The organism is Azospirillum formosense, from assembly GCF_040500525.1.
Classification (GTDB): domain Bacteria; phylum Pseudomonadota; class Alphaproteobacteria; order Azospirillales; family Azospirillaceae; genus Azospirillum; species Azospirillum formosense_A.
In genome coordinates, this window is the sequence record NZ_CP159403.1 from 298,360 (window position 1) to 749,348 (window position 450,989).

416 protein-coding genes, 4 tRNA genes and 2 pseudogenes (2 of these 422 only partly in view) are annotated in these 450,989 nt (G+C 69.7%); 219 read left to right on the top strand and 203 right to left on the bottom strand.

Translation table 11 applies throughout. The features are described from left to right. From ABVN73_RS14475 to ABVN73_RS14500, 6 genes are all read left to right on the top strand, one after another. A protein-coding gene (locus tag ABVN73_RS14475; RefSeq protein WP_353860362.1) for a histidine phosphotransferase family protein crosses the window boundary here: on the top strand, nt 1–438 show its 3' portion. The gene continues 207 nt to the left of window position 1, outside the view; the window shows 438 of its 645 coding nt (coding positions 208–645); its start codon lies beyond the left edge, outside the window; the stop codon is at nt 436–438. 340 nt (nt 439–778) lie between these two features. Beyond that, the gene (locus ABVN73_RS14480) at nt 779–3,544 is read left to right on the top strand and encodes a chemotaxis protein CheW (protein ID WP_353860363.1); all 2,766 of its coding nucleotides are present in this window, start codon (nt 779–781) and stop codon (nt 3,542–3,544) included. Continuing rightward, the gene (locus tag ABVN73_RS14485) at nt 3,541–4,041 is read left to right on the top strand and encodes a chemotaxis protein CheW (protein WP_014198311.1); all 501 of its coding nucleotides are present in this window, start codon (nt 3,541–3,543) and stop codon (nt 4,039–4,041) included. The genes ABVN73_RS14480 and ABVN73_RS14485 overlap by 4 nt, the downstream gene beginning before the upstream one ends. A 48-nt stretch (nt 4,042–4,089) precedes the next feature. Beyond that, nucleotides 4,090–4,455 carry a response regulator gene (locus ABVN73_RS14490; RefSeq protein WP_114860053.1) on the top strand — a complete coding sequence of 122 codons (366 nt, stop codon included), beginning with the start codon at nt 4,090–4,092 and terminating at the stop codon, nt 4,453–4,455. Nucleotides 4,456–4,593: 138 nt separating this feature from the next. Further along, on the top strand, nt 4,594–5,694 hold the full coding sequence (locus tag ABVN73_RS14495) for a chemotaxis response regulator protein-glutamate methylesterase (protein ID WP_353860808.1): 1,101 nt from the start codon (nt 4,594–4,596) through the stop codon (nt 5,692–5,694). After that, complete coding sequence (locus ABVN73_RS14500) at nt 5,691–6,536, top strand: protein-glutamate O-methyltransferase (RefSeq protein WP_353860364.1); 846 nt, start codon at nt 5,691–5,693, stop codon at nt 6,534–6,536. The genes ABVN73_RS14495 and ABVN73_RS14500 overlap by 4 nt, the downstream gene beginning before the upstream one ends. A gap of 43 nt (nt 6,537–6,579) precedes the next feature. Here the strand turns inward: ABVN73_RS14500 and ABVN73_RS14505 are convergent, their stop codons facing one another. Next, nucleotides 6,580–7,485, bottom strand: a complete 906-nt coding sequence (locus ABVN73_RS14505; RefSeq protein ID WP_353860365.1) for a transcriptional regulator GcvA — start codon at nt 7,483–7,485, stop codon at nt 6,580–6,582. A 134-nt stretch (nt 7,486–7,619) separates the two neighbouring features. Here ABVN73_RS14505 and ABVN73_RS14510 point away from each other — a divergent pair, with 134 nt between their 5' ends. Continuing rightward, entirely contained in the window at nt 7,620–7,844 is a 225-nt protein-coding gene (locus tag ABVN73_RS14510) for a DUF1127 domain-containing protein (RefSeq protein WP_353860366.1), read from the top strand. A 74-nt stretch (nt 7,845–7,918) separates the two neighbouring features. Here the strand turns inward: ABVN73_RS14510 and ctrA are convergent, their stop codons facing one another. Further along, complete coding sequence (gene ctrA, locus ABVN73_RS14515) at nt 7,919–8,650, bottom strand: response regulator transcription factor CtrA (protein ID WP_014198317.1); 732 nt, start codon at nt 8,648–8,650, stop codon at nt 7,919–7,921. Nucleotides 8,651–8,927: 277 nt separating this feature from the next. Here ctrA and fliI point away from each other — a divergent pair, with 277 nt between their 5' ends. Next, nucleotides 8,928–10,274: a flagellar protein export ATPase FliI gene (fliI, locus tag ABVN73_RS14520; RefSeq protein ID WP_353860367.1), complete on the top strand. Its 1,347-nt coding sequence runs from the start codon at nt 8,928–8,930 to the stop codon at nt 10,272–10,274. After that, nucleotides 10,271–10,708, top strand: a complete 438-nt coding sequence (locus tag ABVN73_RS14525) for a flagellar FliJ family protein (protein WP_353860368.1) — start codon at nt 10,271–10,273, stop codon at nt 10,706–10,708. The genes fliI and ABVN73_RS14525 overlap by 4 nt, the downstream gene beginning before the upstream one ends. Before the next feature lie 108 nt (nt 10,709–10,816). Here the strand turns inward: ABVN73_RS14525 and ABVN73_RS14530 are convergent, their stop codons facing one another. The 10 genes from ABVN73_RS14530 to fliF all read right to left on the bottom strand — a co-directional run bounded on the left by ABVN73_RS14530 (nt 10,817) and on the right by fliF (nt 22,582). After that, nucleotides 10,817–11,179: a hypothetical protein gene (locus ABVN73_RS14530; RefSeq protein WP_353860369.1), complete on the bottom strand. Its 363-nt coding sequence runs from the start codon at nt 11,177–11,179 to the stop codon at nt 10,817–10,819. A 14-nt stretch (nt 11,180–11,193) separates the two neighbouring features. Beyond that, entirely contained in the window at nt 11,194–13,245 is a 2,052-nt protein-coding gene (locus ABVN73_RS14535) for a hypothetical protein (protein WP_353860370.1), read from the bottom strand. A gap of 7 nt (nt 13,246–13,252) precedes the next feature. Then, nucleotides 13,253–14,047: a MinD/ParA family protein gene (locus ABVN73_RS14540; protein ID WP_137141838.1), complete on the bottom strand. Its 795-nt coding sequence runs from the start codon at nt 14,045–14,047 to the stop codon at nt 13,253–13,255. Further along, nucleotides 14,044–15,105, bottom strand: coding sequence for a GTPase (locus ABVN73_RS14545; RefSeq protein ID WP_188260090.1), 1,062 nt, complete (start codon nt 15,103–15,105; stop codon nt 14,044–14,046). The genes ABVN73_RS14540 and ABVN73_RS14545 overlap by 4 nt, the downstream gene beginning before the upstream one ends. A gap of 43 nt (nt 15,106–15,148) precedes the next feature. Then, nucleotides 15,149–17,311, bottom strand: coding sequence for a flagellar biosynthesis protein FlhA (gene flhA, locus ABVN73_RS14550; RefSeq protein ID WP_353860371.1), 2,163 nt, complete (start codon nt 17,309–17,311; stop codon nt 15,149–15,151). Nucleotides 17,312–17,346: 35 nt separating this feature from the next. Then, complete coding sequence (locus tag ABVN73_RS14555) at nt 17,347–18,885, bottom strand: sigma-54 dependent transcriptional regulator (protein WP_353860372.1); 1,539 nt, start codon at nt 18,883–18,885, stop codon at nt 17,347–17,349. Nucleotide 18,886: 1 nt separating this feature from the next. Continuing rightward, entirely contained in the window at nt 18,887–19,753 is an 867-nt protein-coding gene (locus ABVN73_RS14560; RefSeq protein ID WP_114858039.1) for a MotA/TolQ/ExbB proton channel family protein, read from the bottom strand. After that, nucleotides 19,750–20,079, bottom strand: coding sequence for a flagellar motor switch protein FliN (gene fliN, locus ABVN73_RS14565; protein WP_014198330.1), 330 nt, complete (start codon nt 20,077–20,079; stop codon nt 19,750–19,752). The genes ABVN73_RS14560 and fliN overlap by 4 nt, the downstream gene beginning before the upstream one ends. Nucleotides 20,080–20,142: 63 nt before the next feature. Then, complete coding sequence (locus ABVN73_RS14570) at nt 20,143–20,913, bottom strand: FliH/SctL family protein (protein WP_353860373.1); 771 nt, start codon at nt 20,911–20,913, stop codon at nt 20,143–20,145. A gap of 4 nt (nt 20,914–20,917) precedes the next feature. Then, nucleotides 20,918–22,582 (bottom strand): flagellar basal-body MS-ring/collar protein FliF, encoded by a 1,665-nt coding sequence (gene fliF / locus ABVN73_RS14575; protein WP_353860374.1) that lies wholly within the window; start codon nt 22,580–22,582, stop codon nt 20,918–20,920. Between the two features lie 539 nt (nt 22,583–23,121). On the opposite strand from fliF, the gene ABVN73_RS14580 reads away from it, so the two are divergent. After that, on the top strand, nt 23,122–23,646 hold the full coding sequence (locus ABVN73_RS14580) for a helix-turn-helix transcriptional regulator (protein ID WP_353860375.1): 525 nt from the start codon (nt 23,122–23,124) through the stop codon (nt 23,644–23,646). Between the two features lie 276 nt (nt 23,647–23,922). On the opposite strand, the gene ABVN73_RS14585 is transcribed toward ABVN73_RS14580, so the two are convergent. The 3 genes from ABVN73_RS14585 to ABVN73_RS14595 all read right to left on the bottom strand — a co-directional run bounded on the left by ABVN73_RS14585 (nt 23,923) and on the right by ABVN73_RS14595 (nt 27,292). Then, nucleotides 23,923–23,998: transfer RNA gene (locus ABVN73_RS14585), tRNA-Ala, on the bottom strand. A gap of 29 nt (nt 23,999–24,027) precedes the next feature. Then, nucleotides 24,028–24,114: transfer RNA gene (locus tag ABVN73_RS14590), tRNA-Leu, on the bottom strand. 310 nt (nt 24,115–24,424) lie between these two features. Continuing rightward, entirely contained in the window at nt 24,425–27,292 is a 2,868-nt protein-coding gene (locus tag ABVN73_RS14595; protein ID WP_353860376.1) for an ATP-binding protein, read from the bottom strand. Between the two features lie 476 nt (nt 27,293–27,768). Here ABVN73_RS14595 and ABVN73_RS14600 point away from each other — a divergent pair, with 476 nt between their 5' ends. Together ABVN73_RS14600 and ABVN73_RS14605 are read left to right on the top strand one after the other, a co-directional pair. Then, the gene (locus tag ABVN73_RS14600) at nt 27,769–27,957 is read left to right on the top strand and encodes a hypothetical protein (protein WP_353860377.1); all 189 of its coding nucleotides are present in this window, start codon (nt 27,769–27,771) and stop codon (nt 27,955–27,957) included. A 117-nt stretch (nt 27,958–28,074) separates the two neighbouring features. Next, nucleotides 28,075–28,557 carry a MarR family transcriptional regulator gene (locus ABVN73_RS14605; RefSeq protein WP_353860378.1) on the top strand — a complete coding sequence of 161 codons (483 nt, stop codon included), beginning with the start codon at nt 28,075–28,077 and terminating at the stop codon, nt 28,555–28,557. A 328-nt stretch (nt 28,558–28,885) separates the two neighbouring features. Here the strand turns inward: ABVN73_RS14605 and ABVN73_RS14610 are convergent, their stop codons facing one another. Both ABVN73_RS14610 and ABVN73_RS14615 read right to left on the bottom strand, forming a co-directional pair. Then, nucleotides 28,886–29,251: a hypothetical protein gene (locus ABVN73_RS14610; protein ID WP_353860379.1), complete on the bottom strand. Its 366-nt coding sequence runs from the start codon at nt 29,249–29,251 to the stop codon at nt 28,886–28,888. A gap of 141 nt (nt 29,252–29,392) precedes the next feature. Further along, nucleotides 29,393–30,997, bottom strand: coding sequence for a L,D-transpeptidase family protein (locus ABVN73_RS14615; protein WP_353860380.1), 1,605 nt, complete (start codon nt 30,995–30,997; stop codon nt 29,393–29,395). Nucleotides 30,998–31,349: 352 nt separating this feature from the next. Between ABVN73_RS14615 and ABVN73_RS14620 the strand changes: the two genes are divergently transcribed. Beyond that, a complete protein-coding gene (locus tag ABVN73_RS14620) occupies nt 31,350–32,483 on the top strand; it encodes a D-alanyl-D-alanine carboxypeptidase family protein (protein ID WP_353860381.1) in 1,134 nt (377 codons plus the stop codon). A 7-nt stretch (nt 32,484–32,490) separates the two neighbouring features. Here the strand turns inward: ABVN73_RS14620 and ABVN73_RS14625 are convergent, their stop codons facing one another. Further along, a complete protein-coding gene (locus ABVN73_RS14625; protein ID WP_353860382.1) occupies nt 32,491–32,799 on the bottom strand; it encodes an Rdx family protein in 309 nt (102 codons plus the stop codon). Nucleotides 32,800–32,988: 189 nt separating this feature from the next. On the opposite strand from ABVN73_RS14625, the gene ABVN73_RS14630 reads away from it, so the two are divergent. From ABVN73_RS14630 to ABVN73_RS14640, 3 genes are all read left to right on the top strand, one after another. Further along, the gene (locus tag ABVN73_RS14630) at nt 32,989–33,435 is read left to right on the top strand and encodes a hypothetical protein (RefSeq protein WP_353860383.1); all 447 of its coding nucleotides are present in this window, start codon (nt 32,989–32,991) and stop codon (nt 33,433–33,435) included. A gap of 137 nt (nt 33,436–33,572) precedes the next feature. Then, nucleotides 33,573–34,610, top strand: a complete 1,038-nt coding sequence (locus ABVN73_RS14635; RefSeq protein ID WP_353860384.1) for an ABC transporter substrate-binding protein — start codon at nt 33,573–33,575, stop codon at nt 34,608–34,610. A 19-nt stretch (nt 34,611–34,629) separates the two neighbouring features. Next, nucleotides 34,630–36,357, top strand: coding sequence for an iron ABC transporter permease (locus tag ABVN73_RS14640; RefSeq protein ID WP_353860385.1), 1,728 nt, complete (start codon nt 34,630–34,632; stop codon nt 36,355–36,357). 66 nt (nt 36,358–36,423) lie between these two features. Here the strand turns inward: ABVN73_RS14640 and ABVN73_RS14645 are convergent, their stop codons facing one another. Further along, entirely contained in the window at nt 36,424–37,506 is a 1,083-nt protein-coding gene (locus ABVN73_RS14645; RefSeq protein ID WP_353860386.1) for an ABC transporter ATP-binding protein, read from the bottom strand. Between the two features lie 65 nt (nt 37,507–37,571). Here ABVN73_RS14645 and ABVN73_RS14650 point away from each other — a divergent pair, with 65 nt between their 5' ends. From ABVN73_RS14650 to ABVN73_RS14660, 3 genes are all read left to right on the top strand, one after another. Beyond that, nucleotides 37,572–38,720: an MBL fold metallo-hydrolase gene (locus ABVN73_RS14650; RefSeq protein WP_353860387.1), complete on the top strand. Its 1,149-nt coding sequence runs from the start codon at nt 37,572–37,574 to the stop codon at nt 38,718–38,720. Nucleotides 38,721–38,797: 77 nt separating this feature from the next. After that, entirely contained in the window at nt 38,798–40,045 is a 1,248-nt protein-coding gene (locus ABVN73_RS14655) for a sodium:proton antiporter (RefSeq protein ID WP_353860388.1), read from the top strand. A gap of 131 nt (nt 40,046–40,176) precedes the next feature. Next, complete coding sequence (locus ABVN73_RS14660; RefSeq protein WP_353860389.1) at nt 40,177–41,412, top strand: YeeE/YedE family protein; 1,236 nt, start codon at nt 40,177–40,179, stop codon at nt 41,410–41,412. Between the two features lie 69 nt (nt 41,413–41,481). On the opposite strand, the gene ABVN73_RS14665 is transcribed toward ABVN73_RS14660, so the two are convergent. Further along, nucleotides 41,482–43,107, bottom strand: coding sequence for a calcium-binding protein (locus tag ABVN73_RS14665; RefSeq protein ID WP_353860390.1), 1,626 nt, complete (start codon nt 43,105–43,107; stop codon nt 41,482–41,484). A gap of 219 nt (nt 43,108–43,326) precedes the next feature. Next, nucleotides 43,327–44,229, bottom strand: coding sequence for a LysR substrate-binding domain-containing protein (locus ABVN73_RS14670; protein ID WP_353860391.1), 903 nt, complete (start codon nt 44,227–44,229; stop codon nt 43,327–43,329). Between the two features lie 131 nt (nt 44,230–44,360). On the opposite strand from ABVN73_RS14670, the gene ABVN73_RS14675 reads away from it, so the two are divergent. The 5 genes from ABVN73_RS14675 to dgcN all read left to right on the top strand — a co-directional run bounded on the left by ABVN73_RS14675 (nt 44,361) and on the right by dgcN (nt 50,778). Beyond that, complete coding sequence (locus tag ABVN73_RS14675; protein WP_353860392.1) at nt 44,361–45,479, top strand: S-(hydroxymethyl)glutathione dehydrogenase/class III alcohol dehydrogenase; 1,119 nt, start codon at nt 44,361–44,363, stop codon at nt 45,477–45,479. 7 nt (nt 45,480–45,486) lie between these two features. Continuing rightward, nucleotides 45,487–46,362, top strand: a complete 876-nt coding sequence (gene fghA, locus ABVN73_RS14680) for an S-formylglutathione hydrolase (RefSeq protein ID WP_353860393.1) — start codon at nt 45,487–45,489, stop codon at nt 46,360–46,362. Nucleotides 46,363–46,497: 135 nt separating this feature from the next. After that, nucleotides 46,498–47,484 carry a TAXI family TRAP transporter solute-binding subunit gene (locus ABVN73_RS14685; RefSeq protein ID WP_353860394.1) on the top strand — a complete coding sequence of 329 codons (987 nt, stop codon included), beginning with the start codon at nt 46,498–46,500 and terminating at the stop codon, nt 47,482–47,484. Nucleotides 47,485–47,654: 170 nt separating this feature from the next. Further along, the gene (locus ABVN73_RS14690; protein WP_353860395.1) at nt 47,655–49,730 is read left to right on the top strand and encodes a TRAP transporter permease; all 2,076 of its coding nucleotides are present in this window, start codon (nt 47,655–47,657) and stop codon (nt 49,728–49,730) included. A gap of 34 nt (nt 49,731–49,764) precedes the next feature. After that, nucleotides 49,765–50,778, top strand: a complete 1,014-nt coding sequence (gene dgcN / locus ABVN73_RS14695) for an N-acetyltransferase DgcN (protein ID WP_353860396.1) — start codon at nt 49,765–49,767, stop codon at nt 50,776–50,778. Nucleotides 50,779–50,780: 2 nt separating this feature from the next. Here dgcN and ABVN73_RS14700 read toward each other — a convergent pair whose 3' ends face one another. Then, the gene (locus ABVN73_RS14700; RefSeq protein ID WP_282184573.1) at nt 50,781–50,906 is read right to left on the bottom strand and encodes a hypothetical protein; all 126 of its coding nucleotides are present in this window, start codon (nt 50,904–50,906) and stop codon (nt 50,781–50,783) included. On the opposite strand from ABVN73_RS14700, the gene ABVN73_RS14705 reads away from it, so the two are divergent. After that, the gene (locus ABVN73_RS14705; RefSeq protein ID WP_353860397.1) at nt 50,905–51,333 is read left to right on the top strand and encodes an NUDIX hydrolase; all 429 of its coding nucleotides are present in this window, start codon (nt 50,905–50,907) and stop codon (nt 51,331–51,333) included. The genes ABVN73_RS14700 and ABVN73_RS14705 overlap by 2 nt on opposite strands. Before the next feature lie 77 nt (nt 51,334–51,410). On the opposite strand, the gene ABVN73_RS14710 is transcribed toward ABVN73_RS14705, so the two are convergent. The 7 genes from ABVN73_RS14710 to ABVN73_RS14740 form a co-directional block, all read right to left on the bottom strand. Further along, nucleotides 51,411–52,880 (bottom strand): tagaturonate reductase, encoded by a 1,470-nt coding sequence (locus ABVN73_RS14710; protein ID WP_353860398.1) that lies wholly within the window; start codon nt 52,878–52,880, stop codon nt 51,411–51,413. Nucleotides 52,881–52,915: 35 nt separating this feature from the next. After that, nucleotides 52,916–54,403, bottom strand: coding sequence for an altronate dehydratase family protein (locus ABVN73_RS14715; RefSeq protein WP_353860399.1), 1,488 nt, complete (start codon nt 54,401–54,403; stop codon nt 52,916–52,918). Between the two features lie 66 nt (nt 54,404–54,469). Continuing rightward, entirely contained in the window at nt 54,470–55,744 is a 1,275-nt protein-coding gene (locus tag ABVN73_RS14720) for a TRAP transporter large permease (RefSeq protein WP_035677019.1), read from the bottom strand. Further along, a complete protein-coding gene (locus tag ABVN73_RS14725; protein WP_353860400.1) occupies nt 55,741–56,211 on the bottom strand; it encodes a TRAP transporter small permease in 471 nt (156 codons plus the stop codon). Before ABVN73_RS14725 ends, ABVN73_RS14720 begins: the two co-directional genes overlap by 4 nt. 58 nt (nt 56,212–56,269) lie before the next feature. Then, nucleotides 56,270–57,178: a C4-dicarboxylate TRAP transporter substrate-binding protein gene (locus ABVN73_RS14730; protein ID WP_247895937.1), complete on the bottom strand. Its 909-nt coding sequence runs from the start codon at nt 57,176–57,178 to the stop codon at nt 56,270–56,272. Between the two features lie 218 nt (nt 57,179–57,396). Then, nucleotides 57,397–58,401, bottom strand: coding sequence for a zinc-binding alcohol dehydrogenase family protein (locus ABVN73_RS14735; RefSeq protein WP_353860809.1), 1,005 nt, complete (start codon nt 58,399–58,401; stop codon nt 57,397–57,399). A 44-nt stretch (nt 58,402–58,445) separates the two neighbouring features. After that, a complete protein-coding gene (locus ABVN73_RS14740) occupies nt 58,446–59,138 on the bottom strand; it encodes a FadR/GntR family transcriptional regulator (RefSeq protein ID WP_353860401.1) in 693 nt (230 codons plus the stop codon). 481 nt (nt 59,139–59,619) lie between these two features. Between ABVN73_RS14740 and ABVN73_RS14745 the strand changes: the two genes are divergently transcribed. Then, nucleotides 59,620–59,706 (top strand) — tRNA-Leu (locus ABVN73_RS14745). 105 nt (nt 59,707–59,811) lie between these two features. Here ABVN73_RS14745 and ABVN73_RS14750 read toward each other — a convergent pair. Beyond that, a complete protein-coding gene (locus ABVN73_RS14750) occupies nt 59,812–61,956 on the bottom strand; it encodes a hypothetical protein (protein ID WP_353860402.1) in 2,145 nt (714 codons plus the stop codon). Between the two features lie 144 nt (nt 61,957–62,100). Beyond that, the gene (locus tag ABVN73_RS14755) at nt 62,101–62,442 is read right to left on the bottom strand and encodes a hypothetical protein (protein WP_353860403.1); all 342 of its coding nucleotides are present in this window, start codon (nt 62,440–62,442) and stop codon (nt 62,101–62,103) included. A gap of 416 nt (nt 62,443–62,858) precedes the next feature. On the opposite strand from ABVN73_RS14755, the gene ABVN73_RS14760 reads away from it, so the two are divergent. Beyond that, the gene (locus ABVN73_RS14760; protein WP_353860404.1) at nt 62,859–63,032 is read left to right on the top strand and encodes a hypothetical protein; all 174 of its coding nucleotides are present in this window, start codon (nt 62,859–62,861) and stop codon (nt 63,030–63,032) included. A gap of 464 nt (nt 63,033–63,496) precedes the next feature. Here the strand turns inward: ABVN73_RS14760 and ABVN73_RS14765 are convergent, their stop codons facing one another. Next, the gene (locus ABVN73_RS14765) at nt 63,497–63,679 is read right to left on the bottom strand and encodes a hypothetical protein (RefSeq protein ID WP_353860405.1); all 183 of its coding nucleotides are present in this window, start codon (nt 63,677–63,679) and stop codon (nt 63,497–63,499) included. Nucleotides 63,680–63,949: 270 nt separating this feature from the next. On the opposite strand from ABVN73_RS14765, the gene ABVN73_RS14770 reads away from it, so the two are divergent. Continuing rightward, nucleotides 63,950–66,598: a DUF3772 domain-containing protein gene (locus tag ABVN73_RS14770; protein WP_353860406.1), complete on the top strand. Its 2,649-nt coding sequence runs from the start codon at nt 63,950–63,952 to the stop codon at nt 66,596–66,598. A 22-nt stretch (nt 66,599–66,620) separates the two neighbouring features. On the opposite strand, the gene ABVN73_RS14775 is transcribed toward ABVN73_RS14770, so the two are convergent. Then, nucleotides 66,621–66,854 carry a hypothetical protein gene (locus ABVN73_RS14775; RefSeq protein ID WP_353860407.1) on the bottom strand — a complete coding sequence of 78 codons (234 nt, stop codon included), beginning with the start codon at nt 66,852–66,854 and terminating at the stop codon, nt 66,621–66,623. Nucleotides 66,855–67,204: 350 nt separating this feature from the next. After that, on the bottom strand, nt 67,205–68,356 hold the full coding sequence (locus ABVN73_RS14780; protein ID WP_353860408.1) for an MFS transporter: 1,152 nt from the start codon (nt 68,354–68,356) through the stop codon (nt 67,205–67,207). 178 nt (nt 68,357–68,534) lie between these two features. Here ABVN73_RS14780 and ABVN73_RS14785 point away from each other — a divergent pair, with 178 nt between their 5' ends. Both ABVN73_RS14785 and ABVN73_RS14790 read left to right on the top strand, forming a co-directional pair. Then, on the top strand, nt 68,535–69,140 hold the full coding sequence (locus tag ABVN73_RS14785; protein WP_353860409.1) for a glutathione peroxidase: 606 nt from the start codon (nt 68,535–68,537) through the stop codon (nt 69,138–69,140). 4 nt (nt 69,141–69,144) lie between these two features. Then, nucleotides 69,145–69,648, top strand: coding sequence for a DUF3429 domain-containing protein (locus tag ABVN73_RS14790; RefSeq protein WP_353860410.1), 504 nt, complete (start codon nt 69,145–69,147; stop codon nt 69,646–69,648). Here the strand turns inward: ABVN73_RS14790 and dusA are convergent. Both dusA and hexR read right to left on the bottom strand, forming a co-directional pair. Continuing rightward, on the bottom strand, nt 69,629–70,618 hold the full coding sequence (gene dusA / locus ABVN73_RS14795; RefSeq protein WP_353860411.1) for a tRNA dihydrouridine(20/20a) synthase DusA: 990 nt from the start codon (nt 70,616–70,618) through the stop codon (nt 69,629–69,631). The genes ABVN73_RS14790 and dusA overlap by 20 nt on opposite strands. Before the next feature lie 84 nt (nt 70,619–70,702). Beyond that, nucleotides 70,703–71,587 (bottom strand): transcriptional regulator HexR, encoded by an 885-nt coding sequence (gene hexR, locus ABVN73_RS14800; RefSeq protein ID WP_353860412.1) that lies wholly within the window; start codon nt 71,585–71,587, stop codon nt 70,703–70,705. A gap of 462 nt (nt 71,588–72,049) precedes the next feature. Here hexR and ABVN73_RS14805 point away from each other — a divergent pair, with 462 nt between their 5' ends. Genes ABVN73_RS14805 through ABVN73_RS14815 form a run of 3 tightly spaced genes read left to right on the top strand, consistent with a single transcriptional unit; the run spans nt 72,050 to nt 74,948 of the window. Continuing rightward, entirely contained in the window at nt 72,050–72,589 is a 540-nt protein-coding gene (locus ABVN73_RS14805) for a TRAP transporter small permease (protein ID WP_353860413.1), read from the top strand. Nucleotides 72,590–72,623: 34 nt separating this feature from the next. Beyond that, the gene (locus ABVN73_RS14810; RefSeq protein WP_353860414.1) at nt 72,624–73,904 is read left to right on the top strand and encodes a TRAP transporter large permease subunit; all 1,281 of its coding nucleotides are present in this window, start codon (nt 72,624–72,626) and stop codon (nt 73,902–73,904) included. A 30-nt stretch (nt 73,905–73,934) separates the two neighbouring features. Next, nucleotides 73,935–74,948, top strand: coding sequence for a TRAP transporter substrate-binding protein (locus ABVN73_RS14815; RefSeq protein ID WP_353860415.1), 1,014 nt, complete (start codon nt 73,935–73,937; stop codon nt 74,946–74,948). Nucleotides 74,949–75,000: 52 nt separating this feature from the next. Here ABVN73_RS14815 and ABVN73_RS14820 read toward each other — a convergent pair whose 3' ends face one another. Both ABVN73_RS14820 and ABVN73_RS14825 read right to left on the bottom strand, forming a co-directional pair. Further along, nucleotides 75,001–76,284, bottom strand: coding sequence for a hypothetical protein (locus tag ABVN73_RS14820; protein ID WP_353860416.1), 1,284 nt, complete (start codon nt 76,282–76,284; stop codon nt 75,001–75,003). A 32-nt stretch (nt 76,285–76,316) separates the two neighbouring features. Then, a complete protein-coding gene (locus tag ABVN73_RS14825) occupies nt 76,317–77,168 on the bottom strand; it encodes a fumarylacetoacetate hydrolase family protein (RefSeq protein ID WP_353860417.1) in 852 nt (283 codons plus the stop codon). A gap of 157 nt (nt 77,169–77,325) precedes the next feature. On the opposite strand from ABVN73_RS14825, the gene ABVN73_RS14830 reads away from it, so the two are divergent. From ABVN73_RS14830 to ABVN73_RS14850, 5 genes are all read left to right on the top strand, one after another. After that, nucleotides 77,326–77,784 (top strand): hypothetical protein, encoded by a 459-nt coding sequence (locus tag ABVN73_RS14830; protein ID WP_353860418.1) that lies wholly within the window; start codon nt 77,326–77,328, stop codon nt 77,782–77,784. Between the two features lie 106 nt (nt 77,785–77,890). Continuing rightward, on the top strand, nt 77,891–78,208 hold the full coding sequence (locus ABVN73_RS14835; protein ID WP_353860419.1) for a hypothetical protein: 318 nt from the start codon (nt 77,891–77,893) through the stop codon (nt 78,206–78,208). Nucleotides 78,209–78,343: 135 nt separating this feature from the next. Further along, nucleotides 78,344–79,507: an aminotransferase gene (locus ABVN73_RS14840; protein ID WP_353860420.1), complete on the top strand. Its 1,164-nt coding sequence runs from the start codon at nt 78,344–78,346 to the stop codon at nt 79,505–79,507. Between the two features lie 147 nt (nt 79,508–79,654). Continuing rightward, nucleotides 79,655–81,283: an ATP-binding protein gene (locus tag ABVN73_RS14845; protein ID WP_353860421.1), complete on the top strand. Its 1,629-nt coding sequence runs from the start codon at nt 79,655–79,657 to the stop codon at nt 81,281–81,283. Between the two features lie 176 nt (nt 81,284–81,459). Next, nucleotides 81,460–86,325: an alpha-2-macroglobulin gene (locus ABVN73_RS14850; RefSeq protein WP_353860422.1), complete on the top strand. Its 4,866-nt coding sequence runs from the start codon at nt 81,460–81,462 to the stop codon at nt 86,323–86,325. Between the two features lie 90 nt (nt 86,326–86,415). Here the strand turns inward: ABVN73_RS14850 and ABVN73_RS14855 are convergent, their stop codons facing one another. Beyond that, entirely contained in the window at nt 86,416–86,598 is a 183-nt protein-coding gene (locus ABVN73_RS14855) for a hypothetical protein (RefSeq protein ID WP_145680969.1), read from the bottom strand. Between the two features lie 311 nt (nt 86,599–86,909). Between ABVN73_RS14855 and ABVN73_RS14860 the strand changes: the two genes are divergently transcribed. The 5 genes from ABVN73_RS14860 to ABVN73_RS14880 all read left to right on the top strand — a co-directional run bounded on the left by ABVN73_RS14860 (nt 86,910) and on the right by ABVN73_RS14880 (nt 93,817). Then, the gene (locus ABVN73_RS14860) at nt 86,910–87,395 is read left to right on the top strand and encodes a MerR family DNA-binding transcriptional regulator (protein ID WP_353860423.1); all 486 of its coding nucleotides are present in this window, start codon (nt 86,910–86,912) and stop codon (nt 87,393–87,395) included. Further along, nucleotides 87,392–88,555, top strand: coding sequence for a thiolase family protein (locus tag ABVN73_RS14865; protein ID WP_353860424.1), 1,164 nt, complete (start codon nt 87,392–87,394; stop codon nt 88,553–88,555). The genes ABVN73_RS14860 and ABVN73_RS14865 overlap by 4 nt, the downstream gene beginning before the upstream one ends. Before the next feature lie 27 nt (nt 88,556–88,582). Further along, nucleotides 88,583–90,916, top strand: a complete 2,334-nt coding sequence (locus tag ABVN73_RS14870) for a 3-hydroxyacyl-CoA dehydrogenase NAD-binding domain-containing protein (RefSeq protein ID WP_353860425.1) — start codon at nt 88,583–88,585, stop codon at nt 90,914–90,916. Between the two features lie 17 nt (nt 90,917–90,933). Next, nucleotides 90,934–92,724 (top strand): acyl-CoA dehydrogenase C-terminal domain-containing protein, encoded by a 1,791-nt coding sequence (locus ABVN73_RS14875; protein ID WP_353860426.1) that lies wholly within the window; start codon nt 90,934–90,936, stop codon nt 92,722–92,724. 448 nt (nt 92,725–93,172) lie between these two features. Then, nucleotides 93,173–93,817 carry a response regulator transcription factor gene (locus ABVN73_RS14880; RefSeq protein ID WP_035678594.1) on the top strand — a complete coding sequence of 215 codons (645 nt, stop codon included), beginning with the start codon at nt 93,173–93,175 and terminating at the stop codon, nt 93,815–93,817. A 92-nt stretch (nt 93,818–93,909) separates the two neighbouring features. Here ABVN73_RS14880 and ABVN73_RS14885 read toward each other — a convergent pair whose 3' ends face one another. The 7 genes from ABVN73_RS14885 to ABVN73_RS14915 form a co-directional block, all read right to left on the bottom strand. Continuing rightward, complete coding sequence (locus tag ABVN73_RS14885; RefSeq protein WP_353860427.1) at nt 93,910–94,344, bottom strand: CBS domain-containing protein; 435 nt, start codon at nt 94,342–94,344, stop codon at nt 93,910–93,912. Between the two features lie 162 nt (nt 94,345–94,506). Further along, nucleotides 94,507–95,205, bottom strand: a complete 699-nt coding sequence (locus ABVN73_RS14890) for an OmpW family outer membrane protein (protein WP_109068882.1) — start codon at nt 95,203–95,205, stop codon at nt 94,507–94,509. 160 nt (nt 95,206–95,365) lie between these two features. Next, entirely contained in the window at nt 95,366–95,851 is a 486-nt protein-coding gene (locus tag ABVN73_RS14895; protein ID WP_353860428.1) for a hypothetical protein, read from the bottom strand. Nucleotides 95,852–95,865: 14 nt separating this feature from the next. Then, nucleotides 95,866–97,011 (bottom strand): FAD-binding oxidoreductase, encoded by a 1,146-nt coding sequence (locus ABVN73_RS14900; protein WP_353860429.1) that lies wholly within the window; start codon nt 97,009–97,011, stop codon nt 95,866–95,868. A gap of 114 nt (nt 97,012–97,125) precedes the next feature. Next, nucleotides 97,126–100,587, bottom strand: coding sequence for an AAA family ATPase (locus tag ABVN73_RS14905; protein ID WP_353860430.1), 3,462 nt, complete (start codon nt 100,585–100,587; stop codon nt 97,126–97,128). A 25-nt stretch (nt 100,588–100,612) separates the two neighbouring features. Beyond that, complete coding sequence (locus ABVN73_RS14910; protein ID WP_353860431.1) at nt 100,613–101,296, bottom strand: DsbA family protein; 684 nt, start codon at nt 101,294–101,296, stop codon at nt 100,613–100,615. Nucleotides 101,297–101,405: 109 nt separating this feature from the next. Then, on the bottom strand, nt 101,406–101,885 hold the full coding sequence (locus ABVN73_RS14915; RefSeq protein ID WP_353860432.1) for a DciA family protein: 480 nt from the start codon (nt 101,883–101,885) through the stop codon (nt 101,406–101,408). A 156-nt stretch (nt 101,886–102,041) separates the two neighbouring features. Between ABVN73_RS14915 and mutY the strand changes: the two genes are divergently transcribed. The 3 genes from mutY to ABVN73_RS14930 all read left to right on the top strand — a co-directional run bounded on the left by mutY (nt 102,042) and on the right by ABVN73_RS14930 (nt 106,589). After that, nucleotides 102,042–103,124, top strand: a complete 1,083-nt coding sequence (gene mutY / locus ABVN73_RS14920; protein ID WP_353860433.1) for an A/G-specific adenine glycosylase — start codon at nt 102,042–102,044, stop codon at nt 103,122–103,124. Nucleotides 103,125–103,162: 38 nt separating this feature from the next. After that, on the top strand, nt 103,163–103,924 hold the full coding sequence (locus tag ABVN73_RS14925) for a DUF1194 domain-containing protein (RefSeq protein ID WP_353860434.1): 762 nt from the start codon (nt 103,163–103,165) through the stop codon (nt 103,922–103,924). Between the two features lie 157 nt (nt 103,925–104,081). Continuing rightward, nucleotides 104,082–106,589 (top strand): PAS domain-containing sensor histidine kinase, encoded by a 2,508-nt coding sequence (locus ABVN73_RS14930; RefSeq protein ID WP_353860435.1) that lies wholly within the window; start codon nt 104,082–104,084, stop codon nt 106,587–106,589. Between the two features lie 4 nt (nt 106,590–106,593). Here the strand turns inward: ABVN73_RS14930 and ABVN73_RS14935 are convergent, their stop codons facing one another. The 4 genes from ABVN73_RS14935 to ABVN73_RS14950 all read right to left on the bottom strand — a co-directional run bounded on the left by ABVN73_RS14935 (nt 106,594) and on the right by ABVN73_RS14950 (nt 109,744). Then, on the bottom strand, nt 106,594–106,977 hold the full coding sequence (locus tag ABVN73_RS14935; RefSeq protein WP_353860436.1) for a dihydroneopterin aldolase: 384 nt from the start codon (nt 106,975–106,977) through the stop codon (nt 106,594–106,596). 134 nt (nt 106,978–107,111) lie between these two features. After that, a complete protein-coding gene (locus ABVN73_RS14940) occupies nt 107,112–108,197 on the bottom strand; it encodes a DNA methyltransferase (RefSeq protein WP_353860437.1) in 1,086 nt (361 codons plus the stop codon). 90 nt (nt 108,198–108,287) lie between these two features. Then, on the bottom strand, nt 108,288–108,974 hold the full coding sequence (locus ABVN73_RS14945; RefSeq protein ID WP_353860438.1) for a ribonuclease HII: 687 nt from the start codon (nt 108,972–108,974) through the stop codon (nt 108,288–108,290). Next, complete coding sequence (locus tag ABVN73_RS14950) at nt 108,971–109,744, bottom strand: cyclic nucleotide-binding domain-containing protein (RefSeq protein WP_353860439.1); 774 nt, start codon at nt 109,742–109,744, stop codon at nt 108,971–108,973. Before ABVN73_RS14950 ends, ABVN73_RS14945 begins: the two co-directional genes overlap by 4 nt. A 181-nt stretch (nt 109,745–109,925) precedes the next feature. Between ABVN73_RS14950 and ABVN73_RS14955 the strand changes: the two genes are divergently transcribed. Beyond that, on the top strand, nt 109,926–110,423 hold the full coding sequence (locus ABVN73_RS14955; RefSeq protein WP_353860440.1) for a YchJ family protein: 498 nt from the start codon (nt 109,926–109,928) through the stop codon (nt 110,421–110,423). Between the two features lie 244 nt (nt 110,424–110,667). Next, nucleotides 110,668–111,237, top strand: a complete 570-nt coding sequence (locus ABVN73_RS14960) for a cold shock domain-containing protein (RefSeq protein ID WP_353860441.1) — start codon at nt 110,668–110,670, stop codon at nt 111,235–111,237. A 207-nt stretch (nt 111,238–111,444) separates the two neighbouring features. On the opposite strand, the gene ABVN73_RS14965 is transcribed toward ABVN73_RS14960, so the two are convergent. From ABVN73_RS14965 to ABVN73_RS15010, 10 genes are all read right to left on the bottom strand, one after another. Beyond that, nucleotides 111,445–112,887, bottom strand: a complete 1,443-nt coding sequence (locus ABVN73_RS14965) for a S41 family peptidase (RefSeq protein ID WP_353860442.1) — start codon at nt 112,885–112,887, stop codon at nt 111,445–111,447. A gap of 317 nt (nt 112,888–113,204) precedes the next feature. Continuing rightward, a complete protein-coding gene (locus ABVN73_RS14970) occupies nt 113,205–113,927 on the bottom strand; it encodes a sugar transferase (protein ID WP_353860443.1) in 723 nt (240 codons plus the stop codon). Nucleotides 113,928–114,101: 174 nt separating this feature from the next. After that, on the bottom strand, nt 114,102–115,148 hold the full coding sequence (gene hypE / locus ABVN73_RS14975; protein WP_353860444.1) for a hydrogenase expression/formation protein HypE: 1,047 nt from the start codon (nt 115,146–115,148) through the stop codon (nt 114,102–114,104). Between the two features lie 16 nt (nt 115,149–115,164). Beyond that, nucleotides 115,165–115,419: a HypC/HybG/HupF family hydrogenase formation chaperone gene (locus tag ABVN73_RS14980; protein WP_353860445.1), complete on the bottom strand. Its 255-nt coding sequence runs from the start codon at nt 115,417–115,419 to the stop codon at nt 115,165–115,167. After that, nucleotides 115,392–117,659 (bottom strand): carbamoyltransferase HypF, encoded by a 2,268-nt coding sequence (gene hypF / locus ABVN73_RS14985; protein WP_353860446.1) that lies wholly within the window; start codon nt 117,657–117,659, stop codon nt 115,392–115,394. The genes ABVN73_RS14980 and hypF overlap by 28 nt, the downstream gene beginning before the upstream one ends. Further along, on the bottom strand, nt 117,656–118,615 hold the full coding sequence (gene hypB, locus ABVN73_RS14990; protein WP_353860447.1) for a hydrogenase nickel incorporation protein HypB: 960 nt from the start codon (nt 118,613–118,615) through the stop codon (nt 117,656–117,658). Before hypB ends, hypF begins: the two co-directional genes overlap by 4 nt. Next, on the bottom strand, nt 118,615–118,956 hold the full coding sequence (gene hypA / locus ABVN73_RS14995; protein ID WP_353860448.1) for a hydrogenase maturation nickel metallochaperone HypA: 342 nt from the start codon (nt 118,954–118,956) through the stop codon (nt 118,615–118,617). The genes hypB and hypA overlap by 1 nt, the downstream gene beginning before the upstream one ends. A gap of 3 nt (nt 118,957–118,959) precedes the next feature. Further along, entirely contained in the window at nt 118,960–120,129 is a 1,170-nt protein-coding gene (locus ABVN73_RS15000; protein WP_353860449.1) for a nickel-dependent hydrogenase large subunit, read from the bottom strand. Next, nucleotides 120,126–120,827 (bottom strand): [NiFe]-hydrogenase assembly chaperone HybE, encoded by a 702-nt coding sequence (gene hybE, locus ABVN73_RS15005; protein ID WP_353860450.1) that lies wholly within the window; start codon nt 120,825–120,827, stop codon nt 120,126–120,128. Before hybE ends, ABVN73_RS15000 begins: the two co-directional genes overlap by 4 nt. Beyond that, complete coding sequence (locus ABVN73_RS15010; protein WP_353860451.1) at nt 120,824–121,096, bottom strand: HypC/HybG/HupF family hydrogenase formation chaperone; 273 nt, start codon at nt 121,094–121,096, stop codon at nt 120,824–120,826. Before ABVN73_RS15010 ends, hybE begins: the two co-directional genes overlap by 4 nt. 214 nt (nt 121,097–121,310) lie before the next feature. On the opposite strand from ABVN73_RS15010, the gene ABVN73_RS15015 reads away from it, so the two are divergent. After that, entirely contained in the window at nt 121,311–121,913 is a 603-nt protein-coding gene (locus ABVN73_RS15015; RefSeq protein ID WP_353860452.1) for a HupE/UreJ family protein, read from the top strand. A gap of 194 nt (nt 121,914–122,107) precedes the next feature. After that, nucleotides 122,108–123,112 (top strand): MBL fold metallo-hydrolase, encoded by a 1,005-nt coding sequence (locus ABVN73_RS15020; protein ID WP_353860453.1) that lies wholly within the window; start codon nt 122,108–122,110, stop codon nt 123,110–123,112. 25 nt (nt 123,113–123,137) lie between these two features. Here the strand turns inward: ABVN73_RS15020 and ABVN73_RS15025 are convergent, their stop codons facing one another. From ABVN73_RS15025 to ABVN73_RS15050, 6 genes are all read right to left on the bottom strand, one after another. Beyond that, a complete protein-coding gene (locus ABVN73_RS15025; protein WP_353860454.1) occupies nt 123,138–123,617 on the bottom strand; it encodes a HyaD/HybD family hydrogenase maturation endopeptidase in 480 nt (159 codons plus the stop codon). A gap of 153 nt (nt 123,618–123,770) precedes the next feature. Continuing rightward, nucleotides 123,771–125,474: a nickel-dependent hydrogenase large subunit gene (locus ABVN73_RS15030; protein WP_353860455.1), complete on the bottom strand. Its 1,704-nt coding sequence runs from the start codon at nt 125,472–125,474 to the stop codon at nt 123,771–123,773. A gap of 18 nt (nt 125,475–125,492) precedes the next feature. Continuing rightward, on the bottom strand, nt 125,493–126,647 hold the full coding sequence (hybB, locus tag ABVN73_RS15035) for a Ni/Fe-hydrogenase cytochrome b subunit (protein ID WP_353860456.1): 1,155 nt from the start codon (nt 126,645–126,647) through the stop codon (nt 125,493–125,495). A gap of 12 nt (nt 126,648–126,659) precedes the next feature. After that, nucleotides 126,660–127,730: a hydrogenase 2 operon protein HybA gene (gene hybA, locus ABVN73_RS15040; protein WP_353860457.1), complete on the bottom strand. Its 1,071-nt coding sequence runs from the start codon at nt 127,728–127,730 to the stop codon at nt 126,660–126,662. A 9-nt stretch (nt 127,731–127,739) separates the two neighbouring features. Then, on the bottom strand, nt 127,740–128,903 hold the full coding sequence (locus tag ABVN73_RS15045; RefSeq protein ID WP_353860458.1) for a hydrogenase small subunit: 1,164 nt from the start codon (nt 128,901–128,903) through the stop codon (nt 127,740–127,742). A gap of 318 nt (nt 128,904–129,221) precedes the next feature. Beyond that, nucleotides 129,222–130,913 (bottom strand): methyl-accepting chemotaxis protein, encoded by a 1,692-nt coding sequence (locus tag ABVN73_RS15050; protein ID WP_353860459.1) that lies wholly within the window; start codon nt 130,911–130,913, stop codon nt 129,222–129,224. Between the two features lie 235 nt (nt 130,914–131,148). Here ABVN73_RS15050 and ABVN73_RS15055 point away from each other — a divergent pair, with 235 nt between their 5' ends. The 4 genes from ABVN73_RS15055 to ABVN73_RS15070 all read left to right on the top strand — a co-directional run bounded on the left by ABVN73_RS15055 (nt 131,149) and on the right by ABVN73_RS15070 (nt 134,957). Then, a complete protein-coding gene (locus ABVN73_RS15055) occupies nt 131,149–131,406 on the top strand; it encodes a hypothetical protein (protein ID WP_353860460.1) in 258 nt (85 codons plus the stop codon). A 94-nt stretch (nt 131,407–131,500) separates the two neighbouring features. After that, nucleotides 131,501–133,210, top strand: coding sequence for an adenine deaminase (gene ade, locus ABVN73_RS15060; protein WP_353860461.1), 1,710 nt, complete (start codon nt 131,501–131,503; stop codon nt 133,208–133,210). A 163-nt stretch (nt 133,211–133,373) separates the two neighbouring features. Continuing rightward, the gene (locus tag ABVN73_RS15065; protein ID WP_353860462.1) at nt 133,374–134,081 is read left to right on the top strand and encodes a hypothetical protein; all 708 of its coding nucleotides are present in this window, start codon (nt 133,374–133,376) and stop codon (nt 134,079–134,081) included. A 60-nt stretch (nt 134,082–134,141) separates the two neighbouring features. After that, nucleotides 134,142–134,957: an FkbM family methyltransferase gene (locus tag ABVN73_RS15070; protein ID WP_353860463.1), complete on the top strand. Its 816-nt coding sequence runs from the start codon at nt 134,142–134,144 to the stop codon at nt 134,955–134,957. A gap of 12 nt (nt 134,958–134,969) precedes the next feature. Here ABVN73_RS15070 and ABVN73_RS15075 read toward each other — a convergent pair whose 3' ends face one another. Next, nucleotides 134,970–135,815, bottom strand: coding sequence for a DMT family transporter (locus tag ABVN73_RS15075; protein WP_353860464.1), 846 nt, complete (start codon nt 135,813–135,815; stop codon nt 134,970–134,972). 138 nt (nt 135,816–135,953) lie between these two features. Between ABVN73_RS15075 and ABVN73_RS15080 the strand changes: the two genes are divergently transcribed. From ABVN73_RS15080 to ABVN73_RS15090, 3 genes are all read left to right on the top strand, one after another. Then, complete coding sequence (locus tag ABVN73_RS15080; RefSeq protein WP_353860465.1) at nt 135,954–136,892, top strand: EamA family transporter; 939 nt, start codon at nt 135,954–135,956, stop codon at nt 136,890–136,892. A gap of 54 nt (nt 136,893–136,946) precedes the next feature. Continuing rightward, complete coding sequence (locus ABVN73_RS15085; protein WP_353860466.1) at nt 136,947–137,228, top strand: hypothetical protein; 282 nt, start codon at nt 136,947–136,949, stop codon at nt 137,226–137,228. Between the two features lie 87 nt (nt 137,229–137,315). Continuing rightward, nucleotides 137,316–137,903 carry a histidine phosphatase family protein gene (locus ABVN73_RS15090; RefSeq protein WP_353860467.1) on the top strand — a complete coding sequence of 196 codons (588 nt, stop codon included), beginning with the start codon at nt 137,316–137,318 and terminating at the stop codon, nt 137,901–137,903. Between the two features lie 144 nt (nt 137,904–138,047). Here the strand turns inward: ABVN73_RS15090 and ABVN73_RS15095 are convergent, their stop codons facing one another. Further along, a complete protein-coding gene (locus tag ABVN73_RS15095; RefSeq protein WP_353860468.1) occupies nt 138,048–138,749 on the bottom strand; it encodes a glutathione binding-like protein in 702 nt (233 codons plus the stop codon). Nucleotides 138,750–138,916: 167 nt separating this feature from the next. On the opposite strand from ABVN73_RS15095, the gene ABVN73_RS15100 reads away from it, so the two are divergent. After that, nucleotides 138,917–139,111, top strand: coding sequence for a hypothetical protein (locus ABVN73_RS15100; RefSeq protein WP_353860469.1), 195 nt, complete (start codon nt 138,917–138,919; stop codon nt 139,109–139,111). Between the two features lie 23 nt (nt 139,112–139,134). On the opposite strand, the gene ABVN73_RS15105 is transcribed toward ABVN73_RS15100, so the two are convergent. After that, complete coding sequence (locus ABVN73_RS15105) at nt 139,135–139,353, bottom strand: hypothetical protein (protein ID WP_353860470.1); 219 nt, start codon at nt 139,351–139,353, stop codon at nt 139,135–139,137. Between the two features lie 213 nt (nt 139,354–139,566). On the opposite strand from ABVN73_RS15105, the gene ABVN73_RS15110 reads away from it, so the two are divergent. Then, complete coding sequence (locus ABVN73_RS15110; RefSeq protein WP_353860471.1) at nt 139,567–140,067, top strand: response regulator; 501 nt, start codon at nt 139,567–139,569, stop codon at nt 140,065–140,067. 84 nt (nt 140,068–140,151) lie between these two features. On the opposite strand, the gene ABVN73_RS15115 is transcribed toward ABVN73_RS15110, so the two are convergent. The 12 genes from ABVN73_RS15115 to ABVN73_RS15170 all read right to left on the bottom strand — a co-directional run bounded on the left by ABVN73_RS15115 (nt 140,152) and on the right by ABVN73_RS15170 (nt 156,655). Further along, complete coding sequence (locus ABVN73_RS15115; RefSeq protein ID WP_175426548.1) at nt 140,152–140,310, bottom strand: hypothetical protein; 159 nt, start codon at nt 140,308–140,310, stop codon at nt 140,152–140,154. Nucleotides 140,311–140,500: 190 nt separating this feature from the next. Next, entirely contained in the window at nt 140,501–140,980 is a 480-nt protein-coding gene (locus tag ABVN73_RS15120; RefSeq protein WP_353860472.1) for a cupin domain-containing protein, read from the bottom strand. 5 nt (nt 140,981–140,985) lie between these two features. Then, nucleotides 140,986–143,754: a malto-oligosyltrehalose synthase gene (gene treY, locus ABVN73_RS15125; protein WP_353860473.1), complete on the bottom strand. Its 2,769-nt coding sequence runs from the start codon at nt 143,752–143,754 to the stop codon at nt 140,986–140,988. Nucleotides 143,755–143,883: 129 nt separating this feature from the next. Further along, entirely contained in the window at nt 143,884–149,538 is a 5,655-nt protein-coding gene (treZ, locus tag ABVN73_RS15130; protein WP_353860474.1) for a malto-oligosyltrehalose trehalohydrolase, read from the bottom strand. An 80-nt stretch (nt 149,539–149,618) separates the two neighbouring features. Beyond that, nucleotides 149,619–149,933: a hypothetical protein gene (locus ABVN73_RS15135; protein ID WP_035677092.1), complete on the bottom strand. Its 315-nt coding sequence runs from the start codon at nt 149,931–149,933 to the stop codon at nt 149,619–149,621. Between the two features lie 106 nt (nt 149,934–150,039). Continuing rightward, a complete protein-coding gene (locus ABVN73_RS15140; protein ID WP_094303270.1) occupies nt 150,040–150,291 on the bottom strand; it encodes a hypothetical protein in 252 nt (83 codons plus the stop codon). 123 nt (nt 150,292–150,414) lie between these two features. Further along, nucleotides 150,415–150,570, bottom strand: a complete 156-nt coding sequence (locus tag ABVN73_RS15145; RefSeq protein WP_167555917.1) for a hypothetical protein — start codon at nt 150,568–150,570, stop codon at nt 150,415–150,417. Between the two features lie 88 nt (nt 150,571–150,658). Then, nucleotides 150,659–151,837, bottom strand: coding sequence for an FAD-binding oxidoreductase (locus tag ABVN73_RS15150; protein ID WP_353860475.1), 1,179 nt, complete (start codon nt 151,835–151,837; stop codon nt 150,659–150,661). 117 nt (nt 151,838–151,954) lie between these two features. Next, nucleotides 151,955–152,287 carry an HNH endonuclease signature motif containing protein gene (locus ABVN73_RS15155; RefSeq protein ID WP_040134423.1) on the bottom strand — a complete coding sequence of 111 codons (333 nt, stop codon included), beginning with the start codon at nt 152,285–152,287 and terminating at the stop codon, nt 151,955–151,957. 17 nt (nt 152,288–152,304) lie between these two features. Continuing rightward, nucleotides 152,305–153,666: an ATP-binding protein gene (locus ABVN73_RS15160; protein WP_353860476.1), complete on the bottom strand. Its 1,362-nt coding sequence runs from the start codon at nt 153,664–153,666 to the stop codon at nt 152,305–152,307. Between the two features lie 31 nt (nt 153,667–153,697). Next, nucleotides 153,698–154,396 carry a response regulator gene (locus ABVN73_RS15165; protein ID WP_353860477.1) on the bottom strand — a complete coding sequence of 233 codons (699 nt, stop codon included), beginning with the start codon at nt 154,394–154,396 and terminating at the stop codon, nt 153,698–153,700. Between the two features lie 87 nt (nt 154,397–154,483). Beyond that, nucleotides 154,484–156,655, bottom strand: coding sequence for an ATP-binding protein (locus ABVN73_RS15170; RefSeq protein ID WP_353860478.1), 2,172 nt, complete (start codon nt 156,653–156,655; stop codon nt 154,484–154,486). A gap of 324 nt (nt 156,656–156,979) precedes the next feature. On the opposite strand from ABVN73_RS15170, the gene ABVN73_RS15175 reads away from it, so the two are divergent. Together ABVN73_RS15175 and ABVN73_RS15180 are read left to right on the top strand one after the other, a co-directional pair. Then, a complete protein-coding gene (locus tag ABVN73_RS15175) occupies nt 156,980–157,186 on the top strand; it encodes a cold-shock protein (protein WP_014197503.1) in 207 nt (68 codons plus the stop codon). A gap of 153 nt (nt 157,187–157,339) precedes the next feature. After that, the gene (locus tag ABVN73_RS15180) at nt 157,340–157,594 is read left to right on the top strand and encodes a hypothetical protein (protein ID WP_353860479.1); all 255 of its coding nucleotides are present in this window, start codon (nt 157,340–157,342) and stop codon (nt 157,592–157,594) included. Between the two features lie 36 nt (nt 157,595–157,630). Here the strand turns inward: ABVN73_RS15180 and ABVN73_RS15185 are convergent, their stop codons facing one another. Continuing rightward, nucleotides 157,631–158,143, bottom strand: coding sequence for a MarR family transcriptional regulator (locus ABVN73_RS15185; RefSeq protein ID WP_353860480.1), 513 nt, complete (start codon nt 158,141–158,143; stop codon nt 157,631–157,633). A 140-nt stretch (nt 158,144–158,283) separates the two neighbouring features. On the opposite strand from ABVN73_RS15185, the gene ABVN73_RS15190 reads away from it, so the two are divergent. Continuing rightward, on the top strand, nt 158,284–159,156 hold the full coding sequence (locus tag ABVN73_RS15190; protein WP_353860481.1) for a branched-chain amino acid aminotransferase: 873 nt from the start codon (nt 158,284–158,286) through the stop codon (nt 159,154–159,156). Between the two features lie 135 nt (nt 159,157–159,291). On the opposite strand, the gene ABVN73_RS15195 is transcribed toward ABVN73_RS15190, so the two are convergent. From ABVN73_RS15195 to ABVN73_RS15240, 10 genes and pseudogenes are all read right to left on the bottom strand, one after another. Continuing rightward, on the bottom strand, nt 159,292–160,248 hold the full coding sequence (locus ABVN73_RS15195; protein ID WP_353860482.1) for a heme-binding protein: 957 nt from the start codon (nt 160,246–160,248) through the stop codon (nt 159,292–159,294). A gap of 53 nt (nt 160,249–160,301) precedes the next feature. Further along, entirely contained in the window at nt 160,302–161,312 is a 1,011-nt protein-coding gene (locus ABVN73_RS15200; protein ID WP_353860483.1) for a sugar phosphate isomerase/epimerase family protein, read from the bottom strand. Nucleotides 161,313–161,314: 2 nt separating this feature from the next. Further along, nucleotides 161,315–162,253, bottom strand: a complete 939-nt coding sequence (gene iolE, locus ABVN73_RS15205) for a myo-inosose-2 dehydratase (protein WP_353860484.1) — start codon at nt 162,251–162,253, stop codon at nt 161,315–161,317. An 86-nt stretch (nt 162,254–162,339) separates the two neighbouring features. Next, complete coding sequence (locus tag ABVN73_RS15210) at nt 162,340–162,906, bottom strand: hypothetical protein (RefSeq protein ID WP_353860485.1); 567 nt, start codon at nt 162,904–162,906, stop codon at nt 162,340–162,342. After that, nucleotides 162,903–164,006 carry a ferritin-like protein gene (locus ABVN73_RS15215; RefSeq protein ID WP_353860486.1) on the bottom strand — a complete coding sequence of 368 codons (1,104 nt, stop codon included), beginning with the start codon at nt 164,004–164,006 and terminating at the stop codon, nt 162,903–162,905. The genes ABVN73_RS15210 and ABVN73_RS15215 overlap by 4 nt, the downstream gene beginning before the upstream one ends. 48 nt (nt 164,007–164,054) lie before the next feature. Beyond that, nucleotides 164,055–165,908: a GMC family oxidoreductase gene (locus ABVN73_RS15220; RefSeq protein WP_353860487.1), complete on the bottom strand. Its 1,854-nt coding sequence runs from the start codon at nt 165,906–165,908 to the stop codon at nt 164,055–164,057. 84 nt (nt 165,909–165,992) lie between these two features. After that, nucleotides 165,993–167,786, bottom strand: a complete 1,794-nt coding sequence (locus ABVN73_RS15225) for a GMC family oxidoreductase (RefSeq protein WP_353860488.1) — start codon at nt 167,784–167,786, stop codon at nt 165,993–165,995. Then, entirely contained in the window at nt 167,783–168,277 is a 495-nt protein-coding gene (locus ABVN73_RS15230; RefSeq protein WP_353860489.1) for a hypothetical protein, read from the bottom strand. The genes ABVN73_RS15225 and ABVN73_RS15230 overlap by 4 nt, the downstream gene beginning before the upstream one ends. Continuing rightward, a complete protein-coding gene (locus ABVN73_RS15235) occupies nt 168,277–169,668 on the bottom strand; it encodes a glycoside hydrolase family 15 protein (RefSeq protein ID WP_353860810.1) in 1,392 nt (463 codons plus the stop codon). The genes ABVN73_RS15230 and ABVN73_RS15235 overlap by 1 nt, the downstream gene beginning before the upstream one ends. Nucleotides 169,669–169,899: 231 nt before the next feature. Continuing rightward, nucleotides 169,900–170,247: pseudogene (locus ABVN73_RS15240) on the bottom strand (lipocalin-like domain-containing protein); the annotation flags it as partial. Between the two features lie 517 nt (nt 170,248–170,764). Between ABVN73_RS15240 and uvrB the strand changes: the two are divergent. The 4 genes from uvrB to ABVN73_RS15260 all read left to right on the top strand — a co-directional run bounded on the left by uvrB (nt 170,765) and on the right by ABVN73_RS15260 (nt 176,129). Next, nucleotides 170,765–172,903, top strand: a complete 2,139-nt coding sequence (gene uvrB, locus ABVN73_RS15245) for an excinuclease ABC subunit UvrB (protein ID WP_353860490.1) — start codon at nt 170,765–170,767, stop codon at nt 172,901–172,903. 130 nt (nt 172,904–173,033) lie between these two features. After that, nucleotides 173,034–173,312 carry a neuropeptide-like protein 29 gene (locus tag ABVN73_RS15250; protein ID WP_353860491.1) on the top strand — a complete coding sequence of 93 codons (279 nt, stop codon included), beginning with the start codon at nt 173,034–173,036 and terminating at the stop codon, nt 173,310–173,312. Nucleotides 173,313–173,461: 149 nt separating this feature from the next. Then, entirely contained in the window at nt 173,462–174,577 is a 1,116-nt protein-coding gene (locus ABVN73_RS15255; RefSeq protein ID WP_353860492.1) for a DUF2336 domain-containing protein, read from the top strand. Nucleotides 174,578–174,794: 217 nt separating this feature from the next. Then, entirely contained in the window at nt 174,795–176,129 is a 1,335-nt protein-coding gene (locus tag ABVN73_RS15260; RefSeq protein ID WP_353860493.1) for an MFS transporter, read from the top strand. A gap of 41 nt (nt 176,130–176,170) precedes the next feature. Here the strand turns inward: ABVN73_RS15260 and ABVN73_RS15265 are convergent, their stop codons facing one another. The 3 genes from ABVN73_RS15265 to ABVN73_RS15275 form a co-directional block, all read right to left on the bottom strand. After that, nucleotides 176,171–177,418 carry a hybrid sensor histidine kinase/response regulator gene (locus ABVN73_RS15265; protein ID WP_353860494.1) on the bottom strand — a complete coding sequence of 416 codons (1,248 nt, stop codon included), beginning with the start codon at nt 177,416–177,418 and terminating at the stop codon, nt 176,171–176,173. A 203-nt stretch (nt 177,419–177,621) separates the two neighbouring features. Next, the gene (locus ABVN73_RS15270; RefSeq protein WP_353860495.1) at nt 177,622–178,071 is read right to left on the bottom strand and encodes a DNA polymerase III subunit chi; all 450 of its coding nucleotides are present in this window, start codon (nt 178,069–178,071) and stop codon (nt 177,622–177,624) included. 108 nt (nt 178,072–178,179) lie between these two features. Next, nucleotides 178,180–179,682 (bottom strand): leucyl aminopeptidase, encoded by a 1,503-nt coding sequence (locus ABVN73_RS15275; RefSeq protein WP_353860496.1) that lies wholly within the window; start codon nt 179,680–179,682, stop codon nt 178,180–178,182. A gap of 226 nt (nt 179,683–179,908) precedes the next feature. Between ABVN73_RS15275 and lptG the strand changes: the two genes are divergently transcribed. The 3 genes from lptG to pdxA all read left to right on the top strand — a co-directional run bounded on the left by lptG (nt 179,909) and on the right by pdxA (nt 183,619). After that, the gene (lptG, locus tag ABVN73_RS15280; RefSeq protein WP_353860497.1) at nt 179,909–181,003 is read left to right on the top strand and encodes an LPS export ABC transporter permease LptG; all 1,095 of its coding nucleotides are present in this window, start codon (nt 179,909–179,911) and stop codon (nt 181,001–181,003) included. Between the two features lie 139 nt (nt 181,004–181,142). After that, nucleotides 181,143–182,582: a peptidylprolyl isomerase gene (locus tag ABVN73_RS15285; RefSeq protein ID WP_353860498.1), complete on the top strand. Its 1,440-nt coding sequence runs from the start codon at nt 181,143–181,145 to the stop codon at nt 182,580–182,582. Continuing rightward, a complete protein-coding gene (gene pdxA / locus ABVN73_RS15290; RefSeq protein WP_353860499.1) occupies nt 182,582–183,619 on the top strand; it encodes a 4-hydroxythreonine-4-phosphate dehydrogenase PdxA in 1,038 nt (345 codons plus the stop codon). The genes ABVN73_RS15285 and pdxA overlap by 1 nt, the downstream gene beginning before the upstream one ends. A gap of 19 nt (nt 183,620–183,638) precedes the next feature. Here pdxA and ABVN73_RS15295 read toward each other — a convergent pair whose 3' ends face one another. Both ABVN73_RS15295 and ABVN73_RS15300 read right to left on the bottom strand, forming a co-directional pair. Further along, nucleotides 183,639–183,761 (bottom strand): hypothetical protein, encoded by a 123-nt coding sequence (locus ABVN73_RS15295; RefSeq protein ID WP_257722160.1) that lies wholly within the window; start codon nt 183,759–183,761, stop codon nt 183,639–183,641. A gap of 118 nt (nt 183,762–183,879) precedes the next feature. After that, a complete protein-coding gene (locus tag ABVN73_RS15300) occupies nt 183,880–186,186 on the bottom strand; it encodes an MHYT domain-containing protein (RefSeq protein WP_353860500.1) in 2,307 nt (768 codons plus the stop codon). Nucleotides 186,187–186,306: 120 nt separating this feature from the next. On the opposite strand from ABVN73_RS15300, the gene ABVN73_RS15305 reads away from it, so the two are divergent. The 5 genes from ABVN73_RS15305 (at nt 186,307) to rsmA (ending at nt 190,269) form a co-directional block, all read left to right on the top strand. After that, nucleotides 186,307–186,912 (top strand): hypothetical protein, encoded by a 606-nt coding sequence (locus ABVN73_RS15305; protein ID WP_353860501.1) that lies wholly within the window; start codon nt 186,307–186,309, stop codon nt 186,910–186,912. A gap of 76 nt (nt 186,913–186,988) precedes the next feature. Further along, nucleotides 186,989–187,798 carry a transglycosylase SLT domain-containing protein gene (locus ABVN73_RS15310; RefSeq protein WP_353860502.1) on the top strand — a complete coding sequence of 270 codons (810 nt, stop codon included), beginning with the start codon at nt 186,989–186,991 and terminating at the stop codon, nt 187,796–187,798. 28 nt (nt 187,799–187,826) lie between these two features. After that, the gene (locus ABVN73_RS15315; protein WP_353860503.1) at nt 187,827–188,678 is read left to right on the top strand and encodes an alpha/beta hydrolase; all 852 of its coding nucleotides are present in this window, start codon (nt 187,827–187,829) and stop codon (nt 188,676–188,678) included. Between the two features lie 108 nt (nt 188,679–188,786). Beyond that, nucleotides 188,787–189,338: a hypothetical protein gene (locus ABVN73_RS15320; RefSeq protein WP_353860504.1), complete on the top strand. Its 552-nt coding sequence runs from the start codon at nt 188,787–188,789 to the stop codon at nt 189,336–189,338. Between the two features lie 82 nt (nt 189,339–189,420). Beyond that, entirely contained in the window at nt 189,421–190,269 is an 849-nt protein-coding gene (rsmA, locus tag ABVN73_RS15325; RefSeq protein ID WP_353860811.1) for a 16S rRNA (adenine(1518)-N(6)/adenine(1519)-N(6))-dimethyltransferase RsmA, read from the top strand. A gap of 32 nt (nt 190,270–190,301) precedes the next feature. On the opposite strand, the gene ABVN73_RS15330 is transcribed toward rsmA, so the two are convergent. The 4 genes from ABVN73_RS15330 to ABVN73_RS15345 form a co-directional block, all read right to left on the bottom strand. Beyond that, nucleotides 190,302–190,955: an IS630 family transposase gene (locus ABVN73_RS15330; RefSeq protein WP_353857768.1), complete on the bottom strand. Its 654-nt coding sequence runs from the start codon at nt 190,953–190,955 to the stop codon at nt 190,302–190,304. After that, a complete protein-coding gene (locus ABVN73_RS15335; protein WP_353857512.1) occupies nt 190,907–191,266 on the bottom strand; it encodes an IS630 transposase-related protein in 360 nt (119 codons plus the stop codon). Before ABVN73_RS15335 ends, ABVN73_RS15330 begins: the two co-directional genes overlap by 49 nt. 179 nt (nt 191,267–191,445) lie before the next feature. Further along, nucleotides 191,446–192,081, bottom strand: coding sequence for a guanylate kinase (gene gmk, locus ABVN73_RS15340; RefSeq protein ID WP_353860505.1), 636 nt, complete (start codon nt 192,079–192,081; stop codon nt 191,446–191,448). 11 nt (nt 192,082–192,092) lie between these two features. Further along, on the bottom strand, nt 192,093–192,959 hold the full coding sequence (locus ABVN73_RS15345) for a YicC/YloC family endoribonuclease (RefSeq protein WP_353860506.1): 867 nt from the start codon (nt 192,957–192,959) through the stop codon (nt 192,093–192,095). 124 nt (nt 192,960–193,083) lie between these two features. On the opposite strand from ABVN73_RS15345, the gene ABVN73_RS15350 reads away from it, so the two are divergent. Then, nucleotides 193,084–193,845: an SDR family NAD(P)-dependent oxidoreductase gene (locus ABVN73_RS15350; protein ID WP_353860507.1), complete on the top strand. Its 762-nt coding sequence runs from the start codon at nt 193,084–193,086 to the stop codon at nt 193,843–193,845. A gap of 24 nt (nt 193,846–193,869) precedes the next feature. Here ABVN73_RS15350 and ABVN73_RS15355 read toward each other — a convergent pair whose 3' ends face one another. The 3 genes from ABVN73_RS15355 to ABVN73_RS15365 form a co-directional block, all read right to left on the bottom strand. Then, the gene (locus ABVN73_RS15355) at nt 193,870–194,382 is read right to left on the bottom strand and encodes a phospholipid methyltransferase (RefSeq protein ID WP_236778273.1); all 513 of its coding nucleotides are present in this window, start codon (nt 194,380–194,382) and stop codon (nt 193,870–193,872) included. 245 nt (nt 194,383–194,627) lie between these two features. Next, on the bottom strand, nt 194,628–195,329 hold the full coding sequence (locus ABVN73_RS15360; protein WP_353860508.1) for an exopolysaccharide biosynthesis protein: 702 nt from the start codon (nt 195,327–195,329) through the stop codon (nt 194,628–194,630). Further along, entirely contained in the window at nt 195,326–197,221 is a 1,896-nt protein-coding gene (locus tag ABVN73_RS15365) for an ABC-F family ATP-binding cassette domain-containing protein (protein WP_353860509.1), read from the bottom strand. The genes ABVN73_RS15360 and ABVN73_RS15365 overlap by 4 nt, the downstream gene beginning before the upstream one ends. Nucleotides 197,222–197,423: 202 nt before the next feature. On the opposite strand from ABVN73_RS15365, the gene ndk reads away from it, so the two are divergent. Both ndk and ABVN73_RS15375 read left to right on the top strand, forming a co-directional pair. Further along, complete coding sequence (ndk, locus tag ABVN73_RS15370) at nt 197,424–197,846, top strand: nucleoside-diphosphate kinase (protein WP_014197473.1); 423 nt, start codon at nt 197,424–197,426, stop codon at nt 197,844–197,846. A 172-nt stretch (nt 197,847–198,018) separates the two neighbouring features. Next, the gene (locus ABVN73_RS15375; protein ID WP_137140665.1) at nt 198,019–198,498 is read left to right on the top strand and encodes a hypothetical protein; all 480 of its coding nucleotides are present in this window, start codon (nt 198,019–198,021) and stop codon (nt 198,496–198,498) included. Between the two features lie 42 nt (nt 198,499–198,540). Here the strand turns inward: ABVN73_RS15375 and ABVN73_RS15380 are convergent, their stop codons facing one another. The 3 genes from ABVN73_RS15380 to purM all read right to left on the bottom strand — a co-directional run bounded on the left by ABVN73_RS15380 (nt 198,541) and on the right by purM (nt 200,529). Continuing rightward, nucleotides 198,541–198,690 (bottom strand): aa3-type cytochrome c oxidase subunit IV, encoded by a 150-nt coding sequence (locus tag ABVN73_RS15380; protein WP_353860510.1) that lies wholly within the window; start codon nt 198,688–198,690, stop codon nt 198,541–198,543. Between the two features lie 100 nt (nt 198,691–198,790). Further along, the gene (gene purN, locus ABVN73_RS15385) at nt 198,791–199,459 is read right to left on the bottom strand and encodes a phosphoribosylglycinamide formyltransferase (protein WP_353860511.1); all 669 of its coding nucleotides are present in this window, start codon (nt 199,457–199,459) and stop codon (nt 198,791–198,793) included. Then, a complete protein-coding gene (gene purM, locus ABVN73_RS15390; RefSeq protein ID WP_353860812.1) occupies nt 199,447–200,529 on the bottom strand; it encodes a phosphoribosylformylglycinamidine cyclo-ligase in 1,083 nt (360 codons plus the stop codon). Before purM ends, purN begins: the two co-directional genes overlap by 13 nt. A 108-nt stretch (nt 200,530–200,637) precedes the next feature. Here purM and ABVN73_RS15395 point away from each other — a divergent pair, with 108 nt between their 5' ends. The 5 genes from ABVN73_RS15395 (at nt 200,638) to ABVN73_RS15415 (ending at nt 205,340) form a co-directional block, all read left to right on the top strand. After that, nucleotides 200,638–202,080, top strand: coding sequence for a DUF2066 domain-containing protein (locus ABVN73_RS15395; RefSeq protein WP_353860512.1), 1,443 nt, complete (start codon nt 200,638–200,640; stop codon nt 202,078–202,080). A gap of 117 nt (nt 202,081–202,197) precedes the next feature. Continuing rightward, nucleotides 202,198–202,758, top strand: coding sequence for a CDP-alcohol phosphatidyltransferase family protein (locus tag ABVN73_RS15400; RefSeq protein WP_353860513.1), 561 nt, complete (start codon nt 202,198–202,200; stop codon nt 202,756–202,758). Beyond that, a complete protein-coding gene (locus tag ABVN73_RS15405) occupies nt 202,755–203,816 on the top strand; it encodes an AI-2E family transporter (RefSeq protein ID WP_353860514.1) in 1,062 nt (353 codons plus the stop codon). Before ABVN73_RS15400 ends, ABVN73_RS15405 begins: the two co-directional genes overlap by 4 nt. Before the next feature lie 41 nt (nt 203,817–203,857). Beyond that, on the top strand, nt 203,858–204,622 hold the full coding sequence (locus ABVN73_RS15410) for a DnaA/Hda family protein (protein WP_353860515.1): 765 nt from the start codon (nt 203,858–203,860) through the stop codon (nt 204,620–204,622). Beyond that, a complete protein-coding gene (locus tag ABVN73_RS15415; protein WP_353860516.1) occupies nt 204,561–205,340 on the top strand; it encodes an SDR family oxidoreductase in 780 nt (259 codons plus the stop codon). The genes ABVN73_RS15410 and ABVN73_RS15415 overlap by 62 nt, the downstream gene beginning before the upstream one ends. Nucleotides 205,341–205,416: 76 nt before the next feature. On the opposite strand, the gene ABVN73_RS15420 is transcribed toward ABVN73_RS15415, so the two are convergent. Both ABVN73_RS15420 and ABVN73_RS15425 read right to left on the bottom strand, forming a co-directional pair. After that, nucleotides 205,417–206,016, bottom strand: coding sequence for an NAD(P)H-dependent oxidoreductase (locus ABVN73_RS15420; protein WP_353860517.1), 600 nt, complete (start codon nt 206,014–206,016; stop codon nt 205,417–205,419). Nucleotides 206,017–206,055: 39 nt separating this feature from the next. Next, nucleotides 206,056–206,538, bottom strand: coding sequence for a DMT family transporter (locus ABVN73_RS15425; RefSeq protein WP_353860518.1), 483 nt, complete (start codon nt 206,536–206,538; stop codon nt 206,056–206,058). A 72-nt stretch (nt 206,539–206,610) separates the two neighbouring features. Here ABVN73_RS15425 and ABVN73_RS15430 point away from each other — a divergent pair, with 72 nt between their 5' ends. Continuing rightward, nucleotides 206,611–207,525, top strand: coding sequence for a LysR substrate-binding domain-containing protein (locus ABVN73_RS15430; protein WP_353860519.1), 915 nt, complete (start codon nt 206,611–206,613; stop codon nt 207,523–207,525). Nucleotides 207,526–207,604: 79 nt separating this feature from the next. Here the strand turns inward: ABVN73_RS15430 and ABVN73_RS15435 are convergent, their stop codons facing one another. Both ABVN73_RS15435 and ABVN73_RS15440 read right to left on the bottom strand, forming a co-directional pair. After that, complete coding sequence (locus ABVN73_RS15435; protein WP_353860520.1) at nt 207,605–209,215, bottom strand: CHAD domain-containing protein; 1,611 nt, start codon at nt 209,213–209,215, stop codon at nt 207,605–207,607. A 70-nt stretch (nt 209,216–209,285) separates the two neighbouring features. Continuing rightward, nucleotides 209,286–209,804, bottom strand: coding sequence for a histidine phosphatase family protein (locus ABVN73_RS15440; protein WP_353860521.1), 519 nt, complete (start codon nt 209,802–209,804; stop codon nt 209,286–209,288). 217 nt (nt 209,805–210,021) lie between these two features. On the opposite strand from ABVN73_RS15440, the gene ABVN73_RS15445 reads away from it, so the two are divergent. Both ABVN73_RS15445 and ABVN73_RS15450 read left to right on the top strand, forming a co-directional pair. Then, complete coding sequence (locus ABVN73_RS15445) at nt 210,022–212,169, top strand: RNA degradosome polyphosphate kinase (protein WP_353860522.1); 2,148 nt, start codon at nt 210,022–210,024, stop codon at nt 212,167–212,169. 19 nt (nt 212,170–212,188) lie between these two features. Then, complete coding sequence (locus ABVN73_RS15450) at nt 212,189–213,754, top strand: Ppx/GppA family phosphatase (RefSeq protein ID WP_353860523.1); 1,566 nt, start codon at nt 212,189–212,191, stop codon at nt 213,752–213,754. 30 nt (nt 213,755–213,784) lie between these two features. On the opposite strand, the gene ABVN73_RS15455 is transcribed toward ABVN73_RS15450, so the two are convergent. Both ABVN73_RS15455 and rnd read right to left on the bottom strand, forming a co-directional pair. After that, nucleotides 213,785–215,047: a hypothetical protein gene (locus ABVN73_RS15455; protein WP_353860524.1), complete on the bottom strand. Its 1,263-nt coding sequence runs from the start codon at nt 215,045–215,047 to the stop codon at nt 213,785–213,787. Between the two features lie 290 nt (nt 215,048–215,337). After that, on the bottom strand, nt 215,338–216,504 hold the full coding sequence (gene rnd / locus ABVN73_RS15460) for a ribonuclease D (RefSeq protein ID WP_353860525.1): 1,167 nt from the start codon (nt 216,502–216,504) through the stop codon (nt 215,338–215,340). A gap of 166 nt (nt 216,505–216,670) precedes the next feature. Between rnd and aspS the strand changes: the two genes are divergently transcribed. Next, nucleotides 216,671–218,500 carry an aspartate--tRNA ligase gene (gene aspS, locus ABVN73_RS15465; protein ID WP_035676653.1) on the top strand — a complete coding sequence of 610 codons (1,830 nt, stop codon included), beginning with the start codon at nt 216,671–216,673 and terminating at the stop codon, nt 218,498–218,500. Nucleotides 218,501–218,614: 114 nt separating this feature from the next. Here aspS and ABVN73_RS15470 read toward each other — a convergent pair whose 3' ends face one another. After that, the gene (locus tag ABVN73_RS15470) at nt 218,615–218,842 is read right to left on the bottom strand and encodes a hypothetical protein (RefSeq protein WP_353860526.1); all 228 of its coding nucleotides are present in this window, start codon (nt 218,840–218,842) and stop codon (nt 218,615–218,617) included. A gap of 147 nt (nt 218,843–218,989) precedes the next feature. Next, the gene (locus ABVN73_RS15475) at nt 218,990–219,868 is read right to left on the bottom strand and encodes a cell envelope integrity EipB family protein (RefSeq protein ID WP_353860527.1); all 879 of its coding nucleotides are present in this window, start codon (nt 219,866–219,868) and stop codon (nt 218,990–218,992) included. 105 nt (nt 219,869–219,973) lie between these two features. Here ABVN73_RS15475 and ABVN73_RS15480 point away from each other — a divergent pair, with 105 nt between their 5' ends. The 5 genes from ABVN73_RS15480 to ABVN73_RS15500 all read left to right on the top strand — a co-directional run bounded on the left by ABVN73_RS15480 (nt 219,974) and on the right by ABVN73_RS15500 (nt 225,874). Next, entirely contained in the window at nt 219,974–220,960 is a 987-nt protein-coding gene (locus tag ABVN73_RS15480) for a D-glycerate dehydrogenase (RefSeq protein WP_353860528.1), read from the top strand. Nucleotides 220,961–221,221: 261 nt separating this feature from the next. Beyond that, nucleotides 221,222–222,028 (top strand): GGDEF domain-containing protein, encoded by an 807-nt coding sequence (locus tag ABVN73_RS15485; RefSeq protein ID WP_353860529.1) that lies wholly within the window; start codon nt 221,222–221,224, stop codon nt 222,026–222,028. A 177-nt stretch (nt 222,029–222,205) separates the two neighbouring features. After that, on the top strand, nt 222,206–223,885 hold the full coding sequence (locus ABVN73_RS15490; protein WP_353860530.1) for an ATP-binding protein: 1,680 nt from the start codon (nt 222,206–222,208) through the stop codon (nt 223,883–223,885). A gap of 186 nt (nt 223,886–224,071) precedes the next feature. After that, nucleotides 224,072–224,449, top strand: a complete 378-nt coding sequence (locus ABVN73_RS15495) for a response regulator (protein ID WP_353860531.1) — start codon at nt 224,072–224,074, stop codon at nt 224,447–224,449. Between the two features lie 27 nt (nt 224,450–224,476). Continuing rightward, nucleotides 224,477–225,874, top strand: a complete 1,398-nt coding sequence (locus tag ABVN73_RS15500) for a PleD family two-component system response regulator (RefSeq protein WP_353860532.1) — start codon at nt 224,477–224,479, stop codon at nt 225,872–225,874. Between the two features lie 121 nt (nt 225,875–225,995). Here the strand turns inward: ABVN73_RS15500 and rpmG are convergent, their stop codons facing one another. The 3 genes from rpmG to rnr form a co-directional block, all read right to left on the bottom strand. Next, on the bottom strand, nt 225,996–226,163 hold the full coding sequence (rpmG, locus tag ABVN73_RS15505) for a 50S ribosomal protein L33 (RefSeq protein WP_012974790.1): 168 nt from the start codon (nt 226,161–226,163) through the stop codon (nt 225,996–225,998). 128 nt (nt 226,164–226,291) lie between these two features. Further along, nucleotides 226,292–227,815 (bottom strand): S41 family peptidase, encoded by a 1,524-nt coding sequence (locus ABVN73_RS15510; protein WP_353860533.1) that lies wholly within the window; start codon nt 227,813–227,815, stop codon nt 226,292–226,294. A gap of 215 nt (nt 227,816–228,030) precedes the next feature. Then, complete coding sequence (gene rnr / locus ABVN73_RS15515) at nt 228,031–230,316, bottom strand: ribonuclease R (RefSeq protein WP_353860534.1); 2,286 nt, start codon at nt 230,314–230,316, stop codon at nt 228,031–228,033. Nucleotides 230,317–230,441: 125 nt separating this feature from the next. Between rnr and ABVN73_RS15520 the strand changes: the two genes are divergently transcribed. Further along, nucleotides 230,442–231,113 (top strand): TIGR02117 family protein, encoded by a 672-nt coding sequence (locus ABVN73_RS15520; RefSeq protein ID WP_353860535.1) that lies wholly within the window; start codon nt 230,442–230,444, stop codon nt 231,111–231,113. 69 nt (nt 231,114–231,182) lie between these two features. On the opposite strand, the gene topA is transcribed toward ABVN73_RS15520, so the two are convergent. The 4 genes from topA to ABVN73_RS15540 all read right to left on the bottom strand — a co-directional run bounded on the left by topA (nt 231,183) and on the right by ABVN73_RS15540 (nt 237,603). Continuing rightward, nucleotides 231,183–234,032, bottom strand: a complete 2,850-nt coding sequence (gene topA, locus ABVN73_RS15525; RefSeq protein WP_353860536.1) for a type I DNA topoisomerase — start codon at nt 234,030–234,032, stop codon at nt 231,183–231,185. A 53-nt stretch (nt 234,033–234,085) separates the two neighbouring features. Next, nucleotides 234,086–235,207, bottom strand: coding sequence for a DNA-processing protein DprA (gene dprA, locus ABVN73_RS15530; RefSeq protein WP_353860537.1), 1,122 nt, complete (start codon nt 235,205–235,207; stop codon nt 234,086–234,088). A gap of 85 nt (nt 235,208–235,292) precedes the next feature. Beyond that, nucleotides 235,293–236,474, bottom strand: a complete 1,182-nt coding sequence (locus tag ABVN73_RS15535; RefSeq protein ID WP_353860538.1) for a helix-turn-helix domain-containing protein — start codon at nt 236,472–236,474, stop codon at nt 235,293–235,295. Between the two features lie 148 nt (nt 236,475–236,622). After that, the gene (locus ABVN73_RS15540; RefSeq protein WP_353860539.1) at nt 236,623–237,603 is read right to left on the bottom strand and encodes a response regulator transcription factor; all 981 of its coding nucleotides are present in this window, start codon (nt 237,601–237,603) and stop codon (nt 236,623–236,625) included. Between the two features lie 343 nt (nt 237,604–237,946). Here ABVN73_RS15540 and ABVN73_RS15545 point away from each other — a divergent pair, with 343 nt between their 5' ends. From ABVN73_RS15545 to ABVN73_RS15590, 10 genes are all read left to right on the top strand, one after another. Further along, a complete protein-coding gene (locus ABVN73_RS15545) occupies nt 237,947–238,798 on the top strand; it encodes a hypothetical protein (protein ID WP_353860540.1) in 852 nt (283 codons plus the stop codon). Then, nucleotides 238,795–240,774, top strand: coding sequence for an MFS transporter (locus ABVN73_RS15550; protein WP_353860541.1), 1,980 nt, complete (start codon nt 238,795–238,797; stop codon nt 240,772–240,774). The genes ABVN73_RS15545 and ABVN73_RS15550 overlap by 4 nt, the downstream gene beginning before the upstream one ends. Further along, entirely contained in the window at nt 240,771–241,823 is a 1,053-nt protein-coding gene (locus ABVN73_RS15555) for an ABC transporter substrate binding protein (protein WP_353860542.1), read from the top strand. The genes ABVN73_RS15550 and ABVN73_RS15555 overlap by 4 nt, the downstream gene beginning before the upstream one ends. Nucleotide 241,824: 1 nt before the next feature. Beyond that, nucleotides 241,825–242,610: a GNAT family N-acetyltransferase gene (locus ABVN73_RS15560; RefSeq protein ID WP_353860543.1), complete on the top strand. Its 786-nt coding sequence runs from the start codon at nt 241,825–241,827 to the stop codon at nt 242,608–242,610. After that, nucleotides 242,607–243,860: an ATP-grasp domain-containing protein gene (locus tag ABVN73_RS15565; protein WP_353860544.1), complete on the top strand. Its 1,254-nt coding sequence runs from the start codon at nt 242,607–242,609 to the stop codon at nt 243,858–243,860. The genes ABVN73_RS15560 and ABVN73_RS15565 overlap by 4 nt, the downstream gene beginning before the upstream one ends. Nucleotides 243,861–243,881: 21 nt before the next feature. Continuing rightward, complete coding sequence (locus ABVN73_RS15570; RefSeq protein WP_353860545.1) at nt 243,882–244,655, top strand: hypothetical protein; 774 nt, start codon at nt 243,882–243,884, stop codon at nt 244,653–244,655. Between the two features lie 149 nt (nt 244,656–244,804). Continuing rightward, nucleotides 244,805–245,566, top strand: a complete 762-nt coding sequence (locus ABVN73_RS15575; protein WP_353860546.1) for a hypothetical protein — start codon at nt 244,805–244,807, stop codon at nt 245,564–245,566. A 425-nt stretch (nt 245,567–245,991) separates the two neighbouring features. After that, entirely contained in the window at nt 245,992–248,871 is a 2,880-nt protein-coding gene (locus ABVN73_RS15580) for a response regulator (RefSeq protein WP_353860547.1), read from the top strand. Nucleotides 248,872–248,965: 94 nt separating this feature from the next. After that, complete coding sequence (locus tag ABVN73_RS15585; protein ID WP_353860548.1) at nt 248,966–249,712, top strand: response regulator transcription factor; 747 nt, start codon at nt 248,966–248,968, stop codon at nt 249,710–249,712. 285 nt (nt 249,713–249,997) lie between these two features. Beyond that, on the top strand, nt 249,998–251,041 hold the full coding sequence (locus ABVN73_RS15590; protein WP_353860549.1) for a response regulator: 1,044 nt from the start codon (nt 249,998–250,000) through the stop codon (nt 251,039–251,041). Here ABVN73_RS15590 and ABVN73_RS15595 read toward each other — a convergent pair. The 9 genes from ABVN73_RS15595 to ABVN73_RS15635 form a co-directional block, all read right to left on the bottom strand. Next, entirely contained in the window at nt 251,011–251,268 is a 258-nt protein-coding gene (locus ABVN73_RS15595) for a hypothetical protein (protein WP_035676379.1), read from the bottom strand. The genes ABVN73_RS15590 and ABVN73_RS15595 overlap by 31 nt on opposite strands. A gap of 109 nt (nt 251,269–251,377) precedes the next feature. Further along, nucleotides 251,378–253,345 carry a tetratricopeptide repeat protein gene (locus tag ABVN73_RS15600; protein WP_353860550.1) on the bottom strand — a complete coding sequence of 656 codons (1,968 nt, stop codon included), beginning with the start codon at nt 253,343–253,345 and terminating at the stop codon, nt 251,378–251,380. A gap of 103 nt (nt 253,346–253,448) precedes the next feature. Then, the gene (locus tag ABVN73_RS15605) at nt 253,449–253,853 is read right to left on the bottom strand and encodes an RcnB family protein (protein ID WP_353860551.1); all 405 of its coding nucleotides are present in this window, start codon (nt 253,851–253,853) and stop codon (nt 253,449–253,451) included. Nucleotides 253,854–253,985: 132 nt separating this feature from the next. Beyond that, entirely contained in the window at nt 253,986–254,828 is an 843-nt protein-coding gene (locus ABVN73_RS15610) for a GNAT family N-acetyltransferase (protein WP_353860552.1), read from the bottom strand. Nucleotides 254,829–254,842: 14 nt separating this feature from the next. Next, nucleotides 254,843–255,589 (bottom strand): aspartate/glutamate racemase family protein, encoded by a 747-nt coding sequence (locus ABVN73_RS15615; protein ID WP_353860553.1) that lies wholly within the window; start codon nt 255,587–255,589, stop codon nt 254,843–254,845. Between the two features lie 17 nt (nt 255,590–255,606). Further along, nucleotides 255,607–256,446, bottom strand: a complete 840-nt coding sequence (locus ABVN73_RS15620; RefSeq protein WP_353860554.1) for an ABC transporter permease — start codon at nt 256,444–256,446, stop codon at nt 255,607–255,609. Between the two features lie 3 nt (nt 256,447–256,449). Beyond that, complete coding sequence (locus ABVN73_RS15625; RefSeq protein ID WP_353860555.1) at nt 256,450–257,373, bottom strand: ABC transporter permease; 924 nt, start codon at nt 257,371–257,373, stop codon at nt 256,450–256,452. 167 nt (nt 257,374–257,540) lie between these two features. Continuing rightward, entirely contained in the window at nt 257,541–258,857 is a 1,317-nt protein-coding gene (locus ABVN73_RS15630) for a PotD/PotF family extracellular solute-binding protein (RefSeq protein WP_353860556.1), read from the bottom strand. A gap of 51 nt (nt 258,858–258,908) precedes the next feature. Continuing rightward, complete coding sequence (locus ABVN73_RS15635; RefSeq protein ID WP_353860557.1) at nt 258,909–259,928, bottom strand: ABC transporter ATP-binding protein; 1,020 nt, start codon at nt 259,926–259,928, stop codon at nt 258,909–258,911. A gap of 267 nt (nt 259,929–260,195) precedes the next feature. Between ABVN73_RS15635 and ABVN73_RS15640 the strand changes: the two genes are divergently transcribed. The 6 genes from ABVN73_RS15640 to ABVN73_RS15665 all read left to right on the top strand — a co-directional run bounded on the left by ABVN73_RS15640 (nt 260,196) and on the right by ABVN73_RS15665 (nt 266,055). Continuing rightward, on the top strand, nt 260,196–260,924 hold the full coding sequence (locus ABVN73_RS15640; protein WP_353860558.1) for a GntR family transcriptional regulator: 729 nt from the start codon (nt 260,196–260,198) through the stop codon (nt 260,922–260,924). 68 nt (nt 260,925–260,992) lie between these two features. Continuing rightward, complete coding sequence (hemH, locus tag ABVN73_RS15645; protein ID WP_353860559.1) at nt 260,993–262,132, top strand: ferrochelatase; 1,140 nt, start codon at nt 260,993–260,995, stop codon at nt 262,130–262,132. Between the two features lie 116 nt (nt 262,133–262,248). Continuing rightward, the gene (locus ABVN73_RS15650; protein ID WP_353860560.1) at nt 262,249–263,169 is read left to right on the top strand and encodes an ABC transporter substrate-binding protein; all 921 of its coding nucleotides are present in this window, start codon (nt 262,249–262,251) and stop codon (nt 263,167–263,169) included. Nucleotides 263,170–263,186: 17 nt separating this feature from the next. Continuing rightward, complete coding sequence (locus tag ABVN73_RS15655) at nt 263,187–264,359, top strand: ABC transporter permease (RefSeq protein WP_353860561.1); 1,173 nt, start codon at nt 263,187–263,189, stop codon at nt 264,357–264,359. Next, nucleotides 264,356–265,294, top strand: a complete 939-nt coding sequence (locus ABVN73_RS15660; protein WP_353860562.1) for an ABC transporter ATP-binding protein — start codon at nt 264,356–264,358, stop codon at nt 265,292–265,294. The genes ABVN73_RS15655 and ABVN73_RS15660 overlap by 4 nt, the downstream gene beginning before the upstream one ends. Before the next feature lie 71 nt (nt 265,295–265,365). Beyond that, nucleotides 265,366–266,055: an ABC transporter permease gene (locus ABVN73_RS15665; protein ID WP_353860813.1), complete on the top strand. Its 690-nt coding sequence runs from the start codon at nt 265,366–265,368 to the stop codon at nt 266,053–266,055. 3 nt (nt 266,056–266,058) lie between these two features. Here ABVN73_RS15665 and ABVN73_RS15670 read toward each other — a convergent pair whose 3' ends face one another. Beyond that, nucleotides 266,059–266,940: a hypothetical protein gene (locus tag ABVN73_RS15670; protein ID WP_353860563.1), complete on the bottom strand. Its 882-nt coding sequence runs from the start codon at nt 266,938–266,940 to the stop codon at nt 266,059–266,061. Between the two features lie 162 nt (nt 266,941–267,102). Beyond that, a complete protein-coding gene (gene lysM / locus ABVN73_RS15675) occupies nt 267,103–267,588 on the bottom strand; it encodes a peptidoglycan-binding protein LysM (RefSeq protein WP_353860814.1) in 486 nt (161 codons plus the stop codon). Between the two features lie 193 nt (nt 267,589–267,781). Between lysM and ABVN73_RS15680 the strand changes: the two genes are divergently transcribed. The 3 genes from ABVN73_RS15680 (at nt 267,782) to ABVN73_RS15690 (ending at nt 270,052) form a co-directional block, all read left to right on the top strand. Next, nucleotides 267,782–268,762 carry a S1C family serine protease gene (locus ABVN73_RS15680; RefSeq protein ID WP_353860564.1) on the top strand — a complete coding sequence of 327 codons (981 nt, stop codon included), beginning with the start codon at nt 267,782–267,784 and terminating at the stop codon, nt 268,760–268,762. A 61-nt stretch (nt 268,763–268,823) separates the two neighbouring features. After that, nucleotides 268,824–269,255, top strand: a complete 432-nt coding sequence (locus ABVN73_RS15685) for a PaaI family thioesterase (RefSeq protein WP_353860565.1) — start codon at nt 268,824–268,826, stop codon at nt 269,253–269,255. After that, nucleotides 269,252–270,052, top strand: coding sequence for an oxepin-CoA hydrolase, alternative type (locus ABVN73_RS15690; protein ID WP_353860566.1), 801 nt, complete (start codon nt 269,252–269,254; stop codon nt 270,050–270,052). The genes ABVN73_RS15685 and ABVN73_RS15690 overlap by 4 nt, the downstream gene beginning before the upstream one ends. 112 nt (nt 270,053–270,164) lie before the next feature. On the opposite strand, the gene gndA is transcribed toward ABVN73_RS15690, so the two are convergent. Together gndA and ABVN73_RS15700 are read right to left on the bottom strand one after the other, a co-directional pair. Continuing rightward, complete coding sequence (gndA, locus tag ABVN73_RS15695) at nt 270,165–271,607, bottom strand: NADP-dependent phosphogluconate dehydrogenase (RefSeq protein ID WP_353860567.1); 1,443 nt, start codon at nt 271,605–271,607, stop codon at nt 270,165–270,167. A gap of 95 nt (nt 271,608–271,702) precedes the next feature. Then, the gene (locus ABVN73_RS15700) at nt 271,703–272,761 is read right to left on the bottom strand and encodes a LacI family DNA-binding transcriptional regulator (protein WP_353860568.1); all 1,059 of its coding nucleotides are present in this window, start codon (nt 272,759–272,761) and stop codon (nt 271,703–271,705) included. A gap of 118 nt (nt 272,762–272,879) precedes the next feature. Here ABVN73_RS15700 and ABVN73_RS15705 point away from each other — a divergent pair, with 118 nt between their 5' ends. Together ABVN73_RS15705 and edd are read left to right on the top strand one after the other, a co-directional pair. Continuing rightward, complete coding sequence (locus ABVN73_RS15705; protein ID WP_353860569.1) at nt 272,880–273,431, top strand: gluconokinase; 552 nt, start codon at nt 272,880–272,882, stop codon at nt 273,429–273,431. Between the two features lie 31 nt (nt 273,432–273,462). Next, nucleotides 273,463–275,262, top strand: coding sequence for a phosphogluconate dehydratase (gene edd / locus ABVN73_RS15710; protein ID WP_353860570.1), 1,800 nt, complete (start codon nt 273,463–273,465; stop codon nt 275,260–275,262). A gap of 42 nt (nt 275,263–275,304) precedes the next feature. Here edd and ABVN73_RS15715 read toward each other — a convergent pair whose 3' ends face one another. From ABVN73_RS15715 to ABVN73_RS15745, 7 genes are all read right to left on the bottom strand, one after another. Next, entirely contained in the window at nt 275,305–276,069 is a 765-nt protein-coding gene (locus ABVN73_RS15715) for a fumarylacetoacetate hydrolase family protein (RefSeq protein WP_353860571.1), read from the bottom strand. A 27-nt stretch (nt 276,070–276,096) separates the two neighbouring features. Continuing rightward, a complete protein-coding gene (locus tag ABVN73_RS15720) occupies nt 276,097–277,149 on the bottom strand; it encodes a LacI family DNA-binding transcriptional regulator (protein ID WP_353860572.1) in 1,053 nt (350 codons plus the stop codon). Between the two features lie 12 nt (nt 277,150–277,161). Continuing rightward, nucleotides 277,162–278,100: a 2-hydroxyacid dehydrogenase gene (locus tag ABVN73_RS15725; protein ID WP_353860573.1), complete on the bottom strand. Its 939-nt coding sequence runs from the start codon at nt 278,098–278,100 to the stop codon at nt 277,162–277,164. 26 nt (nt 278,101–278,126) lie between these two features. After that, nucleotides 278,127–278,915: an amino acid ABC transporter ATP-binding protein gene (locus ABVN73_RS15730; RefSeq protein WP_281427544.1), complete on the bottom strand. Its 789-nt coding sequence runs from the start codon at nt 278,913–278,915 to the stop codon at nt 278,127–278,129. Between the two features lie 170 nt (nt 278,916–279,085). Beyond that, a complete protein-coding gene (locus ABVN73_RS15735; RefSeq protein WP_353860574.1) occupies nt 279,086–279,886 on the bottom strand; it encodes a transporter substrate-binding domain-containing protein in 801 nt (266 codons plus the stop codon). A 38-nt stretch (nt 279,887–279,924) separates the two neighbouring features. After that, nucleotides 279,925–280,578 (bottom strand): amino acid ABC transporter permease, encoded by a 654-nt coding sequence (locus tag ABVN73_RS15740; RefSeq protein ID WP_353860575.1) that lies wholly within the window; start codon nt 280,576–280,578, stop codon nt 279,925–279,927. A 14-nt stretch (nt 280,579–280,592) separates the two neighbouring features. Further along, nucleotides 280,593–281,267 (bottom strand): amino acid ABC transporter permease, encoded by a 675-nt coding sequence (locus tag ABVN73_RS15745; RefSeq protein WP_040134358.1) that lies wholly within the window; start codon nt 281,265–281,267, stop codon nt 280,593–280,595. A gap of 415 nt (nt 281,268–281,682) precedes the next feature. Between ABVN73_RS15745 and glp the strand changes: the two genes are divergently transcribed. Then, a complete protein-coding gene (gene glp, locus ABVN73_RS15750) occupies nt 281,683–282,951 on the top strand; it encodes a gephyrin-like molybdotransferase Glp (protein WP_353860576.1) in 1,269 nt (422 codons plus the stop codon). Nucleotides 282,952–282,996: 45 nt separating this feature from the next. Here glp and ABVN73_RS15755 read toward each other — a convergent pair whose 3' ends face one another. Genes ABVN73_RS15755 through ABVN73_RS15765 form a run of 3 tightly spaced genes read right to left on the bottom strand, consistent with a single transcriptional unit; the run spans nt 282,997 to nt 284,842 of the window. After that, the gene (locus tag ABVN73_RS15755; protein ID WP_014197334.1) at nt 282,997–283,323 is read right to left on the bottom strand and encodes a DUF1244 domain-containing protein; all 327 of its coding nucleotides are present in this window, start codon (nt 283,321–283,323) and stop codon (nt 282,997–282,999) included. Between the two features lie 11 nt (nt 283,324–283,334). Continuing rightward, on the bottom strand, nt 283,335–284,573 hold the full coding sequence (locus ABVN73_RS15760; protein ID WP_353860577.1) for a DUF2478 domain-containing protein: 1,239 nt from the start codon (nt 284,571–284,573) through the stop codon (nt 283,335–283,337). A gap of 32 nt (nt 284,574–284,605) precedes the next feature. Next, nucleotides 284,606–284,842 (bottom strand): sulfurtransferase TusA family protein, encoded by a 237-nt coding sequence (locus ABVN73_RS15765; protein ID WP_353860578.1) that lies wholly within the window; start codon nt 284,840–284,842, stop codon nt 284,606–284,608. A 190-nt stretch (nt 284,843–285,032) separates the two neighbouring features. Here ABVN73_RS15765 and ABVN73_RS15770 point away from each other — a divergent pair, with 190 nt between their 5' ends. Continuing rightward, nucleotides 285,033–286,073, top strand: coding sequence for an SDR family oxidoreductase (locus ABVN73_RS15770; protein ID WP_353860579.1), 1,041 nt, complete (start codon nt 285,033–285,035; stop codon nt 286,071–286,073). Here ABVN73_RS15770 and ABVN73_RS15775 read toward each other — a convergent pair. Beyond that, nucleotides 286,063–286,812, bottom strand: coding sequence for a sulfite exporter TauE/SafE family protein (locus ABVN73_RS15775; RefSeq protein WP_353860580.1), 750 nt, complete (start codon nt 286,810–286,812; stop codon nt 286,063–286,065). The two genes, ABVN73_RS15770 and ABVN73_RS15775, sit on opposite strands and share 11 nt — an antisense overlap. Nucleotides 286,813–286,972: 160 nt before the next feature. Here ABVN73_RS15775 and ABVN73_RS15780 point away from each other — a divergent pair, with 160 nt between their 5' ends. Beyond that, nucleotides 286,973–287,377, top strand: a complete 405-nt coding sequence (locus ABVN73_RS15780) for a four-helix bundle copper-binding protein (protein WP_353860581.1) — start codon at nt 286,973–286,975, stop codon at nt 287,375–287,377. 13 nt (nt 287,378–287,390) lie between these two features. Here ABVN73_RS15780 and ABVN73_RS15785 read toward each other — a convergent pair whose 3' ends face one another. After that, nucleotides 287,391–288,266 (bottom strand): hypothetical protein, encoded by an 876-nt coding sequence (locus ABVN73_RS15785; RefSeq protein ID WP_353860582.1) that lies wholly within the window; start codon nt 288,264–288,266, stop codon nt 287,391–287,393. Nucleotides 288,267–288,405: 139 nt separating this feature from the next. On the opposite strand from ABVN73_RS15785, the gene dcd reads away from it, so the two are divergent. Further along, nucleotides 288,406–288,990, top strand: coding sequence for a dCTP deaminase (gene dcd, locus ABVN73_RS15790; protein ID WP_014197327.1), 585 nt, complete (start codon nt 288,406–288,408; stop codon nt 288,988–288,990). An 84-nt stretch (nt 288,991–289,074) separates the two neighbouring features. On the opposite strand, the gene ABVN73_RS15795 is transcribed toward dcd, so the two are convergent. From ABVN73_RS15795 to gloB, 3 genes are all read right to left on the bottom strand, one after another. Beyond that, on the bottom strand, nt 289,075–289,503 hold the full coding sequence (locus ABVN73_RS15795; protein WP_353860583.1) for a cupin domain-containing protein: 429 nt from the start codon (nt 289,501–289,503) through the stop codon (nt 289,075–289,077). Between the two features lie 16 nt (nt 289,504–289,519). Further along, nucleotides 289,520–290,125 (bottom strand): glutathione S-transferase N-terminal domain-containing protein, encoded by a 606-nt coding sequence (locus tag ABVN73_RS15800; protein WP_353860584.1) that lies wholly within the window; start codon nt 290,123–290,125, stop codon nt 289,520–289,522. A 68-nt stretch (nt 290,126–290,193) separates the two neighbouring features. Continuing rightward, nucleotides 290,194–290,955, bottom strand: a complete 762-nt coding sequence (gloB, locus tag ABVN73_RS15805) for a hydroxyacylglutathione hydrolase (protein WP_353860585.1) — start codon at nt 290,953–290,955, stop codon at nt 290,194–290,196. Nucleotides 290,956–291,009: 54 nt separating this feature from the next. On the opposite strand from gloB, the gene ABVN73_RS15810 reads away from it, so the two are divergent. Beyond that, nucleotides 291,010–291,792: a methyltransferase domain-containing protein gene (locus tag ABVN73_RS15810; protein ID WP_014198390.1), complete on the top strand. Its 783-nt coding sequence runs from the start codon at nt 291,010–291,012 to the stop codon at nt 291,790–291,792. Between the two features lie 61 nt (nt 291,793–291,853). Then, on the top strand, nt 291,854–292,417 hold the full coding sequence (locus tag ABVN73_RS15815) for an alpha/beta hydrolase (protein WP_353860586.1): 564 nt from the start codon (nt 291,854–291,856) through the stop codon (nt 292,415–292,417). A gap of 4 nt (nt 292,418–292,421) precedes the next feature. Here ABVN73_RS15815 and ABVN73_RS15820 read toward each other — a convergent pair whose 3' ends face one another. From ABVN73_RS15820 to ABVN73_RS15830, 3 genes are all read right to left on the bottom strand, one after another. Next, nucleotides 292,422–292,991, bottom strand: coding sequence for a PRC-barrel domain-containing protein (locus tag ABVN73_RS15820; protein ID WP_353860587.1), 570 nt, complete (start codon nt 292,989–292,991; stop codon nt 292,422–292,424). 97 nt (nt 292,992–293,088) lie between these two features. Next, nucleotides 293,089–293,745: a methionine biosynthesis protein MetW gene (gene metW, locus ABVN73_RS15825; RefSeq protein WP_353860588.1), complete on the bottom strand. Its 657-nt coding sequence runs from the start codon at nt 293,743–293,745 to the stop codon at nt 293,089–293,091. After that, entirely contained in the window at nt 293,742–294,893 is a 1,152-nt protein-coding gene (locus tag ABVN73_RS15830) for a homoserine O-acetyltransferase (RefSeq protein ID WP_353860815.1), read from the bottom strand. Before ABVN73_RS15830 ends, metW begins: the two co-directional genes overlap by 4 nt. Before the next feature lie 202 nt (nt 294,894–295,095). Here ABVN73_RS15830 and ABVN73_RS15835 point away from each other — a divergent pair, with 202 nt between their 5' ends. The 5 genes from ABVN73_RS15835 (at nt 295,096) to ABVN73_RS15855 (ending at nt 300,066) form a co-directional block, all read left to right on the top strand. Further along, nucleotides 295,096–296,007 (top strand): chorismate mutase, encoded by a 912-nt coding sequence (locus tag ABVN73_RS15835; RefSeq protein ID WP_353860589.1) that lies wholly within the window; start codon nt 295,096–295,098, stop codon nt 296,005–296,007. 38 nt (nt 296,008–296,045) lie between these two features. Further along, the gene (gene hisC, locus ABVN73_RS15840; protein ID WP_353860590.1) at nt 296,046–297,140 is read left to right on the top strand and encodes a histidinol-phosphate transaminase; all 1,095 of its coding nucleotides are present in this window, start codon (nt 296,046–296,048) and stop codon (nt 297,138–297,140) included. Nucleotides 297,141–297,304: 164 nt separating this feature from the next. After that, nucleotides 297,305–298,210 (top strand): prephenate/arogenate dehydrogenase family protein, encoded by a 906-nt coding sequence (locus tag ABVN73_RS15845; RefSeq protein WP_353860591.1) that lies wholly within the window; start codon nt 297,305–297,307, stop codon nt 298,208–298,210. A 193-nt stretch (nt 298,211–298,403) separates the two neighbouring features. Further along, entirely contained in the window at nt 298,404–299,420 is a 1,017-nt protein-coding gene (locus ABVN73_RS15850; RefSeq protein WP_353860592.1) for a sulfate ABC transporter substrate-binding protein, read from the top strand. Nucleotides 299,421–299,469: 49 nt separating this feature from the next. After that, nucleotides 299,470–300,066: a cupin domain-containing protein gene (locus ABVN73_RS15855; RefSeq protein ID WP_353860593.1), complete on the top strand. Its 597-nt coding sequence runs from the start codon at nt 299,470–299,472 to the stop codon at nt 300,064–300,066. Between the two features lie 28 nt (nt 300,067–300,094). On the opposite strand, the gene ABVN73_RS15860 is transcribed toward ABVN73_RS15855, so the two are convergent. Further along, a complete protein-coding gene (locus tag ABVN73_RS15860; RefSeq protein ID WP_353860594.1) occupies nt 300,095–301,051 on the bottom strand; it encodes a hydrogen peroxide-inducible genes activator in 957 nt (318 codons plus the stop codon). A gap of 222 nt (nt 301,052–301,273) precedes the next feature. Here ABVN73_RS15860 and ahpC point away from each other — a divergent pair, with 222 nt between their 5' ends. Both ahpC and ahpF read left to right on the top strand, forming a co-directional pair. Continuing rightward, nucleotides 301,274–301,837: an alkyl hydroperoxide reductase subunit C gene (ahpC, locus tag ABVN73_RS15865; RefSeq protein ID WP_014198402.1), complete on the top strand. Its 564-nt coding sequence runs from the start codon at nt 301,274–301,276 to the stop codon at nt 301,835–301,837. Between the two features lie 250 nt (nt 301,838–302,087). Beyond that, nucleotides 302,088–303,668, top strand: a complete 1,581-nt coding sequence (ahpF, locus tag ABVN73_RS15870) for an alkyl hydroperoxide reductase subunit F (protein WP_353860595.1) — start codon at nt 302,088–302,090, stop codon at nt 303,666–303,668. A 138-nt stretch (nt 303,669–303,806) separates the two neighbouring features. Here the strand turns inward: ahpF and ABVN73_RS15875 are convergent, their stop codons facing one another. The 7 genes from ABVN73_RS15875 to ABVN73_RS15905 all read right to left on the bottom strand — a co-directional run bounded on the left by ABVN73_RS15875 (nt 303,807) and on the right by ABVN73_RS15905 (nt 311,234). After that, on the bottom strand, nt 303,807–306,083 hold the full coding sequence (locus tag ABVN73_RS15875) for a xanthine dehydrogenase family protein molybdopterin-binding subunit (protein ID WP_353860596.1): 2,277 nt from the start codon (nt 306,081–306,083) through the stop codon (nt 303,807–303,809). Next, on the bottom strand, nt 306,080–307,078 hold the full coding sequence (locus tag ABVN73_RS15880) for a xanthine dehydrogenase family protein subunit M (RefSeq protein ID WP_353860597.1): 999 nt from the start codon (nt 307,076–307,078) through the stop codon (nt 306,080–306,082). The genes ABVN73_RS15875 and ABVN73_RS15880 overlap by 4 nt, the downstream gene beginning before the upstream one ends. Next, nucleotides 307,075–307,611 (bottom strand): (2Fe-2S)-binding protein, encoded by a 537-nt coding sequence (locus ABVN73_RS15885; RefSeq protein ID WP_353860598.1) that lies wholly within the window; start codon nt 307,609–307,611, stop codon nt 307,075–307,077. Before ABVN73_RS15885 ends, ABVN73_RS15880 begins: the two co-directional genes overlap by 4 nt. 181 nt (nt 307,612–307,792) lie before the next feature. Continuing rightward, a complete protein-coding gene (locus ABVN73_RS15890) occupies nt 307,793–309,391 on the bottom strand; it encodes a hypothetical protein (protein ID WP_353860599.1) in 1,599 nt (532 codons plus the stop codon). Between the two features lie 230 nt (nt 309,392–309,621). Then, nucleotides 309,622–310,275: a metal-dependent hydrolase gene (locus ABVN73_RS15895; RefSeq protein ID WP_353860600.1), complete on the bottom strand. Its 654-nt coding sequence runs from the start codon at nt 310,273–310,275 to the stop codon at nt 309,622–309,624. A 214-nt stretch (nt 310,276–310,489) separates the two neighbouring features. After that, nucleotides 310,490–310,909 carry a hypothetical protein gene (locus ABVN73_RS15900; RefSeq protein WP_109070409.1) on the bottom strand — a complete coding sequence of 140 codons (420 nt, stop codon included), beginning with the start codon at nt 310,907–310,909 and terminating at the stop codon, nt 310,490–310,492. A 25-nt stretch (nt 310,910–310,934) separates the two neighbouring features. Beyond that, nucleotides 310,935–311,234, bottom strand: a complete 300-nt coding sequence (locus ABVN73_RS15905) for a cupin domain-containing protein (protein ID WP_014198409.1) — start codon at nt 311,232–311,234, stop codon at nt 310,935–310,937. Nucleotides 311,235–311,479: 245 nt separating this feature from the next. Between ABVN73_RS15905 and ABVN73_RS15910 the strand changes: the two genes are divergently transcribed. Both ABVN73_RS15910 and ABVN73_RS15915 read left to right on the top strand, forming a co-directional pair. Continuing rightward, entirely contained in the window at nt 311,480–313,372 is a 1,893-nt protein-coding gene (locus ABVN73_RS15910; RefSeq protein WP_353860601.1) for a DEAD/DEAH box helicase family protein, read from the top strand. Nucleotides 313,373–313,462: 90 nt separating this feature from the next. Then, complete coding sequence (locus ABVN73_RS15915) at nt 313,463–313,846, top strand: response regulator (protein ID WP_353860602.1); 384 nt, start codon at nt 313,463–313,465, stop codon at nt 313,844–313,846. Between the two features lie 11 nt (nt 313,847–313,857). Here ABVN73_RS15915 and plsY read toward each other — a convergent pair whose 3' ends face one another. The 6 genes from plsY to ABVN73_RS15945 are packed head-to-tail and all read right to left on the bottom strand — an operon-like array spanning nt 313,858 to nt 318,657. Next, entirely contained in the window at nt 313,858–314,451 is a 594-nt protein-coding gene (plsY, locus tag ABVN73_RS15920) for a glycerol-3-phosphate 1-O-acyltransferase PlsY (RefSeq protein WP_353860603.1), read from the bottom strand. A 4-nt stretch (nt 314,452–314,455) separates the two neighbouring features. After that, on the bottom strand, nt 314,456–315,760 hold the full coding sequence (gene pyrC / locus ABVN73_RS15925; RefSeq protein WP_353860604.1) for a dihydroorotase: 1,305 nt from the start codon (nt 315,758–315,760) through the stop codon (nt 314,456–314,458). Beyond that, nucleotides 315,753–316,715, bottom strand: a complete 963-nt coding sequence (locus tag ABVN73_RS15930; RefSeq protein WP_040134332.1) for an aspartate carbamoyltransferase catalytic subunit — start codon at nt 316,713–316,715, stop codon at nt 315,753–315,755. Before ABVN73_RS15930 ends, pyrC begins: the two co-directional genes overlap by 8 nt. 57 nt (nt 316,716–316,772) lie before the next feature. Next, nucleotides 316,773–317,279, bottom strand: coding sequence for a hypothetical protein (locus tag ABVN73_RS15935; protein WP_353860605.1), 507 nt, complete (start codon nt 317,277–317,279; stop codon nt 316,773–316,775). Nucleotides 317,280–317,305: 26 nt separating this feature from the next. Then, the gene (locus tag ABVN73_RS15940; protein WP_353860606.1) at nt 317,306–317,662 is read right to left on the bottom strand and encodes a DUF6152 family protein; all 357 of its coding nucleotides are present in this window, start codon (nt 317,660–317,662) and stop codon (nt 317,306–317,308) included. A 29-nt stretch (nt 317,663–317,691) separates the two neighbouring features. After that, nucleotides 317,692–318,657 carry a transcriptional regulator GcvA gene (locus ABVN73_RS15945; protein ID WP_353860607.1) on the bottom strand — a complete coding sequence of 322 codons (966 nt, stop codon included), beginning with the start codon at nt 318,655–318,657 and terminating at the stop codon, nt 317,692–317,694. A gap of 167 nt (nt 318,658–318,824) precedes the next feature. Here ABVN73_RS15945 and ABVN73_RS15950 point away from each other — a divergent pair, with 167 nt between their 5' ends. From ABVN73_RS15950 to ABVN73_RS15965, 4 genes and pseudogenes are all read left to right on the top strand, one after another. Next, entirely contained in the window at nt 318,825–319,091 is a 267-nt protein-coding gene (locus ABVN73_RS15950; RefSeq protein ID WP_353860608.1) for a DUF1127 domain-containing protein, read from the top strand. A 51-nt stretch (nt 319,092–319,142) separates the two neighbouring features. Beyond that, nucleotides 319,143–319,559, top strand: coding sequence for a GFA family protein (locus ABVN73_RS15955; protein ID WP_353860609.1), 417 nt, complete (start codon nt 319,143–319,145; stop codon nt 319,557–319,559). A gap of 77 nt (nt 319,560–319,636) precedes the next feature. After that, entirely contained in the window at nt 319,637–320,725 is a 1,089-nt protein-coding gene (locus tag ABVN73_RS15960) for an IS5 family transposase (protein ID WP_353860610.1), read from the top strand. 137 nt (nt 320,726–320,862) lie between these two features. Continuing rightward, a pseudogene (locus tag ABVN73_RS15965) lies at nt 320,863–321,297 on the top strand (SAM-dependent methyltransferase); the annotation flags it as partial. Nucleotides 321,298–321,342: 45 nt separating this feature from the next. On the opposite strand, the gene ABVN73_RS15970 reads toward ABVN73_RS15965, so the two are convergent. Together ABVN73_RS15970 and ruvX are read right to left on the bottom strand one after the other, a co-directional pair. Further along, nucleotides 321,343–322,272, bottom strand: coding sequence for an AEC family transporter (locus ABVN73_RS15970; RefSeq protein WP_353860611.1), 930 nt, complete (start codon nt 322,270–322,272; stop codon nt 321,343–321,345). A 7-nt stretch (nt 322,273–322,279) separates the two neighbouring features. Further along, nucleotides 322,280–322,840 carry a Holliday junction resolvase RuvX gene (gene ruvX, locus ABVN73_RS15975; protein ID WP_353860612.1) on the bottom strand — a complete coding sequence of 187 codons (561 nt, stop codon included), beginning with the start codon at nt 322,838–322,840 and terminating at the stop codon, nt 322,280–322,282. A gap of 138 nt (nt 322,841–322,978) precedes the next feature. Here ruvX and ABVN73_RS15980 point away from each other — a divergent pair, with 138 nt between their 5' ends. The 5 genes from ABVN73_RS15980 (at nt 322,979) to ABVN73_RS16000 (ending at nt 329,555) form a co-directional block, all read left to right on the top strand. Beyond that, nucleotides 322,979–323,515 carry a GNAT family N-acetyltransferase gene (locus ABVN73_RS15980; protein WP_353860613.1) on the top strand — a complete coding sequence of 179 codons (537 nt, stop codon included), beginning with the start codon at nt 322,979–322,981 and terminating at the stop codon, nt 323,513–323,515. A 585-nt stretch (nt 323,516–324,100) separates the two neighbouring features. Next, the gene (gene gatC, locus ABVN73_RS15985; protein WP_014198426.1) at nt 324,101–324,388 is read left to right on the top strand and encodes an Asp-tRNA(Asn)/Glu-tRNA(Gln) amidotransferase subunit GatC; all 288 of its coding nucleotides are present in this window, start codon (nt 324,101–324,103) and stop codon (nt 324,386–324,388) included. After that, nucleotides 324,388–325,869 carry an Asp-tRNA(Asn)/Glu-tRNA(Gln) amidotransferase subunit GatA gene (gene gatA / locus ABVN73_RS15990; RefSeq protein WP_059399295.1) on the top strand — a complete coding sequence of 494 codons (1,482 nt, stop codon included), beginning with the start codon at nt 324,388–324,390 and terminating at the stop codon, nt 325,867–325,869. The genes gatC and gatA overlap by 1 nt, the downstream gene beginning before the upstream one ends. 21 nt (nt 325,870–325,890) lie before the next feature. Further along, entirely contained in the window at nt 325,891–327,342 is a 1,452-nt protein-coding gene (gene gatB / locus ABVN73_RS15995) for an Asp-tRNA(Asn)/Glu-tRNA(Gln) amidotransferase subunit GatB (RefSeq protein ID WP_353860614.1), read from the top strand. Nucleotides 327,343–327,440: 98 nt separating this feature from the next. Next, on the top strand, nt 327,441–329,555 hold the full coding sequence (locus ABVN73_RS16000) for a PAS domain S-box protein (protein WP_353860615.1): 2,115 nt from the start codon (nt 327,441–327,443) through the stop codon (nt 329,553–329,555). A gap of 27 nt (nt 329,556–329,582) precedes the next feature. Here ABVN73_RS16000 and ABVN73_RS16005 read toward each other — a convergent pair whose 3' ends face one another. After that, complete coding sequence (locus tag ABVN73_RS16005) at nt 329,583–329,816, bottom strand: hypothetical protein (protein WP_353860616.1); 234 nt, start codon at nt 329,814–329,816, stop codon at nt 329,583–329,585. Nucleotides 329,817–330,013: 197 nt separating this feature from the next. Between ABVN73_RS16005 and ABVN73_RS16010 the strand changes: the two genes are divergently transcribed. From ABVN73_RS16010 to ABVN73_RS16020, 3 genes are all read left to right on the top strand, one after another. Then, a tRNA-Ser gene (locus tag ABVN73_RS16010) sits at nt 330,014–330,107 on the top strand. Nucleotides 330,108–330,560: 453 nt separating this feature from the next. Next, nucleotides 330,561–330,920, top strand: coding sequence for an IS630 transposase-related protein (locus ABVN73_RS16015; protein WP_353857512.1), 360 nt, complete (start codon nt 330,561–330,563; stop codon nt 330,918–330,920). Then, entirely contained in the window at nt 330,872–331,525 is a 654-nt protein-coding gene (locus ABVN73_RS16020) for an IS630 family transposase (protein ID WP_353857768.1), read from the top strand. The genes ABVN73_RS16015 and ABVN73_RS16020 overlap by 49 nt, the downstream gene beginning before the upstream one ends. A 43-nt stretch (nt 331,526–331,568) precedes the next feature. Here ABVN73_RS16020 and ABVN73_RS16025 read toward each other — a convergent pair whose 3' ends face one another. Beyond that, nucleotides 331,569–332,405: a DUF1796 family putative cysteine peptidase gene (locus tag ABVN73_RS16025; RefSeq protein WP_353860617.1), complete on the bottom strand. Its 837-nt coding sequence runs from the start codon at nt 332,403–332,405 to the stop codon at nt 331,569–331,571. A 95-nt stretch (nt 332,406–332,500) separates the two neighbouring features. On the opposite strand from ABVN73_RS16025, the gene ABVN73_RS16030 reads away from it, so the two are divergent. The 9 genes from ABVN73_RS16030 to ABVN73_RS16070 all read left to right on the top strand — a co-directional run bounded on the left by ABVN73_RS16030 (nt 332,501) and on the right by ABVN73_RS16070 (nt 341,020). Further along, nucleotides 332,501–333,052, top strand: coding sequence for a lysozyme (locus tag ABVN73_RS16030; RefSeq protein WP_353860618.1), 552 nt, complete (start codon nt 332,501–332,503; stop codon nt 333,050–333,052). Nucleotides 333,053–333,518: 466 nt separating this feature from the next. Further along, entirely contained in the window at nt 333,519–334,544 is a 1,026-nt protein-coding gene (locus ABVN73_RS16035) for an ABC transporter substrate-binding protein (RefSeq protein WP_353860619.1), read from the top strand. Nucleotides 334,545–334,547: 3 nt separating this feature from the next. Further along, entirely contained in the window at nt 334,548–334,745 is a 198-nt protein-coding gene (locus ABVN73_RS16040; RefSeq protein ID WP_353860620.1) for a hypothetical protein, read from the top strand. Between the two features lie 56 nt (nt 334,746–334,801). Then, the gene (locus ABVN73_RS16045; protein ID WP_353860621.1) at nt 334,802–335,704 is read left to right on the top strand and encodes a TauD/TfdA family dioxygenase; all 903 of its coding nucleotides are present in this window, start codon (nt 334,802–334,804) and stop codon (nt 335,702–335,704) included. A 169-nt stretch (nt 335,705–335,873) separates the two neighbouring features. Further along, nucleotides 335,874–336,896 carry an ABC transporter substrate-binding protein gene (locus tag ABVN73_RS16050; protein ID WP_353860622.1) on the top strand — a complete coding sequence of 341 codons (1,023 nt, stop codon included), beginning with the start codon at nt 335,874–335,876 and terminating at the stop codon, nt 336,894–336,896. 4 nt (nt 336,897–336,900) lie between these two features. Further along, nucleotides 336,901–337,749, top strand: a complete 849-nt coding sequence (locus ABVN73_RS16055; protein WP_353860623.1) for an ABC transporter ATP-binding protein — start codon at nt 336,901–336,903, stop codon at nt 337,747–337,749. Then, nucleotides 337,746–338,642, top strand: a complete 897-nt coding sequence (locus tag ABVN73_RS16060; RefSeq protein ID WP_353860624.1) for an ABC transporter permease — start codon at nt 337,746–337,748, stop codon at nt 338,640–338,642. The genes ABVN73_RS16055 and ABVN73_RS16060 overlap by 4 nt, the downstream gene beginning before the upstream one ends. 51 nt (nt 338,643–338,693) lie before the next feature. After that, nucleotides 338,694–339,935: a threonine synthase gene (locus ABVN73_RS16065; protein WP_353860625.1), complete on the top strand. Its 1,242-nt coding sequence runs from the start codon at nt 338,694–338,696 to the stop codon at nt 339,933–339,935. Nucleotides 339,936–339,937: 2 nt separating this feature from the next. Beyond that, entirely contained in the window at nt 339,938–341,020 is a 1,083-nt protein-coding gene (locus ABVN73_RS16070) for a malate/lactate/ureidoglycolate dehydrogenase (RefSeq protein ID WP_353860626.1), read from the top strand. Nucleotides 341,021–341,030: 10 nt separating this feature from the next. Here the strand turns inward: ABVN73_RS16070 and ABVN73_RS16075 are convergent, their stop codons facing one another. Next, nucleotides 341,031–342,035 carry a C-terminal binding protein gene (locus ABVN73_RS16075; RefSeq protein ID WP_353860627.1) on the bottom strand — a complete coding sequence of 335 codons (1,005 nt, stop codon included), beginning with the start codon at nt 342,033–342,035 and terminating at the stop codon, nt 341,031–341,033. A 195-nt stretch (nt 342,036–342,230) separates the two neighbouring features. Here ABVN73_RS16075 and ABVN73_RS16080 point away from each other — a divergent pair, with 195 nt between their 5' ends. Together ABVN73_RS16080 and ABVN73_RS16085 are read left to right on the top strand one after the other, a co-directional pair. Then, entirely contained in the window at nt 342,231–343,655 is a 1,425-nt protein-coding gene (locus ABVN73_RS16080) for an FAD/NAD(P)-binding protein (RefSeq protein ID WP_353860628.1), read from the top strand. A 178-nt stretch (nt 343,656–343,833) separates the two neighbouring features. Continuing rightward, nucleotides 343,834–344,808, top strand: a complete 975-nt coding sequence (locus ABVN73_RS16085) for an alpha/beta hydrolase (protein ID WP_353860629.1) — start codon at nt 343,834–343,836, stop codon at nt 344,806–344,808. Between the two features lie 4 nt (nt 344,809–344,812). Here ABVN73_RS16085 and ABVN73_RS16090 read toward each other — a convergent pair whose 3' ends face one another. Then, nucleotides 344,813–348,577 carry an autotransporter domain-containing protein gene (locus ABVN73_RS16090; protein WP_353860630.1) on the bottom strand — a complete coding sequence of 1,255 codons (3,765 nt, stop codon included), beginning with the start codon at nt 348,575–348,577 and terminating at the stop codon, nt 344,813–344,815. A 373-nt stretch (nt 348,578–348,950) separates the two neighbouring features. Between ABVN73_RS16090 and pyk the strand changes: the two genes are divergently transcribed. Continuing rightward, complete coding sequence (gene pyk, locus ABVN73_RS16095; RefSeq protein ID WP_014198596.1) at nt 348,951–350,369, top strand: pyruvate kinase; 1,419 nt, start codon at nt 348,951–348,953, stop codon at nt 350,367–350,369. Nucleotides 350,370–350,441: 72 nt separating this feature from the next. On the opposite strand, the gene ABVN73_RS16100 is transcribed toward pyk, so the two are convergent. Beyond that, nucleotides 350,442–351,443, bottom strand: a complete 1,002-nt coding sequence (locus ABVN73_RS16100; protein WP_353860631.1) for an aldo/keto reductase — start codon at nt 351,441–351,443, stop codon at nt 350,442–350,444. A 150-nt stretch (nt 351,444–351,593) separates the two neighbouring features. Here ABVN73_RS16100 and ABVN73_RS16105 point away from each other — a divergent pair, with 150 nt between their 5' ends. Beyond that, entirely contained in the window at nt 351,594–352,499 is a 906-nt protein-coding gene (locus ABVN73_RS16105) for a LysR family transcriptional regulator (protein ID WP_353860632.1), read from the top strand. Between the two features lie 3 nt (nt 352,500–352,502). On the opposite strand, the gene ABVN73_RS16110 is transcribed toward ABVN73_RS16105, so the two are convergent. Both ABVN73_RS16110 and ABVN73_RS16115 read right to left on the bottom strand, forming a co-directional pair. Continuing rightward, nucleotides 352,503–353,267, bottom strand: coding sequence for a metallophosphoesterase (locus ABVN73_RS16110; protein ID WP_353860633.1), 765 nt, complete (start codon nt 353,265–353,267; stop codon nt 352,503–352,505). A 186-nt stretch (nt 353,268–353,453) separates the two neighbouring features. Next, on the bottom strand, nt 353,454–354,131 hold the full coding sequence (locus ABVN73_RS16115; RefSeq protein WP_353860634.1) for a hypothetical protein: 678 nt from the start codon (nt 354,129–354,131) through the stop codon (nt 353,454–353,456). Between the two features lie 202 nt (nt 354,132–354,333). Between ABVN73_RS16115 and ABVN73_RS16120 the strand changes: the two genes are divergently transcribed. Together ABVN73_RS16120 and ABVN73_RS16125 are read left to right on the top strand one after the other, a co-directional pair. Further along, entirely contained in the window at nt 354,334–356,025 is a 1,692-nt protein-coding gene (locus ABVN73_RS16120; protein ID WP_353860635.1) for a CorA family divalent cation transporter, read from the top strand. 153 nt (nt 356,026–356,178) lie between these two features. Next, the gene (locus tag ABVN73_RS16125) at nt 356,179–356,337 is read left to right on the top strand and encodes a DUF3309 family protein (protein WP_014198602.1); all 159 of its coding nucleotides are present in this window, start codon (nt 356,179–356,181) and stop codon (nt 356,335–356,337) included. A gap of 66 nt (nt 356,338–356,403) precedes the next feature. On the opposite strand, the gene ABVN73_RS16130 is transcribed toward ABVN73_RS16125, so the two are convergent. Continuing rightward, nucleotides 356,404–356,640, bottom strand: a complete 237-nt coding sequence (locus ABVN73_RS16130) for a hypothetical protein (protein WP_353860636.1) — start codon at nt 356,638–356,640, stop codon at nt 356,404–356,406. Nucleotides 356,641–356,839: 199 nt separating this feature from the next. Here ABVN73_RS16130 and ABVN73_RS16135 point away from each other — a divergent pair, with 199 nt between their 5' ends. Continuing rightward, nucleotides 356,840–357,316, top strand: a complete 477-nt coding sequence (locus ABVN73_RS16135) for a CYTH domain-containing protein (RefSeq protein ID WP_353860637.1) — start codon at nt 356,840–356,842, stop codon at nt 357,314–357,316. Nucleotides 357,317–357,523: 207 nt separating this feature from the next. Continuing rightward, nucleotides 357,524–358,168, top strand: a complete 645-nt coding sequence (locus ABVN73_RS16140; RefSeq protein ID WP_353860638.1) for a BON domain-containing protein — start codon at nt 357,524–357,526, stop codon at nt 358,166–358,168. Between the two features lie 69 nt (nt 358,169–358,237). On the opposite strand, the gene ABVN73_RS16145 is transcribed toward ABVN73_RS16140, so the two are convergent. Then, a complete protein-coding gene (locus ABVN73_RS16145) occupies nt 358,238–358,660 on the bottom strand; it encodes a bacteriohemerythrin (protein ID WP_353860639.1) in 423 nt (140 codons plus the stop codon). Between the two features lie 220 nt (nt 358,661–358,880). Between ABVN73_RS16145 and ABVN73_RS16150 the strand changes: the two genes are divergently transcribed. Continuing rightward, complete coding sequence (locus ABVN73_RS16150) at nt 358,881–359,687, top strand: Fic family protein (protein WP_353860640.1); 807 nt, start codon at nt 358,881–358,883, stop codon at nt 359,685–359,687. Between the two features lie 13 nt (nt 359,688–359,700). Here ABVN73_RS16150 and ABVN73_RS16155 read toward each other — a convergent pair whose 3' ends face one another. Together ABVN73_RS16155 and ABVN73_RS16160 are read right to left on the bottom strand one after the other, a co-directional pair. After that, the gene (locus ABVN73_RS16155; RefSeq protein WP_353860641.1) at nt 359,701–361,374 is read right to left on the bottom strand and encodes a CocE/NonD family hydrolase; all 1,674 of its coding nucleotides are present in this window, start codon (nt 361,372–361,374) and stop codon (nt 359,701–359,703) included. Nucleotides 361,375–361,632: 258 nt separating this feature from the next. Then, nucleotides 361,633–362,148, bottom strand: a complete 516-nt coding sequence (locus ABVN73_RS16160) for an adenine phosphoribosyltransferase (RefSeq protein ID WP_035678983.1) — start codon at nt 362,146–362,148, stop codon at nt 361,633–361,635. Nucleotides 362,149–362,347: 199 nt separating this feature from the next. Here ABVN73_RS16160 and ABVN73_RS16165 point away from each other — a divergent pair, with 199 nt between their 5' ends. The 5 genes from ABVN73_RS16165 (at nt 362,348) to ABVN73_RS16185 (ending at nt 366,762) form a co-directional block, all read left to right on the top strand. Next, complete coding sequence (locus ABVN73_RS16165) at nt 362,348–363,484, top strand: MlaE family lipid ABC transporter permease subunit (protein WP_353860642.1); 1,137 nt, start codon at nt 362,348–362,350, stop codon at nt 363,482–363,484. A gap of 6 nt (nt 363,485–363,490) precedes the next feature. Beyond that, nucleotides 363,491–364,288, top strand: coding sequence for an ABC transporter ATP-binding protein (locus tag ABVN73_RS16170; protein WP_353860643.1), 798 nt, complete (start codon nt 363,491–363,493; stop codon nt 364,286–364,288). A 9-nt stretch (nt 364,289–364,297) separates the two neighbouring features. Then, nucleotides 364,298–365,257 carry an MlaD family protein gene (locus ABVN73_RS16175; RefSeq protein WP_353860644.1) on the top strand — a complete coding sequence of 320 codons (960 nt, stop codon included), beginning with the start codon at nt 364,298–364,300 and terminating at the stop codon, nt 365,255–365,257. Continuing rightward, nucleotides 365,254–365,919 carry an ABC-type transport auxiliary lipoprotein family protein gene (locus ABVN73_RS16180; protein WP_353860645.1) on the top strand — a complete coding sequence of 222 codons (666 nt, stop codon included), beginning with the start codon at nt 365,254–365,256 and terminating at the stop codon, nt 365,917–365,919. The genes ABVN73_RS16175 and ABVN73_RS16180 overlap by 4 nt, the downstream gene beginning before the upstream one ends. Nucleotides 365,920–366,000: 81 nt before the next feature. Next, nucleotides 366,001–366,762, top strand: a complete 762-nt coding sequence (locus tag ABVN73_RS16185) for a hypothetical protein (protein WP_353860646.1) — start codon at nt 366,001–366,003, stop codon at nt 366,760–366,762. Nucleotides 366,763–366,787: 25 nt separating this feature from the next. Here ABVN73_RS16185 and rpoH (ABVN73_RS16190) read toward each other — a convergent pair whose 3' ends face one another. After that, a complete protein-coding gene (gene rpoH / locus ABVN73_RS16190; protein WP_353860647.1) occupies nt 366,788–367,687 on the bottom strand; it encodes an RNA polymerase sigma factor RpoH in 900 nt (299 codons plus the stop codon). 299 nt (nt 367,688–367,986) lie between these two features. Between rpoH (ABVN73_RS16190) and ABVN73_RS16195 the strand changes: the two genes are divergently transcribed. The 4 genes from ABVN73_RS16195 (at nt 367,987) to pseG (ending at nt 372,232) form a co-directional block, all read left to right on the top strand. Further along, nucleotides 367,987–369,396, top strand: coding sequence for a cytochrome ubiquinol oxidase subunit I (locus tag ABVN73_RS16195; RefSeq protein ID WP_353860648.1), 1,410 nt, complete (start codon nt 367,987–367,989; stop codon nt 369,394–369,396). A gap of 5 nt (nt 369,397–369,401) precedes the next feature. Further along, a complete protein-coding gene (cydB, locus tag ABVN73_RS16200; RefSeq protein WP_353860649.1) occupies nt 369,402–370,409 on the top strand; it encodes a cytochrome d ubiquinol oxidase subunit II in 1,008 nt (335 codons plus the stop codon). 87 nt (nt 370,410–370,496) lie between these two features. Continuing rightward, nucleotides 370,497–371,171 carry a hypothetical protein gene (locus ABVN73_RS16205; protein WP_353860650.1) on the top strand — a complete coding sequence of 225 codons (675 nt, stop codon included), beginning with the start codon at nt 370,497–370,499 and terminating at the stop codon, nt 371,169–371,171. A 17-nt stretch (nt 371,172–371,188) separates the two neighbouring features. After that, complete coding sequence (pseG, locus tag ABVN73_RS16210; protein ID WP_353860651.1) at nt 371,189–372,232, top strand: UDP-2,4-diacetamido-2,4,6-trideoxy-beta-L-altropyranose hydrolase; 1,044 nt, start codon at nt 371,189–371,191, stop codon at nt 372,230–372,232. Here the strand turns inward: pseG and ABVN73_RS16215 are convergent. Both ABVN73_RS16215 and ABVN73_RS16220 read right to left on the bottom strand, forming a co-directional pair. Beyond that, complete coding sequence (locus tag ABVN73_RS16215; RefSeq protein WP_353860652.1) at nt 372,219–372,989, bottom strand: SDR family oxidoreductase; 771 nt, start codon at nt 372,987–372,989, stop codon at nt 372,219–372,221. The genes pseG and ABVN73_RS16215 overlap by 14 nt on opposite strands. Nucleotides 372,990–373,000: 11 nt before the next feature. Continuing rightward, nucleotides 373,001–374,083 carry a ketoacyl-ACP synthase III gene (locus ABVN73_RS16220; RefSeq protein ID WP_353860653.1) on the bottom strand — a complete coding sequence of 361 codons (1,083 nt, stop codon included), beginning with the start codon at nt 374,081–374,083 and terminating at the stop codon, nt 373,001–373,003. 118 nt (nt 374,084–374,201) lie between these two features. Between ABVN73_RS16220 and ABVN73_RS16225 the strand changes: the two genes are divergently transcribed. The 18 genes from ABVN73_RS16225 to ABVN73_RS16310 all read left to right on the top strand — a co-directional run bounded on the left by ABVN73_RS16225 (nt 374,202) and on the right by ABVN73_RS16310 (nt 396,032). Next, the gene (locus tag ABVN73_RS16225; protein ID WP_353860654.1) at nt 374,202–375,329 is read left to right on the top strand and encodes an SRPBCC family protein; all 1,128 of its coding nucleotides are present in this window, start codon (nt 374,202–374,204) and stop codon (nt 375,327–375,329) included. After that, nucleotides 375,326–376,084, top strand: a complete 759-nt coding sequence (locus tag ABVN73_RS16230) for an SDR family oxidoreductase (protein ID WP_353860655.1) — start codon at nt 375,326–375,328, stop codon at nt 376,082–376,084. The genes ABVN73_RS16225 and ABVN73_RS16230 overlap by 4 nt, the downstream gene beginning before the upstream one ends. 29 nt (nt 376,085–376,113) lie before the next feature. Then, complete coding sequence (locus ABVN73_RS16235; RefSeq protein WP_353860656.1) at nt 376,114–376,665, top strand: GNAT family N-acetyltransferase; 552 nt, start codon at nt 376,114–376,116, stop codon at nt 376,663–376,665. Between the two features lie 164 nt (nt 376,666–376,829). After that, nucleotides 376,830–377,537: a sugar phosphate nucleotidyltransferase gene (locus tag ABVN73_RS16240; protein WP_353860657.1), complete on the top strand. Its 708-nt coding sequence runs from the start codon at nt 376,830–376,832 to the stop codon at nt 377,535–377,537. Between the two features lie 14 nt (nt 377,538–377,551). Continuing rightward, nucleotides 377,552–378,130 (top strand): tetratricopeptide repeat protein, encoded by a 579-nt coding sequence (locus ABVN73_RS16245; RefSeq protein WP_353860658.1) that lies wholly within the window; start codon nt 377,552–377,554, stop codon nt 378,128–378,130. Next, entirely contained in the window at nt 378,028–379,500 is a 1,473-nt protein-coding gene (locus tag ABVN73_RS16250) for a hypothetical protein (protein WP_353860659.1), read from the top strand. Before ABVN73_RS16245 ends, ABVN73_RS16250 begins: the two co-directional genes overlap by 103 nt. 65 nt (nt 379,501–379,565) lie before the next feature. Continuing rightward, nucleotides 379,566–381,185: a glycosyltransferase gene (locus tag ABVN73_RS16255; RefSeq protein WP_353860660.1), complete on the top strand. Its 1,620-nt coding sequence runs from the start codon at nt 379,566–379,568 to the stop codon at nt 381,183–381,185. Nucleotides 381,186–381,214: 29 nt separating this feature from the next. Then, the gene (pseI, locus tag ABVN73_RS16260; protein WP_353860661.1) at nt 381,215–382,267 is read left to right on the top strand and encodes a pseudaminic acid synthase; all 1,053 of its coding nucleotides are present in this window, start codon (nt 381,215–381,217) and stop codon (nt 382,265–382,267) included. Further along, complete coding sequence (locus ABVN73_RS16265; RefSeq protein ID WP_353860662.1) at nt 382,264–383,022, top strand: glycosyltransferase family protein; 759 nt, start codon at nt 382,264–382,266, stop codon at nt 383,020–383,022. Before pseI ends, ABVN73_RS16265 begins: the two co-directional genes overlap by 4 nt. A 15-nt stretch (nt 383,023–383,037) precedes the next feature. Continuing rightward, nucleotides 383,038–383,271, top strand: a complete 234-nt coding sequence (locus ABVN73_RS16270) for an acyl carrier protein (RefSeq protein ID WP_353860663.1) — start codon at nt 383,038–383,040, stop codon at nt 383,269–383,271. Nucleotides 383,272–383,278: 7 nt separating this feature from the next. Further along, entirely contained in the window at nt 383,279–384,097 is an 819-nt protein-coding gene (locus ABVN73_RS16275) for an alpha/beta fold hydrolase (protein ID WP_353860664.1), read from the top strand. Then, a complete protein-coding gene (locus ABVN73_RS16280) occupies nt 384,094–384,372 on the top strand; it encodes an acyl carrier protein (protein ID WP_353860665.1) in 279 nt (92 codons plus the stop codon). Before ABVN73_RS16275 ends, ABVN73_RS16280 begins: the two co-directional genes overlap by 4 nt. Continuing rightward, nucleotides 384,369–385,589: a fatty acid--CoA ligase family protein gene (locus ABVN73_RS16285; RefSeq protein ID WP_353860666.1), complete on the top strand. Its 1,221-nt coding sequence runs from the start codon at nt 384,369–384,371 to the stop codon at nt 385,587–385,589. The genes ABVN73_RS16280 and ABVN73_RS16285 overlap by 4 nt, the downstream gene beginning before the upstream one ends. Continuing rightward, the gene (locus ABVN73_RS16290) at nt 385,586–386,317 is read left to right on the top strand and encodes an SDR family oxidoreductase (protein ID WP_353860667.1); all 732 of its coding nucleotides are present in this window, start codon (nt 385,586–385,588) and stop codon (nt 386,315–386,317) included. The genes ABVN73_RS16285 and ABVN73_RS16290 overlap by 4 nt, the downstream gene beginning before the upstream one ends. A 16-nt stretch (nt 386,318–386,333) precedes the next feature. Continuing rightward, entirely contained in the window at nt 386,334–387,446 is a 1,113-nt protein-coding gene (locus ABVN73_RS16295) for a ketoacyl-ACP synthase III (RefSeq protein ID WP_353860668.1), read from the top strand. Between the two features lie 142 nt (nt 387,447–387,588). Then, entirely contained in the window at nt 387,589–389,454 is a 1,866-nt protein-coding gene (locus tag ABVN73_RS16300) for a flagellin (RefSeq protein ID WP_353860669.1), read from the top strand. Nucleotides 389,455–389,586: 132 nt separating this feature from the next. Continuing rightward, nucleotides 389,587–390,012: a flagellar biosynthesis repressor FlbT gene (locus ABVN73_RS16305; protein WP_353860670.1), complete on the top strand. Its 426-nt coding sequence runs from the start codon at nt 389,587–389,589 to the stop codon at nt 390,010–390,012. Then, on the top strand, nt 390,009–396,032 hold the full coding sequence (locus ABVN73_RS16310) for a tetratricopeptide repeat protein (protein ID WP_353860671.1): 6,024 nt from the start codon (nt 390,009–390,011) through the stop codon (nt 396,030–396,032). Before ABVN73_RS16305 ends, ABVN73_RS16310 begins: the two co-directional genes overlap by 4 nt. A 64-nt stretch (nt 396,033–396,096) precedes the next feature. On the opposite strand, the gene ABVN73_RS16315 is transcribed toward ABVN73_RS16310, so the two are convergent. Together ABVN73_RS16315 and ABVN73_RS16320 are read right to left on the bottom strand one after the other, a co-directional pair. Further along, entirely contained in the window at nt 396,097–396,279 is a 183-nt protein-coding gene (locus ABVN73_RS16315) for a YdcH family protein (RefSeq protein ID WP_014198642.1), read from the bottom strand. Between the two features lie 225 nt (nt 396,280–396,504). After that, the gene (locus tag ABVN73_RS16320) at nt 396,505–400,065 is read right to left on the bottom strand and encodes a tetratricopeptide repeat protein (RefSeq protein WP_353860672.1); all 3,561 of its coding nucleotides are present in this window, start codon (nt 400,063–400,065) and stop codon (nt 396,505–396,507) included. 248 nt (nt 400,066–400,313) lie between these two features. On the opposite strand from ABVN73_RS16320, the gene ABVN73_RS16325 reads away from it, so the two are divergent. Beyond that, on the top strand, nt 400,314–401,507 hold the full coding sequence (locus tag ABVN73_RS16325) for a tetratricopeptide repeat protein (protein WP_353860673.1): 1,194 nt from the start codon (nt 400,314–400,316) through the stop codon (nt 401,505–401,507). Between the two features lie 18 nt (nt 401,508–401,525). Here ABVN73_RS16325 and ABVN73_RS16330 read toward each other — a convergent pair whose 3' ends face one another. The 3 genes from ABVN73_RS16330 to ABVN73_RS16340 all read right to left on the bottom strand — a co-directional run bounded on the left by ABVN73_RS16330 (nt 401,526) and on the right by ABVN73_RS16340 (nt 404,479). Further along, on the bottom strand, nt 401,526–402,908 hold the full coding sequence (locus ABVN73_RS16330) for a hypothetical protein (protein ID WP_353860674.1): 1,383 nt from the start codon (nt 402,906–402,908) through the stop codon (nt 401,526–401,528). A 23-nt stretch (nt 402,909–402,931) separates the two neighbouring features. Beyond that, nucleotides 402,932–403,516 carry a BON domain-containing protein gene (locus tag ABVN73_RS16335; RefSeq protein WP_035679005.1) on the bottom strand — a complete coding sequence of 195 codons (585 nt, stop codon included), beginning with the start codon at nt 403,514–403,516 and terminating at the stop codon, nt 402,932–402,934. Between the two features lie 165 nt (nt 403,517–403,681). Beyond that, nucleotides 403,682–404,479, bottom strand: coding sequence for an N-acetylmuramoyl-L-alanine amidase (locus ABVN73_RS16340; protein WP_353860675.1), 798 nt, complete (start codon nt 404,477–404,479; stop codon nt 403,682–403,684). A 307-nt stretch (nt 404,480–404,786) separates the two neighbouring features. On the opposite strand from ABVN73_RS16340, the gene ABVN73_RS16345 reads away from it, so the two are divergent. The 4 genes from ABVN73_RS16345 to ABVN73_RS16360 all read left to right on the top strand — a co-directional run bounded on the left by ABVN73_RS16345 (nt 404,787) and on the right by ABVN73_RS16360 (nt 407,228). Further along, the gene (locus ABVN73_RS16345; protein WP_158282581.1) at nt 404,787–404,939 is read left to right on the top strand and encodes a hypothetical protein; all 153 of its coding nucleotides are present in this window, start codon (nt 404,787–404,789) and stop codon (nt 404,937–404,939) included. A gap of 429 nt (nt 404,940–405,368) precedes the next feature. Next, the gene (locus tag ABVN73_RS16350; protein ID WP_353860676.1) at nt 405,369–406,112 is read left to right on the top strand and encodes a MotA/TolQ/ExbB proton channel family protein; all 744 of its coding nucleotides are present in this window, start codon (nt 405,369–405,371) and stop codon (nt 406,110–406,112) included. After that, complete coding sequence (locus ABVN73_RS16355) at nt 406,099–406,710, top strand: hypothetical protein (protein WP_353860677.1); 612 nt, start codon at nt 406,099–406,101, stop codon at nt 406,708–406,710. Before ABVN73_RS16350 ends, ABVN73_RS16355 begins: the two co-directional genes overlap by 14 nt. Further along, a complete protein-coding gene (locus ABVN73_RS16360; RefSeq protein WP_353860678.1) occupies nt 406,707–407,228 on the top strand; it encodes a hypothetical protein in 522 nt (173 codons plus the stop codon). Before ABVN73_RS16355 ends, ABVN73_RS16360 begins: the two co-directional genes overlap by 4 nt. Nucleotides 407,229–407,269: 41 nt before the next feature. Here the strand turns inward: ABVN73_RS16360 and ABVN73_RS16365 are convergent, their stop codons facing one another. After that, the gene (locus tag ABVN73_RS16365; RefSeq protein WP_353860679.1) at nt 407,270–407,650 is read right to left on the bottom strand and encodes a hypothetical protein; all 381 of its coding nucleotides are present in this window, start codon (nt 407,648–407,650) and stop codon (nt 407,270–407,272) included. Nucleotides 407,651–407,825: 175 nt separating this feature from the next. Here ABVN73_RS16365 and purU point away from each other — a divergent pair, with 175 nt between their 5' ends. Then, complete coding sequence (gene purU, locus ABVN73_RS16370; protein WP_109069349.1) at nt 407,826–408,692, top strand: formyltetrahydrofolate deformylase; 867 nt, start codon at nt 407,826–407,828, stop codon at nt 408,690–408,692. Between the two features lie 60 nt (nt 408,693–408,752). On the opposite strand, the gene ABVN73_RS16375 is transcribed toward purU, so the two are convergent. Next, entirely contained in the window at nt 408,753–409,547 is a 795-nt protein-coding gene (locus ABVN73_RS16375) for a response regulator (RefSeq protein WP_353860680.1), read from the bottom strand. A gap of 578 nt (nt 409,548–410,125) precedes the next feature. Between ABVN73_RS16375 and ABVN73_RS16380 the strand changes: the two genes are divergently transcribed. The 4 genes from ABVN73_RS16380 (at nt 410,126) to ABVN73_RS16395 (ending at nt 413,456) form a co-directional block, all read left to right on the top strand. Then, nucleotides 410,126–410,689, top strand: a complete 564-nt coding sequence (locus ABVN73_RS16380) for a hypothetical protein (protein ID WP_353860681.1) — start codon at nt 410,126–410,128, stop codon at nt 410,687–410,689. A gap of 174 nt (nt 410,690–410,863) precedes the next feature. Further along, nucleotides 410,864–411,397, top strand: a complete 534-nt coding sequence (locus ABVN73_RS16385; RefSeq protein ID WP_353860682.1) for a MarR family transcriptional regulator — start codon at nt 410,864–410,866, stop codon at nt 411,395–411,397. Further along, complete coding sequence (locus ABVN73_RS16390) at nt 411,394–413,031, top strand: AMP-binding protein (protein ID WP_353860683.1); 1,638 nt, start codon at nt 411,394–411,396, stop codon at nt 413,029–413,031. Before ABVN73_RS16385 ends, ABVN73_RS16390 begins: the two co-directional genes overlap by 4 nt. Then, entirely contained in the window at nt 413,028–413,456 is a 429-nt protein-coding gene (locus tag ABVN73_RS16395) for a GtrA family protein (RefSeq protein ID WP_353860684.1), read from the top strand. The genes ABVN73_RS16390 and ABVN73_RS16395 overlap by 4 nt, the downstream gene beginning before the upstream one ends. Here the strand turns inward: ABVN73_RS16395 and ABVN73_RS16400 are convergent. Then, nucleotides 413,420–414,220, bottom strand: coding sequence for a class I SAM-dependent methyltransferase (locus ABVN73_RS16400; RefSeq protein WP_353860685.1), 801 nt, complete (start codon nt 414,218–414,220; stop codon nt 413,420–413,422). The two genes, ABVN73_RS16395 and ABVN73_RS16400, sit on opposite strands and share 37 nt — an antisense overlap. 188 nt (nt 414,221–414,408) lie before the next feature. Continuing rightward, nucleotides 414,409–415,284 (bottom strand): ChbG/HpnK family deacetylase, encoded by an 876-nt coding sequence (locus ABVN73_RS16405; protein ID WP_353860686.1) that lies wholly within the window; start codon nt 415,282–415,284, stop codon nt 414,409–414,411. Between the two features lie 48 nt (nt 415,285–415,332). Between ABVN73_RS16405 and hutI the strand changes: the two genes are divergently transcribed. Genes hutI through hutU form a run of 4 tightly spaced genes read left to right on the top strand, consistent with a single transcriptional unit; the run spans nt 415,333 to nt 418,979 of the window. Further along, on the top strand, nt 415,333–416,547 hold the full coding sequence (gene hutI / locus ABVN73_RS16410) for an imidazolonepropionase (protein WP_353860816.1): 1,215 nt from the start codon (nt 415,333–415,335) through the stop codon (nt 416,545–416,547). Between the two features lie 38 nt (nt 416,548–416,585). After that, a complete protein-coding gene (locus tag ABVN73_RS16415) occupies nt 416,586–416,822 on the top strand; it encodes an Arc family DNA-binding protein (protein WP_353860687.1) in 237 nt (78 codons plus the stop codon). Further along, a complete protein-coding gene (locus ABVN73_RS16420) occupies nt 416,819–417,247 on the top strand; it encodes a type II toxin-antitoxin system VapC family toxin (RefSeq protein ID WP_353860688.1) in 429 nt (142 codons plus the stop codon). The genes ABVN73_RS16415 and ABVN73_RS16420 overlap by 4 nt, the downstream gene beginning before the upstream one ends. Nucleotides 417,248–417,290: 43 nt before the next feature. Continuing rightward, the gene (gene hutU, locus ABVN73_RS16425; RefSeq protein ID WP_353860689.1) at nt 417,291–418,979 is read left to right on the top strand and encodes a urocanate hydratase; all 1,689 of its coding nucleotides are present in this window, start codon (nt 417,291–417,293) and stop codon (nt 418,977–418,979) included. Here hutU and ABVN73_RS16430 read toward each other — a convergent pair. Beyond that, nucleotides 418,957–419,913, bottom strand: coding sequence for a DMT family transporter (locus ABVN73_RS16430; protein ID WP_353860690.1), 957 nt, complete (start codon nt 419,911–419,913; stop codon nt 418,957–418,959). The genes hutU and ABVN73_RS16430 overlap by 23 nt on opposite strands. A gap of 29 nt (nt 419,914–419,942) precedes the next feature. Next, complete coding sequence (locus tag ABVN73_RS16435) at nt 419,943–420,740, bottom strand: helix-turn-helix transcriptional regulator (RefSeq protein WP_353860691.1); 798 nt, start codon at nt 420,738–420,740, stop codon at nt 419,943–419,945. A 112-nt stretch (nt 420,741–420,852) separates the two neighbouring features. On the opposite strand from ABVN73_RS16435, the gene ABVN73_RS16440 reads away from it, so the two are divergent. From ABVN73_RS16440 to ABVN73_RS16470, 7 genes are all read left to right on the top strand, one after another. Then, a complete protein-coding gene (locus ABVN73_RS16440; RefSeq protein ID WP_353860692.1) occupies nt 420,853–421,617 on the top strand; it encodes a class I SAM-dependent methyltransferase in 765 nt (254 codons plus the stop codon). A 28-nt stretch (nt 421,618–421,645) separates the two neighbouring features. Next, nucleotides 421,646–422,116 carry a GNAT family N-acetyltransferase gene (locus ABVN73_RS16445; protein ID WP_353860693.1) on the top strand — a complete coding sequence of 157 codons (471 nt, stop codon included), beginning with the start codon at nt 421,646–421,648 and terminating at the stop codon, nt 422,114–422,116. Between the two features lie 136 nt (nt 422,117–422,252). Beyond that, nucleotides 422,253–423,854 (top strand): ABC transporter substrate-binding protein, encoded by a 1,602-nt coding sequence (locus tag ABVN73_RS16450; RefSeq protein WP_353860694.1) that lies wholly within the window; start codon nt 422,253–422,255, stop codon nt 423,852–423,854. Nucleotides 423,855–423,985: 131 nt separating this feature from the next. Next, the gene (locus ABVN73_RS16455) at nt 423,986–424,996 is read left to right on the top strand and encodes an ABC transporter permease subunit (protein WP_353860695.1); all 1,011 of its coding nucleotides are present in this window, start codon (nt 423,986–423,988) and stop codon (nt 424,994–424,996) included. A gap of 8 nt (nt 424,997–425,004) precedes the next feature. Further along, complete coding sequence (locus tag ABVN73_RS16460; RefSeq protein WP_353860696.1) at nt 425,005–425,931, top strand: ABC transporter permease subunit; 927 nt, start codon at nt 425,005–425,007, stop codon at nt 425,929–425,931. Nucleotides 425,932–425,939: 8 nt separating this feature from the next. Then, nucleotides 425,940–426,929, top strand: coding sequence for an ABC transporter ATP-binding protein (locus ABVN73_RS16465; RefSeq protein WP_353860817.1), 990 nt, complete (start codon nt 425,940–425,942; stop codon nt 426,927–426,929). Beyond that, complete coding sequence (locus tag ABVN73_RS16470; RefSeq protein ID WP_109069364.1) at nt 426,929–427,933, top strand: peptide ABC transporter ATP-binding protein; 1,005 nt, start codon at nt 426,929–426,931, stop codon at nt 427,931–427,933. The genes ABVN73_RS16465 and ABVN73_RS16470 overlap by 1 nt, the downstream gene beginning before the upstream one ends. 25 nt (nt 427,934–427,958) lie before the next feature. Here ABVN73_RS16470 and ABVN73_RS16475 read toward each other — a convergent pair whose 3' ends face one another. After that, a complete protein-coding gene (locus ABVN73_RS16475) occupies nt 427,959–428,252 on the bottom strand; it encodes a DUF3072 domain-containing protein (RefSeq protein ID WP_353860697.1) in 294 nt (97 codons plus the stop codon). 200 nt (nt 428,253–428,452) lie between these two features. On the opposite strand from ABVN73_RS16475, the gene ABVN73_RS16480 reads away from it, so the two are divergent. The 6 genes from ABVN73_RS16480 to ABVN73_RS16505 all read left to right on the top strand — a co-directional run bounded on the left by ABVN73_RS16480 (nt 428,453) and on the right by ABVN73_RS16505 (nt 432,464). Beyond that, nucleotides 428,453–428,854: a bacteriohemerythrin gene (locus ABVN73_RS16480; protein WP_353860698.1), complete on the top strand. Its 402-nt coding sequence runs from the start codon at nt 428,453–428,455 to the stop codon at nt 428,852–428,854. A 502-nt stretch (nt 428,855–429,356) separates the two neighbouring features. Continuing rightward, nucleotides 429,357–430,010, top strand: a complete 654-nt coding sequence (locus ABVN73_RS16485; protein ID WP_353860699.1) for a hypothetical protein — start codon at nt 429,357–429,359, stop codon at nt 430,008–430,010. After that, nucleotides 430,007–430,642, top strand: coding sequence for a hypothetical protein (locus tag ABVN73_RS16490; protein WP_014198682.1), 636 nt, complete (start codon nt 430,007–430,009; stop codon nt 430,640–430,642). Before ABVN73_RS16485 ends, ABVN73_RS16490 begins: the two co-directional genes overlap by 4 nt. Before the next feature lie 22 nt (nt 430,643–430,664). Then, a complete protein-coding gene (locus tag ABVN73_RS16495) occupies nt 430,665–431,201 on the top strand; it encodes a hypothetical protein (RefSeq protein ID WP_353860700.1) in 537 nt (178 codons plus the stop codon). Nucleotides 431,202–431,330: 129 nt separating this feature from the next. Next, the gene (locus ABVN73_RS16500; RefSeq protein ID WP_145672163.1) at nt 431,331–431,819 is read left to right on the top strand and encodes a YajQ family cyclic di-GMP-binding protein; all 489 of its coding nucleotides are present in this window, start codon (nt 431,331–431,333) and stop codon (nt 431,817–431,819) included. Between the two features lie 189 nt (nt 431,820–432,008). Continuing rightward, on the top strand, nt 432,009–432,464 hold the full coding sequence (locus ABVN73_RS16505; RefSeq protein WP_353860701.1) for a hypothetical protein: 456 nt from the start codon (nt 432,009–432,011) through the stop codon (nt 432,462–432,464). A gap of 42 nt (nt 432,465–432,506) precedes the next feature. Here the strand turns inward: ABVN73_RS16505 and ABVN73_RS16510 are convergent, their stop codons facing one another. Then, entirely contained in the window at nt 432,507–433,517 is a 1,011-nt protein-coding gene (locus tag ABVN73_RS16510; protein WP_353860702.1) for a M23 family metallopeptidase, read from the bottom strand. 117 nt (nt 433,518–433,634) lie between these two features. After that, nucleotides 433,635–434,009: a response regulator gene (locus tag ABVN73_RS16515; RefSeq protein WP_353860703.1), complete on the bottom strand. Its 375-nt coding sequence runs from the start codon at nt 434,007–434,009 to the stop codon at nt 433,635–433,637. Between the two features lie 251 nt (nt 434,010–434,260). On the opposite strand from ABVN73_RS16515, the gene rpoH (ABVN73_RS16520) reads away from it, so the two are divergent. Further along, nucleotides 434,261–435,136 carry an RNA polymerase sigma factor RpoH gene (gene rpoH / locus ABVN73_RS16520; RefSeq protein ID WP_353860704.1) on the top strand — a complete coding sequence of 292 codons (876 nt, stop codon included), beginning with the start codon at nt 434,261–434,263 and terminating at the stop codon, nt 435,134–435,136. Nucleotides 435,137–435,480: 344 nt separating this feature from the next. After that, a complete protein-coding gene (locus ABVN73_RS16525; protein ID WP_353860705.1) occupies nt 435,481–437,559 on the top strand; it encodes an EAL domain-containing protein in 2,079 nt (692 codons plus the stop codon). 28 nt (nt 437,560–437,587) lie between these two features. Here ABVN73_RS16525 and ABVN73_RS16530 read toward each other — a convergent pair whose 3' ends face one another. Beyond that, the gene (locus ABVN73_RS16530) at nt 437,588–439,477 is read right to left on the bottom strand and encodes a potassium/proton antiporter (RefSeq protein ID WP_353860706.1); all 1,890 of its coding nucleotides are present in this window, start codon (nt 439,475–439,477) and stop codon (nt 437,588–437,590) included. A 190-nt stretch (nt 439,478–439,667) separates the two neighbouring features. Between ABVN73_RS16530 and ABVN73_RS16535 the strand changes: the two genes are divergently transcribed. Then, complete coding sequence (locus ABVN73_RS16535) at nt 439,668–440,504, top strand: porin (RefSeq protein ID WP_353860707.1); 837 nt, start codon at nt 439,668–439,670, stop codon at nt 440,502–440,504. Nucleotides 440,505–440,643: 139 nt separating this feature from the next. Further along, nucleotides 440,644–440,823 (top strand): hypothetical protein, encoded by a 180-nt coding sequence (locus ABVN73_RS16540; protein WP_014198692.1) that lies wholly within the window; start codon nt 440,644–440,646, stop codon nt 440,821–440,823. A gap of 78 nt (nt 440,824–440,901) precedes the next feature. Here the strand turns inward: ABVN73_RS16540 and ABVN73_RS16545 are convergent, their stop codons facing one another. After that, complete coding sequence (locus tag ABVN73_RS16545; protein ID WP_353860708.1) at nt 440,902–441,432, bottom strand: GNAT family protein; 531 nt, start codon at nt 441,430–441,432, stop codon at nt 440,902–440,904. 180 nt (nt 441,433–441,612) lie between these two features. Here ABVN73_RS16545 and ABVN73_RS16550 point away from each other — a divergent pair, with 180 nt between their 5' ends. After that, nucleotides 441,613–441,927, top strand: coding sequence for a hypothetical protein (locus tag ABVN73_RS16550; protein ID WP_353860709.1), 315 nt, complete (start codon nt 441,613–441,615; stop codon nt 441,925–441,927). 6 nt (nt 441,928–441,933) lie between these two features. Here ABVN73_RS16550 and ABVN73_RS16555 read toward each other — a convergent pair whose 3' ends face one another. Further along, nucleotides 441,934–442,965: a patatin-like phospholipase family protein gene (locus ABVN73_RS16555; RefSeq protein WP_353860710.1), complete on the bottom strand. Its 1,032-nt coding sequence runs from the start codon at nt 442,963–442,965 to the stop codon at nt 441,934–441,936. 190 nt (nt 442,966–443,155) lie between these two features. On the opposite strand from ABVN73_RS16555, the gene ABVN73_RS16560 reads away from it, so the two are divergent. Continuing rightward, nucleotides 443,156–444,949: an ABC transporter ATP-binding protein gene (locus tag ABVN73_RS16560; protein WP_353860711.1), complete on the top strand. Its 1,794-nt coding sequence runs from the start codon at nt 443,156–443,158 to the stop codon at nt 444,947–444,949. A gap of 62 nt (nt 444,950–445,011) precedes the next feature. On the opposite strand, the gene ABVN73_RS16565 is transcribed toward ABVN73_RS16560, so the two are convergent. Next, nucleotides 445,012–447,612 carry a PAS domain S-box protein gene (locus tag ABVN73_RS16565; RefSeq protein ID WP_353860712.1) on the bottom strand — a complete coding sequence of 867 codons (2,601 nt, stop codon included), beginning with the start codon at nt 447,610–447,612 and terminating at the stop codon, nt 445,012–445,014. Nucleotides 447,613–448,027: 415 nt separating this feature from the next. Between ABVN73_RS16565 and ABVN73_RS16570 the strand changes: the two genes are divergently transcribed. Continuing rightward, entirely contained in the window at nt 448,028–449,806 is a 1,779-nt protein-coding gene (locus ABVN73_RS16570; protein WP_353860713.1) for a tetratricopeptide repeat protein, read from the top strand. Nucleotides 449,807–449,819: 13 nt separating this feature from the next. Here the strand turns inward: ABVN73_RS16570 and ABVN73_RS16575 are convergent, their stop codons facing one another. Further along, nucleotides 449,820–450,545 carry a sulfur transferase domain-containing protein gene (locus tag ABVN73_RS16575; protein ID WP_353860714.1) on the bottom strand — a complete coding sequence of 242 codons (726 nt, stop codon included), beginning with the start codon at nt 450,543–450,545 and terminating at the stop codon, nt 449,820–449,822. A gap of 92 nt (nt 450,546–450,637) precedes the next feature. After that, a protein-coding gene (locus ABVN73_RS16580) for a hypothetical protein (protein ID WP_353860715.1) crosses the window boundary here: on the bottom strand, nt 450,638–450,989 show its 3' portion. The gene runs 650 nt beyond the window's last position; only the last 352 of its 1,002 coding nucleotides appear in the window; the start codon falls outside the window, past its right edge — the gene reads right to left on this strand; its stop codon occupies nt 450,638–450,640.

Consider the following 450,989-nt stretch of genomic DNA (forward strand, 5'->3'; position numbering starts at 1 on the left):
TACGGCCTTGCCGGGCGGGAGCAGAAGGGCTTCGGCGACACCCGCTCCTCCGCCCAGGGGCTGCTCGAGGGCGGGCGCACCACGCTGGACTGGCCGGCCGGGGTGCCGAACGACCAGCTTGCCTTCAAGCGCGGGGCGGCGAAGGTGCTGCTCAACGTCATCATCCTGGCCGACGAGGCGCTGACCCACGGCGGCACGATCACCGTCGCCGCGGAGGGGGACGAGCAGGCGGGGCGCTTCACCGTCACCGCCGCCGGGCGCCCGGGCGCCCTGAAGGACGAGTCCGCGGCGGCTCTCGCCGGGACGGTGGCCGCCGCCGACCTGACCCCGCGCAGCATCCACGCCTACATGACCGGGCGCTTCGCCGAGGACGACGGCTACCGCGTCGCCGCCACCCCGGCCGGGCCGGACCGGCTGGTCTTCACCGTCGAATGGTGACGCGGCCCCCGTCGGGGGCGTGACCCGCGCAGCGATGACGTGATCCGAACCGCCGCCGTTCCGGCGCGCGGCGCTTCGCCATGGCCGCGCGCCGCCGGTCCGGAGCGTCCCCGGCGGCGACGGGCCGGGGTGTGGCGGCCTTGCGGGCTGTGACTTCGGGCCGGGTGGCTCGGCATGACGGCGGAGCCCAAGAGTGGTATCGAAGGAGGTAAGGTTCTCTTAATCAGTGTTTGACAGGCTCCCACCGTAGCTGGAAAGGCCCGTACCGGCGGCGTCGCGCACGCCGCCCTCCGGACGGCCGGCCGGAAACGGATACAATTGCGGGCGTGGGGATCGCGACATGGATGATCTGCTCTCCGAATTCCTGACGGAAACCAACGAGAACCTGTCGGTTCTCGACGTGGAACTGGTCCGTCTGGAGCAGAATCCCAACAATCCGGAACTTCTCTCGAACATTTTCCGTCTGGTGCACACCATCAAGGGCACTTGTGGCTTCCTCGGCCTGCCGCGCCTGGAGAAGGTCGCGCACGCCTCGGAAAACGTGCTGGGCAAGTTCCGCGACGGGGAACTGACCATCAACCCTGAGGCGGTCTCGCTGATCCTCCAGGCGTTGGACACCATCAAGAGCCTGCTGGCGGTGCTGGAGGCGACGGAGGCGGAGCCGCCGGGCGACGACCTGCCGCTGATCGAGCGGCTGAACCTGTGCGCCGAAGGCAAGCTGGGCGCCGGTGCCGCGCCGGCCAAGACCGCCCCGGCCCCGGAACCCCCGCCGGCCCCCGCGGTCGCGGCGGCGGAGGAAGCCCCGGCCTCCTCCTCGGGCAACCTCACCCTGGACGAGCTCGAGGCGATCTGGAACGCCACCCCCGGCCCGACCAGCACCGCACTGGCCCCGGTCGCCGCGGAGCCGGCGGACGAGCCGGCGCCTTCGCACGATCTGGTCGTCCCGGACCCCGATCCGGTCCCCGCCGCCAAGATGCCCGCTCCCGCCGCGGACGCCGCGTCCGGCGCCGGTGCGGGCGGCGAGGCCGCGACCAAGGAATCGGCGGTCGCCGCGCAGACCATCCGCGTCAACGTGGACCTGCTCGAGAACCTGATGACCATGGTGTCGGAGCTGGTGCTGACCCGCAACCAGCTGCTCCAGATCCTGCGGTCGCAGAAGGAGAGCGAGTTCGCCGCCCCGCTGCAGCGCCTTAACCACGTGACGTCGGAGCTGCAGGAAGGCGTCATGAAGACGCGCATGCAGCCCATCGGCAACGCCTGGGCCAAGCTGCCGCGTCTGGTGCGCGACCTGTCGCACGAACTGGGCAAGAAGATCGACCTCCAGATGCTCGGCGCCGACACCGAGCTGGACCGCCAGGTGCTGGAGCTGATCAAGGACCCGCTGACGCACATGGTGCGCAACTCCGCCGACCACGGCCTGGAGGTGCCCGCCGACCGTCTGCGCGCGGGCAAGTCGGAGACCGGCCGCATCACGCTGAACGCCTATCATGAAGGCGGTCACATCATCATCGAGATCCAGGACGACGGTAAGGGCCTGGCGATCGACCGGATCAAGCAGAAGGCGATCCAGAACGGGATGGCCTCGGAAGGCGAGCTGGCGGCGATGTCCGACCAGCAGATCATCCAGTTCATCATGAAGCCCGGCTTCTCGACCGCGGCGAAGGTCACCAACGTGTCGGGCCGCGGCGTCGGCATGGACGTGGTCAAGACCAACATCGAGAAGATCGGCGGCACGATCGAGATCAAGTCCCAGCAGGGCAAGGGCTCGACCTTCGTCATCAAGATCCCGCTGACGCTGGCCATCGTCTCCGCCCTGATCGTGGAGTGCGCCGGCGAGCGCTTCGCCATCCCGCAGATCAGCGTGGTCGAGCTGGTGCGCGCCGCCGCCGACAGCGAGCACACCATCGAGCGGCTGAAGGGCACGCCGGTCCTGCGCCTGCGCAACCGCCTGCTGCCGCTGGTCTCGCTGCAGGAGCTGCTGCGGCTGGACGACCAGGAGGGCGGCGAGAAGAAGACCGACGAGACCTTCATCGTGGTCACGCAGGTCGGCACCTACACCTTCGGCATCATGGTCGACCGCGTGTTCGACACCGAGGAAATCGTGGTGAAGCCGGTGGCGCCGATCCTGCGCCACATCGAGATGTTCTCGGGCAACACCATCCTCGGCGACGGCTCGGTCATCATGATCCTCGACCCCAACGGCATCGCGTCGGCGACCGGCGAGATGGCCATGGGCGAGACCATGTCGAAGGAGACGACCTCCGTCCAGGCAACCCGCCAGGAGGACAAGATGGCCCTCCTGCTGTTCCGCGCCGGGGCCGGCGCGCCGAAGGCGGTGCCGCTGTCGCTGGTGGCCCGCCTGGAGGATGTGGACCTCGCCAGCGTCGAATCGTCCAACGGCATGCCGGTGGTCCAGTACCGCGGCAAGCTGATGCCGCTGGTGCCGATCGATCCGGGCTTCCTGATGGGCCAGGAAGGCCGCCAGCCGGTGCTGGTCTTCGCCGACGGCGACCGGTCGATGGGCCTGATCGTCGACGAGATCGTCGACATCGTCGAGGAGCGTCTGGTGGTGCAGCTCACCGCCGACCGTCCGGGCCTGATGGGCTCTGCGATCATCGCCGGCAAGGCGACGGACGTGATCGACGCGGGCTTCTTCCTGACCCAGGCGTACAAGGATTGGTTCGGCTCGTCCTCGACCGACGGCTACGAGGAGGAGAGGACGCTCCAGCGCGTGCTGCTGGTCGACGACAGCCCCTTCTTCCGCAACCTGCTGACCCCGCTGCTGTCGGTCGCCGGCTACGACGTCACCGCCGTGGAGAACGCCAACGAGGCGCTGGCGCTCTGCGAGGCGGGCGAGGACTTCGACGTCATCGTCTCCGACATCGAGATGCCGGGGATGAGCGGCTTCGACTTCGCCGAGGCGGTCCGCCAGGGCGGCACCCGCTGGAGCGGCACGCCGATGGTCGCCCTGTCCAGCCACGCCTCCCCGCGCGACCTCGACCGCGGCCGTCAGGCCGGGTTCACCGACTATGTCGCCAAATTCGACCGTGACGCTCTGCTGTACGCGCTGCAGCAGACCCTGTCCGAGCAGAAAGGTGCCGCATGAGCAACGCCAAGCTGCCCGCCACCACCAAGAAGTCCAAGGGCGACGAGATCACCTCCGGTGGCAGCCAGGACTATGTGACCATGACGATTGCCGACCAGCTGTTCGGCATTCCGGTCCTGCAGGTCCAGGACGTTCTGGGGCACCAGCGGATCACCCGCATCCCGCTGGCCCCGCCGGAGGTCGCCGGATCGCTGAACCTGCGCGGGCGCATCGTCACCGCCATCGACGTGCGCCTGCGGCTCGGCCTGACCTCGCGCCCGAAGGACAAGCCGGGCATGTCCATCGTGGTGGACCTGCGCGGCGAACTCTACAGCCTGATGGTCGACTCGGTGGGGGAGGTGCTGAGCCTCTCCAACGATGACTTCGAGCGCAACCCGGCCACCCTCGACCCGCGCTGGCGCGAGGTGTCCACGGGCATCTATCGCCTGAACGGCCAGCTCATGGTGGTTCTGGACGTGCCGCGTCTGCTGAACTTCACCACGATGGAAGCGGCCTGAGGCGAAACCCCGGTCGGTGTGCAAAGCGAAGCCTGAGGCCCGTTCACCATGAAAGTTTGCTTGGTCGTCGACGACAGCCGCGTGGTCCGCAAGGTCGCGCGGAAGATCCTGGAAGAGCTGCACTTCGCCTGCACCGAGGCGGAGGACGGCAAGCAGGCCATGGAGGCCTGCGCGCAGAAGATGCCGGACGCCATCCTGCTGGACTGGAACATGCCGGTGATGACCGGAATCGAGTTCCTGCGCCGCCTGCGCAAGATGAGCGGGGGGGATCTTCCCAAGGTCGTGTTCTGCACCACGGAGAACGACCTCGCCCACATCCAGGAGGCGCTGTCCGCCGGGGCGAACGAGTACATCATGAAACCGTTCGACAGCGACATCATCCAGACCAAGTTCCAGCAGGTCGGGCTGCTGTGAGGGGCGGGGCCACCGCACCGCGCACCGTTCCGACCCTGAAAGGCTGATTGCGTTATGTCCGATCGTTTCGGCAGACCTCCTCCCCCCGCACCGGCGGGGCATCCGGCCGGTGCGGCCGGCGGCGACCCCGTCCGGGTGATGGTGGTCGACGATTCCGCCGTGATCCGCGGCCTTTTGACCCGCGCTCTGGAAGGCGATTCCGAAATCCGCGTGGTCGCGTCGGTCGGCGACGGCCAGATGGCGGTCAACGCCCTGCAGCGCAATTCGCTCGACGTCATCGTCCTCGACATCGAGATGCCGGTGATGGACGGCCTGACCGCCATCCCGAAGCTGCTGGCGGTGGCGCCGCAGGTGAAGATCATCATGGCCTCCACGCTGACGTTGCGCGGGGCCGACATCTCCATGCGCTGCCTGTCCGCGGGGGCGGCCGACTACATCCCCAAGCCGACCTCCACCCGCGAGATCGGCGGGGCGGACGCCTTCAAGCGCGAGCTGGTGTCGAAGGTCAAGGCGCTGGGCGCCGCCGCGCGCCGCGCCGGTTCGCGCACCCGCGGCGAGCTGCGCCCGCTGACCCCGGTGCCCGCCGCCTTCCTGAAGCGCGAGCCGCCGCCCGTCACGCTGCGCCCAGCCCCCGCCGTCGGCTCCGCCGGCCAGGTGAAGCCGGACGTGATCGCCATCGGCAGCTCCACGGGCGGCCCGCAGGCGCTGTTCGAGGTGCTCGCCCATCTGAAGACCGGCGTCACCCAGCCGATCCTGATCACCCAGCACATGCCGGCGACCTTCACCACCATCCTGGCCGAACACATCACCCGCCAGTGCGGGCTGAACGCCCAGGAGGCGAAGGACGGCGAGCCGGTCGTGCCGGGACGTTGCTACATCGCGCCGGGCGACTTCCACATGCTGGTGACCCAGCGCGCGGGCGCCAACGTGATTTCGCTGACCAAGGACCCACCCGAGAACTTCTGCCGTCCGGCGGTGGACCCGATGATGCGGTCCATCCTGCGCGCCTTCGGCGGACGCAAGGTCCTGGCCTGCATCCTGACCGGCATGGGGCAGGACGGGCTGAAGGGCTGCACCGAGGTGGTGAACGCCGGCGGCACCCTGATCGCGCAGGACGAGGCGTCCAGCGTCGTGTGGGGCATGCCGGGCGCCGTCGCGCAGGCGGGCATCTGCTCCGCGGTGCTGCCGCTCAAGGAAATCGGTCCCTACATCCGCAAGTTCGCATCGAGGGCAGCATGAGAGTCGAAGATTTCGACATGTTCTCCACGCTGCTCAAGCAGCGTTCCGGTCTGGTCCTGACCCGGGACAAGGCCTACCTGCTCGAATCCCGGCTGATGCCGGTGGCGCGCAAGTGGAACATGAAGGGGCTGGAGGAGCTGGCCTCCACCGTGCGGACGCGCAAGGACGAAGCGCTGCTGCGCGACATCACGGAGGCGATGACGACCAACGAGTCGTCCTTCTTCCGCGACCAGAAGCCCTTCGACCAGTTCAAACAGATCGTCCTGCCGAGGCTGCTGGAGGCGCGGTCCGCCAAGCGGTCGATCCGCATCTGGTCGGCGGCCTGCTCGTCCGGGCAGGAGGCCTACTCGCTGGCCATGCTGCTGAACGACGACGCGGCGAAACTCGCCGGCTGGCGGATCGAGATCGTCGGCACCGACATTTCGGCGGAGATGGTGGAGCGCTCCAAGTCGGGCATCTACACCCAGTTCGAGGTGCAGCGCGGCCTGCCGATCCAGATGCTGGTGAAGCATTTCAAGCAGCAGGGCGACAAGTGGCAGATCAGCCAGCAGCTTCGCCAGATGGTCTCGTTCCGCGAGTTCAACCTGCTGGGCGACCTGTCCGGCCTGGGGCAGTTCGACATCGTGTTCTGCCGGAACGTGCTGATCTATTTCGACCAGCCGACCAAGACCAAGGTGCTGGAGGCGATCGCCCGCCAGATGCCGCAGGATGGCGTGCTTTATCTGGGCGGTGCGGAAACCGTGCTGGGCATCACCGACCGCTTCAAGCCGGTGGATGGGCAGCGCGGCCTCTACAGCCTGGGCGGCTTCCAGGTGCCGGGCGGACTCAAGGCGGCCGTGTGACTCACGGCAGTCTGATCAGGGCAACCTGATCAAGGCAGTCTGATCAGGGCGGCGTGACGGTGAGACGGTCGGCGGCGCCTTCCTCCATGATCCAGCGGCGGAAGGCGGCGATCTTCGGCCGGTCGGCGGTGACCTCCGGGCAGACGAGGTAGTAGCCGAAGTCCCCCGGCAGGGCGAGGTCGAACAGCCGGGTCAGCCGCCCGCTCGCCAGCTCCTCCTGGACCAGGGTGCCGCGGGCCATCGCGATGCCCTGGCCGTTCTCCGCGGCTTCGATGGCGATGCCGATCTCGTCGAAGACCATTTCGGAGCTTGGCTTCAGGTCGCCGAGCCCGGCCATGGCCAGCCACGTCGCCCAATAGCTGTGGCCGGTTTCCTCGACCAGCACATGATGGCGCAGGTCGGCCGGCTGCCGCAGCGGCGTCGGCCCCTGCAGCAGGGCCGGGCTGCACACGGGGAACACCGCGTCGTCGAGGAAACGGTCGGCCCGCAACCCTTCCCACACTCCCAGGCCATGGCGAAGCCCGATGTCGATGTCGGCCTCGCGCTCGAAATCGATCTCGTGCTGGCTGACGCTGATGCGCAGATGGATTTCCGGGTGGCGGGCGCGGAAGCGTCCGATGCGGCTCATCAGCCAGCGGCTGGCGAAGGAGGGCGAGACGCTCATCGTCAGCACGCCGGAGCGCTCATGCTCCATCACCCGCTCCAGCCCGGTCGCCAGCCGCGCGAAGGCGTCGCGCACGCTGGGCAGCAGAAGCTGGCCGGCGTCGGTCAGGACCAGAGCTTGATTCAGCCGGCGGAACAGCCGGATGCCCAGGCGGTCCTCCAGCGTGCGGATCTGGTGGCTGATCGCGCTCTGGGTGACGTTCAGCTCCTCCGCCGCACGGGTGAAGCTGAGATGGCGCGCCGCCGCTTCGAAGGCGCGCAGGCCGTTGAGGGGAGGGATCTGCATGGGTCCGCATCCGCCGGATTGTTGCCCGGCCGCATGAAATTCTCTCATGCAGGTTAGAGAAAGCATCCTTTGCGGACAAGCCGCATCCGGGTGCATTCCTAGGGGAGGGAAGCCATCAAGCGGAGTGTCGGATCATGAGCAGGAGAGCGCTGGGCGCCGTTTCCACAGACCGGGGCATGGTGTCTCTCGGCGGCGCACGGCGGTTTGCCGAGCGGGCGTTCGGCGAGGTGCTGGGAATGATCGAGCGCCACCGGCAGCGCCGCTCCCTGGCGGCGCTGGACGACCATCTGCTGCGTGATGTCGGGTTGAGCCGTGCGGACGCCCGCCGTGAAACCGACAAGGCGTTCTGGCAGGGGTGAGCGCGGATGGCGGCGGGCCCGAGCCCGCCGTTTACCGGGATGAACGAACGTTGACGGTGACGGGCGGTCGGCGGTCAGCCGGCCGCCTGCGCCTGCTGGTGGGGGACGCGCGGGATCGGGGACGCGTCCTCGTGCGGGTCGCGCAGCACATAGCCGCGGCCCCACACCGTCTCGATGTAATTGTCGCCCTGGGTCGCCGCGGCCAGCTTCTTGCGCAGCTTGCAGACGAAGACGTCGATGATCTTCAGTTCCGGCTCGTCCATGCCGCCGTAGAGATGGTTCAGGAACATCTCCTTGGTCAGGGTCGTGCCCTTGCGCAGCGACAGCAGCTCCAGGATGCCGTATTCCTTGCCGGTCAGGTGGAGCGGCTGGTTGTCCACCTCCACCGTGCGGGTGTCCAGGTTCACGGTCAGGCGGCCGGTGCGGATGATGCTGTCGGAATGGCCTTTGGAGCGGCGGACGATGGCCTGGATGCGGGCGATCAGCTCGCGCTTGTCGAAGGGCTTGGTCAGGTAGTCGTCGGCACCGAAACCCAGGCCCTTGATCTTGTGGTCCAGCTCCGACAGGCCGGAAAGAATGAGGATCGGCGTGGTCACACGGGCGGCGCGCAGACGGCGCAGCACCTCGTATCCGTCGATGTCCGGCAGCATCAGATCGAGGATGATGATGTCGTAATCGTACAGCTTGCCGATTTCGAGCCCATCCTCACCGAGGTCGGTAGAGTCGACGATGTAGCCTTCCGACTGGAGCATCAGTTCGATGCTCTTGGCCGTGGAGGAGTCGTCTTCGACCAGCAGAACCCTCATGGCGATATCCCGATGTTAGATGGCGCGTTTCTGGCTTCCGATGCGGCGTTGCTTTCCCGCAGTTCCTTAACCAATTCCCTTAACAGATCGGCGCGTCCGTTTACACAAGTTAACAGACGATTCAGCTTAACGCCAGAGGCATAGCACTTCATTTAACGTTAATGTTTTTGGACGAGCATGACGCGGGCGGCATGGCGGCGGACCCCGTGCCCACCGCGAATTGCGCCGCCCGCGCCCGGCTCACCCGTCCCATTCCCGTTCGCGAACCCGCAAGACCGTGCCCGCCGACGTCGCCCGCATCCTCCAGGAAATCGAGTCCGTCTCCGGCTGCAGCCGGTTCGGGCGGGTGACCGCCGTGCTCGGCCTGCTGGTCGAGGTCGGGGGGATCGAAAAGGAATTGTCGGTCGGCGGCCGCTGCATCGTCGAATCCCGCGACGGCCGGCAGGTCCCCTGCGAGGTGGTCGGCTTCCGCCAGGGCCGCGCGCTGCTGATGCCCTTCGGCTCCATCGACGGGGTGGGGCTGGGCTGCCGCGCGCTGGTGTCGGACAGCCAGCCCATGGTCTTCCCGACGGAGGCGTGGCTCGGCCGCGTCATCAACGCGCTGGGCGAGCCGGTGGACGGCAAGGGGCCGCTGCCCAAGGGGACGCACGGCGTTCCCATCCGCAACAACCCGCCGCCCGCCCATTCCCGTGCCCGGGTGGGCGAGAAGCTGGACCTGGGCATCCGCGCCATCAACGCCTTCCTCACCTGTTGCCGCGGCCAGCGCATGGGCATCTTCGCCGGCTCCGGCGTCGGCAAGTCGTCGGTGATGTCGATGCTCGCCCGCTTCTCCGGAGCGGAGGTCGCGGTGATCGGGCTGATCGGCGAACGCGGGCGCGAGCTTCAGGAATTCATCACCGAGGATCTGGGGGAGGAGGGGCTGGCGCGCAGCGTCGTGGTCTGCGCCACCTCCGACGAGGCGCCGCTGATGCGCCGCCAGGCCGCCTACATGACGCTGGCCGTGGCGGAGGCCTTCCGCGACGCCGGCTGCAACGTGCTGTGCATGATGGACAGCGTGACCCGCTTCGCCATGGCCCAGCGCGAGATCGGCCTGTCGGCCGGCGAGCCGCCGACCACCAAGGGCTATCCCCCGACCGTCTTCGCCGAGTTGCCGCGCCTGCTGGAACGCGCCGGGCCGGGCGTGAGCGGGTCGGGCTCCATCACCGGCCTGTTCACCGTGCTGGTGGAGGGCGACGACCACAACGAGCCCATCGCCGACGCCGTGCGCGGCATCCTGGACGGCCACATCGTCCTGGAGCGCCAAATCGGCGAGCGCGGGCGCTATCCGGCCATCAACATCCTGCGCAGCGTGTCGCGCACCATGCCCGGCTGCAACTCCCCCATGGAGAACGAGCTGGTCAACCACGCGCGGCGGCTGATGTCGTCCTACGACAACATGGCGGAGATGATCCGCCTCGGCGCCTACCGCAAGGGCACCGACCCGCAGGTGGACGAGGCCATCCATTTCCAGCCGGCCTTGGAGGCGTTTTTGAAGCAGGGCAAGCGCGAGTCCACCGACCTCGACAACAGCTACGCCCAGCTTGCCGCCATCTTCGGCATTGAACAGTGGCCGCCGCAAGAATGAGCAGTCTGAAGACCATCATCCGCCTCCAGAAATGGAAGCTCGACGAGAAGCGCAGGGCGCTGGCCGAATTGCAGAACCTCGCCGACCGGCTCCAGGCGGAGATCGAGCGGCTGAAGGAGGAGATCGCGGCGGAGCGCGACACCGCCCGAGGCAACGTCGAATACGCCTTCACCTACAGCAATTACATCCAGGCGGCGATGGAACGCGGCAAGCGGCTGACCCAGTCCATGGGACAGGTGGAGGCCCAGATCGCCGTCGCCACCGACGAGATGGCCGAAGCCTTCCAGGAGCTGAAGCGCTACGAGCTGGCCGAGGAGGAAAGGCTGAAGCGCGAGAAGGAGAAGCTCAAGCGCAAGGAGGCCACCATGCTGGACGAGACCGCGCTGGTCGGTTTCCGGCGTCGCCAGCGGGAAGAGAGCGAACTGGAAACCTGAACGCTGCCGACCCCGAAGGCATGCGGGTTGAGTAAAGCCAGCGATCAGGGCCGCCGATCGGCGCGGTGTTGCGGTGCCGCCCGGACGATGGGGACGGGATCGGGAGGATCAGACGCGCCGCATCCGGGAGAACAGATGCGGGTTGTCCCAGCCAGGCTGGCGGTCCTCGACGACCACGCGCAGGGGGACGGGCCGGGCCCGCTCCACCGTGACCTCGACCCAGCGGGGAATCAGCTCGTTGTTCAGGTCGTCGAGCACGGCGATGGCCAGCGCCTCCGGTCCGGCGGCCACGGCGGTGTCGGACAGGGCGCCGAGATACGCGGCGACGCCGTCCGGCGTGGCGATCGAACGGTCGGGGACATAGCGCAGGGTCAGGAGGGTGCCGGGCGCCGGTTCCCCATGCAATTCCACCAGATAATCGTGGCGGGCGTCCGGGTTGGCGGCGGTGGTCAGAAACTCGCGGCGGTGCATGGCGTCCAGGCTCGTCAGGCGGTGTAGCTGCTGCCGCCGGCCCCGACGCGGGTCAGCTTGACCCAGCATTTGGCGCCGGACTGGAAAGACAGGCCGCCGATGTAGCCCACCGCGCGGATGCTGTCCGCGAAAATCTGGATCAGGTCCAGGCGGATTTCCGGCGCCAGCGGGGTGTGGCTGCGCAGGATCAGGTCGAACCGGTTGGGCTGCACCAGCCCGTCGAGTTGCATCGGGCCGAGACGGCTGAGATCCAGGTCGAGCAGGAAACGGCTGCCCTTGTCGCCGGCCTTGCGGCCGGTTTTCCCCTCCTCGTCGGGCTGGATGGGGTGAACGTGCAGCTTCATGGGCAGCAGCCCGTTGGCGTCCATCATCGGCAGGGTGTAGGGGCGCCAGTCGCCCGGCAGGGGATCGCCGGCCTGCTGCTGAAGGCTGCGGAACTCGCGCTCCAACTGGGACAGCAGGCTTCCCTGCCCGGATTTCTCCAGGGCGGAGGCGGCGTCCTCCCCCAGCCAGCCGCGGGCGTCGCCGCCGCGGATCGCCGACAGGAAGAAGCTCAACGCGGCGCCGAGCTTGCGGTTCGGCTGCGGCATGACCGTGCCGATCAGCGCCTGGGCGGCGGAGCGGTCGACCCCGGCCAGGGTGGCCAGGAGCTGGCGCATGGCGGGCCAGTCGCGGTCGCTCAGCGGCCCCGGCTCCGCGGCGAGCGGGGGCGGCGCGGTCTGGAGCGCCTTGGCCGGATCAGTCACGACGGCGGTGACGGCGCTGCCCGGCGGCAGGCTCGCCTGGACGTTCAGCGCCAGCATGCCCTGCGGGGTGGCGAGGATCGGCTGGCCCTGCGGCGTGCTGCCGGCCACCGTGCCCTTCAGCACCGCCCCGTCTGTGGGCTCCGGACGGGGCGCGGAAGCGCCGGGGTCTGCGCCGGGCATCGCCGGCGATGCGGCCGGGGCGGCGGCGCGGGGAGAGCCGGTGGGCGGCTGCGGCGCGGCCGGCGGCGCGGAAGCCGGGTGAGCCGGCGCGCCGTCCTTGCGCGGCGGGGTGCCGGGATTCTGATCGTCCGCCGGCGGGAAGCCGTCGTCCGGCGGGGCGGTCTGCGGCTGGTCCGGCGGCGGGGTGACGGTCAGGATCTTCAGCGCGACGGTGCCGCCCTGGGTCAGGACGGGTTCCGTGGCGGGCTTCGCGGGGGCCGGCTTCGCGGGCGACGTTGGCTCCGTGAGGTCGCCGCCGGGATGCGCCGCGTCACCGCCCAATTCCACTGTGGCGTCGAGCATCGGCTTGCCGGGAGGCGGCGCCGACGCTCCCGACGGAGCGGGGGTGGGGGGAGCTTGCGGAAGAGCGGGGGCGGCGTTGGGCTGGCCGGCCGGTGCCGGAGCTTGGCCGCCGCCGTCCGTGGCGGAGAGCGGAGCGGGGGCCGCCGGTGTGGCGGTGGGCTGGCCGGGCAGGGGCGGAGCCGAACCGGGCGGAGCCGGGGGCTTCGGCGCCGCGGCGATGACCAGCGCCGGAACGATGCTGCCCGGCAGAAGCAGGGGAAGCGGCTGGCCCGCCGGTCCCACCGTCGGCGTGGACGGCGCCGGGCTGGGCAGGATCACCACCGGAGTCGCCGAGCCCTGGGGCCGTGCCGCGCCGGTCCGGTCGGGGATGATCGGCGCCGGTCCACCCGTTGCCGGCGCGGTCGGTGCCGTGGTTGGCGCCGTGGTCGGGGTGCCCTGGGTCAGCACCAGCACCTTCGCCGCGAGGCTTTGGGCGGGGGAGGCCGCGGGGTCGGTCGCCACCGCCTGCTCCAGCAGCACCTGCGCCGGGGTGATCTGAAGCGTCACCGGTTTGTCGGGGGGCAGCGGCGCCGGAGTCTGCACCAGCAGTTCGCCGGCCTGGGTGCGCACGCGCGTCAGGCCCTCCGGCGTGGTGCCGACGACGGTGCCGGTCAGCACCACCGGGCGGGCGATGTCCTGCAGACGCTCCGGCAGGGCTTTGACCGTGCCCTCGGCGACCGCCGCCGGGGCGGGCGCGGGGGTGGCCGCCGCGGGGGCGGCGGGCGTTCCGGCGACCGGGGGTGGAAGGGCGCCCCCCATCCCGGCCTTACTGGCCGTTGAGAAGCCGCTGGGCGATGGCCAGCACGTCCCGCGCGGCGTCGGAGGCGGGGGAGCGGGTCAGCAGCGGCGACTGGTTGCGGATGGCGTCGCGGACCTTCAGGTCGCGGCGGATGATCCCGGCCAGGGCGGGCTTGTACTTCAGGAAGTTCTGGCAGGCCTTCAGGATGGTGCCGTAGGTGCGCTCCCCGTCCTTCACGCTCTGCGCCATGTTGACCACGACGCGCAGGTCGGCGGTGGGGTTGGTGGCGTGGGTCAGCTTGATGAAGGCGTAGGCGTCGGTCAGCGAGGTCGGCTCGTCCGTCGTCACCACCAGCGTCGTCCCGGCGGGGCCGGACAGGGTGCGCACCGTGCGGTCCACGCCGGCGCCCATGTCCATGATGACGCAGTCGTAGCGGCGCGCCAGCTCCATCAGGTCGTTGCGCAGGCCGGACAGGCGCTGGCTCGGCAGCTGGGCGAGCGTCCCCGAGCCGGAGCGGCCGGCGATGATGTCGAAGCCGCCCTCGGTGTAGCGCTGGGCCGCGCGGCCCAGCGTCACGTCGCCGTTGATGACCGCGCCCAGATCGTTCTTCGGCTGGAAGCCGAGCTGGATGTCGACGTTGGCGAGGCCGAGGTCGCCGTCGAACAGCAGCGAGTTCTTGCCCATCTTGGTCAGCGCGTGGGCGAGTGTGATCGAGAACCACGTCTTGCCGACGCCGCCCTTTCCACTGGCCACGGCGATGACGTTGGCACCGCGCAGCGGGTGAACGTTCTTGAGGGCGGCCGGAAACACCGGATCGGTCATGGGATGGTCCTCGACGAAGAACGAACGGCTTTGGTCTTGGCGGGGGCCGCCGGCTTGGGCCGGCTGCGCGCCGCCTTGTCCTCGGCGGGCATCATCAGGCGGGCGAAGGCCACCGGGTTCAGCGGTGTCAGCCCCTCGGCCACCTTGGAGGAAACGCTGGCGTTGCAGAAGGCCATGCGCGAACGGTGCGCGGTGCCGAGCAGGCTGCCCAGCCGACGCGCCATGTCGAGACGGGTGATCAGCATCCGCCGCACGCCCAGCGCCTTGAAGGATTGGGCGATGTCGGCGGCTTCCATGGCGTCCAGCCCGGCGGGCAGCACGAGGATCGGCTCGGCCACCCCGGCGGACAGCAGGGCCTTGAGGTCGGCCATGTCTTCCCGGTTGTAGGGGTTGCGCCCGGCGGTGTCCACCAGGACGACGTCGGCGCCGCGGCTGACCTCGAACGCGCCCGCGAGCGCGTCGGGGTCCTCCACCGTCGCCAGTTTGATTTTCATCAGACGCGTGAAGGCGGCCAACTGTTCCATGCCGCCGGCGCGAACCGTGTCGGTGGTGATCACGCCGACCGAGCGTTTGCGGAACACCGCCTGGGCGGCCAGCTTGGCGACGATCAGCGTCTTGCCGCTGCCCGGCGGGCCGACCAGGATCAGCGGCTTGTTGCCGCCGCGCCGGTCCTGCAGCGGGCTGAAGGTGAACATGGAGTCGAGCGCGGCGCCCAGCGCCAGCGCGGGGTCGTCGGTGTCCAGACCGGCGGCGGCGTCGATCAACTGCTCGGCCAGCGCGGCGGGCACGCCGTGGCGGTGCAGCACGTCGGCCACCACCTCGCCCACGTCGATCTCCGGCTCCTCCTCGACCACCACCACGGGGCGGGCGGTCCGGGTCGGCTGGGCCGTGCGCGCCTGCGCCATCAGCAGATCGTCGTCCTCCACCGCCGCGGTCACGCGAACGCCGCCGCCGTCCTCCTCGCGCGTGGCGACGATGATGGCATCGTCGCCCAGCGTCTGGCGGACCATGCGCATGGCTTCGGACATGGACTTGGCGTGGAACGACTTCAGCCGCATCGGCCCGCTCCCCGCCCGTCACACTGGTTCGTCATGGCCTGCATCAGATCTGCCCCAGGGTCTTGATCCGCGCCTTGGGGTGGATCTCGTTCTGCGACATCACCACGGTGGCCGGCCGGAACCGCTCGACGATCGAGCGGACGAAGGGACGGATCAGGGGGCTGGTCAACAGGACGGGGGTCTCGCCCATCATGGCGTGTCGCTCGAAGGTTTGGCGGACCGAAGTGATGAATTGCTGAAGCCGGCTCGGCGCCATCGTCAGTTGCCGGTCGTCGCCATCGCCCACCAGCGATTCCGCGAACGCCTGCTCCCACTCGGGGGACAGGGTGACGAGCGGGATGACTCCCATCTCGTTGATGTTCGCGTCGCAGATCTGCCGCGCCAGGCGCGTGCGCACATGCTCGGTGATCTGCGTGATGCTGCGGGTCTGGCTTGCCGCTTCGGACACGCCCTCCAGAATGGTCGCAAGATCGCGTACCGACACCCGTTCTGCAAGCAGGTTCTGCAACACCCGTTGCAATCCGCCCACAGTGATCTGCGCCGGCACCACGTCGGCGATCAGCTTCTGGTGCTCCTTGTCCAGCTCGTCCAGCAGCTTCTGCGTCTCGGTGAAGGACAGCAGCTCGGGCATGTTGTCCTTGATCAGTTCGGTCAGGTGCGTGGTGATGACCGTGGACGGGTCGACCACCGTGTAGCCCTTGAACAGCGCCTCCTCGCGGTAGCCCGGCTCGATCCAGATGGCCGGCAGGCCGAAGGTGGGCTCCACCGTCTGTTCGCCGGGCAGGCTCATCGCCTCGCCGCGCGGGTCCATGACCAGAAGCATGTTCGGGCGGATGTCGCCGCGCCCCGCCTCGATCTCCTTGACGCGGATGATGTACGAGTTGGGCGGAAGCTGCAGGTTGTCCTGGATGCGCACGGCGGGCATGACGAACCCGACCTCGCCGGCGATCTGGCGGCGCAGGCCCTTGATCTGGTCGGTCAGCCGGTGGCTGCCCGCCTGCGGCTGGTTGATCAGCGACAGCAGGCCGTAGCCCAGCTCCAGCCGGATCAGGTCGATGGCCAGCGCCGTGGCGATCGGCTCGTCGGCCACCGGGGCGGCGCCGCCGCCCGGCCCGCCCATGCCGGCGGCCTCGGCGGCGGCGGCCTCCGCCTCCTCCGCCTCCTTCTTGGCGCGCATCTTCGGCAGATACCAGGCGGCGGCGCCGACGACGGCGATCACCGGCAGGAAGGGCAGCACCGGCATGCCCGGCATCAGGGCCAGCAGGGTCATGGCGCCCGCCGACAGGCCGAGCGCGCTGACATGGTTGGTGAGCTGGCCGACCACCGCCTTGTCGGTGGAACCGCCCGTGCCGGCCTTCGACACCAGGAAGCCGGCGGAGATGGAGATGACCAGCGCCGGAATCTGCGAGACGAGGCCGTCGCCGATGGTCAGCTTGGTGAAGGTGTCCAGCGCCTGCAGGATCGGCATGTCGTAGCGCAGGACCGCCAGCGACACGCCGCCGATGATGTTGATGAACATGATCATCAGGCCGGCGACGGCGTCGCCCTTCACGAACTTCGACGCACCGTCCATGGAGCCGAAGAAGGCGCTTTCGTCCTCCAGCTCCTTGCGCTTGGCGCGGGCGGTGGTCTCGTCGATCATGCCGGCGGACAGGTCGGCGTCGATGGCCATCTGCTTGCCGGGCATGGCGTCCAGGGTGAAGCGCGCCGCCACTTCGGCGATGCGGCCCGAACCGGCGGTGATCACCTTGAAGTTCACGATCGTCAGGATCGCGTAAACGATCACGCCGATGATGAAGTCGCCGCCCATGACGAAGCCGGCGAAGGCCTCGATCACATGGCCCGCCGCGGACGTTCCCTCATGCCCCTGCGTCAGGATCAGGCGGGTCGACGCCATGTTCAGCGACAGGCGCAGCAGCGTGGTGATGAGCAGGATGGTCGGGTAGGCCGACAGCTCCAGCGGCTTCTCGATGAACAGCACCACCATCAGGATCAGGACCGAGATGGTGACGTTGAGCCCGAGCATCACGTCGAGCAGCATCGGGGGCAGCGGCAGGATCAACCCGACGACGATCAGCATGATGCCGGCCGCCATCACGATGTCGCCGCGCTTCAGCGCTCCCTTGGCGACGGCCAACATGTCGGTCAGCGCGGCCATGTTGCCGCCGCCCGCTCGCGTCCCCGGATTGTGTTCGGTCAGTGCCATGCCGCCGCTCCTCCGCCTTTCCCCCGATCAGCGGATCAATAGGCCGCCCGTTCCTCGGCCCCCGGCGGCGGCACCGGCACGCCCTCCTCGCTGTACTGCTTCAGCTTGTTGCGCAGCGTGCGGATCGAGATGCCCAGGATGTTCGCCGCGTGGGTGCGGTTGCCCAGGCAGTGCGACAGCGTGCCGATGATCAGGTCGCGCTCGACCTCCGCCACCGTGCGGCCGACGAGGCCCTGGACGGCGGGGGCGCCGGACGCCGCTCCGGCGTTGCCGTAGGACGAGGCTCCGGCGTTGCCGTAGGCCGCGGCCCCCGCGGCGTGGCCCGTCGGCGGCGCGTAGGAGGTCGGGTAGCCGGGAGCCGGCTGGCCATAGCCGCGCGGCGCCTGCGGCACCGTGCCGCCCGGACCGGCGAAGGGGTTGGCGACCGGAGAGTTGGTCGGGATGGACGCCTGCGCCGACCCTTCCGGAGCGAGCAGCTGGCTGGTCAGCATGATCGAGTCCGGCCCCACCGTCTCCGACTTGGAGAGCAGCACGGCGCGGTGCATGGTGTTTTCCAGCTCGCGCACGTTGCCGCGCCAGTGGTGGGCGCGCAGCATCAATAGCGCGTCGTCCGACAGCCGCTTCTCGCCCAGCCCGTTGGCCTGCGCGTATTTCTTCAGGAAATGGTCGGCGATCATCGGGATGTCGGCCGGCCGCTCGCGCAGGGACGGGATGGCGACGCTGAACACGTTCAGCCGGAAATAGAGATCCTCGCGGAAGTTGCCGGCGCGGACCTCGTTTTCCAGGTTGCGGTTGGACGTGGCGATCAGACGGACGTTGACCTTGACCGGCTGCGACGAGCCGATGCGGTCGATCTCCTTCTCCTGGATGGCGCGCAGCAGCTTGGCCTGGAGCCGCGGGTGCATCTCCGACAGCTCGTCGAGCAGCAGGGTGCCGCCGTTGGCCTCCTCGAAGCGGCCCAGCCGGCGGGCGACGGCGCCGGTGAAGGCGCCCTTCTCATGGCCGAACAGCTCCGATTCCAGCAGGTTCTCCGGGATGGCCGCGCAATTCACCGCGACGAAGGGCGCGTCGGAGCGCCGGCTCTTGCGGTGGATGTAGCGGGCCATCAGCTCCTTGCCGGTGCCGCTCTCGCCGGTGATCAGGACGGAGGCGTCGCTGGGCGCCACCTGGTCCGCCAGCCGCAGGGTCGCCAGCATGGCCGGGTCCTGGCAGACGATGGCGTGGCTTTCCTCCGCCACCGCCTCCAGAACGGCGGCGATCAGCTCCGCGTCGGGGGGCAGGGGGATGTATTCCTTGGCGCCGGCGCGGATCGCCTTCACCGCCGCCGCGGCGTCGGTGCCGATGCCGCAGGCCACCACGGGAATGGTGATCCGTTCCGCCTTCAGGCTTTCGATGAAGGTCGCGATGTCGAGTTTGACGTCGATCATCACGAGGTCCGCCCCCGCCGCCGCGCGCAGGGCGTTCAGGGCGCCCTCGATGCTGTCGGTGTGGGACACCTTCGCCCCGCGCTGCATGGCGATCTTGCCAGCGGCGGTGATGTACCCTTCCAACGTTCCAACGATCAGCAGACGCATCTTACGCTCCCCTCGGCGAACCCCGGTCGGAGTCCCGGTCGAAGTACTGAATCCGCTTTCCAGGCGGAAGAACGGCGTTCAGGAGCATCTCCAGACGCCGCGGATTTTCCTGACGCGCGATGGATACCGCGCCGATGGTGTAGAGAGTCTTGACGAGCGCGTCCTCTTCCGCCGTCCGCTCCACCTTGGCGGCCAGCGGGGCGAGCGCGACGTTGCCCAGCACCGCCCCGTAGAAGGTGGTCAGCAGGGCCAGCGCCATCGCCGGGCCGATGCTCGACGGGTCGTTCAGGCTGCCCAGCATCTGGACGAGGCCGACCAGCGTGCCGATCAGCCCCATGGCCGGCGCCACCTCCGACGCGCGGCGCAGCACGCCGGCGCTCTTGACCTTGCCGGCGCCCGACGCCTCGACCTCGCCGATCAGCATCCGCTCGATGTCGTCGGGCGGCAGCCCCTCGGCCACCAGCGTGACGGAGCGGTGAAGGAAGGACTCGTGCTTCAGCTCCGGCAGGACGTTGCGCAGGGTCTCCGGCGCGCGCCGCGCCGCCTCGGCCAGCAGCAGCACCTGCCGGGCCACGCCGCGCGGGTCGCTGGTCCGGTGGATCAGCACCGCCCCGGCGTCGCGCCACGCGATGGCCACGTCGGACAGCGAGAAGGAGGCGGTGGTGACCGCCAGCGTGCCGCCCAGCACGATGATGAGCGACGGCGGGTCGACGAAGGCGCGCAAACTGCCGCCCGACGCCATGGCGACGAAGATGACCACGGCGGCGGCCGCCAGACCGACCAGCGTGGCCATGTCCACCCCGCCGCGCGGCCGGGCCGAACGCCCACCCCGGCGGGACGATTCGGCGCTGTCTCGTGTGAGGCTCATCCGCGGTCCGACTTGATGATTTCGGTCATGGTGATGCCCAGCCGGTCCTCCACCACGACGACCTCGCCGCGGGCGACCAGACGGTTGTTCACGTAGATGTCGATGGCCTCGCCGACCTTGCGGTCCAGCTCCACCACCGCGCCGCGCCCGAGCTTGAGCAGCTGGCTGACCTGCATGGTCGATTTGCCGAGCACGGCGGAGATCTGGACGGGGATGTCATAGACCGCTTCCAGATCCTTGGCCGGGCCCAGGCCGGTCTCATACTCCGCAATGTCGCTGCGGCCGCCGCCGTCCAACTCGTCGAGGGAGAAGCTGTCCTTGGCCATCGAAGTCTCCAGAAGCCCTTAGAACCTTAAAAAATCCTGTGCGCCGTCCGACCCGCGGGGAATTCAGCCCGGCGGCGCCTCCAGCAGGCCGGCCATCCGCCGTTCGATCTGGGCGAGCAGGCCGGCGGTGTCGCGCTCCACCCCGCCTTCGGCCCACTCGATCCGGCAGCTTCCCGGCGCGAGGCCGGAATCGCCCACCACCATCAGCTTCGCGCCGAAACCGCGGGCCGCGATCACCTGATCCAGATGCTCGCGCACCGCGTCCACCGTGTCGTCGGCGACGCGCACCACCAGGCGCGGCTCGTCGATCAGATCGGTCAGGCAGGCGCGCACCAGCCCTTCCACCTCCATCAGCCCGCCGCGCCGCGCCAGTTCCGGCATCAGCTTGCGGACGATGGCCATCGCGATGTGCACCGGCTGGTCGGCCCGCTGGGCGCTGGTGGCGTAATGCTCGTTCAGCAGATGCTGCACGCCGTTGCCGACGGCTTCCAGCGCGTTGGCGATCCGCGCCTGCACCGTGGCCTCGATCTCGACGCGGGCCTGCTCGTAGCCGTCCTTGCGGCCGGCGTTGTTGCCGTCGACGAAGCCCTTTCCGTAGCCCGTCGACTTGCCGGCGGTCTCGCCCTCGGCGTAGCCGGCGGCGCGGGCGGCGGCCAGATCGGCTTCGCCGAACACCGGGGGCGGCGGCTCGGGCGGCAGCTCCGGCTCCGGTTCGGGCTCCGGTTCCGGCAGGGGGATGTTGTCGAAATAGTCGTCGTCGGCCTGGAGCTGCCGGCGTGGCGGCGCGTCCACGTCGAAGGACTCGTCGAACAGGAATTTGCGGACCGAACTCATCGCGTCAGCTCTCCTGATACAGCCAGTTGCGCAGGATCGACACCGCTTCCTCCGGGTGCTTCTCCACGATCTCGCCCACCTTGCGCAGCGAGGAGGCGCGAACGCGGCCTTCGACGCGGTTGATGTCGATCATCTGCTCCAGCTCCTCGTCGGCCTGCGCCGCTTCGAGGGCGAGGTCCTGGGCCAGCGCGCCGGTCGGCGCGGCCAGCGCGGCGGGCATGCCGCTCTGGTCGGCCAGCAGCCGGTCCATGTCGTCCTCCTCCTGCTGGTCGGCCTTCTCGAAGGCGCGGGTGATCAGCGGGCGGATGACCAGCAGGATGATCAGCACGGCGACGATGCCCAGCACGACCATCTCGGCGATGCGGAACAGGTCGTCCTTGGTCATGCCGAGGAACAGCTCCTCCGGCTTCTGGACGTCGTCCTCCGGCGACCAGAAGCGCATGTTGATGACTTCCAGCGTGTCGCCGCGCACGGCGTCGAGGCCGACGGCGGAGCGGACGAGCGCCTTGATGCTCTCCAGCTCCTGCTCCGACCGCGGCTGGTAGGCCGCCGGGTTGCCGTCCTTGGGCAGGCTGTAGGTGCCGTCGACCAGCACCGCGACCGACAGGCGGCGCACCTGCCCGGTTTCGCGGACATGGTTCTTGGTGGTCCGGCTGATCTCGTAGTTGATCGTCTCTTCGCTGCGGTTCTGCTTGTTCTGCGAGATCGGCCCGGCGTTGTTGCCCGACTGCGCGGTCGGCAGGTTCTGGTCCACGGTGACCGGCGACAGCGGGTCGCGGTCGTGGCTCTCGTTCGCCTCCGTCACCGTCTGGGTGGAGCGGACGACTTGGCTTTCCGGATCGAAGATTTCCGACTGGGTGGTGATGCGGTCGAAGTCGAGGTCGGCCGAGACCTCCGCCCGCACCTTGCCGTAGCCGACGGTGCGGCCCAGCAGATCCTCGATGATGCGGGCGACGCGGCTCTCGTAGGCGACCTTCTTCTCCTCCGCCGAGGCCAGCATGGCGTCCGCGCTGTCGTTGCCGGTGCCGCGGGCGAGCAGGGTGCCCTTGTCGTCGACGATGGAGATCCGGCTGGGGTCGAGGTTCGGCACCGAGGCGGCGATCAGGTGCTGGATCGCCTGGATGTTCTCGCGCGACAGCTGGGCGCCGGGGCGCAGCTTTATGAAGATGCTGGCCGTCGCCGGATTCTGCTGGCGGGCGAACAGCTCGCGCTTGGGCAGAACCAGATGGACGCGGGCGCTCTGCACCCCGTTCAGCGTCTGCACCGTGCGCGCCATCTCGCCTTCCAGGGCGCGCAGATGGTTGATGTTCTGCATGAAGCTGGTGGCGCCGAAGCCTTCGCCCTTGTCGAACAGCTCGTAGCCGATGGAGCCGCCCGACGGCAGGCCGGCGGCGGCCATCCGCATGCGGGTCGGCCCGACCTGCTCGGCGGCGACCATGATCTTCGTGCCGGTCTTGTCCACCGTGAATGGGACCTTGGCCTCCTCCAGCTTCTTGGCGATGGCCGCGGCTTCGGTGGGCTGGAGTTCGGCGTAGAGAAGCTCCATCTCCGGGGTGGAGAGGCGCGTCATCAGATAGACGAAGAATCCGATCAGGAGCAGGCCGACGCCGCCGATGGCGGCCAGGCGCGCGGGACCCAGATTGCGCAAGGTCTGCAGAAAGTTGTTCACGCGCTAGTCCCCGATCGAATGCCCCGGTGATCTCCGGGAAGTTCTTGATTTCGCAGACGCAAAATAAGGAATTTGCAAAAACCGCGCCGGTCCTTGCCTCAAGCGCGCATGCTGGGCCGTCTTGATGAAGAGAGCGTTAATTCATGGGCAGAAATTGCCCAGTGCCCGGCAAAATGTGCCTACCGATGCGCGCCGGCAACGCTCCTTTGCCGACCAGCGGGCGAGAAGTGGAGCGGCCTCTCTCCGTAAAGGCGCGGCATTTCGATTGTTTCCGAGGTAAGCAATTAAAAATTACCTCGAAAGAAAGAATGATCTGCGCGCATATACCCCTTCTCTTTCTAGGGTTTGTTTGGACGTAGGTAGTAAATATCGCAGCGGTGGTTGACTTTCCGACTTCGAAGTCATAGCTGAGTTGCAATGGTCGCTTGTCCGATACCAAAAAGATCGTGGCACAAGCACGTCGGAATCTTTCCAACGCAAAACCGAATGTTGCTTCGCGCGACATGGAGCTTTGCCACCGTTGCCGATGGGGGAATGCCGTGAAAAGACGCGGACGTGAGAAGAAGGAAGGCCTCAACGAGGTCGATGTGTTTGTTGGGCAGCGCCTGCGCGAGTTGCGCATGCTCGCCGGCTTGAGCCAGAGCGACGTTGCGTCGGCTCTGGGCCTGACCTTCCAGCAGCTTCAGAAGTACGAGCGCGGTTTCAACCGGGTTTCGGCCAGCCGGCTGTTCAAGCTGGCGCAATTCTTCCGGGTCCCGGTGTCCGTCTTCTTCGAGGGGCTGGAGGAACGCCACGCCGCGCAGGAGGCGGGAACCGTCAGCCCGCAGACGGAGGAGTCGGAGGGCACGCTGCGCTCCCGCGAGGCGCTGATGCTCGCCCGCTATTTCCAGAACATCCGCGATCCGGAGATCCGCGGGGCGATCCGGGAACTGGCCGAACGCTGCGCCGACCAGACCGACGGCGCCGGCGACCCGGCCCTCGGCGAGGATGTGGGGGTCGTCGATCCTCCCGCCGCGCGGGGTCGCCGCGGTCGTGGTGCCGGCCACAGCGTCGGGCAGGCGTGAGGCACGGGCGGGGTGGCCGGGGGGGCTTGGCTCCACGCGGCTCACCCTCCCGGTTCAAAAGGTTGCCGGTTCGAAAGGCCGCCGGTTTAAGGGGCCGCCGGTTTAAGGGCATGACCGGCCCCGCCATCGATGGCGGGGCATGGCGGACCGCAGCGTCTTGCCGCCTCGATCCCCCAGGGAGGCGTCCGGGCGCGCGGGCCGGCGCGCCGAGACCGGCCGCAGCGCCGGGGCCAAAAGGAAAAAGCCAGCAACCCGTCGGGGTTGCTGGCTTCATGATGGTGGAGCCAAGGAGGATCGAACTCCTGACCTCTACAATGCCATTGTAGCGCTCTCCCAGCTGAGCTATGGCCCCACTTATGATCAGACCAACACAAGAAGTGTTGGTGCGCTTGGAGGGACTCGAACCCCCACGGCCTTTCAGCCACTAGGACCTGAACCTAGCGCGTCTACCAATTCCGCCACAAGCGCATCGTCTGCTCTTTGTCCCGCATCCCTTGGGGCGACGCGGGAGCGCTGATATAGCCGTGCCGACGGCGGCGCTCAAGCGAAATCTTCCGAGGCGCTCATTTTTTCGGGGGAGGGCGCTTCCTTCCTTCGGCGCACCCCGGACACGCCGGACGCTACGCCTTTCACCCTTTCGCGCGGCGTAGGTCCCGTCGCTATGTTCAGTGTGCCCCAAGGGCGTGTGCCTCCCTGTTTTGCACCTCAAGGGCCCGCCGTCCGATCGGACGGCGGGCCGCTTTCTTTCCCGGGTGGCCCGAAACCGCCGCGGGACCTTCTACAGGGGAAGGCGCTCGCCCTCGGTGCCGGTCGCGGCCGCCGTCTTCGCCCGCTTCGCCATGGCGCGGTCCAGGACGCGCCGGAGCTGGCGCGGCGTCACCGGCTTGCGGATCACCTCCAGCCCGTGCGCGGCGGCGTCCATCTCGCATTCCGGGCCGGCCTCTCCGGTCAGGATCACGGCGGGCACGTCCCATCCGGCCATGGCGCGGACGCGCACCACCGCTTCCGTCCCGACGCGCTCCTCGCGCAGGCGGTAATCGACCAGCATCACGTCGGGCATGCGCCCGTCCGTCTTGATCTTCGCCACCGCCTCGTCGGTGGAGCCGGCGATCACCACCTCGTAGCCCCATTCGCGGAACATGTCGCGCAGCCCCAGCAGGACGATGGCGTCGTCGTCCACCAGCAGGGCGCGCGGGGCTTCGCCGCCGCCGGTGAAGGCGGAGGCGATCACGGGCGGCGGGGCCGGGACCGTCTCCATCGCAGCCACGGGCACGGTGATGGCGAAGACGGACCCCCGCTCCGGCTGGGATTTCACCTCCACGGGATGATCGAGGATCGCCGACAGCCGCTGCACGATGGCGAGGCCGAGGCCGAGGCCGCGCGCCCGGTCGCGCTCCGGGTTGTTGAGCTGGTGGAACTCCGCGAAGATCCGGGTCAACTGGTCGGACGGGATGCCGATCCCGGTGTCGCTGACCTCGATCCGCACCCGGTCGCCCGGCGCTCCATTGCCCTGCGTCTGGACGGCGATCTGCACCGCCCCGCGCTCGGTGTACTTGACGGCGTTCTCCAGCAGGTTGCGCACCATCCGGCCCAGCAGCACGCGATCGCTGAGCACGGTCGCCGCATGGCTCTGCACGATGCGGAAGGCCAGGTTCTTGCTCTCCAGGATCGGCGCGTAGGAGGCGGCGATCTCGTCCAGCAGGCTGTTCAGGGGGAAGGGCTCCACGCGCGGATCGACCGCCCCGGCGTCCAGCCGCGACACGTCCAGCAGGCTGTCCAGCAGGCCCTTCAGCGTGTCCAGGCCGCGCTCCAGCATTTCAAGGCTGCGCTGCCCCTGCTCGTCGCGGATGAAGCGGTGCAGGATGCCGGTGAACAGGAACATGGACTGCATCGGCTGGCGCAGGTCGTGGCTGGCCGCGGCGAGGAACTTCGACTTGGCGCGGTTGGCCTCGTCGGCCTCCTCCTTGGCGCGCTGCAGCGCCAATTCCATCGCCTTGCGCTCCCCGACGTCGCGCAGCGTGCAGATCGCCAGGGTCACCCGCCCATCGGGCCCCCGGACCGGCGTGGCGCTGACCGACAGGGTCATGGCGGTGCCGTCGGGCCGGGTGTAGGGCACGTCCTCCTGCTCCACCGTCTCGCCGTTCCGCAGGGCGCGGGACAGCGGGCCGAGTCCATCGCCGAATCCGCCATCACCGAATCCGCCATCACCATCGGGGCCGATGGGGGCGAGCGGCGGGCCGCCGAGCAGGCGGAGCGCCGTGTCGTTCACCTTGACGATCCGCCCGCTCGGCGCCTCCGCGACCAGCAGCCCCGAGGGCAGATGGTCCAGGATGGCCGTCAGCAGGCCGCGCTCCTCCTGAAGCTGCCGGGTCAGGAGCGTCCGCTCGTCCTCCAGGCGCCGGCGCTCCGTGGCGTCCCGGAAGTAAAGGGCCAAGCCCTTGCGCGACGGGAAGGCGCGCACGGCGAACCAGACGCCGCTGCGCGGCCCCCGCGTCTCGAACTCCACCGCTTCCCGCTGCTCCATCGCCTCCTGCAGGGTCCGTCCGGACTCGCCGGCCATCAGCTCCGCGAAGGCCTGCCGTCCGTTCCGTCCCACGGCGTTTCCGGACCCGGACAGCAGGGAGCGGGCCCGTTCGTTGACGAAGACGACCCGCCAGGACCGGTCGAGTTCAGCCACGGCGTCCGTCGTGCTCTCCAGGACCGAGGCTTTTTCGACCACCGTCTCCAGCATCCGTTCGCGCACCCGCAGGAACTGACGCATGCCCCAGGCGGCCCCCAGGCAGGTGAGCAGGAGCACCCCGCCGAACAGCGCCAGCGAAGAGGCCATGGCGTCCTGGACCGGGCGCATCGCCGCGTCGCGGTCGATCCCGATGCCGATCATCGATTCGCCGCTGCCGGTCTCCAGGGGGGCGGAGACCACCATCCGTTCCACCCCGTCGGTCTCGAAGACGGCCACCGACCGTGTCCCCCGCGCCGCCCGCATGGCCTGGAGCATGGCGGTGGGCAGGGGCTGCCCGATGGCCTCGGGCGCTTCCGGCAGGCGCGCCACCGCGTGACCCTGGCGGTCGGCGATCACCATCTCCATGCCCGGCGGCAGGGCACGGCGGCCCAGATTCTCCTCCAGCCAGCTGGCGTCGAGAAGCACCGTCACCACGCCGCCCGACGTGCCGTCGGGCGACGGGTAGGCCAGCCGGAAGGGCAGGATGGGGCGCTGGTTGGGGTAGCGCAGCCCATACTCGCCCATCGTCAGGGCGCCGCTGGCCAGCGCGTTCTGGAAGGTGCGGATGCCGCCGAGATCGACGCCCAGCGAGACCGGATCGGTCGCGCACCACACGCGGCCGGCGCGGTCGGCCACCTCCACCGACAGATAGGCGGGATAGCGGGTGCGCAGCCGGTCCATGGTCTGCTGGCAGGACGGCGACCCCGCCTGCGGCACGCCCGATTCGACGATCGTGGCGAGCACCTGCCGTGCTTCCGCGGCGATGCGCTGCTGCTCGGCGTCCAGCAGATCGAGAAGGCGCAGGGTGTCGTTGCGCACCTCATTCTCCCGATCCTGCCGCAGGCTGTGCTGCGTCATGAACTGAAGCGTCGCGAGCGGCACCACGGCGGCCACGATCAAGAGAAACAGACGCAGATAATGGGGCATCGCCAAGGAAATCTGGTGAAGGAGGTCGGCCGTCCTTGCGCCCGAACGGGCCGAACCGTCGCAAGTGGCAACCGGAACAGGATTGTCGGTGGTGGATGTTCTCCAAACTCCACAGGGCGTTCATGCCACATGGGGGCGCAGATGCAACGATTAACGGGTCAGATAACTCCATTTTGCGTCCATATCGGCGCACGTCCCGGTGGCCGCCGGATCACGGCGTGCCACCATCCGACGGAGGAAAGGCCGCCACGGCCGCCGACGCGGCGGTCGTGTCCGCGCCCGTCGCTTCTCCCAAAGCCACCCGTTTCCACCATCTCGCGTGCGCGGCATGCGCCGCGGTCACGGCGGGCGTAACCGTTCCGAGCAAACCAGGGTCCCGTTCGCAACGAATCATTTTCATGGCGCCGCTCGCATTCCCGTAATATTTCTCAATTGTAATTGGAGCCCCGCCACCGTCTTTCCCGCGCGAGCCGACCATGTCGTGGAGCCGCAATCCCTCCTACCAAGCCATCATCCTGCTGCGCCGGCACAGCCGGGAGTGCCGCGGGCTGGAAACGCGCGAGTATCTGGTCGCCGTGGAGCGCCGTATGGTCCAGCTCATTGATCTGGAGCGGCGCGAGACGTGCGAAGCCGTCGCATCGCCGGTCCGTCAGGCGGCGGAGTGACCTCGACTTTTGTCATATTTCAGAACGGTAATGTCGTAAGGCGCTCCTGAAACACAACCGACACAGATCGGTGCTAAAGGCCAAAGTGTCGTTCATTGACACGAGGCCACCGCGTTCATGGCTCTCCCGACCGAAATGGCCGGCACCGATACTGCCGACGGCAGGGAGGGTTGCGACGTCGCCCTTTGCACCGTGCCCACCGAATCCATCCACAGCCGCATCCGGCGCGTGCACCAGCGCGCCACCGCCATGCTGAGCGAGGCTCTGGCCGCCTTCAACCTGACGGCGCCGCAATGGGCGGCGCTGGCGGCCCTGCACCAGCACGGGCCGATGTCGCAGATCGACCTGGGGCGCAGCATCGCGATGGACCCCGCCACCATGCAGGGGGTGGTGGTGCGCTTGATCGACCGCGGCTACCTCCTGCGCAGCCCCGACAGTCTGGACCGCCGCCGCAACCTCGTCCGACTGGCCGACAGCGGGCGCCGGGTGGTGGAGGCGGCCGGGCCGGCCATTGCCCAGGCGGAGGCCGAACTGACCGGGCGACTGTCCGCGGAGGAGCGGACCCGGCTGGCCGAGTTGCTGGCCCGCCTGTGCGCGTGAGCCCCGCCGGTTCGCCAACGGGCGCGCCGCAACGGTGGGTGGGGCCGATGGACCGGGTTAGCCCGAGTTATGCACATTCGTCTGAACGGCGTCCTTGACTCTGCGAATGTTGCTTTTTTGTTTTTCCAGACGGGTCGGGAACCGTTGAAACCCGCAAAAGTCGGGCAATTCCGCCTTTTCAGCGGTGCCTGAAATTTAGGCAACTTGGTCAAGGTCGCGGATTCACGGCCATGCTCACAGGTTGCTCCCGGATTCGCTCACAGAGTTACCCACAGCTTCTGGGGATATCCCGATATTGCGGATAGAGTTGCCCGCGTCGGCCTCCGGTTCAACCGACCACCCGCCATTGGCCGTCCGGGTCGAGGCAGGCGGTTCCGACGAGCGTCGCGGGGCGTCCGCCGACGACGCCGGGCATCCGGAAATCACGGCAGGAGCGCCCGCCGGGGCCGAGATAGGTGGGGGAGGTCTGGGTGGCCAACGGCACCGCCGGCAGCGGCTGGGGAACCGGCACATAGACCACGGGGGGTGGCGGAACATAGAGGGGCGGCGGAAAGCCGAAGGCCAGCGGCAGCGAGACGCTGAAGCCGAAGAAGTTCCCCCCATGCCAGCCGCCGGCGGAGGCCGGGGCCGGGGCAAGCAGCAAGGTGGGCAGGAGCAAGGCGCACAGCCGCGCCGAAGCCGGGAAGGGGATCATTGGGCACCTCCGCCGCGGCGCGGGACGGGGCGCCGCCCTAGGCCGGTCAGATGGACACGAAAAGTAAGATGGGCACGAAAAAGGCGCCGTCGAGACGGCGCCTTTTCCACGTTCGGCATTGCGTGCTCCTGCGCGGCGGCGTCACATCGCCGTGCGGACGGCCTCCGCCCCGTTGCGCGTGTCGGCGGCGCGGGCCGGGGTGGCCGTGGAGGACGACTGGGCGGGCGCCGGAGCCGGCTGCGGCGCGGCGGCCGGGGTCGGGCGGACGGGCTTCGGCTCCACCCGGCGGGGGGCCGAGACGGTGCCGGCGGCGGCCGGGGCCTGGGTGGCCGAGGCCGGAGCGGACGGGCTGGACGGCACGTCGTCGTAGATGCCCGGATGCACGCGCACCGTGCCGTCGCTCTCGACCGTGGAGGTCCAGTAGACGAAGCGGACCGGCACGGCGTTGGGCAGGGAGACCGTCTTGGTTTTGCCGCTGTCGAGCTGGCGCTCGATCGCCGCGGAGTCGAGCTTGGCGGGGCGCAGCAGCGTCTCCGCGACCATCCGCGCGTCGGCCAGCCGCACGCAGCCGGAGCTGGCGGCGCGCAGGTCGCGCTCGAACAGGCGCGGGTCGTTGGTGCCGTGCAGGAAGATGCCGTCGCCGTTGGTCAGGTTGAAGCGGAAGCGGCCGAGGGCGTTGTCGTCGCCGGGCTTCTGGACGATGCGGATGCGCTCCGGCGTCACCTGCCACCAGTTGATGCTTTCCGGCACCACCTCGACCCCGTCCAGATAGACGACGGCGTCCTTGATGCCGGTGTTGCCCTTCTTGCGCAGCACCGGCAGCTTGTCCTCGACCAGCACGGTCGGCGGCACGGTCCAGGTCGGGTTGATCGTCACGCTGGTGACGCGGTCCTGGAGCAGCGGGGTCTGGCGCGACGGGCGGCCGACCACGGCGCGCATGGTGAAGTTCAGCTTGCCGCGCTCGATGTACGACACGGTCTGGCTGGGCAGGTTGACCAGGATCACCGTGTCCGGAACCGACGCCTGGAAGGCGCGCATCGACGCGGTGGCGCCGCGCATCAGCTTGGCGGCCTCCTTCGTGGTGCGGTCGAGCGCCTGACGCGTCACCTCGCCGACCTTGCCGTCCTGCATCAGCCCCTCGGAGAGCTGGAAGGCGCGGACGGCGGTTTCGAGGTTGTCGTCGAAGGTCTCCGTCCACTGCTCCTTGTCCAGGAAGCCCAGCTCGATCAGCCGGGTGGACAGGCGGCCGACGCGGTCGGCGGCACGCGCCCGCACCTGGATGGTCAGGGCCGGGGGCGGGGGCAGAACCTCCACCACCGTGCCGGGGGTCGCCGTCCCGCTGAGCGCGTGGCCGGGGGTCGCCGACGGATCGGCCTGCGGGATCGGTTCGGCGGGCGGGGTCACGACGACCGTCGGCGCCGTCCCGGCGGCGGGGGCGGTGCCCTCCGGCACGTCGGACGGGCGGACGGGGCCGGGTGCGACCACGTCGACCATGCCGCCGTCGCCCTTCTTCAGGACGGAACCGTAGCCCACGCGCGTCTGCTGCACCCGGGGCATGGCCTCCAGTTCGGCGGCGCGCTGGTCGATCCGCGCGATCCAGGTTCCCACGACATCCCGGCCCGTTGAGGTGCCCGAAGCGGTGGACGGCGCGGCCTGCGCGGGCAGGGCGAGCAGCCCGGCGAGGAGGCACGCGGCGACCCTCGCTCCGAGGGCGGGCCGGGCGCAGGTGCGAATGGTCGTCAGCATAATCGAAGCATCCCACGCGGCGATGAACAGACGGCTAACGAAAGGCCCTGTCCATACGTGAGGTCGCACGGACGACACGCGGGAACCAGCGCCCTTTCGGCATAAGACATCTGACGCCCGCGGCGGCGCGGCACAAGTGACATCGCGCCCGATGATGCTTCTGTGCCACAATGTGCACAGCAGAGTTGCCGCTGCGACACAGGCAATGGCATCGACGGCTACCAGCAGATTGGTAAATGGCGCCGCTCACGCCGGAACCGCAAAATCACACAAGGCGCCAGAGATTCGACACATTTTTTGTTAACCGCTTTCAGGGTACAGGAGGCGACCATCTCTCCATCCGGTCGCCATCATGCCGCGTTCGCCGTACGGTTTCGTCCTGCCGTTGCTTCTGTCCCTGGCCGTCGCCACGCCCGTCGCCGTCAACCCTGCGGACGCCCTCGCCAAGGCGGCCCAGGAGACGGTGCACAAGCAAGCGCCCAAGCCCGCCGCCAAGACGGCCGCTAAGGCTGCGCCCCAGAAGGCCGCAGCGTCCAAGACAACGGCGAAGCCCGCCGCGGTCCGGACCGCGCACAAGGCCGCCGTCCACAAGTCGGCCACCCAGAAGGCTTCTTTGCGCAAGGCCGCCGCGCACCGCACGGGCAAGGCGCGCCGGGCGGGCCGCGTCGCCGCCGGGGCCGCCGCCGGCACCGTGGCGGGCGCCGCCGTCTTCCGCCCGGTCCACGCCTATGTGCTGATGGACGCGCAGTCGGGCCGGGTGCTCGATTCGGAGAACGCCGACACGCTGACCTACCCGGCGTCGCTGACCAAGATGATGACCCTGCTCCTGACCTTCGAGGCGCTGGAGCGGGGCACGCTGCGGCTGGACCAGGAACTGCCGGTGTCGCGCCACGCCACCAACCAGAAGCCGTCGCGCCTCAACCTCGCCGTCGGCTCGACCATCCGGGTGGAGGACGCGATTCTCGCCCTGACCGTGAAGTCGGCCAACGACGTCGCCGTCGTGCTGGCGGAGGCGCTGGGCGGCAGCGAGGAGCAGTTCGCCGAGATGATGACGGCGAAGGCGCAGGCCCTGGGCATGACCAGCACCACCTTCCGCAACGCCTCCGGCCTGCCGCACAAGGAGCAGCGCACCACCGCCCGCGACATGGCCCGCCTGTCGCGCGCCATCGTGTCCCGCCCGGCGCGGGAATACGCCTATTTCTCGCGCACGCGCTTCGACTGGAACGGCACGGTGGTCCCCGGCCACAACCGGCTGCTCGGCCGCGTCGAAGGCTACGACGGCATCAAGACGGGCTTCATCAACCTCAGCGGCTTCAACCTCGCCGGCAGCGCCAGCCGCAACGGCCAGCGTCTGGTCGCCGTCGTGCTGGGCGGCACCACCGCCGCCGCCCGCGACCGCGAGGTCGCCGAGCTGCTGGAGCAGGGCTTCGGTTCCGCGCCGGCCAAGCAGACGGTGGCCGTCACCGACGTGAAAGCCGTCCGCTGACCGTTTCTCAGGAGTCCGCCGGCCGCTTGCGGTCGGCGTGACCCAGGGGCTTGTCCGGGGCGACGTGGTCGCGCACCCGCTGTTTCAGTTCGGTGATGTCGGGGAAGCGGCCCTCCGCCTTGCGCGACCAGACCACCGCCGCGCCGTGCCGCACCTCGAAGATGCCCCCCGTGCCGGGCATCAGGGTGATGCCGCCCAGCTCGTCTTCGAACGTGGTCAGAAGCTCCTGCGCCATCCAGGCGGCGCGCAGCATCCAGCGGCACTGGCGGCAATACTCGATCTGAAGGATGGCCCGGTCGGGGGCTTCGCTGGTCACGGTCCGCGCTCCTGTCGCTTTGGCTGTCGTCCGTAAGGGTGCTGTCGAACGGCTTGTCTTCCAAGCCCTTCGCGCGACTCCGTTCGAAGAAGGGGCGTTCGGGCATCCCCACAGAGCGGTATCGCCAAAGACGCTTTGCCTCGCAGCCCTCTCCGGCGCTTTGCTGGGGACGGACCAACGAGGTGGAGCATGCCGGTACACACCGCGAAGCGCTTGTGGCGCCAGGAAACGGGCTGCGGATTCTGCATGCGGTCGGAAACCGGTTCCCTGTGGTGCCGTGGCCTGTGCCGCGACATCTCCCTGGCCGAGTTGGTGCACCGCGTCCACGCGGTCCGCGACAACGCCATGCGGCTTGAGGTCTCCACCCTGCTGGTGACGAAGCCGGCGCCTCTGCACGCCGTGCCCGACGACAAGAACGCCCCCGCCGCCCGCGCCGCCCAGCTCCGCGGTGCTTCGGTGGACAGCATGGTCCGCAGCCTGCATCGCCTGCGCAAGAGCGCCAACGCCGTGGCGCGCTCCGCCGACCGGCTGGAGGCCACCCGCAACGCTCTGGGCCTCTGCAAGGAGGAAACGGCGTCCTCCGCCCCTCCTTCCCCTGGGCGTCCCCTTTCCCTGTGCCGCCCCAATCGGGTATGACGCTGAAGACCGTCCGGAACGGCCACCGTCACGCGGCTGTCATGGTTCTGGCGTAAACAAGGGCCTTCGTTCGCATACCGGGGCACTCCAGTGGGGCTTCGGACCGGCGGAGACGACCAGAGAGGGAAACGGGAGACATGAAGGCCAAGCGCACACACCTCGCCGCGGCGTTCGCCGCCATCGGAACGACCATCGCCGCCGCCGCCGGCGCGCTTCTGCTGGCCTTGCCCGCCCACGCCGCCCAGCCCGCCGCCGGCCAGCCGGCCGGCAAGCTCGTCCTTTACACCTCGCAGCTCGAAGCCGACGCGAAGCAGACGGTGGACGCCTTCAAGGCCAAGAACCCCGGCGTCGAGGTCGAGTGGGTCCGCAGCGGCACGACCGAGCTGATGAACAAGCTCCGCGCCGAGATCGCCGCGGGCAGCCCGCAGGCCGACCTGCTGCTGATCGCCGACGCGGTGACCATGGAGTCGCTGAAGGCGGAGAAGCGCCTGCTGGCCTACAAGGACGCGCCGGTGCAGGGCTACCGCCCCGGCACCCACGATCCGGACGGCACCTGGTTCGCCACCAAGCTGATCACCACCGGCATCGCGTACAACACGGCGGCGCCGATGAAGCCCTCCTCCTGGCTCGACCTGCTGAAGCCGGAGGCCAAGGGCACCACCGTGATGCCCAGCCCGCTCTATTCCGGCGCCGCCGCCATCCACATGGCCGCCGTGAAGGAGCAGCCGGACCTCGGCATGGCCTTCTACGAGAAGCTCCAGGCCAACGGCACCACCGCGGCCAAGGGCAACGGCGGCATCCTGAAATCGGTGGCCAGCGGCGAGAAGCTGTACGGCGTCATCGTCGACTACCTGCCCATCCGCGAGCAGGCCAAGGGGGCGCCCGTCGCCTTCGTCTTCCCCAAGGAGGGCGTCAGCGCGGTGACCGAGCCGGTCGCCATCCTGAACACCAGCAAGAATCCCGACGCCGCCAAGGCCTTCATCGCCTTCCTGCTGAGCAAGGAGGGCCAGGAGCTGGCCTCCCGCCAGGGCTTCCTGCCGGCGCTGCCGGGGGTGGCGCCGCCGGCCGGTTTCCCGGACACCTCCTTCATCTCGCTGATGCCCTATGACCCGGCCAAGGCGCTGAAGGACGACGAGGCCAACAAGAAGGACTTCGCCGACCTGTTCGGCGGCTGAGCCCATCCGGCGGATAAAAATGAGTCTGGCAACACTCAACGACCGGCGGCCTTTCCACGCCGCCGGTCGTTTTTCCGTTTCCGGGGCGCCGCTGCTGTTCGCGCTGGCCGGGCTGATCGTCCTGCTGCCGATCCTGCGGCTGGTGTGGGAGGTTGCCGGGCCGATGGCGGCGGGCGACCTGACGGCGATGAGCCGCGTTCTGACGTCCAAGATGACGTGGCGCGCCACCGGGAACAGCGTCGCCATCGCGGCGGGTGCCACGGTCGTCGCGGCGGCGCTGGGCGTGCCCTTCGCGCTGCTCTGCGGCCTGACCGACCTCAGGGGAAAGACGGCGCTGGCCTTCTGCCTGATCCTGCCGCTGATGATCCCGGCGCAGATCGTCGCCTTGTCGTGGATCCACCTCGCCGGGTCGGGAAGCCCGCTGCTGAAGCCGCTGGGCCTCGCCCCGGCGCCGGGCACGCCGAACCCCGTCTATTCCTCCGCCGGGATGATCCTGGTGATGGGGATCGAGCACGCGCCGCTGGTCTTCCTGGCGTTGCGCGCCGCGCTGCGCGCCGTGCCGCGCGATCTGGTCGAGGCGGCGCAGGCGGCGGGCGCGCGGCGCGGGCGGGTGCTGCGCACCATCGTCCTGCCGCTCAGCCTGCCGGGGCTGGCCGCCGGGCTGGCCCTGTCCTTCGTCGCGGCGCTGGGCAATTTCGGGGTTCCGGCGCTGCTCGGCATCCCGGCGGGGATTCCGGTGTTGCCGACGCTGATCTACCGGCGTCTGGCCGGGTTCGGCCCGTCGGTCCTGCCGGAGGTGGCGGTGCTGGCCGTGCTGATCGGCGCCATCGCCTGCGTCGGCATCGCCGCGCAGATGGCGCTCCAGGCGCGGGTGGACGCGCGGGTGATCGGCGGTTCGGCGCCCGCGGCGGTGCTTCGGCTGGGCCGGGCGCGGCGCCCGCTGGAACTCCTCTGCTGGACCGTGGTGGCGCTGATCCTGGCGGCGCCGCTGGCGGCGCTGGCCTCGACCAGCCTGATCCGCGTCTACGGCCTGCCGCTGGGGCCGGAGACGGCGACGCTGGCGCATTACGCGACGGTGCTGGGGCTCGATCAGGTGGGGCGGGCCTTCACCAACTCCTTCGTCCTGTCGGGGGCGGCGGCGCTGCTGCTGGTCCTGCTGGCGATCCCGCTGGCCCACGCGATGGCCGGGCCGGGAAGGGGCGGGCGGCTGGTCCGGGCCGTCGGCGTGCTGATCGAGTTGCCGCACGCGGTGCCCGGCGTGGTGCTGGCCATCGGCTGCATCCTGGTCTTCCTGAAGCCGCTGCCGCTGCTCAGCATCAGCCTTTACGGCACGCTGGGGATCATCCTGGCGGCCTATCTGGCGCGCTTCCTGTCGCTGGCCCTGCGCCCGGCCCAGGCCGCCTGCGCCGCGCTGGACCCGGCGATGGAGGAGGCGGCGCGCGCCTGCGGCGCCGGCCCGCTGCGCCGCCTGCGCACCATCGTGGCGCCGCTGGTCGCCCCCGCGGCGGCGGCGGGCGGGGTGCTGGTGTTCCTGACCGCCTTCAACGAGCTGACCGTGTCGATCCTGCTGTGGTCGCAGGGGCGGGAGACGCTGGGCGTCGTCGTCTACGCGCTGGAGGAGGGCGGCAGCCCGACGCTCGCCGCCGCGCTCAGCGTTGTGACCATCGCGGTGGTGGTGGCGGTGCTGCTGGCGGTCGGCTGGCTGGGGCGGCGGCTGCCGGCGGGGATCATTCCCTGGCGGGGGTGAGTCGTTCCTGAGACGGGCCCCCACCCAACCCTCCCCCGCTTCGCAGGGGAGGGCTTTTCTCCTCCCTCACACCCCCTCCGGCACCACCCAGCCGTCGCGCACCGCGAGGCGCAGCGCTTCGCCCGGCGCGACCTGCGCGTCCCCGGATACCCGCAACAGCAGGCGCACGCCCGGTGCCGCCTGCGGTTCGGCCTCCACCAGCACGAAGCCGCCCTTGTAGGCGGCCCGCACCACCGTCGCGGCGATGGGGCCGTCCGCGGCCGGCTCCAGATCCTCGGGCCGCAGGCAGACCAGCGCCGGCCCCTCCGGCTGGCCGAGGCGGCAGCGGACCAGCGCTTCCGTGCCGAACAGGCGCACCCGCGCGCGGCCGTCGGCGACCGGACCCGTCACCACGCCGTCCACCACCGCGCCCTGGCCGACGAAGCCGGCGACCATGCGCGTGGCCGGCTCCCGGTAGAGCGTGCGGGGCGCCGCCACCTGGGCCAGCCGCCCGTGGTCGAGCACGGCGATGCGCGTCGCCAGGGCCATCGCCTCCGCCTGATCGTGGGTGACGTAGACCATGGTGGCGCCGGTCTTGGCGTGGAAGTCGGCGAACTCCTCCTCCATCGCCGCGCGCAGATGCACGTCGAGGTTGGCGAGCGGCTCGTCCAGCAGAACCAGCTCCGGACTCATCACGAGGCAGCGGGCCAGGGCGACGCGCTGCCTCTGGCCGCCCGACAGCTCGGCGGGGTGGCGCGCGTCGAAGCCCGACAGCCCCACCGTGTCGAGCGCGGCGCGCACCCGCTGCTCCCGCTCCGCGCGGGGAACACGGGCGGTCTCCAACGGGTAGGCGACGTTGCCGGCCACCGTCATGTGCGGCCACAGGGCGTAGGACTGGAAGACGAGGCCGATCCGCCGCTCCTCCGGCGGGACGTGGGTGCCGGGGCCGGACAGCGTGCGCCCGCCGACCGTGATGCGCCCGCCGTCCAGCCGCTCGAAGCCGGCGACCATGCGCAGCAGCGTGCTTTTCCCGCAGCCCGACGGGCCGAGCAGGGCGAGGAACTCGCCCGCCGCCACGTCGATGGTCACGCCGTCCACCGCGGGGGCCGGCGTCCCGGCATAGTGGCGGGAGGCGTCGTCGATCAGGAGAGCAGGCGTCTGAGTGGTCATGGCACCGGAAGTCGCGCTATTCAGGAAGGCGGCGAGGGATAGGCACAGTGCGGAACGGGGGCGTGATGTCAAGTGACGCTGCGATGACGGGGGCGATGACGGGGGCGATGACGGGGGCTATGACGGGGCGTGGGCGCAAGGCCCGGCTGCGCGCGCTGTCGGGTCTGGGCGACAAGGGGCCGGCCTGCTTCCTGGCGATGATCGGCGGGGCGCGGCTGCTGCTCGACCTCGGCGAGGGGCCGGACGCCGGGCGCCTGCCGCCGTTGAGCGGGGCGGGGCGGGTGGACGCCATCCTGGTCACCCACACCCACGGCGACCATGCCGGCGCCCTGGGCCTGCGCCACCGGGTCGGCAGCCCGCCGGTCTACGCCACGCCGCTGGCCGCCCGCCTCCTGCCGCCGACCGTCGCGGCCCTGCCGTTGCCCGTCCGCGGGACCCTGGAGATCCAGGGCGTGCCGGTGACCACCGGGCGGTCCGGCCACGCGCCGGGCGGGGTGTGGATCCACCTCGGCACCGAGGATGGCGGGATTCTCTACATGGGCGACCATTCCGACGAATCGGCCCTGTTCCCCTTCGACCCGCCGCCGCCGGCGCGGCGGGTGATCCTCGACGCCTCCTACGGGCTGGACGACACCCCGCAGGCGGAGCGGCTGGCCGCGCTGGAGCCCTTTCTCCACGCGGGCGGCGCGCTGTTCCCCGTGGCGGCGGACGGGCGCGGGCCGGAAATGGCCCTGTGGGCTCTGGATCACGGCGTCGTCCCGGCCATCGACGACGCCCACCGCGCCGCCATCGCCCATCTGCTGGCGGAGGCCGACACGGCCCTGCGGCCCGGCGTGGAGGAGCGCCTGCGCCGGCTGCTCGACCGTGCCAAGGTGCCGGGCGACCCGCGCGACGTCACCTTCGCCGCCGGTCCCAACGCCACCAGCGGCACCGCCGCCGAGCTGGTGGAACGTTGGGCCGGTCTGGATGGGCCGGACATCGTCTTCACCGGCTATCTCGCCGCCGGCACGCCGTCGCGGACACTGGTCGACGCGGGCCGCGCGCGGTACCGGCGCTGGAACGTCCACCCGACGCTGCGCCAGTTGACGGCGCTGGTCGCCGCCACCGGGGCGGAACGGGTCCTGCCCGCCTTCGGCGACATCCGGCATCGGGAGGGCTGGCGGGCCGCCTTCGCCCCGGCCATTCTGGAGGGGCTGGACGCTCCGGAGGACTGAGCGCGAGAGGATCGCGGCGGACGCCCTGTTGGCATGGCTTGTCCCATCCCCGGCCGACGGACGTTCAACGGACTCCCATGGGCATTTTCGAGCTGCTGTCCCTCCTGCTGACCCTGGCGGCGCTGTTCAGCTTCGCCAGCCGCGGCCTGCTCGGCCTGCCGGCGACGGCGGGGGTGTTCCTCCTGGCCTTCGGCTTCGCCTTCGCGACGGCGGTGGTCGGGACGCTGGTGCCGGCCATCGACATCCGCGCCTGGGAGGAGCGTCTGGTCACCAGCGCCCATCTGCCCGAAGCGCTTCTGCAAGGGGTGCTGGCCTTCCTGCTGTTCGCCGGGGCGGTGGAGCAGGACGGACGCCCGCTGTGGCGGCGGCGCTGGGCGGTGGCCCTGCTGGCGACGCTGGGGGTGGTGATCTCCGCGGGCGTCATGGGGGCGGGGATGTGGCTGGTCTTCGGCGCGGTGGGCCAGCCGGTGCCGCTGATCTGGTGCCTGGTGCTGGGGGCGGCGCTGGCGCCGACCGACCCGGTGGCGGTGCTGGCCGTGCTGCGCAAGGCGCCGCTGCCGGAGGGGCTGCGCACCGCCATCGCGGGCGAGAGCCTGTTCAACGACGGCATGGGGGTGGTGCTGTTCGCCCTCCTGCTCGGGCTCGCCACCGGGACCGACACCGACCTGACGGTGGGGGGCGTCGCCTGGGACATCGTGAAGGAGGCGGGCGGCGGCGTCCTGCTCGGGCTGGCGACCGGCTCCATCGCCTTCTGTGCGAAGAGCCGCGCGGACGACCCGGCGGTGGAGCTGTCGATCTCGCTGGCCTTGGCGGCGGCGACCTACAGCCTCGCCCAGCGTCTCGGCCTGTCCGGTCCCATCGCGGTCGTGATGGCGGGGCTGCTGATCGGGAACACCGCCAAGCACCATGTGTCGTCGGAGCGGACGGGCTTCATCATGAAGGCCTTCTGGTCAATGGTGGACGCCATCCTGAACGCCATTCTCTTCATGCTGGTCGGTCTGGAGGCGGCGGTGGTGCTGTCCTGGCAGGCGCCGGTGATGGCCGCGGCGTTCCTGGCGCCATTGCTGGCGCTGGTGGCCCGGCTGGCCAGCGTGCTGCCCGTGGTCGCCTTTCATCTGCGCAGCCAGCGCAAGGCGGCGGCGACCGCCGTGCTGACCTGGGGCGGGGTGCGCGGCGGCATCGCGGTGGCCCTGGTCCTGTCGCTGCCCGACACCCCCCACCGCGACCTGCTGCTGGTCGCCTGCTACGCCGTCGTCGCCTTCACCATCATCGTGCAGAGCCTGACGCTCGGCCGGCTCACCCGGCGCCTGTTTCCCGACGTCTGACGGCAAGCCCCGCGCAGGACAGGGATGCGCAAAACAGCCTTTCCTGTGGAAACCATCCCATTATCTACTGAAGCCAACAAGGCAACCGCCTTTATCAACGAACAAATTTTGTTGTTTTTTGGAGTGTCGGGATGACGGACACGACTCTGGGCCGGGCGGCGGGTTCGGCCGCGCTGCTGCCGGGAATCGACTGGCGCGTGGTCGCCGTGGCGCTGCTCGCCTTGGCGGGCGGGGGCCTGTGGATCGGCGACGCCGTGTCGGGACGGCAGGCGGCGCTCTATCTGGTGGGCGGCGCCATGGGCCTCGTGCTCTACCACGCGCTGTTCGGCTTCACCTCCGCCTTCCGCGTCTTCATCGCGGACCGGCGCGGGGCGGGGCTGCGGGCGCAAATGGTCATGCTGGCCGTGGCCTGCGCGCTGTTCTTCCCGGTGCTGGCGGCGGGGACGCTGTTCGGCACGCCGGTGAAGGGGCTGGTGTCGCCGGTCGGCCTGTCGGTGGTGGTCGGCGCCTTCCTGTTCGGCATCGGCATGCAGCTGGGCGGCGGCTGCGCCTCGGGCACGCTGTTCACGGTGGGCGGCGGCAGCACGCGCATGGTGGTGACGCTGGCCTTCTTCATCGTCGGCTCGGTGCTGGGCGCCTATCACCTGCCCTGGTGGCAGGCGCAATGGACCGCCGCTCCGGTGTCGGTGGTCACCGCCTGGGGCTGGCCGGCGGCGCTGGCGGTCAACCTCGCCGTCTTCGCCGCGGTCTATGCCGGCACCCTCGCGCTTGAGAAGCGGCGCCACGGACGCCTGATCGAGGGCGCCCCGGCAAAGACGGAGGGTCTGCGGCGCTTCCTGCGCGGTCCCTGGCCGCTGGTCTGGGGCGCGGTGGCGCTGGCCGTGCTGAATTTCGCGACGCTGGCGCTGGCCGGGCGTCCGTGGGGCATCACCTCGGCCTTCGCGCTGTGGGGCAGCAAGGGGCTGGCCGCGCTGGGCGTGGACGTCGCCTCCTGGCCCTTCTGGCAGGCGCCGGCCCAGGCCAGGGCGTTGCAGGAGAGTGTGCTGGCCGACGTCACATCCGTGATGGATTTCGGCATCATCCTGGGGGCGCTGCTCGCCGCCGGTCTGGCCGGCAAGTTCGCCCCGGTGTGGAAATTGCCGCTGCGGTCGCTGGTTGCGGCGGTGGTCGGCGGGCTTCTGCTCGGCTACGGCTCGCGCCTCGCCTACGGCTGCAACATCGGCGCCTATTTCAGCGGGATCGCGTCGGGCAGCCTGCACGGCTGGGTGTGGATCGTCGCGGCGCTGGCCGGCAATTACCTGGGCACCGGGCTGCGCCCGCTCTTCGGCCTGGAGGTCGAGCGCACGCCGCGTCCGACCGCCTGCTGAGCCGAGTGTGAATGAGGAAGCCGGCGAGTCACCGAAGGGGCGGCTCACCGGCTTCACAGGCCGGAAACGCTACGAGCCGTACGGTACGATTACGATGTCCGAGGCCGACAGCGTATCCACGTAGAACCGGGCGATCTGGATCGCCGCGCCGGAGCCGATGCCGTCAGCGTCGTAATACAGGGTACGGAACATCGTATCGAAAATGAGGCGGTCGTCGGCATCCGCCGGCATGTCCAGCGCGAACATGTTTGCATCCAGCGCGCCAACCGGAAGACCAAAGGTCGATGCTTCCAGTTCAATGCGATCCTCTCCGCTCTGGAAATCCTCGATTGTGTCGCCGGACCAGGGGTCGATGCTCAGGCGGAAGGCGTCGGCGCCAGCGCCGCCATTCAGTCGATCGGGGTTCTGCCCCCCGATGAGGGTGTCGTCACCATCTCCACCATACAGAAAGTCGGTCTCGTCCCCACCGCTCAGTCGGTTCGCTGCGGCGTTGCCAATCAGAGTGTCACTTTGATTGCTTCCGATGACGTTCTCAATATCGTTGAACGTATCGCCATCGGCATAACCTCCGCTTCCGGTTCCGGTGGCAAGGTTCACGGTCACTCCCGACCACATCGAGTTGCTGCTGTAACTCACCGTGTCGGTGCCGGCCCCGCCATCAAGCGCATCGCTTCCAAATCCGGCCTCGAAGGTGTCATTCCCGGCGCCGCCGTTGATTTCGGTCGCGCTATAGACGTTGTGGGCGTCGAACACGTCGTCGCCACCGCCGCCATAGATGCGCTCAACCTGCCACACGGCGAGGTCGATGTGTTTTGGGTCGTCTTGTTGAATAACGACGGTGTCGAGCCCCGATCCGCCGATGACAACGGCCTCGTTTCCGCTGATGTAGAAATAGTCATCGCCCATTTCACCCAAGAGCGTGTCGGCCCCCTCTCCACCGATCAGGGTGTCGTTGCCCATGCCACCTTCCAGGAGATCGTCCCCCTCCCCACCAGCAAGCCAGTCGTTACCCATGTCGGCCTGCAACGTGTCGTTTCCAGCGCCACCGGAAAGCGAGTCGTCGCCGTAGTCGCCCTGCAGATGATCGTCTCCGTCGTCGCCGGACAAGGTGTCGTTTGCAGAGCCGCCGCGAATCGTATCGTTGCCCTCCCCTCCGTTAATGACGACATTTTCCGATCCATAGTCGGCGTTGATCGAGTCATTGCCGGCGCTGCCATAGGCGACTTCAAAATTCGCGAGGTGAAGGTTGAGTGTAATCCCTGCATTCCCCAGTACGATTACGGTGTCGTGCCCGTCGCCTCCGTCAAAGAAATAATCAAAGCTATCGACGTAGAGTGTGTCGTCTCCTTCTCCGCCATGTAAAAAATCCGCGCCGGTGCCGCCGAAAAGCGTATCGTCACCTTCTTCACCGATCAGATTGTCATCGCCATCGCCCCCGTCCAGAATGTCATTGCCTTCTCCGCCAAACAGGGTGTCGTCGCCGCTTCCCCCGTTCAGAACGTCGTTCCCTTGGTCGCCTTTGAGAAAGTCGGCACCATTGTCACCGGCCAGTGTGTCGTTCCCTTCGCCACCATGGATTCCGTCCTCACCGTCACCTCCGATCAGCACGTCGTCGCCTTCTTCTCCGCTGATCAAATCATTGTCCGGTGTTCCCTCCAAATAATCGGCTTCCAATGTTCCTGAAATGATCGCCATTTTCTGTCCCCCGATTGAGTGCCGCTGTGTTTTCGCGTCTTGCGGCCGGAACAGAAAAGTTAGCGACAATGAAAGGCGGAAACCTGTGACGGCCATCACTCCTTATCGTTGTATTTGATGTGGCAGCTTGCCGCATGACGATGGTTGAATAAAAAAATTCTCAAAAAAGATGTGGTTCGTCGTTCTTCGGAGCGCGGTCTGGGCAGGCGGCGCCCTGCCTCAGCGATACTCCGGCCGCCGGGCCAGCCCTTCCTTGAGGTGCTGGATCAGCAGCCGCACCTTGGGCGACAGATGGCGCTGCGGCGGGTAGACCGCCCAGACGGCGGTGTTGGGCGGACGATGGGCTTCCAGGAGGGAAACCAGTCGGCCCGCGGTCAGATGCTCCACCACATAATAGTCGGGCAGCTGGCACAGCCCGAAGCCGCGCAGCGCCGCGTCCAGAACCGCCGTGCCGCTGTTGCAGCGCCAGCGCCTTTGCGGCCGGAACAGCCACTCGGGCCCGCCGTCCTCCAGCGATCCCGCGTCGAAGGTCCAGCCGTCCGCCGTACCGGTCAGGCAGTCGTGCTCGGCGAGGTCGGCCAGCCGGCGCGGCGTCCCGTGCCGCTCCAGATAGGACGGGGCGGCGCACAGATGCATGACCCGCGGCGCGATCCGCGTGGCGACGAGGCTGGAATCCATCAGCCGCCCCAGCCGCACCGCAAGGTCCACCCCCTCATGCACCAGATCCAGCCGGCGGTTGGTCAGCTCGATCTCGACGCGGAGCTGGGGGTGGCGCTCCAGGAAATCGTTCACCAATGGGACCACGAACCGCTCGCCGTAGGCCACGGCGCAGGTCAGGCGCAGCAGGCCCTTGGGCTCCGCCTGGAGGTCGCTGACGGCGAGCAGCGCCTCGTCCCGCTCCTCGATCAGGCGGCGGCAGTGGGCGAGCAGGGAACGGCCCGCCTCGGTCAGCGTCACGCTGCGGGTGGTGCGGTAGAACAGGCGGGCCTGCAAGCGGTCCTCCAGCCGCGCCACCTGCCGGCTGACTTGCGAGGAGGAGATGCGCAGCCGTTCCGCCGCGCGGGAGAAGCCGCCGCACTCGGCAACCGCCACGAATTCGTCGATGCCATCCCAGCGGCTCACCCGTCAAACCCCCGATTCCGTGCCGATTATCCCCATACGGCAACAATCCTCTCCAACATTGCAGCGTTGTCAACGCGCGCGGAATGCTAACGTCGATCATCAAAGAAACGCGAACGCATGGAGACGGTGGGATGGTGAAGTCACGCGCGGCGGTGGCCTGGGAAGCGAAGCGCCCCCTGGAGATCGAAGAGGTCGAGGTCGCGGCGCCCAGGCAGGGCGAGGTTCTGGTGCGCATCGTCGCCACCGGCGTCTGCCACACCGACGCCTACACCCTGTCCGGCATGGATTCGGAAGGCGTGTTCCCGGCGATCCTGGGCCATGAGGGCGCCGGCGTCGTCGAGGAGGTCGGGCCGGGCGTCACGTCGGTCCAGGTCGGCGACCATGTGATCCCGCTCTACACGCCGGAATGCGGCAAGTGCAAATTCTGCCTGTCGGGCAAGACCAACCTCTGCCAGGCGATCCGCGCCACCCAGGGCAAGGGCCTGATGCCGGACGGCACCACCCGCTTCACGGCGAAGGGTCAGCCGGTGTTCCATTACATGGGCACCTCCACCTTCTCCGAATACACGGTGCTTCCGGAAATCGCGGTGGCGAAGATCAACAAGGCCGCTCCGCTGGAGAAGGTCTGCCTGCTCGGCTGCGGCGTGACCACCGGCATGGGCGCGGTGCGCAACACCGCGAAGGTCGAGCCGGGCTCGACGGTGGCCATCTTCGGCCTGGGCGGCATCGGCCTGTCGGCGATCATCGGCGCCGTCATGGCCAAGGCGTCGCGCATTATCGGCATCGACATCAACCCCGACAAGTTCGAGATCGCCAAGCAGCTCGGCGCCACCGACGTGGTGAACCCGCAGGACTACGACCGCCCGATCCAGGAAGTTCTGGTCGAGATGACCGACGGCGGCGTCGACTACAGCTTCGAGTGCATCGGCAACGTCAAGGTGATGCGCGCGGCGCTGGAATGCTGCCACAAGGGCTGGGGCGAGTCGGTGATCATCGGCGTCGCCGGGGCGGGGGAGGAGATCAGCACCCGCCCGTTCCAGCTGGTCACCGGGCGCGTCTGGCGCGGCTCCGCCTTCGGCGGCGTACGCGGCCGCTCGGAGCTTCCGGACTACGTGGAGCGCTACCTGAAGGGCGAGTTCGAGCTGGACACCTTCATCACCCACACCATGGGGCTGGAGGACATCAACAAGGCCTTCGACCTGATGCACGAGGGCAAGAGCATCCGGTCCGTCATCCTCTACAACCCGTGAGGACCGGATGGACTCGCAACTGACCCAGATCGCGGCGAACCGCTGCTTCGGCGGCTGGCACAAGCGCTTCCGGCACCGCTCCGCGGTGCTGGACTGCGACATGGTGTTCGCCGTCTATCTGCCGCCGCAGGCCGAATCGGGCGCCAAATCGGGCGCCAAATCGGGCAAGGTGCCGGTGTTCTATTGGCTGTCCGGCCTGACCTGCACCGACGAGAACTTCATGCAGAAGGCCGGCGCCATGCGGATGGCGGCGGAACTCGGCATCGCCATCGTGGCGCCGGACACCAGCCCGCGCGGCCCCGACGTGCCCGGCGACCCGGACGGCGCCTGGGACTTCGGGCTGGGCGCCGGCTTCTATGTCAATGCGACGCGGGAGCCCTGGGCGAAGCACTACCGCATGCACGACTATGTGGTGCGGGAGTTGCCGGAACTGGTCGAGGCGGAGCTGCCGGTGACGGACCGGCGCTCCATCGCCGGCCATTCCATGGGCGGGCATGGCGCGCTCGTCTGCGCGCTGCGCAATCCCGGCCGCTACCGCGCCGTGTCGGCCTTCGCGCCGATCGGCAACCCTGCCAGCGTGCCCTGGGGCGAGAAGGCGTTCGAGCGCTTCTTCGGCACCGACTACGCGGCGTGGCTGGAATGGGACAGCTGCGCCCTGCTGGGCCGCGCCACTGAGAAGCTGCCGATCCTGGTGGACCAGGGCGACGCCGACAGCTTCCTGGAGAAGCAGCTGAAGCCGGAGAACCTGCAGCGGGCGGCGGAGGCGGCGGGCCACCCGCTGACCCTGCGGATGCAGCCGGGCTACGACCACAGCTATTTCTTCATCGCCAGCTTCATCGACGACCATCTGCGCCACCACGCGGCGGCGCTGCTGGCGGACTGACGCGTTTCGCCCGGACATGCGGCCCTTTCGTCTCCGGAATGGGCCGCATGCCCGTGCCGGTCACCCATTCGTATCGACAAGTCTCCCACCCAAAGGCATGATTTCGTTACGACGCGAAATAATTGGGAGGTTGTCGTGAAGTTCATGTCCAAGACCCGCCGTCTGGCTTTCGCCGCCGTGGCGGGCGCGGTCGCCATCGGCGCCACCGTCGCCGTGGCCCAGACCCCGGCCTTCTTCCGCATCGGCACGGGCGGCACCGCCGGCACCTACTATCCGGTGGGCGGGCTGATCGCCAACGTCATCTCCGGCACCAACGGCGGCGTGCCCGGTCTGGTGGCCACGGCGGTGGCCTCCAACGGGTCGGTCGCCAACATCAACGCGATCAACGGCGGCTCCTCCGAGTCGGGCTTCTCGCAGTCGGACGTCGCCTATTGGGCCCACACCGGCACCGGTCTGTTCGAGGGCAAGGGCAAGGTGGAGGATCTGCGCGTCATCGCCACGCTCTACCCGGAGACCATCCATCTGGTCGCCCGCAAGGACGCCAACATCAAGTCGGTTTCCGACCTGAAGGGCAAGCGGGTGTCGCTGGACGAGCCGGGCTCGGGCACGCTGGTCGACGCGCGCATCGTGCTGGGCGCCTTCGGCCTGACCGAGAAGGACGTCAAGGCCGAGTATCTGAAGCCGGGTCCGGCGGGCGACCGCCTGCGCGACGGCGCGTTGGACGCCTATTTCTTCGTCGGCGGCTACCCGACCGGCGCCATTTCCGAACTCGCGACCTCGTCGGGCATCGCGCTGGTTCCGATCACCGGGCCGGAGATCGACAAGATGCTGGGCCAGTACCAGTTCTTCGCCAAGGACACCGTTCCGGCGAACACCTACAAGGACGTGCCGGAGACCCAGACCATCTCCGTCAACGCCCAGTGGCTGACCAGCGCCAAGCAGCCGGACGATCTCGTCTACAACATCGTCAAGACGCTCTACAACGAGAAGAGCCGCGCCGCGCTCGACGCCGGCCACGCCAAGGGCAAGCTCATCACGCTGAAGAACGCCACCTCGGGCCTCGGCATCCCCCTGCATCCGGGTGCGGAGAAGTTCTACAAGGAACAGGGCGTCCTGAAGTAAGCCGCCTCTGAACACGATGCACCGGGCGGGGCCGTTCCGGCACGGCGCGGCCCTTTCCCGTCCCCATCCGTGGGGTCATTCCCTCCTCCCCGTCAGGGGTTGGAGGGTTTTCGGGTTTGAGGGGACGTGAAGCAAGCCCCCGGCCCCGCCCGATTCATTCTGGAGCATCCATGACCGATACCCATCGCGACCCGCCGCCCGACATCCGGCTGGAGGCCGCGTCCATGGAACTCGACGAGGCCAAGGCCCGGGAGTTGGAGGAGAAGTTCGACTCCGAGATCCGCTTCCGACCGCTGTCGCCGCTGGCGGGGCATCTGGTCGGCGGCCTGCTGATCGTGCTGTCGCTTTTCCATTACTACACCGCCGGCTTCGGCCTGCTGGCGGAGATGGAGCACCGCGGCATCCATCTGTCCTTCGTGCTGGGCCTCGTCTTCCTGGTCTTCCCCTTCACCAAGCGCGGCTACGGCGAGCCGGTGATGGGCACCGTGCTGCGCCCGCTGGGCATCGGCCTTCAGGATTGGGCGCTGGCCATCGGCGCGGTGGTCGCGGTGATGCATGTCCCGCTGATCCCGCTCGACGATCTGGCCTTCCGCGTCGGCAATCCGACCACCACCGACGTGATCCTCGGCTCCGTCCTCATCATCGTGCTGTTGGAGGCGACCCGCCGCTCGGTCGGCTGGCCGCTGCCGATCATCGCGTCGATCTTCATGATCTACGCGATCTGGGGACCGCAGATGCCCGGGCTGCTGAAGCATCCCGGCGCCACGGTGTCGCAACTCGTCGATCACCTGTACCTGACGACCCAGGGCATCTATGGCATCGCGCTCGGCGTGGTGGCGACCTACGTCTTCCATTTCGTGCTGTTCGGCGTCTTCGCCACGCGCATCGGCTTGGGGCAGCTCTTCCTCGACTGCGCGGCCTGGGTGGCCGGGCGCTATGCCGGCGGTCCGGCGAAGGTCGCCATTTTCGGATCGGCGCTGTTCGGCATGATCTCCGGCTCCTCGGTCGCCAACACGGTGACCGTGGGCTCGCTGACCATCCCGGCGATGAAGCGGCTGGGCTACAAGCCGCATTTCGCCGCCGCCGTGGAATCGACGGCTTCGACCGGCGGCCAGATCACCCCGCCGATCATGGGGGCCGCCGCCTTCCTGATGATCGAGTTCCTGGGGCTGCCCTACACGACCATCATCCTGGCGGCCATCGTCCCGGCCTTCATGCATTTCTTCGGCGTTCTGGTGCAGGTGCATCTGGAGGCCAAGCGCAACGGCCTGCGCGGCCTGCGCCCGGACGAGATGCCGGACCTGAAGGAGGCCTTCCGCCGCGACTGGCCGACGGTCATCCCGCTGGTGGTGCTGATCGGCATCCTGATCGCCGGCTACACCCCCTATCTGGCGGCCTTCTGGGGAATCACCCTGTGCATCGCGGTCGGCCTGCTGAACCCGCGCAAGCGCATGACCATCCGGGAGGTTCTGGACGGGCTGCGCGACGGCGCCAAATACGCGTTGGCGGTCGGCGCCGCCGCCGCCACGGTGGGCATCATCGTCGGCGTGGTCACGCTGACCGGCGTGGGCTTCAAGATCTCCTACATCGTCACCTCCACCGCGGGCGAGATGGCGGGCACGCTCGGCGCCTTCCTGCCGTCCTGGCTGGCCGACGTGAAGGGGCTGACGCTGCTGTTCACCCTGATCATGACGGGCATCGTCTGCATCCTGATGGGCTGCGGCATCCCGACGACGGCCAACTACATCATCATGGCGACCATCGCCGCTCCGGCGCTGGGGCTGCTGGGGGTGGCGCCGATCGTGGCGCACTTCTTCGTCTTCTATTACGGCGTGCTGGCCGACATCACCCCGCCGGTGGCGCTGGCCGCCTACGCCGCGGCGGGCATGGCGGGGGCCGACCCCTTCAAGACCGGCAACACGGCCTTCCGGCTGGGCTTGGCGAAGGCGCTGGTGCCCTTCGTCTTCGTCTTCTCGCCGTCGCTGCTCCTGGTGGCGCCGGGCTTCACCTGGCCGGACTTCCTCATCGCCTTCTTCGGTTGCCTCGTCGGCATCGTCTGCCTGGGCGCCACCCTGACCGGCTGGCTGCTGACCACCATGCGGACCTGGGAACGGGTGCTGCTGGGGCTGGCCGCCATCCTGCTGGTCGCGCCGGAGCTGTATTCGTCGTTGCTGGGCCTGGCGCTGATCGTGCCCGTCCTGCTGCGCCAGATGTCCGCCCGCCGCCTGACGCCCGAAGCCGCCTGACGACAACAACTGGTCTCTTCGAGAGGACCCGACCATGAACATTCCCCATCCCTACCTGATGTTCCTCGGCGACGTGCAGGACCAGCTCGGCGCCAAGACGGCGCAGGGCATCGTGGACTGGCGGCCCGACTGGTGCCTCGGCCAGATCCGGCTGGAGGGCTGCAAGGCCGACCTCGGCATCCCCGACATGACGATCGCGGAGGCGGCGGGGCAGGGCGCCCGCACGCTGGTGGTCGGCGTGGTCAACGCCGGCGGCGTCCTGCCGGAGCATTGGACGAGCGTCATCGTCCAGGCCATCGAGTCCGGCATGGACGTGGCGAGCGGCCTGCACACCCGGCTGGAGAGCATCCCGGCCATCGCCGAGGCCGCGGCGCGCCACAACCGCCAGCTCTTCAACGTGCGTCATTCCGACGAGCGCTTCGCCACCGGCAAGGGGACGAAGCGTCCGGGGCGTCGGTTGCTGACGGTCGGCACCGACTGCTCCGTCGGCAAGAAGTACACGGCGCTGGCGCTGGAGAAGGAAATGCGCGCCCGCGGCATGGACGCGGATTTCCGCGCCACCGGCCAGACCGGCGTGTTCATCTCCGGGCGCGGGGTCGCCATCGACGCGGTGGTGGCCGATTTCATCTCCGGAGCGGTGGAGTGGATCTCCCCGGCGGCCGATCCGGCCCATTGGGACCTGATCGAGGGGCAGGGCTCGCTCTACCATCCGTCCTTCGCGGGGGTGTCGCTGGGGCTGCTGCACGGTGCCCAGCCCGACGCCTTCGTCGTCTGCCACGAGCCGACCCGCAGCACCATGCGCGGCGTGCAGCACCCGCTGCCGTCGATCCAGGAGGTCATCGACCTGACGATCCGCTGCGGGCAGCTGACCAACCCGGCCATCCGCCCGGTCGGCATCGCCATCAACACCAAGGCCTATGGCGAGGACGAGGCGCGCGCCTGTCTGGAGGCGGCGGCCAAGGCCCATGGTCTTCCGGCCAGTGACCCTATCCGGTTTGGCGTAGGCGAAATTATTGACCGTCTGACGGAAGAATTTGCCACTGAGTAACGTTAATAGGGGATGATCATGGTGCCGATGGGCGGCACGAAGCACAGCCGCCCATCGTCATAAGAATGATCGCCCGCCATCCCGTTCAGCCGAATTGGATCGCGGGTCCGGCCTCCCCACTTGGACATGATGAGCAACCGCACTCCCGCCACCCAATACGCCGCCCTTCCTTTCCGCCTTCGCAACGGCCGGCCCGAAATCCTGCTGGTCACCTCGCGGGAAACCAAGCGGTGGATCATCCCCAAGGGGTGGGCGGAGGAGGGTGTGAAGCCCTGCGCCATGGCGGCGCGGGAGGCCTATGAGGAAGCCGGCGTGCGGGGCACCGTCGATCACCGGCCCTTCGGCAACTTCCGCTACATGAAGCGGCTCAGCGTCAACAAGTCGGTCCTGTGCGCGGTGACCGTCTTCCTGTTGGAGGTCGACGAGGTGCTGGACGAATGGCCCGAGAAGGGCCAGCGCGAGCGCCGCTGGCTGACCCCGTCCCAGGCCGCCCTGGCCGTGGGGGAAAGCGGCCTTGTGGAGATGCTGCTGCGGCTGGGCATCCCGCCGGACTGAATCCGGACCGGCGCGGAACAGCGCGGTCCCCAAAAGAAAAGGCCCCTTCCGCGCCGGCGGAAGGGGCCTTTTTTCCGTCAGCCCTCCAGCCTTGCGGCGAGGCGGGCGAAGGTGAAGGGCTCGTCCGTCAGGAAACGGATGTCCTCGATCACCTGGGCGCGCAGCGAGCGGTCGTCGATGCTGCGGCCCCAGAAGGCGGTCTCGCCCAGATAGGCGGCGACCATCGCCTCCAGCCCCGCCGGGGTGCCGTCGTCCAGGGCGCCGATCGCGCGGACGCGCTCGACGATCTCGGCGGAGTCGCGCGGCGGCAGTGTGTCGGCGCCGGGGAAGCGGCCGAGGTAGAAGGCCAGCCAGGCGGCCAGCGACAGGCTCATCAGCGGCGCCGGCGCGCCGAAGCGCTCCCGGTAGGCGAGCAGCCGGTCCAGGTTGCGCGTCTGGTACTTGACGAGGCCGTTTAGGCTGATGTCGTACCAGAGGTGCCGGATGTAGGGGTTGCGGAAGCGCCGCAGCACGGCGGCCGCGAAGTCCTCCAGATCCGGCTTCGGCAGGGTGAGGAAGGGAATGACCTCCTCGTTGAGCAGCCGGTCGAGGAAGCGCGCCCCGGCGGGATCGCTCACCGCCTCGTCCACCGTCTCGACGCCCGCCAGCAGGGCCAGCGCGCACAGGCCGGTGTGGGCGCCGTTGAGGATGGCGACCTTGCGCGCCTTGTAGGGGGTGACGTCCGCCGTGACGACGGTGCCCTCGTCATGCTCGCCCAGCGGCAGGCGCAGCGCGGGCATCCCCTCCTTGCGCTCGATCACGAACAGGTGGAACAGCTCCGCCGCCGCCATGAAGCTGTCGTCGTAGCCCAGCTCGCGGCGCAGGTCGTCGGCCTCGGCGCGCGGGAAGCCGGGGACGATGCGGTCGACCAGCGTGTTGTAGAAGGCGTTCGCCGTCTCGATCCAGTCGATGAAGGCCGGCTCCAGCGCCCAGTCGCGGGCGTGCAGCAGCACGATGCGCTTCAGCTCCTCGCCGTTGTGGTCGATCAGCTCGCAGGCGAGCATTTGCAGGCCGGCTTCCGGCGCGCCGTCGAAGGCCTTCCAGCGCTCGTGCAGGAAGCGGGTCATCTTGCCGGGGAAGGAGACCGGCGGCTCGTCGGCGTAGGCCACCGACGGGACATAGGCGATGCCGGCGTCGGTGGTGTTGGAGACGACGACCGTGACGTTCGGGTCGCGCGCCAGCTCCAGCACCGACGCCCATTCGCCGTGCGCGGCGATCTCGTTGCGCACGCAGCCGATCAGGCGGGCCTGCGAAACCTTGGCACCGGACTCGTCGACGCCGCGCGACAGGACGGTGTAGACGCCCTCCTGCTCGTTCAGCGTCTGGGGGAAGCCGCCGGCGATCGGGCGGACGACGGTCACGCCCCAGTCGCCACCGGTGGCCTCGTTCAGGCGGTCGACCTTCCAGTCGAAGAAGGCGCGCAGAAAGTTGCCTTCGCCGAATTGCACGATCCGCGTCGTCGTCGGGCGCGGCCGGCCGTTGAGAAAGGATGCGTTCAGGCGCTGCATGGTCGGCGTCCTTTTCTGATAGGTGGTGACGGGGTTCAGAGCGTGACGCCGGACTTGAAGATCACGAGGTCATGGACGTCGTTCTCCTCGTTGCGCGCCTCCTTGCCGTTGGCGACGGCGAGGATGCTGTCGATGAAGGACGGCAGCAGGCTGTCCACCGTGGCGGTGGCCTCGGCGATGGGGCCGGCGTTGAAGTCGATCCAGTGCCGCTTCTTCTCGGCCATGGCGGTGTTGGTGGCGATCTTCATGGTCGGCACCACGCCGCCCAGCGGCGTGCCGCGGCCGGTGGTGAACAGCACGATGTGGCAGCCGGCGGCGGCCAGGGCGGTGACCGCCACGCCGTCGTTGCCCGGCGCCTCCAGCAGGGTCAGGCCCGGCTTGCGGATGCGCTCGGCGTAACGGATGACGTCGCGCACTGGGGAGAGGCCGGCCTTCTGGGTGCAGCCCAGCGACTTCTCCTCCAGCGTGCTGATGCCGCCGGCCTTGTTGCCGGGCGACGGGTTCTCGTAGATCGGCTGGTTGTGGTCGATGAAATACTGCTTGAAGTCGTTGATCAGCGTGACGACGCCCTCGAACACCTCGCGGCTCTCCGCCCGCTCCATCAGCAGATGCTCGGCGCCGAACATTTCCGGGACCTCGGTCAGCACGGTGGCGCCGCCGATCCCGCACAGCCAGTCGGAGAAGGCGCCCAGCAGCGGGTTCGCCGTGATGCCGGAGAAGCCGTCCGAGCCGCCGCACTTCAGGCCGATGCGCAGGCGGTCGGCGCCGACCGGCTCGCGCTTGTCCCCGCGCATCACCGCGGCCAGTTCCGTCATCGCCTCCAGCGACGCCTCAAGCTCGTCCGACACCTCCTGGGTGGTCAGGTAGCGCAGGCGGCGCGGGTCGGGATGCTCGAAGCCCTGGGTGAACAGGGCGCGGGTGTTGTTCTCGCAGCCCAGCCCCATGACCAGCACGCCGCCGGCGTTGGGGTGAATGGCGAAGTCGCGCAGGATGTTGCGGGTGTTGTCGAGGTCGCCGCCGAGCTGCGAGCAGCCGTAGGGATGCTCCAGCACCATGACGCGGGAGCCCTCGGGCAGCAGCCCCATCTTCTCGAAGCGCTTGGCCGCGTTCTTGGCGAGGCCGTTGACGCAGCCGACCAGCGGGATGATCCACAGGTCGTTGCGCACGCCGATCTCGCCGTTGGCGCGGACGAAGGCCTGGATGGTCGGCGCCTCCCGCTTGGCCGGCGCCGCGTCGGCCGCCGGGCCGGCGTAGGCGTAGTCCTGAACGCCGCCCAGCGCCGTCCCGATGTTGTGGGTGTGGATGTGCCGCCCCACCGGGATCGCCTCCTTGGCGAGGCCGATCACGCTGCCGTACTTGATGACCCGGTCGCCCGGCTGGTGCGGGGTCACGGCGAACTTGTGGCCCTGCGGCACCTCGTCGAGCAGGACGACGTCCAGGCCGTCGATCGCGGTGCCCTGGGCCAGCGGCTCGAGGGCGACGGCGACGGTGTCGCTGGAATGGATCTTCAGGTACTTCGGCATGTCAGGCCCCTTGGGGGAGAAACGAGGGAAGCGGGAGGGCGGCAGGAGGGGTTGGCGGAACAGGGCTCAGCGGGCCAGGACCAGCGAGAGCTCCGGCACGAAGGTGACGATCATCAGAGCCACGAACAGCGCCACGAAGAGCAGGGTGGACTGCTTCATGAAGTCCGAGATCTTCACCTTGGCGAGGTTGCAGACCAGCAGCATCACCGTGCCCACCGGCGGCGTCAGACAGCCGACCGCGAGATTCACGATCACCACGATGCCGAAATGGATCGGGTCGATGCCGAGCTGGTGCACCGTCGGCATCAGCAGCGGGACCATGACGATGAGGATCGCGTTGCCCTCGATCAGCATGCCCAGGAACAGCAGAAGCAGGTTGAGGATGAGCAGGAAGACGTACTTGTTGTCGGTCAGCGCCGTGATGTAGGTCGCCAGCTGCTGCGCCGCCTGCTCCAGCGACAGAATCCAGGCCAGCGCCGAGCAGGCCATGATGACCAGCATCACCGAGGAGGTGGCCTTGAAGGTGCCGACCAGGGCGTCCACCACATGGGCGACGCGCATCTCGCGGTAGATCACGAAGCCGATCACCAGGACGATCAGCACCGCCACCGCGCCGGCTTCGGTCGGCGTGAAGATGTTGGCGCGGATGCCGCCGATGATGGCGACCAGCAGGACCAGCACCGGCCAGGCGCCGACCAGCGCGCTGGTGGTCTCCGAGGTGGTGGGCCAGCTGTCGCGGGACGGCGGGTAGCCGTTGCGCTTGGACACGATGTAGGCGGCAACCATCAGCATGGCCGCCATGACGATGCCGGGCAGGATGCCGGCCATGAACATGGCGCCGATGGAGACGTCGGCGACGAGGCCGTAGATGATCAGCGCGATGCCCGGCGGGATGATCGGCGTCACCAGCGCGCCCGACGCCGTGACGGCGGCGGCGAAGGCGCGGTTGTAGCCCTTGCGCTCCATCTCCGGCACCAGCATGCGGGTCAGCATGGCGCTGTCGGCGAGGTTGGAGGCGCTGACGCCGCCCAGCAGCGTGCTCAGCATGATGTTGGTCAGCGCCATGCCGCCGGTGAACTTGCCGACCAGCAGGTCGGCCACGCGCAGCAGGCGCTTGGCCACGCCGGTGTGGTCCATCAGCGTGCCGAGCAGGATGAAGAAGGGAATCGCCAGGAGGGACAGGTTCTGCGAGGCGCCGATCAGCCGCTGCACCGCGATTTGGTCCGGAACCGGGCTAAAGAACACGAAATAGACAAGAACCGATGCGAAGATGGCAATGTAAAGCCGCATGTTCAAAGCGAACAGGCAAAGCATAATGAGAATGATGACGGGCCAGCTCATGGCGCGTTCCCCTTCGCGATCACCATGACGTCGATGAAGCAGCGACGCAGAAGATAAATGATGATGCCGGCCGCGCCGACCGGAACGGCGAGGTCGATCCAGAACCAGGAGATCTGAAGGATTTCCGTCAGCTTGTACTGCGCGCTCTGGGCCAGCAGGTAGCCGAGCCAGCCGGCATAGCCGAGAACCACGATCGACAGGGCCGAGACGGCCAGATCGACGGCCGCGCGGATGCGGGTGGGCAGCAGGTCCACGAACAGCGGGATGTCGAGATGCTGGCCGTCACGCTCGGCGACGATGGCGCCGATCATGATGATCCAGATCATCAGAAGCCCGGACATCTCCTCGCCCCAGTGCAGCGGAGCGTCGAAAAGGTAACGGGCGAACACCGCCGCGATGGTCATTACCACCAGAGCGGCCAGCGCGCCTCCCGCGACGACCGATGGCAGACGCCGGATCAACTCCATGGCATACTCCTCCAAACGATCCGGGCGGAGCGGCAGCCCCGCCCGGATGTGCTTATTTTTACTTGAGGTCCTTCTGGATCTGCTCGTACAGGCCGGCCGACCACTTCGGGAACTGGGTGTAGACGACCTTGGTGGCCTCGCGGAACGGCGCCGGGTCCGGCTGGATCACGGTGACGCCGGCCGCCTTCATCTTCTCGATGAACTCGGCGTCCTGCTCGGCGGCCAGCTTCTGGCTGTAGAGGCCGGCCTCGTAGCCGGTCTCGTGGACCATCTTCACGACGTCCGCCGGCAGCTTGCTGAAGAAGGCTTCGCCGCCGACCCACACCGAGGTGTTGGTCAGATAGCCGACGAGGCTCAGATACTTGGCCTGCTCATGCAGCTTGGCGCCGTACAGCACGGAGATCGGGTTCTCCACGCCGTCGATCAGGCCGGTGGTCAGGGCCGGATAGACCTCGCCCAGCGGCATCGGCGTCGCGGTGGCGCCCATCGCCTCGATCGTCTTGATCTGCATCACGTTGTTCGGGACGCGGATCTTCATGCCCTTGAGGTCCTCGGGCGTGTTGATCGGCTTCTTGGCGAGGATGTGGCGCACGCCGTACAGGTAGTTGGACATGACGATGTGCACGCCCTTCTTGCGCAGCGCCTCGTCCTTCTTCTTGAACCAGTCGCTCTCGTAGATCTTGAAGAGCTTCTGGGGGTCGTCGGTCAGGTACGGGCCGAACAGAACGCCGAGGTCGGCGTCGTAATCCTGCAAGAAGCCGACGTCGGACAGGGTGATGACGTTCATCCCCATCATCGCCTGTTCCATCACGTCCTTCTTGGCGCCCAGCTGGGAGCTGGGGAAGAGCTTCAGGGTGACTTCGCCCTTGCTCTTCTCCTTCAGAAGATCGGCCCAGTGATGCATCACCCGGTCGAGCGGCTCGCCCGGGTTGTTCTCGTAGGCGACCATGATCTCGGTCTTGGCCATGGCGCCGGACGCGGCACCGATCGACAGCACGCACGCGGCAAGGGCAGACGCCAGAAAGCGCTTCATTGTTATTTCCTCCATAGTGATGCCGGAGGGCCCGTCTGCGGACGTGGCCCAGGGACGGGTCCCGCCGACATGGCCGGACCCGGCGGCGGGACCGGCACGCCCCGCCGCGGCAGTTCGGATGATGGCGGCGCCCGGGGGCGCCGCCGGAAGGGTCAGCGCTCGATCATCACCTTGACGGTGGTGTCGCGCTCCTTCGCCCAATAGGGCAGGGCCTTGTCGGCCTCGTCGAAGGGGAAGACCTTGGAGATCAGGTCGTCGGGGGCGTGATCGAGCGTTTCGAGATAGCGGATGACGGCCTGGAAATCCTCGGAGGTCGCGTTGCGCGACCCCATGATGTCCAGCTCCTTCAGGTTGAAGAACTGCGTCTTGTAGGACACCGGCTCCTTGGCGTAGCCGATGTAGACGACGCGGCCGGCGAAGGACACGAGGTCGATGGCCTGGGTGAAGGTGGCGGGCAGGCCGACCGCCTCGATCACCACGTCGGCGCCGTCGCCGTTGGTCAGCTCCATGACGCGGGCGGCCACGTCCTCCTTGGCGGCGTCGATGGTGTGGGCGGCGCCGTAGCGGCGGGCCAGACCGGTCTTCGCCTCGCCGATGTCCACAGCGATCACCGTGGCGCCGCGATGGACGGAACCGGCGATGGCGCCCATGCCGATCATGCCGCAGCCCAGCACCAGAACGGTGTCGGCCGCCTCGACGCGGCCGCGCGCCGCGGCGTGGAAGCCGACCGACAGCGGTTCGACCAGCGCCAGATGGCGCGGCGCCAGCGTGTCGTTCAGGATCAGCTTGCCGTAGGGCAGGACGATGCGCTCGGCCAAGCCGCCGTTCTGCTGCACGCCCAGCGTGCGGTTGCTGCGGCAGGCGTTGACCCGGCCCTTGCGGCAGGACGGGCAGGTGCCGCAGGCGGTGTAGGGAATGACGATGGCGCGCCGGCCCACGGTGTATTCGGCCGGAACGCCTTCACCCACCGCGGCGATCTCGCCGCCGATCTCGTGGCCGGGAATGCGCGGCAGCGAGACCAGCGGATTCAGCCCCTTGAAGGTGCTGAGGTCGCTGCCGCACAGGGCGACGTGGCGGATGGCCAGGAGCACCTCGCCGGGGCCGGGGGTCGGCTCCGCCACCTCGTGGATCGCGCAGACGTCCACGCCTTCGATCATCAGTGCTTTCACAGGTGATGTCCTTTTTTAGAAAGCGGGCGTGTTCAGGGCGTGGGCGCGGCCGAGGGCTGCGCTTCCTGGTTGAACACGCTCTCGCTGAAATGGAAGTGTGCGTTGCTGGCCTCGACGGCCTTCTCGACGGAGCGCTCGCGCAGCGCTGCGATGATCTGGCGATGATAATCGACCGTGGTCGGCCCGATCACCGCGTTGCTCTTGCCGATCTCCATGTAATAGATCATCGGCTGCGACATCGCCTGATACATCTTCTGCAACATGGAGTTGCGGGAGGCGGCGACGATGGCGGCGTGGAAGCGGAAGTCCACCTCCGCGGCCTCGCGCACCGTCAACTGGTGCTCCATGTCCTCGGCCAGACGGTTGAGCCCGTCGATCTCCGCATCGGTGATGTGCCGGACCACCTCGGGCAGCACGCCGATCTCGATGATCCGGCGGAACTGCAGGACCTCGCGGCAGGTCTTGACGCTGCGGTCGAAGCATTGATCGAGAATGCGGAACATCGCTTCGATGTCCGGCCTGCTGACGCGGGGGCCGCGCTGCGTCTTCTCAACCAAGCCATAGGCTTCGAGGAAGATGATGACTTCGCGGATCGTGTTGCGGCTGACCCCGAACCGCTCGGCCAGCAGACGTTCGTTCGGAAGAAGATCGCCGGGCTGGTAGCGCTCGGGGATCTCCTTGCGAAGCTCTTCGAAGATGGCCTTGACGGTCGAGACGCCGTTCATGGTTTGCGCCGCCTGAGTTTGGTCCAACAATTGGACAGCTGATGGCGAACGATAGCACCGCGGCTCCGAGCGGAAAACGCCAAAAGGAGTCACAAAATGTCGAAAACAGCGCTGCTAACGCACGAAGGACAATTGCTGCGTCGCATCATCGTGTTCTGCGGCGTTTTCCTGCCGGTGTTTCCCTTTGGGGTCCGCCATGACTCGCTTCAATAAAACGTTAGGGTGTGGCGGTGCGTGCGATCGGCCGCCCTGGCGCGCCTGGGTGATGCATCCCGCTTGCTTATCCCCCGCGAATGCGATAACAGGGCGCGGCGCGCACGAATGGGTGCGCGGACAGGCCGGAAACGGCCGGTCGGCGGCTTGGCCGCACCCTGAGAAAGTTGTTGCAATCCGACGCGGCGCCGCGTAACGTCCCGCTTAGGAAAGCAAGGTAATTCAATGGGTTGGGCTTTTGCGTCCGGTCCATTCGAACGATGAAGTCGCGGTCGTGGCGGAATTGGTAGACGCGCAGCGTTGAGGTCGCTGTGGCAGAAATGCTGTGGAAGTTCGAGTCTTCTCGACCGCACCATCCCTATCGTCGGCGGCATCGCCGGACGACAATGAAAATCGGGGCCTTCTCAGGCCCCTTTTTCATGCCCGCGAGGCGCGGGCGTCATTTCCCCCTCATCACCGTTCACTCCTCCAACGTCCAATTTCCGGCGGTCCGGCAGGTGCGCAGCGGCGTGCCGGCATCCCGGCCGGCGGGGGTGGTCACGACGTGGGTCAGGCCGAAGCACAGGCGGCCGCGGTCCTTGGGGTCGGCGATGCGGCCCGTCACCGTGACCACGCCGGAGCGCAAGCGGTCGCCCGACATCCACTCCTGGCCCATGGACGCCCGCTCCGTGCCCGATGCGGCGAGCGCGCCGAGGAAGGCCCCGGCGACCTGCGCCTGGTCGTCCAGGCTCATGCGCAGGCGGGTGGCGTTGCTCCAGCCCGGCCCGACCAGCAATTCCGGCGTCCGGACATTGACGGCCACCCGGTCGGAGGCGATGGCCACCGCCAGATCCAACGGGTCTTCCGGCGCCACGCCCGGCGGCGTGTCGATCAGCCCGGTCAGGCTGGCGAGCCCGGTGCGCGTGCCTTCGCCCATCTTGCCGTCGATGGCCCCATCATAGCGTCCCAGCCGGGCCAGCGCCCGCTGCGCCGCCATGATCCGCTCCTCCGTCGTCAGGACGCGCGGGGCAGGCAGGGGGGCGCGGCCCTCGGTGATCGCCTCCACGTCCAGCCGGTGGTTCAGCCGGCTGAAGCCCGGCCCGCCGTTCCACAACGTCAGCAGGCCGAGATGCAGCACCGCCGCGGCGGACAGCAGGACGAGCGGCCAGGAGCCCTGGTCCGGCGCGCGGACCGGCCCGCCGAAGACCGCGCCCAGCGCGCCGCGCACCACCCCGCGCACCAGCATCCACAGGCCCAGCCCGGCGGCGACGGGAAGCCCGATGTCCCAGCCCAGCCGCAGCCACGCCGGGGCGGGCTGCTCCGGCGTGGCGCCGGTGAGCAGGGCTGGGCCGTCCACCCCCGCCACAAGCAGCAGGACCAGGGCGAGCAGTCCCGCCGCGGCGACCCAACTCCGCGCCACGGCGGTGCGGCTGGTCTCGGCGAAGCGCTCGGCCAGGACGGCGGCGATCTCGTTCACGAAGGCGGGGCTGACGCATCCCTCATGGTCGGCCACGATCGCCGCGGCGTCCGGCTCCCGGCCATCGAGCACCGCCTCGGCGACGGAGCGGGTCAGGCGGTAGGCGCCGGCCAGGGCGAAGGCGTCGGCGGGGGACAGCGCCGCGATGCGCGCCAGCACCGGAGCCAGCACGGTGTCCAGGAAGGGGGGCAGGGGCGCGGAGTCGCCGTCCGGCCCGACGGTCTCCACCTCGAACGGCACGCCGTCGCACTCCCAGGACAGCGCGACCACCGTCAGCGTGCCGCTGCGCTGGTAGAGGAGCTGCGTGCCGGAATGGCGCACCGTGGCGGGCGCGGGGTTGGCGAGCGCGGCGAAACCGGCGAAGCCAGCCTCCTCCAGCGCCATGCGGACCGCCGCCGGGGCGTCCGGCGGGGCGGTCAGGCTGTAGGAGGGATGGGCGGTCAGGCGGGGGTGGTGGATGTGGGTGAACTGCCCGACCCCGCCGCAGGACTCGCACGCCACGACTCCGTCGCCGGCGCAGACCGGGCAGCGGTGCTGGCCGCGACCGCCGCAGTCCGGGCAGTCCGGCGCCTCGGCCGTCGCGCTGTGGGTGCAGCGGATCTTGCCGCCGCGGCAGCCGTCGCCGCCGCAGGCCCGCACCCCGCCGCCGTTGCAGCCGCTGCAGACCTCGTGCAGGTAGTAGGGACCGCGCAGCGAGGGCAGGGGCGGCAACGGCTCCTCCGCCGCGGCCATCGCCTCGACCCGCTCGTCCAGCGGCCCGAGCAGCGTGGCGAAGCGGTGGGCGGTCTCCAGCGACGCGGCCTCGGCGTCCAGGTCGCGGGCCAGCGTCGCGTTCAGCTCGGCGGCGTTGCGGCAGTAGATGGCGAAGCGCACCATTTCCGCGCCCAGCCGGACCTCCACCTCGGTCGCCCAGTCGATGCTCAGGGTCAGGTGGGCGCCGACCATCACCTCGCGCTGCTGGGCCTGGCGAAGCGTCACCCCTTCCGGCGCCGGGACGTTGCCGGAGGCCGCCCGGCGCAGCCGCCGGATCAGGGCGGTTTGCGGAACCGTCGCGGCGGGGGCGGGGCGGTGACGATCGCCCGCGGGCGGATCGCCGGCGGAGGGGGCGCCCGGGGAGGGATCACCCCGGGACGGATCGCCTGGGGTCACGGCACCTTGCGGCGCATCACCGGGGCCCGGTCGGAGGGGGCCAAGCTCGTTCCGGTCGAAGTCGAGGCTGTCGGGCATGGGGCGTGCGTGTCCGCGAACAGGGGCGCCGGCACTGGAACAGGCCGCGGACGCCGGAACGGAAAATCAGGCGGCGACGTCCGGCGCGGGTCCGCCACCGGTCGGCGCCCGGTCGTCGGGCTCACGATCGTCGTGCTCTCGGTCGTCGGGCTCACGGTCTCCGAGGTCGGGCTCCTCGGCGGCGTCCGCCGAGGCCGGCGAGTCCGTGACGTTGTCCGGAACCGGCGCGTGGCGGACCCAGCGGCGGCCTTCCATGGCGAAGCCGTGATCGCGGAACCACAACCGCTCCGCCTCGTCGGCGGCGCGGAACAGCACCAGCGTCCAGGCGTCGCTGTCCTGCGTCCCGTCGCTGCCGTCGTCGGGCATGGCGTAGGGCTGGAGCGAATAGGGGAAGTCGTCGCGGGTCACTGCATGCCCCCCGTATTGGAGCCGCCGGAGCCCGATGGCCGCGCCGAGGCGGGCGGAGGTTCGGACCCGTCCCCCTCGATCGGTTCCAGGTCGCTTGCGGCGGCGTATTTGATGAGACGGCCGTCGGCCAGGCGGATGTCGTAGGTCGGCTCACCGGCAAGGGTTCGTGCGACGACGAGGGCTTCCTGGCCCGCAAACCTCACCCGTGTTCCCAACCTCAGCATCCCGCCCCCGACTGTGTCTTGATCGTCGTCGCAGGCTAAGGATTCGGCCGGGGGTGTGCTGTGTCAAAAACCGGACGCCAAAGGAGCAGGGCTGTGCTTGCGGGGTTCTCCCCTTGCGGGACTTGGTGCGCCGGGCCCTTTGCGCTGTTGATGATGCAAAAGGACAGGTGTGGTGCAACGATGGAGGTGTTCATGCCCGCACAGCAGGACAACGGCAACCGGAAGCCGTCCGTCATCGATCTGGTGACCGACCCCGAGAAGTTCGATCAATGGCAGCGCCAACGCGAGCGGGACGAGGCATCGGACGGCGACCGCGGCCGCGAACCGGACCGCGGCCGGCCCGAAGCCCCCGGCGGGCGCGACTGACGGCACCGGTTCGGTGGCCGGCATCAGGGGGCGGTGTCCGCTGACCGGTGCGTGATCGAGCGGTTACTCCGCGGCCTCCCGGGCGGGCGGCGCCTCCACGGGAATGCCCAGCGGAGCGTCGCAATGGAACTGCATGAGCCGGCGCTCGACCCGGATCAGGTACGCGCGCGCGTCCAACCCCACGGGGCCGCGGCTGTGTTCGCGGACGAGCCTGATCGCGCGACAGGCATGTCCGCATTCCGGTGTGGCAAACTGGCACAAAACGATGGTCCGCCAAAAAGAGTGTGTCCCAAAGTATTAATCCTTTTGACAGATGGCGTCGAGCATCGGTTCCGATTCGAACAGAATGTCACAACGTGTCGTTCGGCGCGGCGCCGTCCCGGCGTCTTATGGCTGGCATACAGCAGTATGCAAATCGGGATTTGGATGTCCCGCCCCGGCTGGCCAAGCAAAGGTTGCGGGGGTCAGTCCGCGCCGGGATTTCCCTCGGTCCGCGTTGCGGACTGCGCGCCTTCCAGGAGCGCCAGATACTCCAGAAGCCGTTCCAGCGTCTCGGTCGGCATCCCGACGGAAGGGACGTCGTTGCGCTTGGCGGCCTTCAGCGCGGTGCGGAGCAAGGTGCGGTCGATGTCGGTCAAACCGGCCATGATGATGACGTGCGTGTGAAGCGACGATGCGCAACCTCTATCATCAAGACGCACAACCACGCCATGCCCAATCGGAAGGCAGGCGCACGAAACAGCGGCGGCCCGGACGGGTGCCGTCGGCCCCCGCGAACGGATAGGACGCGCCGCCCTCCTCTGTCACATCCTGGTGACACGGCGTGCCATACTTTTGCCGCGACGCCGAAGAGTATAGGTATCCCTTTTCCCGGTTCGCCGGGGTGGCCGCCTTTCGCCAACACGGGATTCCGAACGGTGATCCAGATTTCCTCCGCTTTCCGCCGCCGGGTCGGCCGGCTCCTGGCAGCCCTGACGCTGTGTGGCGCGCTTGCCGCGGGCGCCGTCGTGCCGTCGGCCTTCGCCCAATCCGCCGCTCCGGCGGCGGAGGCGGCGGCGGACTTCAAGACGAAACTGCCGCAATGGCAGAACGCGTTGGAGCGGGCGGCCAACCGCATCGCCGGGGGCGATCTGGCGAACACCGAATACGAGACGCTGCGCGCCGATCTCGCGAAGATCCAGCACGAGGTCCGGGAAGCCGGGGCCGCCGCCGCCGCCGCCCGCGACACCGCGCAGCGGATGCTCGACGCGCTGGGCCCGCCCCCGGCCCAGGGCGCCCCGCCGGAGGAGGCGGGGATCGCCGCGGAGCGCAAGCGCCTGACCCAGACCATCGGCGAGGCGGAGGGGCGGACCAAGCAGACCGAGCTGATCGTCACCCGCGCCGACATCCTGCTGCGCACCGCCGCCGACCAGCGCATGACCCAGCTCACCGAGCAGATCGTCCGGCGCGGCCCGGTGCCGCTGCTGCCGGCCACCTGGGCCGCCCTGCCCGAGCAGACGGCCTATGTGCAGGAGCGCATCGCGCGGGCCTTCGGCATCGTCATGGGGGACGACGAGTGGCGCGGCCGCCTGTACGGTCTGGGCGCGCTCGCCGCCGTGCTGTTTCTGGTGGCCTGGCCGGTGCGCCGGGTGCTGCTGCGCCGCTACGGCCACCGCGACTTGGAGGAGCGGCCCAGCTACCGCCAGCGCGTGGTGGCGATGGCGGTGGAGGCGCTGGCCCGCTGCCTGGTGCCGCTGGTGCCGACCCTGGTGCTGAGCGGCGCCCTGGTCGGGCTGCTGCGCGACGCGGCGGACGCCGGGCCGCTGACGGCGCTGGTGGTCGGGGTGTCCGGCGGCCTCACCGCCTATTTCCTGGTGACCGGCGTCGCCCGCGCCACCCTGGCGCCCGACCATCCGTCCTGGCAGCTTGCCAACCTCGACCCGGACAGCGCGCGCCGTCTGGTCCGCCGCGTCCCGCTCGTCATGATCGGGCTGGCGCTGGCCGGAACCGGCATCGCCCTGTCGGAGGGGATGTTCACCCCGCCGGAGCTGCGGTCGATCACCGGCTTCGGCACCATGGCGCTGATCGCCGTGTCGCTGCTGTTCCTCTACCCGGATCATCTCTGGCTCGCCGCCCCGCAACCGGAGGCCGAGGCGACCGACGATTGCGGCTGCCCGGACCCCGCGCCCGGGGCCGGGCTGGATGTCACCCTGCCGCCTCCGGCGCCCGTTCCCACCGAGGCGGAGGCCAGGGAGGCGCCGCCCGCCCGTCCGCGGGTCGTCGGGCTGCGCCTGCGCCTGCTGATCGGGGCCGTGACCCTGGCCTCGCTGGTCGCCGCGGGCGCCGGCTATCTGGTCGGCGCAATCTACGCCTCGAAGCTGATGCTGACCACGCTCATCATCGGCGGCGTCCTGCTGGTGGCGCGCGGCGTCCTGCGCGAACTGCTCTGCGTCCTGCTGGAGCGCGGCAGCGGGCAGGTGGCCGAGGTGCGCGACATCGTGATCGCCACCGACCGCGGCCGGCGGATGCTGGGGCAGGCCGGGCGGACGGTGATCGACGGGCTGCTGCTGACCGTGGCGGCCTTCTTCCTGCTGCCGCTGACCGGCATGACCCTGTCGGAGATGAAGGGGCTGGCCGACGGCTTCCTCAGCGGCGTCACGGTGGGCGGCGTGCGCATCGCGCCGGGCGACATCATGTCGGCGCTGATGGTGCTGGGCGTCGTCGTCGCGGTGACCCGCTTCATCCAGCGCCAGCTCGACGAGCGCATCCTCGGCCGCGTCAACATGGACGACGGCGTGCGCAACTCCATCCGCATGGGTGTGGGCTATCTCGGCACCACCATGGCGGTGCTGATGTCGGTCGGCACGCTGGGGCTCGACCTGTCCAGCCTCGCCATGATCGCGTCGGCCCTGTCGGTGGGTATCGGCTTCGGCCTGCAGAACGTCGTCAGCAACTTCATCTCCGGCCTGATCATGCTGGTGGAACGGCCGGTGAAGGTGGGCGACTGGGTGGTCGTCAACGGGCTGGAGGGCACCGTGCGCCGGATCAGCGTCCGCGCGACGGAGATCCAGACCTTCCAGCGCGCCTCGGTGATCATCCCGAACTCGGAGTTCATCTCCAAGTCGGTGGTCAACTGGACGCTGAAGGACAAGACCACCCGCATCGAGATCAAGGTGCGCATCACCTACGACACCGACGCCCGGCAGGTCTACGCGATGCTGCTGAAGATCGGCTACGGCCACGCCCAGGTGCTGCGCAACCCGGAGCCGGTGGTGATGTTCCGCGACTTTCTGCCGAGCGGGCCGGAGTTCGAGCTGCGCTGCTTCGTCGCCAACACCGACCACATCATCCCGGTGCGCAACGAGCTGCGCATGCGCATCCTGGAGCAGTTCCGCGAGCATAGCATCCAGATGCCCTTCGACCAGCAGACCGTCCACATGCCGAAGGTCGAGGCGATGCTGGAGGTTCTCCTGGCCGAGCGCCGCGCCCAGGCCGGCGTGCCGGAGCTTCAGGTGGTCGCCGACGGCGGCAAGGTCGTGCCGCTGGCCGACACGCTCAGCGACCGCGGGCCGCGCACCGCCACCTGACGGGGCGGCCGGCGGCGCGTCGTCAGGGCTGCGGCTCCGCCTGTTTGCGCCGCCGCAGCGGGGTCACCTTGGGCGGGGCCGCGGCGGGGCCGGGAAGGGGTTGCCAGCCGGCGATGGCGCGCACGCAGCGCAGCGCCTCCGGGTTGTTGGAGAAGACCGGGAACAGCCGGCGCAGTTCCACCACGGCGGACCATTCGCCGCGATCGTGGAAGGCCCGGCGGATCGTTTCGGCTTCGCTCTCGCTGACGGTGAACATGGCGCCAGAGTGCCCCGCGGACCGGTGGCGCGCAAGTCGTCTCGGCGCCGGAAGCAGCCCTTTGCCGCGCGCCCCGTGGCCTGTCAAGGAAAGTTGTTCACAGGCGGCCACATCCTTCGCTTGACTCCGCTTACGGGGCGGGGCAGTCCCCGGACCAGGGCCGGAACGGCGCGCCGGGCGCGAAAAATCCTTGATCGGCGCGGTTTTCTAATGTGCCCAAAAATCGGGCATTTCCGCCGGACCCCTTGAGGGGCCGCCTGTCCCTTCGGTTACCCCTCGATTCGCCAACAGAGTTATCCACAGAATCTGGGGATATCCGAAATATTGACATATCAGGCGGACCGACTCTCTCAGGTTGGGCGGCGGATCAGCCGCACGGCCCCGACGCCCAGCAGCATGGTCAGCGCGCCGCCGAACAGGAAGAGGGCGGGCAGGCCGATCTGATGGGCGACCGCCCCGTAAACCACCGGCCCGATCCCCTGTCCCAGGAAGAAGGAGGAGGCGAAGAGGGCGAGCGCCGACCCGCGCGCCGTCGCCGACAGCTCCGTCGCCTGGGTCTGCATCGTGTTGTGGAGCATGTAGAAGCCGAATCCGGCGACCAGGAACAGCAGGGACACCACCGGCCAGGGCACCGGGGCGAGCATCGCCAGATAGGCGCCGCCGGCCACGAGGCCGCCGGCCCCCATCATCCCCCATTGGCCGAGCGTGCCGAGCAGCCGCCGCACGATGAAGCTGTAGACGACTCCGCCGATGGCGAAGGCGGCGAGCGTCACCCCGGCCTCGAACGCGCCCTCCGCCCCGTGGCGGGCCAGCATGGGGGCGACGAAGGGGAAGACGCCGAAGATCAGCAGACCTTCCGCCGCCACCGTGGCGAAGACCCAGACCGACACCGGATTGGCCAGGACGGAGGCGTAGCGCGCTCGCGCGTCGGCGATGGACAGGGGATGCCGCTCCTCCCGCTCGCCCTTCAGCAGCAGGGCGGCGGTCAGCGCGATCAGGCCGGTCACCAGCGCGGCCAGGGCGAAGACGGTGCGCCAGCCCGCCACCTCCGACAGGGCGCCGGCGACCGCCGAGCCGGACATCTGGCCGAGGATGACCGCCAGCAGGAAGCGGCTGATGGCGAACTGCCGCTCCGTGTAGACCACCCGGTCCCCGATCAGCGCCATGGAGGCGGGTATGATTCCCCCGGCAAAGGCTCCGGCCAGCATCCGCGAGGCCAGGACGGTGCAGTAGCCGGGCGCCACCGCCGACAGCGCCACGCCGATGGTCAGGACGACCAGGGACAGCCGGATCAGCCGCGTCTTGCCGATGGCGTCGCCGACCGGTCCCAGGATGAGCTGCATCGCCGCGTAGGGCAGCGTGTAGGCGGAGGAGAGCAGGGCCGCCTCGGCCACGCCGATGCCGAGGTCCGACGCGATGACGGTCAGCATCGGGTCGGTGGTGCGCAGCGAAAAGGCGCTCGCGAAACCGGCGAGGCCGAGCATCAGGATGAGAAGGCGCATGGGAGGCGTCGGCCGGTCTATGGTCTGGGGCGGGCGGGGGGACAACCCTAAAGCACATGCGGCCGTCCGTCGCACGGCAAGATGGCCATGGCACCCATGCGCGCGCATGATCCGACAGGCCTCGACCGCCGTATAGAGCAAGGCCCTACAGACCAGCGCCGCCGACCGGGAGACCGCCATGCCAACGACCCGTAATGCCGCCCGAACCGCCGCCGGGATTCTGTCCGCCGTCCTGATGCTGTCCGCGGCCATCCCCGGTGCGGCGGCGTCCGACGCGCTCGACTGGGCGGCGCTGCCACTGCCGTCCATCGACGGCGGCACGCTCGCGCCCGATGCCTTCCGGGGCAAGGCGGTGCTGGTTGTCAACACGGCGTCGCAATGCGGCTACACCGGCCAGTATGAGGGGCTGCAAAAGCTCTGGGCCGGACGGCGCGACCGCGGGCTGGTCGTCCTGGGCGTGCCGAGCAACGATTTCGGCGGGCAGGAGCCCGGCAGCAACGCCCAGGTCGCGTCCTTCTGCGAACTCAACTACGGCGTCGATTTTCCCCTGATGGAAAAGCAGTCCGTCACCGGACCGCAGGCCCACCCGCTCTACCGTTGGGCGGCGGCGGTCACCGGGCCGCAGGGCGTGCCGCGCTGGAACTTCCACAAGATCCTGATCGGCCGCGACGGGCGGCTGGTGGAATGGTTCGGCAGCCCGGTGGCTCCGGAGTCCGCCACCCTGACGGCGGCCGTGGACAAGGCGCTGGCGCAACCTGCGCCGGGGCCCGCGCCGGGGCCGTGAGCCCATGGACGCGCTGTCCTTCGATGCGCGCCGCGCCAAGGTCGTCCGGCTGCTGTCCTACGGCGGGCTGATTCCCTTCGTCGGCGGCGCCGCGCTGGCCTGGATGGCGGAGGGCGTCGCGCAGGCCGTCGTGGTTCGGGCCGTGGTCGTCTACGCGGTGTCGATCCTGTCCTTCATCGGCGCCATCCACTGGGGCCGCATTCTCGCGGGACAGGATAGGGCGGGCCAGGATAATGCGGCCCAGGATGGGGCGGGGCAAGACGGCGAGACGAGCGGGTCGGCGTGGCTGGTCTGGGGAGTGGCGCCGTCGCTGCTGGGGTGGGGCGCCACCCTGCTGCCGTCCGGGCTGACGATTCCGGCGCTGATCCTGTCCTTCTTTCTCGCCTGGGCAGTGGACCGCAGCGCCGCGTCGGACGGGCGCTATCCGCGCTGGTTCGGCACGCTGCGGACCCGTCTGACCATTGTCGTCTGCCTGACGCTCGCCGCGCTCATCCCGCTTGGGGCATGACCGCTTGGCGGCGCGGCACCAGCGCGGCGGCCTTCAGCAGCACCTCCGGCCCGGCGCCGGGAAGGTGGGCGTTCTCGCTGATGTGGCGGCGCCACGCGCGGGCGCCCGGCAGGCCCTGGAACAGCCCCAGCATGTGCCGGGTGATCGCCGACAGCGGCGCCCCCTGGCGCATCCGCTCCTCGGCGTAGGCGGCCATCGCCTCGACCACCGCGTAGCGGTCGGGGCCGGGCTCCCCGCCGAACAGGCGGCGGTCGGCGTCGGCCAGGATGTAGGGCGTCTCGTAGGCGGCGCGCCCGATCATCACGCTGTCCAGCGTGGCGAGATGCCCTTCCGCCTCGTCCAGGGTCCGGATGCCGCCGTTGATCGCGATGGTGAGCTGCGGGTTCTCCTGCTTCAGCCGGTGCACGAGGTCGTAGCGCAGCGGCGGGATGTCCCGGTTCTCCTTGGGGCTGAGGCCTTTCAGCCAGGCCTTACGGGCGTGCACGATGAAGTGGGTGCAGCCGGCGGCGGACACGGTGCGGACGAAGTTGTCCAGCGTCGGCCATTCCTCCATCGCGTCGATGGCGATGCGCGACTTCACGGTGACGGGGATGGACACCGCCTCGCGCATGGCGCCGACCAGCCGGGCGACCAGATCGGGCTCGGCCATCAGGCAGGCGCCGAAGCGGCCCGACTGCACGCGGTCGCTCGGGCAGCCGACGTTCAGGTTGACCTCGTCATAGCCCCACTCCTCGGCGATGCGGGCGCAGGCCGCCAGCTCCGCCGGGTCGGACCCGCCGAGCTGCAGCGCCACCGGATGCTCCGCCGCGTCGTAGCCGAGCAGCCGCTCGCGATCGCCGTGCAGCACGGCGCCGGTGGTCACCATCTCGGTGTAGAGCAGCGTGTTCTTCGACAGAAGGCGATGGAAGGTCCGGCAATGGCGGTCCGTCCAGTCCATCATCGGCGCGACGCTGAGGGCAATGGCGGGCATGGGCAGGGACTGTCTGTGAATCGGGAACGGCGGCGCACCAATTGGACCAAGCCGGGCCGGATGGCAAGGGGAGAGGGGGCGAGGCTATGCCCGATGGCGGCTTCGGGCGGGCTTGCCGTGGGAGGAGCGGGTGCCGGACAGCACGGCCTTGACCTTGGCCAGATGGTGCCGGGCCTCGGCGCCGAGCTTCAGGGCAACCCCGGTGGACAGCACGTCGATGATCGCCAGATGGACGAGGCGGGAGGCCATCGGCGTGTAGATCTCCGCGTCCTCGACCGGGGTGTGGCCGATGGCGACCGACGACACCGCGGCCAGCGGCGAGCCCGGCGCGGTGATCGCGACGACCGGAATCCCCAGGTCGCGGGCCATCTGCGCCAGTTCCGTCACCATGATCGTGCGCCCGGTGTTGGAGATCGCCAGCAGAACGCCGCGCGCGCCCAGATTGACCGCCAGCATGCGGACCATCATCGGATCGGCGCTGGCCTGCGCCGCCATGCCGAAGCGCATGAACTTGTGCGCCGCGTCCTCCGCCACCACCGCCGAGGCGCCGGTGCCGATGCACAGGATGCTGGAGGCGTCGGCCAGCAGTTCCACCGCGTGGGAGACGGCCGCCATGTCCAGCGCGCCGGCCGCGTCGTTCAGGGCGGCGGCGGCGGATGAAAAGATTTTTCGCGCGACGGTCGGAGTCTCGTCGTCCGGCGCCACGTCCTGGCTGACGAAGGGGGTGCCGCGGGCCTGCCCCTCGGCCAGCCGCAGCTTGAAATCCGGAAAGCCGGCGCAGCCGATGCTGCGGCAAAAGCGGACGACGGTCGCCTCGCTGACCCCGGCGGCCTGGGCCAGCACGGTGATGCTCTGCCCCAGGACCTTCTGCGGCTCGGCCAGAACCATGTCGGCGACCTGGGCCTCGGAACGCTTCAACCCCGGCAGGCGGCCGCGGATGTGATCGAGGATGTTCACCGGCTGGAGCATGGAAACGGACCGTCCATCCCTAAAAGCGTTCTTGGTCCCCGGCGTTCTTGGCTCCGGGCGTCTTCGGGCGGCGGACCGTACCACCGCCGCCGCGAACGGCATAGCTTCCCCCGGCCCGTTCGGCCGGGACTCCGCGCCGCCTTCCATGGGACCCAAGCTATGCGGGGCGGGGCGGCTTGTGAAGATAATTTTCGTCGTTAGGCCGCTTCCCCGGCGATATGAAGAAAATCTTCTTCACTCGGTTGCGGGACTCCTCTATTTTCCGTCACAGAAAAGTCAAAGGTCCCGGCAAGAGACCCCGGCAAGAGACCAAGTGGGAGGAACCCCGACCCGCCGCCCGGCCCCGCTGCCGGTGCGTCGCGCCGTGCGTGCCTTTCCGCGCCGTCTCCTGTCCGCGTCCGTTCCCTGCCGCCGCCTTTCCGATCAGGTGAGCCCCGCCGCGAGGCAGGCCGAGGAGTGTGCATGAAGCGCGTGGTGGAAGCGCTGGAGATGGTCACCGAATGGATCATGGCGCTGATGCTCGCCGTGATGGTGGCGCTGGTCTTCGGCAACGTGGTTCTGCGGTACGGCTTCAACAGCGGCATCGTCGCCGCCGAGGAGCTGGCCCGCCTGATGTTCGTCTGGCTGGTCTTCCTGGGGGCCACGCTGGCGCTGCGCCGCAACCAGCATCTCGGGCTGGACATCCTCCAGTCGCGTCTGCCGGCCCGCGCCCGCCGCGCCTGCGCCGTGATCAGCCATCTGCTGATGATCTACGCGCTCTGGCTGTTCATCGAGGGCAGCTGGTTCCAGCTCCTGATCGGGATGGAGACGCGCTCCACCGTGCTCAGCTTCCCCATGGCCTTCTACGCCGCCGCGGGTTTCTTCCCGGCGATCGCCATGGCGCTGACGATCCTCGCCAACCTCTGGAAAATCCTGTCGGGCGACGCGACGGCGCACATCCCCGGCAACGGCGACCCCCACGGCGTCACCGCCCCGCAGGGCGGCGCCATCGCCGAGCATTGATTCCGTCCGGCCTTCTGAAAGCGGAGCCCGTTCCATGGCCCTCGCGGTCTTCCTCTCCTCGCTGTTCGGCCTGATGCTGCTCGGCATGCCCATCGCCTTCGCCCTGATGCTGACGGGCGTGGCGCTGATGGTGCATCTCGACTTCTTCGACGCCCAGCTCGTCGCCCAGAACATGCTGAGCGGCGCCGACAACTACCCGCTGATGGCGGTGCCCTTCTTCATCCTGGCCGGCGAGCTGATGAACGCCGGCGGCATCTCGCAGCGGATCATCAACCTCGCGGTCAGCCTCGTCGGGCACATCCGCGGCGGCCTGGGCTACGTGACCATCGGCGCGTCGGTGATGCTGGCCAGCCTGTCCGGCTCGGCCATCGCCGACACGGCGGCGCTCGCCACGCTGCTGATCCCGATGATGCGCGACAACGGCTATCCGGTGCCGCGCTCCGCCGGCCTGATCGCGTCGGGCGGCATCATCGCCCCGATCATCCCGCCCAGCATGCCCTTCATCATCTTCGGCGTGACCACCAACACCTCGATCAGCGGGCTGTTCATGGCCGGCATCGTGCCCGGCCTGCTGATGGGCGCCGGTCTGGTCATCACCTGGATGTTCGTGGTGCGCGGCATGACCGTGAAGCTGCAGCCCAAGGCGAGCTGGGGCCAGCGCCGCACCGCGCTGGTCGAGGGCGTCTGGGCGCTGGCCCTGCCGGTCATCATCATCGGCGGCCTGCGCGGCGGCATCTTCACCCCGACCGAGGCCGCGGTGGTCGCCGCCGTCTACTCGCTGGTGGTGGCGCTGTTCGTCTACCGGCAGGTGACGCTGACGGATCTGGTGCCGCTGCTGGTCCAGGCCGCGCGCACCACCAGCACGGTGATGTTCCTGTGCGCGGCGGCGCTGGTGTCGTCCTACATGGTGACGCTGGCCGACCTGCCGCAGCAGATGAACGAGATGCTGTCGCCGCTGCTGGAGCATCCGAAGCTGCTGATGGTCGCCATCACGCTGCTGCTGCTGGCCGTCGGCACGGTGATGGACCTGACGCCGACGATCCTGGTGCTCGGCCCCGTGCTGACCCCGCTGGCCGCGGCGGCGGGCATCGACCCGACCTATTTCGGCGTGATGTTCGTCCTGACCGGCACGCTGGGCCTGATCCATCCGCCGGTCTGCACGGTGCTGAACGTGGTGTGCGGCGTCGCCCGCATCTCGCTGGAAAGCGCCACGCGCGGCATCTGGCCCTTCCTTCTGACCTACCTGCTTCTGCTGAGCCTGCTGATCGCCGTTCCGGAGATCGTCACGGCCCCGCTGGCCCTTTTCCGCCATTAATCACAAACGCTCACAGGGAAGAACCGACCCATGAAGCTTCTCCGTTCCGTCCTTCTGGCCACCGGCCTCGCCGCCGCCATCCTCGCCCCCGTCGCCGCTTCCGCCCAGGACATCAAGCCGCGCCTCATCCGCTTCGGCTACGGCCTGTCGGAGAGCAGCAACCAGGGCCGCGCCGTGAAGTTCTTCGTCGAGGAGATGTCCAAGCGCTCCGGCGGCAAGCTGAAGGTCAAGGGCTTCGCCGACGCCAGCCTGGGCAGCGACATCCAGATGCAGAACGCCCTGATCGGCGGCGCGCAGGAGATGATGGTCGGCTCGACCGCCACGCTGGTCGGCATCGTCAAGGACTTCGCCGTCTTCGACCTGCCGTTCCTGTTCAACAACGAGCAGGAGGCCGACGCCGTGTTCGACGGCCCGTTCGGCCAGAAGCTGGCGGCCAAGCTGAACGACAAGGGCCTTGTCGGCCTCGTCTACTGGGAGAACGGCTTCCGCAACCTGACCAACAGCAAGCGCCCGGTCGAGAAGGTCGAGGACCTGAAGGGCATCAAGCTGCGCGTCATGCAGAACCCGGTCTACATCGACATGTTCAACGGCTTCGGCGCCAACGCCGTGCCGCTGTCCTTCTCCGAGCTGTTCACTGCCATGGAGACGGGCACCGTGGACGGCCAGGAGAACCCGGTCACCACCATCCAGTCCTCGAAGTTCTACGAGGTCCAGAAGTACCTGACGATCTCCAAGCACGTCTACAGCCCGTGGATCGTGCTGGCCTCCAAGCGCTGGTACGACGGCCTGTCCGCCGACGAGCGCAAGATCATCGCCGAGGCCGCCGCCGCCTCGCGCGATTTCGAGCGCAAGGACAGCCGCGAGGCGTCGAAGCAGAGCATTGCCTACCTGAAGGACAAGGGCATGCAGATCAACGAGTTGAGCGACGCCGAACTGGGCCGCATGCGTGAGATGGTCAAGCCGGCCATGGACAAGTTCGCCGCCGACGGCGGCGCCGACCTGCTGAACGAGCTGCAGGGCGAGATCAACAAGGTCCGCAAGTAAGAAGCCAAGTTCCCTCTCCCGCCTTGGGGCGGGAGAGGGACTTTTTCACCGTCTACTTCACCCGCTCACCGGTGAACGGGTTCCAGCCCACGGCGGCCAGGGCCGTCCAGGCCGTCACCGCCAGATGGGGACGGCGGTAGTAGCGGAAATCGTCCGTGGTGCTGTCCGGCCCGATGGCGAGGCCGGTGGTGATGCTGTCCTCGCGCGTCGCCCAGACATGGCCGCCGCGGCTGACCTCCTTGCCGACCTCGGCCAGAAGCCGCTGCGCGTCGTCGGACCGCCCCAGCAGGCGGTAGACCAGCGCGGCCTGCGCCGTGCCCTCCACCCACATGCCGTCGCGGTCGTCGTTGAAGTCGAAACCGCCGTCGACCCCGTGGGCCTTCTCCGCATAATCCAGCGCCGTCCGCCACGCTTCCGGCGCGCCGCGCAGCAGCAGCGGCCAGAGCTGGGCGTCCAGGCCGGAGGTGGCCCGGTTGACCGTCACCCCGTCCGGCGCCGTGCCGGTGGGGAAATGCCCGCCGCCGTCCGCCCACATGCGGTCGAGAAAGCCGCGCGCCGCCTTCTCCGGCCCGGCCCAATCGCCGCCCCCTTCCCTGGGTGTGCCGCTGCGCTCCAGCCAGCCGAACAGGGCGACGAGGTCGGTGTTGTGTTCCGTCGCCTTCCAGGTCAAGGGCTGGGGCTTGTCGTCGAAGCCCTGGACGCCGCCGTTGAAGCCGCCCGGCCCGCGCGGGTCGGCGGTGTTGGCCACCACCCAGCGGGCCAGCTCCGCGGCGCCGTTGCGGAAGCGCTCCTCGCCGGTCGCCTCGCCCAGCGTCATCAGGGCCAGCCCGGCCCAGGCGACGTTGCCGGTGGCGGAGCCGACCTGATAGGCGTCCTCGAACCAGCGGTTGGCGGTGACGTCCCACCAGCCGTTGGGCGGGATCGGCTTCTGGTTCTGGGCGCCGGCGCGGTAGGTGTTGCGCAGCCGCCCCTGGCGCCGCGCCCGGTCCAGCGTGGCGGCGGAGAGCAGCGATTCGCCGATGCGCAGCGCCGGCTCCGTCTTGCCGCAGGCGACCAGGGCGATGACAGCCAGCGCGTTGTCGTAGGTGAAGGCGGCCTCGCGCAGCGGCAGCTCCGACGTCTGGCCGACGCCGAAGCTGCTGTCGTAGCTGCGCAGGAACACCGGGCCGGAGCCGGGGATCTCCGCCACCCGCGATTCCAGCGTGCCGCAGGTCTTCCCGGCCAGCGCCGCCGCGCCGTCCTCGGCCCGTGCGGCGTTGGACGCGACCCCGGAGGCCGCCAGGGTGCCGACACCGGCGGCGAGCAGCCACGCGGCCAGACGGCTTTTCCGCTTCATCGAAGACACTCCCATTCCGGTCCCGGCGCCCCTCAGCCTTCGAAGGCGCGGACGGACTGGCGCTGCTCGCCCAGCCCCTCGACGCCCAGGCGCATGGTCTGGCCGGGCTGGAGCCAGGGATGGTTCGGGCCGCGGCCCAGCGCCACGCCCTGCGGCGTGCCGGTGGCGATGACGTCGCCCGGCAGCAGGGTCATGAAGCGGCTGATGTAGGACACAATCTCGGCGACGCCGAAGATCATGTCGGCGGTCGTGCTGTCCTGCATCGGCTGACCGTCCACCTCCAGCCACAGGCGCAGCGCCTGCGGGTCGGGCACCTCGTCGCGGGTGACCATCCACGGGCCGATCGGGCAGAAGCTGTCGGCGCTCTTGCCCTTGACCCACTGGCCGGTGCTCTCGGTCTGGAAGGCGCGCTCCGACACGTCGTTGAGGACGCAATAGCCGGCGATGTGGTCGAGGGCGTCGGCCTGATCGACGTAGCGGGCGGTGCGGCCGATGACGATGCCGAGTTCGACCTCCCAGTCGAGCTTGGTGGCGCCCCGCGGCATCTGGACGGGGTCGTTGGGGCCGCAGATGGAGGTCGTCGCCTTCATGAACAGCACCGGCTCCGCCGGTTCGGGCAGGCCGGATTCGGCGGCGTGGGCCCGGTAGTTCAACCCGACGCAGACCACCTTGGGCACCCCCGCGACGCAGGGGCCGAGCCGGGTCCCGTCCGGCACCTGGGCCAGCCGGTCGGTGTCGAGCGTCCGCAGATGGGCCAGACCGTCCTCGGTCAGCGTGGCCGGGCCGATGTCCGACACTACGCCCGACAGGTCGCGGATCACGCCGTTGCGGTCCAGAAGGCCCGGACGCTCATGGCCCGGCGGGCCGAATCGCAGAAGTTTCATCAGGCTAAAACCCTTCCCGTTCCCGAAGGTTGAGCCGCGCCTCTCCTCCGGTGAGTGCTGTCCGGTCCCGGCCGAAGCCGGAAAGGGGCTGTTCCGTCGCGGTCCGGTCTGGTGTACCCTTTTTTCAGCCCATGGGGAAACCAGACGGGAGGCGGATATGCCGGTGTGGCGCCGTTACCTCGTGAAGGAACCGACCGGGCGGCTGGTCGAGCTGCCGAGCCGCCAGTACGACCGCGCCGACGACGGCACGGCACCGATCCCCGACTACGCCGGCCGCTGCGTTGAACTGGTGTCGGCCGTGCTGGTCGGCAAGCAGGGCGCCGCGCCGACGGTGACCGAGGTCGCTTTCACCAAGCTGTATTTCGACCAGTCGGGATTCGTCGACGCCGCCAAGCGGGAGCGGATGATCCGCCTGATGCTGGAAAGCTGCGCCGACCGGCGCTGCCGCAGGCCGGCCCGGCGGACCGGGGGCACCGATTGCAGCGCCCTGGCGGAGCGCGCCGACGCCGCCCGCAGCGAGCTGATGCGCGACTTCGAATGGGCGCCGGCGCCGGCCGAGGTGACCGCCGCGCTGTTCGTCCTGGGGCCGCCCGGCAGCGCCGCGCCGTTGCACTGACGCACCCCTTTTGCTCGTCGTCTCCCCCGAAAAGTCACATCCCTCCACCTCTTCCCCCCTGCCGGGACGCCCCCATATGGCTGCTGGCACAGGAGGAGGAGTCCCGATGCATCGTCGTGCCGCCATCCCCCGCTCGCTGCTCGCCCGGCCCACCCTGGCCCGTGTGCGGCAGCTCGCGCTGATCGGCACCGGGTGGAGCCTGATCGGCCTGGGCGCCCTGATGTCGCCGTTGCCGGGGCCGTTCGGCTTCCCGGTGGCCCTGGCCGGCGGGGTGATCCTGCTGCGCAACTCCGCGGACGCCCGCCGCCTGTTCGTTCGGCTGAAGCGCCGCCACCCCCGTCTGCTCAGCCCCGTCGAGCGCATCCGCGTCAAGCTGCGCCACCGCCGCAACGCCGCCAGGGCCAAGGCCACCGCCACCGCCTGACCGGCACCGCCTGACCCTCGCTGCCTGTCCCCTTCCGGCCTCTCCCTCACCGCCGGGCGGATCTGCGGACGGGGCGCTGGACAGCGCCGTCCGGCTGCGGCATTCCTGTCCGCTCTGGTGGTCAGGAGGATCAAGGTGAAGTCCGGCAACGCAATCCTGTCGAGCTACGGCACGACGATCTTCGAGGTGATGTCCCGCCTGTCGGACGAGCACAAGGCGATCAACCTCGGCCAGGGCTTCCCCGACGAGCGCGGGCCCGCCGACGTGCTGGACGTGGCGGCCAAGGCCATCCTGGAGGGCTGGAACCAGTACCCGCCGATGATGGGCACGCCGGAGCTGCGGCAGGCGGTGGCCGCGCACGGCAAGCGCTTCTACGGGCTGGACATCGACTGGAAGACCGAGGTGATGGTGACCTCCGGCGCCACCGAGGCGCTGACCGCCAGCCTGCTCGGCCTCATCAATCCGGGCGACGAGGTCGTGCTGTTCCAGCCCATGTACGACAGCTACCTGCCGATCGTCCGGCTGGCCGGCGGCGTGCCGCGCTTCGTCAGCCTGAAGGCTCCGGACTGGAGCTTCACGCGGGCCGACCTGGAGGCGGTCTTCTCGCCCAAGACCAAGCTCGTCCTTATCAACGACCCGCTGAATCCCGCCGCCAAGGTCTTCACCCGCGCGGAACTGGAGTTGCTGGCGGAGTTCGTCCAGCGCTTCGACGCCTTCGCCGTCTGCGACGAGGTGTACGAGCACATCATCTTCGACGGGCTCGCGCACATCCCGCTGATGACCCTGCCGGGCATGCGCGACCGCTGCCTGAAGATCGGCTCCGCCGGCAAGACCTTCTCGCTGACCGGCTGGAAGGTCGGCTACGTCACCGGCGCGCCGCACCTGCTCCAGCCCGTCGCCAAGGCGCACCAGTACATCACCTTCACCACCCCGCCCAACCTCCAGGCGGCGGTCGCCTTCGGGCTGGGCAAGGACGACTCCTACTTCGCCGGGCTGGCCGAGGGGCTTCAGGCCAAGCGCGACCGGCTGGCCGACGGGCTGCGCGCCGTGGGCTTCGAGGTGCTGCCGTCCGCCGGCACCTACTTCGTGGTCGCCGACGTGTCGCCCTTCGGCTTCGAGGGGAACGACGAGGATTTCTGCCGCCGCCTGACCGCCGAGGCCGGGGTGACGGCCATCCCCGTCGGCGCCTTCTTCGTCGAGGACGCGCCGCGCAGCTTCATCCGCTTCTGCTTCTCCAAGAGGGACGAGATCCTCGACGGCGCGGTTGAGCGGCTTTCCGCCTATTTCGCGCGCCGATGATGGGTGCGCGTCCCGCATCAACGCGGGATGGAGGGGCTTGCCCGGCGCTTCCATAGCGTGATACCCCTTGTGCTCTTGGGTCGATGCCGGGCCGGAACGGATCATTGTCCGGACCGGCCGCGGTGGACCGCCTGTGGAAGAGCCGGGATGCGCCTGCCGATCTCGTTCCGCTGGTGCGTGTTCGCCATCGCCGCCGTCGCGATCACGGTGGTCTGGGGCGCCTACGCGCAGGTGGTGCGCGAGCTGCTGGACGGCCAGACGCGCGAGGCGGTGGAGAAGGCCGAGACGATGGTCCGGGCCTTCGCCAAGAGCACCCACCGCGCGGTGCATGAGGTGGACATCACGCTGCGCTCCCTGGCGCTGGAATTCGGCAAGGCCGGCCTGCCCGGCGTCCGCAACTTCCTCGACCAGACGCTTTACGACCCGACGCTGATCCATCATTTCACCGTTCTCGACGCCGACGGGGCCGTTCTGCTGCGCAGCGAAGGGCCGGGCGGGCGGGCGAACGAGCGGGACGAGACGGCCTTCGCCTTCCACCAGGGCACCGGCCGCGACCTGATGCACATCGGCACGCCCTTTCCCGGAACGACCGGCGGCGGGCCGCTTCTGCGCCTCAGCCGGCGGCTGACCGACGAGGACGGCGGCTTCGCGGGCATCGTGATCGCCAACGTCGATCCCGACGTCCTGGGCGAGTTCTACCAGCAGGCCAATCTGGGGCTGCGGGGGGCGGTGACCCTGATCGGTATGGACAAGGTGATCCGCGCCCGCGGCGCCTCGCGGGGCGTCGAGGCGGTCGGCCTCGCCATCCCCCAGTCCCGCCTGTGGGAGGAGATGAGCCGGTCGCTCTCCGGGGTCTACTGGCAGAAGTCACAGACCGACGGCGTTCTGCGCGCCTTCGCCTACCGCGTGGTGGAGAACTACCCGCTGGTCGCCACGGTGGGGGTCGCGCGGGTGGACATCGAGGCGGCGGTGGCCGACCTGCGGAACACGCTGTTCCTGCTGGCGGCGATCCTGACCGTGTCCATCCTTCTGGTCACGCTGTTCCTTCTGGTGCAGCACCGCACGGCGGAGCGGCTGCGCGCCGCGCTGGCTCTGAACCGCAACTTCCTCGCCCGCGTCAGCCACGAGCTGCGCACTCCGCTGAACGCCATCCTCGGCTTCTCGGAAATCATCCGCGACCAGATGCTGGGGCCGCAGGCCGGGGGGCGCTACGCCGACTACGCCCGCGACATCCATGAGTCGGGGCGGCACCTGCTGGGGCTGATCAACGACATCATGGACCTGTCGCGGCTCCAGGCGGGGACGCTGCCCCTGCATCCGGAGGACCTCGACGTCGCGCCGGTCGTGGAATGGGCCTTCCGCATGGTGGCGCCGCAGGCCGAGGCCAAGGGCATCCGGCTGGACTTGAACGTCGAGCCGGGACACCACAGCGTCTCGGCGGACGAACGCGCCCTGAAACAGATGCTCCTGAACCTGCTGGCCAACGCCGTCACCTTCACGCCGGACGGCGGGCGCATCCTGGTGACGGTCGGTGGCGGGGCGGACGGCGGATGCCGCGTCCGGGTGACGGACAACGGGATCGGCATGACGCCGGAACAGCTCCTCCAGGCCGCGGAGCCCTTCGGGCAGGCCGAGGTGCATGTGACGCTGCCGGGGCAGGGCAGCGGGCTGGGGCTGGCCATCGTCCGGTCCCTGATGGAGGCCCATGGCGGGCGCCTGCGCATCGACAGCCGGCCCGGCGAGGGCAGCCAGTTCACGCTGGAATTTGCCGCCTGACCCACAGCCGATCCACCTTGCGGGATTTTCCGGGCGGGGCCGCAAAGCCGTGGCGAAACCAGGGGCGCTTCGGCATACTCCGCGCCGGTTTGCCGAAAGCGGTGTTTTCGCAGGCCCGGAGTTTTTCGTCGATGCCCGCGCGCCCCGCGCCGGGCGGCTGGTCCAGGGAAGATCGAATGTTGCGTGCAGTGGCGCGTGTCTGTGCCGTCCTCGTCGCGTCCTCAACCCCCGTCATCGCCGCCGACGCGCCGCCCGAGCCGGTGCCCTTCGGCGTGTCCTCCGCCGAGGTGGTGGCGGAGCGCGACGTGCCGCAGGCCTGCTTCACCTTCACCGACCGGCTGGAGAAGTCGCGCGCGGTGAACTACCGCGACTATGTGGAGGTGACGCCCGCCGGCAATGGGGGGGCCGGCGGTGGGGCGGCCTTCGACGGGACCGCCGTCGCCCGCGACCGCACGCTCTGCGTCGAGGGGCTGAAGCACGGGCAGAGCTACCGCATCACCCTGCGCGACGGCTTGCCGGGCAGCGACGGGAAGCGCCTGCCCAACCCCGACGCGCGCGACATCGAGGTGCCGAACCGCAAGCCGGCGCTGGCCTTCCGCGGGGCGGGCTACATCCTCCCGCGCATCGGCGCCGACGGGCTGCCGCTGCGCTCCATCAACCTCGACCGGGCGAAGCTGCAGGTGCTGCGGATCAACGACCGCAGCCTTGTCGAGAAAATCTATTTCGGCCGCATCGGCCAGCAGATGTCCGACCACGAGGTCGGCGAGATCCTCGACCGCTCCGGCCAGGAGGTGTGGCGCGGCGAGATGGCGATCAGCAACAGCCGCAACCAGGCGGTGGTGACGCCCTTTCCGATCGACGCCGTCCTGGGCCGGCTGGAGCCCGGCGTCTACATCGCCGTGGCCAGCACCGAGGACATCAAGCCCGGCGGCTGGGACCACAAGGCGACCCAATGGTTCGTCGTCTCCGACCTCGGCCTGAACGCCATCACCGGCGAGGACGCTCTGGTCGTCTTCGCCCGCTCCGTCAAGGGCGCGACGCCGGAGGCCGGCGTCGAGCTGCGCCTGCTCGCCCGCAACAACGAGGAGCTGGGCAAGGCGCTGACCGGCGCGGACGGTCTGGCGCGCTTCGACCTCACCGCCCTGCGCGCCGCCGGACGGGAGCCGGTGCAGGCGCTGTTCGCCTACCGCGGGGCGGGGGACTTCGGCTTCCTCGACCTTGTGACGCCGACGCTGGCCAACGCGCCCCCGGCGGGCGGGGCGCCGAACGCGGCGCCGGGCGGCGTCGCGGCCGTGGTCCCGGCGCGCCCGGCCCCCGGCCAGCCCGACGCCTTCCTCTACACCGAGCGCGGCATCTACCGCCCCGGCGAGACGGTGCATCTGGCGGCGCTGCTGCGCGACGCCGACGCCAAGCCGGTCACCGGCCGTCCCGTCACGCTGAAGATCCAGCGTCCGGACGGCTTCGAGGTGGACCGCCGTCCGCTCCCCGAATCCGGCGGCGGCAGCTTCGCCGCCCGCGTCGAGATCCCGGCCAACGCCATGACCGGCACCTGGGCCGTGACCGCCCACGGCGAGCCGGAGGCCGGAAGCCAGCCCAACACGCTGGGGCCGGTGCTGGGCCGCGCCGAGTTCCTGGTCGAGGACTTCGTGCCGCCGCGCCTTGAGGTCGCCCTCGCCGCCGAGGCGGCGGAGCTTCCGGCGGACGGCAAGACGACCCTGACCGTCGACGGGCATTTCCTCTACGGCGCCCCGGCGGCGGGCCTGCCGGGCGAACTGGCGGTGACTCTGCGCGCCGCGGCGAATCCCTACCCGAATCTGCCCGGCTACCGCTTCGGCCTCACCCAGGAGGAGGTGAAGCCGCTGCGCACCGACCTGCCGGGCTTCACCACCAACCGCAACGGGCAGGCCAAGGCCGACCTCGCGCTGCCCAAGGCGCCGGAGAGCACCAAGCCGCTGGAGGCGGTGGTCCGCGCCACCCTGCTCGACATCGGGGGCCGCTCGGTCAGCCGCGATCTGGTCCTGCCGGTGCGCCACCAGCCCTTCGCCGTCGGCATCCGCCCGCGCTTCGAGGGCGACGGCGTGCCGGAGGGCGCCACCGCCGGATTCGACGTGGTGGCGGTCGGGCCGGACGGCCAGCCGATGGACAAGGAGGACCTCTCCTACGAGCTGTTCGAGGAGGAGTACGACTACGCTTGGTTCGAGGCCAACGGGCGCTGGGACTACAAGGTCACGGTGCGCGACCAGCGGGTGACCGGCGGCACGCTCGCCGCCCAGGCGGCCAAGCCAGGCTCGGTGGAGGCCCCGGTGGGCGCCGGCCGTTACCGGCTGGAGGTGTTCGATCCCAAGACCGGCGTGGCGAGCAGCCTGCGCTTCGCCGCCGGCTGGTGGATGACCCCGACCGCCGGCGAACGTCCCGATCAGGTGGACGTGACCGTCATGCTGCCCGCCTACAAGGGCGGCGACACCGCCTGGGTCTACGTCAAGCCGCCCTATGACAGCGAGGTGCTGATCACCGTCGCCGACCGCAAGATCCGGCAGGCCTCGACCCGCCGCATCGGGCCGGAGGGGGCGTTCCTGGAGATCCCCGTCGATCCGACCTGGACCGGCGGCGTCTATGTGCTGGCGACCGCCTTCGGCGCGCCGGACGCGGCGGGCGGCCCGTCGAAGGGCGTGGCGCGCCGCGCCGTCGGCCTGTCCTGGCTGGCGGTTGACGGGGAGGAGCGGGCGCTGGACGTGCGCGTCGCCGCCCCGGCGCAGACCGAGCCCCGCCGCTCCGTCACCGCCGAGGTGGTGGTGGAGGGCGCGCCGGAGGGCCAGCCGGCCTATGTGACGGTCGCCGCGGTGGACGACGCCGTGCTCCAGCTCACCGACCAGCATTCGCCCAATCCCATCGACCATTATCTCGGCAAGCGCCGCCTCGGCGTGGAGTTGCGCGATTCCTTCGGGCGGCTGATCGATCCGGCGGTTCTCGACGCCACCCGGACCCGCCCCGGCGCCGCCCCGCGGCTGCGCCAGGTCGGCGTCACCGTTCCCCAGAAATCGGAGCGCGTCGTCTCCCTGTTCTCCGGCGTGCTGACCGTGGGGCCGGATGGCAAAGTGGCGGTGCCGCTCGACGTTCCCGACTTCCAGGGCCGGCTGCGCCTGATGGCCGTGGCCTGGAGCGGGGACAAGCTGGGCCGCTCCGAATCCTCCATGCTGGTCGCCGATCCGGTGCTGGCCGACCTCGGCCTGCCGCGCTTCCTGGCGCCGGGGGACCGGGCGGTGGTTCCGGTGACGCTCGACAACGTCGCCGGCCCGGCGGGCGCCTACAGCGTCTCCCTGATCGCCAGCGGTGCGGTGTCGCTCAGCGAGGGAACCATCGCCGTGCCCGAACTGGGCAAGGGCAAGCGGGCCACCGCCGGGCGGGTCCTGACCGCCAACGGCGTCGGCACGGGGCACATCGCGCTGGACGTGACCGGGCCGGACGGCCTGCGCATCACGCGCCAGTGGGACATCCCGGTGCGTCCGGCCTCGCCGCTGGTCACCCGCCGCACCACCGCCACGCTGGCCCCGGAGCGCAGCGTCGAACTGCCCGCCGACCTGCTGAACGGCCTGCGTCCGGAGACCGCGACGGCGGCCCTGTCGCTCGGCAACCTGCCGGACCTCGACATTCCCGGCCTGCTGACCGCGCTGGAGCGCGGCGGCCCCGGCGGGCTGGAGATGACCGCCAGCCGCGCGCTGCCCCTGCTCTCGCTGGGCGACGTGGCGGTGGCGCTGGGCGTCGCCTCCGACGAGCGGGTGAAGGCGCGGGTGCAGCGGTCGGTGGACCGCGTGCTGACCTTCCAGCGGATGGACGGCGCCTTCGCCGCCTGGTCGCCGAAGGGGGAGGCCGATTCCTGGCTGACCGCCTACGCGCTGGACTTCCTGGGCCGCGCCAGGGCCGCCGGCTACCGCGTGCCGGAGGGGCCCTACCGCAAGGGGCTGGACGGGCTGCGCGGCGCGCTCGACAACGCCTGGGTGGAGGCCGACGAGCAGCCGGCCCGCGCCTACGCGCTCTATGTGCTGGCGCGCGCCAAGATGATCGACGCCGGTGCGGTCCGCTATTTCCAGGAGACCTTCTGGGACAAGCTGCAGACCGACTTCGCCCGCGCCCAGGTCGCCACGGCCATCGCCGCGCTGGGCGACAAGGACCGCGCGGCGGAAGCCTTCGGGCGGCTGTCCGGCGCCCGCGTCGTCTCGGCCAGCCTGCGCGACTACGGCTCGTCCCTGCGCGACGAGGCCGGCGTGGTGGCCCTGATGGGCGAGAGCGGCGTGGTCGAGCGGGACCGTCTGACCCAGGCGACCGAGCGCCTGTCCAAGACCTACGCCGCCGTCCGCACGACCGGCGTGCAGGAGCAGGCGTGGCTTCTCCAGGCGGCCAAGGCGCTGATCGACCGGGCGCCGGCGATGAAGATCGCCCAGAAGGACCAGCAAGGGGCCGATCAGGTCGCCGAGGGCGTCAAGCCGCTGTTCCAGCGCATCGATCCCGCCGCCCCGCCGGCCATCCGCAACGCCGGGGGCGAGCCGCTGCGCCAGATCCTCTCGGTGTCCGGCATCGCCGAGGCGGCGCCGGGGGCGGAGGAGCAGGGGATGACCATCACCCGCGGCCTGTTCGACATGACCGGCCGCCCCGCCGATCCGGGCGCCGTCCGCCCGAACGACCGGCTGGTGGTGATTCTGGAGGGCAGCGCCTCCGATCCGGTGGACCGGCAGGTCCTGGTGTCCGATCCGCTGCCCGCCGGCTTCGAGATCGAGGCCGCCCGCTTCGCCGGGGGCGGGGCGCCGCTGGGCGACCTGTCCTGGCTGGGCGAGTTGACCGCGCCGCGCGCCGTCGATTACCGCGACGACCGTTTCGTCGCCGCGCTCGACATGACCAAGCAGGCGCCGCGCTTCCGTCTGGTCTATCTGGTGCGCGCGGTGACGCCCGGCGACTACGCCCAGCCCGGCGCCGTGGTGGAGGACCTCTACCGCCCGCACCAGTCGGCCCGCACCGCCGCGTCGCGCCTGCGCGTCCTGCCGGAGTAAGGGGGCCCAACGAAAAGCCCCATCGTCCGCCGCGCGCGGGCGATGGGGCTTTTTCCATTTCCAAGATGGCCGTTCCAGTCCTGGCCGGTCTCAGGCGCTCGTCTTGTGCTCGTCGTCGCGCTGGCGGGTGACGAGCATCAAAATGGCCACCACGACCGCGAAGAAGGCGGTCAGCGCCACGTAGAACAGCAACGCGACTCCGACCGTCAGGGTGCCGATCAGCACCATGGCGAGTATCCAGACGCCCAGCGATACGATGGCGCGCGACGACATCGGCTGTCCCAACCCTGTTTGCCGTGACTCCGGTTTGTCCTGCCCTGTGACCGGCCGTTGCGCCCGGCCATGTCTGGCCCGGTTCCGCCGGCGGCTTAGTTCGTTGAGTGCCCCGAGCCTGCCATAGCTGGGTAGGCACACCGCCCGTGGCATGCTGTCACAGCGCGCCCGCGCCGCACCCTGGATGGCCATCGGGAGGACGCCCGAAGGGGACCGGCTGCCCGCTTGACAGCAAATGGCAAGCGCCTTACCTTTACGTAAACGTCAACCCGTGACGATCAAGGGCAATGACGATCAAGGGAAGGGTGGGAATGTCGCAACCCGCAAGGCTGATGGGGCTGGGCACGAGCGCCGACGCCGGGATGGATCCCGGTGCGGACGGTGCCGGACGCTCCTTCGCCATCGGTGAGCTGGCCGACGAATTCGGGCTGACCCACCGCACCATCCGCCATTACGAGGACGAAGGGCTGCTGGCGCCCCAGCGCGACGGCACCGCCCGGGTCTACAGCCACCGCGACCGCGCGCGCCTCGCGCTGATCTGCCGGGGCAAGCGGCTGGGCTTCAGCCTCGCCGAGATCAAGGAATTCCTCACCCTCTACGACGCGGACGAGATCCAGAAAGAGCAGATGCGCTTCATGCAGCGCATCGCCCGCCGCCGCATCGCCGACCTGGAACGGCAGCTTCAGGACGTCCAGCAGACGCTGGGCGAGCTGCGCATCATCGACACCCAGATCTCCGACCATTTCCGCAAGAACGGAATCACGGAGACGCAGACCACGGAGGACACGCAACCATGACCTCGGCGCCTTTGACCACGCCCGCCAACCCGGTCGTCATCGCCGGCTACGCCCGTTCCCCCTTCGCCTTCGCCAACAAGGGCGAGCTGGCGAAGGTCCGTCCCGACGACCTGCTGGCCCATGTCGCCGCCGCGCTGGTCGAGCGCACGGGCGTCAACCCGCAGGACATCGAGGATGTGGTCGTCGGCTGCGCCTTCCCCGAGGGCGAGCAGGGCATGAACATCGCCCGCACCGTGTCCTTCCTGGCGAAGCTGCCGCTGACCGCCGGGGCCACCACGATCAACCGCTATTGCGGTTCGTCCATGCAGGCCATCCATCAGGCGGCCGGCGCCATCCAGATGGGGGCGGGCGAGGTCTTCCTGTGCGGCGGCATCGAGTCGATGAGCCGCGTCCCGATGATGGGCTACAACCCGCTGCCCCACCCGGGCCTGAAGGACCATTATCCGGAAGCCTACTGCTCGATGGGCGTCACGGCGGAGAACGTCGCCCGCCGCTACGGGATCTCCCGCGCCGACCAGGAGGCGATGGCCGCCGAGTCCCACGCCAAGGCCGCCGCGGCCCAGCAGGCCGGGCGCCTCGCCGAGGAGATCGTCGCCATCCAGACCACCGCCGGCCTCGTGGAGCGCGACGGCTGCATCCGCCCCGGCACCAGCGGCGAGACGCTGAGCGGCCTGAAGCCGGCCTTCCTGGCCGACGGCTCGGTCACCGCCGGCACCTCCTCCCCGCTGACGGACGGCGCCTCGGCGGTTCTGGTGACGACCGAGGCCTACGCCAAGGCCAACGGCCTGCCGATCCTCGCCCGCATCCGCTCGGTCGCGGTGGCCGGCTGCGCGCCGGAGGTGATGGGCCTCGGCCCGGTCCCGGCGGCGCAGAAGGCGCTGGCGCGCGCCGGCTTGTCGATCCGGGACATCGACGTGATCGAGCTGAACGAGGCCTTCGCCGCCCAGGCCATCGCCTGCATGCGCGACCTCGACATCGATCCGGCCAAGGTGAACCTGGACGGCGGAGCCATCGCGCTCGGCCACCCGCTCGGCGCCACCGGCGCCCGCATCACCGGCAAGGCCGCGGCCCTGCTGAAGCGCGAGGGCAGGCAGTTCGCGCTCGCCACCCAGTGCATCGGCGGCGGCCAGGGCATCGCCACGGTTCTGGAAGCGGTCTGACGGCGGCGGCACAGGGAGGCATCAACCATGCAGATCAAACGCGCCGCCGTGATCGGCTCCGGCGTGATGGGCAGCGGCATCGCCGCCCATTTCGCGAACGCCGGCATCCCCGTCGTCCTGCTCGACATCCCCGCCAAGGAGGGTGACGACCGCAGTGCCATCGCCAAGGGGGCCATCCAGAGGCTTCTGAAGACCGACCCCGCGCCCTTCATGCACCCGAAGAACGCCAAGCTGGTGACTCCGGGCAATCTGGAGGATGACCTCGCCCTGCTGGCCGACGTGGATTGGATCGTCGAGGCCATCGTCGAGAATCCGGCGGTCAAGGCCGACCTCTACCGCCGCATCGACCCGGTGCGCAAGGAAGGCTCCGTGGTGTCGTCCAACACCTCGACCATCCCGCTGGGCGTGCTGGTGGAAGGGCAGTCGGACGCCTTCAAGCGCGACTTCCTGATCACCCACTTCTTCAACCCGCCGCGCTACATGCGGCTGCTGGAGATCGTCGGCGGCGAGGCCACCCGGCCCGACGCGCTGGCCGCCGTCGCCGACGTCTGCGACCGCGCGCTGGGCAAGGGCGTGGTGCGTTGCAAGGACACGCCGGGCTTCATCGCCAACCGCATCGGCGTCTACTGGATCCAGACGGCCATCAACGCCGCCGTCGACCTCGGCCTGACGGTTGAGGAGGCCGACGCCATCGCCGGCCGCCCCATGGGCATCCCGAAGACCGGCGTGTTCGGTCTGGTCGACCTCGTCGGCCTCGACCTGATGCCCCACATCGCGAAGAGCCTGCTGGCGACCCTGCCGGGGAACGACCCCTACCGCGCCGCCTTCCGCGAGCATCCGGTCATCACCAAAATGATCGCGGAGGGCTACACGGGCCGCAAGGGCAAGGGCGGCTTCTACCGCCTGAACCGCGACGGCGGGTCCAAGGTCAAGGAGGCCATCGACCTGTCCAGCGGCGCCTACCGCCGCTCGGACAAGCCGAAGCTGGAGAGCGTGTCCGCCGCGGGGCGCGATCTGCGGGCTCTGGCGGACTTCCCCGACAAGACCGGGCAATACGCCCGCCGGGTGCTGGCCCACACGCTGTCCTACGCGGCGTCGCTGGTGCCGGAGATCGCCGACAGCATCGTCGCGGTCGATGAGGGGATGCGGCTCGGCTACAACTGGAAGCAGGGACCGTTCGAGCTGATCGACCGGCTGGGCACCGCCTGGTTCGCCGACCTCTGCCGCAGCGAGGGCATCCCCGTCCCGCCGCTGGTCGAGCAGGCCGCCGGGCGGCCCTTCTACCGGGTGGAGGACGGCAAGCTCCAGCACCTGACCACCGCCGGCCTCTACGACACGGTGGTGCGTCCCGACGGCGTTCTGCTGCTGTCCGACATCAAGCGGGCGTCGAAGCCGGTGTGGAAGAACGGCTCGGCCAGCCTGTGGGACATCGGCGACGGCGTTCTGTGCGTCGAGTTCACCAGCAAGATGAACGCGCTGGACGGCGACATCATGGCCGCCTACGGCAAGGCGATGAAGCTGATCGGCGATGGAAAGGGTGACTGGAAGGCTCTGGTCATCCACAACGAGTCCGACAACTTCTCGGTCGGCGCCAATCTCGGCCTCGCCCTGTTCGCCCTGAACGTCGGGCTGTGGCCGCAGATCGAGGAGCTGGTGGAGGGCGGGCAGCGCGCCTACCGCGCCCTGAAATACGCCCCCTTCCCGGTGGTGTCGGCGCCCAGCGGCATGGCGCTCGGCGGCGGCTGCGAGATCCTGCTGCATTCCGACCATGTGCAGGCCCACGCCGAGACCTACATGGGGCTGGTCGAGGTCGGCGTCGGGCTGATCCCCGGCTGGGGCGGCTGCACGGAGATGCTGGCCCGTCACGCCGCCAACCCCCGCACGCCGAAGGGGCCGATGCCGCCGATCGCCGGGGCCTTCGAGACCATCAGCCTCGCCAAGGTCGCCAGGTCGGCGGCGGAGGCCAAGGACCTGCTGTACCTGCGCGCGAGCGACGGCATCACCATGAACCGCGACCGCCTGCTGGCCGACGCCAAGGCCAAGGCGCTGGAACTGGCCGCGAACTACACCCCGCCCGAGAAGGTCACCTACACGCTGCCCGGCCCCAACGGGCGTGCCGCGCTGGAGCTGTTCCTCGAAGGCTTCGCGCTGCAGGGCAAGGCGACGCCGCACGACATGGTCGTCTGCGGCAAGCTGGCCGGCATCCTGACCGGCGGCCCGAAGGCCGACGTCACCCAGCCGGTGACCGAGGACCAGATGCTGGCGCTGGAGCGCAAGGCCTTCATGGAGCTGGTGCGCACCGAAGGCACCATCGACCGGGTGGAGCACATGCTGACCACCGGCAAGCCGCTGCGGAACTGAGGGGGGAGGACTGAGCAATGCCGATCTACAAGGCTCCGCTGGAGGATGTCCGCTTCGTCCTCGACGAGATCGTCGGGGCGGGCAAGCTGGCCGAACTGCCGGGTTACGAGGACGCCACCCCCGACCTGATCGCCCAGGTCCTGGAGGAGGGCGCCAAGCTGTGCGAGGAGGTGCTGTTCCCGCTGAACCAGTCCGGCGACGGCGAGGGCTGCAGCTTCGAGAACGGCGTCGTGCGCACGCCCAAGGGCTTCAAGGAGGCCTACGGCACCTACATCGAGGCTGGCTGGCAGGGTCTGTCCTGCGACCCGGCCTATGGCGGGCAGGGGCTGCCCAAGCTGGTCAACACCATGCTGGAGGAGTTCATCTGCTCCGCCAACCTCAGCTTCGGCATGTATCCCGGCCTGTCGCTGGGCGCTTACAACGCGCTGGCCACCTACGGCTCCGAGGAGCTGAAGCAGCGCTTCCTCGGCCGTCTGGTCGACGGCACCTGGGCGGGCACCATGTGCCTGACCGAGCCGCATTGCGGCACCGACCTCGGGCTGATCCGCACCAAGGCGGTCCCGCAGGAGGACGGCAGCCACAGGATCACCGGCACGAAGATCTTCATCTCCGCCGGCGAGCATGACCTGACCGAGAACATCCTGCACCTCGTGCTGGCGCGCCTGCCCGACGCGCCGGCCGGAACGCGCGGCATCAGCCTGTTCCTGGTGCCGAAGTTCCTGCCCAACGAGGACGGCGGCGTCGGCCCGCGCAACGGCGTTGCCTGCGGCTCCATCGAGCACAAGATGGGCATCAAGGCGTCGGCGACCTGCGTCATGAACTTCGAGGACGCCACCGGCTGGCTGGTCGGCGAGCCGCACAAGGGCATGCGGGCGATGTTCGTGATGATGAACGCGGCCCGCCTCGCCGTCGGCATCCAGGGGCTGGGGGTCGCCGAGGTCAGCTACCAGAACGCGGTGGCCTACGCCAGGGAACGGCTCCAGGGCCGCTCGCTGAAGGGCACGGCGCACCCCGACAAGCCGGCCGACCCGATCATCGTCCATCCCGACGTGCGGCGGAACCTGCTGACCGCCCGCGCCTACACCGAGGGCGCCCGCGCGCTCGGCGCGCTGGTCGGCTACAAGCTGGACGTGGCGGAGAAGCACGCCGACGACAAGACGCGCAAGGAGGCGGACGAGTTCGTCCAGCTGATGACGCCGATCGTCAAGGCGCTGTTCACCGACATCGGATTCGAGTCGGCCAACATCGCCGTGCAGGTGCATGGCGGGCACGGCTTCATCTGGGAAACCGGCGTGGAGCAGTATGTCCGCGACGCCCGGATCTGCCAGATCTACGAAGGCACCAACGGCATCCAGGCGCTGGACCTCGTGGGGCGCAAGCTGCCGCAGGACATGGGCCGGCTGCTGCGCCGCTTCTTCCACCCGGTCGGCGCCGAGATCGAGGCCGACATGGAAAATGAGGAGCTGGGCGAGTTCGTCCTTCCGCTCGCCAAGGCCTTCGCCAAGCTGCAGCAGGCGACCGCCATCATCGCGCAGAAGGGACTGAAGGACCCGGAGGAGGCCGGGGCCGCAGCGACCGACTATCTGCGGCTGTTCGGTCTGGTGGCGCTCGGCTGGATGTGGCTGAGGATGGTCAAGGCCGCGCGGGCCAGATTGGCGGCGGGGGAGGGCAACGCGACCTTCCTCGAGGCCAAGATCAGGACCGCCCGCTTCTACACGGCGAAACTGCTTCCGCAGACCAACGCCCTGTTCATCACCATCATGGCCGGGTCCGGACCCCTCATGGAGATGGAGGAGACCGCCTTCTGAGGATCAGCCTTACGGGGTCTATGTCTTTGGGCCGGGATCGGTGTAAGCTGCATCGGTTCCGGCTTTTTCGCCTTCAGAGATGCGAAAGATAGAAAGTACGAAAAGGGCGGTCCTTTATCATGAGCAAGCCAGTGGCTTGATACATTCGTGCTCACTTTCGTCATGGGCGGCCGATGAGCGAAATGGATATTGCTGTAGCGCGGCAATGCCATTGCTCAGAGCCTTCAATGAGACAAAGGTTAAATTCGGGTTGTCCGACCCCACCGAATCGTGGTACATCTGATATGACATTACCCTGCATAAGGACTTTCTATTCCTTTTGGAATTGGGTCATATGATGCTTGAAAATGACCCGCATTTTTTCCGAAACTGAGGGTCGGAACACTGGCCTTGTGTCAGGGCTGTACGTTCGGATCATTGAAAGCACTGAGTACGGGGGCACCACCAGATGAAAATCCTGATCGGAGACGACCATGTGCTTTTCCGGGAGGGATTGCGCAGGCTGCTGGAGCAGCTGAAGGAGGGTGCCAGCTTTGAGGAAGCCAGCAACTTTGATGAGCTTCTGGAAAAGGCTGGCAAGGGCGAGACCTACGACCTCGTCCTGACCGATCTGCGCATGCCCGGTTGGCCCGGCTTCTCCGGCATCCAAGACCTGCGGGGAAAGCAGCCCGACTCCAAGGTCGTCGTTGTCTCGGCGTCCGAAGCGCATCACGACGTGCGTGACGCGCTGGAGCACGGCGCCGCAGGCTACATCCCGAAATCGTCCAGCGTGAAGATCATGCTGAGCGCGCTGGACCTCATCTTCTCGGGCGGCGTCTATGTGCCGCCGACCGTGCTGCGCGAATCTGGGGAAACCGAGGTGCGTGTCGGCGCCATCCCGCCCAGCGACCCGCAGCTCGACCACCTGCTGACCCAGCGTCAGCGCGAGGTTCTGGACCGCCTGCGCGAAGGCAAGTCCAACAAGCAGATCGCCCATGAGCTGGGCCTGTCCGAAGGCACGGTGAAGATTCACATGACGGCGATCTTCAAGTCGCTGGGCGTGCGCAACCGCACCCAGGCCGCCATGGCCTTCCCGCAGTCGCACTCCGCCTGAACGTCCTGTCCTGCCTTATGAGAACGCCCGCGGTAATCGCCGCGGGCGTTTTCGTTTTTGGGCCTTTTCGTCTTTGGGGTCGCGGGTGCCGCTCAGCCCATGCCGGCGACGTAGCCGCGCAGGGACTCGACCTCCAGTTCCGCGTCGTCCAGCCGCGCCTTGACGATGTCGCCGATGCTGACCAGCCCGACGAGTTCGCCGTCCTCCAGAATCGGCAGATGGCGGATGCGGCGCTCCGTCATGACGCCCATGATCTGCGACACCGTGTCGGCCGGGCTTCCGGTGACGAGGTCGCGGGTCATCAAATCGCCGACCGGCCGCTCCAGGGCGGCGGCGCCATCCGCAGCCACGGCGCGGACGATGTCGCGTTCCGACAGGATTCCGGCGGGGCGGCCATCCTCCCGCATCACCAGGACGGCGCCGATTTTGTGGTGGGCGAGCTGGCGGGCGACCGCGTCGATCCGGTCGTCCGGATTGGCGGTGATGATTCCCGTGCCCTTCCTTTTCAAGACGGCGGCAATGTGCATGGTTGTGCTTCCTCCCGCGCGGATTCACGAAAGGGAATGCTCACCCACTGTCGCTTCTCTAGGAAGTCGCAAAAAGGAACAGGCCGGATACCCCTTTCGGAGTAGCCGGCCTGAAACACCCGGTCTCGCAGGGCCTCCCGTGGGGGGGCCCGGAAGTGCCGATTAGAAGCGGTAGCCGATGCCCAGGCCGACCAGCCACGGGTCGATCTTGACGTCCGAACGGACGGTGGTGCCCAGGTTGGTCTGCGCCGTGACGTCGGTCTTCAGGAAGATCTTCTTCACGTCGAGGTTCAGCGACCAGTTGCCGGTCAGGGCGACGTCCACACCGGCCTGCAGCGCCCAGCCGAAGCGGTTCTCATAGTCGGTGTCGACGATGCGCAGGCCGATGCCGTTCGCCTTGTTGGCGGCGTCCTCGCGGTAGAACAGGGTGTAGTTCACGCCGGCGCCGACATACGGGCTGACGCGCTCCTTCGGGAAGAAGTGGTACTGCGCCGTCAGGGTCGGCGGCAGCAGCGACACCTTGCCCACGTCCACGGAGCCGCCGAGGCCCGGCAGGATCGAGCCCTTCACGGTGTGGCGGCTGGTGCCGGCGATCAGCTCCAGGGCGATGTTGTCCGTGACGAAGTAGGAGAAGTCGAGTTCCGGGATGTAGTCGTTGTTGATCCGCGGCTCGCCGATGTTGGTGGCGCCCTGGTGGATCAGGTCGCCCGACTCCTGCGGGATCACGGCCAGGGCGCGCGCGCGCACCAGGATGTCACCGGCGGACTTGCCCTTGAAATCCTGGGCCAGCGACGGGGAGGAAACGGCGGCAAGAGCCGTGGTCGCCAGCAGGGCGGCGGCGGCGCGCTTCAGGAAAGTCATGGGATTGGCTCCAGGGCAGAATTAGCTGATGTCGTTTTTTTGGCTTAATGCCTGGAGATGTATTACCAGAGTTTTTGTGGGGTTGCTACGCCGCCTCAACCAAAACGTCATAGTGAGGCGGCTTTGCAACAGCGACGAGTTGTCGCATAGACTGAAACTCTTACCGCGCTGGGACCGGGGAGGGTTGTGGGGACTGTGAAGGGACTTGCGCCAGGCAGTTCTGTACGATCGCGTAGCATTGACCGAGTCGGCTGCCGCCGCTGGACGACCCGCCATAGACGATGCGCTCGACCACGCCGTTGTGCAGGGTGAAGGTCGCCTCGCAATCGACGCTGGTCACGTCCGAGCCGTAGCCGCCCCAGCCGCCGTAGGGATAGCCCCAATAGCCGCCGTACCCGCCCCAAGCCGGATAGGAGATCAGACGGTTGCTGCGATAGGTGAAGAACTCGCGGTCCCCTGCGGCGGCCTGCCGTTCCGGAACCCCGGCGCAGGACAGCAGCGTCTGCTTCGGCATGCCGACCAGCGCGTTCTGCGCGACCATCGCCTGGTCGGCGGCCGGGTTGGCGCAGCCGGCCAGAACACCGCCGACCAGAACGCCGCCGGCCAGAAGAACCGCACCGAAACCAATCCTCGTCGTTCCGCCCATCGCCGTGCCTCCCGTCAGGGGCGCCGCAGCCGGGCCGGCGCCAGATCCTCCACCCGCACGCCGAGCGCCGCAACCTCTGGCGGCAGGCCGCCGCCGGTCGCCAGCGCCGCGGCGGTGCGGCCCATCGCCGGCGCCGTCTGGATTCCGTAGCCGCCTTGGCCGGCCAGCCAGAAGAAGCCGTCCATGGACCCGTCGTAACCCACCACCATCACCTTGTCGGCGACGAAGCTGCGCAGGCCCGCCCATTTGTGCGTGATACGTCGAACGGAGAAGCGCACCGCCTGTTCCATGCGGTCGATGGCGACGGCGATGTCCATCTCCTCCGGTTGCACGTCGCAGGGCTCGACCGGCGTCTCGTCGGCGGGGGAGAGCAGCAGCCGGCCCGATTCCGGCTTCATGTAGAACTGCTCGTCCACATCGATGGTCATGGGCCAGCCGGCGAGCCCCGCCGCGTCGGCCGGATCGGTGAACACCGGATCGAAGGTGATGGCGGTGCGCCGTTTCGGCACCAGCCCGACGGGGCGCACGCCGGCCATGCCCGCCAGACCGTCGGCCCAGGCGCCCGCCGCGTTGACCAGGACCGGCGCGGCGAACGCGCCCGCCGGGGTGGTGGCGATCCACAGCCCGTCGCGACGCTCCAGCGCGGTCACCCCGGCGTCGGTGACCAGCCGGCCGCCGCGCGCCTTCAGCCCGCGCAGGTAGCCGCCGTGGATGGCGTGGACGTCCATGTCCATGGCCTCCGGCTCCCACACCGCGCCGTCCACGTAGTCGGGGTTCAGGAAGGGCGCGCGGGCGAGCGTCTGGGCGCGGTCGAGGCGTTCGACGGTCGGGGTCAGCCGCCGCCCCTCGGCGAAGTCGCGGTCGAGCGCAGCGGTCTGGTCGGCGCGCCCGATCAACAGGACGCCGCGCGGGGTCAGAAGCGGGTGCTCCGAAAAGCCCTCCGGCGGGTTGGTGTAGAAATCCCAGCTCGCCACCGTCAGCGCGCGGACGACCGGATGCCCGTAGGTCTGGGTGTAGAGCGCCGCCGAACGGCCGGTGGAGTGGTAGCCGGGCTGGCTCTCGCGCTCCAGCACGATGACGCTGCCGTGCGCCGCCAGCTCATAGGCCGCCGAGGCGCCGGCCATGCCGCCGCCGACGATCAGGAAATCCACCCGTTCCACGTCCATTCTCCCTTGTCGGTGCCTGTGCCGGCCCGATTGTCCGACGCGCATCTTAGGCGTTGGGAAAAGCCGAATGAAGTCGTGAAAGCGGCATGGCTGGCGCAACGGAGCCCGTCAGGCCGCCCCGCGCAACTCCTCGGCCTTCTGCAGGTCCACGCTGACCAGCTGCGACACGCCGCGCTCGACCATGGTCACGCCGAACAGCCGGTCCACGCGCGCCATGGTCAGACGGTGGTGGGTGATGATGAGGAAGCGGGTGTTGCCCTCCCGCGCGATGTCCTCAACCAGGTCACAGAAGCGGCCGACATTGGCCTCGTCGAGCGGCGCGTCCACCTCGTCCAGCACGCAGATCGGCGCGGGGTTGGAGCGGAAGACGGCGAACAGAAGCGACAGCGCGGTCAGGGCCTGCTCGCCGCCGGACAGCAGCGACAGCACCTGAAGCTTCTTGCCGGGCGGGCTGGCGTAGATCTCCAGCCCGGCCTGCAGCGGGTCCTCGGCGTTGACCAGCTCCAGATGCGCCTTGCCGCCGCCGAACAGCCGGGTGAACAGCTCCTGGAAGTTGCGGTTCACCGTGTCGAAGGACGCCACCAGACGCTCCCGCGCCTCGCGGTTCAGGCTGGCGATGCCCTGGCGCAGGCGGGCGATGGCGCTGACCAGATCCTCGCGCTCGGTCTGCAGCGTGCCGATCTGCGTCTCCAGCTCCGCCGCCTCGATCTCGGCGCGCAGGTTGACCGGCCCCATGTTCTCCCGTTCGCGGGTCAGCTTGTCGAGGCGGGATTCCACGACCGCCACGTCGGGCATCGGCTCGTCGGGAGGCAGATCGGCGGTGGCGCGGGTCTGCTCGGGGCGGCAGTTCAGCCGCTCGGCGATGCGCTCTGTCAGGGTCTGGCCGTTCTGCAGCGCGGTGGAGACGGCGGCCTCGGCGTGGGCGCGGGCCTCGCGGGCGTCGGCCAGCCCGGATTCGGCCTGCTTCAGAAGCTTCTCGGTCTCGGCCAGCCGGTTCTCGGCTTCGGCCAGGGCATCGGCGGCGCGCTTGCGGGCGCGCTCGGCCTCGCTGATCCGGCCGAGCAGGGCCTGCCGGTCGGCCTCTATCGCCGCCGGGCGGCTTTGCAGCTGGGCGAGGTCGGTCTCGGCGGCGGCGGCGCGCTCCTTCAGTTCGGCCACGCGCCCGCCCGCCCCGGCGGAGCGGGTGCCCCAGGAGGCGACGTCCTGCTGGATGGCGGCCAAGCGCTGGCGGCGGGACTGCGCCTCGCGGGTCAGGCGGTCCAGCGCGTTCTGTTTCTCGGCGAGGACGGCGCGGTGCTCGGCCAGGGTGGCGCGGCGGTCGTTGACGGCGTCGCGGCCTTCGCGCGGGTCGGGCAGGGCGTCCAGCAACTCCCGCGCCTCCTCCAGGGCGGCCTCGGCCTCCTGCCGGTCGGTGTCCAGCCGCGCGATGCCATCGACCAGCGCCGCCAGCTTCGAGGCGGCGGCGTCGGCCTCGCGGGCCAGCTTGGCGTGGCGGTCGCGGGCGGCGGTCACCCCGGCGAAGGCCTCGCGCACCGCGTCGCGGGCGCGGCGGTCGGCCTGGGCGGCCTCCTCGACGGCGCGCTTCGCCTCCTCCAGGGCGTCGCGGGCGACCTCCAGCCGCTCGTCGGCGAGGTCCAGCTCGCTGCGCAGCTCGTTCAGGCGGTTGCGCTGCTTCAGGCGGACGGCGGCGGCGGTCGGCGCGCCGGCCTGCACGGTCAGCCCGTCCCAGCGCCACGCCCCGCCGTCGCGGCTGACCAGGGTCTGGCCGGGCGCGAGACCAGCGGCCAGGGCGGCACCCGCCGCGTCGTCGGCGACCACGCCAATGTGCGACAGGGCGCGGGCGGCGGCCTGCGGTCCCTGGACGCGGTCGGCCAGCGGCTCGGCCCCGGCGGGCAGGGGGGCGGCGTCGGTGTAGGGCGGCAGGGGACGCCAGTGGACCGGGGCGGCCTCGTCCAGCGGGGCGGTCAGCGCGTCGCCCAGCGCCGCCGCCAGGGCGCCCTCGTAGCCGGGGGCGACGGTCACCGCGTCGACCAGGGGCGGAAACAGGTCGCCCGCCCCGGCGGACAACAGCTCGGCCAGCGCCTTCTCTTCCGCCTTCAGCTTGGCGCGGGCGGATTCGGCGGTTTGCAGAGCCTCGCGGGCACGGGCCTGGGCGGGTTCGGTGTCGGTCTTGGCGCGCTCGGCGCGTTCGGCGGCCTCGCGGGCGTCCTCCAGCCGCTGTTCGGCCAGCTCGACGGCCAGTTCGGACTCGGCCACGTCGGCGCGGGCGGCGCTCTCGCGCTCCAGCGCGTCGCGCTGGGCCTGCTGCTCGGCGAGGCGCCTGGCGAGCCCGGAGGCCCGCGTTTCGAAATCAGCGACCTGACGCTGGGTGGCGGCGCGGCGGGCCTCGTCGGCGGCGGTCTGCTCGGTCAGGCGGGTCAGCTCGCGGTCGAGCGCCTCCACTGCCTCCCGAGCGTCGGCCAGCGCCTCGCGCGCAGCCTCCTCCAGCATCTCCTCATCGGCCTGGGCTTCCAGCAGGCGGTCGCGCTCGGCCTCCAGCCGGGCCAGGGCGTCCCCGGCGTCGGCGGCCAGAGCCTCCTCGCGGCCGAGGTCGCCGGCGATCTGCTGCAGGCGGGAGAGCAGGGCGCGCTGCTGTTCAGCCACCCGCTTCTCCTCGGCGTCGAGCTGTTCCTTGGCGATGACCAACCGTTGCAGGCCGGCAGCCGCAGCCGCTTCCGCCTGACGCTTTTCCGGCAACCCGGCGGCGTCATCGGTGCGGCGGGTGGTCAACTGGGTGACCGCCAGCATCAGCTCCCGCACCGCGCCCTCGGCCTTGGCGAAGGCGCCGCGGGCGCGCGCCAGCTCGCCTTCATGGGCGATCCAGCGCAGGTGCCAGAGCACCGCCTCCGCCTTGCGGATCTGTTCGGAGAGGTTGCGGTAGCGGGCGGCCTGCCGGGCCTGCTTCTTCAGGCTCTGAAGCTGGGTGTCCATGGCCCCGATCACGTCGTCGAGGCGCATGAGGTTGGCTTCGGCCGCCTTCAGCCGCAGCTCCGCCTCGTGCCGGCGGGAGTGCAGGCCGGTGATGCCAGCCGCCTCCTCCAGCAGCATGCGGCGGTCCTGCGGCTTGGCGTTGATGATCTGGCCGACCTTGCCTTGGCTGACCAGCGCCGGGGAGGCGGCGCCCGAGGCGTTGTCGGCGAAGAGGAGCTGGACGTCGCGGGCGCGGACCAGCTTTCCGTTGATGCGGTAGTCGGAGCCGTTGCCGCGCTCGATCCGCCGCGTCACCTCCAGCTCGTCGTGCTCGTTGAAGCCGGCGGGGGCGGTGCGCGAGCGGTTGTCGATGAGGAGGGCGACCTCGCCCAGGTTGCGCGCCGGACGATTGGCCGTGCCGCCGAAGATGACGTCGTCCATATCGTCGCCGCGCATCCGCTTGGCGGAGGTTTCCCCCATCACCCAGCGCAGCGCCTCCACCAGGTTCGACTTGCCGCAGCCGTTGGGGCCGACGATGCCGGTCATGCCCGGCTCGATCACCAGATCGGTGGCGTCGACGAACGACTTGAAGCCGGACAGGCGGAGGCGCGTGAAGTGCACGGGATCGAAGCCTTCTGCCCGGTCCTTACTTCACCAGCTTGTCGATGGCGGCGGCGAAGGTCTCGAAGGACTGCGCGCCGCTGATGGTGGCCGCGCCCTCGTTCAGGACGAAGGTCGGGGTGGCCTCCACCTTGTACTTGTCCTGGCCGACCAGACGGCTCTGCAGAATGCCGTCGGCCAGCGCCTGGTTGGCCATGCAGGCGTTGATCACCTGCTCGCTCATGCCGGCGAGCTTGCCGTACTGGGCCAGCGCCTTGACCGGGTCGGCGGCGCGGCTCCACTGGCCCTGGCTCTTGAACAGCACGTCGAGCAGCGGGTAGTAGCGCTCCGCCGGGGCGCAGCGGGCCAGCATGGAGGCGCGCAGCGCCGCCTGATCGAACGGGAAGTCGCGGAAGATCAGCTTCGCCTTGCCGGTGTCGATGTAGGCTTCCTTGATCTTCGGCAGCGTCTCGGTGTGGAAGGCGGCGCAATGCGGGCAGGTCATCGACGAATAGTCGAGGATCGTCACCGGCGCGTTGGGGTTGCCGAGCACGCGGTCCGCCAGCAGGTCGGCGGTCGAAGCGGCGGGAGCTTGCGCCATTTGCACGGGCGCCGTCTGCACCGGCAGAGTCTGCCCGTTCGACGGCCGGGAGCCGGCAACGGCGAGCCCGATGATCAGCGTCATGCCGACCGCGATCAGAGCAACGATGCCCAAAAGGTTGCGGTTCACTTTGGCCTCATCCCTACCAGATGTTGATGGTATAATCGAAACTCCCCTTTTGCGGCAAGAGTATGGCCCAGCCCGCGCCGGTCCCCGCCGCAAGGGGGTCGCGTTATGGTCAGCGGCGGCGCGGCGCCGGGCGCGGGCGGGCCAGCAGCGACCGCCCGAAACGCTCCAGCGTGGCCCGCAACTCCTCGTCCTCCACGGTGGCGGTGGTGGTCATCACCGACAGTTCCTCGTCCATGGTCAGGTCGCGCGGGCGCACCGCCGGCTTCTGGATGGTCAGTGGGGCGGCGTGGATCAGCTTGATCTTCGCCACCGCGCGGTAGCCGAAGAAGCCGTTGATCCGCTCGATGATCTGCGGCTCCAGATGCTGAAGTTCCAGCGCGATGGCGCCCATGGCGCGGATGTGCAGGACGGCGTCCTCGCGCTTGCCGCGCGGGAAGCTCAGCTTGTCGGGGGCGGTGCGCAGGCTCAGCTGGTGGCCGACGATGGACGGCCAGTCGTTGATGAGCGAGCCGAAGGCCAGCCCGCGCTTGCCCAGCGCCTTGCCGGCCACCTCGGGGACGGTCTGGCCGATTCGCCGCGGTCCGTTCATGTCAAGGCTTCCTGGTGGGGGCTTCCTGGTGATGGTCCGCGCACCCTAGCGCAAGCGGGCGGGGCTCCGCCAGCGCCCCCGCGGGTGTCCCTTTATCGGCGGCCCTTTATCGGTGGCCCTTTATCGGCATCTGGGTTCGCCCTATGTCTTGCCGCCATGACGACGCCTCCCCACACCGCCTCCAGGCACGCCCCCAGGGACGCCGCCCCACGGCTGCTCTCCTGGTACGATCACAACCGCCGTGACCTGCCCTGGCGCGCCAAGCCGGGGGAGGTCGCCGACCCCTACCGGGTCTGGCTGTCGGAGATCATGCTGCAGCAGACCACGGTGCCCGCCGCGGCGCCCTACTTCCGCGCCTTCACCGAGCGCTGGCCGACGGTGCGCGACCTCGCGGCGGCGCCGCTGGACGAGGTGCTGGTGGCCTGGGCCGGGCTCGGCTACTACGCGCGGGCGCGCAACCTGCACAAATGCGCGCAGGTGGTGGCGGTGGAGCGGGCGGGGCGCTTCCCCGACAAGGAGGCGGCCCTGCTGGAGTTGCCGGGCATCGGCGCCTACACCGCGGCGGCGATCACCGCCATTGCCTTCGGGCACAAGGCGACGGTGGTGGACGGCAACGTGGAGCGTGTGGTTTCCCGGGTCTTCGCGGTGGAGGAACCGCTGCCCGGCGCGAAGCCCAAGCTGCGCGCGCTGGCCGCCCTCCTGACGCCGGACGAGCGGCCCGGCGACTACGCCCAGGCCATGATGGATCTCGGCGCCACGGTGTGCACGCCGCGCAAGCCCAAATGCATGCTCTGCCCCTGGTCGGACTGGTGCGCCGCCCGCGCCGCCGGCATCCAGGAGCAACTTCCCCGCAAGGCCGCCAAGGCGGACAAGCCGACCCGGCGCGGCGTCGCCTTCTGGCTGCTGAACCCGGAGGGGGCCGTGCTGCTGCGCCGCCGGGCGGAGGAGGGGCTGCTGGGCGGCATGACCGAGGTGCCCTCCACCCCCTGGGCCGGCCACGCGCCGACCGATGCGGACATCGCGGCGGCGGCGCCGCTGGATCGGCCCTGGCGCCGCCTGCCGGGCGTGGTCCGCCATACTTTCAGCCATTTTCACCTCGACCTTGAGGTCGTCGCGGCCCAGGCCGGCGACGGATGGCGGATGGCCGAAGGGCTGTGGGTTCCGGTGGACCGGCTGGGCGGGCAGGCCCTTCCCTCCGTCATGATGAAGGTGGTGCGTCACGCCCTGGCTCACGCTTAAGCGGGTCGCACGCGCAAACGGATGGTGGACGGAGCGAGATGAGGCGGCGGACGATCCTGGCCCTGCCGGCCTTCCTGGCCGGCGCGTGGCTTGCCGGACCCCTGCGGGCGGAGGCGCCCCAACGGCCGGAACCCAAGGCGAAGAAGGCCCCGGCGCCCACCGGGCGTCGCGTCGCCCTGGAACTGGTTCTGGCGGTGGACGGGTCGGCGTCCATCACCGATGGCGACCTGGAGTTCCAGCTGCAGGGCCACGCCGCGGCCTTCCGCGATCCGGACGTCCGCGACGCGCTGACCGCGGGTGGAGCCGCGGCGACCCTGGTGGTCTTCTCCGGCCCGCACAGCCTGCGCGTCCTGGTGCCCTGGGCTCCACTGACCAGCGCGGAGGAGGTCGCCGCTTTCGCGGACCGGATCGACAAGGCGCCGCGCGGCTTCCAGGGCGATTCCACGGCGCTGGGCAGCGCCATCGAGGAGTCGGCGAAGCTGTTCGCCGGAAGCGGCTTCGACGCCGCGCGCAAGGTGATCGACATCGTGTCGAACGGCTTCTCCAACAGCGGCCCGGACCCCGCGGTCGTTCGCGACCGCGTCGAGCGGCAGGGGATCACCATCAACGCCCTGGCCATCCTCGACGAGTTTCCCTGGTTGGAGGAGTATTACCAGGAGAATGTCGTCGGCGGCATGAATTGCTTCGTGAAGACGGCAATGGACCGTGGCAGTTTCGTCAAAGCGCTCCGACAGAAACTCATCCAGGAGATCGCCGATCGTTCAATGTCGGGCTCGATTATCACTGCGGCTAATTTTTAAGTCCCAGCGCCCAGCCGTCCTGAATCTTGGAAAATCGTCTGGTGGAGCGACGCCAGATCGGGCTAACTTACCTTTGCATGCAAGGGCGAGAGGTGAGGCTTCTCTCCAAGTGTTCTCGGGCGGCCCTGCATCCTGAATCGTGCTTTGGAACGGTGGGATGGACAATCGGAAGTCGGCGGGGGTGGGCGACATCGCGGTCGCGGACATCGTGGCGGCAGCCGGCGTTGCGGTCGCCAGGCAAGACCTCGCCCAGGGCGCGCTTCCGCCCGCCGACCGCTCATCGGCTTCCGTTCGTCCACCGGCGGCCGCCCGCCGCAGGTGGACGCCGGGTCTGCAGGGCGTGGCGACGACACTGGCCATCGTCGTCCTCCTGGCGCTGGGGGCGCTGACCGCAGCGGTCGGGTCGGCCTTTCTCGGCATCATCGGGATCGCCGGTGAGGCGCGGACCACCAGCCTGCCGCTCCTCGACGCCCGGCATCAGGGTGCCCTGGCCGCCGCGCAATTGAGCCGGCTGGCCGAGGTCGTTCTCAACAGCGGCGACCGCGCCCGCCGCGTCGCCGCCCTGGAAGAGGCGGAGGCGCTGACCGCCCGGTTCACCCGGATGCCGGACATCGGCGCCCAGGACGGGTTCGAGCGCGCGTTGAACGCCTTGCGGCACGACATCCACCACGCCGACCTGCTCGACGCGCTGTCCGTCAGCATCCGCGAGCAACTGTCCGGGGTAGACGACGCGCTGGCCGGCGCCACCGCGCTGCTTGCGGAGCCGGACAAGGCGGTTCAGGACTACGCTTTCCTCAGCAACCTGTTCCATCTGCGCCGGCTCTACGGGCAGGCCACGGCCAGCGAAACGGCGGAGCAGCTCGCGCTGGTGGACGGCGAGATCGTCGGGCTGCTGCGCAACCAGCAGGCCCTGCTGGGCACCCTGTCCAGCATGAGGACCGGACCGGCGGCTCAGCCCAACCGGCTCGCCCTTCTTCTGGACCGGTTCACGGCGGCGCACGCGGTGATCGACCTGCAGCGCGGGCGCCTGTCCGTGCCGGTCCGGGGTCCGCAGGACGGCGATCCCGCCTATCGACAGTTGAAAACGCTGGCCGAGGGCCTCTCCGGCGACGCCGCCGCGTCCGGCCGGAGGATGACGGACCGCATCGCCGCGGACGGCTGGCGCGGCTTATGGATCGGGTTGGCCGGGCTCGCCGCGGTCATCCTGCTGTTGGCAACCGTCACGGCGCTGCTGCGCCGCCATGTGGTGGCTCCGCTGCTGCGGCTCGGCGACGCGCTGCACGCCTTGCCGGAGAACCCGCAGGCTGCGGCCCCGCCGCCCGCCGCGCTGCGGGAGTTCAAGCGCATCGGCGCGGCGTTGGGGCGTCTTGCCGGTTTGATCGCCACGCTGCGCCGCCAGACCGCGGCCTTGCAGGCGAGCGAGGGACGGCTGAACGCCCTTCTGCAGTCCTCGCCGTTTCCCATCGTCATCGCGCGCAGCGGTGACGGGCGGATCCTGTTCGCGGACGCCTCCGCCGCGGAGCTTCTGGAGACCACCGTCTCCGCTCTGCTGGAACGCAGGGTGCCGGACTTTCTGGAAGCCGCGGCCGATTGGGAGGGATTCGCCGACGGCGCGTTCCGCCCCGGGCGGCGGCGGGACGTCGAGGCGCGGCTGAGAACCGCGGAGGGCCGTCCCTTTCACGGCGTGTTGTCGGCGATGGCGATGGATCACGGCGGCGAGAACGCGCTGTTCGTGGCTCTTCACGACATCTCCGCGCGCAAATACGCCGAAAAGGCGGTGCTCGCCGCGAAGGAGGAGGCCGAACGCACGCTGCACGACCTCCGGCAGGCCCAGAGGAGCCTCGTCCAGGCGGAGAAGCTGGCGTCGCTGGGGGCGCTGGTTGCCGGGGTGGCCCATGAGATCAGCACCCCTGTGGGAATCGGCGTGACCGCCGCCAGCCATCTGTCGGAGCAGGCGCGGCAGTTCAAGGCCGACATGGCCGGTGGAGCGTTGCGCCGCCGCGAACTGGATGAGTTCGTGGACCGGGTCGACGAGGGCGCTTCCATCATCCTCGGCAATCTGGAGCGGGCCTGCACACTGGTTCAAAGCTTCAAGCAGGTGGCCGTAGACCAGACGTCGGAGGCGCGGCGGCCCTTCGAGCTGCGCGGCTATCTGGACGGCGTGCTGGGCAGCCTCGCCCCGCAGATGAAAGGCGGCGGGCATCGGGTGACGCTGGAGTGTCCGGACGGGCTGATGATGGACAGCTATCCCGGAGCCCTGTCGCAGGTGGTGTCGAATTTGGTCGTCAACGCGCTGCTGCACGCCTTCCGGCCCGGCGTGCCGGGCACCATCGCCGTCGCCGCGCGCGCCGACGGTCCGTCCTCCGCCGGTGCCCCGGGAGTTGTGCTGGAGATCGCCGACGATGGCCGCGGCGTTCCGCCCGACCACATCGAGCGCATCTTCGAGCCCTTCTTCACCACGCGCCGCGCGGAAGGCGGCAGCGGGCTCGGCCTGCACATCGTCCACAACATCGTCACGGGAACGCTCGGCGGGCGCATCGCCGTGGCGTCGCAGCCGGGGGCCGGCTGCCGCTTCACCATCCATCTGCCGCTAACCGCGTCACCGCTGGCGCCGCCCGCCATTGCCGCCGGCCGCGTCGGGATGGAGGATGCGGTGCCCGCCTGACGGGTCAGGCGCGGGCGCGTTCGATCTCGACGCCGACGCTGGCGGCGTCCGGGAACACGTCCAGCTTCTCGACCCGCACCTTGACGCTGGCGATCCGTTCATCGGACAGGCAGCGCTCGGCGATCCGCTCGGCCAGCGTTTCGATCAGGGTGACGTGGCCCTGGCTGACCAGCCCCTTCACCACCGCCGCCATGTCCTCGCCGGTGACTCCGGGCGCGGCGACGTCCAGGTCGAGGCTCAGGCGGATGCGCTGCGGTTTGATCCGCTCGTGGGCATAGACGCCGATCAGCGCATCCATGACCAGATCGCGCACGAAGCAACGGGTGGAGAGCGCCGCCGGGGCCGAGCGGGGCGTCGGAGCGGTGACGGTGGCGAAGAGCTTGTTCATGGCGCACACGCCTATCACGCCGTCCCCGTCCTGCCAAGGCGCGCGGGCGGCGATCGATGAGGGGCTCGGATGCCGAATGCGCGGGAACGGGGCGGCGCTCATGGCCGCCCCGCGCCGGATCCGGCCGTGCAAGGTCAGGCGGAGGCTTCGGAACGGATGCGCTCGCGCAGCACGTCGATGGGCCGCAGGTCGGCGCCGTCCTCATAGTGCCAGAAGGTCCAGCCGTTGCAGGCCGGAAGCCCGGCCATGGCGGCCCCCACCTGATGGATGGAGCCGCGATGGTCGCCGCGCGGGCCGGACCCGATCAGCGTGCCGTCGGCGCGCACGCGGGCGGCCACCCGGCGGCGCTGGTCGAACAGCGTGGTGCCCGGACGCAGCAGGCCGCGCTCCACCACCCAGCCGAACGGGATGCGCGGGGCCGACCGCTTCGGCGGCGTGTCCAGGACGGCGGCGTCGGGCGCCTCCTCCACCGCCGCGATGCGGGCGGTGGCCGCCTTGGCGTAGGTCGCGTCGCGCTCCAGCCCGATCCAGTTGCGGCCCAGCCGCTTGGCCACGGCGCCCGTGGTGCCGGTACCGAAGAAGGGGTCCAGCACCGTGTCGCCGGGGCGGGAGGAGGAGAGGATGACGCGGTAGAGAAGCGATTCCGGCTTCTGCGTCGGATGGGCCTTGCGGCCCTCCTCGTCGCGCAGGCGCTCCGCGCCGTTGCAGATCGGCAGCAGCCAGTCGCTGCGCATCTGCAGGTCGTCGTTCAGCGCCTTCATGGCGTCGTAGTTGAAGCGGTAGCGGGCGTCCTTCTCGCGCGAGGCCCAGATCATGGTCTCATGCGCGTTGGCAAAGCGCGTGCCGCGGAAGTTCGGCATCGGGTTGGTCTTGCGCCACACGATGTCGTTCAGAATCCAGAAGCCCAGATTCTGCAGCGTGGCGCCGACACGGAAGATGTTGTGGTAGCTGCCGATCACCCACAACGATCCCTCGGGCTTCAGGATGCGTCGGGCCGCGGCGAGCCAGTCCCGCGTGAAGCGGTCGTAGGTCTCGAAATCCTCGAACTTGTCCCAGTCCTCTTCCACTCCGTCAACACGCGAGTGGTTCGGGCGCAAGAGTTCGCCCCCCAGCTGGAGGTTATAAGGCGGATCGGCAAAGACAAGGTCCACCGATTCAGCCGGCATTTCATTCATGAGGGCGATGCAATCGCCCACGAGAATTTTGTTCAGGGGGAGCATTGACGAAACCAAAACAGCGAATCAGTCGTTGGGACAATGATTCGCCGCCGAGTCGCCGTCAACTGATTTCTTGCGCCGGAATCGCGGCGCTCAGCCGGCCCGTTCGATTTGGGCGCGGACTGGTGCAAAAGTGACTCGGTGATGGGGAGTCACGCCATGGCGGCGCAGCGCCTCCAGATGCTCCGGCGTCGGGTAGCCGGCGTTGCGGTCCCAGCCATATTCCGGGTGAATCTCGGCCAGCCGCATCATCTCGCGATCGCGCGCCACCTTGGCGACGATGGACGCCGCGGCGATCGACTGGCTGCGCCCGTCGCCCTTGACGATGGCCTCCATCAGGCAGGACAGGGCGGGCTTGAACTTGCCGTCGATCAGCGCGACGGCGGGCGGCTCGCCGGGCAGCGCCTCGTAGGCGCGCTTCATGGCCAGCAGCGTGGCCTTGTGGATGTTGAGCGCGTCGATCTCCGCCGCGGTCGCCTCGGCCAGGGCGACGGCCAGGGCGTGGGCGCGGATTTCCGGCTCCAGCGCCTCGCGGGCGCGCAGGCTCAGCGCTTTGCTGTCGTTGATGGCGCTGGCCAGCGCGTCGGGCAGGCCGCCCGCCGGAAGCACCACGGCGGCGGTGACCACCGGTCCGGCGAGCGGGCCGCGTCCCACCTCGTCGATGCCGCAGACCAGCCGCCCCTGGCCCAGCGCGATCTCGAAGGACAGGTCCGGCTGCGGACGGAGGGGTTTCGGGCGGGCGGTTCTGGCGGCGGCTTTGGAGACGGCTTTGGCGGTCATGGAGAGTCGGATCTTGCTGGTTCGGCGTGGTGGACCGGCCGTCCGCCGGAAAGCTGCTCGATGTAGATGCGCGTCAGCGAGCGCAGGATGGGCGGCATCGTCTCGACGGCCTTGGCGAACTGGTCCTTGCGGATGATTTCGCAGACCGTGGCCTCCAGCGCAACGACAGTGGCGGCGCGCGGCCGGTTGGCGAGGAGGGCCAGCTCCCCGAAGATGCGCCCCGGCCCCAGCACGCCGAGATCGGTCCCGTCGCGCCGCACGCCGACCGAGCCGGACTGGATCAGGTAGGCCGCCGTCCCCGCGTCCCCCTGGCGGAAGAAGCTGTGGCCGCTGCGGAACATGCGGCGGTCGGCCACCGTGGCGAAGGAATCGGAGGAGCGGATGGCGGCGCTCCCCTCCTGCCGTTCGGGCTGGGACAGGCCGTAGCTGCGGCGGATCGCGGCAACGAGGCTTTCCAGCAGATAGGAAGCCAGCGGCGGGCAGCGGCCGCGCAGCGCGCGGAAGGTCTCGCGCGACAGTTCCACCGCCTCGACGGTGGTCAGCGCGCGCACCGTGGCGCTGCGCCGCCCGTCGTCGAGAAGCGCCATCTCCCCGACGATGGCGTTGGCGCCGACCGTGCCCAGGCGGCGCGGACCGTCCGCGCCATCCAGCAGAACCTCCAGCTCGCCAGACTGGATCAGCCAGGCGCGTTCCCCGGACTCGCCCTGGCGGATCAGCACGGTGTCCGCGGCGATGCGCCGCGTGGGAAGGTCGGGTCCGCTTCTCGTCATCACGGGTTCCATCGCTCCGGGCTGGCCGCCCGTGTTCCCCGCAGGTTAGCGCGAATGCCGGTCCGGTTCAGGCGATTTCGCGGTGGCGAATCCGCGCGGCCAGAGGGAGGCGGCCGTGACGCTTGGCGGGGCGCGCCGGCTGCGCTATGCATGGCGCCCTCAAATCGAGAGGCCGGAAGTCATGACCACCACCGCCACCACCGAATGCCCCTGCCGTTCCGGCAAGCCCCTGGACGCCTGCTGCGGTCCCTATCTGGACGGAACCGCGCCGGCCCCGACCGCCGAAGCGCTGATGCGGTCGCGCTACTCGGCCTTCGCCTGCGGGAAGATCGACTATCTGCAGGAGACGCTGCTGCCGGAGACCCGCGAGGATTTCGACCGCAAGGAGATCGAGACCTGGGCCGCCAACAGCCAGTGGACCGGCCTCGAGGTCCGCAGCACCGAGGCCGGCGGGGCGCAGGACGAGGACGGGGTGGTCGAGTTCGTCGCCCACTTCACCATGAACGGCAAGCCGCAGAAGCACCATGAGACCAGCCGCTTCACCAAGCGGGACGGCCGCTGGTACTATGTGGACGGCACGCTGGGCGCCCGCCCGCGCAGCGGTCCCAAGGTCGGTCGGAACGATCCCTGCACCTGCGGCAGCGGCAGGAAGTACAAGAAGTGCTGCGGGGCGGCCTGACGGCGCAGCCCTGAGGTTACGGTGTCGAGAGGCCGCTTTTTGACCGGCAATCCGCCGATTCTCGCAGCAATTGCGATATTTTTGGTCGCCCGGTGACCGCCGGGCGGCCTTCGGCCGGGTTTTGGCCGAATCTTTCTTTCCGGCGCGCGCGATCTCAATTGAAAAGCGCGGCGGAACGGATCATCTTCGGGGGGCCATGTTCCGCCGGTTGGGGCATGGCCTATCACGACAGATGAGACCACGTATGTTCGACCGTCCGCAGCGCAACAGCTTCCGCGCTCCCGAGATCACCCAGCGCAACATCCGCGCCACCGTCAAGTGGTTCAACGCGACCAAGGGCTTCGGCTTCGTCACGCCCGAAGACGGTTCGCCGGATGCCTTCCTGCATTCCACGGTTCTGCAGTTCTGCGGACACGACAGCCTGCCCGAGGGTGCCACCATCACCTGTGACCTGTCCCGCGGCCCGAAGGGCCCGCAGGTCGCCACCATCCATGACGTCGACACCTCGACCGCCAGCGAGTCCCCGCGCCCGGCGGCGCGCGCTCCGCGCGGCGACAGCTACGGCGGCGGCTACGGCGGCGGCGGCAGCTACGGCGGCGGCGCCGAGGAGACGGTCGACGGTACCGTGAAGTGGTTCAACGTGTCGAAGGGCTTCGGCTTCATCGCCCCGTCGACCGGCGGCAAGGACATCTTCGTCCACATCCGCGCTCTGGAGCGTTCGGGCCTCGACGTGCTCGCCGACGGCGAGCAGGTGCGGGTGACCGTCCGCCAGGGCGTCAAGGGTCCGGAAGCGCAGCGCGTCGAAGTGGTCTGACGTCGAACAGCCGGGGGTGAGGGGCGGGGCGGACCCATCCCACACGCCCGGTCGCGGAAGCAGCACCATTCCCCTCACCGTCACGATCCGCCCATCGGGTCCGTGGCGGTGAGCGGGGCACAAGAAAAGCCCGCCGTTCCAGTGGAGCGGCGGGCTTTTTTGCGATCTCGTCTTCGGTCCAGCGGGCGGGCCCGTAGGGGGCGGCTGTTACGGCCGCCCGATCAGCGTGCCCATCAGGCGGGTGCGGATGGCCGCGACGGCGCAATCCAGCGGGCGGTCGGCGTCCGGCTTCGACGGGGCGGCGGCCACGTCCGGGCACAAATCCTCGATCCGCCAGGCGCGCGGCGGCGGCGGCGGGGTGGCGTGCGGATCGCAGGTCGCCGGGTCGGGATGCGTCTCCTCGCTGTTGTCGTTGGCCGGCTTGATCTCCAGGTTCGGCGACACGCCGAAGCAGTCGACCAGCCCGCCGGACGGGCGGAAATAGCGCGCCGTGGTCAGGCGGATGCCGATGTCGCCGGACAGCGACGAAATGGTCTGCACCGACCCCTTGCCGTAGCTGCGCGTGCCGAACAGCAGAGCCCGGCTGTGGTCCTGAAGGGCGCCCGCGACGATCTCCGACGCCGAGGCCGACCCGCTGTTGATCAGCAGGACGATGGGAAGCCCGGCCAGCAGGTCGCCCGGCGTGCCGGTGTAGCGACGGTTCTCGTCCGGATCGCGGCCACGCACCGACACGATGTCCACCGCTTCCAGGAAGCGGTCGGCGACGTTCACCGCCTGATCGAGCAGGCCCCCGGGGTTGTTGCGCAGGTCCAAAACCGCACCGGCCAGCCGGCCGTGGGCCTGCCGGCGCATCTCCTCCACCGCCTCGTCCAGCGCGTGGGAGGTCTGCTGGTTGAAGGCGGCGATGCGGATGTAGGCGACGTCGCCCTCCAGCCGGTAGCGGACGGGCTGGATCTTCACGATGGCGCGGGTCAGCGACACCCGGAAGGGGGCGTCGGGGCCGCCGTTGCCGCCGCCGTTGCGGCGCATGGTCAGGGCGACGGAGGTGCCGACCGGGCCGCGCATCCGCGCCACCGCGTCGCGCAGGTTCATGCCCTTGACCTGGGCCTCGTCGATGCGGGCGATCAGGTCGCCGGTGCGCAATCCGGCGCGGGCGGCAGGGGAACCGTCGATGGGGGAGACGACGCGGATCAGGCCGCTGTCCTCATCCATCGTGACCTCGATGCCCAGCCCGCCGAACTCACCCTGGGTCTGCTCCCGCATGTAGCGGAAATGCTCCGAGTCGAGGAAAGCCGAGTAGGGATCGAGGGAGGTCAGCATGGCGTCCAGAGCCGCCTCGGTCAGCACCCGGTCGGTCGCTCCCGGCTCCTCCTTCTTCTTCTTCTGAAGGCCGGCGACGGCCTTCTCGACGAGCGCCTGCGGCGTGCCCGGCTTCACATGCTCGGCCAGCACGCGGCGCAGGACGTCCGAGAAGAGGAGGTAGTTGCGGTCCGCCGGGGAGGGGAGGGAGGAGGTGCCCTTGGCCTTCGCGAACTCCTGCCGGTAATGGTCCAGCGCGATGCTGGTGTCGGCGCGGGAGGCCGGCACCACCGCGCAGGCGGGTCCCATCGCCACCATCAGCAGCAACAGCGCCGCCAGCAGTTTCGCCATCCTGCGCCCCTCTTGACTGACCGGCCCGGCCGGCGGAATCAAAGCCATCAACGCGACTGCAAGCCTTATTGTACCAGGGGTTTCGCCTGCCGGACGCCCAAGGCCGGTGCATATGTGCGTTTGTACAGCGGAACACGGCCTTCCGGCCGGTCCCGCCGGTCGTCCATCCGCAACCTAGCACGTTGACCGGGCAATCTCAAATCCTGCCCCCCGATGCCGCGGGACCCGCCGCCTCGCTCAGGATAGGATATATGTCTCCACCCGTCGCGCCGCCACTCTCCGGGCGGGGGAGAGCGCCGGCGCGGGGATTCTACGCCTTAATAGGCACCTTTTCCGCTGAGCATCACGCCGACCGTGCGCAGCAGGATGCGGATGTCGCCCCAGAAGCTCCAGCCCAGCAGATAGGCGGTGTCGAGCTGGACGCGCCGGCCGTAATCCACGTCGTTGCGGCCGCTGACCTGCCACAGGCCGGTCAGGCCGGGACGGCAGCGCGTGTAGAAGGGGAAGCAGACGTGATAGCGCGCCACCTCCTCCTGCACGATGGGGCGCGGGCCGACCAGGCTCATGTCGCCGGTCAGGACGTTGAAGAGCTGAGGCAGCTCGTCCAGGCTGGTGCGGCGCAGGAATCGGCCGATCCAGGTGATGCGGGGATCGTTGCGCAGCTTGCGCGTCGCCTCCCACTCGGCGCGGGCTTCCGGGTCGGACTCGATCAGCTTCTCGAAGACCTCCGGCCCGTTGACGACCATCGAGCGGAACTTCCAGCAGGTGAAGTCCCGGCCCTCCGTCCCGATGCGGCGGTGGCCGAACACCGCGGGGCCGCCGTCCAGCGTGATGAGAAGCCCGACGATCAGCATCAGCGGCCCGAAGAACAGGATCAGCCCGACCGCCCCCACGAGATCGAAGGCGCGTTTCACCCGGTTGCGGTGCAGCGGTTCCGTGGTCGGCAGACGCGCGACCAACTCCGCGGCGGACGCCGTGCCGGCAAGCGTCGCCGGTTCCAGCGGTGCAGCACCCAACTGGATGGACTGCGGAATACCCATCGATCCCCCGTACTCACAATTCGGCTGGCGGAAACACGACCGCCTTCCGGGGGAGGCAACGCGCGAGGCGCGTCCGGGGTCCCCCGGCTGGGCCGATCCGTCGCAGTTCCATTGCGGTACGCCGGGTGGCGGGATCGGGGCCGACGGGGTGCCCCTTTCGGTGTAAGCGAAGGCTCAGCAGATGCGGGGAAGCTGCTCGCCGGACAGCCAGTCGACGATGCGCTTGCCGCCGAAGCGCGTCTCCATTTGCACGAAGCGGTGAGCATCCTCGACCACCGTGCCGATGATGGCGGCCCCGCTGCCCAGCGGATGGGCGCGCATGGCCGCCAGCAGGCGGTCGGCGTTCTCCGCCGCGCAGACGGCGATCAGCTTGCCCTCGTTGGCGACGTAGAGCGGGTCGAGCCCGAGCAGTTCGCAGGTGGCCGCCACCTCGGCCTTCAGCGGGATGGCGGCCTCGCGCAGCAGCATGCCGACTCCCGACTGGTGGGCGATCTCGTTCAGCGTCGTCGCCAGACCGCCGCGGGTCGGGTCGCGCAGCACATGGACGTCCGGCACCGCCGCGACCATGCCGGCGACCAGCCCGTGCAGCGCGGCGCTGTCCGACCGGATGTCGGTCTCGAAGCTGAGATTCTCGCGGGTGGACATGATGGCGACGCCGTGGTCGCCCATGGTGCCGCTGACCAGGATCGCGTCGCCGGGCCGCGCCCGTTCGCCGGACGGGGCGACTCCGGGGGGCACCACGCCGATGCCGGTGGTGGTGATGAAGACGCCGTCGCCCTTGCCGCGCTCCACCACCTTGGTGTCGCCGGTCACGATGGAAACCCCGGCCTCGCGCGCGGCCCGGGCCATGCTGTCGACCAGCCGCTTCAGGTCGGCCAGCGGGAATCCCTCTTCCAGGATGAAGCCGGCGGTCAAATAGAGTGGCACCGCCCCCGCCATGGCGACGTCGTTCACCGTGCCGTGCACGGCCAGCGATCCGATGTCGCCGCCGGGAAAGAACAGGGGCGAGACGACGAAGCCGTCGGTCGTCACCACCATGCGACCGCCGGGCGCGTCGAAGGCCGCCTGGTCGTTGCCCTGGTCGAGCAGCGGGTTGGCGAAGGCCGTGGCGAACAGCTCCCGCACCAGCTGGGCCATGGCCTTGCCGCCCGATCCGTGACTCATGTCCACGGCGCCGCGGGCGAGGTCGAGCTTGCGGGTGAAGAGGCGGCGGTCGGTCATGGCGGGGTCCGTAAAGTCAGGCGGCGGCGCCGGTGGGGTCTTCGGAAGCGGGCGGCAAGGTGCCGGTTGCGGCGAGCAGGGCGAGCGTGCGCTCCGCTTCCTCCGGGTCGAGCTTGGACAGGGCGTAGCCGACATGGACGATCACGTAGTCGCCCACCGCCACACTCTCGACCAGCGCCAGGGAGCAGGCGACCTTCACCCCGCCCAGGCTGACCGTGGCGCGGTCGTCCTCCAGAAGCTCGGTCACGCGGGCGGGAACGGCGAGGCACATCGGGGCGGTCCTTCCACAAGCAAACTCTGTACGGCGATCCAGGCCTGACCCAGGCTGATCCCGCCATCGTTGGCCGGCGCCCGGCGGGGCAGCAGCGCGGCGACGCCGCGCGCCGCGAAGCCGGCGCTCAGCTCCTCGGCCAGGACGGCGTTCATCAGGCAGCCGCCGGACAGGGCGACGCGGTCGAAGCCGCGCGCCGCCAGTTCCGGCATGGCCCACGCGACCAGCGCCGCGGCCAGGGTGCCATGGAACCGTTCGGCCCCCTCCTGCGCATTGATCTGCAACAAACTTTCCAGCAGGGGGGTGAGATCGAGAAGGCCGCCGTCGATCCGCCAGCCGCCCTCCAGCACCGTGGGGCGCCGGACCAGCGATTCCAGCGCCATCGGCGCCTCGCCTTCGAAGCCGGCGACGGCGCGAACCCCCAACAGACCGCAGGCGGCGTCGAACCAGCGCCCGCAGGAGCTGGTGGGAGGCGCGTTGATACCGCCCTCGATCATCCGCCGCACGCCGTCCGCCGGGCCGCAGGCGGCGAAGCGCCCGGCGATCTCCGCGCCGCGCCCCATGCGGGCCAGCGCCGCCGCCCCCATGCGCCAGGGCTGGCGCGCCGCCACGTCGCCGCCGGGCTGGGCCAGCGGCGCGAGATGGCCGAGGCGGGTGAAGCCGGTGCCCTCCACCAGAAGCATTTCCCCACCCCAGGACCCGCCGTCCTCGCCCAGCCCGAAGCCGTCCAGCGCCAATCCCAGCGCCGGGCCGTCCACCCCGTGCTCGGCCAGCACCGCGGCGATGTGGGCGTGGTGATGCTGCACCGGCAGCGTCGGCCGGCCGAGCGATTCGGCAAAGCGCGTGCCCTGGAAGTCGGGGTGGAGGTCGTGGGCGACGGCGACCGGCTCCACCGCCAGGATGCGGCGCAGATGGTCGACGCTTTCCTCCAGGAACGCCAGGGTCGCGGCGTTGTCGAGGTCGCCGATGTGCTGGCTGAGGAAGGCTTCGTTGCCGCGGGTCAGGCAGACGGTGGCCTTCTGGTGCGCGCCGACCGCCAGCACCGGCGGGCCGGAACGCGGCAGGCGGATGGGCGCCGGCGCATGGCCGCGCCCGCGCCGCAGGAAGGCCGGCGCGCCCGCCACCACCCGCATCACGCTGTCGTCGGCGCGGATCAGGATGTCGCGGTTGTGGTCGACGATCAGGTCGGCGATGCCCTCCAGCCGCCGCCGCGCCTCGTCGTTGCCGATGGCGAGCGGTTCGCCGCCGGGGTTGGCGGAGGTCATGACCAGGGCGAGGTCCTGCGGCCGTTCCAGCCACGCCGTTCCGTCGGGGCGCCCGGCGGCCTCGTGGAACAGCAGATGATGGATCGGCGTGTAGGGCAGCATGATCCCCAGCCAGGCGAGGCCGGGGGCGATGGTGTCGGGAAGGGGTGGGGCGTCGTCCCGCCGCCGCACCACCACCACCGGCCGCGCCATCCCCTCCAGCAGCGCCCGTTCCGCCGCCCCCAGCTCTGCGAACCGCGCGGCGGAGGCAAGGTTGGCGACCATCAGGGCGAAGGGCTTGCCGTTGCGCTGCTTGCGCGCGCGCAGCCGCTCCACCGCCGCCGCGTCGAACGCGTCGCAGGCGAGATGGAAGCCGCCCAGCCCCTTGATGGCGACGATCCGTCCGCCGCGCAGTGCGGCCAGCACCTCATCGATGGAATGGGACAGGCGCGGGCCGCAGGCCGGGCAGGCGGTCGGCTGGGCGTGGAAGCGGCGGTCGGTGGGATCGGCGTATTCGGTGGCGCAGTCCGGGCAGAGCGCAAAACCCGCCATGGCGGTCTGCGGCCGATCGTAGGGCAGGGCGCGCGTGATGGTGAAGCGGGGGCCGCAATGGGTGCAGTTGAGGAAAGGATAGCGGTAGCGCCGGTCCGCCGGGTCGAACAGCTCGGCCAGACAGGCCGGGCAGACGGCGGCGTCGGGAGCGATCCCGGTGCTCACCGCGCCGCCCAGCGAGGCCAGGATGGCGAATCCCGCCTCGTCGGGGCGGATGGGGCAATCTTCCGCTTCGACCGCGTCGATCCGCGCCAGCGGTGGGGCGTCCTCCGCGAGCGCCGTCAGGAGGCGTTCCAGGCCGTCGCCCTGCACCTCCGCCAGCACCCCGGCCCCGTCGTTCAGCACCCACCCGGTCAGGGCGAGGCGATGCGCCAACCCATGCAGGAAGGGCCGGAAGCCGACCCCCTGCACCCGCCCGCGGATCCGGAGGCGCAGCCGTTTCACCGAGCGGCGACCGCCTTCGCAAGCCCCTCCTCGATCCAGCCGTACCAGTCCTCAAGCCCCTGGCCGGTGGTCGCGGACACCTCGATCACGCGCAGGTTGGGCTTCAACTGGCGGGCGTAGGCGATCATGCGCGCCACGTCGAAGGTCAGATGCGGCAGCAGATCGACCTTGTTGACCAGCAGCAGGTCGGCGCCGGCGAACATCGCCGGATATTTCAGGGGCTTGTCCTCCCCTTCCGTCACCGAGAGCACGACGACCTTGTGCGCCTCGCCGAGGTCGAAGCCGGCCGGGCAGACGAGGTTGCCGACATTCTCGATGAACAGGACGCTGCCCGTCTCCACCGGCAGGCGCCCCACCGCCTGGGTGATCATCTGGGCGTCGAGATGGCAACCCTTGCCGGTGTTGACCTGGATGGCCGGCGTGCCGGTGGCGCGGATGCGGTCGGCGTCGAAGGAGGTCTGCTGGTCGCCCTCGATCACCGCCATCGGGAAGCGGCCCTTCAGGTCGGTCAGCGTGCGGGTCAGCAGGGTGGTCTTGCCCGACCCGGGGCTGGACATCAGGTTCAGCACGAACACGCCCTTCGCCGCGAACAGCTGGCGGTTCACCGCGGCGAAGCTGTCGTTCTTGGCGAGGATGTCCTGTTCGATGGCGACGAGCCGGGTCTGGGACATCCCCGGCACCTCCGTCCCCGCCGGGCCGCGGCCGAGGTCGATGGTGCCGTGGTCATGCCCATGGTCATGCGCGTGATGGTCGCCGTGCGTGTGCCGGTAGACCTTGCCGTCCGGTCCGACATGCTCGTGGCTGTGGTCATGGTGATCATGATGATGGTGATCATGATCGTGGTGGTGATGGTCATGATCGTGATGATGGTCGTGACCATGGTGGTGGTGATGGCCGTGCCCGTGGCCGGCCTCGATTTTCGTTTCGCCTTCGGCGCAACCGCAGACCGTGCACATCACTCCACCTCCAATTCCTTGACGCGCATTTCCTCGCCGCCGGTCACCAAGAGCTGGTGGCCGTCGCATTCGGGGCAGGGGGCCGACCGCTCGGGAAGCGGGACCGGCTTCTCGCAGGACAGGCAGAAGGCCTGACCCGGCGGGCGCGTGATGTCCAGCACCGCCCCCTCGGCGATGGTGCCGCGGCTGACCGCGTCGAAGCCGAAGGCGATGGCCTGCGGCTCGACGTGGGACAAGGTGCCGATGACCAGCCGCACCGTCTTAACCTTCGTGAAGCCCTGGGCCGCGGCCTGATCGCGGATCACGTCGATGATGCCCTGGCTGAGCGCCAGCTCGTGCATGGGTCAGTCCTCGTCCTGAATCGTGATGGCGGAGGCCACGCAGGGGTCGAGCGCCGCCGCCAGCAGGCCCGCGCGCTCGGCCAGCGCGCCATCGGCCGCGGCGCCGGCCAGACCCTGGGCCAGCGGCCCGTCCGCGGCGAAGTTCCATTCGGTCGGCGCGACGATGCGGCAATCGGCGATGCGGCCGTTCTCAAGCCGAAGCCAGTGGGCGAGGCGCCCGCGGGCCGTTTCGACGGCGCCGCTTCCCACGCCGTGCCCGGTGCGGCCGCCGTCCGGAGCCGGTTCGGCGTCCTTCAGGCGGTCGGCCTGGGACGCCAGACGCTCCGCCAGTTCCGCCAGTTCCACGAGCCGGGCGGCGGCGTGGGCGGCGAGGCCGGGGCCGTGCGTCGACAGCAGCGCGGCGACCAGCGGGTGCGCGCTCCGGCGGGCCAGCGGGCCGGTGTGGGCGGGGGCGCCGTTCTGCCGGGGAACCTCGGAGAAGGCCGCGTCGGCGGACAGCCGTTCGCCGAACCAGCCCGCCGGATGCGGTTCCAGCGCCGGCACGCGGCAGGCGCCGAATCCCGCCATATCCGGCGCCAGGACGCGCCGCATCAGCCGGGCCGCGGGAGTTCCGGCGGCTCCGGCCCAGCGTTCCAGCTCCGCCGCGTCGGTGGGAGGCGGGGCGGCGAAGACGGTGCGCTCGACGCCCTCGCGCAGGGCCGCGATGGCGGCGGCCAGGGCGGCGCGGTCAGGGCGCAGGGAGCCGCCGCCGGGACGCAGCCCGTCGCGGGCGGGGTAGAGCGCGGGATGGAGCGCCGCCGCCGCGGCGCGCAAGGCCGCCAGCTCCCTCGGCCGCGACGCCTCGCCCAGCCGCGCCGGCCAGTCCATCAGGACCTGCCAGGCGTGGTTCGTCGCGGCTTCCGCATCGGCCAGCAACGCGCGGGCGGCGGCGTGGGGGCGGGCGTCGAGGCCGAGCGCGCCTTCCAACGCCGCCGTCGCGGCCAGCGACTGGGCGGTGCCGCACAGGCTGAACAGCAGCGGCACGAGGCGCATCGCCTCCTCGGGGGTGCGCCCGCACAGGGCGCGGGCGGCGGCGGGGCGGCGGACCCGCACCGACACGGCGCGCACCCGCCCGCCGGCGGTCGTCAGCCGCACCGACACGCCGCCTTCCAGCCCGGCGCCCGCGACGCTCATCGGCGCGCTCTTCCGAACAGGGAGCGGCGCGACAGGGCGGGCTTTGCCGCCTCCGCATCGCTTGCGGGCGGCTCGGTCCATGGTCCCGGCGGCGGTGGCTCCCGCATCAGATGGCCGAGCGCCAGGACGGCGGCGGCGCGGGCGTCCTTCTGGTCGGCGAACACGTTCATGGCCGAGGCGAGCGGGATCGCCGCCAGCGTTCCCAGGACGCCCAGCCGCGCCGCCGTGAAGCGGTAGGCGCCGGAGGGCAGGGCGATCTCCACCTTGTCGCCGTCGCGCCGGTCCGCCCACGAAGCCGGATCGCGCGGGATCAGCACGGCGTTGAGGAACCAGGGGGCGATGACGCAGCCGATCCAGCCCGGCCCATGGGAGCGGAAGCCCAGCGCCTCCACCGACAGGGCGGCGTTGCAGATGGAAACGCCGGCCATGTCGCGCTCCGCGATCAGGCGGTAGCTGGCGGTCAGGGCGGCGACCCGCTGATCCATGGGATCGGCGCCGGGCGGCTCCATGACGGTGAAGCCATGCTGCGGTCCGCCGCAACCCGGACAACGCCAATAGTCCGGCAGGCCGCCGAAGGGCGTTCCCGGCGGCACCTCCCGTCCGGGATCGCCCGCCGCCGGGTCGTAGACCGCGCCGCAGGACCCGCAGGCCGGGCGCGCGTCGGCGGCGAAGCCCGCCTCGGGTCCGCCGGTCGTCATGCGGTCGCCTTTTCGATGAGGTCGGCGAACAGGTGGTCCACGTTCTCCCCCTTCGCCGCCAGCAGGATCGCGTCCAGCGCGCGGTTCAGCGGTTCCACCTCCTCGACCTCCAGCGGGCGGACGGCGCGGTCGAGATGGACCAGCACCCAGCCGCCTTCCGGCACCTCCTCGATCAGCATGACGTTGACGCGTCGCTCCTCGCCGCGGCCGGCGCAGCGCGCGGTGAAGCCGTCGGTCTCCAGGACCTGCATCGGAATGCCGAGACACATGCGCGCCCTCACGCGGAGAAAGCCAACCCATGCGGCATCTTGACCGGGGGTTGAATGCGCACATTGATGTGCGTCAAACATGCGGTCCGACGTAACTTCATGGCGCTCCGCCATTTCCAATCGGAACGGTTCTGCTAAAGTGGCGACCGCTTCGCGCGCGATGGGGTAGGGGTCGGTCGTGCGCCGTTCAACGATACAGCAGGGGTTTTCACGGATGAAACGTTTCGCTCTCGCGTCGGCCACCGCGGCGGCGGCCCTGGCCGCGCTGCCCAACGCGGCGCTCGCCCACACCTTCGGCGCCCACGACGCCGGGCTCGTCCATGGCTTCCTGCACCCGGTCGGCGGCTGGGACCATCTGCTGGCGATGGTCGCCGTCGGCCTGTGGGCGGCGCAGCGCGGCGGCATGGCCCTGTGGGCGCTGCCCACGGCCTTCGTCGGCGCGATGATCGGCGGCGGCCTGCTGGGCCTGGCCGGCGTCGGCCTGCCGCAGGTCGAGCTTGGCATCGTCCTGTCCGTCGTCGCCCTGGGCGCCCTGATCGCCCTGCAGTCCCGCCTGCCGCTGCTGGCCTCAGCCGGCGTGGTCGCCCTGTTCGCGGTGTTCCACGGCCATGCACACGGCGCCGAGATGCCGGAGGCGGCGCAGCCGCTGCTCTACGGCCTGGGCTTCGCCCTGTCGACCGCGCTGCTGCACGGCGCGGGCATCGGCGCCGCCCTGTCGCTGCGCCGTCTGGTCGAGGGCCGCAAGGGCGCCCTGGCGCTGCGCGGCACGGGCGCGGTGGTCGGGCTGGCCGGCGTGGCGCTGCTCGCGCTGGGCTGACCCGGGACGCCCCAGGGCGTCCGATTCGGCATCGAAGGCCCGGCGGAGCGCTCCGCCGGGCCTTTTCCTTCTCCGGAGGTTTGCGGATTCCGTCAGGGAATCCAAGTGTTTGGCCGCGCGCGCCCAGTGCCCTTCCCCAGCGCGTCCAGGACGGCCATGCTGTGCGCCGACCGTCCTGAAGGGGAACCACGCCGATGACACCGCCGACCCTCGCCTCCCTGCGCAACGCTCTGCTCGCCCTGGCCGTCGCCCTTCCCGTTGGCGCCGTCCTGGCCCCCGCGGCGCCGGCCCTCGCGGAGGTTCCGGGCCAGCAGCGGACCCAGGCGCCGGGCTTCTACCGCATGGCCATCGGCGATTTCGAGGTCACCGCGCTCTATGACGGTTTCATCGACCTCGACCGCAAGATCCTCAGCGGCGCCAGCGCCGACGACATCCAGAGCCTGCTCGCCCGGATGTTCCTGGCCGACACGCCGGGCGTCCAGACGGCGGTGAACGCTTTCCTCGTGCACACCGGCGCGAACCTCGTCCTGGTGGACACCGGGACGGCCAAGGCCTTCGGTCCGGCGCTGGGCTTCATCGCCGACAACATCCGCGCCGCCGGCTACAGCCCGGAACAGATCGACACGGTGCTGCTGACCCACCTGCACCCGGACCACGCCAACGGCCTGCTGCGCCCGGACGGCGCCATGCTGTTCCCCAACGCCACGGTCCAGGTCGCTAAGGCCGACGCCGACTTCTGGTTGAGCGAGGAAGTGGCGGCCAAGGCTCCGGCGGACAGCCAGCCCTTCTTCGCCATGGCCCGCGCGGCGGTGGCGCCCTACGCGGCGGCGGGCAAGCTGAAGCCCTACCAGCCCGGCGACAGCTTGGTGCCCGGCGTGGAGTCGGTGGCGGCCTACGGCCACACGCCCGGTCACAGCGGCTATCTCTTCACGTCGGGGGAGCGCAGCATCCTGATGTGGGGCGACGTCGTGCACAGCCACTCCGTGCAGTTCGCCCGCCCGGAGGTCGTCATCGAGTTCGACGCCGACAAGGAGCAGGCCGTCGCGTCCCGCAAAAAGCTTTTCGCCGACGCCGCGGCGCAGAAGCTGTGGGTGGCCGGCGCCCATCTGCCCTTCCCCGGCATCGGCCACGTCCGCACCGAAGGCAAGGGCTACGCCTGGGTCCCGGTGGAGTTCGGCCCGATCCGCGCCGACCGCTGACGTGATGTGAACGGCGCCGCCACGCTCAAGGTCTGGGCGTGGCGGTCACGCCGAGGCGGGCCAGCTCCTCGACGATCATCGTCACCATCCGCGGGATCACCGCCTCGATCTCCGGCGACATCATCAGGCCGGTGCCCAGCGCCAGCGGCACGCAGCCGACCACCGTCACGCTTTCCGGCGCCTCGTCCTGCAGGCGCAGCGAGGCCAGCAGGTCGCTGAGGCCGAGCTGGTGGGGCGACAGCTTGCCCTTGAAATAGGCCGGCACCGCGTCGCCGCGCAGCACGGTCAGGCTGGCCGGCGGCGCGCCGGTCTTCACCGCGTCCACCGCGATCAGGTGCTTGTGGCTGGCGATCAGGTCCAGCATGTCCATGCCGCAGGTGCCGCCGTCGACGACGCTGACGTGATCGGGCACGCTCCAGGCGGCGTCGAACGCCTCCATGGCGCGCACGCCCACCCCTTCGTCCATCAGGAGGATGTTGCCGAGGCCGAGGACGAGGATGGACATGGGACATGCGCTCCGTTCGTAGGTTTTGAAACAGCAGGATGAAACGGGACCGGCGCCGGGCGCCGTGAACTGGATCAATCACCCGGCGTGGGGGACGCGAAAAGCCCCTCCTCCGCGGGGAAGAGGGGCTTCCGGCCGCTCAGAAGGCTTGGATCAAACGACCTTCACCTGATAGTGCGACTTCGTTTCCGTGTCGGTCAGGTGCACGGCGCAGGCCAGGCACGGGTCGAAGCTGTGCAGGGTGCGGATGATCTCCAGCGGCTGGTCGGCCACCGCCACCGGGTTGTCGATCAGGGCCGCCTCGTAGGCCGAGATGTTCCCGTCCTCGTCGCGCGGGCCGGCGTTCCAGGTGGTCGGCACGACCGCCTGGTAGTTCTTGATCTTGCCGTTCTCAATCACGACCCAGTGCGAGAGCATGCCGCGCGGCGCCTCGTGGAAGCCGAAGCCGCGGATCTCGCCCTTCGGGAACACCGGCTTGTTGAAGGTCTTGGTGTCGCCCTTCGCGATGTTCTCCATCAGCAGTTTCCACTGGTTCTGCAACTCCTCGTGCAGGACCACGCAGCGCACCGCGCGGGCGGCGTGGCGGCCGATGGTGGAGTGCAGCGCGTCGACGCCCACCTTGCTGCCGAGATGGCCCGACACCGCGTCGAGCACCGCGTTGACCCAGAACTGCGTGCGCTGGTGGCCCGAGGCGTACATGCCGAGCACGTTGGCCAGCGGGCCGACCTGGGCGCGCTTGTCGTAGAAGGTCGGCGACTTGATCCAGCTGTACTTGCCGTCGTCCTGCCAGTCGGTGAAGTTCGGGATCGTCTCGCCGTCGTAGGGGTGCAGGGGACCCTTGCCGCCCTGGTACCAGGAGTGCTTCACGCTCTCCTTCACGCCCTTCTCGAAGTACGGGTCGTGGAAGTCCTTGATCGGGGTGAACTTGGTGAGGTCGCCGCCGTCGATGTAGCCGGCGGGCAGGGCGAAGGTGGTGCCCTTGGTGTCCAGCGGCATGTCCGGGATGGACAGATAGTTCACCACGCCGCGGCCATACTGCGTCCAGTCGGCGTAGAAGGCGCCGATGGCCGCCACGTCGGGGATGTAGACCTGGGTGATGAAGTCGCCCACCTCGTCGATCAGCTGCTTGATGTACATCAGCTTTTCGAGGGTCAGGGTGGACTGGCTGTCCATGTTGATCGGGTTGGTGACGCCGCCGACCGCCATGTTCTGGATGTGCGGGGTCTTGGAGCCGAGGATCGCCACCACCTTGTTCATGCGCCGCTGGTAGTCGAGCGCCTGGAGGTAGTGGGAGGCGGCCATCAGGTTGGCTTCCGGCGTCAGCTTCATCGCCGGATGGCCCCAGTAGCCCGAGCCGAAGATGCCGAGCTGGCCGGAGTTGATGAAGGCCTGCAGCTTCTTCTGGGCGGTGGCGAACTCCTGCGTGCTGTTCCGCGGCCAGCCGGAGATCGACTGGGCCAGCTTCGCGGTCGCCGCCGGGTCGGCCTTCAGCGCCGACACGATGTCCACGAAGTCGAGCGCCGACAGGTGGTAGAAATGGACGATGTGATCGTGGACGTTGTGGGCGCCCTGGATCATGTTGCGGATGTACTGAGCGTTGAGCGGCACCTCCAGCTTCAGCGCGTTCTCCACCGCGCGGACGGAGGTGATGGCGTGCACGGTGGTGCAGACGCCGCAGATGCGCTGGGCGAAGACCCAGGCGTCGCGCGGGTCCTTGCCCTGAAGGATCAGTTCGATGCCGCGCCACATCTGGCCCGACGCCCAGGCCTTGGTGACCTTGCCGCCGTCCACTTCGCAATCGACCCGCAGGTGACCCTCGATGCGGGTGACCGGATCAACAACAACTCGCTGAGCCATAATGAAACTCTCCTAAACTCAGCCGTGCTCGGGATGGACGGCGTGCATGACGGGCAGCTTCTTCACGAAGAGGAGATACAGCGCGATCTCCAGCGCGAAGACGCCGACGGTGACCATGATTTCCTTGACCGAGGGGAAGTAGTGCCAAGGACCGACCGCCGGCGTGAAGCCGATGAGATAGACGTTCAGGCGGTAGAGGATGCCCGCCGCCAGCAGGAGCGAGGCCGACAGGAACAGCGCCCGCGACCGGTTGCGGTTGGCCTTGGGGATCAGCAGCGCGAGGCCGGAGATCATCAGGACCATCTCCGCGACGAACCAACCGGACTGCGGGCCGCCGAAGATCTGGCCGATCTGGCCGCGCACGATCAGGTCGACGAAGCGCAGCGCGACGAACAGCGAGGCGACGACCAGCATCAGCCCCGCCAGCTTCGACAGCACCGGCGTCTCCATCGGGCGGCGGAAGTTCAGCGAGGCCATCACCGATTCCCACACCACGATGGCGAAGCCCATCAGGATGGCGGTCAGCAGGAAGAAGACCGGGAGCATCTGCGACTGCCACAGCGGCGACAGCTTGTGCCCGACGATGACCATCATGGTGCCCAGCGACGACTGGTGCATCGTCGGCAGCAGGACGCCCAGCGCGATGAAGACCCACAGCACCTTGTTCAGCTTGGCGCGCAGCCCCTCGATGCCGAAGCGCTCCAGGAAGGCGGGGGCGAACTCCACCACCAGCACCAGCGTGTAGGTCGCCACGCACAGGCCGACCTCCAGCATCACGGAGTTGGGCTGCGCGTACCACGGCAGCATCATGTGGTAGAAGTTCCAGTAGCGGCCGAGGTCGACCAGCACCGCCAGACCGGCGAGTCCGTAGCCGAACAGGCTGGCCAGCACCGCCGGGCGGACCAGCGGGTGGTACTCGCCGCGGTTCAGGATGTAGCAGAGCAGCGCGATGATGTAGCCGGCGCAGCCGAAGGCCGAGCCGATCACCACGTCGATGGCCACCCAGATGCCCCAGGGATAGCCGTCGTTCAGGTTCGACGCGGCGGCCAGACCCTGGGTGTAGCGCTGGAACAGGATGACTCCGGCGACGGCGACCAGCGCGGCGCAGATCAGGAAGGGAAGGGTGAGGACCCGGCCGCCGAGCGGCTGATGCTCATGAGCTTGCGACGACATGGCGTGGCCCCCTCACTCGTCGGTGTGGTTCTTGGTGTTGCGGTGCGCCAGATAGGCGAGACCGGCGAACACCGTGGCGGGGGCGATCATGCCCGCGTAGAGCGTGTGCTGGATGCCTTCCGACAGGGTCGGATAGCCGTTCTCCGGCACGTTGGTGGGCAGGTTCAGCTTGTCGAACGGCACGGCGGACACCGCGAGGCACTGGGTGCCGCCCAGCTCCTTCTCGCCGTAGATGTGCGGCAGGTAGGCCGCCTCCACGAGCTTCTCATGGCCGTCGCGCGGCCCGCCGACCTTGCCGGCGATGTCGCCGCGCGGGAAGTGCGCGTATTCGCCCACCTTCAGCGCGGTGCGGCGTTTGGCCTCCGCCTTGAGGTCCTCCGTGCGGCCGAACAGGGTCGCCCCGGTGGGGCAGACGTCGGCGCAGCCCGGAAGCTCGTTCTTGGCGAGTTGCTGCTTGCACAGCTGGCACTTCTTGATCTCGCCGAAGGCGTCGTTGTAGTCGTACTTCGGCACGCCGAACGGGCAGGACAGCACGCAGTAGCGGCAGCCGATGCAGGCGCTCGGGTCGTGGTTGACGATGCCGGTCTTCGCGTCCTTGGTCATCGCCGACACCGGGCAGACCGACACGCAGGACGGATCGGCGCAGTGCAGGCACTGCCGCTTGATGAAGGCGAAGCCGTTCTCCGCCGCGTCCTTGGTGGCGCCGGTGCCGTGGCTGTAGGCCTTGATGACGTTCAGCGTCCTGGCCGACAGCTCCACCGGGCTGTCGTAGATCGGCTTGTCGCCGCCCCCGGCGTTCCAGCCCTGCTGGGCCGGGCCGACGTCGGGCGGCATGTGGTTGACCTCCTTGCAGGCGGTCACGCAGGCCTTGCAGCCGATGCACAGCGTGCTGTCGTAGAGCAGGCCGACCGCGTCGGGCGGCAGCGGCTTGGGCGGGCGGACCAGCGCGTTGGCCGCCGGCGGGGCGGCGACCACGGTGGTGCAGGCCGCTGCGGCGGCGGCCGCGCTGCCCTTGACCGCGTTCCGCAGGAAGCCGCGCCGCGAGACCGATGTCCTGTTTTTCGACATCATGTTTTTGGACATGGCGTCACCTCACTCGGCGGCGGTTGAGGAGGATTCGGTCTTCGCGTCCTGCTTGCCGAGCCGGCTGGAGATGACGGCACCGGCGCCGACCGCCGCGCCGGCGATGCCGGCGACCACCGCCGCGGCCCCGGCGGACATGCCCTCGCCCTTGTCCACGGCGACCGCCGGGTAGCTGTTGGGCGGCGCCACCGACTTCAGCGAGGCCAGCTCATGGATGCCCTTGGTGAAGCCGACGCCCTTCTCGGTGCAGCCGAAGCAGGGATGGCCGGTGCCGACCGGCCAGGTGCCCTGGCCGACGTCGTTGAAGCCGACGGACGGACAGTTCGCGTAGGTCTCCGGACCCTTGCAGCCGAGCTTGTAGAGACAGTAGCCCTGGCGGTGGCCGTAGTCGCCGAACTCCATGGCGAAGCGCCCGGCGTCGAAATGCGGGCGGCGCTCGCAGTTCTCGTGGATCAGGCGGCCGTAGGCGAACTTCGGGCGCATCTTGTCGTCCAGCTCCGGCAGCTTGCCGAAGGCGACGAAATGCAGGACCAGCGAGAGGAAGTTGTAGGGGTTCGGCGGGCAACCGGGGACGGAGACGACCGGCTTGTCCTTGATGATCTCGTTCAGGCCGACGGCGCCCGTCGGGTTGACGCCGGTCGACGGCCAGCCGCCCCAAGAGGAGCAGGAGCCCATGGAGATGACCGCGGCGGCACCCTTGGCGCACTCCAGCACGGCGTCCTTGTAGGTTTTGCCGGCGACCATGCAGTAGACGCCCCCGTCCTTCGTCGGGATGGAGCCGTCGGTGACCATCAGGTACTTGCCCCAATTGTCCTTCATCGCCTGCTGCTTCCAGTTCTCGGCCTGGTGGCCGGAGCCGGTCATCAGCGTCTCGTTGTAGTCGAGCGAGATGGTGTCGAGGATCAGCGTCTCGAGCGACGGGTGGTGGGTGCGCAGCAGCGATTCGGTGCAGCCGGTGCAGGCCTGGCCCGACAGCCAGATCACCGTCGGGCGCGGCGCCGCCACGGCGGCGTTCGCGATCTTGACGCCGAAGGCGGGGGAGAGGCCCAGCGTGGCGGCCACGCCCGTGCAGTAGGTCAGGAATTCCCGGCGGGACAGGCCGGCCAGCGCACCCTCATACTCGTCGAGATCGCCGATGTGCTCGGCGTCGAGATCCACATGTCCGTCGGGCATGATTTCCCCCAAAGACCCTTTTGCATTGATCCGCTGGCCGCCCGGTTGCCGGACGCCGGATGCGCAGCACGCCACGGCGCGTCCTGGGGAACCCGGAGCGGGAAACCCATGGCGCGGCGTATCCCTATCGATTGTAGGGGTATTTGGACGCGAAACGCTCGCCGGCATTGCACCAGTTTCGACGCCGCAGCGGCATTGATCTACATCAAACGGGGTATGTGGAGGGTAAGCTTCGAACGCCGTGAGCGCATCAGGGGAAAGGATGCGTCGGGAAAAGCCTCCTCCCCGGCATGAAGTCCGGGGAGGAGGGGGAGAGGATCAGACCGCCTTCATCTGGCGGGTGAAGTCGTCCACGTCGCTCTGCAGGGTGCGCGCGTGGACCGACAGGCCCTTGGCGGCGCTCAGCAGGCCGCCGGCGGCCTCGCCGGTGTGGTCGGCGGACTGCGACACGCCGGAGATGGTCGAGGAGACCTCCTGCGTGCCGATCGCGGCCTCCTGCACGTTGCGGGCGATCTCCTGGGTGGCGGAGCCCTGCTGCTCCACCGCGGCGGCGACGTTGGTGCTGATGTCGCTGATCCGCTCGATGGTGCCGACGATGCCGCTGATCGCGCCGACCGCCTGCTGGGTCTCGCTCTGGATGGCGACGATCTGGGCGGAAATCTCCTCGGTGGCGCGGGCGGTCTGGTTGGCGAGGCTCTTCACCTCCTGCGCCACCACGGCGAAGCCCTTGCCCGCTTCGCCGGCGCGGGCGGCCTCGATGGTCGCGTTCAGCGCCAGCAGGTTGGTCTGGCTGGCGATCTCGGTGATGAGGTTGACCACCGCGCCGATCTTCTCCGCCGCCTGGGCGAGGCCCTGGATGGTGCTGTTGGTGCGCTGGGCCTCCCGCTCCGCCTCGCTGGCGATGCGGGCGGCCTCGCCGATGCGCTGGCTGATCGAGCCGATGGAGGTGGACAGCTCCTCGGTCGCCGCCGCCACGGTCTGGACGTTGCCGGTGGCCTGCTCCGCCGCGGCGGCGACGGTCGAGCTGCGGCGCGAGGCGTCGGCGGCGGAATGGGTCAGCGATTCGGCGCTGCTGCGGATGCTGTCGGCCTCGCCGTTCAGGGTGCGGCACAGCCCCTCGATCTTCTGGGTGAAGCCGTGGGTCAGTGCCTCCAGCCGCTCCTGGCGCTGGCGGCGCACGTCGATCTCGCGGCGCTCCTGCTCGGCCAGATCGTTGGCGCGGCGCAGCCCGTCGCGGAAGACCAGCACGGCCTCCGCCATGTCGCCGACCTCGTCGCCCTGGCCGGTGCCGGGCACCTCGGCCGCGGTGTTGCCGGCGGCGATGGTCTTCATCGCGGCGGTCATGCGGGCGATGGGGCGCGCGATCATGTCGCGGGCGACCAGAACGGCCAGCAGGATGCCGAAGAGCACGCCGCCGATGCCGATGGCGAGCATCAGGGTGGTCCAGTGGCTCCGGGCCGACACCAGCTCGTCGTGCAGACGGTCGATCATGCCGTCCTGATCGGCGCTGAGCGCCTGGATCGCGGCGTTGAGCGCTTGGCGGTTGCTGCGGTTGGCGTCGTTGTCGCCGTAGGTCCGGGCTTCCGCCGGGCTCTTCTCGCGGGCGAGACGCACCAGCTCCGTGCGGAAGCGGATGAACTCCTCGGCCTTGGCCGCCACCGGGGCCAGCGTGGCCTGCCCCTCCGCCGGGGTGAGGCGCTTCAGGGTGCCGAGCCGGTCGCCGAGCGTGTTCAGGCTCTCCAGGAGGGGCTTGCCGAACTTGTCCACCTCGGCGCGGTCGCGGGCCATGTAGACGCCGCGCGAATCCATCACGACGGCCAGGACGAGTCCGTTGAGCTGCTCGCCCAGCACCTGCCGGTCCGACGCCCGCTCGATGGCCTCGGACTTGCCGGCCAGATCCTGCATGGCGGCAAGTCCCATCAGGCCGGTCACCGCGGCGACCGCCGCCTGCAAGCCCACGAGAAGATAGACCTTCGGTCCGATCTTTAGATTCCTAAGCGCTTTCAACATGCTGGACGTCCCCATTTCGGCGGTCTTGGGCCGCCTCTGTGCATGACGATATTGAGGTATCCATTGGTTTCCGAAGCGTTAAATCGTTCTATGACACGTTGCCGCGTCACCATTGGGCCGGTGCTAGACAAGGCGCCCATTGTTTTTCGAGCGAACCAATTCCCTCGGGAATACCGAGGGTCCCGGCGTGTTCGTCTTCATAAGGATGCATCGCCTCGGACCGGGCGGGTGGATCATGAAGCCCATCGCAGCCATCATCGGGAAAGCCGCTCAAGTCGTCCTTGCCGTTTTGCCGCTGGCGCTGGCGGCCTGCGGAGACGACGGCGGGTCCCGCTGGGTGGGTTACGGCGTGGGCTATGGGGGAGCCGGGCCGGTCTACACGCTGGGCGGCGGCGTTCCCGTTTATCGGCTGGAGCCCCGCACCTACTGGAACTACCCGGACTACCACGGCAGCGGACCGGTCATCGAACTGGCGGGTCGTCCGGGACCCTGACCGCGCAACGTGACGTTACGGAAAATCCAATTGAAGGGTCCCCCCCGGCCATTTACCTAAAGAAGAACTGGAACGGGCAGGGCGAGGCGGAGCGATGGCGGTCACCCGGGATGAACTGAAGACGCGCATCGGTCAGGCCCTGGGCGAGACGAAGGCCGATCTGGTCATCAAAAACACGCGTTTCCTCAACGTCGTCACCGGCGAGACCGCCGCGGGCGACATCGCCCTGTGCGGCGACCGGATCGTCGGCACCTACGAATCCTACGACGGGACGGAAGAAATCGACGGGTCCGGCCTGACCGTCGTGCCGGGCTTCATCGACACCCATGTCCATTGCGAATCCACCTGCGTCACGCCGATGGAGTTCGACCGCTGCGTCCTGCCGCGCGGCACCACCACGGCGATCTGCGACCCGCACGAGATCTGCAACGTGCTGGGCGAGAAGGGGCTTCGCTACTTCCTCGACTGCGCCGAGGGGACGGCGCTGGACCTGCGGGTGCAGCTCTCCTCCTGCGTGCCGGCGACGGAGCTGGAAACCTCCGGCGCGCGGCTGGAGGCGGCGGACCTGCTGCGCCACAAGGACCACCCGAAGGTGCTGGGGCTTGCCGAATTCATGAACTTCCCCGGCGTCTTCCACAAGGTGGACGGGGTGCTCGACAAGGTGGCCGCCTTCGACGGACGCCACATCGACGGCCACGCCCCGCTGCTCAGCGGGCGGGAGCTGAACGCCTACCTGTCCTGCGGCATCCGCAACTGCCACGAGACGACCAGCGCCCCGGAGGCGATGGAGAAGCTGCGCAAGGGCATGCAGGTGCTGATCCGCGACGGGTCGGTCTCGAAGGACGTGCATGCCCTGGCCCCGGTGATCCAGCCGGAGACGTCGCCCTTCCTCGGCTTCTGCACCGACGACCGAAACCCCCTCGACATCGCCGAGGAGGGGCACATGGACCACCTGATCCGCAGCGCGATCCGGCTCGGCGCGCCGCTGGCCCATGTCTACCGCGCGGCCACATGGTCGGCGGCGCGCGGCTTCGGTCTGTTCGACCGCGGGCTGATCGCGCCGGGGCAGCGCGCCGACCTCGTGCTGCTGGACGATCTGGAGGAGTGCGCGGTCAACCGGGTCATCCGCAACGGGCGGGTGGTGACCCCGGAGACCTTTGCCGGGCGTCCGGCGGTCAGCCCGGTGGGGCTGCGCTCCGTCAAGCTCCACCCGGTGACGGCGGAGGATTTCGCGGTGCCCGCCCGCGGCTCCGTCCAGTCGGTGATCGGGGTCCTGCCCGGAAAGATCATCACCGCCCATCTGCGTCTGGAGGTGCCGGCGAAGGATGGAAAGCTGGTGGCCGACCCCGACCGTGACATCCTGAAGATCTGCGTCTTCGCCCGCCACGGCACCAACCAGAATGTCGGACGCGGCTTCGCCAGCGGCTTCCAGTTCCGCGAGGGCGCGCTGGCCTCCTCGGTCGGGCATGACAGCCACAACATCTGCGTGGTCGGCGCGTCGGACGCGGACATGGCCATCGCCGTGAACCGCCTGATCGAGCTTCAAGGCGGCTTCGTCGCGGTGCGCAACGGCCAAGTGGTCGGCGAACTGGCCCTGCCGCTGGCCGGGCTGATGAGCCTGGAACCCTTCGAGACGGTGGAGCGCCACCTGCGCACTCTGCGCGCCTCGGTGCGGGAGATGGGCTGCCCGCTGGCCGAACCCTTCCTGCAGCTGGCCTTCCTGCCGCTGCCGGTGATCCCGCACCTGAAGATCACCGATCGCGGAATGGTGGACGTCGACAAATTCGCGCTGGTCGAAGCGTAGCCCCGGCAATTCCTGCCGGAGGAGTCGGCGGAACTTGCCGCCCCCTCCGCCAAGCCAACCGCTCAACCCATTGAAAAAACTGGAAAGCCATTTGGCCCGCCGCCTGCAACGGGCTGCCCGACAAACGCGAGAATGCCGGTCGGAGGGGCGTGCCATGGTTGGAATGAGCGACATCAGCGGTCTGGCGCAGAGCCTTCAGACGTCCATCGACGCGGCGATGAAGCGCGTCCAGGAGCAGGCCAAGCAGGCGACCGACGCCAAGCCCAGCGGCAACGTGCAGGAGTATGAGCAGACCGTCCGCAAGTCGGCCCTGAACGCCGCGCCCTTCGCCACCAACGTCGGCACGCTGGTGAAGGACACCAGCCGCCTCAACGTCCTCAGCACGCTGGCCGCCAACGATCCGGCGGACTTCTACAAATTCAATCTGGCGACGCCCGGCGAGGTCGCCCTCGGCCGCGTCGGCGACACCGGCGTGCGCGTCCAGCTGATGGACAAGCAGGGCAAGATCGTCGCCGACAGCAACAGCGAGGCCGGCACCACCTACGACGCCTACAAGAAGTTCGAGGCGGGCACGCTGTCGCTCGACCGCGGCGACTACACGCTGCGCGTCTCCCGCGACAAGGGCGTGGCGGCCAAGGAGGAAAAGAACTACGGCCTCCAGCTCCGCATGGGCGACTACAGCAAGGACTACGACACCATCGCCAAGCAGCCGGCCAAGGGCGACAACCCGCTCCAGCAGACGCCGCAGCTGCAGCGCCTGACCTCGCTGCTGACCGGGGGTACGACGACCAGCTCCGGCGCGCTGGGCATCCTCACCGGGGGAAGCGGCGGCTACAGCGGGCGCGGGTCTCTGCTCAACGGGCTTTTCTGAGGCGCCGCAGGCGGGCGGCGGCTACACTGCCGGTCCGCCGAAACCGGAGTCCACGCCGCCATGACCCCTGAAGAGCTGTTCCGCGCCGTCGCCGACCATGTCGCGGAGCATCAGGGAAAGGCCGGCCAGCAGGATTTCTTCCGAGCGATCCACCGGCAGGCCCTGAAGGGCATGGGGCTGGTCAACGATGCCGACATCCAGGCCACGGGCGAGGCCGGGGTTCTCCGCTACATCCAGGGCGAGCTGGCGCGGCGCGGTGTTGCGGACGCCGAAGCCGTGATTTTCGACGTCGGCGCCAACGTCGGTGTCTATACGGCGGCGGCGCTCGACCGCTTCCCGGCGGCCACAGTCTGGTCCTTCGAGCCGTCGCCGACGGCCTTCCGCGCGCTGTGCGAGACGGCGGCGCGCTACCCCGGCCGTTGCCGCCCCGTCAACCTCGGCCTGTCCGACCGGGCCGGCGCCGCCACCCTGCACGGCGACCGGCCCGGCTCGACCCTGGCGTCCCTCCACGACCGCGCGATCCGGGAGTTTCAGGAGGGCGGGGGCGGCGAGACCGTTCGTCTGGCGACGCTGGACGGATTCTGCGCGGACAACGCCGTCGACCGCGTCCATTTCCTCAAGGTCGACGTCGAAGGCCACGAGATCGCCGTGCTGGACGGTGCGCGCGGTCTGCTCGACCGCCGCGCCGTCGATTTCATCCAGTTCGAGTTCGGCGGCTGCAACCTCGACTCGCGAACCTTCCTGCGCGACTTCTGGAGCCGGCTGGACGGCTTCGCCATCTGCAAGATCGTCAAGGACGGGCTGTACCGGCTGTCCGCCTATTCCGAATTCGACGAGATCTTCGCGTACCAGAATTTCCTCGCCGTCCGCCAGTAGGGCATGGAGCCATCAGGCGAGGCGCAGCGACGCGGCGCCGAGCACGATGACGACGCCGGAGGCCAGGCGCACCGGGCCGACCCGTTCCTTGAGCACCAGCGCGGCCAGCGCCATGGCGAACAGGATCGAGGTCTCGCGCAGCGCCGCCACCACGGCGACCGGGGCCAGGGTCATCGCCCAGAGCGCGAGCCCGTAGGAGGCGATGCTGGCCGCCCCACCGGCCAGCGCGATCATCCAGCGCCGGCGGGCGTGGCTCAGGAACCCGCGGGCGTCGCGCAGCAGCGCCCCGCCCACCATGGGCACGCTCAACAGCAGGAAGCACCACAGCGTGTAGCCGGCCGGCGCGCCGGACAGCCGCACGCCGATGCCGTCCACCACCGTGTAGGCGGCGATCACCAGGGCGTTGGCGAGCGCGCAGGCGGTGCCCCGCCATGACCCCGACGGGGCCGAGCGCCGCCCGAGCAGGGTCAGCCCGAGGATTCCGCCGCAGACCAGCAGCGTTCCCATCCAGGCGCCGGCGGACAGGCCCTCGCCCAGCAGCACGCCGCTGCACAGCGCCACGAGCAGCGGCGGCGTGCCGCGCATCAGCGGATAGGCGTGGCTCATCGCGCCGTCGCGGTAGGCGGCGGCGAGCAGCCGGAAATAGGCGACGTGCAGCACCGCCGTCACGCACAGATAAGGTGCGCTGGCAAGCGACGGCGCCGGAACGACGGGAAGCATCGGAAGGGCGATGAAGGCGGACCCGGCGACCACCAGGACGGCGTCGGACGCGCTGCCGCCGCCGGCCTTCAGCGCGGTGTTCCAGCCGGCATGGAGGAGGGCGCCGGCCAGGACGGCGAGAAGGGCTTCGGTGGGCAAGGGGGGAGCCGTGGTCGGGAGAGTGGACGATGCGGACGGAGAGACGGCCTGCGGCCCGCCGGACGGCAGGATACACGCACAGGTCCGCTGCCGGACAGTCCAATTGCCCAGCGTCCTTCTTTGCGCTAAGCGTTCGCGATGTCGACCGATAGCCTCCCGACCCAGAGTCTTCCGACCGCCGCGGTCTCCACCCCGGCCGCCGTCCGCCGCGCCACCGCCATCGGCGGTCTGGCCATCGTGATGTGGTCCACGCTGGCGCTGCTGACGGCGCTGTCGGGGACCATTCCGCCGTTTCAGCTCGTGGCGATGTCCTTCGGGGTCGCCTTCCTCGTCGGGACGGCGGCGGGGGCGGCGCGGGGCAAGGACGTGATCGGCGTGCTGCGCCAGCCCTGGCGGGTCTGGCTGCTCGGCGTCGCCGGGCTGTTCGGCTATCACTTCTTCTATTTCCTGGCTTTCCGCCTCGCCCCCGGCGCTGCGGTCGAGGTCAATCTGCTGAACTATCTCTGGCCGCTGCTGATCGTCCTGTTCTCCGCCCTGCTGCCGGGGGAGCGGCTGAAGCGCGGCCATGTGCTGGGCGCGCTGTGCGGGCTGGCCGGCACGGTGCTGATCGTGACCGGCGGCGCGCGCGGCCTGTCGCTCGACGCCGGGGACACGCCGGGCTACCTGTCGGCGATGGCCGCGGCGGTGCTCTGGGCGTCCTATTCGGTGCTGTCGCGCCGCTTCGGCGACGTCCCGACCGAGGCGGTCGGCGGCTTCTGCCTCGCCACGGCGGTGCTGGCCGGGCTGTCGCACCTGCTGTTCGAAACCACCGTGGCGCCGTCGGGCGGCGAATGGCTGGCGGTGCTCGCCATGGGGATCGGCCCGGTCGGCGCGGCCTTCTTCGTATGGGATCACGGGGTGAAGCGCGGCGACATCCGGGCGCTGGGGGTGCTGTCCTACGCCACGCCGCTGACCTCCACGCTGCTGCTGATCCTGTTCGGGCAGGCGGCGGGGGGCTGGACCGTCTGGGCCGCCTGCGCCCTGATCATGGGCGGCGCCGTGCTGGCCAGCCGCGACGTCCTGCGCGGCGACCGCTAGGACGACCGCCGGCCGGACGGTGACAGCGAATTCATAGGCTTTTCATGCGGCGCGGTGCTATTCGGCAAGGGCGGTTCCCTTCTTGCCGGACCATCCCGCCATGCCGATCCAGGCCAACTCCGAACGCGCCGCCGGCCCGGATGGCTGTTCCTGGACGAGGCGACGTCCGCCTGCGATCCGGCGACGGAGGCGCGGCTCTACGGCCTGCTGGCCGAGCGCCTGCCCGGCACGATGGTGGTCAGCGTCGGCCACCGCGCCAGCCTGTCGGCGCATCACGGCCGGACCGTCACGGTGGGAACGGACGGCGATGGGGTGGCGCAACTGGCCGGCTGTTGAGCGCCGCGCCCGGCCGTGGGGCGGGCTTGGCCTTCGGCCCGCGCGATCAATATCGCTGTCGGTCCGTCACCAACCGCCGTGGTTCCGATGCCGAGAGCCGTCCGCCGCAGGTCGCTGGTCGCCATGTTGGCGGCCGGCGTGATCGCCAGCTCCGCTTCGCCGGGTTGGGCCGCGACTCCGGAGACGGTCGATCCCAAGGGGCTGATCCTCCTCATGAGGCATGCGGAGGCGCCCGGAGTCGGCGATCCGCCGAACTTCCAGCTCCGCGATTGCGCGACGCAGCGCAACCTGGACGCGGACGGCCGCGAGCAGGCCCGCCGCGCCGGCGACCTGCTGCGCAAGATCGCCGGCCGTCCGGCCGCCGTCCATTCGAGCCAGTGGTGCCGCTGCCTGGAAACCGCCCGGCTTCTCGACGCCGGGCCCGTGCGGGAGCTTCCGGCGCTCAACTCCTTCTTCGAGCGGCGGGAGGAGCAGGAGGCGCAGATGGCGACGCTGCGCCGGTTCCTGGCCGGGCTGCCGGCCGACGGCGCACCGGTCGTTCTGGTCACCCATCAGGTGGTCGTCACGGCCTTGACCGGCGTCTTTCCGGCCTCGGCCGAGGCGGTGCTGCTGCGGGCCAACGGAACGGGCGCGCCGGCCGTCGAGGGGCGGATCAAGCTGGAAGGCTCCCGGTAGGGCCTGCCGCCGTCCCGGCGGGGGAGCCCCGCGGAGCCATCCTCTGCGCTTTGCGGGTGCCGGCCGGACCGCCGCCTCCGTCCTTCCCATCGTCGCGGGAGCGCTGGAGGCAATCGGTGCCGGCCGGATACCGTCACTGGGAACCTACTTCTGGACGTTGGCGGCGGTCTGGCCGAACAGGATCTTCTTCCCCTCATCGGTAACCGACGGGCGCTTGGCCAGCTCCGCACCCTTCTCATAGGCGCGGACGGTCGCCGGGCGGGCCTGGATCGCCTCGAACCAGCGCTTCAGCTCGGGGAAGTCGGCGAGGTTCTGGCGCTGCCGCTCGTGCGGGACGATCCACGGGTAGCAGGCCATGTCGGCGATGGTCAGCTCGTCCCCCGCGATGAAGGCGCGGCCCGCCAGACGCTTGTTCAGGACGCCGTAGAGCCGGTTGGTCTCCTTCACGTAGCGGTCGATGGCGTAGGGGATGTGCTCCGGCGCGTACTGCACGAAATGATGGTTCTGCCCGGCCATCGGGCCGAGGCCCCCCACCTGCCAGAACAGCCACTCCAGGACCGTCTTGCGGCCGCGCGTGTCGGCGGGCAGGAACTTCCCGGTCTTCTCCGCCAGATAGGTCAGGATCGCGCCGGATTCGAAGACCGACACCGGCTCCCCGCCGTCGGCCGGCGCGCGGTCGACGATCGCCGGCATGCGGTTGTTCGGGGACATCGCCAGGAACTCCGGCTTGAACTGGTCCCCGGCCGAGATGTCCACGGGATGGATGGTGTAGTCCAGCCCGGCTTCCTCAAGGAACAGGGTGATCTTGTGCCCGTTGGGGGTCGGCCAATAGTGAAGGTCGATCATGGCGGTCCTTCCGGTTTGTCTGCGCCCCGAAAAGTGATGGAGCGCGCGGCTCCAGGCAACCCGCGCCGCGTGCGCATCAGCCCTCCGGAAGGGGCAGGCGCGGGGTGCAACGTCGCGGCCCGCGGAATGTTGAGAACGGTGAACCAACAACCAGGACGAGGACCGTCATGAACGACGACCGGACTCCCGCCACCCAGCCGACTCCCCAGCCCGCTGCCCAGCACAAGGACGACCGCATCGACGAGGCCCGCGGGGGCACCGTCAAGCCCGACCAGGGCGGCGAGGCCGAACTGACCGAGAAGGAGGAGGACAAGCGCGGCGGCGCCAACAAATCCACCCCGGGCCCGATCTACGACGTCTGAGATTGGTCCCTCACGACCGGCCTCTACGAAACGAGCGCCAGGGTGGGATCGGGCGGTTCCGGCGTGGCGTCTTCCAGCGTTTGGGCCACCTCGTCCAGCGGGGCGGCGACCACGAGCGGTTCGGAGCGGCCGGCGAAGGTGATCTCGGTGCGCTCCCCCTCGGTGCCGCGCAGGTACAGAACGCCCGCGGCGTTGATCAGGACCGGCGCTCCGGCGCGGTCGGTGAATTCGATGAACTTCATGCAGGACTCCCACGGAGGTTGCATCACGCTTGGACTGCTTCAAACACGCAAAGTGGGCGGCGGGTTCGCTTCTCCCTATGGCACTGCCCGTTCGGTTCCGCGCCGGCTCGCTCATTGCGCGCAATCAGCCCCTTGATTGATGCACCGCATCGACAAACATGGGCGCTGCGGGCCACGTCGGTCCGCGCCGTCCGCCAACAAGGAACAGATGCCGTGAAGTTGCTCGTCGTCGAAGACGACCCGTTGATCGGGCCCGCCATCAAGGCCGTGATGGAGAATGCCGGATACACGGTCGTCGGCCCCCTGCGCGACGCCGCCAAGGCGACGCGGCTGGGGGTCCGGGAACAGCCGGATCTTGCGCTGGTGGACGTTTATCTGGCTGGCGGTGAGAATGGGCTGACTCTGGCCCGCAAGCTGTGGGAGGAGCACAACATCCCCTCCCTGCTGATCACCGGCTTCGACCACCGCGGCGAGGAGGCGCGCGATTTCGCGGTCGGCCTTCTGCGCAAGCCGGTGATGCCCGACGCGCTGGTCGACGCGGTCGGGGCCGTCGGGGAAATCCTGGCGGGCCTGCGCCCGTCCTCCATCCCGCCGGCACTGGAACTGTTCGGGCGGCCCGACCGCGCGTCCGCCGCCGCGCCGGGATCGGCGCCTCAAACAGCACCCCAGGCGACGCCCCAACCGGTGCAACAGCCCATGCGGCGGCAGGGCTGAGACCCTGAGGCCCCGCCCTGCCGTTTTTCCGATGCTTCGAACAGTGACCGGGCGCTTTTGAGCAGCGACCCGGCGTCGCGACCGTCAGCGGTCCGGAGAGCCTTCCGGACCGCCCGGCGCGGGGGCTTCCGCCGGTTGGGCGGAATTCTGCGCGGGGGCCGCGACGGATTGGCCGTCCTGCGGCTTGGTGGTTTCAGAGCCGTTGCTGGGGTCCAGTTCCACCCACTGGCGATGATCGCTCATGACTTGTCTCCCGTCCGTCTGTGGTCGCGTCCCGTGGTGCAGGCCGTCGTGCAGGAATGGTCCGATGAGGCGCCTCTCGTTTCTCGGTTCGGGCGCCTGTCCATCGGAATAACGCGCGGCGGAGGGAATCGATCAATCCCGACCGAAGAAATCGGGTATTTTGTGAGGCAACTCCGGCGGGGACGCTCTTTCAGAAGCCGCCGCGCGCCAGCGCCGGCCCGCCACGCCCCAACAGCCGGCGAGCCAGCGCCAGCGGGGCGCGCAGCAGGTGGCGGGCGGCGGCGCGGGGACCGAGCGGCTTCTCGATCGCGTAGTATTTGCGGATCGTCTCGCGCACCTCCCAGACGCCGGTGAAGCCCTTGGGAATGACGAAGGCGTCGCCCTCGCCATGCTCCTGCGGCGCGCCGTCGCGGGGGGTGATGACCACCCGCCCGGCCAGCAGGACGCAGAACTCCTCATAGGGCCAGTCGGCCATGGCGATGGTGCCCGGCGTGCACTGCCAGACCCCGCAGGCGAACCGCCCCCCGCCGCCGTCATAGAGGTTCAGGAAGCTCTCCCGAGGGTCGCCGGACAGCACGGTTCCGAAGACGGCGGGCTTGCCGGGGTCGTTCCCGATCAGCCGCTGGTCGATGGGAACGAGCGTCCGGCGCGGCGGCGGGTTGCGGTCCATGGGACTCACCCCTCCCGCACCAGCAGGGCGACGGGGAAGTCGCGGAAGAGGTCGGCGGCGGTCACAGCGTCGGCGGCCTCCAGCGTCCCGTCGGTCAGCGCGTTGCGCCAGCGCTGACCGCGCGGCAGCGGGACGGAGGTGCCGCCCCAGTCCGGGGTCTCGCCCAGCGCGCCGACCAGACGCGGGGCGGCGACCACCACGGTGTCGTCGCCCAGCCGGCGGGCGAAGGCCACCACATGCTCCGCCCGCTCGCCCGTCGCCTCCAGCGGCAGATACTCGCCCTTGGCGAAGAGGTCGGGCATGGCCGCCCGCAGGGCCAAGGCGCGCCGGGTCAGGGAGAGCTTCACCGCGCCGTCCTGCCAGCGGTCCAGCAGGCTGCCGATCTCAGCCCCTTCGACCTCGTCGAGCAGGCGGCGGCGGGCGTCGTAGTCCACCGGGCGCCGGTTGTCGGGATCGACGAGGCTGAAATTCCACAGCTCGCAGCCCTGGTAGATGTCCGGCACGCCGGGGCTGGTCAGCTTCAGCAGGGTCTGGGTCAGCCCGTTGACCATGCCGATGCGGGCGAGGCGCTCCTGGAAGGGCAGGAAGGCGTCGAAGAAGGCGGTGCTGCGCGTCACGTCCAGCGCGTCGTGGACGAAGCTGGTCATGGCGCTCTCATAGGCCTCGTCGGGGGCCGCCCAGGTGCTGTGCACCTTGGCCTCGCGCATCGACTTGGTCATGGCGCCGGCGAGGCGTTCCGCGAACTCCGTCATCGCCTGCGGGTCGAGGCTGGCGGACTCCGCTCCGGTCAGCTCCGCCGGCCAGGCCCCGACGAGGAGCTGGTAGAAGAGATACTCGTCGTTGCGGTCGGGCGGCGCGGTGCCCTCCACGTCGCCGCGGCGGGCGCGCAGCAGGCGGCTCCAGGTCTGGATCTGCCGCTCCCACTCCTCCGGCATTTCCGACAGGGCGTAGAGGCGGGCGCGGGTGTCCTCGCCGCGCTTGGTGTCGTGGGTGGTGCTGCCCAGCATGGCGTGGGGCCAGCGCTCCGCCCGCTCGGCGTTGGCGTGGTGGAAGCTGGCGGTGCTGACCCCGAAATGCTCGGGATGCCCGCCGACCTCGTTCAGCGCGGCCAGCCGGTTGTAGCGGTAGAAGGCGGTGTCCTCCAGCCCCTTGGCCATCACCGGGCCGCTGTACTGCTGGAAGCGCATGGCGAAGCGCAGCACCTGCTGGCGGCTGTAGCCGCTGCGCGGCTGGGCCACCAGATCGGTGGTCAGCAGCCGTTGCAGGAAGTCGTAGGCGGAGCCGTCGGTGTTCGGGTCGGCCTTGCGCGCCTGGGTGATCGCCCAGTCGATGCTTCGCCGGTCCAGATCGCTGACGCCGCGCCAGTCCACATAGGTGCGGTAGACGGGGAAGCGGGCGATGGTCTCCTTCAGCGCCTGATGCAGGATGTTGGCGGTGAAGTCGGCGGTGCGCGGGTTGGCGCGGGCGATGCGCGAGGCCTGCCGGGCCAGAACGTGCAGCTCGCTGGCCATCTCGCTTTCCATGATGCGGATCTTGGCAACCCGCACCACCTCGTCGAAGCTCTCGCGCCGCCCGGTGAAGTCGGCGTAGAGGCGGGTAAAGGCCTCCTCCCCCCGCGGGTCGACGAACAGACCGCCCATCAGGTTGGCGAATTCGTAGCCGGTGGTGCCGTCGATCGGCCAATCCTCGCGCAGCCGCTCGTGGCGGGCGAGGATCTTCTCGACCACCAGATAGAAGGGCCGCTCGGTCGCCTGGGCCAGCCGCTCGCAATAGCCCTTGGGGTCGTAGAGGCCGTCGATGTGGTCGATGCGCAGCCCGTCCAGCGTGCCGTCGTCGACCAGCTTGAAGGCCAGCCGGTGGGCGACGTCGAACAGCTCCCGCTCCTCCATGCGCAGGCCGGCGAGTTCGTTGATGTTGAAGAAGCGGCGGTAATTGATGTCGTCAGCCGCCACCTTGAAGTAGGCGGCGCGCCAGTTCTGGGCGGCGATCAGGTCGGTCAGGCGGCGCCAGCTCTCCGGCTCGCCCTCCTCGCCGCGGAAGCGCTTCAGCCGGCGCTCGACGGCCTCGGCCACGTCCGCCTTCTCGGAGACCAGCGCGGCCAGCTCGGCCTTGAGGGCGTTGGCGCGGCGGATCTGATGCGGGCGCACCTGATCGAGATGGCGGAAGGCGTCGCCGATGCGCTCCAGATCGGGATGGTCGTCGCCCAGGATCGTGCCGTAGTCGGCGGGCCGGATGGGCAGCTTGTGGGTGTCGTAGGCCCAGACGGCGAAGCCGCCCGCCTCCTGGTCGAAGCGCAGCTCCAGCCCGCCGGACTCCAGCACCGCGCCGAACTGGTCGCCGAGCAGCGGCACCAGCACCTTGCCGTGCAGGTAGCGGCGGTCGGGCTCCCATTCGATGTCGAAATAGCCGGCGTAGGGGCTGTCCGGCCCCCATTCCAGCACGTCGAGCCACCAGCCGTTGTCGGCCCCGCCGACGCCCATGTGGTTGGGCACGAAGTCGAGGATCTGGCCCAGCCCGTTGCGCTTCAGCGCCTCCACCATGCCGTGGAAGGACTCCTCGCTGCCCAGCTCCGGGTTCAGGGCGTTGTGGTCGACGATGTCGTAGCCGTGGGTGCTGCCCGGCCGCGCCTTCATGTAGGGCGAGGCATAGAGGTGGCTGACGCCCAGCCGCGCCATGTAGTCGGCGATTCCGGCGGTGCGGTCGAAGCCGAACTCGGCGCGCAGCTGCACGCGGTAGGTGGCCAGGGGGATCGGCTTTTCGGCGTCCGCCGCCATGGGTTGGTCTCCTGAATCAGGAACGGTGAAAGCCCCTCTCCCGCCCCGGGAGAGGGAGGGGCCCGCCGCAAAGCGGCGGGAGGGTGAGGGTACCGGCAACGGGCAAGGGGCTGAGTCTCGGCTGTACCCTCACCCGGCGCCTCCGGCGCCACCCTCTCCCGGGGCGGGAGAGGGGCGAGCGGCCGCCACCGCGGCCGGCCGGGCGGCGGCCATGATGGCGGCGATGGCGCCGGCCTGCGGGCAGTCGGCCATGTCCTCCAGCGCGAGGCGCAGCTTGCGGCGCCAGTTGGGGTATTGGTCGACCGTGCCGGGCAGGTTGACCTGCTCCAGCTCGGCGGTCAGGTCGTCCATCTGGACCATGGCGATGGCCGAGCCGGTGCGGGCGAGGAAGGCGTGCACCGCGTGGCCGAGCGCTTCGCTGTAAGGGCTGTCGGGGCCGAAGCTGGCGGGCAGCGGCAGGAAGGCGTCGGCGAGCGCCTCCAGCAGGCGGGCGCGCTCGGCCATGCGGCGGTCGCGCTGGCGCTCCGCCTCGCCCTCCGCAGGATACAGGCCGCGTTCCTCCTTCAGCGTGATGTCGTGCCCCTCCCACCAGCCGCGCAGCGTGGCGAGGTCGTGGCTGCCCACCGTGGCGAGCGCCGCGTAGGGGTAGTCGTCGGGGCCGCGGAACCCGCCGTCCTCGGTCCATTCGAAGAACATCACCCGGTAGCTCAGGACACCCGCCTCCGCCATGCGCTCGCGGAATCCCTCGGGCACGGTGCCCAGATCCTCGCCGACGACGAGGCAACGGTTGCGCTGGCTCTCCAGGGCCAGGATTCCGAGGAGGTCGTCCATCGGGTAGGCGACGTAGGCCCCTTCGGAGGGCGGGTGCCCCTCCGGTATCCAGTAGACGTGCTGGAGCGCCATGGCGTGGTCGATGCGCAGCGCCCCGGCGTGGCGCATGTTGGCGCGCAGCAGCTCGATGAAGCGGGCGTAGCCGCCCTCGCGCAGGGCGTGGGGGTGGAAGGGCGGCAAGCCCCAGTCCTGCCCGGCCGGGTTGAACAGGTCGGGCGGGGCGCCGACATGGGCCGGCGCCACCACCACATGCGGGTCGGCCCAGGTCTCCGCCCCGCCGCTGTCCGCCCCGACGGCGAGGTCGCGGAAGAAGCCGACGGCCATCCCGCGCTCCCGCGCCCGCTCCGCCGCCGCCTGCAACTGGCTGTCGGCCAGCCATTGCAGCCAAACGAAGAAGTCGATGCGCTCCCGCCGCTCCTCGGCGAAGCGCCGGACGGCGGGGGAGGCGGCGTCCCGATACTTCTCCGGCCAGCGGCGCCAGTCGGGCGCGCCGTCCTTGGCGAAGCGCTCGCGCAGGGCCTGGAAGGTGCAGAAGCGTTCCAGCCCCTCGCCCAGCTCGGCCCGGAAGGCGGCGAGCGCCCGCCGCCGCTCCTCGCTGCCCTCCGCCTGGAAATGGGCGAACAGCCGTTCCAGGACCGGCAGCTTCAGCGCCGCCACGGCGGCGTAATCGACCAGCGGGGCGGCCTCCGCCGCCTTGACGTCCCGCAGGAAATCCTCCGTTGCGATCCGGTCGCGGGCCTCGGCGCAGCCCATCAGCTCCGGCACCGCCAGCACGTCGATGTAGAGCGGGTTGAGGAACAGGCGGCTGGCCGGCGAATAGGGGCTGGCCTGGTCGGGCTGGTCGAGGAACAGGGCGTGCAGCGGGTTCAGCCCGACGATGCCCGCCCCGCGCGCCGCCGCCATTTCCGCGACGTTGACGAGGTCGCCGAAGTCGCCGATTCCCCAATCCCCGGCGCAGCGCAGGGCGTAGAGCTGGACCGACAGGCCCCAGATCCGCTCGCCCATCTGGAGCGGGGCGGGGAGATGGCAGGTCGCGGGGGCGGCGATCACCGTCATCTCCAGGCCGGGATGCTCCGCCCGCAGTCCCTCGACCTCCAGCCGCAGCCGGTGGTAGCCGGGCGCCACCGGTCCGCCGAGGTCGAGACGCCGCACCTCGAAGCGCTGCCCGTCGGCGCCGGCCTTGCGGACCAGCGGCAGGTCGGCGAAATCGGCCTCGCCGGTTCGGTCGCCGCCCTCCTCCAGGGCCAGGGTCCAGCGCAGCGTCCCGCTGCCTTCCGGCAGGGTGACGGTGACCGAGAAGGGCGGACGGTCGATGCGCAGCACCGCCACCGGCGGCAGGGGGCGGGTCAGCTCGCGCCGCTCCAGCGCCGCCAGCGCCTCCTCCGGGTCGTCGGCGTTGACCTCCATGGCGGCGAGCAGGGCGCGGATGGTGCCCTCCGACGCCTGGATGGTCTCGCCCGAGGCGCCGGTGTAGTGGGTCTCGATCCCCATCCGCTCGCCGAGCCGGTCGAGCGCCGTCGTCTCCTCGATGGTCCACAGGACGGACAGCGGCGCCATGGTGCCGGCGTCGAGCCCGTCACCCTCGCTCCACAGGACGCGGCCCACGGCCTCGCCCATGCCCTGCACCGGCGCGTCGGACAGGTTGGCGAGCAGATGCAGGCGGCTGCCGTCGCCCATCCGCCAGGAAACGCGGATCCCCCGCCCGTCGATCACCTCGTGGGCGGCGGCACCGCCGGGCGCGTTCTCCAGCCGCGGCGCGATCTCCTTGTGGCGCACCGCCAGGATGCGGCGGTACCAGTCCAGCCACTCCCCGTGCGCGCCCGTCTTGCGGTCGTCCCAGTCGAGCTTGGCCGACCGGAAGGTCTCCGGCGCGGTCGGGTCGGGGATGCGGTCGCGCACCTTCGGGTCCTGGAATTCGGGGAACTTGGCGAACTCCTCCCGACGGCCGTTGCGCACCGCCTCGGCCAGCTCGTCGGCGAAGTCGCAGAAGAAGGGGAAGGGACGGTCGGACGCCCACTCCTCGCCCATGAACAGCATCGGGATGCCCGGCCCGAGCAGATAGAGCGAACTCGCCGCCCGCACCGCCTCGGGCCGCGAGAAGCGGGTGATGCGGTCCCCGAAGGCGCGGTTGCCGACTTGGTCGTGGTTCTGGATGAAGGTGACGAAGGCGGTCGGCGGCAGATGCGCCGACGGCTCGCCGCGGGCCTCGCCGCCGCGGTAGGAGGAGGCGTGCCCCTGGAAGGCGAAGCCCTCGGCCATGGCGCGGGCCAGCTTCATCGCGTCGCCGGCGTAGTCGGCGTAATAGCCGGCGTCTTCGCCGGAGGCCCAGACATGCAGGCAATGGTGCAGGTCGTCGTTCCACTGCGCGGTGTGCCAGCGCGGGTCGCCCTCCGGGTGGCGCTCCAGCAGGTGGGCTTCGTTCTCGTCGTTCTCCAGAACGAGATGGACGTGGCGGCGGCAGCGCACGGCGTCCTGCACGCGCTCCGCCAGTTCCTGGAGGAACAGCTTGTCGCTGTCGTCGAGGATGGCGTGGACCGCGTCGAAGCGCAGCCCGTCCATGTGGAACTCCTCGATCCAATAGAGCGCGTTGTGGATGAAGTAGTCGCGCACCGTGGCGTTGCGCGGCCCGTCCACGTTGATGGCGTCGCCCCAGGGCGTCTTGTGCCGGTCGGTGAAGAAGGCCTTGGCGTAGGCGTGGAGGTAGTTCCCGTCCGGCCCGAAATGGTTGTAGACGACGTCGAGGAAGACCATCAGCCCCTTGGCATGGGCGGCGTCCACCAGCGCCTTCAGGTCCTCCGGGCGGCCGTAGGCGGCGTCCGGGGCGTAGGGCAGCACCCCGTCGTAGCCCCAGTTGCGGGCGCCGGGGAAATCGGCCACCGGAAGCAGCTCGATGGCGGTGACGCCCAGCTCCACGAGATGGTCGAGCTTGTCGATGGCGGCGCGGAAGGTGCCTTCCTCGGTGAAGGTGCCGACGTGAAGCTCGTACAGCACCGTCTCGTGCCAGGGGCGTCCGGTCCAGGCGGCGTCGGTCCAGCGGTAGACGGTGGGGTCGATCACCTCGCTCGGCCCGTGCACGTCCTCCGGCTGGTGGCGGGAGGCCGGGTCGGGCACGCGCAGCCCGTCGGGAAGCTCGAACTGGTAGCGGGTGCCCGCCTGGGCCTGGGCGGTGGTCCATTCGAACCAGCCGTCGGCCCGCCGCACCATGGGCAGCAGGGCCTGAGTGTCCTCCAGCCACAGCGAGACCTGCTCGGTCCCCGGCGCCCACAGGGTGAAGCGGACGGAGCCGTCGGGCTGAACCTGCGCGCCGAAGGGCATGGCGTGGGCCCGCGCCTCGCCGAGGCGGGTGGCGCCGGGGGCGGCCAGCCCGACCGGGCCGGACGCGCGGTCGGCCACCTCCGGCCCGGCGTCGGCGCCCAGGATGCCGATGGCGCCGGCCAGCGGGATGGCCAGCCAGTCGGGCCGGTTCGCCAGCTCGTAGCCGATCTCGTAGAGCGCCTTCTCCAGCAGGAAGAGTTTCAAAAGCTGCGTGGCGGTGGCCGCGTCGGCGGGCCAGCCCGGGCAATCGCCGATGGCTTCGCGGTAGCCGGCGACGAAGGCGGATGCCGCTTCCCCCTCCCACCAGTTCAGCCAGGCGGTGCGCGCGCCGCGCGCCGCCTCGTCCAGGTCGTCGGGCAGGGCGGCCCGCGCTCCGGCGGCGGCGTAGGTGATGGAGCGGAGCATCCCCGCCACGTCGCGCAGGATGCAGTGCTTGGCCCGCCGCTCGGCCAGCGGGCGCATCGGCTCGCCCTCGAAATCGACGATGAACAGGTCGTCCCTGCCGGCCAGCACCTGCCCCAGGTGATAGTCGCCGTGCAGGCGCATGGCGTGGAAGTCGCCGCGCGGCGGCGTCAGCGTCTCGATCTGGCGCATCACCGTCGCCTCGCTGTCGGCCAGCGAGGCGGCGTAGGGGGCGAGGTCGGCGTCCAGCCGCGGGGCGGCCTCGCGCAGCTGGCCCAGCACGCGGCGGGCGAGGCTGCGCACCCCGTCCGCCCAGCCCGTCAGCATGGCGGGGGTGACGGGTTCCGGCGTGAAGGCGTCGCCGCCGCCGGGGGTGGCGAGCGCCCGGTGCATCTCCGCCGTGCGGCGGCCCAGCCGGCGCATGAAGGTCATCAGGGCGACGTCGTCCGCCGTGTCGTCGTCGAAGCGCTCGACGCGCTTCGACAACTCCGCGGTGACGTGGCTCCAGGCGTCGCGGGCGTCGGGAACCAGCTCCTGCAGGATGCACAGGGTGGCGGCCTCGCCGTCGCCGGTGCGCTCCACCCAGCCCAGCAGGGCGGGCGTGTTGCGGAAGTTGGCGACCTCGGTCAGGAAGCGCCCGACCTCCAGCTCCGGATGGGTGCCGGATTCCAGCTTGCGCAGCCCCTTCAGGATCGCCGCGTCGCCGACGCGGACGGAGGTGTTGGACTGCTCGGCTCCCGTCCAGCGCAGCGGCGCGCCGCCGTCCAGCGCGCCCTTCACGGCGTCGAAGGCGCGGCTGCGGCCATAGCGCAGGCCGCCGTTCTCGCCGCCCTTGCGGATGCCGTCGAGCAGGGCGCGAACCACCTCCTCGTCGCCGTAGCCGTCGCGCAGGCTGCCCGGCCAGGGGAGCGCATCGGGGCCGGCGATGGAGAAGGGATCGGCGGTGTCGGTCTCGCCGCCGTCGCCTTGGCCCTCGCGGTTGAGCACCAGGGGAAGCTGGTAGAGCTGAGGCTCGCGCCCCGGGGCCTCCACCCGCAGCAGGCAGAGCTGGGCGGAGCCGGAGGCCAGCGGAAGCGGCAGCGCATCGACGATGCGCACGGTGGGCGTGCCGGCGTCCTTGGCGGCGTACCAGCGCCGTCCGGTCAGGAAGCCGGGAAGCAGTTTGTCCTGAAGCAGGGACAGGGCCTCGCCCTCGATGGGGCCGGAAAATGCATTCGATTTGGGCGCTGTCGACAAGACACGTCTCCCCTGTTGGGCGGCACGGCTCGCACAACAACCGGGGCGGTGCGGTGTTCCTCCCGCCTAACCGTAGGTGGCTAGCCGTCGGACATGCGCGGATGGTGGGGCAGGCGGCCCAGCCGGCCGATCCGTTCGGCCAGTTGCAGCGCCTCGACCACGTCGTCGAGCCGCCCGCACTGCATCAGCGTGTGGGCGTGGGTGTTGAGCGCGGCGACCACCGCGCGTTCGTCGGACACGCCGTCGGCCGGGCGCCCGTCGCGGTCGAGGATGACCGCGCCGAGCGCGGCCAGCGCCTCCGCCGACAGATTGACGGCGTCGAGCATCGCCGCGTCGTCCTTCTCCGCGGCGTTCAGCACGGGTTCCAGCACCTCGGCCAGCAACCGGGGATTCATGAAGGCACGCTCCTGACGGCATCTGTGCTTTAAAACACTGAAAATGGCCCGATGTGCCGCCGCCGCAAGCCGATGCCCCCGTCAACTGAACGGGAGGTAGAGGCGCCTACGCTTCCAGGACGGACTCGACCTCGGACAGGTCGCTCAGGCGGCGGGCCAGCTTGTCGGTGCACTGGATTTCCAGGATGCCGAAACCGGCGTTGGGAGCGATCGCGTGCAGGTCGCCGGCCATGCCGTTCTGGCTGGCGAAGCGCTTGACCCGCTCCACCATGGCGTCGCGCTCGGGTCGGCCCGGACGCAGGCCGGGCAGGGGGCGGGTGAACAGAACCTTGTAGCGTTTGAACATGGCGTGAGCCATGGGAGGGGCTCCCGGCCTGGGTGGGGAAGGACGTGCCAGGGGGTTTGGCACGTCCTCCCCCGCCGGTGCAAGCCCTTCGGGCCGGCGTCGGCCCCCGGCGTCGCCCCAGCGTCGATCCCAGCCTCAGTCCTTGCTCGGCTCCACATTCTCCGCACCCTTGCGGGTGCCGCCGAAGCGGTCGGCGCCCTTGGCGTCGGGGGCGTCCGGCTTCTTGTGGTTGCCGGTGTTCTGCTGGTCGTCGGTGTGCTTGACGGTCTCTTCGGTGTGGGGCTGCTTCATCGCGGGGCCTCTTGCTCCGTTCGGAAAGGTCACCCCATCAACCGGCCAGGCTCGCGCCCGTTCCCTGGATGACGCCTCGGATGACGCCTTAGATGACGTTGGTCTCCAGCAGCGGACGGTTCTCCACCAGACGGTCGTAGGCGAAGGCCGACAGGTTCAGGCTGCGGTAGGCGCCGGTTGCGATCAGCTCCGCCAGCCCGCGCCCGGCGCCCGGCGCCTGCTGCAGGCCATGGCCGCTGAAGCCGTTGCAGAACAGGAAGTTGCGAAGCTCCGGATGCGGCCCGATGATCGCGTTCTGGTCGATCTCGTTGTATTCGTAGAAGCCGGCCCAGGCGTTGGTGACCTTGATCGCCTCGAAGGCGGGCACGCGCTCGGCCAGCGCCGGCCACATCATCTCCTCGAACAGGCCGTGCTCCACCGTCAGGTCGTCGGTGTCCGGGTCGCGGTCGGCGGGCGGCGGGGCGCCGCAGATGAACTGCTTGCCCTCGGGCCGGAACCACACGCCGGACGGGTCGATGACCAGCGGGCAGCCGGGAAGCTCGTCGCGGCAGTCGAACACGAAGACGCAGCGCTTGCGCGCCGACACCGGCAGGTCGACCCCGGCCATGGCGGCGACGCGGCGGGCCTGCGGCCCGGCGGCGTTGACCGCCACCCCGCAGGACAGCCGCTGCCCGTCGGCCAGGCGCACCGCGGTGACCTTGCCCTCGGCGGTCTCGATGCCCGCGGCCTCCCCGGCGATCATGGTGACGCCCAGCGCCTTGGCCTTGCGGCGGAAGGCCTGCATCAGGCTGTAGCCGTCGAACCATCCCTCCCCGGACAGGCCGAGCGAGCCGAGCGCGATCCCCTCCACCGACAGCCAGGGGAAGCGGGCGGCCAGCGCCTCCGGCGGCAGCAGCGCCACGTCGGCGCCGCAGGAGAGCTGGATGGCGTTGTTCCGGCGCAGGATGTCCGCCCCGGCCCCGGTCGCCAGATAAAGGTAGCCCGGCTCGCGCAGGCCCAGATCCACCGGGTCGTCGTCCACGGACAGATGCTGCGTCGCGTTGCGGATGAAGGACAGGCCGAACTGCGACAGGGCGATGTTCGCCGGAGTCGAGAATTGCTGCCGGATCGAGCTGGCCGACAGGGCGGACGAGGCGCGCTGGTAGGTCGGGTCCCGCTCCACCACCGCCACGCTGCCGCCGAAGCCGGGGTCGCTCGCCAGGAAATAGGCGACCGCACAGCCCATCACACCACCGCCGACGATCACGACGTCGTACCGATCCGCCATCGAACACTCCCGAATTAACCTTATTTATCGTTCCGGTGATCGGGCCAGAAGGCGGGGCCGCCGTCAAGAGGGCTCGGAAGGGCCGGCGCTCACGGTCCGGCGGTCAGAGCCCGGCGCTCACAGCCCGGCGATGGCGCGGGCGACGGTCATCCACTCGTCGCCCGGCTCGGCGTCGCGCAGGGCCAGCAGCGGCGGCCAGACGCCCAGTTGACTGCGGCGGCGCTGGGTGACGAAGCGGTCGATCTCCTCCGGGGTCGGCAGGCGGTCGGCCTTGCGCTGGTTGCAGCGGCGGTGCGCCAGAACGACGTTCGGCGCCGCGTCGAGTCCGCCATAGGCCAGCGGAATCAGATGGTCGAAGGTCGCCTTGGCCCCCACCGGCTCCCCGCAGTAGAAGCAGCACCCGCCCTGCTGGACGTCCATGAGACGGTATTCGTCGGGGCTGACGGGCATGGTGGCTCCTGTGAGGCTCACACCGGCAGGCGGATCAGCACGCGCAGGCCGCCGTAGGGGCTGTCGCTGAGCGTGATGTCGCCGCCGTGGCTGCGGGCGACGTCGCGGGCGATGGTCAGCCCGAGTCCCGCCCCGCCGGTCGCCTGGTTGCGGGAGCTGTCCAGGCGGAAGAAGGGCTTGAACACGTCGTCGCGGGACGCCTGGGGAATGCCCGGCCCGTCGTCGTCCACCAGGATGTCGATGAAGCCGTCCACCCGCTCCGCCCGCACCCAGATGCGGTCGCCGTGGCGCCGCGCGTTGGACAGCAGGTTGGCGAGGCAGCGCCGCGTCGCGTTGGGGCGCAGCGGCAGGGTCAGCCCGTCCGGTGCCGCCAGGGCCACTTCCGCCCCCTCGCGGCGGACGCCGGAGACGACCTCGTTGAGGATGCGGGTCAGGTCGGTCGGTTGGACGGCCTCCGTCCCCTCGCCGCGGGCGAAGGCCAGATAGCCTTCGATCATCGTCTCCATCTCGGTGACGTCGGTCAGCAGCTCGTCGACCTCCGGCCCGTCGCCCATCATGTCCAGCGCCAGCTTCATGCGGGTCAACGGCGTGCGCAGGTCGTGGCTGACGCCGGCCAGCATCTCCGTCCGCTGGGTGATCTGGCGGTGGATGCGCTCGCGCATGCGCATGAAGGCGACGGCGGCCTGCCGGACCTCGGTCGCCCCCTCCGGCTTGAAGTTGCGCACGTCGCGGCCCTTGCCCAGAGCGTCGGCGGCGGCGGCCAGCCGTTTGATGGGGCGGATCTGGTTGCGCATGAAGATGATGGCGACGGTGAACAGCACCAGGGCCGAGCCGACCATCCACAGGATGAAGATGTAGCTGGTCGGGCTGAACAGGCGGCGTTCCGGCGACATCACCGACAGCACGCCGTCGGGCATCTGCACGCGGATCTCGTACCATTCGCGGGTGATGCGGGTGTTGATGGCGAAGGGCCGCCGCACCCGCTCGTGCAGCGCCTTGCTCAGCGTGTTCTCCAGCATGCCGCGCAGCTTCTGCGGATGGTCGGGCAGGGTGCTGCCGGGTTCCAGCGTCACGATCAGGTCGGTGCTGCGCGCGGTGGCGGCCAGCGTCCAGTTGCGGCCTTCCGGGGTCGGGTCGTGCTCCAGCATGCCGATGACCATGGCGATGTCGCCGGCCACCGCGAAGGCCAGCCGGTTCGTCATGGTGTCCCAGTGCCGGTCGTAGAAGATCCAGGTCGCCACCGCCTGGGCCAGGATGACCGGAGTCACGATGATCAGCAGCGAGCGGCCGAACAGCGTGCGCGGCAGGAAGCGCTTCAGCAGCCCCGTCTGCTCGCGGCGCGGCATCGGCATCGGTGCGGCGGCGGTGTCGGTGGTCATGGTCCTGATCCTGGCTTTCCGGCGGTCCCGGTTACGGGTCCGGCCTCAACACATAACCCTCGCCGCGCACGGTGTGGAGGTAACGCGGCTCCCGCGGGTCGGGCTCGATCTTGCGGCGCAGGCGGGTCACCTGCACGTCGATGGTGCGGGCGTTGCCGGCGACCTTGCTGCGCTCCGTCAGCTCCTCGCGCGAGAAGATGGTGCCGGGCGAGGCGGCGAGCACGCGCAGCAGCCCGGCCTCCGCGGTGGTCAGGCGGACCACCTCGTCGCCCGCCCGCAGCTCGTCGCGGTCGGGCAGGTAGATCATCGGGCCGAGCTTCACCGGCTGCGGCGGCGCCGGGTCGGCCGGGCGGCTGGCCTGGCGGCGCAGGATCGAGTTGATGCGCAGCAGCAGCTCGCGCGGGTTGAAGGGCTTGGCGAGGTAGTCGTCGGCCCCGGCCTCCAGCCCGGCGATGCGGTCGTCCGGCTCGCCCCGCGCGGTCAGCAGCAGGATGGGCAGGTCGCGCTCCCGCCGCAGCGCTTCGGTCAGCTCCAGCCCGGTCTCGCCCGGCATCATGATGTCGAGCACCAGCAGGTCGAAGGCGAGCCCGGCCAGCTTGGCCCGCGCCTCCGCGGCGTCCTTCGCGGTCGACACGAGGAAGCCGTTGCCGGCGAGATACTTGCGCAGCAGCTCGCGCAGGCGGGTGTCGTCATCGACGACCAGGATGTGGGGCTGGTCTTCTTCGGTCATGGCGCGACTGTAGCGCAAGCCGGCGCCGCGCACCAAGGGAAGCGGCGGCGGCCGGCCGGGGCATCGGGCCGCACGCCGGGTCCTCCGTCAAGCGGTCGCATCGGCGCCCGCGGTCAGTTCCGCCAGGGTGGTCAGGATGCGGTTGGGCGCTGCGGGCTTGGTCAGCACGAGGCAGCCCGCCTCCTTGGCGGCGCGCACGAGGTCGGCGGACAGTTCCCCGGTCAGCAGGATGGCCGGGACGTCGCGTCCCAGCACCCCGCGAAGCGTCTGGATGCCGCTCAGCCCATCGGTGCCGCCGGGCAACCGGTAGTCGCTGAGGATCGCCGAGGGCGCCTGGAGGGTCGCCTGGGCGGCGGCGAGGGCGGAATCGAAGGTGTCTGCGGCCATCACCCCGGCCCCGGCCTGCTCCAGCAGCAGGGTCAGGGAGCTGCGCTGCAGCGGGTCGTCCTCGACCACCAGGATCCGCCGCCCGGACAGGCGCCCGGGGGAGGAGCCGGCAGGGGAGGAGCCGGCGGGGGCGGCCGGCGCGACGGGGTCCGGCGGACGGGGCGCCGTTCCCGGATGCGGGGCGGCGGGGGCGGGAGCGCGGGGCAGGGTGACCGCGAACACGGACCCGCGACCGACCCGCGACCGGACCTCCAGCGGATGGTCGAGCAGGCGGGCGGTGCGCTCCGCGATGGACAGGCCGAGGCCGGCGCCGCGCGACCCGTCGCGGGCCGGGTTGCCGATCTGATAGAACTCCTCCCAGATCGTGCCCAGTTCCGCCTTGGCGATGCCCCGGCCGCTGTCCCAGACCTCCACCCGCAGGCTGCCGCCTCGTGGCCGCGCGCCGACGACCACCCCGCCGCGCGCCGTGTACTTGACGGCGTTGGACAGCAGGTTGCGCAGGATCGGCTGGAGCCGTGCCGGGTCGCTGCGCACCCAGGCCTTGGTGGGCACCACGGTCAGCCGCAGGCCCTTCCCCTCGGCCTCCGCCCGCAGCTCGGCGGCGAGCTGGTCGAGCAGTGGGGCGAGCGGGAAGGTGCCGATCTCCACCGGCACCACCCCGGCCTCGAGCCGCGACAGGGTCAGCAGATCGTCGAGCAGCCGCTGCCCCGCCTGGAGCGACGCCGAGGCCATGGCGCCGAGCTGCTGGAGCGTCGGGTTCGGCGCCTCCTTCAACAGCAGCTCGTGGAAGGCGGCGAGGCCTTGCAGGGGCTGGCGCAGGTCGTGGCTGACGGTCGCCAGCACCTTCATCTTGGCGAGGCTGGCCATCTCGGCGCTACGCAGGGCCTTTTCCAGGTCCGCCGTGCGCCGGCGGACCCGTTCGTCCAGGCTCTGGTTGGCGCGCAGAAGCTCCGCCCGGACCGCCTCCTCCCGCCGCGCGCCGGCCAGGGCGAAGACGAACAGCACGGACGCTCCGGTCAGGATGCCGCCGCTGACCGCCGTGGTCCACAGGGCGCGTTCCCGCCAAGGGGCCAGCACCTCGGCCAGGGGGCGGCTCGCCACCACCACGATCGGGAAGCCGGACAGCGTGCGCGCGGCGATGATCTGCGAGCCCTCGACGATCGCCGGGCCGCCGGGAGGATCCCAGGGCTGGGGCCAGGCGGCCGACGGCGGGGCGACGGCGCTGTCCGGCGGCCATTCCGCCAGCTTCTCCTTGCCGCTGGTGAACAGCGCGAGCCGCGCCCCCTCGCCCCAGCCGGCCTCGCCGTACATCTGCGAGAAATAGGTGTTCTGGATGCCGGCCACCGCGACCGCCTGGACGGCCCCCTCCTCGTCGCGCAGGGCGCGGCTGATGGTGAAGCGCCCCTGGCTGGTGCCGGGGCCGGGCAGATGGTGGCCGACATGGAGACCCGGCGGCGGTCCCTGCGCCGTTCCCAGATGGGCCCGGGCGTAGTCCCGCTCCGACAGGTCGCGGGGCGGCGGCGGGTGTTCCGCGCTGTCGAGAAGCAGCCGGCCCTGCGCGTCGAGCGCCCAGATCCCGCCGATCTGCGGCAGGCGTTCCGTGCGGGCGCGCATGGCGGCCTGGATGCGCCGCCCTTCGGCGGGGTCGCGGCGGTCCCACCGCTCCAGCGCGTCGAGCAGCATGCGCAATTGCGCGTCCCCCGCCTCGATGGCGCGGCTGGCGTGTTCGTCGAGAAGATGGGCGGTCGCGGCGAATTCGCGACGGGCCTGGTCCAGCGTGGCGTGGCGGTCGCGCGACACCGAGAGGGCGGAGACGCCAACGCACAGGGCGGCAAAGGTCAGGAAAGCGGCCACGAGATGGGCACGCTGCATGCCGCCGCCTCCTTCAGGAAAGCTAAGACAAAAGAATCGGGTTGCCAAAACTATGGGCTAAGCAACAAGCCGGGGACAACTCCGCCGAAGGGCAGGGCCGACGCCGACGAATGGGGAAAGAGTCGTGAGTCGAAACATATGGGCGGGGCTTTGCCCGAAGGGTTCGGGTTGCATCCGGGCCTTTCGATCCCCACATGAAAAGAGTCGAATTTCTTTGGGTTTACGGTCCGCTTGCAGAACGCTGCGTCTGGTCCTTCCCCTCGGTGATTTGATGTGAACCCGCGGCACGCGCGCTGTGGGCAACCTCGTTCAAGGAACTACCAGATGGCTACTGGAACCGTGAAATGGTTCAACACCACCAAGGGCTACGGCTTCATCCAGCCGGACGATGGGACGGCCGACGTGTTCGTTCACATCTCCGCCGTTGAGCGGTCGGGCATCAACATTCATGAGGGCCAGAAGCTGTCCTACGAACTCCAGCGCGATCCCAAGAAGGGAAAGAGCGCCGCGGCCAACCTGAAGGAGGCGTAATTTTCCGCCCCGCTTTTTGCCGGGGCCGCTCATTCAGGGGCCGATTGCCCCCATCCTGTAACAGCCGCTTCACAAAAGAAACGCATGCTCCATGGACCGCCGGGAGCGCCCGGAGGGTGCCATGGGGCACGATGACGATCACAGGAGGCATGCATGGCATCCGATAACCGCAGCGCGGATCGGAATGATCTCGACTCCATGACCCGCGAGTTTCTTGCGAAGGGGGGCAAAATCGTTCAGTGCCCGCCGGGGTCTTCGGACAGCGTGGTGTACAAGCGCACCTCCTTCCGCCGCCGCGGCGCCGCGAACGCCGCTGGCAAGGACGGGGCGGACGGCGCCGCCGGAACCCCGCCGGCGGATGCGGTTCCCGCCGCCGCCCCGGAGGCGACCCCGGCCAAGGACAGCTGACCGACGGCCGGCCCGACCGGTCTTCCGGCCCGGCTCCTACCGCTTCACGGCGGCGAGCCGGGTCGGCACGGGGGGAGCGAACTTGACGCGGTCCTCCTCATCCATCATGCCCAGCATCACCTTGCGGAAGCCCTCGACGGCCTCCGCCCCGGCCATGCGGTAGGCGCGGGCGATCCGCTGCCGCTGCGTTTCGGACAGCTGGCGTTCCAGTTCCACGCCCTTTTCCGTCAGTTCCAGCAGACGCTGCCGCCGGTCCCGCACGCCCGTCTGCTGCTGAATGAACTCCTGCCGGACCAACTCCCCCAGCACGCGCGACAGGCTCTGCTTGGTGATCTTCAGGATCGCCAGAAGCTCCGACACGGTGATCTTCGGGTAGCGCCCGACGAAGTAGATGACACGGTGGTGCGCCCGGCCGAAGCCGATCTGCGCCAGGATCTCGTCCGGCTCCGCGGTGAATTCCCGATAGGCGTAGAACAGCAGCTCCATGCCCGTGCGAAGTTCCTCCTCGCGCAGGAAAAGCTGGTTCACGCCCGCTTTTATGTCAGCCATGTTGACGTGATCGGTGCGATTCGTTACAAATGGGTCAATAACCCAGACATAAACGAACAAAGGTCGCGAGACAAGCGCGGCTTTCAACAATTCCATTCCAAGTCCCGAGCAACGGGCCAAAGACCAAGGTGGGAGCCGCCATGTCCATCCTTCCCTTCGACGACCGCGACGGCGTGATCTGGTACGACGGCGCGCTGGTGCCGTGGCGCGAGGCGAATCTGCACGTCCTGTCGCACGGCCTCCATTACGCGAGCTGCGTGTTCGAAGGCGAGCGCGTCTACAACGGCAAGGTGTTCAAGCTGACCGAGCACAGCGAGCGTCTGGCCGCCTCGGCCCGCATCCTGGGCTTCGAGCTTCCTTATTCGGTGGCGGAGATCGACGCCGCGACCAACGAGACGGTGAAGGCCATGGGCTTCACCGACGCCTATGTCCGCCCGGTGGCGTGGCGCGGCAGCGAGATGATGGGCGTGGCGGCGCAGGACAGCCGCATCCACGTCGCCATCGCCGTCTGGCAGTGGCCGAGCTACTTCAGCCCCGAGGCCAAGATGGCCGGCATCAAGCTGACCTGGGCGCCGTGGCGCCGCCCGGCCCCGGACACCGCCCCGACGGCGTCGAAGGCGGCGGGGCTCTACATGATCTGCACGCTGTCCAAGCACGCGGCGGAGGCCGAGGGCTATCAGGACGCGCTGATGCTCGACTACCGCGGCTATCTGGCCGAGGCGACCGGGGCGAACCTGTTCCTGGTGATGGACGGCAAGCTTCACACGCCGAAGCCCGACTGCTTCCTGGACGGCATCACCCGCCGCACGGTGATCGACCTCGCCAAGGCCCGCGGCATCGAGGTGGTCGAGCGCCACATCAAGCCGGACGAGCTGGCGAACACCCAGGAGGTCTTCCTGACCGGCACCGCCGCCGAGGTCACCCCGGTCGGCCAGATCGGCGAGCACCGCTTCACGCCGGGCCGCGTCTGCGAGACGCTGGTGAAGGACTACGACGCGCTGGTGCGCGGGTAAGGCGCGGGGCGGACCGCTCTCCGGAGCGGTCCGCCAGAACGATGCGCTGTGCCTGCGCAGGTCCATGCCTGCGCAGGCCGGCGGCCGGTCCAGGATCGGCGGGCGTCCGACCGCGACGCCGCGCCCCGCCCCGCATCAGAACGCCTTGATCAATGTCCCGACCGTGACGTGCGGGAAGCTCTTGCCCCTGAAGTTCAGCAACGCGGTCTGCGAATACTGAAGCTGCAGGAATTCGGCGCCCGACGCATCCTCGACCAGCTCGATGGCGAACACCGACTCCAGGCTCAAGGTGTTGGCGTTGCTGGTGATGAACGGGATGTTCCCGATGCCGCCGGCCGAGGCCGTGGAGGTGATCAGGCGCGTGATCGTCTTCAGCGTCATGCCCTGCTCGTCCACCTGACGGGCCAGCGTGTCGCGCAGCATCTGGTTCGGGTCGTCGACGATGGCCTGCGTGATGGAGGCGGGCAGCGGGCCGCTGCGGAAGGCGCTCGGCGTGCCGAGATCGTACTCAGGATAGGGATTCTTCGTGCCGGGCGCCAGCGGCTGGCCGTCGATGTCGAACGGCACGGTGTTGGCCGGCGGGATGTCCGGCAACCGGTCGAACTCCGCGTGCTGGACGAAGCCGACGGTGGTGAAGGCGTTGCCGTGCGGAATGGTCGCCAGACGCGCGACGCTGGCGTCCGCCTTCGGTTCGGTGGTCGCCGGGATGTTCAGCCACATGCCCGGTTCGATGTGCAGCGCGCCGCCGGTGACGCCGTCGGTCACCCGGTGCAGGTAGGTGACCCCGAAAATGGCGATGTCGTCCTGCAGGCTGCCGCGGTTGAACACCGGCGAGCCGATGGTCGTGAACTCGATGGTTTCCCGCAGCTCGCTCAGCTCCAGAAAGAAACCGTTCGGGCTGTTGCCGGAGAAATCCGGACGGGCGATCAGGCTGAAGCCCGTGCCCTCCCAGAATCCCGGAAGATCCCTGAGCGCGCCCAGGCGGTCGGCGGTGGCAAGATGCGTCCCCGCGCTGCGCAGGGGGGCGCCGGTGCTCGGTGCCGCCGCCTCACGCGGCTTGTCGAGCAGGATCGACTGGCTGTCGTTGATCATTGGAAGTCCTCGCTGGGCACCGCGCGGGGTGCCCGTGGTTGTTGGGAGGCCGTTCAGTGCCTGTGGCCCAGGCGCTCGATCTCGCGCTTCAGCGTCGCCAGCCCTTCGCGCGCGATGTCGTAGGCGCTCGGCAGGCCGGGCTCCGGCGCGTCCTCACCGGGAATCCAGAACTTCCGCCGCGTCAGGCGCAGGAGATTGGTGAAGGGCGGAACGGCGTTGAACACCTCGACCAGCAGAGGGCCGTGGTACACCGGCAGGATCGGGCGGAGGAAGGTGCCCCAGGGAATCCAGCTGTCGTGCACCGCCCCGCGATCGGGCGCGGAGATGTGCACATAGTGCAGCCGGCTCTGCGCCACCGCGCTGCGCAGGTTGTCCTCGAACACCAGCGGTCCGTTGCTCCCCAGAACCACATGGGCGCTGTCGATGGTCAGGCCGGTCTGTGCGGTCTGGACTCCCTGGAGGAAGTCCAGCACGTCCGACACCATGTTCGGTGCCGGGGTCTCCCAGTGATCGACCGGCTCGATCCCCAGCTTGACGCCCTTCCTCTCCGCGTATTCGCCCAGCTCCTGCAGGACGGGGCGGGCCGCCTCGTAGCGCGGCGCCAGCCATGCCTGCAGAGCGTCGCTCCAGAGCGGGTCGCCGTCGTCCGTGGTCGGAAACACGCCGTAGGGGAAGACGAACGGACCGGCCATGATGGACTCGCCGCCCAGAACCGCGGTGATGTCCACGCGCGACTTCAGGTAGGCGAGCGCCTGCTCGCGCTGCTGCCGGTAGGGAGAGGTGGGATCGAAGGTGCGCGTGGTGCCGACGTTGGTGGTGAAGCGCACGCCCTCCAGGCCGGCCCGGTCGAAGGCCCGCCGCATGCGCGTGTAGCTTTCCACCTCCGCCGCGTGGTCGGCGGTCTGCACCGGGTGGATCGGCAGGTCGAAGCCGTCGTAGCCCAGCTCGGTCATCGCCTGTATGTGGCGGATGATGACCTTGGTGTAGGCCTCGTTGTCCGGCTGCAGGTTCGCCGTGAACATGAAGAAGCTGAGGTTGATGTCCCTCTTGGCGGTCTTGTTCATGGTCACCACCCCAACTGCTCGCGGAGGTAGGCGCGCGCCATCCTGGCGTATTGGAGCGGGTTGGCCTTGGCCGGGTCCTGCTCCGCCTCGATGACCAGCCAGCCTTCGAAGCCGACCTCGCCCAGGATCGACAGGATCTCCGGAAAGTGCTTGTAGGAGCCGTCGCCCGGCACGGTGAAGATGCCGGCCTCGATCCCCTGCTCGAAGGACATGCCCTTGGCGTGCATCTCCGTCAGCACGCCCTCGCGGAAGTCCTTCAGATGGATGTGCTTGATGCGGGTCGCGTATTTGCGCGTGATCTCCAGCGGATCGGCGCCGCCGCAGTAGAGGTGGGCGGTGTCCAGCAGCAGGAACACCAGATCCGGATCGGTCGCCGCCATCAGCCGTTCGACCGCCGCCTGCCTCATCACGCCGGTGCCCATGTGCGGGTGATAGCACAGGCGGCGGCCCTCCTCCCGGGCGATCCGGCCGATCTCGTTGAGGCCGGCGGCCAGCTCGTCCCATTGGCGGTCGTTGAACGTCGGAACGTTGGGGTACAGAGCCACGGGCAGCGGATTGACGGCGCCGCCGAACTCCGCCACCACCAGATCGGCGCGGCGCAGGTCGTTCTCGTGGCCTTCCACCTGCTTGATGAAGGCCAGCTGCTGGCGGACCTTCTGGATGGTCTGCGCCTTCATCGATTCGATGGTGAAGTAGGTGCTGACCCACGGCTCCGACACGCGCAGGCCGCGCAGGTCCAGCGCCGCCTTCAGCGTCTGCGGATCGGTCGGGTATTTGTGGCCGATGCTGCACCCGACATAGCCGGCCAGCGCCATCTCGCTGACGCACTGCTCGAAGGGGATGCCGATGTCGATGTTCAGGAAGTCGTCGTTCCACCAGAGCGTCGGCGTGATGCCGAGCCAAACCTTGTCCGGGGACAGCTTGGGAATCATGAAGCTCATCGTGACGGTCCTTCGTATCGGGATTCGGGGGTGCCCGGCGCGGGGCCGGGCATCACGGACGTGCGGGGAAAGGGGCGGGCCGGGCGTCAGGCCGGGACGCGTTCCGCATCCACCGCCCCGTCCACGGGTTCGGCGGCCGGCGGGGACAGACGGTCGCCCGCGAAGCGCGGGATGCGCGGCGGCCCAGCCCAGGAGCCGTAGCCCGGCGCCTTGGCGCCCGCGGGATGGGCGCCGATGGCCGTCCACAGCAGCCCTTCGACGTAGGAGGACGGCGACACCACGAAGGTGACGTCCTTCGGCGCCGGCCCGTAGCTCTCGGTCCAGGCGGCCGGCAGCTCGTACCAGACGCCGGAGTACCAGAGCTTGACGATGTTGCGGGCCACCGGCCCCAGCCTGCCGTCGCCGAAGATCGTCCGGCGCAGGTGGACGCCGCGTGCCGCGCCCCCCTCGTTGCCGGCCGCGCGCGGCGCCCCGGCGTGGAGGCCCAGCAGCTCGTCGACCAGCGCCGTGCCGACCACGCCGTCGACCGTCCTGAGATAGGCCTCGGCCTGACCGGTTCCCTGCAGCGCCACCACGCCGAAGGCGGTCACCTCCGCGGAGAAGGCCAGGAACTGGTCGAGACGGCTGTCCTCCCCTGTCTTGGGCGCGCTCATGCCACCACCTCCTCGCGGGCGGCGGCCAGGGCCTCGGCCGCGGTCACCGCATCGATCTCGAAGGTCGGCGCGGCGTTGCAGCCGGCGCTGTCCGGCAGCGGGTTGCGCACCAGCTCGGTGATCAGATTGCGGAAATCGAACATCAGCGGCACGGCCGCCAGCAGAAGCTCCGGCTTGCCGTCGTAGGCCCGCGTGATGGTCTTCAGGAACTTCGCGTAGGCTTGGTTGAACGACCGCGCCGCGTCGGACAGCTCGGTCCCGGCGGGGAAGTTGGCCAGCTTGACGTTCGCCGCGATGGGGTAGGACGCCTCCCAGTCGACCGTGAGGGCCGGCCCCGTGGGGTGGTGCGGCTCGTCGCCCTTCTGGTAGTAGCGCCCGTGGGTCAACTGGTCGAAGCGGTAATAGTGCGACAGCTCGTCGTCGCCGTCGTAGATGCTGCTCTCGGTGCCCTCGCCCTGCGTCATGACCAGCGTGATGGCGCGCTTCGCGCTCTCCAGGTCGGTCACGGCGAACAGTGTGCCGCCGCCGGAGTAGTAGTATTCCGACGTGACCTGCCGCTTGGGATCGCCGGTGAAGATGGTCCTGCCCAGCCCCTGCGCCTCCGCTTCCAGGAGTTCGAAGCCGTCCGCGATGGCTTTGTAGAAGTCGCCGATGCTGTAGAAATGCATCTCGTCGCTTTCCGGGTGCCGGCCGAGGACCGAGGTGCCGGCCGCATAGGACCGGCGGACCAGCCGGCCGTCGCCCTTGCTCGGCCGCTCGATCTTCTTGAAGGTCTCCACGGCCTCCTTGCCGAAGCGCAGGATGCCGACCGTGAAGTCCGTCTCGCCGTCCGGCAGGTAGGTCGGGTAGGACGGCACGAAGCCGGGGCGCGTCAGGTCCGGCGTGCCGCCGATGGCGTTCAGCAGGTTCGCCGCGATGGTCAGGTGCAGCATCTCCTCCACCGCCACCACCCGCAGGATGTGGACGGCGTCGGTGTTGGTCCCCGGCTTGATGGAATAGAGCGCCGTGAGATAGGCCGGGAGCGTCGCATGCTCCAACTGCATCGCCAGATACAGGTAGTTCTTCAGTTCAGAGACTGTCGTGATCTTGCTGGAAGGCACGGTTTCCTCCGATCGTCTTGCGCGGCCTGCGGAGAGGCGCGCCTTGCGTCAATGCAGCTGCTTGAGCATCGCGCGGGCGCTCCGGTAGCAGAGCGCGGCGAGGGTCAGGGTCACGTTGGCGGTGCCGATCGTCGGCATGCTGCCGGCGCCGACCAGATACAGGTTCGCGTGGTCCCAGGAGCGCTGGTCGGTGTCGACGACCGAGTTGCTCCTGTCCGTGCCCATGATGTGCGTCCCGGCGATGTGGTTGCCGCCGCGGATCGCGTAGCCCTGGCCTTCGTACGTCACGTAGCCGTAGTCGCCGGGGTCGTAACGGGTGTGGTCGGCCACGCCCAGGCGGGCGAACACGGTCTTCGAGAATTCCCGGGCGTAGGCGGCGCCGCGCATCGAATAGTCCGGCACCGTGAAGGACACCACCGGCCGCATGTTGCCGAGCTGGTCGGTGTATTGCGGATCGACGGTGACGCGGTTGCTCTCCGTCGGCGGAACCTCGATCATGAAGGCGAGCAGGAGCTGGCGCGAGATGCGGTCGATCAGCCCGCGGCGCAGGTCGGGTCCGAAAAGGTTCTGCTGGTCCACCAGTTCGGTCAGGTCGCTGAAGGGAGCGCCGGTCGCCCAGCCCCAGCCGTCGTTGTGGATGTCCACGCTGAAGGCGGCCTGGTGTCGGCGGAAGCCGCCGGCCCGCAGATCGATGATCCCGCCGGTGCAGCTCGTGCCGCGCATGGTGCCGCACACCTCGGGCATCAGGCCCCAGTTCAGCAGGTAGGCGTGGTCCATCAGGTTGCGCCCCATCAGCCCGGCGCTGTCGCGCAAGCCCGACGCGAGCATCAGCCGCGGCGTCTCGATGGCGTTCGCGGCGATCACGAAGATCGTGCCCTTGACGGTGATCGTCCTGTGCTCGGCCGACTGCGGCTCCTTGTAGACCTTGACCTCCAGCGCGGTGACGGTCCCGTTGTCGGGATCGGTGACGACCTTGGAGACGACGGCCTGCACCAGCAGATCGACGCGCCCGGTGTGCAGTGCCTTGGCTAGCGTCTTGCCGGAGTGATACCTGGCCTGCACCGGGCAGAGCGGCACGCAGTTGGTGTTGCCCTGGCAGCGCTCACCCTCCTCGACCTGGTGCGTGTTGACGGCGCCGATGGGGACGTAGCCCTTGCCGCCGTCGTAGGCTGGGTTGGGGATGCCGTTGCGGCCCTGCGGATAGGGGCGGATCTTGATCGGGTAGCTCTCGCCGCACAGTTCGACCCGGGTGTCGTCGATGCCCCGGGCGACCTGCTTGTCCAGGTAGGACAGCGGAAGTCCTTTCATGGGGAAGACGTAGTCTTTCGGGAAATGCAGGCCCAGATAGGTCTGCTCCTCGACGTTGGCGGACACGCCGATCTCGCGCTCCGCCGTGCGGTAGTCGGCCTCCAGATCGTCGTAGCCGAGCGGCCAGTCGAGCCCCTGCCCGAACAGGCTGCGCGTCTTGAAATCCTCCGGCAGCATGCGGGGGGTCTTGGCCTCCCAGTGCATGGTCGTGCCGCCGAAGACGCGGGTGAAGGTCGTGTCGGTGACGTAGGGGCCGGACTGCACCATGTAGGTGGAACTGTCCGTCTCGCCCGGCTGGAGCTTGCGCAGCAGCGGGCTGCGCGGCATCGCGGCGTTGGGGTTGGCGGGGAAGGGCGACTGGTTGTCCTTCGACGACGCGCCGTAGAAGTTGGAAAGATACGTCTCGTAGCCGGTCAGCGTCCGGTCGGTGCCCGTTCCCGCCTCCAGCACCAGCACGCGCTTGCCGGCCCGGCTCAGTTCGTTTGCGATGATGGCGCCGGAGATGCCCGTGCCGACGATCACAGCGTCGTACCGGTCGTCCGCGGACACCGCCTCGATGTCCGTCCGCCGCGCAGAGTCAATTGGAAACAGCACGCGCTTCCTCCACTCTGAACAAGTTGGTTTGATAAGGCTTTGATGTGACTTGATTATTCTTGCCGGCAGGGCTTTCCCCACCGATCACCGCGCCAGCTCCTCGACCAGCCGGTCGGCCGTCCGCAGCGCCAGCGCCGCCAGCGTCAGCGTCGGGTTGGACGTGCCCATGGTCGGGAAGCTGCCGGAGCCCACCAGGAAGAGGTTGCGGTGCTCCCACGCGCGCTGGTCGGCGTCGATCACCGATCCGGCGGGATCGGCGCCCATGGCGTGCGTGCCGGCGAAGTGCCCCATGCCGTGGTAGCGGAACTCGCGGCCCCGGTAGAAGACCGACGGGAACCAGCTTCCCTTGGACGGGTCGGTGCAGTCGGTGACTCCGGCGCGTCGGAAGACGGCGCGCGCCACATCCGACGCGGCGGCCATGCCGGCCAGCGTGTAGTCGTCGATCCGGTAGTCGATCACCGGCCTGGGGTTGCCCAGCGGATCGAGACAGGCCGGGTCGATGCTGACGCGGTTGTCCGGGTCGGGAAGCTGCTCCACCGCCAGCGACAGGCGGACGTGACGCGGCAGCGTCGCGCCGAGCTGCGCCCGCAGGGCCGGGCCGAACAGGTTGCGCGCCATGACCGCGTCGGACACGGCGGTGTCCGGCGCTCCGGTGCTGGCGCGCCAGCCGTCGTTGCCCACGTCGAAGCGGAAGGCCGCGTGGCGGGCACGGAAGGCGCCGCCGCGCAGATCCTCGATGCCGGAGGTCGACTGCGGCCCGCGGTAGGCGCCGATGTCGAGCGGCGCCAGACCCCAGGCGTACAGCGCCGGGTGGTCCATCAGCGTCCGCCCGACCTGGCCGCGCGGCCCCTCCAGCCCCGAGGCGAGCATCAGCTTGGCGTTCTCCACCGCGTGCGCCGCCAGGATGTAGGTGCGGCCGGTGGCGATCCGCGTGGTGTGGGCCGCCGTCGCGGGGTCGTCGTAGCGCTTGTACTCGATGCCCCGCACGGCGCCGCTCGCCGGATCGACGAGGATCCTCGACGCCACCGCCTGCACCCGCACCGTCAGGAAGCGGCGGTCGGCCTGCGCCAGCGTCTTGCCGGCGTGATACTTCGCCTGCACCGGGCAGATCGGCGTGCAGGAGGTGTTGCCCTGGCAGCGCTCGCCCTGGCGGGGCGGGACGGATGGACCGTCATCGGTCCGGATGTCCACCGCGCCGGCCGGCCGGTAGCCGTCGCGCGGGATGGAGTTGCGCGCCGCCGGGTAGCTGCGCACCCGGATCGCGATCTCCTCGTCGCCCAGCGTGACCGGCATGCCGTCGACCGCGGCGGCGAGCACGCGATCGGCGTAGCTCGGCGGGACGCGCCGCATCGGGTAGTCGTAGCCTTCGGGAAAGGTCACGCCCAGGTAGCTCTGGTCGGCGACGTCGGCGGACACGCCGATCTCCCGCTCCGCCCGCCCGTAGTAGGGGGCGAGCGCCGTGTAGTCCAACGGCCAGTCGCGCCCCACCCCGTGCCGGGAGCGCATCCGGAAATCCTCCGGCAGCATGCGCAGCGACACGCCGAGCCAATGCAGGGTGGAGCCGCCCCACAGCCGGGTGTAGCTGCTGCCGTACGGGTTGGGGCCGCGCTGGACGAAGTAGCCGTCGTTGTCGCGCAGCGCCGTGGTGTCCGGCTGCGGCGCGCCGACCGCGGGCGGCCAGGGCGATTCCGGGCTCTTGGCGCTGGCCGCGTGGAACCGCTCGAGATGCCGCGTGTAGTCGTCCAGCCCGCGCGACGTGCCCGGCCCGGCTTCCAGGACCAGCACGGTCAGGCCGGCGTCGGTCAGGTGCTTGGCGATCAGGGCGCCGGCGACACCGGCGCCGACGATGACCGTGTCGAAGGCAGCGTCCTTGGTCATGCCCCACCTCTCTCAAGGCCAGAGGACCCTGCGCTTTTCGGGCCGATGGCCCACGCGCCGTAGCCCTGCGGATTCGCTCCCGCCGCGTGCGCGCCGGCGGCCAGCCATTGCAGCCCCGCCTGGTAGGCGGCCGCCGAGACCACGCGGCTGGTGTCCAGCGGCGACGCTCCGAAGGCGGCGCGCCACGCCGCGGGAAGCTGGGTCCAGGCGCCGCAGTACCAGAGCACGATCAGGTTGCGGGCCACCGGGCCCAGGCGGGGATCGCCGAGGATTTCGGCCTCCGCCGCCCGCTCGCGCTCCGGCCCACGGGGCAGCTGCCGGTAGGCGGACATCAGGTCGCCGACGATGTCCTCCGGCAGCACCGCGTCCAGCACCGCCAGATACGCCGCGGCCATGCCGGTTCCGAGCAGCTGGACGGGGGCGAACCCGGTCAGGAGGGCCGACAGGCCGACGAAACCGTCCAGCCGGCTGGTGTCTGCGGGACCGGTCATCAGACGCCTCCCGGCTGGCGGGCTTTCGCGGTCTTCCGGACGACGGTCTTCACGGGCTGCTGCGGGGTGCGGGCGCGGATGGCGGACAGGAACGCGGCGTAGCTCCAGGTCAGGTTGCGCACGCTCTTCTCGTAGCCGGTCCGGCAGTCGAACTGTTCGCTCAGCTCGTAATGGTCGCTGTGGAATACCACCGCACGCAGCATGGCGTCGCCGGCGTCGCGCAGCGCCCCGGCCACCTCGGCCGGCGGCTGGGGGCCGGTGACGCCAACCTGGGCAAAGAAGGGCCGCGACAGGTCGTCCAGGGGGACCGCCTGCGCGCGTTCGATCTCGGTGGCGAGCCGGTAATACAGCTCGGCGAGGTTGGCGGTGCACAGCGCCCAGGGATGCCCGCCCTGCACCGGGTCCGACACGTCCCCGTCATAGACGTCGCCGGGATAGCGGCCGAGCAGCGGACCGAGGCCGCGCGCCCGGTCGTCGACGTTGATCGGGTACTGCCAGGCGGACCCGTCGTCCGCCCATTGGCCGCGCAGCCTCGCCGCGGTGGCCAGCAGCTTCGTATCGGTGACCGGCACGGCGCCGTAGACGCTCGCGCTGACGATGTCGATGTTCGGGTCGTAATTCAGGGTGCCCGGCACGGCCGACACGCCGGGGGAGGAATCGGAGGCGAGCAGCGTCACGTAATACTGGCCGTTCCAATGGTTCTGCAACGCCCGCTCCAGCCAGCCGGCCGCATCGGCGACTCCCTGCGGAACCGGGATGCCGAGCGTGTTGGCGGCGATGTCCCGGAAACAGCGGAGCTGGACCGCGCGGGCGAAGAAGGACAGGCCCTGGTGCTCCTCCCACAGGTTGGTCGTGGGGTTCTGGTAATCGCCCAGCAGGAACTCAAGGTTGCGGGCGATGACCTCCCTGGCGATGACCTGGGACGAGCCGCTGAGCTGGGGGTAGGCGCGCAGGAGGGCGATGGTCTGGATCGCCGGCCCGTCGGACTGCTCCGTCCACGGGCGCGACTGGCCGTCGATGGTGAAGCAGGCGTGCGCCAGCGTCGGGGTGGCGTTGTTCTGGCAGGTCTGGACGAAGAGGACGTAATCGTTCAGCGCCTCGATGCTGCCGTCGGGCGATGCCGGCAGGTCGCCCTCGACCAGCTCCAGCGCGGTGATGGCGGCGTCGCGCACCCAGTTGTAGACATAGTCCTGATCGACGCCCGGCGTGTTGGCGGGGTAGGACGGGGCGGCGACCACGCAGCCCGGCAACGAGAACCGGCCGGGTCGGGTCGGGTCCTCGATCACATAGCCGTCGCTGGTCACGTTGCGCAGCATCAGCAGGAACATGTAACGGGCCAGCGACGACAGGTCGGTCTGCTGAGCCGCCGCCCGCGGCGGATGCTTGTCCAGGAGGGCGGTGTGGGCCGCCGCCCGGGCGCGGGCGGGCTGGGTCTGGGATTGGGTCATCGGACGGTCTCCGCTCGATGTCGGGTCGGGTGGCTGGGAGGACGGCGCGAAGCGGGAGACGGCATCCGCGGCCGCGGGAGGAGGGGCGTGGTCGCGGGACGGCCCGTCCCAAACCCACGCCATCTCGTTCACCACGGTGACGCCGTCGATCTGGCCGGGCGGCGTGCGCAGCACCAGCCGGCCGCCGCCGTCGGTGAAGGGACGCACCTGCACCGTGTCGGACCAGTTGGGGAAGCTGCAGCCGTCGAGCCGGTGGGTGACCTCGCCGCCGTTCACCTCATAGCGGCCGACATAACCCAGGCAGGTGGAATAGGCGGCGGCGCGCTCCTCCACGCTGCCGCCACGCGGATCGGCGGTGTCCAGCTTGGGCCGGCCGGCGGCCGTCATCTGCACCGCCATGTGGCCGTCCGCCGTGTAGATCAGCAGGCCGGTCGCGTCCTCGCCGAACGGATAGGTGACGGTCCCGTCTCCCGCGATCCGGCGCCAAGCCGACAACCGCCATGACCCCACAAGAACATTCATGGCTGCAATCCATTCTCTGTTTCAAAAAAGAAAAAATCAGAAAAAATTTCTTGGAGCGGACAAGTTATCTTGCATTCCGAAGGCCGTGTTTCAGTCTCCAGACGCGGGTTTGCGAAACGTAATCTCTATGTATTTATTTAGTTGCCGAAAAAGCCGGTACGCAAAGCATCGCGCCGGGAGTGGCGGGAATTTTTGCGCTGTTTGCTTGGTGATTTAATATTGTCGAAAGCAACTTTCGGAATGAAAGCAAAAAATAACGCCGTGAAGCATTATTTTTTGCCTCATGCTTATGTGTGCGTAGTGTTTTTCTGTCATACGCAAGTAATCAGTGCGGAGTTTGTTGTGTGTGCTTATGACTGGGCATGGCGGCGGCGGTGTGGCTTGGGTGTGGCGACGCGCCATGCGGCGCTGTGATCGGAAGCCTGCGAACAAAGGGACAAGCCCACGCTCGACAGCGGGGGTGGGGTGAGCCATATACTCGGTTCCCGTTCCGTACCCCTGGCGCGAGCGCACCCGCATGTCCCATCCCGTCCTGACCGCCCTCCCGCAGAAGTCCCTGCCCAAGCTGGAGGCCGGCAAGAAGTTCGAACTGGTGTCGGAGTTCAAGCCCTCCGGGGACCAGCCGCGCGCCATCGGGGAGCTGACCGAGGGGCTGCGGGCGGGCGAGAAGGATCAGGTGCTGCTCGGCGTCACGGGGTCGGGCAAGACCTTCACCATGGCGCACGTCATCCAGCATGTTCAGCGCCCCACCCTGGTGCTCGCCCCGAACAAGACGCTGGCGGCGCAGCTCTATGGTGAGATGAAGTCCTTCTTCCCGAACAACGCGGTGGAATACTTCGTCTCCTACTACGACTACTACCAGCCGGAAGCCTACGTCCCGCGCACCGACACCTTCATCGAGAAGGAATCCTCGATCAACGAGCAGATCGACCGGATGCGCCACTCGGCGACGCGGGCGCTGCTGGAGCGCGACGACGTCATCATCGTGGCGTCGGTGTCCTGCATCTACGGCATCGGCTCGGTCGAGACCTATTCGGAGATGACCGTCGATCTGCGCAAGGGTCAGGTGGTCGCCCAGCCCGACCTGCTGCGCAAGCTGACCGAGCTTCAGTACAAGCGCAACGACGCGGCCTTCGGGCGCGGCCTGTTCCGGGTCCGCGGCGACACGGTGGAGCTGTTCCCCGCCCACATGGAGGACCGTGCCTGGCGCATCTCCCTGTTCGGCGACGAGATCGAGGGCATTCATGAGATCGACCCGCTGACCGGCGAGAAGATCGCCTCGCTGGAGGCCGTGCGCATCTATCCCAACAGCCACTATGTGACGCCCAAGCCGACGCTCAACCAGGCCATCGAGCAGATCAAGCGCGAGTTGAAGCTGCGGCTGGAGGAGTTCAACGCCCAGGGCAAGCTGCTGGAGGCGCAGCGGCTGGAGCAGCGCACGACCTTCGACATCGAGATGATGGCGGCCACCGGCGCCTGCGCCGGCATCGAGAACTATTCGCGCTACCTGACCGGCCGCGCGGCGGGCGAGCCGCCGCCGACGCTGTTCGAGTATCTGCCGGGCGACGCGTTGCTGATCGTGGACGAGAGCCACGTCATGGTGCCGCAGATCGGCGGCATGTACCGCGGCGACCGGATGCGCAAGGAGACGCTGTCCGAGTACGGCTTCCGCCTGCCCAGCGCCATGGACAACCGCCCGCTGAAGTTCGAGGAGTGGGAGGGCATGCGCCCGCAGACGGTCTTCGTCTCGGCCACCCCCGGCCCCTGGGAAATGGAGCGCACCGGCGGCGTCTTCGCCGAGCAGGTGGTCCGTCCGACCGGCCTGATCGACCCGGAGGTGATCATCCGGCCCACCGAGACGCAGGTGGACGACCTGATCCACGAGTGCAAGGAGGTGGTGGCGAAGGGCAACCGCGTGCTGGTCACCACGCTCACCAAGAAGATGGCGGAAGCTCTGACCGAGTACATGCACGAGGCGGGTCTGCGCGTGCGCTACATCCACTCCGACGTGGAGACGCTGGAGCGCATCGAGATCATCCGCGACCTGCGGCTCGGCGCCTACGACGTGCTGGTTGGCATCAACCTGCTGCGCGAGGGGCTGGACATCCCCGAATGCTCGCTGGTCGCCATCCTGGACGCCGACAAGGAGGGCTATCTGCGCTCCAAGACCTCGCTGATCCAGACCATCGGCCGCGCCGCGCGCAACGTCGAGGGGCGGGCGATCCTCTACGCCGACAAGGTCACCGCCTCCATGCAGTACGCCATCGACGAGACGGCGCGCCGCCGCGAGAAGCAGCGGGCCTACAATCTGGAGCACGGCATCACGCCGGAGTCCGTGAAGAAGGCCATCGGCGACATCCTGGAGAGCGTCTACGAGCGCGGCGACCATGTCACCGTGAAGACCGGCCTGAACGCGACGGAGCTGGTCGGCCACAATCTGAAGTCGGTCATGGCCGACATCGAGAAGCGCATGAAGGCCGCCGCCGCCGACCTGGAGTTCGAGGAGGCCGCCCGCCTGCGCGACGAACTCCGCCGGCTGGAGGCGATGGACCTCGGGCTGGAGCAGCCGGGCAGCATCGGCATCAGCTCCGCCCGCCAGGGCCGCGGCATTCCCGAGGGTGCTCCGAAGAAGCAGGGGCGCCGGGGGCGGCGCTGACAGGGGGGCGCCGACAGGGGGCGCCGACAGGGGGGCGAGTTCCTCCTGTGGAATAATTTCCCCGTCGCAGGCGTTCATCCTGCCAGTACGGTCCGCCCGCCGGGCCGCGATCCCTGGCACAGGAACGCCAATGACGACGCTCCGCTCGCTGTCCCTTTTGACCTTCGCCGCGCTTCTGCTGTCCGGCTGCTACGTCGCCGCCGGGACGCCCGGTCCCGTCTATGGCTACGGACACCGGTCCTATGGCTACGGGTATTATGAGCGCCCGCAGCACCGCCATTACGGGCCGCCGCCCGTCGTGTACGGCCGCCCCTACTACGGTGGCTATTATGGCGGGAATCGGGGTGGTCATCATGGCGGACCCCGCCACCATCACCGGCATGGCGGCTGGGGAAAGGGCGGCTGGTGAGGAGCGGCCGGCGCCGGCCCGTCACCGGCAATCGTCGTTAACAAAGGCTCAATGCTTTGGTCCGATCATGACCTGAATACATTCGCTCCCGCTGATGCACGAATCCGAAGCGCGGGAGACGACGCAGGGCAGGAAAGGGTCGGGGACCCATGAGCGACCAACTCACCAGGGACGACGTGACCCGACTGTTGTCGGACCCGTCGCCGAACAGCCGTTCCGAACTGGCGGTCAAGATCGCCAAGCAGTTCTCCGCGACCAGCTTGTCGGAAAGCGAACGGCGGCTCGCCGAGGACATCATCCGCTTCATGGCGCGCGACGCCGTGGTGCGCGTGCGCCAGTCGCTGGCCGAGAACCTGAAGGCCAACCCGGCGCTGCCGCGCGATGTCGCGCTGATGCTGGCGCGCGACGTCGAGGCCGTGGCGATCCCGGTGCTCAGCGTCTCCACGGTGCTGACCGACGCCGACCTCGTCGAGCTGGTGCGGACCGGCACGGACGCCAAGCACACCGCCATCGCGCAGCGCCCGGCCCTGTCGGCCAGCGTCGCCGACGCGCTGATCGACACCGCGTCGGAAGGGGCGGTGGCGGTCCTGGTCGCCAACGAGAGCGCGGACCTCGGCGAGCGCACGCTCGGCCGGGTCATCGAGCGCTTCGCCGACAGCGAAACCGTGCAGGAGCCGCTGGTCCAGCGCGCCCGCCTGCCGATCACCATCGCGGAACGGCTGGTCGCCGTGGTCTCGGAAAAGCTGCAGCAGCATCTGGTGGCCAACCACGACCTTCCGGCCAAGGTCGCCGCCGACCTGATCCTGCAAAGCCGCGAACGCGCCACCGTCTCCCTCTTCTCCGGGGAAAGCGACGAGGGCGCGCTGGAACGGCTGGTCGCGCAGCTGTCGCGCAGCGGCCGCCTGACCCCGTCGCTGATGGTTCGGGCGCTGTGCATGGGGGACGCCGCTTTTTTCGAGACGGCGCTGTCCTACCTCGCCAACGTGCCGCTCACCAACGCCCGCCTGCTGATCCACGACGCCGGGCGGCTGGGTCTGAAGTCCATCTACGACAAGGCCAAGCAGCCGCCGGCCCTGCTGCCGGCCTGCCGGATCGCCTTGGACGTGTTGAAGGAAACCCCCTACGACGGCGAGGCGCACGACATCGAACGCCACCGCCGCCGGGTGATCGAGCGCATCCTGACCCAGTATGAGGATCTGGCGGCGGAGGATCTCGATTACCTGCTCGACAAGCTGGGTGACCTCATGCGCGTGGAAACGAAATAACGCCGAAAATCCCGAGAATTGCGCGGTGCGCAGTTTTCGGTTGCGGCGACTGGCAGAGCTGGCAACTTTTCATTTGCCGCCGCTTTGGCGTGATCTGACCGCTCTCTCACGATCACCTTTGACAGTCCGTTCCGCGGTGCCGTTTGGCGGCGCCCGCTGTTCCTAACCTTTGCGTCTGGCCGCGGTCCTTTGCCAGAACCTTGGAAGGGAGAGCGCGTTGCCTGCTGACAGCAATGGACGGGGGTCGGCGCCTTCGGGCGAATCCGGCCGGGGCTTCCGGCCGGCGTCGCTGGACGCCGTGAATTTCCTGCTGGCGGACGTGCGGGGGGCGCTCGGCCCCTATCTCAACGTCTTCCTGGTCACCCAACAGCATTGGAGCCAGTCGGAGGTCGGTCTGGTGACCAGCCTCGCCGGCTGGCTCGGGCTCGCCGTGCAGACGCCGATCGGAGCGGCCATCGACGCCACCCACCGCAAGCGCGAGGCCATCGTCGTGGCGCTGGCCGTGCTGGGCGCCGGGGCGCTGTGCATCTACCTGTTCCCCAATTTCTGGCCGGTCCTGATCGCCAACACGCTGATCGCTGTGGTCGGCGACGTGTTCGGCCCGGCCGTGGCCGCCCTGACCCTCGGCCTCGTCCCGCAGCGCCTGCTCGCCCGGCGGATGGGGCGCAACGCCGCCTTCGACCACGCGGGCAACGTCGCCGTGGCGGCGCTCGCCGGGCTGGTCGGCTGGCTGTTCTCGCAACAGGCGGTGTTCCTGCTGGTGCCGGTCTTCGCGGTCCTGTCGTCGATGGCCGTCCTGTCGATTCCAGCCTCCGCCATCGACCAGCGCCGGGCGCGCGGGGTCGAGGCCTCCGCCGAAGATGGGGGGAGCGGCGGTGGGGCGGGCGGCGATGGGGCGAGCGAGGGGGAAAGGGTGTCGGGCATGGGCATCCTGGTCCATTGCCGGCCGCTTCTGATCTTCGGCGTCTGCGCCTTGCTGTTCCATTTCGCCAACGCGCCGCTGCTGCCGCTGGTCGGGCAGAAGCTGGCCGCGGCGCATCCGGAATGGGCGACCGTCATGATGTCCTCCTGCATCATCGCCGCCCAGCTCGTCATGCTGCCCATCGCCGTCCTGGTCGGGCGAACGGCCGACCGGCTGGGCCGCAAGCCGATCCTGCTGGTCGGTTTCGCCATCCTGCCCTTGCGGGCCGTTCTCTACACCCTGTCGGACAACAGCGCCTGGCTGATCGGCGTCCAGCTTCTCGACGGAGTCGGCGCCGGGATCTTCACCGCCCTGACGCCGCTGGTGATCGCCGACCTGATGCGCGGCACCGGGCGCTACAACCTCGCCTTCGGAGCGGTCGCCACCTTGCAGGGCGTGGGGGCGGCGACCAGCGGCTTCGTCACCGGCGTGATCGTCGACCGCTTCGGCTACTCCGCCGCCTTCCTGACGGCGGGGGCGATGGCTCTGATCGCGCTGGCCGCCCTGTTCCTGGGCTTGCCGGAGACCGCGCCGGCGATGCCGGCCGAAGCCGGGGCGGGCCCCTTGGAGGAACCCAGCCTCGCCGAGTGATCCGGAGGCCCGGCACCCGACCCGTCCGGCGTCGGCCGCCTTCAGAGCGCCCGGAATTCCCGGAGGCCGGCGATGGGCGGGGCCGTCAGGCGGGCGGCGGGCAGGAGGATCGTCACGGTGGTGCCGCGCCCCGGAGCGCTCTCCAACTCGACGTCGCCGCCGTGCAATTCGGCGAAGCGGCGGACGATGGGCAGGCCCAGGCCGATCCCTTCATGCTGGCGCACCAGCGAGCGCTCGCCCTGGATGAACGGGCTGAAGACGTGGTCGACGATCTCCGGCGGGATGCCGGGGCCGTCGTCGGCGACCGCGATGGCGACCATCCCGCCCTGGAGGGCGATCCGCACCGTGACCCGTCCGCCGCGGTGGCCGAACTTCACCGCGTTGTCCAGCAGATGGACGATCATTTCCGCCAGGCGGCGCTGGTCGGCGCGCAAGGTGACGGGGGGGCCGGGCTGAAGCGCGATGGTCTGCGCCTTGCCCTGCGCCTTGGCGCCGAGCAGATCGATGCAATGAATCAGCAGGGCGGGCAGGTCGATGGTCGATTCGGCGAGGTCGATGCCGCCGGAGCCGCGCGTGAAATCCAGGATGTTGTTGACCATGCCGAGCAGCGCCTTGCCGCTCTCCTCGATCAGCCGGACATAGTCCATGTAATCGTCGTGGCCGAGCGGCCCGTGCGCCTCGCTGGACAGCACCTCGGCGAAGCCGATGATGGCGTTCAGGGGGGTCCGCAACTCGTGGCTGGTCACCGAGAGGAAGTCGAGCTTGGCGCGGTCGGCCTGGCGCGCGGCCTCCAGGGCGGCGCTGAGTTCCGCGGTGCGCTCCGACACGCGGCGCTCCAGCCCGCGGTTCTGCTCGGCCGCGCGCTGGTAGAGCTTGCGGATCTCCAGAACGCTGCGCACGCGGTGCAGCAGCTCCCAGGCGATGAAGGGCTTGGTGAGGAAGTCGTTGGCCCCCAGCTCCAGCGAGCGCCGCCGCGTCTCCTGGTCGGTGTGGGCGGTCAGCACGAGGATGGGCACGACATCGTCGCCGTACAGGGCGTTGACGCGCTCCATCAGGTCGAAGCCGCTCATGTGCGGCATGCGGATGTCGATCAGCAGAAGGTCGAAGCGCTGCGCCTCGCAGAGGGCGGGGACCCGGCGCGGGTCGGTTTCACCCCGCACGGCGGTGTAGCCCTCGTGGATCAGGATGTCGCGCACCAGTTCGACGTTCGACGTGTTGTCGTCGACGATCAGGATGGCGGCGTCCTTGACGTCCCGCGCCAAGGTCGGATCAAGAGCGCTGCGGGTCATGGCGGAGCCGTTCCCGTCCCTTGGACGCACCTATGCATTCTGAACTCCCCTGTGCGCCGCCATCCCGCGGGATTTTACGGGATTTAGATTAACCTTGTGCACAGGAGGCGCGTCAAGAACAGTTGAGACAAATAAATGCGTTGTTGCGCCGCGTTAGCGGTATCATTCGGAGAATTCTTTAAAGCATATAAAATTTGTTGGGTTTAGGCGCGCTTTTCCCAGCCGCCGCGGTCGTTTTGTTGCCAGTAGGTGAGGGCGTGACCGGCGGCCTTGCAGATTTTCCAACGCTCGCGCGCCGCCAGCACCGCCTCCCCGTCGTTGCCGTCGAACAGGTCGCAGACGAGGTCGAAGGATCCCATCGCGCCGCTGGTCACGCCGTCCACCAGGATCAGGACGGTGGCCCCGTTGGGGTTCTCCTCCTCGGCGGTCAGCCAGACCGGCTGGTCGGCGGCGAAGCCGTCGCGCGCCGCGCCGTGCGGCAGGAAGGAGGAGGGGTCGTAGGTCCACAAATGCTGATTGAGCGCGTCCACCCGCTCCGGCGAGCCGGCCAGGACGACGGCGCGCCAGCCGCGCTCCAGGACCTTTTCCAGAATCTTCGGCAACGCCTGTTCGAGCGTGCGCCGCTGGAGGTGATAGAAACGGACCTCGCTCATAGCCCCTCGTGGAAATGGCCCTCTCCCCGCTTTCGGCGGACCGGAGGTCCGCCCGCCGCGCCGGCGCAAACGTCGTCCGCGCGCGAGCGGCGGGGAGAGGGCTGGAGCTTACTTGCCCTCGTGGTAGCTCGCCACGAAGCGGTCGAGCAGGCGGACGCCGAAGGCCGTGCCGCCCTTCGGCACGGTGGCCGTGTCCTTCTTCGACCAGGCGACGCCGGCGATGTCGATGTGCGCCCAGGGCAGATCCTCGACGAAGCGCTTGAGGAACTGCGCGCCGATGATGCTGCCGGCCCCGCGGCCCGAACCGACGTTCTTCATGTCGGCGATGTCGGAGTTGATGTCCTTGTCGTAGGCGTCGCCCATCGGCAGGCGCCACAGCGGCTCGCCCACCGACTTGCCGGCGGCCAGCAGGTTCTCGGCCAGCCAGTCGTCGTTGGCGAACAGGCCCGCGTGCTCATGGCCCAGCGCGATGATGACGGCCCCGGTCAGGGTGGCGAGGTCGACCAGCAGGCGCGGCTTGAAGGTTTCCTGCGCGTAGGTCAGGCAGTCGGCCAGGACGAGGCGGCCTTCCGCGTCGGTGTTGATCACCTCGATGGTCTGGCCGGACAGCGAGGTCACCACGTCGCCGGGCCGCTGCGCGGTGCCGGACGGCATGTTCTCCACGAGACCGACGATGCCCACGGCGTTGACCTTCGCCTTGCGGGCGGCCAGCGCGCGCATGGTGCCGATGACCACCGCGGCGCCGCCCATGTCCCACTTCATGTCCTCCATCCCGGCGGCGGGCTTGATGGAGATGCCGCCGGTGTCGAAGGTCACGCCCTTGCCGATAAAGGCGAGCGGGCGGCGGTCCTCGGCGTCGGGGGCGCCGTCCCAGCGCATGACGACGACGCGCGGCTCGAAGGCGCTGCCCTGGGCGACGCCGATCAGCGCGCCCATGCCGAGCTTCCTCAGCTTCTTGAGGTCCAGCACCTCGATCTGCAGGCCGACGTCGGTCAGGTCCCTGCAGCGGTCGGCGAGGCTTTCCGGGTTCAGGACGTTGGCCGGCTCCGACACCAGGTCGCGGGTGAAGGCGACGGATTCGGCCAGCGGCTCCAGGCGGCCGTAGGCGCGCTTGGCGGCGTCCGGCTCCGCGGTCAGGACGATGATCTTCTTGAGGGAGGGCTTGGCCTCCTTCTTCTCGGTCGTCCGGTACTTGTCGAAGCGGTAGGAGCGGAGCTGCGCGCCGAAGGCCAGTTCCGCCGCCGCGGCCTCGGGAGCGACGGTGCCGCCGTCCGGCAGGTCGAGCAGGACGGAGACCTCGGTCTCGCCGGACTTGTCCAGGGCGGCGACGACGGCGCCGCCGACGGCCTGGAGGGTGGCCTCGGACAGATCCTCCCCCTTGCCGACGCCGACCAGGAGGATGCGGTCGAACTCGACCCCGGCGGGGGCGAGGATCGCCAGCGTCTCCTCCCGCTTGCCGGTGAAGCGGCTGGCCTTCATGGCGCGGGACAGCGTGCCGCCCGTCTTCTGGTCGAGATCCTGCCCCGCGGCGCCGAGCGCGCGATCGGTGGCGACGGTGACGGCGACGGTGCCGGACTTGGGCAGCGCGGGCTTCGCAAAGGCGAACTTCATCGGCTCCTCTCGGGCTCCTCTCGGCTGGGACGGCCGGCGCGCGGGCGCCGGGGCGGGTGGGATCGATCCGCAACCACCCTGGGATAAAGACCTTCCCGTGCGCCCTGTCAAGGCGCGGACCGGTTGTTTCCCGCGCCCGTCCGCAGTACATAGCCCCGGCACGCCGAGCTGTAAGCCCCCGGCGCGCCGCGTACCGCCCGTCGATCGGCCGGGGAGGCCGGAGCCCATGTATTCATCCGCCACGCTGTCGCGCTACATCGGGCGCCAGTTCGTCACCTGGTTTCTGCTGCTGCTTGGCATCCTGCTGTCGATCATCCTGCTGCTCGACGTCGTGGAACTGCTGCGCCGCGCCGGATCCAAGCCGGACATTACCTTCTGGCTGGTCCTGCGCATGGCCCTGCTGAAGCTGCCGGAGATCGGGCAGCAGATCTTCCCCTTCGTGATCCTGTTCAGCGGCATGTTCACCTTCTGGCGGCTGACGCGCAGCGCGGAGCTGGTGGTGGCCCGCGCGGTCGGCGTCTCGGCGTGGCAGTTCCTGACCCCGGTGCTGATCGCGGCGCTGATGATCGGCGCCGTGAAGGTGACGATGATCAACCCGGTCGGCGCCGTCTTCATCGCCAAGTACAACCAGCTCCAGGACCGCTACCTGAAACTGAAGTCCAGCAGCTTCGACGTCTCGCGCAGCGGCCTCTGGCTGCGCCAGCAGGAAGCGGGGGAGCAGTACTTCATCCACGCCGACTGGGTGAGCCCGCAGACGTTCGAGATGTCGCAGGTGATCGTCCTGCGCTTCGACAGCAACATGACCTACATCGGCCGGGTGGACGCGCCGCGCGCCGTGCTGCGCGACCGGAAGTGGGAGCTGCAGGACGCCACGATCAACCTCGGCAAGAAGGAATCGGAGACGGTTCCGGCCTACGTCATCCCGACGGAGCTGAACCGGACCACCATCGAGGAGAGCTTCGCCGCGCCGGAGACGATCTCCTTCTGGGAGCTGCCGCAGTTCATCCGCACGCTGGAGGCCACCGGGTTCCCGGCGGTGCGGCACCGGCTGCACTACCAGTCGCTGCTGTCGCAGCCCCTGCTCTATGTGGCGATGGTCCTCTTCGCCGCGGCCTTTTCGCTGCGGCTGCCGCGGCGCGGCGGCACCATGACCATGGTGTCGGGCGGCGTCCTGACCGGGTTCGTGCTGTTCGTGATGACCGACGTGATCCGCACCTTCGGCATCTCGGAGACCATCCCGCTGGCCATGGCGGCCTGGAGCCCGGCCTGCGTCAGCGTCCTTCTCGGCACCGCGGCGCTGCTGCATCTGGAGGACGGCTGACGCGGCATCCAAAGCCCGGCCGACGCCGGCCGCCCGGCCTTTGGACACAATTCCGTTCCAGGATGCGTCCCACGATTCCGTTTACACGCGCCCAGGGGGGCCGTATTAAACGGCAACCACCTCTGGAGTCTGGAGCACCATGCAGAGTTTGCGAGCCGTCCGGTCTGCCTTCGCCGTGGCGACCGCCTGCGCCCTTCTTGCCGCCGGAGCGCCCGCCGCGGCCCAGACGCGGGCTCCCAACGCTCCGAACAGCCCGGCGGGAACGCAAGGCCCCGCGGAACGCATCGCCGCCGTCGTCAACGACGAGGTCATCTCGCTGTCCGACGTGCACGCGCGGATCCGTCTCGCTCTGCTGAACGCCGGCGCCCAGGACAGCGCGGAGACGCGCCAGCGCCTGACCCCGCAGGTGCTCCGCCAGCTCGTGGACGAGCGGCTCCAGCTCCAGGAGGCCAAGCGTCTCGGCGTCTCGGTTCCGTCGAAGGACATCGACGAGGCCATCGGCCGCATCGCCGAGCAGAACCGCATGGGACGCCCGCAGCTCGAAGCCATGCTGAAGGCCCAGAACGTCCCGGTCTCCACCCTGCGCGAGCAGGTGCGGGCGCTGCTGTCCTGGCAGCGGGTGATGCAGCGCCGCATCCGCCAGGAGGTGGTGATCGGCGACGAGGAGATCGACGCCGTGATGCAGCGCATCAAGGCCAACATCGGCAAGCCGGAATATCTGGTGGCCGAGATCTTCCTGGCGGTGGACAGCCCCGACCAGGACGAGGAGGTGCGCCGCAACGCCGAACGGCTGGTCGAGGAGGTGCGCCGCGGCGGCAACTTCGCGGCGCTCGCCCGCCAGTTCTCGCAATCCGCCGGCGCCGCCTCGGGCGGCGACATGGGCTGGGTGCGCACGGGCGAGCTGAACGCCGAACTGGACAAGACCCTGTCCACCATGCGCGCCGGCCAGCTCTCGTCACCGGTCCGCACGGCGACCGGCTACCACGTCCTGCTGGTGCGCGACCAGCGGCCCTTCGGCAGCAACGCCTCCACCGCCCCGCCGCCGACCCCGCCGCGGCCGCGGCCCCAGCCGAAGCCCGATCTGGCCAAGGCCAAGGTCAACATGAAGCAGATCGTCATCCCGGCCCCCTCGAAGGAGGAGCTGAAGGCGGTCCAGGCCCAGGCGGAGAAGCTGCGCAAGTCGATCAAGAGCTGCGCCGACTTCGACGAGAAGGCCCGCGCCATGGGCATTCCGGAGTCGGGCGACATGGGCACGCTGCGGGTCAAGGACCTCGCGCCGGGCCTCCAGCAGCTCGCCGTCGGCATCCCGCTCGGCCAGCCCAGCCCGGTGCTGATGAGCCCGGGCGGCGCCGTCATCCTGATCGTCTGCAAGCGCGACGTGCCGATGATCGAACCGCCGCCGGAAGCCGAGCCGCAGCCGGTGGCCGCCCCGGCCCCGCCGCCGATCGACCCGAAGGACATCAAGATGCCGCCGCGCGAGGAGATCGAGCGCGACCTGATCAACGAGCGCGCCGACCTGCTGGCCCGCCGCTACCTGCGCGACCTGCGACGCACCGCCTTCGTGGAGATCCGCAACTGATGACCGAATCCGGCGTCCGGCCGCCGCTCGCCCTGACCATGGGCGAGCCGGCGGGGATCGGCGGGGAGATCGCACTGAAGGCCTGGGCGGAAGCTCAGGGGAAGGCCGGGGCGGCCCGCGCGGACGGTGCGGTGCCGCCCTTCGTCCTTCTGGACGATCCCGCCCGCCTGGAGGCGCTCGCCGCCCGGCTCGGCCTGCCGGTTCCGGTGAGGGCGGTGGGCAGCATGGCCGAGGGGGCGGCGCTGTTCGGCGCGGCGCTGCCGGTGCTGCCCCAGCCGCTGGCGGCGCCGGTCACCCCCGGCCGGCCCGACCCGGCCAACGGGGCGGCGGTGATCGCCAGCATCGACCGGGCGGTCGACCTGGTCCGCCGGGGGGAGGCGTCGGCGGTCGTCACCAACCCGATCCAGAAATCGGCGCTCTACGCCGCCGGCTTCCGCCATCCCGGACACACTGAATATCTGGCCCATCTGGCCGGGCTCGCCGATGAGCCGGTGATGATGCTGGCCACGCAGGATCTGCGCGTCGTGCCGGTGACCATCCATGTCTCCGTCCGCGACGCGGTACCGCTGGTGACGCGGGAGGCGATCCTGCACGCCGGGCGGGTCACCGCGGCGGCGCTCGCCCGCGATTTCGGCATCGCGCGGCCCCGGCTGGCCGTCGCCGCGCTGAACCCCCACGCGGGGGAGGGCGGCGCCATGGGGCGCGAGGAGATCGACGTCATCGCCCCGGCGGTCGCCGATCTGCGGGCGGAGGGCATCGACGCGGTGGGGCCGAAGCCCGCCGACACGCTGTTCCACGCGGCGGCGCGGCGCGGCTACGACGCGGCGCTGTGCATGTACCACGACCAGGCGCTGATCCCGCTGAAGACCATCGACTTCGACACGGGGGTCAACATCACGCTGGGGCTGCCCTTCGTCCGCACCTCGCCGGACCATGGCACGGCGCTGGACATCGCCGGCACGGGCAAGGCCGGCGCGTCGAGCCTGATCGCCGCCCTGACGACGGCGGAGGCCATGGCCGCCCGCCGCCGCGCCTGACCTTCGCCGCCGGTAAGCGTCAGAGACGGACCGAGCTGCTGGAGAAACGGCTGGCCGAGCTGTGGTCGATGGAGGTCAGCGCGACCGACGCGCCGACGGCGATCACGATGGCGGCGGCGAAGCCGAGCAGCATGGCTTTCATGGGATGGCGCTCCTGGAACCTGATTTTGGTTTCGGCGCAAAGGCGCCTTTTTCCAAGACCATAAGCGGGGCGGAGCGCGCTTTCAACCACACTCGGGACTCGGCTGGGGAGAACGCGCCTACGCCGCTGAGGTCAGGGCGTTGCGCAGCACCTCCGGCGCCACCGGCTTGTGCAGCAGGCGGTGCCCGCTCTGCTGGACCTCGGCGATCCGCGCGGGGTCGGTGTCGCCGGTCAGCACCAGCGCCGGCACCCGCACCCCGCAGACGCCGTAGATGTCGCGGATGGCCTGAAGCCCCGTCCGCCCCTCGCGCAGGCGGTAATCGGCGACGATCATGTCGGGGCGCTGGCCGAGGCTGGTCAGCGTGCCCACCGCCTCGTCGGCGGAGACGGCGGCCACCACCTCGTACCCCCACTCCTCCAGCATGGTCCGCATGGAGAGCAGGATGATGGCGTCGTCCTCCACCACCACGACCAGCCCCTTGCCGCTGTTGGCGGGGGGCTGGACGGCGGACTGGGCGGCCGGGCGGCAGGTCTTCATCACCTGACGCGGCGCGACCGACGGCACGGTCAGGCCGAAGGCGCTGCCCCGCCCCGGGCGGGAGCGCAGCGTCACCTCATGGCCGAGCAGGCCGGCCAACCGCCGCACGATGGCGAGCCCCAAACCCAGCCCCTTGCGCCGGTCGCGCTCGGGGTTGGCGAGCTGGGTGAATTCGACGAACACCTCGTCGCGCTTGTTCTCAGGAATGCCGATGCCGGTGTCGAGCACCTCCACCCGCAGGCCCTTGCCGGTGCGGCGGCAGCCGATCAGGATCCGCCCGCTCTCCGTGTAGCGGATGGCGTTCTCGACGAGATTGCGCAGGATGCGCTCGACCAGCGCCGGATCGCTGCGCGTCCAGCCTTCGGTGTGGACGAGGCGCAGGGCGATTCCAGCCTCCGCCGCGCGGCCCCGGTATTCGTCGGCCAGGCGCTGCAGCAGCGGACCCAGCGCGAACTCCGTCACCGCGGGGGTGACCACCCCGGCGTCCAGCCGCGACACGTCCAGCAGGCTGTCCAGCAGCGTGCGCAGGCCATTCAGCGACTCGCTCATGCTCGCCAGCAGGGGAGAGGCCGGATGGCCGTCGAGCCGGTCGGACAGGGCGTGGGCGAAGAAGAACAGCGACTGCACGGGCTGGCGCAGGTCGTGGCTGGCCGCGGCGAGGAACTTGGTCTTGGCCATGTCGGCCCGCTCGGCGTTGTCGCGGGCGGCCAGAGCCTCCTCGCGGGCGCGCTCCGCCTCCGCCTTGGCGCGGTGCAGGGCGTCTTCCGCCGCCTTGCGGGCGGTGATGTCGCGCATGATGCCGGTGAACAGGCGCTGCCGCCCGTCGTGCCATTCGGCCACCGACAGCTCCAGCGGGAAGAGTGAGCCGTCCTTGCGCCGGCCCTCGACCTCGCGGCCGATGCCGATGATCCGCCGCTCGCCGGTCTCGCGGAAATGGGCCATGTAGCCGTCATGGGCGGAGTGGTGCGGCTCGGCCATCAGGATGCGCACGTTGGCGCCGATGGCCTCCGCCGCGGCGTAGCCGAAGGTCGTCTCGGCGGCCCGGTTGAAGGACTGGATGATGCCGGTTTCGTCGATCACCACAATGGGGTCGACGGCGGTGTCGACGACGGCGCGGTAGCGCGCCTCCTGCCCCGCCGCGTGCTCCGCCGAGCGGCGCCGGTCGATTAGGACGGAGAGCAGCCCCAGGGAGAGGATCAGCAGCGTTCCCACCCCGGTCCCCACCGCCAGGGACGGGGTGGACAGCACGAAGCCGAGGTCGTCCGTCGCCGGAGCGGCGTCCGCATGGGCGGCATGCCCGATGGCGGTCGCGTCGGCGCTGGCGGCGGCCATGCCGACGTAATGCATGCTGACCACCGCGGCGCCGAGGACCAGCGCGCCGGACAGGCGCTGCAGGGGGCTGGCCGCGCGGAAGGCGAGCCAGAGCGCGGCGGTGGAGGCGGCGACGGCGATGACCACGGAGGCTGCGACCAGCGGCGTGTCGTAGACCAGCGGCACCGGCAGCCGCATGCCGGCCATGCCGACGTAATGCATGGCGACGATCCCGAAGCCGGTCAGCAGTCCCGCCGCCCCCAGGGTCGTCCGGCCGCCTCCGCCGTGCGCCACGGCGAAGAGGCCGGTCCCCGACACCCCGACCGCCAGGAAAAAGGACAACGCGGTCAGCAGGATGTCGTAGGACACCGGCACCGGCATGCGCATCGCCATCATGCCGATGAAGTGCATCGACCAGATCCCCGCCCCGAGCGCGAGCGCCGCGGCGCCCAGCCAGCCGTTCCGTCCCCGCCCGGCTTCCCGCGCGTGCGAGGCGAGGTCCAGGGCCACATAGCCGCCGAAAGAGGCCACGACAACGGACAGCGCAACGAGGTAAGGATCGTAATGGCCGAGCACGATGGGGCGCACCGAGAGTGGACGAGGGAACGGACGCGCAATGGCAGAAACGTTAGATAGTGAAAATCCGCAGCGAACCCAAGCCACCGAAACGCCCCTGTACGCCCGACGAAAGACCTAATGGCTACCTCGAACGGGAACTCTCCATCTGGAACTTTGGACCGGGCCTTGGGGCGGAGGCTGGGGGCTCTGCTGCGCCGCTTCGTGCTGCGCCCCCTGCTGACCGTGGCGGCGCTGATCTATTTCCTGATCGACGCGGTGGCGCTGGAGGCGGTGCGCCCGCTGGCCGCCTGGATCGGACGGCAGCGCTTCGCCGAGCGGCTGGCGGCGCGCATCCGCCGGCTCGGCCCCTATCCGACCCTGGCGCTGTTCGTGATTCCGCTGGTGATCCTGGAGCCGTTGAAGCCGGTCGGGCTGTACCTGATGGGAACCGGGCATGCGGTCCAGGGCGCTTTGCTGCTGGGGGCCGTGGAACTGGTCAAGGTCACGTTGGTGGAGCGGCTGTTCCACATCGGCAAGGACAAGCTGCTGACCATTCCGGCCTTCGCCTGGTGCTATGTCCGGGTGATGCGCTGGCTGGCTTGGCTGACCGCCCTGCCGCCCTGGCAGGCCGCCAAGCGGGTGGTTGGGCGCGTGCGCACGGCGATTCGCCCGGCGCTGGCGGTGGTCCGCGGCTGGGCACGGTCGCTGCGCGGCCATCTGCGCGCCGTGTTGAAAAAGGGGTAATCCTGTCCTGCGCTTGCCGCATCTTACGGACAACCTCATATCAGAGCGGTTTTGCAGACCGTCCCAAGGCCCACCCGTGCGTTTCCTCCCCCTGATGTTCGCCCTTTTCGTCGCCCTGGCGGCGCCCGCCGCCTTCGCGGCGGGCAAGTCCGGCTCCGTCTCCTCGCGCGAGGCGCGCATGGCCGACTGCGAGGCGGCGGAGAAGGGCGATCCGGAAGCGTCCTACCGCATGGCGCGGCGCTTCCTGTTCGGCGTCGGGGTGAAGCGCGACCAGCGGGTCGGCACGGCGTGGCTGCGCGCCGCGGCGTCGCGCGGCCACAAGGAGGCGCGGCGGCTGGTCGCCTATGTGCCGGGCCGCATGGGCCATGTCCGCCCCTGGTGCCGCCCCGGCGCCGCCCCCCTGCGCGAGGCGTCGCCCCCGCCGCCGGAAATCGTCGCGCTGGTCCACAAGACCGCGCCCCAGTACGGGCTGGACCCGGCGCTGGTCATGGCGGTGATCCGGGTGGAGAGCGCCTTCCGCTCCGACGCGGTGTCGCCCAAGGAGGCGGCGGGGCTGATGCAGCTGATCCCCGACACGGCGGAGCGGTTCGGCGTGTCCGACGTCTTCGACCCCGCCCAGAACATCCGCGGCGGCGTGCGCTACCTGCGCTGGCTCTTGGCCTATTTCCAGGGGGACGTTACGCTGGCCCTTGCCGGCTACAACGCGGGGGAGCGGGCCGTGGACCGCTACCGGGGCGTTCCGCCCTACGAGGAGACGCGGAACTACGTGCGCGCCATCCGCCGCCTGTACGACGCGCCGCGGCATCCCTTCGACGCCGAGGTGGCGGAGCCGTCGCCCCTGGTCACCCGGCAGGCGGCGGAGCTGGCGAAGCCCGGCAAGGGCTGAGAACGAACCAACAGGGGAGGGGCCACCCGTGCCGATGTCCGAACGCAGCTTTCTCGGCCTCAGCGCGGCGGGGTTCCACCGCGTCGCCTACACCCAGTGGGGGCGCGAGGATGCGGCCCGCACCGTGGTCTGCGTGCATGGCCTGACCCGCAACGGGCGCGATTTCGACGCGCTGGCGCTCGATCTGGCCGACCGCCGCCGCGTCGCCTGCCCGGATGTGGTGGGGCGCGGCAAGAGCGGCCGGCTGGCCAACCCGACGCTCTACGGCTATCCGCAATACTGCGCCGACATGGCCGGGCTGATCGCCCGGCTGGGGGTGGAGTCGGTGGATTGGGTCGGCACTTCCATGGGCGGGTTGATCGGCATGCTGCTGGCCGCCCAGCCGGACAGCCCGATCCGCCGTCTGGTGGTCAACGACGTCGGCCCCTTCATCCCCAAGGCCGGCCTGCAGCGCATCGCCGATTACGTCGGCAAGGACCCGGTGTTCGAGGATCTGGCGGCGGTCGAGTCCTACCTGCGCTTCACCCTGATGGGCTTCGGGCGGCTGCCCGACGAGGCGTGGCGCCACATGGCGGAGCACAGCGCCCGTCTGCGCCCGGACGGCTGCTACGGCCTCGCCTACGACCCGGCCATCGCCGAGGCCTTCAAGGCGCAGCCGATGGAGGACGTGGACCTGTGGGCCGTCTGGGACCGCATCCGCTGCCCGGTGCTGGTGCTGCGCGGCGCCACCTCGGACATCCTGCCGGCGGAGACGGCGGAGGAGATGACCCGACGCGGCCCCAAGGCCCGTCTGGTGGAGTTTGCCCACACCGGCCACGCCCCGGCGCTGATGACCGCGGACCAGATCGCCGCGGTGCGCGACTTCCTGCTGGAGGATTGACGGAGGTACCCCCGCATACGGCCCGCAAGCGGGCTGGATATGGCGGCGATCCTGCCTTAGCATGAATGGTACGGTTGCGCCGCAACGATGGTCCGGAGGCCCGACGCCATGAGGGGTTTCGCCGCGCTCGTCCTGTTGCTGTCTTTCGTCTCAGGACCGGTCCAGGCCCGCGATGCGCTGGACTGGCTGGCGCGGGAGCCGGTGACTCTGCTCGACTGGGGCATGACCCGGCTGCGCGGCGACCTGCACGACACGGTGGACGGGCTGTCCCGCGATCTGCGGACGGAGGTGTCGCGCAGCGGCGTCTTCTACCACTTCCAGGACCGGCGGATCGTCGCCTACGCCAACTTCGTCGATCTGCCGCGCAACCGGACCGAGGACGTGTGCAGGGATGTCTACACCCGGCTGGCCGGCGCGCTGGTCCGCGGCGGGCCGCAGGGGGTCGGCGGGGCGGCCTGGTATCTGGAGAGCGTGTTCAGCCATGACTCGCAGGGCGGTGACCGGCCCCAGGACCTGGGCGACCAGCTGGCCGACAAGGTGGTGTTGCAGGTGACCATCGGGCCGAAGCCGTCCCAAGCCTTCGACGACGGGCGCCGCATCACCTGCACCGGCCGTCTCGACGCGGCGCCGGAGAACATCGCGCTCAAAAGCGAAGGGTGACGATGACGCGCGGCAGATGACGGCGGGCCCGCGCCGTCCTATAAGTGCGGCCATGACCGACGCCACGCCCGATTCCGCCCCCATGTCTGGCCCCATGCCCGCTGTTTTCGACCCGCAGGCCCTGCCGCCGCTGCGCGAGGTGATCGCCCGCTTCGGGCTGGATGCCCGCAAGGCGCTGGGACAGAACTTCCTGCTCGACCTCAACCTGACGGGCCGCATCGCGCGCTCGGCGGGCGACATGACCGGCGTGACGGTTGTCGAGATCGGCCCCGGTCCGGGAGGGCTGACCCGCGCCCTTCTGGCGACGAAGGCGAAGCAGGTCATCGCCATCGAGCGCGACCACCGCTTCATCGAGGCGTTGCAGGACGTGATCCAGGCGGCGGACGGGCGGCTGTCCATCGTCGAGGGCGACGCGCTGGAGGTCGATCCCATTCAGATTGCCCCGGCCCCGCGGGCCATCGTGGCAAACCTGCCCTACAACGTGGCGACGCCGCTGCTGATCGGCTGGCTGGGGCGGATCGAGGAGTTCGTCAGCCTGACGCTGATGTTCCAGAAGGAGGTCGCGGACCGTCTGGTCGCCAAGCCGGGCAGCAAGGCCTACGGCCGCCTGTCGGTGATCACGCAGTGGCGGTCGGACGCCCGGGTGCTGTTCAACCTGCCGGCCAAGGCCTTCACCCCGCCGCCGAAGGTGGAGTCGACCATCGTCCACCTGACCCCGCGTGCCAACCCGGAGCCGGCGGAGTGGAAGGCGCTGGAGCAGGTGACCGCCGCCGCCTTCGGCCAGCGGCGCAAGATGCTGCGCCAGAGCCTGAAGAGCCTGGGGAACGCCGAGGCGCTGCTGGCCGCCGCCGGCATCGAGCCGACCGCGCGGGCGGAGGAGGTCGATGTGGCGGGGTTCGCGGCGCTGGCGCGGGCGTATCGGGGGAGGTAGGTCCTTGCCCCCTCCCTAAAGCGGATTTCGGTTCAGTTTAGATTCGGGTAGCCGCATAGCTTAAACCACGCTTTGGCGTCGGTAGCGGTGATCGCATTGAGGGCTGGGCCGAGTTCCTCGTTGAGGGCCTCGACGGTGCGGGCTTCCTTGGCGCGCAGGATTCCTTTGAGCTTGGCCCAGCCGGGCTCGATGGGCGAGAGGTCGGGCGAGTAGCGCGGGAGGAAGCGGACACGGATCCCCGCCGTCTCAAAGGCGGCGAGGATATCGGCCCGCTTGTGAGCGGAAAGGTTGTCCATCACGACCACGGCGCCGGGTTTGTCGCGCCGAAGCACGGGCAAGAGCACCTGCTCGACAAAGGCGAGAAACACGGCCGAGGAGGTGGACGCCTCGATGCTCATGGCGGCCAGCATGCCTTCGGCGCTCAACGCCCCGAGCACCGTGACGCGGTGCCACGACCCACAGGGCACGGATCCGAGCGCCCGCTGGCCGCGCGGCGCCCGGGCCTGGGTGGGCGTCATCTGGGTGTTGATGCCGGTTTCATCGAGGAAAACCAAACGCGCCGGTTCATGGACCACCGCATCGTCCCGGTAGGCCGCGCGTTCCGCGGCGATATCCGCGCGCTCTTGCTCGCTGGCCCTCAGCGTCTTTTTTTGCGCGCCAACCCCAGCCGCTTCAAGGTGCGGCACACCACCGCCGGGCTCAGCGCGATGCCGGTGCGTGCGGCCAACCGGTCGCGGTACTGTGCCAGTGTCGCGTCATTATCCTCCCGCACCAAGGCCCGCAGCACGCTCACGCCCTCCGCGTCCAGTTTGGCTGGTACGCCGCCGGCATGCGGCTTGGCGACCCGCCGCCCCTCAAGGCGTGCGGCCCGCACCCAGTTGTACGCGCAGGCTCGGCTGATCTGGAAGCGCCGCGCCAGCAACTCGGGGCCGCCCTCGTGGCGCTCATAAGCCAGCAGAACCCGTTCGCGCAGATCGGAGGAATATGGCTGGCCCATGGCGCGCGGTCCTTCAGCTGTGTCTTCCTCCAACCGCTCAGGCCAGCCAAAATTCCGTCTATACTCAGCGACAATCCGCTTTAACCCTCCCCCGCTTCGCGGTGGAGGGGATGAGTGCCCTCTCCCGCGAAGCGGGGGAGGGAGGGGACCTACGAAGTGGGGTGAGAGGGGGCTGAAGCCTACAGCGCCGCCTGAACGCTCTCCACAAAGGCCGGCATCCCGACCTGCCGCGTCCGTCGCAGCCGCTCGGCGCGCAGGATGGCCTGGACCGCCTGCACGCTCTCGTCCACGTCGTTGTTGACGATCACGTAATCGTATTCGCCCCAATGGCTGATCTCGTCCGACGCCTTGGCCATGCGCTGGGCGATCACTTCCGCCGAATCCTGGCCGCGGGCGTGCAGGCGGCGCTCCAACTCGGTCCCCGAGGGCGGCAGGACGAAGACGCTGACCAGATCGGCGCGGGCGTTGGCCGCCAGCTGCTGCATGCCCTGCCAATCGATGTCGAACAGCACGTCGCGCCCGGCGCTCAGCGCCGTCTCCACGGCGTGGCGCGGCGTGCCGTAGCAGTTGCCGAACACGCGGGCGTGCTCCAGCAGTTCGCCTTGGCCGGCCATGCGGTCGAACTCCGGCATGTCGACGAAGTAGTAATGGACGCCCGGCTGCTCGCCGGGACGCATCGGCCGGGTGGTGACGGACACCGACAGGGTGATGCCGGGATCGCGGTCCAGCAGGCGGCGCGAAATGGTGGTCTTGCCCGCCCCGGAGGGGGAGGACAGCACGAGCATCAGGCCACGCCGGGCGATTTTCGCGTTCATAGTCTTCAGCATCACTCGATGTTCTGGACCTGCTCGCGAAGCTGCTCGATGGAGGCTTTCAGCGACAGGCCGATGCGGGTCAGCTCCACGTCGGCGGACTTGGAGCACAGGGTGTTGGCTTCGCGGTTGAATTCCTGGCACAGGAAGTCGAAGCGGCGGCCGATGGCGCCCCCCTCCGCCAGCATGTCGCGGGCGGCCTGGATGTGGGCGCGCAGGCGGTCCATCTCCTCGCGCACATCGGCCTTGGCGATCAGGATGGCGGCCTCCTGGGCGAGCCGCTCCTCCGGCAGGGCCGGGGCGGCGTCGAGCAGGGCGGCGACCTGGCTGCGCAGACGCTCGCGCAAGGCCTCGGGCTGGGTGCTGGCGCAGGCGGCGGCGGCGGTGATCAGCCGCTCGATCTCGTCGAGATGGCCGTTCAGGACGGTGACCAGACGCGCCCCTTCCGACAGGCGGGCGGTGACGAGTTCGCCGATCAGCCGGCCGAGGTCGGCCTTCAGCGCGGCCTCCACCCGCTCCCGCGCGTCGCCCTCGTCCTCCTCCACCGGCTCGATGATGCCGCGGACGGACAGCAGCGAATCGAGACGCGGCGGGGCGGCCCCGGCGCCCTCGATCTCGCGCGCCAGCTCCAGCACCTGGGCCAGAAGCTCGCGGTTGATGCGGAGCTGCGCCACCGACTGGCTGCGGGTGACGGTCAGGTTCAGGTTGACGCTGCCGCGTGCCAGCCGCTTGGGGATCTCGGCGCGGGCGGCGGCCTCCAGCGTGTCGAAGCCGGCGGGCTGGCGGCAGCGGATGTCGAGGTTGCGCCCGTTGACGCTCTTCACCTCGAAGGTCCAACTGTAGCCGTCGGCATGCCCGTCCACGCGTGCGAAACCGGTCATGCTGGATACGGCGGAGCGTTGGGCGGGCAAAGCGGCCTCGACGAGTATTTGTGGGATCGGGAGGCTCACGTTATAGCGTCGGGCGGCCAAGGCAACAAGCGTCAGGGACAAGGGGGAAAGGGGCATGCGCGATCCGCGCTCGATCGTCATCACCGGGGCGTCCAGCGGCATCGGGGAGGAATTGGCCCTGGCCTACGCCGCCCCCGGTGTCGCGCTGGCCCTGAGCGGGCGCGACTCCGCAAGGCTGGAGGCGGTGGCGGAGCGCTGCCGCGCCGCCGGGGCGGCGGTGGAAACGGCGCTGGTCGATGCGGCCGACCGTGCGGCGATGGCGGGTTGGCTGGGCGCGCTGGACGCCCGCGCGCCGGTCGATCTGGTCATCGCCAACGCCGGAATATCCGCCGGCACGGGGGGCGGCGTGGAGAGCGCCGAGCAGGCGCGGCGCATCTTCCAGGTCAATGTGGACGGCGTGCTGAACAGCGTCCACCCGCTGCTTCCCGGCATGCAGGCGCGGCGGCGCGGGCAGATCGCCCTGATGGCCTCGCTGGCCGGCTTCCGCGGCATGCCCGGCGCGCCCGCCTACTGCGCCAGCAAGGCGGCGGTGCGGGTCTACGGCGAGTCGCTGCGCGGCGATCTGGCGGGGCAGGGGATCGGCGTGACGGTGATCTGTCCGGGCTTCGTGAAAAGCCGGATGACCGCGGTGAACCGCTTTCCCATGCCCTTCCTGATGGAGACGGACCGCGCCGCCCAGGTCATCAAGAGCGGGCTGGCCCGCAACAAGGCGCGCATCGCCTTTCCCTGGCCGATGGCCGCCGCCGTGTGGCTGCTGGCGGCTCTGCCGGTGGGATTGACGGACGTCCTGCTGCGGCAGGCGCCCCGTAAAGGGTGATGGGCAAGGAATGAAGAAAGGGGATTAGGGCTTGGCTTTCCAATAGCCCCAGACGGAGGCGGGCGGGACGTTCAGCGGGGTGAAGCCCAGCCGCTTGCCCTTGACGCCCAGCGCGCGCTGGTTCAGCGGCGACACGAGGCCGTAGGTGTAGAGAACGAAGCGCCCGCCCTCGGGAAGGATGCGGAAGCAGGCCTCGACGACCTCCTTCTGGGCGCGCATCGGCAGGTTCAGCATGGGGATGCCGATGACCACCGTGCCGACCTTGCCGACCAGCTCCGGACCGAGGATGTCGGCGGCCTTGCGGCAGTCGTCATGGACGACGTTGACGTCCGGGTAATGGCCGCGCAGGAAGCGCGACAGATGGTCGTCGATCTCGAAGGTGAAGATGCGGTTGCCCGGGATGCCGCGCTGGAGCAGGGCCTTGGTGATGGCGCCGGTGCCGCCGCCGAACTCCACGACGACCTGATCCGGCCCGCACAGCACCTGCTCGCCGATCAGCCGGCAGAGCGCGCCCGAGGATGGTGTAACGGAACCCATGGAAAGGGGATTTGCCAACCAACGCTGGAAGAAAAGCCACGCGGCCGGCGGCGTCTTGCCGCTTTTCTGCTTCTCCGCGACGGTGATTTCCGTTGGTGTCATGATCGGCCTTTCGCCGTTGGCTGTTGAGCGTTTTACCCCGGGGCTAAACAAGCTGGAGCCGCGGGGGGTCCCGAACCTAACAATCCCAGAGCGCACTTATGTCGCATCCGGGGTTCCCCCGCAACCGGCCGGAGCGGCGGGAGCTATGCCATAAACGCGGGATATGACGTGGCGGCCAGCAGGGTCTGGCCGGCGTAGGACAGGCTGCTGGCGACCAGAGCGAAGAAGACCAGCCCGGCCACGGTGAGGGCGAGGCTGACCGCGACGGCGGCCCCGTCGCGCTCGATCAGCCCCAGGGACAGCAGGACCAGGGCGAAGCCGGGCAGCCAGCCGGTCAGCGGCAGCGGGACCACGCAGGTCAGCGACAGCAGCAGCAGCAGCACGCCGAACCAGCGTTCCCCGTCGATGCTGGCGAAGCGGCTGTGGCGCGGCTTCAGCATCCGTTCGATGGCGGTCAGCCGCGGCATCGCCTTGTCGATCATGCGGGCGGCGAGGGAGCGGCTGACCGAGCGGCGCAGAATCCAGCCGGGCAGGGCGGCGCCGCGCTTGCCGAAGGCCATCTGGGCGGAGAAGAGAAGGATCGGCAGGTCGAACAGGCAGGACACGCCCAGCGGCACCGGCGCGATGGTGGGCAGCGACAGGGCCAGCAGGATGGTGCCCAGCGAGCGGTCGCCCAGCGCCTGGATCAGGTCGCCCAGCGACACCCGCCCCTCCGGCAGGTTGGCGCGGAAGGCCGCCAGCACGTCGGAGGTCCGCTCCTCACCATGCTCATGCCGCCCGCGGCGGGCGACGGTCGCCGGAAGCGAGGCGCCTCCGGTGAAGGCCACGTTGCGCGGCACGTTCATACGCCGGCCTCCGCAGCCGCCGACTCATAGGCTTCGAGATGCTCCAGCCACGCCTCCTCGGCGACGGACAGCTTCTTGTCCACGACGCCGAGGTCGATCTGCAGCTTCTGCAGCTTGTCGCTGGGACCGCTGTAGAGGGCGGGATCGGCCAGCTTCCCCTCGATCCTGCGCTTCTCCTCGGTCAGCTTGTTGACCTGCGACTCCGCATCGGTGGCCTTCTTCTTCAGCGGGGCCAGGGCGGCGCGGGCCTCCGCCGCGGCGCGGCGCTGGTCCTTGCGGCTGGCCCCGGCATCCACCGTCTCGCCGCCCTTGGCGGCAGCGCGCTCGGCCCGGGCGCGGTCGAGCAGGAAGCGGCGGTAGTCGTCGAGGTCGCCGTCGTAGGGCTGCACCGTGCCGTCGGCCACCAGCAGCAGCCGGTCGGCGGTCAGCTCGATCAGGTGCGGGTCGTGGCTGATGAGAATGACCGCGCCCTCGAACCCGTTGATCGCCTCGATCAGCGCCTCGCGGCTGTCCACGTCGAGATGGTTGGTCGGTTCGTCGAGCATCAGGATGTGCGGCGTCTCGCGGCTCATCAGCGCCAGCAGCAGCCGGGCCTTCTCGCCGCCGGACAGGTCGGCGATGCGGGTTTCCGCCTTGCTCTGCTGGAAGCCGAAGCGGCCGAGATGGGCGCGGACCTTCTCCTCCGGCGCCAGCGGCATGATGCGCTGGGTCTGCTGGATCGGGGTCAGCGACAGGTCCAACTCGTCCTGCTGGTGCTGGGCGAAATAGCCGACGCGCAGCTTGGTCGGGCGCTTCACCTCGCCGGCCATCGCCTCCAGCCGCCCGGCCAGCAGCTTCACCAGCGTGGACTTGCCGTTGCCGTTGGCGCCGAGCAGGGCGATGCGGTCGTCCATGTCGATGCGCAGGTTGACGCGGCGCAGGATGGCGCGGTCGCCGTAACCGATGGTCACCCCGTCCAGCGCGATCAGCGGCGGGGCCATCTCGTCCGGCTGGGGGAAATTGAAGACGACCTCGGCGTCGTCCTCCATCAGCGTGATGGTCTCCAGCTTCTCCAGGGCCTTCAGGCGGCTCTGCGCCTGCCGGGCCTTGGTCGCCTTGTAGCGGAAGCGTTCGACGAAGGCCATCATGTGCTTGCGCTTGGCCTCCTGCTTGGTCGCCATGGCCTGCAGCCGCTCCATGTTGGCGCGGCGCTGCTTGAGGAACTGGTCGTAGTTGCCGGCGTAGGTCACCAGCTTGCCCTGGTCCACATGGATGGTCGTCGTGGGGACCGAGTTCAAGAGGTCGCGGTCGTGGCTGACCAGCAGGATCGTGTGGGGGTAGTTCTTGAGGTACCCCTCCAGCCAGATGGTCGCCTCCAGATCGAGGTGGTTGGTCGGCTCGTCGAGCAGCAGCAGGTCGGGCCGGGCGAACAGCACGCCGGCCAGCGCCACGCGCATCCGCCAGCCGCCCGAGAAGTCGGAACAGGGCCGGGCCTGCGCGTCGGCGTCGAAGCCCAGTCCGGACAGCACCTGGGCGGCGCGCGAGGGCGCCGAATGGGCCTCGATGTCGGCCAGCCGGGCGTGGATCTCGCCGATGCGCATGGGGTCGGTGGCCGTCTCGGCCTCGGCCAGCAGGGCGGTGCGCTCCGTGTCGGCGGCCAGGACGGCGTCGATCAGGGTGGTGGCGCCGCTGGGGGCCTCCTGCGCCACCATGCCGATCTTGGTGCCGGTGGGAACGCCGATGGCTCCGGCGTCCGTCTGGAGCTGGCCGGCGATGAGCTTGAGGAGGGTGGATTTTCCGGTGCCGTTGCGGCCGACCAGCGCCACGCGGTGGCCCTTCGACACGACCGCGGTGGCGCGGTCGAACAGCACACGTCCGCCGTAGCGGAACGTCAGGTCGTTGATGTGCAGCATATCGGCGCCGGTTTACCACGGGGAAACCGCGATTTGAAGCGGGACCCGCGGGGCAACCCTTCATGGCAGCCGCGCGAAGCAACGCGAAACGCCCTCACGAACCGGTTGCCGTGGCCGAAAAGCGGCTATATAACCCCGCGCAATCGGCGCCCCGGCCAAACCAGCGGCGCCCATAACGCATTTCCAGCAGGAGCCCACCGCCATGGCCGTCGAACGCACCCTCTCGATCATCAAGCCCGATGCCACCCGCCGCAACCTGACCGGCAAGATCAACGCCAAGTTCGAGGACGGCGGCCTGCGCATCGTCGCGCAGAAGCGCGTCCAGCTGTCCAAGGCCCAGGCCGAGCAGTTCTACGGCGTGCATCGCGAGCGTCCGTTCTTCAACGACCTCGTCTCCTTCATGATCTCCGGCCCGGTCGTGCTCCAGGTCCTGGAAGGCGAGAACGCCATCGCCCGCAACCGCGAGATCATGGGCGCCACCAACCCGGCCAACGCCGCCGAGGGCACCATCCGCAAGGAGTTCGCCGAGTCGATCGAGGCCAACTCGGTGCACGGCTCCGACGCTCCGGAGACCGCCGCCCAGGAGATCGCCTTCTTCTTCGCCGGCATCGAGCTGGTGGGCTGATCGCGGCCCGTCCGCTCCGCAGCCTTGCGCGAAGGGCCGTCCCGACCGGGGCGGCCCTTTTCGATTCAGGGGCTTCCGCCCGCAACTTGTCGCCCGCGCCGGGTCACGGCATCGTGGACAGGCGTGGCGAAGTCGAGTATTCGGGGATTCTACCGCTAGGAGTACCCCCGCCATGGAAAATCCCGACGTCAAGCCGATCGTCGCGGCCCTTCTGGAACCGCTGCCGCCCCTCGTGAAAGGCAGGAACGACCTGAGCGATCCGGGCGTGGTGGAACTGCTGGTGCGCGGCTACGTCGACCAATGCCTGGCGGCGTTCCAGGAGGTGCTGCGCGGCAACGTCGAGCAGGACGCGGCCATCGACGCCATCAACGCGCAGGCGACGGCCCTGAACGCGGTGTTCCTGGGGACCAGCGGCTTCGACACGGTGATCGTCCATCCCTGGAACTCCGCCGACCAGCTCGGCCAGTTCCTTCAGGACACGGTGGGGCTGGATTTCCCGGCGGAGGATTGCGTGCGCGCCTCGCTGATCCACCTCGCGACCCACGTCATGCACGCCATCCAGGGCGGCACCGAGGCGTGGGAGCAGCAGGTGGACGCGTTGGTCGGCGAAATGCGCGACCTGCTGCTGGGCCGTCTGCCGGACGGGGCGTAAGCGCCCCGTCACAGCGAACTGGCCGAAGGATGGGACTAGCCGTCAGGCCAGGAAAATCGCCATGAAGACCAGCACGGCGATCACGCCCGCGGTCGCCAGCGTCAGGAATCGGGTGAAGGCGTGCCAGCCCGCCTCGTGGCGGCGGACGACATCCTCGCTGACCGGATTGTGGCCTTGCTCCGTAACCGCCATCGTTCTTTGCCTCCCCTTTTATGGTTCCGGCGGAGAATGTGGGGAGTGCGGACGGTTGCGGCAAGGGTTCCGCTTGACCAAGGGTCGCGCTTGGTAAGCGTTAGGCCGGCGGGTTGATCAGCGTCGGCAGGTCGGCCGCCGGGCCCGACAGGGTCACCCGGCCCTCCTCGACGCGGGCGCGGCCCTCGGCGATCAGGCGCAGCGCCTGGGGATAGAGCCGGTGCTCGGCCTCCAGCACGCGGGCGGACAGCCGGTCGGCGTCGTCGCCGGGCAGGACCGGCACCGCGGCCTGGGCGATGATCGGCCCCTCGTCCATCTCCGGACGCACGTAATGCACGGTGCAGCCGTGGAAGCGCACACCGGCGTCCAGCGCCCGGCGGTGCGTGTCCAGCCCCTTGAAGGAGGGCAGGAGCGACGGGTGGATGTTGATCATCCGGTCGTGCCAGCGCTCGACGAACCAGGGCGACAGCAGCCGCATGAAGCCGGCCAGACAGACCAACTCGACGCCCGCCCCGCGCAGGCGCGCGTCCATGGCCTCCTCGAACGACCGCTTGTCTCCGGGGAAGTCGCGGTGGCTGACCACGGCGACGGGCACTCCGGCGGCGGCGGCGCGCTCCAACCCATAGGCGTCGGCCTTGTTGGAGAGCACCAGAGCGATGTCCGCCGGAAAGTCCGGGGCGGCGCAGGCGTCGATCAACGCCTGCAGATTGCTGCCGCGCCCGGAAATCAGGACTCCAACCTTCAGGGCGTTGGACGTCAGGCCGACCATGCCGTGTCCATGCCGGTGACGGTGACGCGGGCGTCGCCGTCCTTGACCGCGTGGACGGTGCCGACGGTGAAGACCGTCTCGCCGCCCTGGGCCAGGATCCCGGCCGCCTGCTGCGCCTTGTCCGCCGGGACCACGACGACCATGCCGAGGCCGGTGTTGAAGGTGCGCGCCATGTCCAGCGGGGTCAGCCCGCCCGTCTTCATCAGCCAGTTGAAGACCGGCGGCAGCGGCCACTTGGACGCGTCGAGCGTGACGCCCAGCCCGTCCGGCAGGACGCGCGGGATGTTCTCGATCAGGCCGCCGCCGGTGATGTGGGCCATCGCCCGCACCGTGCCGGCGCGCACCGCGGCCAGCGTGCTCTTCACATAGATGCGGGTCGGGGTCAGCAGGGCCTCGCCCAGCGTCTTCCCGGCGTCCCAGGGGCAGGGCGAGTCGTAGCCGAGGCCGGACTTTTCCACCAGCTTGCGGACCAGCGAGTAGCCGTTGGAATGCACGCCGGAGGAGGCGAGGCCGAGCACGACGTCGCCGTCCTGCACGGTGGCGCCGGTCAGCGCGTCCTTGCGCTCCACGGCGCCGACCGAGAAGCCGGCGAGGTCGTAGTCGCCCTCGGCGTACATGCCCGGCATTTCCGCCGTCTCGCCGCCGACCAGCGCGCAGCCGGCCTGGCGGCAGCCTTCCGCGATGCCGGCGACGATGGCGCGGCCCGCGGCGACGTCCAGCTTGCCCGTGGCGTAATAGTCGAGGAACAGCAGCGGCTCAGCGCCCTGGACGACGAGGTCGTTCACGCACATCGCGACGAGGTCGATGCCCACCGTGTCGTGACGGTTCGCCAGGATGGCGACCTTCAGCTTGGTGCCGACGCCGTCCGTGGTGGCGACCAGCAGCGGGTCGTGATACCCGGCCGCGCGCAGGTCGAACAGGGCGCCGAACCCGCCCAGCCCGGCGTCGGAGCCCGGGCGCGCGGTGGAACGGGCGAGCGGCTTGATCGCGTCAACGAGCGCGTTGCCCGCATCAATGTCCACGCCGGCCTGCTTGTAGGCGTCGGACGTGTTATTAGACTGGGTGCTGATGGTATCCTCGCTTGGGCTGAGCTATATACCTGGGCCACCTGAACCGGGTCATTTTGGGCCGGGTCAATAGGGAACGGGCCGAACATACTCGAATCGGAAGGCTTTGCAATGCTCCACCGCCGCCATGCGCCGCTGTTTGCGGGCTTCGCCGCCATCACCGTGGCCCTGGCCGTTCCGGCCGGCCCCGTGGACGCGCAGGTGACCGGCGCCGCTCCACCCGCGGTGGCGGCTCCGGCAGCGCCTGGAACGGCTCCGGCGGCGGTCCAGGCCGCGGACCCCTTCACCGTGTCGGGGGTGAAGGTGGACGTTAGTGCCGCCAACGCCAACGCCGCCCGCGACCAGGCGATCCGCGACGCGCAGGTGAAGGCCTGGGCCGAGCTGTACAAGCGCCTCGTCCCCTCCGCCACCACGGTTCCCCGGGTGTCGGACATCGAGCTCGCCCGGCTCGTCCAGGGCTTCGAGATCGACGACGAGAAGGTGTCGGCCACCCGCTATGTCGGCAGCATCACCGTGCGCTTCCGCCCCAACCCGGTGCGCGAGACGCTGGCCGGCGGCGGCCAGCAGTATGTCGAGCCTCCGGCCCGGCCCTACGTGATCCTGCCGGTCACCGTCGTGGACGGGCGCCCCGTCCTGTGGGAGGACCGCACCGACTGGCGCGAGGCCTGGGAGGGCCGGCAGAGCGGCGCCTCGCTGGTGCCGCTGGTCGTTCCCGACGGCGAGCTGGCCGACATCTCCGCCATCGGCGTGAACGAGGCGCTGTCCGGCGATCCCGAGGCGCTGGCCCGCATCGCCCAGCGCTACAACGCCGGGGGCGTGGTGGTCGCCAAGACCGACCTGCCGGCGGGAGGGCTGGATCTCGGCCGTCCGCTGGCGGTCGAGGTGACCCACTACACGCCCGACGGCGCGCGGGACCAGCAGACGGTCAACGTGAAGGCCGACATGGCCGACCGCGCCGGCGACTTCCTGACCCGCGCGACGACCTTCGTGTCGGCCGCCATCGACGAATCCTACCGCCGCGACAACACCGTGGCGAGCGGGCCGGAGCAGTCGACGCTGGTGCGCGTGCCGCTGGCCAGCCTCAACGATTGGGTGGAGACGCGCAAGCGGCTGGGCATGGTCAACGCCGTCACCCGCACCGACGTGCTGTCGATCAGCCGCTACGAGGCGCTGGTGGCGCTGACCCACCGCGGCGACGTGGAGCGGCTGCGCCAGGCGCTGGCCCGCCGCGACCTCGGCCTGGCCCGCACTGGGGCGGTCGCGGCGCCGGTGCCGGTCCCCGCTCCGGGCCAGCCGGTTCCGCCGGCCGCACCCGCGCCGGAATGGCAGCTCCAGGTGCTGGCGAAGGGCGCCGGGGCGTCGTCTCTGGCGCAACCCGCCGCCGTTTCTCCGGCGCCCGTCCCGGCGGCTCCGTCCGCCTTCCCGCCGGCCACCGCCGTGCCGTCGGCCTATCCCGGCGTGACGCCGGCCCCGGTCGGCGCGCCGCAGACAGCGCCGGGGGCGCCGCCGCGCATCCTGGGCACGCTGCCGGCCACCGGGACGGCGCGCCCATGATGGCGGGGCTGGTGACGGCGGAGGGCGTGACGGCGGAGGGCTTCCCGGCGTTACACACGGGCCGGGTCCGGCCCTTACGGGGACGGCGGCAGTAGGACAACGGCAGAAGGCACCGCGGTGAGCATTCCGAACATCATCACCTTCGGCCGCATCCTGGTGGTGCCGGTCGCCGTCTATTTCATCCTGGCCGGGGAGTTGGGGGTCGCCTTCTGGCTGTTCGTCGGGGCGGGGGTGTCCGACGCCGTGGACGGGGCCGTGGCCCGCATGTTCCGCGCCCGCACCGTGCTGGGCGCCTATCTCGACCCGATCGCCGACAAGGCGCTGCTGGTCAGCGTCTACGTCTCGCTGGGCCACATCGGCGTGCTGCCGCTGTGGCTGGTCATCCTGGTGGTGTTCCGCGACCTGATGATCATCGGCGGGGTGATGCTGCTCTACACGCTGAAGGAGTCGCTGGCCATGCAGCCGCTCTACGTCAGCAAGATCAACACGGCGGTGCAGCTGTCCCTGGCGGCGGCGGTGCTGGCCCCGGCGGGGCTGGGGCTGCCCGACTTCCACCTGTTCGGGCGGGAGCTGGTGCCGCTGCTGATCTGGGCCTGTGCCGCGACGACGGTGCTGTCGGGGCTGGCCTACGTCTACCGCGGCGGCCTCCTGTTCAGCCGGCACGGAGGGGTGCCGTGACGGCGGGCAAGCAGATCCGCTTCTGGCTGATCGGGCTTGGCCTGTTCGTTCTGGCGCTGTGGCTGCTGTCGGGCATGCTGCTGCCCTTCGTGGTCGGGCTGGCCGTCGCCTATCTGCTGGACCCGGTGGTCGACCGGGTCGAGCGCTGGCGCCTGCCGCGCTGGCTGGCGACGACGCTGGTGCTGCTGTCCTTCGTCCTGGTTCTGGTGCTGATGGGCCTTCTGCTGCTGCCGCTGGTGCAGTCGCAGGTGTCCCACCTGATCGAGGTGCTTCCCAACTACGCCAACGCGGCGCGGGACCGGCTGATGCCGATGCTCGACCGGCTGGTGCACCGCCTGTCGCCGGAGGACGTGGAGCGGCTGCGCGGCGCCGCCGGCAACTACGCCGGGGACGTCGTCGGCTGGGTCGGCCGGGTGCTGAAGCACATCCTGTCGAGCGGGCTGGCGCTGTTCGACGTGCTGTCGGTGATGTTCATCACGCCGATCGTCGCCTTCTACCTGATGCGCGACTGGGACATCCTGGTCGCCAAGGTGAACGGCTGGCTGCCTCTGCACCACGCCGCGACCATCCGCGAACAGGCCCGCGAGGTCGACGAGACGCTGGCCGGTTTCGTCCGCGGGCAGGCGCTGGTCTGCCTCGTGCTGGGCGTGTTCTACGCGGTGGCGCTGTCGCTGGCCGGGCTGGACTTCGGGCTGGTGATCGGGCTGATGGCGGGGCTTTTGTCCTTCATCCCCTATGTCGGCTCTCTGTTCGGATTCGTGTCGAGCACCGGGCTGGCCCTGCTGCAGTTCGACGACCCGTGGCGAGTCGCCATCGTCATCGCGATTTTCCTGTTCGGGCAGGCGGTGGAGGGCAACGTCCTGACGCCCAAGCTGGTGGGCGAGAAGGTCGGGCTGCACGCGGTCTGGGTGATCTTCGCCCTGCTGGCCGGCGGGTCGCTGTTCGGTTTTGTCGGCGTGTTGCTGGCGGTTCCGGTGGCGGCGGTGATCGGGGTGCTGACACGCTTCGCGTTGGGGCGCTATCTTGAGAGCCCCTACTACCGCGGTACCCCCTCCTGATGATCCCCGCCTCATGACCCCTGTCCTATGACCGCTGCCCCATGACATTAGCGGCCCAGATCCCGCTCGACCTCGGACACCGCGCCGCCATGGGCTGCGAGGATTTCCTCGTGGCGCCCAGCAACGCCGAGGCGGTGGCATGGCTCGACCGCTGGCCGTCCTGGCCGGCGCCGGCCCTGACGCTGTACGGGCCGGACGGTTGCGGCAAGACCCATCTGGGGCATGTCTGGCGGGCGCGCAGCCACGCTCCCATCGCCATGGGCGATGCTCTGGACCAGATCGACCCGCACGCGCTGCTGGCCCGCGCCAACGCCGTGGTGGTGGAGGACGCGGACCGCGTGGCCGGCGCCCCGGCGCGCGAGGAGGCGCTGTTCCACCTCTACAACCTCGCCCGCGACTCGGGCGGGCATCTGCTCCTGCTGTCGCGCCGCCCGCCGTCGCGCTGGCGGATGAAGCTGGCCGACCTGCGCTCCCGCATCAAGGCGGCCCCGGCGGTGGGGGTGGAGGCGCCGGACGACGCGCTGCTCGCCGCCGTGCTGGTCAAGCTGTTCGCCGACCGGCAGCTGCGGCCGGGCATGGACCTGATCACCTACCTGCTGACCCGGATGGAGCGGTCGCTGGAGGCGGCGGGGCGGGTGGTCGCGGCGCTTGACCGCGCGTCGCTGGCCGCGCACCGTCCCCTGACCGTGCCGCTGGCCCGCGAGGTGCTGGCCGGTCTGGAGGCCGGGAGGGGAGGAGACGAGGATGGATCTGGGAATCGCCGGACGCCGCGCCATCGTGTGCGCAGCCAGCAAGGGACTGGGTAAGGCCTGCGCGCTGGCGCTGGCGCGCGAAGGGGTGGCGGTCACCATCACCGCCCGTGGCCGCGACCTGCTGGAGGCCGCCGCGGAGGAGATCCGCAAGGAGACCGGCGCCACCGTGACAACCGCCGTCGGCGACATCGCGACGGAGGAGGGGCGCGCCGCCGCGCTGGCCGCCTGTCCGGAGCCGGACATCCTGGTCAACAACGCGGGCGGCCCGCCGCCGGGCGATTTCCGCGACTGGGACCGCGACGACTGGGTCCGCGCCGTCGAGGCCAACATGCTGGCCCCGATCTTCCTCATCAAGGCGACGGTGGACGGCATGATCGGCCGCCGCTTCGGGCGGATCGTCAACGTCACCTCGGCGGCGGTGAAGGCGCCGATCCCAATCCTCGGCCTGTCCAACGGGGCGCGGGCCGGGCTGACCGGCTTCGTCGCCGGGCTGTCGCGCCAGACCGTGCGCCACAACGTGACGATCAACAACCTGCTGCCCGGCCCCTTCGAGACCGACCGCCTGCGCGCCACCATGGAAGGCGGGGCCAAGGCCAACAACCGCAGCCTGGACGAGGAGATGGACCTCCGCCGCGCCGGCAACCCGTCCGGCCGCTTCGGCGATCCGGCGGAGTTCGGCGCGGCCTGCGCCTTCCTCTGCTCCGCCCACGCCGGCTTCATGACCGGCCAGAACGTCCTGATGGACGGCGGCGCCTACGCGGGGACGCTGTAGACGGCAGGTTGTGATTCCGTCGGGTCCTGTCTGACCACCGTCTGGGGCCGTCAGACAGGGCCTGGCGAAGCGCCCGCTAGAAATCGCAACATGGATCGAGGGCCGCTATGGCCTCGAACGCGGTCTGCATGCCGCTTTCCCGGTGCGCTTCGCTGATGGCTAGACCTTCCGCGACGATCACATCGAGCCTCGTCACGCCGATGAACGCGAACAACGACCGAAGGTAGGATTCGGCGTGTTCGGACGACGCCAGGGACGTGCCCGGTCGATATTGACCGCCCCGCGCCATCGCAAGGATCACCCGCTTGTCATGCGCCAGTCCTTCCGAGCCGTTCTCCGTGTAGCGGAACGTCTTCCCCGCAATGACAATCCGGTCGATCCAGGTTTTGAGCTGGCTGGAAATGGTCAGGTTGTAAAACGCAACGCCGATGACGACGACATCGGCGGTGATGAACTCGTCCAAAACCTTTTCGCCAAGCGCGATGTCCTCCATCACGACCGGGGAAGCCGCCAGATGATCGCCGGTCAGATGCGGAACGGGAACAGCGACCAGATCGCGATGGACGATGTCGACCGCTGGATTGTGTTCCTTCAACCGTCGGACGACGGCTCTGGACAGCATGCGGCTCACCGATTGCTCACCGAGAATGCTGGAGTCGATATGAAGCAGTTTCATGGATGATCGTCCTGGAGATGTCGGCGGGAGCGTCGTGCGTCATGAACCGGCGGGCGGCTTCACGCCGAACGCCTGAAGCTGCATCACGACCAGCCCGAGAAAGATCAGGCCAAGACCGGCAAGACGGGTCAGCGGGACCGGCTTGCGAGGGAGGCCGACAAGGCCCCAGTGGTCGATGACGATCGACGCCAGCATCTGCCCGGCGATGGCCGCCGTGATGAAGCCGGCGGCTCCGAGTTTCGGCGCCAGCATGAGCGCGCCGGTGATATAGGCGACGCCGACAACACCGCCGATCCACACCCAGCGGGGGGCGTGCGCCAGAGACGAGAGGGTCGGCGCCTCCACCCTCGCCAACGCCAGAACGGGCAGGATGCAGGCGAAGCTGACGCAAAGGGATACGACCGTTCCCCACAGGGGATGACCGAGCGTCCGTCCCAGGACGGCGTTGGCCCCGGCCTGGAACGGCACAACCGCACCAGTGATGACCGCGGCGAGGATGAGAAGCAGAGCATTGGTTTGCATGGTTGATCCTCCATGCGTCACCGGATGCCGCATTCGCTTCATCGATGGAAATTCTTATGCGATATCTTATATATGCATGATACGAATACTCTTCGTGGCATCGACCTCAACCTTCTGGTGATCCTCGATGCTCTGCTTGCCGAGCGGCATGTGTCGCGCACAGCATCCCGACTGAACATGAGTCAGCCAGCGGTCAGCCACGCGCTCGCCCGTTTGCGGCATCTGTTCGACGATCCCCTGTTGATACGCCGCGACGGGCAACTGGTTCTGAGCACGAGGGCGCTTGAAATCGCTCCGGCGCTGACCGAAGCCCTGCGACAGCTGCGGGAGGTCCTGGGGCCGGGAGGCTTCGACCCGGCCAAGGAAAAGCGGACGTTTCGCCTGGCGATGTCGGATTACGGCTCCGCTGTCGTCCTTCCCGGTCTGTTGAAAAGGATTCGCCTCGAAGCGCCGGGGATCGACCTGGTCATAACCCAATCGAGCCGGGAAACGATGCTTCGGCAGGTTCTGGACGGGGATTGCGATCTGGCGGTGGGCGTGTTTCCCGATCTTCCTGAACGGATCGAGGTGGAGCAGCTTTCCATCGAGCATTTCGCTTGCCTTGCGGACCGGGAGAGGCTGGGAGGGCAGGGCCGTCTGGATATCGACGCCTACCTTGCCCGGCCGCACGTTCTCGTTGCGATGAAGGACCACGCAAGCACCGAGATCGACACGGCCTTGCACGCCATCGGCCGCGCGCGCCGCATCGCTGTCACGCTGCCGCATTGGGGAAATGCGCCGCGCTTGATCCAAGGGACGGACCTCGTTCTGACCGTGGCCCGGAAGGCCCTTGCGCTCCATGAGCATGATCCGGCCGTTGTCGTCTTCGAGCCGCCGTTTCCGATACCGCCCTTTCCCTTCGTCCAGGTTTGGCACGAACGGCGCGGCGGCGATCCCGCGTACCAGTGGCTGCGCAACGCGGTCGCGGGCGTCTCGATGGCCGCGTGAGCGACCGCCATCCAGGGGTGTGCCGTCCACGCAGGTCTGCGTAGCGGCGGAGGGTTAGGGAGGGGACAACGTCACGCCGTCACCAGAACACCGGCCCGTCGCGATACGCCTTCCACAGCCCCGGCAGCGCCTTGCGGCGCTTGTCGGCCTGCTTGGCGAGCCAGCGCGTGGTCGCCTCGGCGGCGGGCCGCTGCTCCGGCCGGTCCGCCGACAGGCGGTGCAGAAGATCGCCCGCCACGGCGGCGTCGTGCTCGGCATCCAGCGTGCCCAGCAGGGCATCGAGCGCCGCGATGAAGGGCACCGTTGCGGTTTCAGCGTAGAGGCCGCGGAAGAACTCCGCCGTATAGCGCAGCTTGCGCAGGCGGCGGCGCAGCCGGTCGCGCGCCGCGGCGTCGGCCTTCTCCAGCTCACGGCCCGCCTTCAGGGTTCCCGCCTTCAGGGCCTTGGCGTGCTGGGCGGCCAGCCAGGGACCGGACAGCTCGGCCATCGGGCGGTCGAGCTGGGCGCGGACCGCCGGTGCGGCGCCGGACTGCCACGCGCCCTCCTCCAGCCAGGCGCCGAGCGCCAGGATCAGCCCGGTGCAGCGGGGCGACTGGATGGCCTCCACCGCGGCCAGCGCCGGCCCGCGCCGGGCCTCGCGCACCGCGGCGGTCAGCGCGGCGAGCGCGTCGGCGGGGGCCTTCTCCGTCGCCGCGAAGGGCGCGATGCCCTGGGACAGCAGCACGTCCCAATCGCGCGCCGGGCCGAGCTGGCGGGAGAACCAGCGGATGTCGTTCCCGGCGCGGCAGGCGTCCGGCATCCCGGCCAGGGGACGGAACAGGCGGATGGCGGTGCGCAGGCGGCGCAGCGCGACGCGCATCTGGTGAAGCCCCTCCACGTCTCCCCCGGCCAGCGCGCAGGCCTCGTTGGCGAGCAGCAGCCGCAGACCGTGGCGGACGATGTGGCGGTAGGCCTCGGCCACCGTGGTGACCGGGGTCAGGCCCAGCGGTTCCGGCAGGACGGGAGCGGGCAGGCGCCCGGTGACCAGACGGTCGCCGATCTCCGCCTTGCTTTCCGTTCCGATGCGGACCGGGACGCGGCGCTGGAGCGCCAGCGCGAGGTCGAACAGGCGCCCGATGCGCCCCGACTTCAGCTCCAGCTCGACCTCGCTGATCCGGGCGCAGGCGTTGCCGGCGGTGATCTGGCCGTCGTCCACCGCCACCTCGATGGAGGTCAGGGCGTCCGGGCGGACGAGCAGGGTGGTGCGCCGGAAGTCCGTCGTGAATTGCGGAACCAGCGCCGCCCGCGCGTCCTCCGGCACCAGCGCGGCCACGCCCTCGGCGTCGAGGGGCGTCATGTCGGGGGCGGCCGTGGGGATGATCCAGTCCCACTTCTTGCGGATGGCCACCGCGGCCGAATCGCCGGGGGTGGCGGCGTTGATCGTCTTCAGCGTCTGCACGAAGCGGTCGCCGTCCTGCCGCACCCGCAGGGCCACGCCCCCCAGGAACAGGCGGCGGTCCGGCGTGTCGTAATAGACGGTGCGCAGGTCGCGGACGGTCGGGGCGCCCTCCGCCGCTTCCTTCAGCGCGGGCAGGTCCGCAACGCGGGACAGATCGCGCGGGTCGAGGTGGAGCTTCATCTCCACCTCGCGCACGGCGGACACCGCGGCGGGTGCGCCGGTGGGGACGGTGTTCTGGGGCGCGGAAGACACGGGGGCGACTCCTGCTCGGTTCCGGGCCTGCTCGGTTCGGGGTTGAAATACCCCATTTGGCAAAAGGGCGTTAAGAGAGTTTCCGCGGCAGGATGAAATCGGCCAGCCGTCCCGCCCCGCTGTCCAGGTCGGCCCAGCGGGTCGCTTCGAACAGCAGAACGGCGCAGGCGCCGGTCGGGAACTTCTCCGCCAGCGCTTCCCGATGCCGCTCGTCGCCGCGTCCGGTCAGGTCGCGGGCGAGGTCGTGGAGGTCCGGGTTGTGGGCGACCAGCATCAGGGACGACGCGGAGTCGGGCGCGTCGCGCAGCCGCTCCAGAAGGACGCGCGCCCCGCACAGGTAGAGGCCGCGCTCGCGCTCCACCGGTATGTCCGGCGCGTCCATCACCTCCAGCAGCCGGTCGGCGGTGTCCGCCGCGCGCCGGGCGGTGGAGCACAGCACCAGCCCGATGCGCGCGCCGCGCTCCTTCAGTTCGTGGCCGACCAGCCGGGCCGCCTTCCTGCCCCGCGGCGCCAGCGGGCGGTCGTGATCGTCCAGGGAGGGATCGTCCCACGCCGACTTGCCGTGGCGCATGAGATAGAGCGTCTTCATCGCGGGAGTCCCTTCCTGTCCGAATCGGCGCCCGCCGGAATGCGCCGGGGGTGCGACTGTTTTCGCAGCGGTATTATCGTGGCGGCGGTATTATGCTGTCTGACCCAAAACCGTAACGTAGTTGGGGTAGGTTGCTTGGCCCGTCGACCGCGGCGGGGCGGTTCGGCCCGACCGGACTGTAGCGGCACCACCCATCACGCAAAAGCCCGAGGCTGCTGTGACCGAACTTCAGGACCTGGAAGCGACCTGCATCGAAGCGGACGCGCCGGAGCGCTTCATCAATCGCGAACTGTCGTGGCTGGCCTTCAACCAGCGCGTCCTGGATGAGGCGTCCAACCCGAATCACCCGCTTCTGGAGCGGCTGAGGTTCCTGTCGATTTCGTCCAGCAACCTCGACGAATTCTACATGGTCCGCGTCGCCGGCCTGAAGGGGCAGGTGGCCGCGGGGGTGAAGACCCCCAGCGCCGAGAACCTGACCCCGGCCCAGCAGCTCACCGCGGTGAACCAGCGCATCGTCGAGCTGATGAACGCGCAGCAGACCATGTGGCGCAGCCTGAAGCAGGACCTGCGCGAGGCCGGCATCATGGTGGTCGGCGCCGAGGACCTGACCGACGGCGAGAAGGACTGGCTGGAGGCCAAGTTCCTCGACGACATCTTCCCCATCCTGACCCCCATCGCCGTGGACCCGGCGCACCCGTTCCCCTTCCTGCCCAACCTGGGCTTCTCGCTGGCGCTGCAGCTGCACGAGCCGGTGAAGGGGCGGCACCTCGACGCGCTGGTGCCGCTGCCGGCGCAGCTCGACCGCTTCATCCGCCTGCCGGGCTCGGAGATCCGCTTCATCCAGCTGGAGAAGCTGGTGATGCTGTTCATCGACCGGCTGTTCCCGCCGTTCCAGGTGAAGGCGCACGGCGTCTTCCGCGTGCTGCGCGACAGCGAGATGGAGATCGAGGAGGAGGCGGAGGATCTGGTCCGCACCTTCGAAAGCGCGCTGAAGCGCCGCCGCCGCGGCAGCGTCATCCGGCTGGCCACCGACGCCGGCATGGCCGCCGACCTGCGCGAGTTCCTGCGCCACGAACTGCGCGTGTCGAACGACGACGTGTTCATCCTCGACGGGCTGATCGGCCTGTCGGACACCCGGCAGCTGATCGTCGACGAGCGGCCCGATCTGGTCTTCCGCCCCTTCAACGCCCGCTTCCCGGAGCGCATCCGCGACTTCGGCGGCGACTGCTTCGCGGCCATCCGCGACAAGGACATCGTCGTCCACCACCCGTACGAGAGCTTCGACGTGGTGGTGCAGTTCATCCGGCAGGCGGCGCGCGACCCGCAGGTGGTCGCCATCAAGCAGACGCTCTACCGCACCAGCAAGGACAGCCCGATCGTCGCCGCTCTGATCGAGGCGGCTGAGGCCGGCAAGTCGGTGACCGCCCTGGTCGAGCTGAAGGCCCGCTTCGACGAGGAGGCCAACATCCGCTGGGCGCGCGACCTGGAGCGCGCCGGCGCCCAGGTGGTCTACGGTTTCGTCGATCTGAAGACGCACGCCAAGGTGTCGCTGGTGGTGCGGCGCGAGAACAAGGCGCTGCGCAGCTACGTGCATTTCGGGACGGGCAACTACCACCCGATCACGGCGAAGGTCTACACCGACCTGTCCTTCTTCACCTGCGATCCGGCGCTCTGCCACGACGCGGCGGTGATGTTCAACTACATGACCGGCTACGCCACGCCGAAGCTGCTGGAGAAGATCGCCATCGCCCCGATTACGCTGCGCCAGAAGCTGGGCCAGCTGATCGACGCGGAGATCGCCAACGCCGCCGCCGGCAAGCCCGCCCACATCTGGGTGAAGCTGAACTCGCTGGTCGATTCGGAGATCATCGACCGGCTCTACAAGGCGTCGCAGAAGGGCGTGCAGATCGACATGGTGATCCGCGGCATCTGCTGCCTGCGCCCCGGCGTGAAGGGCCTGTCGGAGAACATCCGGGTGCGCAGCATCGTCGGGCGTTTCCTGGAGCACGGGCGCGTCATCTGCTTCGCCAACGGCCACGCGCTGCCCAGCCCGCAGGCCAAGGTCTACATCTCCTCCGCCGACTGGATGACGCGCAACCTGGACCGCCGCATCGAGACGCTGGTGCCCATCGAGAACCCGACGGTGCACGAGCAGGTTCTGGACCAGATCATGGTCGCCAACCTGAAGGACGAGGCGAACACCTGGAAACTCGGCCCCGACGGCGTTTATCATCGGGTGGAGGCTGGTCCGGACGCGTTCAGCGCCCATAACTACTTCATGACCAACCCCAGCCTGTCGGGCCGCGGCAGCGCGCTCAGCAGCAAAAAGTCGCCGCCGCGGTTGAAGCTGCGTACGGTCATCTGATTGAGGACATCGGTTGCTTATGACGCCGGCGCAGGAACACACGGTCTCCACCAAGGCCGCCGAGAAGGTGGTCGACAAGGTGGTCGACAAGGGCGAGCGGATCGCCGTCATCGACATCGGGTCCAACTCGATCCGGCTCGTCGTCTATGACGCTCTGAAACGGTCGCCCCTGCCGGTCTTCAACGAGAAGGTCCTGTGCGGGCTCGGCCGCGGCGTGGAGAAGACCGGTTGCCTGAATCCGGACGGCGTGGCCCAAGGGCTTGAGGCCCTGGAGCGCTTCGCCCTCCTGGTCGCGGGCATGCGCGTTGGGCGGCTGGACGTCATCGCCACCGCGGCGGTCCGCGACGCCACGGACGGAGCGGCCTTCATCCAGAAGGTGAAGGACCGCACCGGCCTCGACGTCAGCGTCATCAGCGGCGAGGAGGAAGCCCGGCTGTCCGCCATGGGCGTGCTGTCCGGCACCCCCGCCGCGGACGGGCTGGTCGGCGACCTCGGCGGCGGCAGCCTGGAGCTGGTGCGGCTGGAGCGCGGCGTGATCGGCGAGCATCTGACGATGCCGCTGGGGCCGCTGCGCCTGATGGAGTTGAACCCGGCCAAGCCGAACGGGCTGGTCCGCGCCATCGACCAGCATCTGGAAAAGCTGGACTGGCTGGCCCAGATGCGCGGGAAGCCCTTCTACCCGGTGGGCGGCGGCTGGCGGGCGCTGGCCAAGCTGCACATGGAGCATGTGAAGCACCCGCTGCACATCATTCACCACTACACGGTGCCTTTCGCCGAAGCGCGGGACTTCGCCGGGCTGATCGCCAAGCAGAGCCGGTCCTCGCTGGAGAAGATGTCCGGCTCGCGCCGCCGCATCGACACGCTGCCCTACGCAGCGCTGGTCTTCGAACGGTTGCTGCGGATGGTCCAGCCGTCCAACGTCGTGTTCTCCGCCTTCGGCCTGCGGGAAGGGCACCTTTACGCGCTGCTCGATCCGGAGGCGCAGCGGCAGGACCCGCTGATCGCCGCCGTCGAGGACTGGGCGCAGCGCTTTGTCCGAATCGGCGACCCGGCCCTGCTCGTGTCCTGGACCGGCAACCTCTTCGCCGGGGAGGACGACGCGGCGCTGCGGCTGCGTCAGGCCTCCTGCCTGCTGAGCGACGTTGGCTGGGCCGAGCATCCCGATTACCGCGCGGAGCACGCCTGCCTGCGCATCCTGCGTTATCCCTTCCCCGGCATCGACCATGACGAGCGGGCCTTCCTCGCGCTGGCCGTCTATGCCCGCTACGCCGGTTCCATCGACGGGCCGGGCACGCCCAACGCGGTCACCGCAGGGCCGCGGGCTCTGCTCAGCGACGCCCAGGCGCGCAAGGCCATGGTGCTGGGGCTGGCGCTGCGGCTGGCCCACACGCTGACCGGCGGCGCCACCGCGCTGCTGCAGCGCACGGCGCTGAAGGTGTCGGGGGAACGGCTTGTGCTGACCCTGCCGGACGATTTCAGCGTGCCGGCCGGCGAGACGGTGCAGCGGCGCCTGGACGCGCTGGCGAAGGCGCTGAACCGCAAGGGCGAGATTGTGCCGCCGGCTCGGCCCCAGGCGGCGGAGTAGGAGCGGGAGGCGGCGGAGGAACCGTCGCCCTCACGCCACCTTGGCGTGGGCGATGGCTTCGCGGACGCTCACGCCCTTGCGCAGGATGTTGTCCACGGCACGGCCCTGCACCATCGTGATGCCGACCTTGTTGGCGTAGACGAGGCTGGACACGCTGTCGCAGCGCGCCAGGATGAACTTGCAGCGGTCCTGCTCCTGGATGCGCTCCATGAAATACTTCTCGAAGGTCGGGTCCATCTCCAGCATGTCGTTGGACCAGAAGATCTTCGCGTAGTCGGCGTTCAGGTATTCCAGATCGAAGTTGGTCACCCAGAAAGGATTCAGCCCGTCCACCGCGATCTGGTAACGGCGATCCTGGGCGAATTCCACGACCTCGTTGAACAGCGACAGATTCTCGATCAGGTCGCCCTTGGAGATTTCCAGCACCACCTGCCCGCGGAAATCAAGAGGAAGCCGCTCGTCGAACTTCACGAAGCCGGTGGAAATGACGGTGGACAGGTTGATGTTGATGCCGATGCGCCGGCCCCGCATGAAGCTGAGCCCGTGGTTCAGAGCGCGCAGCACCGACTGGTCGAGGTTGGCGGTGAAATAGTTGAACAGCCACTTGTTGGCCGTGATGTCGTAGTCCGGGCAGAGCCGTTCCTGGAGCAGCTTGATCGAGATGTAGAGTTCGAAATAGGCCATGTCCTCTTCGGCGTTGCGGCCGATGTTGGCGATGGCCTGGTTGAACAGGAAGGGCGACAGGTCGAACATCTGCATGGAGCGTTCGAGCTTGGCCATCTCCTCCAGCGTGATCGGCGGCTTCGTCTCGTTGGAATGATCGCCGGTCTCGTTGGCCTGCAATTCCTCGATGAAGCGGATGACGTTGATGAAGTTCAACGCCAGTTCCATGATCGAGTAGAGCGAGAATTCTTTGTAGGGGTTGGCCCCGGTCAGCGTCGTCTTGGCCAGGAAGATCTGCTCCACCTTCTGGCAGACGTCGGTGACGCCGGTCAGCTTCAGCCCCTTGTAGAGGATGATGACGTCGCCGTTGGAAATGTTGAAGGACTGCAGATAGGAGGCCTTGTTCGCCAGTTCCTGGATGATCGTACGGACGATCATCTGGCTGGAGGGGTCCTTGTCCCGCAGCAGCGACAGGTGCATGTGGATCAGCCGCATGCCCTGCAGTTCGGACTTCGCGGAGCGGAGCAGATTCAGCAGCTTGTCATTGTCAAATTCGGGCTTCTGATCCTTCGCGGCGGCGACGGCGGCCTGCTTCTCCGTTGTGGAGAGGCGGACGCGATCGCGTCCCATGGGTGGTTTGCCGCCGAACCTGCTCATACGCGAAATCCCCCGGGTGTGCGCATAGGGCTTGTGCGCACCTTAAAGGCGAGAATTTCCCCGCGAACCACACCGTGCCGCCACACGGCATGGATACGGAGCCCGTGACTTATTAGCCCATGGTTTTTTTAACAATGCCTTAAAGCGCTGTTAATTGCGATGAATTGTTTCATAATTTTGGCTAAACGTCGCGACGCTCTCCGAACCTGTAACGTCGCGGACCGACTCTTGCGCCATTCTGGAACGATTCTGGATGGGGCCGCTTACGACCCCTCTCCATTGCCGGCTGGAACGATGCGGACACGGCGGTCGTGCACCGCCAATCCGATGCGGCCGTGCTTCAGCGCCAGCGCGTCGTCGCCGAACAATTCCCGGCGCCAGCCCTGCATCGCCGGAACTTGGGCCGCGTCGTCGGCGGCGATCGCCTCCAGGTCGGCGGAGGAGGCGATCAACTTGGAGGCCACGTTGTTCTCCTCGCACTTCATTTTCAGAAGGACGCGCAACAATTCAACGATCGGTTGCAGGCCGGGCGGCGGCTCCTCGCGCGGCTCGACGCGCGGCAGTTCGGAATCCGGCAGGTCCAGCCCCTTCTGCACGCAGGCCAGCACCTCGGCGCCCTGCCGGCCCTCGGCGAAGCCGCGGCCCATGCCGCGCGTGCGGGCGAGGTCGTCGACGCTGGTCGGGGCGTGGGCGGCGATCTCCAGCAGCGCCTCGTCGCGCAACACGCGCGAGCGGGGCAGGTCGCGGCGCTGCGCCTCGCGCTCCCGCCAGGCCGCCATCTCCTTGAGAACCGCCATGAAGCGCGGCTTGTTCGTCCGCACCTTCAGCCGCAGCCAGGAGCTGTCCGGGTCCACCTGGTAGGTGGCCGGGTCGGTCAGGACGGCCATCTCCTCTTCCAGCCAATGGGCGCGGCCGGAGCGGACGAGGCGGCGCTTCAGCTTCTCGTAGGCCGGGCGCAGGTGGATCACGTCGGACAGCGCGTAGGTCAGCTGCCGCTCGGTCAGCGGACGCTGCGACCAGTCGGTGAAGCGGCTGGACTTGTCGATGCGCGCCCCGGCCAGCTTGGTGACCAGCGTCTCGTACCCGACGCTCTCGCCGAAGCCGCAGACCATGGCCGCGACCTGGGTGTCGAACAGCGGGTGGGGGATCTGGCCGGACAGATGCCAGAAGATCTCCACGTCCTGCCGGGCGGCGTGGAAGACCTTGAGGATGGCCGGGTCCACCATCACGCGGAACAGCGGCGCCAGGTCGATCCCTTCGGCCAGCGGGTCGATGGCGACCGCGCCGTTCGGCCCGCCGACCTGCACGAGGCAGAGCTGCGGCCAGTAGGTCTTCTCGCGCAGGAATTCGGTGTCGACGGTGATGTACTCCGCCCCGGCCAGCGAGCGGCAGAAGGCGTCAAGGTCTTCGGTGGTCGTGATCAGTGTCATAGCCGCTTCATACACGAGCGCGCGACCGCGCGAAAGCTCGCCCTTCGGCAACTCTCCCAGCGTGCAGCGGACGCGGATGGCGACTTGACATTCCCGCGCTGTCGGTGTGGTGTGTCGGGCCGCCTTTCCGCGCAGGATTCCGACCTTTTCCAAGGTGTTTCGACCCATGCACCCCTACCGCACGCACACCTGCGGCCAGCTTCGCGAAGAGAACGCCGGTCAGATTGTCCGCCTGTCGGGCTGGATCAACCGCAAGCGCGACCATGGACAGCTCCTGTTCATCGACCTGCGCGACCATTACGGCCTGACGCAGTGCGTGGTCGACACCTCCAACCCGGCCTTCCAGGCGGCGGAGCGGCTGAAGCTGGAATCGGTCATCACCGTCACCGGCAAGGTGGTCAAGCGCACGGCGGAGACCATCAACGACCGTCTGCCGACCGGCCGCATCGAGGTGCAGATCGCCGAGCTGTCGGTGCAGGGCGAGGCGGAACAGATTCCGCTGCAGGTCAACCAGGACACCGACGCGGGCGAGGACGTGCGCCTGCGCTACCGCTTCCTCGACCTGCGCCGCGAGCGCATCCACGAGAACATCCTGCTGCGCTCGCGCGTCATCGCGTCTGCGCGCCGCCGCATGATCGACCAGGGCTTCACCGAGTTCCAGACGCCGATCCTGACCGCCTCCTCGCCGGAGGGTGCCCGCGACTATCTGGTGCCCAGCCGCAACCATCCGGGCAAGTTCTACGCGCTCCCCCAGGCGCCGCAGCAGTTCAAGCAGCTGCTGATGGTCGCCGGTTTCGACCGCTATTTCCAGATCGCCCCCTGCTTCCGTGACGAGGACGCCCGCGCCGACCGCAGCCCGGGCGAGTTCTACCAGCTCGACTTCGAGATGTCCTTCGTCACCCAGGAGGATGTGTTCGCCGCCATCGAGCCGGTGCTGCACGGCATTTTCGACGAGTTCGGCGGCTTCCGCCGCGAGACGCCGCCGGCCATCGACAAGCCGCCCTTCCGCCGCATCTCCTTCGCGGAGTCGATGCTGAAGTACGGCAACGACAAGCCGGACCTGCGCAACCCGCTGGAGATCACCGACGTCACCGCCGTCTTCAAGCGCGACGACGTGGAGTTCCGCGCCTTCAAGCAGACGCTTGAGAAGGGCGGCGTGGTCCGCGCCATCCGCGCCCCGAAGGTGTCCGACAAGCCGCGCAGCTTCTTCGACAAGCTGAACGACTGGGCGCGCGGTCTCGGCGCTCCGGGTCTCGGCTACATCATCTTCGAGGCGGCGGGCGGCAAGGGCCCGATCGCCAAGTTCGTGCCGGAGGCCGCCCAGGCGGAACTGCGCGCGGCGGCGGGCGTGGAGGACGGCGACGCGGTCTTCTTCGTCTGCGACCAGCCCGGCCCGGCGGCCAAGCTGGCCGGCTTCGCCCGCACGAAGATCGGCGAGGAGCTGGACCTGATCGAGAAGAACGCCTTCCGCTTCTGCTGGATCGTCGACTTCCCGATGTACGAGCTGGACGAGGAGACCAACAAGGTCATCTTCAGCCACAACCCCTTCTCCATGCCGCAGGGCGGCCTGGAGGCGCTGAACACGATGAACCCGCTGGACATCAAGGCGTACCAGTACGACATCGTCTGCAACGGCGTGGAGCTGTCGTCGGGCGCCATCCGGAACCATCTGCCGGAGCTGATGTACAAGGCGTTCGAGATCGCCGGCTACCCGCCGGAGGAGTTGGAAGCCCGCTTCGGCGGCATGCTCAGCGCCTTCAAGCTGGGCGCCCCGCCGCACGGCGGTTCGGCCCCGGGCATCGACCGCATCGTGATGCTGCTGGCCGACGAGCCGAACATCCGTGAGGTCATCGCCTTCCCGCTGAACCAGCGCGCGGAAGACCTGCTGATGCAGGCCCCGGCCCCGGTGGACCAGGCGCGCCTGCGCGAGCTGCATCTGAAGCTGGACCTGCCGAAGCCGAAGGTCGCCGCCGAGACGCCGAAGGCCGCCACCTGACGGTCCGGCCTTGTCCCTCCCTTCCCGCCTCGGCGGGGAGGGTCGGGCGGCCAACGGAAAAGCCCCCCGTCCGCGAGGCCGGGGGGCTTTTCCGTTCGGGGGATCGGGACGGCGTCAGGCGGCGACGTTGCCGGCCGGGGGCGATCCGATCATGCGATAATAGTTGGAATCGACCAGGACGAGGCAGCTCAGCGTCTTCGCGTCGCCTTCGTCCTCGGTGCTGACCACGCGGGCATGCGGAATGCCGAACAGGGTCACGGTCTCCCGCACGCGCCAGGACCGCCCGTTGGTCGCTCCAACGGTCTGGAACACCTGTCCCACCAAAACCTGCTTCTTGGCCATAGGGAAACCCTTATCCTGCTGTCGGTGCACACCATGACTCCATGGAGGCGCGGATACACCATGCACAGTTTAGGCCAGTTTCGCCCAAATATGGCAAATTGAATTGTAACGATTTGCGGCAGAGGCTGTGACCTTTGCGTCCGGCGGTCAGCAACCCGACTTCGGCAGAGCCTCCACCTTCTCCAGGATGGCGTTCACGGTGAAATCGCCGTAGTCGATCTGCATGGATTCGGCGACGCCGTTCTGCAGCAGATGCAGACTCATCTCATACTCGGGCTGGGCCGAGTCGCTCTTCAGCGGGAAGAAGGCCATGCGCACCGGCCACGCCTTCTTGCCCTTCAGCAGCGGGTCGGCGCCGTCCTCCTTGGTCTGGACCGCCGTGCCGATGACCGTGGACACCTCGGTCGCTCCTTCGGAATCGGCGCCGTCGAAGACGACCCGGTTGAAGAAGGTCTCGCCGGAGCTGGCGTGATCGAGCACCGCCAGGGTGTGGGCGGTCGGGAACATGGTGTTGGGGGGCAGCTCCATATCCTGGGGCTCCGGCTTGGAGAAGGCGGCGGTGCCGGAGCCGTCCTTGGCCAGCCGGGCGTCGCCGCGCACCTCCTCGTCCTCCTCGCCGTTGATCAGCTTGCGGACGTTGAAGCGGTAGCGCTGCCCGTCCTTGGCCTCCCACGTCGTGTAATTGGTGGTCATCGCCATCTCGTCGCCCTCGGCGTAGACGAAGCGCAGTTGGAAGCGCTGCTCCGTCGTCCAGCCGTCGCAGGCGTCGGCCCATTCGAACAGCATGCGGCCCCGCACGTCGCTGACCTTGGAGCTGTTGCGGGCGGACAGCAGCGACATCTTGTAGACGGCGCGGTGCGGCAGGATGTTCGCCGCCGCGCCGGCCGCCGCCCCCACCGCCGCGCCGGCCGCGTTGGCGGGAGCCGCCTGGGCCGGGCCGGCGGCGGGAAGGGCGGTCACGGACACCAGGAACGCGCCGAAGGTCGCGCAAAGGGCGAGGCGGGCGGCGGAGCGGCGGTTCTGCAAAGCGACATCCACAGGTGATTGGCAGCGTCGGATGGATTATGGGTGTTTCGGCGTCGGAGCGGAAGGCCCGACCCCCGGAATAAACGGAAGGCTGAGGACAGATTCATGCGCAGCGACACCCCCGCATCACGGCCCGTCCTCCTGGTGACCCGGCGCCTGCCCGAGGCGGTGGAGGCCCGCGCCGCGCGCGATTTCGACGCCCGGCTGAACCCGCAGGACCGCGCGCTGTCCGGCGCCGACATCGCCAGGCTGGCGGCGGAGACCGGCGCCGCGGGCATCCTCTGCACCGCCGGCGACCGGCTGGACGCCGCGGCCATCGCGGCGCTGCCCGAGGCCGTGCGGATTGTCGCCACCTTCTCCGTCGGCACCGACCACATCGACCTCGACGCGGCCAAGGCCCGCGGCCTGATCGTCACCAACACCCCGGACGTGCTGACCGACGCGACCGCCGACATCGCGCTGCTGCTCATGCTCGGCGCGGCGCGCCGCGCCTCGGAGGGCGAACGGATGATCCGCGCCGGCGCCTGGACCGGCTGGACGCCGACGCAGCTTCTCGGCACCCATCTGGGCGGCAAGCGCCTGGGCATCATCGGCATGGGCCGAATCGGGCAGGCGGTGGCGCAGCGGGCGCGGGCCTTCGGCATGGCCATCCACTATTCCAACCGGCGCCGCCTGCCCGCGGAGCAGGAGGCCGGCGCGATCTACCACGCCGATCCCGAGGCGATGCTGGCGGTCTGCGACGTGCTGTCGCTGCATTTCCCGGCGACTCCGGAAACCACCCACTGGCTGAACGCGGAGCGGATCGAACGCCTGCCGCCGGGGGCCATCGTGGTCAACACCGCCCGCGGCTCCGTGGTCGACGACGAGGCGCTGATCGCCGCCCTGGCCCGCGGGCGTCTGGCCGCCGCGGGGCTGGATGTGTTCGAGAACGAGCCGAACCTGCACGCCGGCTACCGCGGGCTGGAGAACGCCTTCCTGCTGCCTCACCTGGGCAGCGCCACGGTGGAAACCCGCAACGCCATGGGCTTCAAGGCGCTCGACAACCTGGACGCCGTCTTCGCCGGGTCGGCGCCGCCGGACCGCGTGGCGTGACGTCGTCGCGCAGAAGCCTGCCGGGAGCCGGTGTCGCGGGCCCGGCGGGCCGTTCGTCCGAAAACCGTTCAAAAGAGCAAATAAATCAAAAATAGATAAAATTTTCCGCAACGAGCCTGCTCCCCGGCAAATTGTGCCCGGGAGCGGCCTTGCCCGGCAGAATTTGCCGGGACGAAAGGCCTAGTCTTCAAGCAATCCTCATATGGCACGGCGATTGCTTGGGTTTTGGCGCAGCCAGTGCCGATCATGTGGAGAAAGCCCATGAGCGCCGTCGTGAACACCCAGGACCCGGACGCCGTTGCCGCCGACCATCACGACGGACTGCCTTTCGACCGCGGGACCCATGACCGGCTGCTGCGGATGTCCACCCTGCGCGGCCCCCGCATCGCCCATCCGGCGGCCGCGGCCCACGAGGCATCGGCCCTGGAACGCCAGCTCGCCGAGGCCCGCACGACCATCGCCGAACAGCGTGACCGGATCGCCTATCTGGAAAGCCTGTCCATGACGGACGAGCTGACCGGCCTGCTGAACCGCCGCGGCTTCTTCAGCCACTTCCGGCGCGAGATCGCCGCCGCGCGGCGGCAGCGCGCCAAGGGGAACGCGGGCAAGGGAAATGGAACGGCCGGCGGTGTGCTGGTCATCATCGATCTGGACGGCTTCAAGCGGATCAACGACACCCATGGTCACATGGCCGGCGACGCCTACCTGCGGCAGGTCGCCCGGTTGCTCGTCGGATCGGTCCGCGAGGAGGATGTGGTGGCCCGGCTGGGCGGCGACGAGTTCGCGCTGCTGCTGACCAAGACCGATGCGGCCTGCGGCGACCTCCGCGCCCGGCAGATCGCGGCGGCGGCGGGCCGCCGCTGCGTGCGCTGGAACGACGCCGACCTGCCGGTCCGCTTTTCCTTCGGGGTGCAGCCCTACGGCGCCGACGACCGGGAGGAGGAGGTCGTGCGCCTCGCCGACACCCGCATGTACCGCGACAAGGCCGGACGCCGCCCGCGTCCCGCGGGTCGCAAGGCCGGGACCCCGTCCGGACAGCGCGCGGCAAACCGGCGGATCACCGGCTGATCCGGAAACCGCCGCGGGTGCGGAATCGGGACGGCGGGATCGGGGCAGCCTGTCGCACCCCTCAGACCGGGCTTGACCGGGCGATCGCTCCCGCCGCAGCATCTGCACCTTTCCGTCGCAAAGGTGCTTGCCCTGAACACGTCTTCGGATCGTCGTTCCCGTTCCTCGTCCCTGGCCATGGCCGACCGACCGACCGCGGAGGACGCAGAGGGGATACAGCCGCATGGCGCCCTGGTGGTGCTGGACGGCGATGGCGGGACGATCCTGGCCTGCAGCGCGAACACCGTCGAGTTCCTCGGCCTGGTGCCGGAGCGGCTGCTGGGGCGCGGAGTGGAAGCGCTCGCCCTTCCCGAGCTTGCGGATCTGCTGGCGCGGCTGCGCACCCTGCCGCCGGACCTGCGGCCTGCGGGGCTGCACGCGTCCGTGACCCCGCCGGCGGGAAGACCGCTCCCGGCGTTTCTCCACGAGCACGGCGGACGGGTGATCCTCGAGGTGGAGCGGCCGCTCGCCGGGGCGGAGCATTGGCCCGCCACGGCGCCGCCGGCCGGCCTTCTGCCGGGAATCGCGGCCCTGCGCGGGGCCGCGGGGCTGGAGGCCTTGGCGGCCCACACCGCCCAGACCGTCCGTCGCCTCACCGGCATGGACCGGGTGATTGTCTGCCGCTTCGACGACTTCGGCAACGGGGAGGTGGTGGCGAAGGACGAGGTCCCGGATTGGGGCCACCCCGCCCTGGAGATCCGGCCCGGCGCGGCCCTGCCGGCGGGCGTGTTCGACCGCGGCCCGGACGGGACCCCGCGGTTGCGGGTGGTCCTTGACCATGCGGCGGAGCCGGTTCCTCTCCTGCGCGCCGACGCGGCGGTTCCGCCGCCCGATCTGGGCAACGCGCACCTGCGCAGCCCGCCCGCGGCCCGCCGGGAGTTCCTGCGGCGCATGGGGGCCGGTGCGGCCCTGACCGTGCCGATCGTCCAGGGCGGCAAGCCGTGGGGGGTGATCTCCGGCCATCGCCGCCAGCCCCACGCGGTTCCGCCGTCCGTCCGGATGCTGGCGGCCATGGCCGCCGACGCGCTCGGCCTGATGCTCGACGCCGCCGAACGCGCCGTGGAGCGTGAGCGCCGGGCCGCCCACGCGGCGCGGCAGGCGGAGGTGAGCCGGGCCAAGTCCGACTTCCTGACGGGGATGAGCCACGAGCTGCGCACCCCGCTCAACGTCATCATCGGCTATTCGGATTTCCTGCTGCATCCCGGGTCCGATCCACTGACCGAGCGGCAGCGCGACTATCTCGGCAACATCCGCGCCTCCGGCACCCATCTCCTTGAACTCATCAACGATGTGCTGGACCTGTCGAAGATCGAAGCCGGGCATGTCGATCTGAACGACGAGGACGTGGACGTCGCCATCCTCGTGGGCGAGGTCTACGCTCTCCAGGAACTGACGCTGGCGTCGGCCGGGCTGACCTTCGACGCGCTGTTCCCCCGGCCGCTGCCGCGCCTGCGTGCCGACCGGCGTTCGCTGCGCCAGATTCTCCTGAACCTGCTGTCCAACGCCGTCAAGTTCACCCCGGAGGGCGGGCGCGTCACCATCGACGTGACGCGCACGGGGGAGAGGCCCGGGGCCGGGCTGTGCATCGCGGTGATCGACACCGGAATCGGCATTCCGGAGGAGCACCATGCCATCGTCCTGGAGCCCTTCCGGCAGGTGCCGGGGGAACGCATCCGCGGCGGCGGCGGAACCGGGCTGGGCCTGCCCATCGTGCGGTCCCTGGTGGAGGCCCACGGCGGGCGGCTGGCCCTCGCCAGCAGCCCGGGGCAGGGCACCCGGATCGAGCTGCATTTCCCGCCGGAGCGGGTGATCGCATGACGCAATCCGTGGAATCGTCAGGACTTCTCGGGCTCCGGTGGGCCGTCCGGGGCTTTGCTAACGACAATTTAACCGTCGCGGCGGGACAGTGAACGGGATATACCGGTCTCTCCGGGTGTGGTCGCTGCAAGCAGGAGCGCGGGTCGCACGACGCCCGCGGAACCGAACAGCCCCAAGAAGGCGCCGATGGACGACCGAACCGTGAAGCGTGTCCTGATCGTCGAGGACAACGAGCTGAACATGAAGCTCTTCCACGACCTGCTGGAAGCGCACGGCTACGCGACGCTCCAGACCCGCAACGGGATGGATGCCCTGTCCATCGCGCGGGAGCATCGGCCGGACCTGATCCTCATGGACATCCAGCTGCCGGAGGTGTCGGGGCTGGAGGTCACGCGCTGGATCAAGGACGATCCGGAACTGGCGAGCATTCCGATCATCGCGGTGACCGCCTTCGCGATGAAGGGGGATGAGGAAAAGATCCGGGAGGGCGGCTGCGAGGACTACATCGCCAAGCCGATCTCGGTGTCCAAGTTCCTCCAAGCCGTCCAGAAGTTCCTTCGTTAACCTTTTACGGGATCGGTCGCACGTTCCATGTCCGCTCGCGTCCTCGTCGTCGACGATGTCCTTCCGAACGTGAAGCTGCTCGCGGCGAAGCTGACGCGCGAGTATTTCAACGTCATCACCGCCAGCAATGGCCCCGAGGCGCTGGAGGTGGTCCGCCGCGAATCGCCGGACATTGTTCTGCTCGACGTCATGATGCCGGGCATGGACGGGTTCGAGGTGTGCGAGAAGATCCGCTCCGACCCCGCGACCATGCACATCCCGGTGGTGATGGTCACCGCCCTGTCCGACGGCGCCGACCGTGTGCGCGGGCTGGAGGCCGGGGCTGACGACTTCCTGACCAAGCCGGTCAACGACGTGGCCCTGTTCGCGCGGGTACGCTCGCTGGTCCGCCTGAAGATGATGATGGACGAATGGCGGCTGCGCGAGACCACCTCCGGCCAGTTCGGGGTGCTGGAGCCGACCGGCACGCTGCGCAGCGAATCCTTCGAGGGCGCCCGCATCCTGGTTCTGGAGGATTCGCGGCTCGATCTGGCCAAGATCGCCGAGACGCTGCAGCGCGATCATGGTCACGTCATGTCCGCCGAAACCTGCGCCACGGCGCTGGAGCGGGCGCTGGGCGACGATCTGGACCTCGTGGTGATCAGCCTGACCCTGATGAACGAGGACGGTCTGCGCCTGTGTTCCCAGCTGCGCTCGCACGAGCGCACGCGGCAGGTGCCGATCCTGCTGGTGGTGGACGAGGGTGACCTGAACCGCGTCGCCAAGGGCTTGGAACTGGGCGCCAACGACTACGTCATCAAGCCGATCGACCGGAACGAGCTGCTCGCCCGCGCCCGCACGCAGATCCGCCGCAAGCGCTACCAGGAGCGGCTGCGCGCGAACTACGAGCAGAGCCTGTCCATGGCCCTGACCGACAGCCTGACGGGGGTCTTCAACCGCCGCTACATCAACGCCCACCTGCCGCGGCTGCTGGAGCGGGCGATCGACAACCACAAGCCGGTGGCGGTTCTGCTGTTCGACATCGACCATTTCAAGGTCGTCAACGACAGCTACGGCCACACCGTGGGCGACGAGGTGCTGAAGGAGGTCTCCAACCGCGCCAGCCGCAACCTGCGCACCTTCGATCTGGTGGCGCGGCTCGGCGGTGAGGAGTTCGTGGTGATCCTCCCGGACACCGACGCCGAGGCCGCCTTGACGGTGGCGGAGCGGCTGCGCACGCGCATCGCCGACACGCCGTTCAAGGTGAGCGCCGACGCCGGCGAAATCCCGGTCACGGTGTCCATCGGCGTCGCGGCTGGAGGCCGGCTCGGCGACACCGCCGAAGGGCTGATCCGCCGGGCCGACGAGGCGCTCTACGAGGCCAAGCGGGCCGGGCGCAACCGCAGCGTCGCCGACCCTCGCGCCAACGCCCTGCAGGCGCCCTGACGGGGTTCGGGCCGATCCCCGCCGGGACGTCGGGCTGGCCGCAGCCGAACCAGGGACTCTCCGGACAAGCAAAAGGCCGCCGAACGGCGGCCTTTCTGATTCCGGCGGTCCCGGGGAAACCTTACTTGATCTTGGCTTCCTTGAACTCGACGTGCTTGCGAGCCACCGGGTCGTACTTGCGGAACGACAGCTTCTCGGTGGTCTTCTTCGGGTTCTTCTTCTTCACGTAGAAGAAGCCGGTGTCGGCCGTGCTCACCAGCTTGATGAGGACGGTGTTCTGCTTCGCCATGATCTCAATCCCGACTAAAAATCCGTGACCCGCCAGCCCGGCGGGGCGGCGTCGTAGCGGGGGAAGATACCCGCTGCAGCCGCGATGTCAAGGGCTAGTAGTGGCCTCGCGCCCGCCCCGCAAGGGGGTCAGCGCTCCGCCACGGTGTTGGTGGAGGAGAGAGCGACCGCGCGCTGGTAAAGCGCCGGTTCGGCGAGGAGGCGCAGCGCCACCTTCACGTCCAGCTCCGGTTCATGTTCCTTCCAGGGGCAGGCTTCGCGCAGGCGGGCCAGCGCCTCCTCGTCGTCGGCGGCGCGGGCGCGCCACCCGGCGAACTGGGTCATCGGGCGTGCCCGGCCGTCGCGCAGATCGGACAGCAGGGCGACGGGATCGTCCTGGCCGGTGCGGCTGGTGCAGACCGTCGGCTGCACGCCCTGGCGATGCAGGGTGTAGCCGGCGGGCGTGTAGATGCGGCTCCAGGTCAGGAACAGCTCGCCGTCGTTGGGCAGGCGGGTCACCGTCTGGACGCTGCCCTTGCCGTAGGAGGAGGCGCCGACCACCACCGCCCGCCCCGAATCCTGGAGGGCGGCGGCCACCACTTCGGCGGAGGAGGCGGAGCGTCCGTCGACCAGCACAACCAGGGGCAGGCCGTCGGCGATGTCGTCGGGCCCGGCCTCGAAGCGCTGGCGGCTGTCGGGGTGGCGGCCCTCGGTCGTGATGATCTTGCCCTGGGCGATGAACAGGTCGGCCACGGCGACCGCCTGGTCGAGCAGGCCGCCGGGGTTGCCGCGCAGGTCGAGCACGAAGCCGCGCAGGCCCTTGCCCACGCTTTGCCGCGTGGACAGGACGGCGTCGCGCAGGTTGGAGGCGGTGGAGGCGTTGAAGCGGTCCACCTTCAGCACGCCGACCTGCTCGGAGACGCTGGAATTCACGGTGTTGGGAACCACGCGCTCGCGCCGGAGCGGGGCGCGGCGCGGCGGGTTGTTGTCGCGCGCCACGGTCAGCAGGACCATCGTCCCGGTCGGGCCGCGCAAACGGTCGCGCATGTCCGACTCGCTGAGGCGGGCGGTCAGGTCGCCGTCGATCGCCAGAAGCTGGTCGCCGCTGCGGATGCCGGCGCGGTCGGCCGGGCTGCGCGCCAGCACGTTGCGGATCAGGGTGCGCCCGTTCGCCGTCTCCAGCGACAGGCCGATGCCGCCGTAGCCTTCGCGCTGGGCGCGCTCGCTGGTGGCGCGCTGGGTGCCGGTGTAGCGGGAATAGCCGTCGAGGTCCGACATCACGGAATCGAGGACGACCTGATAAACCCGCTCCGGCACCGCCTGATAGAGCGTGGGAGAATAGAGGCGGGCGCGCTCCACCGCCTTGGTGGTCAGGGCGGCCCAGCCGGCGGCGTCGGACAGGGAGGGGGCGGCGTATTCGCCGATCACGCTTCCGGAGACGTACAGACGTACGGTGTTGCCCTGGCGCTCGGCGCGGGCGGTCGGATCGATGGTCGCGAGCCCCTTCAGCCCGTCCAGCCCGAGGCGGCCGAAATCAACCTGCTGAAGATACACCTCGGCGATCTTGCCGTACGCGACGGCAAAGACCTGCTCGCTGATGAAGGCGGCTTCGGTCGCGGCTGCGGCCGGACGGGGCAGCGTCCCGCCGAGGCTTCCGAGGCCCACAGCGAGCATGGCGGCCGCGAGCGGGACCGACAGACGCCCGCGCGGCGAAAATCCTCGTTTCCGTATGCCCATGGCGCGCCGTACGCGGCCTCCTTTCCCACAGGCGGACCCGGATGGTTGCCCACCGGATTCGAACGGATAAGGAATAGCACTTCAGAAATGAGGGCTGGCGGGACAAAAGTCGGGGGCAGGACTCTTTGTCGTGGAATGTCCACCACTGTGACTCAGCGGCCACGCTTCCGTTGCTTTTGGGTTGTGCGGCCCGCGAAACGGGGGCTTCGCGGGGGGTGACCAGGGTGGCCGGATTGCAACGGATGATCGGTGCCGCCAACGAAATCCCCGGTGGGACCGTCCTCGGCGCGGGGCAGGGCGAACAGGGTGCTGCCGGTCAGCGGGTCGGCCTCGACCAGAACCACCTTGACCGCGGAGCCCAGCCGGTAGCGGCGCCCGGTGCGCTGGCCGACCAGGGCGTGGGCGCGCTCGTCATGCTCGTACTGGTCGTCGGGCAGGGTGCTGGCGGGGATCAGCCCGTCGGCCCCGTTCTCGTCCAGCCGGATGAACAGACCGAAGCGGGTGACGCCGGAAATCCGCCCGGTGAACAGGGCGCCCACGCGGTCGGCGAGGAAGGCGGCGGTGAAGCGGTCGATGGCGTCGCGCTCGGCGGTGGCGGCGCGGCGCTCGGTCATCGAGATGTGTTCGCCGATGTCGGTCAGCCCGGCCATGGCCGCGTCGTCCAGCCCGCCCGGCCCCAGCCCGTGCGCGCGGATCAGCGCGCGATGGACGATCAGGTCGGCGTAGCGGCGGATCGGCGAGGTGAAATGGGCGTAGCGGTCGAGCGACAGGCCGAAATGGCCGATGTTCTCCGGGCTGTATTCGGCCTGCGACTGGCTGCGCAGGATCACCTCGCTGACCAGCTGCGACTCCGTCGTTCCGGCGGCGCGGTCGAGGAGCGCGGTGAAATGGGCCGGGGACAGCCGGGGCACCCGCGGCAGCGTATAGCCGATGCCGGTGAGGAATTCCCGCAGCGTCTCCTGCTTGTCGAGCGACGGCTGGTCGTGCACGCGGAACAGGCCGGGCATGCCCGCCCGCTCCAGGCTGTCGGCCGCCGCGACGTTGGCGCAGATCATGAACTCCTCGATCAGCCGGTGGCTGTCGAGGCGCTCGCGCGGCGCGATCTCCGCCACCCGCCCGCGCTCGTCCAGCCGGACGCGCCGTTCCGGAAGGTCGAGTTCCAGCGTGCCGCGGCGCTGCCGGGCCGCCCACAGGCGGGCGTAGGCGCCGTAGAGCGGAGCGATGACCGTCTCCAGCAGCGGCGCCGTCGCCTCGTCCGGGGCGCCGTCGCGGGCCGCCTGCACCTGCTCGTAGGTCAACCGCGCGGCGGAGCGCATCAGGCCGCGCACGAAGCGGTGCCGCAGCAGCGCGCCGTGGCGGTCGATCCACAGATGCGCCGCGACGCAGGCGCGGTCCTCCTGCGGGCGCAGCGAGCAGAGGTCGTTGGACAGCGCCTCCGGCAGCATCGGCACGACGCGGTCGGGGAAATAGACGGAATTGCCGCGCTCGTAGGCCGCCCGGTCCAGCGCCGAGTTCGGGCGGACGTAGAAGGCCACGTCGGCGATGGCGACCAGCAGGTGCCAACCGCCCTTGTTGGCCGGATCGGGATCCGGCTCCGCCCACACCGCGTCGTCGAAGTCGCGGGCGTCGGCGCCGTCGATGGTCACCAGCGGCAGATCGCGCAGGTCCGTCCGTCCGGTCAGGGAGGGCACGGCGGCGTGCGACGCCTCGCGCAGGGCGGCGGGCGGGAAGTCCGTGGGCAGCCCGTGGGTGTGGATGGCGATCAGGCTGACGGCGCGCGGCTCCGCCGTGTGGCCCAGCCGCTCCGCGACGCGGGCCTGCGGCAAGCCCATCCGGGCGGCGGGCAGCAGGTCGGCCAGCACCAGTTCGCCCGGCTCGGCGTCGTTGCGGTTGGCCGGGAGGACCAGCAGCTCGGTCTTGTTGCGCTTGTCGGTGGGGACGATGCGCCCGCCGTCCGCCGCGGGGTGATAGACGCCGAGAACGCGCCCCACCGTACCGTCGAGCCGGCGGATGGTGCGGGCCTCGTAGAGCCGGTCGTTGACGCGGCTGAGCTTCGCCAGCACGCGGTCGCCCGTTCCCAGCGCCGGGTGGCCCTTCCTCTCCGGCATCAGGAAGATGCGTGGCGGGTTGCCCTCGCCGGTCCAGGTGACCGGGCGGGCGGTGACCTCGCCGTCCGCATCGGCGCCGGTGACCTCCAGCACGGCGACCTCCGGCAGCGATTGCGGCGGGGCGACGCGCTTGTTGCGCCCGCGCTCGACGGCGCCGTCGGCCTCCAGCTCCTTCAGCAACTCCTTCAGCCTCTCGCGGTCGTCGCTGCCCGACAGCTTGAAGGCGCGCGCGATCTCGCGCTTGCCGACCGGAGTCGCGCTGTTGCGGATGAAGGAGAGGACCGTGTCCTTGTCGGGGAAGCTGCCGGAGCGGCGGGAGGTGTCGGTCAAGGGAATCCGTGCCGTGGAGAGTGGATCGCTTAAGTAAGCCCTGGGCGCGGCGAATCCAACCGCCGCGCCATGGCTCCGCCACAAAGACGCGCCAGAACCGTGCCGGGCGTGGCGGGGGCGCATCCATGAGGATATTGCGGAACGGGGTGTTGCCGGCGTTGGCCGTTCCGGCGCTCGCGGCCGGGGCCTATCTGTTCGCCGCCGCCGCGCTGTCCCGCCTCGCCGTGGACGGGCAGCCCGAGGCGGGGGAGGGGGTGGAGGTCTTCGTCTGCACCAACGGGGTCCACACCGATCTGGTGCTTCCCGCCGTCACGGAAACCGTGGACTGGACCATCGACCTGCCGGGTGGCGATTTTCCCGGCGCCGGCCCCGGGATGAGCCATCGCTCCTTCGGCTGGGGCGACCGCGCCTTCTACCTGGAAACCCGCCGATGGTCGGACCTGCGGCTGTCCACGGCGCTGTCCGCCCTGTTCGGCCGCGGCCCTTCGGTGATGCACGTCTACGCGCTGCACCGCCCGGAAGGAAGCCCGGATTGCGGTGTGGTGGCGCTGGGCCCGGAGCAGTACGTTGCCCTGGCGGCCTTCGTGCGCGGCAGCTTCCGCCGCGACGCGGCGGGGCGGGTGATGCCCCTGCCGGGCAGCGGCTACGGCGCGACCGACCTCTTCTACGAGGCGGTCGGCCATTACAGCCCGTTCGAGACCTGCAACGAATGGACCGGCAAGGCCCTGCGCGCCGCCGGGGTGACCGTGGGCGCCTGGACGCCGTTCGAAAGCGGCGTCATGCGCTGGGTGCGGTAGGGAGTGGCTGTGATCTCCTCTCCCCGGAGGGGAGAGGGTTAAGACAGCGTTGCCGATGATGAGGAGAGATCAGGCCCGCTTGCGGGCGGCGGGCTTTTCTTCGCCGGCGCCGGTCTTGTCGGCGTCCGCCTCGGCGGAGTCGGTCTTCTTGGTGGCCGCCTTCGTCGGAGCAGCCTTTTTCGCCGCGTCCTTCTTCGCCGGTTCCTTCTTTGCGGTGGCCGCCTTGGCCTTGGTCGGCTTCGCGGCCTTGGCGGGGGCCTCGGCGCCGTCCGCGGCGGCGGGTTCAGCGTCCTTCGGGGCCTTGCCCTTCTTGGCGGCGTCCTTCGCGGCCTTGGCCTCCAGAAGCTCCAGCGCCTGCTCCAGCGTCACGCTGTCCGGTTCCGTGCCCTTGGGGATGGAGGCGTAGACGGAACCGTGCTTGACGTAGGGACCGAAGCGGCCCGCGCCGGTGGTGACCGGCTTGCCGGTCTTCGGATGGTCGCCCAGCGTCTTGGCGGGGGCCGATGCCTTCTTGGCGGCGCCGGCCAGCAGGTCGACCGCGCGATTGATGCCGATGGTCAGAACGTCGTCGTCCGGCGTCAGCGACTTGTAGACGCTGCCGTGCTTCAGGTAGGGGCCGAAGCGGCCGATGCCGGCGCTGATGTCCTCGCCCGTCTCCGGGTGGTTGCCGATGCTGCGCGGCAGGGCGAGCAGCTTCAGCGCCGTGTCGAGGTCCACGTCGGCGGCGGCCATGCCCTTGGGCAGGGAGACGCGCTTGGGCTTCGGCGCCTCGACCTTGACCTTCTTCTTGCCCTTGGTCTTCTTGCCGTCGACCGGCGCTTCCTCCACGACGGCCTCGGCCGGCGCGGCGGCCACCGGGGGCGGGCCGAGCTGGATGTAGGCGCCGTAGGGGCCGCGCCGCACGGTCACCGGCAGGCTGGTCTCCGGGTCGTTGCCCAGCTCGCGCGGGCCTTCCTGCGCCTCGCCGTTCTCATCGTTGGCGACGGCGAGCGGGCGGGTGTAGCGGCATTCCGGGTAGCGCGAGCAGCCGATGAAGGCGCCCATCTTGCCCAGCTTCAGGCCGAGCCGGCCCTGGCTGCACACCGGGCAGACGCGCGGGTCGTGGCCCGGCGTGTCGCTGTTGGCGTTGGTCGGGAAGAAGTGCGGCCCCAGCTCCTCGTCCAGCGTGGTCAGCACCTGGGTGATGGTCAGGTCCTTCGTCCCGTCCACCGCGACGTGGAAGGCACGCCAGAAGTCGCGCAGCACGGTCTTCCAGTCGATCCGCCCGTCGGAGATCTCGTCGAGCTTGTTCTCCAGGTCGGCGGTGAAGTTATACTCGACGTACCGGTTGAAGAAGTTCTTCAGGAAGGCGGTGACCAGACGCCCGCGGTCTTCCGGGATGAAGCGCCGCTTGTCCAGACGGACGTAGTTGCGGTCCTGAAGCACCTGCAGGATGGAGGCGTAGGTGGACGGGCGTCCGATGCCCAGCTCCTCCAGCTTCTTGACGAGGCTCGCCTCGGTGTAGCGGGGCGGCGGCTGGGTGAAGTGCTGCTCCGGGCTGATCTCGCCGCGGGCGAGGGCGTCGCCCTGCTCCATGGCGGGCAGGCGGCGCTCCTGGTCGTCGTCGGCGGCGCCGTCGTCGCGGTCCTCCTGGTAGACCTTGAGGAAGCCATCGAACACGACGACCGAGCCGGTGGCCCGCAGCACGACGTCCCTGGACGGCGAGGCGATGTCCACCGCCACCTGGTCCAGCACCGCGCTTTCCATCTGGCTCGCCAGCGTGCGCTTCCAGATCAGCTCGTACAGCCGCAGCTCGTCGCCTTCCAGATAGGAGGCGACCTCCTCCGGACGGCGGAACAGGTCGGTCGGGCGGATGGCCTCGTGCGCTTCCTGGGCGTTCTTGGCGGCGGTCTTGTAGACGCGCGGCTGGGCCGGAACGTAGCGCTCGCCCCAATGGGAGCCGATCAGGTTGCGGGCGCCGTCGATGGCCTCCTGCGACAGGCTGACGCCGTCGGTTCGCATGTAGGTGATCAGGCCGACTGTCTCGCCGCCGATGTCCACGCCCTCGTACAGCCGCTGCGCGGTGCGCATGGTGCGGGTGGCGCCGAAGCCCAGCTTGCGCGAGGCCTCCTGCTGCAGGGTCGAGGTGGTGAAGGGCGGGGAGGGGTTGCGGCGGCTCTGCTTGCGCTCCACCGTCGCGACCGAGAAGGACTGCGGGCTGATGCGCGCCACCGCGGCCTCCGCCGCCTCGCGGGCGGGCAGGGCGAACTTGTCGAGCCGCTTGCCGTCGAGCTGGGTGAGCTGGGCCGTGAAGGAGGCGCCGCCCGGCGTGGCGAAGCCCACCTCGATGGTCCAGTATTCTTGCGGCTTGAAGACCTCGATCTCCGACTCGCGCTCGCAGATCAGGCGCAGCGCCACCGACTGAACGCGGCCCGCCGAGCGGGAGCCCGGCAGCTTGCGCCACAGCACCGGCGAAAGGGTGAAGCCGACCAGATAGTCGAGGGCGCGGCGGGCCAGATAGGCGTCCACCAGCTCGCGCGAGACGTCGCGCGGGGCCTCCAGCGCGGCCTGGACGGCGGTCTTGGTGATCTCGTTGAAGGTGATGCGCTGGACCTTGGAATCGTCGATCAGCCGCTTTTCACGCAGCAGCTCCGACAGATGCCAGGCGATGGCTTCCCCTTCGCGATCCGGGTCGGTGGCGAGATAGACGCGTTCGGCCCCTTTGACCGCCTTGGCGATCTCGTCGATGTGGCGCTTGGAGCGGTCGCCCAGCTCCCAGTCCATGGCGAAGTCCTCGTCCGGACGCACCGATCCGTCGCGCGCCGGAAGGTCGCGCACATGGCCGAAGCTGGCCACCACGGTGTAGTCCGAGCCAAGGTATTTGTTGATCGTTTTCGCCTTGGCCGGCGATTCGACGATGACGACGTTGCTGCCCGGCAAGAGTCCGCGCCCCTGAAAGTGCCTTTACCAAACGCTGGCGGTGCGGATCGGGATCAGATCAGGTTCACCTGGTTCCCCGGCTGGCGCTGGACACGGCCCGCAAGCTCAAGTTCCAGCACCACGGTCAACACCACCGGAGCGGACAATTGGCACCCGCGGACGAGTTCGTCAATGGCAACCGGCGTGTGGCCGAGGTTTTCCAGGATGACGGCGCGCGCCGTTTCCAGCTCCGAATCGGATGGCGGGGTGGGGCGGGCTTGGGCGAACAGGTCCCCCTGGTGCTCCCGCAGGACCGGTGGTGACAGGTTTTCAAGCGCCCGCACCACGTCCTCCACCCCTTCCACCAAGGCCGCCCCCTGACGCAGCAGATTGTTGGTTCCCTGGCAGCGCGGATCGAGCGGGGAGCCGGGAACGGCCATCACCTCGCGCCCCTGTTCCAAGGCCATGCGCGCGGTGATCAGGGAGCCGGAGCGCAGCGCCGCCTCCACCACCAGAACCCCCAGCGAGAGGCCGGAGATCAGCCGGTTGCGGCGCGGGAAATGGCGGGCCTGCGGGGTGGTGCCGACCGGGCTTTCCGCGATCACCACGCCCTGCTGCACTATGTCGCGGTAGAGCTTGTCGTTCTCCGGCGGGTAGACGACGTCGGCGCCGCCCGCCACCACCGCCGCCGTTCCGCTGCCGAGCGCTCCGGCGTGGGCCGCCGTGTCGATCCCCCGCGCCATGCCGGAAACGACCAGAAGGCCGGCCTCGCCCAGATCCCGCGCCAGCCGTTCGGCGAACTTCTTGCCGTTCATCGAGGCATTGCGCGCCCCGACCAGGGCCACCGCGCGCCGCCGCAGCAGGTGCGGGTGGCCGAGGACCGACACCACCGGGGGCGCGTCGTCCAGCGCCGCCAGGGGCTCCGGATAGTCGGGCTCGCAGGAGAAGAGCAGGCAGGCGCCGACACGCTCGTTGGCGGCCAGTTCGCGGTCGATGTCCGCCTTCGGGGCGATGCGCAGCGGCTTGGTCCGCCCACCGCGCCTGGCGAGGTCGGGCAACGCCTCCAGGGCGGCTCCGGCGCTGCCGAACCGTTCCAGCAGGCGGTGGAAGGTGATCGGCCCGACATTCTCCGACCGGATCAGGCGGAGCCAGTCGAACCGTTCGGCGGCGGACAGGGGGCGGCGCGGTTGAATCATACGCCATTTCATACAACCGGAAACGCGGGGCGATCAACACGCAAACGTGTGCGCGGCCCGCCGTCTCAGGCCCGCGGCGCGGCCGTCATTTGCGCCAGAAGCCGAAGAGGCCTTTCTTCTTCGGCGGAGCCTCGGGTTCGGGCTCCGGCTCCGGCTCGTCGTCGAAGGAGAAGGGATCGTCTTCAGCATCTGCCTTCGCGGCATCGGCTTTCGCGCTATCGGCCTTGGGCTCGTCCGGCTCGTCGTCCGTGTCGAAGGAGAACGGGTCGCCGTCCGGTTCCTCGTCCGGTTGCGCGGGGGACTCCCCGAGCGTTTCCTCCGCATCGTCATCGTCGAAGCTGAAGGGATCGGAGTCTTCGGTATCGTCGGCCGAAGCGGTGGCTTTGGACGCCTCGTCCTTGCCCGTCTCCTCCGTGTCGTCGCTGTCGAAGCTGAAGGGATCGCCGTCGTCCTCGTCATCATCGAAGCTGAAGGCGTCGGCGTCGTCACCGCCCGCCTCACCGTCGTCCTTGGCCTTGTCGCCGTCGTCCTCCTCATCGTCGTCGAAGCTGAAGGCGGAGAAATCGGAGGACTCCCCGTCGTCGCTCTCGTCGTCATCGGAAGCGGCACCGAGGGCCGTTGCCGCCACGGCGGCGGCGCCCGCCGTCGCCTGGCTGCGGCGCATCTCTCCCTTGAAGCGCTCCAACTCCTCGCGGAAGCGATCCTCGGCCTCGCTCCAGCGCTGGCGCTCCTGGTCGAGGGTGGCGAGCAGCTCCTCCTCCCGCGCCCGCGCGGCGGCGCGCTCGGTGTCCAGCGCCTGGATCAAGTCCTCCTGGCGCTGGAGCAGCGCCTCGTGCCGCGTCTCGAGCGTGTCGATGACCTCGCGCACATACTGTTCGAACGCACGGAACTGGATCGCCAGGACGTCCTCGTCGGCGTTGGCCGCCGCGGCGCTGGCGGCCGCCTTCGCGGCCTTGGTCGCCTTGGCCGTCCGCGTCCCGCCGGGCGCGGGCGGCGGCGGAGGGGGTGCGGCGGCCGGCGGCGTGCGCGGACCGCCGAGCGTGGCGCCGTCGCCGCCCAGCCAGCGCGAGACGAGGATGTAGGACACCTGAAGCTCCTCCGCGATGCGGCGGTAGCTCCAGCCCTGGGCGCGCAGCCGTTCGGCCATGCGTTGACGGTCGGGCTCCTCGCTGGGCGATGCCGGCCGCATGGGCAGGGAGGATGTCGGACCGATCCCCTCCGTCGGGGTCGCGACGACGATCACATCCTTCAGTTTCTGGTCGGCCATCGGGTCTCCGCCGTCCTGCGCGCAGGGCGTTCCTTGCCGCGATGCTCGCCGCTTTCAGGGCACGCTGTCGATCCGGGACAGGTCCCGGTTGAAGCAGTCTGGGTGGGAAACCCGCCGGACCGGGCCAATTCGCGCCGATCCGGCCCGGTCAGGTCAGATCCTGGATGTGCTCGACATAGCCGGACAGGGCGGCGATGCCCTGCTCGGTCAGTTCGATGAAGACGCGGCGGCCGTCCTTCTCGTCGGCGATCCGGCGCACCAGCCCGCGGTCGTGCAGTTCGCTGATCCGCCGCAGCGCCGTGGTCTGGGCCACGCCGGAGGCCATGCACAGAGACGACACGGAAATCCGCCGCCCGCGCAGATGGTTGGCCATCAGGTCCAGCAGCATGTCCCAGCAGGGGTCCTCGAACAGGCCCTTGGGGAAGTACTTGTCGCGGGCGACGCGGGATTGCTGGAGCGTCCGCAACACCGCTAGGCGCCGGTTCTCCCCGGCCGCCGCGGGGATGGGCGCTGGGACGGCGGGAGCGGCGGGGGTGGCGACCGGAGCGGCCGGCTTCGGCTGCGCCTCGCGCAGCGCCTTCACCGCTTCGATGAGGGCGAGGCCGTGGCGGTAGGCGTCCTCCAGCGCCCCATGCAACTCACCGCTGCCGGCGGGCTGGGGCGGGGCGGGCAGCGGGGCCGCCGCCTGATGGGCGGCCAGCGCCCGGGCGAGCGCGCCGTGGAGCTGGCTGCCGTCCTGCGGGTCGCTGATGAAGTCCGCCGCGCGCAGATGCATGGCGCGGACGACGTCGGCCGCGGTGGCGTTGGGCGCGACGACGATGACCTGGAGATGCCGCCGCACGCTTTTGCGCATCCGCTCGACCAGCGCCAGCCCGTCGAAGTGGGGCAGGGCCAGTTCCACCGCCACGATGCCGATGCTGCCGTCCGCCTCCAGCGTGTCGAGCGCCGCGATGGGATCGTGGGTCACATGGATGCGGTGGCCGTTGCGTTCGAAGGCGTCGTGCATGCCGATGCCGAGCGCGCGGTCGGCGCAGGCGATCAGAATGGACGTCGCCGAAACATGAAGGCCGGCGCTGGTCTGGACCGGGCGCACCGGCCACGCCAAGGGTCGCTCCAACTCGATCCGCATCGAAGCCCTTCCCCCGTTGGGTGCATGGAATGCTGTGCTTATGGATTACCACGCAAAGCAAACCATCATGGATGCAATCATGGTCCAAAATAGAGCGATCAAAAAATGTCTCAAAATTCCGCAAAATTTCGATGGGTTAGGCGAAACGGTATAGTCCAGCCGGATTGGCGCGCTCTTTGTTCTTCGTTTTGTACGGCTGGATCGGCAAAAAGCGCCTCATGGTTGCAGTGCGTCAGGCAAAGCATCAGGTCCGGAGCGGTCGGGCCGGAGCGGAGCCATGTCGCCGGGGTCTTCTCCAGACTGGACCCGTCTCGGAAACGGCGGCGCGGGCGATGCGCGTAAGGTGACCGCACCCCTTGCCGGCACCGGACCCATGCGCCTGACCCTGACGACGAAGATCATTTTGCTGCTGCAGGTGGCGCTCTGCTTCGCGCTGCTCTCCACGGCCGCGCTCTCCTACCTGAAGATGGAGCGCATGGTGGAGGACACCGTGGCGTCCCGCTTCACCGTCGCCCTGCGCGGGCTGGCGGGCGAGGTCGAGGGCGCCGTCAGCCTCGGCGTGTCCATCACGGCTCTGCGCAACCTCGACGCGCTGATCCAGCGCGCAATGGCGCGGGACGACCGCATCACCGGGCTGGTTCTGTTTACCGACACGGGCGAGGTTCTGGCGGCGGCGGGCCGGGGGGCGGGACACGGCGGACCGGTCGGGACGATTCCCGCCGGTTGGAAGGGGGCCTTCGCGCGCGACGGCAAGTCCGACCGCGTGGCCGCCGTCGCCGATGGCGACAGCCAAGCGCTTCTGCTCGGCATCCGCAACGCCTTCGGCGGCGTGGCCGGCGGCGTCGCCCTGACCTATTCGCTGGGCGAGGTGCAGGCGGGCATCCGCGGCACCATCCCGGACCTGCTGCTGTCCGGCGGCATCAACCTGCTGACCGGGCTGCTGGTCACCATGGTCGCGGTCTGGCTGCTGCTGCGCCCGATCCAGCGGCGGCTGCGCGAGATGACCGCCAGCATCAACATGCTGGGCATGGGCGAGCCGCCCAGCCTGACCCCGGAGCTGGCGGCCTTCGCCCCCGGCCTGAAGGATTTCGCCGACCGCATCCTGGAACAGCAGCAGCACGGCGCGGAGGAGGATCATCCCCGGCCCGCCGACCCGGCGGCGGAATCCGCGCGCCCGGCGGGAGTCACGCCATGAAGCTGTCCTTCATCCGCCGCCTGAACTGGATGCTGACGGGCGTCGTGTCCGTCCTGATGCTGGTCAGCCTCGCCGTCCAGACCAACCACGTCAACACGCTGTTCCGCCCGCTGATCGAGCCGGAGCTGGCCCGCAAGGCCGAGGTCGTCGGCTCCTACGTGGTGGCGCAGATCGACCGCGCGGTGGCGCTGGGCTTCGAGTTGGACAAGCTGGTCGGGGTGGACGAACTGCTCTCCGACGCGCTGGCCGCCAACCCGGACGTCAAGTATCTGGCCCTGGAGATCGGCGGGCGCCTCCACGCCTTTTCCGGAACCGAGGAGGCGCGGGCGGGCAACCGCCTGACCGTCGCCGACCCGCTGCCGGAGGGCGAGTCCCCGCAATTCCTCGACACCGTCCTGGCGCTGGAAGGCAACGAGGCGGCGCGTCTGCACATCGGCGTCGATTCCGGCTATGTCCGCTCGGCGATGAACGAGGTGGTGTTCGACCTCGGTTCCGTGCTGATCGTCGCCATCCTGCTGAACGTCGAGATCCTGCTGCTGGTCGTCGGCACCTCCGTCGCGGCGCCGCTGCGCCGGGTGACGGCGGTGATGAAGCAGGCCGCCGACGGGCATCTCGGCGTGCGCGTCGCCCTGCGCAACCGCGACGAGGTGGGCGAGCTGTCGCGCGCCGTCGACTGGGCGCTGGACAGCGTGCAGCACAAGGCCGACATGACCGCCTCCGAGCCGGCCATGACCAAGATCGGCATGATGCAGCGGGTGGTCGAGCTGCGCTTCGCCATCTTCATCTTCTCCCTGGCGGAGGAGCTGACCCGCACCTTCCTGTCCGTCTACATCAAGCAGCTGTTCGAGCCGGTGCCCGGCCTGTCGATGGAGATGGTCATCGGCGCGCCCATCGCCCTGTTCATGCTGCTCTGGGCGGTCAGCCAGCCGATCGCCGGCAGCGTGTCGGAACGGCGCGGGCGGCGGGCGGTGTTCCTGGGCGGGGCGCTGCTCTCCTTCGTCGGCCTCGTCGGCTCCGGGCTCGCCACCGACCTCATCCAGCTCATCGTCGCGCGCTGCCTGACCGCCGTCGGCTACGCCAGCGTCTTCATCGCGGCGCAGGGCTTCGTCATCGACGCGACCGACCCCAAGCAGCGCGCCCAGGCCATCGCCATGTACGCCGGCGGCATCCTCAGCGCCGGCGTCTGCGGCCCGGCCATCGGCGGCGTGATCGCCGGGCAGGTGGGCTTCCGCACGACCTTCCTGATCTCCGCCGGGCTGGCGCTGCTGGCCGCCTTCATGGCGTGGCAGGTGCTGCCGCGGGTGCGCGCGGCGCAGGCCAAGTCCGGCCGCGGCCTGCGTCTGGCCGACGCCGTGCTGTGCCTGCGCAACCCGCGCTTCGTCGGGCTGGCCGTCTTCAGCGCGGTCCCGGCAAAGCTGGGGCTGACGGCGCTTCTGTTCTTCCTGCTGCCGCTGGCGCTGGACGACCAGGGGGTCAGCCAGTCCTGGATCGGCCGCGTCCTGTTGCTCTACTGGCTGCTGATGATCGTGGTGTCGCCGATGGCGGCGAAGCTGTCGGACCGCTCGGGCCAGCGCATCGGCTTCCTGGTGGCGGGCGGGCTGGTCGCCGCCGGGGCGGCCTGGGTGCTGTCGATGCCGGGCTCGCTCGGCACGGCGCTGGCCGGGGTCGCCCTGCTGGGGGTGGCGCACGCCATGCTCGGCGCCCCGCAGCTCGCCATGCTCGCCGACGTCTGCGTCAAGGAGCGGGCGGCGCTGGGCGAGACCACGGTGATCGGCATGTTCCGCCTGATCGAGCGGCTGGGCTCCGTCATCGCCCCCTTCCTGGCCGGGCTGTTCCTGGCCCATTACGGCTACGCCGGGGCGCTGAAGGGCATCGGCGCGGTGCTGGCGGCCTGCGTCGCCGTGCAGCTTCTGCTGAGCACCCTGTTCCGCCCGCGTCCGCCCGCCGCCGACCTTCCGCAGAGGACCCCCGCATGAGCCTGTCCCGCCGCACCGTCCTGACGGGCGCCCTGAGCGCCGGAACTCTGCTGGCCGGGGCCGCGCCGTCCTTCGCGCAATCCTCCTTCGGTCCGGCGGCCAGGACCTTCACCGCCGCCAAGCCGGCGCGCATCGTCGTGCTGACCCCGCGCAAGGATGTCGGCGACGTGCTGGGCCTGCGCGACTTCATCGCGTCGAGCGGCCTGTCCGCCACGGTGGAGGTGCGCGAGGTGCCGCAGGCCTCCGCCATGCCGACGCTGCTGCCGGAGATCCGGGCGTCCAAGCCCGATCTGGTGGTGACGGTCTTCACGCCGCTGACCCTGGGAACGGTCGGGCGCTACGACGATCCGGACCCGTCGCGCTTCCTGACCGACGTGCCGGTCGTCTTCACCTCGGTCACCGACCCGGTGGCCTCGCGCGTCGTGCGCGCGCTCGACCGTCCGGGGCGGGCGGTCACCGGCACCCGGCACATCGCGCCGGTCGCGGTGCAGATGAAGACGATGCTGTCCTACCGGCGCTGGAAGAAGATCGCCGCGGTCTACAACCCGGCCGAGGACAACATGGTCGTCGCCGTGCGCGACCTGAAGGAGGAGGCCGCCCGCCAGGGGGTGGAGATCCACGACGCCGCGCTGCCGCGCGACGCCGCCGGGGCGCCGCAGGCCGCCGCCATCCCCGACCTGATCGCCGACGCGGCGCGCGCCGGGGCGGAGCTGGTCTACATCGGGCCGGACACGCTGGTCGCCTCCAACAACAACGCGGTGGTGGCGGAGCAGGCGCTGGCCCACCGGCTGGCCACCTTCTGCTCGACCGAATTGCCGATCCGCCGGGCCAACCTGCTGATGGGCCTGGTCAGCCCGGCCGTCAACGTCGGGCGCTTCGCCGGGCTGAAGGCGGTGGAGATCCTGACCGGGGCCAAGCCCGCCGACACCATCCCGGTGGAGACGCTGAACCGCTTCTCCCTGCTGCTGCGCATCGGAGCGGCCAAGCAACTGGACCTGTACCCGCCGATGCGCCTGCTCAACATCGCCGAAATCGTCCAGGACGCCTGACATGACGGTCCTCTCATCCCCCGAACAGACGGTCCACGCGGGCATGCTGCGCATCCGGCGCGGCGAGCCGGTCTGCGTTCCCTACCGCATCCGCTTCCTCGGCCCCGCCGACCTGCCCGCGCTGGAGGCGTTCCGCGGCTACATCTTCGGGCAGTTGCCGGACATCGACGCCTATTTCCCCGAAACGCCGGAGTTCGCCGGGTTGCATCTGGGCGAGCGCGGCGTGACGCTGGGGCTGGAGGCCGAGGGGCGGCTGATCGGCTGCGCCATCCTGGGCCTGCCGCTGCCCGGCATGCCGGCCTTCGTGGACGACCTGCCGCACGCCCGTCCCGCCGTGACCGCCACCGCCCACATGGCGAGCTGCATGGTCCATCCGGACTTCCGTGGCAACGGGCTGCAACGGCTTCTGGTGACGCTGCGCACACTCCACGCGCTGGGGGCCGGGCGGCCGCACCTGTTCTCGCGCGTCGCCCTGTCCAACCCGCGCAGCCTGTCCAACCTGCTGGCCGGCGGCTTCCTGGTGCGGCGGGTGCTGGTCATGCACGCCAGCGGTCGGCTGCGCTACCTGCTGCACCGCGACCTGGGGGCGGCGCCGCCCGCGTGGGTGCCGGGCAGCGAGCGCGTCTTCGCCGTGCCGGAGCTGGAGGAGCAGCGGGCGGTGATCGAGGCCGGCTGGGTCGGGCGTTCGGTGGAGCTGGACGGTCCCGTGCCGCTGGTCACCTACGCGCGGCCGCGGGAGGCTTCCCAACCGCTGCCGCGGGGCGCCGCGCTGGAGACCACGCCATGAGCGGCCCCCGCAAGACGGCGGTCGTCGTCGATCCCTATTCCACCGGCATCCTTCTGGCGCCGCGCCTGCGTGCGCGCGGCTACGAGGTGGTCGCCGTGCAGAGCCGCCCGGACCTCGCCCCCTCGCTGCTGCGCAGCCACCAGCCCGACGACTTCGCGGCGCACATCCTCCATGACGGCAATCTGGACGCGCTGGTCGGACGGCTGCGCCCGCTGGTTCCGGCCTTCGTGCTGCCGGGCAACGAGTCCGCGGTGGAACTGACCGACGCGCTGGGTGCCGCCCTGGGCACGCCGGGAAACAGCCCGAAGCTCACCGCCGCGCGCCGCAACAAGTTCATGATGATCGAGCGGCTGGCCGCCGCCGGCCTGCTGACCGCCCGCCAGACCATGGCGACCGGCGCCGCCGAGGCGGTGGAGTGGGCGGCCCAGGCGGGCTGGCCCGTGGTGGCGAAGCCGATGGCCAGCGCCTCCACCGACCATGTCTATTTCTGCGACACCCCCGCACAGCTGCGCGCCGCCGTGGACGCCATCCTGGGCAGCCGCGATTTCTGCGGCTCGGCCAACGAGCGGGTGCTGGTGCAGACCTATCTCGACGGGCTCGAATACGTCGTCAACACGGTCAGCCGCGGCGGGCGCCACTATGTCTGCGACGTGCTGCTGTCGGCCAAGCGGGCGCTGAACGGGTCGCCCTTCGTCTACGACTACTACCGGCTTCTGCCGCCGGAGGAGCCGGTGGCGCAGGCCCTGATGGCCTACATCCGCCGGGTGCTCGACGCGCTGGAGATCACCGACGGCGCCGGCCATGCCGAGGTGCGGATGACCGCCCGCGGCCCGGCGCTGGTCGAGATCGCGGCGCGCGCCATGGGGCCGGCCGGCTCCACCACCGGCATCGCGGCGGGCACCGGGCACGATCAGGTGGACCTGCTGGTCGACGCCTTCGACGGGGCGGCGGCGGTCGGGCCGCTGCTCGGCGGCCATTACCGGTTCCTGGCCGACGCGATGGTCCTCTATCTGCCGGTTCTGGTGTCGGGCCGGGTGGAGGCGCTGCCGGACCTTACCGTTCTGGACGGGATGGAAAGCGTGCGCGGCTACGCCCTCGTGCCGCGGGTCGGAGACGCGGTGGTTCCCACTCTCGATCTGACGCAGGTGCTGGCGAAGATCTATCTCGCACACCCGGACCGCGCCGTGTTCGAACGCGACTGGACCGCCATCCGCTCCCTGGAGGACCGTCTCCAGCCGACCGTCGCGTAGCGTCGGAGCGGTCGGGCGGCCATGGCCCATGTCCCCTATGAACAGCGCTGGGCCTCGGCCCGCAAGCGCTTCGAGGCCGCGACCGCGAAGCACCGGCCGAAGGACGCCAAGGCGGTTGCGGGCGCGCTGAACGGCGACGCGGCGCTGGTCAAGGCGCTGAAGTCCGGCGACGCCGTGCATCGCGCCGGAACCGCCGGCGATGAGGCCGCGAAGGACCTTGCCGCCGCGGGCAAGGACGCCGTGAAGGCGCGCAAGGCCTATCTGGCCGCGCTCGGAAAGGCGCTCGACGAGGACGCGGCCGGCCGCGGCGACAAGGCCGCCGCGGCGGCCTGCGAGCGGGCGCTGAAGGCGTTCGCCAAGGACCTCGCCGAGCTGGAGGCGGCCATCGGCGCGGACGCCGACCGTTTCAAAGCGCAGGCCGCCCAGGCCGAGAAGGACGCCGCCACGGCGGAGCGCGCGCAGAAGCGGTGGGAGGCGAACGTCAACGGCGCGCTCGCCCGTGCCGCCGCCGGGGTCGCCAAGGTGCGCGCCAAGCCGACGCCGGAGACCTACAACGAGCTGTTCCCGGCGCTGGCCCGCGACCTCGCCACCCAGCTCGCCGCGGCGAAGGCATTGGACGGGCTGCGGGCCGATCCGGACTTCTACCGCCGCAAGCTCGCCCCCTGGGCCGGGCAGGGCGGCGATGGGCCGCCGATGCGGGTGCCGCCCGACTACACCGCCCGCCAGATCACCGACCTCATCAAGGAGTTCGCCACCGTCTGCAAGGGCGTGGTGCAGCTGGTGGGCGGCCGCTGAGAAAGGGATGGAACGGGAAGCCGCCGTTTTGGACCCATTCGGTTCCGGTAGAGGCGGGAGAGGAGCAATCGCCGATTCCGAGGGTGGCCCCCGCCTCCTACCATGCCGGACGATAGGGTGAATGCTTGGTTAAGCGGAGGAGCTGAGACATGGGTGGTCCCCTGAAGCGCATCGACATCCCGGACATCCTGACCCAGAAGGATTGGGACAAGAAGAAGGGCGCCATCGCCAAGATCGCCGGCAAGACCGGCATCGGCGACGCGATGAAGGCGGTGGACAAGGCGCACAGCGCCATCGACTGGAAGAAACTGAGCGTTTCGGTGAACGCTCCCAGCAACGCGACGCTGGACGATCTCGACTCGCTGCTGGACGAGGCACGGTCGGAGTACAAGCGCTCGGTCGAGCCGCTGCGCACCCAGCTCCAGAAGCTGCGCGATCTTGCCGAGGCGACCGCGAAGAAGTTCAAGTCCAACAAGCTGATTCCGAAGGATTCCGCCGCCCACGCGGAGAAGGTGGCCAAGGCCGCCGACCAGCTCTTTGTCGCCTTCAACCAGTCCTCGCTCGGCGACAAGATCGTCGACGACTACGAGGGCATGAAGGACGCCGTCGAGAAGGCCGACAAGGTGCGTGCCAAGGGTCGGGAGATCCTGGAAAAGTACATGCTGTCCCTGGCGAAGAAGCTGAAGACGGCGAAGACGGTCGGCGACTACCAGGATCTCTGGAAGGAAGACATCCGCGGCGTCGGCACCCAATTGCCGAAGATGCCCGAACTGAAGGCCTTCCTGAAGGACTGGCGCAACATCTCCTCCCAGGACGGCATCCCGGAAACCGACGAGGATGTGAAGAGCCGTTGCAAGGAGGTGATGGCCGTGCTCGCCCGCATGGACAAGCAGATGAAGGCCATGGCCTGACCGCGCCCGGCGCGGCGGCCGTCAGGGTTCAACGGGTGGGAGCGTCCGGGAGTTCGCCGATGTTCGGGCGCTCCCGGACGCTCTTTCCATTAGCGAACACTGTTGTAGCCTCTGTCATCGGTCCACGACATCAAATACAGGCCGTGTCGTCGCTGCGGAGGTTAAAAACCATATTTCCCATAGGATTTACGATTGGTGGCGCATGTCACCAATTTCCGAGTCGTTGTTGCGCAGATGGCTGATTATACTTCGCTGAGTGGCCGGTTTCGGTGTCATGGGGTTTTGGCTTTAAATGCCTGGGTGCATCGGTATTTCCGCAACAACCGTTTTGCGATACCACTCATGACGGGATTGGTCCGGCGCCCGTCGACCTGCGGGTCGGGCCGCGGCCCGTGCCCTGCGCCTGTCGAAGGAACTGTGCCCCGGTGCCTCTGCCGCCTGCCGCCATGCCGTCCGTAACCGCCATTCTTGCGCGTGCCGCCCGCGGGCTGGCCGCGGCTCTGTTCCTCGTTCTCCTGCACGCCGTTCCGGCCCTGGCGACCGTCCTGCCGCAGGCGGAGCGCGGCGTGCTCGACCTGCGCGGCTGGTACGCCGACCTCGACGGGCCGGTGTCGCTGGACGGCGAATGGCTGGTGTCCTGGGACCGTCTGGCCGGCGAGGAAAGCCTGAACCCGCTGCCGGAGCCGGACGGAACGCTCTGGACGCTCTTCTCCCTGCCGGCGATCTGGAACGGCGTCGAGCGCCCGGACGGTCGGGAGATGGACGGCATGGGGGCCGCCACCTTCCGCCTGAGGATCCTGTTGCCGCCCGGCATGCCGCCGCTGACCCTGAAGATGCCGCCGGTCAATTCGGCCATGCGGGTGTGGGTGGACGGCCGCTCGGTCGCCGCTGCGGGGGTGCCGGCCCTGGCCGCGGCGCAGGAGCAGCCGTTCTCCGTCTCCCGCTTCGTCACGCTGCATGGCGGCCAGCGGGCGGTTGAACTGGCGGTGGAGGTTTCCAACCATTTCCATTTCGAGGGAGGGATCGGGCGCACGATCTATCTCGACGCCAACGGAGGCTTGTCGCGTCTGTGGCAGCGGCAGCTGATGACCAACGCCGGGGCGCTGATGTCGCTGTCCCTGATGGCGCTGTTCATCGGCGCCTTCCTGCGCCGCCGCCTCTCGGCGGCGCCGCTGTTCCTGGTGATGCTGCTGGCGGCCTGCGCCATGCGGCTGATCTGCACCAGCGAACTGCTGCGCGTCTTCGTTCCCGGCGTGTCGGAGGTGTGGGCCTACCGGCTGGAATATCTGCCGATCTACATGTTCTACCCGATCTACTTCCACCTGCTGCACGAGCTGTTCCCCGGATGCCTGCACCGCGGCGTCGGGCGCGCCATGATGGCGGTCGCGGTGCCGGGTGTGTTCCTGGTGCTGGTGACCGAACCGGCGCAGTTCACCCGCCTGCGCGACGTGGCGAGCCTGCTGCTGGTGCTGTCGGCCCTGTATTTCGCGTGGCGCCTCGCCGTGGCCGCCCTGCGCCGCCATTCCGGCGCGCTTCTGCTCGGGGCTGGGGCGCTGGCCTTCCTGGGGTCGGTGGTGCACGACGCGCTGATGTACGCGCATTTCTTCGAGAGCATCGACCTCGTTCCCTACGGGGCGCTGCTGTTCCTGTTCAGCCACGCGCTGGTGCTGGGGCGGCGGGTGGAGACGGCCTTTCTCAACGAGCGCCGCCTGTCGCAGGAGCTGGCCGCGCTCAACGAAGGGCTGGAACGCCAGATCGCCGAGCGCACCCGCGCCCTGTCGGACAAGTCCGCGACGCTGGAGCGCTTCCTCGCCAACCTCAGCCACGAGGTCCGGACCCCGCTGAACGCCGTTCTGGGCATGGTGCGGGTGATCCGCCGCGAAGGACCGACCGGCCAGCTCGACGAGCGGCTCCGCGTCGCCGACGAGGCGGGGCGTCATCTCGTCTCCATGCTCGACACCATCCTCGACCTGTCGCGTCTGGAGGCGGGCCGGATGGAGTTGCACCCCCAGCCCACCGACGTGGTCGCCCTGGTGGAGGACGCGGTGGCGCTGATGCGCGCGGGTGCCGAGGAGAAGGGGCTCTCCCTGTCCTTGACGATCAGCGGGCTGGGTGCGGCGCGTTTTTGGATCGATCCATTGCGGCTGCGCCAGATCGTCCTGAACCTGTTGAGCAACGCCGTGAAATTCACCGAACGCGGCGGGGTGGAGGTGACGCTGACCGCGAAGCCGGCGCCGGTGGGCACGGCCAGTGGCACGGTCGTCCTGTGCCTGACCGTGGCGGACAGCGGACCCGGCGTGCCGCGGGCGGCCCAGGCGATCATCTTCGAGCCCTTCCATCGGTTGGAGGGGACCCGCTTCGGGGGCAACCGCCGCGACGGCGCCGGGCTGGGTCTCGCCATCGTGAACGGACTCGTCCGCCTGATGGGGGGCGAGGTCTGCCTGGAAGGCCGGACCTGCGGCGGCTCGCTCTTCACCGTCTCGCTGCCGACACGCCCGCTTCCCGTCGCCGATCCGTCGCCTGGCCGCGCCGCCCCCATGCCGGCGCCGGGCAGCCTGGACATTCTGGTGGTCGAGGACGCTCCGGAGAACCAAGCGATCCTGCGCGAGTTTCTGGCGCCCGGCGGCCACCGCGCCGTCTATGTGGACAGCGGCGAAGAGGCCCTGGCGTTGCTGGCCAACCGCGCCATGGACGTCGTGCTGCTCGACATGCGGCTGCCCGGCATCGACGGGGTGGAGGTGACGCGGCGCATCCGCGCGTTGCCGGACGCCGAGCGGGCGCTGGTGCCGGTGATCGCGGTGACCGCCAACAGCTCCCCGGAGGATCGGGCGGACTATCTGGACGCCGGCGTGGACGAGGTGGTGGCCAAGCCGGTGGACCCCGACGCGCTGCAGGACGCGCTCGCCCGCCACGCCCCGTCCGGCTCCTGCGCGCCGGCCCCGTCCGTCGCGGTCCAGCGGGGGCCGCTCGCCGGGGCGCCCGTCGGCGGCGGGCTGTCCAGCGCCGACCGCGCCCGGCTGATGGAGCGCTTCGCCCAGGCCTGCCGGGACGTGCTGGCGGTTCTCGATGACGCGGACTCGCCGCCCCGGCGTGTCGTCGACGCGGCCCACCGCATGAAGGGCAGCGGCGGCACCTATGGCTTTCCGGAGGTGAGCGCCGCCGCGCGGGCGCTGGAGCGGACGGCGCAGGCCGTCGAAAGCGGAAGCGGGGGGACCGCTTCCATGCACGGGGACGCGGCGGCGCTTCGGGACCGGCTTCACGCCGCCCTGCGTGCCATCGAGAAGGGGGAGGCGGGGCTGACATGACGACGGCAGGGAAGGTTGCGACGGCGATGGTTGCGACAGCAATGATTGCGACAGGGATCGAAGGGACGCGACCGGCAGCGGCTGGCAGGGCGGCATGAGCGTCGGAACGGAGCTGGTCGGTCGGACCGTGCTGGTGGTCGAGGATTCTCCCGAAACGCAGGATCTGATCGCCACCTACCTGGAAAGCCAGGGGTTGCGGGTGCTTCGGGCCGCGAACGGGGCGGAACTGACCGAGCGCGTCGCGCGGGACCGGCCGGACCTCGTGCTGCTGGACATCAACCTGCCGGATTGCGACGGGCTGGCGCTGGCCGAGCGGCTGCGGCTGGGGGAAACCGTTCCGCTGATCTTCGTGACCGGGCGCGACAGCCCGACGGACCGCGTCGCCGGTCTGTCCCACGGCGGCGATTACGTGACCAAGCCGGTCGATCTGCTGGAGTTGCTGATCCGCATCCGCAACCTGCTGCGCCGTTCCGGGACGTCCGCCGTTCCGTCCGCCGCCGAGGGGACGGCGGGGCCGGCCCCGGACGCGCCGCTGACCTTCCGGGGATGGCGCCTGGATCTGGTGCGCCGCGCGCTGTTCCGTCCCGACGGCTCCTACCTCGCCCTGACGACGGGGGAGTTCAACATCCTGGCGGCGCTGGCGGCGATGCGTCCCAACCCGGTCAGCCGCGAGTATCTGCTGGACGTGATCAGCAACCGCGACCCGCGCTCCATCAGCGAGCACACGGTGGACACGCTCATCACCCGTCTGCGCCGCAAGATGCGTCTGGAGGATGGCGCGGCCTCGCCGATCGTTACCGTCCGCGGGGTCGGTTATGCATTGGAATCTGACGAATCTTGACGATAATGATTAATATGCAATAATAAACCGCACGTTACTCCGATGGAAAAGTATCAACGGCCGTTGATACGCGTTCGAACGGGGTAATGCTATACATCACCCAACGAATGATTGACGGTTCCAAGCGGGTACCTGGAGGTGGCGGAGCGTTCCGCCGCATCGGGTCGCCGCGCCGGGGCCTGACACCGCCGCCGGCCAACCGGCGCGCGATCTGATGCGGGTGAGAGCGGCATGCAACGGTCCCTGGTTTCGCGTTCGGCGGAGCGTCTCGCGCTGACTGGTCACATGGCGGCCAGTCAAACGGCGACCAGTCAAACGGCGGCGGTCCACTCGGCACCGAATTACTCGGCGGCCGCGCCTTCCATTCTCATCATCGGCAACGACAGCGCGGCCATCACCGGAATCCGCGAGTGCGCCCTGCGGCTCGGTCACCGGGTGCAGGACACGCGCGACGTGATCTCGGCTCTGGGCCTGCTCGACGTGGACCGCAGCGTCGGGGTCGTGTTCGTGGATGGCGGGTCGCCCTGGTTCGACGGGCTGGCGCTGATGGAGCGTCTGCACCGCACCCATCGCGGCCTCGCCTGCATTCTCTTCGCCCGCAATCCCGAGGCGGACGACGTGGTGCGCGCCCTGCGGCTCGAGGCGGCCGACGTGGTCACCGACCCGGAGGACGAGGCGCAGATCGAACGCGCGCTGGCCCGTGTCCTCAATGGCGGGGAAGGGAGCGCGCCCTCCGTTCCGGACGTTCCGCCGGTGGCGGTGGACAGCCGCGACGACGCGCTGGAGCAGGCCTACCGCCACGGGCTTGCGCTGGTCGAGACGGTGCGCGCCTTGCGGGGTGAGGCCGCGGCGGCCCGCGTGATGCCCTTCGTTGCCGTCCAGCGCCCGGCGGGCGCCGCGGTGATGCCCGCCGCGGAAACCGCGACGGCGATGTCCGCTGTGGCCCGGTCCGCTGGGGCGCCGCTGGGCGACGGCGCGACCGATGCGGGCATCCCGGACAGCCTGGGCATCCTGACGGCGATCCGGCGCAAGCGCGCCGCCCGCGAGAAGTTCTTTCCCAAGGGGCTTTTCGAGGACCCCTGCTGGGACATGCTGCTGGACCTGATGATCAATCATCTCCAGGGACGGCGGATTTCCGTGTCGTCGCTGTGCATCGCGTCCGGCGTCGCCCAGACCACGGCGCTGCGCCGCATCACCGACCTGCACGACCGCGGACTGGTCCGGCGCATCGCCGACGACAAGGATGGCCGCCGGGTCTTCATCGAACTGACCGAAGAGGGCGTCGCCGCCATGGAGCGTTACGTGGAGACGGTCGGCCCGCTGGGCTGATCGCCTTCCGCTCCCGCCTCCGCCTGCCGGGAACAGTCCGGCCAGGGACAGGCGCAGGAGGGGAACCGGCACTCGTCGCCGTTAACGTCGCTGGCCTGCACGGCGATCTTATAGCGAAGGCCGTGGGCCGAGGGCGTGTCGATCAGGCCGCAGGCCTCGTAAACCTCGACATTGACGCGGGCCGATTGCAGGGCAACCCGCGCGATCTGTTTGGGATCCTTCATCATCGGCGTCTCGGCCTCGCTTCCGCTGCGTCGTCGGGTCCTTCAACGCATGTTCGGCGCCGTTGTGCCACTGCGTATCGGAAGAACTTCCTTTGGGACGCCCACGGCACCCTTACGGTGCGTGCGTCCGCCCCTCCCACATCGACCGGAAGGCCTCCTCCAGAGACCGGGCGAAGGCCGGTGCATCGCACAGGGGCGATCGGCGCATGCGCTCGCGCAGGCCGCCGCGCAGGGCGGCCAGGGAGTCCAGGTCGCCGACCAGGGCGGCGGTCTTGGCGACATAGTCCGCCGGGCTGTCCGCCACCAGCCGGTCGGCGAGGCCGAGCGTTTCCAGAAAGCTGACCCCGATCCGTCCCGCCCAGCGGTCGCCGCGCAGGGTCACCACCGGCACGCCCATCCACAGGCTTTCGGCCGTCGTCGTGCCGCCGCCGAAGGGGGTGGGGGACAGCGCGATGTCGATGCCGTTGTGGCTGCGGAAATAGTCGGCCCGCGGCGTCTTCCCCTCCATGCGCAGGCGGTTCGGCGCGATGCCGTGCGCGGCGAACTGGTCGCGCAGGGCCTGCCGCACCCCGTAATCGCCGAACTCCCGTGATTTCAGCAGAAGGCGGGCCTGTGGCAGAGCGGCCAGGACCTGCGCCCACAACGCGACGGTCGGCCGGGTGATCTTGGCCCGATTGTGGAAGGCGCCGAGCGTGACCGGCCCGCCGCCAAGCGCCGGCAGCGGCCCGACCGCCACGTCCTCCGCCGGCGGGGTGAAGCAGAGGTAGCTGTCGGGAAGGCGCCAGACCCTCTCGGTGAAGAAGCGCTCGTCCTCCGGCGGCAGGACGTGGCGGTCGGCGATGATCCAGTCCATGGCCGGCAGGCCGGTCGTCCCGAAATAGCCGAGCCAGCTCGCCTGGACGGGCGCGGGCCGGCGGGCGAACAGGGTCAGGCGGTTGTTCCCCGTATGGCCGGACAGGTCGACGAGAATGTCGATGCCGTCCCGGCGGATCAGCTCGGCCACCGCCGTGTCGTCCATGCCGACGATCGGGCGCCATCCGTCGGCGGCGGCGCGGAGGCTCTCCGTCACGTCGTCGGTGCGGCCGTTGTTGGCGTAGCCGAAGGCGGTGACCGCCTTGCGGTCGTGCGCCCTCAGCACGCTTTCCAGGAAATAGCCGACCGGGTGGCTGTTGAAGTCGCTGGAGACGTAGCCGATGCGCAGCGGGCGGGAACAGTCGTCGCGGACCGGCGGTTCGGCGAGCGGGGCATCACCCCGCAGTTCGGCCCAGTCGCGGGCGGCGGCGAGGAAGTCGGCGTTGCCGCACTCCGGCACATAATGCTGGGCCATCAGGACGTTGCTGTGCGCCATCGGAAAATCCGGATGGTGCGCCAGCGCCGAGCGGTAGGCGGCGATGGCCTGCTCCAGATGTCCCTGCCCCTTCAACGTGTTGCCGAGGTTGGACCAGGCCAGGGCGAAGTCGGGCCGGAAGGTCAGGGCGACGCGGTAGGCCGCCGCCGCCTCTCCCAGCCGGTCCTGCAGGTCCAGCGCGTAGCCGAGGTTGCAGTGGGAGTCGGCGTTGGCCGGCGCCGCCTGGATGGCCTCGGTGAAGGCGGCGACGGCGGCCTCGGTCTGCCCGACCTCCAGGAACAGGGAGCCGAGGTTGTTCAGCGCCTCCACAAAGCCGGGCTGGAGCGCGATGGCCTGACGGTAGGCGGCGACGCCTTCGTTGGGCCGGCGCTGCCGGCGGAACAGGTTGGCCAGCCGGAAATGAATGTCCGCCCGGTCCGGGCCGAGGCGCAGCGCCGCCATCAGGGCGTCCAGCGCCTCGTCCGCCCGGCCGGCGTCGAGCAGGGAGGAGCCGAGATTCAGGTGGTATTCCAAGGCGTCCCGGATGGACAGGGCGGTGCGGATGCTGGCGATGCCGGAGTCGTGATCGCCCCGCTCGGATTGCAGGACGCCCAGCAGGTGCCAGGCGTCGGGGTTGCGCGGCTCACGCCTCAGGATCTCGCGGTACGCCCGCTCCGCCTCGTCGTTGCGGCCTTCGTTGTGAAGAGCCAGGGCGTCGCCGAGCGAGGGCGAGGGGGTACGGCTGACCGTCATGGAGCGTCCATCAGGGGATCGGGCATCGCCGGGAAGGGCGGTGCAACTCGGGGGAGAGTAGACCGCCCGGCCATGTCGCGTCCATGACGGAAGGGCCGCTTGTTCAGCGGAAGAGGCCGGGGACGATCCGCACCATGATTCCTGAGCGGGACGCCACCAGGACGGCGTCCGACCCGGCGCGGACCCAGTGATGGCCGCGCGGCGGCCGGTGCAAATGGTAAGCGGCGGGCGTGGCGATGACGTGGCGGCGCGCCGCGTAGGCGGCGGGCAGGCGGTCGCCGGGTTTCCAGTGGCGTGCCGCGCGGTGAACGGGCGGCGGCGGGCGGTGGGATTCAGGACGGTGTGCATTGGGCCCGCGATGGTCCCGCTCCATCCGCGGCGGTTCGCGATGATCCGGTCCCCAGCCGGCGGCGGAGGCGTCTTGGGCGCCCAGTCCGACCAGCAGGGTGGCGGCGGTCAAGGCGGTGGACATGGCGGTGGTCATGGCGGCGATCAGGGTGCGCGACATGGGGATGCCCCTCTTCTCGTCTGTCCGGGATCGTGTTCCCGATCTCCCGATGCTGCGCGCGCCCTGTTGCCTGCGTGTGTCCGGCGGCCCCCTGTTTGGTAACGGACTGTTACGGTGAAGCTCCGCCCGTCTTCAGCCCAGTTCGAACGTCGTCACGCCGAACAGGCGCGTGGTGTCGATGGCCGGCGCGGGGCCGAGATACATGCGGGCGGTTTCGAACTGCGGGCTCAGGCCCAGCTCCTCCGCCAGCTGGACGGCCTCGCGGTTGACCTCCGGCACGTCAAGGAAGACCGGGCCGTCGCCCGCGGTGGCGGCGAGCGCCAGCGCCAGATCGCGCGCCGTGCCGCGGTCGGCGGCGTAGAGCGGGCCGATCTTGCTGCCGCTGTGGCAGGGGCGGATCACCCCGAAGCCCCGCAACTCCCCATCGACCACGGCGGCGAGAGCGGAGGCGCCGGGCAGCGTGATCCAGTGGGACAGGAAGCCGGCGCGCGGCGCCGGGAACAGCGCGCGGTCCCAGTCCAGCAGCCGGTCGAAGGGCACCGTCCGCGCGTCCACCAGCGAGGCGGCGGAGGAGGTTCCGGCGGGCGGCGCGCCGCCGTAGCGGATGTTGCGGTGGGCCAGCGCGAAGCCGGACTTGCGGTAGTTGTCCTGCTGCGCCACCACCCCGTCGAGCCCGACGGTGCAGCCCTCCAGATGCCGCAGCCCGGCCCGCCAGAGGTCCCAGCCGAGGCCGCGCCCGCGCATCCCGGGCCGCACGATGTAGAAGCCGAGGAATCCGAAATTCTCGGGATAGCGGACGACGGACATGCAGGCCGCCGGCTCGCCGTTCAGCTCCCCGATCAGGAAGCCTTCGGGGTCCACGGCGTGGAAGGCCCCGGCGTCGTGCAGGCCGGGGTTCCAGCCCTCCGCCCGCGCCCAATCGACGGCCAGATCCAGTTCGGCCCGGCTCATCACGCGCACACGGTAGCCGTCCATGGCGTCCCTCCGGTTCAGGGCTGCGGGGCGGGGGCGAAGCGCGCCATGGCCCCGGCGTAGGGTTTGGGAAGGGGGAAAGCGTAACCGCCGGTCTTGCCGGTGCGCAAGCCCAGCACGGCCAGCCCTTCCACCAGCTTCACCGCGGCGGTGACGCCGTCCACCACCGGCACGCCCATCTCGGCGGTCAGGGCGCGCGCCAGATCGGCCATGCCGGCGCAGCCCAGCACGACGCTCTCCGCGCCGTCCTCCGCGATGGCGTGGCGGATGGTCGCGCGCACCCGCTCCACGGCGCCCGACGCCGAGTCCTCCAGCGCCAGCACCGGCACGCCGGCGGCGCGCACCCGGCAGCGCCCGGCCACGCCGTAGCGCTCCGCCAGATGCTCCAGCGCGGGGACGGAGCGCGGCATGGTGGTGACCACGCTGAACCGCCCGCCGAGCAGTGTGGCGGTCTTCATCGCCGCCTCGCAGATGCCGACCACCGGGGCGGCGGACAGGCAGCGCGCGGCGTCCAGCCCGACGTCGTCGAAGCAGGCGATGACCACGCCGTCGATGCCGGGTGCGGCGCGCTCATGGGCGGCGATCACCTCCAGCAGGCCGGGAACGGCGAGCGCCTCGTCGTAATAGCCCTCGATGCTGGCCGGTCCCATGGCCGGGTTGGCGGCGACGATCTCCGTCCCCGGCGCCGCGACGGCGCGGGCGGCGTCCCCGGCCTTCTCGGTCATCGAGGCGGTGGTGTTCGGGTTGACGACCAGGATGCGCATGGTTGGTTCTTTGCCTCTCAAGCGGCGGCGCCGGTCCGCCGCAGCCGGCGGCGGCGCAGGATCATCACCCCGGCCAGGAACAGGCCGATCACCGTGAAGGAGAACAGCGTCGTCAGCGTGCCCAGCGCGTAGAGCACCGGCGTCGTGACGTTGGTGGTCATGCCGTAGATCTCCAGCGGCAGCGTGTTGAAGGACCCCGCGGTCATCAGCGTGCGCGCGAACTCGTCGTAGGACAGGGTGAAGCCGAACAGCCCGACGCCGATCAGGCTGGGCAGCAGGATCGGCAGCACCACATGGCGCACCGTCTGCCAGGGCGTGGCGCCGAGGTCGCGCGCCGCCTCCTCGTAGGCCGGGTTGAAGCGGTTGAAGATGGCGAAGACGATCAGCAGGCCGAAGGGCAGCGTCCAGGTCAGATGCGCGCCGAGCGCCGAGCTGTACCAAGTCGGTTCGATGCCCAGGATGTTGAACAGCAGGCCGATGCCCAGGCTGACCAGGATCGACGGCACGATCAGGCTGGCCACCGCCAGATAGAACAGCGCCCCGCTGCCCAGGAAGCGGCGGCGGAAGGCGAAGCCGGCGAGCAGCGAGAACAGCACCGTCAGCACCATCACCGTCAGCCCCAGCGCGAGGGAACGGCGGAAGGAGCCCCCGAAGTCGCCGACCGCCTGCTGCTCGAACAGGTTCCTGAACCAGTGGAGGGAGACGCCGTTCATCGGGAAGGTCAACCCGCCCTCCGGCCCCTGGAAGGACAGGATGGTGATGGTGACGATCGGCCCGTAGAGGAACAGGACGAACAGCCCGAAGAAGGCGGCGAGCAGGTAGAAGGACAGGCCGCGCCGGGTGCCGGTGCCGGTCATCGCTTACAGCTCCTTGCGGATGTCGACGATGCGCAGCATCGCCACGACCATGATGAGGACGACGGCCAGCAGAACGACCGCGTTCGCGGCGGCGGCGGGGTACTGGAGCAGCGAGATCTCGTTGGCGATCATCAGCCCGATCGAGGCGCTCTGCCCGCCGCTCATCAGGCGCACGGTGATGAAGTCGCCCATCACCAGCGTGATCACGAAGATGGAGCCGATGGCGATGCCCGGCTTGGCCAGCGGCAGGATGACGTTCCACACCACCTGCGCCGCGCTGGCGCCGCCGTCGCGCGCCGCCTCGACCAGGGCGCGGTCGATGCGCATCATCGAATTGAAGATCGGCACCACCATGAACAGCGCGTAGAGGTGCACGAAGGCCAGCACCACCGCGAAGTCGGAGAACAGCAGGAACTCCAGCGGCTGGTCGATCAGCCCGGCGGAGATCAGTCCGGAGTTCAGCAGCCCGTTGCGCCCGAGGAAGGGAATCCACGAGATCATGCGGATGATGTTGGAGGTCCAGAACGGGATCGTGCAGACCAGGAACAGCACCATCTGCCACGTCGTGGACTGGACGTGGAAGGCCAGGAAGTAGGCCACCGTGAAGCCGATCAGCAGCGTGATGACCCAGGTCAGCGCCGCGAACTTCACCGTGTTCAGGTAGGTCTTCCAGGTGACCGGGGAGGTCAGCAGCTCCTCGTAGTTGGTCAGCACGAAGTCCGGGTAGATGCGGATGCTGTCATAGTCCCAGAAGCTGACCGCGACGATGGTCAGGATGGGGATCAGCAGGAAGACCAGCAGCGTCAGCGCCAGCGGCCCGGCCTGGAGATAGGGGGTGACCCGGCGCAGCACGGAACGGCGCACCCCGCCGCTCCGCGGTGCCGCGGACGCGCTGGACGCTTCGGATGGGACGGCGGAGGCGGTCATGGCGCAGGGGTCCGGTGCCGTGGGGGAGTTTTGGAAGTTTGCGGTGCCCCCTCCCTAACCCTCCCCCGCCTTCGGCGAGGGAGGGGATACCCCCCTCTCCCGCGAAGCGCGGGAGGGAAGGGACCCATGCGGAGCATGGGAAGGGTGGGGGCAAACGCAGGCGCGTCTTACGCCGCGACGAACTCGTTCCACTTGCGGACCATGTAGCGGTCCTCGTCCATCACCGCGTTCCAGCAGGCGACGCGGCCCATGCGGTCCTGGAACGACCCGCCGTCGCGCACCGCGCCGGCCTTCTCCATCACCTTGCCCTCGGGGCTGAGGATGTCGGTCTTGGCCGGCTGGCCCTCCATCCAGAAGGCCCACTCGTCCGGCGACATGTGCTCCTTCGCGGTGTCGAGCACGGCGGAGTAATAGCCCTGGCGGTTCAGATAGGCGCCGACCCAGCCAGACAGGTACCAGTTGATGTATTCGTAGGCCGCCTCTAGCTCCAGCCCGCTCAGATGCTTGGCGATGCCGAGGCCGCCGCCCCAGGCGCGGTAGCCTTCCTTCAGCGGCTGGTAGACGCACGGGATGCCCTTGGCGCGCACGGCGGCCACGGCCGGCGACCACATCGACTGGATGATGACCTCGCCCGACGACATCAGGTTGACGCTCTCGTCGAAGGTCTTCCAGAAGGCGCGGAACTGGCCGGCCTTCTTGGCGTCGGTCATGATCTTGAGGGTCTTGTCGATCTCCTCCTTGGTCATGTTGCCCTTGTCGCCGTACTTCACCTCGCCCATGGCCTCGCAGACCATGGCGGCGTCCATGATGCCGATGGAGGGGATGTTCAGGATCGACGCCTTGCCCTTGAAGGCCGGGTCGAGCAGGTCCGTCCAACTGGTGATCGGGCGGCCGACCAGATCGGGGCGGATGCCCAGCGTGTCGGCGTTGTAGATGGTCGGGATCAGCGTCATCCACTGGGTGGCCGACTTGGCGAACTTGATGCTGTCCTTGCCCTCCACGAAACCGACGGTGTGCGGGGCGGTGCCCTGGGCGACGGCGCTCTCCGGGGTCAGCTTGCCGTTGACGAAGATCGGGACGATCTTGTCGAAGTTCTTGATCTTCGACACGTCCATCGGCTGCATCACGCCGGCCGGAAAGACCTTCTTGCAGATCCAGTATTCGATGTCGGCGATGTCGTAGGACTTCGGCTGGGTCACCGCGCGCTGGGCCACCGCGTCGCTGTCGAGCGCGGTCATCTGCAGCGTGAAGCCCAGGTCCTCCTTCACCTTGTCGGCGACGGCGTTCAGGTTCGACACGCCGGTGCCGAACTGGCGCAGGGTGACGTTCTTGATGTTCTGCGCCCAGATGGTGGGGAAGCCGGTGATCGCCCCCGACCCGATGGCGACACCCGCGGCGGCGGCGGTGCCCTTCAGCAGCGTGCGGCGGCTGACGCCCGTGGTGGTCCCGGCGGAAAGGGGCGAGCCGGTGCGCGTCTCGGTCATGCTCTGTGCCTCCAGTATGGTCGGTCGGTTCTTGGGGGTTGGATCGGAAAGTCAGGCAACCAGGGGATGGACGTCGCGCGCCTTCCAGCCCGCGGTCACGCGGTCGCCGACGGCGAGCGGGGCGTCGTAGAAACGGGATTCGTCCAGCACCACGGCGAAGTCCTCGGCACCGGGCACGTCGAGCGTCAGGTGGACGGACGCGCCGTGATACTCCAGCGCGCGGACGGTGCCGTCCAGCCGATGGTCGGCGCCCTCCGTCTGGCCCAGCAGGATGCGGTCGGCCCGCACGGCCCGGCGGCCGGCGGAGTCCTCCACCACGTTGTGGCCGCCGATGAAGCGGGCGACGAAGGCGGTGCGCGGCTGGTTGAAGACCTCGCGCGGCGGGCCGGACTGCTCGATCCGGCCCTGGTTCATCACCACCACGAGGTCGGCCAGCGCCATCGCCTCGGTCTGGCTGTGGGTGACATGGACGAAGGTGATGCCAAGCTCGGTGTGCAGGCGCTTCAGCTCCTCGCGCATGCGGATGCGCAGGAAGGGATCGAGCGCCGACAGCGGCTCGTCGAGCAGGAGCACGCCGGGCCGGGTGATCAGCGCGCGGGCCAGCGCCACGCGCTGCTGCTGGCCGCCGGAGAGCTGGGCGGGCAGCCGGTCCGCGTACTGGGACATGTGGACGAGGTCCAGCATCTCCCGCGCGCGGCGGCGCCGTTCCTCCTTCGCGACACCCTTCATCTTCAGGCTGAAGGCGACGTTGTCGGTGCAGTCGAGGTGGGGGAACAGGGCGTAGCTCTGGAACATCATGGCGGTGCCGCGGCGGGCCGGCGGCTCCCCGTTCACCACCGTGTCGCCGATCAGCAGGTCGCCGTCGGAGATGTCCTCGTGCCCGGCGATCATGCGCAGCGTGGAGGTCTTGCCGCAGCCGCTGGGGCCGAGCAGGCAGCAATAGGCGCCTGCGGCGATGCGCAGGTCGATGCCGTCCACGGCGACGGTCGAGCCGTAGAACTTGCGCAGCTTCACCAGTTCGACGGTTGATCCGGCGGCGGTCGATCCGGTTTTGGTCGATCTGGCGCTCATGACCTTCTCCGATTTTGTGCACAATCCGCAGGGCCCGCTGCGGCTGTCGGATATATCCGCAAGTTCCATGCCAGCCGATGAATGGCGGATTTCCGCGGGTTCGCGGCACTGGGATACGGCGACTGGTCAGGATTTCAGCGCTGTGGCGCGAAATTGTGCATGGGTGGGCTATGCCCAATGCATGGGCAGGGCGCGGCGGCTGCGTTTGTCCGCTGGTCCGTTTTGTGCACAATCCGCGGCAAAGGTTTGAACAGCAGCCATACCGCCATGAAAACTGTCCTGAGCGCCCCCCGCCGCCCCCTGCGCGGACGGGGGGAGGGGGCGGAGGCCCGCATAATCCGCAGCATCGGCGACGCCATCGCCGATCGCCGTCTGCCGCCCGGCACCAAGCTGGCCGAGGAGAGCCTGGCGGAGGTGTTCGGCGTCAGCCGGGAGCGGGTGCGCAAGGTGCTGCTCCTGCTGGCGCAGCGGCGCGTGGTGACGCTGATCCCCAACCGCGGCGCCTTCGTCGCCAAACCCACCGCGCGGGAGGCGCGCGAGGTGTTCGAGGCCCGCCGCGTGATCGAGCGCGCGGTGGTGGAGGTGCTGGACCGCGGCCCCCGTCCGCTGTCGGACGAGATGTCGGCGAAGCTGCGAGCTCATCTGGCGCGTGAGGAGGAGGCCGACCGCGCCGGCGACCGCATGGCGCTGATCCGCCTGTCGGGCCAGTTCCACCAGCTGCTGGCCGATTTCGCCGGGAACGCGACGCTGGCCGGCATCCTGGCCGACCTGATCGACCGCTCCAGCCTCGCCATCGCCGCGTTCGAGCGCCGGTCCTCCCATTCCTGCTCCGCCACCGAGCACCGGCGGTTCGTCGAGGCGCTGGAGTCCGGCCCGCCCGGCGCGGCGATGCGGCTGATGATGGAGCATCTCGACGAGGTGGAGCGCCAGCTCGACCTCGACGCGCGGCCGGACGGCGCGGTCGATCTGAAATCCGTTTTCGCCGAACGAACGTAAGAGCCTGTCCGAACGGCCGGAGGATAGCCCGGCCCTATCGACCGCATAGGGACAAAGGGCTGCTTCCGATGGGTTCGGCTCGCTATTATGCTGCCCGCCGCGACATCGAGGTGACCGACATCATGCAGCCCATTTCCAAGCCCGCCGACCATCCGCCGGTTCCCGCGCGCCGCGTCGGTGTGCTTCTGATGAATCTCGGAACGCCGGAGGCGACCGACTACTGGTCGATGCGCCGCTATCTGAAGGAGTTCCTGTCGGATCCCCGCGTGATCGAGGTGCCGAAGGCGGTGTGGTGGCCGGTGCTGAACGGCATCATCCTGACCGTGCGTCCGGGCAAGAGCGGCCATGCCTACAAAAGCATCTGGAACGAAGAGCGCAACGAAAGCCCGCTGAAGACCGTCACCCGCGCCCAGGCGGAGGGTGTGGCGGCGGCGCTGGCGGCGCGGCACGGCGACTCGGTGGTGGTAGACTGGGCCATGCGCTACGGCCAGCCGGCGGTCGGCCCGGCGATCCAGCGTCTGAAGGAGCAGGGCTGCGACCGCATCCTGCTGTTCCCGCTCTACCCGCAATATTCGGCCACCACGACGGCCACCGCCAACGACCAGGCCTTCCGCCACCTGATGACCATGCGCTGGCAGCCGGCGGTGCGCACCGTTCCCGCCTATCACGACGAGCCGGGCTACATCGAGGCGCTGGCCCGCTCGGTGGTGCGGCACATCGCGGCGCTGGACCACACGCCCGACGTGCTGCTGGCGAGCTTCCACGGCCTGCCCAAGGCCTATCTCGACCGCGGCGATCCCTACCACTGCTTCTGCGTGAAGACCGCGCGCCTGCTGGCCGAGCGGCTGGGCTGGGAGCCGGGGCGGGTGCAGTACAGCTTCCAGTCGCGCTTCGGCAAGGCGGAGTGGCTGAAGCCCTACACCGACAAGACGGTCGAGGAGCTGGCCCGCGCCGGCAAGACGAAGATCGCGGTGATCGCGCCGGGCTTCTCCGCCGACTGCGTGGAGACGCTTGAGGAGATCCAGTTCCAGGTGAAGGACGCCTTCATGGCGGCGGGGGGCGAGCGCTTCACCTACATTCCTTGCCTGAACGACCATCCCGACCATGTCATCTTCCTGGCCGACCTCGTCGAGCGCGAGCTGGGCGGCTGGGTGGATGGCGCCCGGACGCGGGCGGCCCGCGACGCGGAGGACCACGTCACGGCGTGACCCCCTTCTCCAAAATGGAGGGCCGCACCGGCGGAAAGGGTGGGTTGCCGCGGCGGCCCGGCTTCCCCATGCTGGCGGACGGACACTTTGGACGATGGTTTGGGAGGATGCGGGGGATGCGGCGTGTGGTTCGGGCGGTGGCCGCCCTGGCGCTGGGAGCGCTGCTGACGGCGGGGAGCGCTGCGGCGGCGGACAAGGTCCGTGTCGGATCGAAGCTGGACGCCGAGAGCGGCCTGCTCGGCACGATGATCCTGCAGGTGCTGGAGGCCAACGGCATCCCGGTGGAGAACAAGATCCAGCTCGGCCCCACCCGGATCGTGCGCAGCGCGCTGCTGGCCGGGGAGATCGACGTCTATCCGGAATACACCGGCAACGGCGCCTTCTTCTTCAACATCGACAGCGATCCGGCCTGGAAGAACGCCGCCGCCGGCTACGAGACGGTGAAGCAGCTCGACCGCGACAAGAACAACATCGTCTGGCTGACCCCGGCCCCGGCGAACAACACCTGGGCCATCGCGCTGCGCCGCGACGTGGCGGCTCCCAACAACCTCGCCACCATGGAGGATTTCGCCCGCTGGGTCGGCGCCGGCGGTACGGCTAAGCTCGCCGCCTCGGCGGAGTTCGTGGAGAGCCCGGCGGCGTTGCCCTCCTTCCAGAAATCCTACGGCTTCACGCTGAAGCCCGACCAGATCCTGGTGCTGGCCGGCGGCGACACGGCGGCGACCATTCGCGCGGCGGCGGAGGGCACGTCCGGCGTGAACACCGCCATGGTCTACGGCACGGACGGCGCCATCGCCGCGCTGGACCTCGTGGTCATGAAGGACACCAAGAGCGCGCAGATGGTCTACGCCCCGGCCCCGACCATCCGCGACGGCGTACTGGACGCCCATCCCAACATCCGCGACCTGCTGGACCCGGTCTTCAAGTCCCTGGACACCGAGACCCTGCGCGGGCTGAACGCCAAGATTTCGGTGGAGGGGCAGGACCCGCGGGCGGTCGCCACGACCTACCTGAAGTCGAAAGGCTTCCTGAACTGACGGCCTGAACCGACGGGATGACCCGCGTCCGTTCGATCCACAACCGCGTCGCCCTGCTGCTCGCCGCCATGACCGTGGCGGCGGCTCCGGCCCTGCCGTTCCTCGCCTTCGCGCCCAACCGGCTGCTGTCGGGGAAGGCCATCGCGTTGAGCGCGGCGGCGGGCGCGGGGTGGGGCGGGGTGGCGCTGCTGCCGGCCGCCCTGCTGCTGGCCGTGCCGTTCCTGCGGGACAGCCGGGCGGTGAATGCCCTGTATGTCGGGGCGGGGGTGCTGGCGGCGGCGGGGCTGGTCTGGCTGGCCGGGCAGCACGCCGCCCTGCTCGCCGCGACGGCCAGCCCGGCGGCGCGGACCTCCTTCGGGGCGGGCTTCTGGGTGATGGAGGCCGCCGCACTGCTCGCCGTTCTCGACGGGGTGCGGCGGCTGGGGCTGGGTCCCGCCGGGCGGGTCGCCGTGGGAGCGCTGGTGGCGGCGCTGATCGGCGGGCAGTTCGCCGCCGGGCACCTCGACCAGCTCTCGATCATGAAGGAATACGCCAACCAGCGGGACGTCTTCGCCGGGGCCGTGCTGCGCCACGCCGCGCTGGTCGCGGCGGCCCTGCTGCCGACCCTGCTGATCGGCGTGCCGCTGGGCATCGCGGCGCAGCGTTCCGCCGCCGTGGGGCGGCTGGTCTTTCCGGTGCTGAACGTCGTGCAGACGATCCCGTCCATCGCCCTGTTCGGGCTGCTGCTCGCCCCGCTGTCGGCTCTCGCCGCCGCCTTTCCGGGGCTGGGCATCGGCGGGGTGGGGCCGGTGCCGGCGGTGATCGCGCTGACGCTCTATTCGCTGCTGCCGATCGCGCGCAACACCGCGGCCGGGCTGGCCGGCGTGCCGGAGCCGGTGCGGGAGGCGGCGCGCGGCATCGGCATGACCCCGCGCCAGATCTTCTGGCGGGTCGAGGCGCCGCTGGCTCTGCCGGTGTTCCTGGCCGGGCTGCGGATCACGCTGGTCCAGGCGGTGGGTCTGGCCGCCGTGGCGGCGCTGATCGGCGCCGGCGGGCTGGGAGCCATCATGTTCCAGGGGCTGTTCGCCAACGCGCTGGACCTCGTGCTGTTGGGGGCGGTGCCGGTGATCCTGCTGGCCGTCGCCGCCGACGCGGCGCTGAAGCTGGCCTCGGCGCTGGCGCTGGCGCGACTCGGGAGGACGGCGGCGTGATCGCCTTCGAGGGAGTGACGAAGCGGTTCGGCGCCTGGACCGCCGTGGACACCCTGTCGCTGACCGTGGCGGCCGGGGAGTTCCGCGTGCTTATCGGGCCGTCCGGCTCCGGCAAGTCCACGGTCCTGAGGATGATGAACCGGTTGATCGCCCCCGATGCCGGGACCATCCGGGTGGAGGGGGAGGACATCGCCCGCCTGAATCCGGAGGCGCTGCGCCGCCGCATGGGCTACGTGATCCAGAGCGTCGGGCTGTTTCCGCACTGGACGGTGGAGCGCAACATCGCCGCCGTGCCGGACCTGCTCGGCTGGCCCAGGGCACGGGTGCGCGACCGGGTGACGGACCTGCTGACCCTGCTGAACCTCGACCCGGAACGTTACCGGGGCGCCTACCCGCACGAGCTGTCCGGCGGGCAGCAGCAGCGCGTCGGCGTCGCCCGCGCTCTGGCGGCGGAGCCGCACATCCTGCTGATGGACGAGCCGTTCAGCGCGCTCGACCCGATCACCCGCGGCGCCTTGCAGGCGGAGATGGCGGCGATCCACAAGGCGACGGGAACCACCATCGTCTTCGTCACCCATGACATGGACGAGGCGCTGGCGCTGGCCAGCCGGATCGCCATCCTGGACCGCGGGCGGCTGGTGCAGACCGGCACGCCGCTCGACATCCTGAGCGATCCCGCCGACGACCGGGTGCGCGATCTGGTGGGGCGCGAGGACTGGGGGCTGAAGCGGCTGGCCGTGGAGACGGTGGCGGAGCGGCTGCGCCCCGGCGAGACGGCGCCCGGCGATCCCCTGGCGGCGGGGGCGTCGCTGCGTCAGGCGCTGGCCGCGATGGTGGCGCGCGGCACCGACCGGCTTCCCGTGGCGGACGGGCAGGGGCGCCCGATGGGCACGCTGCATCTCGCCGACCTGCTGCGCGGGCCGGACCGGCCGTGAGCCGCCTGCTGAGCCTGCTGACCGACCGGCTGGCGCTGGGGCTGCTCGTCCTGGCGGCGCTGGTGCTGGGGATGCCGGCGCTGAAGCCGCTGTTCGCCGCGGCCTTCCCGGCGCTCGACCGGCCCTTGTATGAGGCGGACGGCTTCCTGGCCCTGACGCTAGACCATCTGGCGCTGGCTGGCGGGGCGAGCCTGATCGCGGTGCTGTTGGGCGGGGCGGCGGGCATCGCGGTGACCCGGCCCTTCGGCCGGGAATTCCGCGGCGTCCTCGACGCGGTGGCGGCGATGGGCCAGACCTTCCCGCCGGTGGCGGTGCTGGCCGTCTCCGTCCCCGTCCTCGGCTTCGGCCCGGCCCCGGCGCTGATCGCGCTGACGCTCTACGGGCTGCTGCCCATCGTGGAGAACACCGTGGCCGGCCTGGAAGCGGTGCCGGAACCGGTGCGCGAGGCGGCGCGCGGCATGGGCATGGGGCCGGGCGCGCTGCTGTGGCGGGTCGAGCTGCCGCTGGCCGCTCCGGTGATCCTGGCCGGGGTGCGGACGGCGGCGGTCGTCAATCTCGGCACGGCGGCCATCGCCTCCACGGTCGGGGCGAAGACGCTCGGCCTGCCGATCATCGTCGGGCTGAACGGCTCCAACCCCGCCTACGTCATCCAGGGCGCGGTGATCGTGGCCGTCCTGGCGGTGGTGCTGGACGCCGGATTCGACCGGCTGGCGGCGCGCCTGACCCGCTGGCGCCCCGGCACCGATCGAGGCGCGGCCTGACGGTCACTTGTAGCCGAGCTTGCGCAAGGCCGTCTCGTCGAGCTTCCTGGCGCGCGGCAGCGTGTCCTCGTTCACGACTTTCAGCACATGCGCCCGGATGCTCTTCAGCGCGTCCGTGTAGGTGCCGTTGTCGATCCCGTTCAAGAAATCAACCCTCAAATGGTCATCGATGTTCAGGCCCTTGGCGCTGTTCTGGTTGATGAACACCTTGTAGAGCTTGGGAGCGTTCTTCTGATCGACGCCCTTGCGGGTGATCGAGAGGAACTCGATGTTTTCGCCGGTCTTCCACTGATTGGCGAAGGCGTGCAACAACAGTGTCAGCTTGTTGCTTTTCAGGACTTCCTCGATTCCCTTCTTTTCGAAGGGGTTCACGAAGGGAGTGTCCTTGGTCTGCGCTTTCTGGTCCGCCTTCCGTTGCTTTTCATAGGCCGCTTCGTCCTTCGCCAATCGGGCGCTGATGTCCTTGCGGTCCTTGGCGATGGCATCCTCGAACGTCTTGGTGAGCTTGGCCGTGACGCCCGGCACCGATTTGGCGAAGGCCAAGGCCTTCTTCGCCACCGTGGCCTTCGGGTGAGCCTTCGTCAGAACGTCCAGATCCTTCGCGGCCTCCGCGGCCAGGGTGCCGACGGTCTTCAGCTTCCGGAACATGGGGGTGATGACCTTGGCCACCTCGGCCTCGTAGGTGCTGATGACGTCGTCGTCCAGCGGCTCCGGCTTGGCGAGGGCGTGCAGCATCACCCGGTTCCAGGTGATCGAATCGTACGCCTTCTCCGCGGCGGCAAGTCCCTCCAGGAACTTCACGCAGGCCGGGCGGTCCTGGCAGGTCCCCAGGCTGGCCGACGCGACGCGCGGAATGAGGTCGTCCGGGTATCCGATGATCTTCATGGCCTGCTCCTCCCTGCCGGTTCGTGGCGGGAAGCCTGCCGGAGCGGCTTGGGCGGAGCAATTCGAGATCGGTCGGAATGACGGGAGACTCCGGCGCGATCTGCACCTTTGCGGACCGATCCCGCGGCGGGGGCGCAACCCCTGCCGCGGGACGGTGCCGCGTCACTGCGGCGGGATGCGCAGGACCTGACCGGGATAGATCTTGTTCGGGTCCTTCAGCATCGGCTTGTTGGCCTCGAAGATGGCGTTGTAGCGGTTGGGGTCTCCGTAGACCTTCTTGGCGATGGCGGACAGGGTGTCGCCCTTCTCCACGGTGTGGAACCGGGTCTGGCTGGCCGGCTGCTCGGTCGGCGGCATGGTCGGTTGGTCCGGGCCGCCCGGCCCCTGGTCCTTGGCGATGACGGCGGTCTGGTCGTCGACCCGCGACACGCCCTTCACGTTGCCGAGCGCCACCGCGATCTTCTCCTTCTCCTCCTGCGAGGCGGCGCTGCCGCGCACGGTCACCGTGTCGTCGGCGACCTGGATGTCCAGCCCGTTGGTCGGCAGGCCGACCTGCGACAGGTGGGATTTCAGCTCGTCGGCGGTCGGAGCGTCCGAGTCGCTGACCTTTTCGCCATGGTCGCGGCGGAAGAAATCGAACAGGCCCATCATGTCCTCCCTCGGTTGGTCGCCTTGGTGAAGCGATCCCGGACAACATCGCTGCGGCTCGCTGGTTTCACGCGCGGAGGAGGGGGTGTGGAACGCCGGGCTTAGCAGCGGCGTTCGGCTTCCCAAATAAGGCCATGGAGAACAATGCCGAAAGGGGGGAGGATCATCCCGCCCCCGCGCAGAGGAGCCGCCGATGAACCCGTCCGACGACTGGCGGATTCCGCCGCAATTCCAGCCCGATCCGGATGAGCTGGCCTACGACCTCGACCGCGCGCTGTCCGCCGTGGTCGGGCTGCGCGCCAGCGTGCCGGACGACGCCTACACCGCCGGCGTGCTGGGGACGGAGCGCGCTGGGCAGGGCGCCGTCATCCGCGAGGACGGCTTGGTCCTGACCATCGGATATCTTATCGCCGAGGCCGAGGAGGTCTGGCTGACCACCAACGACCGGCGGGCGGTGCAGGCGCATGTGGTGGCCTACGACCACACCAGCGGCTTCGGGCTGGTGCAGGCCTTGTCGCCGCTGGGCGTGCCGGCGCTGATGCTCGGGTCGTCGCGCCATGTGCAGCTGGGCGACCCGGTGGTGGTGGCCGGGGCCGGCGGGCGCGAGCGGTCCATCACCGCGCGGGTGGTCGCCCGGCAGGAGTTCGCCGGCTATTGGGAATACATGATCGACGACGCGCTGTTCACCCTGCCGGCCCATCCGAACTGGGGCGGCACGGCGATGCTGGGGGCGGGGGGCGAGTTGCTGGGCATCGGCTCCCTCCAGCTCCAGTACCGGGCTGAGGAGGAGCGCGTCCTGCCGCTGAACATGAACGTGCCGATCGACCTGCTGAAGCCGATCCTCGACGACCTGATGACCCGTGGGAAGGTCAGCGGCCCGCCGCGCCCCTGGCTCGGACTCTACGCCACGCAGGACGAGCGGGAGCGTGTGGTGCTGGTCGGGCTGGCTGGCGACGGGCCGGCCCAGCGGGCGGAGCTGCGTGCTGGCGACGTGGTGCGCGCGGTGGCCGGGCAGCCGGTGGGCTCGCTGGCCGACTTCTACCGCGCCCTGTGGAATCTCGGCCCGGCGGGCGTGGACGTGCCGCTGACCCTGGAGCGGGAGGGCGACGTGTTCGACATGCGCGTCGGCTCCAGCGATCGCGAGCGTTTTTTGAAGGCGGCGCGGCGGCACTGACGGGCGGAACTGTGCGACACTGGCGCTCCAGAACCAAGAAGACGGGTTGGAGAGCGCTTTTATGGACGACTTGATGAAGGGGGAACCGGCTTCCGGCTTCCAGACCCTGCTCGGCTACACGCTGGTCCGCTGGGAGGAGGGCGTGGCGGAGGTGGAGCTGACCATCGCGCCGCAGCACCGCAACCGGGGCGGCGTCCTGCACGGCGGCGCGCTGATGACCCTGCTCGACACCGCCATGGGCTTCGCGGCGACCCACTGCGCGGTTCCCGGCCATTCCCGCCGCGTGGTCACGCTGTCGCTGTCCTCCAGCTTCCTGGGGGCGGTGGCGGACGGCACGGTGGTGGCGCGCGGCACGCTGCTGGGCGGCGGCCGCAAGATCGTCGGCTGCCGGGGCGAGGTGCGGCGCAAGGACGACGGCGCGCTGCTGGCGTCCGCCGAGGGAATGTTCAAATATGCCCCCGGAAGTGAAAATCCGGAGGGAACGCCCCGATGACCAACACGAACGATAAGAAGACTGGTTTGGACATTGCGCAGGACGGCCGTGTCCTGCGCCTGACCATCAACGACCCGGCCACCCGCAACTCGATCGGCCCGGCGCTGATGGAGGCGGCCCGCGCCGCCTTCGACGCGGCGGCGGCGGACCCGGGCGTCGGGGCGGTGGTGCTGACCGGCGCCGAAGGGGCCTTCTGCTCCGGCGGGAACCTGAAATGGCTGAAGGAGGCGCGCAACGGCGACCGTGAGTCGGTGCGGGCGGGGGTGGAGAGCTTCCACGCCATGATCCGCAGCCTGCGCGCCTGCCCCAAGCCGGTGATCGCTGCGGTCGAGGGGCCGGCGGGCGGGGCGGGCTTTCCGCTGGCCCTGGCCTGCGACCTGATCGTCGCGGCGGAGGACGCGGTCTTCACCCTGTCCTACATCAAGGTCGCGCTGACCTCCGACGGCGGCGGCACGGCGTCGCTGGCCCGCGCGCTGCCGCCGCAGCTCGCCGCGGAAATCCTGTTCGAGGGTGGGCGCGTCGGGGCGCCGCGTCTGGCGCAGCTCGGCATGATCAACCGGCTGACCGCCCCCGGCGGCGCGCTGGCCGAGGCGACGTCCTGGGCGGAGCGGCTGGCCGCCGGCCCGACCGCCGCGCTGGGCCGCGCCAAGGGCCTGCTGGAGGTCGCCTACGGCGGGCTGGCGGAGCAGCTCGACCGCGAGCGCGACGCCTTCGTGGAGTCGCTGTTCAACGACGAGGCCGGGGAGGGCGTGACCGCCTTCTTCGAGAAGCGGGCGCCGGTGTTTTCGAAGGGGTGAGTGCGGGTGTGAGGCCCCCTCCCTAACCCTCCCCCGCTATCGCAGGTGAGGGGACTGATCTCCCTCTCCCGCGGAGCGGGGGAGGGCCGGGGTGGGGGCCCGCGTCGCGCCCTCAGGCCCCCTTCCACTCCGTGTGCACCATGCCCGGACGGTCGGTGCGCTCGTAGCCGTGGGCGCCGAAATAGTCGCGCTGGGCCTGGATCATGTTGGCCCACAGCCGGCCGCTGCGGTAGCCGTCCCAGTAGGACAGGGCCGAGGCCATCGCCGGAACCGGCACCGCGGCCAGCGTCGCGGCGGCCACCACGCGGCGGAAGCCGGCGTCGCCGCGGGTCATCAGGCCGGCGATGTCGGGGTCCAGCATCAGGTTCGGCAGTTCCGGCGCACGGTTCAGCGCGGTCAGGATGCGGTCGAGCAGGCGGGCGCGGATGATGCAGCCGCCGCGCCAGATGCGCGCCACCGCCGCCAGATCGACGTCCCAGCCGAACTGCCGGCTGCCCGCCGCGATCACCGCGAAGCCCTGGGCGTAGACGGCGATCCGTCCGCTGAGCAGCGCGTCGCCGACCGACGCGACCAGATCCTCCGTGGAGGGAGCGTGCGGGATGGCCAGCGCCTCGGCGGCGCGCACGCGCTCGTCCTTCAGGGCGGACAGGCAGCGGGCGTGCACCGCCTCGGCGATGGTCGGGGCGGGCATGCCCAGCTCCAGCGCGGTGGTCGCCGCCCAATGGCCGGTGCCCTTCTGGCCGGCGGCGTCGCGGATCACCTCCAGGATCGGGGCGCCGGTCTCGCCGTCCTTCGTCCGCAGGATGTCGGTGGTGATCTCCATCAGGTAGGAGGCCAGCTCCCCCCCGTTCCACTCCGCGAAGATGTCCGCCAGACGCTCGTAGGAGCAGCCGCCGATCTCGCGCAGAAGATGATACGCCTCGGCGATCAGCTGCATGTCGGCGTATTCGATGCCGTTGTGGATCATCTTGACGAAATGGCCCGCCCCCTCCGGCCCGACGCGGGCGAAGCAGGACTCGCCGTCCGGCGCGCGGGCGGCGATGGCGGCCAGCAGCGGGGCGACGGGGGCCAGCGCCTCGGCGTCGCCGCCGGCCATCAGGGCGGGGCCGCGCCGCGCCCCCTCCTCGCCGCCCGACACGCCCAGCCCGACGAAGCGCACGCCCGCCGCGGCGGCGAGCGCCGCGCGGCGGTTGGTGTCGCGGAAATGGGAGTTGCCGCCGTCGATCAGCACGTCGCCCGGCGACAGGCGGGGCAGCAGGGCGGCCGTCAGCTCGTCCACCGGGGCGCCGGCGGGCACCATCATCAGGATCGTCCTCGGCGCCTTGAGCGCGCCCAGCAGGTCCTCCACCGACGCGCAGGGGACGGCGTTGCCCACCTGGGCGGCAAAGGCGCCGCGGCGCCCCTCGTCCAGGTCGTAGCCCGCCACCACGGCCCCGTGGTCGGCCAGATTGGCGGCGAGGTTGCGCCCCATCACGCCCAGGCCGAGGACGGCGATGTCGGCCGAGCCGACGGCGGTGGTTTCCGCTCCGGTCCTGGTCGAGTTGCCCTGCACCATCACAACGAACTCCCGTACATTCTCTTTCGACACCCCGCGGTGCGGGGATTGGCTCTTCGATGACGCCCCGCGGCGCGGGGGTCGGATGCGGTCTCTCAAGTGGTCTCGCGGACCATCAGGCGAAAGCCCAGATCCACGCGGCGCGGATTTTCCCGGCTCTGGGGCGTCCGGCTTTCCATGCCCGCGATCAGCAGACGGGCCGCCTCCACGCCGATCGCGCGGCGGGGGGTGGCGACCGTGGTCAGCGGCGGGACGGTCCAGGCCGCCCCCGCCAGATCATTGAAGCCGGCGACGGCCAGCCGCTCCGGCACCGGGATGCCGAGCCGCGCGCATTGGAACAACGCGCCCTGCGCCAGATCGTCGTTGCACAGGAACAGCGCATCGGTGTCGGGGTGGGCGGCCAGCGCGCGCTCCAGCAGCTCCGCGCCCAGCGCGACGGAGGTGGCGTCCGGCACCATCAATTCAAGCTCCGGGTCGTGCCGCCCGGCGTCGCGCAGCGCCTGCCGCCAGCCGTCGCAGCGCTGGCGCGTCCGCGGGTCGAGCTGCCCGGCGATCAGCCCGATCCGCCGCCGTCCCCGCGCCGCCAGATGCGCGCCGACGGCGTAGCCGGCGTCGTATTGCGAGAAGCCGACCGTCTGCACCGGGCAGTCGCCGTGCCTGCCCTCCGCCACCAGATCCATGGTGTGGACGACCGGGATCGTCAGGCCGCGCAGCAGCTCCCAGGTGCCCGGCGTGTGGTCGAGCCCGCTCAGGATCACCCCGTCCGGATCGTGGGCGAGCTGCATGCGCAGCACGCGCTCCTCCGCCTCCGGGCCGTAGCCGGTGATGCCGATCAGCGGCTGGTAGCCCTGCGGGCTCAGCGTCTCCTGCACCCCGGCCAGCAGATCGATGAAGACGGCGTTGGTCAGGGAGGGGATCAGCACCGCCACCGTCATCGTCCGCGCCGAGGCGAGCGCGGAGGCCACGCGGCTGGGCACGAAGCCCAGGCGGCGGCTCGCCTCCTCGACGCGGGCGCGCACCTCCTCGCTGACCGTGTCGGGCCGGCGCAGGGCGCGGGACACGGTCATCGCGCTGACCCCGGCGGCGGCGGCGACGTCGGCCATGGTGGTGCGTCCGCTGCGCGAGGATCGGGGTTTGCGGGGGGTGGCGGTCATCGGCGTTCCAGTTGTCCGGCGGTCATTATCCCGCGCCGGATTGGGCTTTACAAGCCTCGTTTGTTAGCGGTAACATGCGCATCTCTCCCCAGACATTTTGTTTCGAGGACCGACCAGCATGAGCCCTCTTCCGTCTCCCGATGTTACCGCTAACATAAACGGGGCCGTGGATGCCATCGTGGTGATGGGCGTGGCGGGCTGCGGCAAGACCTCGGTGGGGGAGGAACTGGCCCGGCGGCTCGGCTGGCAGTTCCTGGAGGGCGACGGCTTTCACCCGCCGGAGAACATCGCGAAGATGTCCGCCGGCATCCCGCTTCAGGACGAGGACCGCTGGGGCTGGCTGGACACCATCGCCGCCCACATCGCGCTCGCGCGGGAGGCGAAGGCGCCGATCGTGGTGTCCTGCTCCGCTCTGAAGCGGCGCTACCGCGAGCGGCTGAGCGCCGGCGGGACGCGCGTCCTGTTCGTCCATCTCGACGGCAGCCGGGACGTCATCCACGCCCGCATGGCCCTGCGCGCCGGCCATTTCATGCCGACGACCCTGCTCGACAGCCAGTTCGCGGCGCTGGAGCCGCTGGGGGCCGGGGAGCTGGGCCTCGTCTGCGGCATCGACGCCAGCCCGGCGGAGATCGCCGCCCGCGTCTCCTCCCGGATCGCCCCCGCCGCCTGACCATTCTGCCGTCTGGAAGGACTGCGCCACAATGAGCCTTCATCCCGTCCTCGACGCCGTCACCCGCCGCATCGGCGAGCGCAGCCGACCCGCCCGCGCCGCCTATCTGGAGCGTCTGCGGGCCGCCGCGGCGCAGGGACCGCGCCGTCTGGCGCTGGGCTGCGCCAACCGCGCGCACGGCTTCGCCGGCTGCACCGCGGCCGAGGACAAGGCGGCGCTGCGCGGCGGCTCGACCCCGGCCATCGGCATCGTCACCTCCTACAACGACATGCTGTCCGCCCATCAGCCCTACGGCGACTATCCGGAGCGGCTCAAGGCGGCGGTGCGCGCGGCGGGCGGCGTGGCGCAGGTGGCGGGCGGCGTGCCGGCCATGTGCGACGGCGTCACCCAGGGCGAGCCGGGGATGGAGCTGTCGCTGTTCTCGCGCGAGGTCATCGCCATGGGGACGGCGGTCGCCCTGTCGCACGGCACCTTCGACGGGGTGCTGTGCCTGGGCGTCTGCGACAAGATCGTTCCGGGGCTGCTGATCGGCGCGCTGTCCTTCGGCCATCTGCCCACCGTCTTCGTGCCCGCCGGGCCGATGCCCTCCGGCCTGCCCAACAAGGAGAAGGGGCGCATCCGCCAGCAATACGCGGAGGGCAAGCTGGACAAGGAGGCCCTGCTGGAGGCGGAGGCCGCGTCCTACCACGCGCCGGGCACCTGCACCTTCTACGGCACCGCCAACTCGAACCAGATGCTGGTCGAGATGATGGGGCTCCATCTGCCGGGGGCGAGCTTCGCCAACCCCGGCACGCCGCTGCGCGACGCGCTGACCGACGCGGCGGCGCGGCGGGTGGTCGCCCTGCGCACGCCCATCGGGGAGATCGTCGACGAGCGTGCCGTCGTCAACGCGGTCGTCGGGCTGCTGGCGACCGGCGGCTCGACCAACCACACGCTGCATCTGCCGGCCATCGCGGCGGCGGCGGGGATCGCCCTGACCTGGGAGGACTTCGCCGAGCTGTCGGCGGTGGTGCCTCTGCTCGCCCGCGTCTACCCGAACGGCAGCGCGGACGTGAACCATTTCGAGGCGGCGGGCGGCATGGCCTTCCTGATCGGGGAGCTGGCCGACGCCGGGCTTCTGCACGGCGATGCCGCCACCGTTTGGGAGGGGGAGGGCATCGCCGCCTACCGCCGCCCGCTGCGGCTGGAGGACGGGGAACTGGTGCGCGGCGCGCCGGTCCGGGAGAGCGCCGACCCCGCCGTGCTGGCGCCGGTCGCGTCGCCCATGGCGGCGGAGGGCGGGCTGCGCGTGCTGAGCGGGCCGCTGGGGCGCGCGGTGGTGAAGGTTTCCGCCGTGAAGCCGGAGCATCGCGTGATCGAGGCGCCGGCCCGCGTGTTTGCCGACCAGGAGTCGGTGCAGGCGGCCTTCCGCCGCGGCGAGCTTCACCGCGACGTTGTGGTGGTGGTGCGCTTCCAGGGGCCGAAGGCCAACGGCATGCCGGAATTGCACAAGCTGACGCCGCCGCTGGGCGTGCTTCAGGATCTCGGCTACCGGGTGGCGCTGGTGACGGACGGGCGGATGTCCGGGGCGTCGGGCAAGGTCCCGGCGGCGATCCACGTCACCCCGGAGGCCGCGGCGGGCGGACCGCTTGGCCGGGTGCGCGACGGCGACGTGCTGCGGCTGGACGCCGAGCGCGGCACGCTGGAGGTGCTGGTCGACGACGCGGAATGGACCGCACGCCCGCTGGCGGACGCGCCGGCGGATGCCGGTGTCGGCTGCGGGCGGGAATTGTTCGGTGTGTTCCGCCGGGCGGTCGGCAGCGCCGAGGCCGGGGCGTCGGTGTTCGCCTGAGAGGCGGTCCCCCCGCCCCGAGAAGGGGCGAGGGGAGTCCGATCACTTCACGGTCAGCTCGTAGGTGCCCATCGTCCCGTACACGGCGACGGACGTGCTGCCCGCCGGGACCATGACGGTGCCGACGTGCGAGCCGGTGGTCACAACGTCGCCGGCCTTCAGGCCGCCCAGGCTGACCGCGCCGGTGTTGGCCATCCACACCAGAAGCCGCACCGGCTCGCCCGCGGAGTTGCCGGCGACCGTGTCGGCCTTGGTCTCGCCGTCGACGACCAGGGTCACCCGCTCCTTCAGCGGCTCCAGCGAGCGCCAGTCGGCGATGGCCGGGCCGACGACCAGGGCGCCGTGGTTGAACTGGTCGGCCATGTGGCTGAGCCCGTCCTGCGAGCCGAAGCCGGCGAAGCGCGTGTCGACGATCTCGAAGGCCGGGTGGACGGACCCGACGGCGTCGAGGACCTCCTCGCGGCTGTAGGGCTCGGCGCGGGGCGGCAGGTCCTTGGCGAACTTGTAGGCGATCTCCGCCTCCATGCCGATCACCTGATAGTCCGCCGCGGGAAGCGTCGTGGTGTCGAAGAACACCGTGTCGGCGTGGATGGGCGCGCGGAACGGCTCCGTGTCCGGGGTGCGGGCGCCAACCTTCCAGGCGACCACCGGGCCGAGGCGGCGGGCCACGGCGTCCTGGATGGCGTAGGCCTCGGCCTCGCTGGTCGGGCGGGTCGGCAGGGCGGACAGCCAGTCGCGGCTTTTCCGCGCCTGGATCAGGGCGTCGACCGAGTCGCTGAACGCGGCGTCGTTGATCACTTCGGACATGGTCTTCGGGCCTTCGCTTTTCTTCGGTTATTGGTGCTTGTCGGGTTGGACTCTCATGGCGCCGCAGGATTCGCGGATGACCAGACGGGCGGGCAGGATCACGCGCTCCGGCGCCCCCTGCGGGTCGGCGATGCGGCGCAGCAGGAGGCGGGCGGCTTCCTGCCCGATCTGGCGGGCGGAGGTCGCGACGGTGGTCAGGGCGGGGCGGCTTATCGCCGCTTCGGTCAGATCGTCGAAACCGGTCACCGCGATGTCCCGTCCTGCCCGCAGACCGCGGGCCTCCAGCCCCAGCATCACGCCGAACGCGACGAGGTCGTTGTAACACAGCATCGCGGTGGGCGGGTCGGCAAGATCCATCAGCGGCCCCACCGCGTCCAGACCGCCGCGGCGGGTGGCCGGGCAACGGACGACAAGGTCCGGGGTCAGCCCATGGCGGCGCAGCGCCGCGGCGAAGCCGACGCGGCGGCCGGCGAAGGCGGAATGGGACAGGTTGCCGCCGACGAAGGCGATGCGGCGATGACCGATCCGCAGCAGATGCTCGGTCACCATTTCCATCCCGAACTCGTAATCCACCCCGGCATAGTCGCCTTCGCGGGCGGAGAGAAAGCGCAGCGCCTGGACGACGGGAAGCTGCCACTGGCGCAGCCGGTCCAGCAGGGCCGGCGACGTGCCGGCGGCGGGGCAGAGGATCACCCCGTCCACATTCTGCTCGCGCATGCGCTGGAGGTAGCGGTCCTGCCGCTCCCCCGACTCCGCGGTGTTGGCGAGGAAGGCGACGACCCCCTGCTCACCCAAAACATCGTCCACCCCGGCGGTCAACTCGCCGTAGAAGGAGTTGTTGATCTCGCAGACGAGCAGCCCGACCGTGTCGGTGCGGGCGGCGCGCAGGGTTGCCGCGCCGCGGTTGTAGACGTAGCCCAAGGCCTCGATGGCGGCCTGGACGCGCTCCCGCGTCTCGGCGGCGACCAGCGGGCTGCCGCGCAGGACGAGCGAGACGGTGGACCGCGACACCCCGGCGTGGTGCGCCACCTCCGTCAGGGTGATGCGGGCCGGTCCGCCGCGCTCGTCGAGGATGGTCATTCACGCCGCCATTCAGACGACCGCGGTCGGCAGCGGCTGGCCGGCGAAGAAGGCGGACAGGTTCGCCAGCACCAGATTGCCCATGGCCATGCGCGTCTCCACAGTGGCGCTCGCCTGGTGCGGCTGGAGCACCACGTTGTCAAGGCCGAACAGGGCCTCCGGCGCGTGCGGCTCGTTGGCGAAGACGTCCAGCGCGGCCCCGCCGAGACGCCCGTCCTTCAGGGCGGCGACCAGCTCCGGCTCGTCCACCACGGCGCCGCGGGCGACGTTGACCAGCAGCCCGTCCGGCCCCAGCGCCTCGATCACCGCGCGGTTGACCATGTTGCGGGCGTCCGGCCCGGCCGAGGCGGCGACGATCAGGATGTCGCTCTCCCGCGCCAGATCGACCGGGGAGGCGACGAAGCGGTAGGGCACGTCGGTGCGCGGCTTGCGGTTGGTGTAGGCGATGTCCATGCCGAACCCGGCGGCGCGCTGGGCGATGGCCAGCCCGATGCGGCCCAGCCCCAGGATGCCCAGCCGCTTGCCGGTCACCTTGCGGGCCAGCGGCAGGCCGCCGTTCGGCCAGCGCCCGGCGCGCACGAAGCGGTCGCCGACCATCATGCGGCGCGACCCGGCGATCATCAGCCCCATGGCGAGATCGGCCACGTCGTCGGTCAGCACGTCGGGCGTGTTGGTGACGCGGACGCCGCGGCCGGCCGCGTGCTTCAGGTCCACCGCGTCGGTGCCGACGCCGTTGATCGCGACGATCCCCAGATTCGGGCAGGCGTCCATGATGGCGTTGCTGACGCCCGTGCCGCCGCCGGTGACGACGGCGCGGACGCGCGGCCCCACCTCCGCCACCAGCCGGTCGCGGTCGGGCGCCCCGGCGAGGCGGTGGACGGTGTAGCCCGCGTCCAGCGCCGCCTCGATGTCCGGCATCATGGATTCGACGAGGAGGATCTCCGGCTTCATCAAACGCTGTCCTTAATGGGGAAGATTCAGTGGGTGAGGATCTGGCCGAGGAAGTTGCGGGTCCGCTCGGACTTCGGGTTCGTGAAGAACTCGGCCGGGGTGGCCTGCTCGACGATCTCGCCGCGGTCCATGAAGATGACGCGGTCGGCGACCGACTTGGCGAAGCCCATCTCGTGCGTGACGCAGAGCATGGTCATGCCGTCCTCGGCCAGCCCGATCATGGTGTCGAGAACTTCCTTGACCATCTCGGGGTCGAGCGCGGAGGTCGGCTCGTCGAACAGCATGACCTTGGGGTTCATGCACAGCGAGCGGGCTATGGCGACGCGCTGCTGCTGGCCGCCGGAAAGCTGGCCGGGATATTTGTCCGCCTGCTCCGGGATGCGCACGCGGGCCAGATACTTCATGGCGATGTCGCGCGCCTCCTGCTTGGAGGTGCCGCGCACCCGCATGGGGGCCAGCATGCAGTTCTCGACCACGGTCAGGTGCGGGAACAGGTTGAACTGCTGGAACACCATCCCGACGTCGCGCCGCACCTGGTCGAGGTGGCGGTGGTTGGCGTCGATCGTGACGCCGTTGACGGTGATCGTGCCCTTCTGGTGCTTCTCAAGCTGGTTGATGCAGCGGATCAGCGTGGACTTGCCGGAGCCCGAGGGGCCGCAGATGACGATCCGCTCCCCCTTGTGGACCTCCAGCTCGATGTCCTTCAGCACATGAAAGCTGTCGTACCATTTCTGGACGCCGGCCATCCGGATGACGACCTCGCCGCTGACCGGCCGCGGCGCGGAGACGTCCGTGGTATCGTAAGCCGAGGCCATGGGGGACTCCTCCAAAATTGGCCCTCTCCCGCCCCGGGAGAGGGAAGGGACCCACGCGAAGCGTGGGAAGGGTGAGGGTGCAGCCAAGAATCAGCATCTGATCCTCGTACGACCCTCACCCGCCCGCTTCGCGGGCACCCTCTCCCCGGAGGGGAGAGGGAGTTACGACGTTACGACTTGGTCAGCGGGGGCAGGTCGGTGCCCAGCCACTTCTTGTGGACCTCGTTCAGCTCGCCGTTCGCCTTCGCGGTCTCGATGAACTCGTTGACCCACTTCAGCAGCGCGTCCTGGCCCTTGCGCATGGCGATGCCCTGCACCTGACGGTTCAGCACGAACTTCATCTCGTAGTTGGCCTGAGGGGCCAGCTTCTTGATTTCCTTGGTGACGACGTTGCTGAGGCCCAGCGCGTCCACCTGACCGGACAGCATGGCCTGCACGGCGCTGGCGTCGTCGTCGAAGCGCATGATGCGCGCGTCCTTCGGGGCGACGGCGGTCAGGGCGTTGTCCTGGGTGCTGGCGCGGGCGACGCCGACGCGCTTGCCGGACAGCTCCGCGGCCTCCTTGATCTTGGTGTTGGCCGGGGCGACCAGACCGATTTCGATGGCGGCGTAGGGCTCGGAGAACTGCACCTGCTCGGCGCGGGCCGGGGTGATGCCCAGCGAGGCGACCAGAAGGTCGACCTTGTTGGTCAGCAGGTAGGGGATGCGGTTCGGGCCGGTGACCGGAACGATCTCCACCGGGACGCCCATGTGCTTGCCCAGCAGCTTGGCGACGTCGGCGTCGTAGCCGTCCGGCTTGCCGTCGGCGGTGGTGATGCCGAAGGGCGGGAAGTCCACCAGCATGCCGATGGTCAGCTTGCCCTTCGACTTGATCTCGTCGACGGTCTGGGCGGCGGCGGGAGCGGCCAGGGCGACGGCGGCGGCCATCATGGCGCCGGCGACGGCGAGGCGGCGGGTGATCGACAGGCTCATTGGTGGTTTCCTCACGGTTCTTATGAAAAAGGGGTCTGTCAGCGTGTGGCGAGGGCGTAGCGTCGCTCCAGGCGGGCGCTGAGCAGCGACAGCGGCCAGCACATCAGGAAGTAGAGCACCGCCACGATCCCGAACACCAGGAAGGGCTGGAAGGTGGCGTTGTTCACGATCTGCCCGGCGCGGGTCAGCTCGGTGAAGCCGATGATGGCGGCCAGCGAGGTGCTCTTGATGAGCTGCACGAGGAAGCCCACCGTCGGCGGCACCGCGACCTTCACCGCCTGCGGCAGGATCACGTAGCGCATCAGCCCCGGGTAGCGCAGGCCGAGCGCCGAGGCGGCCTCCCACTGGCCGCGCGGCACCGCCTGGATGCAGCCGCGCCAGATCTCGCCGAGGAAGGCGCTGGCGTTCAGCGTCAGGCCCAGCGCCGCGGCGGCCCAGGGGTTGAGGTCGAGGCCCAGCACCGTGGCGCCGAAGAAGACCAGGAAGAGCTGCATCAGCAGCGGCGTGCCCTGGAACAGCTGGATGTAGCCGGTGGCGGCCAGCCGCACCGCCTTGATGTCGGACGTGCGGGCCAGCGCGATGACCAGACCGACCGTGGCCCCGCCGATGAAGGCGATGGCCGACAGCGCCAGCGTCCATTGCACGGCGCTGAGAAGGAAGAGGAATTCGTTGTAACTGAAGGCGCGGATCATGGTTCGGCCCTCCCTCAGCGCCGGTCGGTGTCGTAGGCGAAGGCCAGCTTGTAGATGCCGGCGAACAGCGCGGAGAACATCATCGCCAGCGCCAGATAGATGCCGGTGACCACGATGTAGATCTCGAAGCTGCGGAAGGTCTGCGACTGGATGTTGTTGGCGACCGAGGTCAGCTCGTCCGCCGAGATCGCCGAGACCACGCTGGAGCTGAGCATGAGCAGGATGAACTGGCTGGTCAGCGCGGGATAGACGGTGCGCAGCGCCGGCTTGATGACGATGTAGCGGAAGACCTGCAGCGGCTTCAGCCCCAGCGCCAGCCCGGCCTCGATCTGACCTTTTTGGATCGATTCGATGCCGGCACGGATGATCTCGGTCGCGTAGGCGCCGACATTGACCACCATGGCGATCAGCGCGGCGAGGTCGGGCGACAGGCGGATGCCCATGGTCGGCAGGCCGAAGAAGATCAGGAAGATCTGCACCAGGAAGGGCGTGTTGCGCACCACCTCGATGTAGGCGTTGATCACCCAGCGGACCGGCTTCGGCCCGGACGTCTTGCCGAGCGCGCAGAGGATCGCGACGATCAGGCCGAGAACCATGGCGCCGATCGACAGTTGGACGGTCAGCCATGCGCCCTGGAGCAGATAGTCCCAGGAATCGATGACCGCCTTGAAATCGAAGGTGTAGTTCACGGGCTTTCCCTCCGCATCCGGACCGGCCGCAGCCAGACCGGGGCGCTGCACGCGTTCGGTGAACGGTCCCTTTGCGGGATTCTCGCTTTTGGCCTCTCGTGATCGGCCTCTCGTCGTCCGGCGGGCCGTGGCGATGCCTCCGGCGCCGGATGTTGGAGGGGAGCCTATTTGGATCGATCCAAATGCGCAAGATGGAAAACGCAGCGCTGCGAAATTCATTCGCGCAACCAACAATCATGCCGTGAATTTCCGGAAACGCCGCTCCACCGCGATGGTGTGTCCACGAACGGACGCTTGCGCCGCGCCGCGTCTTGACGATGATCAAGGTGGAAGAGAACCGCGCACCGGACCATCCCGGCTGATATGACGCGGTGCCGCCCCCCGGGAGCGGCCCCCAAGGGAGAAGGATTGTCGCATGGATTGCTTCGCCGGCCCCGGCCCCGCCGCCCCCATCCCTCTGGACGAGGCGTTGGCCCGCGTGCAGCGGACCTACGGCGCGGTGACGGAGCCCGAGCAGGTGCCGCTGCGCGCCGCGCTCGGCCGCATCCTGGCGGAACCAGTGACGGCGACGGTGAACGTGCCGCCGGTCGCCGTCTCGGCGATGGACGGCTGGGGATACGGCAAGGCGGACTCCGCGGCTGCGGAAGGCGCGGGTGCGGAAGGCGATGTCCTGCGGCTGGCCGTGGTGGGGCGCGTGCCCGCCGGTTCCGTCTTCCCCGGAACGGTCGGGCCGGGCGAGGCGGTGCGCATCTTCACGGGCGCGCCGATTCCGGCGGGGGTGGACACCGTCGCCATGCAGGAGGATTGCCGGGCCGAGGACGGCGCGGTGCTTGTGCCCGCCAGCCTGGAGCGCGGCGCCAACATCCGCGACGCCGGGGAGGACATGACGGCCGGGTCGGTGGTGCTGACCCCCGGCCTGCGGCTGCGCGCCCAGGAGATCGGCTTGGCCGCCGCGGTCGGGCGGTCGGGCCTGTCGGTGCGCAAGCGTCTGCGCGTCGTCCTGTTCTCCACCGGCGACGAGCTGCGCGAGCCGGGGACGGACAAGCCGGAGGGCACCATCTACGACGCCAACCGCTACACGCTGGCCGCCCAGCTCGACGCGCTGGGGGCGGAGGTGCGCGACCTCGGCATCCTGCCCGACAGGCCGGACGCGACCCGCGCCGCCCTGGCCGACGCCGCGGCGACGGCCGATCTGGTCGTCACCTCCGGCGGCGCGTCGGTGGGGGAGGAGGACCATGTGAAGAGGGTGGTCGGCGAGTTGGGCTCCGTCGACCTGTGGAAGCTCGCCTTGAAGCCGGGCAAGCCGCTGGCGCTCGGGCGCATCGGCACCACCCCGTTCCTCGGCCTGCCGGGCAACCCGGTCTCGGCCATGGTGACCTTCATGCTGGTGGGCCGCCCGCTGGTGCTGCGCCTGTCGGGGGCGGAGAGCGCGCCGGCCCCGCGCTGCCTCGTCGTCGCCGGCTTTGACTTCAAGAAGAAGCCGGGGCGACGCGAGTTCCTGCGCGCCCGTCTGGCGACCGGACCCGATAGCCGTCCGGTCGCCCACAAGTTTCCCAGCGACAGCTCCGGCGTGCTGACCTCGATGGTCGAGGCCGACGGGCTCGTGGACATGCCGGCGGACGCCACCACGATCCGCGACGGTGACATGGTGGAGTTCCTACCCTTCACCGGCCTGTTCGCCTGAGCGTCGGACGACCCCTCTCCCGGAGCGGCGGGAGAGGGAGCATCGTCACTTCTTCGGCATGTGGCCGCTGATCTCGGCGTGCAGGGGCTTGGTGTCCTCGAAGGTCTTCTGCTGCTCGGGGGTGGCTTCCTTCTGGTGCTTCGCCTTCCATTCCGAATAGGGCATGCCGTAGACGGCGATGCGGGCCTCCTCGTCGGTCAGCGGCACGTTCCGTTCCTTGGCGGCGGCGGCGTACCATTTGGACAGGCAGTTGCGGCAGAAGCCGGCCAGATTCATCAGGTCGATGTTCTGCACGTCGGTGCGCTTCTGGAGATGCGCGACCAGACCGCGGAACGCGGCGGCTTCCAGCTCGGTGCGGGTCTTCTCGTCCATTCCAATCCCTCTCAGTTCTGTTCGTTGTGCAGCGTGACGAAGCGGCCGTGGCGGTGGAAGCTCTGGGACGAGCCGCCGGCCAGGATCGCCTCGGCCACGGACTCGCGGTCCTCCACCACGAAGCCGGCCAGCGCGGCGATGCCGTAGCGGAACAGCCGCGGCGTCAGCGGCGTCCCCGGCCCGACCAGGGCGACGCGGGTCCCCTCCGCCACCGACAGCAGGCGGGGCAGGCTGCGGTTGGTCAGGGTGGAGGCGGTGATCGCCGCCCCCTCCGCCCCCGGCAGCAGCCATTCCCCGGCGGCCTCCGGATACTCCCCGTCGCTGGGGTTCATTTCGACCACATGGGCGTTGGGCAGGCGCCGGGCAATCTGCGGGAAGGCCCCGAAGACGACGACGCGCCCCTCCATTCCGGTGAACAGGTCCAGCCCGTTGGCCGGGGAGCCGGTCAGGTCGGGGCGGTTGTAATGGGCGTTCAGCGCGGCCATGCCGACCGCGGCCTCCTGCGGGTCCCAGGAGCGGGCGGCGTGCGCGGCCAGCCCGGCGAGGCCGACACCGGCCCAGCGCGCCGGATCGGGCGGCGGCGCCGACTGCGGGCGGGCGGCCAGCCCGATGCCGGGCCCCGCCGCGCCGTCCGTCTCCACCATGATCCATTTGGCGCCGATGGTGATGGCGCGCACCTCGGCGTCCTCCACCCCGTGCAGAAGGTCGTCGTAGAGCCGGTGCGCCCCCCACCAGCGCCACAGCGCGTCCTCGTGCGGCGAGATCAGCGAGGTGAAGCCGCCGGTGAAGCTCTGCCACTCGTTGAGGAAGCGGCTCCCGACGCTGGTCAGCACCGGGATGCCCTCGGCGATGCCGGCCAGCAGCTCGTCCGCAAGCCCCTCGCCGTGCGCCTCCAGCCCGGCGAACTTGTTGACCACCAGCAGGTCGGCGCGCTCCGCGATGGCGCGGCGCAGCGCCTGGCTGGCCTCGGCCACCCCCTGGGGATCGACGCGGCAGGACTGTGACTGGCGGCCCAGATGCTGGGAGATGTCGTAGGCTTTGCCGGTGGCGACGTCCACCAGCTCCATCAGGTCGGCGCAGTCGCCGGGCGCGCCGGTGTTGCGCTGGATCACGCCGCCGACGCGAAAGCCGCGCCGCCGCAATTCCATCACGAAGCGGTCGATCATCGCGTCGACGGCGAGGGAGCCGGGGCCATGGACCACCGCACCAGGACGCAGCGGGGGCGGGACCGCGGGGCGCAGGGTCGGCATGGGGCGGACTCCTTCAGGAATGGGGATGAGCGTCACGCGGCGGAGGCGCCGCGGCGGATGTGGTACACGAACACCTCGCCGCGCGTCTCGTGCGCCAGCAGCACGTTGTCGGTCGTGTTGCAGAAATGCTTGAAGTCGATGATCGAGGCCGGGTCGGTGGCGTAGACGACCACCTCCTCCCCCTCGGCCATTTTGTCCAGCAGGGCCCGTGTCCGCAGGATGGGCAGCGGGCAGTGCAGCCCCTTCACGTCGAGTTCCTTGGCCGCCACGGGCGTAACCTCGTCTTCCTAATCGTCACCGGACGCCGCGACTGTACCGGGTTCCCGCCTCCGTCTCCACCGTTCCGGTTGATCCGGCGTTCCGCGAGACAGGGCGCTCCCGGCGGGCCGGGGCACCTTTGCCGGGCTGGAATGTTAGCCAGGGAAACGGTTTTGAACGAACAACGCGGGAGCAGCGCTTATGGCCGGTCGACATTTCGACAAGGTGGTGGTCATCACCGGGGCGTCCAGCGGGATCGGCCGGGCGACCGCCGTGGAATTCGCGCGCCACGGCGCCGCCGTGGTCCTGGCGGCGCGGCGCCACGCCGCCCTGCACGAGGTCGCGGAGGAGTGCATCGAGGCCGGGGGGCGGGCGATGGTCGTGCCCACCGACGTGCGCGACCAGGAGCAGATGAACCGGTTGGCCGAGCGCGCCATCGAGGTGTTCGGGGGAATCGACGTCTGGGTGAACAACGCGGGCGTGATCGCCTTCGGCCGCTTCGAGGAGACCCCGCAGGATGTCTTCGAAGAGGTGATGCGCACCAATTTCTTCGGCACCGCCAACGGCTGCCGCGCCGTGCTGCCGCATTTCCTGGAACGGGGGGAGGGAACGATCATCAACCTCGCCTCGCTGGCGTCCCTCGTCGGGCAGCGCTACGCCGCCGCCTACGCCGCCAGCAAGTTCGCGGTGCGCGGCTTCTCCGAAACGCTGCGGCAGGAGCTGGTGGAGGACCCCGGCATCCAGGTCTGCACCGTGCTGCCCGGCCCCATCGACACGCCGCTGTGGCAGCATGGCGCGAACTACACCGGCCGCGCCGTCAAGGCGATGACGCCGCTGCGCCCGCCGGAGGAGGTGGCCGAGGCCGTCCTGCGCCTCGCCGAGAGTCCCCGGCCCGAGCTGTTCGTCGGCGCCGCGGGACGCTCCGCCGCGCTGCCGCATGTGGTGGCGCCGGCGCTGGCCGACCGCATGCTGGCCCACCGGATGGACCGCGACATGTTCGACAACCGCCCGGCCCACGACACCCCCGGCGGCGTCCTGGAGGCCATGCCGGACCATCGCGAAGCGAGCGGCGGCTGGATGGAGCGCGCCGCCGCGCAGGCCCCCCGAAGCCGGGCGGAAGGACGCCGCGCCTTGTGCTGGACCAACGTCGCCCTGTTTCTGCTGCCCATCGGCCTGATGAGCCGTTTGCCCTCCCAGGTCTGGGATCGGCGGGCGTGGGAGAGCGCCAGGGTCAGGCCGTGAGCATCTTGAGACCGGACAAAGCGAGGATCGCCGCCAGCAGATAGCGCAGAGCCGCGGTCGGGAGGTGGCGGCTGCCCAGCCAGGCGCCGACCGCCCCGCCCACTCCGGCGGCGGCCAGCCACCAGGGCAGGGCCGCCGGCAGGGTGGTCGCGGTCGTCCAGGTGCCGGCCAGCGCCGCCGCCGAATTCAGCAGGTTGTAGGCGGCCGAGACGGCGGCGGCGCGGCGCGTCTCGACCCAGCCCATGAGCAGGATCAGCGGCGCCAGGAAGATGCCGCCGCCGGTGCCGGTCATCCCGGACAGGAAGCCCACGGCGGCCCCGGCGGCGAGCGCCGGCAGGAAGGGCGGGGCGACCGCATCCGCCCGTTCCGGCGTGCCGCGCGCCACCCAGGTCGAGCGGGCCAGCTCCAGCGCCGCCAGCAGCAGGATCGCCCCGACCAGCGGGTAGTAGAGATGCGACGGCAGATGCAGCGTGCCGCCGAGGAACGAGAAGGGCATTCCCAGCACGCCGAACGGGTAGAAGGCCCGCCATGTGAACAGCCCGGCGCGGACGAAGCGGACGGTGCCGATGCCCGCCACCAGGAGGTTGAGGGCGAGCGCGGTGGGCTTCATCGTCGCCGGGTCGAGCCCGACGATGCCCATGACGGCGAGGTAGCCGGACGCTCCCGCCTGCCCGACCGCGGCGTACAGCGTGGCGATGACCAGAATCAGCGCCGTCAGACCGACCGTCTCGTTGAACACCCGCGAGTCTCCCCATGCCCTGCCGGTCGCTTGTAACCGGCGCGCGTGGGCGGGGCCAGGGAAAGGGCGGAGAAATTCCGAACCATGGCGGCGCGGCGCTGTTGGCGGGGAGGGCGACGACGCCCATACCCCTTCCACCCCTGTCCTTCGGAGGCTGCCCATGCGCGCCCGCGAAATGATCGGCACCCACCCGCATGTCCGCGGAAACACCAACGACGCGCTCATCCGCTGCATCGAGGCCTGCTACGACTGCGCGCAGACCTGCACCAGCTGCGCCGACGCCTGTTTGGGCGAGGATCCGGTGGCCGGGCTGGTGCAGTGCATCCGCCTGAACATGGATTGCGCCGATGTCTGCGCGGCGACCGGCGCCGTCGCCACCCGGCGCAGCGGTTCCAACGAGGCGGTGATCCGCGCCATGCTCGACGCCTGTGCAACCGCCTGCCGCCTGTGCGCCGAGGAGTGCGAAGGGCACGCCAGCATGCACGAGCATTGCCGCATCTGCGCCGAAGCCTGCCGGACCTGCGAGGACGCCTGCCGCAAGGCCCTGCAATCCCTCAGCCATTGAGGGAAGCGGAGGGTCAGCCGCCGTTGCCGAGGATCACCCGATCCAGATAGTCGGCCAGCAGCGGGCCGTCCCCCAGCCCGAGCAGCAGCTTGGACGACACGTTGCCGTTCTCCGTCCGCAGACCCGGAACCGCCGCGTGGCGGGCCAGGAAGCCGTCCAGCGCGGCGTTCCACGCGGCATCGGCGTTGCGGCAGAAGATCTTCGACAGCGAGAAGTGCGGCACCTTGCGGAAGGGGCTGGCGAGGCGCTTTCCCTGGAACGCCGCCGGTGGATTGCCGAGGGCGCGGTAACGGGTTTCCAGCGTCTTGCGGAAGCTCTGGAAGGTCGTCCCGCCGCTTTCCATGCCGATGGTGACGACCGGAACGCCGAGCAGGGCCACCGAGTCGGCGATCAGGCGGGCGTTCTCCTCCTGGTCGCGCCGGATGGCCTCGGCGAGCGCCGGATCGCCGCGCATCGCCTCGGTCAGCCCCACCGTGCGCGGCGTGTGGAAGGAACTCTTGTTCAGCACCATGACCTTGCCGCGGAAGGAACTGGCGCCGAAAATTCCGTCGAAGAAACTGTGCGCCATGGCCCCGGCGCGCCCCTGGACGCAGAGATAGACGGACTGCTCATACTCCCGGCGCCCCGGATTGTCGCCGACCAGGATCAGCTCCGGCAGGGGGCCGTCGTCGGCGCTGTAGGCGGTCAGGTCGGTGTTCGCGACGAACAGCGGCGACACGGAGTTCCGCAGGGCGCGGACCCGTTCGCCGTGCTCGGCGACGCGGGTTCGGAACAGCGAAACCGCGTCCGGCCGTCCGCCCTCCGGCGGGACATCGCCCAGGATGACGGACAGGTGCCGCAACTCGGCCTCATGGTCCGATGCCGCCGCGTCGATCGAGGATACCGCCATTCCCATTCCCCTTTGCAAAGCGGCCCCATCTAAGGGACTGGTGATTGTGTTGTCGAGAGGCGTCGATCCGGCTATAGAGTGCGCCAGGGAAGCGACCGGAACCGCGCCGTTTGCGGGTTCGCCAGGAGGTTCGGAAGGAATGAAGCTGTCAGACGTCGATATTCGCCGATACCTCGCCGAAGGACGCATCGAGATCGACCCGTTGCCGGCCGAGAGCCAGATCGGCGCGATGTCGGTCGACCTCCAGCTCGGAAACGCCTTCCAGGTCTTCCCGCCGGGCAAGGCGGCCTTCGTCGACCTCGCCCCGCCCGAGGGGCATCCCAGCCAGGTTCCCGACAAGCTGATGGACCGCGTCGAGGTCCCCGTCGGCGAGCCGTTCTTCCTGCATCCGGGCGAGCTGGTGCTCGGCATCACCGTGCAGCGCATCGGCCTGCCCAACGACATCGCCGGCCGTTTGGATGGCCGCAGCAGCCTCGCCCGCCTGGGCCTGATGGTGCACGCCACCGCGCACACCATCGATCCGGGCTGGAACGGCCGCATCACGCTGGAATTCTTCAACTGCGGACGTCTGCCGCTGGCGCTGCGCCCGGGCATGCGGATCTGCGCCCTCAGCTTCGAAACGCTGATGTCGCCGACCTCCAAGCCCTACGCCGCGCGCCCCGACGCCAAGTACCGCGACCAGCTCGACCCGCTGCCCAGCCGGATCAACCTGGAACAGCCCTGACGCCGCACATCGCACGGCTGACAATGGAAAGGCGCCCCGCTTCCGGGGCGCCTTTTTCTTTCGCGGGGGGCTGTGGGAGCTCCGTTATCCGGGCTCCCACCCCTCCGGGGCCATGTCGAATCCGGCGAACTCGAAGGCGGGGGAGACGGTGCAGCCCACCAGAACCCAGCCCGCCAGCGGCCGCGCGGCCTGCCACGCGTGCGCCGGAACGACCCCCTGCGGGCGCTGTCCGCCCAGGAGGTCCATCCCCAGGATCAGCCGCTCGACCGACCGCCCGTCGGTGGAGATGGACAGCTCCAGCGGCCCGCCGGCGTGCCAGTGCCACATCTCGACCGCGTCCACCCGGTGCCAGTGGGAGCGCTCCCCCGCCTGGAGCAGGTAATGGATGCCGGTCTTGACCCCGCGCCCGCCGCCCGGCGGGGCGTCCCGGAAGGTCTCCACATAGTGGCCGCCTTCCGGGTGGGGCTGCATGCCCAGCGTCGCGATGATGCGCTCGGGAGTCAGGGTCTCCATGGCGTCGCCCCCTTCCTCACGCCGGAGGCGGCGCGGTGCGGCGGAAGCTGTCGAGGTCGGAGGCCGAGGCGAACCACGCCGCCAGCTCCGGACGGCCAACCCGCCAGTCCTCATGCCCGTACCGGAAGTCGAGGTAGCCGAGCGCCACCAGGATGGACAGCGTGCCGATGGTCAGCGTGCCGTCGAGGGCCGGCGCCTCCGCCTCAAGCACGTCGAGCGCGCGGGCCACGGCGCGGCGCTGGCGGTCCGCCCAGGAGTCGGAACGCTCGCCGTCCGGCCGCTGAAGCTCCAGGCGGCGCAGGATGGCGGCGTCGCAGATGCCGTCGGCCAGGGCTTGCTGGCGCAGCGCCGTCCAGCGCGCCGGGCCGGCGGCCGGGAACAGGCGCGGGCCGTCGTGCAGCGAGTCCAGATACTCCGCGATCACCGGGCTGTCGTAGAGCGCCGAACCATCGTCCAGGATCAGGGCCGGCACCTTGCCCAGCGGGTTGTCCGCCGGCAGGTCGGTGTCCGGCGCCCAGGCGTTGGTCACCTGCCTCTCGACCGTCGACTCCAGCCCGCATTCAATGAGGACCATCGCGACCTTGCGGACGTAGGGCGAGGTCGGGCTCCAGCGCAGCTTCATGAAAATCTCCTCCCGTTTTGTGGGCGTCAGCGTAGCGCGACGGTGCGCCGTCTTAAAGGCGGTCCATCCTAAAAGCGGTCCTTGCGGCCGCGGATCTCGGCGAAGACCGCCGCCGGATCGGCTCCGGCCATGCCAAGGGCGGCCTGGACCTCCGGCACGTCGGCGCGCAGGAAGGGATTGGTGGCCTTCTCGACGCCCAGCGTCGAGGGGATGGTCGGCTCCCCGCGCTCGCGCTGCGCGGCAATCTCCGCCGCGCGTGCCTTCAGGGCGGCGTTGTCCGGTTCCACCGTCACGGCGAAGCGGGCGTTGGACAGGGTGTATTCGTGGCCGCAATAGACGCGGGTGTCGTCCGGCAGCCCGCGCAGCTTGACCAGCGAGGTCCACATCTGGGCCGGCGTGCCTTCGAACAGCCGCCCGCAGCCGAGGGCGAACAGCGTGTCGCCGCTGAACAGCGCCTTGGCCTGCGGAAACCAGAAGGCGATGTGGCCGGAGGTGTGGCCGGGGACGAAAAACACCTGCGCGGTGTGCGATCCGAACGAAATGGTCTCGCCTTCGCCCAGGCACGTCTCCATATCGGGAATGCGGGCGACGTCGGCGCGCGGTCCGATCACGTCGGCGCCATAGCGCGCCTTCAGCGTGTGGTTGCCGCCGATGTGGTCGTTGTGGTGGTGGGTGTTGAAGATGTGCGTCAGCGTCCAGCCGCGCCGCTCCAGCTCCGCCAGCACGGGCTGCGCGTCGCCGGGGTCGACGACGCCCACGGCGCCGCTGGCCGGGTCGCGCAGGAGGTAGATGTAGTTGTCGTTGAACGCCGGAATCAGGTGGATGTCCATGGGCTTGGGCCCTCCCGCATGAATGGACGTTTGATCGAAACGTGATAGCCTGGGATGACCATGTACACCGATATCGTCGATCTTCGTGAATTCTACGAGTCCGGGCTTGGTCAGGCGGCGCGGCGGATGATCCGCCGGCGCATCCGCACCATCTGGCCCGACCTGCGCGGCCAGATCGTGCTGGGGGTCGGCTACACGACGCCGTACCTGCAACCCTTCCGCGACGAGGCGGAGCGGGTGTTCTCGATCATGCCGGCGACCCAGGGCGTGACCTTCTGGCCGCCGGGCGGGCCGGGGCTGGTGGCGCTGGGCGACGAGGCGGACCTGCCGCTCGCCGACATGTCGGTGGACCGCGTGCTGCTCGTCCACGGGCTGGAAGGGACGGAACAACTCCGCCCGATGATGCGGGAGATCTGGCGCGTGCTGGCCGGCGGCGGGCGGGTGCTGGTGGTGGTGCCGAACCGCCGCGGCCTGTGGGCGCGCGCCGACTGGACGCCCTTCGGGCACGGCTTTCCCTATTCGGCCTCGCAGCTGAAGCAGGTTCTGCGCGACACCATGTTCGTGCCCGAGCGCACGGGGCACGCCCTGTTCCTGCCGCCGTTGCGCTCCCGCTTCCTGATGAAGACCGCCCCGGCCTGGGAGGAGGTGGGTTGCCGCTGGTTCAAGGCCTTCGCCGGGGTCACGATGATCGAGGCATCCAAGCAGATCTTCGCCGGCGTGTCGCGCAAGACCCAGCAGCCGGCCAAGCGCCGGCTGATCGTTCCGCTTCCCGGCGGGGCGGCCCCGGCCCGCCGCCCGGCGGGGTCGGGCGCGTGGCGCGTGTCGGAGGAGCCGTAGGCCTTGATCCGACGCCCTCCCGGTTTGTAACGTCCCGCTTCACCGCAGCGGATCGGACCCCATGGCGAAGGCGAACGTTCTCATCGTCCCCGGACTCGGCAACTCCGGTCCGGAGCATTGGCAAAGCTGGCTTCAGCGCCGCCATCCGTCCTTCGCGCGGGTCGAGCAGGCGGACTGGGACGCGCCGGCCCTGGAGGATTGGGTGCGGTCGTTGGAGGACGCCGTGGCCGCCACAGGCGCGCCGGTGGTGCTGATCGCCCACAGCCTGGGCTGCATCGCGGTGGCCCATTGGGCGGTGCGGAGGGGATCGTCGGTCGGCAAAATTGCAGCCGCCCTGCTGGTCGCCCCGCCCGACGTCGAGTCGGCGGAGCGCGCGCCGCCGGAGATCCACGGCTTCGCCCCGGTGCCCACCGACCCGCTGCCCTTCCGCACGGTCGTGCTGGCCAGCCGCAACGACCCCTACGCCACGATCGCGCGTTCCTGCGGCTTCGCGGTCGGGTGGGGCGCCGACTTCATCGACGGCGGCGATCTCGAACACATCAACACGGCCGCCGGCTATGGCCCCTGGCCGGATGGCGAGCGGCTCGTCCTCGACCTGCTGCGCGCGGTGGAGCGCGGCGATTGAGCCGCTATTGCGGCTGCCCGGTCACCGTCTTCACCCCCTCGCCATAGGTGAATTCCGGCGCCCGCGCCAGCTCGGCGGCGGGCAGGTCCAGCGTCGGCGGTGTCGAGCCGTCGGCACCGGCGGCCGCGCCCGCGATGTCGGTGCGCAGCATGCTGACCGGCAGCGAGCGCAGCTTGCCGTCCGCTCCGCTTCCCTCGGCGGGGGCGAGCACGATCCGTTCGATCGAGGCGGCGGTGCCGTCCAGCGTGAAATCCTTGATGGAGCCGCCGGGCTGGCCGTCGCGGGTCCGCACCTCCTTGCCGATCAGGGTTCGCGCCTCCTCTGGGGTCAGCAGGTGGGGAATCGCGGCGACGGAGGGTGCGGCGCGATTCATCTCGTCGGAAGGGGCGTCGCCGCCGAGTCCCTCCGGCGAGGCCGCGGGCGGCGTGGCCGGGGTGTCGTCCGGGCGCGGCGCCGTCATCAGCGGGGGCCGCGCGGCGTCCGATGGCGCCGGTTGTGTCTGCGCCGAGGCGGTGCCGGACAACAGCAGGGCGGCGGCCGATGCGGCCAGGACGTACGAAGGGACGAGGCGCATGGTGCGAAGCTCCCGCTGACGGTTGTTGAACGGACTTTGCCTGTTCAACAGCGCCAGCGGGGCAGGGGTTGCATCGCCGGGAACCCGCGGTGCCCGATCAGTCGCGGCGCAGCAGGAAAACGCCCTGTTCGCCCAGCAGGTTGGCAAGCCCGGAATGGGCGTGGCCGGTGACCCGGCCGGCGCGGTTCACGATCATGCAGCGCTCGATCCGGATGCCCATCTCCTCCGCCAGGACGACGAAATCCTTGATCGTGCAGAAGTGGATGTTGGGGGTTTCCCACCACTGGTAGCCCAGCTTCTCCGTCACCGGCATGCGCCCGGTGAGCAGGAGCTGCACGCGGATGCGCCAATAGCCGAAGTTGGGCACCGACACGATGGCCCGCCGCCCGATGCGGGTCATCGTCTCCAGCACCGTCCGCGGCTCCCGCATCGCCTGGAGGGTCTGGCTGAGGATCACGTAATCGAAGGCGCCCGGCGGGTAGTCCTTCAGGTCGGTCTCGGCGTCGCCCTGGATGACCGACAGGCCCTGGGCCACGCACTGGTGCACGCCGTCCATCGACAGCTCGATCCCGCGCCCGTCCACCCCCTTCCGGCGCGACAGGAAGGCGAGCAGGGCGCCGTCGCCGCAGCCGACGTCGAGCACGCGGCTGCCCGGCTCGACCATCTCGGCGATCAGCCTCAGGTCCGTGCGGATGCCGGCGCCGGTGCCGGAGGCGGTGCGGGCGGAGGCCTGCTTGTCGTCGAGGGGGCTCATGGCCGCGAAGTCCGTGTCAGTCCGCGGTGCTCGGCGCAGCCCTCCAGGAACCCGCGGATCACCTGATGGAATTCCGGCTCGTCGAGCAGGAAGGAATCGTGGCCCTTGTCGGTGCGGATCTCCACGAAGCTGACGTTGGCCGCCACCGCGTTCAGCGCGTGGACGATGGCCCGCGATTCCGAGGTCGGGAACAGCCAGTCGCTGGAGAAGCTGGCCAGACAGAAGCGCACCGGCGTGCCCTTGCCGTCCTTGCGGAAGGCGTTGGACAGGGTGCCGCCCCCGTAATCGGCCGCGAGGTCGAAATAGTCCATCGCCCGCGTGATGTAGAGATAGGAGTTGGCGTCGAAGCGCTCGACAAAGGTGATGCCCTGGTGGCGCAGATAGCTCTCCACCTGGAAATCGGCGTCGAAGCCGTAGGTGACGGTCTGTCGGTTCTGCAGGTTGCGCCCGAATTTGCGGTGCAGCGCCGGTTCCGACAGGTAGGTGATGTGCGCCGCCATGCGCGCCACCGCCAGCCCGCGGTGGGGGCGGGTGCCCTCCAGCAGATAGTTGCCGCCGGCCCAGTCCGGGTCGGCCATGATCGCCTGCCGGCCGACCTCGTGGAAGGCGATGTTCTGCGCGGAGTGGCGGGCCGCCGTGGCGATTGGCACCGCGGCGAAGACCGATTCCGGGTAGGCGACGGCCCATTGCAGGACCTGCATGCCGCCCATCGAGCCGCCGATCACGCAGAAGAGCTGGTCGATCCCGAGATGCTCCACCAGCAGCTTCTGCGCGCGCACCATGTCGCCGATGGTGATGACGGGGAAGCCGAGGCCGTAGGGCTTGCCGGTCGCCGGGTCGGTCTCCTTCGGGCCGGTGGAGCCCATGCAGCCGCCGATGACGTTGGAGCAGATGACGAAGTAACGGTCGGTGTCGACCGGCTTGCCGGGGCCGACCAGCATCTCCCACCAGCCGGGCTTGCCGGTCACCGGATGGCGGTCGAGCACGTAATGGTCGCCGGTCAGGGCGTGGCAGATCAGGATGGCGTTCGACCGGTCCGCGTTCAGCGTGCCGTAGGTCTGGTAGGCGACCTCGAACGGGCCCAGCTCCGCGCCGCTGTCCAGCCGCATGGGCCGGTCCACCCCGAGCGTGACCCGGTGGCCGGGCATCGTCGCGGGTTCGGCGGGCACGGCGGCAGGCACGGCGGCGGGGTTCGGCGCGGACATGACGGGTCGGGGGCCTCCGGGAAACGGGACGGTATAGCTATGGACCGGCGGTTGGGAGTGTCAACGTTTTCTTTGATTTCGCATCGCTTGCGGACTACTACTATCCGGCTTTGGATTCGCTTTGGATTTGACGGTTTCCCGCCCCATGCCTCCGCCCAAGTCCCCGCTCGACGATCTGCGCCGCGAGATCGATCACATCGACGATACGATCCACGACCTGCTGATGCGCCGCGCGGCGGTTGTGGAGCGCGTCGGTGTCGTCAAAAGCCAGATCGAGGCCGCCGAGGGTCAGGTCAGCGGGAATCCGCAGACCCCGATCTACCTGCGCCCGGCCCGCGAGGCGGTCATCCTGCGCCGCCTGATGGCGCGCCACGCCGGTTCCTTCCCGGCGATGGCCGTCGTCCGCATGTGGCGGGAGATGATCACCGCCTTCACCCGTCTCCAGGGCCCCTTCGCCGTCGCCGTCTACGCGCCGGAGGACCGCCGCGGATTCTGGGACGTGGCCCGCGACCATTTCGGCAGCGTCGTTCCGATGACCGCCGTCAATTCGCCCGCCGCGGCCATCCGCGCGGTGTCGGAGGGCGCCGCCACCGTCGGCGTCGTTCCCTACCCGGCGGAGGACGACGCGGACCCCTGGTGGCGGTTCCTGGTGTCGTCCGACGCGCGCACGCCGCGCGTGGTGGCGCGGCTCCCCTTCGCCGGGCGCGGCAACGCCCGCGGCGAGGATCGCGACGCGCTGGCCATCGCGCTGGTCCCGCACGAGCCGACCGGCGACGACCGCACCCTGCTGGGGATCGAGCTGGGGCAGGACCTCAGCCGCGGCCGGCTCAAGGACCATCTGGAGACGAGCGGCCTCGCCCCGACCTACTTCTGCACCTGGCACGCCCGCGACCCGTCCGGGCCGTCGATCCATCTGGTCGAGGTCGCCGACTTCGTCGACCACACCGACCCGCGCCTCGCCGCCTTCGCGGCCCGGCTGGGCGAGATCCCGGTGCGGATCAACATCGTGGGCGGCTACGCCGTCCCGCTCCATCTCTCCGCCTCGTCTTTCCAATGACGCCCTCCCAATGACGCCCGCAAGGTCCGAGACCTGACATGACCAAGCCGAACAACGGCCCGGCGCCCCGCCCGGGGATTCTCGACATCGCCCCCTATGTCGGCGGCGAACATGCGGGGCACATCCGCCTCGCCTCCAACGAAGGCGCGCTCGGCCCGAGCCCGCGCGCCGTGGAGGCCTACAAGGCCGCCGCGGGCGAGCTGCACCGCTACCCGGACGGCGGCTCCGCCAAGCTGCGCAAGGCCATCGCCGAGCGCTTCGGGCTGGACGCCGACCGCGTCGTCTGCGGCGCCGGCTCCGACGAGCTGATCGCCCTGCTGATCCGCGCCTACGCCGGACCGGGGGACGAGGTGCTGTACTCGCAGCACGGCTTCCTGATGTACCCGATCGGCGCCAAGTCGGTCGGCGCCACCCCGGTCCAGGCGCCGGAGACGAACCTGACCACCGATGTGGATTCGCTGCTGGCCCACGTCACGCCGCGCACCCGGCTGGTCTTCGTCGCCAACCCGAACAATCCGACCGGCACCTACATCACCGCCGACGAGATGGCCCGGCTGCACGCCGGCCTGCCGGAAAACGCCATCCTGGTCATCGACGCGGCCTACGCCGAGTACATGAACCACAACGACTATTCGGCGGGGCAGGAGTTGGTGGACCGCTTCCCCAACGTGGTGATGACCCGCACCTTCTCGAAGATCTTCGCGCTGGGCTCGGTCCGGCTCGGCTGGGCCTATTGCCCGGCGGGGATCGCCGACGTGCTGAACCGCGTGCGCGGCCCCTTCAACGTCTCTTCCGCGGCGCAGATCGCCGGGGTGGCGGCGCTGGAGGACACCGAGTTCCTGGAGCGGTCGCGCAGCCACAACACCGAATGGCGGGAGTGGTTCGTCCAGCAGGTGCAGGGGCTGGGGCTGAAGACCCATCCCAGCGTGACGAACTTCGTCCTGGTCGACTTTGCCGGCCAGACCGCCGGCAAGGACGACGCCGAGGCGGCGCGCCTGTTCCTGAAGGGCCGCGGCATCCTGGTCCGCCAGATGCCCGCCTACGGCCTGCCGAGCTGCCTGCGCGTCACCATCGGCACCGAGACCGAAATGCGCGAGGTGGTGCGGGCGCTGAAGGACTTCCTGGCGGCGTGATACCCTCCTCGGAATGATCGGAAACAGGCCGGGCCATGCGCCCGGCCTTTTCGTTCCGGCCCTTGCGAACGCCCGGCCGACCAAAGTTTCGCTTGGTCGGGGGGCGCCTTGGTGCTTTATAGCGGGGCGTTCTGCAACCCATCCGCAGCCGGTGCCGTGAGACCATGACCGAGACCGCCGCCACCCTGGCCACCCCCCTGTTCGACCGCGTCGCCATCGTCGGCGTGGGCCTGATCGGCTCGTCCCTGGCGCGGGCGCTCACGCATTACGGGGTGGCGCGTCAGGTCGTCTGCGCGGACCGCAGCCCGGAGCATTGCGCCAAGGCGATGGAGCTGGGCATCGTCGCGCGCGCCACCACCGATCTGGCGGAAGCGCTGGACGGCGCGGACGTGGTGGTCCTGGCGACTCCCGTCGGCGCCTTCGCCGAGGTGGGGGAGCAGCTGGGGCCGCTGCTGCGCCCCGGCATGATCGTGACGGACGTCGGCTCGGTGAAGCAGGCGGTGCTGCGCGACGTCGGGCCGCACATCCCGGACGGCGTGCATCTGATTCCCGGCCACCCGGTGGCGGGCACCGAGCATTCGGGTCCGGAGGCCGGCTTCGCCACCCTGTTCCAGGGACGCTGGTGCATCGTCACGCCGCCGCCCGGCGCCAACGAGGGCGCGGTGGACAAGGTGGTGGCGATGTGGCGCCGGATCGGTTCCACCGTCGAACTGATGGACGCCAACCATCACGACCGCGTGCTGGCCATCACCTCTCACCTGCCGCACCTGATCGCCTACACCATCGTCGGCACGGCGTCCGACCTGGAGGACGACACGAAGTCGGAGGTCATCAAGTTCTCCGCCGGCGGTTTCCGCGACTTCACCCGCATCGCCGCCAGCGATCCGGTGATGTGGCGCGACGTGTTCCTGAACAACCGGGAAGCGGTCCTGGAAATCCTCCAGCGCTTCACCGAGGACCTGACCGCCCTCCAGCGCGCCATCCGCTGGGGCGAGGGGGAGCAGCTGCAGGACCATTTCACTAAGACCCGCGCCATCCGCCGCGGCATCATCGACGCCAAGCAGGCCTGACCGCTTCGATTGCGCCTTTCGTCCGGCGTCGCCGTCCACCGCGAAAATTTCACATTAAAATTCCGATAAATGATAATCGTGCATATGTGAATTACACACAAAACGTCAAAAGACGACTTGCCTGATAGGGATCGCCCGTGTTCAATAATCCCCGGCACCGCGCCATCGACCGTCAGCCTGGGGAACACCGTTCATGCCGTCGCGCTTCAGCCAGAGTCTCATCGCCGTCGGGCTGGTGACGTTGGCCGCCCTGGCGACCGCCAGCGCCGCGAGCCGCAGCACGATCCTGAACGTCTCCTACGACCCGACGCGGGAGCTGTACGAGGAGTTCAACCCGGCCTTCGCGCGCACCTGGGCGGAGGCGTCGGGGGAGACGGTGGTCATCCACCAGTCGCACGGCGGATCGGGCGCGCAGGCGCGTTCGGTCATCGACGGGCTGGATGCCGACGTGGTGACTCTGGCTCTGGGCTACGACGTGGACGCCATCGCCGACGCCGGGCTGATCGCCAAGGATTGGCGGACCCGGCTGCCGAACAACAGCTCCCCCTACACCTCCACCATCGTGTTCCTGGTCCGCAAGGGCAACCCGAAGCGGATCAAGGACTGGGACGATCTGGTGAAGCCGGACGTGGAGGTGGTCACGCCCAACCCGAAGACCTCGGGCGGGGCGCGCTGGAACTACCTCGCCGCCTGGGCCTACGCGCTGAAGGCCAACGGCGGCGACGAGGCGAAGGCCAGGCAATTCGTCGCCGAACTGTATCGGCATGTGCCGGTGCTGGACAGCGGCGCCCGCGGGGCCGCGCTGACCTTCACGCGCAAGGGCGTCGGCGACGTGCTGCTGGCCTGGGAGAACGAGGCCTTCCTGTCGCTCCAGGAGTTCGGCGCCGACCAGTTCGAGATCGTCGTGCCGTCCCTGTCCATCCTCACCGAGCCGCCGGTGGCCGTGGTGGACAGCGTGGTCGACCGCAAGGGCACACGCAAGGTGGCCGAAGCCTATGTGCAGTATCTCTACACCCGCGAGGGGCAGGAAATCGCCGCCCGGAACTTCTACCGGCCCCGCCATCCCGAGCTGGCGCGGCAGTACGCCGGGCGCTTCTCGCCGGTGGCGCTGGTGACCGTGGACGAAATTTTCGGCGGCTGGCGCAAGGCCCAGGCGACCCATTTCGCGGAGGGTGGGCTGTTCGACCAGCTTCAGCAGGCGCCGCGCTGAAGCCTGAAATCCTTTGACCGATTCAATGAGCGCGGGAGGGCCACACAGCATGAGCACGACATCGACCCCCCGGACCACGGACGGCGACGCCAACCCGCTGATCGGTGTGATCGCCGAGAACATCCGCAATTTCCGGCTCCGCCAGGGACTGTCCGTGGACGCGCTGGCCAAGCTGTCGGGCAACAGCCGGGCGGAATTGACGGCGGTCGAGGCCGGGCGGGGGCCGTCCAGCATCGACTTCCTCTGGACCATCGCCCGCGCGCTCGACGTGCCCTTCTCCAGTCTGCTCAGCAGCGGGGGCAGCGGCGGGACAACGGTGATCCGGCGGGCGGACAGCCGGCCGCTCGCCTCGCGCGATGGGCGGTTCAGCTCGCGGGCGCTGTTCCCCTTCCGCGGCGAGCGGCAGGTGGAGTTCTACGAGCTGCGCCTCGCCCCCGGCACCGACGAGCGGGCCGACGCCCACACCATCGGCACCGTGGAGAACATCCTGGTCGGGCGTGGCGTGGTCGAGATCGAGACCGGCGACGGCACCCACCGGCTGGAAGAGGGCGATACGATCCAATTCGACGCCGACGCTCCCCACGCCTACCGCAACGTGGGCGACGGCGAGGCGCTTCTCTATCTTGTGATGACCTACGTGCTCTGATTCCGCGTGCTCAGATCCCGCGTTCGGGTCAGGCGGCGGTCCGCACGCTGGCGTCGCCGTTGGCGGGGGCCTGCGGTCCGCTGTCGCGGGACATCTCCGTCTTCAGGGCGGCGGCGAGCTGCCGGAAGGTTTCCTTGCGGCCGGAGGTGCGGCGCCAGACCAGCCCGATGCGGCGGAACGGCCGCTCTCCGCCCAGCGGGCGGACCACCACGTCCAAACCGCGCAGAATTCCCGAGTCGAGCGCCATCTGCGGCAGCAGGGTCACCCCCAGCCCGTTGGCGACCATCTGGACCAGCGTGTGCAGGCTGGTGCCCTGGAACGTGGCGCTTTGCCGCGCCCCTTCCATGGAGCAGGCGGCCAGCGCGTGGTCGCGCAGGCAATGCCCGTCCTCCAGCAGCAGAAGATCCTCCAGCGCCACGTCGGAGGGGCGGGGCGTCGTGACGTCGCTCAGCCGGTGCTCCGGCGTGCAGACCACGGAAAAGCGGTCTTCGGCGATGTCGATCGATTCCACGTCGCCGGAGGGGTAGGGCAGGGCGAGGATGGCCGCGTCCAGTTCCCCCGACTCCAGCCGGTCGAGCAGCCGGGCGGTCTGGTCCTCGCGCAGGAACAGCTTCAGCTTGGGGAAGCTGTCGCGCAGCGCCGGCATCACGCGGGGAATCAGGAACGGGCCGATGGTCGGGATCACGCCCAGATGGAGCGGCCCGGACATCGGGTCCTCCACCGAGCGGGCCATGTCCACCAGTTCCTCCGCCCCCTTCAGGACGATGCGGGCGCGGTCGGCGATCTCGCGGCCCAGCGGGGTCGGCAGGACGGTGCGCCGCGTCCGCTCCAGCAGCGGGGCGCCCAGCAGATTCTCCAACTCCTGGATGCCGGCGCTGAGCGTGGACTGGCTGACGAGGCAGGCTTCCGCCGCCTTGCCGAAATGGCAGCGATCGACGACGGCGACGAGGTAGTGGAGCTGACGCAAGGTGGGTAGGGGCTTCATGCACCGCACAATAATCGGTTTTATCGATCAAAGCGATTGGTATTTTTCGCTTCCATCGCTGATCCATTGCCCCTAACTTCCCTGGTGTCAAGCGACCAACGAGGGGGGAGCAGACTTCCGGCAGGGATGCCGCGGCACCGGTGGCCCATATGGGAAACGGCGCCAGACTGGCAGGACACCGGAGTGACGCTTGCTCCAATCATTCAGACTGATGGAGATATCATGTCCTTGATCAACACCGAGATTAAGCCGTTCAAGGCGACCGCTTTCAAGGGCGGCAAGTTCATCGACGTCAGCGACGCCGACCTGAAGGGCAAGTGGTCGGTCGTCTTCTTCTACCCGGCGGACTTCACCTTCGTGTGCCCGACCGAGCTGGAAGACCTGGCCGATAACTACAGCGAGTTCCAGAAGCTCGGCGTTGAGATCTACAGCGTTTCGACCGACACCCACTTCTGCCACAAGGCCTGGCACGACACCTCGCCGGCCATCGGCAAGATCGCCTACACCATGGTCGGCGACCCGACCGGCACGATCTGCCGCAACTTCGAGATCCTGATCGAGGAGAAGGGCCTCGCCGATCGCGGCACCTTCGTCGTCGACCCGGACGGCAAGATCCAGATCATCGAGATCACCGCCGGCGGCATCGGCCGCGACGCCCGCGAGCTGCTCCGCAAGGTGAAGGCCGCCCAGTACGTCGCCTCGCACCCGGGCGAGGTCTGCCCGGCCAAGTGGGAAGAGGGTGAGAAGACTCTCGCCCCGTCGCTCGACCTCGTCGGCAAGATCTAAGCCTCTCCGGCAAGATCATCTGGGAACCGCCGGCCGCAACCGCGGCCGGACGGTTCGGCCGCGGCGCCACGGCTTCGGGCCCGGATCGATTCCGGGCCCGGATCACGAGTGGCCTTCATCCGTTCATCAAGATCTGCCGTTCACCAAGATCCGCCGTTCGACAAGAAACGCTTCAACGAACTTCTGCTGCCCGGACCCGCCCTGGCGCCACCGGGCTCGCTTCGAAAAACCACTTTCGGGAGCCCTCGCCGTGTTGGATAGCAACGTCAAAGGCCAGCTCAAGGCCTATTTCGACAAGATCACGCAGCCCATCGAACTGGCCGCCTCCCTGGACGACGGCGCCAAGTCGCAGGAAATGCAGGCTCTGCTGCAGGACATCGCGTCCCTGTCGGACAAGATCACCTACGTCCGCACCGACGACGACGCGCGCAAGCCCTCCTTCGCGATCAAGCGCACCGGCACCGACATCGGCGTCCGCTTCGCCGGCCTGCCGATGGGCCATGAATTCAATTCCCTCATCCTCGCCCTGCTGCAGGTCGGCGGCCACCCCTCCAAGGAATCGGCGGATGTCATCGAGCAGGTGAAGGCGCTGGAGGGTGAGTACAGCTTCGAGACCTACTTCTCGCTGTCCTGCCAGAACTGCCCCGACGTGGTGCAGGCCCTGAACCTGATGAGCGTTCTGAACCCGCGGATCAAGCATGTCGCCATCGACGGCGCGCTGTTCCAGCAGGAGGTTGAATCGCGCAAGATCATGGCCGTCCCGTCGATCTTCCTGAACGGCGAGCCGTTCGGCCAGGGCCGCATGGGGCTGGAGCAGATCCTCGCCAAGATCGACACCGGCGCCTCGCAGCGCGACGCGGAGAAGATCAAGGCCAAGGACGCCTTCGACGTGCTGGTGATCGGCGGCGGCCCGGCCGGCGCCGCGGCGGCGATCTACGCGGCCCGCAAGGGCATCCGCACCGGTGTCGCGGCGGAGCGTTTCGGCGGGCAGGTGCTCGACACCATGGCCATCGAGAACTTCATCTCCGTCTCCCACACCGAGGGTCCGAAGCTGGCCACCGCGCTGGAGCAGCACGTCAAGGAGTATGAGGTCGACGTGATGAACCTGCAGCGGGCGGAGAAGCTGATCCCCGCCGAGGGGCCGGGCGGCCTGATCGAGGTCCAGCTCGCCAACGGCGCCTCGCTGAAGTCGAAGACGGTGATCCTGTCCACCGGCGCCCGCTGGCGCCAGATGGGCGTCCCCGGCGAGGACGAGTACCGCAACAAGGGCGTGGCCTACTGCCCGCACTGCGACGGCCCGCTGTTCAAGGGCAAGCGCGTGGCGGTGATCGGCGGCGGCAACTCCGGCGTCGAGGCGGCCATCGATCTGGCCGGCATCGTCGCCGAGGTGACGCTGATCGAGTTCGACAGCCAGCTCCGTGCCGACGAGGTGCTTCAGCGCAAGCTGCGCAGCCTGCCCAACGTGCGCGTCATCACGTCGGGTCTGACGACCGAGGTGCATGGCGACGGCACCAAGGTGACCGGCCTCAGCTACAAGAACCGCAACACCGGTGAGGTGCACCGGGTCGATCTGGAAGGCATCTTCGTGCAGATCGGCCTCGTTCCCAACACCGAGTGGCTGAAGGGCTCGGTGGCGCTGAGCCCGCGGGGCGAGATCGAGGTGGACGCGCGCGGCCAGACCTCCGTCCCCGGCGTGTTCGCGGCGGGCGACGCGACGACGGTGCCCTACAAGCAGATCATCATCGCCATGGGCGAGGGCTCGAAGGCCGCGCTGTCGGCCTTCGACTACCTGATCCGCATGGCGCCGGTGGAGGCCGTCGCCGCGGCGTAAGGGGTGCGGTTGGTTTGGGAGGTGGTCGCGTAGAGCCCCCACCCAACCCTCCCCCGCTTTGCAGGGGAGGGCTTTTCTCCTCCCCCTGCGAAGCGGGGGGAGGTCGGGAGGGGGGGCCGACGCGACCACTTTCCCTTATCAGCCCAGCCCCGCCAGCACCTTGTCCAGCGTGATCGGGAAATCGCGCACGCGCACGCCGGTCGCGTGATGGATGGCGTTGGCGATGGCGGCGGGAACGCCGACGATGCCGATCTCGCCGACCCCCTTGGCGCCCAGCGCGTTGACCATGTCGTCGTGCTCCTCGACGAACAGCACGTCGATCTCCGGCACGTCGGCGTTCACCGGGACGTGATACTCGGCGTAGTCGTGGTTCATCACGCGGCCCAGCCGATGGTCGGTGACGGCCTCCTCCTCCAGCCCCATGCCGATGCCCCAGACCACGGCGCCCTGAATCTGGCTGCGCGCCGTCTTGGGGTTGATGATGCGCCCGGCGGCGATGGCGCTGACCACGCGGGCCACCCGGATGGTGCCGAGATCCTCGTCCACCCGGACCTCCACGAAGACGGCGGAATGGGTGGCGAAGGTGTGCCGCGCCCGGGCCAGCAGGTAGGGCAGGGCGCGCGCCTCCTCCTCGATGGACAGGGTGCCGGAGCCGCGCATCACATCGGTGATGGACAGCCGCCGCGCCCGGTCGTCACGGGCGACCAGATGCCCGTCGGCAAAGAGCACATCCTCCTCCGCCACGCCCTTCAACGGGCTGTCCTCCAGCTTCCCGGCCAATGCGACGAGCTGTGACCGCACCCGGTCGCACACCGCCTTGACCGCCGAGCCGACGGTGGACACCGTCCAGGACCCGCCCTCGATGGGGGCGGTGGGCAGCGAGGAGTCGCCCAGGCAGAAGGTCACCTCCTCGATCGGCAGGCCCAGCACGTCGGCGGCGATCTGCGTCATGACGGTGTAGGTGCCGGTGCCGATGTCGGCGGTGGCGCTCGACACCACCAGCTTCCCGTCGACTCCCAGGACCGCCTTGGCGGCGGCCTGCCCCTGCATGGCGTCCCAGACCCCCGCCGCCATGCCCCAGCCGATCAGCTCCCGCCCCTCGCGCATGGAACGCGGCGCGGGGCTGCGCTTCGCCCAGCCGAACCGCTCCGCCCCCTGCCGGAAGCAGGCGCGCAGCTCCTTGCTTGAGAAAGGGTTTCCGGTGTTGGGGTCGGTCTCGGCGTAGTTCTTCAGGCGAAGCTCCAGCGGGTCCATGCCGAGCTTGCAGGCCAGCTCGTCCATGGCGATTTCCAGCGCCGGGACGCCGGTCGCCGCACCCGGCGCGCGCTGGTCCAAGGGGGTGTGCACGTCCAGCCGCGACAGCTTGTAGTCCAGCCGGACGTTGTCGCACGTGTACTGCTGGCCCGACCAGTTGACGACGATCTCCACATAGTTCTCGTTCCGGGAGCTTTCCTGCACCGCCTCGTGGATCAGCGCCCGCAGCGTGCCGTCGCGGTCGGCCCCCAGCGCCACCCGCTGGATGGTTTCGGGGCGGTGGCCGAAGCTGAACATCTGAGGGCGCGACAGCTCCACCCGGACGGAGCGTCTCAACTGCGTCGCCGCCAGCATGGCCATGAAGAGCTGATGCTGCGGCCGCAAGCCCGAGCCGAAGGCGCCGCCGACGAAGGGCGACATCACCCGCACGGCGGATTTGGGCAGGCCGAAGACGTTGCAGACGTAGGTGTGGCAGTTCTGCGCGCCCTGGGTCTTGTCGTGGACGGTCAGCGTGCCGTCGTCGTGGTGCAGGACGGTGGTGGCGTGCATCTCCATCGGGTTGTGGTATTCCGCCGCCTGGGTGAACTCCGCGTCCACCTGGACGGGCGAGTCGAGGAAGGCCTGCTCCGGGTTGCCGCGCGGCTTCGGCGGGGGCTGGAATCCGCCCTTGTCCTTGCCGGGGGTGAAGGTGTTCGCGCGGTTGGCGCGCAGGTCGGTCTGGTGGGGGGCCGTCTCATACTCGATGTGGACGAGGCGGGCGGCGTAGCGGGCCAGCTCGAAACTCTCGGCGATCACCAGCGCAACCGGTTGGAGCGCGTGGTGGATCTCCGCGTCGTAGAGCGGCCGGAAGGGAGCGCCCTTGGGCGCGTCGTCGTCCTTCCATTTGCGGTCGAACCAGGCGAGGCTCGGCCGGTTCTCGTGGGTGAAGACATGGATGACGCCGGGCAGGGCCAGCGCCGCCGCCGTGTCGATGCGGGTGATCCGCCCGCGCGCGATGCCGCTGGAGACGATGTAGCCGTGGGCGAGGTCCGGCAAGCTGAATTCGGCGGCGTAATGGGCCTCGCCGGTCACCTTCTTGCGCCCGTCCACCCGGCTGACGGGCTTGCCGATGGGGCCGTTGGGCTCCGTCAGGAAGCCGGGGATGCTGGGAATGGCGATCATGGGCGGGGCGCTCCCTTGCGGTCTGCGGCTTCGGTCAGGGCGCGGACAATGGCGCGCTCGGCCAGTTCGATCTTGAAGCTGTTGTGCTCATGCCCCTTGGCGTCGCGCAGCAGAACACGCGCGGCGGCGCGGAACTGGTCGGGCGTAGCGGGTTTCCCGATGAGGGCGGCTTCGGCCTCCGGGTCGCGCCAGGGCTTGTGGGCGACTCCGCCCAGCGCCAAGCGGGCGTCGCGGACGGTCCCCCCGTCCATCTCCAGCCCCGCAGCCACCGACACCAGCGCGAAGGCGTAGGAGGCGCGGTCGCGGATTTTCAGATAGGTCGAATGCTCGGCGAAGCCCTTGGCCGGCAGGTCGATGGCGGTGACGAGGTCGCCCGGCTGCAAGGTCGTGTCGATTTCCGGACGGTCGCCGGGCAGGCGGTGGAACTCGGCGAAGGGGATGCTGCGGTCGCCCTTCGGCCCGGTCACCTGGACGACCGCTTCGAGCGCCGCCAGAGCGACGCAGAGGTCGGAGGGGTGGACGGCGATGCACCGGTCGCTGGCGCCGAGGATGGCGTGGATGCGGTTCACCCCGCCGATCGCGCCGCAGCCCGACCCCGGCTCCCGTTTGTTGCAGGGGGTGGCCGTGTCGTAGAAGTAATAGCACCGCGTCCGCTGCAGCAGGTTGCCGCCGTTGGTCGCCATGTTGCGGAGCTGGGCGGACGCTCCGGCGAGAATCGCCTTGGACAGCATCGGGTAGCGGGCCTTCACCCGCTCGTCGTAAGCGGTGTCGGCGTTGCGGGCCAGCGCGCCCAGCCGCAGGCCGCCCTCCGCCGTGTCCTCGATCCGGTCCAGCGGCAGGCGCGAGATGTCGACCAGCCCGTCCGGCTGCAGCACGTCGGCCTTCATCAGATCGAGCAGGTTGGTCCCCCCGGCGACGAAGGCCGTCCCGGAGGCGCCGGCCCGCCCGACCGCATCGGCCGCGCTGTCGGCCCTGGCGTAGGTGAAGGCCCTCATGGCGCGCCCTCCGCCTTCGGGGCCACGGTGGCCATGGCCTGTCGGATCGCCGCCACGATGTTGGGGTAGGCCCCGCAGCGGCAGAGGTTGCCGCTCATCAGCTCCCGGATCTCGTCGTCGGTGGTGGCCTTGCCCTCGGCGATCAGCCCCGCCGCGGAACAGATCTGGCCCGGCGTGCAATAGCCGCACTGGAAGGCGTCATGCTCGATGAAGGCTTCTTGGAGCGGGTGGAGCGCGTCGCCGGTGGTCAGCCCCTCGATGGTGGTGACCTTGCGGCCGTCCTGCATCGCCGCCAGCGTCAGGCAGGAATTGATGCGCCGCCCGTCCACCAGAACGGTGCAGGCCCCGCACTGGCCATGGTCGCAACCCTTCTTGGTGCCGGTCAGGTCGAGGTGCAGGCGCAGCGCGTCCAGCAGGGTCGTCCAGGGGGCGAGGTGAAGCGTCCGCTCCACCCCGTTGACGTTCAGCGTGACGGGAATCGGTTCGGGGGGAGGCGCGGGGGCCGGGCGCAGGCTGGCCTTGAGCTGTGCCATGGAGACTCCGGATCTGCGGGGGAGCGCCGGACGCCGCCACGACGAAGGGCTGCGCCGGCTTCACATGTCCGGACAACAGGAGGTTGGCACCACCGTTCCGCTGTCGAAATGAACGATCCGGGAACGCGGGATGCGCGTCCCGGGCACAGGTGGACGGTTCGGGGGCTTGCGGCTCCCGCCGTTACTTCTTCGCGGTGCCGGCCATGCCGGACTTCTCCGCGGCGTCGAGCAGGGTGACGACCTCCGGGGCGACCCACCAGCGGCAGCGCTTGCGCTCGTCGCTCGACACGGCGATGACGCGGTCGATCAGGCGGGACTCCGACTCACCGAACGTCTTCTGCTGCCGCAGGGCCGCCTCGATCACCCCGGCCAGCGCGATGTCGAGCGCGGTGATCTCGATGGGGTAGCTCAGCATGTCCGCCAGATCGGCGAGCTGACCCAACGTCCGCAGCCCCTCCGCGGCGCCGGTGGAGGACAGGCGGCGGAACACCGTGGCGACGTGGTTGCCGTCCTCGGCCCGCCACGGCTTGCCCGACGACACGATGCCGCGCCGCGCCAGCTGCGCCTGGAACTCGTTGACGAAGCGCACGCGCTCCATCAGCGGGTCCAGCACGCTGTGCATGGTCAGCGCCTCGATCCGCCGGGCGAGGACGGGGGCAAGATCCTCATGCACCGCGTTGCTCAGCTCGCGGAACGCCTGATGGACCATGTTGCGTTCGCGGTCGGTGGTGTCCAGTTCCAGCGCGTGGACGGCGTCGTACCAGGCCAGGAAATGCTGGAGCTGGGCGGAGGGGTGGTCGCGGTCGTCCACCGCGTCCGCCACCAGCAGGCCCGGCTTGCTGAGGAAGCTGCCGGTCAGCGTCGTCTTCAGAGCCTCCGCGGCGACCAGGAGACGGCCGATGATCGCGTCCTTCGCCACGGCGACGGGAAAGGTTTCGAACAGGCGGGTCGCCAAGGCGGCGTCGTCGCGCCGGTGCAGGCCGGCCACCGCGAACATGGCGGCCCCGTCTCGCGTGCAGTCGCCGCGCCGCGCCATCTCCCGCGCCAGACGCACCGGGTCGCCGTGCAGCAGCGACGGCAGGGGCTGGCCCGCCCAGGCGGGGGCCGCCTGAAGGATGGTTTCCATCCGCTCCAGCTCGGCACGGGCGACTCCCTCGCGCTGGCGGATGCCGTGGCGTTTCAACATCTGCGCGCGGAAGCCCGACACCTCGGCCAGGAAGGCGGTCGCCTCCGCCGGCGTGGCGCGCAGGCGGGCCAGCACGGCGAGGCTGCGCTGGCGCAATTCGTCTGCCCAGACCTGCGCCTCGGCGGAGGCGAAGATCTCGTTCAGCGGCTGATCCTTGGCGAGCCGGGCCACCGTCTCCTGGACGCGGCCGACCAGCGGTTCCATGCGCGGTGCCAGGGCGAACCACCAGGCGCTGACGTCCGCCAGATGCAGGGCGCCGGCCAGCCGGACCCCGCTGGTCAGCAGGGAATCGTCGCGCAGAATCAGGGCGTCGAACAGGCCGGTCCAGACACGGCGCGCGTGCTCCGACCGCCGTCCGTTCAGCATGGTGACCAGCATCTGGGCGACCGGCTCGGCCATGTCCTCCAGATACCCGTCGCGGATCATCTTGTAGAGCTGGAGCTTCTGCCCGTGGTCCAGCGGGGCCAGCACGTCGGACACACGCTTCAGGCTGTTGTCCCGTCCGCCGGCCAGGTCGGGCATGGCGAGGTGCAGCGGCATCGCCGACATCGCATCGGGCGCAACGCCGTCGACCGCCTGCGTCTCTTTCGACATCGGGAACTTTGCCATGGTCGGACCCATCCGCATCGAAGCGTGTGGAAATTCAATCTAAGATCGATTGGATATGGTTTCTAGAATATGGCTAAAAAGCCTAACGAATCGCTAAGCGGTGACAAAGACAGATTTCCGCGGTCTCTATGACGAAATGCAACAAGTTTGGCGAAGCGCAAGCAAAGATGAGTCATTGACCGTTACATTTAAAACACAACCCAGGCGCTTGTGAGTCAGCCCTTCAACGGGCGGGCCTTCGCCGGCTCGGCGGGCTTGCGTGCAGGGATGGGCGGGGCGCTGCGTTCCCGCCCTTCCTCCCCAAGGAAGCCCTGCGCCGCGACGACGGCGGAACGCCAGGGGCGGTCCATCGCCATCCAGTTCTCGAAGGGCAGGCGGTCGAGGGGCAGGCCCGGCCAGGACGCGGAGAACAGGCCGGAGATCATCCAGCCGGCGAGCAGCGTGACCGCCAGCTGTTCGGAGAATCCGCCGGTCTTCAGGATGGGCAGAGCGAAATTGCGCCGCCGCTTGATCGGCCACAGCAGCGGAAGCCCCGCCGGAGTCAGCAGGTCGCCCGCCAGATGGGTCAGGTAGCCGATCAGGAAGGGCAGGATCAGGTGCGAGTAATCCGCGTATTCGTGCAGGACCCAAAAGCACCCCGCGATGGCCAGCGTGGAGTGGGTGACGCCGCGATGCCCGAAGACGGCGGAGATGATGTTCGACAGGGGCCGCATCAATTGGCCGAGCGTCGATTTGGGGTGGTCGATGTCGGGCGCCAGCGACCCGATCACCGCCGCCCCGAAAGCCACCACGTCGAAGGGCAGGCCGAATCGCGCCGAGGCGTAAAACCACGCCGCCCCGCCGACGATCATGTGGGAAGACGCCATCATGGACGGTCACCGCCGGACGAACGATGAGGCACAGGGCGTCAGAACGCGCGAAGGCTGTGCCTGGGTGACGGCCACTCTGTCGGATGCTCCCGGATTCCTGGTTCCTAACACTAGGACAGAAGTCGCGACCACACAATCACGGCCTGATCAAGAGGGATTCCGAAATGACATGGCGCCCATGCGTTCACGTGCATTTGTGACGCGGGGGGCGTGTTCAGCCGGCCGGTCCGCGGGTGCAGGTGGCGCCGATGGCGCGCAGGGCGTTGCGCACCCGCCCGACGCTCTCGCGGTCCGGCAGGCTGTACCAGGTGATGGTCAGGGCGACGGGGGCGGCGCGGCGCAGTCCGTGCACGTCGCCGGGCGCGGCCTCGACGACGCGGCCCTGGCTGCCGACGAACCAGCGCCAGCGCTGGCCCTCCCCGTCGGCCAGCGATTGCCAGACCTCGCGGGAATCCCGGTAATAGGCCCCGCCCCCGGCGTCCGCCGCGTCGGCATAGAGGTAGAGCGGGTTTTCCGGCGACAGGGAGAGCAGCAAATGCTGGACGGACCGCGGCCCGCCGGTGCGGATGACGGCGTCGGGAAGCGGCTCGTCGCCGTCCTGGCCATAGTCGAACATGGTGGAGCCGCGGTGCATCGGTCAGTCGGATTGGGCGTGGGGATCAGCCGGGCTGGAGGAATTCGACCTCGACGAAGACGATGTCGCTGTCGCCGTCGTTGATGACGTTGTGGCTGACGCCGGCCTTGCGGAAATAGGAGCGGCCCGGCTCCAGCGGGAACTGGCGGGCGTTGCCGTCGGGATCGACGATGGTGAAGGCGCCGGCCGTCACCGGGACGATCACATAGTCGTAGCCGTGCACATGGGCGCCGGTCTCGGCCCCCGGCACCAGACGCCATTCGGTGACGCGGGTGCGCTCGTTCTCGACATGCTGGGTGGAAACCGCCTGCGGACGGGTGCTCATCTTCCGGTGCCCTCCTTGCTCTTCTCGTTGGGTCCTTTCAAAAGAACAATTCGTGTACCACGAAGCCCGAGCCGCGCCCAGACGGAAGAGTGCCGGGCGCCGTTCCTTCGGACTCCTTTGGCGAGCCGCCCCCCTCCATTGGGGGATGTCTACCTACGATTGAATCCGTGACCCGGCGACTCCCTGCAGCTTAGCCTTGCCGGTCCGTACCGCGCAAAACCGTCAGGGAGGGGCGTCAGGCCGGCATGCCAGCGTTGAGGAGCCACCAGACCATGGTCGCCGGCGTCGCCGCGGCCATCGCGCAGCGGCAGACGGACGTGCGGGACGTGCTGGCCGCGGTGACGCCGGGTGGAGGAAAGTCGCTGCTGCCGGTGATCATGGGGGCGGCGCTGATGCGCGCCGGGCTGATCGACCGCATCTGCTGGATCGTGCCGCGCGACAGCCTGCGCCGGCAGGCCGAGGAAGCCTTCGCCGACCCGCGCTGGCGCGAGGCGCTGGGCCACGGGATCGCGCTGCGGGCGGCGGAGAACGGGCGCGATCCCTGCCGTGGCCTGCAAGGCTATGTGACCACCTATCAGGCGGTCGCCGCGGCTCCGGACCTGCATCTTCAGGAGTTCCGCCGTCACCGCTACCTGCTGGCCGTGGACGAACTGCATCACCTGCCCGCCGTCGCCGACAGCGGAACGGCGGTCACGGCGGAGGATGAGACCGCCTGGAGCCGCTCCATCCTGCCGCTTCTGGAAAGCGCCGCCGCCCGGCTGCTGATGAGCGGCACGCTGGAGCGGGCGGACGGGCGCCCCATCCTCTGGCTGCCCTACCGCGCGCCGCAGGGCGTCCGGCGGGTGCGCGAGATCGATTTCAAGGCGCCGGGCTGGGCCATCGTCGGCTATTCGCGGCGGCAGGCGCTGGCCGAGAAGGCCATCCTGCCGGTGACCTTCGGCGCGATGGACGGCACCGCGACGTGGCTGGACGCGGAGCGGACGACGCGCAGCGTCGACGCGCTGTCGCGCGCCGGGGAGAACACCCGCGACGCCCTGTTTACCGCGCTGCGCACCGGCTTCGCCCAGGCCATGCTGCGCGAGGCCTACCGCTCCTGCCGCGAGCACCGGGCGAAGCGGCGGGCGGCGACGACCGGTCGACCCGGGGCGGAGCATGACGGTGCGGGGCTGGGCAAGCTGCTGGTGATCGCGCCGGACCAGGAGACCGCCCGCAACTACCTCGACACGCTGCGCGGCTGGATGCCCGGCGCGCAGGCGGCGCGGATGGCGCAGATCGCCATTTCCGAACGGCGCGACGCTCAGGAGGTGGTGGCCGCCTTCCGCCTGCGCCCCGAGCCCGCCGTGCTGGTCTCTGTCGCGATGGCCTACGAGGGGCTGGACGCGCCGGCCATCTCGCACGTCGCCTGCCTGACGCACATCCGTTCCCGTCCCTGGCTGGAGCAGGCCATCGCGCGGGCCACCCGCGTCGATCCCCACGCCGGCGCCTACGAGCAGCAGCGGGCGGTGATCTACCACCCCTCCGACATGATGTTCGAGCGCTTCCGCCAGATGGTGGAGACCCAGCAGGGCACGCGGGCCATGGTGAAGACCCGGCGCCAGCACGAATTGCCCTTCGAGCGCACGGTGGAGGCGGAGCCGGAGATCATCCCGCTGGAATCCAACGCGACGGCCCTGCGCTTCGCCGTGGTCGCTCCCGGTCCCGATTTCGGCAACCCGCCGCCGGGGCGGGACATCGCCGACCGACCGCCGGTTGCGGCCTCGGCGAAGGACGGGGTCCAGGTCCCGAGCGCGGTGGAACATCATCTGCGCCAACGCATCGGCCAGATCGTGGCGGCCCAGGTGATCGAGGACCAGGACAACAACCTCGTCTCAGAAGGGCCGGTCAGCTACCACACCTACAACGCCGTGCTGAAGCGCTGCATGAACAAGGCGCGGTCGGAGATGACTTTGTCGGAACTGGAGGCCGCCCTCGGCTGGCTGGAGCGCAACCGCATTTCCGACCATCTGCATCTGATCGCCGACGATCCGCAATACCGCTGGTCGAGCCGCCGCAAGGCCCGTGGGGCGGGGGCGGTCACCGCCTTCTCGAAACCGGCCCGCCGGCCGCCGACCCCTGGAACGGGAAAGCCGGCGTCCTAAATAACGCACGTCGCCACACTTTTTTGCAGGAGCGAAGACACCGGCCTTCGTGGAGAGTGTCGGCCCGTTCGCCACCCGTGGAGGTAACCGGTGCGTTTCGCGAGGCCGCTCAACATTCTTCTCGTGGAGGATGATTCGCTCACCGCCATGGCGATGGCCCGCATGCTGGAGATGGCCCATTGCACGGTCACCACCGTGACGGACGGCGAAGCCGGGCTGAGCGCCCTGGCCGAGGGTTCCTTCGATGCGCTCATCACCGATCTGGTGATGCCCCGGCTGGGCGGCGAGGCGATGATCCGCCAGTTGCGGCTCGATTGGCCCGACCTGCCCATCGTGGTTTTGTCCGCCTCCCCGCCCGAGGACGGAATCCCCGGCCTGCAGGACGGGGAGGGCGGACCGCTGGTGATCCTGAAAAAGCCCGTCCTGGCGGGTGAGCTGCTGACCGCGATGGACCGGGTGTTCCTGAAGGCCTGAGCGACGGTCGATCAGGCCTTCTTCTTGCCGAAGCTGATCTTCGGCTCCTCGCCCTTGAGCAGGCGCCTGATGTTGGCGGAATGGCGGATGGCGACCAGCACCGCGATGAACAGACAGAGCCCCGCCACCAGCGGCCCGCCGAAGATCCAGCCGACGATCGGGCTGAGGCCGAGAGCGGTCAGCGCCGACAGCGACGAGATCTTGAACAGGAAGGCCATCGCCAGCCACGTCGCGCAGGCGATCACGCCGACCGGCCAGGACACGGCCAGCAGCACGCCGAGCGCGGTCGCCACGCCCTTGCCGCCCTGGAAGCCCAGCCAGACCGGGAAGCTGTGCCCCAGCATGGCGCTGCCCGCGGCGAAGACCGCGGCCTCCGGCCCCGCCCAGGCGAGGGCGAGCAGGGCGGCGATGGCGCCCTTGCCGCTGTCCAGGATCAGGGTCGCGGCGGCCAGCGGCTTGTTGCCGGTGCGCAGCACGTTGGTGGCGCCGATGTTGCCGGAGCCGATCTTGCGGATGTCGCCCAGACCGGCCAGCCGGGTCAGCACCAGGCCGAACGGGATCGAGCCCAGCAGATAGCCCAGCAGGGCGGAGACAAGCAGGGCCACCGCGTCAGCCCTCGAACTGCCAGACGGTGCGCCCGTCCACGACGGTGCGCAGCGGGCGGCCCTGGACGGGGCGGTCCTCGAAGGGGCTGTTCTTCGACTTCGACTTGAAGGCCGCCACGTCCACCTTCCACGGCACGTCCAGGTCGAAGGCGATCAGGTCGGCGGGCGCCCCCTTGGCGATGCGGCCGAGCGGCAGGCCGAGGAGTTCGGCCGGCTTCACGGTCACGCAGGCCAGCGCCTTCAGCAGCGGCATGGCGCCCTTGTGCACCAGTTCCAGCGTCAGCGGGAACAGCGTCTCCAGCCCGATGACGCCGCAGGCGGCCTGGGCGAAGGGCAGGCGCTTCTGGTCCTGGTCCTGCGGCGTGTGGTCGGACGCGATGGCGTCGATGGTGCCGTCGGCCAGACCTTCCACGATGGCCCGGCGGTCCATCTCGCCGCGCAGCGGCGGGGAGACCTTGGCGAAGGTGCGGTAGTCGCCGACGTCCGTCTCGGTCAGGGCGAAGTAATGCGGGGCGGTGTCGCAGGTGACCTTCAGCCCGCGCGCCTTGGCGCGGCGGATCAGGTCCACCGACTCGCCCGTGGTGACGTGGGCGAAGTGCAGCCGGCCGCCGGAGAGTTCGAGCAGGCGCAGGTCGCGCTCGATCATGATGATCTCGGCCTCCCGCGGGATGCCGACGAGGCCGAGGCGGGTGGCGCGCTCACCCGAATTCATCATGCCGCCGCTGGCGAGGCTCGGCTCCTCCGGATGCTGGACGATCAGCTTGTCGAAGGTGCGGGCGTAGCTGAGCGCGCGGCGCATCGCCTTGGCGCTGGCGATCGCCTTGGTGCCGTCGGTGAAGGCCACGGCCCCGGCGCGGGACAGCAGGCCCATCTCGGTGATCTCGTTGCCCTCGGTCCCGCGGGTGGCGGCGGCGTAGGCGAAGACCTTGACCAGACGCACCTCGCGGGCGCGCCGGGCGATGAACTCCAGGCTCGCCACCTCGTCGGTCACCGGGTCGGTGTTGGGCAGCAGGACCACGGCGGTGATGCCGCCGGCCACCGCGGCGCGCGACGCGCTCTTGATGGTGTCCTTCTCCTCCTCGCCGGGCTCGCCGATCAGGACGCGCATGTCGACGAGGCCGGGGGCGAGGCACTGGCCCTGGAGGTCCACGACCTCGATCCCCTCCGGCACGCCGTCGGCGAACAGCGACGGGCCGAAATCGGCGATCTTCGCGCCGTCGGTCAGCAGGTCGCCCCGCTGGTCCAGGCCGCTGGCGGGATCGAGCAGGCGGGCGTTGCGGTAGGCGACGCGGGCGTTGGCGTTAGACATCGGTGCCCCGGCGGTCTCGGGTGAGAAGGTCGAGCACGGCCATGCGGACGGCCACGCCCAGCTCCACCTGATCGAGGATCATGGAGCGCTTGAGGTCGTCGGCGACCTCCGAATCGATCTCGACGCCGCGGTTCATCGGGCCGGGATGCATGACCACCGCGTGCGGCTTCGCCACCGCCAGCTTCTCGTAATCGAGGCCGTAGAAATAGAAGTACTCGCGGGTCGAGGGGACGTACTGGCCGCTCATCCGCTCGGTCTGGAGGCGCAGCATCATCACCACGTCGGCGTCCTTAAGGCCGGTCGCCATGGAGTGGTGGATCTCGACGCCCAGCCGGTCGATCTGCGAGGGGATCAGCGTCGGCGGCGCCACGACGCGGACACGGGCGCCCATGGCGTTCAGCAGGTGGATGTTGGAGCGCGCGACGCGGCTGTGCAGGATGTCGCCGCAGATCGCCACGATCAGCCCGTCCAGCCGGCCCAGGCGGCGGCGGATCGCCAGCGCGTCCAGGAGCCCCTGCGTCGGGTGCTCGTGATGGCCGTCGCCCGCGTTGATGACCGAGCAGTTGACCTTGTCGGCCAGCAGCTTCACCGCCCCCGAATCGGCGTGGCGAACGACCAGCGCGTCGAGGTGCATGGCGTTCAGCGTCATCGCCGTGTCGATCAGCGTCTCGCCCTTCTTCACCGAGCTGCCGTCCGACGACATGTTGATCACGTCGGCGCCGAGCCGCTTGCCGGCCAGCTCGAAGCTGGTGCGGGTGCGGGTGGAGTTCTCGAAGAAGAGGTTGACGATCGTCCGCCCGTCGAGGAGCGACGACTTCTTCGAAGGCTGGCGGTTCTGCTCGACGTAGCCGTCGGCGAGGTCGAGGATGGTGGTGATCTCGCCTGCCGTCAGCCCCTCGATGCCAAGGAGGTGGCGGTGCGGGAAAACCGTCGTGGAATGGGGCGATCCGGTCATGGGCCGCGACTATAGGAGCGGTCCCGGACGCCCGCAAGCGCGCCCTATGACCTTTTCCTACAGGTAGGCTATGAGACGCCCGCAGGCCAGGGCGCCGACCCACAGCGTGAGCGAGGCGGCGCCCGCGAACCGGGCGCCCGGCGGGGGACGGTCCGACAGGCTCCAGTCCGCCATGCGCCGGCCGGCGAGCCGGTGGAAGGCCAGAATGTTCAGCAGGGCCAGACCGATCAGCGCCAGCTTCGCCAGGAAGGCCGGGTTGCCCGCCAGCGCCGTCGCCTCCGTGGTGAAGAGGAGGAGGCCGGTGGGGATCGCCAGAGCGAAGCCGGCCACCGCCACCGGAAGCAGGAGACGCGCCAGCGCATCCGCCGGCAGCAACGGCGCCCGAACCCCGATCAGCCTGAGGTCGAAGGCCAGGATTGCCCCCACCAGAAGCGCGAACCCGAGGATGTGCGTGATTTCCACCAGCGGGTAGAGCCAGACCGACTGGCGCAGCGACTCACCGAGCCCGGACGTTTCCAGGGCGACGAGCCAGCCGAGGCCGGTGGGGCCGAGATCGTGGTCCATGCTGCGACCGGGCGCGGGGGCGGCCGTCAGCGCAGCTCGATGGTCCTGTCGGCGGCCGTGATGCGCTCCGCCCGCAGCTCCGCCGGGTCGGACTTGGCGGGATAGCCGACGACCGTCACGGTCTGGCCGGGCTTGATCGAATCGGCGGGCAGGCCGCGCGTGCTCATGCGGCTGGGCGGGGCGAGCACGACGTGCCAGACCTTGCCGTCGGCCTGGAGGTTCAGCATGGCGTGCGGGTTGTCGAAGGCGATCTGCTGCACGGTGCCGGTCAGCGTCATCTCCTGCCCCGACTCATAGCCGCCCCAGCCATGGTGGGCGGCGGCGGGCCAAGCCAGCGAAGCGGACAGCAGGGCGGCGAGGGCGAGCGGACGTGCGGGCGTCATGGCGCAACCTTTCCCGGTCAGGCATCTGTTCAGGCGTCTGGGGAAGAGGTTGTGGCGGGCACGCCCCCGGACAAGGCCCGGCTGTGCTTGGCGTCCGGTCCGGGGACGGGATCGCCGGCGGCCTCCTCGAACAGCCAGTCGCGGAACGCCTTCACCTTCGGGCGCGAGAAGTAATGGGGCGGGGCGGCGACGTAGTAGGCGTAGTTGCCCGGCAGATGGACGTCGAACAGCCGGACCAGCCGCCCGGCGGCGACATCGTCCGCCACCAGGACGCCGCGGGCCAGCGCCACGCCGCCACCCTCCGCCGCCACCTGGAGCAGCAGCGCCGAATCGTCGAAGCGCGGGCCGCGGGCGTGGTCCAGCCCGGCGATCCCGGCGGCCTCGCCCCAGGTGCCCCAGGTGATGAAGTAGTCGTCGTGGAGCAGCGTGTGGTGGCGCAGGTCCTCCGGGCAGCGCAGCGGGCGGGGGCCGTCGAGAAGCGACGGGCTGCACACCGGATAGATGTCCTCGGTCATCAGCCGCTCGCACCGCAGGCCGGGCCAGTTGCCGGCGCCGAAGCGGATGCCGATGTCCACGTCCTGCTGGGTGAAATCCACGAGCTGCGGGGTGGTGTGCAGCCGCACCTCCAGCTCCGGATGGCGGGCTTGGAAACGGCCCAGCCGCATGACCAGCCACTTCGCGGCGAAGCTGGGCATGGTCGAGATGGTCAGCGCGCCGGACCCGTCCATGCGGAACAGCCGCTCCGTCGCGTGCGACAGCGTGTCGAGCGCGTCGCGCACCGGCGGCAGGTAGGATTGCCCGGTCTCGGTCAGGATCAATGCGCGGTTCATCCGGCGGAACAGCGGCATGCCCAGCCATTCCTCCAGCCCCTTGATCTGGTGGCTGACCGCGGCCTGGGTGACGTGAAGCTCCTCCGCCGCCTTGGTGAAGGACAGGTGCCGGGCGGCGGATTCGAAGGCGCGCAGGGCGTTCAGCGGCGGCAGGCGTCGGGCCATGGAGCGACTCCGGGACACGGGATTCGGATTAGTTTTCCTAATCCAAACTATGAGAAAGCGTCGTTTGTGCGCAAGGACCGGGTGGCCCATCCTTCTCTCACGGAACACAGTCCGGACCGTCGGACGACAAGCTCCGACGACAGCCGGACACACGAGGAGACGCGGTCATGGCCCAGAGCATGAATGACGGCATGGATGGCAGCATGAACACCCGCACCGACGCGCAGGAGCGGCCCGGCCAGGGGATTGGCCAGGGGATTGGCCAGGGGATTGGTGGTGTGGTGGTCGCCCTGTTCGACACGGTGGCCACCTGGAACGAGCGGCGGCGCCAGCGGCGCGCGTTGGAGGCTTTGCCCGATCATCTGTTGCACGACATCGGCCTGTCCCGCGCCGACGCGGTGACCGAGGCTGACAAGCCCTTCTGGCAGGGCTGACTCACCCCTATCGAGCAAACCCCTATCGAGCAAACCAACGGGAGCGGTTCGATGAGCGACGGCGGAGGAGGTCTGACGGGCGGGTGCCTGTGTGGTGGCGTGCGCTACGATGTGGCCGAGCGGCCCATGGGGGTGGTGAACTGCCACTGCGGCCAATGCCGGCGCTTTCACGGCCATTTCGGCGCCTACATCACCATCCCCCGCGACGCGGTGGAGTTCGAGAAGCAGGACACGCTGTCCTGGTACCGTTCCTCGGCCAAGGCGCAACGTGGATTCTGCGCGCGCTGCGGCTCCTCGCTGTTCTGGAAAGGCGATGGCGAGGCGTTGCTGGACATTGCCGCCGGCAGCCTGGACCAGCCGACCGGCCTGACGACGCTGCGGCACATTCATGTGGCGGACAAGGCGGACTATTACGCCATCGACGACGGGTTGGAGCGCTTCCCCGAAGGCGCACCGGAGCCGCCGTAAATCGGACGCCTCGAAAAACCGTAGCGTTGCCAGCGTTCTGGTGATTCCCTTGGCTTGAGGGCGACGGAGGACGGGACATGGCCGGTCAAGCTGGGCTGTTCGATCTTCAGGACCGCTACGCGGAGTTGAGCAAGAGCGGGGATCCACTGGAACGGCTGTTGTCGGTGGTGGACTTCGAAGTGTTTCGCCCGACGCTTGACGCGGCCCTGGAACGCAAGGATCGCTCCCGGGGCGGCCGGCCGCCACTGGACGCGGTGATGATGTTCAAGATCCTGGTGCTGCAGGCGCTGTATGGGTTGTCGGACGAACAGGCCGAGTATCAGGTGCGCGACCGGCTGTCATTCATGCGGTTCCTCGGCCTGGGGTTGGGCGACCGGGTTCCGGATCGCACGACGATCTGGCTGTTCCGCGAGGCGCTGGTGACGGCGGGAGCGATGGAGGGGCTGTTCGCCCGCTTCGACGCGGCTCTGAAGGAGCGTGGCTACTTCGCGCTGGGCGGCCAGATCATCGACGCGTCCATCGTGGAGGCGCCCCGGCAGCGGCTGACCCGGGAGGAAAAGCGCCAGATCCGTGACGGGGAAGACCCGCCCTGGCCGACGGCCAAGGCGCGCCAGAAGGACACACAGGCGCGCTGGACGGTGAAGCGGGGGCGGGTCAAGGCGAAGCCGGGACCGACGCTCGACGGGTCCGAGGCGCGCATGGTGGAGGGACTTCTGATCCCGGCGTTCGGCTACAAGTCGCACATCACCATCGACCGCCGGTTCCGTCTGATCCGGCGCTTCATCGTGACCGACGCGGCGCGGCACGACGGCGCGCAGTTGCCGGGCCTGCTCAACCCGGACGCTTTCGACAGCCGGGTATGGGCGGACAGTGCCTACCGCTCGAAGGCCAACGAAGCGGCCATCACGGCGGCGGGGCGCCGCAGCATGGTGCATTTCCGCAAGCCGAAGGGCCGGCCGATGCCGGAGCCCCACCAGCGTGCCAACCGCGCCCGCTCGGCAGTGCGCTCGGCCGTCGAGCATGTGTTCGCCGACCAGAAGGCGCGCATGGGGCTGTTCATCCGCACCATCGGCCTGGGGCGCGCGACGGTTAAGATCGGCCTCGCCAACCTCGCCTACAATTTCCGACGCCTGATCTGGCTTGAGGGGCGAACTGCGCCCGTATAGCGCCAAAACCGCCGCATATTTCCGCCTTTTCAGCCAAAACCGAGAGTTCAGTCCCCAAAAAACGCCGCCTTTTCAGCCGCGTGCCCCCTCGTCGGCATCAACACGCGCTTAGGGGCGGTTTATCGAGGTGTTCGGTCGGCGTGGCGGCCTGCGTCGGGGCCACATGGATCGGCGGTGGAGTCGCTGGCACAATCGAACTGCTGGAGCGCAGCCTGCGCCGTGGCGGAATCATCCTCATCGGGGAGCCCTACTGGCGGCGCCTGCCGCCGACGGACGACGTCGCCAAGGGATGTCTTGCCCGGGCGGTTTCCGACTTCCTCACGCTTCCGGGCCTGCTCGCGTCCTTTCGCCAGCTTGGCTGCGACGTCGTTGAAATGATGCTGGCCGATCAGGACGGATGGGATCGCTACGAGGCGGCCAAATGGCTGACCATGCGCCGGTGGCTCGAAGCCAATCCCGACGACGAGCTTGCGCAGGATGTCCGGGATAAGCTGACCTCGGAGCCCGAGCGCTACGCCACCCACACGCGTGACTATCTGGGGTGGGGCGTGTTCGCGCTGATGAGGCGTTGATGGGGCCTTACTGCTGAGGGAGCCTCACTACGGTCGTGACGGCCCCTATCCCGCCAAGGCGACGACCAGCGGCAGCGTGGCGGCGGAGGCGAGGGTCTGGACGGTGATGATGCCGGCTACGAGCGCGTGGTCGCCGCCCATCTGCCGGGCCAGGACGTAGGAACTGGCCGAGCAGGGCAGGGCGTTGAACAGCACGGCGATGGTCAGCGGCAGCCCGTCCACCCCCAGCCACAGACCGGCCAGCGCCGTCGCGGCGGGGACCAGCAGCAGCTTCAGGACGCTGGACAGCGCCACGCCGAGCCCGGCGCCGCGCGCCGCGGCGAGGTCCAGCCCGGCACCGACCGACAGCAGCCCCATGGGGAGGGCGGCCCGCGCCAGGATGCCGACCACGTCCCCGACCACCGGAACACGGCCGACCCCGCTCAGGTTCAGGGCGGCGCCGATGGCGACGGCGATGATGATCGGGTTCCGCAGAATGCCAGAAACGACCGCGCCGACGCCGCTGCGCTGCGCCGCTCCGTCCGCCACCCGCCCATAGCGCACCATGGCCGTGACGCAGAGCAGGTTGACCAGCGGCACCACAACGGCGATGCCCACCGCCGTCAGCGTCAGCCCGGCGGATCCGTAGAGCGCGGCGGCCCCCGCCAGACCCACATAGGTGTTGGGCCGGATCGCCCCCTGGAAGACCGAGGTGAAGGCCGGGCCGTCCAGCCTGATCGGGCGCCGGACGGCAAGCGCCAGGATGGCGCCGGCGAAGATCCCCGCCGCCATCGTTCCGCCCATCGAGCCCATGGACAGCGCGCGCAGGTCGGTGCGCGTCAGTTCGTCCACGATCAGGCAGGGAAAGAACAGAAGATAGGTCAGCCGGTCGAGCGACGGCCAGGCGGATTCAGGGATCACGGCGCGGCGGCGCAGCCCCTGGCCGAACAGGATCAGCAGGAAGATCGGGGCCAGCGCCCCGGCGATGGGCAGCATGGGGCCGTCAGGCGTCCCCGTCGCCGCCGCTGTTGCCGCCGGTGTCGTTGTCGTACTCGTCGCGCTCCCGCTGCTCCCGCTCCATGCGGCGGATGTGGGCCAGCGCGTCCAACGCGCCCTGCAGGATGTAGGCGGCGGCCATCTTGTCCACCACCTCGTCCCGGCGCTTGCGGGTCATGTCGGCCTCGCCGATCATGAAACGCTCGACCGCGGAGGTCGATAGCCGTTCGTCCCAGAAGGCGATCTCGGCGTCCCAGCCCAGCAGGTCGGACCGCTCCATCAGGTTCTTGGCGAAGGCGCGGGTGGATTCGGCGCGCGGCCCCTCCGACCCGTCCATGTTCAGCGGCAGGCCGATCACCAGCCCGCCGATCCCGTAATCGCGCAGCGTCCGCGACAGCTCGCGGGCGTCCTGGGTGAACTTCGTGCGCTTCAGCGTGCCGATCGGCGAGGCGACGACGAAGTTCGGGTCGGACACGGCCATACCGACGGTCTTGGTGCCGACGTCGAGGCCGAGCAGGCGCTGGCCACGGCCCAGGCGGGCGGCCAGTTCGGGAAGCGTGTGGATCATGCCGCGAACCATAGAAGCCGCGCGCCGGAACGGCAAGCCCGGCGGAGGCGTTGCGCGATGCGCCAACGCCGCCGAACGGCGGCTTGTGTCCCTTTCCCACGCGCTTATTGTGGCACATGCGTATTCCGGAGTTCCCCCATGCCCAGCGCCACCCCCGTTCCGGGTCCCGCCGCACTCAGCCACCGCCCCTTGGCGGATGCCGACATCCCGCGCATCTGCGGCTTCGCCCGCGACCGGGAGGAGCTGTATTTTTTGTTTCCCCGCGCGACGTGGCCGCTGACTCCGGAACAGGTGCGCGACTCCCTGGCCGTGCGCCGCGATCCCACAGTGGTGCTGCGCGGCGGCGAGGTGGTCGGCTACGCGAACTTCGCGATTTTCGAGGCGGGGCGAACCGCCAGCCTGGGCAACGTCAGCGTGGCGCCCTGGGCACGGCGGTCGGGTGTGGCGAAGCATCTGGTGTCCACCATGATGGATCGAGCCTTCGTCCATCATGGCTTGCCGGAACTCCGGCTGCGCTGCTTCAACACCAACACGCCGGGACTTCTTCTCTACGCCGCGCTGGGATTCGCCCCGATCGCTGTGGAGGAGCACAAGGCGCCCTGGGGCGACCGGCTCGCCCTGTTCACCCTGCGCCTCGACCGGGAGGGCTGGGCCGCAGGGCGTGGCGACGGGTGACGCGGCCTGACCGTCGGTGTCGGTGGTGCCCTGGGCGGCGGCTCTGGACGTTGCCCGACGCCCACCCGTCCACCGGCGCTTTTCCGACATGCCCATCACATCGGCGGTCTTGCGGATGTGGAGTTCGCCGTTCCGGCGAACGGTCCTCCGCTGCTGGTCGTGCTGCGGCGCGGAGCCGTTGATCGGTGCGCCGGCGACCCGCTGCATCCCCTCCTGTTGCGGATCGCTCAGCCGAGGCAACGCGAGGGTGTTGAACAGGGCCACGGCGGCGAAGCCCGCCACGCCGATGCAAAAGGAGCCGATGCCAAAGGAAAGGACGGTTCACCAGCGTCGGTGATGCCGTCATGGGGGCATGCCGGGCTGGGTGCGCCAGGGTCCCCTTGATGAAAATTCAATTGGTATGGTGAGCCGTATGATAGGGAAGCCGCGCCCAACCATGCCGCATCCCCTTCTCGCAGGGACTCATCGCCCCCGGTCCGCGGGCGCGCGCCGCTGGAAGGGATATCCCTGAATCATTGCGGTAATAGAATTCGGGTGATAGCTTCCAAGCCGTTTTTCCAGACGTTTCGGAAGAGAGTGGAAGGCATGTCGCTCGACAAGGCCACCGTGGCCAAGATCGCGCATCTGGCCCGCATCAAGGTGCCGGACGATGAACTGGATCACCTGGCGGGTGAGCTGAGCCAAATCCTGACCTTCGTCGAACAGTTGGGCGAGGTCGACACGCAGGACGTGCCGCCGATGACCAGCGTGGCCGCGCAAACCCTGCGCCGCCGCAAGGACGAGGTGACCGACGGCGGTTACCGCGACGCCGTCCTCTCCAACGGCCCGGAGACGGCCGAAGGCTTCTACGTCGTTCCGAAGGTGGTCGAGTGATGACCGGTCTTACGCATCTGACCATGGCGGCGGCCCTCGACGGCCTCGCCAAGAAGGAATTCACCGCGGTCGAGCTGACCGAGGCCCACGTCAAGGCGGTGGAGACGATCCGCCCGCTGAACGCCTTCATCACCGAGACGCCAGAGCAGGCGCTGGCGATGGCCAAGGCGTCGGACGCCCGCCGCGCCAAGGGCGAGGCGGGCCCGATGGAGGGCCTGCCGATCGCGGTGAAGGACCTGTTCTGCACCAAGGGCGTGCTGACCACCGCGGCCAGCCACATCCTCGACGGCTTCAAGCCGGAGTATGAGTCCACCGTCACCAGCAACCTGTGGCGCGACGGCGCCGTCATGCTGGGCAAGGTGAACCTGGACGAGTTCGCCATGGGCTCGGCCAACATCACCTCCCACCACGGCAACGTGATCAGCCCGTGGAGCCCGGGCGAGGTCGGCAACTGGTCGCGCCAGATCGTTCCCGGCGGCTCGTCGGGCGGTTCGGCCGCGGCGGTGGCCGCGCGCGCCGCGCTGGGCGCCACCGGTACGGACACCGGCGGCTCGATCCGCCAGCCCGCCGCCTTCACCGGCATCGTCGGCATCAAGCCGACCTACGGGCGCTGCTCGCGCTGGGGCGTGGTCGCCTTCGCCTCCTCGCTGGATCAGGCCGGCCCGATGACTCGCACGGTCGAGGACGCGGCGATCATGCTGCGCTCGATGTGCGGCTTCGACCCGAAGGATTCGACCTCGGTCGACATGGCGGTGCCGGACTTCCGCGCCGCCCTGACCGGCGACATCCGCGGCCTGAAGGTCGGCATTCCCAAGGAATACCGGGTGGAGGGCATGCCCGCCGAGATCGCCGCAATCTGGGACCAGGGCATCGAATGGCTGAAGCAGGCCGGCGCCGAGCCGGTGGAGATCAGCCTGCCGCACAGCAAGTACGCGCTGGCCACCTACTACATCGTCGCCCCGGCCGAGGCGTCGTCGAACCTCGCGCGCTACGACGGCCTGCGCTACGGCCTGCGGGTCGAGGGCGCCAGCCTGAAGGACATGTACGAGAACACCCGCGGCGCCGGCTTCGGCAAGGAGGTCCGCCGCCGCATCCTGATCGGCACCTACGTGCTGTCGGCGGGCTATTATGACGCCTACTACAACAAGGCCCGCCAGGTGCGCACGCGCATCAAGTGGGACTTCGACGAGGCGTTCAAGACGTGCGACGTCATCCTGACGCCGACCGCGCCGAGCACCGCCTTCGCCATCGGCGAGAAGATGGACGACCCGATCCAGATGTACCTGAACGACGTGTTCACGGTCCCGGCCTCGCTGGCCGGCCTGCCGGGCATGTCGGTTCCGGCGGGCGTCGGGTCGGACGGGCTGCCGCTGGGGCTGCAGCTCCTGGGCCGGCCCTTCGATGAGGAGACCGTCCTGCGCGTCGGTCAGGTCATCGAGAAGGCCGCCGCCGTCACCGCCACCCCGCCGTTCATGGCCTGAGCCGGACGAGAGAAGAGACCGATGTCGTACATTCAGGGCGAAACGGGCGATTGGGAAATCGTGATCGGGCTGGAGGTCCACGCCCAGGTCATCTCGAACGCCAAGCTGTTCTCCGGCGCCGCCACCGCCTTCGGCGCGGAGCCGAACAGCCAGGTCAGCTTCGTCGACGCCGCCTTCCCCGGCATGCTGCCCGTCATCAACGAGCATTGCATTGAGCAGGCGGTGCGCACCGGCCTGGGGCTGAAGGCGCAGATCAACCTGCACTCGGTGTTCGACCGCAAGAACTACTTCTACGCCGACCTGCCGCAGGGCTACCAGATCAGCCAGTATCTGCAGCCCATCGTCGGCAAGGGCGAGATCGTTCTGGACCTGCCGGACGGCTCCTCCCGCACGGTCGGCGTGACCCGCCTGCATCTGGAGCAGGACGCCGGCAAGTCGCTGCATGACCAGCATCCCGCCAAGACCTACATCGACCTGAACCGGTCGGGCGTGGCGCTGATGGAGATCGTGTCGGAGCCGGACATGCGCACCGCGGAGGAGGCCGGCGCCTATGTGCGCAAGCTGCGCTCCATCCTGCGCTACCTCGGCACCTGCGACGGCAACATGGAGGAAGGCTCCATGCGCTGCGACGTCAACGTGTCGGTGCGCAAGCCGGGCGCGCCCTTCGGCACGCGCTGCGAGATCAAAAACGTCAACTCGATCCGCTTCGTCATGCAGGCGATCGAGTACGAGGCGCGCCGCCAGATCGAGATCATCGAGGAAGGCGGGAAGATCGACCAGGAGACGCGTCTGTGGGACACGACGAAGTTCGTGACCCGCTCCATGCGCTCCAAGGAGGAGGCGCACGACTACCGCTACTTCCCCGATCCGGACCTGCTGCCGCTGGAGCTGGATCCGGCGTGGGTGGAGGACATCAAGCGCACCCTGCCGGAGCTTCCGGACGACAAGAAGGCCCGCTTCATCAGCGAGTACAAGCTGTCGCCCTACGACGCCAACGTGCTGGTGTCGGAGAAGGCCCGCGCCGACTTCTTCGAGGCGGTGGCCAAGGGCCGCGACCCGAAGCTGGCCGCCAACTGGGTCACCGGCGAGCTGTTCGGCTATCTGAACAAGGCCGGCAAGGAGATCGAGGAGAGCCCCGTTTCGGCGGAGAATCTCGGTGGCCTGATCGACCTGATCGCCGACAACACCATCTCCGGCCGCATCGCCAAGGAGGTGTTCGAGGCGATGTTCGAAACGGGTGAGAAGCCCGCCGACATCGTCGAGAAGAAGGGCCTGCGCCAGGTCACCGACACCGGGGCCATCGAGTCGTCCATCGACGCGGTGCTGGCGGCGAACGCCGACAAGGTGGCCGAGTTCCGGTCGGGCAAGGACAAGCTGTTCGGCTTCTTCGTCGGTCAGGTCATGAAGGCGACGCAGGGCAAGGCCAACCCGGCCCTGGTCAACGAAATCCTGACGGCCAAGCTGAAGGGCTGATCGTCAACGGCGGTGACGCCGCGCCGGAACACGGTGCGGCGTCATAGCCATTGATTTTGTTCTCCCGTCGGTTTCAATTGGAGCCGGCGGGAGGCCCAATGATTGCAGATTCGCTGAGGGTAGCGCTTTTCGCGCTGTTCGCCGGTCTCCTGGCCGGATTTCTCGCCGGCTTGCTGGCGGCACGGCGCGTGGCGGAGCGAACCCCGGTCGACAAAACGGCCACCGCGTCCGCGGCGACGGAGGATCGGCTGCGCGCTATCCTGGACACCGCGCCCATCGGTGTCCTCATCAACACGCGCGACGGCGACAATCTCTATCACAGCCCCAGCGCCGCCACCTGTTTCAAAGTCAGCGGCGAGCGGTTGCAGCGCGACGGCATGTGGCCGCTCTACCATGACCCGCTGGACCGCAGGACGGCCATCGACCGCCTCTACGCCGAGGGCCGCTTCAACGGGCAGGAGGTGTTGCTGCGCCGTGGCGACGGCGAAACCTGCATGGGGTCGCTGAGTTCGACCGTCATCGATTTCGAGGGGCAGCGCTGCCACATCAGCTGGTTCTACGACCTGACGGAGCAGAAGAAGGCCGACGCGGTTCGCCGCGATCTGGCTGACCGCTTGGAAATGGCCCTGGACGCCACCGGCGCGGCGGTGTGGGACACCGACATCCCGCGGGGCACCTGCTGGTGGTCCGACAGTTTTCCGCGCATGCTTGGCTACGCCGAGCCGCCGGAGATGCCCGCCGATTTCTGGGAGATGCGCCTGCATCCCGATGACCGGCAGCGCGTGCTGACCACCATCGACGCCCATCTGCGCGGCGAGACCGCGGCCTACGCCTATGATTACCGGCTGCGCCGCGCCGACGGCGGCTGGATGTGGATCGCCGCGCAGGGGCGGGCGATTCGCGACTCCGCCGGCCGGGCGGTGCGCTACGTCGGCATCATGACCGACATCACCGAGCGCCGCCGCCAGGAGGAGGAGGTCCGCGCCGGCAAGGAACGGCTGCTGCGGATACTGGAGGCCAGCCCCATCGCCGTGAACATCACGCGCCGCGACGGTCTTCTCGTGTTCTGCAACACGCAGTCGGAGATCATTCTCGGCCGGTCGCGCGACGACCTTCTGCCGATGCCCGCCGAGCGGTTGTACGCCGATCCGGCGGACCGCCAAGCGCTGATCGACCGCTTCGAACGGGAGGGGCCCTTCCGCGACGCCGAGGTGCGCTTCCGCAAGCCGGACGGAACGGTCGTCTGGGTGCTGTCGAGCTGGGGCGAGATCGAGATGGACGGCGAGCCGGCGCTGCTGACCTGGCTCTATGACATCAACGACCGCAAGGCGGCGGAGGCGGCCATGATGGCCGCCCGCGACGAGGCGGAGCGCGCCCTGGCCGACCTGCGCGCCGCCCAGGAGAGCCTGATCCAGGCGGAGGCCATGGCCTCGCTGGGCCAGCTGGTGGCCGGGGTGGCGCACGAGATCAACACGCCCATCGGCATCGGCCTCACCGCCGCCAGCCACATCGCCGAACAGGCCCGCGACCTGCGCGTCCGGTTCGATTCGGGCCAGTTGAAGAAGACCAATCTGGCCGAGTATCTGGACACGGTGACGGAGGCCGCGCGCCTGCTGGTGTCGAACATGAACCGGGCGGCGGCGTTGGTGCAGAGCTTCAAGCGGGTGGCGGTGGACCAGACCTCCGGCGAGCGGCGCACCTTCGATCTGCGCATTTACGTCGACGAAGTGCTGTTCTCCCTGCGGCCCCGGCTGAAGCGCACGCTGGTGGCGGTGGAGGTGGATTGTCCGGAGGGGCTGGAGATGGACAGCTTTCCCGGTGCGTTGAGCCAGGTTCTGACCAACCTCGTGATCAACGCGCTGATCCACGCCTATGGCGAGGACCAGCGGGGAACGATCCGCATCGCGGCCCATGCGGATGGCGACGATCACGTCGTCATCGAATTTTCCGACGACGGGTTCGGCATTCCCGACGATCATCTGCCGAGGGTCTTCGAACCCTTTTTTACGACCAAGCGGGGCGAGGGCGGTTCGGGTCTCGGGCTGCACATCGTTCACAGCACGGTGACCGGCGTGCTGGGCGGCACGGTGGCGGTCCGGTCGGCGGCCGGGCAGGGGACGGGCTTCACCCTGCGTTTGCCGCGCCGCGTCGCCCGGGAGACGGTTCCGGCGGCCGTTCAGCCGCCCGAACCGGGGCCGGCGGTGCCCGTCTGACGGCGGCCCGGCCGCCGAAGGCGTGCATCAGGCGTGAAGGTCCTGGAACTGCAGATGCTTGGGACGGCGGCCCCGCCGCTTGGGTGGAGTGAAGGCGGCGGTGGCGCCGCTTTCCCCCCGCACCTCGGCTTTCAGCTCCTGAACGCAGCGCAACAGCAGTTCCTTCTCGCGCAGATCCTCGCGGTCGGTGATCTCCAGGCAGCTCAGCTTGATCTCGACCAGATCGATCAGCGTTTCGGCGCAACGACGTGACAGGCTCATGGCGTCCCCCCGACCAAGGATTGCGATCGCGTTCTGGTGGTAAGCTACCTGTGATTTTCTAAAAAGTACATAAAATTTTATACAGATTTCGATCTTTCGTAGCGTGATCACATTTTTGGAGAGTAAGCGTTGACAGGCCCCATCCGGATCGTTAGAACGCACCCACGCCAGCGGCGCCACAGAGCGCCGCCTCGGCAGGAGGGGTGGCCGAGAGGCTGAAGGCGGCGGTTTGCTATACCGTTATAGGGGCTCAAACCCCTATCGTGGGTTCGAATCCCATCCCCTCCGCCACTTATTTTAAATCAAGCGATTAGCGTTGATTTTGCGGTTTCTCCTGGGGCTACAACCCGGGAGAAACCGCTATGTGTGTGCCGGGATTTGTGCCGACACGGTTCGGCACGTACCCAAGATAGATCTCCGTCGTCTTCACGCTGCTGTGCTCCAGATGCTTGGACAGGGCGTAGATGTCCCACTGTTCTGAAGCGCCCGAATCGCAAAACCGTGCCGCAGATCGTGGCAGCGAAAGGGGCGGAACGGTGTGCCGGCGACAAGCCGATGGTGGGTGGCAACGTTCGCTTGGACTTCTGCGCGCTCGGCGTTACGGGGGATGCTGACGTCACGCGAGAGGCGATCTACGCAGCGCTGAAGAGAACGCCCGGCTTAAAGCGGATTGTCGCTGAGTATAGACGGAATTTTGGCTGGCCTGAGCGGTTGGAGGAAGACACAGCTGAAGGACCGCGCGCCATGGGCCAGCCATATTCCTCCGATCTGCGCGAACGGGTTCTGCTGGCTTATGAGCGCCACGAGGGCGGCCCCGAGTTGCTGGCGCGGCGCTTCCAGATCAGCCGAGCCTGCGCGTACAACTGGGTGCGGGCCGCACGCCTTGAGGGGCGGCGGGTCGCCAAGCCGCATGCCGGCGGCGTACCAGCCAAACTGGACGCGGAGGGCGTGAGCGTGCTGCGGGCCTTGGTGCGGGAGGATAATGACGCGACACTGGCACAGTACCGCGACCGGTTGGCCGCACGCACCGGCATCGCGCTGAGCCCGGCGGTGGTGTGCCGCACCTTGAAGCGGCTGGGGTTGGCGCGCAAAAAAAGACGCTGAGGGCCAGCGAGCAAGAGCGCGCGGATATCGCCGCGGAACGCGCGGCCTACCGGGACGATGCGGTGGTCCATGAACCGGCGCGTTTGGTTTTCCTCGATGAAACCGGCATCAACACCCAGATGACGCCCACCCAGGCCCGGGCGCCGCGCGGCCAGCGGGCGCTCGGATCCGTGCCCTGTGGGTCGTGGCACCGCGTCACGGTGCTCGGGGCGTTGAGCGCCGAAGGCATGCTGGCCGCCATGAGCATCGAGGCGTCCACCTCCTCGGCCGTGTTTCTCGCCTTTGTCGAGCAGGTGCTCTTGCCCGTGCTTCGGCGCGACAAACCCGGCGCCGTGGTCGTGATGGACAACCTTTCCGCTCACAAGCGGGCCGATATCCTCGCCGCCTTTGAGACGGCGGGGATCCGTGTCCGCTTCCTCCCGCGCTACTCGCCCGACCTCTCGCCCATCGAGCCCGGCTGGGCCAAGCTCAAAGGAATCCTGCGCGCCAAGGAAGCCCGCACCGTCGAGGCCCTCAACGAGGAACTCGGCCCAGCCCTCAATGCGATCACCGCTACCGACGCCAAAGCGTGGTTTAAGCTATGCGGCTACCCGAATCTAAACTGAACCGAAATCCGCTTTAGCCGGCGCCACCGACGTCTGACCCTCGTCAGGCGTCAATCCAGAACTCGCGGATGAGCCGGTGGACAATCATCTCGTCCATCGGCGCATCGAAGCGCATTGCTCCCAACTCGCCCGTCGGCCTCATCCGCCACGCAACGGCGCTGCAACCGACGGAATCCTGCAGCGACACCTGGGCGACCGGCAGCGAGGCATCGGGCGGCTCAACAACCACGAAAAGCAGGCCGGGGCGCGCGGTCGTCGCCTGAAGCGTCTCAAGCATCGGGCGGAAGCGCTGGAGGTTTTCAATCCCCGGCGTGACCACGACGAACAGCGTCGGGTCGCCCAGCCCCATCACCTTCCGCCACCGCTCCACTCGGTCCCGCAGCTTTGCGCGCACGGCCTCGTCAGCAAGGTCGTGGTGCGGGAACATGTCGCCCAGGCCATAGGCGGCCCGAAAGCCGGCGTGCTCGTGCCCGTCGTACATGGTGCCGTCCAGATAGAGGCGGAAGTCGTCCTCAAGGCAGAATCGCGCGACCGCCGGGGGGAAGCGCACCCAATCGAAGGGCGAGGCCCATCGCCGAAGCCCGGCACGCGCGAGATGGGCCGTGGTGAAGCAGTGCGACCCCAGCGCGACGACGTGACGAGCAGGCCGCCCGTCGATGCTCCGGACCGCCGGCATGGCCGCCTGGAAATGCGGGACCAGCAAAGACGCGCCCTCAGGGGACTGCCGGAAGGCTCGCATCATGTCGGCGAGGCTGTAGGCGTCGCCGATGTCCAGGTGGCCGAGATGGTGATCGACTTCCCACCGGTCCGGCTCCCGCCCCAGCAACCCCACATAGCACGCATGGACGAATGTCGGTCTTAAGTCGATTGCTTCCGGCATGTCTCGCCTCCCATTCGCGCACATTTTTGGTCCGCAACCTCCTCTCGTCCAGCACCAGGGCGCGGCTTCTCGTTTTCAGAAACGAAAGGATCATCGTGAACCCCACGCCCTCCGGCGCGACTCCGCTGCGCGAGATCCACCCCGACGCCCTGGCTCTCGTCCGCCAGTCGGAGGGGCTTTACCTCACCGCCTATCTGTGCCCCGCCGGCGTGCCGACCGTCAGTTGCGGCCACACAGCAGGCGTGCGGATGGGCCAGGCGATCACTTGGCTCAAGGCCGAGGTCTTCCTGCGCGCCGATATGACCGACGCTGCCCGTGACGTCGGCCGGTTGATCAAGGTGCCGATCACCGATCGGCAGCGCAGCGCCCTGGTCTCCTTCGTGTTTAACCTGGGGGCCGGCGCGCTGCAGTCCTCGACCCTGCTGCGCCTGCTGAGCGGGCACGATTATGCCGGGGCGGCGGCCGAGTTTCCGAAATGGATCACCGGACGTCCGGCAGCCGAGCGCCACCGCGGGCATAGATCTGCTGTGGCGCGCAAAGCGCGTCGAGCTGCACCACGACGGCCCCCGGCTGGCTGTTCAGCCCCATCCAAGCATCGTAACCGACAATCTCGCCCCGCCGGATGTCTCGATACAGACCGTAGGTGAGATAACGCACGTCGGACACCGGTATCCGCACCCCGGCGAGGGATGACGCAACGACGTGATTGCATGGATTTGAGCTTAGGCGATCCAGCGCGTTCACTGCGCCGGGTTCCGGGGCGGCCTGCGGTGGCGGGCTGAGATTGGCGCAGGCTGCCATGAGCAACGCCGACGCGACGGTCCCACACCGAACCGCCGCCGTGATGGATTTGGATCGTCCGGCCCTCTGCTGCCTCACAGCTCTGTCCTCCAGTCCTGCACTCTCACTCATCAAGGGCAACAGACGCGAGGTCGCCCTGTCCCAGGCGATGAGATGAACGCCTGCTGTATAAACAAAAAATATTTGTAAATTTCCTCTACACAAATCTACTTAGAAAGTAGATTTCAATTGACGAAGCGTCACAAGATTGGTGTGATCTGGGTGTCGATCAACCCTGGCGCGTATTCTTGGGAGGCTTCAATGACAGCGGAGGTGAAACGCATCGGTTCCACCATGGGACGGGCCCTTCTCGGCCTGACCCTGGCGGTGGGCGTGGCCCTTGTCCCAACTAGCGGCGCGCGGGCCGAAGCGACGGAGGTGACCATCGCCATCCAATACGGGCTGAGCTATCTGCCCCTGATGGTCGCCAAGAATCAGGGGCTGATCGAACAACACGCCGCGGCGGACGGAATCGGGCCGGTCAAGGTCAACTGGCTCGTCCTGAACGGCGGCGTGGCCGCCAACGACGCGCTGCTGAGCGGCAACGCGCAGATCGTCTCCGCAGGCATCTCTCCGCTTCTGGCGGCCTGGGACAGGACACGGGGCGGCATCGGCGTGAAAGCCATCTCGGGGCTGGACTCCTCCGCCTTCTGGATCAACAGCAACAACCCCGACGTCCGCAGCATCCGCGACCTGACCGGGAAGGATCGCATCGCGGTCCCGGCGGTGAAGGTGTCGATCAACTCGGTCATTCTCCAGATCGCCGCGGAGAAGGAGTTCGGGCCGGGGCATCATTACGATTTCGAAGCGTTGACGACGCCACTCAGCCCGCCGGACGCGACCGCGGCGCTGGTTTCCGGCAAGACGGAAATCACCGGCCACGTCACCACGCCGACCTACGGCACCCTTCAACTCGCCCACCCGAACGTCCATCGCATCTTCAATTCGCGCGACCTCATCGGCGAAGCGACTCTGGTGCTGAGCTACACCACGCAGAAGTTCCACGACGAGAACCCGAAACTCACCGCCGCCGTGGTGAAGGCGATGGGCGACGGCTTCGCGCTGATCAAGCGCGACAAGGCCGAAGCCGCCCGCATCTATCTGGCCGAGGAGCGCAGCAAGCTGACCCAGGACGAGGTTGTGGCGCTGCTGAACAACCCGGACATCAGCTATTCGCAGATCCCGCACAACACCGGCGTGATCGCCGATTACATGCACCGGGTCGGTTCGATCAAAACCAAGCCGGCCTCGTGGAAGGACTACACCCTCCCGATCCTGCACAGCGAAACGGGAAGCTGAGCCATGGCCAGCAACCGTGAACCGCCGGCGGCACCGGTCTGCCTGTCCCTTCCCGAGGCCATGGCGCTGTGGCTGCTGATGCCCGACCCCGGCGAAGCCGATCCGTCGCTCGATCCGCGCCGTCTCCACACCCTGTCGGTGGCCCTCGTGCTGCTGGCCTTTGGTGCCGTCGCGCTGCTCGCCTGGTTCCGAGCCGCCTGACACCACCGGCGCTTCCGCCTGTCCATTCCTTCCGTCTTCCCAAAGGAGCCCGTCCGATGAGCCTTCCCAGCGGTTTCGACATCAAGCCCATCAATGGCAACATCGGCGCCGAACTGCGCGGCGTCACCCTGTCCGGCGATCTGCACCCGGCGGTGCTGAAAGCGATCCAGGACGCCGTCTATGAGCACAAGGTGATCTTCGTTCGCGACCAGCACCATATCGACGACACCCGGCAGGAGGCGTTCGGGCGGTTGTGGGGCAAGCTGGTGGGCCATCCGACCGTCCCGTCGCTCGGCGGCACCGAAGGCATTCTGGACGTGGACGGCTCCCGCGGAGAGCGAGCCAGTTCCTGGCACGCCGACATCACCTTCCTCGACGCCTACCCCAGCATCACCATCCTGCGTCCCCACGAGTTGCCCGACCGGGGCGGGGACACGCTGTGGGGCAACACGGCGGCTGCCTACGCCGAACTGCCGGAGCCGCTGCGCGAACTGGCCGACAAGCTGCGGACGATCCACACCAACCAGTACGATTACGTGGGTGACCGTGGAAACGTCCGCGAGGATGGGCTGAAGCGTTTCAACGAGGTCTTCACCTCCACCGTCTACGAGACGGAGCACCCGCTGGTCTCCGTGCATCCGGTCACCGGCGAGCGCACGCTGCTGGTCGGGCATTTCCTGCAACGGCTGATCGGTTTCGGCACCTCCGACTCCAACCGGTTGATCGGCATTTTCACGGACCACGCCACCCGTCCGGAAAACACGGTGCGCTGGCACTGGTCGCCGGGCGACGTGGCGATCTGGGACAACCGGGCCACCATCCATCGCGCCGTCGACGACTATGGCAACCGTCCGCGTGTCGTGCGCCGGACGACGGTGGCGGGTGACGTGGTGGTCGGCGTGGATGGCCGTCCCAGCGTGACCCGGGTTCTTGGCCGCAAGCCGAGCATCGCCGCCTGATCGTCTCGCCGGCACCGGCATGGGGTCCCTCCACGCCGGTGCCGGCGTTTCCCGACTTAAAAACACTATAAAATACTGTTGTTTATGGCAATTTTCCTTGTTGAAACGTTCGTGGAATCATGATGTCATTTTCCTACTAGAGATTAGGTAAAATTTAGCGGAGGTTCGTATGGTCAACCCTGGACGTGTCATCCGCCGTGCGCTCTGCGCCTTGGCCGGGCTGGGGCTTGCCGCCACAGCGCTGGCCGGTCCGGCGGCGGCGGAAGGCCGGATACGGATCGCCGAACAGTACGGGCTGGGCTATCTGCCGCTGCACGTGCTGCGCCATCAGAACCTGATCGAGAAGCACGGCAAGGCGCTGGGCCTCGACATCACCGTGGAGTGGGTGCAGCTCTCCGGCGGCGCGGCGATGAACGACGCGCTGCTGTCGGACAGCATCGATCTCGGCTCGGCCGGCGTTGGTCCGCTGCTGACCATCTGGGACCGCACCAAGGGCAACGCCAACGTCAAGGCCATCGCCGCCTTGAACAGCATGCCGTTGTTCCTGACCACCACCAACCAGACCGTCAAGACGCTCAAGGACTTCACCGACAAGGACAAGATCGCCCTGCCGGCGGTGAAGGTCGGCGTCCAGGCGCGCGTGCTCCAGATGGCCGTGGAAAAGGAGTTCGGGGAAGGCAAGTTCGACGCGCTCGACAAGCTTACCGTCTCGCTGCCGCACCCCGACGCCACCGCCGCCCTGTTGTCGGGCTCGTCGGAAATCACCGGCCACATCTCCGGCCCGCCGTTCCAGTACCAGCAGCTGCGCGACCCGAAGATCCACAAGGTCTTCAGTTCCTACGACGTGCTGGGCGGGCCGCACACCTTCAACCTGATCTGGGCGAAGGAAGCCTTCCGGACCAAGAATCCCAAGACCTATCAGGCCTTCCTCGGCGCGCTGAAGGAGGCGATGGACGTCATCAACGCCGACCATTCGGCGGCGGCGGACATCTATCTGGCGCAGAACCGGGGCGACCTCGACAAGGCCTTCGTCGTCGGCATCCTCGACGACCCGGACAACCAGTTCACCGTCGCCCCCGCCCGCGTCGGGGCTTTCGCCGACTTCATGCACAAGGTCGGCGCCATGAAGAACAAGCCAGCCTCCTGGAAGGACCTGTTCTTCGAGGACCTGCACGCCGAAACCGGGAGCTGATCCGATGAACGCCTTCACCTATCCCGCTAGCGTGGACACCGACGGCGTGGGCAGCGCCGGCGTGTCCGAACGCCCGCTGCTGGACGTGTCCGGCGTGACGCTCCAGTACAAGACGCGCCGCCATCTGGTGACCGCGACCTACCGCGTCGATTTCCAAGTGTTCCAGGCGGAGCGCTACGTCCTGCTGGGGCCGTCCGGCTGCGGCAAGTCCTCGCTGCTGAAGGCGGTGGGCGGCTTCCTGGCGCCGGTTGAGGGCGCCATCCGCCTGAACGGTCGCACGGTGACCGGGCCGGGGCCGGACCGCATGATGGTGTTCCAGGAGTTCGACCAGCTGCCCCCCTGGAAGACGGTCAAGCAGAACGTCATGTTTCCGCTGCTCGCCAGCGGCAAGGCGTCGCGCTGGGAGGCCGAGGAGAAGGCGCTGGACTGCATCGCGCGGGTGAACCTGTCCAAGTTCGCCGACGTGCATCCGCACATGCTGTCGGGCGGGATGAAGCAGCGCGTCGCCATCGCCCGCGCCATGGCGATGGAGCCGGACATCCTGCTGATGGACGAGCCCTTCGCGGCGCTGGACGCGCTGACCCGCCGCAAGATGCAGGAGGAGCTGCTCCAGCTCTGGGATGATCTGCGCTTCACCGTGCTGTTCGTCACCCACTCCATCGAGGAGGCGCTGGTCGTCGGCTCGCGCATCCTGGTGCTGTCGCCGCACCCCGGGCAGGTGAAGGCGGAACTGAACTGCGACGGCTACGACCATGTCGCGGTGGGCAGCCCGGCCTTTCAGGACAGCGCCCGGCGCATCCACACCATGCTGTTCGCCGACGAGGTGGAAGCGGTGAAGGGAGCGCACATATGACCGGCCTGTCCCTGGCGCCCCAAGGCCGCCGCGTGCCGCCCGTCCGCCCGGAGTACGAGCGGGCGGTCGCCACCACCGGCCCGATCGGCGACGTGGCCCGCCCGCTGTCCCTCTGGGAGCGGATCGGCAACATTACCGCGCTCCGCCGCTTCGCCGTTCTGGCCGCGGTGGCGTTGCTCTGGCAGGTCGCCGCGGCGTGGCAGAACAACCCGCTGATGTTCCCGACCTTCACCGCCACCGTCACGGCGCTGTGGGAGGCAATCTGGCGGGAGAACCTGCTGTCGATGGCCTGGGTGTCGCTGTCGGTCCTGCTGAAGGGCTACGCCATCGCCGTGGTGCTGGCCGTGCTGCTGACCAGCTTCGCGGTGTCCACGCGCATCGGCAACGACGTGCTGTCCACCCTGACCTCGATGTTCAACCCGTTGCCGGCCATCGCGCTGCTGCCCATCGCCATGCTGTGGTTCGGGCTGGGCGCGGTCAGCCTGACCTTCGTGCTGGTCCACGCGGTGCTGTGGCCGCTGGCGCTGAACACCCACGCCGGCTTCACCTCGGTGTCGGAGACGCTGCGCATGGCGGGGCGGAATTACGGGCTGAGCGGCATCCGCTACGTCGTCACCCTGCTGATCCCGGCGGCTTTCCCGGCCATCCTGACCGGGCTGAAGGTCGGCTGGGCCTTCGCTTGGCGGACGCTGATCGCCGCGGAGCTGGTGTTCGGCGTGTCGTCGGGCAAGGGCGGGCTGGGCTGGTTCATCTTCCAGAACCGCAACGAGCTGTACATCGACAAGGTGTTCGCCGGTCTCGTCACCGTCATCCTGATCGGCCTCGTCGTCGAGAACGTCGTCTTCCGCTGGATCGAGACCCACACCGTCCGCAAGTGGGGCATGGTCCGCTGAGCCCTTTCCCCGGTGGGGAATGAAGTGAGCCTTGAGCAAGGAAACCCGTTTGTGCCTTTCGACAGCAATCTGACCACCGAGCGCCCGACCTTCGTCACGCATCTGGAATGCGCCTACACCGGCGAGCGGTACGAGGCCGACACCGTCCACAACCTGTCCAGGGCGGGCAAGCCGCTGCTGGTCCGCTACGACCTGGAGGGGGTGCGCGGCGCGCTGACCAAGGACGCGCTGGCCGAACGTCCGCAGGACCTGTGGCGCTACCGCGAACTGCTGCCGGTGCGCCGGGTGCGGGACATCGTCAGCCTGGGCGAGGCGGTGACCCCGCTGGTTGCGCTGCCCAGGCTCGCCGCGAAGCTGGGGGCGGCGGAACTTCTGGTGAAGGACGAGGGGCGTCTGCCCACCGGCTCCTTCAAGGCGCGCGGGCTGGTCATGGCGGTGTCCATGGCCAAGGCCTTCGGCATCACGCACATGGCCATGCCGACCAATGGCAACGCCGGCGCGGCGCTGGCCGCCTACGCGACGCGGGCGGGCATCAAGACGACGGTCTTCTGCCCGGAGGACACGCCGGAGGTCAACGTCTCCGAGATCGAACTCCAGGGCGCCACGGTCTACCGCGTCAACGGGTTGATCGACGACTGCGGCAAGATCGTCGGGGAGGGCAAGGCCAAGGCCGGCTGGTTCGACGTCTCCACCCTGAAGGAGCCCTACCGGATCGAGGGCAAGAAGACCATGGGCCTGGAACTGGCCGAGCAGCTCGGCTGGGAGGTGCCGGACGTCATCTTCTACCCGACCGGCGGCGGCACCGGGCTGATCGGCATGTGGAAGGCCTTCGCCGAGCTGGAGGCCATCGGCTTCATCGGCTCCAAGCGTCCACGCATGGTCGCCGTTCAGGCCGCCGGCTGCGCCCCGATGGTCCGCGCCTACGAAGCGGGGGAGGAGCACGCGCCGCGCTGGACGGACGCCCACACCATCGCGTCCGGCATCCGCGTGCCGCAGGCGGTGGGCGACTTCCTGATCCTGCGCGCGGTGCGGGAGAGCGGCGGCTTCGCCGTGGCCGTTCCGGACGAGGCCATCCAGGCCGCGCTGGACGAGGCGGCGCGGGAGGAGGGCTTCCTTCTCTGCCCGGAGGGCGCCGCCACCTACGCCGCCTACAAGCAGGCGCTGGCCGACGGGCGGGTGGGCCGCGACGAGCGCGCCGTGCTGTTCAACTGCGCGACCGGGCTGAAGTACCCGCTGCCGCCGGTCCGCCGGACGCTCGACCGTCACCAGCCCATCGACTATTCGGTGTTCTGAGGATGAGCGGTCCTTACGCGGCGGACCGTCTGGTGGCCCTTGTGGACGCCATCCTGCAACGATCCGGCAGCAGCCCGGAGGAGGCGGCCATCGTCGCCGCCAACCTCGTGGACTCCGACGCCACCGGCCACGCCAGCCACGGTGTGTGCCAGATCGCCGTCTACGCGAAGAGCCTGGAGCTGGGCCACCTGCAACCCAACCGGCACGCCCGCGTCGTCCGCGACGAGGCGCCGTTCCTGGTGGTCGAAGGCGATGTCGGTTACGGGCAGGTGATCGCGCGGGAGGCGACGGACCTCGCCATCGCGCGGGCCAGGGCCGGCGGGGCCTGCGTGCTCGCCCTGCGCAACGCCCATCACATCGGGCGGGTCGGCTCCTACGGCGAGCAGTGCATCGCGGCCGGACTGATCGGGGTCATCTTCGTCAACGTCGTCAGCCGCCCGCTGGCCGCGCCCCATGGCGGGGGGCGGCCGCGGCTGGGCACCAACCCGATCTGCATCGCCGTTCCCGCCACGCCGGGCCATCCGCCCTTCCTGCTGGACTTCGCGACCAGCGCGGTGGCGGCCAACAAGTGCCGCGTCGCCGCGGCCTCCGGGAAGGAGGTCGCCGACGGCTTGCTGATCGACGAGCGGGGCGCGCCGACGCGCGACCCCGGCGTGATGTTCCGCGACCCGACCGGCGCGATCCTGCCTTTTGGCGGTCATAAGGGCTACGGTCTGGCGCTGGCCTGCGAGATCCTCGCCGGGGCTCTGGCCGGCGGGCTGCCGGCACTGCCCGAGAATCTGCGTCCGGGCCGTGTGGTGAACAACGCGCTGGCCTTCCTGATCGACCCGGCGCGGGTGGCCGAGTCCGGGGGCGACGCGGGGAGCGGCAACTGGCAGGCGCTGACCGACGCGGTGCTGGACCACATCCAGGACACCCCGCCGGTCCCCGGCGGCGACGGCGTTCTGGTGCCCGGCGGGCCGGAGCGGCGGAGCCGGGCGCTGGCCGCGGAGCGCGGCATCACGCTCGACCCCGACACCGTGCGCGCCCTGCACGACATCGGGGGCGCGCTCGGCCTCGACGTTCCGGTCTTTCTACGGGGCTGACCGGGTGGGGTCAGGGCAGGATGCGGTTGCGCAGAACCCCGTCCTCTAGGAACAGGCGGGCGGTCTCGGCGGCGTTGCGGCGCATCTCGATCGCCGCCTCGTCGGAATGGAAGGCGTTGTGCGGCGTGACCACGAGACGCCCCTCCAGCCAGGACTCCCGCCGGCGCCACGCGTCGAGCAGCGGGTGCGGGGCGGGCGGTTCGGTCGGCAGCACGTCCGTCCCGACGGCGGCGACCTGTCCGCTGCGCAGCGCGGCCTCCAGCGGGTCAAGGCCGGCGAACATCTCGCCGCGCGCCGTGTTGACCAGCAGGGCGCCGGGCTTCAGCTTCGCCAGGAAGTCCGCGTCGATCAGGCCGCGGGTCTCCGGCGTCAGCGGGCAGTGGACCGTCACGATGTCGGATTCGGCCAGCAGCTCGTCCAGCCGGCGGACCCGACGGTAGCCGACCGCCTTCTCGTGCCCGGCGGGCTGCTGCGGATCGTAGCCGAGGATGCGATAACCGAAGGGCTTCAGCCGGTTCACCACCGCCGTGCCGATCCGCCCGACGCCGACGACGCCGACCGTCGCCGCGCTCGACCGCCGCAGCGGTGTCAGGGTGTTGGCCTGCCACGTCGTGCTGTAGCCGCGGGCGCGGGCGTCGTGTTCCCACAGGCGGCGCTGCAGCGAGAGCAGCAGGGAGACGGCGTGGTCGGCCACCTCCTCCGTACCATAGTCCGGGTTGTTGCAGAAGGGGATGCCGGCGGCCTCCAGCGCCGCCACGTCGACCTTGTCGTAGCCGACGCCGAACCGCACGACAACGCGGCAGCGCGGCAGCTTCGCCACCGTCGCCGGGCCGATGCGGGTGCTCCACACCAGCAGCGCGTCCAGCCGGGCCAGCCGCTCCGGGTCCAGATCCTCCTCGCGGCGGGTGTCGAGGAAATCCACCTCGGCGCAGCCGTCCAGCACCGCCGCCTCGAGGTCCGGCGGGGGGATCATGTGGTCGGTGATTCCGACGACGAAGGGTGCACGCTTGCCCATGGTCATTCTGCGGTCCGGCTCCGGCTGGTCAAGGAACATTGAACAGTTTCATCAGGTGCTTCTTGGCGTGATTGACATAAAAGCACATGGATCACGGCAAAAGCCAACTTGTTAAATAGGGATTGCTGGTGGTCTAATGATGTCAATTCGGGGGCGCCCCGCGGGGTGCTGAACACAGGGAGAGGAACGACGAGCATGCCGTCCCATGACACCGCGCACAGCATCGCCATCGTCGGCGCCGGCTTCACCGGCAGTATCCTGGCGGCCCACCTTCTGCGCAAGGCGGAGGAACCGACGCGCATCCATCTGATCGAGCGCGCCGGCACGGTGGGCGCCGGTCTGGCCTATTCCACCGACAGCGCGGCGCACCTTCTGAACGTGCGCGCCTACAACATGAGCGCCTATCCCGATGACCCGCGCCATTTTCTGCGCTGGCTGTGGGCGAAGGACCTCGGCGGCGACGTGCCGCCCAGCGGTCATGCCTTCGTGTCGCGCCGGCTCTACGGCGCGTACATCCAGGACGTGCTGCGCGAGGCCCAGGCGGAGGCCCCCGCCCATGTGACGCTCGACACGGTGCGGGCGGAGGTGGTCGACGCGGCGGTGGAGGACGCCGTCGGTCAGGGCGTCCGTCTGCGGCTGGCCGACGGGACCAGCCTCGCGGTGGACCGGGCGGTGCTCTGCGTCGGGCATTTTCCGCCCTCGCCGCCGCCCGTCGCGGCGCCGGATGTCTTCGCGTCGGAGCGCTTCATCGGCGATCCCTGGAACCGCGAGGCCGTCGCCGCCATCGATTCCGACGCGGCGGTGCTGATTCTCGGCACCGGTCTGACGATGGTCGACGTCGTGCTGTCGCTGGAGAACCAGGGACACCGCGGCCCGATCCTGGCGCTGTCGCGCCGCGGTCTGCTGCCCACCACCCATCTGGAGACGCGCCCCTTCAAGAGCTTCGTCCACCCCCAGACGATGCCGGGAACCGTGCTCGACGTGCTGATTGCCCTGAAGGCCGACGTCCGCCGTGCGCGCGAGGAGGGGCTGGATTGGCGCGCCGCCTTCGATTCCCTGCGGCCGTTCCACCCGCTGATCTGGAAGCATCTGCCGTTGGAGGAACGGCAGCGCTTCCTGCGCCACGCCCGGCCCTATTGGGAGGTGCACCGCCACCGCATGGCGCCGGAGGTGGCCGCGCGCATCGAGGCCCTGCGGGCGAGCGGACAACTGACCGTCCGCGCCGGCCGTCTCCAGTCGCTGGCCCCGACCGCAGATGGGGTGGAGGCGACGGTCCGCGCGCGGGGCGCCGAGGAGGCGCAATGGACGCGGACGGTCGGCGCCATCGTCAACGCGACCGGCACCGAATGCGATTTCGGGCGCATCCGTCACCCGCTGATGCGCGCCTTGCTCCAGCAGGGGCTGGCGCGCCCCGACCCGCTGCGCCTCGGCCTCGACGTCACCGAGGACGGGGCGCTGATCGGGGAGGGCGGGGTGGTGTCCGACCGTCTCTTCGCGCTCGGCCCGGTCAGCCGTGCCCCCTTCTGGGAGATGACCGCGGTTCCCGAACTGCGCAGCCAATGCGCGGACGCCGCGCGAACTTTCGCCCGCCGGAACCTCGCGAAAAGCTCCGCCGCATAAAACACATAAAAAATGTTATTTTAGGACGAAAAAACCTATTTCCATGATAGATTTATCGTCTATCATGTTGTCCAATGTTGATTTCAATCCGGCAACCGGGGGGCGCCTTTCGGTTGGCCGGCACCGCTCCCGGTCCGCGCGGCTGTGCGCCGTCGCTTCGGTTGAGAAGGAGGATGCCATGCCGGACACGATCTTGCGGCCCGTGGCGGACCGCCTGGACCCGCAGGTGATCGCCATGAACGAGGCGGCGGCCCGCCTCGGTGCCGCCCCCGCCGATCCCTTGAGCCTTCCGCTCGCCGAGGCCCGCGCGGCGGCGGAGCGCTACCACGGCTTTCTGAACGGACCCACGCCGCTTGCCGCGGATGTGACGGAGACGATGGTGGACGGTCCCGCCGGTCCCTTGCCCTTGCGGCTCTACCGCCCGGCGGGCCGCGGCGTGGAACGCCTGCCCGTGCTGCTCTATTTCCACGGCGGCGGCTTCGTCGTGAACAGCGTGGACACCCACGACCGGCTTCTGCGGCTGCTTGCCCGGCACAGCGGCGCCGTGGTCTGCGCGGTGCGCTACAGCTTGGCGCCGGAGCGCCGCTTCCCGCACCAGCACGGGGAGGCGCTGGCCGCCCTGCGCTGGGTCGGCGCAGCCGGGCGGGCCCATGGCATCGACCCGGAGCGGATCGCGGTGGGCGGCGATTCCGCCGGGGCCAACCTCGCGCTCGGCCTCGCCCTGGCCGCCCGCGCGCCGGGGGAGACGCCGGTGGCCTTCGGACTGCTGTTCTACGGCATGTTCGCCCACGACTTCGACACGCTGTCGCACCGCCGGTTCGGCGACGGGCGGTACGGGCTGACGACGGCGCGGATGCGCTGGTACTGGCGGCAGTATCTCGGCGCCGCCAGTCCCGATGATCCGCGCGCCGCGCCGCTGCTGGCCGACCTGCGCGGCCTGCCACCCCTGCTGCTGCTGGCCGCCGACCTTGACTGCTTGCGCGACGACACGCTCCGCTTGGCGGAGCGGCTGGCCGAGGTGGGGGTTGCGCACCGGCTCGCCGTCTATGACGGGCTGCCTCATTCCTTCGCCACCGCGACCCGTCTGGTCGACCGCGCGCACGGAGCCGTCCTGCAGGCCGCCCTGGCGGTGCGCCGCCACCTGGACGCCTGACCGGTCACCAGCGGTAGCGCAGGCCGGCGCTCAGCGTGTGGCCGGTGGCGTCGCGGCGCAGGTCGGCGTCGTAGCTGCCGTAGGCCTGGAACCGCTCGCCCAGTGCCGCCGTCAGGCCCGCCCCCAGCACCGCGGCGTCGCGTCCCGGCTGGCCCCCCGACACCGTGTAGGAAGCGCCCAGCAGGCGCGCCCCGCTGCGCGCGGCAACGTCGAGGACGTCGTGGTCCCAGCGAGCGCGCAGCTCGGGCTCCAACGCCGTCTCGCCGGCGGTCAGGCGCCAGCTCGTCCGCAGCCCCAGGCTGGTCCGCAGCGTGCTCAGGTCGGTGTCGTCCACCGACAGGCCCAGCGCGCCGGCGCCGGTCTCGCTGAAGCCGTCGCGGGTCACCCGGTCGAAGCGGAGCCCGGCGAAGGGCTCGATGCGGGCGCCGTTCCAGGTCACGGCGTAGCCGGTGCCGATGGCGGCCCCGAAGACGTGGCCGTTGCTGTCGCTATCGGCGCGGCGGTCCAGGCCGCCTGCCGAGCCCATCCGCAGGACGCGGCGGGCGTCGTACTGGCCGAAGCCGTACATGGCTTGGGCTTCGGCGAACCACGCGCCGACGCGGTAGGTGCCGTAGAGCGCCGCGCTGTAACTGTCGATGTCCGTCCGGTCGCCGCTGCCCCGCACCTCCACCGCCGTGCGCTGGTAGCCGAAGGCGGCACCGGCGGTCAGGTCGTCGGAGAGGGCGCGGTCGGCGCCCATCGCGAGGCCGCCGCTGCGCTGCCGGGTGCCGGCGGCGTTGCCGTCGCCATCGGAGTTGGCGAAGCGCCCCACCGCCCGCGCCCACAGGCCGAGCGCCGTTCCACGCTCCGCCTCCGGCGTGGCCAGCGGAGCGATGGCTGTGGCGAGGCCGTCGGCGCGCAGCGCGGCCATGCGGCCCTGCACCGCGTCGCCGAACAGGCGGGCGGTGTCGCGGGCGGCGGTCATGGCCTCCGCATGGACGGCGCCGCCCAGGCTGTCGAGCGCCGCCGGGATGGCTTGGCCGGACAGCGGGTAGAGGGCGTCGAACAGCGGCTTCGCCGCGTCCGACGGCCGGGCGCCGGCGGCTGGGCGGACGGCGTCCAGCGCGGCGCCGACGGCCGACTGGTTCGCCGTGGCCGGCACCCCCGCCGCCGCCAGCCGGGCGTAGCGGACCGGCGTGGCGATCAGGGTGATGGTGTCGGTCCCGTAGACGGTGTCGAACCGCGTGCCGGCGGGCAGGACGCCGGCGGGCTGGGCGATGCCGGCGAAGGCGCCGGTCACGCCGCCACTGGCGGTGACGATGGTGAAGCCCTGGCCGAGGCGCGGCGTGAAGCTGTTGGTGGCGTCGCCGCTGATCCCGCGGGTGACCGGGACCAGCGTGCCGCCGGCGGCGAAGGTGCCGGGCGTGCCGGTGACCGCCAGCTGGTCGTGGAAGCCGGCGCCCGTCCCGGCGGTGGGGCCGTCGATCTCGACGCGCAGGGTCGATCCGGCGGCGTTGGCGACGCTCCCCTCCACGGTCAGGATGCCCGGCGAGTTGCCGGGGCTGAGCGTGCCGGCGTTGGTCAGCGCGCCGGCGATCCGCCCGTCGCCCGACAGCAGGCCGCCGCGCTCCACGGTCACGGTCGGGCTGGTGAGGCGCGTGTTGACGGCGAGCTGGGCGTTCGTCTTCACCGTCGTGGCGGCGACCGACTGCGTGCCGGAGGCCAGCGTCACGCCCGTCGCCGTGCCGGTGCTCGTGCCGATCTGGAGCTGGGCGAGGTTCGACACGTCGGCGCGGACGGTCGAGCGGCCCTCCAGCGTCAGGCTGTCGGTGCCGCCGGCTCCGGCGATGGCGAAGCCGACGTCCATGTTGGCGATGTTGACGCTGTTGCGCTGCCCGTTGAACGGGTTTCCGGGATTCAACTGGAGCAGGACGGCGGTGCCGGTCCGGCTCAGCGCCAGGGTGCCGGCGCCGAGCGGCGCCGGGTTCAGCCGCTCGACGGCGCCGAACTGGCCGGTCACCCCGCCCGACGCGGTCAGGATCTCGTAGCTGCGCCCGGTCAGGTAGAGCCCGTCCGCCGCCGTCACCTGGACGGTGGCGCCGTTGGATACGGTGGCCGCCCCGCCGACCGCCAGCTTCGAGGCGTTGCCGGCGGGGTCGATGCCGACCTGGAGGCGGGAGCCGGCGGCGAAGGCGAGGTTGCCCGCCACCGCCAGCGTGCCGGACGCGCCGTCTCCCGGAGTCACGGTGCCGGCCACGGTGGCCGCCGGGACGGTGATGGTGCCGGTGCCGGACAACGTGGCGCCGCTGGCGACGGTCAGGGCGCTGCCGAGCGCCAGCGGGCCGTTCACCACCAGAGTGCCGCTGCCGACCGTCGCGGTGGCGAAGCCGCTGTAGACGTCACGCGCGCCGATGACGTAGCGCCCGCCGTTGCCGAGCCGGACCTCCAGCGCGTCGGTCCCGCCGCCGCCCAGCACCTTGCCGGTGATCGAGCCTCCCTGGATCACCAACCGGTCGTTTCCGGCACCGAAGGCGATGGCGATGGGATCGCTGCCGCCGCCGGTGATGGCGCCGGAATTGGTGATGGTGTTGGCGTGGGGGCCGAGCAGGGTAATTGCCGGACCGTCGCGGCTCTCGATGCGCCCGGCGTTGGTGATGGTGGTGGCGCCATAGGCCGCCCCCTCCGCCCCGTCGTCGACCAGGATGCCGTGGCCGGTGCCGGAGATGACTCCGCCGGAGGTGTTGGTGATGGTGCCGCCGCCCATGGCGATGCCGTCGGCACCGTTCGGGCGCCCGCCGGAATCGACGCCGCCGGCCCCGGTGCCGCGGATCGTCCCCTCATTGACGATGGTGCCGATGTGATCGATGTCGACGCCGTCGCCATCGCCGTTGGTCGAGGCGACGCCGCTGCTGTTGAAAATGTTGCCGGCCCCGGCATAGTCGCCGGAGATCACGCCGCGGTTGATGACCGTGCCGTTGCCGTCGGACCCGACGCCCGAGCCGTTGCGGCCGATGATGGTCCCGCCGGCCTCGTTGACGACGGTGATGTCGGTGTCGGCGGTGACGCCGTGCCGCGCGCCGGAGATCAGGCCGCCCGACCGGTTGGTCACGGCCACGCCGGTCCGCCCGCCCGCGTCGATGGCGTCGGCGGTGCCGTTGGCGCCGCCGCTGGTGTTGGCGCCCAAGCTGCGGATGATCCCGGAATTGTCGATGACGGCGTCCAGGCCGGGCCGCAGCGCGTCGTCGTTCAGCGCCTCGATAACGCCGGTGGCGCGGTTTATGACGCTCAGCGTCACGCCCGCCGTGTTCATCGTGCGCAGGTCGAGCGCCTGGCCCTGCAGCGCGCTCGCCGGGTCGGTGGGGGCGGCGGCGCGGACGGTGCCGGCGTTGTCGATGGTGACTCCGCCGCTGGTGATGTTGGTGTTGATGCGCACCGCGTCGTTGGCGTCGGACTGGATCACCGCGCCGGCCCGGTTGGTCAGGGTCAGCGTCCGCACCGTGTTGCCGCCCGAGCTGTCGAAGCCGCGCCCGCCGGTCGAGCGGATGGTGCCGGCGTTGTCCAGCACCACGTTGCTCGCGGTGCCGCTCTGCGTGACCGCGGCGCCGGAGGTCTGCAGCGTGCCCCCGGCGGCGATGGTCCCGGTCTGGCTGCCCGACAGGGTTTGCGGGGAAGTGACCGTGCTTCCGCCCGTCACCGCGAACTGGGCCAGCGCCGGGCTGGACACGAACAGCAGAAGGCCCACGCAGCCGTGCAGCGCCGTGGTTGCCAAGAGCCCTTGGCGGGTCGGCATGGTCACACTCCCTGTGATGACGCGGTCGATGATGAGGATGTCCTGCGAAAGGCGGGCGCCCTGCGGACGGCGCGGCGCGGCGCGTGGCGGTGGAATCCAAGGCGAGCGCTCAGCCGGCGCGAGTGATAGCGGCCTTGCGTGACCGTTCGGTGACGGATCGGTGATGATTGGGTGTACGAACGGACCCGGGGAGCGGCCGGTTGGCGGCGGCTGTGTCACAGCCGGGGCTTTATTGCAGCCCTGGAGGTTGTCAGCGGCCGATCATCCACCAATGTGAACGGCAGCCGGGCGGTTCCATGGCCGCCCGGTTCCCACCCGGCATGCCCGCCATTCGACACTCCATCAAGGAGGCGGCCCAAGAGGCCGAAACTATATGCGTCGTCACCGCCGCGCGAAGATCGTTGCCACGGTCGGTCCCGCCAGCAACACCCCCGAGATGCTGAAGCGGCTGTTCCTGGCCGGCGTCGATACCTTCCGCCTGAATTTCAGCCATGGGACGCACGAGGATCACGCCAAGGTCCATGCCGCCATCCGCGCGCTGGAGGCCGAGATGGGCCGCCCCATCGGCATCCTTCAGGACCTGCAGGGTCCGAAGATCCGCGTCGGCACCATCCGCGACGGCAAGATCACCGTCGCCGCCGGCGAATCGATCCGCTTCGTCCTGTCCGGCGCCGACGGCGACAAGACCGCGATTCCGCTGCCCCATCCGGAAATCTTCGCCGCGGTGATGCCGGGCCACAATCTGCTGATCGACGACGGGCGCGTGCGCGTCGCCGTGACTGGGCTGGGCGACGACTACATCGACGCCAAGGTGGTGATCGGCGGGACCATCTCGAACCGCAAGGGCGTCAACCTGCCCGACACGGTGCTGGAGCTGTCGCCCCTGACCGCCAAGGACCGCGTCGACCTCGCCTTCGGGCTGGAGCTGGGCGTCGACTGGGTGGCGATGTCCTTCGTGCAGAAGCCCGCCGACCTGCTGGAGGCCCGCGGGTTGATCGGCGACCGCGCCGGGCTGATGTCGAAGATCGAGAAGCCGGCGGCTCTGGACCGCATCGACGACATCATCCGCCTGTCGGACTCGGTCATGGTCGCCCGCGGCGACCTGGGCGTCGAGATCCCGCACGAAGAGGTGCCCGGCCGCCAGAAGGAGCTGGTGCGTGCCTGCCGCCTTGCCGTGAAGCCGGTGATCGTGGCGACGCAGATGCTCGATTCCATGGTCAACGCCCCGACTCCGACGCGGGCCGAGGCGTCGGACGTGGCGACCGCCATCTATGACGGCGCCGACGCGGTGATGCTGTCGGCGGAATCGGCCAGCGGCGCCTTCCCGGTGGAGGCCGTGGAGATGATGGACCGCATCATCCGCAGCACGGAGCAGCACAAGCTCTACCGCTCGATCATCGACGCGTCGGACCCCGGCGAGGAGCAGACCGCGCCGCACGCGGTGGCCGCCGCCGCCGCTGATCTGGCGGAGGTGATCCACGCGTCGACCATCGTCGCCTACACCTCCAGCGGCACCACGGCGGCGCGCATCGCCCGCCGGCGCCCGGCGGTGCCGATCCTGGCGATTACGCCGCACGCCGCGGTGTCGCGCCGCCTGTCCCTGCTCTGGGGCGCGCACAGCGTCCTGTCCGCCGACATCCACACCTACGAGGAGATGGTCGAGCGGGCGCTGGGCTTCGCCAAGGAGGAGGGCTTCGCCAAGCCCAACGACCAGATGGTCGTGGTGGCCGGCATCCCGTTCGCCAAGGCAGGGACCACCAACAACCTGCGCGTGGTGCAGGTCGAGGGGTAAGGCGCGGGGGGCGGTTGCCCCCTCCCTAACCCTCCCCTGCGAAGCGGGGGAGGGCCGGGGTGGGGGCAAACCTCAGCGCCCCTTGTAGGTCTCGCTATCCATGTGGGCGAGCTGCGCCTCCGGGTAGCGCTCGCCCGCCGCGGCGCCGGGCGGCAGGGCCTCGGCCAGCTGCGCCAGATCCTCCGCCGACAGGGTGAGGTCGAGGGCGCCCAGCGCCTCGGCAAGACGGTCACGGCGACGGGCGCCGACCAGCGGGACGATGTCGCGGCCCTGCGCCGCCACCCAGGCGATGGCGACCTGGGCGACCGAACCGCCGATGCGCTGGGCGATGTCCCGCAGGCGCTCGACCAGGGCCAGGTTCCGATCGAGATTCTCGCCCTGGAAGCGCGGGCTGCGGCTGCGGAAATCCTGGCCCGCACGGTCCTTGCTCCAATGGCCGCTGATCAGGCCGCGCGACAGCACGCCATAGGCGGTGATGCCGATGCCAAGCTCCCGGCAGGTGGGCAGGATGGCCTCCTCGATCCCGCGCGAGATCAGGGAGTATTCGATCTGCAGGTCGCTGATCGGGTGGACCGCGGCGGCGCGGCGGATCGTCTCCGGACCGACCTCCGACAGGCCGATGTGGCGGATGTAGCCGGCCTTCACCATGTCGGCCATGGCGCCCACCGTGTCCTCGATGGGGACGCTCGGGTCGAGCCGGGCCGGGCGGTAGATGTCGATGTGGTCCACCCCCAGCCGGCGCAGCGAGTAGGTCAGGAAATTCTTCACCGCCGCCGGGCGGGAATCGTAGCCGTTCCAGCCCATCTGCGGGTCGCGCAGGGCGCCGAACTTCACGCTGATCAGCAGCCCGTCGCGGTCGCGCCCGCGCAGGGCGTCGCGGATGAGCAGCTCGTTGTGCCCCATGCCGTAGAAGTCACCGGTGTCGAGCAGGGTGATCCCGGCGTCGAGCGCCGCGTGGATCGTGGCGATGCTCTCCTCCTGGTCGGCGGGACCGTAGAAGTCCGACATGCCCATGCAGCCGAGACCGATGACCGAGCTGGCGGGGCCGGCGGCCCCGAGCGTGCGCTGTTCCATGTTCCTGATCCTCTCCGTCCGTCGCGGCGCCGTTCCGGTGCCGTCTTGCTCTGAATAATGACCTGGGGATGATGACCCGGCCCCATTGATCCGATAAGCTGGACAATGCCGAACGGGCTGTTCGCCATATCGAACAATGGGAATCCGGGAATGGACGACACCGACCTGCGCGACCTGCAGGCCTTCGCCGCCGTGGCCCGCCACCGCAGCTTCCGCCGCGCGGCGCTGGAGCGGCGCGTGTCCGTGTCCAGCCTCAGCCAGCGGATGCGGGAGTTGGAGGAGCATCTCGGCGTGCGCCTGCTGAACCGCACGACGCGCAGCGTCGCCCCCACGGAGGCCGGGGAACAGCTTCTCCGCCGGTTGGAGCCGGCCCTGGGCGAAGTCGCCGGCGCCCTGTCCGACCTGCGGGAGCGCCAGGGGCGCCCGGCGGGGCGGCTGCGCATCAACGCCCCGGCCCCCGCGGCCGATCTGGTGCTGGCCCCGATGGTCACGCCCTTCCTGAGCCGCTTCCCCGAGGTGGAGTTGGAGATCACCGTGGACATGGCGCTGATCGACATCGTGGCGCGGGGCTATGACGCGGGCGTGCGCTACGAGGAACATCTGGCTCAGGACATGATCGCGGTGCCGCTCGGTCCGCCGCAACGCTTCGTGCTGTGCGCGGCGCCGTCGGTGCTGGAGCGGTTCGGCGTGCCGGAACAGCCGGAGGACCTGCTGGGCAAGCCGACCATTTCCGTCGTCTACGCCAGCGGCGCCCACCCGCCCTGGGAATTCGAGCGGGACGGGCGCGTCGTGCGCGTCCAGCCGGGCGGCCCCTTCCACGCCGGCCATGTCGGCGTCCAGGTCCGCGCGGCGCTGGACGGGCTGGGCTTCCTGATGACCTTCGACGGCTATGTGCGGGACCACCTCGCGTCCGGTCGTCTGGTCGCCGTTCTGGAGGACTGGAGCCAGAGCTTCCCCGGCCCCTTCCTCTATTACCCGTCGCGCCGCCAGCCCCCGGCGGCGCTGCGCGCCTTCCTCGACTTCCTCAAGGACTGGCGCCGGCAGGCCGCGCCATAGGCGTCACACGGTGCAGAGGAAGCGGCGCTCGCCGCCCTCCAGGACCAGCGCGGTCAGCCGGTTGGAGGCGTAGGCGCCGGTGTCGATGCCGATGCGGTTGGAGCGGACCTCCGGCTGCTCGACGATGGTGTGGCCATGCACGACGAGCTTGCCGTGGTCGAGGTGGGAAGTCAGGAACTCCCGCCGGATCCACAGCAGGTCCTCGTCGCGCTGGCGGTGCAGCGGCAGGCCGGGGCGGATGCCGGCATGGACGAACAGATAGTCGCCGATGGCGACGCTGGAGCGCAGGCCCGCCAGAAAGGCCCGGTGATGGGGCGGCAGGGCGGCGGCGAAGCGTTGGCGGGCTTCGTCGACATGCTCCGGCGGGGCGTCCTCGACGGGGGCCGGAACGCCGTAGCTGGCGAGCGTCGCCCGCCCGCCATACTCCAGCCAGTCCGGCCCGGCTTCCGGCTTTTCGATGAAGTCCATCATCGCGGCCTCGTGGTTGCCGCGCAGGTGGATGGCGCCGAAGCCGGGCAGGGGCTCTCGGCACAGCCGTTCGATGACCATCGCGGAATCCGGCCCGCGGTCCACATAGTCGCCGAGAAAGACCAGATACTTGACGAGGTCGGCGCCGCTCGCCGCGTCGCGGTCGATCTGCGCCAGCAGTTGGTCCAGCAGATCCAGCCGGCCGTGGATGTCGCCCACCGCGTAGACGCGCACGCCCCGCGGCACATGGCTCGCGACGGGTTCCGGGTCCGACCACAGTTTGCGCGCAAAGCCGAACACGCTCCGCTCTCCTCCGTCCTCGATGGGTGGGTCCTGCCTTGTCAGGATGGGGATGACGGCGCGCGCTCTCAAGTCGGACCGTCGCTTGCCCGGACCGCCTTCGCCGAATTCATCCACATGGGGCGAGTCGGACTGGAAAGAGCGGGTGACGTCAAGCGGCCGGAATGGTTACCCCGTAGGGTGAACTCAGGAGCCGGGCATGGCGCGGTCCAGCGCCTCCAGCAGGCCGCCGAGCCGGAACTCCACGGTCCGCCGGTCGAGCCGCGGCCAGTGATAGACCTGGGTCACGCCGCTGGCCTGCTTCTGGAACTCCAGCCGCAGCCGACGGTCGGCGCGGATCAGCGGCATCAGGCGCTCCATCGGGCCGCAGGTCAGGCCGATGCGCCGTGGTTCCTTGATCGCGGCGAAACGGCTCAGCATCTCCGTTCCGGCGTCCTCGTCGGCAATGGCGCCCTCGGCCACCTGGGCCAGGAAGCGGGTGAATTCGGGCGGAGCCGCCTCCGGCGCGGCACCGGCCTGCGGCCCCTCGTCGAGCGCGTCGGCGAGGTCGTCAAGCTGGCGCGGCGTGTAGAAGCGCTGCGGCGGGGCGCCGTCCACCGCCAGGGTGACGGGGTGGGCCAACGCGATGGGCTCGTCGAACACGATGTAGAGGGAGGTGCAGACCGCGTCGCGCACCGCGCTGATGCTCAGCTCGCCGAGGCCGCCGCGGTTGTCGGCGAAGGGCTGGACGGCGGACACGGTGCAGCGCTGCCCGCTGCCCTCACCGGCGCAGACGGGATCGGAGACAGGGGCTTCCACAGCCAGGGCGGGTGTGGCGGTTCCCAGCCCGGCCACCAGCAGGAACAGCCCGATCCGGCGCGTCATCGGCAACAAACCCTCCTCCGGCGCATGGTCTGAACGGGGGACGCTACCAGGGCCGTGCTTTCGTCCTGGTTAATGGTCCGGTGCGGTGGGGATGGCGCGGGCGCCCGGCCATTCCCAATGGGGCCTCAACCTTGGTGCCGCGTTCTCGCCGGTCCGAACTCTGTTAGGATGTGGGAAAAGAAGGACAAGGGGGAGGGGCGCCATGGACGAAAGCCCGATCCGCGTGCGCCGGTTTCGCGAGATCCTGCTGTGGCCGGTGCAGTTGATGCCGCTGAAGGCGGGCGCGCAGATCCAGAACCACTGGGAGTGGCTGGGCGGACCGGACTGCCCCTGGCAGGAGGTGGAGGACGAATTCACCCGGGACCCCGGGCAGTTCAGCGAGCGCCATTACAGCGAGTTCGTCTCCTTCCTGCCCTATGTGCAGCGTTTCCTCTATGGCGAGGGGGAATCGCGCGACCACCGGCCCGGCTATGGCGGCTCGCCGATCCGCGTCTTCCGGCGGCGCGACGTGGCGGCGCTGACGGTCACCCTGCGGCGTGGGCAGGCGCCGTTGCGCTTCGCCATCGCGCATGTCGATCTGCATTTCTTCCACGACGTCGACGTGGCGATCCTGGTCGTGGAGCTGTTCGGCGAAGACTTGCCGCTGGACCGCGTGCAGAACACGCTGTTCCGGCTGGGCCGCACCTACCCGCCCGCCTGGGAGGCCGACGGCGCCGCCGCGCAATGCCCGCACCGCGTCGAATGGATCGGGGCCGACGGCGCCGTGCTCGCCGTCTCCGACTATGAGCGGAAGGCGGACTATCTGTCCTTCGTGTGCCGTCACCGGGCGCCGCGCATCGCCGCCCATTGGCTGTTCCTTCTGCGCCCGCTGGTCCACCACCATTCGGAGGAGATCGGGCTGTTGCGCTACCGCCAGCTCGAATACCAGCGGATGCCGGCCATGGCCTATCTGTCGCTGGACGAGCCGGAACGGCTGGAGCGGGCGGACTGGGTGCGGCTGGGCTTCGCCACGTCACCCGGGCCGGGAGCGGGGCCGGGGCCTGGATCGGGGCCTGGAGCGGGGGAATCGATGCCCTTCGCCCCGGCCTTTCTGGAGGGATTCGAGCAACGCTATTGCTACGACCGTTATTGGGACCCGCGGGCGCCCGGCGCCTGGACGCGCAGCCGCATCCTGTGCTGCGGCCATTCGCTGGTCATCGTGGGGCCGGAGGGCGACGCCTTCTTCACCGACCCGGAAACCGGGCTGCTCGGCCAGTTCCGGCACCAGTACTTCCTGCTCGGGCTGGTCGTGCATTTCCACCGGGCGGCACTGGTGATGCTGTCCGACCGGCTGGTGCTGGCGGTCAGCCAGCTCGACATTGGGGCCGTGGAGTCGGTGAAGCGGTTCAAGCGCGACATCCGGCAGATGTTCGAGATCTTCCTGCGCTTCACGCACCGCTACTGGTTCCATGAGCTGTCGATCCAGGGACCGCTGCGCGACCTGTTCCGTCTGTGGGCCGGGCATCTCGGCACCGACCGCCTCTACGCCGAGGTGCGGGACGAGGTCCAGGACATGTCCGATTATCTCGACAGCGACGGGTTGCGGCGGCAGGCCAACACGGTGCTGCGGCTGACCGTGGTGACGGTGGTCAGCACCATCGGCACGCTGGTCACCAGCTTCCTCGGCATGAACCTGCTCGCCATGGCCGACGACCCGTTGCCGACGCGTATTTTGTTCTTCCTGCTCGTCCTGCTGGTGACGATCGGGCTGATCGCCTACAGCGTGATGCGGTCCAAGCGGCTGGCCGACTTCTTGGAGGCCCTGTCGGACGAGCGGCTGCCGGGGCGGAGCAAGCTGGCGCTGCTGGCGAAGGTCTGGGAGCGCCCGAGTCGCCGCGCCGAACCGCCCCCGTGAACCGATGAAAGCCGGACTTCGAGCAAGACCGGAAGGATAGGGCGCCATTGCCACGAATGGAGAGGGCCGGCGCCAAAGAACAGGCGTGAAGCCGGAACCTGACGGTCAAGCTCGCGTTCTTCTCAGCGAAAGCTCCACATTTGGGAGGACGCCATGAGCATCGGCACCATTCTGCTCATCATTTTGATTCTCGTTCTAATCGGTGCGGTTCCGGCTTGGCCGCACAGCCGCGGTTGGGGCTATGGCCCCAGCGGCATTCTCGGCGTGCTGCTGCTCGTTCTGATCGTGCTTCTTCTGATGGGCCGGATCTGACGGGCAAGCCCTGCCGGCTCACCGAGGCACGGGCGCCGTTCCCGTTCCGCCATCGGCCCTTGGGCATCACGCTCCGGGGCTGCGGCCGGGACGGGAACGGCGCCCGTTCCGCATCACGAACATCAGCCAGCCGATCGGCCCCAGGATCAGCACCATCACCACCCAGCCGGCCCGCGGGCCGAAGGGACAGCGCGTGCCGGGCGGCGGACGCCACGGGCCGCCGCGCCGCGACAGCATCACGTGGAGAAGAGGCGCGCCGTACAAGGCGAACAGGATCAGCCAGGGTGCAAGATTGTGTGCCATGGCGGCATGCTACCCCAGAACGGGTTGCCGCTCCCACCACGGAGCGGAGGGAGCCGCGTCGTCGGCGCTTGTTCGGTGATGTGTCCAAATGGTAATACCGCAACGCAGGAATGGACTTCAAGCGTATGAGGCATGGTTGCGCCGCGGCGTGGCGGACGATTATCCTCAGCGGCGTCCGATATGCCGAAAGGCCGGTATCATGGCGGTTGAGATCGAACGGCGCTTTCTGGTGCGGAGAGACGTCCGTCCCCTGTGCCGAAACGGCCTGTCCATCGTCCAGGGCTATCTGCCCTCCGACGACGGCCGGACGGTGCGGGTCCGGGTGGCGGGGCCGGACGCCACGCTGACCGTCAAAGGCCCCCGCCGCGGTCTGTGCCGCGAAGAGGTCGAGCGTCCGCTTCCCCTCGATCTCGCCCTGGGTCTGTTGCGCCACAGTTGCCGTGGCGGCCTGATCGAGAAGACCCGCTACCTCGTCCATCATCATGGTCTCTGCTGGGAAGTCGACGTCTTCGGCGGCGAGAACGCCGGTCTGGTCATTGCCGAGATCGAATTGTCCCATCCCGACCAGATCGTTCCGCTTCCCGTCTGGGTGGGGGCGGAGATCACGCACCGGGCGGCCTACAGCAACTCCGCCCTGTCGCGCAGCCCGATCCGTCACTGGGTCAGCGCGGCCTGACCCGTCTTTCGGAAAAAGAAGCCCCGGTCCGAAGGGAGGACCGGGGCCAAGGCTGCGTGGATGACTGTGTGCAGCGCAGCAATCCGCGTGCCAGATTGTGCGGAATCTCCGGCGATGCCCCGAAAGGGGAACGCAGCCCAGCGCCGTCCTGTTGAAAAAAGGCCGTCCGGACGGGCGGCGGGCAACGGCGAACGGGAGTCTGGCACGATGGCTCACTACGAGAACCGATGGAAGGACGAGGCCCGCAACGTGGACGAGGACGACCGCCGCGACGTCCGCGAGCGCAACGAATTTGGGCGTGGCGCCTACGGCGCAGGCGATTATCCCCGGAGTGACTACGAAAGCGGCGGTTCCGGCGGACGCGATCCCAGCCGCCGCTGGGGCAGCGACTGGGGCCACGCCGAACGCGGATGGCATCGCGACGACCGGGTGCGGGACGATCGGTTGCGGGAGGAGCGCTATCGCGACGAGCCCATCGGCATGGCGCGGGAACGCAACTTCTGGGAGCAGGCGGGTGACGAGGTGGCCTCCTGGTTCGGCAACGACGATGCCGAACGCCGCCGCCAGGAGGACGAGCGGCGCGCCCAGTTCCGGGGGCGCGGTCCACGGGGCTACACCCGCTCGGACGAGCGGATTCGCGATGATCTGAACGACCGGCTGACCGAGGACCCCTATCTCGACGCCACCGACATTTCGGTCTCCGTGTCGGGGGGCGAGGTCACGCTGGACGGCACGGTGGACGACCGCATGGCGAAGCGCCGCGCGGAGGATCTGGCCGACGCCATCTCGGGCGTCCGTCACGTCCAGAACAACCTGCGCCTTCGTGAACCGGGCGGCACCATGGCCTTCTGAGCGTGCCGCGTCCAAGGCGCCGGCGGAACGCCCCCGCACCGACCGGAGCGGGGGTGTTCGCGCGTGCGCTCAATGGGCGGTGGTGGCGCCGGCCTCGTCGGCCATGAAGGGGCTGTATTGTCTGTCCACCGATTGGATGTGTTCGATGAACCATTCCTTCAGGAGCAGGATCAGGTCGATGCGCAGCATCATCTCGTTGCTGTCGTCATCGTCCAGCGTCAGTTTGCGCACCTCGTCGATGAAGTAGCGGTGGGCGGCCCGGTGGGCGTCGAGGCCGGGATAGCCCTGCCGCTCCATCAGCGCCTCCTCCCGGGCGAAATGCACGGTCGTGTACTCCTGCAAGCCCCCCAGCAGCCCGGACAGGCTGGAGCGGTCCTTCTCCGCGATGCCGGCCTTGAGTAGATGGTTGAACATGTCGAGCAATTTTCTGTGGTCGTCGTCGAGAATTTCGACGCCGACGCTCATCGATTTATCCCAGGCAACATGTTGCATCGGATCAATCCTTCCAGAGGGCCGGGTCAGCCGAGTATAGGGGAGCGGAAATCTTGTGTTGCGATGTTAAAACCGGCAACCGCGGCGGCACAAGCGGCAAAAAACCGCAGGCCGGAGGTTGCGCCGCACCCTGTTGACCTTGTGGGCCGGCAAAGGATGTGCTTCCCCGCGCGCCGTCCAGGCATTATGAAAATGCCAGGGATCTGCGGAGTTCGGGACGATGGCGCTGCTGGACGATATTCTGGAAAAGAAGCGGGTTCTGGACGACGCCCGGCCGATGCCGCTGACGGTGGTCCGTGATCTGGCCGACCGCTTCGAGCGCGGCCTGACCACCGCCTGCCTCCTCGTCGAGGGGGTGGAGCTGTCCCCGGACGACATCCGCATGGTGCTGGACCGCGGCGCGGTGCTGCGCAGCCGCCCGGCCGACCCGCAGCGCCTCGTGCTCAACCACCGCGCCGCGCTGGAACTGATGGCCCGCCTGTCCTTCCAGGGCGGCGGGGTGGTGACGGAGCGCACCATCGCGGCCTTCCACGGCGTGCTGTACCAGGGGATCGACGCCAACGCCGGGCGCTACCGGGACGGCGCGCTCAAGGAGGACGCCGGCGCCTCCCCCGATCCGGCGAAGGTCCGGGTGTCGATGTCGGCGCTGTCCGGCTGGCTGCGCCGGACGGAACCGGGGCCGGAAGCCGCCTTCGAGGCGCATCACCGGCTGATGAGCGTCCGCCCCTTCTTCCAGGGCAACGCCGCGACCGCGCTCCTGCTGTGCAACCTGATCCTGAACCGCGCAGGCTTCCCGCCGGTGGTGGTCACGGACGAGGATCGGGAGATGTACGCCGCGATGGTCGAGCGCGCCTGGTCGCTGGGCGACAAGACGCCGTTCCGCGACCTGATGATGCGTCTTCTCGACCGCAGCCTGAACCTGTGCCTGCGCAGCGCCGCCCGCGCTCTCCGTGATTTCGAGCCGGCCGACGAGGATGAGCACGGCTTCGGCGGCGACCATGACGAGGGCTATGGCCGGCGCCCCTGACGGGATCTGACGGTCAGCCGCGGGCCGGCAGCAGCAGGCGCGACGGGCGCGCGCCGCCGCCGTGGATCAGCAGGGTGATCGGCTGCGCATCGACCAGCCGGGTTTCGCCCGGCTCCGCCCCGGTGCCCGGATTGATGGGATAGGCCGGGAAGCAGGACCCGGCGAGGCTGAGGCGCAGCACGGCGCCGGCCGGCAGCGTCGCGCAGAGGGCGCGCAGGGCCACCGGCATGGGGCGCTGCTCGCCGCCCGGCTCCACCCGCGCGTACCCCTGGCTGAGCGGCAGGACGCGCCCGTCGGGCAACGCGGCCGACAGGACGGCGCTGACGTCGAAGGACGGCGCGTCGGCCTCCACCCAGATTTCCAAGGCGGCGAGGCCGGACAGCGTCAGCGGCGCCGCGAGCGGGGCCGTGTCGTAGACCGCGACGTCGGGACGGGCGTCGATGGCGGCGCGGTCGCGCGGGCCGGCGTCGGGCACCGCGTGGCCGCCCACGGTGGGCACCGGGTCGCGCGGGTCGTGGACCAGCACGTCGAGGAACGCCTCGTCCGGCGCCCCCTCGCGCAGGGCGCCGCCGTGCCGCGTGGCGAGGCCGTCGCCGGCCAGATGCAGCGGCTGCGCGGCGGGCGGCAGGTCCGGCAGGTCGCGCCAGCGGCGTTCCAGAACGTCGAACAGGCGGATCGGGCCGCCGCGCTCCGCTCCGTTCATCTCTCCTTTCAGAAAGCGCTCGAACCAGCCGAGCTGGAGGGCGTCGAAGGTCGGCAGGTCGGTCGGCCTCACACCGTCAGGGCCGGGATGGGCGGCGACGCCGCGGCGGTCCCACGGGCCGACCAGCAGGCGGACGGTGCCGTCGCCGCCGGCGGACAGCGCCTCGTGCGCCGCCAGGGTGCCGGTCAGGCGCGGATCGTACCAGCCGCCGATCTGCAGCACGGAAACCTCGCCTCCGCCGGCGGACAGGGCGTGGCGTGGCGACAGCGCGTCCCAGCTTCCCCCCGGTCCCGGCGTGGTCAGCCAGTCGTCGTAATGGCAATGGCGCGCATAGTCCCGCAGCACCCGTGGGCGGGAGGGGATTTCGTCGTCCAGCGGCAGGCTGCGGATCGCCTCAAGGAGCGCGCGGTAGGCGGCGCCATCCTCCAGCCGGCGGGCGGATTCCGCCGCGCAGTGCAGCGCCCAGCCCATCGCGTCGGCCAGCCGGAAGGCGCCGCCCTCCGTCGCCCAATCGGTGAAGACGTCCCAACCGGCCAGTGCCGGAACCACGGCGCGCAGAGCGGGAGGCCGCTCGGCCAGGGCCAGGAGCTGCGCCATCCCGGCGTAGCCGCTGCCGTACATGCCGACCGTGCCGTTGGAACCGGGCAGGGTCGCCGCCCAGGCCACCGCGTCGGCGCCGTCCTCGCGCTCCGCCTCGAAGGGGCGGAAGCGGCCCTCCGACGTGCCGCGACCGCGCACGTCCTGCACGACGACGACATAGCCCCGCGCGGCGTACCACCGCGGGTGCGCATAATGGCTGGTCATCGCCGTCCGCCGCCCGCAGTCCACACGCAGCAGAAGGAGCGGCCAGGGACCGACACCGTCGGGCCGGTAGAGGTCGGCGTCCAGCCGCACACCGTCGCGCGTCCGCATGGAGACGGTTTCGGGTGGCCGGACGGCCAGGAGGGGCGGCTGTTCGAGAATCACCGGGGCCATATGGGTCATGGAGCGCCGTGCCGAGCAACAGTGACCGGCAACCATCGCAAGCGCTGTGCCATGACCGACGGATGGCCGTCGCGATGTTCCCTCTCCCGCCCCGGGAGAGGGAAGGGGCCCGCGCAACGCGCGGGAAGGGTGAGGGTACGGGCAACAGGTTGGTGTCTGATCCTCGGGCGACCCTCACCCGGCGCCTTCGGCGCCACCCTCTCCTGGGGCGGGAGAGGGTGCTTAAACGATGGGCAGACGCCTCTCCGTAAGGCGTTTTTACGAATCGTAGCTCATCAGCGAGACGCTGGGCACGTCCAGCTTGTCGCGGCCGTTGAGGAAGGTCAGCTCGACCAGGAAGGCGGCGGCGCGGACGTCGGCGCCGACGCGGCGCAGCAGGCTGATCGCCGCGGCCATGGTGCCGCCGGTCGCCAGCAGGTCGTCCAGGACGACCACGCGCTGGCCGGGCTTCACCGCGTCGGCCTGAACCTCGATGGTGTCCGTGCCGTATTCCAGGTCGTAGGAATGGGCGACCTTGTCGCCGGGCAGCTTGCCGTGCTTGCGCACCATGATGAAGCCGGTGCCGAGCGCCAGGGCCAGCGGGGCGGCGATCAGGAAGCCGCGGGATTCGATGCCCACCAGCAGTTCCGGCTTGTGCGGGCGCAGAGCCTCGGCCAGCTGGTCCACGGCCTCCTTCCACGCCTCGGCGTGAGCCAGCAGCGGGGAGATGTCGTAGAAGAGGATGCCGGGTTTGGGGAAGTCGGCGATGCCGCGGATGTGGTTCTTCAGATCGATGGGGTTCGGCATGGTGAAAAGGTTCCTGTGCAACGGCGGCGCCATACTATCGGGGCGGCGGTCCGCGTGCAAACCACCGCTGTGCGGCTGTTTTTCCCCGGCTTGAGGTTGACCATCGGGGGGGCTTGCGGCCAAGTTCCTCCCCATAAGCATGAGCATCGCCGCAGGACGGCACCGGAAGGGAAGGGCAGGACGGGGCATGGCGCGCGAAAGGGCGTGGTTGGAATCGTCGCGCGCCGGCGACGGTGAGTGGCGGCTGACGGCTCTCGGCCATTGGGACCTGAAGGCCGCGGGCGGGCTCTCGGGCACGCTCGACGGCTTCGCGCTGGACGGCGGCGGGGCGGTCAGCCTCGACCTGTCGCGGCTGGACGCCATGGACACGGTCGGCGCCTATCTGCTGTCCGCCCTGTCCGACCGGCTGAAGGCGGCGGGCCACGGCGTCGATCTGGCCGCCATCCGCCCGGAGCACGCCGCCCTGTTCGAGGCCGTGCGCGAGGTCGGCCCCCCGCCGGTCGAGCGGGCGGAGACGCACCACCCCATCCTCGACATGCTGGAGCGCACCGGTCGCACCGCCGTCGACGGGCTGCGCGAGGGGCGGGACCTGCTGTCCTTCCTCGGCCTCATCGCGATCACCTTCGGGCGGCTGATCGTCAACCCGCGCCGGCTGCGCTTCCGCTCGGTGATGTTCCACATCGAGCAGACCGGGCTGAACGCCCTGCCGATCCTCGGGCTGCTGTCCTTCCTGATCGGCGTGGTGCTGGCCTTCCAGGGGGCGGACCAGCTCCGCCGCTTCGGGGCGGAGCTGTTCGTGGTCAATCTGCTGGGCGTGTCGATCCTGCGCGAGATCGGCATCCTGATGACCGCGATCATCGTGGCCGGGCGCTCCGGCTCCGCCTTCACCGCGCAGATCGGCACCATGAAGGTGAACCAGGAGGTGGACGCCATCAGCACGCTGGGCCTGGACGTGGTGGAGCTTCTGGTGGTGCCGCGCGCGCTGGCCCTGATGATCACCCTGCCGCTGCTCGCCTTCTACGCCGACATCATGGGCCTGTTCGGCGGTGCCGTGATGAGCTACGCGACGCTGGACATCACCTTCGGGCAGTTCATCCGCCAGCTTCACGGCGCCGTCACGCTGCCGCATTTCCTGGTTGGACTGGTGAAGGCGCCGGTCTTCGCGCTGGTGATCGCCATGGTCGGCTGCTACGAGGGGCTGAAGGTTTCCGGCAGCGCCGAGAGCGTGGGCACGCTGACGACCAAGTCGGTGGTGGAGTCCATCTTCCTGGTGATCGTCCTGGACGCGGTGTTCTCCGTCCTGTTCTCCTTCCTCAGGCTGTGAGGGACCGTGGCGCCTTTCGACGATGACCAGCGGACCGGTGCCCAGGACGTGGTGATCCGCGTGCGCGGGCTGGTCACGCGCTTCGGCCCGCAGGTGGTCCATGACGGGCTCGACCTCGACGTGCGGCGGGGCGAGGTGCTGGGCGTGGTCGGCGGCTCCGGCACGGGCAAGTCGGTCCTGCTCAAGGAGATCCTCGGCCTGATCCGCCCGGCGGACGGCCGGATCGAGCTGCTGGGCCGCGACACCGCCGACCTGCCGGAGCGCGAGCGGGTGGCGCTCCAGGCGCGCACCGGCGTGCTGTTCCAGAACGGCGCGCTGTTCAGCTCGATGACCGTGGCGCAGAACGTCATGGTCCCGCTGCGCGAGCACACCGACCTCTCGGCGGCGTTGTCGGCGGAGATCGCGCGGGTGAAGATCGCCATGTCCGGCCTGCCGTCCAACGCCGGGGCGAAGTTCCCGTCGGAGCTGTCGGGCGGCATGATCAAGCGCGCCGGGCTGGCCCGCGCGCTGGCCCTCGACCCCGACATCCTGTTCCTGGACGAGCCGACCGCCGGGCTGGACCCGATCGGCGCCGCCGCCTTCGACCAGCTCATCCGCAACCTTCAGCGCAGCCTGGGGCTGACCGTCTTCATGGTCACCCACGATCTGGACAGCCTGACCTCCATCTGCGACCGCATCGCCGTCCTGGTGGACAAGAAGATTCGCGTGGGCACGCTGGAGGAGCATCTCCGCGACCCGCATCCCTGGATTCACGACTATTTCCACGGACCGCGCGGCCGCGCCGCGCGCCATGCAGAAAGCTGACCGGACGCCATGGAAACCCGCACCAGCTACATCCTCGTGGGCAGCTTCGTGTTGGCCTTGCTCGCCGGCCTCTTCGTCTTCACGGTCTGGGTCGCCAAGATCCAGCTCGAGGAGACGCGCCAGCCCTATTACATCTACTTCACCGGCTCGGTGACCGGCCTTCAGGAGGGCAGCCCGGTGCGCTACCGCGGCATTCCCGTGGGCACGGCGACCGACATCCGCCTGGACCCCAACGACGTCAGCCGCGTGCGCGTGCGGATCGAGGTGCAGGAAGGCACGCCGATCAAGACCGATTCCATCGCCTCGCTGGAGGTGCAGGGGATCACCGGCGGCGCCTATGTCCAGATTTCCGGCGGCACGGAGATGAGCGAGCTTCTGCGCACCGCCCATGACGGCGGCATCCCGGTGATCCCATCGCGTCCGTCCTCGCTGACGGTGTTCGTCGACGCCGCGCCGCAGCTTCTCAACCGCGCACTGGACCTGACCAACCGGGTGGCCGACCTGCTGACGCCGCAGAACCAGGCGGCCATCGCCGAGATCCTGGCCAACACGCGCACGCTGACCGGCGAACTGGCCCGCGCCAGCCAGGGGCTGGACGGCACGCTCGCCCAGGCCAACCGGACGCTCCAGGGCTTCGAGACGGTCGGGCCGCAGCTCGGCCAGACGATGGAGCAGGCGCAGCGCACGCTGGCCGCGGTGGAGAGCGGCACCAAGACGCTGACCGGCGACCTGCACACGCTGGCCGGATCGCTGAACAAGACCGCCAACCAGCTCAACGCGATGATCGGCGAGAACCGCGGGGCGATCCGCGACTTCACCGGCGGCGGGCTGTACGAGATGACCTTGCTGATCTCGCAGTTGCGCGACCTGTCGGGACAATTGTCCCGCGTCGTCACGCGGATCGAGAACGACCCGTCGAACTTCCTGTTCGGCGGAACCCGCCAGGGCGTGGAGGTGCGTGGACGATGATGAGCCGTTTGATGAAGGGGTTGGGGGCGGCGCTGCTGTCGGTCGGCCTGTTGACCGGCTGCGCGGCGCTGAACCCCACCGCGCCCAGCCTCTACACGCTGACGCCGGGAACCGTGGAGGAGTCCGGGTTGCCGCCGGTGCGCTGGCAATTGCTGGTGGAGCCGCCGGCGGCCAGCGCGGGAATCGACACGCCGCGCATCGCGGTCACCCGCTCCGCCACCGCCCTCGACTACTTCGCCGGGGTGTCCTGGGCCGACCGGGCGCCGAACATGGTGCAGGGTCTGATCGTCCAGTCCTTTGAGGACAGCCGGCGGATCGTCTCGGTCGGGCGGGATTCCGCGGGCTTGCGCTCCGACTTCCTGCTGAAGACCGAATTGCGCGACTTCCAGGCGGAATTCAGCGACGCCAGCGCCACGGCTCCGGACCGGGTGCGGGTGCGGCTGTCGGCCAAGCTGGTCGCCATGCCCCAGCGGACCATCGAGGCGGGCGAGACCTTCGACGCCGTGGTCCCGGTGCGCGGGTCGGACTTCAGCGACGTGATCGCCGCCTTCAACACGGCGCTCGGTCAGGTGGAGGGCGCGCTGGTGGACTGGACCCTGCGGCGGGGCGAGGCGGTGTTTCGCGCCGACGCCGGCCGTTCGGGTACGGCTGGCGTCCGTTGAGGAAAGCGCTTGCTATGCGTACAAAGCCTCATACGTAATAGGGATGTGGGATGGGCTGGGGCTGACGGGGCAGAGCATCCGATGATGGAGCTTTCGGAGCTTTCGCGCGACGAATTGCAGGCGATGTCGGAGGCCGCGCGGGAGGTCCGGCTGTGCCAGCGGGTGCTCGCCAAGACCGGCGACACGGTGGTGGGGGAACTGCTGCGCGGGCACGGCACGCTCTACGAATGGCGGCACTATCCGCCGGGCGACGTCTACGACGCCGAATACCACGCCCAGTATTATTACCACTGCCACCCCGAGGACGAGCGGCCCGACGGCGAGCACGGGCACTTCCACACCTTCCTGCGCCCGCTGGGCATGCCGCCGGGCATGGAGCCGGTGCGGCTGCGCGATTACGAGGAACCGGACAACCCGAACGACGCGCTGTCCCATCTGGTGGGGATCGCCATGGACGTGGCGGGCCAGCCGGTGCGCCTGTTCACGACGAACCGTTGGGTGACCGGGGAGACCTGGTACGCGGCCGACGACGTGATCCGCATGCTCGACAGCTTCACGGTGGACCACGCCCGGCCGTCCTGGCCGGCGAACCGCTGGATCACCGCCATGATGCGGCTGTTCCGGCCACAGATTCTCAGCCTGTTGCAGGAGCGCGACCGGACGGTCTCCGCCTGGAGCGACCGTCATCCGGACGGCTGGGTCTATGAGGACCGGTCGCTGGAGGTGACGTCGCAGATTTTGATCTCGGTGGAGGAGCAGATCGCCGCGGTGGATCACGCGTTGCGCGGCGTGCGGCGGCGGTCCTCCGTGCTGCCGGAACCGCCGCGCTTCGTCACGCCGTAACGCGCCGCGCGGAAGCCGCCGCCGGTCAAACCGGCAGCAGCGCCTTGCCCGTGCTTCCCGGAACCTGCCGGGCCTGGGCCATCACCGCCTTCTGGACCTTCTCGAAGGCGCGCACCTCGAGCTGGCGCACGCGCTCGCGCGAGACGTGGAAGTGCTGGCTCAGCTCCTCCAGGGTCAGCGGCTCGTCGCGCAGGCGGCGGGCCACCAAGATCTGACGCTCGCGGTCATCCAGGACGCCCAGCCCCAGCTTGAGGAAATGCTGGCGGCGCTTGCGCTCCTGCGCACCGGCCAGGATCGCCTCCTGATCGGGGCTCTCGTCGGCGAGCAGGTCCAGCCATTCGCTGTCGCCGTCCTCGGCGAGCGTGGCGTTCAGCGAGCGGTCGGTGCCCAAACGGCGGTTCATCTCGATCACGTCGGCCTGGGAGACGTCCAGCGTCGTCGCAATGCTCTCCACCGCCTCCGGCGACAGGTCGCCGCCGAAGGTGCCGTTCTCGGCGTCCTGAAGCTGCGCCTTCAGCCGGCGCAGGCTGAAGAACAGCTTCTTCTGGGCCGCCGTGGTGCCGATCTTCACCAGCGACCAGTTGTGCAGCACATACTCCTGGATCGCCGCCCGGATCCACCAGGACGCGTAGGTGGCGAAGCGGAAACCCTTGTCCGGGTCGAACTTCTGCGCCGCCTGCATGACGCCGACGTTGCCCTCGGCGATCAGGTCGGACAGCGGCAGACCGTAGCCCTGATAGCCGCGGGCCATTTTGAAAACGAGCCGGAGGTGGCTGCCGATCAGCTTGTCGAGGGCGCGGCGGTCCTGCCGCTCCCGCCAGCGGATGGCGAGGTCGCGTTCCTGCTCGGGGGTGAGGTAGTCGTACTTGCGGGTTTCTTTTAGAAAGAGGGTGAGGGGTTCGCCAGAAACTGCCAGTTCCGTCAAAGAGCTTCTCCTGATTCCGGCATCCTCGGGAAACACCCTGCAATGGACCGATGCCCCCCGGCCCGGCTGGCCGGCGGGGCCATCGGAGCGGGGTGTGATCGGCTGTGGCCCAGGGCCGGCCGTGACTGTGTGGATGTCGGCAAGAGCTTAGAAATAAGAGGTCGCCGCCGCGGTTCAAGGGGTCGGGGGAAAGAAAGTATCCGCAGCCGGAAAACGGGAACTCCCCGGGACAGGCCGCGTTGGGGGTCGGTTGGGCCGCCTGGAATCGGCCCTGTGACCGCCAACGGAGGACCGCGGCCATGGACCTCGATCCGCTGCTTCTGTCACGAATCCAGTTCGCTTTCGTGATTTCTTTTCACATTCTTTTCCCATCTTTTACGGTGGGGCTGGCCTGCTGGATCGCGGTTCTGGAGGCGCGTTGGCTGATCACCGGCAAGGCTCTGTATCGCAGCCTGTCGGAATTCTGGACGCGGATCTTCGCCATCTCCTTCGGCATGGGCGTGGTCTCGGGAATCGTGATGACCTACCAGTTCGGCACCAACTGGAGCCGCTGGTCCGACATCGTGGGCAACGTGCTGGGTCCGCTGATCCAGTACGAGGTGGTGACCGCCTTCTTCCTGGAAGCCGCTTTCCTCGGCATTTTGCTGTTCGGGCGGGACCGCGTGCCGCGGGGCATCCATTTCCTGGCGGCCGTGCTGGTGGCCACCGGCACGGTGCTGTCCTCCTTCTGGATTTTGTCGGCGAACAGCTGGATGCACACCCCGGCGGGGGCGGAACTGCGCGACGGGCGGTTCTTCGTCACCGATTGGTGGGCGGTGGTCTTCAACCCCTCCTTCCCCTACCGGCTGGCCCACATGCTGACCGCGATGTTCCTGACCACCGGATTCGTGGTGGCCGGCATCAGCGCCTTCTACCTGCTGCGCAACCGCTTCCTGGAACACGCGCGGGTCGGGCTCAGCATGTCGCTGGCCCTCATCACCATCCTGGCGCCGTTGCAGATCTTCCTCGGCGACCTGCACGGGCTGAACACGCTGGAGCACCAGCCGGCCAAGATCGCCGCGATGGAGGGCCATTGGGAGGGCGGGGCACGGGCGCCGCTGATCCTGTTCGCCATCCCCGACAACGAGGCCGAGACCAACCACGCGGAAATCGCCATCCCCGCGCTGTCGAGCCTTATCCTGACCCACGAGTGGGACGGGGTGGTCCCGGGCCTGAAGAACTTCCCGGTGGCGGACCGTCCCAACCCGGAAATCCTGTTCTGGACCTTCCGCATCATGGTGGCCATCGGCGTGGTCATGCTGACGGTGGCGCTGATCCATCTGGTGCAGCGGGTGCGGGGGAGGCTCTACAGCCCGAACTGGTTCCACAAGCTTCTGGTCGGCTGCATGCCGCTGGGCTTCATCGCCATCCTCGCCGGCTGGTTCACCACCGAGATCGGGCGCCAGCCCTGGGTGGTCTACGGGATGATCCGCACGGCGGACGCGGTGACCCCCGCCCTGACCGGCGGCGCGGTGCTGACCTCGCTGATCGTCTTCATGGTGGTCTACACGGTCATCTACGGGGCCGGGACCTACTACCTGTTCCGGCTGCTGACCATCGGGCCGGCGCGGCTGAACGACGAGGATCTGGAGATTCCGGCGGTGGCTCAGGGTCACCAGCCGAAGCGGCCCCTGTCGGTGCCCGGCGAATCCATCGAACCCGCGGAGTGACGTCCATGGAAGGCAGCCTGCTGACCCTCGCCTGGGTCGCCATCGTCGGTTTCGCCGTCTTCATGTATGTGCTGATGGACGGCTTCGACCTCGGCATCGGAATCCTCTACCCCTTCGCCCCCAGCGAGGAGGCGCGGGACGTCATGATGAACTCCGTGGCGCCGGTCTGGGACTTCAACGAGACGTGGCTGATCCTCGGCGGGGCGGGGCTGTTCGCGGCCTTTCCCATCGCCTACGCCGTTGTCCTGCCGGCCATGTATCTGCCGCTGCTGGTGATGCTGATCGCGCTGGTCTTCCGCGGAGTCGCCTTCGAGTTCCGCTTCAAGGCGCGGAGCAGCCGCCATCTGTGGAACAAGGCCTTCTTCCTGGGCTCGCTGCTCGCCACCTTCGCGCAGGGGGTGGTCCTCGGCTCCTTCATCCAGGGGATCGAGGTCGAGGGGCGCAACTTCGCCGGGACCATGCTGGACTGGCTGACTCCCTTCAGCCTGTTCTGCGGCGTGGCCCTGATCGCCGGCTACGCGCTGCTGGGAAGCACCTGGCTGATCTGGCGGACCATCGGCATCCTGCAGGACTGGTGCTTCCGCGTGGCGCGGCGGCTCCTCATCGTCGTGCTGGTTCTGGTCGCGGCGGTCAGCCTGTGGACGCCCTTTCTGGACGCCTCCATCGCCGCGCGCTGGTTCTCGGTTCCCAACATCCTGCTGCTGTCCCCGGTGCCGCTGATGGTCGGCTTCCTGGCCTTCGGCCTGTGGCGCGCGCTGGACGAGGGGCGGGAGGTGCTGCCCTTCGCCTTCGCCATGGGGCTGTTCGCCCTGTCCTATCTAGGTCTGGCGATCAGCCTGTGGCCGGTGCTGATCCCGCCGGGCATCACCATCTGGCAGGCGGCTGCCCCACCGGAGACCCAGGTCTTCCTGCTGATCGGCATGGCCTTCCTGATCCCGACGATCCTGATCTACACCGCCTACAGCTATTGGGTTTTCCGCGGCAAGGTGACGGGGGCCATCGGTTATCATTGATGGCGATTGTCATTGATGGCGGCGACCATTGAGAACCCGCGTGACGCTGGCGTACAACAGCCGACCCCTTTCGACGGAGACCGCGCCATGACCCCAGACACCGCCCCGGACATCAGCTTCGCCGAGGTGATGCTGCGCAAGGGCGCGGAGCTGCTGCAGGACACGATGCCGGAGGACTCGGCGGAGGAGGCGGTGAACATCATGGCGCGCCGTCTCGCCATCGCCGCGACGATGGACGCGCCGCTGGTTGTCCACGCCGAGGGCGGCGGGCGTCCGGAGATGTTCGAGGAGGCGATGCGGCTGGCCGGAGTCTCCGCGGGGGAGCGCGCCGCCGCCCTGGCCGAGGCCCGGCAGGCCGAGCGCGCCGTGGTGTTCGAGTTCGACGGCACCGGCCCGCTGACCGGCAACCGCGTGGTCGCCGCGGTGATCCGGCCCGAGGACCGGCCGGATCTTCTGGAGGCCTACATCGCCATCGGGCGTCTGCGCGACGGCGCCGCCCAGGTGACCGTCGCCCCGGCGACCCTGCGTCTCGACGCCCGCGCGCTGGGCGAGACGCTGGCGCTGATCGGTCCGGCGGCGCAGCACAGCGTCAACGCCGCCAACGCCGCCATGGCCCACGCGGCGGGGATCACCGCCCTGCCGGGGCACGAGCTGGACAGCCTGCCGGGCGCCCTGGTCGCGCTCTACTGGCACGCCTTCTGCCTGTCCTCGGCCCGCTCCCGGCTGCGCCCCACCGGACCGAACGCGCCGACCCTGCATTGAGCGCCGGAAGACTGCCCGTGCGGGTGCTGTTCCGCGCCGACGCCGGCTCGTCCATCGGGGCCGGACACGTCATGCGTTGCCTCGCGGTGGCGGAGGCCGTGCAGGAGCTGGGCGGCGACGCGCGGTTCGCCGCGGCAAGCCTGCCGTCGGCCTTGGAGGACCGCCTGCGCTCGTCCGGCATGGCGGTTCACCGGATCGACGCGGCGGTCGGCGGCGCCGCCGATCTCGCCGCGACCCGCGCCATCGCGGCGGAATCCGGCGCTTCCGCCATCGTGCTGGACGGCTACGGCTTTTCGGAAGGCTGGCGGGCCGGACTGGCCGAGACGGGGCTGTGCATCCTGGCCTTCGACGACGCAGGGACGGGGGAGCCGGTCCACGCCGGGCTGATCGTCAACGCCGCGCCGGACGCCGCGTCTCTGCCCTACCGCAAGGGCAACCCGGACGCCCGGCTGCTGCTTGGCCCGGAATACGCCCCGCTGCGGCGGGAGGTGCGGGAGGTCGCGGCGGCGGCCAAGCCGCCGCTGGAGGGGCGCCGCGGCCTGCTGGTGACCTTCGGCGGCTCCGACCCGCTGGGGCTGACGGCTCCGGTGATCGAACGCCTCGCCCCCCGCCTGCCGCCCGGCGTCCGGCTGGATGTGGCGGTCGGCGGGGCGGTCCGCGATGCGGCGGCGGTGGAGGCTGCGGCTGGGCGTTTCAAAGACAGCGTGCGGCTGCACCGCGACACGCCGCGCATGGGGCACCTGATGGCGCGGGCCGGGCTGGCCGTCTCGGCGGCGGGCACGACGACCGGCGAGTTGGCCGCCATCGGCACGCCCGCCGTCCTGGTCACCATCGCCGACAACCAGTTGGAGGCCGCCCGCCAGTCGGAGGCTCTGGGCTGGTGCGTCCTGGTGCCCGGACAGACCGACGGCGCTGCGGAGCGGATCGCCGACGTGGCGCTGGAGCTTTGGGCCGATCCGGCGCGGCGGCGGACCATGGCGGCCAAGCTGGTGGGGATCGTCGATGGCCAGGGCGCCCTGCGCATCGCGCGGGCGCTGGCGGAGGCCGTCATCCCGCGGTGAAGCCGCCGTCCACGGACAGCACGGTCCCGGTCACCCAGCGGCCGCTGTCGGCCAGCAGATAGGCCACGGCGTCGGCCACGTCCTGCGGCGCGCCGTAGCCCAGCGGATGGGCGGCGGCCAGAGCGGCGTTCTGCTCCGCCGGCAGCATGGCGAACTGCTTCTCCGCCTTGGCGCCCAGCACCACCGCCGGGGCGACCACGTTGACGCGGATGCGTTTGTCGGCCAGTTCCAGCGCCAGCGATTGCGCCACCGAGACCAGCGCCGCCTTGCTCGCGGCGTAGAGCGAGCGGCCCTTCTGGCCCTTCAGCCCGGCGACCGACCCGACATAGACGATCGACCCGCCGCCCGGCGCGACGACGCCCTTCTGGTGGAAGCCGCGCGCGAGCATCAGCGACGCCCCGACGTTCAGCGTGAAATAGCGGTCGAACTGCGTCCGGTTGATCTGCCGCAGCACGGAATAGCCCTGCTCCGACGCGGAATGGACCAGCCCGGAAAAGGGGCCGCCCGCCTCCGCCAGCCCCTTCATCCAGCCGGGAACGGCGTCGAGGTCGGTCAGGTCGAAGGGGGCGATGCCGTGCCGCTCCGGCGCGTCCAGCAGGGCGCGGGTGGCCTCCAGAGCCTCGGCGCGTCGGCCGACCAGCGTGAGGGCGGCGCCCAGCCCGGCCAGCGTCCGGCAGACCTCGCGCCCGATGTCGCTGTCGGACGAGGCTCCGGTCACCAGCAGGCGCCGTCCCGTGAGGTCGAGCGGGTTGCGCATGGTCCGGCGGCTCAGGGGGACAGCAGGGGGAAGTCGTCGGGGATCTCCTGCACCGCCGGGGCGGGGATCGGCCCGACGTCGGCGACCACGGCGCCCCAGGACCAGCCGACGCCGAAGCCGGCCAGCAGCATCTTGCGCGTGCCGGTGGACAGCGCCTCGCCCAGCCGGTGGCTGACCGCCAGCGGGATGGAGGCGGAGCTGGTGTTGCCGAAATCGTGCATGTCCACGAGGAATTTTTCCGGCGGGAACTTGGTCTTCTTGCGCAGATGCTCCAGCATGAAGGCGTTGGCCTGGTGCATCACGCAGAGGTCGATGTCCTCCACGCCCACGCCCGCGAACTCCAGCGTCTCGCGGACCAGCGGCGGAACGGCCCGCAGCGTGAAGGCGAAGACCTCCGCCCCGTTCAGCGCCAGGCGGGAGTCGGTGAACATGCGCTCCTGCTTCTCCGCCGGCCAGGGCTCGCGGCCCGGCACCAGCGAGTTGCGGCGCCCGCCGGCCTTGACCCAGATGTTCCGGGCGCCGCCGCCGTCGGTGCCGACGACGACGTGGATCGGCGTGGCCCCCTGGCTGACCTCCAGCGCCACGGCCCCGCCCGCGTCGCCGAACAGCGGCAGGGTGGAGCGGTCGCCCGGCACGAGGTGGCGCGAGCTGGTGTCGCCGCACAGCACGATGGCCCGCCGGCCCGTCGATCCGCCGAGCAGCCGCCCGGCCATCCACAACCCGTAGACGAAGCCGGAGCAGCCGAGGTTGACGTCGAAGCAGGCCGCCCCCGTCGCCAGCCCGAGCCGCTTCTGCATGATGCAGGAGGTCGCCGGGACGTTGTAGTCGGGGTCCTGCGACACGAAGACCAGCACGTCGACGCTGGCCGGGTCCCAGCCGAGCTGGGCAAGCAGCCCTTCGGCCGCCGCTACGCACATGTCCGACGCGCAGATGTGCGGCGGGGCGATGCGCCGCTCGTACACGCCGGTGGTGGCGAACAGCTTTTCCGCCTCCTCCGCCGTGAAGAGGGAATGGTCCTCCAGGAAGGAATGGCGGTGCGGCGGCACGGCGGCCCGGAATCCCGCGATGCGCACGCCCTCGATGATGGCCTTCACCGGATGCTCCCTCCCTCCGCCGCCCTTCCGTCCGTCCTGGACTTGGGCGAATTCGGAGACTATTAACCGAAAGAACGCTAGGGTCGAATGATTAACGAACCGATAAATGGGATCAGCCATGGATGACCGGGTTCAGCAAAGCCGGCTTTCGCCCCCGCCCGACATGGTGATCCCGCCGCAACGTTACTCCGGCGAGGCCAATCACGCCGAAGAGGCGGCGCGAATCTTCCGCCGTTGCTGGATGTTCGTTGGATTTACGGACGACCTGCGCAACGACAACGACTTCATCACCGCCGACATCGCCGGCACCTCGGTGCTGGTCCAGAACTTCGACGGCGAGCTGCGGGCCTTTCACAACGTCTGCACCCACCGCTATTCGCTGATCCACCTGCGGCCCTGCGGCAACGGCAAGCCGGTCTGCCCCTATCACGGCTGGGTCTTCAACCGCGACGGCGTTCCGGTCGGCATCCCCGGCAACCGCGAGCATTTCGGCCTGGACGACGCGGCGAAGAAGCGCCTCGCCCTGCGGCGCTTCGAGGTGGCGGCGCGGGGCCGCTTCGTCTTCGTCCGGCTGGAGCCGGCCGGAGCGGGGCTGGACGAGCAGCTGGGCGCTTATGGTCCCGTCCTCGACCATCTGTCGGACCTGTTCACCGACCGCGTCGACGAGGGCGTGCTGCCCTGGAACGCCAATTGGAAGGCGGCGCTGGAAAGCGCGCTGGAGGTCTACCACGTCGACGCCACCCACCCGGAGACCTTCAAGGGCTACGTGAAGAAGGTGTGGATCTGCTCCTACGAGGGCGAGCACTCGCGGGGAGTCAGCCAGCTGTCCGACGGCTCGGCGCGCTGGTGGGAAGGGGTGGCCCAGAAAATGGGGCTGCCGCGCAGCGACCGGCTGGAAAGCTACGACCACTATCTGATCTTCCCGAACCTGGCCATCGGCGTCTCGCACGGCGCGCTGATGAGTGTCCAGACCTACGACCCCGTCGGGCCGGACCGCTGCGACCTGCATTTCCGCCTGTTCCTCGGCGAGACGTCCAAGCCGCAGACCAAGGGCGGGGCCGCCCGCAAGGCGGTGGAGGCCAACGTCTCCAGCTTCAACCGCACCATCCTGGGCGAGGACCAGCGCGTGGCCGAATCAACCCACAAGGGTCTGAAGCAGGCCCGGACGCCGGCCCTTCTCGGCTCCTGCGAGGAGCGCATCGCGGCCTTCCACCGGGCGTGGCTCGCCCGCATGGACGTCGTATGAGCCCGCTCGTCGATCTCACCGGACGGCACATCCTGGTCACCGGCGCGTCGGCCGGGATCGGGCGGGCGACGGCGCTGCTGGCCGCGGCGCTGGGAGCGCGCGTCACCCTGAACGGGCGCGACGGCGGGCGGCTGGACGAGACGCTGGCGCTGTTGCCGGGGGAGGGGCACCGGACGGCCGCCTTCGACCTGTCGGACAGCGACGCCATCCCCGGCTGGGTCAAGGCGCAGGCGGAGGCCGGCGGCCCCATCGCCGGTCTGGCCCATTGCGCCGGGGTGCAGATCGGCAAGCCGGTGCGCGGCGTCGACCGCGCCTTCTTCGACGGCATCCTGCACGCCAACCTGCTGAGCGCGCTGGCGCTGGCCCGCGGGCTGCGGCAGAAGGGCTGCCACGCCGAGCCGGCGGCGCTGGTGCTGGTGTCCTCCGTCGCGGCGGAGATCGGGCAGCCGGGCAACGTGGTCTATTCGGCGGCCAAGGGCGGGCTGGTCTCGGCCACCCGCGGGCTCGCCATGGAGTTCCTGCGCGACGGCATCCGCGTCAACTGCGTCGCCCCGGCGATGGTCGAGACGGAGATGATGGAGCGCTTCCGCCGCACCACCACGGCGGAGCAGTTCGAGGCGATCCGCGCTGCCCATCCCATGGGCTTCGGCAAGCCGGAGGACGTGGCCTCGGCCATCGCCTTCCTGCTGTCGCCGGCGAGCGGCTGGATCAACGGGGTGATGCTGCCGGTGGACGGCGGTTATCTGGCGACATGACGCCGCACGCGTTCGAAGGGTAGGGGTCCATGTTCCGCTTCCGCCGACCGACGGCCGACGATGCCGCGATGCTGCTGCGCTGGCGCACCGAGCCGTCGATCACCCGCTTCATGTTCACCGACCTGGAGAACCCGGACGTCGGGCGGCAGCGCGCGTGGCTGGCCGCGATGGACGCCCGCGCGGACTTCCGCCATTTCATCATCGAGCATGAGGGCCGCCCGGTCGGCTATCTTTCCTACTATGACATCGACCGGGTGCATCTGCGCTGCTCCTCCGGCTCGTACATCGTGGAGGAGAAGGACCGGCGGCGGCTTGCCGGCTTCCTGCACTGCTTCATCATGGACTTTTGCTTCTACGGACTGGGGATGAACAAGCTCTTCAACTATTTCATGGAGGGCAACGACACGGTCATCCGCATCCAGAGGGTTGTGAAGGCACGCGAGGTCGGGGTGCTGCGTCAGCATGTCCACAAATATGGCCGTTTCCACGACGTCCATGTGTTCGAGACTCTGCGGAGCGATTGGGAGGGGCACCCCCATATCTTTCCGCGCGAAACCACGCTGGCGGCCTTCGCGGAATAGGCCATGCGGCGGGGGGCTTACGTTGGGCGGTCGGCCGGGAAAGTTCGCCGTCACCCCCACCGAATGTTTGACCAATCCACCGCCGACGCGGTATGCGGCGGGGGTGGGGGCGGCGCTGCGGCGCCGGGAGCATGAGGGGAAGCACGGTGCGGCCTGAGGAAGCCTTGACGGACATCGACGTCACGCTGCTCGCCGGCGGTCTCGGCTCGCGCATGCGGGGCGTCGCGGGCGACACGCCCAAGGTGCTGGCGCCCATCGCGGGCCGCGCCTTTCTGGGACATCTGCTGGACCATCTGGCCGCCTACGGCGCGCGCCGGGTGGTGCTGTGCCTGGGCCATCTGGCCGACCGGGTCACGGCGTGGCTGGCGCAGGGCGACACCAACCGGTCGCTGGACGTCGTCTGCCAGATCGAGCCGAGCCAGATGGGCTCCGCCGCGGCGCTCGCCTACATCCGCAAGGACCTGAAGGCCGGCACCGTCCTGGTGATGAGCGGCGACACCTTCCTCGACGCCGACCTGCGCGCCTTCGTCGCCTCGCACCGCCTGTCGGGAGCGGAGGCGTCGGTGCTGTGCGTCGAGGTCGAGGACGCCGCCCGATTCGGCCGGGTCGAGGTCGGGCCGGACAGCCGGGTCCGCCGGTTCCTCGACAAGGCGCCGGGGCGCGGCGTCATCAACGCCGGGGTCTATCTCTTCTCCGCGGCCTTTCTCGACCGCATCGCGGCCTCCGGGGCCAGTTCGCTGACCCGCGACGTGCTGCACACGATGCCGCCGGGCACCCTGCACGGCCACATCGCCAAGGCCCGCTTCATCGACATGGGCACGCCGGAGAGTCTGGCGGTCGCCGCCAGCGTGATCGGCGGCCGCGAGACCTGAGCGGAGCGAGCGCCGTGGCGACGCTGGACGAGGCGCTGGCCATCGCGCTCGACCTTCACACCGCCGGGCGGACGGACGAGGCTGAAACCCTCTACGGGCGGATCCTCGACGCCGTTCCGGACGAGCCGAACGCCCTTCACCTCTACGGACTTCTCTGCGCCCAGGGCGGGCGGCTGGACCAAGCCGCCGACCTGCTGGGCCGGGCGGTGGCGCTGCGCGCGGGCCAGCCCGAATACCGCGCCAACCTCGCGGCGCTGCATCAGGCCCGCGGCAATCCCGCCGCCGCCGCGCAGGAATACCGGGCCGCCCTGCGTCTTTGCCCCGATTCGGCGGCGCTCGCCTTCCCGCTGGCGGCAGCGGCGCGGCAGGCGGGGACGGCGGGCTCGCCCTGGCGGCCTACCGCCGCACCACCGTCATCCAGCCCGACCTCGCCGAGCCGATGGCCCAGGCCGGAATCCTGCTGCGCTACGCGGAACGGACAAGCGAGGCCGTGTCCGCCCTGCGCCGCGCCGTCCGGCTGCGTCCCGACCATGGAGAGGCGTGGCATCACCTCGGCGTGGCGCTCCAGCGGATCAGGGACCCTGAGACGGTGACGGCGCTGGCGCAGGCCGTGCTCCTGCTGCCGGAAGACGCGACGGCCCGGCTCAATCTCGGGCGCGCCCAGTACGACGCGGGGCGTTGGGCCGCCGTCGTCGCGGCCCTGCGCGGCGCGTTGGCGCTCGACCCGGCGAACGACGGCGCGCTGGAGCTTCTGGCCGCCGCCCAGCGTAGGATGTGCGGGGAGGAGGGGGCTGTGAGGACGCTGCGCCGTCTCCTGCGGCTGCGTCCGGATTCGGCGAACGGCTGGCACGCGCTCTCCCTGTCCGGGCCCGGCGCCCTGGAATCGCTTCGCCGCGCGCTGGTCCTCCGGCCCGATCACCGCAGCGCGCTGAGCGGGCTGGCGAACCGTCTGCGGGACCGGCGGGAGATCGCGGACTCGCTGCGTCTGCACGACCGCGCCGTGCGCCTCCAGCCGTCCAGCGCCGAGGCGCGCTGGAACCGCTCGCTGGCGCGGCTCCTCGCCGGGGACCTGCTTGGCGGTTGGGAGGATTACGAGGCGCGCTGGGGCGTGGCCGAATTCCCGACGAGACCGCGGGGCCTGCCGCAGCCGCTGTGGAGCGGCGAGGGCATCGCCGGGCAGACCATCCTGCTGCACGAGGAACAGGGCCGCGGCGACGCCATCCAGTTCGTCCGCTACGCCCCTCTGGTCGCCGCCCGCGGCGCCCGCGTGCTGCTGGAGGTCGGCGCCGATCTGGTGCCGCTGTTCCGCGGCCTGCCGGGGGTGGAGCGGGTCGTCGCGCGGGGCGATGCTTTGCCCGCCTTCGACTGGCAGTGCCCGCTGCTCAGCCTGCCGCGGGCCTTCGCCACCCGGCTGGAGACCATTCCCGCCGCCGTCCCCTATCTGACCGCCGATCCGGCGCGCGCCGCGGCGTGGCGGGAACGGCTGGCCGGGGACGGTCTCGCGGTCGGTCTGGTCTGGGCCGGCAACCCGCAGTTCGCCGGTGACCGCGAGCGGTCGCCGGGGCTGGCGGCGCTGGCCCCGTTGCTGGCGGTGCCGGGCTGCCGGTTCTTCGGCCTGCAACTCGGCCCCGGCCATGACGACGTGGCGCGGCGGCCGATGCCCCCGTCCTTCACCGATCTGGCGCCGGAGATCCGGGACTTCGCCGACACCGCGGCGATCATGGCGTCGCTCGATCTGGTGGTGTCCTCCTGCACCGCCCCCGCCCATCTGGCCGGGGCGCTGGGCGTGCCGCTGTGGGTCCTGCTGTCCCACGCGCCGGACTGGCGCTGGCTGCTCGACCGCGCCGACAGCCCCTGGTACCCGACCGCCCGCCTGTTCCGCCAGCCCCGCCCCGGCGACTGGAACGCGGTGGCGGAGGAGGCCGCGGCGGCGTTGGAGGAGCGGGCTGCCGCACATTCTTGAAACCTTAACCACGCCGGGGATATCAGGAGGCGGGGCGCACCACGGGCGCCGGTTGGGGGAACAGCATGTCCGACATCGCCGGGGACCAAGCCGCCACGCTGAAGGCCCTGCTGGCCGAACGCCAGTTCAACGCTGACCGCCTCAACGCCCTGACGGACCACTGCGAGCGCATGCGCCGCGAGTTGGACGCGGACGCCCGCCTGTCCATCGCCGAGGACCTGCGCCGCGATCCGCCGACCGGCGAGACGGTGCTGCTCCACTCCGTGCTGTTCCAGCTCACCGGCGACCTCTACCACTACGAGCGGATTCTCCATTACCTGCTGCTGGGCGGGGAGCGGGTCGGGCCGCAGATGATGCACTACACCTACTGGTGCATGGCGCGGCAGCTGTTCCTGGCGGCGTCGGCGCCGGAGAAGCTGGCCGCCTTCGGTCCCTGCGACCTGTTCCGCTTCCATGAGGAGCTGGTGCGGGCCGTGGAGCGGCGCTGGGGCATCGTTCCGCCGCGCCATGTGCCGCGCGACGGGCCGATCCGCCGGGTGGCCGTGCTGACCAACCAGTTCACCAACGACCAGCATCAGCCCTCGCGCGACTGCTTCGACTACGCCAGCCGGCTCCAGGACGCGTTCGGGCTCGACGTCGCCATCATCAATTGCAACACCATGCCGCTGCGGGCCGAGAGCCTGTTCGTTCCGCCGATGATCGCGGAGCTGGTCACCGATTACGAGGGCGTCTTCGCGCTGACGATGTTCGGCCGGCAGGTGAAGATGGCGTCCTTCACCGACCGGGCCTTTTCGAAGGAGAAGCTGTCCACCATCGTCGGCGCCATCGACGGCTACGACCCCGATCTGCTGGTCACCTTCGGCGGGGCCAACGTGGTGGGCGACCTGTTCGCGGTGACAGACGCCCGGCCGGTGGTCTGCCTGCCCACAACGTCGGGCATGACCATCTCGCTGGCCCATCTGGTGCTGGGTTACGAGGAGGGGAACCACACGGACGCCCTGCCGGCGCTCTACCGCCGCCCCTTCGCGCGGCGCTTCCGGCCCTTCACGCTGGGCTTCTCCCCGCCCCCCACGGCGGGAGTCGGGGGCACGCTCGAGCTGGGCGATGCGGCCTTCGTCTTCGCTGTGGTCGGCACCCGCCTCGATCTGGAGGTGACGGCTGAGTTCCTCGCGCTGGCCGATTCCATCCTCGACCGCTGCCCCGGTGCCGTGATCGTCTTCGCCGGGGAGGTCGAGCGGTTGCCGGCCCGGCTGAAGGCGGCGCGCAACGGCGCGCGGATGCGCAGCCTGGGCCATCTCAAGGACATCCGCGCCTTCTACCGGCGCTGCCACGCCTACCTCAACCCGTCGCGCCAGGGCGGCGGCGGCAGCGCCGCCTACGCCATCGCCGAGGGGCTGCCGGTGGTCACGCTGGCCTGGGGCGACGTGGCGAGCGTGGCGGGGGCGGGGATACCCGTGCCGGACGCCGCCGCCTATGTGGAGCGCGCCGCCGCCCTCGTCGCCGACCCCGCGCTGCGGGAGCGGCAGGCGGAGCTGTCGCGCATCCGCTTCCGGACCGTCGGCGACCGCCACCGCTGCGCCGAACGGTTGCTGGCCTATGGCGAGGAGGCGCGCGACCTCCTGCGGGCGGCGGCCAAGGCGGACGCACAAAAGCAATCCCCGCCGCCCGCTTCCGTGGCAGAGTGACACCCGACCACCACAGCGAGACGCCTTCCGTGCCGCGCGACGTCATCATCAACGGCCGCCCCATCGGCCCCGGCCATCCGCCTTATCTGATCGCCGAGATGTCGGGCAACCACAAGGGCGATCTGAACCGGGCGCTCGCCCTGGTCGACGCCGCCAAGGAGGCCGGCGCCGACGCGGTCAAGCTGCAGACCTACACCGCCGACACCCTGACCATCGACCATGACGGGCCGGGCTTTCTGCTGGAGGGCGGGCTGTGGAAGGGCCGCACCCTGCACGACCTCTACCGCGAGGCCCACACCCCCTGGGAATGGCACGGCCCGCTGTTCGAGCGCGCCCGCGCCGTCGGCCTGACCATTTTCAGCTCCCCCTTCGACGACACGGCGGTGGAGCTTCTGGAGCGGCTGGACGCCCCGGCCTTCAAGATCGCCTCCTTCGAGCTGAACGACCTGCCGCTGATCCGCCGGGCGGCCCGCTCCGGCAGGCCGCTGATCCTCTCCACCGGCCTCGCCACGCTGGGCGAGATCGGGGAGGCGGTGGAGGCCGCGGGCGACGCGCCGCTCGTCCTGCTCCATTGCGTCAGCGGCTACCCGACCCCGCCCGAGGACTGCAACCTGCGCACCATCCCGCATCTGGCGCAGGCCTTCGGCGTCGCCGCCGGCCTGTCAGACCACACCCACGGCGCGGCGGTGCCGGTCGCCGCGGCGGCGCTGGGCGCGGTGGTGATCGAGAAGCACTTCACCCTGTCGCGCGCCGATGGCGGGGTGGACAGCGCCTTCTCGCTGGAGCCGGCGGAGTTCAAGGCGATGGCCGAGTCCGTCCGCACCGCCTGGGCGGCGCTGGGCCGCGTCCATTACGGGGTGAAGCCGAGCGAGGCGGGCGGGCGCGACTACCGCCGCTCCCTCTACGTGACCGCCGACGTGGCGGCGGGCGAGGCGCTGAGCGCCGCCAACGTCCGCTCCATCCGTCCCGGCTTCGGACTGGAGCCGAAGCATCTCCCCGCCGTCCTCGGGCGCCGTGCCGCCCGCTCCTTGGGGCGCGGCGAGCCGCTGCGCTGGGACATGCTGGCCCCGGAGGAGACATGAGCGTCGCCACGGTCAGGCCGCGCGTCGTCTGCATCTCGCAGGCCCGCATGACCTCGACCCGCCTGCCCGGCAAGGTGCTCATGGACGCGGCGGGGCGACCCCTGCTGGCTCATCATCTGGAACGTCTGGCACGTTGCCGGGCGGTTGACGCGCTGGTGCTGGCGACCACGGTGAACGGCACCGACGACCCGGTGGCGGAACTGGCGGAATCGCTCGGCGTGCCGGTCTTCCGCGGCGACGAGCAGGACGTGCTCGGGCGCTTCGCCGGGGCCGCCGCCATGGCCGGGGCGGAGGTGGTGGTGCGGGTCACCGCCGACTGCCCGCTGATCGATCCGGCGCTGGTGGATCGTCTGGTGACCGCCTTTCTGGGATCGACGCCTCCGCTGGATTATCTCAGTCTGGACGTCTCCCGCTTCCCGCGCGGGCTGGACGCGGAGGTCTTCACGCGCGCCGCCCTCGACGAGGCCGCCGCCGGTGCCGCCGAGCCGGTGGAACGCGAACACGTCACCGCCCACCTCTACCGCCGCCCGGAGCGTTTCCGCATCGGTCCGCCCCTGGTGCCGGAGGACGGCAGCGTCCTCGCCCAGCGCTGGTGCGTGGACGAGGCCGCCGACCTGGAGCTGGTCCGCCGCCTGCTGGGGGCGTTGCTTCCCAAAAAACCCGACTTCGGCTGGCAGGATTGTTGCAAAGTCCTGCGCGAGCACCCTGAATGGGCCGACCTGAACGGCAGCGTGCGTCAGAACACGCTCCACTGAAATGGAGACACCACCATGAACCGCAAGGATTTCCTGCTCGCGCTCGACGAGATGCTGGAGCTGGACGCCGGCACCCTGACCGGCGCGGAGGAACTCGACTCCATCGACTCCTGGGACTCGCTGGCCGTCATCAGCTTCATCGCGCTGGTTGACGAGAAGCTCGGCCACGTCGTCGAGGGCGAGAAGCTCGTCAAGGCGCAGACGGTGGACGACCTGCTCGCCCTGGCCGGCGTCGCCGTCGCGGCCTGACGCTCCAGTGACGCCAAAGGTTGACCGCTCCCCACGGCGCGGCCGCGCCGACATCGAGGGCGGTCCCGCCTCGTATCTGTCCATGGGGCGGGGCGGCGTTCCGGCCCTGCTGCTGCATGGCTTCGCCGGGGATTCGCTGACCTGGCAGTTCAACGCCGCGGCTCTGGCCGCCGGCCGCCGGGTTCTGGCGGTCGATCTGCCGGGGCACGGCGCCTCGACCCTGGAGGTCGGGGACGGCCGGGTCGGCGCCTTCGCTCCATGGCTGCTGCGCCTGCTGGACGCGCTGGAGATTTCGCGGGTCCACGCGGTCGGCCATTCGATGGGCGGCTATGTCGCGCTGGAACTGGCCCGTCTGGCCCCGGACCGGGTGGCGAGCCTGTCGCTGGTCGCCAGCGCCGGCCTCGGCCCCGACTTCGACCTGGAGTTCCTGCGGCGGGTCGCCGCTCTGGAGACGGTGGAGGAGGGGCGGGACTGCGCCGCGCGCCTGTTCGCGCGGCCCTGGCTGCTGGCGGGACGCGTCGGCGAGGTGATGCACGCCCAGGCCGCCGACCCCCGGCGCCGCGCCGCCCTGGAGCGGATCATCGCCGGCTCCTTCGCGGAGGCGCACCGGTCGTCCGACCCGGTGGACTGGGCGGCGTTTCCGATGCCGATCCAGCTTCTCTGGGGACGGGAGGACCGCATCATCCCGGTGCCGAGCGCCGAGCGCCTGCCCCCCGGTGCGCCGCTTCATCTCTTCGACAAGGCCGGGCACTTGCCGCATAGTGAGGCGGCAACCCCAGCAACGGCCACCCTCCACGACTTTCTTTCCGCATGCGACCCCCAATGACCGATTCCATGTTCGCGCTGATCGCCGAAGAGCTTGCCCGCATCGCCGCCGAGAAGGGGGAGACCCTGCCGGCGCTCGGCCCGGACACGCGCTTTCTGGGCGGGGATCTGCCGATCGATTCGCTCGACCTCGCCACCCTGCTGGTGGTGCTGGAGCAGCGCACCGGCCAGGACCCGTTCCGCGCCGGCTTCGTCCAGTTCAACACGGTCGGGGAGCTTGCGGCCCTTTACCGCCCGGCCCTCAGCCCTTCAGGCCTGCCCGCCGGGTCCGCATGAGCCTGCCGCCGCCCTCCTGGCTGCATCCCGGCGTTCGTCTGATCGAGGCGGAGCGCCGCGTCGGCTGGGCGGAGATCGCCGCGCAGGCCGACGCCTTCGAGGCGGCGTTCCGTGCCTCGGGGGGGAGGGTGGTCCTGCCGCCGCTGGGCGTGCCGGCCCTGGCCGCCGCCCTGGTCGCCGCCGAGCGGGCCGGCGTGGCGCTGCATCTGTCGCGCCGCGCCACGCCCGCGGAGGCGGTGGGCGAGCCCGGCGAGCCGGGCTTCGCCGTGCTGTTGGAGACCTCCGGCACCACCGGCGCGCCGAAGCTGATCCGGCACGACTTCCAGCGCCTGCGCGGACGCCTGCGCGGTGGCGTCGACCCGGACGCGCGCTGGCTGCTGGCCTATGAGCCGGCGTCCTTCGCCGGGCTGCAGGTGATCCTGACGGCGTTGGCGGCCGGGGCGACGCTGGTGTCGGCGCCCGGCGCCGGGGCGGCGGAACTGGCGCGCCTCGCCGTGGCGCACGCCGTCACCCACATCAGCGCGACGCCCAGCTTCTGGCGCGCCTTCCTGCTGGCGCTCGACGGCGAGGCCCCGCCGCTTGCGGCCGTCACGCTGGGCGGCGAGGTGGCCGACCAGCCGCTTCTCGACCGGCTGGCGGCGCGGTTCCCGACCGCCAAGCTGCGGCACATCTACGCTTCGACGGAGGCCGGGGCGCTCTTCGCGGTGGGAGACGGCATGGCCGGCTTTCCCGCCGCCTGGCTGGATGGCGGCATCGACGGGGTGGGGTTGCGTGTCCGCGATGGTGTGCTGGAGGTGAACAGCCCCCGCGCCATGCTCGGCCTGGAGGTCGGCCATGGGGTCGTCCATGGCGGCGGCTGGCTGTCCACCGGTGACATCGTGGAGCTGCGCGGCGACCGCGCGCTGTTCGCCGGGCGGCTCGACGGGCGGATCAATGTCGGTGGCGTCAAGGTCTCCCCGGAGGTGGTGGAGCAGATCCTGCTGGACGTTCCGGGCGTTCGGGACGCCCTGGTCGAGGCCGCGGCCAACCCGGTGACCGGCCACATCCTGACCGCCCGGGTGGTCCCCGCCCCGGGGACGGACGAGGCCGGTCTGCGCGCCGCGATCCGCAACGCCGTGGCCGACCTGCCGCCCGCGGCTCGTCCCCGGCTGGTGACCATGACCGGAAGCATCGCCCTGGGCGCGGCGGGCAAGAAGACGCGGAAGGGAACGGCATGAGCGGCAAACGGCACGTCATCGTTACCGGCGGCAGCCGCGGGCTGGGGCTGGGCATCGTCGAGGCGCTGCTGGCCGACGGCTACCGGGTCTCCACCTGCAGCCGCGCGCCGAGCGCCGCACTGGAACGGCTGGCCGGGCCGGACCTGTTCTGGCAGGCCTGCCGGATCGGCGACGGGGATCAGGTGCGCGCCTTCACGGAGGCCGCGCTGGACTGGGGCGGCGGGGCGCCGCTCTGGGGACTGGTCAACAACGCCGGGATCGCGCGCGAGGGCGTGCTGGCGACCTTCCCCGAGATCGACGTGGAGGAGGTCGTCCAGGTCAACCTGACCGGCGCCATCCAGGTCGCCCGCGCCTTCCTGCGGGCCAAGCTGGTGAAGCGGGGGCCTGGGCGGATCGTCAACATCTCGTCGATCATCGGGCAGCGGGGCTACACCGGCCTGTCCGCCTATTCGGCGTCGAAGGCCGGGCTGGACGGGCTGACCCGCGCCCTGGCCCGCGAAGTCGGGCGGCTCCAGGTCACCGTCAACTCCGTTGCGCCCGGCTACCTCGCCACCGAGATGTCGGTCACCCTGGCCGAGGGGCAGCGCGACCAGATCGTGCGGCGCACGCCGCTGGGCCGGCTGGGCGAGGTGGCCGACGTCGTCCCGGTGGTGCGGTTCCTGCTGGGCGACGGGGCGGGCTTCGTGACCGGCCAGACCATCGTCGTGGACGGCGGCATCACCGGCTGACGGAAGGAGGCGCCCCATGGTGGCCAGCGTGATCGATGGCGTCGCCCTGACCGGCCTCGTCGCCTGCGTTCCGGAGCGGCGCGAGACGGTGGAGGATCTGGCCGCCCGTTTCGGCGAGGACGCCGCCCGCCGGATCGCCAAGGCGACGGGCATCGAGGCCCGGCACCTCGCACCGCCGCACCAATGCACCTCGGACCTCGGCGAGGCCGCGGCGCGGCGCCTGCTCGACCGGCTGGGCTGGACGGCGGACAGCGTCGACCTTCTGGTCATGGTCACCCAGACCCACGACCACATCCTGCCGGCCTCGGGCTATCTCCTCCATCACCGGCTGGGGCTGGGCAAGGGTGCCGCGGTGCTCGACCTGACGCTCGGCTGCTCCGGTTACGTCCATGGCCTGTGGACCGCGTCGGCGATGCTGAAGGCGGCCGGCGGACGGCGGGCGCTCCTGGTCGCGGGCGACACGACGTCGCGCGTGATCGACCCCGGCGACCGGGCCGTGGCGCCCCTGTTCGGCGACGCCGCGACGGCGACGGCGCTGGTGGCTGAGGCGGGGGCGGCGCCCATGGTCTTCGCGCTGGGCAGCGACGGTGCCGGCGCCCCCTACCTCGCCGTCCCCGGCGGCGGTCTGCGGCGGCCGGACGAGCCCGCGCATCTGTTCATGGACGGCACCCAGGTCTTTGCCTTCACCCTGCGCGAGGTGCCCGGCAACATCCGCGCGGTTCTGGAGCGCGCCGGGTGGGCGATGGAGGCGGTCGACCGCTTGGTGCTGCATCAGGCCAACGCCCAGATGATCCGACACCTCGCCCAGAAGCTCGGGGCGACCCCCGCGCAGACGGTGGTCGGGCTCGCCGGGTTCGGCAACACCAGTTCGGCGTCCATCCCACTGGCGCTGGCCTCCGAACTGGGAGGGGCGCTGCACGGCGGTCCGCTGCGCCTTCTGCTCTCGGGATTCGGTGTCGGCTGGTCGTGGGGGAGCGTTGCGCTGACCGCCGGCCCGCTCGCCGCCTGCGAGGTGATCACGCTCCCTGCAAGCTCGGCAGAATCTGCCGGGTCGGATGCGCAACCGGCAAAGGGTGCCGGGAGGGAGGCAAATCTTGCCCAGTTCCCGGCAAAAATTGCCGACCCCTGATTTGCCCGGAGGCAGGATTTTCCTCGCCTGGGCGGCAAATTCGATCTGGCCCATTTATTGCCTACCGGTAGCCCGAGGGAATTAGTCCCTCTCCGTACGCGCACCGTCGTGCGGATCGACATCCTCCAAAAGGAGTGACTCCATGGCTACCAGCGACATCTCCCTCTCGTCGTCGATGCGCACGAACCTGCTGCAGCTGCAGGGCGTCCAGGACTCGATCGCGAAGAAGCAGAACATCCTCGCCACCGGCAACAAGATCAACTCGGCGCTCGACGGCCCGACGTCCTTCTTCGCCGCAAAGAACCTGACCCAGCGCGCCGGCGACCTGACCGCGCTGAAGGACACGATGGGTCAGGCCATCAGCACCATCAAGGCCGCCGACAAGGGCCTGACCTCGATCGACGACATGATCGAGCAGGCGCGAGGCCTGACCACCGCCGCCTATTCCGCTCTGGGCACCGACGCCGGCTCCGTCGCCACCCGCAAGTCGCTCTCCAACCAGTTCAACGCGCTGAAGGAGCAGATCGACAAGCTGGCCGGTGACTCCGCCTACGGTGGCAAGAACCTGCTGGCCGGCAACGGGCTGCGGCTGGACTCCACCAGCGACTCGCGCCGCGCCGTCAACACCATCCAGGGCATCGAGAACGCCCGCGTCACCAACGTGGTGTCGACCGACACCTACACGGTGCGCGTCAAGGGCGACGGCTCCATCGAGGGCGCGGCCGGCGAGATCAACAGCGCCGAGATGGCCCACGGCCTGGTCGGCCTGAAGCTGTCCGGCACGATGTCGACGTCGGCGGGCAGCTTCTCGGACGTGCAGATCGAGGTCCGCGGCGCGAAGGGCCGTGAGCGGTCGTTCATCGTCACGGACGGCAACGAGTCGCGCACGATCAGCTACTTCGACAACAGCCAGACCATCGCCGCCAACACGACGACGGCGGCCAAGTCGGGCACCGCGCAGATCACCCAGGTGTCGATGGGCGGTACGATCGAGGCCGGCGACAGCTTCACGATCACCGTCGAAGACCAGACCTTCACCTACACCGCCACCGCCGGCGACGTCGCGACGGGCCAGACCGCCCGCGTCAACATCGCCAACCAGCTGAAGGCGTCGATCAACAACGCGCTGGGCGCCAACGGCCGCCTCAGCGGCAAGGACGTCCAGACCGTCACGACCAACGCGACCGGCACGATCACGCTGTCGGGTGCGACGACGACCAACGCCGCCCGCGAGATGAACGTCAAGGCGACGGCCGAGAACGCCCTCACCAAGCGCATCTCCGAGAGCTTCGCGTCGGGCACCATCGTGTCCTTCACGGTGGACCGCAACCTGCTGGAGCAGGCCGCCAACAACGGCAACGGCATCTCGACCATCGAGAAGAAGGTCGACATCCAGATCCAGGTCAGCAACCTGAGCGGCGCCACGGTGACCCGCGACGGTATGGCCAAGCGCGGCGAGGGCAAGCTGTCGGAGGGCGAGAACGCCTTCGCGTTCGACACCGGCACGGTGCGCTTCAACGTCGACCAGAAGAACATCAAGCAGGCGGCGGCGGCCAACTCCGCGGCCAACCTGGTCTCGGTGCAGGTGACCGACGCCAACACGTCGAACGATCTGACGGTGCAGCTCAACGAGCGCAACACCAACGCGATCACGGTGCAGGCCCAGAACCTGACCACCAGCGGCCAGGGCCTGCGTCTGGACTACGCGCAGAACGACTGGACCGACCGCTCCGACATCGACAAGGCGGTCGCCAGCATCGACTACGCGAAGCAGACCCTGCGGTCGTCTTCGCAGACGCTGTCGACCAACCTGAACGTCATCACGACCCGTGAGAACTTCACCAAGGAGTTCAGCGACGTGCTGACGGAAGGCGCGAGCAAGCTGACGCTGGCCGACCAGAACGAGGAAGGCGCCAACCTGCTGATGCTGCAGACCCGCCAGCAGCTCGGCACCATCGCCCTCTCGCTGGCCAACCAGTCGCAGCAGTCGATCCTGCGTCTGTTCTAAGCCTGAGAGTTCGGGTAGGATTACGCCCGGCGGGCGGCGGCGCGAGCCGCCGCCCGTTTCATTTGGTGCGGTGCTTTCCGACAAGCGCTTTCCGCTTCCGCGCGCCGCCGAGACAAGGACCGGGTCCGTTTCATGCCTCTGAAGTTCGTTCTCCGCCCCAATGAAAAGGTCATCATCAACGGCGCGGTCATCGGGGCCGGCGACCGTCCGGGTTCGTTCTTCCTTTACAACACCGCCAACTTCCTCCGCGGGCGTGAGGTGTTGAAGGAAGAGCAGATCGATTGCATCGAAAAGAAGCTCTACTTCGTCATCCAGCTTATCTACATTTTTCCGGAAGACGCGGTTCTCAATCTGCAGCGCTTCGCTTCGATCCTGGGCGAGACGCGTGATGCGCGCCCTGATTGCCGCGATGATCTCGACGAGATCGAGCGGTTGGTGGAGGCCCGCAATTATTACCGCGCGCTGAAAATCTGCCGGAAGATGTTCAAGGGCGGCGATGCCTCCTCCAACGCCTCGGAAGGGGCGGCGGAAAGCCCGGCGGCCGATCCGGCGCCGTGATCGACGCGGGCGTCGGGGATTGGGACGGCCAATCCGTGGACGCGCTTCTGACCGACGCCATCGACCGGCACCGGGCGGGCAATCTGGAGGAGGCGCGGCAGCTCTACCACCGCATCCTGTCCGCTGATCCCGCCCATGCCGATGCCCGTCACCTGTCGGGGATCGCCGCCTATCAGGCCGGCGAGTCCGGGCGGGCGGCGGCGTGCTTTCGGGCGACCGTGGCGACCAATCCATCCTTCGCCCCGGCCTATAACAGCCTGGGCAACGTCTTCGCCGACCGGGGCGAGCCGGAGCACGCCATCCGCGCCTATCGCCGCGCCATCGCGCTTCAGGACGGCTACGCCGAGGCGCTCGGCAATCTCGGCTTTCTTTTCCAGGCGCAGGATCGGATCGGCGACGCCATCGCGGCTTACGAGGAGGCGCTGCGCGCCGATCCCGAACGCACGGCGACCCGCTTCGATCTGGCGGTCCTCTACCGGCGCCTTGGCCGTCTCGACGAGGCCGCCCTGGCCTTCTACCGGGTCGTCCAGGCACGGCCGGACCATAGGGAGGCGTGGCGCAGCCTGGCGCTCGTGCTGCGGGTCCTGGGCCATTCCGACGCCGAATTGTGCCTGCGCCGCGCCTTGGCCGACGACCCGACCGACCGCGAGGTGGCGCGCGACCTGGGAACGCTCCTGAACGGGCGCGGCGACTTCGCCGAAGCCGTGGCGGTTCTGACTCCGGCGGTGGATGCCGACAGCGGACAGGACGCCCGCCTGATCTTCCATCTGGGCAGCGCGCTCCAGGGGGACGGACGGTTGGCGGAGGCGGTGGGCCGCTACCGTGACGCGCTGTCCAGGGACCCGCTGCTGGCGGGGGGGTGGAACAATCTCGGCGTGGCCCTGCTTGACCTGGGTGACCACACCGCCGCGGTGGCGGCTCTGCGGACCTGCATCGCGCTGCATCCCACCGACGCGGTGGCCTTCAACAATCTGGGCACCGGCCTCGACGGCGTCGGCCGGCCCCTGGAGGGCGCGCGGGTCTTCCAGCGCGCCTTGACGATCCGGCCGGACTACGGCAAGGCGCTGAACAATCTGGGCAATTCCCACCGGGTCGCGCGCCGGGCCGAGGCCGCCACGGCGTTGTACCGGCGCGCGCTGATCGTCCAGCCGGACTATCCCGACAGCTACACCAACCTCGGCAACATCCTCAAGGACGGCGACGACTGGCAGGGCGCGCTGCGCCTGCACCGGCGCGCGGTGCGGCTGGCGCCGCGGAGCGCCATCGCGCTGACCACCATGGGCCTTGCCCTGAACGTGCTGGGACGGAACGGGGAGGCGGAGACCGCGCATCGGCGCGCCCTGTCCATCGATGTCGCGCATGCGGAAGCCTATGCCAACCTCGGCATGCTGCAATGGCAGACGATGCGCGTGGCCGAAGCGGAGCGGACCCTGCGCCGTGCCTTGCGCATCGATCCCACCCTGGCCGCGGCACGGCTGAACTTCGCTCTGGTCAGCCTCGCGACGGGCAACCTGCGGGAAGGCTGGCCGGCCTATCGGGACCGCTTCAAGGCCAAGGAGCATCCGGAGCGCGCCATCGCGGCGCCGCTCTGGCAGGACGACGGTGTGACCGTGCCTCGTCTCCTGGTCTGGCGCGAGCAGGGTGTGGGGGACGAGATCATGTTCGCCTCCTGCTATCCCGCCTTGGCGGATCGCGTGGCGGCGGATCGCGTGGCGGCGGATGGCGCGGCGGCGGGTCGGGTCGGCCATGTCATCCTGGAGTGCGACCATCGGCTGGTCAGCCTGTTCGCCCGCTCCTTTCCCTGGGCCACCGTCCGGGCTGACAGCAGCGCCGCCGACGGGATGGGGGCGCCGGTTCCGGCCGATTGCGACGCCCACATCGCCGCCGGCGCCCTGCCACGCCTCCTGCGCCGTGACTTGACGAGTTTTCCAGCCGGTCCCTGGCTGGTTCCCGACCCGGAACGCCTCGCCCTTTGGCGGGAGCGGCTGGCCGCCCTGGCGCCCGGCTTGAGGGTCGGCATCGCCTGGCGCAGCCAGCTGATGACGACCGAACGAAAGGCCGCCTACATCACCCTGGAGGCGTTCGCCCCCCTGTTCACGATCCCCGGGTTGGTTCTCGTCAACCTTCAGTACGGCGACTGTGCGGCGGAGATCGCCGCGGCGGAGGCGCGTTTCGGCGTGACCATCCACCGTTGGGACGATCTGAATCTGAAGGACGATTTCGAGGGCGCGGCGGCCCTGACCGCCGCGCTGGATCTCGTCATCGCACCCGCCGTGTCCACCGGCGAGCTGGCCGGGGCTCTGGGCGTGCCGGCCTGGCGCATCGGCGCCCGCGACTGGACCCAACTGGGCACCGGGGTCCGTCCCTGGTATCCGACGATGCGCCTCTTCCAGCCGCGCCCCGGCGAGACGCTGGAAGCCGTCATGGAGCGCGTCGCGCGGACCCTGAGCGATCTCCTGCGGCCGGTCCAGGCCATGACGAGCCGTCCACCCGTGGCGCCGGCGGTGCCTGCGGATGCCGAGGCGCTGATCACCGAGGCCATCGCCCGCTACCGCGCCGGAGCGTTGCAAGACGCGGAAGACCTTTGCCGTGCGGCGTTGGACGCCGCGCCGGAGCATCCCGTCGCCCTTCACCTGTTGGGAATTCTGCGGCATCGCCAGGGCGATGCCGAGGGTGCGGCGGCGGCGCTGGCCCTTGCCGTGACGGCCGACGCCGGCAACGCCGCCGCGCACGCGGCCCTGGCCGATGCCTGTCAGGCGCTGGGGCGGCACGACGCCGCACGGGCGGCGCAGGGCAACGCCCTTCTGCTCCGTCCGGACGCGGCGGAGCATTGGCTCAACCGCACCGCCCTGCTGCGTGGGCTGGGCGAGGGAGCCGAAGCGGAGGTCTGCGCGCGGCGTGCCCTGCGGATCCGCCCGCAACTCGGCGTGGCGCACACCCATCTGGGCCATCTGCTCGCCGAGCGCGAGGACCGTGAGGGCGCGGAGCGGAGTCACCAACGCGCGCTCGCCCTGGCGCCGTCGGACGCCGATGCGCTGGTGAATCTCGGCGCCTTCCGCCTGCGCGCCGATCAACCGACGGAGGCGGAGCGGCTGCTGCGCCATGCCGCCGCGAGCGCTCCGGACTCCGCCGCCGCCTGGAGCCACCGTGGCAGCGCGCTCGACCGGCTCGGCCTTGTCGAGGAGGCGTTGGCCTGCCACCGCCGGGCCGTCGACCGCGCGCCGGAGATGGCGGAGGCGTGGGCAAACCTCGCCCTGCATTGGGCGCGGCGGCAGCACCCGGCGGAGGCCGTCGATTCCTACCGCCAAGCCATCCGGATCAATCCCGCGCTGCCGACCGCCCATTACAATCTGTCGCTCCTGCTGCTGGAGCAGGGAGACCTCCGCTCCGCATGGCCGGAGCACGAGTGGCGGTTCGACACCCCGCAGTTCCGCGGCCAGAAGCGCCAATTCGCGGCACGGCCCTGGCGTGGCGAGAACATCGCTTCCGCCCGCCTGCTGGTCTGGCGGGAGCAGGGCGTGGGCGACGAGATCCTCTTCGCCTCCTGCTATCCCGATCTGCTGCGCCGCGCCGGGCATCTGGTGGTCGAATGCGACCGCCGTCTGGTGTCTCTGTTCGCGCGCTCCCTGCCCGGTGCGACGGTTCGCCCGCCGACCGTGGAGCCGCGCGACGTGGACGTGCAGATCGCCGCCGGGTCGCTGCCGCGGCTGCTGCGGTCCGATTGGAAGCGGTTCCCGGCCCGGCCCTGGCTGGTCCCCGATCCTGGACGCCTGGACCGCTGGCGCGACCGGCTGGCCGCTCTGGGACCGGGGCTGAAGGTCGGCATCGCGTGGCGCAGCCAGATCATGGATGGCGAACGCCGCGCCGCCTACGTAACGCTGGACGCCTTCGCGCCGCTGTTCGCTCTGCCGGGGGTGGTGTTCGTCAACCTTCAGTATGGCGATTGCGCGGTGGAGATCGCCGCGGCGGAGGCGCGCTTCGGTGTGACCATCCACCGCTGGGACGATCTCGACCTGAAGGACGACTTCGAGGCCGCGGCGGCGCTGACCGCCAATCTGGATCTGGTCCTCACGCCCGCCATCTCCACCGGCGAACTGGCCGGTGCCCTCGGCGTGCCGGTGTGGCGGATCGGGCACCGCGACTGGACCCAGCTCGGCACCGGGGTCCGCCCCTGGTTCCCGTCGATGCGCCTGTTCCAGCCCCGCACCGGCGAAGGCTTGGCCGACGTCATGGGCCGGATGGCAGCGACGCTGCGCCGCCTCATGCCCACGGACGACGACCCGCCGCCCGGTGGCTTGCCGCAGGGCGTTCCGGACGACCCGGACAGGCTGTTGGAGACCGCCGCCGCGCTTCACCGGGACGGCCGCCTGGCCGAGGCGGCGCCCCTGTACGAGCGTGTGCTGAAGGCCAAAGCGGACCACCCGGTCGCCCTGCACCTGTCCGGGCTGTTGGAGCATCAAACCGGCGATTCCGCCGCGGGGGCGGCGCGCATCGCCCGTGCCCTGGACGCGCTGCCCGCGTACGGCGCCGCCCATTCGAGCCTGGGGACGGTGCTGCTGGCGCTCGGCCGTGCGCCGGGGGCGGCGCGCCGTTTCCGGCTGGCGCTCGCCCTGCAACCGGCGGCCGCGGCGGCTCTCACCAACCTCGGCAACGCACTGGAGGCCGCGCACGCCCTCACCGCCGCCGCCGAGGCCCATCGCCGGGCGACCTTGGCCGACCCGGCCCTGGCGGAGGCGCACGACAATTGGGGCGCGGTGCTGACCCGGCTCGGCGCGTTGGGGCCGGCCGAGGAGCGCCATCGCCACGCGTTGCGCCTGGCCCCGAACCGCGCGGACGGCTGGTCGAACCTGGGGGTGGCGCTGCGCCGGGCGGGGCGTCTGGACGAGGCGGGGCGGGCGCTGATGCGGGCCGTGGCCCTGGTGCCGGCCCTGGGGGATGCGCTGGCCAATCTGGGGCGTTTGCTGCGCGACCGGGGCGAGACCGTGGCGGCGGAGCGCTGGTGCCGCCGCGCCCTGGCGGCCGAACCGGGGCACCCGGCGGCGGCCTTCAACCTTGGCCTTCTGGATCTGGCCCGCGGCCGGCTGGAATCGGGGTGGCGCGGCTATGACGCCCGCTTCCGCGCCCGCGAACTGTCCGGCGCCGCCCGTGCCGTTCCCGTTCCCGCCTGGGAGGGGGAGGACCCCGCCGGCCTGCGCCTGCTGGTCTGGGCGGAGCAGGGGATCGGCGACGAGATAATGTTCGCCGGTTGCCTGGATGAACTGATCGCGCGGGCCGCCGCGGTGGTGGTGGAGTGCGACCGGCGGTTGGTGCCGTTGTTCGCGCGGTCCTTTCCCCGCGCGGATTGGCGCCCGGCCCCGGCGGACCCGGAAGCGCCCTGCGCCGGCATCGACCGCCACGTCGCCATGGGATCGTTGCCACGTTGGCTAAGGCCCCGTTTCGATCGCTTCCCAGCGCGCCCGTCCTTCCTGGTCGCCGATCCGGAGCGGGCCGCCCGCTGGCGGGAGCGGGTGACGGCGCTCGGCCCCGGCCTCAAGGTGGGAATCGCGTGGCGCAGCGGGCTGATGACCGCGGAACGCCGGGGCGCCTACGCGCCGCTGGACGCGTGGGGGCCGGTGTTTGCGCTGCCCGGCCTGGTTTTCGTCACCCTGCAATACGGTGATTGCGCCGCCGAGATCGCCGAGGCGGAGCGGCGCTTCGGGGTGACCATCCACCGCTGGGGCGATCTGGACCTCAAGGACGACCTGGAGGGGGTGGCGGCCCTGATGACGGCCCTCGACCTCGTCGTCACGCCGGCGAGTTCGGTGGGGGAGTTGGCGGGGGCGCTGGGGGTGCCGGTCTGGCGGTTCGGGCCGCAGGGGGACTGGACGGCGCTGAGCACCGGCGTCAGACCCTGGTTCCCGGCAATGGTTCTGGTTCCCGCACCAGCGGGAGAGCCGGCTTCCGGTGCCTTGCCGAGGATCGCGCGCCGGCTGGCGGCGCTTCGTTCCGTGTCCGAACCGCTCACCAAGCCGGGCGGATAAAGAAAGCCGGGAGCGAACCGTCCGCCGCCCCCGACTTTACGAATCGGATCGATCCGGAAGGGTGTTAATTCACCCTGTGACTGGTTCTGGCCAAACGATCAATTTCTTCCTTGAGGTGGAGCTTCTCAAGCTTCATCCGCTTGATGGCACTTTCGTCAGGCCACGAACGCTTCTCCTCGTCGAGGATGGCGCGGTCGAGACGCAGGTGCTTTTCCTGCAGGGAAGATAGGCGAGCATCAGTGTGCATGGGCTGCTCTCCGTCAGATCGAACCGGCTCCTGCCAAGTCCGGCAGGCCGGAAACCATAGTGTTCACCCATCCGTGCTGCCAAACAACCCCAAACTTTTGTCCTAGTACTCCAAAGACGGGGGGTGACCGCCCCTTACGATGGGGAGTAGGTCAATTCGCCGCATATGCCTTCCCCGTGCCGTTCGTTGCGGGATTAGGCCGAAAGCCTGCTCTTTCTTGCGTCGTCATACCTCGTCGGCGGTAGGGTCCGGCGCCATGAGGGCCAACATCCCGGCGATCCGGCGGACCACACCGGCGGAGGTCTCGGCAGGGTATGGCGCGATCAGCCTTTGGGTGGGAAACCAAGGCCGCACCCCGCTTCCCATCCAGGTCCAGTCCCGGCCTCCCAGCCGCCAGACCGGCACCCCCAGCGCGCCCGCCAGTTCCCCGGCGGCGGTCGCGGGCAGGATGACGAGGTCAAGCGCCGCCATCAGGGCCGCCACCCCCTCCAAGTCGTTCTTGAGGTCCAGATCGTCCCAGCGATGAACGCGCCGCACGCCGTCCGGCTCGATGGAGGCCAGTTCGGCGGCGCAGTCGCCGTATTGCAGGTTGACGACCCGGACCCCCGGCACCTCCAGCAGCGGCAGCCAGTCGGTGATGCGGGTGTAGGCGCCTTCGCGATGCGCCGTGACGATCTGGCTGCGCCAGCTGATTCCCACCTTCAGGCCAGGGCCGAGCGCCGCGACCCGCTCCCGCCAGAAGGCGGCCCGCTGCGGATCGGCGCTCAGGAAGGAGGGGCGGGACGGGAAGCGTTCCAGCCGGTCGCGCCGCAGGGCGGGCAGGGAACCGGCGGCGATCTGCAGGTCGCAATCCGGCGGGTCGAACCGCTCCCGCCCGTCGGGGGTGACGGACTCCGCCCGCACGGTCGCCCAGGGGAAGGCACGGGCGTACAGGGTGACCAGACGTGGGTCGCATTCCAGAACCACCGTCCCGCCGCCGTCCTTCAATTCGCCGAAGACGGAGGCGAACAGGATCTCGTCGCCCAGCCCCTGCTCGGGCCAGACCAGCAGGCGGCGCCCGCGCAGAGGTTCGCCGTTCCACGCCGGCAGCGCGATGCGGCGGGCCCGCTGAAGCTGGCGGGCGGAGAAGCGCCGCTCATAGCCGGCCCAGCCGGTGGCAAGGTCGCCGTCCGCCAGGGCAAGAAGCCCGACGTTCCAGGCGGCAAGAGGAAGGCCGGGGGCCACCCGCAGGGCACGGTCGAGGAAATGCCGGCAGAGGGCCGGCTGGTCCGCCATCTTCGCGAGGGTGCCCAGGTTGTTCAGGGTGTCGGCGGAATCCGGACGCAGGGTCAGCGCACGCCGGTAGTGGCCCGCGGCGGCCTCGAACCGCCCTTCGATCTCGCAGACGTAACCGAGGTTGGTGTGGGCGGCCGGATTGGTCGGCGCGATGTGGATGGAACGGCGGTGCCAGCGCTTGGCTTCGTTCAGTCGGTCCGGCGATTTCAGGCTGAGCCCCATGTGGGTCATGGCCTCGGGGAAGTCCGGACGCAGCGCGATGGCGCGGCTGAAGCAGACGAGCGCCTGGTCCGGGCGGTCCAGCGCCTGCCGGACGAGGCCGAGGTGGTTCCAGGCCGTGGGGAATTCGGGATCGATGCGGAGCGCCGCCGCGATGTGTCCTTCCGCCTCCGCGTGATGGCCGAGCTGGTGCTGGATCAGGCCGAGAAGGTGGAGCGCGTCGCTGTGCCGTGGCTCCAGATCGAGGACTGCGCGGTAGGCCGTCATGGCGTCGTCCAGCCGCCCGGACCGGTGCAGGGCGATGGCGTCGTTCAGCACGGCGTCCGGGTCGGCGGGCGGAGGTGGTGCGGCCGGGCGTGCCGGGGCGGGACGCAACGCGGCAAGGCGATGCGCCATCTCGGCCAGGACATGGTCGAAGGTTTCGCCGGGGCGGGGCTGGAACAGGCGCATCGACGGGAACCAGGGGCGGACCCCGGTGCCGAGCTGGGTCCAACTGGGGTGTCCGAAGCGCCAGACCGGCACGCCCAGGGCACCGGCCAGTTCGCCCGCCGCCGTCGCCGGGGTGATGACGAGATCCAGATTGGCGGTCAGGGCCGCTGCGGCCTCGAAGTCGTCCGTCAGGTTCAGGTCGTCCCAGCGGTGGATGGTCACGCCGAAGCGAGCCCCCGCCGCGGCGAGCTCAGCCGCGCAATCCCCATGCTGCAGATTGACGAGGACAATCCCCGGCAGGCCGAACAGGGGCGCCCACTGGTCCAGCGTGGTGTAGGCGCCCTTGTGCTCGGGCGTGGCCCGATGGCTGCGCCAGGCGACACCGACCTTCACCCCCGGCCCCAGCGCGTCCAGCCGCTCCCGCCATCGGGCGGTGCGGGCCGGATCGGGCTTGAGCCAGGCGTCGAACTGGTCGAAGGAGGCCAGCGATCCCCGCAGCAGGCCGGGCAGGCTGCCCGCCGGAATCTGGAGGTCGGCATCCGGGGTAACCATGGTCTCCCGCCCATCGCCGCCGACGGTCTCCGCCCGCACCGTCGCGCGCGGGAAGGAACGGGCGAACAGGCTGACCAGCCGCGGATCGGTCTCGATGGTCACCGGCCCGCCGCCCCAGGCGATGACGTCGCCGTAGCAGGAGGCGAACAGGATCTCGTCGCCCACCCCCTGCTCCCGCCAGATCAGCAGACGGCGCCGGCGCAGCCCTTCGCCACGCCAGCGCGGCGCGTCGATCCGCCGGTCCGGCCGGGCCCGGCCGGCGGCGAAACGCTGCTCATGGCCCTCCCAGCCGCGCTCCAGCTGGCCGTGCAGAAGGGCGATGATGGCGAGGTTGTCGCTGGCGGCGGCGAGCCCCGGGTCGTGGGCCAGCGCCTCCTCGTAGCAGGCTTCCGCCTTCGTGTACTGTCCCTGCGCCTGCAACGCCTTGCCGAGGTTGTGGATGGCTTCCACGGCGTGGGGGTTCCGGCTCAGCGCGTTGCGGAAGCACCGCTCCGCCGGGGCGGGGCGTCCCAGCTTCAGCAGGACGATTCCCAGCTCGATCAGCGTCGTCAGGCGGTCGGGAGCGCGCTTCAACGCCTCGCGGTAGGCGATCTCCGCGCTCTCGTAGGCGCCCTTGCGCTGCAGAACGGCCCCGAGATTGTGGTGGGCCTTCGGATCGTCCGGCCGCAGCCGCAGCGCGGCGCGGGCCTCGGCCAGCGCCTCGTCCAGTCGACCGGCGGCGCTCAGCGCGTCGCTGAGGTTGGTGCGGGCCTCGGCCATCGCGGGGGCCAGAAGCGCGGCGCGGGCGAAGGCGCGCAGGGCGTCGTCGCGGCGCTTCTGGGCGTGCAGCGCGTTGCCGAGGTTGAACCAGGCCTTGGCGTAACCCGGCTCAAGCTCGACCGCCGCGGTGAAGGCCAGCGCCGCCAGCCCCGGCAGCGCCTGCGCCTGGAAGGCGTTGCCCAGATTGTGGCGCGGCCGGGCCGACAGCGGATTCAGGGCGGCGGCCATGCGGTGCTCCTGCGCCGCCTCGGCGTGACGATCCAGCGCGGCGAGCGCGCTCCCCAGATTGTCGTGGTAGTCGGCGACGCCGCCGGCCTGCCGGATGGCCTCCTCGATCAGGTCCACGGCCGGGCCGGGATGCCCTGCCTGGAGCGCCAGCACGCCCAGCAGGTGCAACGCGTCGGGGTGGCTCGGGTCGGCTGCCAGGACGGCGCGGTAGTCGCGTTCCGCATCGGCCAGCCGGCCCGACCGATGATGATCGACGGCGCGGCCAAGCCGGGCGGCGAGATCGTCCGGTGACGCCGGCGAAGCCTGGTCGGGGGGCTGGTTCATGGGGTCCGCCTTTTCCGTCTGCCCGATCCGGCCCCGGGTCGCGGGGCCTTCCGCCGGTCTGTTGCCGCCGGTCTGTTGCCGGAAGGGAGTGCCATGTTCCCCCGTTCCCGGTAAAGATGCTGTTAGCCCAAGCCCCCATCAGGAGCCGTTCCGTGTCCGAGCCGAGCGATCCGCCCCGTTCCCCGTCGCCGCGTACGGGTTTGCTCGCCCGTGGCGCGGGGAAGCTCGGCGGACTGGCCTCTCAGGCCATGCGCCTCTATGCGCAGGCCAACGCCCTGGCGGCGGACGGGCTGGCCGCGGAGGCGGAGGCCGCCTACCGTCGCACGCTCGGGCTGAACCCGCGCTTTGCGGAGGCGCACAACAACCTCGGCAACGTGCTGCGCGCCCTGGGGCGTGCCGAAGAGGCCGTGGCCGCCTACCGCGAGGCGCTGGCCTGCGGCCTCGACCACCCGCTGGTCCATTACAACCTCGCTTCGGCCCTCAAGGCGGCGGGCGACCCGGCGCCGGCGGAGCGGCATTTCCGCCGGGCGCTGGTCGAGGAACCGGCCTATGCCGAGGCGTTCAACAACCTCGCCAACCTGCTGCGCGACGGCGACCGGCTGACCGACTCCGCCACCGCCTACCGCCGCGCCCTGGCGGTGCGACCCGATTGGGACGAGGCGCACGACAACCTGTCCGGCGCCCTCTACCTGCTTCACGAGGAGGGGCGGCACGAGGAGGCGGCGCGGTTCGCCCGGCTGTGGCTGCGCGACCATCCCGGCCATCCGGTGGCCCGCCACATCGGCGCCGCCGTCGCCGGTCTGGACGCCGGCGAGCGGGCGTCCGACGCCTATGTTCGGCAGGTGTTCGACCTGTTCGCCGGGGAGTTCGACGACAAGCTGCTCGGCGAGCTGGGCTACCGCGCCCCGTCGCTGCTCGCCGAGGCGCTGGCCGACGCCAGGATTGCGCCGGACGGAACTTTGGACGTGCTGGACGCCGGCTGCGGCACCGGCCTGTGTGGTCCCTTTCTGCGCGGCCCGGCGCGGCGCCTGGTCGGGGTGGACCTCTCTCCGGGCATGCTGGAGCGTGCCGCCGCCCGCGGCCTCTACGACGCGCTGGAGGAGGCGGAACTCGGCGCCTTCCTGGAGGCCCGCCCCGACGCGTTCGACCTGATCGCGGCCGCCGACGTGCTGTGCTACTTCGGCGCGCTGGACGGGGTGCTGGCGCGGGCCGCCGTGGCGCTGCGTCCGGGCGGGCGGCTGGCCTTCACGGTGGAGCGGCTCGGGGAGGGCGGGGTGCCCTGGCGGGTCGGTCCGCACGGCCGTTACGCCCACACGGAGAGCCATGTTCGGGACAGGCTGGCCGCCGCCGGTCTGTCGGTCCTGCGCCTCGCCCCGGACACGCTGCGCCACGAGAGCGGCGAGCCGGTGGCCGGTCTGGTGGTGCTGGCGGCACGGCCCTGACCGGGCCGCAAGCCGGCATCAGTCGAGCATCGGCAGGCCGGTCTCGATCCGCACCAGGGCGGCGAGCAGCGGGGCGCCGATGTCGCGGCGGACGAAGTTGCTCGCCCGGTCCGCGGCGTTGAGCGATCCCTGGAAGCTCTTGCGCCAGCGGTCGTCGCCGTACATCACCTTCTCCGCCTTGGCCTTCTGGGCGAGCAGGCCGGGGCGGCGGCCGGCGGAATCGTCCACCAGACGGGTCAGCCGCTTCATCAGTTCGTTGGCGCTGGTCGGGTCGCCTCGCTTCAGGGCCGCCTCGATCAGCTCGGCCAGGGCCTCGCCCCGGATGTCGAGGTCCTGCACCTGCTCGGCGTAGGACAGCGCCACCGAGGCGTCGGAGCGCCGCGCGATGCGGCCCAGCACCGCCGGGATCGTCCAGGGATTCTCGTCCTGCACGGTGCGCAGCAGGCCCAGCGCCAGATTGGTGTCGCCCAGCTCCGCCGCGGCGACGGCCAGCTCCGGCGGGCAGCAGTCGGTCTTGGTCTCGCGGAACTTGGAGAACTGCGTCTCCACCGTGTTGAGGAACAGGGTGCGGGCGGCCCCCTCCTTGCCGGCGCGCAGCAGCGTCTGGGCGACCAGACCCAGCTCCCAGCTGCAGTTGCGGGCGGTGGCGTAGGCCTTGGCCTCCTCGGCGAGCTGGCCGGCCAGCGCCATGTCGCCGCGCCACGCCGCCGCCTTGGCGATGTCGGCGAGGTTGTAGATGCGGGTCGAGCATTCCGGGATCTGCCGGGTGATGTCGAGCGCGAGCTGGTTCTGTCCCATCAGGGCGAGCGCGCGGGCGACGAACAGGTCCTGGCCGGCCCCGTCGGACGCCGCCCCGCGGCGCACCGCGCTGACGAAGGGGGCGATGATCTCCTTGGCCCGCGCGGTGTCGCCGATGGTGTTGTAGGCGACGGCCAGCGACAGCCAGTCCCAGCGGGCGGCGGTGATCGGCGTCTCCACCGGGGGCAGCATCTCCGCCACCCGGTGCAGGAAGCACAGCGAGGTCATCGGCTCGTTGCACACCAGCGAGCGGATGCGCGAGCGGAATTCGAAGAAGTCGAAGTCGCCGACGAACTGGTTGGTGACGAGCTGAACCGCCAGCGCGCTGTCCGGATACTTGACGACGATCTCGTTGAGCAGGCGGTCCGCCTCCTTCAGGAAGCGGCTCTCCTCGGCGATGTCATAGGTGTTGTCCGCCTGCCGGATCATCTGCATCGCCTGGACGAACAGGCGGTTGGCCGGCCCCTGGTCGGGCTGCGGCTGCTGCGCCGCCGCCGGGGTGCCGGCGCCCCCCGCCGCCACGGTGAACGCCGCCAGCGCCACGAGCAGGCTCATGGCGGCGGAGGCGGCAAGACGGCGGGCGAGGGCGGGCAGGATGGCCATGGCGGTGCGGAGACCCTGGTGCGCTAGAGGACGCGGGCGTAGTTGACGACACGCTGGACGTTCGGCAGCGTGCGGGCGTGCTCGATCACGCGGTCGAGCTCGCCCTGGTGGGTGGCCAGACCCATGAGATAGACGACGCCGTTGACGGTATCGATGCTGAAATTCTGGCTATGAATTTGCGAATCGAAGGTGAGCTTCGTGCGCAGCTGGGTGGTGATCCAGGTGTCGCGGGCGCTGTCCATGATGCCCGAGTCGGTGTCCACCTGGATCTCGTTGATGACTTCCTTGACGCCCTCCACCTGCCAGCACAGGCGCACGGCGTCGAGGCGCATCTGGGCGTCGGTGGCGCGGCCGGTCAGCAGCACGCGCCCCTGGTCGACCGTCAGCCCGATGCGGCTGTGCATCTCAAGCGAGTGCTGGAACCACAGATGGTTGATGCGGGCCTTGATCTCGGTGTCCGAGGCGAAGCCGGACAGCCCGCGGTGCTCGCTGGCCGCGACGACGGCGGTGCCACCGGCGGCGCCCAGCACGACGGGCGCGCAGCCAGACGCAAGGCCCGCCACAGCGGCCATCCCGACCAGCGCCCAAAGGCGGCCAAACCCCGACACGCTCTGCCTCCGATCCCCGGCCCGCCGCAAGAACGGGCGGGCGGAAAAAGTCATGCCGCAGGTGCGTTGGCAATGGGGAATCTTGGGGATGTCAGGCTTCATCGTGGATTTGTCCCGGGGTGATGCACGAATGTTTCACTCGCTGCGAGCGCGAAGGAGTCCGGGCTAGGCGAAGGGCGCGCGCGTCACCAGCCCGGCGATTTCGCGCGCGAGAACGCGGGCGATCCTTTGCCGCGCCTTGGGGTCGCGCAGGATCGCCTCATCCTTCGGATTCGACAGGAAGCCGGTTTCCAGAAGGACGGACGGAACGTCCGGCGCCTTGAGCACCGCGAAGTTGGCCGAACGCATCGGGTTGTCCAGCAGCAGCATGTCCTTCCCCGCCCCCTTCACGATCGCGTGCCGGGCCACCAGCGCCGCGTGCTTGGTGTGGCGCGCCGTCAGGTCCAGCAGGATCTCCTTCACGGCCTTCTTGGCGTCCTTGACGTCGACGCCGCCCAGCCGGTCCACCGCGTTCTCCTTGTGCGCCAGCGCCGCCGCGAAGGAGTCGGAGCTCTTCTCGGACAGGGTGTAGGCGGAGAGGCCCCGCGCCTCGCGGTTGGGCGCGCTGTCGGCGTGGATGGACACGAACAGGTCGGCGCGCGCCGCGCGCGCCGCCTCCACCCGCTCGCCCAGCGCCAGGAAACGGTCGCCGTCGCGGGTCAGCGTCACCCCCAGCCTGTGCTGCCGCGACAGGAGGCGCCCGACCTCCTGCGCGATGTGCAGGGTGACGTCCTTTTCCCGGGTGCCGCGGGAGCCGATGGCCCCCGGGTCAATGCCGCCGTGGCCGGGATCGAGCACCACCATGCGCGGGCGCGCCGCCGGGCGGGCCTTGGTCTGGGCGCCCGCGGCGTGCGGGAGCAGCAAGGCGCCGGCCCCGGCGAGGGGGACGGTCAGCGCCAGCTGGAGAAGACGTCTGCGTTCCATTCGCCCCTGATTCCGCAAGGAGTTGGGGCCGCCGAAACCAAAAGTCCTGAGCGCGATCGGAAAGGCGGCGTCCGGCCCGGAGAGGCCTGAGGTTGAGCCCAAGGTGTGAGCGTTAACCAATGGGGACGCGCAAAAGGGTTGTCAAGGTCGGCCGGGTTAGCTCCGCCAATTGTCGCGGCCACGCCGTCATGGAGGCCGTCGCCACCCTATGAAGATTCGACTCTTCCCAAGAATTCCTTGATGATGATGGCCGAAAGCGCTAAAATTTTAGAAATAAGCTCGGGAGGTGGCGATGTTGAGGAAAGCCTTGTTCAACATCATCCGGCAGGAGCAGCGCGAGGTCGAAGACGAGCTTGAGAAGGAGGAGCGCCGCACGGCTCCCGACGTCGGCCGGGTGGTTGCGCTGCAGCGCGAGGTCACCGACCTTCGACGCGAACTTGAGCATTACCGCGACGTTTGATTGAGCGAATACGAACGGTTCCGTCCACGAACCCCTTCCCCGCAATGGCGGGGAAGGGGTTTTCTGTATTCGCGCGCGTGTTCCGGCGCCTGTGGCGGCGTCCCATTGGAATGCTGCACTGCAACATAATTTTGCTTATTTCATGAGCAGTGTGGAAGGCGCGTTCTGGGCTTTGAGCATAAATTAATCATCGCTCCGCTCGAAATCGTGGAACCCATCGATCCAAAGAAATGGAGAGTTCAGGGGCGGTGGGCAGACTTTGGGATTAGCCTTTTTGTCACAAGGGCAATTTATCCCATCCGTCCAAGCACATGAACGGGCCGAAGCGGTGGGCTGCGGGATTGGGCGGGACCGGTGACGCACCGCTGGCACGCCGGTTGCGGAGGGTCGGTCCGAACGCTCCCTGCTCCCTGGATGGAGGGCTGCCCGATGTCGGACGCTGTTTCGGACGCCATGGCCGATGACGCCCAGAACGTCCCCGTTCATTCCCTCGTGCCCACCGTGCGCCGCCGCCGCACCGGCCAGTTGACCGCCGGCCTGTCGCTGGTGTCGCAACGCTACCTGCTGCTTCTGCGCTTCGCGGTCGTCAACGCCGCCGGTTTCACCCTTCTCGCCGCCGCCTGGGCGGAAGGGCTGATCGATCCCATCATCGCCACCGACAGCACGCATCTGTGCCTGCTGATCTTCCTGGTCTTCGTGGCCGGGCTGGGGCTGTCGGCCCAACGCATCCTGCGCACCAGCCGCGAACTGAACCGCGCCAAGGAGTTCGACCCTTCCGTTCCGTCGCGCGCCGCGCGCTACCTCGCGGAGGTCCGGGGGCGGGATTCCGGGGCACGGTCGATCGCCGCCTCGTCCCTGAAATTCAAGCTGTCGGCACGCATCGGCACGGTGCGGCAGGTCTCGTCGACCCTGGTGATCCTCGGCCTGATCGGCACGGTCATCGGCTTCATCATGGCCCTGTCGGGGGTGGACCCGGAGAAGGCCGGCGACGTCGCCGCCATCGGCCCGATGGTGTCGAAGCTGATCGAGGGCATGGCCGTCGCGCTCTACACCACGCTGGTCGGCGGCGTTCTGAACATCTGGCTGAACATCAACATCGGCCTGCTGTCCGGCGCCACGGTGAACCTGATCACCGAGATCGTCGCCGTGGGAGAGCGCCATGCAGGCCCTTGACCAGTTTGAGGAGGACGACGCCGGCACCGTCTTTCGCGACGTCATCACGCTGGCGCTCTGCGGCTTCGTGGCGGTGGTCATCCTGCTTCTTCCCCACATCCGGCCGGAGGCCAAGCAGGCCGACACGGCGGGCGTCGCCGCGCCCGGCAACGTCATGATCGAGGCCCGCTGGCCCGACGATCTGGACGCCGACGTGGACCTGTGGGTGGAGGCGCCGGGCGACGTGCCGGTCGGCTACTCCAACAAGTCCGGCGTGATCTTCAATCTGCTGCGCGACGATCTCGGCCGCAACGCCGACCCGACGAAGCTGAACTACGAGGCCAGCTACAGCCGCGGCATCCCGCCCGGCGAGTATGCGGTGAACCTGCATCTCTACCGGAACAAGGCGATGGTCTTCCCGGTGCCGGTCACCGTGGTGGTCAGCGCCAAGCGGCCGGACGGCGACAACGCGCGCCAACTCCTCGCCACCACCGTCCAGCTCGACCGGGAGGGGCAGGAGCTGACCGTGTTCCGCTTCAAGCTGACGGAGTCCGGAGAGCTGGTCGGCGACAGCGTGCACAGCCTCTACAAGCCCCTGCGCAGCGGGAGGAAATCATGACCCAACTGCTCGACTTCCAGGTCGCCGCGGTCGCCCTGGCCGCCACGCTCGCCACCATCGCCGTCTGGGCGCCGCGCCGGCTGTGGGTGAAGGTGTCGGCGGTCGCCGTCTCCATCGGCTTCATGCCCGTCGCCTACGCCGGCATGGCCGACCTGCTGAGCAAGCCGAAGCCGGTCCGCATGGAATGGGCGCAAAGCGCCACCGCCCAGGCCACCATCCTGGGCGCCCAGATCAAGGAGGGGCAGGGGATTTATCTGTGGCTCCAGCTGGAGGGCGGGGCCGAGCCGCGCTACTACAAGCTGGCCTGGGACCGGAAGCTGGCCGAGCAGCTCCAGCAGGCGATGCGCGAGGCCGAGAGGAACCGCTCCGGCATGGCGATGACGCTGCCGTTCGAGAAGACGCTGGATCCCGACAAGCCCAAATTTCACGCCCTGCCGCAGCCCCAGCTTCCCGAGAAAAATGGCGAGGAGGGCGGACCGGGCCCGATGGTCTACCGCCACCCCGGCATGGACGCCTGACGCGCCGGACGCGGCCGGGTCATGACGCTGGGGCGGGGGCCTCACCCCAGCTTCACGTAGCCCCGCTCGATCACCCGCTCCGCCGCTTCGAAGACCGCCTGCATCTCCTCGTAGGCGCGGCGGACGCGGGCCAGCTCTTCGATGGCGGCGGCATCGGGGTGGCGGTGATCCGCCACCTTCAGACCGGCGCGCAGATAGTCGGCCCGCAGCTCCGCCACCCGGACGGCCATGCGCAGGAAGGACGTCTGGTTGAGGTTGGGAAGCTCCCGTCCCATCACCTCGCAGTTCGCCTCCAGCACCGCCGCTTCCATGTTCTCCAGGAAGTGCATGATCCGGTGCCGCGACGTGTTTTCCGCCGCTTCCGGCGTCAGCAGCTTGTCAACCTTGCCCTTGGCGTATTCGCCGATGATCTTCCCGCCCATGCCCATGGCTCGCCTCCAGGTTCGGCCCGATGCCGAAACGGTGCATTGTCGCATGGGAATCGTTACCAAATGCTGCCGGAAGGGCGTTCCGGTATTCCGACATTGCACGATGCATCCCGCGGACGATCATGCTAGGGAATCCGCCCTTGATTCCAGGTCGCAACGGTAGGCGCGCATGTCCGGCACCGCTTCTGAATACATCCTCACCGTCTCGTGCCCCGATGCCGTGGGCATTGTCTACGCCGTGTCGGGATTCCTGGCCGAACGGTCGTGCAACATCATCGACAGCGCGCAGTTCGGCGACCGCGGGACCAATCTGTTCTTTTTGCGCATCCACTTTTCCGCCGAGCCGTCGGGGCCGTCGCAGGCGGAGCTCCAGGCGGCCTTCGCCGAGCAGGTGGCCGAGCGCTTCGGCATGACCTGGAAGCTGCACGACGCCGGGCGGCGCCAGCGGGTGCTGATCATGGTCTCGAAGTTCGGGCATTGCCTGAACGATCTGCTGTACCGCTACCGCACCGGCTATCTGCCGATCGAAATCCCCGCCATCGTGTCCAACCACCGCGACTTCTACCAGCTCGCGGCGTGGCACAACATTCCCTTCCACTACCTGCCGGTGTCCAACGACAGCAAGGCCCAGCAGGAGGCCCGTCTGTTGGAGATCGCGGAGCAGGAGAAGGTCGATCTGGTCGTGCTCGCCCGTTACATGCAGGTGCTGTCCCCGGCCCTGTGCGAGCGGATGGCCGGGCGGGTCATCAACATCCACCATTCCTTCCTGCCCAGCTTCAAGGGCGCCAAGCCGTACCATCAGGCGCATGCCCGCGGCGTGAAACTGATCGGCGCCACCGCCCACTACGTCACCTCGAACCTCGACGAGGGGCCGATCATCGAACAGGAGGCCGAGCGCGTCGACCATACGATGACGCCCGACGACCTGGTGGCCATCGGGCGTGACATCGAAAACATCGTGCTGGCTCGGGCGGTCCGTTACCACGTCGAACACCGCGTCCTGCTGAACGGCGGGCGCACCGTCGTGTTCAAGTAGGGCGAACCCCAGGCAAGGCGGTCTTCACGCAGGACCGGCTTGCCTTCCCCCGGCGGACGCTCAGTGCTTCATGGCGAGCGAGGCTTCCTCGGGGTGGGGGGTGAAGACGGCGCGGGTGATCGCCTGCTCGATCTGTTCGCGGGTGAAGGGCTTGGGAATCACCGGGCCCAGATGCTCCAGCCCCTGCTTGGCCAGCTCGTTGGGGAAGGCGGTGACGAAGATCACCGGCAGGAAGCGCTGGCGGCGGAGTTCCCGCGCCACCTCGATCCCGTTGTCGCCTTCCGCCAGTCGGATGTCCATCAGCGCCAGCGTCGGCGCATGGCGGGAGGCCAGCGTCAGCGCCTCGTCCATGGTGGCGGCGTTGCCGCAGACGGTGTGGCCCATGCCGCGCACCGTTTCCGCCAGGTCGAAGGCGATGATGGCGTCGTCCTCGACGATCAGGATCGTCGCCGTGAGCCTCGAGCGCACCCGCTCGCGCGCAAAATTCAACCGTTCCACCGCGTCTTCCGGGGCGATGCCCAGAACGGTGGCGGCGTCGGCGACCGGCAGATCCTCCAGGTTGACCAGCAGGTAGAGGCGCCGGTCCATCTCATCCAGGCTGTGCAGCGCCACCTCGACCGGATGGGCGCCGGGAGCGCCGGCCCGGGCACCGGAGCTGTCCTGCAACTGGTTCAGGTAGCGATAGAGCGATCCGCGCGACGGGTCCGCGGCCGCCGCTCCGCCCGGCCCGTCCAGGTACCATTCCAATGTGCGCGTCACCAGGGCATCCCCCTGCGTCGACGTTCCCGTCAAGGCCCGCGCGTAGCGCCGCAGATAAGGCAGATGTTCCATCAGGTGGCGGGTGTTCTGATCCATGACTTTTTCCCCGTACCTCCAGCCAGTGCGGACCGCCGAGGTGCGCTGGCTTGCCTGCCGTGTTTCCCGGACCGTGCCGAATGTTCCCGTCCGATCCCTTACAAAGTTAAGTTCATATGGCGCAGTTCGCGCCGTATCGGGAGTGAAGACGAAAGGGTTATTCGGGATAGCTTGATCGGATTAAATCCGGTCGCCGGACGGGCGAGGTCATACTTCGTCCGCTTGGGCGCCGGCTCCTTCCGGTCGTTTTACCGCCCGGCGGTCCGCCGCATGCGCGCGGTGACGGAACAATCGGCACGGGGAGGGTGTTGGGACTGCCAATGGTGTGATTCCTCCCTGAACCGCCAGTCACTGCCGCCGCAGCGCCTGTCCCACCGGGGACGCGCCGGCGGCGTTTTTTTTGCGCAGCACCAAAAAAAGCACGCCCGTGGGCTTGCACAGGGATTAGTGCGATATTACTGACTGTCCCCGGCGTCACGCACCGGTGACGGAACGGCGTCGAAACCGTCCGGCGCCGCCTCGCCCGACCCGTTCCTGTCGAACCGTGTATGCCAGGGCCGCGCATGCCAGAGTCGCGAATGACCGAACCAGACTTCGACCCATCGGACTCTCACCCGCCCGATACCGAGCCGTCGGTGACCGAAGGCATTGCGCCGGACGAACTGGCGGATTTCCACGCGTGGCGGCAGCGTGTGGTTGGCACCAACATTTCCGACAAGACCCTGCTGGCGACCGATTATCTCAATCACTTCAACGAAATCGTGATGCTGATCGAGATGATTCCGGACATGCCGGACATGGTGGAGGAATGCCTGATCTGGCAGCCCAAGAGCTACCCGGAGCATTTCCGCGACAGCGGCTTCTCGGACCGGGATCTCGCCATCGAGGCGTACGGCCACGTCCCGGCCAAGTTCAAGCGGCCCTTCGAGGACACCATCGCCCAGGCGCATCAGGTGGTCCGCCACACGCTGGAGCGCGTGTCCGTCGACATTCAGGACGGGGCGAGCGACAAGCTGCGGCTGGACTGCCAGACCTCGGTCGCGATGATCCATCGAATCATCCAGGTCGCCAACGGCATCATCCACGGCACCGCCCACGTCATGGAGCAGGGCGAGATCGACCTGTATCTGAGCGCCGAGTAACCGCCTCGGGGTCACGGCGGAGGCGCCCGATCTCTGCGCAGATGATTATTGCTTGTGCACCAAGCATTCCTTCCTTGCATGGCTCAAAGGCCGAGCGTCCAACTACAGTAAGCCTTCGAACGAAGAAGAGGCGGCGCTGCGGCGGATGCCTCCCATCGGGAGTGGAGACAGACCGTGAAGGGACCCGCCATCGCAGCGGCCGACGCATCGGCCGAGGCGCAGGGGGACGTGTCGGTCGATGTGGAGGCTGCGGCTGACCTCGCCGCCTCCCCGGAGATGCGCCTCTGGTTGCGTCTTTCGGCGTGCGCCGTTCTGATCGGCGCCCGGTTGCGCAGCCGTTTGCGCGACGAGTTCAGCACCACCCAGCCGCGTTTCGACCTGCTGTGCCTGCTCGACCGCCAGCCGGAGGGGCTGACCATGGGCGAGTTGTCGAAGCGCATGATGGTCACCAACGGCAACGTCACCGGCATTGTAGAACGGCTGGCCAAGGACGGGCTGGTCACGCGCGCCGCGGCGTCGAACGACCGCCGCATGCAGTTCGTCCGGATCACCCCCGAAGGCAGCGCCCTGGCGCAGGCCATCGCGGCGGCGCAACGCCGCTGGCTGGCCGAGCTGACGGCGGGAATGCCCCACGGCGACGTGGTCCAGCTGATGGGGTTGTTGGGGAAGCTGAAGAAAACGGTGCGTGGTGGAGGCGTGAGGGCATGATTCGGTCCGGTCATATCGACAGTTTCACGCGCGACCGGCTGCCGCCGCCGGAGCAGATGCCCGACTTTTTCTATGACCGGCCCGAACTCACCTATCCCGAACGCCTGAACGCCGCCGCGGCCCTGCTGGATGTCTGGCGGGAGCGCGGCTGGGACGAGCGCCCCTGCGTCATCGGCAACGGCGACGTGTGGAGCTACGGCCGCTTCCGCGACACCGTGGACCGCATCGCGCGCCTTCTGGCCGAGCGGTTCGGCATCGTTCCGGGCAACCGGGTGCTGGTGCGCGGGACCAACACGCCGATGCTCGCCGCCTGCTGGCTGGCGGTGCTGAAGGCCGGCGCGGTGGTGGTGCCGACCATGCCGCTGCTGCGCGCGGCGGAGCTGGAAAGCATCCTTGAACGCGCCGCCGTCTCGCTGGCGCTGTGCGACGCGCGCTTCGCCAAGGATTTGAACGCGGCGGCGCAGGCGATGGACGGGAGCATGCCCGTCGTGACCTTCAACGGCGGCGACCTCGAAGGGCGGCTGGAGAAGACCGATACCGGCTTCGCCGCGGTGGACACCGCCGCCGACGACGTGGCGCTGATCGCCTTCACCTCCGGCACCACGGGCAAGCCCAAGGCGACCGCCCATTTCCACCGGGACCTTCTGGCGGTGGCCGACCTGTCTCCGCAATCGCTGCTGAAGACCGGCGGCGACGACGTGTTCTGCGGGACGCCGTCGCTCGCCTTCGCCTATGGGCAGGGAGGGATGCTGCTGTTCCCGCTGCGGGTGGGGGCGTCGGTGGTGCTGCTGGACCGGGCGACGCCGGAGCGGCTGCTTGAGGTGACCGCGAAGCACAAGGCGACGGTGATGTTCACCGTGCCGACCGTCTACCGCGCCATGACCGCGCGGATCGAGGAGGACCCGGTCCTGGCCGAGGGGCTGCGCACGCTGCGCGCCTGCGTCTCGGCGGGTGAACCGCTGCCCGCCACCACGCTGGAGGGCTGGCAGGCGGTGACGGGGATGGAGATTTTGGACAGCTTCGGCACCACGGAGATGCTGAACGCCGTCCTGCATTCGCCGCCCGGCGCCGTCCGGCCCGGCGCCACCGGGATGGTGGTTCCGGGGTACGAGGCCCGCGTGGTCGACGACAGCCTGACCCCGCTGCCCCCCGGCCAGATCGGGCGGCTGGCCGTGCGCGGCCCGACCGGCTGCATCTATCTGGACGACCCGCGCCAGGAGAACTACGTGCAGGGCGGCTGGAACCTGACCGGCGACGCCTTCCGCATGGATGAGGACGGCTATTTCTGGTATCACGCGCGGACCGACGACCTGATCGTCTCTGCCGGCTACAAGATTTCCGGGCTGGAGGTGGAGGACGTCCTGCTCGGCCACGAGGCGGTCGAGGAATGCGCGGTGATCGCGGCCCCCGATCCGCTGCGCGGCTCCATCCCCAAGGCCTTCATCGTCACCCGCGACGGCGTGCGGCCCAGCGACGATCTGGCGGAACGGCTGCAATGCTACGTCAAGGACCGGATCGCCCCCTACAAGTACCCCCGCGCGGTGGAGTTCCTGGAGCAGTTGCCGCGGACGGAAACGGGCAAGATCCAGCGCTACAAGCTGCGGCAGAGGGAATGGGTCGAGAACGAGGATTGACCGGGGAACGATTCACCGGGGACCGGGCGGCGCACGCACCGCTGGTGCAGTTCGTCCTCTTCGTGGTGGTCGGCTGCGCCGCGGCGGTCGGCCATTACGGCGTTCTGATCGCGCTGTCGGAGCTGACGGCGGCCCCGCCGGTCCTGGCCTCGGCGGCGGGCTTCCTCGTCGGCGGCGTCATCAGCTATCTGCTGAATTACGGCCATGTCTTCCGCAGCGAGCAGGAGCATCTGCCCACCGCCGCGAAGTTCGTGGCCGTCGCCGCGGTGGGGCTGTGCGTGAACAGCGCCATCATGTGGGCCCTGGCGCAGCGGCTGGGCCTGCATTACCTGCTGGCCCAGCTCACCGCCACGGCGCTGGTGATGCTGTGGAGCTTCGCTGCGAACCGCTACTGGACCTTCAAGGCCGGATCGCCCGCCGCCTGAGTGCCCGCCGCCTGAGTGCTTGTCGGCTCGCCATGACGGCGGGCGACGAAGGAGTGGCGGTGCGGCGTCGGGCCGATGTTCTTCGCCAGACGATCGCCTTGCAGCCCGGCGGCGGACAGTCGCTCCTGCAATTCCGCCGGCGTGTAGGTGGAAAAGCCGGCCTCGCGCCGGATGCGCCGGTAATCGGACAGCGCCATGCGTCCCAGCCCCATCAGCGCCGCCATCAGGAAGCCGTGCCGGCGCGCCATGCTGAGCTGGCTGGCGATGTCGCGCAGCATCGGCGTGTCGGGCTCCACCACATCGGCGATCAGGATGCGCCCCCGCGTCCCGATCAGGTGGCGCCAGCGGTGAAGGACGCCTTCCAGATCCTCGCGCGGGATGTATTGCAGCACGGAGACGGCCAGCACCAAGTCGACGCTCCCCGTCGGCAGGGTGGCGAGGTCGTCGTCGTCGAGGATCCGGATTCCCGGATGGCCGGATAACCGCTCGCGCAGGCGATGGCGCACCGCGGGGGCGGCGTCGTATAGCCAGACGTTCCGGCAGCGCTTGGCCATGGCTTCCGCCGCCAAAGCGTCGCCGCAGCCGAAATCCAGGACGGTCCCCCCCTCCGGAAGATGGGCGTCGAGGTCGCTCTGCAGGCAAGCGAAATGCGCTTCCAGATTGCGCTGATTCGCGTAGATGGCGTTGGGCCGGTTCCAGAAATCGACCCAGCCGCTGGACCCCTGGCCGCCCGGTGGCCCGGACGACGTCCCATTGTCGTGCATATCCCGCTTCCCCTTTTGTGGGTCGTTTCTTGCCGAGGGGATTGTGTTGTTCGTCTCTTCGCCGGGAAGAGCCCCCTCGATCCGACCGTGTCGTAATCATGGTAGGTGTGAACAATCGGAACGGTCAAGAATGACCGGCGGGGACTATGCCGCCAGTGGAGGACGGACCAGGGAAGGACGGAGCGGGGTCAGGGCGCCGGGAACCCGGCGAAGCGGGCGAGCCGGATGTTCTTCTCGGCGAGCAGGGCGGCGAAGGCCGGGCTCTTCAGATAGGCGTGCTCGACCTTGCGTTGCTCCACCAGCGGGTCGGCGCGGCGCAGAGCCTCGTCCGGGATGCCGGGATGGACCATCACCAGCAGCCGCCCGGCGGGGCGGTCGAGAAAGCGCGCCATCAGATCGGGGAAGGGCTGGCGTCCGGAGAAGTCGTACACACCGGCGAAACGGTCGTTGGCGGGAATGCCGCGCACCCGCGCCAGCCGCGCCAGCCCGCCGCCGAGTCCGCCGATCAGCAGCGTCTTCGGCACCGCCACGCCGCGGCGCAGGACGGCGGCCACCGGCTCCCCGCACAGGCGGACGTAGGCGCCGGGCAGGGCGGCCAGGGCATCGGCGACCGCGTCGCGCACGGTGGGGAGTTGGTGGACGTGCTGGTGGCCGTCGATGTAGGCCGGCGCACCGCCCCAGGCCGCGGTGAAGGCGTCGATCTGCCGGGCCAGTTCGTCCCGGATCTCCTTGGGGTCGAGCCCGCCCGTGTAGGCCAGTTTCATCAGCCGCCCCAGCGGCGGCAGCTTTCCGCCCGGCGCCAGCCGGGGCAGGGAACCCAGCGGCGGCTGGTCGGTCAGGGTGAAATGCAGCCCGACGTCGGCCTTGTCGGCCAGCTCCTTCAACGGCGCGGCCCCTTCCGCCCAGAAGGGGCACAGCGTCATGGCCGAGGTCGCCGTCAGCCGCCCGGCGGCGATGAGGTCGCGGATGGCCTCGTTGACGCCCGGTGACAGGCCGTAGTCATCGGCGCAGAGCAGGACCGGATGCGCGGAACGCGGGGCTGGGGTGGTGTCGGTGTCGGGCATGGCGATGTAAGGTGGGAATGATGGCGGCGCAAAGCCGGGGAGGGGATGATGGAGTGGGACAGCCTGTGGTTCAACGGTCATGCGGCCACCATGGCGCCGATGGGAGCGGTTCGGGACGCGGCGATCGCCGTGAAGGACGGACGGATCGCCTGGATCGGCGCCGCCAAGGACCGGCCCGCCGGGCGGGCCGCCGAGGAGCATGACCTGGGCGGACGCTGGGTCACGCCGGGGCTGATCGACTGCCACACCCATCTGGTCTTCGGCGGCAACCGCGCCCGCGAGTTCGAGATGCGGCTGGAGGGCGCCACCTATGAGGAGATCGCCCGGGCCGGGGGCGGCATCGCCTCGACCGTCGCCGCGACCCGCGCCTCGGATGAGGACAGGCTGATCGCGAGCGCCGCCGTCCGCCTGCAACGGCTGCTGGCCGAGGGCGTGACGGTGGTGGAGGTGAAGTCCGGCTACGGCCTCGACCTCGCCACGGAGCGGCGGATGCTGCGCGCGGCGCGGGCTCTGGGCGAGCGCTTCCCCGTCACGGTGCGGACGACCGGGCTGGCCGCCCATGCCCTGCCGCCGGAGTTCGCGGGGCGGGCGGACGATTACATCGCGCTGGTCTGCGACGAGATCCTGCCCACCCTGGCGGCCGAGGGGCTGCTGGACGCGGTGGACGCCTTCTGCGAACGGATCGCCTTCTCGCCGGAGCAGACGGCCCGCGTGTTCGACACCGCGCGGCGGCTCGGCCTGCCGGTGAAGCTGCACGCCGACCAGCTCTCGGACGGCGGCGGGGCGGCGCTGGCCGCCCGCTACAGCGCGCTGTCCGCCGACCATGTGGAGCACACCGGCGAGGAGGGCGCGCTGGCGATGGCCGCGGCGGGGACGGTGGCGGTGCTGCTGCCCGGCGCCTTCTATCTGCTTCGCGAAACCAAGCTGCCGCCCATCGAGCTGTTCCGGCGCCATGGCGTGCCGATGGCGGTGTCCACCGACTGCAACCCCGGCACCTCGCCGGCCGTGTCGCTCCTGCTGATGCTGAACATGGCCTGCACCCTGTTCCGCCTGACCCCTCAGGAGGCGCTGGCCGGAGTCACCCGCAACGCCGCCCAGGCGCTGGGCATGGCCGCCACCCACGGCACGCTGGAGCCCGGCAAGGCCGCCGATCTGGCGGTGTGGGACGTCGGCGACCCGGCGGAGCTGTGCTACTGGCTGGGCGCCAACCCGTGCGCCGCGGTGGTGCGGGGCGGGCGGCTGGTGAAATCGCTCCAGGGGTAAGGTATCATCGGAGCAATGCGGACGGAGGTGACCCGGCGATGGGGGAGATCACGCTCAGGATCGAGGAGGATGTGCTCGACCGCCTGAAGATGCGGGCCAGCATCGCCGGTCGATCCGTCGAAGAGGAAATTGGCAGGATTGTCGAGGAAGCGACGGCGGCGCCACCTTCCGACCGCAGGGCTCTGGTCGAGGAGTTTCGACGAATCCGCGCGTTGACGCCACCCGGTGCATCCATCGATATCGCGGCCGTGATTCGCGAGGGGCGCGAACGATGACTCTGGTGGTGGATGCCAGTGTCGCGGTGCTGTGGGGTGTCGAGGACCCGATGGCGGAAACGGCGGAAGCCCTCCTTCTGTCATCACGGCCCTTGATCGCTCCGGACTTCATTCTGATCGAAGTTGCCAACGCCGTCTGGAAGATCGCGCGACGCGGCGGCATCCAGGCGGAGCAGGCCGAAGGCATCGTGGAGCGCATTCCCCGCGCGTTGACCGAACTGGTTCCGCCGACCGTCGTATGGTCACAGGCGCTTCGCATCGCCCGTCAATTGGATCACCCCGTGTATGACTGCGCTTATCTGGCGCTCGCCGAATTGCGAGGCGCACCGCTCGTCACGCTGGACAAGCGTCTGCACGCCCACACCCGCTCCACCCCATGGGAGGCGTTGACCGTCCTCCTGGGCGACGGCACGCTGCACGTCTGAAAACAACAAACGCATCAAGCAGAATTCGAGAGGGACGAGTCACATGTCCGACACCAAGCCGCCGGCCAACCGCCGCGTCATCCGGGCGCCGCACGGCACGGAACTGTCCGCCAGGTCCTGGCTGACCGAGGCGCCGCTGCGCATGCTGATGAACAACCTCGACCCCGACGTCGCGGAGAACCCGGACGAGCTGGTGGTCTATGGCGGCATCGGGCGGGCGGCGCGGAACTGGGACTGCTTCGACGCCATCGTGGCGTCGCTGAAGACCCTGAAGGAGGACGAGACGCTGCTGGTCCAGTCGGGCAAGCCGGTCGGCGTTTTCCGCACCCACGCCGACGCGCCGCGCGTGCTGATCGCCAACTCCAACCTCGTGCCGCACTGGGCGACCTGGGACCATTTCCGGGAACTGGATGCCAAGGGCCTGATGATGTACGGCCAGATGACCGCCGGGTCCTGGATCTACATCGGCAGCCAGGGCATCGTGCAAGGCACCTACGAAACCTTCGTCGAGGTCGGGCGGCGGCATTACGGCGGCGACCTGAAGGGGCGCTGGATCCTGACCGGCGGGCTGGGCGGCATGGGCGGCGCGCAGCCCCTGGCCGCGACCATGGCCGGGGCGTCCATGCTGGCCGTGGAATGTTCCGCCCGCAGCATCGAGCGGCGGCTGGAAACCAAATATCTCGACCGCTCGGCCACCAGCCTCGACGAGGCGATGGCGATCCTGTGGGAGGCCAAGGCCGCCGGCAAGGCGGTGTCGGTCGGTCTGCTTGGCAACGCGGCGGAGGTGTTCCCGGAACTGGTGCGCCGCGCCAAGGCCGACCCGCGCTTCCGCCCCGACGCGGTGACCGACCAGACCAGCGCCCACGACCCGCTGAACGGCTATCTGCCCGCCGGCTGGACGATGGAGGAGGCCGAGACGAAGCGCCGCAGCGACCCGGCGGCGGTGGTCGCGGCGGCCAAGGCTTCGATGGCGGCCCATGTTCGCGCCATGCTGGACTTCCACGCCATGGGCGTGCCGACGCTGGACTACGGCAACAACATCCGGCAGGTCGCCAAGGACGAGGGGGTGGCCGACGCCTTCGCCTTCCCCGGTTTCGTGCCCGCCTACATCCGTCCGCTGTTCTGCCGGGGCATCGGCCCCTTCCGCTGGGCCGCCCTGTCCGGCGATCCCGAGGACATCTACCGCACCGACGCCAAGGTGAAGGAGCTGATCCCCGACAACCCGCACCTGCACAACTGGCTGGACATGGCGCGCGAGCGCATCCGCTTCCAGGGCCTGCCGGCGCGCATCTGCTGGGTTGGGCTGGGCGACCGGGCGCGGCTTGGCCTCGCCTTCAACGAGATGGTGGCGAAGGGCGAGCTGAAGGCTCCCATCGTCATCGGGCGCGACCATCTGGACAGCGGCTCCGTCGCCAGCCCGAACCGCGAGACGGAGGGGATGATCGACGGCTCCGACGCGGTGTCCGACTGGCCGCTGCTGAACGCGCTGTTGAACTGCGCCTCGGGGGCGACCTGGGTGTCGCTGCACCATGGCGGCGGTGTCGGCATGGGGTTCAGCCAGCACTCCGGCATGGTCATCGTGGCCGACGGGACGGACGCCGCGGCCAAGCGGCTGGAGCGGGTGCTGACCAACGATCCCGGCACCGGCGTGATGCGCCACGCCGACGCCGGCTACGACATCGCGAAGGACTGCGCGAAGGAGCAGGGGCTCACGCTTCCGATGATCGGCTGATGGGCTTGGCGGGGGCGGCGCGCGGCGGCAGGGTCGCCAGCGCCACCCCCGGCAGCACCAGCAGGACGCCGAGCAGGTGGAACATCTGCAACTGTTCGTCCAGCAGCGCCCAGGCGGCAACCGCCGCCCACAGCGGCATGACGTAGAGCGAGGTGCCGGCCCGCGCCGGTCCCATCAGATTGATCGTCTTCTGGTAGGTCAGGAAGGCGAGGACGGAGGCGAACAGCGCCACCCCGGCGATGCGGACGGCGGCGTCCAGGCTCAGCGGCACGGGGCGCAGGGCCAGCGACTCCCACGCGTAGAAGGGGGCGAGCACGACGACACCGGCCAGAGCGTTCGCCGCGAACACCGTCACCACCGGCAGCGAGCCGCGGGTCTGGCGCAGCAGCACCGTGTAGACCGCCCAGGCCGCCGACCCCACGAGGATCAGCAGGTCGCCGGCGTTGAAGGACAGATGCAGCAGCGCCTGCGCGTCGCCCCGGGTCAGGATGACCAGCACGCCGGCCATGGCGACGGCGATTCCCGCGGCCTGTCGCGGCGTCACCTTTTCACGCAGCCACAGGGCGGCGATCATCAGGATGATGACCGGGCTGGTGGCGTAGATCAGCGCGGCGTTGGTCGCGCTGGTCCGCTCCAGCCCCATGTAAACGACGGCGCCGCACACACCCTGGGCCAGCGCGCCCAGCAGAAGGAAGCGCTTCCACGAGGCGCGCAGGGTGTGGCGGTGCTGGATCAGGCCGGGCAGCGCCAACGGCAGGATCATCAGGAAGGCCAGAACCCAGCGCCAGAAGGCCAGCCCGACCGGCGGCACGATGGCGGCCGCGGCCCGCCCGATCACCACGTTGGAGGCGAAGAAGGCCGAGGAGAGCAGATACAGGCTGTAGGCGGTGAAGGCAGCATTGCGCTGGGTGGCGTTGCGCGGCTGGCGGTCCATGGGGCGTCCGGGAAAAGTCGGTGGGCGTCTTACGGAGCCTGCGGCCCCAGCAGCATCACCAGCTTGTAGTCGGATCGTCCGGCGGGGCACAACGTCACTTGTTCGTAGACCAGCGTCCCGTCCTGGGGATGGGTGAAGCCGCGGGTGCCGCCTTCCCGCTCCAGAACGCCCTGATCCTCCCACAGCCGGGCGAAACGGGGGGAGTCGGCGCGCAGGCCGTCAACCAGGGCGGTCACCTCCGCATCCCCGGCGCGGCGGGCGGTGTCGGCGCGGAACTCGGCGAGCAGCCGGCGGGCGCGGTCCTCCCAATCCGCGATGAAGCCCCGCGCGCTCGGGTCGAGGAAGACGTAGCGCAGCAGGTTCTGCTCGGTCCCGCCCAGCCAGCCGGAAAAGAGATGCGCCGCCGCGGCGTTCCAGCCGACGGCGGTCCAGACGCGGTCGAGCAGGTAGGCCGGCGCCGTCACCGCCTCCAGTGCCGCCAGCAGCGGGGCCGGGGGCTGGTGCGGGCCGTTCGTCGCGTCGGCGTCGGGATCGCGCTTTCGCGACAGCTCGAACAGATAGGCGCGCTCCGCCGCGGTCAGCCGCAGCGCCCCGGCGATGCGCCCCAGCGCCTGCGGAGAGACGGAGACCTCGCGCCCCTGTTCCAGCCAGGTGTACCAGGTCGGGCTGAGGCCGCAGAGCTGGGCGGCCTCCTCGCGCCGCAGGCCGGGCGTGCGGCGGCGGGCGGAGCCGGCCTGCGGGATGCCGGCCTCGGCCGGGGTCAGCCGCTCGCGGTGGGCGCGCAGGAAGGCGCCCAGCCGGTGCCGCGCGTCGTCGTCGGAACTCATGGTGGCAGCGCTTATACCAGGATAAGCGCTTGCCTTGTACCGGTTTGCCAAACGCCCGATGCTGGGTCCCACGACGAATTCGCCCCAACAAACACGAACGGGAATCGCCACCATGACCAACAGCCACCACGGCGTCGTCGCCGCCCAATACGGCCAGCGCGCCGACGCCTATGTGACCAGCGCCGTCCACGCCTCCGGCGCCGACCTGGACCAGATCGAGGACGCGCTGCGCGGGAAGAAGGCCGCCCGCGTGCTGGATCTCGGCTGCGGCGGCGGCCATGTCGCCTACCGCGCCGCGCCGCACGCCGCCGAGGTGGTGGCGGTGGACGTCACCGCCCCGATGCTGGAGGCGGTGGCCCGCAACGCGGCGGAGCGCGGCCTGACCAACATCACCACCACCCAGGCCCCCGCCGAGCGTCTGCCCTTCCCGGACGGCCATTTCGACGTGGTGCTGAGCCGCTTCAGCGCCCATCACTGGCTGAACGCCGAGGCCGGCCTGCGCGAGGCGCGGCGGGTGCTGGCTCCGGGCGGTTGGGCGGTCTTTGTGGACATCGTGTCGCCGGGCCATCCGCTGCTGGACACCCATCTCCAGGCCGTGGAGCTGCTGCGCGACACCTCGCACGTCCGCAACTACAGCGCCGCGGAATGGATGGCCGCCCTGTCCCGCGCCGGCTTCGCGGTGACCGGCCTGACGCCGCGCCGCCTGCGCATGGAGTTCGCCGTCTGGACCGCCCGCACCTCCACTCCCGACCTGCGCGCCCAGGCCATCCGCGCCCTGCAGGACCTCGCCTCCGACGAGGTGCGCCGGCACTTCGACATCCTGGAGGACGGCAGCTTTCTCCTGGACAGCCTGACCATCGAAGCGGAGGCTTGCTGACCACAAGAAAAGGATGGAGAGGCCGGCGATGGACGACGTTCGTGTGCGTAGGGCCGGGCTCGCCGACGCGGGCGCGGTCACCGGTCTCGTGGCGGCTCTGCTCTCCGAACTTTCCGCCGGGCAGAACGACACGCCGCGCGCCGTCATGCTGGCCGTCGCCGAATCCCTGCTGGACGGCGCCGGCGACTCCTACACGGTTTTCCTGGCGGAGGATGCGGCGGGCCGCCCGCTCGGCGTCGCGACGCTGTCGGAGGGCGTCTGCATCTCCACCCTGGGCCGGTTCGGGACGATCCGGGAATTGTACGTCACGCCGGAGTCGCGCTCCGCCGGGGTGGGGCGGGTGCTGATCCGGGCCGTTCTGGACCACGGCCGCGCCCATCGCTGGACGCGGGTCGAGGTGGGAGCGCCATCCGCCGCGGACTGGCCGGATTCCCTGCGGTTCTACCAGCGCGAGGGCTTCACGGAGATCGGGCCGCGCCTGAAGTTCCGCTTGGCCTGACAACGGCCGTGGTGCTTGCGTGATGCGGCTTGGTTGCGTGTTGACAGACGATTCGGCCACGCGCCAAATGAACCCGCATCACCGGCCGCCGAAAAGAACGGGCGGCCATTCGACCGAACACGGGAGGTTGTTAGGAATGAAGCGCATCCTGCTGGGTGCCGGGCTCGGCGTTGCCGCCACCTTGGCGCTTGCTGCGCCGGCCCAGGCCGCCAAGACCCTCGTCTATTGCTCCGAGGGCAGCCCCGAAAACTTCAACCCGATGGTCAACACGACCGGAACGAGCTTCGACGTCTCGCTGCCCGTGTACAACAACCTCGTGCAGTTCGAGCGCGGCGGCACCAAGGTTGTCCCCGGCCTTGCCGAGAAGTGGGACGTGTCGGAGGACGGGCTGACCTACACGTTCCACCTGCGCAAGGGCGCGAAGTGGCACAGCAACAACGACTTCAAGCCGACCCGCGACGCCAACGCGGACGACGTGCTGTGGTCGTTCAATCGTCAGTGGAAGAAGGATCACCCCTTCCACAAGGTGTCCGGCGGCGCCTATGACTACTTCAACGACATGGCGATGCCCGACCTGCTGAAGTCGATCGAGAAGGTCGACGACTACACGGTCAAGTTCACGCTGAACAAGGTCGAGGCGCCCTTCATCGCCAACCTGGCGATGCCCTTCGCGGCCATCCAGTCCGCCGAATACGCCGACGCCCTTCAGAAGAAGAACCAGATCGACAAGATCGATCAGGCGCCGATCGGCACCGGTCCGTTCCAGTTCGTCGCCTACCAGAAGGACGCGGTCATCCGCTACAAGGCGTTCGAACAGTATTGGGGCGGCAAGGCTCCGCTCGACAACCTCGTCTTCGCCATCACGCCCGACGCCGCCGTCCGCTACGCCAAGCTGAAGGCCGGCGAGTGCCACATCGTGCCGTACCCGAATCCGGCTGATCTGGAGGCGATGAAGAAGGACGCCGCCATCAATCTGATGGAGCAGGAAGGCCTGAACGTCGGCTACTTGGCCTTCAACGTCACCAAGAAGCCCTTCGACGACGTGCGCGTCCGCCGCGCGCTGAACATGGCCATCGACAAGAAGGCCGTGGTCGACGCGGTGTACCAGGGCGCCGGCGTCCCGGCGAAGAACCCGATCCCGCCGACCATGTGGTCGTACAACAAGGAGATCGAGGACTACCCGTACGATCCGGAGCGCGCGAAGAAGCTGCTGGCCGAGGCCGGCTTCCCGGACGGCTTCGAGACCGACCTGTGGGCCATGCCGGTGCAGCGCCCCTACAACCCCAACGCCAAGCGCATGGCCGAGATGATGCAGGCGGACCTCGCCAAGGTCGGCATCAAGGCCAAGGTCGTGCAGTACGAGTGGGGTGAGTACCGCAAGCGCCTCCAGGCCGGCGAGCACCAGATGGGCATGCTGGGCTGGACCGGCGACAACGGCGATCCGGACAACTTCCTGCACGTCCTGCTCGGCTGCGAGGCCGCGCGTCCGGGCGGGTCGAACATCGCCAAGTGGTGCTACAAGGAGTTCGACGACCTCGTCGTGCAGGCCAAGCGCACCACCGACATCGCCGCCCGCACCAAGCTGTACGAGCAGGCGCAGGTCATCTTCAAGGAAGAGGCCCCGTGGCTGACCGTCGCTCACTCGGTCGTGCACATGGCGGTGAGCAAGAATGTGGTCGATTACAAGATGGACCCGTTCGGCATCCATCGTTTCTACGGCGTCGATTTGAAACAATAAACTCAGTGTAGCAAGCGGCTTTACAAAGCGGGGGCCGGGGCATTAAACCCCCGGCTTCCCTTTGCGGACGCAGAGGTAAAAAGGGGGCCGCGGCCCCCTTGCTTTCGTTTCGAGCCCCCGGTGACGATCCGATGCTACGCTTCATCCTGACGCGGGTGAGCCTGGTGATTCCGACCTTTCTCGGCGTCACCTTCCTGACCTTCCTTCTGATCCGCCTTGTCCCCGGCGACCCCATCGAGGTGCGCGTGGGCGAGCGCGGGATCCCCCCCGAACGGCTTCTCGAACTGCGGCACGAGCTGGGGCTGGACCGGCCCTTGTGGCACCAGTTCCTCGACTACATCGGCGGGGTCCTCCAGGGCGACCTCGGCGTGTCGCTGGTGACGCGCAATTCGGTGTTCAGCGAATTCGTGACGCTGTTCCCGGCGACGCTGGAACTGGCGGCGCTGGCCATGCTGTTCGCCACGGTGGTCGGCCTGCCCGCGGGAATCATCGCGGCGGTCCGGCGCGGCTCGGTCTTCGACCATGGCGTGATGGGCATCAGCCTGACCGGCTATTCCATGCCGATCTTCTGGTGGGGCCTGCTGCTGATCCTGTTCTTCTCGGTGGGGCTGGGCTGGACGCCGGTGTCCGGGCGGCTCGACCTGCTCTATTACGTGGAGCCGGTGACCGGCTTCATGCTGATCGACACGCTGATGGCCGGCGAGTACGGCGCCTTCTGGTCGGCGCTGCACCACCTCATCCTGCCGATGATCGTTCTCGGCACCGTTCCGCTGGCCGTCGTGGCGCGCATGACGCGCTCCGCCATGCTGGAGGTGCTGGGCGAGGACTACATCCGCACCGCGAAGGCCAAGGGGCTGGCGGGCAAGCGGGTGATCGGCATGCACGCCCTGCGCAACGCGCTGATCCCCGTGGTCACCGTGATCGGCCTCCAGGTGGGCACGCTGCTGGGCGGCGCGATCCTGACCGAAACCATCTTCTCCTGGCCCGGCGTGGGCAAGTGGCTGATCGAGAGCATCAACCGCCGCGACTATCCGGCGCTCCAGGGCGGGGTGCTGCTGATCGCGACGACGGTGATGACCGTGAATCTGCTGGTGGACGTTCTCTACGGCGTCCTGAACCCCCGCATCCGCCATTCGCGGTGAGGTGAGCCATGACGACTCCTACGACGACGGGCGTTCCGGAGACCCTTCCGGCCGCTTCTCCGCCGGTTTCCCAGCCGCCGCACCCGCTGGTCGAGTTCTGGTACCATTTCCGGAAGAACAAGGGGGCGATGGCCGGCCTCGCCGTGATCCTGCTGATCGCCGTGGTGGCGCTGTTCGCCGAGCTGGTGGCGCCGCACGATCCCAACATCCAGTACCGTGACGCCATCCTGGTGCCGCCGGTCTGGCAGGAAGGCGGGCGCTGGGCCTTCCTTCTCGGCACCGACGACATCGGGCGCGACATGCTGTCGCGCCTGATCTTCGGGGCGCGGCTGTCGATGATGATCGGCCTGATCGTCGTCACGCTGTCGCTGGTGGTCGGGCTTGCGCTGGGCATGATCGCCGGCTTCTTCGGCGGCGTCACCGACGCGCTGGTCATGCGCTTCATGGACATCCTGCTGTCGCTGCCCAGCCTGCTGCTGGCCGTGGTGGTGGCGGCGATCCTCGGGCCGGGGCTGGTCAACGCCATGCTGGCCGTGTCCATCGTGGTCATCCCGCACTACGCCCGCCTGACCCGCGCCGCCGTGATGGCGGAGGCGAGCAAGGACTACGTCGTCGCCTCCCGCGTGGCGGGGGCCGGGCCGCTGCGGCTGATGCTGGTGGTGATCCTGCCGAACTGCGTGGCGCCGCTGATCGTCCAGGCGACGCTCGGCTTCTCCACGGCGATCCTGGACGCGGCGGCGCTGGGCTTCCTCGGCCTCGGCGCGCAGCCGCCGACGCCGGAGTGGGGCACCATGCTGGCCTCGTCCCTCCAGTTCCTCCAGCGCGCCCCCTGGGTCGTCACCTGGCCCGGCGTGGCCATCCTGGTGACGGTGCTGGCCTTCAACCTGCTGGGCGACGGGCTGCGCGACGCGCTCGACCCCAAGCTGAAACGCTGATGCCTGCCATGCCTCTTCTCGACATCAAGAACCTGTCCGTCGAGTTCACCACGCGCGCCGGCACCTTCCGCGCCGTGGACGGGATCGACCTCACCGTGGACGAGGGCGAGGTGGTGGGCATCGTCGGCGAGTCCGGGTCCGGCAAGTCCGTGACCTCGCTCGCCGTGATGGGCCTGCTCGGCTCCAACGGCACGGTGGTCGCCGACCGCATGCAGTTCGGCGGCAAGGACCTGCTGGCGATGAGCCCGTCGCAGCGCCGGAAGATCACCGGCAAGGACGTGGCCATGGTCTTCCAGGAGCCCATGACCAGCCTGAACCCCTGCTTCACTGTCGGCTTCCAGATCATGGAGACGCTGAAGGTGCATGAGGGGCTGTCCGGCAAGGCGTTGCGCAACCGCGCCATCGAATTGCTGGAGCAGGTCGGCATCCCGGCCCCGGAAAGCCGCCTGTCGGCCTTCCCGCACCAGCTCTCCGGCGGCATGAACCAGCGCGTGATGATCGCCATCGCCATCGCCTGCAACCCGCGCCTGCTGGTCGCGGACGAGCCGACGACGGCGCTGGACGTGACCATCCAGAAGCAGATCCTCGACCTGCTGGTCCGCCTCCAGAAGGAGTGGGGCATGGCCCTGATCCTGATCACCCACGACATGGGCGTGGTGGCGGAGACGGCGCAGCGGGTGGTCGTCATGTACGCCGGGCAGGTCGCCGAGACGCGCCCGGTGGACGCCCTGTTCAAGGCGCCGCGCCACCCCTACACCGGCGCGCTGCTCGACGCGCTGCCGGAGCGGGCGTTGGGCAAGCGCCGGCTGCCGACGATCCCCGGCGTGGTGCCGGGCATCGGCGACCGGCCGCAGGGCTGCCTGTTCAACCCGCGCTGCCGCTTCGCCACCGACCGCTGCCGGATCGAGCGTCCGGCCCTGTTCGACGTGGACGCCGGCAAGGCGCGCTGCTTCTATCCGCTCGCCGATGCTCCGGTCGGCGCCGGGGAGGTCCTGTGATGTCCGACATCCTCACCGACGTCATGCCGGCCACCGGCCCGGTGGTCCTGGAAGCCATCCATCTGCGCAAGCACTACGCGGTCAAGCGCGGCGCCTTCAAGCCGGCGGCCACCGTCAAGGCGCTCGACGGCGTGTCCTTCCAGCTCGAAGCCGGCAAGACGCTGGCGGTGGTCGGCGAGTCCGGCTGCGGCAAGTCGACGCTGGCGCGCTCCGTCACGATGATCGAGCCGCCGTCCTCGGGCCAGCTCCTCTATGACGGGCGCGACGTGGTCGGGCGCACCGCGTCGGAGATGAAGGAGCTGCGGCGCACCGTCCAGATGGTGTTCCAGAACCCCTACGGATCGCTGAACCCGCGCAAGACCGTGGGCTCGATCCTATCGGAGCCGCTGGTCATCAACACCCCGATGGGCAAGCAGGAGCGGCGGGAGCGGGCCGTCGCCATGATGGCGAAGGTCGGGCTGCGCCCCGATCAGGTGGACCGCTACCCGCACATGTTCTCCGGCGGCCAGCGTCAGCGCATCGCCATCGCGCGCGCGCTGATGCTGAACCCGCGGGTGGTCGTGGCGGACGAGCCGGTGTCGGCGCTGGACGTGTCGATCCAGGCGCAGGTGCTGAACCTGATGATGGATCTGCAGGAGGAGCTGAACCTCGCCTACCTATTCATCTCCCACGACCTCAGCGTGGTCCGGCACATCGCCGACGCGGTCATGGTGATGTATCTGGGCCGGCCGGTGGAGCACGGGCCGAAGGACGTGGTCTACTCCCGCCCGCGCCACCCCTACACCCGCATCCTGATGGCCGCCACGCCGCGAGTGAACCCGGCGCTGCGGGCGGAGCGGGTGATCCCGAAGGGCGAGCTGCCCTCGCCGCTGAATCCGCCGCCGGGTTGCCCCTTCCACAAGCGCTGTCCCCACGCCACGGAGCGCTGCGCGGCCGAGGTGCCGGCGCTGCGCCCGGTGGACGAACGGCTGGTCGCCTGCCACTTCGCGGAGGAGATGGCCTGAGGGCAAGAGGCCGCGGCGTCGTCCGTCAGGCGCCGCGGCCGGTCTTGTCCTGAAGGGCGTCGATGCGTTTCGAGGCTTCGGCCTTCGTCAGATCGCCGTCGAAGGACTCGCCGGCCTCCTCGCTGAGCGTCTTCAGGTAGGAGGCTTGCGCCCCGGTCATCGGCTCGTCGCCCGTGGTCCAGTCGTCGGGGTCCTTCTCGCGGTTCGAGTGGTCCGCTCCTCCGGTCGGCGCGGTCTTCGGGTTGCTCCCCGAATTCGGCGCGTCGTCGCGATGGGACTGCGGACGAGGGTCGTGATCGTCGTTGCGTTTCGTGTTCATGAATTGTTCCTTTTCGCTGGAAACGTCTGTCGAACAGCGGCCGCCGGGGATTGGTTCCCGCGGGCCTGTGCCGCCGGCCTGCGCCGGTGATTGAAGCGTCGTTGAAGCCGCAATCGGAAGACGGTACCCTTCCGCGGCCTGGGGTTTTCCCGGCCGGTCATCTGAGGACCAGCGCAAGGGGACGGAACGAAATGCCGCTGATGGTGTGGAATGACAAGCTGAGCGTCGGGATCACGCAGTTCGACGAGGAGCACAAGCAGCTGGTCGCCCTGGTCAACGAGCTGTTTGACGCCGTCCAGGCGGGGCGCAGCAAGGAGGCGCTGGGCGGCATCCTCGACAGCCTCGTCGCCTACACCAAGTCGCACTTCACCCACGAGGAGGAGCATTTCGCCCGCCTCGGCTATCCGGACCGCGACGCCCACAAGGCGGAGCACGACGCGCTGGCCAGTCAGGTGCTGGAGGTGCAGCGCAAGTATCACGCCGGAGCCACCGCCACGCTGAGCATGGAGGTGATGAACTTCCTGAAGAACTGGCTCATCAAGCACATCCAGGGTACCGACAAGAAGTACGGTCCCTTCCTGAAGGAAAAGGGCGTGGGGTAAAGGGCCATTTCCCGAAGGGCGGCCGTGGCCGTGCGCGCCCTCGCTTGATCGGGTTGGCCGATCCGCTAAACCTCCGACGTCCGACGCGGTCGGCGGCGCCGGTCAACGGCGCCTCGTGTCCCGGACCGCTTCCTTTTTCCGTTCGACGGCGGGGTTTTCCCCGCCCGCGTCGCGCATGATCCCAGCATGGCCGTCGCCGCGCGTCGGGAACTCTTGGCCGGGGCCGGGGTTCATGACGTGACGGATGACTCCTGACAAGGCTCCGTCGTCGCGCAATTCCGGCGAAGGTGCGCCGATGAACCGATGGCCGACATGGAGCCGTCCCGCCACCAGCGCCCGGACCGACCGCGCCGGGACCGCCAACGCTTGCCGTCCCCGATTTGCCCTCCGCTCTCCTGATCCCGCCATCGCCGCCCGGCTTTCCGCGGCGCCGCCGTTATGCGCCATTGCCGCCTGAACATGACGATCCGGAGACACACGCAACCGTCACAGGGTCAAAACCATGGAAGAACAGTGGCTCCTCAAGGCGAAATTCGTGGCCTTCAATCTGACGATCTCGGCGTTCGTCTTCGTCCTCTACGCGCAGGGGTGGCTGGACCGGGTCCTGACCGGGCACATCGCCGTGGCGACCGCGATCATCGGCATCGTCTTCGTCGTCGGGCTGGTGATGTCGGCCTATCGGGTGTGGAAGATCGGCGGCGAGTTGGACAAGGCCAAGCTCGGCGGCGGGCGGCTGATGAAGGTCGAGAGCGAACGCGCCCTGGAAATCCGCCTGTTCTCCCGGATATCGCACCTTCAGCACATCGCCAACGCGCTCGGCATGCTCGGCCTGATCGGCACGGCCTGGGGCTTCAGCCTGTTCGCCGCGAACATCACGCCCGACATGGTGGGCAACGCCGCCTCGGCCGGCGCCATGGTGACCACTCTGGCCAGCGGCCTGGGCGTGGCGATCTACGCCACGATGCTGGGTGGCGCCCTGTGCCTGTGGACGACCTGCAACCTGCAGCTCCTGCGCGGGGCGACCGCGTCCCTGTGCGCGCTGATCATGGACGAAGCCCACGCCCGCTCCCGGGTCGCCCCGAGGACGGGGACGCCGGAGTTCGCCGCGCCGCAGACGGCTCCCTACGGCGCACTCGGCGGTGAGGCCGCGTCATGAACGATTTCCTGGGGGAGGATCAAACCGGCGTGCTCGTCGCTCGGGATCTGCTGACGCTGCTGCTGTGCGGCTTCGTGGCCTGCGCGGTCCTGGCGGTGCCCTTCATCAACGAGGCGAAGAAAACCGAGGCCAACCAGCAGAACGAGTCCTCCTCGTCCGCCGCGGCGGGCATGGAGCCGCCGGGAAACGTCATCATCGAGGCGCGGTGGGATGACAAGCTGCGCAGCGACGTCGATCTGTGGGTGCAGGCGCCGGGCGACGTGCCGGTGGGCTATTCGAACAAGTCGGGGCTGATCTTCAACCTGTTGCGCGACGATCTGGGCGCCTACGCCGATCCCACGGAGATCAATTTCGAGACCTCCTATTCCCGTGGCATTCCTCCCGGAGAATACACGGTAAACGTGCATATGTTCCGCAATCTGGAGAATGTGTTTCCCATCTGGGTCCGGGTGGTCGCCCGCGTCAAGGCGGAGCATGAGTCGGGGGCCGCAACGATCGCCGCCACGCGCGTCCGGCTGGACCACGAAGGGCAGGAGATCACCGCCTTCCGCTTCACCCTGACGGAGCGGGGCGAACTGGTGCCGGGGTCCCTGAACGCCGTGTTCAAGCCGCTGCGCTCGGCCAAGAATTGACCCGCCGGACCGGGAGTGCGCCATGGAAAGCCTGACCGTCATCTTCGGCTTCGTCGCCGTCGTCACCCTGCTGCTCGTCCTGTCGGCCTTGCGCTGGACGCGCAGCCCGATGGCCCGCGTGGTGATCCTGCTGCTGTTCGCCCTGCTCCTGCCGGCCGCCTACGCGGCTCCGGCGGCGCTGCTGGGCCGGGCGAAGCCGGTCACTCTGGAATGGATGGGGGCCAACGTCCGCGAGGCCAAGGTGCTGAGCGCCACGCTGGTGGAGAACGAAGCCATCTACCTCACCCTGCTCTGGGAGCAGGCGCCCAACCTCTACCGCCTGCCCTGGGACCGCCGCATGGCGGAGCAGTTGCAGGAGGCGCAGCGCGAGGCCCAGCGCAACGGCACCAACCCGATGATGCGTCTGCCTTTCGAGCGGTCTTGGGACGACCGGGAGCCGCGCTTCTACGCGCAGCCGCAGCCGAAGATGCCGGACAAGCCCTATGAGAACGCGCCCGGCAACGGCGGGCCGGGCGGCAATCCGGGGATCGAGTTCCAGCACCCCGGCCAGCCGACCTGACGTCCGGCCCTTCGGCGGCGGGGCGTTCCGGTGGTTTTCCGGCACGGCCCCCTGTGAAGGGCCCTTGAAGGCGGGGGGCGGCCTCGTCTACGGTTCCGCGATTCCGTCCGCCCGAGCAAAGAGAGTCCCATGCCGTCCTTCGACATCGTGTCCAAGACCGACATCCACGAAATCGACAACGCGCTGAACGGCATGCGCCGCGAGATCGAGACCCGCTTCGACTTCAAGGGCTCGCGCTGCACCGTGGAGCGCACCGAGAACGACATCACCCTGCTGGCCGACGACGGCCCCAAGCTGGAGCAGATGCAGGAACTGCTGCGGGTCTATGTCACCCGGCGGAAGCTGGACGCCGGTGCCCTGGACTATTCCAAGCCGCCGGAGCGGGCGGCGGGCGACGCGCTGCGCCAAGTCGTCACCGTCAAGCAGGGCATCGCCCAGGACCTCGGCAAGACCATCGTCAAGGCGATCAAGGACGCCAAGATGAAGGTCCAGGTCTCCATCCAGGGCGACGAACTGCGCGTCACCGGCAAGAAGCGCGACGACCTCCAGGACGCCATCGCGCTGGTGCGCGGGCTGAAGATCGAACAGCCCCTGCAATACCTGAACTTCCGGGACTGACCGGAGGCACGGGACCGGCGGGGTCATTCTTGCCGGCCGGCGGGTCGTTCTTGCCGGGTGGGGCGGAAATTTTTGCCGGGCACGGGGGCGGCGGGAGAGCCGAACCGACCGGCCGCCGGCCCCTTCCCATGATGGCCCGCCCCTTGCTTGCCATGATCCGGTAGCCGAACGCCGCAGGGTCAACGCGCCATGTCGATACCGGCCAACGCCGACGCTTCCCAGTTGATGCGCATCCGGGCTGAAGAGCTTCTGGAGCGCAAAGGCACGGGTGCGCCCCGGCAGGCGGGGGAACTCGCCGGTCAGTTCGCCGCGATGCTGGAGCAGCTGAACGGCGTCGGTGGCGCGGACGGCGCGGCGGCCCTGGCAGCCTCCTCCGCGGCGGGGCCGGTCACCGGGGGCTCGGCGATCGCCCACCGGCTGGGCGTGGGCGCCGTCAGCGTCTTCGCACAGAACGGTTCGGACACGGCGTCCGGCGCCCAGAGCGCCGATGCCCACACGCCCGACATGACGGCGCCCAACGCCGAGGAGGCCATGCAGGTGGTGCAGAGCGCCCTCCAGGCCGAAAGCGCGCCGAACTTCCGTTGGCTGACCACGCTGCTGACCCAGAGCGTTCCCGACCGCATGAAGACGGGGCCGGCCCAGTAATCGCCGGCCGAGCAGCCGCCCGCAGCAACCAAAGGTGCCGGTTCAGCGAACCTCCAGCCGGCGCTCCAACGTGACCACCGCGTTGCCGTCGCGGGTCAACGTCACGACGCCCCGGTAGGGCCCCTTCGGCCATCCCGACGCCGGACGCTTCAGCCCCTGGTAGGAGAACCAGACGGCCTTGTCGCCGGTGATGCCCTTGCTGTTGTCGAACAGGGTCCGCCCATCGCCGTCGAGGATGCGGATGCGCTGCGTGTCGCCGTCGCGGACGCCCATGATGTCGGACCACAGGACGAGCATAGGCGAGTCCCGGGTCAGCGTCTCCCCGGCGAATTCGCCGTGGCGGGCCGGCTCGGCCTCCGGAACGCGGCTGGTGGCGAAGCCGGCGCTGAGTCCGGCGGTCGGGCGGTAGGCCAGCGCCTTGGCCGTGGCGGCGTTCCACAGCGGCGTCATGGCCTGGCCGCAGGCCGTGAAGGGCTGCTGGCCGACGAAGGGATCGACGACCGCGCCGTTGTGGCGCACGCCGAAATGCAGATGGGGGAACTCGGTCAGTCCCGACAGCCCGACATCGCCCAGCCGTTGCCCGGCCTCCACCCGCTGGCCGGGGGTGACCGCCACGCTACCGCGCTTCATGTGCAGGTACGCGGTCTGCCAGCCGTCGCCATGATCGATGATGACGGCGTTGCCGCCCCCGACCTTCATCACCGTGTCGCGCCCGATGACGTTGACGTTCACGTCCTCCATGCCGTCACGCACCCGCAGGACGGTTCCCGCGGCGGCGGCCAGCACGGCGACGCCCTTGTCCATGGCTGTGTAGTCGGGCAGGCGGAAATCCGTTCCGTCATGCCCGTCGTAGCTCAGCCGCCCGCAGGCATGGTCGCGCCATCCGGGGCCGGAGTCCTCGTCGACGTAATTCTGGACGAAGCAGGTCTCCCCGATCCGGCACTGGATTGGCAGCCCGAAGGCCGGCGCCTCGGCGCCCGCAGGGCCGGCGAGAACCGGAACGCCCGCGAGAAGGCCTGCGGAGAGGAGGGTGGCGAGCGCCTTGCGGATCATGCGGGCTTCCCTGGGAGAAGGGGCGTGCGGAGAGGGCAGGGTGCGGGAAGCCCCGTTCCGGCGCAATCGCGAGGAAGCCATACGCCGCCCGGCCAAAGTCCGTTCAGCCAAAGCCCCTCAGCCGGCGATCAGCACCGCGAGCACTTCGGAAGCAAGGATGGCCGGCTTGATCGGCTTGCGGACCATCCGGGCGACGCCCAGCTTGGTCAGCGCCTGCATGGTCAGTTCCGGCGGCACCCGCTCGTCGATTCCGGAAAGGACGATGACCCGCAGGTCCGGGCGAAGGCTCTTGGCCGCCTGGATGACCTCGAACCCGTCATGCTCCGGCATGATGAGGTCGGTGACCAGCAGGTCGAACTCGTGGAAGGTCAACGATTCGATGGCTGCCCGCGCGTCGGAGCAGCCGGTGACGTTGTTGCCTTCCTTCTCCAGGATCTTGGTGACGATGCTGAGGGATACCGGGTCGTCATCGACGACAAGGATGTCCGCCATCGGAGCCTGCCCTCCCGTGAGCGAGTGTTTGGGTGTGCGGTTTTCCAGCCTGGATAAGGCGGGGGTGGTTTACGTCCCGTTTATGAGGGGGACGGCCATGCGTCGCCGTCAGGGCACCCCGCACCCGCGCCCGCACGGCGTTGACTTGGCGTTCCGTGCGCGTAAACTGGAGGCGCCTTCACGGAGAAGGCGCCGGTCGCCCATCACGGGGATCGGCCGATTGGGTCATATCGCTTTCAAGAGGATGTGACATGAGCACCGCATTGGCACTGACCACGCCGTTTCCCGGCGAGTCGCTGTCCCGCTACATCGAGCAGGTCCACCGCTTCCCCGTCCTGGGCGCGGAAGAGGAGTATGTGTTGGCCACCGCCTGGCGCCAGCATGGCGACATGGAGGCGGCCCGCAAGCTGGTGACCAGCCATCTGCGCCTGGTCATCAAGATCGCCACCGGCTTCCGCGGCTACGGTCTGCCGATGACCGATCTGGTCGGCGAGGGCAACATCGGCCTGATGACCGCCGTCCGCAAATTCGAGCCGGACCGCGGCTTCCGCCTCTCCACCTACGCGATGTGGTGGATCAAGGCCTCCATCCAGGAATACATCCTGCGCTCCTGGAGCCTCGTCAAGCTGGGCACCACCGGCGCCCAGAAGAAGCTCTTCTTCGGCCTGTCCCGCCTGAAGCGCAAGCTGGGCGAGTTCGGCAACGGCGACCTGAAGCCGGAGAGCGTGTCCCGCATCGCCCAGGAACTCGACGTTCCGGAAAGCGACGTGGTGGCGGTGAACCGCCGCTTCGTCCAGCCGGTCGCCTCGCTGAACGCGCCGCTCTCCGCCGGGGAAGGGACCGCGGAGATGCAGGACTTCCTGCCCGACGAGCGCCCGAACGCCGAGGACAGCCTGCTGGAGCGCGACGAGGCGATGCACCGCAGCGCCCTGCTGCGCGATGCGATGGCGGTGCTGAAGGACCGCGAGCGCGACATCCTGACCGCCCGCCGCCTCAGCCCGTCGCCGAAGACGCTGGAGGATCTGGCCGCCGTCTACGGCGTCAGCCGCGAGCGCATCCGCCAGATCGAGGAGCGCGCTTTCCAGAAGCTGTCCCAGCGGGTGCGGGAACTCGCCGCAGCGGCGTGACCGGGGGGCTGCTTGCCTCCCGCTCCGCCCTGGTTTATAGCGAAAGGCGTAGTTCCTGGAAGGTTGGTGCCAGCCGCCGGCGCCGTTCCTCCGGGCGAGACGGCGCGGCGTTCTCCTGCCTGCAGTTGTGGTGCGGGGAGCTGTGGATGCAACAGATGTTGTGATTTCGCCGCAATTTGTTGGAAATCGGTCCGCAAGCCGTCATAATGACAACTGGGTTTCTGTGCACCCCTGGGTATCGGGCCACGTCCCGACATCCGTGGGTGCCTTGGTGAGCGGGTACGGTTTTGTCCAACGTGTCTCCGGCAAAGCATCAGGGGCCTGAGGGCCCGTCCGCACCGGCAATGCCGACCACGTCGGCGTTTCTGGCGTCGCTGGCCGAAAGCCTCATGCATCAGGCCTCCTTCGCGCTGGTCTATGCCGACGCCGGAGGGCGCTGCCTGTTCGCCAACCCGAGTTTCGCAACCGTCCTGCAGACGTCGCCAGCCGCCTTGGCCGGGCGGCCCCTGGCCGAGTTCGACCATCCGCTGGCGCGCGCCGTCGTGCAGGCGCTGGACCGCTCCGCCCAGACCGGGGAGGCCGCCCCGGTGGACTGCGAGGTCGAGCGCGCGGGCGGCGGGCGCGGCGTGCTGACCGGTTGCCTCCTTCCCCACCGCACCGGCGACGGGGGGCAGGGCTTTCTCGGGCTGTTCCAGGATGTGACCGACCCGGCCCGCATCGCCGACTTCGTCCTGCGCCGCGACCCCTTCGTGACCACGCTGCTCGACGCCGCGGTGGACGGGGTGGTGGTGGCCGACCGCCACGGCATCATCCGCACGGTCAACCGGTCCTGCCGCACCCTGTTCGGCTACGACGAGGAGGAACTGATCGGGCGGAACGTCTCCGTCCTGATGCCGCCGCCCTTCTCGCGCGATCATGACAAGTACATCGGCAGCTATCTGGAGACGGAGCGCGCCAAGATCATCGGCATCGGGCGCGACGCGCTGGGCCGGCGCAAGGACGGCGCGGTGTTCCCGATCCATCTCAGCGTCGGCGAGGCCCGGCTGGCGCGCGAGGTCGTGTTCGTCGGCATCATCCGCGACATCTCCGAGCGACTGGCGGCGGAGCAGCGCGCAACCTATCTCGCCCGGCACGATCCGCTGACCGGGGTCCTGACCCGGACCGCCTTCCTGGAGGAGTGCGAGGCCGTGCTGTCGGCGCCCTTCCCCGGCCAGGAAGGCGGCCTGTTCGCGCTCTACGCGCTCGACGTCGACCAGTTCAGCGACATCAACGAGGCGTTCGGCTTCCATGTCGGCGACGCCGCGCTGAAGGCGATGGTCAGCCGGGTGACGGAGGTGCTGCCGCAGCAGACCTACGTCTGCCGCATCGCCGCCGACGAGTTCGCCGCCCTGTCCCGCGTCGAGAGCGCGGAGCAGGCGGAGACCCTGGCCGATCTGCTGCACGACCGGCTGACCGCCTCCATCTACGCCGACCGCCATTGGGTGCGGCTGCGGCTGTCCATCGGCGCCGCGGTGCAGGACGCGGACATCCGCACGCTGGAGGAGCTGAACGCCAAGGCCAAGCTGGCGCTCCAGGCCGCCCAGCACAACGGCGGCAACGCCGTCTGCTTCTACACCCCGGAGATGGCCGCGGCGGCGACCCGGCGGATGTTCCTGACCATGCATCTCGCCCACGCCATTGAGCGGAACGAGCTGCACATGGCCTACCAGCCCATCGTCGACGCCCGCTCCGGCCGTATCGTGGGGGCGGAGGCGCTGCTGCGCTGGAACCAGCACACGCTGGGCCCCGTCTCCCCCGGCGAGTTCATCCCGGTCGCCGAGGAGAGCGGCCTGATCGTCCCCATCACCGACTGGGTCCTGACCGCCGTCGTCGAACAGATGGCCCTGTGGGAGAAGGCCGGCACCCTGCCCAACCAGATCTTCATCAACATCTCCGGCCCGCAATTCCTGCGCGGCAACCTCAGCGCCCGCCTTGAGGAGCTGCTGGGACGCCATCCGGAGCTGCGCGGACGACTGGGGCTGGAGATCACCGAGCAGGCGGCTGTGCGCGACCTGAAGGCCGCCGTCCAGACCCTGACGGAGCTGGAGGCCATCGACGTCCAGGTGGCCATCGACGATTTCGGCTCGGGCTACTCGTCGCTCAGCTACGTGCAGCAGCTTCCGGTGTCGAAGCTGAAGATCGACCGCGCCTTCATGGAAGACATCCCGGACAACCTGAAGAACGGGGCGCTCGTCCGTGCCGCGGTCGGCATGGCGCACGGCCTCGGCCTCGTCACCGTCGCCGAAGGGGTCGAGACGGAGGAACAGCGGGATTTCCTGGTGTCCGTCGGGTGCGACCTGCTTCAGGGCTATCTGTTCGGCCGCCCGGCGGCGCCGGACGCCTTCGCGGCGATGATCCGCTCCCAGCAGCCCGCAATGGCCTGAGCGTCTGGCGGGAACGCCCGGAGGAGGGTCACCCCTCCAGCCGCTCCGGTTCCTTTCCGGCCAGGGCCGGCGCTTCCAGGGCGCGGGCGGGCAGGCGTTCGCGGCGGGTTTCCCGGCGCTGCCAGCGGCGGAAGGAGCGTTTCGACCACCAGGACAGGATCGTTTGCCAGAGCCGTTCCGGACCCTGGAACAGCGGCACGCGGGCCGTGTCCATCGCCGACGGCTCCAGCGCGAGGCCGACCGAGGTGATCTGTCCGTCCTGCATGTCGCGGACGATCAGCTCGACGCCGCCCATGCGCATCCGGTCGCCCAGCTCGCAGGCGCCGCCGAACTCGTTGCGCAGCAGGTCGCGCAGCGACCGCTGGGCGTTGGCCAGCGACAGGGGAAGGCCGTACATCTCGGCGATCTGCTCCACCGTCGCGTCGGGATTCAGCGCCAGATCGCCGTAGAAGGCGCGGTCGTCCTGGTCCAGAGGACGGCTCTCCGCGAACAGCTTGTCGATCAGCGGCAATTGGCTGGGCGGGGTGAACAGATAGACCATGTCTCCGGCCTGCAGCGTTCGCGCCTTGTGCAACGGCACCACGCGCCCGTCGCGGATGACCAGGGAGGGGCGGGCGAAGCGCGGCGTGCGCTGGCCGCGGGCGGCGGGGCTCTTGGGGTGGACGGTGTAAGCGACCATCTCCTGGTCGGCCCCGCCGGGCAGCTCCAGCTCGAACCGCTCGACCGGGCCGCGCCGCGGCGGGACGATCAGCTTGAGCCAGCGCGCCATCGGACCGATGGTCCAGCCCTGCACGGCCAACGACACGATCACCACGAGAAAGGCCGTGTTGAAGATCACCTGACCGCCCGGCAGGTCGCCGAGGATCGGCACCAGCGCCAGCAGCATCGAGACGGCGCCGCGCAGCCCGACCCAGGCCATGAAGGTCTTCTCGTTGGCCGAGAAGCGGAAGGGCAGCAGGCACAGCCAGACGGCCAGCGGGCGCGCCAGCAGGATCAGCAGGACGGCCAGGGCCAGGGCGGGCAGGGCGATCGCCCCGAAGTCGTGCGGGGTGGCGAACAGGCCCAGCATGACGAACATGACGATCTGGCTGAGCCAAGTCAGGCCCGAATGGAACTGCCGCAGGCCGAGCGCCCCGCGCAGCTTCACGTTGCCCGCGACGAGGCCGGCGGCGTAGACGGCCAGGAAGCCGCTGCCGCCCAGCTCGTTGGTTCCGGCGAACAGGAACAGGGCGAAGGCCAGGGTGACCACCGGGTTGAGGCCGGGGTCGAGGCGGGCCTTGTTGATGAAGGCGGCCAACCCGGCCCCGCCCAGCACGCCGAGGACCGCCCCGCCGGCGATCTGCTTGACTAGGAAGCCGGCCAGCTCCAGCGGCGTTCCCCAGCCGTGCAGCGCCGCCTCCACCAGCATGGCGGTCAGCAGGATGGCCGTCGGGTCGTTGCTGCCGGACTCGATCTCCAGCGTCGAGCGCACGCGGTCGCGGATGGTGATGCCGCCGACGCGCAGCAGGAAGAAGACCGCCGCCGCGTCGGTGGAGCTGACCGCCGCGCCGACCAGGAAGGATTCGATCCAGGGCAGTCCCAGCAGACCATGCGCGGCGACGCCGATGACCCCGGAGGTGATGGCGACCCCGAAGGTGGCGAGGCTGAGCGCCGGCCAGGCGGCGGCGCGGTAGCTGGACAGCTTGGTGTCCAGGCCGCTTTCGAAGAGGATCACGGCGAGCGCGATGGAGCCGATCAGGAAGGCGCTGTCCGCGTCGTTGAAGCTGATGCCCCCGACGCCGTCGATCCCGGCGAACAGACCGACGCCCAGGAAGATCAGCAGCAGAGGCGTGCCGATCCGCAGCGCCAGATAGCTGGTCAGGATGCTGACGATCAGCAGCGACGACCCGATCAGGATGATGGTGCTCGCTGTCTCCATAGTCCTCGCGCCGGGAAGGGAGTGGTGCCGCCTTTGCGGTCATCCGATTTTGGCAATTCTTGGGCGCGAGTGCAACGCAGCGGCCAAAATTTCCCAATGTTCCTAAAATAATACAGAAATGTCTCCCGCAATGCAGCATTGCAGCGGGCTACAATCCTTCCGGGTTAATGCAACGGGCGAGGGGCATTTCATGTTTCGTACACGGCGTATTCCGGCACCACCCCTCGCGGCCCTGATCCTTGTCCTGTCCTCCGCCGCGGCGACGGCGGCGAGCCTGCCCGACCTGGACCGCACGGCGGCCGGGGGCGGCACCACGCCGATCCGGTTCGACAAGAAGGCCATCGACCTCGGCGGCTGGGGCGCCCTGGAGGTCGGCCAGACGGAAAGCGCGTCGCGCCGGATGGTGGTGACCACGCCGGTGCGCGACCAGTGGTTCTCCGATCCGGTCTTCATGAACGACGGCGCCTTCGGCGGGCCGGACGCGCGGGCGACCTACTATTCGCCGCGCCTGCACGGCTTCAACATCGGGCTCGGCTACACCCCCGTCCGCACGGAGCTTGGGGCGGCCGATCCGCTCGCCCGCCATGTGGTGGAAGGCGTGGTGCGCCACGACGGCCGGCTGGGCAAGGCCCGGCTGCGCATCACCGCGGGGGCGGGCAAGGCCGCCGTCGCCAAGGATCGCGGCACGCCCCGCCGGTCCTGGGTGGTCGGCGGCCAGGTGACGCTGCCCGGTGTGACGGTCGGTGCCGGCTACCGCGAGCAGTTGCCGGACGACGGCGCGGCGCGGCGGACGCTCAACGCCGGCCTCTATCTGGAGCAGGGGACGCCGCTGCGGGGCTGGACGGTCATGGGGCGGCTGGCCCACAGCCAAGTCGGCAACGAGGCTCCGCAGGAGGCCTGGTCCACGGGCCTGCGGTTCCGCATGTCGCCGAAAGTGAGCGTCACCGCCGATCTGGGCACCATGACCTACGGCGGCGACCCGTCGGACAGCACGATGCTGCGCGTCGGAACCCGCGTTCTGTTCTGAATCATGGCCCGAACGGGCCCGACATCCCTCTTTCGCCCTCATCCAAGGGTGGTTTCCCGACGGAATTGCGGTGTCGTGGAAGCAAATGGCCTTCTCGCCTGTTTACAGAAGCGAGATGCACCACAAGGAGGGTTTGGACATGTCTCGTTTGCGCCTGATCGGGACCGCCATTGCGCTGTTGACGCTCGCGGCCTGTTCGACCGGCGGCGTGGTGGGTGGCACGGCTGGCGCCGCGGGCGGCTACGCCGTGGACGGCAAGCGTGGCGCGATCATCGGTGGCCTGGGCGGCGCCGCCCTGGGCACGGCCCTGGATCGCTGACCGGACGCAACGGACAGGGTCCGTTGCCGATGACGACAAGCGCGTCGCACCGATCTGGTGCGGCGCGCTTTCGTTCTGTCAGGCCCGCCATTCCTTCCGCAGGATGGCGTACTGCATCGTGTTCTCGTAGAGGGGGGTGCCGTCGGCATCGGTCGTGAAGGAGATGAACTCCACGAACAGGCCCTCCTTCCTCATGCCGAGCCGTTCGCACAGGCGCCGGGACGCGACGTTGGTCTCCTCCACATAGGCATAGAGACGGCGCGCGCCCAGCACCGTGAACAGATGGTCGAAGAGGGCCCGCGCGGCCTCCACGGCGTATCCCGCCCCCGCGAACTCCGCGTTGAAGTTCCAGCCGACCGTGTGGGTGTCCGGCGGTTCGGGCACCTGGAACAGGTCGCCGATGACCCGGCCGGTGCCGCGCAGGCACACGGCGATGTGTTCGTCGCTTCGGCTGCGCGCCTCCACCTCCACGGCGGCCGCGTCGAGGTCGTCCAGTTTGAGCGAGAGGAAACAGCTTGCCCGGGGCTGGCGCAGATAGGCGAGCAGGTCCGGCGCGTCTCCGTTCCGGAAGTTCCTCAGGATCAGGCGCTCGGTGGTGATGGGGTCCATTCATCGTCCCTGCGGAAGAGGCCGGACGCGGAAGCCGGCAGATCATGGGCCGGTCGATTTTGCCGCCCGGCACATCGGAGCCACCAAAAATCCCGCTTACACGCTTGATTGCCAAGCATATTCAAGGTTGCACAAAACTTGCTTGCCGAATCTCCAATCCATCGGTCACGAGAAACCGTCATGCAAATCGGCAGCTATTTAACCGAGGTCTCCCGCGTCGTCGCCAAATTCGCGGTGAAGAACGAGAAGACCGGACCGGAGACGGAGGCCAGCGGCGTCAGCGCCGCCGACGCCTTCCTCAAGGAAGCGCGCAAGACGCCGGCCCAACGCATCCGCGACCAGCTTCTGGCCCGCATGAAGCTGGACGAGGAGTCTCTCGCGGAAATGCCGCCGGAGAAGCGGTCGGCGATCGAGAAGCAGATCGCCGAGGAGTTGAAGCGCCAGTTGACCGGCGAGCAGGACCGGCGCGGCGCGGTGGTCGACCTGACCGCCTGACGCCGCTCAGACCGGCGGCGCGTAACCGAAAACCCTCAGCGCGTCCTGCAGGTCGGGGAGGACGCGCTCCACCGCCGCCTCCCCTTCGCGGATGCAGTCCTCCGCCCGGTCGAACTCCGACAGGCCGATGTGGCCCAGCCGCGGCGTGATGTGCACGTCCGGCGGCTCGCCCGCCAGACGGGACCGCGCGATGCGGTCGGTGACGATGCCCAGCGAGGAGACCATGACGCCGAACAGGCTCGGCCCCTCGTAATCGCGCCGGAAGATGCGGCGGCTCAGCGCGCCGATGGGCACGCGGAAGCCGGCGCGCGGCCTGGCCTCGCCATCCGGTTCGTGCTCCTCGTCGATCAGCTTCAGCAGGTCGAACCCCGCCGCGGTCGGCACGGCGGCGCCGGGGCGGCGCGACTTGCCGATGATGTCGGCGGCCAGATTCACCGCGATCACCATCTGCGCCCCCAGGGCCCGGCAGGCCGACACCGGCACCGGGTTGACCAGCGCGCCGTCGACCATCCAGCGGCCTTCGAAGCGCACCGGCGGAAAGACGCCCGGCAGCGAGAAGGAGGCGCGCAGCGCGTCCACCAGCGGGCCGTTGCGCATCCATACCTCGTGCCCGGTGACCAGGTCGGTGGCGATGGCGGCGAAGGGGCTGGGCAATTCCTCGATCAACGTGTCGCCCAGATGGTGGCGCATCTCGGCCACCAGCCGGTCGCCGCCGATCAGCCCGCCGCCCTGGCGCAGCCGCAGATCCAGATAGCCGACGATCTTCATCCGGGTCAGGCTGCGCGTCCACTCCTCCAGCGCGTCGAGCTTGCCGGCGAGATGGACGCCGCCGACCAACGCCCCCACCGAACTGCCGCAGACGATGTCCGCCTCGATCCCGTAGCGCGTCAGCGCCCGCAAAACGCCGATGTGCGCCCAGCCGCGGGCCACGCCGGCGCCCAGCGCCAGACCGATGCGCGGCCGGTGGTGCTGGTGTCCGTACCGGTTGCCGGGACCCTGTCCGTTTCCGCCATGTCCGTTTCCGCCGTCCGCCGCCATGGCGCCTCCTTTGCACAGGGTGGAGCGCGTGCCGGCCGGTACGGTGCCATCCGGCCGCTTCAGGAAGCTTGATCGGTTCCGGCCCGGCGGACAAGCCCCGGTGGCCGCGGCCCGGTGAATCAAGGCTCGGTGGACAAGCACCGGCGCCATCGGCTAAGCCATCGCGATTGCGCTACAGGAAGACGTGCACGTGAGCAAGAAGAGCGGAGAACGGCTGCGCCTCGACGCGGCGACGGAGCGGTTGGTCGGCCGCATGCTGCGGGAATGGGTGCGCCCCTACACCGGCAAGCTGATGCTGTCCTTCCTGCTCATGGCGGTGGTGGCGGCGGCGACCGGCGCCTACCCGCTGCTGATCGACCAGGCCTACTCGATGTTCTCGGAGCAGGACCGGACCATGCTGCTGGTCATCCCGGTCCTGATCATCGTGGTCACGGCGGTCAAGGCGCTGTCCATGTATTCGCAGACGGTGGTGACCACCGACATCGTGCAGCGGATCATCACCGACGTGCGCCTGTCGATGTTCGACCACCTGCTGAGGTCCGACACCGCCCAGCTCCACGCGGCGCCCACCGGCACTCTCACCTCCCGCTTCATCAGCGACGTGGACCTGATCCGCAACGCGCTGTCGCGGACCCTGACCGGGCTGGTGCGCGACATCCTGACGGTGATCGCGCTGGTCGGGTCGATGTTCTATCTCGACTGGGTGCTGTCGCTGATCGTCTTCCTGATCTACCCGATCGCCGCCATTCCCATCGTGAACATCGGCAAGCGGCTGCGCCGCGTGTCGCGCGACACCCAGGCGCAGATGGGCGACATGACCGCCCTGCTGACGGAAAGCCTGGCCGGCGCCCGCATGGTCAAGACCTACTCATTGGAGGAGTACGAGCGCTCCCGCGCCGCCCGCGCCTTCGAGGACAATTTCGCCCTGACCATGAAGGCGACCCGCGCCCGTTCGCGCATCGACCCGATGATGGAGGTTCTGGGCGGCGCCGCGGTGGCCGGGGTGATCGCCTTCGCCGGCTACCGCATGGCGATGGGCGAGGGCTCCGTCGGCGCCTTCTCCGGCTTCGTCGGCGCGTTGCTGATGGCGGCGCAGCCGGTGCGCGCCATCGGTACGCTGAACGCCGTCCTGCAGGAGGGTCTGGCCGCCGCCCAGCGCATCTTCGAGCTGGTGGACGAGAAGCCGACCATCACCGAGCAGCCCGGCGCCAAGCCCCTGGCGGTGGAGCGCGCCGCCCTGTCCCTGCGTGGCGTCCGCTTCGCCTACGAGGAGGGGACGGAGACTTTGAAGGGCATCGACCTGGAGGTTCCGGCCGGGGCGACGGTGGCGCTGGTCGGGCGCAGCGGCGCCGGAAAGTCCACCGTGTTCAACCTGATCCCGCGCCTCTACGACGCGACCGGCGGGCAGGTGCTGATCGACGGGCAGGACGTGCGGGCGGTGACGCTGAAGAGCCTGCGCGGCGTGATCTCGCTGGTCAGCCAGGACACGGTCCTCTTCAACGACACGGTGCGGGCCAATATCGCCTTCGGCCGGCTGGACGCCCCCTTCGACGACATCGTGGCCGCCGCGAAGGCCGCCGCCGCGCACGACTTCGTCACGCGGCTGCCGGAGGGCTACGACACGGTCATCGGCGACCGCGGCGTGAAGCTGTCGGGCGGCGAGCGGCAGCGCCTCGCGCTCGCCCGCGCGTTCCTGAAGGACGCGCCGATCCTGCTGCTCGACGAGGCGACGAGCGCGCTGGACAGCGAGTCCGAGCGGCTGGTGCAGGGCGCGTTGGAGCGGCTGACCCGGGGCCGCACGACGCTGGTCATCGCCCATCGTCTGGCCACCGTGCGCAACGCCGACCGGATCGTCGTGATGGAGGGCGGGCGCATCCTGGAGCAAGGCACCCACGACGCCCTGATCGCGCAGAACGGCACCTACGCCCGCCTGTGCAAGCTTCAGTTCGGCGAGGACGGCGAGGCCGCCCTGCTGGCGCCCTGAACCCGCACGCCTGAACTCGCACGCCTGACCCGGCGAGGCAGGATGCGTCAAGCCGGCGGCGGTCATTCGGCTGCGGGGAGCATCTCCACCACGGCGTTGCGCAGTTCATGGGCGGCGATGGGTTTGTGCAGCAGGGTGTGGCCGCCCGCGCGGGCCTCCGCCAGCCGTTCCGGGGCGGTGTCGCCGGTGATGATCGTCGCCGGCACCGACGCCCGCAGCCGCTCGCACACCGCCCGGATGGCGTCCAGCCCGGTCTTCCCGTCGCGCAGACGGTAATCGGCCAGGATGGCGCTCGGCCATTCGCCGCTTTCGATGTGCTGGACCGCGTCCTCGATGGAGCCCGCCGTCAGCACCCGGTATCCCCAGCCTTCCAGCATCGCCTGCAGGCCGAGGCGGATCAGCGGTTCGTCGTCGATCACCAGGATCATGCCCCGCCCGTCGTCCGGCACCAGACGGGCTGCCGACGGCGCTGCGCCGGTGGCTTGGCGGGAGACCAAGGGCACGTCGATGCAGAAGGCGGAGCCGCGTCCCAGCCGCGAGCGCAGGTGGACCGTATGGCCGAGCAGGCGGGCGAGGCGGCGCACCACGGCCAGGCCGAGTCCCAGCCCCTTGCTGCGGTCCCGCTCCTGGTTTCCGACCTGGAAGAACTCTTCGAAAACCTCATCATGCTTGTCGGACGGGATGCCGATTCCGGAGTCCATCACCTCGATGCGCAGGCGGTCGCCCCGGCGCCGGCAACCGATCAGCAGGCCGCCCCGTTCGGTGTAGCGCAGCGCGTTTTCCACGAGGTTGCGCAGGATGCGCATCAGCAGGGCCGGGTCGCTGCGGATCGTCAGGGTGCAGGGAACCACGCGCAGCCTCAGCCCTTTGGCCTGAGCCTGGGGGTGATACTCGGCGCCGAGCTGTTCGATGATCGGACCGATCGCCAGATCCTGCAACTGCGGCACGATCAGCCCGGCGTCCAGTTTGGACACGTCGAGCAGGCTGTCGAGCAGCATGCGCAGCCCGTTCATGGCCAGCCCCATGGAGTCGAGAAGGGGGACGGCGGGGTGCCCGTCCAACCGTTCCGCCAGCGCCGACTGGAACAGCATCATCGCCTGGACCGGCTGCCGCAGGTCGTGGCTTGCGGCGGCGAGGAACTTGGACTTCGCGACGTTGGCGCGGTCGGCCTCGGCCTTCGAGGCGCGCAGGGCGTCCTCGGCGCGGCGGCGTTCGGTGATGTTGCGGACGATCCCGGTGAAGTAACGGCGCTCCCCCGCGCTCCATTCGGTAACCGCCAGTTCGATCGGGAAGACCGAGCCGTCCTTGTGCCGTCCTTCGACCTCGCGCCCGATGCCGATGATCCTTCTCTCCCCCGTGTTCTGGTAGGCCTGGAGATAGCCGTCATGGGCGGAGTGGTAGGGCTCCGGCATCAGGATGCGGATGTTCCGTCCGACCGCCTCACCGGTTTCGTAGCCGAAAATGCGCTCCGCCGCCGGATTGAAGCTCTGGATCGTGCCGGTCTCGTCGATGACCAGCATGGCGTCCACCGCGGTCTGCACGATGGCCCGGTGGCGGGCCTCGCTTTCCGCCAGCGCCGCTTCGCGCCGCCGGATGAGGTCCGCCGCGCTGCGGATGGCGCGGCCCACCGCCTCGATCTCCGCCACGCCGCCGCCGGGCGGCGGCACGGGGTGTCCGGCGCCCAAGGCCTTCGCCGCTTCGGCCAGTTGCGAGACGGACCGCGTGAGGCGCCGCCCGAGCAGGATCGCCGCTCCGACCCCGATCAGCAGAAGGATCAGGCCGCCGCCGGTGAAGAGAAGGAGGGCGTGGCGCGCCGGGGTCGCCACCAGGGCCGTGGGGACGCTCATCGCGACCACCCAGCCGAAGCTGCGGGAGCGGCTGTAGGCCTGGATGGCCTCCACGCCTTCCAGGTTGACGGCGCGGTGGAAGCCGTCCGGTGCCCGCTGCATCCCGGTCCACAGCGAGGCGGGGAGGCGCTTGCCGACGAACTGCTCGGTCTGGTGCGACCGGGCGATGACGACGCCGTCCTGGTCGATCACCCCGGCCCGCCAGCCCGCCGGGATGCGCTCCGGCGAGACAATGCCCTGAAGGCGATCCGGGGGGATGTTCAGGCTCAGCAGGTAGCGGATCTGGCCATCGCGGATCACCGGCGCGATCACCGCCAGAATCGGCAGTTGGCTCACGTCGCCGACGAAGAGGCCGGTGATCTGCGGCTGTCCCGTGTCGATCACCCGCTGGTCGGCTTCGAGTGGCGTGTTGTCCGGCAGATCGGCGCCCCACGGCATCCGGGTGTTGACGAGCTGCCGGCCGGCCGGATCACGGAGCACCACGTTGGTGCCCAGACGGTCGCGCACGCTGGCGGCCCGCCGGTGGAAGGAGGCCATATCGTTCGTCGTCAGGCTTTCCGCCGTGGACAGCACCTCGGCGGCGGCGATCAGGCGGCTCACCTCGCGCTCCACGTCCTCCGCCAGCAGGCGCGTCCGGTCGAGGACGAGCTGCTCGGTTTGCCGGGCCTGCGCGTCGACGTTGCGGATGAGGAGGAACACCGAGAAGAGCACCAGCGGCACGGCGACCGCCATGACGAGCAGGACGAGCCAGCCCCGGACCCGTTGCGGGCGCAGCCAGTCCTTCGGCCGCAGCGGCATCAGCGGATTGGGGATCATCGAATCGGCCGGTCTTCGAACGCAACCCGGTGTCGGGCCGCCTGCGGAAAGCGGCCGATTCGGTGGTGTCCGTCGTCGTGGGCGGTCCCTTGCGGTCCGGACGGTGCCGGAGCGTGCGTGCCGGCCCCTCGAGGTCCAAGAAACGGCTTGGGTCCAGCGGGACGGTGGATCGAGGAGACGTGTCCGGTCCGAACGTACCGAGGCATTTCGCAGGCCACCCCTGGGTCACCGATTGCTTGGCATCTCTAAACCAGATTGTATCATACCGCACAATAATCGGTTGAGAATCCATCGATCCTCCCAGGGAAGGGCGCTCGGGCGCCCACCCGCGCGGCGGAGACATCCGGATTCCGCCGATCGGCGTCCGCTGCCGGCGATTGGCGCCGGGGCCGATTCCAATCTATGGTCCCGCCTTATGGAACCCGCCCTCGACGACGCGATCCGCCTGCACAAATCCGGCAACCATGCGGGGGCGGAGCCGCTCTACCGCGCCGTGCTGGAGCGCGAGCCGGCGAATCGAGGCGCGCTGCAGATGCTGGCGATGCTTCTGGTGCAGACCGGGCGTCCGGCCGAGGCCGTCGGCCATTTCCGAAGCATCCTGCGGCTGGAGCCCGGCGGCGTCGCCGGATACAGCAACCTCGCCGCCGCCCTGCGGCTGGCCGGGCAGGGGGCGGAGGCCATCGCCTGCCTGCATCGGGCGCTGGCCCTCGACCCGGCGCACGCGGCTTCCTGGTTCAACCTCGGCAATGGATTGAAGCAGCAGGAGAGGGCGGCCGGAGCGGAGCGGAGTTACCGGCGGACGCTGTTGCTTGAGCCCGGCCACGCCGGGGCGGCGGGCAACCGGAAGGCGCTGCGCGACCAGTGGGGGGAGCGCCTGGACGAGGCCGAGCGGCGGAGCACGGCGGCACGCCGCCTCTCGGCGGACGCCGAAACACGGGTCGCGGCGGCGGAATGTCTGGTGGCGGTCGGCGACGCGGCGGCGGCGGAAGCGATGGCGCGCGCCGCCCTGGACCGCGATGAGCGGAATCATCGGGCGAACCGGTTGCTGGGGCGCCTGCTCCTGGAACGCAGCGGGGCGATGGGGGTGCAGGACGGCAAGCCCTTCGCGGTCGATCGGGCGTTGGTCGAGGAGGCCATCGGCGCCTTGCGCCGGGCCGTCGCCGCCCGTCCGGACGATGACGAGGCCGACTGGCTGCACGTCGCCGCGGTGGCGACGCTGGTGCAGGTGGGGCTGGCGTCCGACGCGGTGCTGCGCGACGGGGCACGGGCCGCCTGGGTCCGCCTGCGGCGTCACCCCAAGGACACGGTCGCGGCGTCCGTCATCGGCTTCCACGCCTACCGACGGGACCGGCTCGTTCTCGCTTCATGGCTGGGGCGGCGGTTCCGTCGGCGCTTCACCGCGGCGGAGGTCGCGCGGGAGCATGAGCTGGGCCTGTGGACGATGCTGCGCGCCGACGATGCCTTCTTCGGCGCCCTGCCGCCGGTCGAAGGGGTGCTGGAGGGCATGGCCCCCCTGGAATGCCGGATCGAGGCGACGCCGGGACCGGCTGGGGAGCCGGCGGTCTTCTTCTGCTGCGACGACGTCTACTTCCGCCGTTTCGCCCCGGCGCTGCTGGAGTCCCTGGCGGAGCGGATGCCGGGCGCCACGGTCGCCGTCCATGTGGTGGCGCCGTCGCCGGAGACGGAACAGGCCATGGCCCGTTGGCGCCTGGACGGACGGCTGAGCGTGGGTTTCTCGCTGGACCGGCCGGACATGGCGGGGTGGAGCGACATCAAGCGCGTCACCTACTACGCCTCCGCCCGCTTTCTCCGTGCCTTGCAGTGGCTGCGCCGGCTGGACCGCCCGCTGATGGTGATCGACACGGATGCGCGGATCGCCCAGGACCTGCGGACCTTGAGGGCGGAGATGGACGGCCACGACGTCGGGTTCCTCATCGACGGGCGCCGCCGTGGGCCGTCGCGGGAAATCACCGTCTGCTTCAACGTCTACGGCAACACGCCGGGCGGCGACCGCTTCCTGTCGCTGCTCGGCTCCTACATCGGGCATTTCCTGGCGGGGACGGAGGTCTACTGGATGCTGGACCAGATGGCCCATTACGCGGTGCTCGACTGGCTGAACCGCCACGAGCCGATCCGCGTGCGCCGCTTCGACTTCCTGAACTTCCCCTATTGCCACTTCGTCGGGGCGAAGTGACCCGCCGTCCGTCTCACTCCCGCCCGAGAACCCGGTCGACCACCGTGTCGGCCCACTCGCGGGAGCGGAAGCTGGCCTTGGCCTCCACCGGGTCGTACACGCGCTCCACCCAATCCCAGAAGGCGATCGGGCGCTTCTCGTTGTAGGCGGCGTACAGCTCGAAGAAATAGTCGAGGATGCCGGTCTTCGCTTGGCGGAAGTGGCCGTACTTCCAGTGGAGCTGCTTGGTCGCCCGCTCCAGCGGCACGCCCTCGTGAATGAAGAGATAGAGCGCCGACATGAAGCCGGCGCGGTCCGCCCCCGACTTGCAGTGCAGAAGCGCCGGGTACTGCATGGTCGCGAACAGGTCGCGGGCCTTCAGCAGCGTCTCCTTCTTCGGCATGTCGCGGGAGTTGACCGGAAAGTCGACCAAGGTCAGCCCAGACGCCCGGCAGGCCTCGGCCTCCAGGATGTAGGAGGCGCAGTCGCGGCTGCCGCGCAGGTTCAGGATGGTCTTCACGCCGTGCCGCGCCGCCTCGCGGATGTGCGAGGGCGAAGGCTGGCTCGCCCGGTACATGTTGGGGGAGATGCGGTGCGTGTTCGAATAGACCAGCCGGAAACAGGCGTGATCGATGAACACGCTCTCGACATGCCCAAGCGCCCGTTGCAGCGGGGAGATCATGCGCCCGCGCGCCCGCTTGATCCCGTCGGCCAGAGCGGTGGTCGTGTAACGGCGCAACATCTTCCTGGTGGTGGCCACGCAAGCAGTCTCCAAATCGACAAGGCCGCCAAGATAGGCACACTTTGCGTGGCGTCAAGGCCGCCGCACCGCTGGGCTGTGCGGCGCTTTGGTCATCCGGCCCGCAGGACGCGCCCGTAGATGTCGTACCGCGCGGCCAGCGACAGCACGATCTCCATGTAGAGATTGATCAGGCCGTTGGCGTAGAAGGCCGGGCAGCCGGTGTAGTGGCGCTCGCCCGGCTGCGCGGTCGGCTCGATCAGGTCGGCGTTCAGGACGATCATGCCGCCCGGCGCCTCCGCGTCGTAGACGAAGGCCGTCTGGTGGCGGGGCAGGGGGTGGATGGCCTGGTGGTCGTCGGCCTCGATGTGGCCGGCCCCCATGAACTGGCACAGCATGCCCAGGCTGCCCATGGCGAGCGGCAGCACCTGCTTCAGGCTGCGGCGCGACAGGTCGTCGTACTCG

Coding starts and splice junctions, on each gene's coding strand:
- ABVN73_RS14690 (WP_353860395.1), top strand. CDS start 47,655: ATGACCGATACCCATCGCGACCCGCCGCCCGACATCCGGCTGGAGGCC.
- ABVN73_RS14870 (WP_353860425.1), top strand. CDS start 88,583: ATGCAGATCAAACGCGCCGCCGTGATCGGCTCCGGCGTGATGGGCAGC.
- ABVN73_RS15540 (WP_353860539.1), bottom strand. CDS start 237,603: ATGCGGATCGAGTTGGAGCGACCCTTGGCGTGGCCGGTGCGCCCGGTC.
- ABVN73_RS14960 (WP_353860441.1), top strand. CDS start 110,668: ATGTTCGACCGTCCGCAGCGCAACAGCTTCCGCGCTCCCGAGATCACC.
- ABVN73_RS16360 (WP_353860678.1), top strand. CDS start 406,707: ATGACCCAACTGCTCGACTTCCAGGTCGCCGCGGTCGCCCTGGCCGCC.
- ABVN73_RS15950 (WP_353860608.1), top strand. CDS start 318,825: ATGGCCCAGAGCATGAATGACGGCATGGATGGCAGCATGAACACCCGC.
- ABVN73_RS15685 (WP_353860565.1), top strand. CDS start 268,824: ATGGACGACTTGATGAAGGGGGAACCGGCTTCCGGCTTCCAGACCCTG.
- flhA (WP_353860371.1), bottom strand. CDS start 17,311: ATGGCACTGACCGAACACAATCCGGGGACGCGAGCGGGCGGCGGCAAC.
- ABVN73_RS16025 (WP_353860617.1), bottom strand. CDS start 332,405: ATGCCGGAAGCAATCGACTTAAGACCGACATTCGTCCATGCGTGCTAT.
- ABVN73_RS14810 (WP_353860414.1), top strand. CDS start 72,624: ATGGCCCTCGCGGTCTTCCTCTCCTCGCTGTTCGGCCTGATGCTGCTC.
- ABVN73_RS15455 (WP_353860524.1), bottom strand. CDS start 215,047: ATGGGACGCGATCGCGTCCGCCTCTCCACAACGGAGAAGCAGGCCGCC.
- ABVN73_RS14780 (WP_353860408.1), bottom strand. CDS start 68,356: ATGCGCCTTCTCATCCTGATGCTCGGCCTCGCCGGTTTCGCGAGCGCC.
- hypE (WP_353860444.1), bottom strand. CDS start 115,148: ATGACCGACCGCCGCCTCTTCACCCGCAAGCTCGACCTCGCCCGCGGC.
- ABVN73_RS15050 (WP_353860459.1), bottom strand. CDS start 130,913: ATGTTGAAAGCGCTTAGGAATCTAAAGATCGGACCGAAGGTCTATCTT.
- ABVN73_RS16195 (WP_353860648.1), top strand. CDS start 367,987: ATGGACCTCGATCCGCTGCTTCTGTCACGAATCCAGTTCGCTTTCGTG.
- ABVN73_RS14925 (WP_353860434.1), top strand. CDS start 103,163: ATGAGGCGGCGGACGATCCTGGCCCTGCCGGCCTTCCTGGCCGGCGCG.
- ABVN73_RS15760 (WP_353860577.1), bottom strand. CDS start 284,573: ATGCCGACCCTGCGCCCCGCGGTCCCGCCCCCGCTGCGTCCTGGTGCG.
- ABVN73_RS15670 (WP_353860563.1), bottom strand. CDS start 266,940: ATGAAGATCATCGGATACCCGGACGACCTCATTCCGCGCGTCGCGTCG.
- ABVN73_RS16145 (WP_353860639.1), bottom strand. CDS start 358,660: ATGCAACATGTTGCCTGGGATAAATCGATGAGCGTCGGCGTCGAAATT.
- rpoH (WP_353860704.1), top strand. CDS start 434,261: ATGAGCACCGCATTGGCACTGACCACGCCGTTTCCCGGCGAGTCGCTG.
- ABVN73_RS16155 (WP_353860641.1), bottom strand. CDS start 361,374: ATGACCCATATGGCCCCGGTGATTCTCGAACAGCCGCCCCTCCTGGCC.
- ABVN73_RS16320 (WP_353860672.1), bottom strand. CDS start 400,065: ATGAACCAGCCCCCCGACCAGGCTTCGCCGGCGTCACCGGACGATCTC.
- ABVN73_RS15145 (WP_167555917.1), bottom strand. CDS start 150,570: ATGAAGCAGCCCCACACCGAAGAGACCGTCAAGCACACCGACGACCAG.
- pdxA (WP_353860499.1), top strand. CDS start 182,582: ATGACCGAATCCGGCGTCCGGCCGCCGCTCGCCCTGACCATGGGCGAG.
- ABVN73_RS15625 (WP_353860555.1), bottom strand. CDS start 257,373: ATGACCGCCTCCGCCGTCCCATCCGAAGCGTCCAGCGCGTCCGCGGCA.
- ABVN73_RS15320 (WP_353860504.1), top strand. CDS start 188,787: ATGAGGGGTTTCGCCGCGCTCGTCCTGTTGCTGTCTTTCGTCTCAGGA.
- ABVN73_RS14775 (WP_353860407.1), bottom strand. CDS start 66,854: ATGTTCACCGTCAGCGAGAGCGAAGCCGAAACGATCCGCCGGGCCTTC.
- ABVN73_RS14660 (WP_353860389.1), top strand. CDS start 40,177: ATGACGGACACGACTCTGGGCCGGGCGGCGGGTTCGGCCGCGCTGCTG.
- ABVN73_RS14760 (WP_353860404.1), top strand. CDS start 62,859: ATGCCCGCACAGCAGGACAACGGCAACCGGAAGCCGTCCGTCATCGAT.
- ABVN73_RS15295 (WP_257722160.1), bottom strand. CDS start 183,761: ATGAAAGCCATGCTGCTCGGCTTCGCCGCCGCCATCGTGATCGCCGTC.
- ABVN73_RS14570 (WP_353860373.1), bottom strand. CDS start 20,913: ATGAGTTCGGTCCGCAAATTCCTGTTCGACGAGTCCTTCGACGTGGAC.
- ABVN73_RS14605 (WP_353860378.1), top strand. CDS start 28,075: ATGGCTCTCCCGACCGAAATGGCCGGCACCGATACTGCCGACGGCAGG.
- ABVN73_RS16120 (WP_353860635.1), top strand. CDS start 354,334: ATGGACGAAAGCCCGATCCGCGTGCGCCGGTTTCGCGAGATCCTGCTG.
- ABVN73_RS15020 (WP_353860453.1), top strand. CDS start 122,108: ATGACACCGCCGACCCTCGCCTCCCTGCGCAACGCTCTGCTCGCCCTG.
- ABVN73_RS15890 (WP_353860599.1), bottom strand. CDS start 309,391: ATGTCGAAAGAGACGCAGGCGGTCGACGGCGTTGCGCCCGATGCGATG.
- ABVN73_RS14495 (WP_353860808.1), top strand. CDS start 4,594: ATGGTGGTCGACGATTCCGCCGTGATCCGCGGCCTTTTGACCCGCGCT.
- rsmA (WP_353860811.1), top strand. CDS start 189,421: ATGTCTGGCCCCATGCCCGCTGTTTTCGACCCGCAGGCCCTGCCGCCG.
- hybB (WP_353860456.1), bottom strand. CDS start 126,647: ATGTCGTCGCAAGCTCATGAGCATCAGCCGCTCGGCGGCCGGGTCCTC.
- ABVN73_RS15705 (WP_353860569.1), top strand. CDS start 272,880: ATGAGCCCTCTTCCGTCTCCCGATGTTACCGCTAACATAAACGGGGCC.
- ABVN73_RS16430 (WP_353860690.1), bottom strand. CDS start 419,913: ATGGACCGCCAGCCGCGCAACGCCACCCAGCGCAATGCTGCCTTCACC.
- ABVN73_RS15485 (WP_353860529.1), top strand. CDS start 221,222: ATGAGCGCCGTCGTGAACACCCAGGACCCGGACGCCGTTGCCGCCGAC.
- ABVN73_RS16115 (WP_353860634.1), bottom strand. CDS start 354,131: ATGACGCGCCGGATCGGGCTGTTCCTGCTGGTGGCCGGGCTGGGAACC.
- ABVN73_RS14560 (WP_114858039.1), bottom strand. CDS start 19,753: ATGAGCCTCACACGAGACAGCGCCGAATCGTCCCGCCGGGGTGGGCGT.
- ABVN73_RS15025 (WP_353860454.1), bottom strand. CDS start 123,617: ATGTCCATCCTCGTCCTCGGCCTCGGCAACATCCTCCTGATGGACGAA.
- ABVN73_RS14955 (WP_353860440.1), top strand. CDS start 109,926: ATGACCACCACCGCCACCACCGAATGCCCCTGCCGTTCCGGCAAGCCC.
- ABVN73_RS16175 (WP_353860644.1), top strand. CDS start 364,298: ATGGAAACCCGCACCAGCTACATCCTCGTGGGCAGCTTCGTGTTGGCC.
- ABVN73_RS15535 (WP_353860538.1), bottom strand. CDS start 236,474: ATGGCCGACCAGAAACTGAAGGATGTGATCGTCGTCGCGACCCCGACG.
- ABVN73_RS15855 (WP_353860593.1), top strand. CDS start 299,470: ATGAGCACGACATCGACCCCCCGGACCACGGACGGCGACGCCAACCCG.
- ABVN73_RS15715 (WP_353860571.1), bottom strand. CDS start 276,069: ATGTCCGAAGTGATCAACGACGCCGCGTTCAGCGACTCGGTCGACGCC.
- ABVN73_RS15640 (WP_353860558.1), top strand. CDS start 260,196: ATGAAAACTGTCCTGAGCGCCCCCCGCCGCCCCCTGCGCGGACGGGGG.
- ABVN73_RS15430 (WP_353860519.1), top strand. CDS start 206,611: ATGCATGATACGAATACTCTTCGTGGCATCGACCTCAACCTTCTGGTG.
- ABVN73_RS14615 (WP_353860380.1), bottom strand. CDS start 30,997: ATGCTGACGACCATTCGCACCTGCGCCCGGCCCGCCCTCGGAGCGAGG.
- ABVN73_RS15595 (WP_035676379.1), bottom strand. CDS start 251,268: ATGATGAAGGATCCCAAACAGATCGCGCGGGTTGCCCTGCAATCGGCC.
- ABVN73_RS15655 (WP_353860561.1), top strand. CDS start 263,187: ATGACCCGCGTCCGTTCGATCCACAACCGCGTCGCCCTGCTGCTCGCC.
- ABVN73_RS16355 (WP_353860677.1), top strand. CDS start 406,099: ATGCAGGCCCTTGACCAGTTTGAGGAGGACGACGCCGGCACCGTCTTT.
- ABVN73_RS16350 (WP_353860676.1), top strand. CDS start 405,369: ATGTCGGACGCTGTTTCGGACGCCATGGCCGATGACGCCCAGAACGTC.
- ABVN73_RS14645 (WP_353860386.1), bottom strand. CDS start 37,506: ATGACCACTCAGACGCCTGCTCTCCTGATCGACGACGCCTCCCGCCAC.
- ABVN73_RS14930 (WP_353860435.1), top strand. CDS start 104,082: ATGGACAATCGGAAGTCGGCGGGGGTGGGCGACATCGCGGTCGCGGAC.
- ABVN73_RS16085 (WP_353860629.1), top strand. CDS start 343,834: ATGCCGGACACGATCTTGCGGCCCGTGGCGGACCGCCTGGACCCGCAG.
- ABVN73_RS14740 (WP_353860401.1), bottom strand. CDS start 59,138: ATGAACGGCGTCTCGACCGTCAAGGCCATCTTCGAAGAGCTTCGCAAG.
- ABVN73_RS16340 (WP_353860675.1), bottom strand. CDS start 404,479: ATGGAACGCAGACGTCTTCTCCAGCTGGCGCTGACCGTCCCCCTCGCC.
- ABVN73_RS15780 (WP_353860581.1), top strand. CDS start 286,973: ATGCGCGCCCGCGAAATGATCGGCACCCACCCGCATGTCCGCGGAAAC.
- ABVN73_RS15935 (WP_353860605.1), bottom strand. CDS start 317,279: ATGGACCACGATCTCGGCCCCACCGGCCTCGGCTGGCTCGTCGCCCTG.
- ABVN73_RS14885 (WP_353860427.1), bottom strand. CDS start 94,344: ATGCACATTGCCGCCGTCTTGAAAAGGAAGGGCACGGGAATCATCACC.
- ABVN73_RS15335 (WP_353857512.1), bottom strand. CDS start 191,266: ATGGGCCAGCCATATTCCTCCGATCTGCGCGAACGGGTTCTGCTGGCT.
- ABVN73_RS16375 (WP_353860680.1), bottom strand. CDS start 409,547: ATGGATCAGAACACCCGCCACCTGATGGAACATCTGCCTTATCTGCGG.
- ABVN73_RS14945 (WP_353860438.1), bottom strand. CDS start 108,974: ATGACCGCCAAAGCCGTCTCCAAAGCCGCCGCCAGAACCGCCCGCCCG.
- ABVN73_RS16325 (WP_353860673.1), top strand. CDS start 400,314: ATGCGCCTCTATGCGCAGGCCAACGCCCTGGCGGCGGACGGGCTGGCC.
- ABVN73_RS14735 (WP_353860809.1), bottom strand. CDS start 58,401: ATGATCGAAGGCGTGGACGTCTGCGCGATCCACGAGGTGGCGGAGCCG.
- ABVN73_RS15250 (WP_353860491.1), top strand. CDS start 173,034: ATGACGACGCTCCGCTCGCTGTCCCTTTTGACCTTCGCCGCGCTTCTG.
- ABVN73_RS14545 (WP_188260090.1), bottom strand. CDS start 15,105: ATGCGGCTGAAGTCGTTCCACGCCAAGTCCATGTCCGAAGCCATGCGC.
- gndA (WP_353860567.1), bottom strand. CDS start 271,607: ATGGTGCAGGGCAACTCGACCAGGACCGGAGCGGAAACCACCGCCGTC.
- ABVN73_RS16480 (WP_353860698.1), top strand. CDS start 428,453: ATGGTGTGGAATGACAAGCTGAGCGTCGGGATCACGCAGTTCGACGAG.
- ABVN73_RS15105 (WP_353860470.1), bottom strand. CDS start 139,353: ATGAAGTTCATCGAATTCACCGACCGCGCCGGAGCGCCGGTCCTGATC.
- ABVN73_RS15730 (WP_281427544.1), bottom strand. CDS start 278,915: ATGGCCTCGGCTTACGATACCACGGACGTCTCCGCGCCGCGGCCGGTC.
- ABVN73_RS14525 (WP_353860368.1), top strand. CDS start 10,271: ATGAGCAGTCTGAAGACCATCATCCGCCTCCAGAAATGGAAGCTCGAC.
- ABVN73_RS15930 (WP_040134332.1), bottom strand. CDS start 316,715: ATGACCGGATCGCCCCATTCCACGACGGTTTTCCCGCACCGCCACCTC.
- ABVN73_RS16215 (WP_353860652.1), bottom strand. CDS start 372,989: ATGCGCAACCCGCTCGACCTCACGGGACGGCGCCTGCTGGTGACCGGA.
- ABVN73_RS15195 (WP_353860482.1), bottom strand. CDS start 160,248: ATGATCAACGACAGCCAGTCGATCCTGCTCGACAAGCCGCGTGAGGCG.
- dgcN (WP_353860396.1), top strand. CDS start 49,765: ATGAACATTCCCCATCCCTACCTGATGTTCCTCGGCGACGTGCAGGAC.
- ABVN73_RS15980 (WP_353860613.1), top strand. CDS start 322,979: ATGCCCAGCGCCACCCCCGTTCCGGGTCCCGCCGCACTCAGCCACCGC.
- hutU (WP_353860689.1), top strand. CDS start 417,291: ATGTCCGACACCAAGCCGCCGGCCAACCGCCGCGTCATCCGGGCGCCG.
- ABVN73_RS15835 (WP_353860589.1), top strand. CDS start 295,096: ATGCCTCCGCCCAAGTCCCCGCTCGACGATCTGCGCCGCGAGATCGAT.
- ABVN73_RS14820 (WP_353860416.1), bottom strand. CDS start 76,284: ATGAAGCGGAAAAGCCGTCTGGCCGCGTGGCTGCTCGCCGCCGGTGTC.
- ABVN73_RS15875 (WP_353860596.1), bottom strand. CDS start 306,083: ATGATCGCCATTCCCAGCATCCCCGGCTTCCTGACGGAGCCCAACGGC.
- ABVN73_RS16475 (WP_353860697.1), bottom strand. CDS start 428,252: ATGAACACGAAACGCAACGACGATCACGACCCTCGTCCGCAGTCCCAT.
- ABVN73_RS14655 (WP_353860388.1), top strand. CDS start 38,798: ATGGGCATTTTCGAGCTGCTGTCCCTCCTGCTGACCCTGGCGGCGCTG.
- hexR (WP_353860412.1), bottom strand. CDS start 71,587: ATGCTCCAGCCGGTGAACATCCTCGATCACATCCGCGGCCGCCTGCCG.
- ABVN73_RS14875 (WP_353860426.1), top strand. CDS start 90,934: ATGCCGATCTACAAGGCTCCGCTGGAGGATGTCCGCTTCGTCCTCGAC.
- ABVN73_RS16005 (WP_353860616.1), bottom strand. CDS start 329,816: ATGAGCCTGTCACGTCGTTGCGCCGAAACGCTGATCGATCTGGTCGAG.
- ABVN73_RS14500 (WP_353860364.1), top strand. CDS start 5,691: ATGAGAGTCGAAGATTTCGACATGTTCTCCACGCTGCTCAAGCAGCGT.
- ABVN73_RS15470 (WP_353860526.1), bottom strand. CDS start 218,842: ATGGCCAAGAAGCAGGTTTTGGTGGGACAGGTGTTCCAGACCGTTGGA.
- ABVN73_RS15165 (WP_353860477.1), bottom strand. CDS start 154,396: ATGACCGAAGAAGACCAGCCCCACATCCTGGTCGTCGATGACGACACC.
- ABVN73_RS14850 (WP_353860422.1), top strand. CDS start 81,460: ATGTTGCGTGCAGTGGCGCGTGTCTGTGCCGTCCTCGTCGCGTCCTCA.
- ABVN73_RS16545 (WP_353860708.1), bottom strand. CDS start 441,432: ATGGACCCCATCACCACCGAGCGCCTGATCCTGAGGAACTTCCGGAAC.
- ABVN73_RS15225 (WP_353860488.1), bottom strand. CDS start 167,786: ATGACCAAGGACGCTGCCTTCGACACGGTCATCGTCGGCGCCGGTGTC.
- ABVN73_RS16510 (WP_353860702.1), bottom strand. CDS start 433,517: ATGATCCGCAAGGCGCTCGCCACCCTCCTCTCCGCAGGCCTTCTCGCG.
- ABVN73_RS16015 (WP_353857512.1), top strand. CDS start 330,561: ATGGGCCAGCCATATTCCTCCGATCTGCGCGAACGGGTTCTGCTGGCT.
- ABVN73_RS15080 (WP_353860465.1), top strand. CDS start 135,954: ATGTCGACCGATAGCCTCCCGACCCAGAGTCTTCCGACCGCCGCGGTC.
- ABVN73_RS16165 (WP_353860642.1), top strand. CDS start 362,348: ATGGCGCGCGAAAGGGCGTGGTTGGAATCGTCGCGCGCCGGCGACGGT.
- ABVN73_RS16230 (WP_353860655.1), top strand. CDS start 375,326: ATGAGCCCGCTCGTCGATCTCACCGGACGGCACATCCTGGTCACCGGC.
- ABVN73_RS15000 (WP_353860449.1), bottom strand. CDS start 120,129: ATGAGCGTCGCGGGCGCCGGGCTGGAAGGCGGCGTGTCGGTGCGGCTG.
- ABVN73_RS15610 (WP_353860552.1), bottom strand. CDS start 254,828: ATGGACGGCTACCGTGTGCGCGTGATGAGCCGGGCCGAACTGGATCTG.
- ABVN73_RS15885 (WP_353860598.1), bottom strand. CDS start 307,611: ATGGCACAGCTCAAGGCCAGCCTGCGCCCGGCCCCCGCGCCTCCCCCC.
- ABVN73_RS14860 (WP_353860423.1), top strand. CDS start 86,910: ATGTCGCAACCCGCAAGGCTGATGGGGCTGGGCACGAGCGCCGACGCC.
- ABVN73_RS14675 (WP_353860392.1), top strand. CDS start 44,361: ATGGTGAAGTCACGCGCGGCGGTGGCCTGGGAAGCGAAGCGCCCCCTG.
- ABVN73_RS16535 (WP_353860707.1), top strand. CDS start 439,668: ATGTTTCGTACACGGCGTATTCCGGCACCACCCCTCGCGGCCCTGATC.
- ABVN73_RS15940 (WP_353860606.1), bottom strand. CDS start 317,662: ATGACGCCCGCACGTCCGCTCGCCCTCGCCGCCCTGCTGTCCGCTTCG.
- ABVN73_RS16045 (WP_353860621.1), top strand. CDS start 334,802: ATGAGCCTTCCCAGCGGTTTCGACATCAAGCCCATCAATGGCAACATC.
- ABVN73_RS15090 (WP_353860467.1), top strand. CDS start 137,316: ATGCCGAGAGCCGTCCGCCGCAGGTCGCTGGTCGCCATGTTGGCGGCC.
- ABVN73_RS16440 (WP_353860692.1), top strand. CDS start 420,853: ATGACCAACAGCCACCACGGCGTCGTCGCCGCCCAATACGGCCAGCGC.
- ABVN73_RS15155 (WP_040134423.1), bottom strand. CDS start 152,287: ATGCCCGTCAGCCCCGACGAATACCGTCTCATGGACGTCCAGCAGGGC.
- ABVN73_RS15500 (WP_353860532.1), top strand. CDS start 224,477: ATGTCCGCTCGCGTCCTCGTCGTCGACGATGTCCTTCCGAACGTGAAG.
- dcd (WP_014197327.1), top strand. CDS start 288,406: ATGAAGCTGTCAGACGTCGATATTCGCCGATACCTCGCCGAAGGACGC.
- ABVN73_RS15560 (WP_353860543.1), top strand. CDS start 241,825: ATGACGGTCCTCTCATCCCCCGAACAGACGGTCCACGCGGGCATGCTG.
- ABVN73_RS14825 (WP_353860417.1), bottom strand. CDS start 77,168: ATGAAACTTCTGCGATTCGGCCCGCCGGGCCATGAGCGTCCGGGCCTT.
- ABVN73_RS15555 (WP_353860542.1), top strand. CDS start 240,771: ATGAGCCTGTCCCGCCGCACCGTCCTGACGGGCGCCCTGAGCGCCGGA.
- ABVN73_RS15030 (WP_353860455.1), bottom strand. CDS start 125,474: ATGGCTCAGCGAGTTGTTGTTGATCCGGTCACCCGCATCGAGGGTCAC.
- ABVN73_RS14970 (WP_353860443.1), bottom strand. CDS start 113,927: ATGGGTATTCCGCAGTCCATCCAGTTGGGTGCTGCACCGCTGGAACCG.
- ABVN73_RS16365 (WP_353860679.1), bottom strand. CDS start 407,650: ATGGGCGGGAAGATCATCGGCGAATACGCCAAGGGCAAGGTTGACAAG.
- ABVN73_RS14915 (WP_353860432.1), bottom strand. CDS start 101,885: ATGAACGGACCGCGGCGAATCGGCCAGACCGTCCCCGAGGTGGCCGGC.
- ABVN73_RS16295 (WP_353860668.1), top strand. CDS start 386,334: ATGGTGGCCAGCGTGATCGATGGCGTCGCCCTGACCGGCCTCGTCGCC.
- ABVN73_RS15820 (WP_353860587.1), bottom strand. CDS start 292,991: ATGCGCCTCGTCCCTTCGTACGTCCTGGCCGCATCGGCCGCCGCCCTG.
- ABVN73_RS15720 (WP_353860572.1), bottom strand. CDS start 277,149: ATGACCATCCTCGACGAGCGCGGCGGACCGGCCCGCATCACCCTGACG.
- ABVN73_RS16225 (WP_353860654.1), top strand. CDS start 374,202: ATGGATGACCGGGTTCAGCAAAGCCGGCTTTCGCCCCCGCCCGACATG.
- ABVN73_RS15740 (WP_353860575.1), bottom strand. CDS start 280,578: ATGATCCGCGCCTTCAGTTACAACGAATTCCTCTTCCTTCTCAGCGCC.
- ABVN73_RS14730 (WP_247895937.1), bottom strand. CDS start 57,178: ATGGCCAAGACCGAGATCATGGTCGCCTACGAGAACAACCCGGGCGAG.
- ABVN73_RS14980 (WP_353860445.1), bottom strand. CDS start 115,419: ATGTGCCTCGCCGTTCCCGCCCGCGTGACCGAGCTTCTGGAGGACGAC.
- cydB (WP_353860649.1), top strand. CDS start 369,402: ATGGAAGGCAGCCTGCTGACCCTCGCCTGGGTCGCCATCGTCGGTTTC.
- ABVN73_RS16445 (WP_353860693.1), top strand. CDS start 421,646: ATGGACGACGTTCGTGTGCGTAGGGCCGGGCTCGCCGACGCGGGCGCG.
- hybA (WP_353860457.1), bottom strand. CDS start 127,730: ATGTCCAAAAACATGATGTCGAAAAACAGGACATCGGTCTCGCGGCGC.
- ABVN73_RS15160 (WP_353860476.1), bottom strand. CDS start 153,666: ATGACCACCGACACCGCCGCCGCACCGATGCCGATGCCGCGCCGCGAG.
- ABVN73_RS15210 (WP_353860485.1), bottom strand. CDS start 162,906: ATGAGCGCGCCCAAGACAGGGGAGGACAGCCGTCTCGACCAGTTCCTG.
- ABVN73_RS14600 (WP_353860377.1), top strand. CDS start 27,769: ATGTCGTGGAGCCGCAATCCCTCCTACCAAGCCATCATCCTGCTGCGC.
- ABVN73_RS14490 (WP_114860053.1), top strand. CDS start 4,090: ATGAAAGTTTGCTTGGTCGTCGACGACAGCCGCGTGGTCCGCAAGGTC.
- ABVN73_RS14935 (WP_353860436.1), bottom strand. CDS start 106,977: ATGAACAAGCTCTTCGCCACCGTCACCGCTCCGACGCCCCGCTCGGCC.
- ABVN73_RS14510 (WP_353860366.1), top strand. CDS start 7,620: ATGAGCAGGAGAGCGCTGGGCGCCGTTTCCACAGACCGGGGCATGGTG.
- ABVN73_RS15360 (WP_353860508.1), bottom strand. CDS start 195,329: ATGAACGTGCCGCGCAACGTGGCCTTCACCGGAGGCGCCTCGCTTCCG.
- ABVN73_RS14895 (WP_353860428.1), bottom strand. CDS start 95,851: ATGGGCGGAACGACGAGGATTGGTTTCGGTGCGGTTCTTCTGGCCGGC.
- ABVN73_RS15600 (WP_353860550.1), bottom strand. CDS start 253,345: ATGACGGTCAGCCGTACCCCCTCGCCCTCGCTCGGCGACGCCCTGGCT.
- ABVN73_RS16205 (WP_353860650.1), top strand. CDS start 370,497: ATGACCCCAGACACCGCCCCGGACATCAGCTTCGCCGAGGTGATGCTG.
- ABVN73_RS16380 (WP_353860681.1), top strand. CDS start 410,126: ATGACCGAACCAGACTTCGACCCATCGGACTCTCACCCGCCCGATACC.
- ABVN73_RS15140 (WP_094303270.1), bottom strand. CDS start 150,291: ATGGCTCACGCCATGTTCAAACGCTACAAGGTTCTGTTCACCCGCCCC.
- rnd (WP_353860525.1), bottom strand. CDS start 216,504: ATGACACTGATCACGACCACCGAAGACCTTGACGCCTTCTGCCGCTCG.
- ABVN73_RS15880 (WP_353860597.1), bottom strand. CDS start 307,078: ATGAGGGCCTTCACCTACGCCAGGGCCGACAGCGCGGCCGATGCGGTC.
- ABVN73_RS16255 (WP_353860660.1), top strand. CDS start 379,566: ATGTCCGACATCGCCGGGGACCAAGCCGCCACGCTGAAGGCCCTGCTG.
- glp (WP_353860576.1), top strand. CDS start 281,683: ATGGATTGCTTCGCCGGCCCCGGCCCCGCCGCCCCCATCCCTCTGGAC.
- ABVN73_RS15265 (WP_353860494.1), bottom strand. CDS start 177,418: ATGACCCGCAGCGCTCTTGATCCGACCTTGGCGCGGGACGTCAAGGAC.
- ABVN73_RS15810 (WP_014198390.1), top strand. CDS start 291,010: ATGACCATGTACACCGATATCGTCGATCTTCGTGAATTCTACGAGTCC.
- treY (WP_353860473.1), bottom strand. CDS start 143,754: ATGGCGGCGGACGCCGAAAAGCCGATCCCCCTGGCCACCTACCGCGTG.
- ABVN73_RS16505 (WP_353860701.1), top strand. CDS start 432,009: ATGTCGATACCGGCCAACGCCGACGCTTCCCAGTTGATGCGCATCCGG.
- ABVN73_RS16525 (WP_353860705.1), top strand. CDS start 435,481: ATGCCGACCACGTCGGCGTTTCTGGCGTCGCTGGCCGAAAGCCTCATG.
- ABVN73_RS16530 (WP_353860706.1), bottom strand. CDS start 439,477: ATGGAGACAGCGAGCACCATCATCCTGATCGGGTCGTCGCTGCTGATC.
- ABVN73_RS15815 (WP_353860586.1), top strand. CDS start 291,854: ATGGCGAAGGCGAACGTTCTCATCGTCCCCGGACTCGGCAACTCCGGT.
- ABVN73_RS15410 (WP_353860515.1), top strand. CDS start 203,858: ATGACATTAGCGGCCCAGATCCCGCTCGACCTCGGACACCGCGCCGCC.
- ABVN73_RS15185 (WP_353860480.1), bottom strand. CDS start 158,143: ATGGCTGACATAAAAGCGGGCGTGAACCAGCTTTTCCTGCGCGAGGAG.
- ABVN73_RS16500 (WP_145672163.1), top strand. CDS start 431,331: ATGCCGTCCTTCGACATCGTGTCCAAGACCGACATCCACGAAATCGAC.
- ABVN73_RS15120 (WP_353860472.1), bottom strand. CDS start 140,980: ATGGACCGCAACCCGCCGCCGCGCCGGACGCTCGTTCCCATCGACCAG.
- ABVN73_RS15190 (WP_353860481.1), top strand. CDS start 158,284: ATGTCCATCCTTCCCTTCGACGACCGCGACGGCGTGATCTGGTACGAC.
- ABVN73_RS14830 (WP_353860418.1), top strand. CDS start 77,326: ATGCCGGTGTGGCGCCGTTACCTCGTGAAGGAACCGACCGGGCGGCTG.
- ABVN73_RS14965 (WP_353860442.1), bottom strand. CDS start 112,887: ATGGCGAAACTGCTGGCGGCGCTGTTGCTGCTGATGGTGGCGATGGGA.
- ABVN73_RS16455 (WP_353860695.1), top strand. CDS start 423,986: ATGCTACGCTTCATCCTGACGCGGGTGAGCCTGGTGATTCCGACCTTT.
- ABVN73_RS16470 (WP_109069364.1), top strand. CDS start 426,929: ATGTCCGACATCCTCACCGACGTCATGCCGGCCACCGGCCCGGTGGTC.
- ABVN73_RS14610 (WP_353860379.1), bottom strand. CDS start 29,251: ATGATCCCCTTCCCGGCTTCGGCGCGGCTGTGCGCCTTGCTCCTGCCC.
- ABVN73_RS15055 (WP_353860460.1), top strand. CDS start 131,149: ATGAAGCCCATCGCAGCCATCATCGGGAAAGCCGCTCAAGTCGTCCTT.
- ABVN73_RS16150 (WP_353860640.1), top strand. CDS start 358,881: ATGGCGCTGCTGGACGATATTCTGGAAAAGAAGCGGGTTCTGGACGAC.
- ABVN73_RS15910 (WP_353860601.1), top strand. CDS start 311,480: ATGCCAGCGTTGAGGAGCCACCAGACCATGGTCGCCGGCGTCGCCGCG.
- ABVN73_RS15490 (WP_353860530.1), top strand. CDS start 222,206: ATGGCCGACCGACCGACCGCGGAGGACGCAGAGGGGATACAGCCGCAT.
- ABVN73_RS14705 (WP_353860397.1), top strand. CDS start 50,905: ATGATGAGCAACCGCACTCCCGCCACCCAATACGCCGCCCTTCCTTTC.
- gloB (WP_353860585.1), bottom strand. CDS start 290,955: ATGGACATCCACCTGATTCCGGCGTTCAACGACAACTACATCTACCTC.
- ABVN73_RS16130 (WP_353860636.1), bottom strand. CDS start 356,640: ATGGCACACAATCTTGCACCCTGGCTGATCCTGTTCGCCTTGTACGGC.
- ABVN73_RS16055 (WP_353860623.1), top strand. CDS start 336,901: ATGAACGCCTTCACCTATCCCGCTAGCGTGGACACCGACGGCGTGGGC.
- ABVN73_RS15170 (WP_353860478.1), bottom strand. CDS start 156,655: ATGCAGCGTGCCCATCTCGTGGCCGCTTTCCTGACCTTTGCCGCCCTG.
- ABVN73_RS16135 (WP_353860637.1), top strand. CDS start 356,840: ATGGCGGTTGAGATCGAACGGCGCTTTCTGGTGCGGAGAGACGTCCGT.
- ABVN73_RS14555 (WP_353860372.1), bottom strand. CDS start 18,885: ATGCGTCTGCTGATCGTTGGAACGTTGGAAGGGTACATCACCGCCGCT.
- ABVN73_RS15100 (WP_353860469.1), top strand. CDS start 138,917: ATGAACGACGACCGGACTCCCGCCACCCAGCCGACTCCCCAGCCCGCT.
- ABVN73_RS16290 (WP_353860667.1), top strand. CDS start 385,586: ATGAGCGGCAAACGGCACGTCATCGTTACCGGCGGCAGCCGCGGGCTG.
- ABVN73_RS14785 (WP_353860409.1), top strand. CDS start 68,535: ATGCCAACGACCCGTAATGCCGCCCGAACCGCCGCCGGGATTCTGTCC.
- ABVN73_RS15650 (WP_353860560.1), top strand. CDS start 262,249: ATGCGGCGTGTGGTTCGGGCGGTGGCCGCCCTGGCGCTGGGAGCGCTG.
- ABVN73_RS15520 (WP_353860535.1), top strand. CDS start 230,442: ATGAGGATATTGCGGAACGGGGTGTTGCCGGCGTTGGCCGTTCCGGCG.
- ABVN73_RS14665 (WP_353860390.1), bottom strand. CDS start 43,107: ATGGCGATCATTTCAGGAACATTGGAAGCCGATTATTTGGAGGGAACA.
- ABVN73_RS15135 (WP_035677092.1), bottom strand. CDS start 149,933: ATGAATCCCCGGTTGCTGGCCGAGGTGCTGGAACCCGTGCTGAACGCC.
- ABVN73_RS14540 (WP_137141838.1), bottom strand. CDS start 14,047: ATGACCGATCCGGTGTTTCCGGCCGCCCTCAAGAACGTTCACCCGCTG.
- ABVN73_RS16540 (WP_014198692.1), top strand. CDS start 440,644: ATGTCTCGTTTGCGCCTGATCGGGACCGCCATTGCGCTGTTGACGCTC.
- ABVN73_RS15830 (WP_353860815.1), bottom strand. CDS start 294,893: ATGCCCGGCCACCGGGTCACGCTCGGGGTGGACCGGCCCATGCGGCTG.
- ABVN73_RS16090 (WP_353860630.1), bottom strand. CDS start 348,577: ATGCCGACCCGCCAAGGGCTCTTGGCAACCACGGCGCTGCACGGCTGC.
- ABVN73_RS15630 (WP_353860556.1), bottom strand. CDS start 258,857: ATGACCGAGACGCGCACCGGCTCGCCCCTTTCCGCCGGGACCACCACG.
- ABVN73_RS14635 (WP_353860384.1), top strand. CDS start 33,573: ATGAAGGCCAAGCGCACACACCTCGCCGCGGCGTTCGCCGCCATCGGA.
- ABVN73_RS15725 (WP_353860573.1), bottom strand. CDS start 278,100: ATGAAGCCGGAGATCCTCCTCGTCGAATCCATGATGCCGGACATCGAG.
- ABVN73_RS15960 (WP_353860610.1), top strand. CDS start 319,637: ATGGCCGGTCAAGCTGGGCTGTTCGATCTTCAGGACCGCTACGCGGAG.
- ABVN73_RS16570 (WP_353860713.1), top strand. CDS start 448,028: ATGGAACCCGCCCTCGACGACGCGATCCGCCTGCACAAATCCGGCAAC.
- ABVN73_RS15700 (WP_353860568.1), bottom strand. CDS start 272,761: ATGACCGCCACCCCCCGCAAACCCCGATCCTCGCGCAGCGGACGCACC.
- ABVN73_RS14595 (WP_353860376.1), bottom strand. CDS start 27,292: ATGCCCCATTATCTGCGTCTGTTTCTCTTGATCGTGGCCGCCGTGGTG.
- ndk (WP_014197473.1), top strand. CDS start 197,424: ATGGCCGTCGAACGCACCCTCTCGATCATCAAGCCCGATGCCACCCGC.
- ABVN73_RS15570 (WP_353860545.1), top strand. CDS start 243,882: ATGGCCCATGTCCCCTATGAACAGCGCTGGGCCTCGGCCCGCAAGCGC.
- ABVN73_RS14725 (WP_353860400.1), bottom strand. CDS start 56,211: ATGGAGTTGATCCGGCGTCTGCCATCGGTCGTCGCGGGAGGCGCGCTG.
- ABVN73_RS16390 (WP_353860683.1), top strand. CDS start 411,394: ATGATTCGGTCCGGTCATATCGACAGTTTCACGCGCGACCGGCTGCCG.
- ctrA (WP_014198317.1), bottom strand. CDS start 8,650: ATGAGGGTTCTGCTGGTCGAAGACGACTCCTCCACGGCCAAGAGCATC.
- ABVN73_RS15800 (WP_353860584.1), bottom strand. CDS start 290,125: ATGAAGCTGCGCTGGAGCCCGACCTCGCCCTACGTCCGCAAGGTCGCG.
- ABVN73_RS15010 (WP_353860451.1), bottom strand. CDS start 121,096: ATGTGTCTCGGCATTCCGATGCAGGTCCTGGAGACCGACGGCTTCACC.
- mutY (WP_353860433.1), top strand. CDS start 102,042: ATGACGACGCCTCCCCACACCGCCTCCAGGCACGCCCCCAGGGACGCC.
- ABVN73_RS14485 (WP_014198311.1), top strand. CDS start 3,541: ATGAGCAACGCCAAGCTGCCCGCCACCACCAAGAAGTCCAAGGGCGAC.
- hutI (WP_353860816.1), top strand. CDS start 415,333: ATGGAGTGGGACAGCCTGTGGTTCAACGGTCATGCGGCCACCATGGCG.
- gatA (WP_059399295.1), top strand. CDS start 324,388: ATGACCGGTCTTACGCATCTGACCATGGCGGCGGCCCTCGACGGCCTC.
- ABVN73_RS15615 (WP_353860553.1), bottom strand. CDS start 255,589: ATGCGCATCCTGGTCGTCAACCCGAACACCACCGCCTCGATGACCGAG.
- ABVN73_RS14865 (WP_353860424.1), top strand. CDS start 87,392: ATGACCTCGGCGCCTTTGACCACGCCCGCCAACCCGGTCGTCATCGCC.
- ABVN73_RS14715 (WP_353860399.1), bottom strand. CDS start 54,403: ATGCCGAAGTACCTGAAGATCCATTCCAGCGACACCGTCGCCGTCGCC.
- iolE (WP_353860484.1), bottom strand. CDS start 162,253: ATGAGCTTCATGATTCCCAAGCTGTCCCCGGACAAGGTTTGGCTCGGC.
- ABVN73_RS16105 (WP_353860632.1), top strand. CDS start 351,594: ATGGACGACACCGACCTGCGCGACCTGCAGGCCTTCGCCGCCGTGGCC.
- hybE (WP_353860450.1), bottom strand. CDS start 120,827: ATGACGACCGGCGGACCCGAGGCGGGCTTCGCCGCCGACGCGCGCCCG.
- ABVN73_RS14640 (WP_353860385.1), top strand. CDS start 34,630: ATGAGTCTGGCAACACTCAACGACCGGCGGCCTTTCCACGCCGCCGGT.
- ABVN73_RS15230 (WP_353860489.1), bottom strand. CDS start 168,277: ATGACCGGTCCCGCAGACACCAGCCGGCTGGACGGTTTCGTCGGCCTG.
- ABVN73_RS15375 (WP_137140665.1), top strand. CDS start 198,019: ATGGAAAATCCCGACGTCAAGCCGATCGTCGCGGCCCTTCTGGAACCG.
- ABVN73_RS16050 (WP_353860622.1), top strand. CDS start 335,874: ATGGTCAACCCTGGACGTGTCATCCGCCGTGCGCTCTGCGCCTTGGCC.
- ABVN73_RS15905 (WP_014198409.1), bottom strand. CDS start 311,234: ATGAGCACCCGTCCGCAGGCGGTTTCCACCCAGCATGTCGAGAACGAG.
- ABVN73_RS15590 (WP_353860549.1), top strand. CDS start 249,998: ATGGCGGCCAGTCAAACGGCGACCAGTCAAACGGCGGCGGTCCACTCG.
- ABVN73_RS16420 (WP_353860688.1), top strand. CDS start 416,819: ATGACTCTGGTGGTGGATGCCAGTGTCGCGGTGCTGTGGGGTGTCGAG.
- lysM (WP_353860814.1), bottom strand. CDS start 267,588: ATGGGCCTGTTCGATTTCTTCCGCCGCGACCATGGCGAAAAGGTCAGC.
- ABVN73_RS15635 (WP_353860557.1), bottom strand. CDS start 259,928: ATGAGCGCCAGATCGACCAAAACCGGATCGACCGCCGCCGGATCAACC.
- ABVN73_RS15845 (WP_353860591.1), top strand. CDS start 297,305: ATGACCGAGACCGCCGCCACCCTGGCCACCCCCCTGTTCGACCGCGTC.
- ABVN73_RS15770 (WP_353860579.1), top strand. CDS start 285,033: ATGGCCGGTCGACATTTCGACAAGGTGGTGGTCATCACCGGGGCGTCC.
- ABVN73_RS15860 (WP_353860594.1), bottom strand. CDS start 301,051: ATGAAGCCCCTACCCACCTTGCGTCAGCTCCACTACCTCGTCGCCGTC.
- ABVN73_RS15255 (WP_353860492.1), top strand. CDS start 173,462: ATGAGCGACCAACTCACCAGGGACGACGTGACCCGACTGTTGTCGGAC.
- hypB (WP_353860447.1), bottom strand. CDS start 118,615: ATGTGCACGGTCTGCGGTTGCGCCGAAGGCGAAACGAAAATCGAGGCC.
- ABVN73_RS15150 (WP_353860475.1), bottom strand. CDS start 151,837: ATGGCGGATCGGTACGACGTCGTGATCGTCGGCGGTGGTGTGATGGGC.
- ABVN73_RS16495 (WP_353860700.1), top strand. CDS start 430,665: ATGGAAAGCCTGACCGTCATCTTCGGCTTCGTCGCCGTCGTCACCCTG.
- metW (WP_353860588.1), bottom strand. CDS start 293,745: ATGAGCCCCCTCGACGACAAGCAGGCCTCCGCCCGCACCGCCTCCGGC.
- ABVN73_RS16185 (WP_353860646.1), top strand. CDS start 366,001: ATGATGGAGCTTTCGGAGCTTTCGCGCGACGAATTGCAGGCGATGTCG.
- ABVN73_RS15605 (WP_353860551.1), bottom strand. CDS start 253,853: ATGTCGCGCACCCTGATCGCCGCCATGACCACCGCCATGTCCACCGCC.
- ABVN73_RS15565 (WP_353860544.1), top strand. CDS start 242,607: ATGAGCGGCCCCCGCAAGACGGCGGTCGTCGTCGATCCCTATTCCACC.
- ABVN73_RS15415 (WP_353860516.1), top strand. CDS start 204,561: ATGGATCTGGGAATCGCCGGACGCCGCGCCATCGTGTGCGCAGCCAGC.
- ahpC (WP_014198402.1), top strand. CDS start 301,274: ATGTCCTTGATCAACACCGAGATTAAGCCGTTCAAGGCGACCGCTTTC.
- ABVN73_RS15065 (WP_353860462.1), top strand. CDS start 133,374: ATGAGCGACATCAGCGGTCTGGCGCAGAGCCTTCAGACGTCCATCGAC.
- ABVN73_RS14890 (WP_109068882.1), bottom strand. CDS start 95,205: ATGACTTTCCTGAAGCGCGCCGCCGCCGCCCTGCTGGCGACCACGGCT.
- ABVN73_RS15955 (WP_353860609.1), top strand. CDS start 319,143: ATGAGCGACGGCGGAGGAGGTCTGACGGGCGGGTGCCTGTGTGGTGGC.
- dusA (WP_353860411.1), bottom strand. CDS start 70,618: ATGCCCGCCATTGCCCTCAGCGTCGCGCCGATGATGGACTGGACGGAC.
- ABVN73_RS16305 (WP_353860670.1), top strand. CDS start 389,587: ATGCCTCTGAAGTTCGTTCTCCGCCCCAATGAAAAGGTCATCATCAAC.
- ABVN73_RS15785 (WP_353860582.1), bottom strand. CDS start 288,266: ATGGCGGTATCCTCGATCGACGCGGCGGCATCGGACCATGAGGCCGAG.
- ABVN73_RS16235 (WP_353860656.1), top strand. CDS start 376,114: ATGTTCCGCTTCCGCCGACCGACGGCCGACGATGCCGCGATGCTGCTG.
- ABVN73_RS14720 (WP_035677019.1), bottom strand. CDS start 55,744: ATGAGCTGGCCCGTCATCATTCTCATTATGCTTTGCCTGTTCGCTTTG.
- ABVN73_RS16265 (WP_353860662.1), top strand. CDS start 382,264: ATGAGCGTCGCCACGGTCAGGCCGCGCGTCGTCTGCATCTCGCAGGCC.
- ABVN73_RS14700 (WP_282184573.1), bottom strand. CDS start 50,906: ATGTCCAAGTGGGGAGGCCGGACCCGCGATCCAATTCGGCTGAACGGG.
- ABVN73_RS16060 (WP_353860624.1), top strand. CDS start 337,746: ATGACCGGCCTGTCCCTGGCGCCCCAAGGCCGCCGCGTGCCGCCCGTC.
- ABVN73_RS16070 (WP_353860626.1), top strand. CDS start 339,938: ATGAGCGGTCCTTACGCGGCGGACCGTCTGGTGGCCCTTGTGGACGCC.
- ABVN73_RS15365 (WP_353860509.1), bottom strand. CDS start 197,221: ATGCTGCACATCAACGACCTGACGTTCCGCTACGGCGGACGTGTGCTG.
- ABVN73_RS14845 (WP_353860421.1), top strand. CDS start 79,655: ATGCGCCTGCCGATCTCGTTCCGCTGGTGCGTGTTCGCCATCGCCGCC.
- ABVN73_RS16315 (WP_014198642.1), bottom strand. CDS start 396,279: ATGCACACTGATGCTCGCCTATCTTCCCTGCAGGAAAAGCACCTGCGT.
- ABVN73_RS16465 (WP_353860817.1), top strand. CDS start 425,940: ATGCCTCTTCTCGACATCAAGAACCTGTCCGTCGAGTTCACCACGCGC.
- ABVN73_RS16285 (WP_353860666.1), top strand. CDS start 384,369: ATGAGCCTGCCGCCGCCCTCCTGGCTGCATCCCGGCGTTCGTCTGATC.
- ABVN73_RS16450 (WP_353860694.1), top strand. CDS start 422,253: ATGAAGCGCATCCTGCTGGGTGCCGGGCTCGGCGTTGCCGCCACCTTG.
- ABVN73_RS15735 (WP_353860574.1), bottom strand. CDS start 279,886: ATGAGCCTGTCGATCACCCGCCGCCTCGCCGTCGCCGGCGCCATGATG.
- ABVN73_RS14505 (WP_353860365.1), bottom strand. CDS start 7,485: ATGCAGATCCCTCCCCTCAACGGCCTGCGCGCCTTCGAAGCGGCGGCG.
- ABVN73_RS15665 (WP_353860813.1), top strand. CDS start 265,366: ATGCCGGCGCTGAAGCCGCTGTTCGCCGCGGCCTTCCCGGCGCTCGAC.
- ABVN73_RS15420 (WP_353860517.1), bottom strand. CDS start 206,016: ATGAAACTGCTTCATATCGACTCCAGCATTCTCGGTGAGCAATCGGTG.
- ABVN73_RS14835 (WP_353860419.1), top strand. CDS start 77,891: ATGCATCGTCGTGCCGCCATCCCCCGCTCGCTGCTCGCCCGGCCCACC.
- ABVN73_RS14650 (WP_353860387.1), top strand. CDS start 37,572: ATGTCAAGTGACGCTGCGATGACGGGGGCGATGACGGGGGCGATGACG.
- gatC (WP_014198426.1), top strand. CDS start 324,101: ATGTCGCTCGACAAGGCCACCGTGGCCAAGATCGCGCATCTGGCCCGC.
- ABVN73_RS15270 (WP_353860495.1), bottom strand. CDS start 178,071: ATGAGCGAGGTCCGTTTCTATCACCTCCAGCGGCGCACGCTCGAACAG.
- dprA (WP_353860537.1), bottom strand. CDS start 235,207: ATGATTCAACCGCGCCGCCCCCTGTCCGCCGCCGAACGGTTCGACTGG.
- uvrB (WP_353860490.1), top strand. CDS start 170,765: ATGTCCCATCCCGTCCTGACCGCCCTCCCGCAGAAGTCCCTGCCCAAG.
- ABVN73_RS16415 (WP_353860687.1), top strand. CDS start 416,586: ATGGGGGAGATCACGCTCAGGATCGAGGAGGATGTGCTCGACCGCCTG.
- ABVN73_RS16490 (WP_014198682.1), top strand. CDS start 430,007: ATGAACGATTTCCTGGGGGAGGATCAAACCGGCGTGCTCGTCGCTCGG.
- ABVN73_RS15575 (WP_353860546.1), top strand. CDS start 244,805: ATGGGTGGTCCCCTGAAGCGCATCGACATCCCGGACATCCTGACCCAG.
- ABVN73_RS16555 (WP_353860710.1), bottom strand. CDS start 442,965: ATGGCGGCGGACGGCGGAAACGGACATGGCGGAAACGGACAGGGTCCC.
- ABVN73_RS16550 (WP_353860709.1), top strand. CDS start 441,613: ATGCAAATCGGCAGCTATTTAACCGAGGTCTCCCGCGTCGTCGCCAAA.
- ABVN73_RS15275 (WP_353860496.1), bottom strand. CDS start 179,682: ATGAAGTTCGCCTTTGCGAAGCCCGCGCTGCCCAAGTCCGGCACCGTC.
- purU (WP_109069349.1), top strand. CDS start 407,826: ATGTCCGGCACCGCTTCTGAATACATCCTCACCGTCTCGTGCCCCGAT.
- ruvX (WP_353860612.1), bottom strand. CDS start 322,840: ATGATCCACACGCTTCCCGAACTGGCCGCCCGCCTGGGCCGTGGCCAG.
- ABVN73_RS15305 (WP_353860501.1), top strand. CDS start 186,307: ATGGCTACCTCGAACGGGAACTCTCCATCTGGAACTTTGGACCGGGCC.
- ABVN73_RS14815 (WP_353860415.1), top strand. CDS start 73,935: ATGAAGCTTCTCCGTTCCGTCCTTCTGGCCACCGGCCTCGCCGCCGCC.
- ABVN73_RS15345 (WP_353860506.1), bottom strand. CDS start 192,959: ATGACCGGTTTCGCACGCGTGGACGGGCATGCCGACGGCTACAGTTGG.
- ABVN73_RS14855 (WP_145680969.1), bottom strand. CDS start 86,598: ATGTCGTCGCGCGCCATCGTATCGCTGGGCGTCTGGATACTCGCCATG.
- ABVN73_RS15380 (WP_353860510.1), bottom strand. CDS start 198,690: ATGGCGGTTACGGAGCAAGGCCACAATCCGGTCAGCGAGGATGTCGTC.
- lptG (WP_353860497.1), top strand. CDS start 179,909: ATGTATTCATCCGCCACGCTGTCGCGCTACATCGGGCGCCAGTTCGTC.
- ABVN73_RS15200 (WP_353860483.1), bottom strand. CDS start 161,312: ATGAACAAGACCGCCAAGAGGGACATCAACCTCAGCTTCTTCATGTTC.
- gatB (WP_353860614.1), top strand. CDS start 325,891: ATGTCGTACATTCAGGGCGAAACGGGCGATTGGGAAATCGTGATCGGG.
- ABVN73_RS16300 (WP_353860669.1), top strand. CDS start 387,589: ATGGCTACCAGCGACATCTCCCTCTCGTCGTCGATGCGCACGAACCTG.
- hemH (WP_353860559.1), top strand. CDS start 260,993: ATGGGTTCGGCTCGCTATTATGCTGCCCGCCGCGACATCGAGGTGACC.
- hypA (WP_353860448.1), bottom strand. CDS start 118,956: ATGCACGAGCTGGCGCTCAGCCAGGGCATCATCGACGTGATCCGCGAT.
- ABVN73_RS15690 (WP_353860566.1), top strand. CDS start 269,252: ATGACCAACACGAACGATAAGAAGACTGGTTTGGACATTGCGCAGGAC.
- ABVN73_RS15355 (WP_236778273.1), bottom strand. CDS start 194,382: ATGGGTTCCGTTACACCATCCTCGGGCGCGCTCTGCCGGCTGATCGGC.
- ABVN73_RS14620 (WP_353860381.1), top strand. CDS start 31,350: ATGCCGCGTTCGCCGTACGGTTTCGTCCTGCCGTTGCTTCTGTCCCTG.
- ABVN73_RS14805 (WP_353860413.1), top strand. CDS start 72,050: ATGAAGCGCGTGGTGGAAGCGCTGGAGATGGTCACCGAATGGATCATG.
- ABVN73_RS15970 (WP_353860611.1), bottom strand. CDS start 322,272: ATGCTGCCCATCGCCGGGGCGCTGGCCCCGATCTTCCTGCTGATCCTG.
- ABVN73_RS16180 (WP_353860645.1), top strand. CDS start 365,254: ATGATGAGCCGTTTGATGAAGGGGTTGGGGGCGGCGCTGCTGTCGGTC.
- pyk (WP_014198596.1), top strand. CDS start 348,951: ATGCGTCGTCACCGCCGCGCGAAGATCGTTGCCACGGTCGGTCCCGCC.
- ABVN73_RS14765 (WP_353860405.1), bottom strand. CDS start 63,679: ATGGCCGGTTTGACCGACATCGACCGCACCTTGCTCCGCACCGCGCTG.
- ABVN73_RS14790 (WP_353860410.1), top strand. CDS start 69,145: ATGGACGCGCTGTCCTTCGATGCGCGCCGCGCCAAGGTCGTCCGGCTG.
- ABVN73_RS16405 (WP_353860686.1), bottom strand. CDS start 415,284: ATGCCCGACACCGACACCACCCCAGCCCCGCGTTCCGCGCATCCGGTC.
- rpmG (WP_012974790.1), bottom strand. CDS start 226,163: ATGGCGAAGCAGAACACCGTCCTCATCAAGCTGGTGAGCACGGCCGAC.
- ade (WP_353860461.1), top strand. CDS start 131,501: ATGGCGGTCACCCGGGATGAACTGAAGACGCGCATCGGTCAGGCCCTG.
- aspS (WP_035676653.1), top strand. CDS start 216,671: ATGCACCCCTACCGCACGCACACCTGCGGCCAGCTTCGCGAAGAGAAC.
- ABVN73_RS16280 (WP_353860665.1), top strand. CDS start 384,094: ATGACCGATTCCATGTTCGCGCTGATCGCCGAAGAGCTTGCCCGCATC.
- ABVN73_RS15045 (WP_353860458.1), bottom strand. CDS start 128,903: ATGCCCGACGGACATGTGGATCTCGACGCCGAGCACATCGGCGATCTC.
- ABVN73_RS15070 (WP_353860463.1), top strand. CDS start 134,142: ATGACCCCTGAAGAGCTGTTCCGCGCCGTCGCCGACCATGTCGCGGAG.
- ABVN73_RS15850 (WP_353860592.1), top strand. CDS start 298,404: ATGCCGTCGCGCTTCAGCCAGAGTCTCATCGCCGTCGGGCTGGTGACG.
- ABVN73_RS14940 (WP_353860437.1), bottom strand. CDS start 108,197: ATGCTCCCCCTGAACAAAATTCTCGTGGGCGATTGCATCGCCCTCATG.
- fliN (WP_014198330.1), bottom strand. CDS start 20,079: ATGGCCAAGGACAGCTTCTCCCTCGACGAGTTGGACGGCGGCGGCCGC.
- ABVN73_RS15095 (WP_353860468.1), bottom strand. CDS start 138,749: ATGATCGACCTTCACTATTGGCCGACCCCCAACGGGCACAAGATCACC.
- ABVN73_RS15480 (WP_353860528.1), top strand. CDS start 219,974: ATGCGCAGCGACACCCCCGCATCACGGCCCGTCCTCCTGGTGACCCGG.
- ABVN73_RS15115 (WP_175426548.1), bottom strand. CDS start 140,310: ATGAGCGATCATCGCCAGTGGGTGGAACTGGACCCCAGCAACGGCTCT.
- ABVN73_RS16125 (WP_014198602.1), top strand. CDS start 356,179: ATGAGCATCGGCACCATTCTGCTCATCATTTTGATTCTCGTTCTAATC.
- ABVN73_RS16000 (WP_353860615.1), top strand. CDS start 327,441: ATGATTGCAGATTCGCTGAGGGTAGCGCTTTTCGCGCTGTTCGCCGGT.
- ABVN73_RS16400 (WP_353860685.1), bottom strand. CDS start 414,220: ATGCACGACAATGGGACGTCGTCCGGGCCACCGGGCGGCCAGGGGTCC.
- ABVN73_RS15450 (WP_353860523.1), top strand. CDS start 212,189: ATGACGCCGGCGCAGGAACACACGGTCTCCACCAAGGCCGCCGAGAAG.
- ABVN73_RS14880 (WP_035678594.1), top strand. CDS start 93,173: ATGAAAATCCTGATCGGAGACGACCATGTGCTTTTCCGGGAGGGATTG.
- ABVN73_RS16100 (WP_353860631.1), bottom strand. CDS start 351,443: ATGGAACAGCGCACGCTCGGGGCCGCCGGCCCCGCCAGCTCGGTCATC.
- ABVN73_RS16075 (WP_353860627.1), bottom strand. CDS start 342,035: ATGGGCAAGCGTGCACCCTTCGTCGTCGGAATCACCGACCACATGATC.
- purN (WP_353860511.1), bottom strand. CDS start 199,459: ATGGTCGGCCTGACGTCCAACGCCCTGAAGGTTGGAGTCCTGATTTCC.
- ABVN73_RS16270 (WP_353860663.1), top strand. CDS start 383,038: ATGAACCGCAAGGATTTCCTGCTCGCGCTCGACGAGATGCTGGAGCTG.
- ABVN73_RS15350 (WP_353860507.1), top strand. CDS start 193,084: ATGCGCGATCCGCGCTCGATCGTCATCACCGGGGCGTCCAGCGGCATC.
- ABVN73_RS15945 (WP_353860607.1), bottom strand. CDS start 318,657: ATGGCCCGACGCCTGCCGCCGCTGAACGCCCTGCGCGCCTTCGAATCC.
- ABVN73_RS14535 (WP_353860370.1), bottom strand. CDS start 13,245: ATGGGGGGCGCCCTTCCACCCCCGGTCGCCGGAACGCCCGCCGCCCCC.
- ABVN73_RS15425 (WP_353860518.1), bottom strand. CDS start 206,538: ATGCAAACCAATGCTCTGCTTCTCATCCTCGCCGCGGTCATCACTGGT.
- ABVN73_RS14530 (WP_353860369.1), bottom strand. CDS start 11,179: ATGCACCGCCGCGAGTTTCTGACCACCGCCGCCAACCCGGACGCCCGC.
- ABVN73_RS15510 (WP_353860533.1), bottom strand. CDS start 227,815: ATGCTCGCTGTGGGCCTCGGAAGCCTCGGCGGGACGCTGCCCCGTCCG.
- ABVN73_RS15495 (WP_353860531.1), top strand. CDS start 224,072: ATGGACGACCGAACCGTGAAGCGTGTCCTGATCGTCGAGGACAACGAG.
- ABVN73_RS16080 (WP_353860628.1), top strand. CDS start 342,231: ATGCCGTCCCATGACACCGCGCACAGCATCGCCATCGTCGGCGCCGGC.
- ABVN73_RS15175 (WP_014197503.1), top strand. CDS start 156,980: ATGGCTACTGGAACCGTGAAATGGTTCAACACCACCAAGGGCTACGGC.
- ABVN73_RS15680 (WP_353860564.1), top strand. CDS start 267,782: ATGAACCCGTCCGACGACTGGCGGATTCCGCCGCAATTCCAGCCCGAT.
- ABVN73_RS15900 (WP_109070409.1), bottom strand. CDS start 310,909: ATGCACCGCGGCTCCACCATGTTCGACTATGGCCAGGACGGCGACGAG.
- ABVN73_RS15440 (WP_353860521.1), bottom strand. CDS start 209,804: ATGAAGACGCTCTATCTCATGCGCCACGGCAAGTCGGCGTGGGACGAT.
- ABVN73_RS15395 (WP_353860512.1), top strand. CDS start 200,638: ATGCTCCACCGCCGCCATGCGCCGCTGTTTGCGGGCTTCGCCGCCATC.
- ABVN73_RS16435 (WP_353860691.1), bottom strand. CDS start 420,740: ATGAGTTCCGACGACGACGCGCGGCACCGGCTGGGCGCCTTCCTGCGC.
- ABVN73_RS14480 (WP_353860363.1), top strand. CDS start 779: ATGGATGATCTGCTCTCCGAATTCCTGACGGAAACCAACGAGAACCTG.
- ABVN73_RS16140 (WP_353860638.1), top strand. CDS start 357,524: ATGGCTCACTACGAGAACCGATGGAAGGACGAGGCCCGCAACGTGGAC.
- ABVN73_RS15620 (WP_353860554.1), bottom strand. CDS start 256,446: ATGACCGGCACCGGCACCCGGCGCGGCCTGTCCTTCTACCTGCTCGCC.
- ABVN73_RS15795 (WP_353860583.1), bottom strand. CDS start 289,503: ATGGAGACCCTGACTCCCGAGCGCATCATCGCGACGCTGGGCATGCAG.
- edd (WP_353860570.1), top strand. CDS start 273,463: ATGAGCCTTCATCCCGTCCTCGACGCCGTCACCCGCCGCATCGGCGAG.
- gmk (WP_353860505.1), bottom strand. CDS start 192,081: ATGAACGCGAAAATCGCCCGGCGTGGCCTGATGCTCGTGCTGTCCTCC.
- ABVN73_RS14950 (WP_353860439.1), bottom strand. CDS start 109,744: ATGACGAGAAGCGGACCCGACCTTCCCACGCGGCGCATCGCCGCGGAC.
- pyrC (WP_353860604.1), bottom strand. CDS start 315,760: ATGTCTAACGCCAACGCCCGCGTCGCCTACCGCAACGCCCGCCTGCTC.
- fghA (WP_353860393.1), top strand. CDS start 45,487: ATGGACTCGCAACTGACCCAGATCGCGGCGAACCGCTGCTTCGGCGGC.
- ABVN73_RS16460 (WP_353860696.1), top strand. CDS start 425,005: ATGACGACTCCTACGACGACGGGCGTTCCGGAGACCCTTCCGGCCGCT.
- ABVN73_RS16485 (WP_353860699.1), top strand. CDS start 429,357: ATGGAAGAACAGTGGCTCCTCAAGGCGAAATTCGTGGCCTTCAATCTG.
- ABVN73_RS15585 (WP_353860548.1), top strand. CDS start 248,966: ATGAGCGTCGGAACGGAGCTGGTCGGTCGGACCGTGCTGGTGGTCGAG.
- ABVN73_RS16040 (WP_353860620.1), top strand. CDS start 334,548: ATGGCCAGCAACCGTGAACCGCCGGCGGCACCGGTCTGCCTGTCCCTT.
- ABVN73_RS15285 (WP_353860498.1), top strand. CDS start 181,143: ATGCAGAGTTTGCGAGCCGTCCGGTCTGCCTTCGCCGTGGCGACCGCC.
- ABVN73_RS15015 (WP_353860452.1), top strand. CDS start 121,311: ATGAAACGTTTCGCTCTCGCGTCGGCCACCGCGGCGGCGGCCCTGGCC.
- ABVN73_RS16565 (WP_353860712.1), bottom strand. CDS start 447,612: ATGATCCCCAATCCGCTGATGCCGCTGCGGCCGAAGGACTGGCTGCGC.
- ABVN73_RS16330 (WP_353860674.1), bottom strand. CDS start 402,908: ATGGCCATCCTGCCCGCCCTCGCCCGCCGTCTTGCCGCCTCCGCCGCC.
- ABVN73_RS14710 (WP_353860398.1), bottom strand. CDS start 52,880: ATGCAGCGCCTGAACGCATCCTTTCTCAACGGCCGGCCGCGCCCGACG.
- ABVN73_RS15755 (WP_014197334.1), bottom strand. CDS start 283,323: ATGGACGAGAAGACCCGCACCGAGCTGGAAGCCGCCGCGTTCCGCGGT.
- ABVN73_RS15180 (WP_353860479.1), top strand. CDS start 157,340: ATGGCATCCGATAACCGCAGCGCGGATCGGAATGATCTCGACTCCATG.
- ABVN73_RS15550 (WP_353860541.1), top strand. CDS start 238,795: ATGAAGCTGTCCTTCATCCGCCGCCTGAACTGGATGCTGACGGGCGTC.
- ABVN73_RS15895 (WP_353860600.1), bottom strand. CDS start 310,275: ATGATGGCGTCTTCCCACATGATCGTCGGCGGGGCGGCGTGGTTTTAC.
- hisC (WP_353860590.1), top strand. CDS start 296,046: ATGACCAAGCCGAACAACGGCCCGGCGCCCCGCCCGGGGATTCTCGAC.
- ABVN73_RS14630 (WP_353860383.1), top strand. CDS start 32,989: ATGCCGGTACACACCGCGAAGCGCTTGTGGCGCCAGGAAACGGGCTGC.
- ABVN73_RS16515 (WP_353860703.1), bottom strand. CDS start 434,009: ATGGCGGACATCCTTGTCGTCGATGACGACCCGGTATCCCTCAGCATC.